Origin of the sequence: Aliiruegeria sabulilitoris (assembly GCF_001558155.1) — a bacterium.
Taxonomy (GTDB): domain Bacteria; phylum Pseudomonadota; class Alphaproteobacteria; order Rhodobacterales; family Rhodobacteraceae; genus Tropicimonas; species Tropicimonas sabulilitoris.
The window spans coordinates 57,142-495,088 of the sequence record NZ_LOAS01000002.1 but is presented as its reverse complement, the minus strand read 5'-3'; the positions used below and the strand labels follow the sequence as shown (position 1 = coordinate 495,088).

General features: G+C 63.0%; 373 protein-coding genes, 2 tRNA genes, 3 pseudogenes and 2 riboswitches (1 of these 380 cut by a window edge). Of the genes and pseudogenes, 206 read left to right on the top strand and 172 right to left on the bottom strand.

Annotated elements, in window-relative coordinates; genetic code table 11:
* The first annotated feature begins 488 nt into the window (after positions 1-488).
* A complete protein-coding gene (locus AX756_RS04435) occupies positions 489-1,535 on the top strand; it encodes a DUF3466 family protein (protein WP_197431054.1) in 1,047 nt (348 codons plus the stop codon).
* A gap of 637 nt (positions 1,536-2,172) precedes the next feature.
* On the opposite strand, the gene AX756_RS04430 is transcribed toward AX756_RS04435, so the two are convergent.
* The 8 genes from AX756_RS04430 to AX756_RS04395 form a co-directional block, all read right to left on the bottom strand.
* A tRNA-Arg gene (locus AX756_RS04430) sits at positions 2,173-2,249 on the bottom strand.
* A 140-nt stretch (positions 2,250-2,389) separates the two neighbouring features.
* The gene (locus AX756_RS04425; RefSeq protein WP_068309021.1) at positions 2,390-3,487 is read right to left on the bottom strand and encodes a class I SAM-dependent methyltransferase; all 1,098 of its coding nucleotides are present in this window, start codon (positions 3,485-3,487) and stop codon (positions 2,390-2,392) included.
* Between the two features lie 78 nt (positions 3,488-3,565).
* Entirely contained in the window at positions 3,566-4,501 is a 936-nt protein-coding gene (locus tag AX756_RS04420) for a 2-hydroxyacid dehydrogenase (protein WP_068309020.1), read from the bottom strand.
* On the bottom strand, positions 4,498-5,646 hold the full coding sequence (gene rodA, locus AX756_RS04415) for a rod shape-determining protein RodA (protein ID WP_068309018.1): 1,149 nt from the start codon (positions 5,644-5,646) through the stop codon (positions 4,498-4,500). The genes AX756_RS04420 and rodA overlap by 4 nt, the downstream gene beginning before the upstream one ends.
* Before the next feature lie 10 nt (positions 5,647-5,656).
* Positions 5,657-7,576, bottom strand: a complete 1,920-nt coding sequence (mrdA, locus tag AX756_RS04410) for a penicillin-binding protein 2 (protein WP_068309017.1) — start codon at positions 7,574-7,576, stop codon at positions 5,657-5,659.
* On the bottom strand, positions 7,573-8,112 hold the full coding sequence (locus tag AX756_RS04405) for a hypothetical protein (RefSeq protein ID WP_068309015.1): 540 nt from the start codon (positions 8,110-8,112) through the stop codon (positions 7,573-7,575). Before AX756_RS04405 ends, mrdA begins: the two co-directional genes overlap by 4 nt.
* Positions 8,105-9,040, bottom strand: coding sequence for a rod shape-determining protein MreC (gene mreC / locus AX756_RS04400; RefSeq protein ID WP_068309012.1), 936 nt, complete (start codon positions 9,038-9,040; stop codon positions 8,105-8,107). The genes AX756_RS04405 and mreC overlap by 8 nt, the downstream gene beginning before the upstream one ends.
* A gap of 51 nt (positions 9,041-9,091) precedes the next feature.
* Positions 9,092-10,129: a rod shape-determining protein gene (locus tag AX756_RS04395; RefSeq protein WP_068309010.1), complete on the bottom strand. Its 1,038-nt coding sequence runs from the start codon at positions 10,127-10,129 to the stop codon at positions 9,092-9,094.
* Positions 10,130-10,429: 300 nt separating this feature from the next.
* Here AX756_RS04395 and AX756_RS04390 point away from each other — a divergent pair, with 300 nt between their 5' ends.
* Positions 10,430-11,224: a YdcF family protein gene (locus tag AX756_RS04390; RefSeq protein ID WP_068309009.1), complete on the top strand. Its 795-nt coding sequence runs from the start codon at positions 10,430-10,432 to the stop codon at positions 11,222-11,224.
* Positions 11,225-11,272: 48 nt separating this feature from the next.
* Here the strand turns inward: AX756_RS04390 and AX756_RS04385 are convergent, their stop codons facing one another.
* Both AX756_RS04385 and AX756_RS04380 read right to left on the bottom strand, forming a co-directional pair.
* Positions 11,273-12,838, bottom strand: a complete 1,566-nt coding sequence (locus tag AX756_RS04385; RefSeq protein ID WP_068309007.1) for a 2-isopropylmalate synthase — start codon at positions 12,836-12,838, stop codon at positions 11,273-11,275.
* Positions 12,839-13,178: 340 nt separating this feature from the next.
* Positions 13,179-14,648, bottom strand: coding sequence for an MORN repeat-containing protein (locus tag AX756_RS04380; RefSeq protein WP_068309005.1), 1,470 nt, complete (start codon positions 14,646-14,648; stop codon positions 13,179-13,181).
* A 184-nt stretch (positions 14,649-14,832) separates the two neighbouring features.
* Here AX756_RS04380 and AX756_RS04375 point away from each other — a divergent pair, with 184 nt between their 5' ends.
* Positions 14,833-16,494, top strand: a complete 1,662-nt coding sequence (locus AX756_RS04375) for an NAD+ synthase (protein ID WP_068309003.1) — start codon at positions 14,833-14,835, stop codon at positions 16,492-16,494.
* A 3-nt stretch (positions 16,495-16,497) separates the two neighbouring features.
* Here AX756_RS04375 and AX756_RS04370 read toward each other — a convergent pair whose 3' ends face one another.
* Positions 16,498-16,827, bottom strand: coding sequence for a hypothetical protein (locus tag AX756_RS04370; RefSeq protein WP_068309001.1), 330 nt, complete (start codon positions 16,825-16,827; stop codon positions 16,498-16,500).
* A 191-nt stretch (positions 16,828-17,018) separates the two neighbouring features.
* Between AX756_RS04370 and mgtE the strand changes: the two genes are divergently transcribed.
* A complete protein-coding gene (gene mgtE / locus AX756_RS04365; RefSeq protein WP_163887289.1) occupies positions 17,019-18,425 on the top strand; it encodes a magnesium transporter in 1,407 nt (468 codons plus the stop codon).
* Between the two features lie 29 nt (positions 18,426-18,454).
* Positions 18,455-19,354: an HD domain-containing protein gene (locus tag AX756_RS24975; protein WP_082738926.1), complete on the top strand. Its 900-nt coding sequence runs from the start codon at positions 18,455-18,457 to the stop codon at positions 19,352-19,354.
* Between the two features lie 18 nt (positions 19,355-19,372).
* On the opposite strand, the gene arsC is transcribed toward AX756_RS24975, so the two are convergent.
* The 4 genes from arsC to AX756_RS04340 all read right to left on the bottom strand — a co-directional run bounded on the left by arsC (position 19,373) and on the right by AX756_RS04340 (position 22,569).
* Entirely contained in the window at positions 19,373-19,804 is a 432-nt protein-coding gene (gene arsC, locus AX756_RS04355; RefSeq protein ID WP_068308997.1) for an arsenate reductase (glutaredoxin), read from the bottom strand.
* Positions 19,805-19,811: 7 nt separating this feature from the next.
* Positions 19,812-20,759, bottom strand: a complete 948-nt coding sequence (locus AX756_RS04350; protein ID WP_197431053.1) for a 1-phosphofructokinase family hexose kinase — start codon at positions 20,757-20,759, stop codon at positions 19,812-19,814.
* 350 nt (positions 20,760-21,109) lie between these two features.
* Entirely contained in the window at positions 21,110-22,030 is a 921-nt protein-coding gene (locus AX756_RS04345) for an MBL fold metallo-hydrolase (protein ID WP_068308993.1), read from the bottom strand.
* A 113-nt stretch (positions 22,031-22,143) separates the two neighbouring features.
* Entirely contained in the window at positions 22,144-22,569 is a 426-nt protein-coding gene (locus AX756_RS04340) for a metallopeptidase family protein (RefSeq protein ID WP_068308991.1), read from the bottom strand.
* A 62-nt stretch (positions 22,570-22,631) separates the two neighbouring features.
* Between AX756_RS04340 and gltX the strand changes: the two genes are divergently transcribed.
* Positions 22,632-23,951 (top strand): glutamate--tRNA ligase, encoded by a 1,320-nt coding sequence (gene gltX, locus AX756_RS04335; RefSeq protein WP_068308989.1) that lies wholly within the window; start codon positions 22,632-22,634, stop codon positions 23,949-23,951.
* A 96-nt stretch (positions 23,952-24,047) separates the two neighbouring features.
* Here the strand turns inward: gltX and AX756_RS04330 are convergent, their stop codons facing one another.
* The 10 genes from AX756_RS04330 to AX756_RS04285 all read right to left on the bottom strand — a co-directional run bounded on the left by AX756_RS04330 (position 24,048) and on the right by AX756_RS04285 (position 35,536).
* Positions 24,048-25,046 (bottom strand): aldose epimerase family protein, encoded by a 999-nt coding sequence (locus AX756_RS04330; protein WP_068308987.1) that lies wholly within the window; start codon positions 25,044-25,046, stop codon positions 24,048-24,050.
* The gene (locus AX756_RS04325; protein WP_068308985.1) at positions 25,043-26,944 is read right to left on the bottom strand and encodes a beta-galactosidase; all 1,902 of its coding nucleotides are present in this window, start codon (positions 26,942-26,944) and stop codon (positions 25,043-25,045) included. The genes AX756_RS04330 and AX756_RS04325 overlap by 4 nt, the downstream gene beginning before the upstream one ends.
* Entirely contained in the window at positions 26,941-27,801 is an 861-nt protein-coding gene (locus tag AX756_RS04320; protein WP_068308983.1) for an SMP-30/gluconolactonase/LRE family protein, read from the bottom strand. The genes AX756_RS04325 and AX756_RS04320 overlap by 4 nt, the downstream gene beginning before the upstream one ends.
* Complete coding sequence (locus tag AX756_RS04315; protein WP_068308981.1) at positions 27,798-28,403, bottom strand: 2-dehydro-3-deoxy-6-phosphogalactonate aldolase; 606 nt, start codon at positions 28,401-28,403, stop codon at positions 27,798-27,800. Before AX756_RS04315 ends, AX756_RS04320 begins: the two co-directional genes overlap by 4 nt.
* Complete coding sequence (locus AX756_RS04310) at positions 28,400-29,308, bottom strand: 2-dehydro-3-deoxygalactonokinase (protein ID WP_068308979.1); 909 nt, start codon at positions 29,306-29,308, stop codon at positions 28,400-28,402. Before AX756_RS04310 ends, AX756_RS04315 begins: the two co-directional genes overlap by 4 nt.
* The gene (locus AX756_RS04305) at positions 29,305-30,075 is read right to left on the bottom strand and encodes an SDR family NAD(P)-dependent oxidoreductase (RefSeq protein WP_068308977.1); all 771 of its coding nucleotides are present in this window, start codon (positions 30,073-30,075) and stop codon (positions 29,305-29,307) included. The genes AX756_RS04310 and AX756_RS04305 overlap by 4 nt, the downstream gene beginning before the upstream one ends.
* 246 nt (positions 30,076-30,321) lie before the next feature.
* Positions 30,322-32,406, bottom strand: a complete 2,085-nt coding sequence (locus tag AX756_RS04300; RefSeq protein WP_068308975.1) for an alpha-galactosidase — start codon at positions 32,404-32,406, stop codon at positions 30,322-30,324.
* A complete protein-coding gene (locus tag AX756_RS04295; RefSeq protein WP_068308973.1) occupies positions 32,403-33,248 on the bottom strand; it encodes a carbohydrate ABC transporter permease in 846 nt (281 codons plus the stop codon). The genes AX756_RS04300 and AX756_RS04295 overlap by 4 nt, the downstream gene beginning before the upstream one ends.
* 3 nt (positions 33,249-33,251) lie before the next feature.
* Positions 33,252-34,169, bottom strand: coding sequence for a carbohydrate ABC transporter permease (locus tag AX756_RS04290; protein ID WP_068308971.1), 918 nt, complete (start codon positions 34,167-34,169; stop codon positions 33,252-33,254).
* Between the two features lie 110 nt (positions 34,170-34,279).
* Entirely contained in the window at positions 34,280-35,536 is a 1,257-nt protein-coding gene (locus AX756_RS04285; protein ID WP_231700977.1) for an ABC transporter substrate-binding protein, read from the bottom strand.
* A 130-nt stretch (positions 35,537-35,666) separates the two neighbouring features.
* Between AX756_RS04285 and AX756_RS04280 the strand changes: the two genes are divergently transcribed.
* Together AX756_RS04280 and AX756_RS04275 are read left to right on the top strand one after the other, a co-directional pair.
* Positions 35,667-36,470, top strand: a complete 804-nt coding sequence (locus tag AX756_RS04280; protein ID WP_068308969.1) for an IclR family transcriptional regulator — start codon at positions 35,667-35,669, stop codon at positions 36,468-36,470.
* The gene (locus AX756_RS04275) at positions 36,467-37,525 is read left to right on the top strand and encodes an ABC transporter ATP-binding protein (RefSeq protein ID WP_068308968.1); all 1,059 of its coding nucleotides are present in this window, start codon (positions 36,467-36,469) and stop codon (positions 37,523-37,525) included. The genes AX756_RS04280 and AX756_RS04275 overlap by 4 nt, the downstream gene beginning before the upstream one ends.
* A 484-nt stretch (positions 37,526-38,009) precedes the next feature.
* Here the strand turns inward: AX756_RS04275 and AX756_RS04265 are convergent, their stop codons facing one another.
* From AX756_RS04265 to AX756_RS04255, 3 genes are read right to left on the bottom strand one after another with little or no spacing between them, the layout of a single operon-like run.
* Complete coding sequence (locus AX756_RS04265; RefSeq protein ID WP_068308964.1) at positions 38,010-39,419, bottom strand: TRAP transporter large permease; 1,410 nt, start codon at positions 39,417-39,419, stop codon at positions 38,010-38,012.
* Positions 39,419-40,060, bottom strand: a complete 642-nt coding sequence (locus AX756_RS04260) for a TRAP transporter small permease subunit (protein WP_068308962.1) — start codon at positions 40,058-40,060, stop codon at positions 39,419-39,421. Before AX756_RS04260 ends, AX756_RS04265 begins: the two co-directional genes overlap by 1 nt.
* A gap of 55 nt (positions 40,061-40,115) precedes the next feature.
* On the bottom strand, positions 40,116-41,120 hold the full coding sequence (locus AX756_RS04255; RefSeq protein ID WP_068308960.1) for a C4-dicarboxylate TRAP transporter substrate-binding protein: 1,005 nt from the start codon (positions 41,118-41,120) through the stop codon (positions 40,116-40,118).
* 384 nt (positions 41,121-41,504) lie between these two features.
* Here AX756_RS04255 and AX756_RS04250 point away from each other — a divergent pair, with 384 nt between their 5' ends.
* Entirely contained in the window at positions 41,505-43,019 is a 1,515-nt protein-coding gene (locus AX756_RS04250; RefSeq protein WP_068308958.1) for a malonate--CoA ligase, read from the top strand.
* Positions 43,020-43,034: 15 nt separating this feature from the next.
* On the opposite strand, the gene AX756_RS04245 is transcribed toward AX756_RS04250, so the two are convergent.
* Positions 43,035-44,147, bottom strand: a complete 1,113-nt coding sequence (locus tag AX756_RS04245; RefSeq protein ID WP_068308956.1) for a CaiB/BaiF CoA transferase family protein — start codon at positions 44,145-44,147, stop codon at positions 43,035-43,037.
* Between the two features lie 132 nt (positions 44,148-44,279).
* Positions 44,280-44,375, top strand: a riboswitch (TPP riboswitch).
* A gap of 43 nt (positions 44,376-44,418) precedes the next feature.
* Between AX756_RS04245 and thiM the strand changes: the two genes are divergently transcribed.
* The 15 genes from thiM to urtE all read left to right on the top strand — a co-directional run bounded on the left by thiM (position 44,419) and on the right by urtE (position 58,013).
* Positions 44,419-45,207, top strand: coding sequence for a hydroxyethylthiazole kinase (gene thiM / locus AX756_RS04240; RefSeq protein WP_068308954.1), 789 nt, complete (start codon positions 44,419-44,421; stop codon positions 45,205-45,207).
* Positions 45,204-45,842: a thiamine phosphate synthase gene (thiE, locus tag AX756_RS04235; RefSeq protein ID WP_068308952.1), complete on the top strand. Its 639-nt coding sequence runs from the start codon at positions 45,204-45,206 to the stop codon at positions 45,840-45,842. The genes thiM and thiE overlap by 4 nt, the downstream gene beginning before the upstream one ends.
* Complete coding sequence (gene thiD / locus AX756_RS04230; protein ID WP_156461386.1) at positions 45,839-46,645, top strand: bifunctional hydroxymethylpyrimidine kinase/phosphomethylpyrimidine kinase; 807 nt, start codon at positions 45,839-45,841, stop codon at positions 46,643-46,645. Before thiE ends, thiD begins: the two co-directional genes overlap by 4 nt.
* A 23-nt stretch (positions 46,646-46,668) precedes the next feature.
* On the top strand, positions 46,669-47,604 hold the full coding sequence (locus AX756_RS04225) for an ABC transporter substrate-binding protein (RefSeq protein ID WP_068308948.1): 936 nt from the start codon (positions 46,669-46,671) through the stop codon (positions 47,602-47,604).
* Positions 47,605-47,630: 26 nt separating this feature from the next.
* On the top strand, positions 47,631-48,356 hold the full coding sequence (locus tag AX756_RS04220; protein ID WP_068308946.1) for an ABC transporter ATP-binding protein: 726 nt from the start codon (positions 47,631-47,633) through the stop codon (positions 48,354-48,356).
* The gene (locus tag AX756_RS04215; protein WP_068308944.1) at positions 48,356-49,093 is read left to right on the top strand and encodes an ABC transporter permease; all 738 of its coding nucleotides are present in this window, start codon (positions 48,356-48,358) and stop codon (positions 49,091-49,093) included. Before AX756_RS04220 ends, AX756_RS04215 begins: the two co-directional genes overlap by 1 nt.
* A 317-nt stretch (positions 49,094-49,410) precedes the next feature.
* Positions 49,411-49,566, top strand: coding sequence for a hypothetical protein (locus tag AX756_RS25515; RefSeq protein WP_156461385.1), 156 nt, complete (start codon positions 49,411-49,413; stop codon positions 49,564-49,566).
* Positions 49,567-49,697: 131 nt separating this feature from the next.
* Complete coding sequence (locus AX756_RS04210) at positions 49,698-50,816, top strand: AI-2E family transporter (protein ID WP_231700976.1); 1,119 nt, start codon at positions 49,698-49,700, stop codon at positions 50,814-50,816.
* A 47-nt stretch (positions 50,817-50,863) separates the two neighbouring features.
* Positions 50,864-51,181: a hypothetical protein gene (locus AX756_RS04205; protein ID WP_068308942.1), complete on the top strand. Its 318-nt coding sequence runs from the start codon at positions 50,864-50,866 to the stop codon at positions 51,179-51,181.
* Positions 51,182-51,192: 11 nt separating this feature from the next.
* Positions 51,193-51,654 carry a phage holin family protein gene (locus AX756_RS04200; RefSeq protein ID WP_068308940.1) on the top strand — a complete coding sequence of 154 codons (462 nt, stop codon included), beginning with the start codon at positions 51,193-51,195 and terminating at the stop codon, positions 51,652-51,654.
* 382 nt (positions 51,655-52,036) lie between these two features.
* Positions 52,037-53,311: an urea ABC transporter substrate-binding protein gene (gene urtA, locus AX756_RS04195; RefSeq protein WP_068308938.1), complete on the top strand. Its 1,275-nt coding sequence runs from the start codon at positions 52,037-52,039 to the stop codon at positions 53,309-53,311.
* Between the two features lie 71 nt (positions 53,312-53,382).
* Positions 53,383-55,341, top strand: a complete 1,959-nt coding sequence (urtB, locus tag AX756_RS04190) for an urea ABC transporter permease subunit UrtB (protein WP_068308936.1) — start codon at positions 53,383-53,385, stop codon at positions 55,339-55,341.
* Positions 55,342-55,344: 3 nt separating this feature from the next.
* Positions 55,345-56,577 carry an urea ABC transporter permease subunit UrtC gene (gene urtC, locus AX756_RS04185; RefSeq protein WP_068308934.1) on the top strand — a complete coding sequence of 411 codons (1,233 nt, stop codon included), beginning with the start codon at positions 55,345-55,347 and terminating at the stop codon, positions 56,575-56,577.
* Positions 56,574-57,314: an urea ABC transporter ATP-binding protein UrtD gene (gene urtD / locus AX756_RS04180; protein ID WP_068308932.1), complete on the top strand. Its 741-nt coding sequence runs from the start codon at positions 56,574-56,576 to the stop codon at positions 57,312-57,314. Before urtC ends, urtD begins: the two co-directional genes overlap by 4 nt.
* Before the next feature lie 3 nt (positions 57,315-57,317).
* Positions 57,318-58,013 (top strand): urea ABC transporter ATP-binding subunit UrtE, encoded by a 696-nt coding sequence (gene urtE / locus AX756_RS04175; protein WP_068308930.1) that lies wholly within the window; start codon positions 57,318-57,320, stop codon positions 58,011-58,013.
* A gap of 53 nt (positions 58,014-58,066) precedes the next feature.
* Here urtE and AX756_RS04170 read toward each other — a convergent pair whose 3' ends face one another.
* Positions 58,067-59,173 carry a hypothetical protein gene (locus AX756_RS04170; RefSeq protein WP_068308927.1) on the bottom strand — a complete coding sequence of 369 codons (1,107 nt, stop codon included), beginning with the start codon at positions 59,171-59,173 and terminating at the stop codon, positions 58,067-58,069.
* A 558-nt stretch (positions 59,174-59,731) separates the two neighbouring features.
* Between AX756_RS04170 and AX756_RS04160 the strand changes: the two genes are divergently transcribed.
* The 3 genes from AX756_RS04160 (at position 59,732) to AX756_RS04150 (ending at position 63,051) form a co-directional block, all read left to right on the top strand.
* A complete protein-coding gene (locus AX756_RS04160; protein ID WP_068308923.1) occupies positions 59,732-60,385 on the top strand; it encodes a protein-L-isoaspartate O-methyltransferase family protein in 654 nt (217 codons plus the stop codon).
* Positions 60,386-60,451: 66 nt separating this feature from the next.
* Positions 60,452-61,864 (top strand): TolC family outer membrane protein, encoded by a 1,413-nt coding sequence (locus tag AX756_RS04155; RefSeq protein WP_231700975.1) that lies wholly within the window; start codon positions 60,452-60,454, stop codon positions 61,862-61,864.
* Positions 61,865-61,983: 119 nt separating this feature from the next.
* Positions 61,984-63,051 (top strand): hypothetical protein, encoded by a 1,068-nt coding sequence (locus AX756_RS04150; protein WP_068308921.1) that lies wholly within the window; start codon positions 61,984-61,986, stop codon positions 63,049-63,051.
* Positions 63,052-63,447: 396 nt separating this feature from the next.
* On the opposite strand, the gene AX756_RS04145 is transcribed toward AX756_RS04150, so the two are convergent.
* Positions 63,448-63,768: a DUF6280 family protein gene (locus tag AX756_RS04145; protein WP_068308919.1), complete on the bottom strand. Its 321-nt coding sequence runs from the start codon at positions 63,766-63,768 to the stop codon at positions 63,448-63,450.
* A 213-nt stretch (positions 63,769-63,981) separates the two neighbouring features.
* Between AX756_RS04145 and efp the strand changes: the two genes are divergently transcribed.
* A complete protein-coding gene (gene efp / locus AX756_RS04140) occupies positions 63,982-64,545 on the top strand; it encodes an elongation factor P (RefSeq protein ID WP_068308917.1) in 564 nt (187 codons plus the stop codon).
* Positions 64,546-64,614: 69 nt separating this feature from the next.
* Here the strand turns inward: efp and AX756_RS04135 are convergent, their stop codons facing one another.
* Together AX756_RS04135 and ygfZ are read right to left on the bottom strand one after the other, a co-directional pair.
* Positions 64,615-65,421, bottom strand: a complete 807-nt coding sequence (locus AX756_RS04135) for a fructosamine kinase family protein (RefSeq protein WP_068308915.1) — start codon at positions 65,419-65,421, stop codon at positions 64,615-64,617.
* Positions 65,414-66,175 (bottom strand): CAF17-like 4Fe-4S cluster assembly/insertion protein YgfZ, encoded by a 762-nt coding sequence (gene ygfZ, locus AX756_RS04130; protein WP_068308912.1) that lies wholly within the window; start codon positions 66,173-66,175, stop codon positions 65,414-65,416. Before ygfZ ends, AX756_RS04135 begins: the two co-directional genes overlap by 8 nt.
* A gap of 69 nt (positions 66,176-66,244) precedes the next feature.
* Here ygfZ and AX756_RS04125 point away from each other — a divergent pair, with 69 nt between their 5' ends.
* Positions 66,245-66,937, top strand: a complete 693-nt coding sequence (locus AX756_RS04125; RefSeq protein WP_068308910.1) for a TIGR04283 family arsenosugar biosynthesis glycosyltransferase — start codon at positions 66,245-66,247, stop codon at positions 66,935-66,937.
* 2 nt (positions 66,938-66,939) lie between these two features.
* Here the strand turns inward: AX756_RS04125 and AX756_RS04120 are convergent, their stop codons facing one another.
* The gene (locus AX756_RS04120; protein WP_068308908.1) at positions 66,940-67,680 is read right to left on the bottom strand and encodes a tyrosine-protein phosphatase; all 741 of its coding nucleotides are present in this window, start codon (positions 67,678-67,680) and stop codon (positions 66,940-66,942) included.
* Between the two features lie 283 nt (positions 67,681-67,963).
* On the opposite strand from AX756_RS04120, the gene AX756_RS04115 reads away from it, so the two are divergent.
* Complete coding sequence (locus tag AX756_RS04115; protein WP_068308907.1) at positions 67,964-69,160, top strand: pyridoxal-phosphate-dependent aminotransferase family protein; 1,197 nt, start codon at positions 67,964-67,966, stop codon at positions 69,158-69,160.
* Here AX756_RS04115 and AX756_RS04110 read toward each other — a convergent pair.
* The gene (locus AX756_RS04110; RefSeq protein WP_231700974.1) at positions 69,157-69,339 is read right to left on the bottom strand and encodes a hypothetical protein; all 183 of its coding nucleotides are present in this window, start codon (positions 69,337-69,339) and stop codon (positions 69,157-69,159) included. The two genes, AX756_RS04115 and AX756_RS04110, sit on opposite strands and share 4 nt — an antisense overlap.
* 88 nt (positions 69,340-69,427) lie before the next feature.
* A complete protein-coding gene (locus tag AX756_RS04105; protein WP_068308904.1) occupies positions 69,428-70,531 on the bottom strand; it encodes a pyridoxal phosphate-dependent aminotransferase in 1,104 nt (367 codons plus the stop codon).
* Between the two features lie 92 nt (positions 70,532-70,623).
* Here AX756_RS04105 and AX756_RS04100 point away from each other — a divergent pair, with 92 nt between their 5' ends.
* The 4 genes from AX756_RS04100 (at position 70,624) to AX756_RS04085 (ending at position 73,608) form a co-directional block, all read left to right on the top strand.
* Positions 70,624-71,379 (top strand): alpha/beta fold hydrolase, encoded by a 756-nt coding sequence (locus AX756_RS04100; RefSeq protein WP_068308903.1) that lies wholly within the window; start codon positions 70,624-70,626, stop codon positions 71,377-71,379.
* Entirely contained in the window at positions 71,376-72,344 is a 969-nt protein-coding gene (locus AX756_RS04095; RefSeq protein WP_068308898.1) for an alpha/beta hydrolase, read from the top strand. The genes AX756_RS04100 and AX756_RS04095 overlap by 4 nt, the downstream gene beginning before the upstream one ends.
* A gap of 22 nt (positions 72,345-72,366) precedes the next feature.
* The gene (locus AX756_RS04090; RefSeq protein WP_068309093.1) at positions 72,367-72,804 is read left to right on the top strand and encodes a VOC family protein; all 438 of its coding nucleotides are present in this window, start codon (positions 72,367-72,369) and stop codon (positions 72,802-72,804) included.
* Between the two features lie 93 nt (positions 72,805-72,897).
* Complete coding sequence (locus AX756_RS04085; RefSeq protein ID WP_068308896.1) at positions 72,898-73,608, top strand: alpha/beta fold hydrolase; 711 nt, start codon at positions 72,898-72,900, stop codon at positions 73,606-73,608.
* Positions 73,609-73,649: 41 nt separating this feature from the next.
* Here AX756_RS04085 and phaZ read toward each other — a convergent pair whose 3' ends face one another.
* Positions 73,650-74,933, bottom strand: coding sequence for a polyhydroxyalkanoate depolymerase (gene phaZ / locus AX756_RS04080; RefSeq protein ID WP_068308894.1), 1,284 nt, complete (start codon positions 74,931-74,933; stop codon positions 73,650-73,652).
* A gap of 116 nt (positions 74,934-75,049) precedes the next feature.
* Here phaZ and phaC point away from each other — a divergent pair, with 116 nt between their 5' ends.
* The 5 genes and pseudogenes from phaC to AX756_RS04060 all read left to right on the top strand — a co-directional run bounded on the left by phaC (position 75,050) and on the right by AX756_RS04060 (position 79,132).
* Positions 75,050-76,846 (top strand): class I poly(R)-hydroxyalkanoic acid synthase, encoded by a 1,797-nt coding sequence (phaC, locus tag AX756_RS04075; RefSeq protein WP_068308892.1) that lies wholly within the window; start codon positions 75,050-75,052, stop codon positions 76,844-76,846.
* A 145-nt stretch (positions 76,847-76,991) separates the two neighbouring features.
* Positions 76,992-77,438, top strand: a complete 447-nt coding sequence (locus AX756_RS04070; protein ID WP_068308890.1) for a phasin, PhaP — start codon at positions 76,992-76,994, stop codon at positions 77,436-77,438.
* Between the two features lie 139 nt (positions 77,439-77,577).
* Positions 77,578-78,129, top strand: a complete 552-nt coding sequence (gene phaR, locus AX756_RS04065) for a polyhydroxyalkanoate synthesis repressor PhaR (RefSeq protein WP_068308888.1) — start codon at positions 77,578-77,580, stop codon at positions 78,127-78,129.
* A gap of 39 nt (positions 78,130-78,168) precedes the next feature.
* Positions 78,169-78,312 (top strand): annotated as a pseudogene (locus AX756_RS26720) (LysR family transcriptional regulator); the annotation flags it as partial.
* A gap of 133 nt (positions 78,313-78,445) precedes the next feature.
* Positions 78,446-79,132 carry a substrate-binding domain-containing protein gene (locus AX756_RS04060; protein WP_331457755.1) on the top strand — a complete coding sequence of 229 codons (687 nt, stop codon included), beginning with the start codon at positions 78,446-78,448 and terminating at the stop codon, positions 79,130-79,132.
* Positions 79,133-79,138: 6 nt separating this feature from the next.
* Here AX756_RS04060 and AX756_RS04055 read toward each other — a convergent pair whose 3' ends face one another.
* From AX756_RS04055 to AX756_RS03985, 15 genes are all read right to left on the bottom strand, one after another.
* Positions 79,139-80,341: a DegT/DnrJ/EryC1/StrS family aminotransferase gene (locus AX756_RS04055; RefSeq protein WP_068308886.1), complete on the bottom strand. Its 1,203-nt coding sequence runs from the start codon at positions 80,339-80,341 to the stop codon at positions 79,139-79,141.
* A gap of 133 nt (positions 80,342-80,474) precedes the next feature.
* Positions 80,475-81,833: a glutamine synthetase family protein gene (locus AX756_RS04050; RefSeq protein WP_068308879.1), complete on the bottom strand. Its 1,359-nt coding sequence runs from the start codon at positions 81,831-81,833 to the stop codon at positions 80,475-80,477.
* A 3-nt stretch (positions 81,834-81,836) separates the two neighbouring features.
* Positions 81,837-82,517: a type 1 glutamine amidotransferase gene (locus AX756_RS04045; RefSeq protein ID WP_068308878.1), complete on the bottom strand. Its 681-nt coding sequence runs from the start codon at positions 82,515-82,517 to the stop codon at positions 81,837-81,839.
* A gap of 43 nt (positions 82,518-82,560) precedes the next feature.
* Complete coding sequence (locus AX756_RS04040; protein WP_068308876.1) at positions 82,561-83,895, bottom strand: glutamine synthetase family protein; 1,335 nt, start codon at positions 83,893-83,895, stop codon at positions 82,561-82,563.
* 51 nt (positions 83,896-83,946) lie between these two features.
* Positions 83,947-84,786: an ABC transporter permease gene (locus AX756_RS04035; protein ID WP_068308874.1), complete on the bottom strand. Its 840-nt coding sequence runs from the start codon at positions 84,784-84,786 to the stop codon at positions 83,947-83,949.
* Positions 84,783-85,661, bottom strand: a complete 879-nt coding sequence (locus tag AX756_RS04030) for an ABC transporter permease (protein WP_082738925.1) — start codon at positions 85,659-85,661, stop codon at positions 84,783-84,785. Before AX756_RS04030 ends, AX756_RS04035 begins: the two co-directional genes overlap by 4 nt.
* A 90-nt stretch (positions 85,662-85,751) precedes the next feature.
* Positions 85,752-86,468 (bottom strand): transporter substrate-binding domain-containing protein, encoded by a 717-nt coding sequence (locus AX756_RS04025; protein ID WP_068308871.1) that lies wholly within the window; start codon positions 86,466-86,468, stop codon positions 85,752-85,754.
* A 37-nt stretch (positions 86,469-86,505) separates the two neighbouring features.
* Complete coding sequence (locus tag AX756_RS04020) at positions 86,506-87,285, bottom strand: ABC transporter ATP-binding protein (protein ID WP_082738934.1); 780 nt, start codon at positions 87,283-87,285, stop codon at positions 86,506-86,508.
* 102 nt (positions 87,286-87,387) lie between these two features.
* A complete protein-coding gene (locus tag AX756_RS04015; protein WP_068308868.1) occupies positions 87,388-88,146 on the bottom strand; it encodes a phosphate/phosphite/phosphonate ABC transporter substrate-binding protein in 759 nt (252 codons plus the stop codon).
* 2 nt (positions 88,147-88,148) lie between these two features.
* On the bottom strand, positions 88,149-88,589 hold the full coding sequence (locus AX756_RS04010; protein WP_068308867.1) for a tellurite resistance TerB family protein: 441 nt from the start codon (positions 88,587-88,589) through the stop codon (positions 88,149-88,151).
* Between the two features lie 38 nt (positions 88,590-88,627).
* Positions 88,628-89,080 carry a tellurite resistance TerB family protein gene (locus tag AX756_RS04005; protein ID WP_068308866.1) on the bottom strand — a complete coding sequence of 151 codons (453 nt, stop codon included), beginning with the start codon at positions 89,078-89,080 and terminating at the stop codon, positions 88,628-88,630.
* Between the two features lie 69 nt (positions 89,081-89,149).
* Positions 89,150-89,443: a DUF1330 domain-containing protein gene (locus AX756_RS04000; protein WP_068308864.1), complete on the bottom strand. Its 294-nt coding sequence runs from the start codon at positions 89,441-89,443 to the stop codon at positions 89,150-89,152.
* A gap of 25 nt (positions 89,444-89,468) precedes the next feature.
* Positions 89,469-90,167 (bottom strand): hypothetical protein, encoded by a 699-nt coding sequence (locus AX756_RS03995; RefSeq protein WP_068308862.1) that lies wholly within the window; start codon positions 90,165-90,167, stop codon positions 89,469-89,471.
* Positions 90,164-91,078, bottom strand: coding sequence for a PhzF family phenazine biosynthesis protein (locus AX756_RS03990; protein WP_068308859.1), 915 nt, complete (start codon positions 91,076-91,078; stop codon positions 90,164-90,166). The genes AX756_RS03995 and AX756_RS03990 overlap by 4 nt, the downstream gene beginning before the upstream one ends.
* A gap of 61 nt (positions 91,079-91,139) precedes the next feature.
* Complete coding sequence (locus AX756_RS03985) at positions 91,140-92,237, bottom strand: LacI family DNA-binding transcriptional regulator (protein WP_231700973.1); 1,098 nt, start codon at positions 92,235-92,237, stop codon at positions 91,140-91,142.
* Between the two features lie 235 nt (positions 92,238-92,472).
* Between AX756_RS03985 and AX756_RS03980 the strand changes: the two genes are divergently transcribed.
* The 4 genes from AX756_RS03980 to AX756_RS03970 all read left to right on the top strand — a co-directional run bounded on the left by AX756_RS03980 (position 92,473) and on the right by AX756_RS03970 (position 96,837).
* Positions 92,473-93,378: a phosphate/phosphite/phosphonate ABC transporter substrate-binding protein gene (locus AX756_RS03980; RefSeq protein ID WP_068308856.1), complete on the top strand. Its 906-nt coding sequence runs from the start codon at positions 92,473-92,475 to the stop codon at positions 93,376-93,378.
* Between the two features lie 2 nt (positions 93,379-93,380).
* The gene (locus tag AX756_RS03975) at positions 93,381-95,513 is read left to right on the top strand and encodes a putative bifunctional diguanylate cyclase/phosphodiesterase (RefSeq protein WP_068308854.1); all 2,133 of its coding nucleotides are present in this window, start codon (positions 93,381-93,383) and stop codon (positions 95,511-95,513) included.
* Positions 95,514-95,619: 106 nt separating this feature from the next.
* Positions 95,620-95,841: a hypothetical protein gene (locus AX756_RS25510; RefSeq protein ID WP_156461384.1), complete on the top strand. Its 222-nt coding sequence runs from the start codon at positions 95,620-95,622 to the stop codon at positions 95,839-95,841.
* A gap of 60 nt (positions 95,842-95,901) precedes the next feature.
* Positions 95,902-96,837: a sugar kinase gene (locus AX756_RS03970; RefSeq protein ID WP_068308853.1), complete on the top strand. Its 936-nt coding sequence runs from the start codon at positions 95,902-95,904 to the stop codon at positions 96,835-96,837.
* 33 nt (positions 96,838-96,870) lie between these two features.
* Here AX756_RS03970 and AX756_RS03965 read toward each other — a convergent pair whose 3' ends face one another.
* On the bottom strand, positions 96,871-97,566 hold the full coding sequence (locus AX756_RS03965; RefSeq protein WP_068308851.1) for a GntR family transcriptional regulator: 696 nt from the start codon (positions 97,564-97,566) through the stop codon (positions 96,871-96,873).
* An 826-nt stretch (positions 97,567-98,392) separates the two neighbouring features.
* Positions 98,393-98,593 (bottom strand): heavy-metal-associated domain-containing protein, encoded by a 201-nt coding sequence (locus AX756_RS03960; RefSeq protein ID WP_170307836.1) that lies wholly within the window; start codon positions 98,591-98,593, stop codon positions 98,393-98,395.
* A 122-nt stretch (positions 98,594-98,715) separates the two neighbouring features.
* On the opposite strand from AX756_RS03960, the gene AX756_RS03955 reads away from it, so the two are divergent.
* From AX756_RS03955 to AX756_RS03935, 5 genes are all read left to right on the top strand, one after another.
* The gene (locus AX756_RS03955; protein ID WP_068309089.1) at positions 98,716-101,172 is read left to right on the top strand and encodes a heavy metal translocating P-type ATPase; all 2,457 of its coding nucleotides are present in this window, start codon (positions 98,716-98,718) and stop codon (positions 101,170-101,172) included.
* A gap of 13 nt (positions 101,173-101,185) precedes the next feature.
* Positions 101,186-101,593, top strand: a complete 408-nt coding sequence (cueR, locus tag AX756_RS03950; RefSeq protein WP_068308850.1) for a Cu(I)-responsive transcriptional regulator — start codon at positions 101,186-101,188, stop codon at positions 101,591-101,593.
* A gap of 245 nt (positions 101,594-101,838) precedes the next feature.
* Complete coding sequence (locus AX756_RS03945) at positions 101,839-102,840, top strand: Bug family tripartite tricarboxylate transporter substrate binding protein (protein ID WP_068308849.1); 1,002 nt, start codon at positions 101,839-101,841, stop codon at positions 102,838-102,840.
* A 60-nt stretch (positions 102,841-102,900) separates the two neighbouring features.
* The gene (locus AX756_RS03940) at positions 102,901-103,650 is read left to right on the top strand and encodes a tripartite tricarboxylate transporter TctB family protein (protein ID WP_068308847.1); all 750 of its coding nucleotides are present in this window, start codon (positions 102,901-102,903) and stop codon (positions 103,648-103,650) included.
* A 9-nt stretch (positions 103,651-103,659) separates the two neighbouring features.
* Positions 103,660-105,168, top strand: coding sequence for a tripartite tricarboxylate transporter permease (locus AX756_RS03935; RefSeq protein WP_068308845.1), 1,509 nt, complete (start codon positions 103,660-103,662; stop codon positions 105,166-105,168).
* Between the two features lie 144 nt (positions 105,169-105,312).
* Here the strand turns inward: AX756_RS03935 and AX756_RS03930 are convergent, their stop codons facing one another.
* The 10 genes from AX756_RS03930 to pdxR form a co-directional block, all read right to left on the bottom strand.
* Positions 105,313-106,629: a malonyl-CoA decarboxylase gene (locus tag AX756_RS03930; RefSeq protein ID WP_068308844.1), complete on the bottom strand. Its 1,317-nt coding sequence runs from the start codon at positions 106,627-106,629 to the stop codon at positions 105,313-105,315.
* Between the two features lie 108 nt (positions 106,630-106,737).
* On the bottom strand, positions 106,738-107,202 hold the full coding sequence (locus AX756_RS03925; RefSeq protein WP_068308841.1) for an Lrp/AsnC family transcriptional regulator: 465 nt from the start codon (positions 107,200-107,202) through the stop codon (positions 106,738-106,740).
* 189 nt (positions 107,203-107,391) lie between these two features.
* A complete protein-coding gene (locus tag AX756_RS03920) occupies positions 107,392-109,833 on the bottom strand; it encodes a GcvT family protein (RefSeq protein ID WP_068308839.1) in 2,442 nt (813 codons plus the stop codon).
* Between the two features lie 135 nt (positions 109,834-109,968).
* Positions 109,969-111,513, bottom strand: a complete 1,545-nt coding sequence (locus AX756_RS03915) for a trimethylamine methyltransferase family protein (RefSeq protein WP_068308838.1) — start codon at positions 111,511-111,513, stop codon at positions 109,969-109,971.
* A gap of 36 nt (positions 111,514-111,549) precedes the next feature.
* Positions 111,550-113,991 (bottom strand): GcvT family protein, encoded by a 2,442-nt coding sequence (locus AX756_RS03910; protein WP_068308836.1) that lies wholly within the window; start codon positions 113,989-113,991, stop codon positions 111,550-111,552.
* A gap of 10 nt (positions 113,992-114,001) precedes the next feature.
* On the bottom strand, positions 114,002-114,559 hold the full coding sequence (locus AX756_RS03905; protein WP_068309087.1) for a helix-turn-helix domain-containing protein: 558 nt from the start codon (positions 114,557-114,559) through the stop codon (positions 114,002-114,004).
* 218 nt (positions 114,560-114,777) lie between these two features.
* Positions 114,778-115,797 carry a YeiH family protein gene (locus AX756_RS03900; protein WP_068308832.1) on the bottom strand — a complete coding sequence of 340 codons (1,020 nt, stop codon included), beginning with the start codon at positions 115,795-115,797 and terminating at the stop codon, positions 114,778-114,780.
* A gap of 243 nt (positions 115,798-116,040) precedes the next feature.
* Complete coding sequence (xsc, locus tag AX756_RS03895) at positions 116,041-117,816, bottom strand: sulfoacetaldehyde acetyltransferase (protein ID WP_068308831.1); 1,776 nt, start codon at positions 117,814-117,816, stop codon at positions 116,041-116,043.
* Positions 117,817-117,952: 136 nt separating this feature from the next.
* Complete coding sequence (locus AX756_RS03890) at positions 117,953-119,458, bottom strand: ArnT family glycosyltransferase (RefSeq protein WP_082738924.1); 1,506 nt, start codon at positions 119,456-119,458, stop codon at positions 117,953-117,955.
* Positions 119,459-119,581: 123 nt separating this feature from the next.
* Positions 119,582-121,054: a MocR-like pyridoxine biosynthesis transcription factor PdxR gene (pdxR, locus tag AX756_RS03885; RefSeq protein ID WP_068308827.1), complete on the bottom strand. Its 1,473-nt coding sequence runs from the start codon at positions 121,052-121,054 to the stop codon at positions 119,582-119,584.
* Positions 121,055-121,553: 499 nt separating this feature from the next.
* On the opposite strand from pdxR, the gene AX756_RS03880 reads away from it, so the two are divergent.
* From AX756_RS03880 to AX756_RS03860, 5 genes are all read left to right on the top strand, one after another.
* On the top strand, positions 121,554-122,471 hold the full coding sequence (locus AX756_RS03880) for a LysR substrate-binding domain-containing protein (RefSeq protein ID WP_068308825.1): 918 nt from the start codon (positions 121,554-121,556) through the stop codon (positions 122,469-122,471).
* Positions 122,472-122,870: 399 nt separating this feature from the next.
* Positions 122,871-123,872, top strand: a complete 1,002-nt coding sequence (locus AX756_RS03875; protein WP_068308823.1) for a taurine ABC transporter substrate-binding protein — start codon at positions 122,871-122,873, stop codon at positions 123,870-123,872.
* 83 nt (positions 123,873-123,955) lie between these two features.
* The gene (locus AX756_RS03870) at positions 123,956-124,762 is read left to right on the top strand and encodes a taurine ABC transporter ATP-binding protein (protein ID WP_068308821.1); all 807 of its coding nucleotides are present in this window, start codon (positions 123,956-123,958) and stop codon (positions 124,760-124,762) included.
* Positions 124,763-124,767: 5 nt separating this feature from the next.
* On the top strand, positions 124,768-126,021 hold the full coding sequence (locus AX756_RS03865; RefSeq protein WP_068309085.1) for an ABC transporter permease subunit: 1,254 nt from the start codon (positions 124,768-124,770) through the stop codon (positions 126,019-126,021).
* A 114-nt stretch (positions 126,022-126,135) separates the two neighbouring features.
* Complete coding sequence (locus AX756_RS03860) at positions 126,136-126,567, top strand: methylglyoxal synthase (protein ID WP_068308819.1); 432 nt, start codon at positions 126,136-126,138, stop codon at positions 126,565-126,567.
* Between the two features lie 14 nt (positions 126,568-126,581).
* Here the strand turns inward: AX756_RS03860 and AX756_RS03855 are convergent, their stop codons facing one another.
* From AX756_RS03855 to AX756_RS03835, 5 genes are all read right to left on the bottom strand, one after another.
* Complete coding sequence (locus tag AX756_RS03855; protein ID WP_068308817.1) at positions 126,582-127,835, bottom strand: DNA polymerase IV; 1,254 nt, start codon at positions 127,833-127,835, stop codon at positions 126,582-126,584.
* 84 nt (positions 127,836-127,919) lie between these two features.
* The gene (locus AX756_RS03850; protein ID WP_068309083.1) at positions 127,920-129,221 is read right to left on the bottom strand and encodes an NAD(P)/FAD-dependent oxidoreductase; all 1,302 of its coding nucleotides are present in this window, start codon (positions 129,219-129,221) and stop codon (positions 127,920-127,922) included.
* 11 nt (positions 129,222-129,232) lie between these two features.
* Positions 129,233-130,624, bottom strand: coding sequence for an aspartate aminotransferase family protein (locus tag AX756_RS03845; protein ID WP_068308815.1), 1,392 nt, complete (start codon positions 130,622-130,624; stop codon positions 129,233-129,235).
* An 18-nt stretch (positions 130,625-130,642) separates the two neighbouring features.
* Positions 130,643-132,013 (bottom strand): glutamine synthetase family protein, encoded by a 1,371-nt coding sequence (locus AX756_RS03840; protein ID WP_068308812.1) that lies wholly within the window; start codon positions 132,011-132,013, stop codon positions 130,643-130,645.
* 134 nt (positions 132,014-132,147) lie between these two features.
* Positions 132,148-132,816, bottom strand: coding sequence for a GntR family transcriptional regulator (locus AX756_RS03835; RefSeq protein WP_321186430.1), 669 nt, complete (start codon positions 132,814-132,816; stop codon positions 132,148-132,150).
* A gap of 158 nt (positions 132,817-132,974) precedes the next feature.
* Here AX756_RS03835 and AX756_RS03830 point away from each other — a divergent pair, with 158 nt between their 5' ends.
* From AX756_RS03830 to AX756_RS03805, 6 genes are all read left to right on the top strand, one after another.
* The gene (locus AX756_RS03830; protein WP_068308808.1) at positions 132,975-134,060 is read left to right on the top strand and encodes a polyamine ABC transporter substrate-binding protein; all 1,086 of its coding nucleotides are present in this window, start codon (positions 132,975-132,977) and stop codon (positions 134,058-134,060) included.
* Between the two features lie 59 nt (positions 134,061-134,119).
* A complete protein-coding gene (locus AX756_RS03825; protein WP_082738923.1) occupies positions 134,120-135,310 on the top strand; it encodes an ABC transporter ATP-binding protein in 1,191 nt (396 codons plus the stop codon).
* A gap of 10 nt (positions 135,311-135,320) precedes the next feature.
* A complete protein-coding gene (locus AX756_RS03820; protein ID WP_068308806.1) occupies positions 135,321-136,217 on the top strand; it encodes an ABC transporter permease subunit in 897 nt (298 codons plus the stop codon).
* The gene (locus tag AX756_RS03815; RefSeq protein ID WP_068308804.1) at positions 136,214-137,029 is read left to right on the top strand and encodes an ABC transporter permease; all 816 of its coding nucleotides are present in this window, start codon (positions 136,214-136,216) and stop codon (positions 137,027-137,029) included. The genes AX756_RS03820 and AX756_RS03815 overlap by 4 nt, the downstream gene beginning before the upstream one ends.
* The gene (locus AX756_RS03810; protein WP_068308802.1) at positions 137,026-138,363 is read left to right on the top strand and encodes an NAD(P)/FAD-dependent oxidoreductase; all 1,338 of its coding nucleotides are present in this window, start codon (positions 137,026-137,028) and stop codon (positions 138,361-138,363) included. Before AX756_RS03815 ends, AX756_RS03810 begins: the two co-directional genes overlap by 4 nt.
* 133 nt (positions 138,364-138,496) lie before the next feature.
* Entirely contained in the window at positions 138,497-139,330 is an 834-nt protein-coding gene (locus AX756_RS03805; RefSeq protein WP_068308799.1) for an inositol monophosphatase family protein, read from the top strand.
* A 153-nt stretch (positions 139,331-139,483) separates the two neighbouring features.
* On the opposite strand, the gene AX756_RS03800 is transcribed toward AX756_RS03805, so the two are convergent.
* From AX756_RS03800 to AX756_RS03790, 3 genes are read right to left on the bottom strand one after another with little or no spacing between them, the layout of a single operon-like run.
* Positions 139,484-142,549 carry an efflux RND transporter permease subunit gene (locus AX756_RS03800; RefSeq protein WP_068308797.1) on the bottom strand — a complete coding sequence of 1,022 codons (3,066 nt, stop codon included), beginning with the start codon at positions 142,547-142,549 and terminating at the stop codon, positions 139,484-139,486.
* 10 nt (positions 142,550-142,559) lie between these two features.
* On the bottom strand, positions 142,560-143,642 hold the full coding sequence (locus AX756_RS03795; protein ID WP_082738922.1) for an efflux RND transporter periplasmic adaptor subunit: 1,083 nt from the start codon (positions 143,640-143,642) through the stop codon (positions 142,560-142,562).
* Positions 143,639-144,124: a MarR family winged helix-turn-helix transcriptional regulator gene (locus tag AX756_RS03790; protein ID WP_068308795.1), complete on the bottom strand. Its 486-nt coding sequence runs from the start codon at positions 144,122-144,124 to the stop codon at positions 143,639-143,641. Before AX756_RS03790 ends, AX756_RS03795 begins: the two co-directional genes overlap by 4 nt.
* Before the next feature lie 179 nt (positions 144,125-144,303).
* Here AX756_RS03790 and AX756_RS03785 point away from each other — a divergent pair, with 179 nt between their 5' ends.
* Positions 144,304-145,833: a UxaA family hydrolase gene (locus AX756_RS03785; protein ID WP_068308793.1), complete on the top strand. Its 1,530-nt coding sequence runs from the start codon at positions 144,304-144,306 to the stop codon at positions 145,831-145,833.
* 66 nt (positions 145,834-145,899) lie between these two features.
* On the opposite strand, the gene AX756_RS03780 is transcribed toward AX756_RS03785, so the two are convergent.
* The 6 genes from AX756_RS03780 to AX756_RS03755 form a co-directional block, all read right to left on the bottom strand.
* Positions 145,900-146,160 carry a metal-sensing transcriptional repressor gene (locus AX756_RS03780; RefSeq protein ID WP_068308791.1) on the bottom strand — a complete coding sequence of 87 codons (261 nt, stop codon included), beginning with the start codon at positions 146,158-146,160 and terminating at the stop codon, positions 145,900-145,902.
* 329 nt (positions 146,161-146,489) lie between these two features.
* On the bottom strand, positions 146,490-147,170 hold the full coding sequence (locus AX756_RS03775) for an energy-coupling factor ABC transporter ATP-binding protein (RefSeq protein WP_068308789.1): 681 nt from the start codon (positions 147,168-147,170) through the stop codon (positions 146,490-146,492).
* Positions 147,157-147,951, bottom strand: a complete 795-nt coding sequence (cbiQ, locus tag AX756_RS03770) for a cobalt ECF transporter T component CbiQ (RefSeq protein WP_082738921.1) — start codon at positions 147,949-147,951, stop codon at positions 147,157-147,159. The genes AX756_RS03775 and cbiQ overlap by 14 nt, the downstream gene beginning before the upstream one ends.
* Entirely contained in the window at positions 147,948-148,601 is a 654-nt protein-coding gene (locus AX756_RS03765) for a NikL family nickel/cobalt ECF transporter subunit (RefSeq protein ID WP_068308787.1), read from the bottom strand. Before AX756_RS03765 ends, cbiQ begins: the two co-directional genes overlap by 4 nt.
* Positions 148,598-149,215 (bottom strand): cobalt transporter CbiM, encoded by a 618-nt coding sequence (cbiM, locus tag AX756_RS03760; protein ID WP_068308786.1) that lies wholly within the window; start codon positions 149,213-149,215, stop codon positions 148,598-148,600. Before cbiM ends, AX756_RS03765 begins: the two co-directional genes overlap by 4 nt.
* A gap of 8 nt (positions 149,216-149,223) precedes the next feature.
* Positions 149,224-150,015, bottom strand: a complete 792-nt coding sequence (locus AX756_RS03755) for a DUF4198 domain-containing protein (protein ID WP_068308782.1) — start codon at positions 150,013-150,015, stop codon at positions 149,224-149,226.
* Positions 150,016-150,158: 143 nt separating this feature from the next.
* A riboswitch (cobalamin riboswitch) is annotated at positions 150,159-150,372 on the bottom strand.
* 277 nt (positions 150,373-150,649) lie between these two features.
* On the opposite strand from AX756_RS03755, the gene AX756_RS03750 reads away from it, so the two are divergent.
* The 24 genes from AX756_RS03750 (at position 150,650) to AX756_RS03635 (ending at position 182,079) form a co-directional block, all read left to right on the top strand.
* Entirely contained in the window at positions 150,650-152,173 is a 1,524-nt protein-coding gene (locus AX756_RS03750; RefSeq protein WP_163887285.1) for a Tad domain-containing protein, read from the top strand.
* A 377-nt stretch (positions 152,174-152,550) separates the two neighbouring features.
* A complete protein-coding gene (locus AX756_RS03745; RefSeq protein WP_068308780.1) occupies positions 152,551-153,672 on the top strand; it encodes a sirohydrochlorin chelatase in 1,122 nt (373 codons plus the stop codon).
* Positions 153,669-154,310, top strand: coding sequence for a precorrin-8X methylmutase (locus AX756_RS03740; protein WP_068308779.1), 642 nt, complete (start codon positions 153,669-153,671; stop codon positions 154,308-154,310). Before AX756_RS03745 ends, AX756_RS03740 begins: the two co-directional genes overlap by 4 nt.
* Positions 154,307-155,503, top strand: coding sequence for a bifunctional cobalt-precorrin-7 (C(5))-methyltransferase/cobalt-precorrin-6B (C(15))-methyltransferase (locus tag AX756_RS03735; RefSeq protein ID WP_068308778.1), 1,197 nt, complete (start codon positions 154,307-154,309; stop codon positions 155,501-155,503). The genes AX756_RS03740 and AX756_RS03735 overlap by 4 nt, the downstream gene beginning before the upstream one ends.
* Complete coding sequence (gene cobI, locus AX756_RS03730; RefSeq protein WP_068308777.1) at positions 155,500-156,198, top strand: precorrin-2 C(20)-methyltransferase; 699 nt, start codon at positions 155,500-155,502, stop codon at positions 156,196-156,198. The genes AX756_RS03735 and cobI overlap by 4 nt, the downstream gene beginning before the upstream one ends.
* Positions 156,191-158,005 (top strand): precorrin-3B C(17)-methyltransferase, encoded by a 1,815-nt coding sequence (cobJ, locus tag AX756_RS03725; protein WP_068308775.1) that lies wholly within the window; start codon positions 156,191-156,193, stop codon positions 158,003-158,005. The genes cobI and cobJ overlap by 8 nt, the downstream gene beginning before the upstream one ends.
* A complete protein-coding gene (gene cobM / locus AX756_RS03720) occupies positions 158,002-158,766 on the top strand; it encodes a precorrin-4 C(11)-methyltransferase (protein WP_068308773.1) in 765 nt (254 codons plus the stop codon). Before cobJ ends, cobM begins: the two co-directional genes overlap by 4 nt.
* 242 nt (positions 158,767-159,008) lie before the next feature.
* Positions 159,009-160,085: a type VI secretion system protein TssA gene (gene tssA, locus AX756_RS03715; RefSeq protein WP_170307834.1), complete on the top strand. Its 1,077-nt coding sequence runs from the start codon at positions 159,009-159,011 to the stop codon at positions 160,083-160,085.
* A 52-nt stretch (positions 160,086-160,137) separates the two neighbouring features.
* Positions 160,138-160,668, top strand: coding sequence for a type VI secretion system contractile sheath small subunit (gene tssB, locus AX756_RS03710; protein WP_156461383.1), 531 nt, complete (start codon positions 160,138-160,140; stop codon positions 160,666-160,668).
* Between the two features lie 3 nt (positions 160,669-160,671).
* Positions 160,672-162,168, top strand: coding sequence for a type VI secretion system contractile sheath large subunit (gene tssC, locus AX756_RS03705; RefSeq protein ID WP_068308769.1), 1,497 nt, complete (start codon positions 160,672-160,674; stop codon positions 162,166-162,168).
* 81 nt (positions 162,169-162,249) lie between these two features.
* Complete coding sequence (locus AX756_RS03700) at positions 162,250-162,735, top strand: Hcp family type VI secretion system effector (RefSeq protein WP_068308768.1); 486 nt, start codon at positions 162,250-162,252, stop codon at positions 162,733-162,735.
* Positions 162,736-162,816: 81 nt separating this feature from the next.
* Positions 162,817-163,644 (top strand): type VI secretion system accessory protein TagJ, encoded by an 828-nt coding sequence (locus AX756_RS03695; RefSeq protein WP_068308766.1) that lies wholly within the window; start codon positions 162,817-162,819, stop codon positions 163,642-163,644.
* 3 nt (positions 163,645-163,647) lie between these two features.
* Positions 163,648-164,145, top strand: a complete 498-nt coding sequence (gene tssE / locus AX756_RS03690) for a type VI secretion system baseplate subunit TssE (RefSeq protein WP_068308764.1) — start codon at positions 163,648-163,650, stop codon at positions 164,143-164,145.
* A 4-nt stretch (positions 164,146-164,149) separates the two neighbouring features.
* On the top strand, positions 164,150-166,024 hold the full coding sequence (gene tssF / locus AX756_RS03685) for a type VI secretion system baseplate subunit TssF (RefSeq protein WP_068308762.1): 1,875 nt from the start codon (positions 164,150-164,152) through the stop codon (positions 166,022-166,024).
* On the top strand, positions 165,988-167,019 hold the full coding sequence (tssG, locus tag AX756_RS03680) for a type VI secretion system baseplate subunit TssG (RefSeq protein ID WP_068308758.1): 1,032 nt from the start codon (positions 165,988-165,990) through the stop codon (positions 167,017-167,019). The genes tssF and tssG overlap by 37 nt, the downstream gene beginning before the upstream one ends.
* A 36-nt stretch (positions 167,020-167,055) precedes the next feature.
* Positions 167,056-169,758, top strand: coding sequence for a type VI secretion system ATPase TssH (tssH, locus tag AX756_RS03675; protein ID WP_068308756.1), 2,703 nt, complete (start codon positions 167,056-167,058; stop codon positions 169,756-169,758).
* Positions 169,759-169,834: 76 nt separating this feature from the next.
* Entirely contained in the window at positions 169,835-171,970 is a 2,136-nt protein-coding gene (locus AX756_RS03670) for a type VI secretion system Vgr family protein (protein WP_197431052.1), read from the top strand.
* Between the two features lie 15 nt (positions 171,971-171,985).
* Entirely contained in the window at positions 171,986-172,594 is a 609-nt protein-coding gene (locus tag AX756_RS03665) for a DUF6931 family protein (RefSeq protein WP_068308752.1), read from the top strand.
* A 73-nt stretch (positions 172,595-172,667) separates the two neighbouring features.
* Positions 172,668-174,350, top strand: coding sequence for a type VI secretion system-associated FHA domain protein TagH (gene tagH / locus AX756_RS03660; protein ID WP_170307833.1), 1,683 nt, complete (start codon positions 172,668-172,670; stop codon positions 174,348-174,350).
* A gap of 19 nt (positions 174,351-174,369) precedes the next feature.
* A complete protein-coding gene (tssK, locus tag AX756_RS03655) occupies positions 174,370-175,707 on the top strand; it encodes a type VI secretion system baseplate subunit TssK (protein WP_068308750.1) in 1,338 nt (445 codons plus the stop codon).
* Positions 175,708-175,728: 21 nt separating this feature from the next.
* The gene (tssL, locus tag AX756_RS03650) at positions 175,729-177,171 is read left to right on the top strand and encodes a type VI secretion system protein TssL, long form (RefSeq protein WP_068308747.1); all 1,443 of its coding nucleotides are present in this window, start codon (positions 175,729-175,731) and stop codon (positions 177,169-177,171) included.
* On the top strand, positions 177,171-180,734 hold the full coding sequence (tssM, locus tag AX756_RS03645) for a type VI secretion system membrane subunit TssM (RefSeq protein WP_068308745.1): 3,564 nt from the start codon (positions 177,171-177,173) through the stop codon (positions 180,732-180,734). The genes tssL and tssM overlap by 1 nt, the downstream gene beginning before the upstream one ends.
* Positions 180,716-181,372, top strand: a complete 657-nt coding sequence (tagF, locus tag AX756_RS03640) for a type VI secretion system-associated protein TagF (protein ID WP_068308743.1) — start codon at positions 180,716-180,718, stop codon at positions 181,370-181,372. The genes tssM and tagF overlap by 19 nt, the downstream gene beginning before the upstream one ends.
* Positions 181,369-182,079, top strand: coding sequence for a PP2C family protein-serine/threonine phosphatase (locus AX756_RS03635; protein WP_068308741.1), 711 nt, complete (start codon positions 181,369-181,371; stop codon positions 182,077-182,079). The genes tagF and AX756_RS03635 overlap by 4 nt, the downstream gene beginning before the upstream one ends.
* Positions 182,080-182,099: 20 nt before the next feature.
* On the opposite strand, the gene AX756_RS03630 is transcribed toward AX756_RS03635, so the two are convergent.
* Positions 182,100-184,289, bottom strand: a complete 2,190-nt coding sequence (locus tag AX756_RS03630) for a serine/threonine protein kinase (RefSeq protein ID WP_068308737.1) — start codon at positions 184,287-184,289, stop codon at positions 182,100-182,102.
* Positions 184,290-184,338: 49 nt separating this feature from the next.
* Complete coding sequence (locus tag AX756_RS03625; protein WP_068308735.1) at positions 184,339-184,908, bottom strand: OmpA family protein; 570 nt, start codon at positions 184,906-184,908, stop codon at positions 184,339-184,341.
* A 164-nt stretch (positions 184,909-185,072) separates the two neighbouring features.
* On the opposite strand from AX756_RS03625, the gene AX756_RS03620 reads away from it, so the two are divergent.
* From AX756_RS03620 to AX756_RS03605, 4 genes are all read left to right on the top strand, one after another.
* A complete protein-coding gene (locus AX756_RS03620) occupies positions 185,073-185,960 on the top strand; it encodes a M15 family metallopeptidase (RefSeq protein ID WP_068308729.1) in 888 nt (295 codons plus the stop codon).
* Positions 185,961-185,993: 33 nt separating this feature from the next.
* The gene (locus AX756_RS03615; RefSeq protein ID WP_068309070.1) at positions 185,994-187,493 is read left to right on the top strand and encodes a caspase family protein; all 1,500 of its coding nucleotides are present in this window, start codon (positions 185,994-185,996) and stop codon (positions 187,491-187,493) included.
* A 119-nt stretch (positions 187,494-187,612) separates the two neighbouring features.
* Positions 187,613-188,410, top strand: a complete 798-nt coding sequence (locus AX756_RS03610) for a hypothetical protein (RefSeq protein WP_068308727.1) — start codon at positions 187,613-187,615, stop codon at positions 188,408-188,410.
* Entirely contained in the window at positions 188,400-189,188 is a 789-nt protein-coding gene (locus AX756_RS03605; protein WP_156461382.1) for a hypothetical protein, read from the top strand. Before AX756_RS03610 ends, AX756_RS03605 begins: the two co-directional genes overlap by 11 nt.
* A 12-nt stretch (positions 189,189-189,200) precedes the next feature.
* Here AX756_RS03605 and AX756_RS03600 read toward each other — a convergent pair whose 3' ends face one another.
* Complete coding sequence (locus AX756_RS03600; protein ID WP_068308723.1) at positions 189,201-189,722, bottom strand: hypothetical protein; 522 nt, start codon at positions 189,720-189,722, stop codon at positions 189,201-189,203.
* Between the two features lie 284 nt (positions 189,723-190,006).
* Between AX756_RS03600 and AX756_RS03595 the strand changes: the two genes are divergently transcribed.
* The 6 genes from AX756_RS03595 to AX756_RS03570 all read left to right on the top strand — a co-directional run bounded on the left by AX756_RS03595 (position 190,007) and on the right by AX756_RS03570 (position 197,071).
* On the top strand, positions 190,007-191,224 hold the full coding sequence (locus AX756_RS03595) for an NAD-dependent epimerase/dehydratase family protein (RefSeq protein WP_068309068.1): 1,218 nt from the start codon (positions 190,007-190,009) through the stop codon (positions 191,222-191,224).
* A gap of 1 nt (position 191,225) precedes the next feature.
* The gene (locus tag AX756_RS03590; RefSeq protein WP_068308721.1) at positions 191,226-192,068 is read left to right on the top strand and encodes a glycosyltransferase; all 843 of its coding nucleotides are present in this window, start codon (positions 191,226-191,228) and stop codon (positions 192,066-192,068) included.
* The gene (locus AX756_RS03585; RefSeq protein WP_068308718.1) at positions 192,065-192,949 is read left to right on the top strand and encodes an NAD-dependent epimerase/dehydratase family protein; all 885 of its coding nucleotides are present in this window, start codon (positions 192,065-192,067) and stop codon (positions 192,947-192,949) included. The genes AX756_RS03590 and AX756_RS03585 overlap by 4 nt, the downstream gene beginning before the upstream one ends.
* Positions 192,950-193,084: 135 nt before the next feature.
* Positions 193,085-194,245: an acyl-CoA dehydrogenase family protein gene (locus tag AX756_RS03580; RefSeq protein ID WP_068308716.1), complete on the top strand. Its 1,161-nt coding sequence runs from the start codon at positions 193,085-193,087 to the stop codon at positions 194,243-194,245.
* Positions 194,246-194,288: 43 nt separating this feature from the next.
* Positions 194,289-196,289 carry an acetate--CoA ligase family protein gene (locus tag AX756_RS03575; RefSeq protein ID WP_231700972.1) on the top strand — a complete coding sequence of 667 codons (2,001 nt, stop codon included), beginning with the start codon at positions 194,289-194,291 and terminating at the stop codon, positions 196,287-196,289.
* Entirely contained in the window at positions 196,286-197,071 is a 786-nt protein-coding gene (locus tag AX756_RS03570; protein ID WP_068308714.1) for a carnitinyl-CoA dehydratase, read from the top strand. The genes AX756_RS03575 and AX756_RS03570 overlap by 4 nt, the downstream gene beginning before the upstream one ends.
* Positions 197,072-197,095: 24 nt before the next feature.
* Here AX756_RS03570 and AX756_RS03565 read toward each other — a convergent pair whose 3' ends face one another.
* Together AX756_RS03565 and AX756_RS03560 are read right to left on the bottom strand one after the other, a co-directional pair.
* Positions 197,096-198,040 carry a glycosyltransferase family 2 protein gene (locus AX756_RS03565; RefSeq protein WP_068308713.1) on the bottom strand — a complete coding sequence of 315 codons (945 nt, stop codon included), beginning with the start codon at positions 198,038-198,040 and terminating at the stop codon, positions 197,096-197,098.
* Positions 198,041-198,276: 236 nt separating this feature from the next.
* Entirely contained in the window at positions 198,277-198,990 is a 714-nt protein-coding gene (locus tag AX756_RS03560) for a sugar transferase (RefSeq protein WP_082738919.1), read from the bottom strand.
* Between the two features lie 239 nt (positions 198,991-199,229).
* Here AX756_RS03560 and AX756_RS03555 point away from each other — a divergent pair, with 239 nt between their 5' ends.
* The 4 genes from AX756_RS03555 (at position 199,230) to AX756_RS03540 (ending at position 214,473) form a co-directional block, all read left to right on the top strand.
* Positions 199,230-200,735, top strand: a complete 1,506-nt coding sequence (locus tag AX756_RS03555) for an oligosaccharide flippase family protein (protein ID WP_156461381.1) — start codon at positions 199,230-199,232, stop codon at positions 200,733-200,735.
* A gap of 5 nt (positions 200,736-200,740) precedes the next feature.
* Positions 200,741-201,544, top strand: coding sequence for a methyltransferase, TIGR04325 family (locus tag AX756_RS25990; protein ID WP_068308709.1), 804 nt, complete (start codon positions 200,741-200,743; stop codon positions 201,542-201,544).
* A gap of 402 nt (positions 201,545-201,946) precedes the next feature.
* On the top strand, positions 201,947-211,690 hold the full coding sequence (locus AX756_RS03545) for a hybrid non-ribosomal peptide synthetase/type I polyketide synthase (protein ID WP_082738918.1): 9,744 nt from the start codon (positions 201,947-201,949) through the stop codon (positions 211,688-211,690).
* A 5-nt stretch (positions 211,691-211,695) separates the two neighbouring features.
* Positions 211,696-214,473 carry a condensation domain-containing protein gene (locus AX756_RS03540; RefSeq protein WP_068308707.1) on the top strand — a complete coding sequence of 926 codons (2,778 nt, stop codon included), beginning with the start codon at positions 211,696-211,698 and terminating at the stop codon, positions 214,471-214,473.
* Positions 214,474-214,496: 23 nt separating this feature from the next.
* Here the strand turns inward: AX756_RS03540 and AX756_RS03535 are convergent, their stop codons facing one another.
* From AX756_RS03535 to AX756_RS03520, 4 genes are all read right to left on the bottom strand, one after another.
* Positions 214,497-215,174 (bottom strand): 4'-phosphopantetheinyl transferase family protein, encoded by a 678-nt coding sequence (locus AX756_RS03535; protein WP_068308705.1) that lies wholly within the window; start codon positions 215,172-215,174, stop codon positions 214,497-214,499.
* 44 nt (positions 215,175-215,218) lie between these two features.
* The gene (locus AX756_RS03530) at positions 215,219-216,400 is read right to left on the bottom strand and encodes a glycosyltransferase (protein WP_231700971.1); all 1,182 of its coding nucleotides are present in this window, start codon (positions 216,398-216,400) and stop codon (positions 215,219-215,221) included.
* Positions 216,393-218,570 (bottom strand): GumC family protein, encoded by a 2,178-nt coding sequence (locus AX756_RS03525; RefSeq protein ID WP_068308703.1) that lies wholly within the window; start codon positions 218,568-218,570, stop codon positions 216,393-216,395. Before AX756_RS03525 ends, AX756_RS03530 begins: the two co-directional genes overlap by 8 nt.
* A gap of 313 nt (positions 218,571-218,883) precedes the next feature.
* Positions 218,884-220,287, bottom strand: a complete 1,404-nt coding sequence (locus tag AX756_RS03520; protein ID WP_068308700.1) for a hypothetical protein — start codon at positions 220,285-220,287, stop codon at positions 218,884-218,886.
* A 205-nt stretch (positions 220,288-220,492) separates the two neighbouring features.
* Between AX756_RS03520 and AX756_RS03515 the strand changes: the two genes are divergently transcribed.
* A complete protein-coding gene (locus tag AX756_RS03515; RefSeq protein WP_156461380.1) occupies positions 220,493-222,112 on the top strand; it encodes a glycoside hydrolase 5 family protein in 1,620 nt (539 codons plus the stop codon).
* A gap of 88 nt (positions 222,113-222,200) precedes the next feature.
* On the top strand, positions 222,201-223,427 hold the full coding sequence (locus AX756_RS03510; RefSeq protein WP_068308696.1) for a glycosyltransferase family 4 protein: 1,227 nt from the start codon (positions 222,201-222,203) through the stop codon (positions 223,425-223,427).
* A 6-nt stretch (positions 223,428-223,433) separates the two neighbouring features.
* Here the strand turns inward: AX756_RS03510 and ychF are convergent, their stop codons facing one another.
* The gene (ychF, locus tag AX756_RS03505; protein ID WP_068308691.1) at positions 223,434-224,531 is read right to left on the bottom strand and encodes a redox-regulated ATPase YchF; all 1,098 of its coding nucleotides are present in this window, start codon (positions 224,529-224,531) and stop codon (positions 223,434-223,436) included.
* Between the two features lie 140 nt (positions 224,532-224,671).
* Between ychF and AX756_RS03500 the strand changes: the two genes are divergently transcribed.
* A complete protein-coding gene (locus AX756_RS03500) occupies positions 224,672-225,085 on the top strand; it encodes a VOC family protein (RefSeq protein ID WP_068308690.1) in 414 nt (137 codons plus the stop codon).
* On the opposite strand, the gene AX756_RS03495 is transcribed toward AX756_RS03500, so the two are convergent.
* Together AX756_RS03495 and AX756_RS03490 are read right to left on the bottom strand one after the other, a co-directional pair.
* Complete coding sequence (locus AX756_RS03495; protein ID WP_068308688.1) at positions 225,061-226,365, bottom strand: 3-deoxy-D-manno-octulosonic acid transferase; 1,305 nt, start codon at positions 226,363-226,365, stop codon at positions 225,061-225,063. The two genes, AX756_RS03500 and AX756_RS03495, sit on opposite strands and share 25 nt — an antisense overlap.
* Before the next feature lie 77 nt (positions 226,366-226,442).
* The gene (locus tag AX756_RS03490; RefSeq protein WP_068308686.1) at positions 226,443-227,420 is read right to left on the bottom strand and encodes a YihY/virulence factor BrkB family protein; all 978 of its coding nucleotides are present in this window, start codon (positions 227,418-227,420) and stop codon (positions 226,443-226,445) included.
* A 199-nt stretch (positions 227,421-227,619) separates the two neighbouring features.
* Between AX756_RS03490 and AX756_RS03485 the strand changes: the two genes are divergently transcribed.
* The 6 genes from AX756_RS03485 to AX756_RS03460 all read left to right on the top strand — a co-directional run bounded on the left by AX756_RS03485 (position 227,620) and on the right by AX756_RS03460 (position 234,269).
* The gene (locus AX756_RS03485; protein ID WP_082738914.1) at positions 227,620-228,732 is read left to right on the top strand and encodes an NAD(P)H-dependent glycerol-3-phosphate dehydrogenase; all 1,113 of its coding nucleotides are present in this window, start codon (positions 227,620-227,622) and stop codon (positions 228,730-228,732) included.
* A gap of 378 nt (positions 228,733-229,110) precedes the next feature.
* Positions 229,111-230,262: an acetate/propionate family kinase gene (locus AX756_RS03480; RefSeq protein ID WP_068309056.1), complete on the top strand. Its 1,152-nt coding sequence runs from the start codon at positions 229,111-229,113 to the stop codon at positions 230,260-230,262.
* A gap of 80 nt (positions 230,263-230,342) precedes the next feature.
* Positions 230,343-231,932 carry a L,D-transpeptidase family protein gene (locus AX756_RS03475; protein ID WP_068308684.1) on the top strand — a complete coding sequence of 530 codons (1,590 nt, stop codon included), beginning with the start codon at positions 230,343-230,345 and terminating at the stop codon, positions 231,930-231,932.
* A gap of 434 nt (positions 231,933-232,366) precedes the next feature.
* Positions 232,367-233,113, top strand: a complete 747-nt coding sequence (locus tag AX756_RS03470; RefSeq protein WP_082738913.1) for an energy-coupling factor ABC transporter ATP-binding protein — start codon at positions 232,367-232,369, stop codon at positions 233,111-233,113.
* Positions 233,088-233,717, top strand: a complete 630-nt coding sequence (locus AX756_RS03465; RefSeq protein WP_068308682.1) for an energy-coupling factor transporter transmembrane component T family protein — start codon at positions 233,088-233,090, stop codon at positions 233,715-233,717. Before AX756_RS03470 ends, AX756_RS03465 begins: the two co-directional genes overlap by 26 nt.
* Entirely contained in the window at positions 233,718-234,269 is a 552-nt protein-coding gene (locus tag AX756_RS03460) for a biotin transporter BioY (protein WP_068308680.1), read from the top strand.
* 257 nt (positions 234,270-234,526) lie between these two features.
* On the opposite strand, the gene AX756_RS03455 is transcribed toward AX756_RS03460, so the two are convergent.
* The gene (locus AX756_RS03455) at positions 234,527-235,789 is read right to left on the bottom strand and encodes an aminotransferase class V-fold PLP-dependent enzyme (protein WP_068309052.1); all 1,263 of its coding nucleotides are present in this window, start codon (positions 235,787-235,789) and stop codon (positions 234,527-234,529) included.
* Between the two features lie 286 nt (positions 235,790-236,075).
* Between AX756_RS03455 and AX756_RS25505 the strand changes: the two genes are divergently transcribed.
* Both AX756_RS25505 and AX756_RS03450 read left to right on the top strand, forming a co-directional pair.
* Complete coding sequence (locus AX756_RS25505) at positions 236,076-236,231, top strand: RSP_7527 family protein (RefSeq protein ID WP_156461378.1); 156 nt, start codon at positions 236,076-236,078, stop codon at positions 236,229-236,231.
* A 1-nt stretch (position 236,232) separates the two neighbouring features.
* Complete coding sequence (locus tag AX756_RS03450; RefSeq protein WP_068308678.1) at positions 236,233-236,430, top strand: hypothetical protein; 198 nt, start codon at positions 236,233-236,235, stop codon at positions 236,428-236,430.
* 195 nt (positions 236,431-236,625) lie between these two features.
* On the opposite strand, the gene AX756_RS03445 is transcribed toward AX756_RS03450, so the two are convergent.
* Complete coding sequence (locus tag AX756_RS03445; RefSeq protein WP_068308675.1) at positions 236,626-237,291, bottom strand: FadR/GntR family transcriptional regulator; 666 nt, start codon at positions 237,289-237,291, stop codon at positions 236,626-236,628.
* A 206-nt stretch (positions 237,292-237,497) separates the two neighbouring features.
* Here AX756_RS03445 and AX756_RS03440 point away from each other — a divergent pair, with 206 nt between their 5' ends.
* The 12 genes and pseudogenes from AX756_RS03440 to AX756_RS03380 all read left to right on the top strand — a co-directional run bounded on the left by AX756_RS03440 (position 237,498) and on the right by AX756_RS03380 (position 249,752).
* A complete protein-coding gene (locus AX756_RS03440) occupies positions 237,498-238,694 on the top strand; it encodes a mandelate racemase/muconate lactonizing enzyme family protein (protein ID WP_068308673.1) in 1,197 nt (398 codons plus the stop codon).
* 10 nt (positions 238,695-238,704) lie between these two features.
* Positions 238,705-239,472: an SDR family oxidoreductase gene (locus AX756_RS03435; protein WP_068308669.1), complete on the top strand. Its 768-nt coding sequence runs from the start codon at positions 238,705-238,707 to the stop codon at positions 239,470-239,472.
* A gap of 1 nt (position 239,473) precedes the next feature.
* Complete coding sequence (locus AX756_RS03430) at positions 239,474-240,508, top strand: L-idonate 5-dehydrogenase (protein ID WP_068308667.1); 1,035 nt, start codon at positions 239,474-239,476, stop codon at positions 240,506-240,508.
* A 51-nt stretch (positions 240,509-240,559) separates the two neighbouring features.
* Positions 240,560-241,573 (top strand): annotated as a pseudogene (locus AX756_RS03425) (TRAP transporter substrate-binding protein).
* 72 nt (positions 241,574-241,645) lie between these two features.
* On the top strand, positions 241,646-242,245 hold the full coding sequence (locus tag AX756_RS03420) for a TRAP transporter small permease subunit (RefSeq protein ID WP_231700970.1): 600 nt from the start codon (positions 241,646-241,648) through the stop codon (positions 242,243-242,245).
* Entirely contained in the window at positions 242,246-243,571 is a 1,326-nt protein-coding gene (locus AX756_RS03415) for a TRAP transporter large permease (protein ID WP_068308666.1), read from the top strand.
* A gap of 558 nt (positions 243,572-244,129) precedes the next feature.
* A complete protein-coding gene (locus AX756_RS03405; RefSeq protein ID WP_068308662.1) occupies positions 244,130-244,978 on the top strand; it encodes a transketolase in 849 nt (282 codons plus the stop codon).
* The gene (locus AX756_RS03400; RefSeq protein ID WP_068308661.1) at positions 244,975-246,003 is read left to right on the top strand and encodes a transketolase family protein; all 1,029 of its coding nucleotides are present in this window, start codon (positions 244,975-244,977) and stop codon (positions 246,001-246,003) included. The genes AX756_RS03405 and AX756_RS03400 overlap by 4 nt, the downstream gene beginning before the upstream one ends.
* Positions 246,004-246,027: 24 nt before the next feature.
* A complete protein-coding gene (locus AX756_RS03395) occupies positions 246,028-246,780 on the top strand; it encodes an SDR family NAD(P)-dependent oxidoreductase (protein WP_068308659.1) in 753 nt (250 codons plus the stop codon).
* A gap of 165 nt (positions 246,781-246,945) precedes the next feature.
* Positions 246,946-247,914: a TRAP transporter substrate-binding protein gene (locus tag AX756_RS03390; RefSeq protein WP_068308657.1), complete on the top strand. Its 969-nt coding sequence runs from the start codon at positions 246,946-246,948 to the stop codon at positions 247,912-247,914.
* Positions 247,911-248,483 carry a TRAP transporter small permease gene (locus AX756_RS03385; RefSeq protein WP_068308655.1) on the top strand — a complete coding sequence of 191 codons (573 nt, stop codon included), beginning with the start codon at positions 247,911-247,913 and terminating at the stop codon, positions 248,481-248,483. The genes AX756_RS03390 and AX756_RS03385 overlap by 4 nt, the downstream gene beginning before the upstream one ends.
* 12 nt (positions 248,484-248,495) lie before the next feature.
* On the top strand, positions 248,496-249,752 hold the full coding sequence (locus AX756_RS03380; protein ID WP_068308654.1) for a TRAP transporter large permease: 1,257 nt from the start codon (positions 248,496-248,498) through the stop codon (positions 249,750-249,752).
* On the opposite strand, the gene AX756_RS03375 is transcribed toward AX756_RS03380, so the two are convergent.
* Both AX756_RS03375 and AX756_RS03370 read right to left on the bottom strand, forming a co-directional pair.
* On the bottom strand, positions 249,746-250,771 hold the full coding sequence (locus AX756_RS03375) for a LysR family transcriptional regulator (RefSeq protein ID WP_082738911.1): 1,026 nt from the start codon (positions 250,769-250,771) through the stop codon (positions 249,746-249,748). The two genes, AX756_RS03380 and AX756_RS03375, sit on opposite strands and share 7 nt — an antisense overlap.
* Before the next feature lie 176 nt (positions 250,772-250,947).
* The gene (locus tag AX756_RS03370; RefSeq protein WP_068308653.1) at positions 250,948-251,400 is read right to left on the bottom strand and encodes a MarR family winged helix-turn-helix transcriptional regulator; all 453 of its coding nucleotides are present in this window, start codon (positions 251,398-251,400) and stop codon (positions 250,948-250,950) included.
* 136 nt (positions 251,401-251,536) lie between these two features.
* On the opposite strand from AX756_RS03370, the gene AX756_RS03365 reads away from it, so the two are divergent.
* Positions 251,537-253,459 (top strand): FAD-binding monooxygenase, encoded by a 1,923-nt coding sequence (locus AX756_RS03365; protein WP_068308651.1) that lies wholly within the window; start codon positions 251,537-251,539, stop codon positions 253,457-253,459.
* 217 nt (positions 253,460-253,676) lie between these two features.
* Here the strand turns inward: AX756_RS03365 and AX756_RS03360 are convergent.
* Positions 253,677-253,752, bottom strand: a tRNA-Ala gene (locus AX756_RS03360).
* A gap of 69 nt (positions 253,753-253,821) precedes the next feature.
* Positions 253,822-254,145, bottom strand: coding sequence for a TIGR02300 family protein (locus AX756_RS03355; RefSeq protein ID WP_068308649.1), 324 nt, complete (start codon positions 254,143-254,145; stop codon positions 253,822-253,824).
* Between the two features lie 100 nt (positions 254,146-254,245).
* Here AX756_RS03355 and AX756_RS03350 point away from each other — a divergent pair, with 100 nt between their 5' ends.
* Positions 254,246-254,947, top strand: coding sequence for a M48 family metallopeptidase (locus tag AX756_RS03350; RefSeq protein WP_068308647.1), 702 nt, complete (start codon positions 254,246-254,248; stop codon positions 254,945-254,947).
* Positions 254,948-254,978: 31 nt separating this feature from the next.
* Positions 254,979-255,647: a GntR family transcriptional regulator gene (locus AX756_RS03345; RefSeq protein WP_068308645.1), complete on the top strand. Its 669-nt coding sequence runs from the start codon at positions 254,979-254,981 to the stop codon at positions 255,645-255,647.
* On the opposite strand, the gene AX756_RS03340 is transcribed toward AX756_RS03345, so the two are convergent.
* The 4 genes from AX756_RS03340 to AX756_RS03325 all read right to left on the bottom strand — a co-directional run bounded on the left by AX756_RS03340 (position 255,616) and on the right by AX756_RS03325 (position 259,498).
* A complete protein-coding gene (locus tag AX756_RS03340) occupies positions 255,616-256,230 on the bottom strand; it encodes a thymidine kinase (RefSeq protein ID WP_068308643.1) in 615 nt (204 codons plus the stop codon). The genes AX756_RS03345 and AX756_RS03340 overlap by 32 nt on opposite strands.
* An 84-nt stretch (positions 256,231-256,314) precedes the next feature.
* Entirely contained in the window at positions 256,315-257,019 is a 705-nt protein-coding gene (deoD, locus tag AX756_RS03335) for a purine-nucleoside phosphorylase (protein ID WP_068308641.1), read from the bottom strand.
* A 73-nt stretch (positions 257,020-257,092) separates the two neighbouring features.
* The gene (locus AX756_RS03330; RefSeq protein ID WP_068308639.1) at positions 257,093-257,413 is read right to left on the bottom strand and encodes an H-NS histone family protein; all 321 of its coding nucleotides are present in this window, start codon (positions 257,411-257,413) and stop codon (positions 257,093-257,095) included.
* 117 nt (positions 257,414-257,530) lie between these two features.
* Positions 257,531-259,498 carry a protein meaA gene (locus AX756_RS03325; RefSeq protein ID WP_068308637.1) on the bottom strand — a complete coding sequence of 656 codons (1,968 nt, stop codon included), beginning with the start codon at positions 259,496-259,498 and terminating at the stop codon, positions 257,531-257,533.
* 295 nt (positions 259,499-259,793) lie between these two features.
* Here AX756_RS03325 and ccrA point away from each other — a divergent pair, with 295 nt between their 5' ends.
* The 4 genes from ccrA to AX756_RS03305 all read left to right on the top strand — a co-directional run bounded on the left by ccrA (position 259,794) and on the right by AX756_RS03305 (position 264,760).
* Positions 259,794-261,080 (top strand): crotonyl-CoA carboxylase/reductase, encoded by a 1,287-nt coding sequence (gene ccrA / locus AX756_RS03320; RefSeq protein ID WP_068308635.1) that lies wholly within the window; start codon positions 259,794-259,796, stop codon positions 261,078-261,080.
* Positions 261,081-261,687: 607 nt separating this feature from the next.
* Positions 261,688-262,401, top strand: coding sequence for a helix-turn-helix transcriptional regulator (locus tag AX756_RS03315; protein WP_068308633.1), 714 nt, complete (start codon positions 261,688-261,690; stop codon positions 262,399-262,401).
* A 116-nt stretch (positions 262,402-262,517) separates the two neighbouring features.
* The gene (locus AX756_RS03310; RefSeq protein ID WP_068308631.1) at positions 262,518-263,156 is read left to right on the top strand and encodes an acyl-homoserine-lactone synthase; all 639 of its coding nucleotides are present in this window, start codon (positions 262,518-262,520) and stop codon (positions 263,154-263,156) included.
* Between the two features lie 80 nt (positions 263,157-263,236).
* Entirely contained in the window at positions 263,237-264,760 is a 1,524-nt protein-coding gene (locus tag AX756_RS03305) for an ATP-dependent DNA helicase (protein WP_068308629.1), read from the top strand.
* Between the two features lie 46 nt (positions 264,761-264,806).
* On the opposite strand, the gene AX756_RS03300 is transcribed toward AX756_RS03305, so the two are convergent.
* From AX756_RS03300 to lgt, 5 genes are all read right to left on the bottom strand, one after another.
* Positions 264,807-265,397: a Hint domain-containing protein gene (locus tag AX756_RS03300; protein ID WP_197431050.1), complete on the bottom strand. Its 591-nt coding sequence runs from the start codon at positions 265,395-265,397 to the stop codon at positions 264,807-264,809.
* 485 nt (positions 265,398-265,882) lie between these two features.
* Complete coding sequence (locus tag AX756_RS25500) at positions 265,883-266,029, bottom strand: hypothetical protein (protein ID WP_156461377.1); 147 nt, start codon at positions 266,027-266,029, stop codon at positions 265,883-265,885.
* 127 nt (positions 266,030-266,156) lie between these two features.
* Entirely contained in the window at positions 266,157-266,912 is a 756-nt protein-coding gene (gene pgeF, locus AX756_RS03295) for a peptidoglycan editing factor PgeF (RefSeq protein WP_068308625.1), read from the bottom strand.
* Positions 266,909-267,982 (bottom strand): class I SAM-dependent methyltransferase, encoded by a 1,074-nt coding sequence (locus AX756_RS03290; protein ID WP_068308623.1) that lies wholly within the window; start codon positions 267,980-267,982, stop codon positions 266,909-266,911. The genes pgeF and AX756_RS03290 overlap by 4 nt, the downstream gene beginning before the upstream one ends.
* Positions 267,979-268,905 carry a prolipoprotein diacylglyceryl transferase gene (gene lgt / locus AX756_RS03285; RefSeq protein WP_068308622.1) on the bottom strand — a complete coding sequence of 309 codons (927 nt, stop codon included), beginning with the start codon at positions 268,903-268,905 and terminating at the stop codon, positions 267,979-267,981. The genes AX756_RS03290 and lgt overlap by 4 nt, the downstream gene beginning before the upstream one ends.
* A gap of 97 nt (positions 268,906-269,002) precedes the next feature.
* Here lgt and AX756_RS03280 point away from each other — a divergent pair, with 97 nt between their 5' ends.
* The 4 genes from AX756_RS03280 (at position 269,003) to AX756_RS03265 (ending at position 271,384) form a co-directional block, all read left to right on the top strand.
* Positions 269,003-269,248 (top strand): accessory factor UbiK family protein, encoded by a 246-nt coding sequence (locus AX756_RS03280; protein WP_068308621.1) that lies wholly within the window; start codon positions 269,003-269,005, stop codon positions 269,246-269,248.
* Positions 269,249-269,598: 350 nt separating this feature from the next.
* Positions 269,599-270,099, top strand: a complete 501-nt coding sequence (locus tag AX756_RS03275) for a type III secretion system chaperone family protein (protein ID WP_068308619.1) — start codon at positions 269,599-269,601, stop codon at positions 270,097-270,099.
* A 137-nt stretch (positions 270,100-270,236) separates the two neighbouring features.
* Positions 270,237-271,049, top strand: coding sequence for a pyrroline-5-carboxylate reductase (gene proC, locus AX756_RS03270; RefSeq protein WP_068308617.1), 813 nt, complete (start codon positions 270,237-270,239; stop codon positions 271,047-271,049).
* The gene (locus AX756_RS03265) at positions 271,046-271,384 is read left to right on the top strand and encodes a tRNA-binding protein (RefSeq protein WP_068308615.1); all 339 of its coding nucleotides are present in this window, start codon (positions 271,046-271,048) and stop codon (positions 271,382-271,384) included. The genes proC and AX756_RS03265 overlap by 4 nt, the downstream gene beginning before the upstream one ends.
* 22 nt (positions 271,385-271,406) lie before the next feature.
* On the opposite strand, the gene AX756_RS03260 is transcribed toward AX756_RS03265, so the two are convergent.
* The 7 genes from AX756_RS03260 to mntR form a co-directional block, all read right to left on the bottom strand.
* On the bottom strand, positions 271,407-272,249 hold the full coding sequence (locus AX756_RS03260; RefSeq protein ID WP_068308613.1) for an urea carboxylase-associated family protein: 843 nt from the start codon (positions 272,247-272,249) through the stop codon (positions 271,407-271,409).
* Positions 272,250-272,488: 239 nt separating this feature from the next.
* On the bottom strand, positions 272,489-273,268 hold the full coding sequence (locus tag AX756_RS03255; protein WP_068308611.1) for a succinate dehydrogenase iron-sulfur subunit: 780 nt from the start codon (positions 273,266-273,268) through the stop codon (positions 272,489-272,491).
* A gap of 87 nt (positions 273,269-273,355) precedes the next feature.
* Complete coding sequence (locus tag AX756_RS03250) at positions 273,356-273,781, bottom strand: hypothetical protein (protein ID WP_068308609.1); 426 nt, start codon at positions 273,779-273,781, stop codon at positions 273,356-273,358.
* Entirely contained in the window at positions 273,781-275,586 is a 1,806-nt protein-coding gene (sdhA, locus tag AX756_RS03245; protein ID WP_068308607.1) for a succinate dehydrogenase flavoprotein subunit, read from the bottom strand. The genes AX756_RS03250 and sdhA overlap by 1 nt, the downstream gene beginning before the upstream one ends.
* Positions 275,587-275,602: 16 nt before the next feature.
* Positions 275,603-276,010, bottom strand: a complete 408-nt coding sequence (locus AX756_RS03240) for a succinate dehydrogenase, hydrophobic membrane anchor protein (RefSeq protein WP_068308605.1) — start codon at positions 276,008-276,010, stop codon at positions 275,603-275,605.
* Positions 276,011-276,024: 14 nt separating this feature from the next.
* Complete coding sequence (sdhC, locus tag AX756_RS03235; protein WP_068308603.1) at positions 276,025-276,423, bottom strand: succinate dehydrogenase, cytochrome b556 subunit; 399 nt, start codon at positions 276,421-276,423, stop codon at positions 276,025-276,027.
* Positions 276,424-276,628: 205 nt separating this feature from the next.
* Positions 276,629-277,105 carry a manganese-binding transcriptional regulator MntR gene (mntR, locus tag AX756_RS03230; RefSeq protein ID WP_068308602.1) on the bottom strand — a complete coding sequence of 159 codons (477 nt, stop codon included), beginning with the start codon at positions 277,103-277,105 and terminating at the stop codon, positions 276,629-276,631.
* A 163-nt stretch (positions 277,106-277,268) separates the two neighbouring features.
* Here mntR and AX756_RS03225 point away from each other — a divergent pair, with 163 nt between their 5' ends.
* Entirely contained in the window at positions 277,269-278,564 is a 1,296-nt protein-coding gene (locus AX756_RS03225) for an Nramp family divalent metal transporter (protein WP_068308600.1), read from the top strand.
* Between the two features lie 4 nt (positions 278,565-278,568).
* On the opposite strand, the gene AX756_RS03220 is transcribed toward AX756_RS03225, so the two are convergent.
* The 4 genes from AX756_RS03220 to AX756_RS03205 are packed head-to-tail and all read right to left on the bottom strand — an operon-like array spanning position 278,569 to position 281,248.
* Positions 278,569-279,600, bottom strand: coding sequence for a MaoC family dehydratase (locus AX756_RS03220; RefSeq protein WP_068308598.1), 1,032 nt, complete (start codon positions 279,598-279,600; stop codon positions 278,569-278,571).
* A gap of 3 nt (positions 279,601-279,603) precedes the next feature.
* Positions 279,604-279,807 carry a DUF1737 domain-containing protein gene (locus AX756_RS03215; protein WP_068308596.1) on the bottom strand — a complete coding sequence of 68 codons (204 nt, stop codon included), beginning with the start codon at positions 279,805-279,807 and terminating at the stop codon, positions 279,604-279,606.
* A gap of 4 nt (positions 279,808-279,811) precedes the next feature.
* The gene (locus AX756_RS03210; protein WP_068308594.1) at positions 279,812-280,369 is read right to left on the bottom strand and encodes an NnrU family protein; all 558 of its coding nucleotides are present in this window, start codon (positions 280,367-280,369) and stop codon (positions 279,812-279,814) included.
* Between the two features lie 9 nt (positions 280,370-280,378).
* The gene (locus tag AX756_RS03205; RefSeq protein WP_068308592.1) at positions 280,379-281,248 is read right to left on the bottom strand and encodes an HpcH/HpaI aldolase/citrate lyase family protein; all 870 of its coding nucleotides are present in this window, start codon (positions 281,246-281,248) and stop codon (positions 280,379-280,381) included.
* A gap of 216 nt (positions 281,249-281,464) precedes the next feature.
* On the opposite strand from AX756_RS03205, the gene AX756_RS03200 reads away from it, so the two are divergent.
* The gene (locus AX756_RS03200; protein ID WP_068308588.1) at positions 281,465-281,815 is read left to right on the top strand and encodes a hypothetical protein; all 351 of its coding nucleotides are present in this window, start codon (positions 281,465-281,467) and stop codon (positions 281,813-281,815) included.
* Between the two features lie 4 nt (positions 281,816-281,819).
* Here AX756_RS03200 and AX756_RS03195 read toward each other — a convergent pair whose 3' ends face one another.
* Positions 281,820-282,572, bottom strand: a complete 753-nt coding sequence (locus AX756_RS03195) for a sulfite exporter TauE/SafE family protein (RefSeq protein WP_068308584.1) — start codon at positions 282,570-282,572, stop codon at positions 281,820-281,822.
* Between the two features lie 140 nt (positions 282,573-282,712).
* Here AX756_RS03195 and mdh point away from each other — a divergent pair, with 140 nt between their 5' ends.
* The 8 genes from mdh to lpdA all read left to right on the top strand — a co-directional run bounded on the left by mdh (position 282,713) and on the right by lpdA (position 294,134).
* Positions 282,713-283,675 (top strand): malate dehydrogenase, encoded by a 963-nt coding sequence (gene mdh / locus AX756_RS03190; protein WP_068308582.1) that lies wholly within the window; start codon positions 282,713-282,715, stop codon positions 283,673-283,675.
* A 73-nt stretch (positions 283,676-283,748) separates the two neighbouring features.
* Complete coding sequence (locus AX756_RS03185) at positions 283,749-285,257, top strand: coiled-coil domain-containing protein (RefSeq protein ID WP_068308580.1); 1,509 nt, start codon at positions 283,749-283,751, stop codon at positions 285,255-285,257.
* 182 nt (positions 285,258-285,439) lie between these two features.
* Positions 285,440-286,633: an ADP-forming succinate--CoA ligase subunit beta gene (sucC, locus tag AX756_RS03180; RefSeq protein ID WP_068308578.1), complete on the top strand. Its 1,194-nt coding sequence runs from the start codon at positions 285,440-285,442 to the stop codon at positions 286,631-286,633.
* 5 nt (positions 286,634-286,638) lie between these two features.
* The gene (sucD, locus tag AX756_RS03175; protein WP_068308577.1) at positions 286,639-287,520 is read left to right on the top strand and encodes a succinate--CoA ligase subunit alpha; all 882 of its coding nucleotides are present in this window, start codon (positions 286,639-286,641) and stop codon (positions 287,518-287,520) included.
* A 25-nt stretch (positions 287,521-287,545) separates the two neighbouring features.
* Positions 287,546-288,109: a DUF805 domain-containing protein gene (locus tag AX756_RS03170; protein WP_068308575.1), complete on the top strand. Its 564-nt coding sequence runs from the start codon at positions 287,546-287,548 to the stop codon at positions 288,107-288,109.
* A 50-nt stretch (positions 288,110-288,159) separates the two neighbouring features.
* Positions 288,160-291,111, top strand: coding sequence for a 2-oxoglutarate dehydrogenase E1 component (locus AX756_RS03165; RefSeq protein ID WP_068308573.1), 2,952 nt, complete (start codon positions 288,160-288,162; stop codon positions 291,109-291,111).
* A gap of 4 nt (positions 291,112-291,115) precedes the next feature.
* Positions 291,116-292,612, top strand: coding sequence for a 2-oxoglutarate dehydrogenase complex dihydrolipoyllysine-residue succinyltransferase (odhB, locus tag AX756_RS03160; protein ID WP_068308571.1), 1,497 nt, complete (start codon positions 291,116-291,118; stop codon positions 292,610-292,612).
* Between the two features lie 127 nt (positions 292,613-292,739).
* Positions 292,740-294,134, top strand: coding sequence for a dihydrolipoyl dehydrogenase (lpdA, locus tag AX756_RS03155; RefSeq protein WP_068308566.1), 1,395 nt, complete (start codon positions 292,740-292,742; stop codon positions 294,132-294,134).
* Positions 294,135-294,299: 165 nt separating this feature from the next.
* Here lpdA and AX756_RS03150 read toward each other — a convergent pair whose 3' ends face one another.
* Both AX756_RS03150 and AX756_RS03145 read right to left on the bottom strand, forming a co-directional pair.
* Entirely contained in the window at positions 294,300-295,427 is a 1,128-nt protein-coding gene (locus AX756_RS03150) for a beta-ketoacyl-ACP synthase III (protein ID WP_068308564.1), read from the bottom strand.
* Between the two features lie 193 nt (positions 295,428-295,620).
* On the bottom strand, positions 295,621-296,286 hold the full coding sequence (locus AX756_RS03145; protein WP_068308562.1) for a sulfotransferase: 666 nt from the start codon (positions 296,284-296,286) through the stop codon (positions 295,621-295,623).
* Between the two features lie 164 nt (positions 296,287-296,450).
* On the opposite strand from AX756_RS03145, the gene AX756_RS03140 reads away from it, so the two are divergent.
* On the top strand, positions 296,451-296,732 hold the full coding sequence (locus AX756_RS03140; RefSeq protein WP_197431049.1) for a GlsB/YeaQ/YmgE family stress response membrane protein: 282 nt from the start codon (positions 296,451-296,453) through the stop codon (positions 296,730-296,732).
* A 12-nt stretch (positions 296,733-296,744) separates the two neighbouring features.
* Here the strand turns inward: AX756_RS03140 and AX756_RS03135 are convergent, their stop codons facing one another.
* Positions 296,745-297,395 (bottom strand): pyrimidine 5'-nucleotidase, encoded by a 651-nt coding sequence (locus AX756_RS03135; RefSeq protein ID WP_068308560.1) that lies wholly within the window; start codon positions 297,393-297,395, stop codon positions 296,745-296,747.
* Between the two features lie 133 nt (positions 297,396-297,528).
* Between AX756_RS03135 and AX756_RS03130 the strand changes: the two genes are divergently transcribed.
* Positions 297,529-298,179, top strand: coding sequence for a GntR family transcriptional regulator (locus tag AX756_RS03130; RefSeq protein ID WP_068308556.1), 651 nt, complete (start codon positions 297,529-297,531; stop codon positions 298,177-298,179).
* A gap of 20 nt (positions 298,180-298,199) precedes the next feature.
* Here AX756_RS03130 and AX756_RS03125 read toward each other — a convergent pair whose 3' ends face one another.
* Together AX756_RS03125 and carA are read right to left on the bottom strand one after the other, a co-directional pair.
* A complete protein-coding gene (locus AX756_RS03125) occupies positions 298,200-300,170 on the bottom strand; it encodes a glycosyltransferase (RefSeq protein ID WP_082738908.1) in 1,971 nt (656 codons plus the stop codon).
* 91 nt (positions 300,171-300,261) lie between these two features.
* A complete protein-coding gene (gene carA / locus AX756_RS03120) occupies positions 300,262-301,419 on the bottom strand; it encodes a glutamine-hydrolyzing carbamoyl-phosphate synthase small subunit (protein ID WP_068308554.1) in 1,158 nt (385 codons plus the stop codon).
* Positions 301,420-301,613: 194 nt separating this feature from the next.
* Between carA and AX756_RS03115 the strand changes: the two genes are divergently transcribed.
* Together AX756_RS03115 and AX756_RS03110 are read left to right on the top strand one after the other, a co-directional pair.
* A complete protein-coding gene (locus tag AX756_RS03115; RefSeq protein WP_068309044.1) occupies positions 301,614-302,072 on the top strand; it encodes a GatB/YqeY domain-containing protein in 459 nt (152 codons plus the stop codon).
* 17 nt (positions 302,073-302,089) lie between these two features.
* Positions 302,090-302,632: a GNAT family N-acetyltransferase gene (locus tag AX756_RS03110; RefSeq protein ID WP_068308552.1), complete on the top strand. Its 543-nt coding sequence runs from the start codon at positions 302,090-302,092 to the stop codon at positions 302,630-302,632.
* Positions 302,633-302,638: 6 nt separating this feature from the next.
* On the opposite strand, the gene AX756_RS03105 is transcribed toward AX756_RS03110, so the two are convergent.
* A complete protein-coding gene (locus tag AX756_RS03105) occupies positions 302,639-302,812 on the bottom strand; it encodes a hypothetical protein (protein WP_156461376.1) in 174 nt (57 codons plus the stop codon).
* Positions 302,813-303,168: 356 nt separating this feature from the next.
* Here AX756_RS03105 and AX756_RS03100 point away from each other — a divergent pair, with 356 nt between their 5' ends.
* A complete protein-coding gene (locus AX756_RS03100; protein WP_068308548.1) occupies positions 303,169-304,002 on the top strand; it encodes a type II toxin-antitoxin system RelE family toxin in 834 nt (277 codons plus the stop codon).
* Positions 304,003-304,069: 67 nt separating this feature from the next.
* Positions 304,070-304,501, top strand: coding sequence for a GNAT family N-acetyltransferase (locus tag AX756_RS03095; RefSeq protein WP_082738907.1), 432 nt, complete (start codon positions 304,070-304,072; stop codon positions 304,499-304,501).
* An 18-nt stretch (positions 304,502-304,519) separates the two neighbouring features.
* Here the strand turns inward: AX756_RS03095 and AX756_RS03090 are convergent, their stop codons facing one another.
* The 3 genes from AX756_RS03090 to ctaD form a co-directional block, all read right to left on the bottom strand.
* Positions 304,520-305,434, bottom strand: coding sequence for a glycosyltransferase family protein (locus AX756_RS03090; protein WP_068308546.1), 915 nt, complete (start codon positions 305,432-305,434; stop codon positions 304,520-304,522).
* Positions 305,435-305,440: 6 nt separating this feature from the next.
* Positions 305,441-305,941 carry a DUF2244 domain-containing protein gene (locus tag AX756_RS03085; RefSeq protein WP_068308544.1) on the bottom strand — a complete coding sequence of 167 codons (501 nt, stop codon included), beginning with the start codon at positions 305,939-305,941 and terminating at the stop codon, positions 305,441-305,443.
* 298 nt (positions 305,942-306,239) lie between these two features.
* Positions 306,240-307,913 (bottom strand): cytochrome c oxidase subunit I, encoded by a 1,674-nt coding sequence (gene ctaD / locus AX756_RS03080; protein ID WP_068308542.1) that lies wholly within the window; start codon positions 307,911-307,913, stop codon positions 306,240-306,242.
* Between the two features lie 250 nt (positions 307,914-308,163).
* Between ctaD and AX756_RS03075 the strand changes: the two genes are divergently transcribed.
* Entirely contained in the window at positions 308,164-308,910 is a 747-nt protein-coding gene (locus tag AX756_RS03075) for an SDR family NAD(P)-dependent oxidoreductase (protein WP_082738906.1), read from the top strand.
* A 288-nt stretch (positions 308,911-309,198) separates the two neighbouring features.
* Positions 309,199-310,578 (top strand): peptidoglycan-binding domain-containing protein, encoded by a 1,380-nt coding sequence (locus AX756_RS03070; RefSeq protein WP_082738905.1) that lies wholly within the window; start codon positions 309,199-309,201, stop codon positions 310,576-310,578.
* A gap of 55 nt (positions 310,579-310,633) precedes the next feature.
* Here the strand turns inward: AX756_RS03070 and lipB are convergent, their stop codons facing one another.
* The 4 genes from lipB to AX756_RS03050 all read right to left on the bottom strand — a co-directional run bounded on the left by lipB (position 310,634) and on the right by AX756_RS03050 (position 315,710).
* Positions 310,634-311,374, bottom strand: a complete 741-nt coding sequence (lipB, locus tag AX756_RS03065) for a lipoyl(octanoyl) transferase LipB (protein WP_082738904.1) — start codon at positions 311,372-311,374, stop codon at positions 310,634-310,636.
* 28 nt (positions 311,375-311,402) lie between these two features.
* Positions 311,403-313,397, bottom strand: a complete 1,995-nt coding sequence (locus AX756_RS03060) for an acyltransferase family protein (RefSeq protein WP_197431048.1) — start codon at positions 313,395-313,397, stop codon at positions 311,403-311,405.
* 173 nt (positions 313,398-313,570) lie between these two features.
* Positions 313,571-314,254 (bottom strand): response regulator, encoded by a 684-nt coding sequence (locus AX756_RS03055; RefSeq protein ID WP_068308532.1) that lies wholly within the window; start codon positions 314,252-314,254, stop codon positions 313,571-313,573.
* 10 nt (positions 314,255-314,264) lie between these two features.
* Positions 314,265-315,710 (bottom strand): ATP-binding protein, encoded by a 1,446-nt coding sequence (locus tag AX756_RS03050; RefSeq protein WP_068308531.1) that lies wholly within the window; start codon positions 315,708-315,710, stop codon positions 314,265-314,267.
* 263 nt (positions 315,711-315,973) lie between these two features.
* On the opposite strand from AX756_RS03050, the gene AX756_RS03045 reads away from it, so the two are divergent.
* The 6 genes from AX756_RS03045 to AX756_RS03020 all read left to right on the top strand — a co-directional run bounded on the left by AX756_RS03045 (position 315,974) and on the right by AX756_RS03020 (position 321,449).
* Positions 315,974-316,273 carry a hypothetical protein gene (locus AX756_RS03045; protein WP_068308530.1) on the top strand — a complete coding sequence of 100 codons (300 nt, stop codon included), beginning with the start codon at positions 315,974-315,976 and terminating at the stop codon, positions 316,271-316,273.
* 222 nt (positions 316,274-316,495) lie between these two features.
* On the top strand, positions 316,496-317,932 hold the full coding sequence (locus AX756_RS03040) for a UbiA family prenyltransferase (RefSeq protein WP_231700969.1): 1,437 nt from the start codon (positions 316,496-316,498) through the stop codon (positions 317,930-317,932).
* Entirely contained in the window at positions 317,929-318,348 is a 420-nt protein-coding gene (locus AX756_RS03035) for a GtrA family protein (RefSeq protein ID WP_068308528.1), read from the top strand. The genes AX756_RS03040 and AX756_RS03035 overlap by 4 nt, the downstream gene beginning before the upstream one ends.
* Before the next feature lie 103 nt (positions 318,349-318,451).
* Positions 318,452-319,762: an arylsulfotransferase family protein gene (locus AX756_RS03030; protein ID WP_068308526.1), complete on the top strand. Its 1,311-nt coding sequence runs from the start codon at positions 318,452-318,454 to the stop codon at positions 319,760-319,762.
* Positions 319,750-319,977, top strand: coding sequence for a hypothetical protein (locus AX756_RS03025; protein ID WP_231700968.1), 228 nt, complete (start codon positions 319,750-319,752; stop codon positions 319,975-319,977). The genes AX756_RS03030 and AX756_RS03025 overlap by 13 nt, the downstream gene beginning before the upstream one ends.
* The gene (locus AX756_RS03020; protein ID WP_068308522.1) at positions 319,974-321,449 is read left to right on the top strand and encodes a sulfotransferase; all 1,476 of its coding nucleotides are present in this window, start codon (positions 319,974-319,976) and stop codon (positions 321,447-321,449) included. Before AX756_RS03025 ends, AX756_RS03020 begins: the two co-directional genes overlap by 4 nt.
* 31 nt (positions 321,450-321,480) lie before the next feature.
* Here AX756_RS03020 and AX756_RS03015 read toward each other — a convergent pair whose 3' ends face one another.
* From AX756_RS03015 to AX756_RS02995, 5 genes and pseudogenes are all read right to left on the bottom strand, one after another.
* Positions 321,481-323,547: a DEAD/DEAH box helicase gene (locus tag AX756_RS03015; protein WP_068308521.1), complete on the bottom strand. Its 2,067-nt coding sequence runs from the start codon at positions 323,545-323,547 to the stop codon at positions 321,481-321,483.
* Between the two features lie 314 nt (positions 323,548-323,861).
* Entirely contained in the window at positions 323,862-325,913 is a 2,052-nt protein-coding gene (locus AX756_RS03010; RefSeq protein ID WP_156461375.1) for a PTS sugar transporter subunit IIBC, read from the bottom strand.
* Positions 325,914-325,928: 15 nt separating this feature from the next.
* Positions 325,929-328,454 (bottom strand): phosphoenolpyruvate--protein phosphotransferase, encoded by a 2,526-nt coding sequence (gene ptsP / locus AX756_RS03005; protein WP_068308517.1) that lies wholly within the window; start codon positions 328,452-328,454, stop codon positions 325,929-325,931.
* A gap of 423 nt (positions 328,455-328,877) precedes the next feature.
* Positions 328,878-329,186 (bottom strand): annotated as a pseudogene (locus AX756_RS03000) (hypothetical protein); the annotation flags it as partial.
* A complete protein-coding gene (locus AX756_RS02995) occupies positions 329,165-329,350 on the bottom strand; it encodes a hypothetical protein (protein WP_156461373.1) in 186 nt (61 codons plus the stop codon). The pseudogene AX756_RS03000 and the gene AX756_RS02995, both read right to left, overlap by 22 nt.
* A 385-nt stretch (positions 329,351-329,735) precedes the next feature.
* On the opposite strand from AX756_RS02995, the gene AX756_RS02990 reads away from it, so the two are divergent.
* The 8 genes from AX756_RS02990 to AX756_RS24965 all read left to right on the top strand — a co-directional run bounded on the left by AX756_RS02990 (position 329,736) and on the right by AX756_RS24965 (position 338,557).
* Positions 329,736-331,217, top strand: coding sequence for a sugar ABC transporter ATP-binding protein (locus AX756_RS02990; protein WP_068308511.1), 1,482 nt, complete (start codon positions 329,736-329,738; stop codon positions 331,215-331,217).
* A 26-nt stretch (positions 331,218-331,243) separates the two neighbouring features.
* Positions 331,244-332,239 carry an ABC transporter permease gene (locus AX756_RS02985; protein WP_068308509.1) on the top strand — a complete coding sequence of 332 codons (996 nt, stop codon included), beginning with the start codon at positions 331,244-331,246 and terminating at the stop codon, positions 332,237-332,239.
* A gap of 76 nt (positions 332,240-332,315) precedes the next feature.
* Positions 332,316-333,299, top strand: a complete 984-nt coding sequence (locus AX756_RS02980; protein WP_068308507.1) for a substrate-binding domain-containing protein — start codon at positions 332,316-332,318, stop codon at positions 333,297-333,299.
* A gap of 79 nt (positions 333,300-333,378) precedes the next feature.
* Positions 333,379-334,146, top strand: a complete 768-nt coding sequence (locus tag AX756_RS02975) for a GolD/DthD family dehydrogenase (RefSeq protein ID WP_068308505.1) — start codon at positions 333,379-333,381, stop codon at positions 334,144-334,146.
* A gap of 10 nt (positions 334,147-334,156) precedes the next feature.
* Positions 334,157-335,149: a dihydroxyacetone kinase subunit DhaK gene (locus AX756_RS02970; protein ID WP_068308503.1), complete on the top strand. Its 993-nt coding sequence runs from the start codon at positions 334,157-334,159 to the stop codon at positions 335,147-335,149.
* 11 nt (positions 335,150-335,160) lie between these two features.
* Positions 335,161-335,799, top strand: a complete 639-nt coding sequence (gene dhaL / locus AX756_RS02965) for a dihydroxyacetone kinase subunit DhaL (RefSeq protein WP_068308501.1) — start codon at positions 335,161-335,163, stop codon at positions 335,797-335,799.
* A gap of 41 nt (positions 335,800-335,840) precedes the next feature.
* Positions 335,841-336,485, top strand: a complete 645-nt coding sequence (dhaL, locus tag AX756_RS02960) for a dihydroxyacetone kinase subunit DhaL (protein ID WP_156461372.1) — start codon at positions 335,841-335,843, stop codon at positions 336,483-336,485.
* The gene (locus AX756_RS24965) at positions 336,485-338,557 is read left to right on the top strand and encodes a bifunctional sugar-binding transcriptional regulator/dihydroxyacetone kinase subunit DhaK (RefSeq protein ID WP_082738902.1); all 2,073 of its coding nucleotides are present in this window, start codon (positions 336,485-336,487) and stop codon (positions 338,555-338,557) included. The genes dhaL (AX756_RS02960) and AX756_RS24965 overlap by 1 nt, the downstream gene beginning before the upstream one ends.
* An 18-nt stretch (positions 338,558-338,575) precedes the next feature.
* On the opposite strand, the gene AX756_RS02950 is transcribed toward AX756_RS24965, so the two are convergent.
* From AX756_RS02950 to AX756_RS02935, 4 genes are all read right to left on the bottom strand, one after another.
* The gene (locus AX756_RS02950; protein ID WP_068308499.1) at positions 338,576-340,927 is read right to left on the bottom strand and encodes a hybrid sensor histidine kinase/response regulator; all 2,352 of its coding nucleotides are present in this window, start codon (positions 340,925-340,927) and stop codon (positions 338,576-338,578) included.
* A gap of 3 nt (positions 340,928-340,930) precedes the next feature.
* The gene (locus AX756_RS02945) at positions 340,931-341,539 is read right to left on the bottom strand and encodes a hypothetical protein (RefSeq protein ID WP_156461371.1); all 609 of its coding nucleotides are present in this window, start codon (positions 341,537-341,539) and stop codon (positions 340,931-340,933) included.
* A 129-nt stretch (positions 341,540-341,668) separates the two neighbouring features.
* The gene (gene torA / locus AX756_RS02940; protein WP_068308495.1) at positions 341,669-344,128 is read right to left on the bottom strand and encodes a trimethylamine-N-oxide reductase TorA; all 2,460 of its coding nucleotides are present in this window, start codon (positions 344,126-344,128) and stop codon (positions 341,669-341,671) included.
* A 226-nt stretch (positions 344,129-344,354) separates the two neighbouring features.
* The gene (locus tag AX756_RS02935) at positions 344,355-345,527 is read right to left on the bottom strand and encodes a NapC/NirT family cytochrome c (protein ID WP_068308493.1); all 1,173 of its coding nucleotides are present in this window, start codon (positions 345,525-345,527) and stop codon (positions 344,355-344,357) included.
* Positions 345,528-345,677: 150 nt separating this feature from the next.
* On the opposite strand from AX756_RS02935, the gene AX756_RS02930 reads away from it, so the two are divergent.
* A complete protein-coding gene (locus AX756_RS02930) occupies positions 345,678-346,403 on the top strand; it encodes a response regulator (RefSeq protein ID WP_068308491.1) in 726 nt (241 codons plus the stop codon).
* A 60-nt stretch (positions 346,404-346,463) separates the two neighbouring features.
* On the opposite strand, the gene AX756_RS02925 is transcribed toward AX756_RS02930, so the two are convergent.
* Together AX756_RS02925 and AX756_RS02920 are read right to left on the bottom strand one after the other, a co-directional pair.
* Positions 346,464-347,957, bottom strand: coding sequence for a caspase family protein (locus AX756_RS02925; RefSeq protein ID WP_068308489.1), 1,494 nt, complete (start codon positions 347,955-347,957; stop codon positions 346,464-346,466).
* A gap of 6 nt (positions 347,958-347,963) precedes the next feature.
* Entirely contained in the window at positions 347,964-349,022 is a 1,059-nt protein-coding gene (locus tag AX756_RS02920) for an OmpA family protein (RefSeq protein WP_068308486.1), read from the bottom strand.
* A 260-nt stretch (positions 349,023-349,282) separates the two neighbouring features.
* Here AX756_RS02920 and AX756_RS02915 point away from each other — a divergent pair, with 260 nt between their 5' ends.
* The 7 genes from AX756_RS02915 to AX756_RS02885 all read left to right on the top strand — a co-directional run bounded on the left by AX756_RS02915 (position 349,283) and on the right by AX756_RS02885 (position 364,844).
* Positions 349,283-358,852: a polymorphic toxin-type HINT domain-containing protein gene (locus AX756_RS02915; RefSeq protein WP_068308485.1), complete on the top strand. Its 9,570-nt coding sequence runs from the start codon at positions 349,283-349,285 to the stop codon at positions 358,850-358,852.
* A gap of 302 nt (positions 358,853-359,154) precedes the next feature.
* Positions 359,155-360,288: an ABC transporter substrate-binding protein gene (locus AX756_RS02910; RefSeq protein ID WP_068308484.1), complete on the top strand. Its 1,134-nt coding sequence runs from the start codon at positions 359,155-359,157 to the stop codon at positions 360,286-360,288.
* 46 nt (positions 360,289-360,334) lie between these two features.
* Entirely contained in the window at positions 360,335-361,255 is a 921-nt protein-coding gene (locus tag AX756_RS02905) for a branched-chain amino acid ABC transporter permease (RefSeq protein ID WP_068308483.1), read from the top strand.
* Positions 361,252-362,235 carry a branched-chain amino acid ABC transporter permease gene (locus AX756_RS02900; protein WP_068308482.1) on the top strand — a complete coding sequence of 328 codons (984 nt, stop codon included), beginning with the start codon at positions 361,252-361,254 and terminating at the stop codon, positions 362,233-362,235. Before AX756_RS02905 ends, AX756_RS02900 begins: the two co-directional genes overlap by 4 nt.
* Positions 362,228-362,977 (top strand): ABC transporter ATP-binding protein, encoded by a 750-nt coding sequence (locus AX756_RS02895; RefSeq protein WP_068308481.1) that lies wholly within the window; start codon positions 362,228-362,230, stop codon positions 362,975-362,977. Before AX756_RS02900 ends, AX756_RS02895 begins: the two co-directional genes overlap by 8 nt.
* Positions 362,974-363,660 carry an ABC transporter ATP-binding protein gene (locus AX756_RS02890; RefSeq protein ID WP_068308478.1) on the top strand — a complete coding sequence of 229 codons (687 nt, stop codon included), beginning with the start codon at positions 362,974-362,976 and terminating at the stop codon, positions 363,658-363,660. The genes AX756_RS02895 and AX756_RS02890 overlap by 4 nt, the downstream gene beginning before the upstream one ends.
* A 287-nt stretch (positions 363,661-363,947) precedes the next feature.
* A complete protein-coding gene (locus tag AX756_RS02885) occupies positions 363,948-364,844 on the top strand; it encodes a LysR family transcriptional regulator (RefSeq protein ID WP_068309034.1) in 897 nt (298 codons plus the stop codon).
* Between the two features lie 46 nt (positions 364,845-364,890).
* Here the strand turns inward: AX756_RS02885 and AX756_RS02880 are convergent, their stop codons facing one another.
* The gene (locus AX756_RS02880) at positions 364,891-366,270 is read right to left on the bottom strand and encodes an aminotransferase family protein (RefSeq protein ID WP_068308476.1); all 1,380 of its coding nucleotides are present in this window, start codon (positions 366,268-366,270) and stop codon (positions 364,891-364,893) included.
* A gap of 122 nt (positions 366,271-366,392) precedes the next feature.
* Between AX756_RS02880 and AX756_RS25495 the strand changes: the two genes are divergently transcribed.
* From AX756_RS25495 to nadC, 6 genes are all read left to right on the top strand, one after another.
* A complete protein-coding gene (locus AX756_RS25495; RefSeq protein ID WP_156461370.1) occupies positions 366,393-366,617 on the top strand; it encodes a hypothetical protein in 225 nt (74 codons plus the stop codon).
* A gap of 189 nt (positions 366,618-366,806) precedes the next feature.
* Positions 366,807-367,085 (top strand): hypothetical protein, encoded by a 279-nt coding sequence (locus tag AX756_RS02875; protein WP_068308475.1) that lies wholly within the window; start codon positions 366,807-366,809, stop codon positions 367,083-367,085.
* A 110-nt stretch (positions 367,086-367,195) separates the two neighbouring features.
* Entirely contained in the window at positions 367,196-368,098 is a 903-nt protein-coding gene (locus tag AX756_RS02870; RefSeq protein ID WP_068308474.1) for an NUDIX hydrolase, read from the top strand.
* A gap of 65 nt (positions 368,099-368,163) precedes the next feature.
* A complete protein-coding gene (nadA, locus tag AX756_RS02865) occupies positions 368,164-369,132 on the top strand; it encodes a quinolinate synthase NadA (RefSeq protein ID WP_068308469.1) in 969 nt (322 codons plus the stop codon).
* Complete coding sequence (locus AX756_RS02860) at positions 369,132-370,673, top strand: L-aspartate oxidase (RefSeq protein ID WP_068308464.1); 1,542 nt, start codon at positions 369,132-369,134, stop codon at positions 370,671-370,673. Before nadA ends, AX756_RS02860 begins: the two co-directional genes overlap by 1 nt.
* Before the next feature lies 1 nt (position 370,674).
* Complete coding sequence (gene nadC, locus AX756_RS02855; protein WP_068308462.1) at positions 370,675-371,532, top strand: carboxylating nicotinate-nucleotide diphosphorylase; 858 nt, start codon at positions 370,675-370,677, stop codon at positions 371,530-371,532.
* Between the two features lie 297 nt (positions 371,533-371,829).
* Here the strand turns inward: nadC and AX756_RS02850 are convergent, their stop codons facing one another.
* The 9 genes from AX756_RS02850 to AX756_RS02815 form a co-directional block, all read right to left on the bottom strand.
* Entirely contained in the window at positions 371,830-372,099 is a 270-nt protein-coding gene (locus AX756_RS02850) for a hypothetical protein (protein WP_068308460.1), read from the bottom strand.
* 65 nt (positions 372,100-372,164) lie between these two features.
* Positions 372,165-372,350, bottom strand: coding sequence for a hypothetical protein (locus AX756_RS02845; protein WP_082738900.1), 186 nt, complete (start codon positions 372,348-372,350; stop codon positions 372,165-372,167).
* Complete coding sequence (locus AX756_RS24960) at positions 372,322-372,888, bottom strand: DUF1214 domain-containing protein (RefSeq protein WP_082738899.1); 567 nt, start codon at positions 372,886-372,888, stop codon at positions 372,322-372,324. The genes AX756_RS02845 and AX756_RS24960 overlap by 29 nt, the downstream gene beginning before the upstream one ends.
* A gap of 296 nt (positions 372,889-373,184) precedes the next feature.
* On the bottom strand, positions 373,185-374,030 hold the full coding sequence (locus AX756_RS02840) for an alpha/beta fold hydrolase (protein WP_068308456.1): 846 nt from the start codon (positions 374,028-374,030) through the stop codon (positions 373,185-373,187).
* Complete coding sequence (locus tag AX756_RS02835) at positions 374,027-375,100, bottom strand: branched-chain amino acid ABC transporter permease (RefSeq protein WP_068308454.1); 1,074 nt, start codon at positions 375,098-375,100, stop codon at positions 374,027-374,029. Before AX756_RS02835 ends, AX756_RS02840 begins: the two co-directional genes overlap by 4 nt.
* Before the next feature lie 7 nt (positions 375,101-375,107).
* On the bottom strand, positions 375,108-376,100 hold the full coding sequence (locus AX756_RS02830) for a branched-chain amino acid ABC transporter permease (protein ID WP_068308452.1): 993 nt from the start codon (positions 376,098-376,100) through the stop codon (positions 375,108-375,110).
* A 7-nt stretch (positions 376,101-376,107) separates the two neighbouring features.
* Positions 376,108-376,812, bottom strand: coding sequence for an ABC transporter ATP-binding protein (locus AX756_RS02825; RefSeq protein ID WP_068308447.1), 705 nt, complete (start codon positions 376,810-376,812; stop codon positions 376,108-376,110).
* On the bottom strand, positions 376,809-377,573 hold the full coding sequence (locus tag AX756_RS02820; protein ID WP_068308445.1) for an ABC transporter ATP-binding protein: 765 nt from the start codon (positions 377,571-377,573) through the stop codon (positions 376,809-376,811). Before AX756_RS02820 ends, AX756_RS02825 begins: the two co-directional genes overlap by 4 nt.
* 61 nt (positions 377,574-377,634) lie before the next feature.
* Positions 377,635-378,831 (bottom strand): substrate-binding domain-containing protein, encoded by a 1,197-nt coding sequence (locus AX756_RS02815; RefSeq protein ID WP_068308443.1) that lies wholly within the window; start codon positions 378,829-378,831, stop codon positions 377,635-377,637.
* 106 nt (positions 378,832-378,937) lie between these two features.
* Between AX756_RS02815 and AX756_RS02810 the strand changes: the two genes are divergently transcribed.
* Positions 378,938-379,540, top strand: coding sequence for a helix-turn-helix transcriptional regulator (locus AX756_RS02810; RefSeq protein WP_068308441.1), 603 nt, complete (start codon positions 378,938-378,940; stop codon positions 379,538-379,540).
* Positions 379,541-379,557: 17 nt separating this feature from the next.
* On the opposite strand, the gene AX756_RS02805 is transcribed toward AX756_RS02810, so the two are convergent.
* Positions 379,558-380,472, bottom strand: coding sequence for an NAD-dependent epimerase/dehydratase family protein (locus tag AX756_RS02805; RefSeq protein WP_068308439.1), 915 nt, complete (start codon positions 380,470-380,472; stop codon positions 379,558-379,560).
* 97 nt (positions 380,473-380,569) lie between these two features.
* Here AX756_RS02805 and AX756_RS02800 point away from each other — a divergent pair, with 97 nt between their 5' ends.
* Entirely contained in the window at positions 380,570-381,478 is a 909-nt protein-coding gene (locus AX756_RS02800; RefSeq protein WP_068308437.1) for a LysR family transcriptional regulator, read from the top strand.
* A gap of 265 nt (positions 381,479-381,743) precedes the next feature.
* On the opposite strand, the gene AX756_RS02795 is transcribed toward AX756_RS02800, so the two are convergent.
* From AX756_RS02795 to AX756_RS02775, 5 genes are all read right to left on the bottom strand, one after another.
* Positions 381,744-382,649, bottom strand: a complete 906-nt coding sequence (locus tag AX756_RS02795; RefSeq protein ID WP_068308435.1) for an SMP-30/gluconolactonase/LRE family protein — start codon at positions 382,647-382,649, stop codon at positions 381,744-381,746.
* A 13-nt stretch (positions 382,650-382,662) separates the two neighbouring features.
* Positions 382,663-383,613, bottom strand: coding sequence for an ABC transporter permease (locus AX756_RS02790; RefSeq protein ID WP_068308433.1), 951 nt, complete (start codon positions 383,611-383,613; stop codon positions 382,663-382,665).
* A gap of 10 nt (positions 383,614-383,623) precedes the next feature.
* Entirely contained in the window at positions 383,624-385,546 is a 1,923-nt protein-coding gene (locus AX756_RS02785) for a sugar ABC transporter ATP-binding protein (RefSeq protein WP_068308431.1), read from the bottom strand.
* Positions 385,547-385,647: 101 nt separating this feature from the next.
* The gene (locus AX756_RS02780) at positions 385,648-386,622 is read right to left on the bottom strand and encodes a substrate-binding domain-containing protein (protein ID WP_068308429.1); all 975 of its coding nucleotides are present in this window, start codon (positions 386,620-386,622) and stop codon (positions 385,648-385,650) included.
* 1,286 nt (positions 386,623-387,908) lie between these two features.
* Positions 387,909-389,003 (bottom strand): extracellular solute-binding protein, encoded by a 1,095-nt coding sequence (locus AX756_RS02775; protein WP_068308427.1) that lies wholly within the window; start codon positions 389,001-389,003, stop codon positions 387,909-387,911.
* A gap of 662 nt (positions 389,004-389,665) precedes the next feature.
* Here AX756_RS02775 and AX756_RS02770 point away from each other — a divergent pair.
* From AX756_RS02770 to AX756_RS02760, 4 genes are all read left to right on the top strand, one after another.
* Positions 389,666-392,119, top strand: coding sequence for a putative bifunctional diguanylate cyclase/phosphodiesterase (locus tag AX756_RS02770; protein WP_163887275.1), 2,454 nt, complete (start codon positions 389,666-389,668; stop codon positions 392,117-392,119).
* Positions 392,120-392,662: 543 nt separating this feature from the next.
* Entirely contained in the window at positions 392,663-392,983 is a 321-nt protein-coding gene (locus AX756_RS25490) for an aldo-keto reductase family protein (protein WP_156461369.1), read from the top strand.
* A 424-nt stretch (positions 392,984-393,407) separates the two neighbouring features.
* Entirely contained in the window at positions 393,408-394,049 is a 642-nt protein-coding gene (locus tag AX756_RS25485; protein ID WP_156461368.1) for a hypothetical protein, read from the top strand.
* A 436-nt stretch (positions 394,050-394,485) separates the two neighbouring features.
* Complete coding sequence (locus AX756_RS02760) at positions 394,486-395,817, top strand: hypothetical protein (RefSeq protein WP_163887273.1); 1,332 nt, start codon at positions 394,486-394,488, stop codon at positions 395,815-395,817.
* Positions 395,818-396,008: 191 nt separating this feature from the next.
* On the opposite strand, the gene AX756_RS02755 is transcribed toward AX756_RS02760, so the two are convergent.
* On the bottom strand, positions 396,009-396,797 hold the full coding sequence (locus tag AX756_RS02755) for an SDR family NAD(P)-dependent oxidoreductase (protein WP_068308419.1): 789 nt from the start codon (positions 396,795-396,797) through the stop codon (positions 396,009-396,011).
* An 84-nt stretch (positions 396,798-396,881) separates the two neighbouring features.
* Positions 396,882-397,589, bottom strand: a complete 708-nt coding sequence (locus AX756_RS02750; protein ID WP_068309032.1) for an NAD(P)H-dependent oxidoreductase — start codon at positions 397,587-397,589, stop codon at positions 396,882-396,884.
* Positions 397,590-397,700: 111 nt separating this feature from the next.
* On the opposite strand from AX756_RS02750, the gene AX756_RS02745 reads away from it, so the two are divergent.
* The gene (locus AX756_RS02745) at positions 397,701-398,600 is read left to right on the top strand and encodes a LysR family transcriptional regulator (protein ID WP_068308417.1); all 900 of its coding nucleotides are present in this window, start codon (positions 397,701-397,703) and stop codon (positions 398,598-398,600) included.
* A gap of 192 nt (positions 398,601-398,792) precedes the next feature.
* Here AX756_RS02745 and AX756_RS02740 read toward each other — a convergent pair whose 3' ends face one another.
* Entirely contained in the window at positions 398,793-399,473 is a 681-nt protein-coding gene (locus AX756_RS02740; protein ID WP_170307832.1) for a TetR/AcrR family transcriptional regulator, read from the bottom strand.
* A 137-nt stretch (positions 399,474-399,610) separates the two neighbouring features.
* Here AX756_RS02740 and AX756_RS02735 point away from each other — a divergent pair, with 137 nt between their 5' ends.
* The 11 genes from AX756_RS02735 to AX756_RS02690 all read left to right on the top strand — a co-directional run bounded on the left by AX756_RS02735 (position 399,611) and on the right by AX756_RS02690 (position 411,194).
* On the top strand, positions 399,611-400,759 hold the full coding sequence (locus tag AX756_RS02735) for an efflux RND transporter periplasmic adaptor subunit (RefSeq protein ID WP_068308413.1): 1,149 nt from the start codon (positions 399,611-399,613) through the stop codon (positions 400,757-400,759).
* 22 nt (positions 400,760-400,781) lie between these two features.
* Positions 400,782-403,916, top strand: coding sequence for an efflux RND transporter permease subunit (locus AX756_RS02730; RefSeq protein ID WP_068308411.1), 3,135 nt, complete (start codon positions 400,782-400,784; stop codon positions 403,914-403,916).
* 167 nt (positions 403,917-404,083) lie between these two features.
* On the top strand, positions 404,084-404,371 hold the full coding sequence (locus tag AX756_RS25475; RefSeq protein ID WP_163887271.1) for a PepSY domain-containing protein: 288 nt from the start codon (positions 404,084-404,086) through the stop codon (positions 404,369-404,371).
* Positions 404,372-404,376: 5 nt separating this feature from the next.
* Positions 404,377-405,048: a response regulator transcription factor gene (locus tag AX756_RS02725; RefSeq protein ID WP_068308409.1), complete on the top strand. Its 672-nt coding sequence runs from the start codon at positions 404,377-404,379 to the stop codon at positions 405,046-405,048.
* A gap of 41 nt (positions 405,049-405,089) precedes the next feature.
* Positions 405,090-406,400 (top strand): sensor histidine kinase, encoded by a 1,311-nt coding sequence (locus AX756_RS02720; protein WP_156461365.1) that lies wholly within the window; start codon positions 405,090-405,092, stop codon positions 406,398-406,400.
* A gap of 90 nt (positions 406,401-406,490) precedes the next feature.
* The gene (locus tag AX756_RS02715) at positions 406,491-407,621 is read left to right on the top strand and encodes a cytochrome b/b6 domain-containing protein (protein WP_068308405.1); all 1,131 of its coding nucleotides are present in this window, start codon (positions 406,491-406,493) and stop codon (positions 407,619-407,621) included.
* The gene (locus tag AX756_RS02710; RefSeq protein WP_231700967.1) at positions 407,618-408,010 is read left to right on the top strand and encodes a DUF1924 domain-containing protein; all 393 of its coding nucleotides are present in this window, start codon (positions 407,618-407,620) and stop codon (positions 408,008-408,010) included. Before AX756_RS02715 ends, AX756_RS02710 begins: the two co-directional genes overlap by 4 nt.
* An 18-nt stretch (positions 408,011-408,028) precedes the next feature.
* Positions 408,029-408,466, top strand: coding sequence for a diheme cytochrome c (locus tag AX756_RS02705; protein ID WP_068308401.1), 438 nt, complete (start codon positions 408,029-408,031; stop codon positions 408,464-408,466).
* 203 nt (positions 408,467-408,669) lie between these two features.
* Positions 408,670-409,575, top strand: coding sequence for an NAD-dependent epimerase/dehydratase family protein (locus AX756_RS02700; RefSeq protein ID WP_068308399.1), 906 nt, complete (start codon positions 408,670-408,672; stop codon positions 409,573-409,575).
* Between the two features lie 310 nt (positions 409,576-409,885).
* A complete protein-coding gene (locus AX756_RS02695; protein ID WP_068308397.1) occupies positions 409,886-410,365 on the top strand; it encodes an Hsp20/alpha crystallin family protein in 480 nt (159 codons plus the stop codon).
* A gap of 109 nt (positions 410,366-410,474) precedes the next feature.
* A complete protein-coding gene (locus AX756_RS02690; protein WP_068308395.1) occupies positions 410,475-411,194 on the top strand; it encodes a DUF5765 domain-containing protein in 720 nt (239 codons plus the stop codon).
* A 17-nt stretch (positions 411,195-411,211) separates the two neighbouring features.
* On the opposite strand, the gene AX756_RS02685 is transcribed toward AX756_RS02690, so the two are convergent.
* The 6 genes from AX756_RS02685 to AX756_RS02660 form a co-directional block, all read right to left on the bottom strand.
* Positions 411,212-412,318 (bottom strand): Glu/Leu/Phe/Val family dehydrogenase, encoded by a 1,107-nt coding sequence (locus tag AX756_RS02685; protein WP_068308393.1) that lies wholly within the window; start codon positions 412,316-412,318, stop codon positions 411,212-411,214.
* Positions 412,315-413,394 carry a dihydrolipoamide acetyltransferase family protein gene (locus AX756_RS02680; protein ID WP_068308391.1) on the bottom strand — a complete coding sequence of 360 codons (1,080 nt, stop codon included), beginning with the start codon at positions 413,392-413,394 and terminating at the stop codon, positions 412,315-412,317. The genes AX756_RS02685 and AX756_RS02680 overlap by 4 nt, the downstream gene beginning before the upstream one ends.
* Positions 413,391-414,371 (bottom strand): alpha-ketoacid dehydrogenase subunit beta, encoded by a 981-nt coding sequence (locus AX756_RS02675; RefSeq protein ID WP_068308389.1) that lies wholly within the window; start codon positions 414,369-414,371, stop codon positions 413,391-413,393. Before AX756_RS02675 ends, AX756_RS02680 begins: the two co-directional genes overlap by 4 nt.
* The gene (gene pdhA / locus AX756_RS02670; protein WP_068308386.1) at positions 414,364-415,416 is read right to left on the bottom strand and encodes a pyruvate dehydrogenase (acetyl-transferring) E1 component subunit alpha; all 1,053 of its coding nucleotides are present in this window, start codon (positions 415,414-415,416) and stop codon (positions 414,364-414,366) included. Before pdhA ends, AX756_RS02675 begins: the two co-directional genes overlap by 8 nt.
* 106 nt (positions 415,417-415,522) lie before the next feature.
* The gene (locus AX756_RS02665; protein ID WP_068308382.1) at positions 415,523-416,305 is read right to left on the bottom strand and encodes a hypothetical protein; all 783 of its coding nucleotides are present in this window, start codon (positions 416,303-416,305) and stop codon (positions 415,523-415,525) included.
* Positions 416,305-418,737, bottom strand: coding sequence for a Lon protease family protein (locus AX756_RS02660; RefSeq protein WP_068308379.1), 2,433 nt, complete (start codon positions 418,735-418,737; stop codon positions 416,305-416,307). Before AX756_RS02660 ends, AX756_RS02665 begins: the two co-directional genes overlap by 1 nt.
* A 214-nt stretch (positions 418,738-418,951) precedes the next feature.
* Here AX756_RS02660 and AX756_RS25470 point away from each other — a divergent pair, with 214 nt between their 5' ends.
* Entirely contained in the window at positions 418,952-419,230 is a 279-nt protein-coding gene (locus AX756_RS25470) for a hypothetical protein (RefSeq protein ID WP_156461364.1), read from the top strand.
* Positions 419,231-419,394: 164 nt separating this feature from the next.
* On the top strand, positions 419,395-422,109 hold the full coding sequence (locus AX756_RS02650) for a cation-transporting P-type ATPase (protein WP_068308373.1): 2,715 nt from the start codon (positions 419,395-419,397) through the stop codon (positions 422,107-422,109).
* Positions 422,110-422,120: 11 nt separating this feature from the next.
* Here the strand turns inward: AX756_RS02650 and AX756_RS02645 are convergent, their stop codons facing one another.
* Positions 422,121-422,342: a hypothetical protein gene (locus AX756_RS02645; RefSeq protein ID WP_068308370.1), complete on the bottom strand. Its 222-nt coding sequence runs from the start codon at positions 422,340-422,342 to the stop codon at positions 422,121-422,123.
* Between AX756_RS02645 and AX756_RS02640 the strand changes: the two genes are divergently transcribed.
* Positions 422,341-422,634 (top strand): dihydroxy-acid dehydratase domain-containing protein, encoded by a 294-nt coding sequence (locus AX756_RS02640; RefSeq protein ID WP_068308368.1) that lies wholly within the window; start codon positions 422,341-422,343, stop codon positions 422,632-422,634. The genes AX756_RS02645 and AX756_RS02640 overlap by 2 nt on opposite strands.
* Before the next feature lie 12 nt (positions 422,635-422,646).
* Positions 422,647-423,300 (top strand): dihydroxy-acid dehydratase domain-containing protein, encoded by a 654-nt coding sequence (locus AX756_RS24950; RefSeq protein WP_156461363.1) that lies wholly within the window; start codon positions 422,647-422,649, stop codon positions 423,298-423,300.
* On the opposite strand, the gene AX756_RS02635 is transcribed toward AX756_RS24950, so the two are convergent.
* Positions 423,198-424,775, bottom strand: coding sequence for an ABC transporter substrate-binding protein (locus tag AX756_RS02635; RefSeq protein ID WP_068308365.1), 1,578 nt, complete (start codon positions 424,773-424,775; stop codon positions 423,198-423,200). The two genes, AX756_RS24950 and AX756_RS02635, sit on opposite strands and share 103 nt — an antisense overlap.
* Before the next feature lie 336 nt (positions 424,776-425,111).
* Here AX756_RS02635 and AX756_RS02630 point away from each other — a divergent pair, with 336 nt between their 5' ends.
* Positions 425,112-427,106 (top strand): CocE/NonD family hydrolase, encoded by a 1,995-nt coding sequence (locus tag AX756_RS02630; RefSeq protein WP_068308362.1) that lies wholly within the window; start codon positions 425,112-425,114, stop codon positions 427,104-427,106.
* Between the two features lie 162 nt (positions 427,107-427,268).
* Here the strand turns inward: AX756_RS02630 and AX756_RS02625 are convergent, their stop codons facing one another.
* Positions 427,269-428,291 (bottom strand): LacI family DNA-binding transcriptional regulator, encoded by a 1,023-nt coding sequence (locus tag AX756_RS02625; RefSeq protein ID WP_068308360.1) that lies wholly within the window; start codon positions 428,289-428,291, stop codon positions 427,269-427,271.
* 151 nt (positions 428,292-428,442) lie between these two features.
* Here AX756_RS02625 and AX756_RS02620 point away from each other — a divergent pair, with 151 nt between their 5' ends.
* From AX756_RS02620 to AX756_RS02605, 4 genes are read left to right on the top strand one after another with little or no spacing between them, the layout of a single operon-like run.
* Complete coding sequence (locus AX756_RS02620) at positions 428,443-429,594, top strand: Gfo/Idh/MocA family protein (protein ID WP_068308357.1); 1,152 nt, start codon at positions 428,443-428,445, stop codon at positions 429,592-429,594.
* Entirely contained in the window at positions 429,594-430,250 is a 657-nt protein-coding gene (locus AX756_RS02615) for a hypothetical protein (protein WP_068308355.1), read from the top strand. Before AX756_RS02620 ends, AX756_RS02615 begins: the two co-directional genes overlap by 1 nt.
* 8 nt (positions 430,251-430,258) lie before the next feature.
* Entirely contained in the window at positions 430,259-431,443 is a 1,185-nt protein-coding gene (locus tag AX756_RS02610; protein WP_068308352.1) for a Gfo/Idh/MocA family protein, read from the top strand.
* Positions 431,444-431,484: 41 nt separating this feature from the next.
* Positions 431,485-432,663 (top strand): Gfo/Idh/MocA family protein, encoded by a 1,179-nt coding sequence (locus tag AX756_RS02605; RefSeq protein ID WP_068308349.1) that lies wholly within the window; start codon positions 431,485-431,487, stop codon positions 432,661-432,663.
* A gap of 304 nt (positions 432,664-432,967) precedes the next feature.
* Here AX756_RS02605 and AX756_RS02595 read toward each other — a convergent pair whose 3' ends face one another.
* From AX756_RS02595 to AX756_RS02585, 3 genes are all read right to left on the bottom strand, one after another.
* Positions 432,968-434,020 carry an ABC transporter ATP-binding protein gene (locus AX756_RS02595; protein ID WP_068308343.1) on the bottom strand — a complete coding sequence of 351 codons (1,053 nt, stop codon included), beginning with the start codon at positions 434,018-434,020 and terminating at the stop codon, positions 432,968-432,970.
* Positions 434,021-434,029: 9 nt separating this feature from the next.
* Positions 434,030-436,174 (bottom strand): ABC transporter permease, encoded by a 2,145-nt coding sequence (locus AX756_RS02590; protein WP_068308340.1) that lies wholly within the window; start codon positions 436,172-436,174, stop codon positions 434,030-434,032.
* Between the two features lie 67 nt (positions 436,175-436,241).
* Positions 436,242-437,273: an ABC transporter substrate-binding protein gene (locus tag AX756_RS02585; RefSeq protein WP_068308337.1), complete on the bottom strand. Its 1,032-nt coding sequence runs from the start codon at positions 437,271-437,273 to the stop codon at positions 436,242-436,244.
* A 222-nt stretch (positions 437,274-437,495) separates the two neighbouring features.
* Between AX756_RS02585 and AX756_RS02580 the strand changes: the two genes are divergently transcribed.
* A protein-coding gene (locus AX756_RS02580; RefSeq protein ID WP_068308335.1) for a response regulator transcription factor crosses the window boundary here: on the top strand, positions 437,496-437,947 show its 5' portion. It continues 280 nt past the right edge of the window; only the first 452 of its 732 coding nucleotides appear in the window; it begins with the start codon at positions 437,496-437,498; its stop codon lies off the right edge, out of view.

Sequence of the window (437,947 nt, the reverse complement as noted above, 5' to 3'; positions counted from 1 at the left end):
GTGATCGGACGCAAGGAGCGCAGATCAAGCGGCGTTGCGGTTGCCGCGAGCGGCGGCAAGGTCGGCATACTAGACCTTGGCCGGTCGGTACGTTGCCGCTGTGACCCATTGGCGATGGAAGGTCCGTTGACTGCGCAATCCTGCCGTTCTCACGGTTCGAGAGCTTCGCACACGCGGCATCACCCGTTGACCCGGATGCCGCCATCCAAACTCAGCGCGGCAAACGACCGTGACGAGCCCAATCGACCCAATTCTGTGTATTGAATCAGCGGCGGCACCTCCGACGTTGGAGAGATCTGACGAAACGTTCCGGATGCTCGGTATGAGCTAGAAGTTTCCTATGCGAGAGGGCACGGAACCGAGAGCTGCAAATACAACAGGCACTCGGCTACGTCGGACTTTGGCTTAACTTCCTATCGTCGCGCTCGTTGTGGTATAATTTCGTTATGCAAAGACTCACTATGGTCGTCGTCGCTGTGGTCGCAATCATGTTCATGATGATCGGCTACGGGCGCTCCATGTCCGTCAGAACGGCTTCAATCAGATACACAATTACGGACTTGGGTGATTTGCCTGGTGGGCTAGATCACAGTCACGCCACAGCAATTAATAATGTCGGAATGGTTGTTGGTTACAGCGGTTCTCATGCAGGTACTCGAGCATTCATCTGGCAAGTCGAGACCGGAATGGTAGACCTTGGCGTTCTGGATGGAATGGAATTTAGCCGCGCGGATGGTATCAACGATCTTGGGCAAGTAGTTGGCGAAAGTTTTGGGCCGTATGTCGGGCACGCATCCCTGTGGCAAAGCAGCAAGCGCATAGTTGATCTTGGTGCCCTACCGCAGTTTAGCGGCAACAGTCATGCTTGGGACATAAACAATGCTGGGCAAGTGGTGGGGCAGAGCAGCACCGAGAGTGGAAAGCGTGCATTTGTTTGGCAAGACGGACAGGGGCTAATTGATCTTGGAACCGCGGAGAACGGTAGCGAAACCACTGTTGCAAAATCGATCAACAACCTTGGGGAGGTGGCGGGCGTCAGCACCCTATCAACACATCACCCGTTTGGCTGGAATCGCGCAATTGTTTGGAATCTAGGGGACAAGTTGGATTCTCGGCAAGCTGTTCTTGATGGAGTAACAGGGGGCGCAGCCAGCGCTATCAACGACTCCGGTCAAGTGGTCGGAACTATGACGAGCCACCGTGGTGAGTCGGTGGCATTTCTTTGGAGCAATGATGCTGGAGTGCAGGAACTTGGGCATCTCAGTAATTTTTTTAGCAACAATTCAAGCGAGGCGCTTGGCATAAACTCCAACGGTCAGATCGTTGGGTGGAGTTCGTTAAAAGGTGGTGTTGGAGCGTTTATATGGGACCGCAAGAATGGTCTTCGAAATTTGAGCGACCTTATTGATCCCGAGCTTGGATGGACACTTCGATCAGCGAACGATATCAATGATGATGGGTATATTATTGGTTACGGGCACAACGGAAACACAAAGCACGGCTTCTTGCTATCACCAATTCGTGTGGCAAATTAATAGATGTCGGCTTCAAAGGTTTCCCGAAAATTCTTTGCCCCACTTACGCCAAAAACTAGCGAACGGCAAAATTTCGCAGGTAGCAGCCTTCTCTTGGTGCAAAAAACGTTCGCTGAGATGCCCTTGTTGAGTGTAGGGGCGAACGTCCGGTCTTCATCTGTGTGGACGATCCAACGGTAAGTTCGGGAGGAAACGCTGCACTGCGGAAAATGACAGATAAGTCGGCAAAGCTGACGCTTCAACTTAGTACGGGTAGAGGGGGGCTCGGATTTGCAGGGCCTTGAACCAGGAAACCGTGCTCCCCGCCCTTCGCACGCATCCGCAATTCAAGAAATTCAGGTCACGTCGGCGCCAGAACGGAGGCGACACCCCCTTTCCCGAGGGCATATTTCATACGCAGGATGGCGCAGGGTTTCCGGTGCAGCGGTTGCGGAGATTGACCGCCCCCCTCTCTCTGTTGGGGGAGTGAATGAGAATCTTTGTGCGACTAGCAAGGTGGGCCATCGCCCGAATCTGTCTGCGACAAATCGGGGCCAGTTTCCGGGGCGTTCCAAGGTCAAGTGGGGGAATTTATGGGGGAACCGTGCGCGTAAAATGAAAAATATCAAATAAAAATCAAATGATTAAGATTTTTCTATGGCGACCCCTACAGGACTCGAACCTGTAACCCCGGACTTAGAAGGACCGTGCTCTATCCAGTTGAGCTAAGGGGCCGCTTGGCGGGCCGGCAACCGGACCGCGAGCCTCTCTTACAGGCAATCCGACGCTGTATCAAAGGGCAATTCTGAAGCGAAAGCGCAACGCTCGGCTCCGGTATTCGCGGACGGCACCTTATGGATCTGCCGTGCCGTCAATCAATAACCACGGCGACGGCTCGCTTGAAGGATCGGTTCCCAGACCGACCGCAGTGGCGCGCTTTCGGGCGTGACATTGGTCCCGATCAGCTCCGCCTTCCGGCGCAGGGAGGCCGCTTTCCTTGGCGTGGTGCCGGTTAGGTAGAGCCGCGTGGCAATACGCGCACAGCCGAGAGCCTCCGCGCGCGGAGCGAAACCACCATGGCCGACGATCAGCAGCGTTTCCGGACGGGCCGATGTGATGACATATTCTTCCAATTCCTTGAGTTCCTGCAATGGCTTCAGCGGCAGGCAGATCTGGATCGCGTCGAACCTGTCATAGGAGGCGAAGTTTCGTGCCTCACCCTCCAGAACACCGGCTTTCGCGGCGCCAGCACCGCCGAACAGGTCGCGGGCGGCCTGTGCATAATCCGGATCACGTTCGAGACCAAAGGCCTCGTCGAAGAACTGCAATGCCGAGAGAACCTGCAGGCCGACACCGCAGCCCACGTCGAGGAAGCGGGTCAGGTCATGCCGGCCTTGCGCCTTGAGAACTCGCCAGCAGGCCAGCGCGAGCGCCATGAATTCGGAATGCGTCAAGCCGGTCTGTGTGCCGTATCCCGTCCTGGCGGTCGCGGCGGATGGCGCGTTCGGGGCGAGCGCGCGAAGCAGTTGCGCCACGGTTCGGTCCGCTGCATCGAGCGCGGCCGCGTGAACGGGGCTTGCCTTCTCCGTCTGGTATTCGAGGCTGCGCCGGCGCGGCGGGCACTGCTCCGAGATCCTCGCCTGCACGGCACTCCACCCATTGGCCCAGTTACGCATGAGGCCGACATGGGCCGAAAAGGCGAGCCAGTCCGGCGGACGGATCTGGCGGGCGCCGCCTGCTATCTCCAACGTCTCGCCGGCGGCGTGATAGGCGGCGTCGAATTGCGGGATCAACTGGCGCAGCAGGTGGATCTGCTGTGTGATCCGGTTTTGCGCGGCAAAGATCGCCTGCCGGTTCATCTGGTCGGCCTTGTCGAGTTCCTGGGCGATGAGTTGGCATTGCGCATGCATCTCTTCGCGCAATGCTTGAAGGCGCTGTGCAATCTGTTCAAGGCTCTGGTTTTCATGCAGCACGGCCGCTCCCCGCTCTCGCCGGCTTCGCTCAGGACAAAAGCGTAGGCGATGGACCTGCCCCGGTAAAGGGCGCAGCGCCTAGTAGCCGCGCTGGCGATCCACGACATGCAGAAAGGGCAAGCCCTGTTCGCCCCGTTCGATGTTGTCCACGATCACCTTCGAGGCGGTCTCTGCCCGGGTCTCAGAGGCGATATGCGGCGTGACCGTCACCCGTGGGTGGGACCAGTAGGGATGCTCCGCGGGCAGCGGCTCGGTGCGGAAGACATCGAGCGTCGCGTGGCCAACATGGCCGCTGTCAAGCGCTTCGAGCAGGGCCGTGTCGTCGATCAGCGGGCCGCGGCCCGGGTTCAGAATGCAGCAGCCCTCCGGCACCTGATCCAGATGCGGGGCGTTCAGCAGGTTCTCGGTGCCAGGTGTCAGTGGCAGCAGCAGCACGAGGATCTGGGCCCGCGCGAGCGCCTGTTCGAGCCCTTCCGGCCCCGACAGGCAGGAGACGCCCGCGACCGACTTGGCGCTGCGGCTCCACCCTGTCACCGGGAAATTGAGCGCCGCGAGCGCCTGCGCGCAGGCAGAGCCGAGCGCGCCGAGGCCGAGCACCGTGACGGGGCGGTTGCGGGCGAGCGGCGGCACCTTGGGCAGCCATTTGCCGGACTGGTTGGCCAGCGCGTGGTCGATATCGAGATGATAGCGCAGCACGTGGCCCACCACCCATTCCACCATGCCTTCGGTCAGCCCGTTATCAACCATGCGCGCGAGCGGCACCTGCAGCGTCGGGTTGCCGACGACATCCTCCACCCCGGCCCAGAGGTTCAGAACCGCCTTCAGCCGCCTGTATGGCCGGAAATCCTGCACATCGGAGCTAGGCGCGTAGACGATGTAGTCGATCTCGGAAGGCGGCCCCAGATCGGGGGCAAGCTGCGCTTCGATCCCGGCCTCTGCCAGCCAATGCCGCAAATGCGGCTCGTATTGCGCCCAGCGGGTTTCGTTGGCGGCGAATAGGATATTGAGCGTCATGCCGGGCCTCGTGGACGGTGAACATGGGCGGATTGGACGAGGCCGAAGGCGGCCAGCAGCACCAGCATGGCCGAGCCGCCATAGCTGACCAGTGGCAGCGGCACGCCGACGACCGGCGCCAGCCCCATCACCATGGACATGTTCACGGCGAAGAACAGGAAGAAGGTCGCCGCGATGCCGATCGTCAGCAGCGAGGCGAAGCGGTCCTTGTTCGTCATCGCCGAGGCGATGCAGAAGATGATGATCAGCCCGTAGAGCGTCAGCAGCGAGGCCGCGCCGACGAAGCCAAATTCCTCGGCCAGCGTCGTGAAGATGAAATCGGTGTGCTTTTCGGGCAGGAAGTTCAGCCGCGATTGCGTGCCCTGCATGAAGCCGCGCCCGGTCCATCCGCCCGAGCCGAGGGCGATCTTCGACTGGGTGATGTGGTAACCGGCGCCGAGCGGGTCGGAATCGGGGTCGAGGAAGGTGTCGATCCGTCGGTACTGGTAGTCCTTCAGCAATTGCCAGGGCGTGCCACGCGATTGCAGAACCGCCGCCACCAGCCCGACGCCGGCGCCGATCACGGTGGCGAAATAGGCCCAATGCACACCGGCGGCGAACATCACGATGCCGCCGCCCGCGACCAGCAGGATCGCTGTGCCGAGGTCCGGCTGGCGCAGCACGAGGAAGGTCGGCAGCAGAATGATGAGGATCGGCAGGATCACCCAGAAGATGCGGCTGACCTTGCGGATGTCGAGCCAGTCGTAATAGGCGGCCAGGAACATCACCAGGGTGATCTTGGTCAGCTCCGAAGGTTGCAGCCGCAGCGGCCCGATATCGATCCAGCGCTGCGCACCCATGCCCGTTGTGCCCACGAATTCCACCGCGATCAGCAGCAGAAGCGAGGCCGTATAGGCCAGCGCCGCCATGTTTCGCCAGATATAGATCGGCACCATCGCAATGACGAACATGGCCACCATCCCGAGGGCGAAGCGCTTCATCTGCGGCTCCGCCCAAGGTGTGAGCGAGCCACCCGCCACCGAGTAGAGCATCAGGAAGCCCATGGACGATACGGCGGTCAGAAGCAGGATCAGGCCCCAGTTCAGGTAGAGAACCTTGGAGAATCCCGTCGGGACGGTCTGTACGCGGTATTCAAGATAGGACATTCCCGGCCCCTTACGCCCGATCGCTGCCGTTTTGTCCGTCTTCCCGGCTGCGCAGGGGCATGGACTCGAAAATCTCGGCAACCTTGGCGCGCTCGCCGGCCGGGTAGACCTCGAGCGGCGGCACGTCGCCATGCAGGGCGCGGGCCACGATGTCGCGTGCCACGGGCGCGGCCGCAGAGGAGCCGCCGCCGCCATGTTCGATGACAACCGACACGGCGATACGCGGTTTGTCATAGGGCGCGAAGCAGACGAAGAGCGCGTGGTCGCGCTGCTCCCAAGGCACCTCGGAGTTTTTCACCACGACCGAACGGACCTGGCTGGTGCCTGTCTTGCCGGCAAATTCCATATCGTCGGGCAGCAGCCGCGAGCGATAGGCCGTGCCGCGCCGCGAGTTGACGACCGAGAACATCGCCTTGCGCACCTGTTGCAGCGTGGTGGGCGAGAGGCCGATCGGGCCGTCGGTCAGGATGGGCTGTTCGACCGAGTCGATCGATTTCACCAGCCGCGGGCTGATCGCTTCGCCGGTGGCGATCCGGGCGGACATCACCGCAAGCTGCAGTGGCGAGGCGAGCACGAAACCCTGACCGATGGACGCGTTGAGGCTATCGCCGACCATCCAACTTTCCTGCCGGCGCGCTTCCTTCCACGCCTTGGTGGGCGCAAGACCCTCGGCGACGGCGGACATGGGCAATTCATGGCGGATACCGATGCCGAGCCGTTTGGCCATTTCCGAGATCTTCTCGACCCCTACGCGCTCGGCCAGCTCGTAGTAATAGACGTCGCAGGAGCGCATCAGGCTGTCATGCAGGTCGACGAACCCATGCCCGCCACGCTTCCAGCAATGGAAGCGGCGGGTGCCGAGTTGCTTGTAGCCGCCGCAATAGATCGTCTCACCGGCTGTCACCACGCCTGCCTCGTGCGCGGCCAGTGCGGTGACCATCTTGAAGGTCGAGCCGGGCGGATAGGTGCCCTGAACGGATTTGTCCGCAAGCGGGCGGTGGTCATTCTCGGTGAGTGCTCGGTAATCCTTAACGGAGATCCCGCGCACGAAAAGGTTGGGGTCAAAGGACGGCGCCGAGGAAATGGCGAGGATGTCGCCGCTATGCACATCCATCACCACGGCGGCGGCGCTTTCGCTGCCAAGCCGGGCATTGACGAAATTCTGCAGATCACGGTCCAGCGTGAGCTGGAGATCCGCACCCTTCTGGCCTTCCTGCCGGGACAGCTCCCGCATCACCCGTCCGCCGGCATTGACCTCGATCCGCTTGGTTCCTGCCGAGCCGCGCAATTGGTCTTCCCGCTTCGCTTCCAGCCCGATCTTGCCGATCTGGAACTTGGGAATCTGCAGCAGCGGGTCGGGGTTTTCCAGCTTGGACAAGTCATAATCCGATACCGGCCCGACATAGCCGACCACGTGGGCGAAATCGGCTTCGAGCGGGTAATGCCGAGTCAGGCCGACCTCCGGAGTCACGCCGGGCAGGGCAGGGGCGTTGACCGCAACTTCGGCGACGTCTTCCCAATTGAGCTGGTCCGCGATCGTGACCGGCACAAAGGGGCTGCGCCGGCGGATTTCCCGCAAGGCGCGCTCGACATCGTCATCCGAGAGCGGCACCAGGCTGCGCAGCTTGGCGAAGGTCTCGTCCAGATCGCCGGCATCCTCGCGCACGATCACGATTCGATAATTCTGGATATTCTCGGCCACCGGTTGGCCGTTGCGGTCAAAGATCAGCCCGCGCGCAGGGGGGATCAGCCGGATGTTGATCCGGTTTTCCTCGGCCAGCAGGCGGAACTCCTCGGCCTGGTCCACCTGCATGTACCGCATCCGGCCCGCAAGCACGCCCATGAAGGCCAGCATGGAGCCACCAAGAACCAGCCCGCGGCGGGTGATCCGGCGGGCGCTCTCTTCTGTATCCTTGGGCGGGCGTCTCACAGGCGTCTCCCCAATGCATCGGCCTCATGCGGTGCGGCGGCGCGCACCTTGAACACATAATGCGACAGGATGACCACCAAAGGATAGGCCGCCGCCGTGAAAAGTGATCGCAAGAGCGCCAGCCCGAGTGGAGCCCGCTGGCTCATCACGAGCGAGAGCGCAATCTGGTTGAGCGCCACCATGGCCAGCATCACCGCCGTGACCATCGCCCATTCCACCGGGAATGGCAGGGCCCGGGACATGTCCCGGCGTGAGCGCAGGACCTCCGTTCCCAGCACGACCAGTGCCGCGCCCAGACCGGGCGGGCGCTGCAACAGCATATCCAGAAACAGGAAAAGCGCGGCCAGCATGAAGACCGGCACGTAGGATGGACGCCGCAGCACCCAGGCAAAGGTGAGCGCAATGGTCAGATCCGCCCCGGGCAGACGCCCGGAGCCGCTTCCCAGTGGCAGCATCTGCAAGAAAGCCAGCAGCAGGATCAGCGCACAGAAAAACAGCCGGTAGCCCCATGTGCGCAGGGTAATCGGGTCAACCATCCTCGCCGGGCTCCTCTTTGGCATCGGCTTCGGCGGTGTCTTCCGGGGAGGGAGCAGGTTGCGGCTGGGGCGGCACTATGAGCCCGCCGGTATCGGTGATCACCTCGCCCTGGTGGCTCCGCAGAACGCGAAGAAATTCAAGCTGCTCGTAATCCGCCGCCAGCCACACCCGGTAACGCCCGTCCGGCCCGAGCGCGAGCTGGCCAACCAGCATGCCCGAGGGGAACACCCCGCCATCGCCGGAGCTGACAACCCTGTCGCCGGGCTTGATTGCGTCGAGATCCTCGACGAATTCCAGCGCCGGCCTGGCAGAGTTGTCGCCGGCCAGAATGGCCTTCTGGCCCGATGGCTGGATGGTGACCGGCAGTCGGCTGGCGGCATCGGTGAGCAGAATCACCCGCGAGGTGTTCTTGCCCACGCCGGAAATGCGCCCGACGATGCCGAGCCCGTCCATCGTGGCCCAGCCATCCTTGATCCCGTCCCGCTCACCCACGTTCAGCAGGACCGACTGCCGGAACGGCGAGCCGGAATCGGCAACGACAACGCCGGAAACCGAGGTGAGCTTGGGGTCCAGCCGCACGCTATTGAGCGCCAGAAGCTTTGCGTTCTGCTGTTCCAGCTGAACCGCGGCTTCCTTCCAGGCCTTCATCTGCTGAAGCTCGCGGCGCAATTCCTGGTTCTGCTGGTAGATGCGCTGATAGGACTGGAAGTCCTCCAGCATGCCGGCGAAATGCGTCAGCGGCACGCTGGCCCATTCGAAGCTGGGCACGACCCGGTCGACGAGGTTGGAGCGGTAGCGTTCTACTCGCGGGCTGTCGATGCGCCAGATGAGAAAGACCGCGAGGCAAAACAGAACCAGCCCGCCGACAAGGATCCGGCGCACGGGGCGGACATAGTCGATATCCGAGTTGTTTCGGTTCTGTGCCAAGCGGGTTTGCTCCTGCCAGCCTGCCGGCCGGTGTCAGGGCCGGACCATAGGTTAGCTTTCGTAATCTATCGCATGCCGCAGTTGCTTTTCATACTCCAGCGCCTTGCCAGTACCGAGGGCAACGCAACTCAGCGCTTCGTCAGCAACCGAAATCGCCAGCCCCGTCTGCTCGCGCAGCGCGAGGTCCAACTCGCCCAGCAGCGCGCCGCCACCGGTGAGCATGACGCCACGGTCGACGATGTCGGCGGCGAGATCCGGTGGCGTGGCTTCAAGCGCCTGCATCACCGCCTCGCAGATCGCCTGAACAGGCTCGGAGAGCGCCTCGGCCACCTGCGCCTGGTTGATCTCGGTTTCCTTGGGTACGCCGTTGAGCAGGTCGCGGCCGCGAATCTGCATGCTCGCGCCACGCCCGTCATCGGGCATCCGTGCCGTGCCGATCGAGGTCTTGATCCGTTCCGCTGTGCTGTCGCCCACGAGGATGTTCTGCTGGCGGCGCAGATAGGAGACGATGGCGTCATCCATCCGGTCGCCACCGATACGCACCGAACGCGCATAGACGATGTCGCCCAGCGAAAGCACGGCTACCTCGGTGGTGCCGCCACCGATATCGACGACCATGGAGCCCGTCGGGTCCGTGATCGGCATGCCGGCACCGATGGCCGCGGCGATGGGCTCGGCGATCAGCCCGGCGCGGCGGGCGCCCGCCGAGAGCACGGACTGGCGAATGGCGCGCTTTTCCACCGGGGTCGCGCCATGGGGCACGCAGACGATGATCTTGGGCTTGGTGAAGGTCGTGCGCTTGTGCACTTTGCGGATGAAATGCTTGATCATCTCCTCCGCGGTGTCGAAATCGGCAATCACGCCTTCGCGCATCGGTCGGATGGCCTGAATGCTGCCGGGGGTGCGCCCCAGCATCATCTTGGCATCCTCGCCCACGGCCAGAACTTCCTTGCGGCCGTTCTTCGTGTGATAGGCAACCACGGAAGGCTCGTTGAGAATAACACCCCTGCCTTTCACGTAGACAAGCGTGTTCGCCGTCCCGAGGTCGATTGCCATGTCTGAGGAAAACAACCCGCCAAACAGCGCCATATTTAGTCCTGCTCTTATCATGCCAATGGATTAGCATCCCGGCGACTCCCCAGCCGCGGGACGTCGGACTTATAGTCGTGCCGGACGACATGTGAAAGCCACAATACAGAGAGCGTCGGCGGTGCATCGCCGGTCCGGCGCCGACTGCCCGAAACCCGTTCGTGCGCGGCCATGGCGCAAGGGCTTGTCCCGCAGGACAATTACCGGTGAATTGACGCAGCTATCGTCTACAAAGAGGCGACAAGAAATTGTGGAATGTGCCGGTCACCCCGAAGCGGCGCAAGAACAAGGCGGCGCGATTTGGATACGATATTCTTCATACTCTCCAAGGTGATCTGGACCTTTCTCAAGCCCGAGACCTGGATCGTGGTCGGGCTGGTCGCGACCTGCCTCCTGTTGTGGCGGCGTCGGGTTGCAGGGGCCATGGTTTCGACCCTCGTGACGCTGATTTTCGTGCTGGTCGTCGGCTATTTTCCCATCGGGGCGTGGCTCTTGCGCCCGATAGAAGCGCAATACCCCCCGAACCCGCCATTGGAGCGGGTTGACGGGATCATCGTTCTGGGCGGCGGGGAATGGGCGCCGATCCACGGCCAGCCACAAGTGAACGAAGGCGCAGAACGGTTTATAGAAGCGATGACGTTGGCGCGGCGTTTCCCGGAGGCCAAGGTCATGTTCACTGGCGGAAGCGGGGCACTGTCCGATCTCGGAACGGTGCCAGGCCTGTCGGCAGGCACGGCGGAGCTTTTCTTTAGCGCGATGGGATTGGAGCAGAAGCGTTTGCTGCTGGAGCCCGCCTCGCGCAACACCGCCGAGAACGCGGAAATGGGACTCGCGCTTGCCCAGCCGGCGCCGGACGAGACCTGGGTGCTGGTCACCTCGGCCTTTCACATGCCGCGGGCGATGCGCTCCTTCGAGGCGGCGGGGTGGACCGGGCTCGTCGCCTGGCCCAGCGATTTCCAGGCGGTGTCGGACGCCGCGCCGAAATGGAGCTTCAAAGAGAATACCGGATGGTGGCTGGCGCTGAACCTCGAAAGCCTGAACGTCGCGGCCAAGGAATATGTTGGCCAGATCGTCTATCGCCTGACCAACCGATAGGCGGGCGGGCCGGCACGCCTCGCGCCCGCCCGCCCGTTATCATCGATCTCAGCTCACCGCATCGCGATAGTCGATTTCCTTCTGATCCGTGCCCGTCTTCTTGCGGCGCACGATCAGACGGTTGAGCGCGGCGACATAGGCCTTGGCCGAGGCCACGACCGTGTCGGTATCGGCAGACTGGCCGGTGACGATGCGGCCATCCTCTTCCAGCCGCACGCTGACGGTCGCCTGCGCGTCCGTGCCACGAGTAACGGCATGGACCTGGTAGAGCTTCAGATGCGCGTTATGCGGGAAGATCTGCTTCACGGCGTTGAAGGTCGCGTCCACCGGGCCGTCGCCGGACGCGGAGACCATGTGGTCCACCCCGTCGACGCTCATCACCAGGTCGGCCGATTGCGGCGCCTGCGTGCCGCAGATCACGCGCAGGAACTTGACCTTCAGCTTGTCGTCGACCTCGCTGCCCGCGTCGCGCATCAGCGCGATCAGGTCGTCGTCATAGACTTCCTTCTTGCGGTCGGCGAGTTCCTTAAAGCGGACGAAAACGTCCTTCAGCTGGTTGTCGCCCAGATCATAGCCCAGGTCATGCAGCTTGGCGCGCAGCGCGGCGCGGCCCGAATGCTTGCCCATGACCAGGTTGGTGGCGCTCAGCCCCACATCCTCGGGACGCATGATCTCGAAATTCTGCGGGTTCTTCAGCATCCCGTCCTGGTGGATGCCGCTTTCATGCGCAAAGGCGTTCTTGCCGACGACGGCCTTGTTGAACTGCACCTGGAAGCCCGAGACATCGGCCACCCGGCGAGAGATGTTCATGATCTTCCGCGTGTCGATGCCGGTGGTATAGGGCATGATGTCATGGCGCACCTTGAGCGCCATCACGACTTCTTCCAGCGCGGTATTGCCCGCACGCTCGCCCAGACCGTTGATCGTGCATTCGATCTGCCGCGCGCCGGCTTCCACCGCGGCCAGCGCGTTGGCGGTCGCCATGCCGAGGTCGTTATGGCAGTGGGTGGCAAAGATGACGTCATCGGCGCCCGGCACCCGCTCCAGCAGCATGCGGATCAGCTCGGCGCTCTCGCGCGGAGCCGTGTAGCCCACGGTGTCGGGGATATTGATCGTGGTCGCACCGGCCTTGATGGCGATCTCTACCACGCGGCACAGGTAGTCATGCTCGGTCCGCGTCGCGTCCATCGGCGACCACTGCACGTTGTCGCACAGGTTGCGGGCATGGGTGACCGTCTCGTGGATCTTGTCGGCCATCTCGTCCATGGTCAGGTTCGGAATGGCGCGGTGCAGCGGTGAAGTGCCGATAAAGGTGTGGATGCGCGGGCGCTCCGAGTGGCGCACGGCCTCCCAGCAGCGGTCGATATCCTTGAAATTGGCACGCGCCAGGCCGCAGATCACCGAATGCTCGGTCACTTCCGCGATGTCTCGCACGGCTTCGAAATCCCCCTCCGACGCGATGGGGAAGCCCGCTTCGATGATATCCACGCCCATATCGTCGAGCATCTGGGCAATTTCCAGCTTCTCGTCATGGGTCATGGTCGCGCCGGGGCTCTGTTCGCCATCGCGCAGGGTCGTGTCGAAAATGACAACGCGGTCTTTGGTATCTGTCATGGGGTCGGTTCCTTGGTGTCCTTCAATCCTGTGGCGCGTGAGCCAGTTCCTCTGAGCGGACGCGCCTAACTGGCACGCTCAGAGGCGGCTAAGGAGAAGGAGGAGGCCGGCAAGCGGACGCGCCTGCGCAAAGGCAGGGGCGGAAATGTTATGCCGGTCGGTCATCATGGGGGCGACTATACGCAGGCAAATCGGAAAGAAAAGGTTGAATTCGCGCCAAAGGCGGACAGAAGGCCGCGTTTGACGGTCCTTCTCTGGCTGCGCCGGGTAGATGGCTCAGACATTTCCGAATGGCAAATCCCGCATTATCCAAGTCACAGCATGGTTGCGGGCAACCGGATCATTCGTTCGCGGGGGTGTCGGTCGTATCAGCGGGCGTTTCCGTTTCAGCAGGCGCTTCGGCGGGGGTGGCTTCCTCGACCAGCTCGCCCTTTTCCCAGATCCCGGCGCGCTCTTCGCCACCGGCGTAGCGCATCGTGCCTTCGCCCTGCGGCACGCCGGCGCTGAAGGCGCCTTCGTAGGTGTCGCCGTTCACATAGGTGGCAACGCCATCGCCGTCGATCTCGCCGCCCTTCCAGCCGCCGGTATAGGAAAAGCCGGAAGGCGTGGTCAGCGTGCCTTGGCCGCTGCGCTGCCCTTCGACGAAACCGCCCTCATAGGTGCTGCCATCGGTATAGGTTGCCTTGCCCTTTCCGTTGCGCATGCCCTCGGCCCATTCGCCCTCGTAGCGGTAGCCGTCGGGATAGGTCATCACGCCGTAGCCGTGATATTTCGCCTCCTTGAAGGCGCCTTCGTAGACACCGCCATCGGCATAGGTCGCGACGCCCTGGCCCTCCATCACGTTCTCGACCCAGTCCCCATCATAGGAATTGCCGCCGGGATAGGTGATCTTGCCCTTGCCATGGGCCATGTTGTTCTCAATCTGGCCGATATAGATCGACCCGTCGGGATAGGTGACCCGGCCCTGTCCCTCCATCTTTCCGTCCACCCACTGGCCGACATAGATGAAGCCGTCCATGCCGGTGAAGGTGCCCTCGCCGGAGCGCTTGTCGTCCTCGAAAGCGCCCTCGTAGGTGTCGCCGCTGGGGTAGGTGGCCTTGCCTGCCCCGTGCCGGCGGCCATTCACGAACAGCCCCTCGTAGACCTCGCCCGAGGGCTGGGTCAGCGTGCCGAGCCCGTTGATCTGGCCGTTTTTCCAGGAGCCGTCATAGGTGAACCCGTCCGGCTTGGTCAGCTTACCCTGACCGGACCGAAGGCCGCGGCTGAGGTTGCCGACATAGACCGAGCCGTCCTCCTCGGTGATCGTGCCCTTGCCTTCCTTGATGCCGGCCACCCATTGGCCTTCGTATTTGTAGCCATCGGGCGAGACGAGCGTGCCCTGACCCTCGTGCAACGCATTCACGAAGCCGCCTTCGTAGCGCATCCCGTTGGCATATTGGGCGATGCCCTGGCCGGTCATCTCGTTCTCGACCCATTCGCCCTCATAGGTGGAGCCATCGGCAAAAGTGATCTTGCCATAGCCATGCGGCTTGCCCTTGGCGAAATGGCCCTCGTAGACGGAGCCATCGGGGAAACGTGCGATGCCCTGGCCGAGAATCTCGCCCTCGACCCATTCGCCGACATACTCGTAGCCGTTGGGAAGGCGATAGGTGCCCTTGCCGTGCTGCAGCCCGTTCTTGAACGTGCCCTCGTAAACCCCGCCATTGTCGTATTGCTTGGTCTGAACGGTAGCGCCCTGCGAAAAGGCCGCGCCGGACGCGAAAAGCGCTATTGCCGAGGCCATCAGGATCGGTTTCGCCTGTCGGATCATGTCTGCTCCCCATGTGCGACCGGGGTTTTCTGCCGGGGTCGTTTGGGTGCCAACCCTACTTGCCGGCCCCTTGGGGAGCAACGGTTTTTGCCCCTGATCGCCCCTCTTCGGCTTCCATGCGCGCGCCTTTCTGCTAAGAGGTCTCCGGCCTCGCCCTCCCGAGGCCATACGAAGGAGCCTGCACATGACCCGCTTCCGCCTGACGCTGGCACAGCTCAACCCCACTGTCGGGGATCTTCGCGGCAATGCCGCCAAGGCGCGTGACGCCTGGTCCGTCGCCAAGGCCGCCGGGGCCGACATGGTGGCGCTGCCCGAGATGTTCCTGTCCGGTTATCAATGTCAGGACCTGGTGATGAAGCCTGCCTTCGTGGCTGATTGCCGGGGCGTTCTGGAAGAACTGGCCGCAGATTGCGCCGATGGCCCCGCGCTCGGGATCGGCTTGCCGTGGTTCGAGGGCGTGGAACTCTTCAACATCTACGCGGTTCTGAAAGGCGGAAAGATCGCCACCCAGGTGGTCAAGCATCACCTGCCGAATTTCAACGTCTTTGACGAGGAACGGTATTTCTCAAGCGGCGACGTGCACGGCCCGACCACAGTCGGCCCGATCCGGCTAGGCATTCCGATCTGCGAGGATGCCTGGCACCCGGATGTCTGCGAGACGCTGGCCGAAACCGGGGCGGAGCTGTTCATGGTCCCCAACGGCTCGCCCTATTTCCGCGGCAAGCGCGAGATGCGACTCACCCACATGGTCTCCCGTGTGATCGAGAACCGGCTGCCGCTCGTCTATCTCAACATGGTCGGCGGGCAGGATGACCAGGTTTTCGACGGTGGCTCTTTCGTGCTGAACCCGCATGGCGATCTGGTCGTGCAGATGCCGCTTTTCGACGAGGGCATCGCGCATGTCGATTTCGTCGAGGGAGCGGATGGCTGGCTCGCCGAGGCTGGCGAAAAGGCGCATCTGCCCTATGAATGGGAGCAGGATTACCGTGTGATGGTCGAATCCTTGAAGGATTACCTCGGCAAGACCGGCTTCAAAAAGGTGCTGCTGGGGCTGTCGGGCGGGATCGACTCGGCGCTGGTGGCCACCATTGCCGCCGATGCGATCGGGCCAGAGAATGTCCGCTGCGTGATGCTGCCCTCCGAATATACCTCGAAGGAATCGCTGGGGGATGCCGCGGGCGTGGCAAATGCGCTGGGCTGCCGGCTCGACGAATTGCCGATTTCCGGCCCCCGCGCGGCGGTTACGGAGGCACTCGGGCCTCTCTTTGCCGGCACCCAGCCGGACCTGACCGAGGAAAACATCCAGTCCCGCCTGCGCGGGCTGCTGCTGATGGCGCTGTCGAACAAGTTCGGCGAGATGCTGCTGACCACGGGCAACAAGTCCGAGGTCGCGGTGGGCTATGCCACGATCTATGGCGACATGGCCGGCGGCTATAACCCGATCAAGGATCTCTACAAGATGCGGGTCTTCGAGACCTGCCGTTGGCGAAATGCCAATCACCGCGACTGGATGCAGGGGCCGGAAGGCGTGGTGATCCCGCCGCGCGTGATCGACAAGCCGCCCTCGGCAGAACTGCGCGAGGACCAGAAAGACGAGGATTCGCTGCCGCCCTATCCAGTGCTGGACCGAATCCTCGAAGCGCTGGTCGACGAGGACAAGAGCATCGGCGAGATCGTCGCCGAGGGCTTCGACATCGCGGATGTGCGCAAGGTCGAGCACCTGCTCTACATCTCCGAATACAAGCGGTTCCAGTCGGCCCCCGGCGCGCGGCTGACCCGGCGCGCCTTCTGGCTCGACCGCCGCTACCCGATCGTAAATCGCTGGCGTGACCGCTACGAGGGGTAACGATCAGAAGCTGACGATCACGACCCCGGTGACGACGAGCGCCCCGCCGAGCATTTCCCGCGGGGTCAAAGCGTCACCGACCAGAAAGGCGAACAGGAGAATCAGCAAGGTCTCGGTCGCGATGATCGCGATGTAGGCCAGACCAAGGCCGACCTGCCGGATCACCACGATCTCGGCAGCCACGGTCGCGGCAAGCACTACCGCGATGGCGATGAGAATTGTCACGGTGACGGTATCGGCAGCCTGTTTCATCAGGAAAGTGGCGAACGCGTAGCCGGTAGCGGCGCCAATGGCCATGAGGGTCTTGTTGGAGGCGATTTCTGTCAAAAGCATGTGGTAAATCCAAATTGTACAATGGTACCGAGAGTATCATGACCCTACGGCAATCCCAAAGCCCTTGCTTGTCCGAAGGGGGCTGATCGGTCATCACATGCTTGGTGATCCCGAGCGCGCGACACGACTCCCTTGGTGTCGGTGGCCCCCCGGAACACATGGTGCGACACGCGTTTTCTGACGAGGTTTTCATGGCTGAAAAGGGTCTTGACCATGCATGGGACACCTCCGGATCCGAACATACCGGCATGCCCGCCAACAAGATCGTCAAGCGGGTCGAGAAGCTCATCCGGTCCGGTGAGCGGCGCAAGGTGCTGGCGATCATAGGCGAATGGGCGCCATCGGACGTGCTCTCGCTCTTTGTCGAACTGCGGACAAACTATGCGCGCAGGTTGCTGGAATGGATGCCCGACGAGGTCGGGATCAGGGTGCTCGCCGAGCTGGATCCGCGGCTGCATGCGGTGCTGGCCGAGGAGAAGACGCGCTCTACCTTTCGCAAGCTGATCGAGAATCTCGACCCGGATGCGGCCTTTCCCCTGCTTGACGAGCTGCCGCATGACTATGCGCTCGATATCATCGCGGGCCATCCCCACGAGGAGGCGCTGCGCAAGGCGCTGGAAGTGGACGAGGACCACGCTGCCGCCCATATGCGGCGCGGGGTGCTGACGGCCCATATCGACAGCACTGTCGGCGAGGTGATCGCCACGATCCGCGCCAATGCCGATGAGATCGAGCGGCTGGAGCGGATCTACGTGATTGACGAGGGGCGTCATGTCCTGGGCGAATTGCGTCGGCGGGACCTGCTGATGAACCCGGACGAGACGCCGGTTACCGAGATCCTGCATCCCCACCCGGTGGTCATCGCCGCCGATGCCGACCAGGAGGACGTGCTGCGGCTGGCTCGGAAACGGCGCATTCACTCCATTGCCGTGGTCGATGCCGAGCGGCGGCTGCTGGGCAGCATTACTCCGCGAGAATTGCGCCAGATCGCCGCCGAGGAGGCCGAGGAAGACATGCTGCTCATGGGCGGCCTGCACCCGGACGCAACCGAGTTCGACGGGCCGTTGAAAATCGTGAGCCGCCGCCTGCCGTGGATTCTCGGCGGGCTGATCGGAGCCTCCGTGGCGGCCTCCGTCATCGGCTCCTATGAAGAAACGCTGGCCGAGGCCGCGATTCTTGCGAGCTTCATCCCCGTGGTCATGGCAACGGCAGGCAATGTCGGCATCCAGGCCTCCACCATGTCGATCCAGGCCCTTGGGCATGGGGAGACGTGGCGGGGCGATTTCCTGCCGCGTGTCGGGCGCGAGTTGCTGGCATCGGTGATGAACGGCGCCATTGTCGGGCTGGTGGTTGCCGTGCTGGTCTTGCTTGTGTCCAGCTTCATCGATTTCGCCAATCCCGCCCAACTCGCGCTGACCTGCCTGATCTCCATGACGCTGGTGACGATTGTCGCCGGCAGCTTTGGCGCCCTGATCCCGTTCGCCCTGCGCGCGGTCAAGCTCGACCCGGCAGTGGCGACCGGCATTTTCATCACGACCACGAATGACGTCTTCGGCGTTCTCATATTCTTTACCATCGCCTCCGTCTTCTATCTATGACCCGCCCTCATGTCTGACCCATGGCCCCCATGTCCCAAGATCTCCTGACCCTCAGCCGCGCCCTCGCCTTCGCCGCGGAAACCCACCGCAACCAACGACGCAAGGGCGCCGCGCAGGAGCCCTATATCAACCACCTGATCGAGGTGATGGAGCTTGTCGCGCGCGCAACGGGTGGCGAGGATACCGAGCTTCTGGTGGCCGCGCTGCTGCATGACGTGATCGAGGACGCAAAGGTCCCGGCGGAAGAGATCGAGGAGAAATTCGGCACGCGCGTGGCGCGCATGGTGGTCGAGAATACAGACGACATGCGCCTTCCCAAACTGAAGCGCCGGGCGGAACGGATCGCGGGGATGCCGCACAAGCCGGCCGATTCCCGGACAATCAAGATGGCCGATGTCATTTCGAACCTGCGATCCGTGGTGATCTCTGCCCCGGCCGGCTGGGATGTCGAGCGCAAGCTCGACTATCTGGAGGCCTGCCGAAGGCTCGTGGATGCCGGCAGTGGGGCCAATGCGGAGCTGGAGTCCTTGTTCGACGAAACCGCCGCCGAGGCGGAGGCCGCGCTGCGCGGCGATGTTCCGATGAACGTGGAGGGGCGGACGCAGGCGTTGCGCCATCTGGAGGTGGAGATCGGCCAGAAGGTTCACCTCGTCTACCTGCCCAACACGCAGATGCGCTGGCTGACCGGTGCCGACATCCAGAAATTCGCGCAGGAGGCGGATATCTTCTTTCCCTCCGCCGCGATCCACGAGGCGCATGCGACGTTTGACGGGAAGCTGCGCAAGATCCTGCTGGCCCGGGTCCGGACCGATGACAGCGACGCGGTCGTTGCCTTCGGCCAGCGTCTGTGCCGGGCCTTCGAACAGGATTTCGTCGGGATCGAAGTGGGCGGGCGCTATATCCGCGTCTACGTGGACGACACGGACTGAGCGCCGGCCCGAAACGCTTCAGACACCCGGAACGGGCAGGCCCTGTGCGTCGATCAGCAAAGTTCCGTTGGAACGCGCGAACGGACCTTCGGGCCAGTTTTCCAGAAGGTCCAGAACCTTGCCAACCGGGCGACAGAGGGCCACGCCCTTGTCGGTCCGCACGATGGGACGTTCCACGAGGACCGGATGTTCGATCATGGCGTCGAGGATCTGCGCGTCCGTCACGCCCTCTTCGAGCAGACCGAGTTCCATGGCCGGGCCGCGTTGGCGCCGAAGGATCTCATGCGGGGTCATGCCCGCATCGGCGAGGAGTTGTTTCAGCTCCTCCCGGTCCCATCCGGCTTTCATGTACGGAACGACTTTCGGCTCATAGCCGGCAGCCTCGATGACCCGCAGCACGTCGCGCGACTTGCTGCAGGCCGGATTGTGGTAGATCGTAACCTCGCCCATGGGGGTATCAGAGTTCGATCAGCTTGGATTGCGGCAACAGGCGTTCCACGTCCTCGCCGCGGCAAAGCTCGGTCGCCGGCGTGGCGACAGCCGCGGCGGCAGCAGACGCGCCCCAGCGAGCCGCTTCCTGGATCGTGTTGCCACGCGCCAGGGCAAGGGTGAACGCACCGACATAGCTGTCGCCGGCGCCGACCTTGGAGATGACCTGTACCTTGGGCGCGGTGGCCAGCCAGGAGCCTTCCTTGGTGGTCAGCACGGAACCTTCGCCGCCGCGGGCAAAGATGATGTTCTCGGCCACGCCCTTTTCGATCAGCTCCCGCGAGAACGCGGCCGTGTCGGCAGGGGTCTCCAGCTTGCGGCCCGCGAGCCCTTCGGCCTCTTCGTCATCCGAGCGCAGCAGGAAGGGCGGCGAGCGGTGATCTTCGACGATCTGACGCAGGGCCGGTCCGGAGGTGTCGACGATGAGTCGTGCACCGGCTTCCATGATCGCGGCCGAAAGATGCTCTTCGAAATCGAGCGGCACGCCCGGCGGCTGGCTGCCCGACAGGATCACGAGCCCGTCCTTGGGCGCGTGTGCCGCCGTGGTCCGGATCGCTTTTTGAACATGGTCCTCTTGCCAGGGCGGTCCAGGCAGCATGAAGCGGTATTGCTGGCCGGTTTCCTTGCAGTTCACCACCACGCTGGCGCGGGTTTCGCCCGGCGAAGGGATCGGCATGGTTGGGATGCCCTGATCCATCAGAAGCTCGAGCAGGCGGTTGCCGTTATGGCCGGCAATCGCCACCACGGCCGTCGCGTGGCCACCCATGTGGCGGATGGCCCGGGCCACGTTGATGCCGCCGCCGCCCGGATCCACCTTGGGTTCGGTACAGCGGAGCTTCACGTCCGGAACAACCTTTTCGGCCTCGGTGTTCATGTCGAGAGCCGGGTTCAGGGTAATGGTGAGAATTTCGTGCACGGGGTGTAACCTCGTTTCCTCGATGTTTGCGCGCACAGTGCTCATTCACAGCGCTTTTGCAACCGAGTATGGCGCGGGATTTCCGCGCAGTCTGCATTGCCGTTATTCCGAATATGCAACAAATGCAGGATGCGGCGCAATTTTGGGCGAGATTTCACTCATAGCAGATGGATTTGGTAAATTTCTGCCAAGGGAACAGGGGAAGGTCCTGCGCGTGACCGCCCGTCGTCTTTCTCGGGCGGAACATCATCAGGTGCTCTGGGCAAGCGAACACGAATCTCTTGCGGATCCATGACGGTCTTTCGAGAGCGCACGGGGGCCGGTTTGCCGGCCCCCGGAGGTATAAGTTATTACAGAAGCTGGTAGCTCACCGGGACGTAACGGAAACCGTCCTCGCGGGTGTCGACAAAACCGGCGGCAGGGAACGGCATGTGGTAGCCGATCATCGGAAGCTTGTCGGCGGCGAGCATGCCGAGAACCTTGCGTCGGCTGGCAGCGGCAGCCGTCTTGTCCATGTCGAACTTCACTTCCCAATCGGGATAAGCCAGCGACCACACGTAGTGGTTGGCGAGGTCAGCCGCGATCAGAAGCTGCTTCCCTTCGCTTTCCAGCATGTAGGTCATGTGCCCGGGCGTGTGCCCGAAGGCGGCCATGGCGGTGATGCCCGGGGCAACGCTGTCGCCGTCGCCGATGAAGCTCATCTTGTCGGCCAGCGGCTTCACATTGGCATCGAAACGTTCGTTGCCGGCAGCGGCCCAGTGGTCGTATTCCGCCTGCCCGGTTACGTAGCTGGCATTGGCGAAAGTCGGCGTGCCCTCGTTCATCAGGCCACCGATATGGTCGCCATGCATGTGGGTGAGGACGACCTTGGTGATGTCGTCGGGGCTCATGCCCGCCTCGGCCAGCGCAGCCGTGATGCCGCCGGCGTTGAGGCCGGTGTCGAAGAGCACCACCTCGTCGCCGCTGCGCAGAACGGTCGGGGTGAAGTAGAATTGGGCACTTTCGGTCGTGATGAAATTCGCTTCACTGGCGGCCGAGAACTCTTCCGCGCTGACATTCAGGCCGAAAATCGACTGCGGGTCGGGCCGAGGGGCCGTTCCGGCCAGCAGGGTGGCACCTTCGAGCGCGCCGACCCGGAAAGCGCGTGCCTTGTCCATTGGCAGCATCGCGGGCTTCTCGTCGGCAGCTTTGGCGGAAAAGGCGGTGGCGGCGGCAACGGGCGCGATGGCCGTGCTCAGCAGCGCCTGGCGGCGGGACATGGAAAGAGACATGGCGTACCTCAAATGTTTCAACTGGCCTAAAGCCTAGTCCGAGAGGTCACTACGGCAAGAAAAAAATTGATAAATAAACTAAACGTGAGAAAAAATCGTTTTTAGATCGTCAATCATTCCCACCATCGGTCGATGCGCGCAATGTCTGCGTCGGACCAGCCAAAATGATGCGCGAATTCATGCGTGACGACATTCGCGATCAGGTCGCCAAGTGCAACATCGCCCCTTGCCACCCATTCATCAAGGATAGCGCGGCGGAAAAGCCAGACAATATCGGGCCTCTGCGGAGGGTCGATGACCGAACGCTCCGTCATCGGGGTTCCGTCATAGAGGCCGGTGAGTTCGAACGGGTCCTGCAGGCCGACATCCGCGAGCATCTCGTCGCTTGCAAGCTCTTCAACGCGCAGCAGCACCTGCCGGGCCGGTTCGGCGAAGGGCGGCGGGAAGGCCGCGCGCACCTGTTCGGCGAGCTGGGCGAGATCGTCCAGATTTGGGGCTGTTGCGCCGTTCCAATTCGATTTGCTGTCCGCTAAATCCATGGCTCCGGTATGGACAAGAACGCCGCCCTGTGGAAGAGGGCGCGGGATAGGAGAGCCGCATCATGACCGTCACCCGTTTCGCCCCGTCGCCCACCGGATACCTGCATGTGGGCAACCTGCGCACTGCGCTGTTCAACTGGCTGATCGCGCGACAGGCCGGCGGTACCTTCATTCTGCGCCTGGACGATACCGACCCGGAGCGCTCCAAGACCGAATATGCCGATGGCATCAAGGAAGACCTCGAATGGCTGGGCCTGACCTGGGACCGGGTGGAAACGCAGTCCTCCCGGCTGGACCGCTACGAGGCCGCCGCTGATGCGCTGCGCGAGAAGGAGCGGTTCTACGAGTGTTTCGAGACGCCGGTGGAACTCGACCTCAAGCGCAAGAAGCAGCTCAACATGGGCAAGCCGCCGGTCTATGACCGGGCCGGGCTGAAGCTCTCCGAGGAGGAAAAGGCAGCCCTGCGCGCGGAACGGACCGGCCATTGGCGTTTCCTGCTCGATCAGGAGCGGATCGAATGGGTAGACGGGATCCTCGGCAATATCTCCATCGACGCGGCGTCCGTCTCGGACCCGGTGCTGATCCGCGGCGACGGGCAGGTGCTCTACACGCTGGCCTCCGTGGTGGACGATACCGAGATGGGCATCACCCATGTCGTGCGCGGCTCCGACCACGTGACCAACACCGCGACCCAGATCCAGATCATCGAGGCCCTCGGCGGCAAGGTGCCGAGCTTCGCCCACCATTCGCTGCTGACCGGCCCGCAGGGCGAGGCGCTTTCCAAGCGGCTCGGCACGCTGGCGCTGCGCGATCTGCGCGAGAAGGGCGTGGAGCCGATGGCGCTGCTGTCGCTGATGGCGCGGCTGGGATCGTCGGATCCGGTGGAAGTGCGCAGCTCGCACCAGGAGCTGATCGACGGGTTTGATCTCAACCGTTTCGGGGCGGCGCCGACCAAGTTCGATTCCGAGGATCTCTATCCGCTGACCGCGCGTTTCCTGCACGGGTTGCCCTTCGATGCGGTCTCCGCGCAGATTGCCGAGCTTGGCGTCCCGGACGCGCTGGCCGAAAGCTTCTGGAATGTCGTGCGCGAGAATATCACCACCCGCGGCGATATGGCTGGCTGGTGGGATGTGCTCAAGAACGGCGCCGAGCCGCTGGTCGATCCGGAAGATGCCGAATTCGTCGCCCAGGCCTTCGGGTTGCTGCCTGAACTGCCCTTTGACGAGACCACATGGTCGAGCTGGACCGCTTCGGTCAAAGAGGCGACCGGGCGCAAGGGCAAGGGGCTGTTCATGCCGCTGCGCAAGGCGTTGACCGGCCGGCAGCGTGGCCCGGAAATGGCCGATTTCCTGCCGCTGATGCAGACGCTTCCACGTCTCTGATTGTAGGACCGTCCGGCACGCTTGCCGCCGAGCAGAGCTCGAGCGGCGGTGGCGCCGCCTTTGGCGGCGCGCAGCTTCGCTGCGATCCTTGCCTGCTCAGCCTTTCGAGAAGGTGAAACGCGTGGTCTGCTCCCACGTCTCGCCCGGTTCCATGCGGATGGAGGGGAAGGCCGGGTGCGTGGGGGCGTCAGGCCAGAACTGGGCCTCGATGGCGACCCCGGCGCGCGGGCGATAGACCTTGCCGCCATGGCCCGGCACGCCTTCGGGAGGCAGATGGCGGGTGTCATAGATTTGCAGACCGGGTTCGGTGGTCTCGATGCCGAGGCGGACGCCATCCGGTCCGGTCAGGCTGCCGACCGGTCGAAGCGGCATACGTTGGTCTGATAGGCAGAAATTGTTATCGATCGAATCGGAAGCGGTGAGTTCGCGCCCGGAGCGGAAATCCAACGCCGTCCCCGCAACCTTGCGGATTTCACCGGTGGCAATGTCTGTTTCGTCGCAAGGCAAGTAGGTGTCGGCATCGATTTGCAGCTTGTGGCCGTGGAAATCGTCGCTGTCTCCGAGGTTCCAGTAGCTGTGATTGGCCAGGTTCATCAGTGTCGGCGCATCGGTCTCGACACGCAATCTGAGCGTCAGGTTGGCGCCGTCGAGCGTGAACTCGGCCTCGAAACGGCGGTTTGCGGGAAAGCCACCTTCGCCGTCCTCGGCGGTTGTGGAGAGCAGCAGGCGCGTCTGCGTCGTCTCCTCCACCTGCCACAGCTTGTGATGCAGCCCCGCCGCGCCGCCATGCAGGACATGGCCGCCAAGCCCGTTGGCGTCGAATTGCAGTTCCCGGCCGTCGAAGACGGTCCGCGCCTTGGAAATCCGGTTCGCCACCGGGCCGACAATGGCGCCAAAGTAGTGCAAGCCGCCGCCATCTTCGTAGTCGGCAACGTTGCTGCTGCCGAGGGTCAGCGGACGGTCGAGCCCGGCCATGCGCAGATCCTGCAGAGTCGCACCAAGGGTGATGATGCTGGCCCGGATCGCGTCGTTCTCAAGCGTGATGCGCTCCACTGTACGGCCGTCTTTCAGGGTGCCAAAATGTTCCCGTGTCATTGCTTTTCCTTCCAGGCGACGCCGGCGGCGGGGATGTCCAGGCCGTCGAAAGCCACGGCTTCGGGGGCGTAGTTGATGTAGAAGCGATAGCCTTCCGTGTCGCGCAGGCGAAGACCCTCGGGCATCTGCCGGGTCTCGATGCCAAGCTCGGCGCAAGCGCGGGAGAGGATGCGGGCGAGCGCCTGCGCGTCCGGCCAACCGGCGAGGTAATGCAGGCCGCCCGAACGCATCATGACGGGTTGCCCGGAGGCCGTTTCCTCGACTACCTCTGCCGTTCCTTCGAGCCTTTCGAGCCAGCGGATGATCGCGCCACCCTGGGCAAGCGGCTCGGGAGCGCTCGGCGGCAGGCTCTCGGTGAGGGCGATTGTGGCATCAACGCTGGGCAGGGCGGGGGGCAGTGGGACGGGAATGTCGAATTCTGCCCCGCGGGTGCCGCTGCGGGGGCCGATCAGCGTGATGCCGTCCCGGGCAGCTAGTTTCGCCTTGATCGTGTCAGGCAGCTCGAATAGGCCCGGCACGAGGAGCAAGGAATAATCGCTCGTATCCGCGTCAACGGGCAGGATGTCGATGCTCAGGCCAAGCTTGCGCAAGCCGCGATACATCTCCAGCATCAGCTCGAAATAGTCGAAATCCGCGCCTTGCGGCTGCGTTTCCCACGCCCAGCCAGAGGGATAATCGAAGAGGATGGCGACCGGCGCCTTGGCCGGGCGGATCTCTGGCAGGGCTTCGATCTCAGCGGCGACCTGCGCGGCCTCGCCAAGCGCAGGGGCGGGGGCGCTGTCGGGGCGAAGCAGGCCGGCATGCATCTGTTCCTGCGCAAACGGCGCCTGCCGCCAGCGGAAATAGCAGACCGCCTCGGCCCCATGCGCGATGGCCTCCCACGCCCAGAGCCGGGCCATGCCGGGCAGCGGCGCGGGGTTGTAGGGCGCCCAGTTCACCGGGCCGGGCTGCTGCTCCATCACCCACCAACGGCCCTTGCCCACGGCGCGGTAGAGGTCGTGGTGGAGCGCCTGCATGTCCGGATCACCCTGCCGGAGGTAGCGGCGCTTGTGTTCGGGGCTGTCGCTCAGCCGGTCCGAGAGGAAGCCGATCGGGTAGCTGTCCCAGCTGGCGATGTCGAGATCGTCGCCGACATCGAAATGGTCGAATTCCAGCACCCGGCCCATGTAGTTGTGGATCAAGGGCGCGTTGGTCAGCGGGCGCAGTGCACCTACCTGCGCGGCGTTATAGGCGACCACCGCGTCCGAGCTGTAGCGACGCCAGGCCATGACATGGGACGGGTTCGGTTCGGTCACCGTCAGGTTCGGCGGGTCGATCTCGGAGAAATCGGCATATTCCATTGACCAGAACACGTTTCCCCAGGCGCGATTCAGCGCTTCGGGCGACTGGTAGCGCTGCGCCAGCCAGTCGCGGAAGCCCTCCACGGCGGCGCGGCTGTAGCTGAGGGTCGTTTCGTGGCAGGCATATTCATTGTCGATCTGCCAGGCTTGGACATGCGGGTTCTTGCCGTAGCGTTCGCCGAGGATGCGCGCGATGCGGGCGCTCTCCTCGCGATAACCCATGTGGGAGAAGCAGTAATGCCGCCGCGAGCCGAACTTGCGCGGGTTGCCCTGCGCGTCGACGGCCAGCATGTCCGGGTGTTTCTCGATCATCCACCGCGGCGGCGTCGCGGTCGGTGTGCCGAGCACCACTTTCAGCCCGGCCGCGCCCAGCGTTTCAATGGCACGGTCCAGCCAGTCGAACGTGAGCTTGCCGGGCTCGGCTTCGATCCGCGACCAGGCGAATTCACCGATGCGGACCCAGGAGAGGCCGGTTTCCCGCATCCGCGCGGCATCCTCGGCCCATTGTGCTTCGGGCCAGTGTTCGGGGTAAAAGCAGACACCCAGTTCCGGCTTCATAGGATTACCTTGTGTTCTTTCTGCCCACGCGCCTGCGTCGGGGCGGTGAAGGTCATGCCGCTTTCGGGCCGGGCTGCGAGCTCTTCAGCTGTCAGGTCCTCGGCGGCGGAGGTGACGAAGAGGTCCGACAGATCCGGGCCACCGAAGGCCGGGCAGGTGGTCTTGCTCGCCTCGAATGTGAATTCCCGCAGGAACTCGCCCTTCGGATTGTAGACGCCCACGCGGCCCGCGTTCCAATGCGCGTTCCAGAGATTGCCGTCGGCATCCAGCACGGCGCCATCCGGGCCCCAGTCATCCTTGCGCATGTCGATGAAGATCTCCGACGGGCCCAAGGGCCAGCCATGTTCCTGCTCCAACGCGACCTTGCGGATCACGTGCTCGCGGGTGTCGCAATAGAGCGCGAACTGCCCGTTCGGATCGAAGCACATCGCGTTAGGGATGGAGATTTCCGGGAAAAGAACGCGCAGCTCGCCACGGTAATAGCGATAGATCGCACCGGCGCCCTGTTCGGCGTTGAAACCCATCGAGCCGATCCAGAAGCCCCCGAACGGGTCCGCGCGCCCGTCATTGGAACGCGTCGCCGGGTTGTCGGCCTCCAGCGGCAGCACGTGGTTGCGTGCACCGGTTTCGACATTGAAGGTGAACAGCTCGCTGGCCGAGGCGATGAGGAACGTATCCTCATCGACCCAGCCGGCGGCAGAGACGCATTGATCGAACTGCCAGAACTGCGTGACGCCGTCCTTTCGCGTCATCAGCCTGTGTTCGAGGATGTCGAACCAGAACAACTGCTGGCGCAGCGGGTGCCAGAGCAGGCCCTCACCGAGCTGGCAGATCGTGGAGTCGAAAACCTGGCTCATTCAAGGGCCTCGTCATAGGCGGCCACGATCATTTTGGCGCGCTCTCGGATCGCGGCGATGTCCATGCCCGGCTTGTAGAGCGCCGAGCCGATGCCGAACCCGTCCGCGCCCGCAACGATCCACTCGCCGAAATTCTCCGGCCCCGCGCCGCCCACGGCAAAGATTTCGCAACTGGCGGGCAACACGGCGCGCATGGCCTTCAGCCCGCCGGGGCCGGCCATGTTGCCGGGAAAGAGCTTCAGCCCATCCGCGCCTGCGTCCAGCGCTGCAAAGGCTTCGGTCGGGGTGAAGATGCCGGGCCAGCTCTGCATGCCGAGCGCCTTGGTGGCGCGGATCACCTCCGGAACGCAGTTGGGCGAGACCACGAGCTTGCCGCCCGCGCCCCACACTTCGGAGACCTGTTTGAGGTTCAGGACGGTTCCGGCGCCCACAAGCGCCCGGTCGCCCACCGCCGCGACCATGGCGCGGATGGAGGTGAAGGGATCGGGGGAGTTGAGCGGCACTTCGATCCGGTCGATGCCGGTCTCGATCAGGGCTTCGGCCGCGGGAACGGCTTCCGAGGGCGTGATGCCGCGCAGGATGGCGATGATGTTTCTGCTCATGACTTGTCTTTCGTATCGAGGGCACGCGCGGCGGCAAGGCCCTTGAGGACCATCGCCTCGCCGGCGGCGAGAGTCGGCGTGGCGCCGAGGCTTTCGAGGGCCGATGCATAAAGGCGGGAGACGCCGCCCGCGCCGACGATGGCGACGGCCTGGCCGAGCCAGTAGGGGCGGGTCGCGGCCAGTTCGGCGCCGATCAGCAGGCCGGAGAGACGTGCCTTGGCCCGGCCTGCGGGCTGTTCGGACAACAGGCCCTCCGCGCGCAGCGAAAAGAGCCGGGCGGCCAGTTTTTCAGGGCGCGAAACCGCGTCGTCCACGGCTTCGGCAAAGGCCGCGTCGTCCCAGTCATCGGTTTGCACGGAATGGCGCAACACGGTGTGGCTCGAGATCGCGGCGAACAGGTCTCCGGTCATGCAGGTCTGGAAGCTGACCACCTCGCCCGCGCTGACATGGACCCATTTGGTATGCGTTCCGGGCAGGCAGATCACGCCGTCGAATTTCGGGTTGAGCGCCTGGAAACCGGCGATCTGGGTTTCCTCGCCGCGGATCACGTCCGCAGGGTTCGCCTGGCTCAAGCCGCCGATGATGCGAAAGCGCAGGCGCGGGTCCGAGACCGGGGCCTCGGTCATCTGCGGGTCCAGTGGCAGGCAGGGCACAGCGCGGTAGCTCGCCTCGACCCAGCCTTGTCGTGCGCCGACCATGCCGCAGGCAATGACCTCGACCAGCTCGGCACCGCCGATATGCGCGCCAACCAGATCGAGAAAATTCGGCTCGAATTCGGACGGTGCCAACCCGCCCATGCCACGGTCGGACTTTTCTTCCCAGAGCACCGTGCCACTCTTGTCGAGCCCCCAGGCCCGCAGGGACGACGTGCCCCAATCCACCGCTATCCAGTCAAGTACACTCATCCGGTCGTCACTACGCCTCCGTCAAGGACCAGCGCCTGCGCGGTCATCGCGGCGGAGGCGTCGGAGGCGAGAAACAGCGCGCCTCCCACCATGTCCGCCGGCTCCAAAGTCCGTTTCAGGCACTGTCGTTCCAGGTGTTCGGCCATGCCCTCGGGCGTCAGCCATTTGTCGAGCTGGCGCGGTGTGACCACCATGCCAGGCATGATTGCGTTGACCCGGATGCCGTCCGGGCCGAATTCGCGTGCCAAGGTCCGGGTCAGCCCGGTGATCGCGGCATTGGCGGTGATGTAGGGCGCGTAGCCCGCGTCTGCCATCATGTAGCTGATCGAGGACATGTTGACGATCGCCCCCTTGCCCTCGGCCTGCATGGCCGGGATCACGTGCTGGGAGGCAAAGAAATAGGGCTTCAGATTGATCGCCATGGAGGCGTCCCAGAACGCCTCGTCGATCTCCAGTGTATCGAAACGCTGGTCATTGGCGGCGTTGTTGAGCAAGACGCCGATCGGGCCGTGCGCGCTGGCCGCCGTGTCGAGCGCCCCGCAGAGCGCATCGAGATCTGTGATGTCGCATTGGATGAAGAGCGGGCGGTTGCCGGTTTTCTCCTCCATTTCGTCACAGAAATCCGTGGCGTCGCTGCGTTGGACAAAGGCAACCTGGCTGCCTTGCTCGAGAAACCCCTCGGTCAGGGCCGCGCCAATGCCTGAACCGCCCCCGGTGATGAAGACGGAGGCGCCGGCAAGGTCGGGAAATACAGGATGGCCGCTCATGGCAGATTCCTTTGCGCTCGAACATGTTCGGAATGTCGGCAGCATGCAGCGCTACCATAAAGGAATTGTCGAGGCGGCGAGTGGAAGCAGGGGGAGGGGGCAGGGCAGAGGCGCAGGAGATCCCGCCCGCGCCCGTGAGGGAGTAGGGGCAGAAAGGGCGGGATCCGCCTGCGGGTCACGCGGCCGTACCGGGAGAGGGCCCGGTATCGGCTCCGGGAGACATGGGAGAACCCGGCCGCGATGGCATCAGAGCTTTTCTCCTTCGACGACCCACATGCGCTCCGGGAAGGACCAGGGCAGCGCCACGCCTTGCGACATCAGGTACTGGCCGGAAGCCTCCAGCGGTCCGTCCTTGAGCGCCACGGTGCCACGCGAGAGTCCGTGCAGATCCTCGCGGTTGAGAATATCCACCCGGTAGCGCGCTCTAGGGGCGAGCCCAGTCAGGCGCAGCGGGCGCGGGGCGATCTGCGCGGATGTGTCGGCCTTGCCGGCAAAGACCACGAAACGCGCGCCATCTTCGGAGAGTTGCTGCTCGGCGATCACCGCCGGGTCGGAACTGTCGAGGCGCAGGATGTCGGCTTGGGTCATCCAGGTCCGGTTGTGCTTCCACCATGCGGTGACCTGTTGCAGCACCGCGACCTCGTCTTCCGACAGCTCGCGGGGGTCCATCTCGAAGCCCATGTGCCGCTGGGCGGCGACCCAGGCGCGGAAGCGGATATCGAGCACGCGGCCCGAGGTGTGGCATTCCCGCGGGCCGACATGTGAGCCTGTGACCGCCATCGGCAGGAACAGCGCGGCATTGTGCTGGATGCGGAGCCGCTCCAGCGCGTCGTTGCTGTCCGACAGCCAGACGCGATGCGTGCGGCTCAGGATGCCGAAATCGATCCGCCCGCCGCCGGAGGCGCAGCTTTCGATCTCCACTTTCGGGAAATCCCGCCGCAAGCGGTCGAGCAGCTCGTAGGTGCCGCGCGGCTGTGCTGCATCGGGCATCGGCAGGACCCGGTTATGGTCCCACTTGATGTAGTCGATCTCGTTCTTTCCGAGCAGGTCCGCGAAGCAGCCATAGAGATAGTCGCGCACCTCCGGGTTCGCCATGTCGAGGCACATCTGCTGGCGGCCGAGGACCTGGTCCTCCGGCCCGAGCGCCCAGTCGGGATGGGCGCGATAGGTTTCCGAATCCGGGTTGATCATGTCCGGCTCCAGCCAGATGCCGAAGGCCATGCCCTCCGAATGGACATGATCGATCAGCGGGCCGAGCCCGTCGGGATATTTGCGCGGGTCGATCTGCCAGTCCCCCAGCGAGCTGGTGTCGTCGTCGCGGGTGCCGAACCAACCATCGTCCAGCACGAAGCGCTCCGCCCCGAGCGTGGCGGCGCGGGTCGCAAGCTCCTTGAGAACCGGCAACTTGTGATCGAAATAGACGGCTTCCCAGCAATTGTAATGCACGGGGCGCGGGCGATCCGGGTTCGGCCACGTGACGATCCGGTCGCGCAGGTGGCGCTGGAAGGCGACAGCACAGCCGTTCAGCCCGGTATCTGAATACGTGGCGTAGAGCGTGGCGGTCTCGAAACGGGTTCCGGGTTCCAACTCGGTGCCGCTTGCATTGCCGAACTGGACCTGCCGCCGCCCGTCCGGCAGCTCCTCGGCCACCATCCGGTGCCCACCGGACCAGCCGTAATGGAGGGCATAGGCCGCGCCCTGGGTATATGTCGCGCCGCGACAGGGCAGGATCAGGCCGGGAAACGCCTCGTGGCCGGTGCGCCCGGTGCGGTTATCGCGAAGCCGTGCCCCGGTCGTCCAGGACGTGCGCGCGATCTGGAACTCGCCGCACCAACGGCCGGTGAAGTCCCACATCTCGTCGCAATGTTGCGGGGCGGGCAGGACCGGCGCCGAGAGCCAGTGCAACCGCACGGGGCGGTTGGCTTCGAGAACGGCGCGGGCCTGCAGGATATGCGTTGCCGGGTCGATAGCAAAATGGACGGTGTAAACCAGACCCAGTTCCGCGTCGGAATAGGTCAGCGAGACGTGGTTCTTGCCCGTCACCTCACTTTCATAGGCGAAACGGGGATGGAGCGATGCGCCATGCCCGTCGGCAAGCACGAGCCCCGGCTGGCCGGGGAAGCTGCGCGCGCTTTCGGGGCAGATCGACAGCTCCGGATTGGCATCGAGCATGCCGCCGGTGACATCGATGGTATGGGCATCGTGGAGCTTGACCAGATCCTCGTCGTCCGGCAGCCCCAGTCCCCAGTAGATCACCTCCGGCAGGCGATCGTTCCGGGAGGCCAGGGCAATCGTCTGGCGGGACGTGTCGAGCCGCCAGACGCGGCTCATTTCACGGCTCCGAGCGTCAGGCCGGCGATGAAGTGCTTCTGCATCAGGAAGAACATGGCAACCGGCGGCAGTGCGGCGATGATGGCGCCGGCCGAGACGAGTTGCCACTGGGCGATCCACTGGCCGTTGAGCGAGTAGAGACCGGCGGTCACGGGCTGGGTTTCCTTGGAGGTCGTCAGCACGGTGGCCCAGAAATAGTCGTTCCAGATGAAGGTGAAAATCAGCACCGCAAGCGCGGCAATGGCGGGCTTCATCAGCGGCAGCACCACGTACCAGAAGATCTGGAATTCGCTGACGCCTTCGACGCGCGCCGCCTCAATCAACTCGCGCGGCAGCGCGCGGATGAAATTGCGCATGAACAGCGTGCAGAAACCCGTCTGAAAGGCGACGTGAAACAGCACGAGGCCGGTCGTGGTGTTGTAGAGCCCGAGATTGACAGTCATGTCGCGGACCGGGACCATCAGGATCTGGAACGGCACGAAATTCCCCGCGACGAACATGAAGAAGACCCAGATATTGCCCCTGAAGCGGTAGATGCCGAGCGCAAAGCCGGTCAGGCAGCTCAGGATCAGCGTGCCGATCACGGTCGGGATCGTCACCTTGAAGGAGTTCCAGATATACTGGCCGATGGGCGAGTTGGTGAACACATCGGCATAGTTCGACAGCGCAAGCTCGCTTGGCAGGCCGAAATAGTTGCCGGCTGCGAGGTCCGAGGCCGGCTTGACCGAGGTGACCGCCACGCCGATCAGCGGCAGCAGCCAAAGGATGAGCGCAAGCGGCAGCATCACCTGGTAGGAGATCTGTACCGCGCGGGATTGATGTTCGATTGGACGGGGGAACATGGATCAGAACCCTTTCCGTTCGTCGCCGACCATCTTCCAGATGAAGCCGGTGATGAAGACCATCATGATGAGGAACAGGATGACCGCAACGGAGGCGCCGTAGCCCATGCGGTAGCCGTATTCGGAGAGTGCCTGCTCGTACATGTAGAAACTGAGCACGCGGGTGGAGCCGTAGGGGCCGCCATCGGTCATGATCGACACCAGGTCGAAGGAGCGAAGCGCGCCGATCACCGTCACGACCATCGCAAGGAAGGTGGCGGGCCTGAGTTGCGGCAGGATGATGTACCAGAGCATCTTGAAGCCCTTGGCAGCGTCGAGCCGGGCGGCTTCGATCTGCTCGGGGTCAACGGCGTTGAGGCCGGTGAGATAGAGGATCATGCAATAGGCGATCTGCGGCCAGAGGCCGGCAAAGATGATGCCATAGGTGGCGAAGCGCTCATCGGCGAGGATGGCGATCTCGGAGCCGGTGATCTTCTCGATGATCATGTAAAAAAGGCCAAAGCCCGGCGCGTAGAACCAGGCGAAGATCAGGCCGACCACGACCTGGCTGATCACGAAAGGGAAGAAGAAGAGCGACTTGTAGGCACGAATGCCCCGGACCTTCTGGTTGAGGAAGATCGCGATGCCGAGACCGGCGGGGATCGCCAGCAGGTAGAGCACCAGCCAGATGACGTTGTTCTTGAGCGAGGTGTAAAAAGCTTCGTCGTCGAAAAGCTCGGCGTAGTTTGCCATTCCGATGAATTCTTTTTCGCCTAGCCCGTCCCAGTCATAGGTCGACAGCCAGAAGCTCTCGAAGATCGGGACGATGACATAGAAGAGAAAGAAGATCACACCCGGGATAAGGAAGATGTAGGGAGTCAGCTTCTGCTGGTTCTCTCGCCACCAGGACCGGGAGTGGGTTTCTGTGCTGGCAGAACTCATGCGCGCAACCCTTCCGCTAAATGTTGGGATTGGGACCCGTCATCAGCCCGCGGGCGTGTCGGATCGGCAAAGGGTGGTGGGGCCGGTCGGTCCGGCCCCACCAGAGGTGGTTACTTGTAGATCCGGCCGCGGGCTTTTTCGAGCCGCTCGAGGATCTGATCCACGCGCTCAGGCTTGACCATGAACTCCTGGAAGCCTTCCATGCCCATCTTGGCCATCTCGGCCGGTGCGTCGCGGTCAAAGAACTGCGCGATGCCGCCCGGGGTGGTCGACAGAAGTTCGAAACCGGCGACGATGAACGGGTCGTCCTCGTTGACGGAAGCGTCCTTGTTGATCGGCAGCTGGCCCATGGCCGCGTTGATCTTGGTCTGGGCGTCAGCGCCCGCCAGGTAGGCCAGGAACTTCTTGGCATCTTCCACGTTCGAGGCGCCCGACGGGATGTGGACCGTATCGGTCGGCGCTTCTTCGGCGCGCGGCACGTCCGGGTTGATCGTCGGGAAGGGCAGGAAGCCGAGCGTCTCGTCGGTCATGCCACCTTCCTTGAAGACGGCGACGGCGAAGTTGCCCATCACGTAGTTTGCGGCCTTGCCCTGAACGAGAAGCGCGGCAGCATCCTGCCAGTCAAGCGCGGCGTGGTTCTGGGTGATGTAGCCCGGCTCCACCAGTTTGGCCCACTCGGCGAAGGTGGCCTTCACCTCGTCGGAGGTCCAGGCGACTTCGCCATTGGCCAGCGCCATGTGGAAGTCGTAGCCGTTCGTGCGCATGTTCAGATAGTCGAAGATGCCGGCTCCCGGCCACAACGCCTTGGTGCCGGTGGTCACGCAGTCGATCCCGGCTTCCTTGAAGGCGGCGCAGTTCTCGATGAACTGATCCCAGGTTTCCGGAACCTCGACGCCGGCGGCGGCGTAGGCCTCTTTGTTATAGTAGATGCCCCACTGGTAGTAGGTATAGGGCACGCCCCACTGCTTGCCGTCGATGGTCATGGAGGGCAGGGCAGAGGCGAGCGCATCCTTCAGACCGTGCTCTTCCCACACGTCGGACACGTCCATGAACTGGCCCGAATTGACGAAGGGCGCCATGCGGTTGCCGGCATACCAGTTGGCCAGGTCGGGGGCGTCTGCGGACAGGAAGTTGCGGATCGAGGTCTTGTAGCCTTCGTGGTCGAAGTTCTGGAACTCGATCTTGATGTCCGGGTTGGCCGCTTCGAAATCGGCGATGACCTCCTGCATGGCGGCGAGCGGCGCCGGATCGAAATCGCCGTAATATTTCACGGTTCCGGCCACGGAAGCAGAAGCGGCGATCACGGCGATTGCCGAGATCGACACGGAGAGCATGGAACGCATGGTTTCCTCCCGTTTGCGTTTCATTCTGATGTTCCAAATAATGAAACATCGTTTTGAATATTGAAACTCTAACTGCGAATCGCCTATGGTTGTCAACAGTCGAACAAGCGAATCCCCTAAAACAGGACGCAGGACCGACTGGGAGGATCGAACCATGTCTGCAGCCGGTGACGGCACTGTAGGAAAGGCTTTGGACGTGCTGGACCTGGTCGCGGCGCAGGAGAAGCCGATACGTTTTGCCGAGCTGCAGCGCATGTCCGTGCTGCCAAAAGCCACACTATACAGATTAGCGCAAACATTAGTAAATCAGGGTATGCTGGTTCATAATCCAGAAAACGGGACCTATTCCCTGGGCGTTCGCCTGGTCCGTCTGGCGCATGCGGCATGGCGGCAGGCCTCGCTTGCGCCCATCGCCCGTCGGCACCTGGATTCGCTGTCGGTGGACACTGGTCTGACGGTGCATCTGGCGCAGATGGACTACGGACACGTCCTCTATGTGGACAAGCGCAACGCGTTGGAGCCGGCGGCGATGTTTACCGATGCCGGCAAGGTCGCGCCGGCCTATTGCACCGGGGTTGGCAAGGCGATGCTGGCCTTCCTCGACGCGGATGAACTCGACCAGATCCTTGGAATGCAGAGTTTCCACCGTTTCACACCGACGACACTGGCCTCCGAAGCCGTGCTGCGACAGTCGCTGGAACGGACGCGGGCGCGTGGCTTTGCTACCGACCGCGAGGAGCATGAGGCCGGTGTGATCTGCGTCGCCATGCCGATCCTGTCCGAGGAGGAGCGGGTTCTGGGTGCGGTGAGCCTGACGGGGTCCACCTTGCGCACCGACCTGAAATCGCTGGAGGCGCATATTCCGTGCCTCAGGCAATGTGTTGAGGCGATTGCCGAGGAGGCATCGCATTGGGCTTTCCCCGTAGAGGGAAACGAAACCGGAGGGAGACTGGGATGACAGGCGTCGTTCTGAATAATGTTGTGAAGCGTTTCGGCGACGTGCAGGTGATCCACGGGGTCGACCTGGAGATCGAGGATGGCGAGTTCTGCGTCTTCGTCGGTCCGTCGGGATGCGGTAAATCTACCCTGCTGCGCATGGTGGCCGGCCTGGAGGAAACCACAGAGGGCAAGGTGCATATCGGAGAGCGGGACGTGACGGATATGGATCCGTCCGAGCGTGGCGTGGCGATGGTGTTCCAGACCTACGCGCTCTATCCGCACATGACCGTGGCGCAGAACATGGGCTTCGGGCTGAAGATGACCGGGCACCCGAAGGAGGTGATCGCGGAGAAGGTCGGAGAGGCCTCGCGTATCCTGAAGCTGGATCCCTATCTCGACCGGACGCCCAAGGCGCTCTCGGGCGGGCAACGTCAGCGGGTCGCCATCGGGCGTGCCATTGTCCGCGGCCCGGACGTGTTCCTGTTCGATGAACCGCTCTCCAACCTTGACGCCGAACTGCGGGTGGAGATGCGGGTGGAGATCGCACGCCTGCACAAGGAAATCGGCGCCACGATGATCTATGTCACCCATGATCAGACCGAGGCCATGACGCTGGCCAAGAAGATCGTGGTGCTGCGCGACGGTCGGATCGAGCAGGTCGGCAAGCCGATGGATCTGTACCGCGACCCGGACAACAAGTTCGTGGGCGGCTTCATCGGCTCGCCCGCCATGAACTTCGTCGATGGCGTGAGTGCCGGTGGCAAGGTGAGTGTTCCGGGCTTGGCGCAAGAGTTGGAACTGCCGGTCAACATGCCCGAAGAGGGGCGCAAGGTGAGTGTCGGCCTGCGCCCGGAGCATCTGGAGATGGATCCGAACGGAGACAGCCACAAGGTCGAGTTGACCGAGGCGTTGGGCGGCGTTTCCTTCGCCTATCTTCTGGCGCCGACCGGCGAACGGATCATCGTCGAGGAACGTGGCGATTTTCGCACCGAAGCCGGCGCGACGGTTGGGCTGACCTTTCCGCTCGACAAGGCCTATCTTTTCGATGCCGAGACGGAGCTTCGTATTCGCTAGAAGCCGCTCGTCCCGGCGGGATCGTCCCCCGTTCCGATCGCGTATCGGAGCGGGGTTTTCGTGTTTCGGGGCTGAAAACGGGAAATGTCGGGCAATGTGCCCCGGTGCGGGGCGGGCACCGGTTTTTGCCGCATCGCGGCGTGAGCGTTCGCATGGCCTGTGATTTCGTTCACAACTTTATCCACAGGCTGGGTGCGGCGATCTGTGCATTGCTCGACTTTCAGCCCCATGGCGGTGTTGCGTTCTGGCCGTTGCGCAGGGGGCGTTTTGTTTACCTTTTGTTAATAAATCAGCGTATTAGGCGCCGATCCACTACCTTGGGTGCCGAGGCCGGGTTGTGGCGCGCGTTACGTGTCTGACGCTAGGTCAATAAGTGCGTAGAGCCGTCGGGAATGGCGCGAAAGTTATCCACAGCGCGATTTTGCGTTCGCGGAATCGCGTGGAATCTCCCGCCCATGCGCAGTTTGCACGGGCGGGAGGCCACCTATAGCCCGAGTAGCAATCCGGGTAGGTAGAGCACAATGCCCGGCCACATCACCAGCCCGGCAATGGTCAGGGCGTCAGCGACGAAGAAGGGGGATGTGCCGCGGAACACGTCCTGCACCGACAGGTCGGGACGCACACCGGCCACGACGAAGCAGTTGAGCCCGATCGGTGGCGTGATCAGGCAGAGTTCGGCCATTTTCACCACGATGATCCCGAACCAGATCGCGCAGCCGGTGGCGGACATACCGAAGGCGCTGTCGGCGGCAGTGACATATTCCCCGCCGTTGAGCGCGATCACCGCCGGGTAGACGATGGGAAGCGTCAGCAGCAGCATGCCGATGGCGTCCATGAACATCCCCAGCACGGCATAGGCCAGCAGAATCAGCAGTAGCGTCATCATCGGCGGCTGGTGCAGCGACGTGATCCACTCGGAGAACGCCCCCGGCAGGTCGGCAAAACCGAGGAAGCGGACATAGATCAGCACCCCCCAGATGATGGTGAAGATCATCACCGAGAGCTTTGCCGTCTCCAGCAGGGCGTCCTTGAGTTGTGCCCATCGCATGCCGCGCCACACCGCGATGCAGAAAACGACGAAAGCGCCGAGCGCGCCCCCTTCGGTCGGCGTGCCCCAGGCGTCGCCGCCGAAAGGGTTGTAGACGAAGAAGAGAATGATGATCACGACGGCGAAAATCGGGGCGGCGGCCGGAAGGGCCGCGAACCGTTCGCGCCAGGTGAAGCCTGTCACCGGCGGGCCGAGATTCTTCCAGACCAACGCCATGCCGATCACCAGCGCACCATAGATCAACGCGGAGAAAGCGCCGGGGATGAAGCCCGCGAGCAGCAGTGCGCCGACATCCTGTTCGACGATGATCGCATAGATCACGAGGATCGCCGAGGGCGGGATCAACGAGGCCAGCGTGCCGGCCGCGGCCACGACCCCTGCGGCAAAACGCTTGTCATAGCCAACGGCCAGCATCTCCGGGATGGCGATGCGGGCAAAAACGGCGGAGGTGGCTACAGACGCGCCCGACACCGCGGCGAAACCGGCGGTGGCAAAGACGGTTGCCACGCCAAGCCCGCCCGGCAACCAGCCGACCCAACGTTTGGCCGCTGTGAAGAGCGCCTTGGTCAGGCCCGCGTAGTAGGCGAGATAGCCAATGAGGATGAAGGTCGGGATCAGGCTGAGCGCCTGGCTTGCCACCTTGGAGTGGGGCACCTGTCCGGCGGTCTTGGCCCCGACCGTCAGGGCCCACATGAACTGCGAAGGGTCGTAGCCCTTCTTGGCCCAGAAGATCCACACGAGCCCCGTCACCCCGGCAATTGCCGCGGCAAAGGCCACGCGGGTGCCGATCAGTACGAGAAACAACAGCAGGCCGGTAACGATCAGGCCGATATCGATGGGTTCCATCAGCTGTTCTCCTCATCGAAACCGGAAACATGTTCGGCTTCATGCGCCGCCTGCGTGGCGGCATCCTCGACCAGCGGCACGGCCACCGGGTGGTCGTCGTTGCGCAGGAAGGCGCGGCAATATCCGAAGAACTGCAACAGCAGCCGAACTGACAACACCGAGAGCGCCAGCGGCACCATTAACTTCGCGGGCCAGATCGGCAGGCCGATATCGATGGAGCTGTCGCGGCTCCACAGCGGGGAGCCGAAATCGAAGCTGCGTTGAAAATGCGCCCAGCTGCCCCAGATCAGCAAGAGCGTCACCGCCAGCATGAAAAGGGTCGCGACGGCCTCGGAGAGCCAGAGCGCCCGGCCGCCAAGCTGTCCGACAAGAATATCCATCCGGATATGTCCACCCAGCCGCATTACATAGGCCACGCCCAGCATGGTGATGACCGGCATGAATTGCTCGATCCAGTCGACATAGCCGGGAAGCGGCGCGTTGAACCCGTTTCGCCCGGCGACATTGATCACTGCGAGGATCATCAGCCCGAAAATCGCCAGCCCGCCAATCAGTGCGAGCAATGTCTCGAGTCGGAAAAGCGCCCGGTCGGCGCGAGAAAGGAAGGAGTCGTCGCTAAGGACGGAGGAGGCCCCGGCCATGTGGTCTCTTTCTGTATGGGGGAAGGGGCGCCCGCTCAGGGGCGCCCCACTAGGGTCACTCGGCCAGCGTCGATTTCACGAGATCGAGCAGTTCCTGCGCCGGAAGACCACGCTTGTTCATGTCCTCCACCCAGGCCGTAGCGGCCGGGCCGGCAACGGCCTCGCGGAAGGCGGCGAGCGTATCCTCGTCGAAGGTCACCTTCTCGATGCCCTTTTCTTCCAGCATCGGGTCCCATTTGGCCATGGTGTTGTTGTTGTAGAAGTCCACGTAATAGGCCAACGCCTCGTCGACAGAGCCCAGCAGAGCTTCGCGTTCGGCGTCGCTGAGCGCGTTCAGGGCGTCCGTGTTCACCACCACCGGGCAGTTCACGGCGCCGGGATTCAGGTTGGTCGTCCACCACGTGGCGTTTTCAACGGTACCGAAGGACATATGCGCATGCGGGGCAAAGGCCGCCGCCTTGATCACGCCCGAATCCATCGCCTGGCGTACTTCGGAGGCCGACATCGAGGTCGGCACCGCGCCCACGGTTTCCAATGCACTGCCGATGCCGCCAGTGGCGCGCACGCTGAGGCCCTTGAAGTCCTCCAGCGAATGGGGCGCGTCGCCCACACCGATCACGTTGTATTGCGGCAGCGGCGAGGGCATCAGCAGCGTCGCGTTCCAGCGGCCGAGATCCTTCACCGTCGCGGGGTGTTGATACACCGCCATCGAGACCGCGATCTCCTTTTCCAGGGAGTCGACTCCGAGGAAGGGCAGTTCCAGAACCGTGATCGAGGGGTTCTTGTCGGGGTGATACCCCGCACAGAATTGCGCCATTTCGAAAGCGCCGATCTCGATTCCGTCGAGATTCTCGCGGTTCTTCGACAGGCCACCATAGGAAATGTTGAGGGTGAACTCCCCGCCGGTCTTCTCCGAAACCAGCTCGGCCAGCTTCTCGACATTTTCGGTAAACGCGCGCCGCTTGCCCCAAAGCGAGACATTCCATTCGGTTGCAAGAGCTTCCCCGGCAAAGGCAATGCCGAGCGCCGCGATAAGACCGACCTTTATGGTCTGCTGCATTATTTTCTCCCTGTGTCGTTTTTTATGCCCACCGCTTCTGTCGGGCGGTCAGGCCGGGCAAACCCTGCGCGTAGGAGGATTCTATTGCAAGCGGCCGGGCGCTCAAATTTTGAGCGCCCGGAAAACTGTCCCCCCGGCGTCATGCGCCTCGCGCATGGGCCGATTCGGAAAAGGGACGCCGTTCAGTAACTGTCATCCTCTTTCTCCAAATATCCTTGGGGGAAGCGCGCCCAAGAGTGCAGGAGGACAACGCGCCCTCCGATCGCTGTAACCAACTCGCACCGTTCTAAAGCCTGCCCAAGTCAAAGCGACGCGTTCCGCTCCCTTGCCCTTGGAGGTGCCCCGGTTGTAGGGGAAGGTCGTAAGAAAGCCGGAGGTCCGTACATGCCCAACCCGCTCTTTGACGCTCTCTTTGCCCCGCATGTCGACAAGGAAACCCCTTTCCTTGTCATGGACACGGCGGATGACCTGACGCATGGGGCGTTCCTGCGGGAGGCGTCGCGTTTTGCGCATGCGCTCGGGGAAATGGGCCTTCGCCCCGGCGACCGTCTCGCAGTGCAGGTGGACAAGTCGCCCGAGGCGCTCGCGGTCTACGCGGCCTGCGTCATGGCTGGCATCGTCTTCTTGCCGCTCAATACCGGCTATACCCATCTCGAGGTCGATTACTTCATCGAGAATTCCGGCGCCCGGGCCGTGCTGGGGCGCGCCGACTCACTGGATGAGCTGCACAGGGATTGCGACCGCATGGGCGTGCGCTTTGAGACGCTCGAAGCCGACGGCTCCGGCAGCTTCCCCGACCTGGCGACTTTCCAGCCGACGCAATTCGACCCGGTGGAGCGTTCCGAAGACGATGTCGCGGCGTTGCTTTACACGTCCGGCACCACGGGCCTGTCGAAGGGCGCGATGCTGACCCATCGCAACCTGCTGTCGAATACGCAGGTGCTCAAGGATACCTGGCAGTTCACCGAAGAGGACGTGCTGATCCACGCGCTGCCGATCTTCCACACCCACGGGCTCTTCGTGGCAACGAATATCAGCCTTCTTGCGGGCGGTTCGATGATCTTCCTGCCGCGTTTCAACATCGAGCAGGTGCTCGAGGTCTTGCCGCAGGCAACGAGCATGATGGGCGTGCCCACATTCTACACCCGTCTCCTGGACCATCCGGACTTCACCCGCGAAACCTGTGCCAACATGCGCCTGTTCATCTCCGGCTCCGCGCCGCTGCTGTTGGAAACCCACCGGGCCTTCGAGACGCGGACCGGCCACCGTATTCTCGAACGCTACGGCATGACCGAGACCAACATGAACACCTCCAACCCGGTCGACGGCGAACGCCGCGCGGGCACTGTTGGTTTGCCGCTTCCCGGGGTGGAACTGAAGGTCACCGACCCCGACAGCGGCAAGGCACTTCCCCGCGGCGAGGTCGGCATGATCGAAGTGCGTGGCGACAACGTCTTCACGGGCTATTGGAACATGCCCGACAAGACGGCCGAGGAACTGCGCCCCGATGGCTTCTTCATCACCGGCGATCTTGGTGTTCAGAGCGAGGATGGCTATGTCACAATCGTCGGGCGCGGCAAGGACCTGATCATCTCGGGCGGCTTCAACATCTATCCCAAGGATGTCGAGCTGGTGCTGGACGAGCAGCCCGGTGTGCTCGAAAGCGCGGTCATCGGCGCGCCCCATCCCGATTTCGGCGAGAGCGTCGTGGCCGTGCTGGTGCCCGAGCCCGGCGCGGTTCTGGACATTGCCGGGATCGAGGCCGGTATCAGCGGGCGGCTCGCGCGGTTCAAGCAGCCGCGCCATTACGTGATCCTGGACGAATTGCCGCGCAACACGATGGGCAAGGTGCAAAAGAAGCTGCTGCGCAAGACCTACAAGGCGGTCTTCCAAGGCTAGGCGCGCCTCAGTTTCTTACGGGTCCTGTTCCCCGAGCTTTGGCGCGCTCTTGTCCAATGCCAATTCGGCATCGGAGAACCGCCACGGCCCGCGGACACCTGGTATGCCCTCGGGCGTGATCCTGAGGCCGCGCGCGATCACTTGCGGATCGGCAAAGACCCCAGCCATGTCGTTGATCGGCCCGGCGGGCACGGTTGCGGCCTCCAGCGCGGCCAGCAGTTCCGCCGAAGGCCAACGCCCGGTCAGCGGTTCGAGGAAATCGGTCAGCGCCACCCGGTTCTCCACCCGCGCGGCATTGGTGGCATAGCTGGGGTGGTCCGCCAGCGAGGGCTGCCCGAGCACCTCGCAAAAACGCCGGAACTGCCCGTCATTGCCAACCGCCACGATGATATGCCCGTCCGCCGTCGGCAGCACCTGGTAGGGGACGATATTGGGATGAGCATTGCCGCGCCGCGTCGGTGGCTCGCCAGTGGCAAGGTAGTTCATCGCCTGGTTGGCCATCATCGCGGTGGCGCAATCGAGCAGCGACATGTCGATATGCTGGCCGCGCCCTGTGCGGTGCCGTTGTTCCACCGCCGCGAGTATCCCCACCGCGCCATAGAGGCCGGTTACGATATCGGTCACGGCAACACCGACCTTCTGTGGCTGCCGGTCGGGCTCGCCCGTCACCGACATCAGGCCGGACATGCCCTGGATCAGGAAGTCATAGCCGGCGCGGCTGGCATATGGGCCGGTTTGCCCGAAACCGGTGATCGAGCAATAGATCAGGCGCGGGTTGAGCGCTTGCAGGCTGTCATAGTCCAGCCCGTATTTTGCCAGCCCCCCAAGCTTGAAATTCTCCACCAGGATATCGGCGTCCGCCACCAGTTCGCGCACACGCGCCTGGCCTTCAGCGGTGCGAAAATCGGCCACGACCGAGTGCTTGCCGCGATTGGCGGCATAGAAATAGGCCGCCGAGACATCGCCATCGCGTTCGATAAAGGGCGGACCCCAGCGGCGCGTGTCGTCGCCCTCGGGCGCCTCGACCTTGATCACCTCTGCGCCCAGGTCGGCCAGCGCCTGGCCGATCCAGGGACCGGCGAGAATGCGGGCAAGCTCAACGACTTTCAACCCGGCCAGCGGTGTCATGCCAGTCCTCCCTCATTGGATCAGTTCCTTGTGACGCAGCCGCTCCCGCAGCGCAACTCATGGCGAGGCTGGCCCTGTTCTGTTGGCGTCGTTTTGGCGCGTGACATTCCCGGCGAGATCTGTTTTGAAACCGCTCATCGACGGGGGCGTCCGCAATAGCGGTCTGAGAAGAACCCTTTGAACCTGAACCAGTATGATGCTGGCGGAGGGAGTCGGGGCAGGCAGGCGATGATCGACTGACAGCCCGGGGTCTCCGCCACAGGAGACCCAGATGTCCAGCCCCTCGCAATCCCTTGCCGCCATGCGTGCCGCCGCGCCGCTGGTGCATTGCATCACCAATTACGTGGCGATGAATTTCCAGGCCAACGTGCTTCTGGCAGCGGGCGCCGCGCCGGCCATGGTGCATGATCCCGAGGAATCGGGGGAGTTCGCGGCGATTGCCCCGGCGGTCTCGGTCAATATCGGCACGCTCAGCCCGCGTTGGGTGGAGGGTATGCTCGAAGCTGCCACCGTAGCGCGCAAGACGAACACCCCTTGGGTGCTGGACCCGGTCGCCTGTTTCGCAACCGAGCTGCGGCGCGAGGCGACGGTGAAGTTGATGAAGCTCGGGCCGAGCATCCTGCGTGGCAATGCCTCCGAAATTCTGGCCATCGCCAGGCAGGACAGCGCTGGCAGCGGCGTGGATGCCGGTGACACGGTCGCCGCCGCCGAACAGGCCGCTCGCAAGGTCGCCCGCGACGCGCACTGCATCGTGGCCGTGACCGGCGAGATCGATTTCGTAACCGATGGCCAGAAGGCCGTGCGAATCTCCGGCGGCTCGCCGCTGATGCCGCAGGTTACCGCGACGGGGTGTTCGCTGAGCGCGCTTTGCGCCGCCTATGCCGCCGCGGTGGAGGACAGGTTCGCCGCGACGGTCGGCGCACTCAGCCATTTCGCGGCCGCTGGCGAGGCCGCCGCTGCCAAGGTCGAAGGTCCGGGCGGCTTTGCCTCCGCTTTCCTCGATGCGCTGGCCGCCGTCACGCCGGAGACCATCGGAGATGACCGGGTCACCCCGGCATGAGGAAACAGTTGGACCTTTCGGCCTATCTCGTGCTCGATCCCTGCCTTTGTGCCGGTTTGGGCATGGTCGAGACGGCGCGGGCCGCTGTCGCGGGGGGCGTGGGCGTCGTGCAACTTCGCCACAAACAGGCCGGAACCGCCGAGATGATCGCGATTGGCAGGGCCTTGCAGGCCGTGCTGGCGGGAACCGGCGCCGCGCTTGTGGTCAATGACGATGTGGCTGCCGCCAAGGCACTCGGTGCCGATGGGCTGCATATCGGACAAGGCGACATGGCGGTGAAGAAGGCACGCTCGGTCATCGGCCCGGAGATGGTGCTGGGCCTGTCGGTGGAGAACGTGGCCCACGCGAGGGCGGTCGATCCGAAAGTGGTCGACTATGTCGGCGTCAGCCCGGTTTTCGGAACGCCCACCAAATCCGACCATGCCCCGCCCGTGGGCATCGACGGACTGCGCCGGATTGTCGAGATCTGCCCGATTCCGGCGGTCGGCATCGGCGGGCTAGGGCCACAGCATGCGGACGATGTGATCGGGGCGGGAGCGGCCGGCTTGGCCGTCGTCTCGGCCATTTGCGGCCAGCCGGACCCGGAAGCGGCCGCGCGGGCGCTTGTGAGCGCGGTCAAGGAGGCACGAGGATGAGTGTTGCAACAGCAATGTCGATTGCCGGGTCGGACCCGTCGGGCGGCGCCGGGATCCAGGCGGATCTGAAATCGTTCTCGGCGCGCGGCGTCTATGGCATGGCGGCGATCACCGCGCTGACGGCGCAGAATACGCAAGGTGTCGCCGGCGTTCACGTCGTTCCGGCCGATTTCGTTTCCCAACAGATCCGGACGGTGTTCGACGATATCGACGTGCATGCGGTCAAGATCGGCATGATCGCCAATGCCGAGATCGCCTTGGCCGTGGCGGAGGCGCTGGCCGGTTTCTCCGGTGCTGTCGTGCTGGATCCGGTGATGGTGGCCAAGGGGGGGAATCCGCTTTTGCCCGAGCAGGCGGTGTCGGCCCTGCGCGCGAAGCTTCTGCCACTGGCAACCGTTCTGACCCCGAACCTGCCCGAAGCCGGCGCGCTTCTGGGCGAGCGCGCCGCAACCAGCCGGGAGACGATGAAAGCGCAAGGGTTGGCACTTCTGGAACACGGGCCGAAAGCGGTTTTCATGAAGGGCGGTCATCTGGAGGCCGCGGACTGCCCCGACCTGCTGGTCACGCGAGAGACCGAAATCTGGCTCGACGGGCCGCGCTTCAAGACGAAGAACACCCACGGCACCGGCTGCTCGATCTCGTCCGCCATCGCGGCGGAGCTGGCCAAGGGGAAGGAACTTGCCGAGGCGGTGACAGCCGCCCGCCGCTGGTTGCAAGGCGCCATCGAGAGCGCCGACAGCCTTGGTATCGGCCATGGTCACGGCCCGACGCACCATTTCTACGCGCTCTGGCCTGTCGCCTGAGCCTGTCTTAACGGAGAAAAACAATGCGCGTTCTCGCATTTGCCGCGGCGCTTCTGGCCGCAACCCCGGCGCTGGCCGCCGACAAGATGACCCTGATCCTCGACTGGTTCGTGAACCCCGATCACGGCCCGATCATCGTGGCCGAGGAACTGGGCTATTTCGAGGAGGCCGGGCTGGAAGTCGAGGTGATCGCGCCTTCGGACCCGTCCGATCCGCCAAAACTGGTGGCTGCGGGCAAGGCGGATCTCGCCATTTCCTACCAGCCGCAGCTGCACCTTCAGGTGTCCGAGGGGCTGCCGTTGATCCGGGTCGGAACGCTGATCGGTACGCCGCTGACCTGCCTTCTGGTGCTGGAGGACGGGCCGGTGAAGGAGATCGCGGATCTGAAGGGGCGCAAGGTCGGCTTCTCGGTCGCCGGTGTCGAGGAGGTGCTTCTGAGCCGTGTGCTCGCCAATAACGGGCTGAGCATGTCGGATGTGGAGTTGATCAACGTCAACTGGTCGCTCTCGCCCTCGCTGATGGCGGGTCAGGTGGATGCTGTCATGGGCGCCTTCCGCAATTTCGAGCTGAACCAGATGGAGATCGCGGGCGTGCCCGGCCGCTGCTTCTATCTGGAGGAGGCGGGGCTGCCGCCCTATGACGAACTGATCTACGTGGCCAACCCGGAGACGATGGACACCGACAAGATCGCCCGTTTCCTCGGCGCAACGGAAAAGGCGACCCATCATATCGTCAACAACCCCGAAGCGTCCTGGGAGGTGTTTTCCGGCACCGCTGCCGAGCTGAAGGACGAGCTGAACGCGAAAGCCTGGGTGGATACGTGGCCGCGTTTCTCGCTGGCCCCGGCAGGGCTCGACGCGGGGCGCTACGCACGCTTCGAGGCGTTCATGCAGGAAGCCGGTCTGCTGGCCGATAGCCGCCCGGTTTCGGCCCTTGCGGTGGATCTCGGTGCGCAATGAGTGGGCCGGAGCAGGGCTGAGGAAAGATGGAACAGGCACCGGCCATTGCGTTCACCGGCACGGCGCGGTTCGACGCGCATCAGCTCTTCCCGCCGGTTTCGCTGGAGATCGACAGTGGCGGCTGGTCCTGCCTGCTGGGTCCGTCGGGTTGCGGCAAGAGCACGATCCTGCGGTTGATCGCGGCGCTGGAAACCGGGGTGACCTTTGAAGGGCATATACGCCCCTCGGACGGCAGGCAGTTGGAGGGGCGCGTGGCGTTTATGGCGCAGACGGATCTGCTGCTGCCTTGGCTCGACGTGATCGGCAACGTGACACTCGGGGCGCGGTTGCGGGGCGAAGCGGTAGACGAGGATGCCGCCCGTGCGCTTGTTGCCCGGTTGGGGCTGGGTGCGCATGCGGAGAAACGCCCCGCCCAGCTCTCCGGCGGGCAGAGGCAGCGCGTTGCCTTGGCGCGCACGCTGATGGAAGACCGGCCCGTCGTACTGTTGGATGAGCCCTTCTCGGCGCTCGATGCGCGGATGCGCGCTGAGATGCAGGAGCTTGCCGCAGAGCACCTTTCGGGGCGCAGCGTGCTGCTCGTCACCCATGATCCGGGCGAGGCGGCCCGGCTGGGGGACCGGGTTTTCCTGCTCGATGAGGGGGGGATGACCGAGGCCGTTCCGCCGGACCTGCCGACCATACGTCCGGTGGACGACCCGGAGACGCTGGCTTTTCAGGCCCGGCTGCTCCGGGCCTTGCGGGAGGGACGCTGATGGCCGGGGTCAAACGCGGTCTCGCGGCGGCTGCTCTGTTTGTCTGTCTTTGGCAGGCGCTTGTCGTGTTCGGAGACCTGCCGGCGTTCATCCTGCCCGGGCCAGTGCGGGTGGCGGAGGCGCTTTGGAAAAACGCCGGGCTGATCGCGTGGCATACCGGAATCACCGCCGTCGAGGTGCTGGCTGGGCTGGCGCTGGGCACGGCTTTCGGGGCTGCCACCGCGCTGTTGCTGGCCGTCTCGCAAATGGCGCGCTACCTTATCAAGCCGGCATTGGTGGCCACCCAGGCTCTGCCCGTCTTCGCGCTGGCGCCGATCCTGACGCTCTGGCTCGGCTATGGCATCTGGTCCAAGGTGCTGATGGCGGTCCTCATCATTTATTTCCCCGTGGCCTCCGCCTTTTTCGACGGACTGATGCGCACCCCGCCGGGATGGCTGGACCTCGGCCGGACCATGGGAGCCTCGCCCGCGCGATTGCTGTGGCGCATCCGCGTGCCGGCGGCGATCCCGTCGCTTGCCTCCGGGCTGCGGTTGGCGGCGGTCTATGCGCCGATTGGCGCGGTGATCGGCGAGTGGGTGGGCGCGGCCGGGGGGCTGGGCTACCTGATGCTGCTGGCAAATGGGCGGGTGAAGATCGACCTGATGTTCGCCGCGCTCTTCGTTCTGGCCGCGCTGACCCTCCTTCTGCACCGCGCGGTTGGGTGGGCCTGCGACCGGTTGGTGGAGCGGATCGATTGAGTTTCGTCCACCAAGTTATCCACAGATATTTCCGCCCGAGGCCGGATCCAGACGCCCAAAGGTAGGCAAAAATCATCGGATCCGGTTTCCGATAAAAACAACATTCCAGAAATTGGATGTTCTGCAACATATTAAAATATAATGTAAAAAGCAAACTCTTGCATAGCATCTAACATTTCTTCTGTGAGTTTTCACAAAATCGGTTCAAAGCCCATGCATCGCCGCCATGTCCATGTGAGCCTCCGGTCACGCGAAGGCGCCATTTGAGGGTGGTCCCGACATGGATGCGGGAAAGTTTTGCACATTGTCCACGGGCAGTGTCGGCGGATGGATATGCTGACCATCACGGACAGATCGGGCAGGGCACGAACCGCTGGCAGGCGATGCTTCGGGCGCTGGACGTACCGGATAGCGGCCCGCGCTTGTTGCTGGAACTGGCCGATATCAACGATCTCCCCGTTTCGATGCGCTAAGATCGGGCGCAGAAGCTTGCGCGGGAGCGACATCGGCGTAAGCCGAAGTTTCCTGTTGCAACCGGGTAGCTTGCGGGCAGAGGATCGGTCGGGACCAGCCGGCCAGACGGTTTTGAAAGAGTCGAGGACGAATGATGGAACCTCACATGGAAGACGCGGGCTTGCGACGACGGCTGATGACGCTGGAATTCTGGCGCGATCTGCTGCTTTTGCTGACGCTGGCCGTGACCGGGCTGGTTTACGGCGCAGGGTTTCTCGTGCCCCTGACCTTCGCCGCCCTTGTCGTGGTGCTGCTGAATGCCGTGGCCGACCGGGTCTCCGCGATCCCGCTGGCCGGCCAGTTCGTGCCGCTCTGGTTGGCCAATGTGATCGGCATCCTGCTGGTATTGTTCGGCTTCGCGGTGATTGCCCTTATCCTGTCCAGCCAGGCCGACGGGGTTGCCGAGACCATTCCGCGATATGCCGAGCGGCTGGAGGCCATCCTGGCCTCGCTGGTGTCGCTGGTGGGCGAAGAGAACGCGCTGGAAGTGCGCCAGGTACTGCAGGAGGTAGACATGTCCGGCTGGGCTCTCGGGGCGCTCGGCTCGGCCGGCGGGTTTCTCAGCGGGTTCCTGCTGGTCATGCTCTACATCCCGTTCATGATGGTCGAAACCGGGCCGATGGGACGCAAGCTCCGGATCGCGGCGCCCAATCGGAGGGCCGCTGCGGAGATTTCCAAGATCACGCGATCGATCTCGCGCGGTCTGCAGCGCTATATCGGCGTCAAGACCTTCGTCTCGTTGCTGACCGGGCTGTTCAGCTATGCGGTGATGAAGCCGATGGGGCTGGATTTTGCCGAGACATGGGCGGTGCTGGCCTTTGCGCTCAATTTCATTCCGTCCATCGGCTCGGTCCTCGGTGTAGTCCTGCCGGCCATCGTGGCGCTGGTTCAGTTCGACACCATCACGCCATTCCTGGTCATCGTGTTGGGCTGCGGCACGGTTCAGTTTTCCATCGGAAATATCCTCGAGCCAGCCATTTTCGGCCGCTCATTGAACCTGTCCCCGTTTCTGGTGATCCTTGCGCTGACTTTCTGGACGGCGGTTTGGGGGGTGGCGGGAGCGCTCCTTTCGGTGCCGATCATGGTGGGGTTCCTGATCGTTTTCGCGCATATTCCCTGCATGCAATGGCTGGCCATTCTGATGTCGGGCGACGGAGACCTGTCAGGGATCATGGAGATCGACGAGGAAGAGAGAGCCGTGCGCGCATGAACGGGACATTCTTCGCAAATGGTCCTGTAGGGTAAAGGGAGATCGAGATGCCACTCAAAGCGGAATTGGAACGCGAGGTCGCCGAGCTGAAGCGCGAACTGGAAGCCGTGCGCAAAGGCGCGACATCATCGGATGACAGTGCCTCCGGGGAAGCCAGCGAACCGACGGCGGAGGAAGACGGGGATCAGGGCGGTGACGGCAAGCAATCCACACTGGACTGGGCACTCGGACAGCTCGACGGCAGCGAACTGGAGCGGCTGTTCCGGGAATTCGTGGCGGAGCTCGAAGATATGCAGGAACACAAGCCCCTGATGACGTTATTCGGTGCCTTCGTGCTGGGTTACGTTCTCGGGCGGGCACGGTAGCGGAGGGCGCCATGAACCGTATTGCGCGGAATTTCCAGATCATTCTTCGTTCGGAGAAGCTCATCGCCAGCCGGCAGGTGGCCGTTGCGACCCGCAAGGGCGGCCTGTTCGGGGCGGCGGCTCTAATGGGGGGGATCGCGGTCGTCTTTTTGAATGTCGCCGCCTATCTCGTCCTGGCGGCACGGCTGGAGCCTGCGATGGCGGCCCTGATCGTCGCCAGCGCCAACCTTGTTCTGGCCGGGATCCTGATCGCGCTGGCGAAAGGCATGAGTGCGGATCGCGACGTGGAGGCGGTCAGCGAGGTGCGCGACATGGCAATGGCCGATCTGGAGGGCGAGTTGCAGGAAGCCACCGACGAGATTCGGGAGCTGGCGCAGAATGTGCGCAAGATGACCCGGGATCCATTCAGCAGCGCCAGTTTAAGTGTGATCGGGCCTCTTCTGTCGCTGTTGCTGAAGAATCTCAAGAAATGACCTGCCCAAAAAGGCAGGCGTTTCGGATGGTGCGATCGGCGTGGATTTTCCGATTGTGACGTTCTTGCTGCATCATAATTGATCAATAAACCGACATTACGTCGGGAAAGGCGATTAATTTTAACTCACATGCTTCGTTTGTAGCCGGAGTCGGGGTTTCGGACCGCCCATGATTTGCGCGGGCCAGTTGCCTGCCCTTTGATGCCTCGCGCAGGGCAACGCGCCCCGGCAATCCAGGACGCGGGTCGCGGAAGTCCTCCTTCCAGCGCCTGCAACACAGAAACAGGTGGTACGGCCCGGCAGGGCGAACGCCATACGCGTGAAGCGTGTGCGCGAACGCCCTTAACGTGCCTTCAGGCCGCCAAGAACAGGGACCTGAGACATGAAACTTCGTATGACCTCCGCGCTGGTTGGCGCCCTTGCTTTCGCGACTTCCGCGATGGCCGCAGATGACACGATCAAGGTAGGCGTTCTTCACTCGCTGTCCGGCACGATGGCCATCTCCGAGACGACCCTCAAGGACACGATGCTGATGCTCATCGAGGAGCAGAACGCCAAGGGCGGCATCCTCGGCAAGCAACTCGAAGCCGTCGTGGTCGACCCCGCCTCCGACTGGCCGCTCTTCGCTGAAAAGGCGCGCGAGCTTCTGACTGTCGAGGAAGTCGATGTCATGTTTGGCTGCTGGACCTCCGTGTCGCGGAAATCCGTGCTGCCCGTCATCGAAGAGCTGAACGGCCTGCTCTTCTACCCGGTTCAGTACGAGGGCGAGGAAAGCTCCAAGAACGTCTTCTACACCGGCGCGGCCCCCAACCAGCAGGCCATCCCGGCGACCGACTATTACCTGGAAGAGCTGGGCGTCGAGAAATTCGCGCTGCTGGGCACCGACTATGTCTACCCGCGCACCACGAACAACATCCTCGAGTCCTATCTGAAGTCGAAGGGCATTGCCGAAGAGGACATCTTCGTTAACTACACCCCGTTCGGCCATTCCGACTGGTCCAAGATCGTGGCCGACGTCGTGGCGCTCGGCGCTGACGGCAAGAAGGTCGGCGTGATCTCGACCATCAATGGCGACGCCAATATCGGCTTCTACAAGGAGCTGGCCGCTGCCGGCATCTCCGCCGACGACATCCCGGTCGTGGCCTTCTCGGTCGGTGAGGAAGAACTCTCCGGTCTCGACACGACCAACCTCGTCGGCCACCTGGCCGCCTGGAACTACTTCCAGTCCGCCGAAGCCGAGTCCAACGACGCGTTTATCGAAGCCTGGAAGGCCAAGATGGGCGAAGATCGCGTGACGAACGACCCGATGGAAGCCACCTATATCGGCTTCAACATGTGGGCGAACGCCGTTGAACAGGCCGGCACCACCGATGTCGATGCCGTGCGCTCTGCCATGTGGGGCCAGGAATACCCGAACCTGACCGGCGGCACCGCCGTGATGGGCGTGAACCACCACCTCTCCAAGCCGGTCCTGATCGGCGAGATCACCGAGGATGGCCAGTTCGACATCATCAGCCAGACTGAAGAAGTTCCGGGCGACGCCTGGACCGACTTCCTGCCGGAGTCGGCAGTCCTGACGTCCGATTGGAAAGATCTCGATTGCGGGATGTACAACACCGAGACCTCCAGCTGCGTGCAGATCAAGTCCAACTACTGATCTGACATACGGACGAACCTAAAGGGGAGGGCGGTCAACGCCCTCCCGATCCCTCAGGGCATATCCAGGCAATGACAAGACTAATAATGGCAGCATTGGCCGCCCTGATGCTTTGCGTCAGCATGGCCGCCGCACAGGACAGCCCGATACAGGCGCTGTTGCAGGAACACAGGGCGCTTATCGAGAAAAGCTCCCGCAAGACCATCCAGCCGGCGATCGACGCGCTGCGCGACAGCGGATTGCCCGAGGCGCAGGCCGTGCTGGAGAAATGGCAAGCCAAGGATCTGTGGCAACGCGATGCAGACAAGCTGTTTTTCTTCGGCGAGAAGGTCGACAGCAAGAATTACCGGCTACTCGACATCGCGACCGGCGAAGTGGCAGGTGAGTTTCCCAAGAAGGAGCTGAATCAGCTCAAGCCGAATTCCGGCGTGCGCTCGCTGATCGGCGCCGCGCTGGTGCAGTTCCAGCTCATGGCCAAGGATCCGGCGAAACGGATCGAGGCGCTGGACGCGATCCAGCGCGATCCGGCCGAGGAGCATCTTGTCGCCCTCGCTGGCGCGATCGAGAAAGAGACCGACCCGGACATTCGCGACCGCAAGGAACGCCTCGTGCGGCTGCTGACCATTTCCTACGGCGAGACGGAAGAGGCGCGGATTGCCGCCATCGAGAGCTTCAAGGGCGATCTGGGCGTGGACGTGCGCGGTGCCCTCAACCCGTTGGTGGCGACATCGCGCGAAGTGGCTGTTGGCGCGCTTCACGATGGCGGAAACATCGCCACGGTTCTGAAACCGGGCAGCCCGGAGTTCAGCGAGGCCGAGGCCTATGACCTGCTCGTTTCGAAAGACTTGGTTCTGCCGCGCATCACCGCCGTGGACAGGCGTGCGGCCCTGCAGGAAAACATTACCGACGCCCGCGTGGGCGGTGTCCCCGTCGCCCAGTTGAACAGCGAAGACGCCCGGGAGCGGGCCTATCAGGCCCTGGCCGAGGCCGGGCTCGTGCGCACGGCAGCGACCCAGGCGCAAATTGCCGAGGCGCTCGCCGCCCATGTTTTCTTCGAGACATACTCCGAACCCTCTGCAGCCATAACCGAGGCCGCCAACGACACGCTCTCCAGCATCAACACCCAGGTGGGTTTCAACCAGTTCCTCGACCTGACGCTCGACGCGATGTCGCTCGCCTCGATCTATTTCCTCGCCGCCATCGGCCTTGCCATCACATTCGGTGTGATGGGGGTCATCAACATGGCGCATGGCGAGTTCATCATGATGGGCGCCTATACAGGCTACGTGGTCCAGCAGGTGATCCCGGATTACACCGTCTCGATCATCGTTGCCCTGCCGCTCGCCTTTGCCGTCACCTTCGCGGCCGGCGTGGCCATGGAGCGGTTGGTAATCCGCTGGCTCTATAACCGTCCGCTGGAGACGCTGCTGGCGACCTTCGGTATCTCCATCGCGCTGCAACAGCTGGCCAAGAACATCTTCGGCACCCAGGCCCGTCCGCTGACGTCGCCCGCCTGGCTCGATGGTGCGCTGGTGCTCAATGACGTTGTCTCGATCAGCTATATCCGCATCGCGATCTTCGTGCTGGCGCTGATCTTTCTCGGGGTTTTCCTCTTCATCATGAAACGCACCCGGCTCGGCCTCGAAGTGCGCGCCGTGACGCAGAACCCGCGGATGGCGGCCTCGATGGGCATCAACCCCGACCGCATCAACATGCTGACCTTCGGCCTCGGCTCCGGCATTGCCGGCATCGCGGGTGTCGCCATCGGGCTTTATGCCAAAGTCACCTCCGAGCTTGGATCCGACTATATCGTACAGAGCTTCATGACCGTCGTTGTCGGCGGGGTCGGCAATATCTGGGGCACGCTGCTCGGTGCCTCGATGATCGGCTTCCTGCAAAAGGGGATCGAGTGGATGAACCCGTCCAACACGTTGGCCGCGCAGACCTACATGATCATCTTCATCATCATCTTCATCCAGTTCCGGCCAAGGGGCATCATCGCCCTCAAGGGCCGCGCGGCGGGGGATTGAACCATGGAAAAGAGCTTTCTCACCCGCAATCCTTCCGTGCTGATCTTCATCGCGTGCCTTGCCCTCTTCACCATCGCTGTCACGGTGATGAGCGAGGCCATGGGTTCGGAAATGATCTCCACCTCCTTCGTGAAAACGCTCGGCAAGACACTCTGTCTTTGCCTCGTCGCCATCGCGATGGACCTGATCTGGGGCTTTGCCGGTATCCTGAGCCTTGGGCACATGGCGTTTTTCGGGCTTGGCGGCTACATGATCGGCATGTGGCTGATGTATGCCCGAACGGAGATGATCGTCGAGGCCTCCATGGCCAATGCCGAGATCCCGCCCACCGCACAGGAAGTTGTCGATGCCATCGGCACACAGATCTTCGGCGTCGTCGGGTCCTCCGATTTCCCGGTGATCTGGACCTTCGCCGACTCGCTCTTCCTGCAATTGCTGCTGGTCGTGGCCGTTCCCGGACTTCTGGCGCTCGTCTTTGGTTGGCTGGCCTTCCGCAGCCGGGTCACCGGGGTTTACCTCTCGATCCTGACACAGGCGATGACGCTCGCGCTCGCCCTCTACCTGTTCCAGAACGATTCCGGCCTGCGCGGCAATAACGGCCTGTCGGGGCTGCAGAACCTGCCCGGCGCCGACGCCATCCCGCAGGCCGATATCTCGCTCTGGTTCTTCTGGGCCTCCGCCCTGGCCCTCGGACTGGGTTACCTGCTCGCGGCCTGGGTGGTTTCCGGAAAGTTCGGCTCCGTCATCCGCGGCATCCGCGACGACGAGGCCCGCGTGCGCTTCCTCGGCTACTCGGTCGAAGGCTACAAGCTCTTCGTCTTCACCTTGACGGCGGTCATCGCCGCAATCGCGGGCGCGCTCTACTACCCGCAGGCCGGCATCATCAACCCGGCAGAGATCGCGCCCATCGCCTCGATCTATCTCGCGGTCTGGGTCGCCATCGGCGGGCGTGGGCGGCTCTATGGCGCTGTCATCGGGGCTGCTTTCGTCTCGCTGCTTTCCACCTGGTTCACCGGCGGACAGGCCCCCTCCATCCCGCTCGGCTTCTACACCATCAACTGGGTCGATTGGTGGCAGGTTCTGCTCGGGATCTCCTTCGTCCTTGTGACGCTCTTCGCGCCCAAGGGGATTGGCGGTCTGGTTGATCACTTCACGGGCCGCGTGTCGCCGGAGCGCTATGGCGCGGATCTCGGCCCCGATTCCGGCAGCCTTCAGGAACAGGAAGCCGAAAAATGAGCCAGCTACTCGAAGTCTCCGGCGTTTCCGTCACCTTTGACGGCTTCAGGGCCATCAACAACCTGAGCTTCTCCATCGGTTCCGCCGAACTGCGCGCCATCATCGGGCCGAACGGCGCGGGCAAGACGACCTTCATGGATATCGTCACCGGCAAGACCCGCCCCGACGAGGGCTCGATCCGCTGGGGCGATATGAGCCAGTCGCTCCTGAAGATGAACGAGAGCCAGATCGCCCGCGCTGGCGTCGGCCGCAAGTTCCAACGTCCGACCGTGTTCGAGGACCAGTCGGTCTATGACAACCTCGCCATGGCGTTGAAAAAGGATCGCGCGCCGTGGTCGGTGCTCTTCTTCCGGCCCAAGCCGGAAGACCGCACCCGCATTGAGGAACTTGCGGCGGAGATCGGCCTCTCGGACCAGCTCCATCGGAAGTCGGGCGAGCTGTCCCACGGCCAGAAGCAATGGCTGGAGATCGGAATGCTGCTGGCGCAGGAGCCGCGCCTGTTGCTGGTGGACGAACCGGCGGCCGGCATGACGCTCGCCGAACGTGAACACACGACCGATCTGCTAAAGGAAGCCGCGAAGACGCGCGCCGTTGTCGTGGTGGAGCATGACATGGAGTTCGTCCGCCGACTGGAATGCAAGGTCACCGTGCTGCACGAGGGGTCGGTCCTCGCCGAGGGCAGCCTCGATCACGTAACGAAAAACCAAGACGTCATCGACGTCTATCTGGGGCGCTGAGACATGCTGAAAACCGAAAGCCTTACCCTGCATTACGGCGGCAGCCAGATCCTCCACGGCATCGACCTGGAGGCCGCCGCCGGCGAGGTGACCTGCGTGATGGGTACCAATGGGGTCGGCAAGACCAGCCTGCTCAAGGCGATTTCCGGAACACATCCCCGCTCCGGCGGCACGATTGAACTGGACGGCGAGAAAATCGGCCGGATGCCGTCCCATCTGCTTGCCCGGAAGGGCGTGGGCTATGTGCCTCAGGGGCGCATGATCTTCCCGTTGCTGACGGTGAAGGAAAATCTCGAAACCGCCTACGCCTGCCTGCCCAAGGCGGAGCACGGTATACCGGACGAGATCTTTGAGCTCTTTCCGATCTTGAAGGATTTCATGTCCCGACGCGGCGGCGACTTGTCCGGCGGCCAGCAACAACAGCTCGCCATCGCCCGCGCCATGCTGACCAAACCCAAATTGCTTCTGCTTGACGAACCCACGGAGGGCATCCAGCCCAATATCATCCAGCAGATCGGCCGGGTGATCGAATACCTGCGCGACCGGGGCGACATGGCGATTGTTCTTGTCGAGCAGTATTTCGAATTTGCCTATGGCGTGGCCGACCGCTTCGTCGTGCTCAAACGCGGTGAGATCTCGATGAAGGGCGCCAAGTCCGAACTGGCCAAGGAAGACCTCAAGGGCGCTGTCTCTGTCTGACGCTTGCGGGACCTGCGCGCAGACCGTTTGGTGACGCGTGGAAGCGATGGCGATCAGGCCAGCATCATCCCCAACACGATACCGACGGACACCACGAGGAACGAGACAAGCCCGGAAGCAAGCGCGAGCTTGGCTGTCGAATAGGGCCGCTCGCCGAAGGTCTGCCCGTTGATGCCCGATACCACGACCTTGTAGGGCCGGCCGGAATGGTCGTAGTGGAAGATCCAGACCGGCAGCAGGATCCTGCGGTATCGTGCAGCAATGTCATCTGTTCGAACGGCCAGGGACACGTTTTCCCCGAAGGCGCGGTCTTCGCCGACCTTGCGCTTCGTCCGAAACTGCTTGTCAGGCGCGTTGAAGGCGAACCCCTCGGCAACGCTCTGGTGGTGGCGCTCCGCAGCGAACCCGGCCAGGTAACGCGCATCGAAGGACCCCAGCGCGCCAGGGTCGAATTCATGCAAGATGCCGTCGCGGATCAGGGGGGTGACATGCGGCGAGGCGGGCACCAGGAGATCGTCGAACGCGACAGCGTGGTGACCGGTCGTGCTTCGGGTCACCATGCGCTTGTGCTCGTACTCCATCCAGGTGGCCATGTAGGTCAGCGCTTCCGATGTGTCGAAGGTCCAGAACGGCGCATAGAGACCGGCGCTCCTCGCGGATTTGGCGACATGCTCCGTGAGCCGGTTGGGCGCGCCCTCGCGCGTAGATATCCAGTTCAGTGCGCGGTTTCGTGCGTCTTCGACGGTGATGCGAAACGGGATGAGTGCCATGGCGTCATAGCCGGAACGGCCCGGAACGAGGACCATCGGACCGTTGCAATACGGGCACCGTTCGGACAGCGCCGTGCCGGAAAAGAGCACCGTGCCGCCGCAGCCGTTGCATTGATGTTCCTGCGCAGGCGGCACCCCGCGCGGTTCTGTCTCGGGCGAGTTGGGATCGAAGGGGTATTCCTGTGCAGCCCGGAACTGGTCGGCCGCCTCGATCGCCTGGGCATTGCCACACCCGTCGCAGATCAAGGCTTCCTGAGCCGGGTCGAACCGGCATTGGTTGCCGCAGGCGCTGCAACTCAGTTCGCGTTGCGGCGGTGTGCTCTGCGCTGTTGGCGAAGGGGAGGGGCTGCGCCTTGGAACACGCGGGATCGCGCTGGAATGGGTAAACATGCAGTCGTCTTCCTACCCGGCAGGTCTTGGGAGGTCTCGTATGTCGAAGTGTTTCAGAGGTCCCTTCGACGGCGTCGGGCTGGCGAGGAAATACCCGACGAACAGCGCCAGCCAAAAGACCGTCAGGATCCACACCGCCGGGGCAAGCCATCGGCTCTGCGCACGAACATGGCTGGAAGACTCGAGTTGGGCCTCCCGGTGTGCCTCTCTCTTCCGGATCAAGGTCTCCAGAACGAAAACACCGAAATAGGTGGATAATCCGAAGAGTACAGCCGCGGCTGCAAGGGAGGACAAATAGGTGGACATAAGCGCAAAGAGCCTGGAAACGCGAACTGACCATGCGACCCTGCACGACCACGATGTTTTCAACAAGCATACGGGGAGCGGCAATTTGGTCTCCGGCATCGCGGTCGTCCTGCCGAACCGTGAGTGCCGACACTGATATTGGCTGTCCGGAATGTACTCTTCGATGCCCGACATGCGGCGCGTCGGCAACTTGCCTCGTAGGAACGATTGTGCCACAGAACGACGACGCTTCCGGACTGACAGGTGGATCAGATGAGCAGCTTTGAAACCCAACGCACGACGATGGTCGATTCCCAGATCCGCCCGTCGGACGTGACCAAGTACCCCATCCTCGACGCCCTGTTGGCCGTTCCGAGAGAGCTTTATGTCCCGGCCGGTCAGCGCGATGCGGCCTATGTCGGCAATAACCTGCCGCTGTCCAAGGGGCGCGTGCTGCTCGAACCGCGGACTTTTGCAAAGACGTTGGAAGCCCTGAACGTTCAACCGAACGAAATGGTGCTCGATATCGCGTCTGGCTACGGGTATTCGACGGCGGTTCTCGCGCATCTGGCCGAGGCGGTGATTGCGCTCGAGGAAGACGAAACCATGGCGCGGGAAGCGGAGGCAACGCTCTCTGCGGAGTCCGTCGACAATGCCGCCGTCGTCACCGGGCTGCTGGCCGAAGGGGCCCCGCAACACAGCCCCTACGACGTGATCATTCTTCAGGGCGGTGTGGTCGAGCTTCCTGCCGCGATCGAGGATCAACTGAAAGAGGGCGGCCGCATCGGCTGTCTTTTCATGCAGGGAGCGCTCGGCACGGTTCGGATCGGCTACAAGATCGACGGACGGATCAACTGGCGTTTCTCATTTAACGCAGCTGCGCCCGTTTTGCCCGGTTTCGAAGGCGCGCGCTCTTTCGTGCTGTAAACGCAAGATCCAAATTGCTATAGTCTCAGCAAATAAAGGCAGGCCCCACGAGAAGGAGCAGTTCGCGTGTGGAAATATAGCAATCGTTTCAAACGAAATCTCGCCGGTATTGCGATAAGTGTTCTCGCGCTCACGTCTCTTCCGGCCACGGCCGAAACGCTGACGGACGCCCTGATCGACGCTTATCGCAACTCGAATCTCCTTGATCAGAACCGAGCGCTGCTACGTGCGGCGGACGAAGATGTGGCATCGGCCCAGTCCGCGCTCAAACCCCAGCTTGATTTTGTGACTAGCTGGGCCGGCGCGCACCCGCATCGGGAAATCTATTCCTCTCTCTACAATGCCGGCTTGTCTCGGGATAACTGGGTTGCAACCTACCAGCTTCAAGCCTCCATTTTGCTGTACGCGGGTGGCTCCAGTCGCCTGTCGGTCGAGAGCAGCAAGGAAACTGTTCTGGCCACCCGTGAAGCGCTGCGTTCTGTGGAGCAGAGCGTTCTGCTCGGTGCTGTGAACGGCTATATGGAAGTGCTGCGAGCCAAGGCCTTTGTCTCCTTGCGGGAAAACAACGTTCGCGTGCTCACGCAAGAGAAGCAGGCGACCGAGGATCGCTTCGAGGTCGGCGAGGTAACCCGTACCGACGTAGCACTCGCCGAGAGTCGCCTGGCAGCCGCTGTCAGCCAACTCGAAGCGGCGCGTGGTGACCTCGCGGTGTCGCGCGAAGTCTTCAAGACGGCTGTCGGCCGTTACCCGGGCAATCTCGAGTTCCCCGGGGCGTTGCCGAAAACCGCCCCGAGTGTCGATGAAGCGATTCGGATCGGCGTTCGGACGCATCCGGACATCCGCCAGGCGCAACGCCTCGTGACCGTCGCAGAGCTCGGCATGCGTCTTGCGAAGGCCAATTACAAACCGTCGATTTCCGCCTCGATCGTCTCGCAAACGGATTCCGAATACCAGGATGACGAACACTACATGAGCTTTTCGTTCACGCAGCCGATCTATCGCGGCGGCAATTTTGCCGCGCTGGAACGCAAGGCGATTGCGCAGCGCGACGCCAACCGTGCGAGCCTGTTGCAAACGACGCTTGGCGTCGAGGAGCAGGTGGCCAGCGCCTGGGCCTATATCGATTCCGCGACGGCACAGATCCGCGCCTCGGACCTGCAGATCCGCGCGGCCGAGATCGCGTTTGATGGGACACGGGAAGAAGCTACGCTTGGTGCGCGGACAACTCTCGATGTTCTGGACGCCGAACAGGAATTGCTGGATGCGCGGGCGGCGCGGATTGATGCGATTGCTACGCAATACGTAGCGGTTTATTCACTTCTTTCTGCGATGGGTCTTATGACGGTAGATCACCTGAACCTTGGAATTCAGACCTATGACCCTGCAGGGTATTACAACAGCGTCAAGTCCGCGCCCGCGCGGCTGTCCCCGCAGGGACAGAAACTTGACCGCGTGCTGCGAAAGCTGGGTAAGCAATAGGCGAAACCGGGGCGTGCTTTGCGCTCGTTCGGGCCTGTGGGTTGTCGCTTGGCCTTTCCAGCCGGCGGAATCCTGTGTGATCCTGCGTCGTTAATGTGAGCTGAAGAACAGGAGCAGGCATGTCCGACCCGGTAAGCAACGCTGATATCGAAGATGTTCTGTCGTCGATTCGACGCCTTGTTGCCGGTGACAAGCCGGAAGACACCGGCGCCAGCGCCGCTAGGCCGGCGGAGTCGTGGGAGGATACGGCGCCCGACTCGTCCCGTCAGGGCGAAGAGGCGTTGGTTCTGACCCCGTCTCTGCGGGTGGAAGAAACCGAGGAGCAAGATACTCGGAGCGTTTCGGAGGATCCGGAAGCCGATCGCTGGGAAGAGGATGGCGAAATGGACCGCGAGCCTTCGGCAATTGGAGAGCCGGATCCGGATACGGCACCGGCACACGATCTTGAAAGCGAACCGGCCGAGGCATTGGCGTTTTCTGCGGTTTCCCCGGAGGAGCAGGAAGATGCCGAAGATGCAGACCCCGAGTTGCCGACCTTCATCCGGCCACTGAAAACGCCCGTCGATTCTGAGATATCACCGGACAAGCAGACCGCCGAACCGTGCCCGATAGAGGAGACGGATGTTGAAGAAGAAACTTCGGATACCGCCCCCCCTCTGACGCGACCTGCCCCGCGGGCCGGTTTCATGTTCAGTCCGCTGGACGAGCAGGAGACAGAGAGCGCAATTGACGATGGCGGGGAGGAGCCAGAGGCGCCATTCCTCGACGCATCGGATGCTTTCGAAACAGGAGCGGACGAGGAAGTGATCGCAGTCGCCGATGCCGATCGGGGTGCAGCTTCGGAACTCGAAGCTGACGCGAACCCGCCAGCGGCGCCACAAGACACCCACCTGCACCTCTCGAGCCCAAGCAGCGACGAAGTCGATCTTCCGGATCCTTGGGCACCGGATCTTCACGAGGCAATCTCCGATCACTCCGAGGCAGACGAGGACGAGCAGGGCGAAGCGCCTGACAATCTATTTGCCTCCGGCGCCGCTGTGCTGGACGAAGACGCATTGCGGGAAATGGTGACCGAGATGCTGCACAAGGAATTGCGGGGCGCGCTCGGTGAGCGGATCACGCGAAATGTGCGAAAGCTGGTTCGGCGCGAAATTCATCGGGCGCTTGCGTCCCGGGATTTCGATTGACCGGCGAGCACGAGTTCAAGGCTCGAAACCTGGGAAGAGTCGGGCGATAGTTGCCACTGTCTCGACATGTCATCCTAGGCTGCCGAAACGCACCTGTCTGCGGACACCGGGACCTGAGCGTTCAGAAGAGAATTGGACACACCGCCTGTCATCCTCGCGGTCGAGGCGAAGCCGAACGGCTGGCAGCGGCAGTTCAACTATGTGCCGAGTTGCTTGAAGCACGCCATCCTTGAATTGATTGCACGAACGCATTCGGCGCCGTTGTGCCAATGGCGCACGGTGTCGTTACAACGGTTCGCGTGGGACGCCATTAGGTGACGCATCCAGCCCGATCCAACAGAAAAAAGCACGCGCCGAAGGCGCGCGCTTTTTTGCGTTGATCGCTTTAACAAAAAATCAGGCGGCTTCAGCCTGCTCGGCGGCTTGGCGACGTTCGCTTTCTTCACGCGACAGCGCAACCGAGGTGCGAACACCGTTCGATACAAACTCCATCAGGCCGGATACGACCCGTTCGTTCGGGTCAATCCCGGCACAACTCAACACTTCGCGGCCATCACGAGACCGCGCCCAGCGGGCAATCTGTTCAGGGCCGTTGCCGTATTTCTTGTCGTCGGCGATGGCATCATCCAGTGCGGCCAACACGACAGCGGCAAAGAGCTTGCGCGCCCGTTGACCCTGTTCGTAGTTGAATGCCGTACCGTCAACGAAATCGGTCATCTCGTCGTCCTTTTTATTCTTGCTCTTGTCTTTTCGGCGTGGGGCCGAATATGACGTTTTTGTAGCGATTCGGTATTTCCGTTTCGGAATGGCTCCTATGCGCTGACGTCATAGCTGTTGTGGCCCTGACGCCATATCTGGTCGGCTTGTCAGGAGGCAGCCACCAAGATATAGAAGCCGGCAAAATTCGTTCAAGCGCCGTAAAGGTCAAATATGCCGAAAATCAATGGAAACGAGATCCGCCCCGGGAACGTTCTGGAGCATAATGGCGGTCTCTGGGTGGCCGTGAAAGCAGACCACGTGAAGCCGGGCAAGGGGGGCGCCTTTGCCCAGGTCGAACTGCGCAACCTGCGCAACGGCTCCAAGCTGAACGAGCGATTCCGCAGCGCGGACAAGGTCGAGCGCGTGCGACTGGAGCAGAAGGACCAGCAGTTTCTCTATGAAAATGATGGCATGCTGGTCTTCATGGACAATGACACGTTCGAGCAGATCGAGCTTCCGGCGGAGATTCTCGGCGATCGTCGCCCCTTCCTTCAGGACGGCATGACGATCCAGATCGAGTATCACGAGAGCGAGGCCCTGAGCGCGACCTTGCCGCAGAAAGTTGTCTGCAAGGTCGTGGAAACCGAGCCTGTCGTGAAGGGTCAGACCGCGGCGAACTCGTTCAAGCCGGCGATTCTCGATAACGGCGTCAAGGTTATGGTGCCGCCCTTCGTCGGGCAGGACGAGGATATCGTGGTCAATACCGAGACCATGGAATACTCCGAGCGCGCCTGAGGCAGACTGCCGATAATTGTGAAGTCAGAAACGGGGCGGCCGAAATCGACGGCCCCGTTTTGCACCGTTCTAAGTGCCGAGAACGGAAAGGCGTTGTTCGACCATCCCCCGATATCCGGAACCGAACAGGCGAAAATGCACGAGTGCGGGCCAAAGCTGATAGGCCGCCAGCCGGATCTCTGCACCCGGTTCGACCGCTCCGTATTCCTGCCAGAATGCCGCCGGGGGCTGTCCGAACAGCGTGAACATCGCCAGGTCCACCTCATTATGGCCGAAATAGCATGCCGGATCGATCAGATGCGCGCTGCCCGTTGGGCCAAACAGCACATTGCCGCTCCAAAGGTCTCCATGCAGGAGCGCGGCATCGGGCTGGGCCGGCAGCAGGTCAGGAAGCCGGGCTGCGGCGGTCTCGATGCGGCACGCAAGCTTTGCGGGCAGGTGGGGGAGAGACGGCAGAAGCCGGTTTTCAATCCAGAAACTCGGCCAGTTCGCACGAGAGCTGTTGTGGATTTCGACCGAGCCGAATGCATAGTCCTCCGGCCAGCCGAACGCTTCGCCAGTATGGCTGTGCAGGTGGTTCAACCCTCGCGCGAGCGCCGTCCAACCGGCGGCGGACGCGGAGGATTCCGGGAGGTATTCGAGGAAAAGATGCCGCCCGGAGACGCCCAAGACAGCGGGGACGGGAGCTTCGGTCCCCGCCATTGTCCGCAGCATGGCCGCTTCTGTTTCGACCAGCGGGCCGGTCTTGGCGACGACTGAGCGGCCATCTTCCAGATCCAGCAGTGTTACCTGTGAAAGGTCGCCACCGTGCAACGGACGGACGGATTTCGGTGGTTGTCCGAACATGGCCCGAACATGTTGGCCGAGATCACGCATTTCGCCAGTTCAAGGTCGCATCGCCGGCCCGCATTTCCCCTGTGGCCCGGTCGAAACGCAAATAGGCGATGGCCTTAGACCCCGATTGGGTGAAGAGCGTCCCGGCGGGTTTGCCAGCCGCAAGAATCTCGGTGCCAACCGGTGCCTGCCCCGCGACCGTGACGGTCACAAAGCCTTTCTTGAGTTCGGTCTTGTGTTTCATCCGGGCGGTCACCTCCTGGCCGACGTAGCAACCCTTGCGGAAATCCACTCCGTGCAGACGTTCGAAGCCCGCTTCGAGGATGTAGGTGTCGTTCGGAATCAGCTCGATACCGGACTCGGGAATACCGTTTTCGACCCGGATTGCGTCCCAATCGATGTTGTCTTCCCGGGGGGCGGCGCTCGTGTAGAGGCGCCAGCCAAGTTCCGGGCTGCGGGGGTCTGCAACCGCGCCTTCCGGTGGCGTGCCGAGACCGCGCCTGACGTTCATCCCGCTTTCTTCAATTGTGACATCGGCCCGCAGCCGGTACATCGCCAGCCGCTTGGCGAGCGCATCGGCCAGCGGTTCGGCCACGTCGAGCAGGATGCGCGCTTCCTCCTGAACGAGGAAGAAATCCGCGAGGTACTTGCCCTGCGGCGAAAGCAGGGCGGCATAGAGGATGCCAGCCTGGGGCAGGCGATCCACGTCATTTGTCACCAACCCTTGCAGGAAAGAGGCCCTGTCGGTGCCGCCAATGGCAAGTACCCTGCGTCCGATGATCGCTTCGCTCGTCATTTCGCGCTCCTATCCATCCGTTTCGTCATATAGGGGAGAGAGCACCGCCCTGACAGTCCGGAGTTTGAAATGCCCGCGCCGCTATCGGTCATTATTCCCACGTTGAACGCCGCACCGAAGGTGGCGGGCCTGCTGTCGGATCTCATGGGAGGCGTTGCCGCAGGCCTTGTGCGCGAGGTCATCGTGAGCGATGGCGGCTCCAGCGACGATATCGAAGATCTGGCCGAAGCGGTCGGTGCGGAGTTCCTGTCCGGCCCTGCGGGGCGCGGTGGGCAGCTCGTCCGGGGCGTTGCGGCTGCGCGCGGCGATTGGGTGCTGGTCCTGCACGCCGACAGCGAACTTCCGGAAGGGTGGAGCAACCTGGTGCAGGCGGCGATGGCCGATCCGGCCCATGCGCATGTGTTCCGTCTGGGTTTCCGGGAACGGGGCATGGCGGCTCGGATCGTGGCGGGCTGGGCGAACCTGCGGACATGGCTGTTCCGGCTACCTTATGGTGACCAGGGGATGCTGATTTCGCGCGCGCTTTACACGGAGATCGGCGGGTACCGAGACATCCCACTCATGGAAGATGTTGCGCTCGCTCGTGCGCTGAAGGGGCGGTTCGATATGCTTCCAGCCGTGTTGACGACCTCTGCGGAGCGGTATTGCGCCGAAGGCTGGCTGCGGCGGGGCGGGCGTAACCTTCTGACATTGATTCGCTATCTGGCCGGGACGGATCCCGAGAAGCTGGAGCGCGGCTATTCCCGGCAACCGGGCCGCTGAACTCAGTCGGAGGGTGTCGGTTCTGCCGGTTTCGGAAGCGCCATTTTGGCCTTCCAGTCCTTGCCGGCCTGCTTGGCCCGGAAGCTTTTGCCCGCAACCCGGTGGTCGTACTCGGTACGGAACCAGGTTTCCATGTCGATCGGGGAGGCTGCGTTGCGCAGCTCGTACATGTCGATGATGTGGTCGACGATGCCGGTATCGGTCCAGTCGAAATGGATATACTTCACGGCAAGATGCTTGCGCGCGTCTTCCAGAGGGACACCTTCGATGATCGCCTTGTAGAGCACGGCGGCAAAACCGGCCCGGTCCGCGCCCGATTTGCAGTGCATTACGAAGGGCTTGGGCATCTCGCGCATGGTGTCGATCAGCCGGACGATCTCGTGCCTTTTCGCGGCCTTGCGGGCATAGATCTTGGCCACGCGCAATTCGAGGCCGAGTTCCTCGCAGGCCTCCTGCTCGAAAAGCCAGGGCGAATAGCCATCGGCGCCGCGCAGGTTCAGGACCGCCCTGATGCCCATCTCCTTGTAGCGCAACAGACGCTTGGGGCCGGGATGGTTGGAGCGGTAAACGTCTTCCGCAACCTTGTCGAAATTGGTCCAGGGAACGCGCAGGAAGGCGTGGTCGAACAGGTTGAAATGCCACATCGCCTGCCGGCGCAGCTCGGGTGTCGAGATGTCGTCGCCGAAGGAACGTCGCAATCGGCGCTCGTTGGTTTCGAACCAATCTGAAAGACGCTTGAACATGAAACCTGCCGGATCGTGGAACCTGCCGCGAACACGGCGCCGGGCGGGTCTACCCCGAACGACGGGATCGGGCAAGTTGCGTGACGCCAGGGTAATTTTCCCGTCCCGCGCGGGCCTGTCAGATCGAGAAATCTCGGATGGCAGAAGTTTTGGGCCGGGATGCCCGGGAAAACGGCAAGATAGCTCTGGGATGAGTCTTTGGACTCCGCCTGATGCCGCGCGATTGACCTGACTTCGGCGCCGTTTTACAGCCAATTATCCGATCCCTTGGGAGTTTTCCGAGATGACCCTGTCCCGTGGCAGCCATTACCTTGCCATTCCCGGCCCCTCCGTCATGCCCGACGAGGTTTTGCGCGAAATGCACCGGCCGGCTCCCAACATCTATACCGGCGAGTTGCACGAGATCGTCGACTCCATCATTCCCGATCTGAAACAGGTGGCACAAACCTCCGGTGAGGTGGCGGTTTACATTTGCAACGGCCATGGTGCCTGGGAGGCGGCCACAACCAATATTTTCTCACGTGGCGACAAGGTCCTGGCGCTCTGCACCGGTCGGTTCACCCATGGCTGGGCCGACATGGTCGCGCCTTTCGGGTTGCAGGTCGAACGGTTGGATTTCGGGCGGCGGGCGGCGATCGATCTGGACGCGGTGGAGGCTGCACTGGCGGCCGATGCCGGCCACGAGATCAAGGCGGTCTGGGCGGTGCATGTCGATACAGCCACATCGGTTCGCAACGACATTCCCGGGCTCAGGAAGCTTCTGGACCGGCTCGGCCATCCGGCGTTGTTTGTCATCGATGCCGTGGCCAGCCTGGGGGTGGACGAGTTCCGCATGGACGAATGGGGTGTCGACGTGACGATCACGGCCAGCCAGAAGGGGCTGATGACGCCGCCAGGGCTTGGCTTCGTCTATTTCAGCGAGAAGGCGGCGGCGGCACGAGAGCAGGCCGATCTGGTCAGCGGCTACTGGGACTGGAAGCCGCGTGTGTCAGCGGAGGCCTTCTACCAGTATTTCTGTGGTACGGCGCCAACCCATCACCTCTACGGCCTGCGCAAGGCGCTGGATCTGATGATGGACGAAGGCATGGAGCGGATCTGGAAGCGGCACGATGCGCTGGCCGGTGCCGTCTGGGCCGCCGTGGATGGATGGGGCGCCGCCGGCCCGCTGGAGCTGAACATTGCCGATCCGGCGATCCGTAGCCGCGGGGTGACATCGATCCGCGCCGGCAAGGAAAACGGCACCCGCCTGCGCGATTGGGTCGGCGCCCATGCTGGCGTGACGCTGGGTATTGGACTGGGCATGGGAACCGAGGAGGACCCGGCCTCGGACGGCTTCTTCCGCATCGGGCATATGGGATATGTTAATGCCCAGATGGTCATGGGGGCGCTCGGAGCGATCGATACCGGGTTGAAGGCAACGGGAATTCCGCACGGCCCCGGTGCGCTGGAGGCCGCCTCGCGGGTTCTGTCGAAGGCCTAGCGGCGGCGTCTTTGCAGGAAGTTGAGGGCGCGGTCCGCGGCAAAGCCGAAGAGCAGGACCGCGGCGAAGCCGAACAACGCCCAGATCGCGCAGAGCAGGCAAAACAGGTTGATGCCCAGTGTGACCAGAGCGGCGGTCGTGTAGTCGGGTGCGCTACCAAGCGAGTGGCGTTTCATCATCATCGGTCTCCACCCACGAAGATAACCCGAAGGCAGCCGCTTTCCGGAATCAAATCTGGAAACCTCCGCGTGATTGGCGGGCAGATGCTCAGGAGATGGACGCCAGCGCCAAGGGAAGTGCTTGTTCGACGACGGCCAACTCCTCCTCCGGGGCGCAGGAAACGCGGATGCAGCGGTCTTGTGGAGCGACGAAGGGCATGCGCACGAAGACATCGCGGGAGATCAACTCCTGCAGAAGCGTGCGTGCGAAATCACCATCACGGCCGCAATCGAGCGTGACGAAATTGGTCGCCGAAGGGATCGGCGTCAGCTCGTTGGCGCGGGCAATTCCAGCAATCCGCTCGCGCGCGGCGCCAACACGGGCGATGGTTTCTTGCAGGTGGGCTTGATCGGCGAGGCTGGCGAGGGCCGCTTGTTGGCTGACGCGGCTCATGCCGAAATGGTTGCGCACCTTGTTGAAGGCCCGGATCAGCTCCGCATGCCCGATGGCGTAGCCGACCCGCATTCCCGCCAGCCCATGCGCCTTGGAGAAGGTTCGCATCCGGATCACGCGCTCATTGGCAACATCGAGCGGCGGCGCGGTGCCGTCCGGGGCCAGTTCGATATAGGCCTCATCCAGCAGCAACACGCAGCCTTCGGGAATGCTCTCGATCGCTTGTGTGATGGCCTCGGCGCTATGCCACGTGCCCATCGGGTTGTCGGGGTTGGAGAAATAGACGAGCTTCGCATCGACTTCGGCGGCGCGGGCGAGCAACGCGGGCAGGTCTTCGTGATCGTCGCGATAGGGCACCTTGTGCAGCGTGCCGTCGAAACCGGCCACGTGGTAGTTGAAGGTCGGGTAGGCGCCGTCCGAGCTGACGACCGCATCGCCCGGGCCAACCAGCAACCGGACGAGATAGCCCAGAAGCCCGTCAATTCCTTCACCGACCATGATATTTTCGGCGGCAACGCCGTGATGGGCAGCGAGCGCCTGCGTCAGGTCGTGATTCTCCGGATCGCCATACATCCAGGCGCCGCTGGCGGCTTCGGCGATGGCTTCGATGACGGAGGGCGCGGGGCCGAAGCCGGATTCGTTTGCGCCGATCCGTGCGGCAAACGGGCGGCCGCGGGCGCGTTCCTGTGCCTCGGGGCCGACAAAGGGCACGGTCGCGGGAAGGCTGGTGGCGAGGGGGGTGTAACGAGGGCCTGTCATGGTCGCGGAGATTGGCGCAACCGCGCGGCAACGGCAAGGCTTGCGGTGCGCTATTGCTGGGATAGGCTGGCGCTGACAAGAAAGAGGAAGCCATGAGCGAGCCGCAATTTCTGACGACGCCGCAGGGGCGCCGCATCGCCTATCATCAAAGCGCCGGAGAGGGCCCGACGGTCATGTTCTGCCACGGGCTGCGCTCCGACATGGAAGGGACGAAGGCGCTGTATCTGGAAGAGTGGGCGCGGGCGCAGTGCCGCGCCTTTATCCGCTTCGATTGCTCGGGGCACGGAAAGAGCAGCGGGGCCTTCGAGGAAGGATGCATCGGCGATTGGGCCGAGGATGCCGCCGCCGTCATGACCGGACTGGTCGATGGTAAGGTTGTGCTCGTCGGCTCCTCCATGGGGGGCTGGCTGTCGTTGTTGATGGCGCGCGATCTGAGTGAACGTCTGGCAGGGCTGGTGACCATCGCCGCCGCGCCCGATTTCACCGAGGACGGGTTCTGGGCGGAATTCTCCGAGGCGCAGCGCGCGGAGGTGATGGAGGCCGGGCAGGTTTCGCTGCCCTCGGATTATGGCGATCCCCTGATCGTGACCCGCCGCATCATCGAGGATGGCCGCGAACGGCTCGTCTTGCGCAGCCCGCTGCCGCTGCCTTTCCCGACCCGGTTCCTGCAAGGGACGGCCGATGCCGATGTCGACCCGTCCGTGGCGCTGCGTCTGTTGGATCACGCAACGGGCGACGACATTCGCCTGACTCTGGTCAAGGGGGCCGACCACCGTTTCTCGGAGCCGGACGAGCTTTCGCTGATCGTGACCGCCGTCGAAGAGGTTCTGGCGGGCGGCGCGGAATGAAACTGGTGCTTACCCTGTTGATCGCCTTCGCGATCCTGTTGACCCTTGTGCTGGTATTCGGGCCGCGTGAGCCGGTGGATCGGGAGGTTGCGTTCAAGGCGGACCTGCTGGGCGAGAATCTCGACCTATGGCTCGCGGAGCAGGAAGCCGGGGTGCCATCGCTACGGCCCGGGGTGGAAAAACGTATTCTCTGGGCCGGGGAGGCGGGGCAGAAGACGCCGCTTTCCATCGTCTATCTGCACGGCTTCTCAGCGACCTCGGAGGAGATCCGCCCGGTGCCGGACAAGGTGGCCGAGGCGCTTGGCGCGAACCTGTATTTCGCTCGCCTGACCGGGCACGGTCAGGATGGTGCCGCGCTTGCGCAGGCTACGGCGGGCGACTGGGTCGAAGACGCTGCCGAAGCGCTCGAAATCGGCCGCAGGCTGGGCGAGCGCGTGTTGGTTATTGGCACTTCGACCGGGGGTACGCTGGCCGCACTCGTGGCAGCCGACCGGGAGCTTTCGCGGGACGTGGCGGGAATGGTCTTGATCTCGCCGAATTTCGGGCTGGTGAACCCGGCCGCGCGCCTGCTCTCGCTGCCCTGGGCGCGTCAGTGGGTGCCACTGATCGCGGGCGCGGAGCGCCGTTTCGAGATCCAGAACGACGATCACGCAGCCTATTGGACATCGAGCTATCCGACGATTGCAACGATCCCGGTGATCGCGCTTGTGCGCCATGTTGCCGGGCTCGACCTTGCCGCTGCCCAGATGCCCGCCCTCTTTATTTACTCCGAGCATGATCAGGTGGTTGCGCCAGACAAGACGCACGAGGCCGCTGCAAGATGGGGGGGGGCGGTCGAGCAGGAATTGCGCGTGATGGGCTCCGAAGATGACCCCGGATCGCATGTGATCGCCGGCGATATCCTCAGCCCCGGCCAGACAGAGGAAACGGCGGAAATCATCGCCAACTGGGCGAAGGAGCTGTGACATGAGCAAGGAAAACGAGGCAATGGAAAGGCGGGTGAGCCTGATCACCCTCGGCGTGGCCGACCTCGAGCGCGCGGCCGCCTTTTACGAGGCGCTCGGCTGGCAGCGCGAGCCTAGCCCGGAGGGTGTGATCGCTTTCAACCTGCTCGGGCAGACGCTCGGACTTTACCCGCTCGACAAGCTGGCCGAGGATATCGGCGTGCCGGTGGATCAATTGAAGCCCGGTGGCTCGACGGTAACGCTTGCCCACAACGTTCGCAGCGTGGAGGCAGTGGCGGAACTGCTGCAGGCAGCCGAGGCCGCCGGCGGCAGGGTGCTCAAACCGGCGCAGGACGTTTTCTGGGGCGGGCATCACGGGTATTTCGCCGATCCGGACGGCCATTTCTGGGAGGTGGCCTTCAACCCGTTCTCGCCGCTTGGGCGGGATGGCGCTTTCCAATGGGGCGGCGGGGCTGCGTGACGCGTTTCGGGCTTTCGGTCGGAGTGGCGGCGCTCTAGCATGGGCGCGAACGCGCGGCAAAGCGCGAGAGGCAGTTTCGACAAGGTCCAAGCAATGAACGAACCGCTGGTTTTCCTGCCGGAGATGATGTGCGATGCGCGGATATTCTGGCCGCAATTGCTCGAATTCGGCCTGACGCGGGCGGTGATGGTGGCGCCTGTCACCGGGGCGTCTTCGGTGGGTGCGATCGCTGCGCAGGTGCTCGATGCCGCGCCATCCCGCTTTGCTCTTGTCGGTGCCTCGATGGGCGGTGTGATTGCCATGGAAGTGCTGCGCCGGGCGCCGGAGCGGGTGACGCGCGTTGCGCTGATGGATACCAGCCCGCTGCCGGAATCGCCGCAGGTCGCGGCGGGGCGCGAGCCGCAGATCGTCGCGGTCAGGGCCGGCCGTTTGAATGGGCTGGTGCGGGACGAGATCGGCCCTGGATCGCTTGCCCTTGGCCCGCATCGCGGCGAGATCCTCAACCTGTTGGTCGAGATGGCCGAGACCCACGGGCCGGACATGTTCGTTGCACAGTCGCGCGCGTTGCAACGCCGCCCCGATCAGCAGAAGGTGCTGCGGACGATGCGTGTTCCCGCGCTGGTGCTATGCGGGGAGCATGACAAGATCTGCCCGGTGAAGCGGCATGAGTTCATGGCCGAACTCATCCCCTATTCCGATTTCCAGGTCATTCCCAATGCCGGCCATTTCCCGACGCTCGAACAGCCGCAGGCCACAAACGCCGCTCTGGCGGCGTGGCTGGACAGCCCGCTGGTTCTGCGCTGAGGGAAGTGATTTGGGGCCGCCGAGGCGACCCCGCATCCTGTCTATCGCGCGTGCAACGACTTGATATTGGCGAATTCGATCCGCCGGCGTTCGTGCGTCATGTTTGCGTCGATGAAATCGAGCACCAGCGGGCGGATGTTGTTCCGCCAGGACTTGCCAGCAAAGATGCCGTAATGGCCCGCGCCGGGTTCGATATAGCTCGCCTTCTTGCTGTCATCGAGACCGGTCAGCAGGTCCAGCGCGGCAACGCACTGGCCAGGGGCGGAGATGTCGTCCTTGCCACCTTCGACCGTCTTGACTGCAACATCCGTGATGGCGCCGATGTGAACGCGCTTGCCGTTCACCTCGAAGATGTCCTGTGCGATTTCACGATTCTTGAAGATCCGCTCGACGGTCGACATGTAGAATTCGGCCGTCATGTCCATCACGGCGAGATACTCGTCGTAAAAGCGGTTGTGGCGGTCATGCTCATGCGCCTCGCCGCGGGCCGTGCGCACGATCTGATCGAAGAAGGCGGAGGCATGGGTTTCCGAATTCATCGCGATGAAGGAGGAGAGCTGTTGCAGGCCGGGATAGACCATGCGTCCCGCGCCGGCATATTTGAAGCCCACGCGTTGCAGGACGTGCTGTTCGAGCTGACCCATGGTCACCGTGCGGCCGAAATCGGTCACCTCGGTGGGGGCGGCGCCGGGATCGATCGGGCCACCGATCAGGGTCAGGGAGTTGGGCTGCGCCTCCGGGTCTTCCTCGGCGAGGTAGGCGGTGGCGGCCAGCGTCAGCGGCGCGGGCTGGCAGACGGCGATCACATGGGTATCCGGGCCAAGGAATTTCATGAATTCAACGAGGTAGAGAACGTAATCCTCGACGTCGAACTTGCCGGCCGAAACGGGAATGTCCCGCGCATTGTGCCAATCTGTCGTGTAGACCTCGCAATCGGGCAGAAGCGACACCACCGTGCTGCGCAGCAGCGTGGCATAGTGACCCGACATCGGCGCGACCAGCAGCACCTTGCGGGGCCTCTCGGAGCGTCCCTGCACTTCGAAATGGATGAGGTCGCCAAAGGGCTTCTCGACCATCTTGATCACGTCGACCAGGTGGTCGCGCCCATCGGTGCCAACGACGGAGTTGATGTTCCAGTCCGGCTTGGACTCCATGCGCTGGAATGTCCGTTCGGTCACCTCGCCCCAGGCCGCGGTCAGCTGCACGAGCGGGTTCATCGACAGACCGAACGCCGGATGGGAGCAGGCGGCCTTGGCCGTCGAACCGAGCCACTCATTGGTAACCCGGATGCTTTCCATCAGGTCATAGGTTGCCATGTATTTCATGCGTCACTAACTCCTTGTGTGGCGCGCCACGCGGCCGACCGTAACAATTGGTCGCTTTGCTGGAACATTCCTGCGAATATATTCATCGCGACGAAACTAATGGAAAAGGGCCTTCGATGACAACCGATCAAAAGACCGGTGCGCCGGATCAGGACACGCTTACAGCGAATCTGGCAAAAATCGAGTCGCTTTCTCAACGGCTTGTGGCAGCCCTGTCGCATCAGCGCCAAATTGACCCCTCCCTTCAGGGTCCCGGGCAGGATCTCTATATGAAAGCGACCTCGGCCTACTTGACCGAAATGATGAAAAATCCGGCCAAGGTGTTCGAACATCAGGTGGATTTCTGGGGCAAGACCCTCAAGCACTACATCGAAGCGCAACAGGTTCTGGCTGCTGGCAAATTGCAGCCGCCAGAAGACCATACACCCAGGGATCGCCGATTCGCGGGTGAACTCTGGCAGAGCCATCCGTATTTCAACTTCCTCAAGCAGCAATACCTGATGACGAGCGACGCTATCAGTTCCGCGGTCGCCGGTCTCGATTACCTCGATCCGAAGGACAAGCAACGGCTAACCTACTTCACTCAGCAGATCGTCGACATGATGAGCCCGGCGAACTACCTGGGCACCAACCCGGAGGCGCTGCAGAAAGCGGTCGATACCGAGGGGCAGTCCCTGGTCGACGGGCTGGAGAACCTCGTTCGGGATCTCGAAAACAATAACGGTGATCTCGTCGTGACGCTGGCCGACAAGGACGCTTTCAACGTCGGTGAGAACATCGGCTCCTCCAAGGGGGAGGTCGTTTTCCGCAACCGGATGTTCGAGCTAATCCAATACGCGCCGACCACCGAAAAAGTGCATCGAACGCCGTTGCTGATCTTCCCGCCCTGGATCAACAAGTTCTACATTCTCGACCTGAAGCCGGCCAATTCGCTGATCAAGTGGATCGTCGATCAGGGCTATACCGTCTTCGTCGTCTCCTGGGTAAACCCGGATGCCTCCTATGCCGATATCGGTTTGGATAACTACATCGAGGAAGGCTACCTGACCGCGATCGATGAGGTGAAGTCGATCTGTGGCGAGGACAAGATCAACGTCATCGGCTATTGCATCGCCGGCACCACCCTGAGCCTGACGCTGTCGCTGATGAAGAAGCGCGGCGACAAGTCCATCCGCTCGGCGACGTTCTTTACCACGCTGACCGATTTCTCCGATCAGGGCGAAGTGGGCGTCTTCCTGCAGGACGATTTCGTCGATGGTATCGAGGCCGAATGCATCAAGTCGGGTGTGCTCGACTCGTTTTACATGTCGCGCACTTTCTCTTTCCTGCGGGCCAATGACCTGATCTATGCCCCGGCGATCCGCAGTTACATGCTGGGCGAAGCGCCGCCCGCTTTCGACCTGCTCTACTGGAATGGCGACGGCACGAACCTGCCGGCCCGCATGGCGGTGGAGTATCTGCGCGGCTTGTGCCAGCGCGACGAGTTCGCCACCGGCGAGGGTTTCAAGGTTTGCGGTGAAACGCTCTCGATCAAGGACGTGGATGTACCGCTCTGCGCGATCGCTTGTGAGACCGATCACATTGCCGCCTGGAAGAGTTCCTTCCGCGGGGTTCAGAAGATGGGCTCGAAGCAGAAGATCTTCATCCTGTCCGAGTCCGGCCATATCGCCGGCATCGTGAATCCGCCCAGCAAGAAGAAATACGGCCATTACACCAACGAGGATCTGAGCCTGTCGCCCGAAAAGTGGCAAGACACGGCGGATTTCAATGAAGGCTCCTGGTGGCCGCGTTGGGAAGCCTGGCTCAAGAAGCGCTCCGGCGCCCAGATCCCGGCCCGCACGCCGGGCGATTCGGAGCATCCGCCGCTCGCCCCGGCGCCGGGCACCTATGTGGTGGCGGAAAAAGCGTCGTGACTCCGATGGGTTGGATGTTCGGAATGTAAAAAATTCTGCACTGCAGCGAAAAATACTTGAAATGCTGCAGTGCAGAAAGTATATCTTGGTCATCGAACAACACAGGCGCCCGGCGGCCCGAGGCGCACCCTGAAGGAGCAAGACCATGACCAAGACCGATGACATGACCAAGATGATGCAAGACATGATGTCCGCGTTCCCGGTGGACGCGACGGCCATGCAGGACGCTTTCAAATCTCAGGCTGCCCTGGGCGAGAAATTCTCCAAGGTTGCCCTGGAAGCCGCCGAGAAGTCGACCGAGATTTCCTCCAAGTGGACCAAGGAAACCATCACCAAGCTGGGTGAAGTCACCAAGCTGAAGGATGAGCCGGCCGATTACTCCAAGGCGATGACCGACTACGCCTCCGCGCAGGCCGAGCTGGTCGCCGAGACCATGGCTGCCTTCGCCGAGGTTGCCAAGAAGGTCCAGATGGAAACCGTCGAGCTGATGCTGGCTGCTGGCAAGGACTTCTCCGAAGACGCCCAGGCCGCTGTCAAGAAGGCCACCGACGAGGTGACCACTGCTGCCAAGAAAGCCACCGCTGCCAAATAAGGCATTAGGTGAGAGGTTCAATGCGGGTGTCCTCCTCCCTGACCCGTGAGAACCTAAAGGGTGGGCGTTTACGCCCACCCTTTTCTTTTGCGCACGCGTGGTTTAGGCTTCGCTGCACCGCAACAGGGGAGGGAAATGCGTGGCCGATGATACACCGCTTCTGATCAAGCGCTACGCCAGCCGGCGGCTCTATAATACCGAGACAAGCGACTATGTGACGCTTGAGGATATTGCCGGTTTCATTCGCGAGGGACGCGAGGTCCAGATCATCGATCTGAAGTCCGGTGACGACCTGACCCGCCAGTATCTGCTTCAGATCATTGCCGAACATGAGAGCAAGGGCGAGAGCGTCCTGCCGATCAATGTTCTCACCGATCTCGTGCGCAGCTACACCTCGTCGGCCAATTCTGTCGTGCCGCAATTTCTGGCCATGTCTTTCGAGATGCTCCGCGACGGGCAGTCGAAGATGATGGAGAACATGGGAAAGATAAATCCCATTGCCTCAATGACCGGTTTCGAGGCGATGCAGGCACAGCAAGCCGCATTCCTCAAGGCAATGACGGGTGGCATGGGACCGTGGCCGTCGCCAAAGGGCGATGACGCGCAAAAAGAACCCACCGGCGAAGATCTGAACGAGATCAAGAGCCAGCTTGCCGATCTTCAGGCCAAACTGGCGCGGATGAACAAGTAATCGCCTCCGGCTGGTCGGGGCTTTGGTTCGAGGACGAAGATGACCGACACCGCCGGTCGTGTGACCCTTTGGGGGATCGAGGTCTTTCTGGCCGTGGCCGAGGAAGGCTCCGTTTCGTCGGCCGCGCGCAGGCTCGGCGCGAGCCCGTCCGGCGTCAGCCAGCAATTGAGCAACCTTGAAACGGCGCTTGGCCGGGTCCTGATCGACCGCAGCCGCCGTCCGGCGCAGCTCACCGCCGCCGGGGGGATCTTTCGCAAAAGGGCACAACGGATCTGGAACGAGGCGCTCCGCGCGCGCGGAATTGGCCACAGGCGATATGCGGGCGTTGACGGACCTGCGGCTTGGCATGATCGAGGATTTCGATGCCGATGTGACGCCGCGCCTGCTTTCGAACATGGCGGAGGAATTGCGCGACTGCCGTTTCCTGCTGGAAACCGGCGCCAGCCACCGGCTGTTCGACCTGTTGGAGGCGCGAGCGCTGGATGTGATCGTGGCCGCGCAGCTTGCCGAGACGGAAGCGGAGTGGACCGAGGTGCACCCGCTGATGGAGGAGCCCTTCGTGGCTGCCGTGCCGCGCGGTTTCGCTGGCGGCGAGGACCTTCTTCAACGGCTCCAGCAGATCCCCTTCATCCACTACACACAACGTCACCTGATGGGGCGGCAGATCTCGGCCCATCTGGAGCTGAACCGGATCGAGCTCGCGCGCCGTTTCGAACTGGACAGCTATCACGCCATCATGGCCATGGTCGCCGCCGAGGCTGGCTGGACCATCCTGACGCCGCTGGGCTACCTGCGGGCGCGCAGGTTCCGCGACGCGGTGGACGTGCTGCCGCTACCGATGAAGCCGCTCTCGCGGCGAATTTCGCTGATCGCACGTTCCGCCGAGATCCAGGACATGCCCGGCCGGCTGGTGGAGCGGCTCAAACCGCTGCTTCAGGAGATGATCGTAACCCCCGCCGTGGAGCGCATGCCCTGGCTCGACGGGGAATTGAAGTTGCTCTAGCGCGCCTCAGGTGCCGTAGGCGCGCTGATCTTCCATTGCCGTTGCGGCAGCCCCCACCAACGCGTCAGCGATGAAATCCAGTTCGGGCTGTTTCAACCGGGCCGGCAGGCGCACATCGCAAGCTCGCATCAGCATCGCGCGGGTCGCCGGCAGCTCCGGCATCTCGCCTTCGATGAATTGCCAGTTCCAGAAGGCACGCGCATTGTCCGTGCTCTTGCCAAAGACCTGAACCTTCACCCCCGCGGCCTCGGCCGCAGTGGTGAAAGCCGTCACCTCGTCATCCGACATTCCGACCAGGTTGAACTGGATCGAATCCGGTGCGCGCAGCTCCTGTGCCAGCGGCGGCGGAACGTCGAGCCAGGGCGATTGGTTCAGCCGATCCGCAACATGGTCATGGTTGGAGCGGCCATCATTCACCCGGCGGGCCAGCTCTTTCAACTGCGGGCGGATCACGGCCGCCGAGAGGTTCTGAAGCCGCAGGTTGTAGAGCGGCAGCTGGTTCTGCCAGTGCTCGAAGGCCTCTTGCAGCCCGTCATGCTTTTTCCAGTTATGCTCGTAGGCGCCGGACATGATCACGGCGCGCGCCACCAGATCCGCGTCATCGGTGATCAGGACGCCACCTTCGCCCGCGTTGAGCAGCTTGTAGGATTGGAAGGAGAAACAGCCGATCTTTCCGATGGTGCCGATCTTGCGGCCGGCCCAGAGTGTGCCGAGCGAATGGGCTGCGTCCTCGATCACCGGCACGCCGCGCGCATCGGCCAGCGCCATGATCGCGTCCATGTCCGAGGTATGGCCGCGCATGTGGCTGATGATGATCGCCTCGATCTCGTCGGTGAACCTGGTTTCGAAATCCGTCAGGTCTATCCGGTAATTCGAGCCGCATTCCACCAGGACGGGCTGGCACTCGGCATGGACGATTGCCGAGGGGACGGCGGCAAAAGTGAAGGCCGGGATCAGCACCTTGGCCCCGCGCGGCAGGCCGAGCGCCTTGAGCGACAGGAACAGAGCCGCCGAACAGGAGGAGACGGCGAGCGCGTATTTGCTGCCCATCGCTTCGGCGAATTCGCGCTCCAACAGCGTGACCGGCGCGTCCGCGGAAGCCGTATAGCGAAACAGATCTCCGGTTCTCAGAAGCCGGTCGATTTCCGCGCGCGCGGCTTCGGGGATCGGTTCGGCATCATAGACATTGGGGGCGTCGATCTGAGACATCTGCAAGGGTTCCGCTGTTGCTTCGGAAAATATGTAAAGCTCATTCGGAAAACTGGAAAGTAAAAATTACGTAGCAGAAAGCGCTCCGGCAGGAAACTTCCGCCGGAAACTCCTTTCCAGAGGTGTGAAACCGTCAGACGTTGAGCAGCAGGTGCTCGCGTTCCCAGGGACTGATCACCTGCAGGAACTCGCTATATTCCGTCTCCTTGACCGCGCTGTAGATGCGGCAGAACTCTTCGCCCAGAACCTCGTGCACGGCACTTGCCTCGGCAAAGAGCGGTAGCGCTTCGCCAAAGGTGCGAGGAATGCCCTCGTTGCTGTTATACGCGTCGCCTTCGAATTCGGGCGCGGGGTCGCGGGCCTCCTGCAAGCCCAGCCAGCCACAGGCCAACGAACCGGCAATGCCGAGATAGGGGTTGCAGTCCATGCCTGCGAGCCGGTTCTCAACCCGGCGCGAGGCGGGGCTGGAGACGGGCACGCGCAGACCGGTTGTCCGGTTGTCGTGGCCCCATTCGAGGTTGATGGGGGCGGCGAAATCCGGAACGTAGCGGCGGTAGGAATTTACGTAAGGCGCGATCAGGGCGATAATCGAGGGCATGTGCCGCTGAAGCCCGCCGATGAAATGCCGGAACGTGTCGGAATCCTGCCCGGCCTCGTCGGTGAAGATGTTGCGGCCCGTGGCGGTCTCCACCACCGAGTGGTGGATATGCATGGCGCTGCCCGGCTCGTCCTGAATCGGCTTGGCCATGAAGGTAGCGTAGCAATTGTGCCGCAGCGCCGCCTCGCGGATCAGCCGCTTGAAGAAGAAGATCTCGTCGGCCAACCGCACCGGGTCGCCGTGGCGCATGTTCAGCTCGACCTGGCCCGCGCCGCCCTCCTGCATGATGCCGTCGATCTCGAACCCCTGCGCCTCGGCGAAATCATAGATATCGTCGATCACGGGTCCGTATTCGTCCACCGCGGAGAGCGAATAGGCCTGCCGCGCCGCCGCGCGCCGCCCGGAACGGCCCATCGGTGGCTCGACCGCCTTGGCCGGATCCGTATTGGGCGCGACGAGGTAGAATTCCATTTCCGGGGCCACGATCGGCGTCAGCCCCCTTTCCTCGAACAAGCTAACCACGCGTTTGAGCACGTTGCGCGGCGCGGTTGGCACCGGGTTGCCCTCCTGGTCACTGACCTCGTGGATGACCTGAAGCGTCCAGTCCGCTGTCCATGGCGCCGCCGTGGCCGTGGAGAGGTCCGGCGTCAGCACCATGTCCGGCTCGGTATAGGCCATACCCGGGATATTGGTCCAATCGCCGGTGATCGTTTGCAGGAAGACCGAGTTCGGCAGGTAGAAATGGGACTGCTTGGCGAATTTGGTTCCGGGCATCGCCTTGCCGCGCGCGACGCCGGCAAGATCCGAGATCACGCATTCCACCTCGTCCAACTTGCCATGCGCCAGATAGGCCTGCGCGGCTTCCGGCAGCTTCTCTATCAGACTGCGAACCATGGTTTATCCCTTTCGTTCGGCAAGGAAAAACGAAGCGATCCTTTGTCCGAAACCGTCATTGTCCGTAGGCGTTTCCAATGTCTCGCGCGCTCTCTCGACGATCGGTGCCGGAAGCAGGTTGCCGCGTATCCGGATCAGTCCGCCGATCACGGTGGCGTTGAACTCGGGATGCGGCTGGATGGTCAGGATCGTGTCGCCATAGAGTAGCGCGGCATTCTCGCAGAAATCGGACGAACCGATCACCGTCGCTCCTTCAGGCAGCTCGACGACCTGATCCTGGTGCCAGGCATTGAGAGCGATCTGTTCGCCATCGAGTTCATAGACCGTCGGTCCGACGGACCATCCAGCGGCGAATTTCTCGACCTTGCCGCCAAGCGCCTGGGCGATGACCTGATGACCGAAGCAAATGCCGACCAACGGACGGCCGCTTGCATGAACGTCCCGAATAAAATCCTCCAGTGGAGGAATCCACGGGTGGTCCTCGTAGGCACCATGCCTCGAGCCAGTGATCAGCCAGCCATCGGCATCCTCGATGCTGTTCGGAAAAACGCCGTCCACGACGGCCCAGCTCTGAAATTCGAAACCATGCCCGTCGAGGAGGCTGCGGAACATCGAAGGGTAATCGCCGATCTCGGAGACCAGTTCTTCCGGCGCGTGGCCGGTCATCAGGATGCCGATACGCATCTATCCATTCCCGTTTTCAGTGTTCGTAACGTGCCGCACAGGCTCAGACAGTGTCGATATAGAGCTCGATCTGTTCCTGCTTGGTGGTCTCGGCCATGTAGCGAAGCTCCTGCCGCTTTGTCATCAGGTAGTTCCGCACGAGTTCGGGCGCAAAGATGCGGGCGACTTCTTCGCTGTTCTCGAACCTGTCGATCGCGCCGGCCCAGTCGGTCGGGATGCTGGGAAGGTCGAGCTTGTAGGCGTTGCCGCGCACCGGTTCGGGCGGCATCTCGCCATCCTCCATGCCGTTCAGCGCCGCCCCCAGCACCGCCGCGATGGTCAGGTAGGGGTTCACGTCGCCGCCCGACAGGCGATGCTCGATGCGTCGCGCCTTGTGACTGCCGCTGGGGATCCGCACGGCCGTGGTGCGGTTCTCGTAGGCCCAGCAGATGCCGGTCGGCGCGTGGGCTCCCGGGACCATCCGGTCGTAGCTGTTGGCATGGGGAGCAAAGATCAGCGTCGAGCCGGGCATTGCGTTCAGGCAGCCATTGACCGCGTGCAGCAGCAGGTTCGAGCCGCGGTCGGTGCCGTCGTCAAAGACATTCGCGCCGTTCTTGTCGAGTACCGAGAAATGCATGTGCAGCCCGGAGCCGGCGTAGTCCTCATACGGTTTCGCCATGAAGCTCGCCGCGAACCCGTGGCGGCGGGCCAACCCCTTGACCAGCATCTTGAAGAGCCAGGCATCGTCGGCGGCGCGCAGCGCGTCTTCCTGGTGCATCAGGTTGATCTCGAACTGACCGGAGCCGGCTTCCGAGATCGCCGTGTCGGCGGGAATGTCCATCGCCTCGCAGGCGTCGTAGAGCTCGGTGAAGAAGCTGTCGAACTGGTCCAGCGCGCGCAACGACAGGATCTCGCCCATCATCCGCCGTTTGCCGGTGTTCGGCGAGGCTGGCACCTGGAATTTCTTGCCGCTGTCGTCGATGAGGAAGAACTCCAGCTCCACCGCGACGACGGGGGTCAGCCCGCGCTCGGCGTAGCGGGACACGACATTGGCCAGCGCATGGCGCGGATCGCCCGCATAGGGACGGCCATCCTCGTGATACATCCAGATCGGCAGCAAGCCGGTATTGGTTTCAAGCCAGGGCATGGGCATGAAGCCCCGCTCGGTGGGCAACAGCACACCGTCGCGATCGCCGGTGGCCAGCACCAGTGGGCTGTTGTCGATATCCTCGCCCCAGATGTCGAGATTGAGCACGGACATCGGAAAGCGCGTGCCGTCTTCGATCACCTTGTCGGCAAATCGCACTGGCACTCGCTTGCCGCGCGGCTGGCCGTTGAGGTCGGCCGCAGCCACCCGGATTGCCTGTACCTGCGGGTTCTTCCGCAGCCAGTTCTTCATTAGCAATTGATCTCGTATCACAGTCGCCTCCGGAATTTGATCAAATTGCTACTACCGGATCAGGTTGAAGCGCAAGGCTATTTTGCGGCGCCTTTCCTGGGGCAGGTGTCGGTTGAGCCGTTTGTTGATCAAACCGAAGACCGCGATGATCAACAGTGTGCCAAAGATAAAATATCCGGCAACAATCGGATAGGGCACGAATGGGTTGAAGGTCTTGTCGGCGAAGTAATTCGCGTAATAGAGCGCATCGCCCATCTGCTTTCGCGCCGGGAAACCCGAGAAATAGACCAGCGTCGTGGCGTGAAACAGAAAGATCGCCTCGTTGGTGTAGGCCGGCCAGGCCAGCCGCAGCATGGTCGGCCAGACAACGCGGCGGAACCGGTGCCAGCCCGTCAGCCCATAGGCGTCCGCCGCCTCCAGGTCCCCTCGGGGGATGGAGCGCAGCGCGCCATAGAAGATCTCGCCCGAATAGGCGGCGGTGTTCATCACCAGAACCAGCGCCGCGCCGAGCCAGGCGCGGGTGAGCCAATGCGTGCCGGCGCCGAACTCGACGCCCATCAGGGTGAATTCCACGCCCACCTTGGGCAGTTGCACGAAGGTGAGATAGGCCAGGAAGAACTGGATGAAGAGCGGCGAGCCGCGGAAGAGGAAGATGAACCATTCCGCCGGCTTGCGCGTCCAGCGGCTCTTGGTCCCCTTGGCGACGGCCAGCGCCGTGGCGAGGATGAAGCCGACCAGCAACGCGATCGCCGCGAAATAGAAGTTCCAGATCAGGCCTGAGCCGATGAGAACGATCTGGTCGCAGAGCGTTATGTCGGACTTGGGCAGCAGGCGTTCGCCGATTCCCAGCGAGCGCAGCGCATAGGCCTGAAATGTTTCACCGCAGGTCATGCTTCGCGCCTCATTGCTTCGCCACCCGCCGTGGCCTGCCCATGCGAGAGTTTCCGGGTCATCCGTTCGATGACGATTTCGGAGACGCGTGTAAAGGCCAGGTAGAAGACTAGCAGGAACAGGAAGTAGTAGATCCGCCAGTCGCCATGCGGGTAAGCGTAGACGTCGGATTTGGTGCCGCCCAGTTCCTTTGCCCAATAGACGATGTCACGCACGCCGAGCAGGAAGAGCAGCGGTGTCGCCTTGATGAGGATCATCCACAGGTTCCCGAGTCCGGGCAGCGCATAGACCCACATTTGCGGAACGAGGATGCGCCAGAAGGTCTGGCGATTGGACATGCCATAGGCATGGGCGGTCTCGAGCTGCGCCTTGGGGACGGCGTTCATGGCACCGTAGAGTACGTTGGCTGCAAAGGCGCCGAAGACGATGGCGAAGGTGAAAACCGCAAGCGAGAAATTATAGACCTCGTGAACCCATTGCGGCGAGGTGGAAAGCGGGGCCTTGGCCTGCGGACAGACAAGGAAGTCGTTGCCCTGCCGGATTGGCTCGGACCAGTCGGGGCAGAGGGCTTGGTGGCGCATCCACTCGATGCCCTGGTCGAGGGCGATGACGAAGAAGAGGAAGAAGACGATATCCGGCACGCCGCGCACGATCGAGGTGTAAAGCTTTCCGAACCAAGCCAAGGGCAGGAAATGCGAGCGCGAGGCGACGGCGCCGCCGAAGCCGAAGGCGAGCGAGACCGGCGCAGTGATGGCCAGCAGCATAAGGACCGTAACGAAGGACTGGTAGAACAGCATGTGCTTGCCACTGGTTAGGTAGCAAGAGAACCAGGCCATGCCTTCGAGGGTCTTGGGGTCCGAGCAAAAGGAAAAGATGGCGATCCGTCCCGCGGGCCTTTTTCTTGCGGCCCATCTGTTCTGGGTGTCGGTGGGCCGGGGCGCGCGAAAGCGCCCCGGCTGGTTGTCTTACCAGAGGCTGGAGACTTCCCATTTCTTGATGAGTTCGTTCAGCGTGCCGTCATCCTTCATGGATTGGATGGCGGTGTTGAACTTCTCTTTCAGCTCGCTGTCGGATTCGCGAAGGCCAAGGGCCACGCCACCGCCGATGGCAACCGGATCGCCGACGACTTTCAGCTCGGGATTGGCTTTCACGGCGTCCTGAAGGAAGGAATCGTCGGCCAGGACCGCATCGGCCTCGCCATTGCGGACGGCGGCGACGGTGTCTTCAGGCACCGGGAACTCGACCAGCTCGGCGCCGCTCTCGGCGACATAGGCGGCCTGGATCGTGCCGGTCTGTGCGGCAATGACACCACCGGTCAGGTCGACATCGTCTTCCAGCGCGACATAGATCGACGGATCGGGCGGCGTGTACGGGTCGGTGAAGTCAATTACTTCTTCACGCTCGTCGGTGACCGACATGCCGGCGATGATGGTGTCGTAGTTGCCGGAAAGCAGGTTCGGGATGATCGAATCCCAGTCATTGGTGACCCACTCGCAGGTCAGCTCGGCACGCTTGCACAGCTCATCGCCCAGCTCGCGCTCGAAACCGCCAACTTCGCCGTTATCGTCGATGAGGTTCCACGGAGGGTAGGCGCCTTCGGTACCCATGCGGACGACATCGGCCGCGGTCGCGGCACCGGCGACCAGCGCCAGTGCAGCAGTGGTGAGGATCAGTTTCTTCATGGACCTTCTCCCATGTTGGTCATTGATTATTGGAATTTTACTTGTCCTGGCTATGCGACAGGAATTGCTGAAGGCGTTCGGTCTGCGGGTTGCCGAACAGGGTCTCGGGCGGCCCCTCTTCCTCGATCTTTCCCTTGTGGAGGAAAACAACGTGATCGGACACGTCGTTGGCCAGCCGCATGTCATGCGTCACCAGCAGCATGGTCCGGCCCTCCTGGGCCAGCGCCTTGATGACCTTGACGACTTCCTGCTCCAGCTCGGGGTCGAGCGCCGAGGTCGGTTCGTCGAAGAGCAGCGCCTTGGGCTCCATCGCCAGCGCGCGAGCAATCGCGGCGCGTTGCTGCTGTCCGCCAGAAAGCTGCGCCGGGTAGGCTTCGCATTTGTCGCCGATGCCGACCTTGGCCAGCAATTCGCGACCGAGCGCTTCCATTTCGTGCCGGTCGCGTTTGAGAACGGTCACGGGCGCTTCGATGACATTTTCGAGGATCGTCATATGGGCCCAGAGATTGAACTGCTGGAAGACCATCGACAGGTTGGTACGAATGCGGATGAGCTGCTTGTGATCGCCCGGGCGGCGTCCGTGGCCGGTGCCGTGCCACGTTACCGGCTCGCCTTCGAAGCGGATCTCGCCCTGTTGACTGTCCTCAAGCAGGTTGGCACAGCGCAGAAGCGTGGATTTGCCCGAACCCGAGGAGCCGATCAGCGATACCACCTCGCCCTTTTCTGCCACCATGTCCACGCCTTTGAGGACTTCAAGCGCTCCATACGCCTTGTGCAAATCGCGGATTTCGATGACGGGTGGTGTGGTTTGTGTCACGGGCACTTCGCTTTTAGTGGCTATTTCAGGGGCAGAGTAGGGCGCAAAAACAGGGCAATTGCAACGCGGAAAGGCAATTTGACCCTGCGGAAGGCGCTCCCATCAGGCCGCCGCGGCTGCATATGCCTCAGGACTAGGCGGATTGGGAACCGCGAGATAGTCCTGCGGGGGCGTTTGCACGACCCCACGAATCCCGAGCGCCGATTTCGTCTGTTCCGGCAATCCGGCGATTCCCGCAACCAACGCAGAGCGCAGCGCGGTTTCGTATTCCGGGTAGGCGGTGATGATCGCCTGTCCGGGGCTGGTGCCACTGCGACCGACGCGCTTCAGGCCGCGTGCGAAGTCGGTGTGTTGTTCGATGAGGCGCAGCGAAATCGCATCGAGCGCGGCGATATCGGCCTCTGCGGAGGTCACGGCGCGGGCGCTGTCGCGGTGGCTGCCCGTTTCGGGGCCGGGCCGGAAACGCACCGGCTCCGCGCAGGCCGTGGCCCAACCGGAGTGAGACCAGCGATCATTGAAGGCCAGCAGGGCGCCATCGAACTCGGAGACGTGGTTTCGCGGGTCGTCCTTTCGGGCCACGAAAATCGAGTGATAATGCCCCGGCGGCGTCTCCGGCAGGTCGTAATCGATCGAGCCCAGAAGCGTGACACGGTGGTGCAGCGCGATCCGGAAGGGAAGCCCGCAGGTCTGCCCAAGCAGCAGCTCGGGGCTCTCCCATTGCGCATGCAGGTCGTCTTCGCGCAGCAGCTCCTGCGGGGCGGCTATCCCGGCATCGCGCAGGCGGTCCCGGATCGCGGCCCAGAGCGCGTCGGTTTCGGCCCGAACGCCGGGATGATCATACATCGGCAGTGCCGCGAACATGTTCAGCTCCGCGCCTCGACCCGCTGCCGCGCAAGCGCGCTGTCGCGGTCATTGATACCAAGCAGGTTCGCCACCAGCCGGATCAACGCATCTTCTTCCTCATCGCGGGTGCCATCGGCCAGCACCACGGCCCAGAGCGCCTCCACCACGGCGGAACGTTCCTCGTAGGGAACGGCATCCTTGATGGCGCGGGTGAAGCGTACGGTATCGGGCGCCTGCTCTTCCAGCACCTCGGCCTGACCGCGCAGATGGGCGGCCTCGAAAGGAGACAATTCATAGCGCTTGACCAGAATCCGGTCGATCCGGTCGATCTCGGCCTCGGCATAATCGTTATCCGAGCGCGCCACGCGCACCAGCAGCGCGGTCAGCGCGAGCCGGGCGTCCGGGTCCGGCAGTTGCGCGGGTTCCGGAGAAACGAGCCGTTTGAGCAGGTCTGCAAACATCACCAATTCCCAATTTATCGATTGCCGGCGCCTGCCGGTCAGCGGTCCAGGGGATCCGCCTGTTCAGCCGCCTTGTGGGCGCGGAGCACGGCGTCGGCGCCGAGCCCCAGCCGTTCACCGGCCCGCGCCAGATACGCCTGTTCGGTGTCCTTTTCCACCCCGTCGGACAGGGCAACACGCCACATCGCGACCAGCACCGCCTCGCGGTGTTCCGCGTCCAGCCTTTCGCGGACCGCGGCGGCGAAGCGTCCATCCTCGGGGGCCTGCGCCTCCAGCTTCTCGGCGCGCGCCCGCAGCTGGGCGGCCTGCACCGGGTTCAGGTCATAGGTCGCGGCAAGTATGCGGTCGATCCGGCGGATCTCCTCCACGGCATAGCTTCTGTCCGTCTTGGCGGTGCGCACGAGCAATCCGGCCAGTGCGTGGCGTCCGTCCAGTTCGGGGAGCGGGGCGGGATCGGGGTGAAACAATCGGTTGAGTAGATCGGTAAACATATTTCACCTATGCCGATCCCCTCTGCGGGCATCAAGCCCGGAAATCGCACGGTTTGCAGGTGCTGTGCGTCAGACGCTGTGGCCCTCGACGATCACCAGGTCGCCATCGGCAATCGGATCGCGGATCGCCTTGGCCTCCTGGTGCTCGGGGTCGTCGTAACAGGCCAGCGCATCGGCAAAGGTCGGGAACTCGATCACCACGGTGCGTGGGTGCAGTTCGCCTTCGCGCACATCATATTGCCCGGCCCGAACGAGAAATCTCGCGCCGTACCGGGCGAAGGGTTTGGCGGCGGCTTGCTTGTATTCCTCGAAGATCCGTTGGTCTTTCACGTCGACATGCGCGACCCAATAGCCTTTTTGCATGGTCTTCTCCTCCGATACTCCCTTGCTAGCCCAGCAATGGCGGCAAGGCAAAGATGATATCGTCAACAGCTATGCCGCCGGGATCGGTATTCAGGATCACGAGGCCGGCGATGCCGGGCGCGCCGGTCGACTGCGTGTAACCAAAGGCGGAAATGCCGGGGCCCGGGCGGTGCTGCAGCCGGTCGAGCAGGCGACCCTCACGGGAGTAGAACAGGACTTCGATGCCGCTGTCGGAGGTCGGACGCGAGCCGAGCGGGTCAGTGTAGTCGGTGTGGACGCGGAAGCCCGTGGCCTTCTGGTCGTGATCGAACAGGATGGCGAGCGATCCTTCACCGCGGGCCGAAATTTCGGGAAACCCGGCCGCTCCGAGCGGGAAGACCGCGTTGGAGCCGAAGCCCCGGTGAAAGGCAACGTTCAGGTTCCGCCGGGGAGCGCCGCCCGCGATACGCAGCCAGCCTGCCACATCATCGGCCGCAATCCGGTCATGGCCCTTGGGGTCTGTTTCGACAGACTGCCCTTCGAACCGCTCGCCCAACCACGCTCCGCTCGCATAGAGCGGCATGTCGAGGTTGAAGCCGGGTTCTTCGCGCCGTGGTAGGCGTTCGAAATCGACCCGTTCCGTCAGTTCCCTGGCCAGTGCATCATAGGGCGCTTCGACAATCCCGCCGGCCAAGGCGGGCAAGGTGGTCAGCCCGACGAAGGCGAGCGCCCCGGCAATCTTCATGGGGCCTCCGAGGGCGGAAGGATCTCTCCGCGCGCCAGCGTGACGGCGGAGCCAGAGATACGCACCTCAGCCAGGTTTCCACCGCTCACGCGAATGTTCAGCCCGATCCGGCTTTCCCGACCCATCTCCACGCCTTGCACGAGCGAGAAATGGCTTTCCCCCTCCGGCAGGACGCCAGATTGCAGAAGCTGGGCGGCGAGGATCGCGGAGGCCGAGCCAGTGGCGGGATCTTCCGGGATACCGGCTGTGGGCGAGAACATCCGGGCGCGGAAACTGCCGGTGCCGGCGGGCGTGTAGAGATAGGCCGAGTCCACCTGTCCGGCTTCCATCAACTCCGACCAATAGGGCTCGATCGGACGAGCGGTGGCCAGCGCATCGAGATCGGCAACGGGGGCATAGAGAAAGGCCGGGCCACCCTGAAATACCGCCGGTTGGTGGCTGGAAAATCCGATCTTCTCCTCGGGCAGCCCGAGGGACCTTGCCAGCAGTCCGAGGGGCGCCGCGCCCGGGTGGGCATGCGGCAGGACCGGTGCGCGGAAGCGGCCGGTGACAAGTCCGTCCTTGCGGACGAGTTCCACCGGCACAAGCCCGGCTTCCTCTTCCAAGGTGATCTTGTCGGTAAAGTCGCCCTCACCGTTGCGAAGCGTGGCCAGCAACGCCGCGCAGCCGAGTGTCGGGTGGCCTGCGAAAGGGATCTCTGCCGTCGGAAAGAAAATGCGGACCCGAGCCGTGTTCGCCGGATCTTTCGGCGCCATGACGAAGATCGTCTCGGAAAGATTGAACTCCCGCGCCATGGCCTGCATCTGCGCGGTGCTCAGCCCGTCGGCCTCCAGAACCACGGCCAGCGGATTGCCGCGATAGGGTGTGTCGGTGAAAACATCGAGCGTGTGAAAGGGCAGGGGACGAAACATGGCAGACCTCCGAAACCGGGCGGCGCCACTCTGGCCAATGGAGCGGCTGCCGTAAACCCGTCTAGCCGGCTTCCGGTGGCGGCGCGATGGAGTCGCGCTCTACCAACTCGCATTCCAGTTTGACGAGCGCGCCGGCATCGTCGGATTCGGTGTCTCCCTGCATGATCCGCTCGACGCTCCAGCGCCCCATCGCACGGCTCGGCAGGATCAGCGAGGTCAGCGGTGGCGAAAGGTGGCGGGCAATCTCCTCGTCGTCGTAGCCGACCACCGAAATGTCCTCCGGGATCCGCTTGCCCATCTCCTTGAGCGCCTCGTAGCAACCAACCGCCATACGGTCATTTTGGCAGAAGATCGCTGTCGGTGGCTGATCAAACGCCATCAACTGCTGCGTGCCGCGATAGCCGGCGCTTGCCGACCAGTCGCCTTCCACGACCAGTTCCGGCGCGAAGGGAATGTCAGCCGTGGCCAGCGCATTGCGATAGCCCTGGAGCCGGTCTCGCGTGGCCTCCATGAAAGCCTCGCCAGTGATCGTGCCAACGCGGCGATGCCCCACCGCCAGCAGGGCGGCGGTCGCGCGATGCCCACCGGCGATTTCGCCGGGAACGACAGCAGGGCGCTGGCCGTCCGGTGTGTAGCAATTGAGCAGGACAACCGGGATCGTCGTCTCCGCCAAGGCGTTGGGCAGGGTCACTTCGCGGGTGAAGATGCAGGCATAGATGATGGCCTGCACGCCCATTTCGATGAACATCTCCAGCGTGCGCGGCTCCAGCATCGGGTCGCCATCGGTCTCGGCCACCAGCACGATGGCCCCCAGATTGCGGGCAATCTGGCGTACGCCGTCCAGCGCCACGATGCCTTCGGGGCTGGTCGAGATCTTGTCGATCACGAAGGCAATCGTGCCTTCGCTGCGACCGCGGTTGCGGTTGAGGCCGGGCAGGCTGGCCGGCCGGTATCCCAACTCCCGCGCCACTTCGAGCACCCGCCGGCGCGTCGGCTCGGAGATCTTTACCGACGTGTTGGCGTTCAGGACGAAGGAGACCGTCGATTGCGAGCAACCGGCAATTCGGGCGATGTCCTGCATCGTAACGCGCTGTTTTCCCGAGACCTTGCCCAGGCCGGACCCCCGCTCGCGTTGTTTCTCATTGCTGTCTTGTGGCATGCTTTCTGTCTAGACCTCTCGACGCGAAGTGCAAGCGTTTTGGCTAATCGGAATTAGCACCGCGCAAATGAAGATTAGCCGGGCGTGCCCGCCTGCTTCTCACGGATCGATATCCCGAACAATTTGAAGCGCTTTGCCTCTGTTTGCGTGGGACCTGTTTCCCCTTTGTTTACCGAGTGCGCGGCAAAATCCGACGTGTGGTGAGGGGTGTCTGGCGAAAACGGGAGGGGGTTCCATGTCCTTGAAATCTGTTTTGGGGGCGTTGGCGCTCGCTCTTGGTGTGCTTGCCTCGCAGGCATCCGCCGAGGTGCTGGTGCTCGGAAGCGTGAACGACAATGTGCGAAAGCACGTGAAGCGGTTCTCGCCGCTGGCGGAGTATCTCCAAGCGGCGTTGGTCGATCAGGGCGTCGACGGGGTCGAGATCTCCGTATACCCCAATTCCGCTGCGATGGCGGACGCGCTGGCCAGTGGCAAGGTCGATTTCTATTTCGACAGCCCGGTCGTGGCGGCGAAGGTCTCCCGGCAAGCTGGCGCGATTCCCGTTTTGCGTCGCTGGAAACGCGGTGTGGCCAGCTATCATTCTGTGATTGTCGTGCCCACGGCTAGCGATGTTCAAGGACTTGGAGACCTTGTGGGGCGCAAGATCGGCTTTCAGGATTCTGACTCGACCTCTGGTTTCCTGCTGCCGCTGGGGATGATCCTGCGGGAGAACCTGCCAATCCTGGAAATTGCGAATCATGAGACAAAGGCCCCGGAGGATGCGATCGGGTATGTGTTTACGCGGGACGACAAGAACACGATCCTCTGGTTGTCGCGCGGTTGGATCGATGCGGCCGCAACAGACCCGAAAAGGTTCCGCAAGCTGGAGGAAGCCTTTCCCGGGCAATACCGGGAACTGGCCCGCAGCATCGATGTGCCTCGTCAAGCCGTGATCCGGAGCCCACGCACGGATCCAGCCCTGGCCGAGACGGTCTGCGATGTTCTCATCGCGATGGACGAAAGCCCGCAGGGGCGGGAAGTGCTGGACAAATTCCACAAGACCTCGCAATTCGACCGCTTTCCAGAGGGAGGCGAGGCAACCTTTTCTCCGATCTACCAACTGCTCGATGATCTCGATCGCTGGGATGCCGCGGGTAGCTGAGCATGAATTTGCGCGTCTACAAGGCATTTTCCGACCGGGCCCGAATGGCGACATCAGGGCTCGGGCGACGTCTGTCCTATGTGTTCGGCGCGCTGATCACGGCCATCGTAGCCGCGGTCATTCTCATTAACGTGCAGACCCAGTTGCAACTGGTTCGGGAACGGCTGGAGCTTCGCCTGCTCCATCTGCTGGAAATCGCGACCGAAGTTTCGCTTCCCTACCTGATCGAAGGGCGGGCGGCCGAGCTTGATATCATTTTCGAGGAATTGAGGAATCAGCCCGATCTCATCGACATTTTTATCATCGATCAGGACGGGATCATGGTGGTGGAGAGCGAGGAGCAGGACGACATCGACTTCCTCAAACCTGCCAACGATCCGCTGGCGGAACGCGCGGCGGAAACGTCGGAAATCCAGCGGCTGGACCTGCCGGAGATCCGCAAGGTCGCAAAGCCACTCATGATCGGTAACGTGAATTACGGCACGCTGCGGCTGGATTTCGATCCACGGGGGGTGCGTTCCGAAATCGCCAAGGTCTGGTCCCGGAATGCACTTGGCGGTGTCTTGTTCGTGCTGGTGGGCCTCTTTACCTCGAATATCGTCGCGATTCGCCTTGTCGGGCCGCTCAACCGGCTGACCCACGCTACGGAACGCGCTGCCAACGGGGATCTCGATCAAAGCATATGCGTGCGGACGAATGACGAGATCGAGCGATTGGCAAGCTCCTTCAACACCATGCTGGTCGCCCTGCGGCGGTCGATCCAGGAAATCCACGAGGTTGCCTACAGAGACAAACTGACCGGCGTTCCCAATCGAGCCTGGCTCGGCCAGCAACTCGAACAGATCGCTATCGAGGCGTCCGCGAAAGAAGAAAGGTTTTCGGTTCTTTTCCTGGATCTCGATGATTTCAAATCGGTGAATGACAATCACGGGCACCATGTCGGCGACCAGCTTCTGGTTCTGTTCGCCCATAGGTTGCGCTGCTGCGTTTCCGAGATCGGGCTGTCCGCTCTCAATGTCGGATCGGATCGAAATGCCGCGAAATACCGTTTTGACGGCGATGCGGTGGTCGCGCGGCTCGGAGGTGACGAGTTCACGATCATAGTGCCCTCCATTCTGTGCCGGGAACTTGTTGAACGCATCATCGAAGCGATGCAGTCGGAATTCGTTCTCGAGGATCTCGGATTGCGGGCAACGACGAGCATTGGTGTCGCCAACTTTCCCGAACATGCACCGAACTCGGAGCTCCTTCTGAAGCATGCCGATGTCGCCATGTACCAGGCCAAGCGCGCTGGGCGGAACACCTTCGCCTTCTATGACGGCGACCAGCACAAACTGACGATCGAGCGGTTGGAGCTTGCCGCCGAGATCCGCGGTGCCGTGGAACAGGACCAGTTCATTATTTTCCTTCAACCGCAATTCCTGGTGGCAACTGGTCAGGTATCGGGGGCGGAGGCGCTCGTGCGGTGGAACCATCCGACGCGCGGCATACTTTGTCCGGACATGTTCCTGCCCGTGGCCGCCGGAGCCGGACTGCTTCCCGAGATCGGACGGCTTGTCGTGAGAAAGACACTGAAGGCCGCATTCGAGATCCTTCCCTGCGTCAGTGTTCCCCTGACCTTCGCGGTGAATCTCTCCGTGGACGAGTTGGCCGACGAAGCTTTTGTCGAGGAGCTTCTATGGCAGATCGATGGGGCGAACCTGCCGCGCGGCACGATCGAGATCGAGATCACGGAAAACACGGCGATGACAGACGGGGCCGCGATCGAGCGGCAGCTTGAACGGCTGCGGCTGGTCGGAACCCGGCTCGCGATTGACGATTTCGGCGTTGGATACTCGAATCTTGGCCGCCTGAAGGGGCTGGCTTTCGATACGCTCAAGCTGGATCGCAGCCTGCTACAGGATGTCGGCGAAGACGAGGAGGCGGAGAACCTGATGGCCACGATCCTCGCCATGGCCCAGGTCATGAAGGCGGACGTGGTTGCCGAAGGGATCGAGACGCGCACGCAATTGTCCGTGTTGGAAAAATACCATTGTCGCCATTATCAGGGCTATCTTGGGGCACGCCCAATGCCTGTCGATCGTTTTGAGAAATGGTTGCGCGCCAATCTGGCGAACCGTGAGTATCAGGCGTGATGTTCAGCGTGAGAGCGTTAGAGTACCCTTGGTCGAAACCGGACAGCTGTAAATCGCACGAATGGAGGCGGATTCGGGTCGCCGAGGGCTACGGCCATGCTCGAAAATGCCAAAAGCGCGGTTTCTGAAACGGCTGTCTGGCGGTCAAGGCGCAGCCTGGACGGCCTTCCTGGCCGGGTTGGGTGCTTTGAAATCTCTGTTTTCTGTTTCAGAAAAGGCCATTCAGGCGCTCAGGCAGGGTTTTCAAGGCCCGGATGTGTTTGGCGCAAACCCGATTTTCACTCGTGAGGCATTTCATCCCGGTACGCAATTTGGTACGACCAACTGACCGGACCCGCGCAGGCGGTGACGGAAGCTTGCCAGGGCCGGAGCACGGGAGAATACGAGAATGCCGGAGACCTTTAAACGGATTGCCTGTGTCGGAGAGGCGATGATCGAATTGTCGCTTGGGGCCTCCGAGGGCGCCGCGCGCGTTGGATATGCCGGCGATACGCTCAATACCGCGATCTACCTGCGCCGGCTTCTGCCGGAGGACTACGACGTCGAATTCGTCTCCGCCGTCGGCGTCGATCCGCTGTCCGACAGAATGCTGTCCTTCATCGAGAGCGAAGGGGTGGGTGTCGCCCACATGCGCCGCCATCCGGACCGCATTCCGGGCCTGTATGCCATCACGACGGATGACGCGGGCGAACGCAGTTTTACTTATTGGCGCAGTGCTTCGGCGGCGCGGACGCTGTTTGCAGATGATGGTGGGGAAACCTTTCAAGCACTGTCCGGTTTTGATCTCGTCTATTTCTCGGCAATCACCCTTGCGATTCTGAGCCCGGCACAGCGGGCGGACCTGTTTGCCTGGATCGACGGTTTCCGTGCCGCCGGTGGCAAGGTCGCCTTTGACTCCAACTTCAGACCGAAGCTTTGGGAAAATCTCGCCACCGCGCAGAAGGATGTCGAGACCGCCTGGCGCAAATGCGATATCGCCTTCCCGTCGGTCGATGACGAGATAGACCTGTTCGGTGATGCCGATGCAGAAACGGTGATGAAACGTTTCGAAGGCTATGGCGTACCCTATGGTGCGCTCAAGCGCGGCGGAGAAGGCCCCCTGCCGATCGGCGCTTCGTTGGAGAAGCCCAATAGCTACCGGATGGTCGACAAGGTGGTCGATACGACGGCTGCGGGGGATAGCTTCGTCGGTGGCTTCCTGTCGCAATATGCCCAGGGGGCCGGGATCGGTGCTGCGCTTCTGGCAGGGCATGAATGTGCCGCGCGCGTCATTACCTGCCCGGGTGCCATCATCCCCAAGGAGATGTGGAACGCCGGGACCTAAGGCCCGGCGTGAGCCGGCATCAGGGTCGGGGTGCTACTCTTCGGCGAAATAGTCGGGGTTCTCTGACCGGATCCGGTTGATCTCGTGGTAGAGCCGCGAGAGGTGGTCGCGCATTCTCTTCTCGGCGCCGTCCGCGTCGCCCTCCAGAAGGGCGGCAACCAGGCCCCTGTGCTCTTCCAGCGTGAATTGCTGGTTGAAGGAGAGCGAGAGCAGCCGAACACGGTCGAGATGCGCCTTGCTTTCCTGAATGATCTGCCAGGCGAAGGCGTGGTCCGACAGAAGGCAGAGCATTTCGTGGAACGCGTCGTCGAGTTGATGAAACCTGTTTCGGTCATCCTTTCGAACCGCGTCTTCCTGCTGTGCGAGATTGTCGTTCAGCCGTTTCTTCCACGTCTCGGAGATGGAGCCGCAGGCTGCACGGACAATCTCGACCTCCAGCGCCGTGCGGACGAAACGCGCCTGCAAGACGGCATCAACGGAGATCAGGCTTACGCGCGTCGCTCGTTGCGGCCGTATTTCGAGAAACCCCAGTTGGGACAACCTGTAGAATGCATCTCGAACCGGCTGACGCGACACACCGAGAACCTTCGAGACTTCCACCTCCGAGAGGCGTGCGCCCGGCGGCAGGGTCAGCCAGACGATCTGCTTGTGAAGTTCCTGAAACACCTGGTCGGCCACGCTCGGGCGAACGATCGGATCGAGAGAACGGAAGGCAGGTTGATCGGACATGGTGTCTCGCTGTCTTGACTTGGCTCTTACGCTAGCATTTCAGTATGCCAGAATCCAGTGTCCGTAGCGGCCGCGCACCTGTGGATAGGAATGGAGTTTGGTTGATCTGAAACCGGCCTCACTTTTCCCCGCAGATACGCAAGCTCGAAGCCTTGTCCGAGAGCTTTAACCTACCGTTCCGGATATGCCAATCGTAAGCCCGCCGGGCGGTAAAGATCCGCGCAGGTATGAGTTTTTACGGATCGGGAGCAACTCTTCGCCTCGTCAGGGCCAGCACGCTAAGCGCTTTCTCCTGAAGTGAGGCTTTCCGCTGGTGAAACTCGGGGGCGGTGGCAGATAGAAATCGGCAGCAAATGATGGGGCGCAAGATCTAGCGCGTGCTTGCCTCCGCTCCGGCGCATCGCAATTGATGCCGAGCTGATTGTACTGGACACGACCAACCCGCTGGATCTCTGCTTGCAGGAGCGAATGTTCGTCCGCTAGGGCTCGGCCTGCAACTCAGCACCGCGTCCCGCCCGTGATCATCGCGGCGAGGTCTATCGCTGTTTCGGTGTCGATGCAGACATGATTGCGATGGCGGAAGAACTGAGCCGATCGGCTCTCTTCCCGCATGGTCATCTTGGCGAACTTGGCTTCATGTAATGGAGCGGGCGATGCGCGTGGGAACGATCCTCTGGGTCGTGCCTCGAGTGGAGATTTTTTCCGTCAGAAAAGGTCTTGAGTGCCAATTTCCGTTCTTCTTACAGCAAATATCCCGGGGGTTTGGTGGCGGCGCCCCCAATGCCCGCTATCGGCACATTGCTTGCCGCCTTGGTTTGAAGACAACTTAGGCGGCTTCGGCCTCATATCCGGCATCCAGAAGCAGTTTCGCAACGGCATCGGCCTGAAGACCGCTCTCGACAGTTACGCTCCGGCTGTCCAGATCACAGGCCACGCTCGCAGATGAATCCGCCTCCATGATCGCTTTTTCGATTGCAGCCGTGCAGTGGCCGCAGCTCATTTCGGGTACGTTGAATTTCACGGTCATCTCTCCTTTTCGGCGGTGATGAACCCTTCCCCTGCTGGAAGGTCAAGAGAATTTCGTTTGATGCTTGACCTTCCAGTAGATGGAAGCATTACCTGCTAATGCAAAGCCACGAGGTGAAGCCCATGAGCGTGCATGAAACGCTGTCTTTCAATATTGACGGAATGTCCTGTGCGGCCTGTTCGGGACGGGTGGAGCGGACATTGAATGCAACGCAGGGCGTCGAGTCGGCCTCGGTCAATCTTGCCGGAGAAAGCGCGCTTGTGCAGTTCGACGGTGCGGCGGACGCGGGCCGGATCGTGGAGGTGCTGGGCAAGGCGGGCTACCCAGCACGGGTGCAGGACGCCGTTCTCTCGGTGGAATCCATGTCCTGCGCGGCATGCGTGGGCCGGGTCGAACGCATTTTGAAAAAACATCCGGCCGTGCTGGTGGCGAGTGTGAACCTTGCCGACGAATCCGCGCGGGTGCGATTCCTGGAGGGGCAGGTCACCGCGCAGGAACTGGCGCAGTTGGTTACCGACGCGGGTTACCCGGCCTCCACAACGGCGCGGGAGGTTTCGGACAAGGGTGCGCGCAAGCAGGCGGAAGCGGATGACCTGCGCCGGCAGATGCTGGTTGCGGCCGCTCTGACGCTGCCTGTGTTTGTCCTCGAAATGGGCGGGCACCTTGTCCCGGCTTTCCACCATTGGGTCATGGCGAATGTCGGTCAGCAGGCGAGTTGGCTATTTCAGATGCTGTTGACCACGCTTGTGCTGGTTGGCCCCGGTCGCCCCTTCTACGTCAAGGGCCTGCCGGCGTTGTTGCGCGGCGCGCCGGACATGAACAGCCTCGTTGCGGTCGGAACTCTCGCGGCCTACGGCTTTTCCGTCGTCGCCACGCTGTTGCCGGCGTTGCTGCCGGCGGAAACGCGGGCGGTCTATTTCGAGGCGGCCGCCGTTATCGTTGTTCTGATCCTGCTGGGGCGGTCGCTCGAAGCGCGGGCCAAGGGGCGCACCGGGGAGGCGATCCGAAACCTCGTCGGCCTGCGGCCCAAGACGGCGATAGTACTACGCGATGGTGTGGAGGCGGAACGCCCGGTCGAGGAGGTCCGCGTGGGCGACTATCTGCGCCTGCGTCCGGGCGAGCGGGTTGCCGTTGACGGCGTTGTCGTGAGCGGCGCGAGCCATGTGGACGAGTCCATGCTGACGGGCGAGCCGCTGCCGGTGTCGAAAAGCGAAGGCGACGATGTCGTGGCCGGGACCGTGAATGGCCAGGGCAGTCTGGAATTTCGCGCCACGCGGGTCGGCAGCGATACGGTGCTCGCCCAGATCGTGCGCATGGTCGAAGAGGCGCAATCGGCGAAACTCCCGATCCAGGGGCTCGTGGACCGGATCACGCTCTGGTTCGTTCCGGCCGTCATGACGGTCGCTGCGGTGACATTCGGCATCTGGCTTGCCTTTGGTCCCGATCCGGTGCTGAGCTACGCGTTGACGGCGGCGGTCTCGGTGCTGATCATCGCCTGCCCCTGTGCGATGGGGCTCGCCACGCCGACCTCGATCATGGTCGGCACGGGGCGTGCGGCGGAACTGGGCGTTCTCTTTCGCAAGGGCGATGCACTGCAGGCGTTGCAGGGCGTGGATGTGGTGGCGTTCGACAAGACCGGCACGCTCACGGAAGGTCGCCCGCGCCTGACCGGTATCGCTGTCGCGCCCGGCTGGACCAAGGAACGCGTGCTGGAACTGGCGGCGTCCGTGGAGCGGCTTTCGGAGCATCCACTGGCGCGGGCCATTGTCGAAGCGGCGCCTCCGGCTTTGTCAGTGGCTGAGGGTTTTACCAACCTGGCTGGTCGTGGGGTCCGGGCGACGGTCGATGGGCAGGTTGTCACTATTGGGGCACCGCGTTTCATGGACGAGGAGGGGCATCGGTCCGGTCCGCTGGCTGCGGATACGGCGATCTTTGCTGCCAAGGGCTGCACGGTCGTGCTCGTTGCGGTCGGTCGGCGCGTTTGCGGCGTGTTGGCGATCTCCGACGAGGTAAAGCGGACGGCAAAAGCGGCGATCTTGGCGCTACATGTGCAAGGGATCTCCGTCGCCATGATCACCGGGGACAGCAAGGCGGCCGCCGAGGCGATTGCCGGTCCGCTGGGGATCGACCAGATCACGGCCGAGGTTCTGCCCGAGGGCAAGGTTGCCGCGATGGAGGCGCTGCGTGCCGGCGGTCGGCGGTTGGCCTTTGTCGGTGACGGGATCAACGATGCGCCTGCACTGGCACGTGCAGATGTCGGCATTGCGCTCGGCACCGGGACGGACGTGGCCATCGAAAGCGCGGATGTCGTGTTGATGACGGGCGATCCGCGCAGCGTGGTCAGCGCGATCGACCTTTCCCGGCGCACCATGCGGAACATTCGCCAGAACCTGTTCTGGGCCTTCGGCTATAATGTCGCCCTGATCCCTGTCGCGGCGGGCCTGCTTTATCCGGCCTTTGGCATCCTGCTCTCGCCGATGCTGGGGGCGGGCGCCATGGCGGCCTCGTCGGTCCTGGTGGTCAGCAACGCGCTCCGTCTTCGCCGTATGAAACCGGCGATAGAGACGGGCGCGGCCTGAAAAGGAGGTCAAGATGAATATCGGTGACGTATCCCGCCTGTCTGGCCTGCCGGCCAAGACGATCCGCTATTACGAGGAAATTGGCCTCGTGGCGCCGCTGCGGGACGATAACGGCTATCGGAGGTTCCGCGAGAGCGATCTGCACCGGCTGGCCTTCCTGAACCGTGCGCGATCGCTTGGCTTTACCATCGAGGACTGCCGTGGATTGTTGGCGCTGTATCAGGACGACCATCGCGCCAGTGCCGATGTGAAGCGAATTGCCTACGAACATCTGGCCCGGATCGACGAAAAACTCGTGGAACTGCAAGCGATGCGCCAGACGCTTGCGCATCTGGTCAATTGCTGTGCCGGCGACAATCGCCCCGATTGCCCGATCCTCGATGATCTGGCCGGCGCGCATCCGGAACAGACCAAGCCGTAAAGCCTCGGAAAATCTGCCGCGTGTTGCGCTCCGTGGGCCGTCGCACGGGCTGCTCTCGGTCGCCGAACGCGACCGAATTGATCCCGTCTGCCTGCCGGGCAGGGACGTCTTTTCACGTGTTTCCCAGCAATTCCAAAGCACAGGTGTGACAAAGCGGCCCTGCCTTCGTATCCGGCAAGATATACGTTGAATGTATACGTAAGCCAATGCATAGTTGTTTTGAATTTTCATACGGGAGGAGAATCATGAAAATCGCACTGACCGGTATTGTGGCCGCTGCCACCCTTGCCATGGCCGGGACCGGCTTCGCGCAGGACTATCCGTTCCGCGACATCACCACCGCGGTCGTCTGGGGCGCCGGTGGCGGCACGGACACGATCAACCGCATGATCATGGCAGAGATGGAGAAGGAACTTCCCGTCTCGATCAACGTGATCAACCAGACCGGCGGCGTCGCGGGCTCCAACGGCATGGTCTATGTCATGAACCAGCCTGACGATGGCTACACGCTTGTCGGACTGTCCGAATCCAACGTCACCGCGGCCGTTCAGGGCGGTTGGGACAAGAAGTTCGACTACTGGTATCCGTTCATCGTAGGCGGTTCGCCGGACCTGATCTCGGTCGGCAAGGACTCACCCTACAACACGCTTCAGGAACTGGTTGACGCCGCCAAGGCCGATCCGGGCTCGATCCCGGCTGCCGCGTCGGGCGCAGGCTCGATCCACCACCTGAACCTGCTCGCCATCGAGAAGGGTGCGGAAGCCAGCTTCAAGTTCGTTCCCTACAAGGGTTCGGCCCCCGGTCAGGAAGCGGCCCTTGCCGGTGAAGTCGCGCTGGTCGTGACCTCGCTTGCCGAGCAGGCCCCGCTGATCCTGGGCGACGAGCTCAAGCCGCTTGCCACCCTGACACCGGAATCCGCCATGATCGGCGATATGGAGATCCCCTCCGCCTTCGACATCTATGACGGGTTGGATGCCTATCTTCCGCTCAAGCAGGCCATCGGCTTTGCGGTGCACAACTCGGCTCCCGACGATGTGAAAGCCGCTCTCGGCGCCGCTTTTGAAAAGGCCATCGCGTCCGAGACCGTCGCCAAATGGGCTGCGGACAACTATTACGACGTGGGCGGCCAGTATGGCGAGGAAGCCCAGAAGCTCTTCAGCGCGCTGGAAAGCAACTTTGCCTACACGTTGCAGGATCTTGGCAATGCCAAGGTCGACCCGGCCTCGCTGGGCATCGAGAAACCGTAACAGTTGCAACCAATCGAACGGGGCCCGCGCGGCCCCGTTCTTCTTTCCCCTGGAGCGAACATGGAAGACAAGACCGCCCTCAGAGCGCGGGATTTCTGGACGTCCCTGGTCCTTATCGCCGCCTCTGTCTTCTTTCTCTGGTGTACCACCGACATCCCGCTATTCGACACCCAGACCGGCGGCGTGACCTCCGGCGACTGGTACAACTCCGCCGCCGTCGTGCCCTACGGCATCTTCGTGCTAATGCTGCTCTGTGCCCTTGGCCTTCTGGCGATCTCGATCAAGGATGGCGGCGCCGAACGCGCCTTGCGCGGCGCCGGTGTCGGCTGGGAACGGGCCGAACTCATCCGCATGGGCTGCATTGCCATCATCCTCTTCTTCTACATCTTCGCGCTGGTGCCGCGGGTCGATTTCGTGATCTGCTCGGCGCTTCTGATCACCTCGATGATCTACGGTTTCCATGACGGCCACCCGGAGCGCATGAAGCGCGCCGCGGCCATCGTCGCCGTCGCTGGCCTCTATGCCTTCATCATGAATTTCCCGCAGTCCCAATGGGCCAAGCCGCATGATGACGACTGGGTCACGCTGGCGCTCTGGCTCGGCCTGACCGTCTACACGCTGATCTATCACCGCGACGAGTATGCCATCCGGATCGCACCGATCATGGCGATCCTGGTGCCGCTGACCCTCGTTCTCGCCATGGCCTTCGGCTTCCGCCAGAACGTGCCGAACCGCTCCGGGCTGCTCTTCAGCCAGATCGAATATCACTACTACGTCACCCTGAAACCGCTCTGGGCCAAGAAGAAGTAAGGGGGCGACATGGAATTCTTCATCCACCAGATCTCGGATTTCGGTACCGCGCTGACCAACCTCGCGCTGGATCCGATCACCTATCCCTACCTGATCTGTTCGGTCTTCCTCGGCATCGTCTTCGGCGCCCTGCCGGGGCTGACCGCGACGCTGGCCGTCACCATTCTCACCGGTTTCTTCGGCAACAAGTTCCCGCTGGAGCAATCGCTCATCGCCCTGATCGGCGCCTATGTCGGCGCGATCTATGGCGGCTCCTACCCCTCGATCCTGCTCAACATCCCCGGCACGGCGGCCTCGGCGGCCACCGCGATGGACGGCCACCCGCTGGCCAAGAAGGGCAGGGGCGGCGAGGCGCTGGGAATGACAACGACCGCGAGCTTCATCGGCACGTTGATCGGCACGCTCTTCCTGCTGGTCTTCGTCTGGCTCCTGCTGATGATCTCCAAGAACATCGCCAGCCCGGAAAAGGCACTGCTCGCCCTGTTCGGTATCCTCCTCTCGGGCACCCTGATGAGCAAGGATCTTGTTCTGAAGGGCTGGATCAGCGGCCTGATCGGGCTGGCGATGGCCATGGTCGGGCTGGACCCGATCCTCAGCGAGACGCGCTATGTGTTCGGCTGGTCCTACCTCATGTCCGGTTTCCAGGTGGTTCCCGTGCTCATGGGCGCCTTTGCCGTGCCGCAGATCATGGACGGGATGCGCGCAGCCGGCTCGATCGGCCAGAAGGTCGATGTGGGCAAGATCGTCCCAAAGGTCGGCACGGTTCTCAAACGCTTCCCGACGATTGCCCGCTCGGGCGTGATCGGTACGGGCGTCGGCGCGCTTCCGGGCGTGGGCGAGGATGTGGCCGGTTGGGTCTCCTACGGTGTCGGCAAGGCCGTCTGCAAGGATGGCAAGGATTTCGGCACCGGGTCGATCAACGGGCTGCTCTCGGCGGAGGCCGCCAACAACGCGGCCATCGGCGGGGCGCTGATCCCGCTCCTCGTGCTCGGCATTCCCGGCTCGCCCCCGGCTGCGGCGCTGCTCGGCGCGCTCAAGATCAATAACGTGATCCCAGGGCCCACCATCGACCCCGCGCTTATCGTGCATGTCGTGGCGATCCTGGTCATGGCGTCCTTTACCATGGCGATCATGGGGCTGCTCACCGCGCGGGTCTTCATCAATGTCCTGCGTATCCCGCAGACCATCTTCCTGCCGGTCGTGATGGTGCTCACAACCATTGGTTCCTTCTCGGTGGGCGGCGGTATCAACGATCTCTACCTGATGCTGGCCGTGGGTTTCGTCGCTTATGCGATGAACAAGATGGACTACCCGATCGCGCCGCTGGTGATCGGCGTCATCCTTGGCCCGCTCTTCGACGAAACCTTTCGGCGCTCGCTGCTGATCTCGGATGGAGAGCTGTCCACCTTCTGGACACGGCCGGGCGCGGCGATCTTGCTGTCGCTCAACATCGCACTGGTCCTGAGCCAGGTACCGATGGTGAAACGGTTGTTCCGAAAGCTGAGTTTCAGCAGCTGAGCCTGTCGAGCGGATCCTTCTGCGTGACCGGGCCGGTGTTGGACCACGCCGAACGGGATCTGAACAACGGCTTTAACCCACGCAAACAAAAAGCGCCTTCCGTGACCGTACACGGAAGGCGCCATGCTTTTTGTCTCGTGTCGATTACTTGGCGTCGGCTTCCGCCGGAGCCGGCAAGGGCGTGGCGGGTGCAGCCGGGGCGGCTTTCTCCGCCCGGCTCTTCGCGCGCACCCCGCGGCTCGACGCGATCTTCTTGTCGGCGGTAAAGGCCTCGTGGTTCTTCTCGGTCTGGCCGAGATCGTAGAGGTAGTTGACCATCACCCCGCTCGACTGCGCCATCCCATTGGCGCTGGTATCGGCACCGGCATGGACATCGTGCACGATGGCGCCGTTGCCAAGATGGAAGCGGGCGACAGGATCGCGCGGGAACCCGTCGGGGCGCCGGGCCTCAAGCAGGTAGCGCGCCGCGAGCGCCATGGCTTCGGTGTCGCTGGCCTTGCCCGCCAGCAGCCGTTCCGCGCGCGGGTCGCCGTCGAGTGTCTCCAGCCAGCGGTTCAGGCCGGGGATGGGGGAGAGCGTCACGAAGGTATTCAGGCCCGGCAGCTCCTGGCTCAACTCGGCCACGACCTGCTTGATCAGGAAGTTGCCGAAGGAGATCCCCTTCAGGCCCTTCTGGCAGTTCGAGATCGAATAGAAAACGGCGGTATTGGCCTCTTCCGCTGCGAGTGCTTCCCGGTCTTCGGCCAGAAGTCCTTGGATCGAGTTCGGAACCCCCTTGGTCAGGGCGACCTCGACAAAGATCAGCGGCTCATCGGGCATTGCCGGGTGGAAGAAGGCGAAGCAGCGCCGGTCCGTCGGATGCAGGCGGCGGCGCAGGTCGTCCCAGTCGTGGATCTCGTGCACGGCCTCGTAGGCGACGACCTTTTCAAGAAGCGTGGCCGAGGTGTGCCAGTCGATTTGCTCGATGCGCAGGAAGCCCCGGTTGAACCAGCTTCGCAGTAGATGCACCAGGTCCATATCCGTGCGTTTCAGCTCCGGGTGTTCCTTGAGCAGCTCCAGCAGGTCCACACGGGCCGACACCAGCTCCGCCGTGGCGGCGGGCATTTCATGAAGCCGTCGGAAAAGCTCCTGCCGGCGCGGTTCTGCGGCCCGGACTAGGGCCGTGAAGTTTTCGGTGCTCGGGTTTTCGGAATAGGCCTGTGCAAGGCCGGCGACCTGGGCCGCGTCCACATCCAGCTCGTCGTTGAGATACTTGAAAAAGGCGAGGCGTCCCTCGGCGTTCATCTGCTTGTAGCGGGCGAGGATCGTCGCGGAAAGGCGTAGGCCGGAGACTTCGCCAGCGGTCGAGAGCAATGCGCGACACATGTCCTCCATCGAACGGCGGTCACCACCACCGCCCAATGGCCACCTGGTCTTGGTGAGCGAAGTGAGCAGGTCTCCCAGAAAGCTTGTACGTGCCATGAATGACTCCTTGCTGCCGAAAGTGGTCGGCTATGCTCAGAACTTAGCGCGGCAGGTGGCGGCATTCATCCCCCAGCCATGTCATGGGACGAATGCACCGTGCGGGTATCACAACGGGAGCGGTCTTTGCTCGGAAATTGCCTCCATTGCAAAATAGGACGTCACCGAGTCGAGCTCGACCCCGGCGATGAGTCGCTGGTAGACGGAATCGTAGCTCTCCATGGATTCGGTCACGACCTTGAGCAGGTAGTCGTAATCGCCGCCGATCCGAAAGAAATCGATGACTTCCGGGATCGTCTGAACATGGCGGCGAAAGGCCTCCAGCCAGTCGACCGAATGGTGCCGCGTGCGCAGCATGACAAAGACGACAAGTCCCAGCCCGAGTGCCTTGCGGTCCACCCGCGCGGTCGAACCTTGCAGGATCCCGCTTTCATTCAGGGCTTTCAGGCGGCGCCAGCAGGCATTCTGAGAAATGCCGACCCTGTCGGCCAGATCCCGTTGCGAAAGTGATGCATCCCGCTGGAGGCTCCGCAGGATGTCGCGGTCTATATGATCGAGGTTCTTCTGTTTCATGGATCGAATGACACATGAATTGTATCATTCTGCAAGAGAACATCTGAAAAATCGTGACAACTGGGTTTAAACCTTCGGAAGGAAGGAACTTGGCAGTCACAACCTTGCTCGTTTGCGCTCACCTTCGGGGATTGCCCCGGCCCCCGGCCCCCGGTCGCCTGCGTCCGCAGGCGAAACGCCTCAAGCCGCTCAGGCTTTGACCCTTTCGGATGCCGGATCATACAAGGGCCTGAGCGAGGCTTCAGCCTGGACACGCCTTCCAGCGACCTCGATCTCGAAACTGGAGGACAGAAGCTCGGCCGGCTTCTCGCCAGGGCAGGGGACATACCCCATTCCAACCGCCCCGCCGAGTGTATGACCGTAATTTCCGCTGCTCAGATAGCCGACCACTTCGCCATCCCTCAGGATCGGCTCGGCATGATACAGCAGCGGTTCGGGATCTTTCAGCAGGAACTGCACCATCCGGCGCTGCAGGCCTTGCTCGCGCCTGCGCTCCACTGCGGCGCGGCCAATGTAGTCGGGCTTGTCCTTGGCCACGGCGAAGCCTAGGCCGGCCTCCAGCACATGGTCCTCGCTGGTGATGTCATGACCGAAATGGCGAAAAGCCTTCTCGATCCGGCAGGAATCCATCATGTGCATGCCGCAGAGCTTCGCGCCCATGCCCTCGCCCGCCTGCATCAGCGTCTCGAAGACATGGCCTGCCATTTCGGTGGTGGTATAGATTTCCCAACCAAGCTCGCCCACATAGGTCACCCGGTGCACCCGCGCGAGCCCCATGCCGATCTCGATCTCCTGCGCGGTGCCAAACGGGTTCACCGCATTGGAGAAGTCGTTGGGCGAGACGGCCTGCAACAGCGCGCGCGACGCAGGCCCCATCACCGCCATGACCGCCTCGCCGGCCGTCACATCGGTGATCACCACCCGGAAATCGCCAACATGCCGGCGCAGCCATGTCTCGTCGGCCAGCCGGGTCGCGGCCGGTGTGACGACGAGATAGGCCGTCTCGCTCAGGCGCGTGACCGTCACATCCGCCTCGATCCCGGCCCGCTCGTTCAGAAGTTGTGTATAGACGATCTTGCCCACCGGCACCGCGTAATTCCCGCCGCCCACGTAGTTCAGAAATGCCTCCGCATCCGGCCCCTCCACCCGCAGCTTGCCGAAGGAGGACATGTCGTAGATGCCGACATTCTCTCGCACCGCCTTGTGCTCGCGCGCCGAATTCTCGAACCAATTCTGCCGCTTCCAGCTATAACGGTATTCCCGCTCCTGCCCCTCGTCGGCAAACCAGTTCGCCCGCTCCCAGCCGGCCAGCTCGCCGAAAACCGCTCCGCGCGCCTTCAGGTGCTCATGCAGCGGCGTGCGCCGAACGCCGCGCGCTGTGGCCTTCTGGCGATAGGGGAAGTGGTCGGCATAAAGCAGGCCAAGCGTCTCCTTGGAGCGCTCGAAGAGGTAATGCTTGTTGCCCTGAAACGGTTGCATGCGGGAGATGTCCACATCGCCCAGATCGAAGGGCTTCTGCCCCGTCTCCATCCATTCGGCCAGCGCCATTCCGGCGCCGCCAGCGGACTGGATGCCCACCGAGTTGAAACCGGCGGCGACCCAGACATTGTCCATCTCCGGGCAGAGGCCGAGGTGATAGGCATCGTCCGGCGTAAAGCTCTCGGGGCCGTTGAAAAAGGTCTGGATGCCGGCCTCGGCCAGCATCGGCATCCGGTTGACGGCCCATTCCAGGATCGGCTCGAAGTGGTCAAAATCATCCGGAAGCTGGTCGAACTGGAAATCCTCGGGGATGCCTTTCATCCCCCAGGGCTTGGCGTTTGGCTCGAAGGCGCCCAGCATGATCGACCCGGCATCCTCCTTGTAATAGGCGCATTCATCCGGCACGCGCAGGACTGGCAACTGCGAAAGGCCCGGGATCTTGTCCGAAACGATATAGAAATGCTCGCATGCATGCAGCGGCACATTGGTGCCCGCCATCCGCCCGACCTCGTGGCCCCACATGCCGCCGCAATTGACCACGTGCTCGCAGTCGATCGCGCCCGATCCTTCCGCGCTTTCCCATGAGACGCTCGTTATCCGGCGGCCGGTCTTCGCCATGCCAGTCACCTTGACATGCTCGCAAACCACCGCGCCGCGCGTCTTGGCGCCGCGCATCATTGCCAACGTGATGTTGGACGGATCGCCCTGGCCATCCTTGGGCAGGTAGACACCGCCCACCACGTCGTCGCAGTTCAGATGCTCATAACGGGCCTTTACCTCGGAGGTGGAGATCGGCTCCACGTCGACCCCGAAAGCGCGGGCCATGGAAGCCTGCCGCAGGATCTCCTCGTGCCGTTCCACGGTCAGCGCCACGGTAATCGAGCCCACGCGGCGGAAGCCCGTCGCCATGCCGGTCTCGGCCTCCAACTCGCCGTAGAGTTCCTGCGAGTATTTCGCCAGCCGCGTCATGTTCTGTGTCGCGCGCAGCTGCGCGATCAGGCCGGCGGCGTGCCATGTCGTGCCGGAGCAGAACTGCTTGCGGTCCAGCAGTACGACGTCTGTCCAGCCGAGCTTGGTCAGGTGATAGGCGACGGACGCGCCTACGATGCCGCCGCCGACAATAACGACGCGGGCTTTGGAGGGGATGTCCATTCGAGTCTCCTTGTGCGGGCCACGGGCCCTCAGACAATCCTGTGGCCGGTCGCGTACAGGCGACGGGCACGTTCGGCGATATGTTCGGGGCAAACCTCGCAGCAGCCGCTGAGCGGAACGATGTCCGCCATGGGGTCACTCCCGTCTCAATGGCCGCAAGGCGAATTTGTCCCGAAGCCGGGCTTCCAGATCGGGGGCGAACATGTGCCCATCCCGGCCAAGGATCTCCTCCTTGCGCCGGCGCGCACGGTCGAGCAGCATCGGCTGGCCTTTCTCGACCCATTCCTTGGGCGAGGAGCGGTCGGCAAGCTCGGGGTAAATGTACTCGGTCTGCATCAAACGCAGCGTCTGTGCATGGCCGAGGTAATGGCCCGGCCCGTCAAGGATCACCGATTTCATGACGTCGATGGAGACGTATTCGTCCCGGACATCGACCCCGCGCACGCAGCGCTGCACCTGCCCGAGCAGGTCATTTCCAAGCACGAGGCTTTCAAGGCAGAAACCCATGAGCGATGCATGCATTCCGGCCGCTTCATAGATCATGTTGAGCCCTGAAAGCCCGGCCATGACATTGGAAATGGCCTGCTCCCAGCCTGCCTGCATGTCTGGCAGCTTGGAATCGGCGATACCTGCGGCGGCGCCGCCGGGCAGGCCGTAGAACTGGTGCATCTGGGCGCAGGCGGCTGTCAGCAGGGCCTGTTCGCCCGACCCGCCCGACATTGCCCCGGTGCGCAGGTCGGAGACGAATGGCCATGTGCCGAAGATGGCCGTGTGCCCGGGTGCTAGCGCGTTGACGTAGACGACACCCGCGAGGCATTCCGCCACCGCCTGTACCACGGCCGTGGCGATGGGCGCGGGGGCCGTCGCCCCGGCCTGTCCGGCCGAGAGCAACAGCACCGGCATGCCCGCACGGATGCAGGTTTCCATCACCTCGCAGCTTTCCTCGGCAAAGGTGAAAGGGGGCACCACGAAGCAGTTGGAATTGGAGACGAAGGGCCGCTCCCGCCATGCGGCCTCTCCGCCCGCGATTTCGTGCAGCATCTCGATGCAAGCCGGCACATTGGCGGCTTCGGTAAAGGAGGTGCCGATATGTTTCGTCGTTCCCGCGCAGGCCGCATAGAGCGTGTGCAGGTCCAGCTCCGCATTATCCGTGAATTCCCGGCAGACAACCGGGCGTTGAAGGAAATGCACATTGTCGAGCGCCTGCACCAGTCGCGCGGCATCATAAAGATCCTGCATTTCCGGATCGCGATAGCTGCCGGTGAAGGGGTCCACCATGTGAACGGCCGCACCTGCTGTGCCGTAATGGGTGTTGGTCCCTTCCAGGTGGAGGTCATAGGCCGGGTCGCGGCCATGCAGGGTGATGCCGCGGCTGGCCTTGACCAGCATGTCCTCGACCAGCGCACGCGGGAAGCGGATGCGGCCATCCGGTCCCATATCGGCCCCCGCGCCGGTCAGGATTCCGACCGCCGAGGGCGGCGCCTTGGCAAAGCCGATCTGTTCAAGCGCACTCAGCGCCGCCTCGTGAATGCGCAAGGCATCTGCGTCCGATAGCGGCCTGTACTGCCCGCCCGGAAGGCCGGGGCGAACGGGCCGGATATCGGCGTGGAGCTTTTGGGCCCGTGCGGCTGTTCTCGCGGCACGGCCCCCGGAACGGCGGCGGGTTGGAGTTTCGGTCATGCTCACCTCTTCGCGCTGGAGGGCATCGGTTGCGGTTCAGGCCCGGAGACGTGTGTTTTCCGGATCCCAAAGAGGTTGATCGGGCTGGACGACGGCCTTGCAACGTTGCCCGAAGATCTCGATCTCAAGCACCGTGCCCGGTTCGGCCAGATCGGACCGCACCGTCCCGAAGGCGATGGAGGCCCCCACCCGGTAGCCCCAGTCGCCCGAAGTCGTCTCGCCCACCACTGTGTCGCCGTGCCAGACGGTCGACATGTAGGGCGCATCATATGCACCGGCCTCGACGATCATCTGGACGAAGCGCTTCTTGACGCCCTGCTGTTTCTCGGCCGTCAGTGCCGCCTTGCCGGGAAAATCCTGCGGCTTGTCGAGCTTGACGAAACGGTCCAGTCCGCCCTCGAAGAGCGTGTAATCGGTCGACAAATCTCCCTTCCAGGTCCGATACCCCTTTTCCAATCGCAGGGAGTTGAGCGCGTACATGCCAAATGGCTTGGCGCCACCGGCCAGAACCGCGTCATAGATTGTCGGCATGTCGTCGAAGCTGGCATGAATCTCCCAGCCAAGCTCGCCGGCAAAGGACACCCGCACCAGCATCGCCGGCTTGCCCGCGACGGTGGCCTGTTGGTGGGTGAGCCAGCCCGATTGCAGGTCCGCCTCGGCGATGGCGGCAAGCAATTCGCGCGATTTCGGCCCGGTCACGATGAGTGTGGAAAGCTCCTTCGTGCGGTCCACGAGCGACAGCCCCTCGGGCAGATCCTTTCGCAGCAATTCGTAATCATGCCACTGTGCTGCCGCGGCGGTGATCAGGGTAAACTCGTCTTCGCCATGCCGAAGCACCGATATCTCGGTCAGGATCCGTCCGCGCGTGTCCGGGAAATAGGCCAGCGTCATCCGGCCAATTTTGCACAGAGATCCCGCAATCTTGCCTCGTAGCCATTCGGCGGTCCCTTCGCCCGATAGGGAAAAGCGGGAGAAGCCCGGCAGATCCAGCACTCCAACGCCGTCGCGGACGGCCTCGCATTCCTCCCTGATCCGGATCTGCCAGGGGCCGGAGCGGTTCCAAGTCTGCGTGGCCTCCTCGGAGGTGTTGTCGCCCGGCTGCGCGAACCAGTTCGCCCGCTCCCAGCCGTTATAGGCGCCCATCTGGCCGCCAAGTTCGACGACCTTGTCGTGGACGGGCGACAGCTTGCGATCCCGCGCCGCCGGCCAGGCGTGATGCGGGAAATGCATCGCGTATTCGTTGCCATAGATCTCCATGGCCTTGTCGATGCAATACTGCGGGTCAGTGTAATCGGTGTAGCGACGCGGATCGCAGGACCACATGTCCCATTCGGTCATGCCATGCATGATCCATTCCGCGGCCACCTTGCCCGCACCGCCGCCCTGCGCGATGCCGAAAGTAAAGCTATGCGCCTCGAACGCGTTCGGCACGCCCGGCATCGGGCCAATCATCGGGTTTCCATCGGGCGCATAGGGGATAGGGCCGTTGATATTGCGCTGCACGCCCTGGCTGCCAAGGATCGGTACGCGCGCCATGGCGTCCTCGATATGCCACTCGATCCGGTCGAAATCGTCGGGGTAAAGCTGGAAGGAGAAATCCTCGGGGAAGGGGTCGTCCGGCGTGTTCCAATGCGATTTGCAGGTCCGTTCATAGGGACCGAGATTGAGGCTGAACGTGTCCTGCCGCAGGTAATAGGAGCTGTCGACGTCGCGCAGGATCGGCAGTTTGTGGCCCTTTTCCTGCGTCCATGCCTTCAGCTCCGGGATCTCCTCGGTCAGGAAGAACTGGTGCGCCATGACCGCAGCAGGGGCCTGCCGTCCGCCAAAGGGCACGAACCATTCGGAGACCTTCTGGGCATAATACCCTGCGGCGTTCACAACATATTCGCAACGCACGTCGCCCTTGTCGGTATGCACGATCCACTCGCCATTCTGGCGGCTGACACCGATGACCGGGCAAAAGCGCTCGACATGGGCGCTGAGCGCGCGCGCGCCCGTGGCCATGGCCTGTGTCAGCTGGGACGGATCGATATCGCCATCGACCGGGTCCCATAGGCCACCGGCGAGATCGTGGGTCTCCATGAAGGGGTGGTATTCCAGAAGCTCCTCGGGGGAGCAGATCCGCATCTCGATCCCCTGGTAACGCCCCATGCCGGCGACTTTCTCGAATTCCAGCATGCGCTGGTCGGAATGGGCGAGCCGGACGGAGCCGGTGACATTGTAGTTGATCGGATAGCCCGTGGCCTCGGCAAGCCCGGTATACAGCTCAAGCCCGTAGCGCTGCATGTTCATCACCGACCACGACGCGGAGAAGCTCGGGCAGTTGCCTGCAGCGTGCCATGTGGAGCCAGCCGTCAACTCGTTCTTTTCCAGCAGGACGCAATCCGTCCAGCCTGCCTTGGCGAGGTGATAGAGCGTGGAGACGCCGACAACGCCGCCGCCTATGATGACGACACGAGCGGTGGAGGGAAGGGACATGCGCGTTTCCTCAGTAGACGGGGGGTGAAATCACCCAGATTGCAATGGCAGGTTCGGAATAGGGGTTGGCCCAGCGGTAGGACTGCTCGCGGATGCGAAATGAATCACCGGATTTGAGTGTGAAGGGGTCTTCATCGAGCCAGATGTCGAGCTTGCCCGAGACGAGGTAGGCGACTTCCTGGGTCGGGCGTGAAATGGGCTTGGCGCGGCGAGAGCCGGGTTGAAAGGTCGAGTGGATCACCTCGAAGCTATCCGTGAGATCGGGCGAGATGAGTGTCTCCACCAGCCCCATATCCGCCTCGCCCATCACCCGACGGGCGGTGGCGCGCACGATGCGGCCCTGTTCCTGCTCCGGCGCGTCGGCATTGCCGAAGAGCAGCGAAAGCGGAACGCCGAACACATCGGCGATCTCGCGAAGGTCCGACATGCGCGGCGTGGAGATGTCGCGCTCGACCTGGCTCAACCAGCCAACAGAGCGATCGAGCCGTGCGGCAAGCTCCTCCAGCGTCATCTTGCGGGAGCTGCGCAGCGCGCGCAGGTCGCGTCCGAGGGTGTTGGCGTCGTCCATGGCGATGAGAGCGTCCGTGAAATTTGTGAAAAAAATTTCATGGGCCTTCGTGAAATTGTCAAAGGAAATTTCACGCAATGCGCGGCGCGTGGCCAAAGCCATGTCACGACGGACGAAAAAACAGGTCAAGCGGCGAGAGAAAGGCTCAAAATCCGTTCAGGATCCGAACGGAGCGGGGTGCGGGCCTGCGAGAAATGATTCGAACATTGCCCGTAGGCTCAGCCGATGAGTTTCACGCCCGCAAGGATGAACACCGCGATGAACAACGTTTCGGCCACGATCTGCGCAATGGCGAGCCGGCCCACGCTGAGCACTTCCTTGAGGTGGGTCTTCATGCCGACTGCGGCGATTGCCGTCAGCAGCAGCCAGCGCGAGGCTTGTGACAGGAACAAGACTGCGGAGGCCGGGATGAGATGGAGGGAATTCAGCGCGGCCAGCACGAGGAAACCGATGACGAAGCCGGGCAGCAGCGGCGGGCGTTTTCCATCGATCGGGGCGTCGGCAAAGCGGCGGATGAGAAGCGAGGCGACAAGCACGACCGGTGCCAACATCGACACGCGGATGAGCTTGACCAACGTGGCCGTATCGCCCGTCGTCTCTGAAATCGAGAACCCGGCACCCACGACCTGCGCCACATCGTGGATCGTGCCGCCGAGGAAGACGCCGCCTTGCCGCTCGTCGAGGCCGAAGGTCTCCACGAGGATCGGGTAGGCGATCATGGCGATGGTCGAGAGCACGGTGACACCGAGAACGGTAAAGATGAGCCGTTCCTCGGAACGTTCATCCTTGGGCAATATGGCGGAGATGGCCATCGCGGCGGAGGCACCACAGATCGCGACCGAACCGGCGGTGAGCAGGGAGAACCGCCATTTGTGGCCAAAGACCTTTCCGATCGCGAGGCCGAAAAGGATGGTGCAGAGAACGCCGGCAATCACGAGCCCGATCAGTTCCGCGCCGAGATCGGCCATGAGGTCCACCGAGATCCGAACCCCCAGAAGGGCCACACCGAGACGCAGCAGGCTTCGGGCCGAGAAGGCGATGCCGGGGGCATTGGCGCCTTCTTCGCCGAGGAAGTTGACCGCGATGCCAAGCAGCAGGGCAAGGAGCATGGCCGGGGTGGCATAATGCTCGGCGAGGAACTGCGCCGTGATGGCGACGAGGACCGATACCGCAATCCCGGGCGCCAGCCGTTGGGCCTGTCCGCGAAGGTTGGCGATAGAGGCGGTGGCTTCGGACATGGAGGCTCCTCGTGGGGCGATTCGGCCGAAAGATCGGTTGGAGGCCGTCGGAGAGACCGGATGGGGGGGCGTTGCCGCCCGCGCTTTTACGAGCGCTTTCCCCAGGAAAATCAGGAGAGATGATGAAAGCCGAGAAACGCTTTCGTCTTTCTAAAAATATCTCCGCCAGAGGCACGATCCGCAGGACCGTTCACTGCCCCGAACAGTGGAAACCCTCCGTCCCGCCGATCTCGGCTGATTTCCTCACGCTTCCTGTTGCTTGACCATGTCAGCGGGATCGATGCCACTCACTTCCACTGGCTTCTTCATGGCATCGCGCCGGAAGGGCTCGCCCAGTTCCTGATTGATCATTGCCTCGATCAGCGTGGTCTTGCCTTCGGCCTGATCCTTGAGCGCTTGCGTCAGAGCGGTCGTCAGTTCTTCCATCGTCCGCGCCTGCACGCCCTGCAAGCCGCAGGCTTGAGCAATGCCGGCATAGGACACGCCGTCATCCAGTTCGGTGCCGACGAAATTGTCGTCATACCACAGCGTGGAATTCCGCTTTTCCGCGCCCCACTGGTAGTTCCGGAACACGATCTGGGTGATGGCGGGCCATTCCGGGCGGCCAATGGCGGTCAGCTCGGTCACGGCGATGCCGAAGGCGCCGTCACCCGAGAAGCCGACAACCGGTGTGTCCGGCTTGGCGATCTTGGCGCCGACGATCGAGGGCAACCCGTAACCGCAGGGGCCGAACAGGCCCGGGGCCAGGTATTTCCGCCCATCCTCGAAAGTCGGGTAGGCGTTGCCGATGGCGCAGTTGTTGCCGATATCGGAAGAGATGATCGCCTCCTTCGGCAGGGCCGCTTGAATGGCGCGCCATGCCATGCGCGGGCTCATCCAGTCCGGCTTGTCCGCACGGGCGCGTTCGTTCCAGGTGGTACCGGGGTCGTCCTCCTCGTGATCCATCGAGGAAAGCTGTTGCGCCCAGGCCGATTTCGTCTTCGCGATCAGGTTCTTGCGCTCTTCGCGACCCTCATCGCCAGCCGTGCCCGAGAGTTTCGCCAGAATCGCGGTGGCGACCTTCTTGCTGTCGCCGACAATCCCCACGGTGACCGGCTTGGTCAGGCCGATCCGGTCGGGATTGATATCGACCTGGATAATCTTGGCCTTGGTCGGCCAGTAGTCGATGCCGTAGCCGGGCAGGGTCGAGAACGGGTTGAGCCGTGTGCCGAGCGCGAGCACGACGTCGGCCTTGGCGATCAGCTCCATCCCGGCCTTGTTGCCGTTATAGCCGAGCGGGCCGGCAAAGAGCGGATGCGAGCCAGGGAAGGCGTCGTTGTGCTGATAACCGCAGCAGACCGGTGCGGTCAGCCGTTCGGCCAGCGCGATGGAGGCGGGAATGGCGCCGCCCAGTACAACACCGGCCCCGTTCAGGATCACCGGAAAGCGGGCGTTCGACAGCAGGTCCGCCGCCTGTGCGATGGCCTCCTCGCCGCCGGAGGGGCGCTCGAACTGGACGATTGCCGGAAGCTCGACATCGATCTGTTGGGTGAAGAAGTCTCGCGGCACGTTGATCTGTGCCGGGCCCGAGGCGCGCTTGGCATTCATGATCACCCGGTTCAGGACCTCGGCCATGCGGGAGGGGTCGCGGACCTCCTCCTGATAGGCAACCATGTCCTTGAACAGCGCCATCTGTTCGACTTCCTGAAACCCGCCCTGGCCCAAAGTCTTGTTCGCCGCCTGCGGCGTGACGAGCAGCAGCGGCGTGTGGTTCCAATAGGCAGTTTTCACGGCGGTGACGAAATTGGTGATGCCGGGGCCGTTCTGGGCGATCATCATCGACATCTTGCCGGAGGCGCGGGTGTAGCCATCGGCCATCATCCCGCCGGACCCCTCATGTGCACAATCCCAGAAGGTGATTCCGGCCTTGGGAAACAGGTCGGAAATCGGCATGAAAGCTGAGCCGATGATGCCGAATGCATGCTCGATGCCGTGCATCTGGAGGGTTTTGACGAAGGCCTCTTCGGTCGTCATCTTCATCGGGAATCTCCTAAAATGCCTGCCCCCGGGATGGAACAGATTCACCAGCTTTGTAACGACCTCTGGCCCGGTGTCGTTAGGTCCAGATATCTATGCGCGTTAGTGCCAGAGTGGCAATGGACACCGATCTCCGATCTTATTGCGCTCGAGAAGCGGTCCAGATGACATAGGGTGGGAGATCCCATACCGTTTCGAGACCCGGGAGGTGGTTCGAATAGGCGTCGAGATCCTCGGGCGCGCAGATGCCGCGCAAAGGGCCGTCGAGCCGTCCGTTTGCGAGTTGCTCTTCGAATTGTTTGCCGGGATCCCGCAGCCCGACGAAAGGGCGTCCATTTGCGGCGTAACGGGACGCAAGCGCTGGTGTGATGCGGGCATGGGAGCCGGGACGGGCGCAGATGACCAGCGTTTCAGAGGGCTGAAGGGACTGGCCGAGCGCCTTGAGCGCGGTGATCTGTATGGCATCACTGGCGCTGGGCGCGATCTCTAGCGCGGTATGGGTTTTGACCGGTCCGCCGACCAGTGTGGAGATACCGGCCGCAAGGGCGAGCCCGGCCCATTCGCGGCGGGGCAGCAGCGAGACAAGTACGCAGGATAACGCCGCGGCCAGCAGCGGAAGGAAGACCAGCGTATAGCGTGGGGTGACATGGCCACTGGCGACCGTCATGGCCAGCGCGAAGAGGCCGAAGAGCATCGGTAGAGGCAGCAACTCCGGCCTTTGCAGTCGCCAGGGCAACCAGACGAGTGCAGCGATACCAAGCCCACGAAGCACGGCTTCGCCACCGATGAGCAGTTCGTTGAGGTCGGCCATGGAACGAACGTGATCGCTTTTGTCGGTTGGCGTGAAACGCTGGAGCATCTGCTTGCCGAAGGACTCCTCGAAGGCGCTGAAGCCATGGGTGAAGCTTTGCAGAAGCGGCCAGGCAAAGGTGCCGGCCATTGCGATCCAGAGCCCAATGCGAAAGGCTCGTTCTGCGCGGATGGAGCGGAAGTCCAGCCCATGCCGGCGCCGGGTGAGCGACAGGAATAGCAGGAAGAAACCAACGAGAACGAGGCCGATGGGGGCCTTCTGCAGAGCGCCAAGCGCGATAGCGATGCCCGCGACATACCACCAGGCAGGGCGTTTCAGCGCGAAGATGGCGGCAGTGAGTGCCAATGCAGCAAAGAAGGCCGCGCCGCTGTCCAGCATGGCAGACAGTGCATGGTCCCAGTACATGTTGGAGCTGGCAAGGAGCAACACCGCTCCGGGTGCTGCCCATAGGCTTTGAGGCATGATGGCCGCGGCCAGCATCGCCGCAGCAAACATGCCGCCCAGAGAGAACAGCAGCGACGGAATCCGCAGGGCCGTAAACTCATCCACGCCCGCTTCCAACAGTCCCGCTCCCATCCAGTATTGCAGGGGCGGTTTTCGGAAACTGGGTTCCTGGTAGGAATACACGGTAAACCAGTCTTCATGCGCAGCGAAGGCCGTCGTGCGGTCGAGCGTGTGGTACTCGTCATAGTAATGGTAGCCGCCGAGCGGAAGGAGCTGGAGCTGTGCGGACCAGATTAGGCCAAGAAGCAACGCCGTAATTGCCCATGGCAGCAATCGCAAAGCAGGGGAGTCCTTCTGTGCGGAGATGTTGTCAGGCAACGTTATGTTCATCGTCGGCCTCTGTCCTGGAGCCTGGCATTTCGGGGCAACTACAAGTGAATCTGATTATCACAGCTTCCAACGGGATCAATCACGCCGAGCTTGGTTGAGCGGGCTTTCGCGGGTTTTTGCGTATCAGGGAGATAGCGCGGCCTGGATCGCCTTGGAAATAAGCCGAATGCCCTCGGGGATGCGTTCGGATGCGATGGAAGAATAGGCGATCCGGTAATAGCGCCGCTTCGTTGTTCCGGGACCGAAAAAGACCTGACCGGGTTCGATCAAAACACCGTCGGCGCGCAGTTGCCGCGAAAGCGCGCCGGTGTCCACCTGTTCAGGCGCCTGCATCCAGTAGGACGAGCCGCCATAGGTTTCGGTCCCGGCCAATGTCAGGCCATGCTCCCGCAGGCTTTGCTCCATCACACCGCGCCGCTCGCGATAGGCTCGGCCCATCCGGCTGATCTGGGCATCGTAATGGCCGAGTGAGAGGAAATAGGCGACAGTGCGCTGGATATGTCCGGGCGGGTGACGCAGCACCAGCGCGCGCAGGGCGCGGGCTTCCTGGATAAAGGGTTCGGGGGCGACGAGATAGCCGAGCCGAAGCCCTGGAAAGAGCGACTTCGAGAAGGACCCGGTATAAATAACCGTTCCGGCCTTATCGAGCGACTTGAGCGCCGGGGACGGGGATTTCACGAAGGACAGCTCGAATTCGTAATCATCCTCGACGATCAGGAACCCTTCCCGCACGGACCGCTCCAGCAACGCCTTGCGCCGCTCCAGCGGCATGGTGGCATTGCTCGGGCAATGGTGGCTGGGGGTGGTGAAAACGACGTCCACCCCTGATGGCAACTTCTCCGGCGGCAAACCCTTGGAATCGACATCCACGGCGACCGTGTTACAGCGGGTCTGGGTCAGGATCTCGCGCAGCCCCGGATAGCAGGGGGTCTCATGCGCTGCCGTGCGCCGTTGCGTGAGTAGGATCTGTGCCGCTGTCCAGAGCGCATTCTGCGCCCCCATCGTGAGCAGGATCTCCTCCGGACGCGCCGCAATACCGCGCCGGGGCAGGATGTGGCGCAGGATGTATTCCACGAGGTGCGGGTCGTCGCGCTCGTAGTAATCCGAGGTGAGCGCTTCGAAATCCTTCTGTCCGAGCGCCTGAAGCGCGCAAAGACGCCAGTTCTGGTGATCGAAAAGCCTCGGGTCGGCCTGTCCATAGATGAAAGGGAAGCGGAAGCTGTTCCAGTCGGGCGGGCGGGTGATCGAGACATAGCCGGAATACCGCCGCCCGAGGGCCCGGCTCCAGTCGACCTGCGACGAGGGTTTGGTTTGGGAAGACGGGAAATCGGGTGGGCGGGGCGCGTTATCGGAGATGAAATAGCCCGATCGACCACGCGAGGTGAGGTAGTCATTCGCCACCAGCTCGGTATAGGCGATGGTGACCGTGATTCGGGCGATCCCCAGATGCTCGGCGAGCTTTCGGGTCGAGGGCATCTTTTCGCCGTGCCGGAAACGTCCGGACAGGATCGCCTCGGCGATGCATTTCTGGATCTGCTGTTGCAGTGTCCGGTCGCTATCCGGATCGAGAAAGAAGGTTTCCGCAGGAATTGCCATATCTGGCCCTATGACGGGAAAAACTGGCCCTATCGTATCGCGCTGCCTGCTCCCACGCCATCACAACTGTTAGGGGCTGTCGGGTGTTAGGGGCCGTCGGGGGGCGGCAGATACCGTGCTTGTCCAGTTGCCGTTTCCAGAGCGATGCGCATCCCGTCGCGCTCCCATATATCACGGGCGGGAGAGCTGGTCTGCGGGTTGCGGCGGAACCCGATATCCTCCAGCAAATGCGGCCCGATCACGGCGAGACGCTTGAACTCGCACAGCAGATCCTGCAGACGCGCTTCCGTGGTATTTGGATGACAATTCCTCGTCGTTTGGTCTTTGGGGCGTCGAGGGAGGGGGCGAGGCGACGACGAGAATAATGGGAAGTATGTAGTATTCGACATCATGATCTCCGCAAATCTATCTTCATTTGCTTTCTTAGCGTGATACGGTGACTTCGCTCAAACCAGTAAAATTGCCAGGGTGGATCAGGAAAACTAATCCAAGGGTCGATATGAAACTTCCCCCTCTCAATGCACTCAAGGCGTTTGAAGCCGCAGCCCGGCACGGCGGTTTCATTGCCGCGGCCGATGAGCTTTGCGTGACGCGCGGTGCCGTGAGCCGGCATGTCAAAACCCTGGAGGCGCATGTAGGTGTGCCGCTTTTCCGGCGTCATGCCCGGGGTGTCGAACTGACCGAAGCGGGCAGGGAGTTGCTGCCCGTACTCACCAATGCCTTTGGTCAGATCGCCGAAGCGGCAGACCGGTTGTCGGAGCGGGCGACGGATCTGCGGATCATATGCCCGCCCGCCACCTCGATCCGCTGGCTGATTCCCCGGCTGGAGGCGTTCCGGGCCGAACATCCCGAGATCCGGCTGCGTCTGACGACGGATTTTCACGGCGGAGACGGCTATGTCCCCGCCGAATACGATGTGGGGTTCTCCTTCGAGTTCTGGCCCGGACGGCACCCGGAGATCGAGAACCGCCCTCTCTTCCCGATCCTGCTCTCTCCCGCCTGCGCACCGGCGATGACTGAGGGTGAAAAGACGTTGTCTCGGCCGCAAGATCTGGCCCGGTTCAAGCTCCTGCACGAAACCGCGGACCGGACGGACTGGCGCACATGGCTGGATGCCTTCCCGGCGGACGGTTTGACAGCCGCGTCCGGCGACGTGTTCCCGAATCTCGACATGGCGACCCGCGCGGCGGTGATCGGGGCGGGGGTCGTCATGGGCGATCTTGTCCTTTGCCGGGAGGAACTCGAACGCGGATTGTTGCGCCTGCCCTTTCCCGACCGTATCTGCCGCTCGCCAAACGGGGATATCAGCCTGATCGCCCACCGGGACAAATGGGACGATCCCAAGGTCCGGGTCTTTTCCGACTGGATCCACGCGGCCGCCGCCGTCGATCGCAAAAGATGTGCGAGCCTTCTGTGATGGACTGGCCACCGGCAGGGACAGCCCTGCGCCCACCGCGCCAAAGGCGCGGCCACCCCCAACCGTTTCCAGAGCTTCCTTGAAGCGAGGGAAACCGGCGGGAGCGCTCCGGTCCAATTGGATCGGGCGCCTGCGCGGCCGAGCGCACCCCGGAGCGGCGGCGACCCGGTTTTCTGAACGCCGAATGCCAAGCTTTCCATTGACCGGCGAAATAGTTGCCAAACTGCACGGAAAAAGGACCCGCTTTAGGTCCAGTTTCCAGATTGCCGTGATGCCAGAAATCCTGTGCTGTTGTCAGGCACCACTTCTCGCGTAGGCTTTCAGACATGCAGAGGGGCCATTTCGGCCAAACAGACGGGAAATCCCGCGAATCTGCGAAGCAACAGGAGAGTGAAACGCATGAAATTCAAGAACAGACTTCTCGGAGCGGTCGCCGGTGCCGCGCTACTGGGTGGCGGCCAGGCGGCGTTGGCGATGGATAACCTGACCGTCGCCTATTTCCTCGAATGGCCGATGCCGTTCCAATATGCCAAGGCCACCGGCATGTATGACGAGGCCTTGGGCGTGGAGGTCAACTGGGTCTCCTTCGATGCCGGTACCGCCATGTCCGCCGCGATGGCTTCGGGCGATGTGCAGATCTCGGTGAGCCAGGGGGTGCCGCCCTTCGTCGTCGCGGCCTCGGCCGGACAGGACCTTCAGATCGTCGACGTAGCCGTCTCCTATTCGGAGAACGACAACTGCGTCGTGGCCGAGGCGCTGGAGATCGACAAGGATTCCGCCAAGGAGCTTGAAGGAAAGAAGGTCGGTGTGCCGATCGGGACGGCGGCGCATTATGGCTTCCTCAAGCAGATGAACCATTTCGGCGTCGATATCACCACGATGGAGATCGTGGATATGGCGCCGGCCGATGGCGCGGCGGCCTTTGCCCAGGGCAACCTGGACATGGTCTGCGGCTGGGGCGGCGCGCTGCGGCGGATGAAGGAGCATGGCAACGTACTTCTGACCGGCGCCGAGAAGGAAGAGCTTGGGATCCTCGTCTTCGACGTGACCTCTGTTCCGGCCGGCTTTGCCGCCGAGAATGGCGAAATGCTGACGAAGTTCCTCGCCGTGACCGCCGAGGCCAATGCCATGTGGAACGCGGGCGAGAATACCGACGAGATGCTCGAAGTGATCGCCAAGGATGCCGGTATGGATCTGGACGCGACGAAGGAAACCATCGAGACCTTCATCTTCCCCTCTGTCGAAGAGCAGCTCACCGGAAAATGGCTCGGTGGCGGCGCGCAGGAATTCATGCTTGGCGTGGCCAAGGTCTTCCAGGATGCGGGCTCCATCCCGGCCTCGCTCGACAGCTACGAGGCGGCTGTCGACAGCAGCTACCTCGCCGAGGCAAGCGACATGTAATCGAACACCACTCGCGAAGGGGCGGCGCCTTCGGGGGCCGCCCATTTTTCAGAACTCATGAAAGATCGGAGGGACCGCCCCCAATGGACGGCCTGCATATCGAGCATATTTCCATGCGGTTTGACCTTCCCAACGGCGAGAGCGTGCTGGCGCTGCGGGATGTTTCGATGGAGATCAAGACCGGCGAGATCGTTTCCGTTCTCGGCCCGTCGGGTTGTGGCAAGACGACCCTTCTGAATATCGTGGCGGGCTTTCTGGCACCGACCGAGGGGCAGGTGCGCATGAATGGGCACAAGGTGTCCGGGCCGGATGCCGAGCGCGGGATGGTGTTTCAGAGAGGCGCGCTTTTCGAATGGATGAGCGTGCGCAAGAACGTGGATTTCGGCCCGCGGATGAAGGGCATGCCCAAGAAGGAGCGTGACGAGATTGTCGATCACCTTCTGGAAACGGTGGGCTTGCAGGATTTCAAGGAAAAGTCGGTCTACGAGCTGTCCGGCGGCATGCAGCAGCGCGTGGCGCTCGCGCGCTGTCTGGCCAATGACCCTGACGTGATCCTGATGGACGAACCGCTGGGCGCGCTGGATGCACTGACGCGGGAGAAGATGCAGGGGCTTGTGCTCAAGCTCTGGAAGGAGACCGGAAAGACGGTGATCCTGATCACGCACTCGGTGGAGGAAGCGCTGCTTCTCGGCGAACGGCTGATCGTCATGGCGCCGCGTCCGGGCCGCATCTATCGCGAATACGATCTTCCCTTTGCCGATCGCGGCGTTGGCGCGGACCTGCGCGAGGTCAAGAAGGATCCCGCTTTCGGCGAGACCCGCGACGAGATCCTGTCGATGATCTGGGAAATGGAAGAAGAGATCATGGGCCGCGCGGAGGATGTCGCATGACCGGAATTCTTCTGCTCGCGATTTATGTGGCGCTGTTTATCGGTGGGTATTTCCTTGTCCGTCTTGTCCATTGGCTGGGAAAGAAAGAACATGATTTCAACAGCCTGAAGACCGTGACCTTCGGCGACGAGAGCGCGATACGTCCCGATCGCTGGGCGTCGGTCATCTCGGTGGTTGTGATCTTCCTGATCTGGGGGTCCTTTACCGGATCGAAATGGGCACCCGTGCATGTGCCGGGGCCGTTCATCGGCGATACCTCTTTTACCTACACCGCGCGGGATGTGAGCGGGGCGGAGGCGGATGCCACGGTCCACGTGATCGTGCACCCTGTCGGCGACAAGGTCGATGACCCTGAACTGGCCCCCACAGACGGTTGGGCGCAGGACGATGCGGCCACCGTCGGCGCCTGGCGCTCGGTGCTGATCCGGGCGGTGAAGAATGACGGTGAGGGGGCGGAGGTTATCGCCGTTGACGGCCAGCCCATCGCACCGGAGCAGAGCGTGAAAGTGTCCGACGGCAAGGTGACGATGACAGCCAAGGGCTCGCTCAATTTCGAGCCCGCCAAGGGGCTGCAGATGGAGCCGATCTGGATGCCGTCGCCGGAGGCCGTGCTGGAACGCTTCTTCGAGATCGCCACCGACGGCTACCAGAACTTCACCCTTTGGGAGCATCTCGGCTGGTCGCTCCTGCGGGTGATCGCGGGCTTCGTGCTGGGCTCGCTCGTCGGGATTCCGCTGGGTTACGCGATGGGCCTTTCGGGCTGGGTGCGCGGTTGGTTCGATCCGATCGTCGAATTCATGCGCCCGGTTCCGCCACTGGCGCTGATCCCGCTGGTGATCATCTGGTTCGGCATCTGGGAGACGGGCAAGATCGTGCTGCTCTTCCTCGCCGCGCTCTGGATCATGACCATCGCCGCACGAGCCGGGGTTTCGGGCGTCAATATCTCCAAGGTACACGCCGCCTATTCCCTTGGCGCTTCGAAACGCCAGGTGCTGAGCCATGTCATCGTTCCCAACTCCCTGCCGGAGATCTTTACCGGCGCACGGGTTGCCATGGGCGTCTGCTGGGGCACGGTGGTTGCCGCCGAACTGGTCGCCGCGCAGAAGGGCGCCGGGATGATGATCATCGCCGCGTCAAAGTTCCAGCTCACCGACATTGTCATCATGGGCATCATCCTGATCGGGATCATTGGGTACGGCATCGACATCCTCATGCGGCAGGCCGAGCGCGTGCTCGTACCATGGAAAGGGCGCTCCTAGGTCGCGGCCCGGCGCTGTTGCAAGCAACGCGGCTCTGGTCGATATGACAAGGCAAGGCCCCGGCTTCTCCGGCCGGGACTTTCCGTTTTTTCCAGGCAGCTTGGGAGCTTTCCGATGACTATCATGCCCGCGCGCAAGCGCATCGCGCTGGTTGCGCATGACGCGATGAAACCGGCGATCGTCGCCTGGGCGAAGCGCAACCGCGAGGTGCTGTCGCGCCACGAGCTTTTCGGTACCGGCACCACGGGCGGCAAGGTCGCGGAAGGCGCAGAGCTTGAGGTGACGCGGCTCAAGAGCGGCCCGCTCGGCGGCGATCAACAGCTCGGCGCCATGATCGCGGAAGGGCGGCTCGACGTGCTGATCTTTTTCACCGACCCGCTGACCTCTATGCCGCATGATGTGGATGTGAAGGCGCTGACCCGCATCGCCACGCTCGAACAGGTGGTCATGGCCTGCAACGCCGCCTCGGCCGATTTCGTGATCGCTTCCGACATGATCGACGCCGAATACGAGCCGCGTGAGGAAGAAGCCGCGCATGCCCGCTGAGCCGCCGGCCGGTCTCAGCGGATCGACCGGCCCTTGAAGATCGCATCTTTGCCGAAACGCTCGCGAATGGCATCGGTCGCACGTTCCGCGGCCGCCCGGGCGCTGGCTTGTGGATCCAGAAGGTCACCCGTCAGATCCGCTTCGGCAGCGGGCACCAACTCCGAAAGGCCGATCCCCAAAAGGCGAAACGGTCCGGCCTCCAGCGCTTGCGCCAGTAGCGGCGTCGCCTCGGCATAGATCCGCTGGGCAAGCTGGGTCGGCTCGTCCAGCGCATGGCGGCGCGTCAGGATCTTGTGGTCGGCGCGCTTGAGTTTGAGCGTGACAACCCGGCCGGCCAAATTCTTGCCCTTGGCGCGGTCCGAGACCTTCTCGGCAAGGCGCCAGGCATGCCCCTCCAGGGCATCCAATGCGCTGATATCGGTCTGGAATGTTGTCTCCTTTGAGATCGATTTCACCGGGGAGCGGCTGGATACCCGGCGGGCATCTTCGCCCCGCGCCAGATGCCAGAGCCTGTCGCCTTGTTTGCCGAACCTGTCGTGCAGCGCTTTGCGATCCCAACGGCGCAGATCGGAGAACGTGCGAATGCCCGCGCGCGACAGGGCTTGTTGCGTCACGGCGCCAACGCCCCAGATCAGCGAGACCGGTTTGTCGGCGAGGAAATCCAGTGTCTCGGCTTCCCCGATCACCGAGAACCCCCGGGGCTTTTCAAGATCGCTCGCCACCTTGGCCAGGAATTTGCAATGGCTGAGGCCGATGGAGCCAGAGATGCCGATCTCTGCTTCCATGCGACGCACAAGGCGCGCCAGCATCACCGCCGGCGGCGCGTGGTGCAGGCGGGCCGTTCCGGTCATGTCCAGAAAGGCCTCGTCCAGCGAAAGGGGCTCGATGGAGGGCGTCATCTCTTCCATGATGTCACGGATCTGCCGCGACACCCGGGTGTAGATGTCATGTCGCGGCTTCACCCAGATCGCCTCCGGGCAAAGCTTGCGCGCCTGAAAAGCCGGCATGGCGGAGCGAACCCCATAGAGGCGTGCAATATAGCAGCAGGTCGAAACGACCCCGCGATCACCGCCGCCGACGATGACCGGCTTGTCGGCAAGTTCCGGATCCATCGCCTTGTGCACGGACGCGAAAAACGCGTCACAATCCATATGGGCGATGGTCAGATCGAACAATTCGGGATGCGAGAGCACGCGCGGGCTGCCGCAAGCCGGACAACGTCGTCCGGTCTCGAAACTCTCAAGGCAATCTCGGCAAAGAGCGGGCATGACCCAAGACTAACGCTTTCCGCTGTCTGCTTCGAGGGGGAACCGCACCGGGGCGGGGGGCCAAACAGCCCCCTTGGCCCAAGCTCAGAGCTTGTCCCGCATCGAATACCAGAGCATGGCCAGAACCAGCAATGGCGAGCGCAACGCCGCGCCGCCCGGGAAGCGGGGCGTCGGCACGGAAGCCATGACATCGAACCGTTCGGCCTTCCCGGCAATGGTTTCCGCCGCGATCTGCCCCGCGAGGGTGCCAAGCGCAAGACCATGGCCAGAATAGCCGGAAAAACTCAGGATATTGCCTGCCAGCCGGGCGAAATGCGGCATGCGGTTCATGGTGATTGCCAGTGTTCCACCCCAGGCATGGGAGAGCTTCGCTCCCTTGAGCTGTGGATAGATCTCCAGCATCGGTTTCATGACCTTTGCCCGTATGTCGGAAGGGAAGCGATAGCCGTAGCTCTCGCCGCCACCGAAAATCAGACGGTGATCATCGGAGAAACGGAAGTAATTGACCACGAACTTGCTGTCCGAGACAGCGTGGTTATCGCGGATCAAGCTTTCCTGCTCCTCAGGACTCATCGGCTCCGTGGTTGCGACGAAATTGTTGATCGGCATGACGCGGGCGGCGACATGCGCGTTCAGCCCGCCCAAGTACCCGTTACAGGCCAGGATCACGTGATCGGCGGTCACCTCGGCACTTTCTGTCCGAACCCGGGCCGGTGCGCCTTCCTCGATGTGCTTCACCTTGGATGCTTCGAAGATCCGTGCGCCCGCAGAGACCGCCATCCGCGCCAGGCCGAGCGCGAATTGCAGCGGGTCGATATGGCCCGAGCCCATGTCCAGCGTGCCGCCGTGATATGCCGGGCTGCCGACCATGTGGCGCATTTCGTCCCGGTCCAATGGGCGGATCAGGTCATAGCCATATTCTTCCTGCAGCTTGCGGGCATAGGCGTGGTCATGGGCGACGTGGCGGGCGCGGTGGTCGGCATGGATGATACCGTCATGGAAATCGGTCTCTACCGCCGGGTCGCGCGACAGCGTGCGGACCAGATCCACGGCCTGATTGCCGATATCCCAAAGCTTGTGGGCCGTTTCCTTGCCCATCATCGCTTCGAGGTCGTCCTGTTCGATGCGCTGGCCAGCCGTGACATGCCCACCATTGCGCCCGGACGCCCCAAAGCCAACGCGCTGCGCCTCCAGCACCACCACGTCATAACCGCGCTGGCGCAGGTGCAGCGCGGCCGAGAGCCCGGTATAGCCCGCGCCGATAATGCAGACATCCGCCCGCAACGCGCCTTCGGCTTTGGGGAAGGGGGGCAATTGCCGGGCAATCGATGCGTGGTACGACCCGGGATACTCCCCGGGCCGGTCATTTGCCGTCAGCAGGTCCATGGCGGACACCTTTACTTGTAGAGACCCTTGTTCTTGATCTCGGCCAGCGTGAGATCCAGCGCCTTGACCGCACGTTCGATCAGCACGTCCACGTCGGAACGGCTCAGAATGAGCGGCGGGGCGATAATCATCCGGTCGCCGACATGGCGCATGATCAGGTTGCCCCCGAAACTATGGCCACGTGCGATCAGGCCAACGGTTCCCTTCGGTGCCTCGAAGGGCGCACGGGCGGCCTTGTCCGGGGTCATCGCAAGCGATGCCATGAAACCCTTGATCTTCGCTTCGCCCACAAGCGGGTGGTCGGCGAGTTGCTCCCATCTCTCCTTGAGATAGGGGCCGGTGACGGAGGCCACGTTCTCCACCATCTTCTCCTCTTCGAGGATGCGCAGGTTCTCCAGCGCGACAGCACAGGAGACCGGGTGGCCGGAATAGGTGTAGCCGTGGTTGAAATCGCCCGCCTCGCCGACCGTGTTCGCCACCTCGTCGCAGACGATGGAGGCGCCGATGGGCGCGTAACCGGAGGAAAGCCCCTTGGCCACCGTCATGATATGCGGGCGAATGTCATAGCTCAGGGAGCCAAACATCTTGCCGGTGCGGCCGAAGCCACAGATCACCTCGTCGGCGATCAGCAGGATCTCGTGGGCGTCGCAGATCTTCTGGATCTCCGGCCAGTAGCTATCGGGCGGGATGATAACGCCGCCGGCGCCCTGGATCGGCTCGGCGATGAAGGCGGCGACATTGTCCTCGCCCAGCTCGGCGATCTTCGCTTCCAGCTCGCGGGCGCGCATCAGGCCGAATTCCTCCGGGCTCATCTCGCCACCCTCGGAATACCAGTCGGGCTGGCCGATATGGGTGATATCGGGGATCGGCAACCCGCCCTGCGCGTGCATCCCCGTCATGCCACCCAGCGAGGCGCCGGCCATGGTCGAGCCGTGATAGGCGTTCATGCGGCTGATGATCGTCTTTTTCGTGGGCTTGCCCTTGGCCGCCCAGTAGTGGCGCACGAGGCGGACATTGGTGTCATTCGCATCCGAGCCGCCGGAGGCATAGAAGACATGGTTCAGATCCCCCGGCGCCAGTTCGGCGAGCTTCTGGCTCAGCGCGATAACGGGCACGTGGGAGGTCTGGAAGAAGGTGTTGTAATAGGGCAGTTCGCGCATCTGGCGGGCGGCGACCTCGGCGATGCTGTCCCAGCCATAGCCGATATTGACGCACCACAGGCCCGCCATCGCGTCGAGAATCTGGTTGCCGTTGCTGTCGGTCAGCGTCACGCCCTTGGCGCGGGTGATGATCCGCGCGCCTTTCGCAGCCAGCTCCGCGCCGGCGGTGAAGGGATGCATGTGGTGGGCTGCGTCCAGTGCCTGAAGCTCGGCGGTGGGCGGGTGGTTGGTTATCATGTTCATGTCTGTATCCTCTCCGTCTCAGGCGTTCAGCAGCAGGTGCTGACGCTCCCATGGCGAAATTTCGCGTTTGTATTCATCATGTTCTGCGTGCTTGATGTCTGAGTAAAGCTGGCAGAATTCTCGTCCCAACACCTCGCGCACCTCGTGATCCTCGTCGAAGAGATCCAGCGCGGGGGCCAGCCCCTCGGGGAGTTGGTGCTCGCATTCGAACACCTCGTGCACGGCGGCCGGGCGCGGGGCGGTCTTATTCACCAGGCCGAGATAGCCGCAAGCGAGGCTCGCGGCGATGGCGAGGTAGGGGTTGGAGTCGATTCCGATCACCCGGTTCTCGACCCGCCGCGCGACTGGCTTGGAAATTGGGATACGCAGGCCGGTCGTCCGGTTGTCGCTGCCCCATTCGAGGTTCGTCGGCGCGCTCATACCCTCGGCATTGAACCGGCGGAAGGAGTTCACATAAGGTGCCAGAAGCGGGACGACCGACATCAGGTATTTCTGGCTACCGCCGATGAAATGGTGGAAGGCCGCCGAGGGGCTGCCGTCGGCATCCGAGAAGATGTTCTTTCCCTTCGCGTCGACGATCGACTGGTGGATGTGCATCGCCGAGCCCGGCTCGTCGCGCATGGGTTTTGCCATGAACGTGGCGAAGACGCCGTTTTTCAGCGCCGCTTCGCGGATCGTCCGCTTGAAATAGAACACATGGTCGGCCTGCTTCAGCGGGTCGCCATGCAGCAGGTTGATCTCGATCTGCCCCGCGCCGCCTTCCTGGATGACGGTGTCGATTTCCAGCCCTTGCGCTTCGGCATAGTCATAGATCGTGTCGATCACCTCGCCGTACTCGTCGACCGCGACCATCGAATAGGCCTGACGGCTCGCGCCCTTGCGACCGGTCCGGCCGAGCGGCGGCTCGATCGGTTCGTTGGGGTCAGTGTTGGGCTTGGTCAGGTAAAACTCGAGCTCCGGTGCCACCACCGGTTTCCAGCCTCGCTTCGAATAGAGGTCGAGCACGCGCTTCAGCACGTTTCGCGGCGCGATGGGCAGCGGCGCGCCTTCGCGGGTTTCCAGATCGCAGACCACCTGCAGCGTCGCATCTTCGGCCCATGGCGCGGCGACCGCGGTGTTCATGTCTGGGCGCAGGACGATGTCGCGCTCAAGCCACTGGTCCTCGATCTCCATGTCGACATATTCGCCCGAGATCGTCTGATAGAAGAGAGAGATCGGCAGGAAGAACGTCTCGTCCGGGCGGAACTTGTGGCTGGGCATCGCCTTGCCGCGGGACATGCCGACGATGTCGGGGATGATCGCCTCGACCTCTTCCAGCCGGCGGTCGCCGAGATACTCCTGAAAGGCCTCGGGCAGTTTTTCGATCCAGCTGTTGCGATGACGAGACATCGGTTGTCCTTTTGCGGCACTCAATCGGGGGGTGCGGCTCTTGTGTTATGAGGTGGAAGGGCGCAGCAACGCGGTCGCGCCGATCTTGCCTCAAAGTTATGATCAAATTTTTTTGGCTGTCAATCGGTGCCCTTTTAACCGTCGAACGCGTTTGATTCGATCATCGATTGGCGAATCTGATCGAGGCCCTGGGCGATATCCCGTTCGATGGCTGCCCGAACTTTGTGCGGATCGCCTGCAACGAGTGCATCCAGTGTCGCACCATGCTGATCGGGGAGATTCGAGGTTCCGTAACGTCCACATACGATTCGCAGCGACGGACCCACGCGCATCCACAACCCCTTGGCGAGGGTCTCAAGAACGTCTGCTTCGGCGCGTTCGTAGAGGTGAAAATGGAAGCGGTAATTCTGCTCGAGATAGCCGCGGATGTGGCCTTTCTCGATCGCTGAGTCGAGCCTGGAATCAATGGCCCGAAGCTCCGAAATCATCTGTGAATCGGTGTTTTCTGCCGCGCGGAACGCCAATTCCGGTTCGACCGAAAGGCGCGCATAGGCGATCTGTTCCAGATGGTTTTCCGTCAGGACGGGCACGCAGATTCGCCGATTCCCCTGCGTGGTCAGCGCCCCTTCGGTCGTCAGGCGGCGGATGGCCTCCCGGATCGGGGTCATGCCCGCGCCGATCCTTTCGGCCAGCCCCATGATCGTAACCGGCTGCCCCGGTTCAACTTCTCCGAACAGGATAAGGTCGCGCAGGCGCTGATAAATTGCCTGATGCTCCGGTGTTTTCGCCTCTTGCGTGGTCACGAGTGTTGCCTTCTTCTTGGTCACGGGTGTCCGGAGCGCACTGGCGCCATGACGATGGGGTTGCTTTCCAGCCTATTCTCGGAAAGCTTGCAGTGAAACGCAACATTTGATCAAATAAAAACCGGGCAACGACCCACAGTCTAACAGGGGAACCACGAATGAAACTGAAAATCGCGACGCTGCTTCTGTCTGCTTCGGCCATCGCAACGGTGGCACAGGCCGACGAAGTGCGTGTCTACAACTGGTCGGATTATATCGATGAGGAACTGCTGGAGAAATTCGAGCAGGAGACCGGCCTTGACCTGATCTATGACGTTTTCGACAGCAACGAGGTGCTGGAAACCAAGATGCTGGCCGGCGGTTCCGGCTATGACGTCGTGGTCCCCTCGGGCACCTTCCTGCAGCGCCAGATCACGGCCGGCGCCTTCCAGAAACTGGACCTGTCCAAGCTGCCGAACCACGCCAACATGTGGGATGTGGTCGCTTCCCGTACTGAACAATACGACCCCGAAAATGCCTATTCCATTAACTACATGTGGGGCACGACGGGCATCGGTGTGAACGTCGGCAAGGTGACAGAGATCCTCGGCGAAGATGCCCCGATCGACAGCCTCGCGCTTGTCTTCGATCCGGCCAACATGGAAAAACTGGCCGATTGCGGCGTCTATTTCCTCGACGCTCCGGCCGAGATGATCCCGGCGGCGCTGAAATATATCGGTGAGGACCCCGACAGCCACGATCCCGACGTGATCGCCAAGGCCGAAGCGGTGTTCATGGGCGTGCGGCCCTATATCTCCAAGTTCCACAGCTCGGAATACATCAATGCGCTGGCCAATGGCGACATCTGCGTGGCCGTCGGCTGGTCTGGTGACATTCTTCAAGCCCGCGACCGCGCGGCAGAGGCCGATAACGGGGTCGAGGTCGCCTATCACGCCGCCAAGGAAGGCGCGCAGATGTGGTTCGACCAGATGGCCATTCCGGTCGATGCGCCGAACCCGGAGGGGGCGCATGTATTCCTGAACTTCATCATGGACGCCCAGAACATGGCCGCGGCCTCCAACTATGTCTACTACGCCAACGGCAACAAGGCGTCGCAGGAGTTCCTCGTAGAGGACGTGATCGGCGACCCGGCGATCTATCCGGATGCGGCGACGCTTGAGAACCTGTTCACCACGACGCCCTATGACGCCAAGGTGCAGCGCGTCGTCACGCGCCTGTGGACCAAGATCAAGTCCGGCGCCTGATACGATACCCGGCCTCGCGCATCTTGCGCGGGGCCACTTTCTTTCCGGGAAGGAAATAGATGTCCGAATTCGAAGCTCACGCCCCGGTCGAAGCCCCTCCGTCGGAGGATACTGCGCCAATCGGGCCGCCCGCTTTCGCTCCATGGAACGATCCGGACGAGAAACCGCTGATCCAGTTCCGCAACGTGACCAAGCGTTTCGGGGATTTCACGGCAATCGACGATCTGACGATCGACATCTACGCGAAGGAGTTCTTCGCGCTGCTGGGCCCGTCCGGCTGTGGCAAGACCACGCTGATGCGGATGCTTGCCGGATTCGAGACGCCAACCGAGGGGGATATCCTGCTCGATGGCAAGAATATCGTGCCGGTGCCGCCAAACAAGCGCCCGGTCAACATGATGTTCCAGTCCTACGCGCTGTTTCCGCATCTGACGGTGGCGCAGAACATCGCCTTCGGATTGGAGCGTTCGAAAGCACCGAAAGAGCAGGTTGCCGCGCGGGTGGACGAGATGCTCAAGCTCGTCCAGCTGCAGAAATTCGGCGGACGAAAGCCGCACCAGATCTCGGGCGGCCAGCGGCAGCGGGTGGCGCTTGCGCGCAGCCTGGCCAAGGCGCCCAAGCTGTTGCTGCTCGACGAGCCGCTGGGCGCGCTGGACAAGAAGCTGCGTGGCGAGACCCAGTTCGAGCTGATGGAGATCCAGGAAAAGACCGGCACCACCTTCGTGATCGTGACCCACGATCAGGAAGAGGCGATGACCGTTGCCAGCCGCATCGCGGTGATGGATCACGGCCGCATGGTGCAGGTGGACACGCCGGACCGGATCTACGAATTGCCGAATTCGGTCTACGTGGCCGATTTCATCGGCGATGTGAACCTGATCAAAGGCAAGGCCGCCAGCCATCACAAGGATGGCAAGGTCGAGATCCACTGGGCCGAGGGCGCCCCGCCCATCGTCGGCACTCCGATGGCGCCCGTGGCCGACGGCACGCAGTGTTCCTTCGGGATCCGGCCGGAAAAGGTGCATATCACCAAGAAACTCCCCGAGGGGAAGGCCAATATCGTGCGTGGCAAGATCGTTGATATTGCCTATCTCGGGAACATCTCGACCTATCACGTCAAGCTGCCCACCGGCGAAATCATCAAGGCCCAAACCTCCAACAACCGCCGTATCGAGCGGCGCCGATTTACCTGGGATGACGAGGTATGGCTCTGGTGGTCGGAGACCGCCGGCGTTGTGTTGACCGGATGAGGATGCAAGCATGAGAGCGGGTAAATCCTTCCTGATCCTGGTGCCGTATCTGTGGCTGCTGGCGCTGTTCCTCGTTCCCTTCGGGATCGTCTTCAAGATCTCGCTCAGCGACACGGCGCTCGCCATTCCGCCCTATATGCCCACGCTGGACTTCTCGGCCGGCTGGGCCGGGCTGCGGGACTTCCTGAGCGAACTGGATTTCGAGAATTACGTCTTCCTGACCCAGGATGACCTCTATTTCAAAGCCTACATGTCGTCCTTGGGCATCGCGATCGTGTCGACCCTGCTGACGCTGCTGGTGGGCTATCCGATCGCCTATGGCATGGCCAATGCGTCCGAGCGGTACCGGCCGATGCTGATGATGCTGGTGATCCTGCCCTTCTGGACCTCCTTCCTGATCCGCGTCTACGCGTGGATGGGGATCCTGTCGAACGAGGGCTTCCTCAACCAGTTCCTGCTCTGGACCGGCATCATCTCGGACCCGCTGGTGATCATGAACACCAACAAGGCAGTCTATATCGGCATCGTCTATACCTACCTGCCCTTCATGGTGCTGCCGATCTACGCGACCCTGGAAAAGCTCGACGGATCGCTGCTGGAGGCGGCGGAGGATCTCGGCTGTGGCCGGATCGAGGCCTTCTGGCGTGTCACGGTGCCGCTGTCGCGGCCGGGCGCGCTGGCGGGTTCTTTCCTCGTCTTCATTCCGGCGCTTGGCGAATTTGTCATCCCCTCGCTGCTCGGTGGCTCCAGCACGCTGATGATCGGCAAGGTGCTCTGGGAAGAATTCTTCTCCAACCGCGACTGGCCGGTGGCTTCCGCCGTGGCCGTTGTCCTGCTCTTGATCCTGATCATTCCGATCATCCTGTTCCAGCGCAACCAGCAGGCAGCGCAGGAGGCGGATAAATGAAGCGTTTCACCTGGTTCAACGCGGTTTCGCTGACGCTTGGCTTCGCCTTTCTCTACATCCCGATGCTGATCCTCATCATCTTCTCCTTCAACGAGAGCAAGCTGGTGACGGTCTGGGCCGGGTTCTCGACCAAGTGGTATGCCGAGTTGCTTCAGAACGAGGCTTTTCTTGACGCAGCCTGGGTGACGATCAAGGTGGCGGTGCTGTCCTCCACCGCGGCGACCGTGCTGGGCACGATGGCGGCCTATGTCATCGTGCGCGGCGGACGTTTCTATGGCCGGACGCTGTTTTCCGGCATGATTTATGCCCCGCTCGTCATGCCGGAGGTCATCACCGGCCTGAGCCTGCTGCTGCTCTTCATCGCCATCGGGCTTGACCGAGGTGTCTTTACCATCGTTCTGGCCCATACCACCTTCTCCATGTGCTACGTGTCGGTGGTCGTGTCCTCCCGGCTGGTCTCCTTCGATAGGTCCGTCGAGGAAGCCGCGCTCGATCTCGGCTGTACGCCGTTCGAGGCGTTCCGCCTCGTAACGCTCCCGATTATCTTTCCCGCGGTCCTTTCAGGCTGGCTGTTGGCCTTCACCTTGTCGCTGGACGATCTGGTGATCGCCTCCTTCACGGCGGGACCCTCATCGACGACCTTGCCGATCAAGATTTTCTCGTCTGTCCGCCTCGGCGTGTCGCCCGAAATCAATGCGCTCTCAACGATCATGATTGCCATCGTGGCCGTGGGCGTGATCTCGGCGTCGCTGGTGTCCAAGCGAACAATTGCCCGGCAAGCCAGGGAGAAGCGCGAAGCTGTTCGGGCATGAAGCGGATCTATGAGCCCTACGGCTACGAAGACGGGCCGGCGGCGGACAGTTTCTGGCCAAGGACCGTGCGGCGGCAGAACAACTGGGATCAACTCGACGACGAGGTCCGGTGCGACGTCGCCGTCGTGGGCGGCGGCTATACCGGGCTTTCGGCCGCACTCCACCTTGCCGAGACGGGCGTCGATGTTGCCTTGCTGGAAGCGCATACGCCCGGCTGGGGTGCCTCCGGGCGCAACGGCGGTTTCTGTTGTCTCGGCGGTTCGGCCCTGGATTCCGATACGATGGTCCGCAAGCATGGCGAGGCGGAGGCGCGGAGCTATTACAATGCCGAACGCGGCGCGGTGGAGCTGGTCGCGGAGTTGTTGGAACGGCTCGGCATCGAGGCCGATCTGCATTCGCGTGGCGAGACCATGCTCGCCCACCGCCCGGAGGCCATTCCGGAGTTGAAGGCGTTCGCCCGCAAGATGCGTGCCTTTCACGGCGTCACTTGCAAGATCCTGCCGCGCGAGGCGCTTGCCGAGCATGGCCTCAACTCCCCGGAGTTTCACGGTGCGATCACCACTCCGATCGGTTTCGCGCTCAATCCTTTGAAATACGCGACCGGTCTTGCGCGGGCTGCGCGCCATGCCGGCGTCCGGATCTTCGCCCATACCCCTGCCGAGGAGATGCGTCGCGTCGGCGGTTCCTGGGAAATCTCGACCCCATCCGGGCGGCTGCGCGCGCGCAAGGTGATCTTCGCCACCAACGGATACAGCTCCGACGATCTGCCCCGCTGGTTCGCCGGTCGCTACATGCCGCTGCAATCCAACATCATTGTCACCCGCCCCATGAGCGCGGCCGAGCGCGCCGAGCAGGGCTGGACCAGCAACCAGATGTGCTACGACAGCCGCAACCTGTTGCATTATTTCCGCCTGATGCCCGACGGCCGGATGCTGTTTGGCATGCGTGGCGCGATGCGTGCCACGCCGGAAGCGCTTGACGAAGTCCTTCGCCAGACCCGGATCGATTTCGACCGTTTCTTTCCCGCCTGGCGCGAGGTGGAGACCGAGCATTCCTGGTCCGGTTTTGTCGCTCTTTCGCGTAGCCAAACCCCTTTCGTGGGGGCGATTCCGGGCATGGAAAATGTCTTCGCCGGGATGTGTTACCACGGCAACGGGGTGGCGATGGGCAGCTATGCCGGTCGGCTACTGGCCGAGATCGTGCGCTCCGGCCGGCCAACACAGCCCTGGCCCGATCTGATGGCACGACCGCCTGCGCGCTTTCCTTTGGGGCGTTTCCGGCGGATTCTCCTGCGCCCGGTTCTCTACGCTCTCGCGCGTCAGGACGGTAACTGAACCGCCCGTTGCGGTGCGCTGGATCAACACGCTGACAGCAGCGGCCGGCCAGGCCTATACCGGCGGCGCGGCGCTTGGTCGCCGGCAGCGATTCCCGTTGGCATTGCTGTGCAGAATTGAATGAGGAAGATGCATGATCCCGACCGTTGAACAGGAAATCGCCCTGATCGAAGCTGTGCGCGCCGCTGCCAAGGCCGAAATCCTGCCGCGTTTCCGAAATCTGGATGCGGAGGCCATCGGCTCCAAGGCGAATGCCGATGACCTCGTAACGGTCGCAGATCGCGGCTCTGAGGCGATGATCGGCGCCGCAGTGAAGGAGATCCTGCCCGAAGCGGAGGTGATCGGCGAGGAAGCCGTTTCCGAGAACCCGGCGCTTCTGGATCGGATTGCCGAGGCCGAGACCTGCGTGATCATTGACCCGATTGACGGGACGTGGAATTTCGCTCGCGGTCTGGCGATCTTCGGCGTGTTGCTGGCCGTAGTCGAAAAGGGCGAGACGGTCTTGGGCTTGCTCTACGATCCCTTGGCCGATGACTGGATACTGGCGCGAAAAGGCGGTGGTGCCTTTTTCTGTACGCCCGAAGGCAAATGCGAAAGGCTCGACATCACCGGCCCGCAACCGCAGACCGAGTTTGCCGGTTTCGCCGCACCATGGCTCTTGCCGGAACATATGCGCGTGCGCATGGCCAGCGAGTTGGTGGGGTGTGGTCGGGTGATGGATATCCGCTGTGCCTGCCACGTCTACCGAATGATGTGCTTCGGCAATGGCCGTTTCTCCATCGACCTCAAGCTCATGCCATGGGACCATGCCGCGGGCGCGCTGGCGTTGACCGAGGCAGGCGGAACGGTCGGACTGATGGATGGCCGTGACTATTCGCCGACGATCACGGATGGGTACATGCTGGGCGCCCGCGATGCCAAAACCCATGCGGAAATGCGGGCAAAATTCGGCTGGATCGTCGAATAGCACCGCCGGAGGCACGATCCGCAGGATCGTTCTCGCGCGCGAAGCGCGCGCCACCAAATGGCGGAAAGGTCCGGAAGGCGGAAGGGGCGGATCGGCGGCACGGATGGGCCGCCGGTTCTTGTTCTGTCAATGAAAGCACCGCTTCGCCGAGGCTCAGGCAGTGCCAACCTGCGCTTCTCGTGCAAGCCGCGCCCGCTTCTCCCGGATCTCACTGCGCCGGAAGAAGATGTAGTAGAGCACCGGTGCCGCCAGCAGGGTGAGAACCGACGCAAAGGCCAGCCCGCCCATGATGGTCACCGCCATGGAGACGAAGAACGCATCCGTCAGCAGCGGGATCATGCCGAGGATCGTTGTCGCCGCCGCCAGCATCACTGGCCGCAGGCGCGAGGTCGAGGCGCGGATGATTGCGGGTTTCAGTTCCTGGCCCTCCGAGCGCAGAAGGTCGATCTCCTCTACCAGAACGATCCCGTTCTTGATCAGCATCCCCGAAAGCGACAACAACCCGAGCAGCGCGGTGAAGCTGAAGGGCAGGCCGGTCATGCCGAGCCCGATCACCACGCCGTTGACCGACATCGGCACCAGCAGCCAGATCACCAGGGGCTGGCGCAAGGCGTTGAAGAGCAGGATCGAGATCAGCACCATGATCAGGAAGGAAATGGGAAGCTGGGTTCCGAGGGCTGCCTGCGCGTCCGAAGAGCTTTCGAACTCGCCGCCCCATTCCATCTTGTAGCCGATGGGCAATTCCATCGCCTCGATCGCGGCCCGCACCTCGGCATGCACGGTAGCCGGTGTCACGTCGTCGGCGGTATCGGCGCCGACGGTGATGGTCAACTGCCTGTCACGCCGATGTACCAACGTGTTCTCGGAGATGTATTCGAACCCGTCGATCACCTGTTCCAGCGGCAGGAACGACTGCGCCGAGGAGGAGTAGACGACCTGGTCCATCAGCGTGAGGTCGGAATCGCGCGCCTCGCGGAGGATGATCGGGATAAGGCGATCATTTTCGCGATAGGTGCCGCCACGGGTTCCGTCGGTCGCATATTGCAGCGTGTCGGAGACATCGTCGCGCGTGATGCCGGCGGATTGGGCGCGGTCGGTCGAATAGATCGGGCGGAGGACCAGTTCCTGTTCGCGCCAGTCGGTACGGGTTCGGGTGATGTTGTCGCTCGTGGCTTCGAGGATCTTCTGCGCCTGGTCGGCGAGATCGCGCAGCACTTCGGGATCGTTACCCGACAGACGCACCTCGATGTCGGCGCCGCCCCCCGGACCGAAGACCAGCCGTACCGTTCGAAACTCGCCCTCCGGAAGGGCCTCGGCGCCGAAACGGTCGAGATCGGCCTTGAGCTGCGGGATTTCTTCGAGGTCATGCGTGCGAACGATCAGGTGCCCATAGGTCGGGTTCTGGTTCTCGGCCGAATAGGTCAGCATGAAACGCGACGCGCCCTGGCCGACGAAAGTGGTAACCGCGACGACCTCTTCGCGTTCTTCCAACCAGTTCTCGAGGATCTTCATCTGCTGCGATGTCGCCTCGATGGAGTGGCCCTGCGGCAGCTTGTAATGAACGAAGAAGATCGGCGTGTTGCTGTCGGGGAAGAACTGTTGCGGCAGTTTGGCAAAGGCGTTGAAGCAGACCGCCGTCAGCGCGATCAGTCCGATCACGACCAGCCAGCGCAGCCGCAGGGCGATGTCGAGCGTCCGCCCGAAAAGGCGGAAGAGCGGCCCACCATAGGCGTCATGTCCACCTTCGTCGATTTCGCGGAAGAGCTTGTTGCCCAGATATGGGGTGACCGTGATTGCCAGGATCCAGGACAGCATCAGCGAAATGCCGATGACGGCAAAGAGCGAGAACAGGAATTCACCGGTCGCGTCAGGGCTGGTGCCGATGCCGGCGAAGGCCATGATGCCGATGACCGTTGCGCCGAGCAGCGGGATCTGCGTCTTGCGCGTTGCCTCGTCGGCGGCCACCGGCCCCTTGCGCCCGTGCAGCATGGCAACCTGCATCCCCTCGGCCACGACGATGGCATTATCCACCAACATGCCCATGGCGATGATCAGCGCCCCGAGCGAAATGCGTTCGAGCTCGATGGAGAACATGTTCATGAAGAACACCGTTCCGACAACGGTCAGAAGCAGAGTTACGCCAACCACGACCGCCGCCCGCCAGCCCATGGCGACCGCGAGCACGAGCACGACGATCCCGACCGAGAGGGCGAGGCTATTGAGGAAATTGTTGACCGATTGCTCGACCACGACATGCTGCTGATAGATTGGGTGGATCTGCACGCCGAAGGGGATTTCGTTGTCCAGCTCCGCAAGCCGTGCGTCGACACGGTGCCCGACGGAAACGATGTTCTCGGTTGAGAGGCCGGCAACACCCAGGGTGAAGGCGTCCTGACCGTCGTGACGGATGATCAGCGAGGGGTTGTCCTGCCGGGCCCGGTAGACATTTGCCAGGTCGAACAGGTTGATCACCTCGCCGCTGACACCGACCGTCAGCCCTGCGATGGCCGAAACCGTGTCGTCGCCTTGCGGGCGTTGGATGATGGTTCGGTTGGCGCCATGGTCCACGGCGCCCGGGTCCGAGACGGAATCGGCCGTTGCGATGGCCGCAGCGAGAGCGGCGGGCGAAATGTTCTGGTTGACCGCGAGCGCCATGTTCGGCTCGACGAAGATGGCTTCGTCGGGCAGCCCGGACAGTTCCACATCCGCAACCCCTTCCACCGCCAGTAATTCCCGCCGCAGAAAGGTCGACAATTCATGCTTTTCAGCGTCCGAGAAGCCCGGCGCGGTGATGGCGTAGAACAGGCCGAACACATCGCCGAAGCTGTCGTTCACAAACGGCGTGCTGACCCCGTCGGGCAAGGACGCATCGGCCACGCGGTTGCGCAGGTCGGTCCAGATCCGGGGCAGTTCATCGCCGTCATAGGTGGATTTCATCTCCACCTCGATCAGCGAATAGCCGGGGCGGTTCATGGAGGTGATCGTGTCCACCTCGCCCATCTTCTGGATCTCGGACTCGATGGGTTCGGAGACCTCGGTGGCGACCTGTTCGGCGGTGGCGCCGGGATAGGTGGTCACGATCACGGCGTTCTTGATAGTGAAGGCCGGATCTTCGAGCCGGCCGATGGATTGGAAGCCCCAGAAGCCGCCAAGCAGGCAGCCGAGGATCACGAGCCATGTATAAATTGGCTTCTCGATGGAAGCGCGTGCAATCGTCATGTGAGTGCCCCTACTTGCCGAAGCCGCTGAAGCGGCGCGCCTTCTGGCCGTGCTCTAGCTCGTTCACGCCGGCGAGCACGATCTCGTCGCCGATTCGGATCCCGGCAACGATCTCGACCCGGCCGCCCTCGGTCGGCGCGACGGTGACGGGAATGCGGGTTACGGTGCCCTGCTCGGCGCCCTTGGGATCGTAGCGAAAGACATGGGTCGAGCCGTCATTGTCAATCATGACCGCCGAGGCGGGTACGATGATCTGTTGTCCGTCGCGGTTCATTGAGACCGAAACTGTGACCGAGGAACCGGGCAGCAGGTCGAGCCCTTCCGGTGGTGGCATACCGAACGTGGCCCGATAGGTCTGGCCGATGGCGGCGGTTTCCGCGGTCAGCTCGCGCACCGTCATTGCATAGGAGGTGTTCGAGGCCGGGAACTTGGCCAGAACCGTCAGGTTGTCGGCGATCTGGGCCTTTTGCACCAACACTTCGGGCACATCGATCTCGACCCGGATCTCCGACATGTCATGCAGCCGCACAACCGGCGTGCCGGCGCTGATCGTGGTGAAATTCTCAACGCTGCGAGAGGCTACAAGCGCGTCGAACGGGGCGAGCAGGCTCGCATCCTCCAGGGCGATCTCGGCGTTCTCGACGGCGATTTCGGCCAGTTCGGCCGAGGTGATTGCATCGTCGATGGCAACCTGTCCAACGGTGTTGCCCTTGAGCTTTTCAAGCCGGTCGACGGTGCGGTCCGCCTGTTCCTTTGAAAGGATCGCCTGTTGCAGGGCAAGCTCGAAGGGGCGCAGGTCAAGCTCGGCGATCATGGCGCCTTTCCCGATCCGGCTGCCTTCGGTCACCGGCAGTTTCTGAATCTGGCCGCTGACCTGAAAGGCAAGGTCCACCGTGCGGCGCGCGACGACCTTGCCGAAGAACTGGCGCTTGAGCACCCGGTCCTCGCCTTCGACGACCATCAGTTTTACCGGTTTGAGCGCTTGCTCGACAACCGCCGCCTCCGTCTCGGGGCTCATGGTCGTCTGTGCGAAGGCCGCGAGCGCGACAATACCGGCGCCCAGTGCCAACGCGATAGCGTTTCTCGTCTTCATAGTGTCATACCCTTGGGGAAGCCGGTCTCGAGAACATGTGCGGTCACACGATCCATGAGAGCCGAAAGGTGTTCAATTTCAGTGTCTGAAAGGCCGGCAACGTCGCGGAATATCTTGACCGTCAATGCGATAAGCTCCGTGCGCGCCTGCTGGCCGCGTTCGGTAAGCCGCAATTGCCAGGCGCGACGATCGTCGGGGTCACGTTCGCGCAGGACCAGTTCTTTCATCTCCAGCAGATCGGCAATGGCCGTCACCTTGGAGGGGAGGGTGTTGAGGTCCTCGGCCATTTGTCCCATGCGGCGCGGGATCCCGAGATTGATCAGCATGTGCCGTTCGGACTTGCTCAGTTGCTCGCGGTCCTGAACGTCGCAGATCCGCTCTTCGAGCGCATGTGTCAGGACGAAATTTCCGAGAATGATCCGCAATTCCTGCGGAACCCGCTGGATCTCGTCTCCGAACAAGAAGTTCTTGGGGTCGTTCACGGTCGCCTCCCACGTTTCCGGGTTCTGAAGTACTTCAAAATTTGAAACATTCAACTCTCAAATCATTTGATATGCAGGTCTTCGAACCCCGCCATGCCGCCAGCGTGGAAATGTTTTTTACCGATTGAAAGCGAAACGGGACGCGCTATGGTGCGCCGAACGAATCCCGCAGGTGAGCCATGACCAGCCAGACCCCTTCCACCCTCCGCCTTCACGACAGTGACAACGTGCTTGTGTCGCTCCGCGCGATCGAAGCGGGCGAGACACTTGACGGAGGACTCGTTGCCGCGGCCGCAATGCCGCGCGGGCACAAGATCGCCTCGGAGGAAATCGCCGATGGGGAGGCGATCCGAAAATACGGTCAGGTCATTGCGTTTGCCGGGCAGAAGATTGCGCGGGGCGATCACGTACACACGCAGAACTGCGTCTATCGCGGCGATTTCGAACGCAATTTCGAGCCTTGCGCCGGCGCCACACCGACCGCTTTCGTTCCACAAGAGCAGCGCGCGACCTTCCGTGGCTACCGTCGGCCCGGCGGTGGCGTCGGTACCCGAAATTACATCGCGGTCATCAGCACGGTGAACTGCTCGGCCACTGTCGCCCGCATGATCGCGGGACATTTCACCCCGGAGAAACTCGCCGACTACCCCAATGTCAATGGTGTAACCGCCTATGTCCACTCGACCGGTTGCGGGCAGGTCATGGGCGGCGAGGGCTACCGAATGTTCATGCGCACGCTCGCGGGTTACGCGACCCACCCCAATTTCGCCGGTGTGCTGATGGTCGGGCTTGGTTGCGAGATGGCGCAGGTCTCGCTGCTGATGGAAACCTATGGCCTTTCCGAAAGCGCCGGCTTCCACCGCATGGTGATCCAGGAATCCGGCGGCACGCTCAAGACCGTCGAGGAGGGCATTGCCCGTGTCGAGGCGATGCTGCCCGCCGCCAATGCCGCAGAACGCGAAGAAGTCGGTGCCGAGCATCTCTGCGTAGCGCTGCAGTGTGGTGGTTCCGACGGATATTCCGGTATTACCGCAAACCCCGCCCTCGGCTGTGCTGCGGATCTCGTCGTGCGCCATGGCGGCACCGCGATCCTCGCCGAAACGCCGGAGATCTTCGGTGCGGAACACCTGCTCACCCGCCGCGCCGAACGGCCCGAAGTGGCCGAGAAACTGCTCGAACGCATCGAGTGGTGGAAGGCCTACATGGAGCGCAACGGCGGCTCGATGGATAACAACCCGAGCCCCGGCAACAAGGCCGGCGGGCTGACCACGATCCTGGAGAAGTCGCTCGGCTCATCGGCCAAGGGCGGCTCGACCAATCTCGTGGGCGTTTACGAGTATGCCGAGAAGGTCACGACGCCGGGATTCGTCTTCATGGACAGCCCCGGCTACGACCCCGCCTCGGTCACCGGGCAGGTCGCCTCGGGGGCCAATATCGTCTGCTTCACCACTGGACGCGGTTCGGTCTTTGGCTACAAACCGGCCCCGTCGTTGAAACTCGCAACCAATTCGGCGCTCTACGCCCGCATGCCCGACGATATGGATATCGATTGCGGGGCGGTGATCTCCGAGGGTGTCAGTACGGAAGAAATGGGTCAGCAGATTTTCGAACGCTTCCTCGCGATGGCCTCCGGTGAGAAGAGCAAGAGCGAGGCGCTCGGTTTCGGCGACAACGAATTCCTGCCCTGGCTGGTCGGTGCGGTGACCTAGGAAAGAGGCGCTAAAGGCAAGCCGATTGGAGGGCGGGTCCTTGTGTGGACGCCGACCGTCTGGTGCTCACAGATATTTGGAGATCTCGCGAAACTCGGCGACCAGCGCTTGCGGGTTGTCATGTTCGGCCGGGTTGCTCAGGCAATGGTCGATATGGTCGTGGATCAGCGTCTTCTTGGCCTGCTGCACCGCCTTTTCCACCGCGTAAAGCTGCTGCGCGATTTCGGCACAGGGGCGGCCTTCCTCGATCATCTCGATGATCTTGCGCAGATGTCCATGCGAGCGCTTCAACCGCTTTGAAATGGCCGGGTGGGATGCGTGTGTCATGCCGTCTTATCGCCCGGAGCGCTCGGTATTACAATCTGAACGCAGCTCATCCGCCGCTCGCCGCGAAGCGGCGCCACCGCCGCTTGATCTCTGATCGGCGGCTAGCCCCCCGGGACAGAAATCAGTCAGACGGCTCGACAAGTGTTACCTGCCTGTCTGAGCGGTGCCTCCTTGCCATCAGGCTATCTCTTCGTCCATCGCCCTTCGAGGAAAGCAGGGAGGCTCCCGCCCGTTTGCGCCGCATCGAAGATGCGTCCCCTTCGGGCGGGTGTGGCCGCGCTTTGCGCGCGGCGGAAATCGGCGAGGGATGGTGGCAGGGCCGCAGAGGGTTACGTGTCGAGAGCGTGCCGGCAATTCGGGTTTGGCGCGGCCAGCAAACCGTCCTGCAGGCGCAGGGTGCGGGTGCCGAGCCGGTTGCGGAAATGGGGGTTATGGCTGACGATGATCATGGCCTGCGGCAGGCTCAGCAGGATTTCCACCAGCCGTGCTTCGTTCGCTTCGTCCAGGGCATTGGTCGGTTCGTCCAGCAGCAAAACCTCCGGGTCCATCGCGAGGACCGTGGCCAATGTGACCAGCCGTTTCTCGCCGCCCGAGAGCTTGTGTGTGATCCGGTCGCGCAGATGCATCAGGTCCAGCCGTTCGAGCGTCCGGTCGACGATCTCCATGGCCTCGCCGCGACTGGCACCGAGATTGAGCGGGCCGAAGGCAACATCTTCGGCGACGGTGGGGCAGAAAAGCTGGTCGTCGGGATCCTGGAAGACGAAGCCTGCGCGGCGGCGCACGTCATGGAAATCGGAATCCTCCCGCCGCTCCTCTCCGAAACAGGTGACGCGACCGGCCGACGGGCTCAGCAGGCCGACGACAATGCGCAGCAGGGTCGACTTTCCGGCACCGTTATGCCCGGTGATGCAGAGCCGTTCGCCAGCTTCCAGCGCCATGTCGGCGCCATGCAGGACCGGGGCGTGGTGCGGGTAGGCGAAGTGAATCCCTGACAGCTCAATAAGCGCCATAAGACAACTCCATCGCGCCTATTCCGAACAGGACGAGGACGAAGCCGGTGACGAAAACCACGTCCACCGGACCGAAGGCCATCCTGTCCAGAAGCGGGATGCGGCCGGTGAAACCGCGGCATTTCATGGCGCCCAGGATACGTTCGGAGCGTTCCAGCGAGCGCACGAGCATCATGCCGACCAGATAGCCATACGTCCGGTAGCTGTGCAGATTGGTGCCGGGGCGGAAGCCGCGCGCCTTCATCGCCTGTTTCAGGCGCAGGTACTCCTCCCGCAAAACGTCGATATAACGCACGGTGAACATCAGCAGATGCACCAGTCCCTCGGGCACCTTGAGCGCGTGCAAGGCGTGACCCAGCGTGACCGGCTCCATCGTGCTGACCAATGCCATGAGCGTCAGCACAATGGCATTGGCCTTGAGCGCGATCTCGATGGCCTGCCAAAGCCCTTCCCAGGAGGCCGGGAAGCCCCAGAGCGTGAAGATCGGCTCGCCGGGTACGGTGAAGGGCAGCAGCAGCAGGATGAACAGGATGAAGGAATCCATTGTCGCCACCCGCATCATCGTGCGGCGGGCGGGCAGGCGGGAAGCGGACAGCAGGAAGAGCGCAATGGCGACTGCCAGCCCGAGCGCCGCGAAATTCTCGCAGGCCACGACGACCACCGCGAAGGCTGCGGCACAGAGGATGCGCATGCGCGGATCGATACGGCCGAGCCAGCTCAGCTGCCGGTTGGCGCCCGTTGCCGTCAGCGGCTTGTCGAGCGTGGAGATGACGGGCGTCATGCGGCGTCCTTCAGCTTGCGGCGGGCGGCGATGTAGAAACCGAGCCCGAACAGCCCGAGAATATAGCCGATCCCACCGAGGATCGTCTGCAGGTCGTTTTTTTCCTTGTAGGCGGCGATTTCCTGCCGCAGCGGGCGGGTCTCGTCGCGTACGACCTTGGCGATGGCCTCCAACTCGGCCTGGTTCAGCGCGGCAACGATGACCTGTGGCGCGACCTGCGGCGGCACCGCGGTTCCGGCCGGATCGGGTGCCGACGTTTCAGGCTGCCCCGCCGCGTCCGGCTTGTCTGCCCAGGCGATTGTTGCCGCCGTGCTCCCCTTCGACCTGGCCACGATCTGCGCGACCTCTTCGGCGGGCATGACTGTCTCGGCAACATGGCCCGCGCCCATATCGGCGTTGAAACGGTGCGCGACGGGTTCAGTCGGTGTGAACAGGAAGAAGCCATCGGCGTCGGTGACGGTCTCGCCGAGCTTGTTGCCGGCCTCGTCGAAAACCTCGATCAGCTGGCCCTCGGGGGCATCGCCGCCGGAGAAGCCGAGTTCCCCCTCGATCTGGCTGCCGGACGGAAAGACCCCCATGATGACCTTATGTGCCAGCGCTGGAAGGGCAGCGAGGGCGATAGCGAGGGCGAGGAGGGCAGGGCGGATCACTGAAAAGCTCCCTGAAGGTCGTCGAAAAGCTCGGGTTTGACCTGCTTGGCGAGGTAGACGGCCGCGCCGGTCAGCATCGCCTCTACGAACATGACCGGGACATGGGCGAAGAAGACCAGCTTGGCCGCGGGCAGGAATTCATCGCCAGTGATCGCGAGGGCGAGGGCCACGAAAACCGTCGTCAGCGCGATGGCGAGCCCGCCGGCGACGGCGGCCCAGATGGCGGCGGAGCGCGGCGCGGCGTCCTGAACGCGCGGTCGGATCAGCAGCCCGGCCAGAACGGCCGGTCCGGCGATGAGGAGCGTATTGACCCCCAGAACGGTCAGCCCGCCGAAGCCGAAGAACACCGCCTGCAGCAGCAGGCCCACGAAAAGCGCGGGGAAGGCGGCCCAGCCGAGCACGAGCCCAGCAAGACCGTTCATGATCAGGTGCACCGATGACGGTCCGACCGGAACGTGGATCAGCGAGGCCACGAAGAAGGTGGCCGACAGCACGCCCGCAACCGGGATCTTTTCCATCGGAAGCTTGCGCAAACCCTGCGCCAGCCCGCCGATTGTCAGCGCGGCACCGGCAATGACCACCGGGTTGGAAAGGGCTCCGTCAACGATATGCATGGCGGCTCCTACTCGATGTCCCAGGCCCGGATCCAGATCACGGCATCCTGGCTGAGCTCCTTGCCCTCGTATTCCGTCTCCGGCCCGGTTCCGAGCGCAGCGAAGCCCCAGAAGCCGGACTTGGGAATTCCGAAGGTGAAATAGCCGTTCTCGTCGGACATCACGACGAGCGTTCCGGCCGGGGGCGGCGTGGCGGTCGCGCTGCTGGCCGTATTCGTCGCCATGTCCGGCTCGGCCGCCATGTACTCGACCTCGATCTCCGCGCCAGCCACCGGTTCGCCCTCCGACAAAACGCGTCCGGTAAAGGTCGATCCGGCCAGCACATTCGTCGGCTTGTTTAGCGGCAGGATCTCGGTCGGCAGGCCCAGTGGCGCCTCCCAGTCCGTCGGGATCGTGTTGCGGTTGAGGTAGGATTTGGTGATCTGCTGGATGTAAAGATCTTCGCTGGCTTCAAAATAGGGCGCCGGCACCACCACCAGCACGTAGTCGCCGGAACGCTTTACCGGAACCGATGCATCGAAAGCAGCACCCGCATTGCTCGCGCCCTCAAAGGTGATCTGACTGAGCCGGTCCATCAGGTCGATCTTCTCGCCACGATGCACGGCATAGAATTCCAGCGGCTGCGCCATATCCATGACATGACCGTTTTCGAACGGATGCCAGAATATGAGCTTCACCGGTACGTCGCCGGGCCGCGCGATCATGGTTTCCGGTGTATAGGCCAGCTGGAAATGCGCCGAAGCGGCTCCTGCCACGCACAGGCAAGCGATACTTGCCAGCAAGGGTCTCACAACGTTCATTACGTCGCCTCTCAAATATCGCCGCAGCTGCGGCCGATCTGAAAAGACGGACGGGGTTTTGGCTCGAAGAGGACGGACTGCGCCAGACCGCTTCGCGCCAGACGCTCACCCCGGCGCCCGGTGGAACAGAACGCACGGCGCAAACCATGCATCCCTCCTCGGCAGGTCTCCTGGCTCGCGGGTCTCTGCTTGGCCGGCCTTCCCGGGGTTGCCCCAGTGGCATGATCGACCGCGCTCGCCGCTCACAGTTGCGGGGGCAGCCACGGATTTGGTCCCTGATGGGTACGCCGCACCGTGTTCCCTCTTTCATCCCCTGGCGCTTGATCCGTCCGGGGAACCGAAGATTCAAAACTTTTGGTCATGTCGGGTAACGAAAGTCAATCGGGGACCGACGCGACACAGTGCTCGGACAAGAATGTCGGCGGGCAGGCAGTCGTCAGACACCAAACGGTCAAGGTTTTGTTATTCATGTCGCCTTGCTTCCACGCATTTGCCGCAAAAGGCCCACATTGGGCACGTAAACCGTTGCCACGGTCTTTCGTGACGGGCGACCGCGTGCACCTCTTTCGGGGGAGAGGGGGGGCTTGCCAACGGCCTTGTCGGGGGAAGCGCTGGCGCAGTAATGGAGTGCTGGATGTTAAAGGGTATTGTGTCAGGCGGGCGACACCTGGCGGTTGAAGAATACGGCGGAGCCGGCGCCTGGAGCCTGTTCATTTTCCTTATCTGCGCGGTTGTGGCCGGTTTGGCGATCGACGGCACGAACGGTCTGCGCGCGCGCGAGCAATTGCAGACAACCGCCGATATCGCCGCGCATGCCGGCGTGGTCGAGCTGTATAACGGTGGTTCGGACCAGCAGGTCCGGGAGCGCGTGGCGGAGATTGTCGAGGCGAACATGCCCGTGGACCTGTTCGGCAATTCCCTCGGCACCTCGTCGGAAACTGTCACTATCGGCACCTACGAAGACGGCGTCGTCTCCGAGGGGCTGACCTCGATGAACGATGCCGTTTACGTGTCGCTCGGGCGTACATCGCGGCTCGGTAATGCCGTTCCGACCTTCCTGCTGGACTTCGTCGGGCTGGATTCGTGGAACATCATCGCGAACAGCGCGGCGCATTTCGGCGAAATCGACAGCTGTGCCGGCAATGACGGCATCTATGTGCAAGGCGAGATCAAGATCACCTCGCATCTCGAAGTCGGCAGCGGTTTCTGCATCTACTCCAAGGATTCGGTCGAGCTTTCCAATCATAACGAGTTCATAACCGGCTCCAGCATCGGCATGCCGGACACGGATGATTGCTCGAAATGCACCGACGACCACAATCCCGGGGTCGAGGATGCCCTGTTCGAGGGCAACCTGCTGCTCACGGATGTCTCCACGCATATCAATACCGTCATGAATTCCCTGCTCGGGCTGAGTGACGACTACGAGCCCGCGGATGATTTCGTCGATTCCGTGGTGCTCGACACGGATATGAGCCCGCTGACGGATCTGGGCTATCAGGCCAACAAGATTGGCAAGGGTTCGATCATCTCCATCGCCGCCGGCGATTTCGAGAGCCTCGACCGCGTTCCCTCCGGGTTGGTCTACGCGGTGTATTGCGACTCCGAACTGGATGCCGATGGTGCATTGAGCCCGACGGGGGCGAGTTCCGACTGCAATGGCAACAGCAAGAAGAAGGACTGTTCCACCAGCACCGGAAACGTCAAGACGCTGTCCATGGAGACCGGCTCGGGCACTGCCATGTCCGATATAGCCGTGGTCACCGATTGCCAGATCAAGTTCGGCAAGGAAGCCTATATCACCAACTCCGTCGTGATCACGACCTCGACATCCAACCAGTCGATCAGCGCCTTTGCCAAGGCCAGGATCGGGTCGAACCTGTTGACCTGCCCGTCGACCGAAAAGGTCGTCGTCATGACACAGGGCGATTTCAGCGTGCCCGCCGGCGTGGAAACCAACAACGTGGATTTCTACATTGCGGGCGATGCGCATCTTGCCTCGGGCACGTCGAGCCAGGCGAGCAAGCTGGGGACCAGCTTCCATGTCGGTGGCGAGATGCATATCTCCGCGCAGGGAACCTGGGAGGCTTGCGGCGACGAGCCCGACTCGCTGAATTCCGGCATCGAAGCGATCCGCTACGTGATCGCATCCGAATAAGCAGGCGCCCGCGGAGATCTTCAGGCATCGCGTGACGCGCTTTGCCTTCGCGCGCCGCTACGAAAGGCGATCCCGCTTTCTCCGAAACGCTCCGGGGCGCCAACCCCCTCAATCCGGTCCGGTGCTCGAACATGTCGCGCCGCGCTTGCGGGCGAGGTGCCTTGCCGTGCTTCCGGCGCGCTGCTACGCACTGCGCGACGATGCCGAAAGGCTGAACGGGAGAAAGGAAGCTCCGACCCACACCGGGGGAGCGACCGATCGTCGTCCGGGCGAGCGCTTGCAGCGCTTGCGATGGCCCCGTATTGCCCAAGGCCAGGCAAGCGAAGGAGCCAGACCATGCAAGCTGTCCAGACGACCCTTCGTGGGGAGACCCGCGCATGAGCAAGATCGGTGTAATGCTTTGCGGGCACGGCTCGCGGTCTCAGGCGGCGGTGGATGAATTCGCCGTTCTGGCGCAGAAGCTGCCGGCGCTGCTGCCCGAGGACTGGATGGTCGATTATGGCTACCTGGAATTTGCCAACCCGGTGATCCGGGTCGGGCTGGATAACCTGCGCGAAGCGGGCTGCGAGCGCATCCTTGCCGTGCCCGGGATGCTCTTTGCCGCGATGCATGCCAAGAACGACATTCCCTCGGTGCTGAACGCTTATGGTGCGGAACACGGGATCAAGGTCGATTACGGCCGCGATCTGGGCGTCGATGCCAAGATGATCGCCGCCGCCGCCGAGCGGGTAAAGGCCGCCGTTGCCAAGGCCGATGCCGAGCAGGGCGAGGTGCCGCTGCACGAAACCTGTCTTGTCGTGATCGGCCGGGGTGCGTCGGATCCGGACGCCAATGCCAACGTGTCCAAAATCGCGCGGATGCTGTGGGAAGGCATGGGCTTCGGCTGGTGCGAGGTCGGCTATTCCGGCGTCACCTTCCCGCTGGTTGAACCGGCGCTGGAACAGGCCGCAAAGCTCGGTTTCAAACGCTATGTCGTGTTCCCGTATTTCCTGTTCACCGGGGTGCTGATCGACCGCATCTATGGCTTCACCGATATGGTGGCAGCGGCCAATCCACAAGCACAGTGGGTCAAGGCCGATTACCTGAACGACCACCCGCTGGTGCTGGCAACCTTTGCCGAACGGATCACCGAGATCCTCGAAGGCAAGAACGACATGAATTGCGGGCTGTGCAAATACCGCACGCAGGTGCTCGGCTTCGAGGCAGAGGTCGGTGCCCCGCAGGAGAGCCACCACCACCACGTCGAAGGGCAGGGGGCAAGCGCGCCAGGCTCCAATGTCGAGGATTGCGCGCTGTGCGACACGTTCTGCACCGGCGCCTGCCGCCTCGATGCCGGGCATGATCACCACCATCATCACGATCATGATCACGGCCACGACCATGATCACGGGCACCACCATGATCATGGCCATTCGCACGATCACCACCACCCGCCCTATCCCCACGCCGACCACCCGATGGGCCCGGAAAGCGTGCGCAAGCATCTGAAGAGCGAATGACGCTGGACTACGAGCGCGATCCCAAGGCGATCTACGCCCAGAGCTTCGCGACCATCGAGAAAGAGGCGGACCTGGCGGCGTTGCCCGAACAGATCCGTCCGCTGGCCGTCCGTGTGATCCATTCCTGCGGGATGGTGGATGCGCTGGACGATCTGCGCTTTGCGCCGCAGGCCGTTGAGGTCGGGCGCGCGGCACTGCAGGCCGGTGCCCCGATCTTCTGCGATGCCGAGATGGTCGGGCGTGGCATCATCGCCCGCGCGCTTCCTGACGGCGTCCAAACTGTCGTCACGCTGAATGCCCCCTCCGTGCCGGACCTCGCCCGGGAACTCGGCACCACCCGGTCCGCTGCCGCCGTCGAGCTGTGGAAGGATCGGCTGGAGGGCAGTATCGTCGCCATCGGCAATGCTCCCACCGCGTTGTTCCACCTGCTGGAACGGTTGGAAGACGGATGGCCGAAACCGGCATTGATCCTTGGCTTCCCCGTCGGCTTCGTCGGTGCCGCCGAAAGCAAGCAGGCGCTCCATGAGCTTCCCCATGGCGTCCCCTTCGTCACCCTGCTCGGTCGCCGCGGCGGCTCGGCCATGGCGGCGGCGGCGGTGAATGCTCTGACGCTGGGCCTGAAGGGAGACGGAACATGAACCAACCCTGGCTGGACGTGATCGGCATCGGCGAGGACGGCTGGGACGGCCTTGCTCCTTCGGCCCGTGCCCGGCTCGAAGCGGCAGAGATCATTGTCGGCGGTGCGCGCCATCACCAACTCGTGGCACATTTGCCGGCACAGCGCGTGGAGTGGCCGTCGCCCTTCCGCGAACTGGCCGATGAGTTGGAGGGGTGGCGCGGGCGTAAGGTGGCCGTGCTGGTGACGGGCGATCCGCTCTGGTATTCCGCCGGCGCGCTCTTCCTGCGCCGCTTCGGCCCGGAGGCGGTACTCTTTCACCCGCAGCTATCCGCCTTCCAACTCGCCGCCGTACGGATGAAATGGTCGCTGGCCGACGTGGAAACACTCACCGTCCACGGCCGCCCCGCCGAACAGGCGATCCCGTTTTTCGGGCATGGGCAGCGGCTGCTGCTGCTGACGCAGGATGCTGGTACGCCAGCCAAGATCTCCAGCCTGCTTGTCGAATGCGGGCTGGGCGCCAGCCGCCTGACGGTTCTGGGTGCTATGGGCGGCCCCGACGAATGCCGGATCGAGGGGACAGCGGCGGACTGGTCCGCGCAAGCGCCGGATTTTCATCTTCTCGCCGTCGAATGCATCGGGGAAGACGGCACGAGCATCCCGCCGCGCACCGGCTTGGCCGACGATCTCTTCATCCATGATGGCAAGATGACCAAGCGCGAGATCCGCGCGCTGACCCTTTCGGCGCTCGCACCGCGGCGGGGGCAGATGCTGTGGGATATCGGCGTCGGGTGTGGATCGGTGGCGATCGAATGGATGCGTTCCGCGCGCGACATGCGGGCCGTCGGCATCGACACATCGCGCGACCGGCTCGCCATGGCCGCGGCCAATTCCGTCCGACTCGGCGCACCCCGGCTGGACTTCAAGGTGGGGCGTGTGCCCGAAGCCCTGGCCGACCTGCCCAAACCCGACGCCATCTTCATCGGCGGCGGCCTCTCCCAGGAGGTGGCCCGCGCCGCCCTCGATGCCCTGCCAGCGCATGGCCGGCTCGTGGCCAACGCCGTCACGCTTGAATCCGAAGCCATCCTCGCCGCGCTGCATGCGCGCCACGGCGGCTCCCTCATCCGCATCGCGGTCTCCCGTGCCACGCCCGTCGGCAAGATGCACGGTTGGAAGCCGGCGATGCCCGTAACCCAATGGAGTCTCACCAAATGAGCGGAACCCTCTATGGCCTAGGCGTTGGCCCCGGCGACCCGGAATTGCTGACGCTGAAGGCGCATCGCCTGCTGAGCGCGGCGGGCGTGGTGGCCTATCCGGCCCCAGATAGCGGCGATAGCTTTGCCCGCGCCATCGTGGCCGACTACATCCCCGAAGGCGCCCGCGAGATCCCGATCGTCATCCCGATGCGGGTCGAGCGTTTTCCTGCGCAGGATGTCTATGACGCCGCAGCCGAGACCATCGCCGCGGCGCTGGAGGCCGGCGAGGACGTGGTCGTGCTCTGCGAAGGCGACCCGTTCTTCTACGGCTCCTTCATGTATCTCTTTTCGCGTCTCGCCGAGCGCTTTCCGACCGAAATAGTGCCCGGCGTCTCCTCGCTCGGTGCGGTGACGGCCGTTGCCCGCCAGCCACTGATTGCCCGAGACGAGGTTTTGACCGTTGTCCCGGCGACGTTGGAGGAAGCCGAACTGGAGAAGCATCTGCGCGAGGCCAATGCCGCCGCGATCATGAAAATCGGCCGCCATTTCGCGCGCACCCGCGCCGTTCTGGAACGTCTCGGCATGGCCGAACGCGCTGTCTTCGTCTCCCATGCCTCGCTGCCGCAACAGGTCGTCTGCCCGCTGGCCGAGGCCCCGGAGAAGGCGCCCTATTTCTCGATGATCCTCGTGCCGGGAAGGGACGCGCATGTCTGAGCTTTCCCCGGTTGTTCTCTGCCTGTTGCCGACGGCCGAGCCGCTCGGGCGCAACATCGCCGAGGCGCTTGGTGCCCGTCTGGACATTCGTGGGACCGATTTCGACGCGGCCGCGCCGCATCTGAGCGCGCTGTTTCAGGCCGGGCACCCAGTGATCGGCATCGCCTCCGCCGGGATCCTGATCCGCATCCTTGCCCCGCTCTTGGGCGACAAGCGCAAGGAGCCGCCGGTCCTGGCCGTGGCCGAGGATGGTTCCGCCGTGGTGCCGCTCCTCGGAGGGCACCGTGGGGCGAACGCGCTGGCACGCCGGATCGCCGAGGTGATCGGCGGCGAGGCGGCTGTTACAACGGCGGGCGATGTCACGCTCGGCGTGGCGCTGGACGAGCCGCCCGAAGGCTGGAAGCTGGAGAACCCTGAAGACGCCAAATCCGTGATGTCCGCGTTGCTGTCGGGCAAGAAGGGGCGCCTGTCGGGGCCTGAGGCCGCCTGGCTCGCGCCGCTGGAAGACAGCGGTGCGGTGGAACGGCTGCCGGCCGACCCGGAAGCACCGCTCGTTCTGAGCGTGCCCGGCGCTGCGCCGCTGATCTACCGCCAGCGTTCGGTCGTGCTGGGCGTTGGCTGCGCGCGCGGCTGTGACCCGGATCAACTGATCGGATTGGTCGGCCAGACACTTGCCCAGGCGGGGGTGGCTGCGGGCGAAATTGCGGCCATTCATTCTATCGATCTCAAGTCGGACGAGGCCGCCATCCACGCGCTCGCCGCGCATCTGGATGTACCGGCGCGGTTTCATCCCGCCGAACGGCTGGAAGCGGAGGCGCCGCGGCTGGCAAATCCCTCCGAGGTGGTTTTTGCCGAAGTCGGCTGCCACGGCGTCGCCGAGGGGGCAGCGCTTGCCGCCGCCGGGCCGGATGGCTTTCTGATCGTGGACAAGGTGAAGTCGGCAGATGCGACCTGTGCCATCAGCCGGCTTGGGGCAGGCGGCGAGGCGGGGACGCCGCGGGGCCAACTCTCCGTCATCGGCATCGGGCCGGGGCAGCAGGAATGGCGCACGCCCGAGGCGACGCGCCTGATTGCCGAGGCCGACGAGCTTGTGGGGTACGGCTTCTATATCGACCTTCTGGGGCGTGAGGCGCGCGGCCGGATGCGCCGCGATTTCGCTCTGGGCGAAGAGGAAGCACGCTGCCGCTACGCGCTGGAAGCCGCGGGCGAGGGGCGCAAGGTGGCGCTGATCTGCTCCGGCGATGGCGGTATCTTTGCCATGGGTGCGCTCGTCATGGAGCTTCTGGACCGTGACGAAAGCGCGGGCGGTGTGTCCGCCGCAGCGCGGCGCGTGGCGCTGACCCATGTGCCCGGAATCTCGGCGCTTCAGGCGGCGTCGGCACGGGCGGGCGCGCTGCTCGGGCATGATTTCTGCGCGATCTCGCTCTCGGACCTGCTGACCCCGCGAGAGACCATCGTGAAACGGCTACACGCCGCGGCCGAGGGCGATTTCGTCATCGCTTTTTACAACCCGGTCTCGCGCCGTCGCCGGACGCTTCTGGCCGAAGCGCGCGAGATCCTGCTCAAGCACCGCCCGGCCGATACGCCGGTCCTGCTGGCGACCTCGCTCGGGCGACCGGAGGAGCGGCTAACCTTGCGGCGGCTTGATCAACTGGAGGTGGACGAGGTCGACATGATGACCATCGTCCTTATCGGCTCTTCCGCCTCGCGGCGCATCACCAGCGGCGATATTTCCGCCGGCGCGAATGGCGCATGGATCTACACCCCGCGCGGCTATGCCAAGCGGATCGACGGAGAAACGGCATGACGGTTCACTTTATCGGCGCAGGCCCGGGCGACCCGGAATTGCTCACGCTCAAGGCGCAGCGGCTGATCGGCTCCTGCCCGGTCTGTCTCTATGCCGGCTCGCTGGTGCCGGCAGAGGTCGTGGCCGGCGCTCCGGAGGGTGCGCGGGTGATCGACACCGCGCCGCTGGCGCTCGATGAGATCATCGACGAGATCGCCGCCGCCCATGAGCGCGGCGAAGACGTCGCCCGCGTCCATTCCGGCGACCCCTCGCTCTATGGCGCCATCGCCGAGCAGGTCCGCCGCCTGCGCGCGCTCGGCATCCCCTATGACATCACCCCCGGCGTGCCCGCCTATTGCGCCGCCGCCGCTGGCATGGGGCAGGAACTGACCGTGCCGGAAGTCGCGCAGAGCGTGGTACTGACCCGGACCTCGATGAAATCCACCGGCATGCCCGAGGGCGAGGACCTGGCTACGCTGGGCGCCTCGCGCGCGACGCTGGCCATCCACCTCTCCGTGCGCAACCTGCTGGAAATCGAGCGCCAATTGTCGCCGATCTACGGGCCGGATTGCCCGGTGATCGTCGCCTATCGCGTCGGCTGGCCGGACGAGATGTACATTCGTGGCACGCTGTCGGATATCCGCGACAAGGTGCGCGCCGAAAAGCTCACCCGCACCGCGCTTGTCTTCGTGGGGCGCGTGTTCGAGGACCATGATTTTCCGGATTCGGCGCTCTACGACCCGGAAATTCCGCACGTCTTGCGCCCGAAGCCGAAGAGCTGACATCGATCGGCCGGGTGGTCTCGCGCCCGGCCGGATCCGGGCGACGCGCGACACCTCCCGAGGACTGGGCGCCAGTCACGTCAATGACGTAATTTTCTTTCTGTGCGAGCCCGTGCAACGACCGGCCCCTTTGGTTCCGGCCCTTTCCAGATATGGAAAATGTCGCGCGGGAGAAATGAATCGTAGATTTGTACGAAGGTTCTGTTACCGTAACGTTAGGCGCAGCGGCATTATTTCGTCGATTGTGCCCTAGGGAGATTGAAAACTTGGCTTTGGAACTGGTCAGTTTGGGAGAAGAGTCCCCAAGCGGTGAAAACCTCGAATATGAGTCGGTTTTTACTGAATTGGAGATTGCGGCGCAGCCCGGACAGGAGCGCCAGATGGGCTCGGAAATCGTCGCTGCGGAAGAACCCGACTACGCCGATGTGATCCAGAAAGCGCGGGCGGTTCTGGAGCGCAGTCACGATGTGCGGGCCGCGATCCATCTGGCGCATGCGCAATTGCGTCGAAACGGCTTCGTGGGCTTTGCAGAGGCGACCAGCTACATCCGCGGATGCGTGACCGAGTTCTGGGACACGTTCCACCCGCAGCTGGACGAAGATGACGGCGACCCGACCATGCGCGTGAACGCGGTGCGTGGGCTGGCAGCGCCGGAAACAGTGATCCATGCGCTCCGCCTCGCCAACATGACCGATAGCAACAATTTCGGTCGGATGTGCCTGCGCCACAAGATGATCCTCGACGGCGAGATCGACCCGCATGACGACGAGCACCTTCCCGATTCTGCCGGGTTCTCGGCGGCGTTCAGGGATACCGACGAAGCGGTGATGCAAGGGATTATCGACGCTGTCCGCCAGGCGTCGGAGGATATTGCCGCGATCGAGGCGAAGTTTGATGAGAAAATCGGAAGCCTGGGGCCGGATCTGGGCGAAGCGGGCAAGACCCTTGCGCGTATCCTGTCGATCCTCTCGGCAGAAACCGGAATGGATGTCGAGGCCGCGCCCGAAGCAGAGGAGCAGCCCGAAGTGGCCGCGCTCGCCGGACGCCCCAGCGGCTCCGGTGGCCCGCCCGGAGCGATCATGAACGACCGCGACGTGCTCGCGGCCATAGACAGAATTATCGAGTATTACGCCCGTTATGAACCTTCCAACCCGGTGCCAATCCTGTTGAAGCGCGCGCGCCGTTTGGTGGGCGCCGATTTTATTACCATCGTCAACGACCTCGCGCCACTCGGGCTGGACCATGTCCGGCTGGTTGGTGGCCTGGAGACGGACGAGAAGGCCGATCCAAAAGCCGAAAAAGGCGGAAAGAAAGGCTAAAAAAACAACAAGGTCGGCCATTGCCGGAGGCTGACCGAAATGAAGGGAGAATCTGATGTCCAGCTCACAGAAGTTTCTTGGTCGAAACCGCGCGCCAAGGGTCCAGATCGAATATGACGTGGAACTCTATGGCGCACAGAAAAAGGTCCAATTGCCATTCGTCATGGGCGTGATGGCCGACCTCGCCGGCAAGTCCGAGGTTGAACAGCCCGGCGTTGCCGACCGCAAGTTCCTCGAGATCGACGTGGACAATTTCGACAGCCGCATGAAGGCGATGAAGCCGCGCGCGGCGTTCTCCGTTCCGAACACGCTGACCGGAGAGGGCAACCTGTCGGTCGATCTGACCTTCGAGAGCATGGAAGATTTCTCGCCAGCCGCCGTCGCCGAGAAGGTTGCACCGCTCCGGCAGCTGCTCGAAGCTCGCAAGGAGCTGTCCAATCTGATGACCTACATGGATGGCAAACCTGGCGCAGAGAATCTGATGGCCAAGGTCATGGCCGATCCGGCGCTGATGAAGTCGCTCGCGGCACAGGCTGCTCCGAGCGAAGAAGGCGATAGTGGCGACAGTGAGGGGAAGGAATAAGCCATGGCAGAAGAAGCCCTCGAATCCGCGGCCGGTGCACAGGCCACACAAACCACGGAATCCGATTTCGCCGCGCTCCTGCAGCAGGAATTCCGCCCCCGTACGGATACGGCCAAGGCGGCCGTGGAAAGCGCGGTAAAGACGCTTGCCCAGCAGGCGCTCGAAAGCACCGCGACGATTTCGGACGACGTTCTGGAATCGCTGGAGTCGATCATCGCCGAGATCGATCAGAAACTGACCCAGCAGATCAACAAGATCATCCACCACGAGGAATACCAGAAGCTCGAAAGTGCCTGGCGCGGTCTGCATCACCTGGTGAACAACACCGAATCCGACGAGATGTTGAAAATCCGGGTGATGAACATCTCCAAGAAGGATCTGCACAGGACCCTGCGGCGCTACAAGGGCACCGCCTGGGACCAGTCGCCGATCTTCAAGAAGCTCTACGAGGAAGAATACGGCGTCTTCGGTGGCGAGCCCTATGGCTGTCTCGTTGGCGACTACCACTTCAACCACAGCCCGCCCGATGTCGAGCTGCTGGGCGAGATGGCCAAGATTTCGGCGGCGATCCATGCGCCCTTCATCACCGGGGCCGATCCCTCGCTGATGCAGTTCGAAAGCTGGCAGGAACTCAGCAATCCGCGCGATCTGACCAAGATCTTCCAGACGCCGGAATATGCCGCCTGGCGCAGCCTGCGCGACAGCGAGGATTCCAAGTATCTTGGCCTCACCATGCCGCGTTTTCTTGCTCGCCAGCCCTATGGCGCCAAGGGTGACCCGGTGGATGAGTTCTCCTTCGAGGAAGAAACCGGCAACGCTGAATCCGAGTATTTCAGCTGGGCCAACTCGGCCTATGCGATGGCGGCCAACATCACCCGGTCCTTCAAGCTCTATGGCTGGTGCTCGCGCATCCGTGGCGTGGAATCGGGCGGGGTCGTGGAAGGCTTGCCGACCCATACCTTCCCGACGGCGGACGGTGGCGTCGACCTGAAATGCCCGACCGAAATCTCGATCCCGGAGCGCCGGGAAGCCGAGCTTTCCAAGAACGGCATGCTGGCCCTTATCCACCGCAAGAATTCGGATCTCGCCGCATTCATCGGCGCGCAGTCTCTGCACAAGCCGGCTGAATACGACGATCCGGATGCGACGGCGAATGCCAATCTCGCCGCGCGCCTGCCCTACCTCTTCGCGACCTGCCGCTTCGCGCACTACCTGAAGAAAATGGTCCACGACAAGATCGGCTCCTTTAAGAGCCGGGACGACATGGAGAAGTGGCTGAAGAAGTGGATCAACGAGTACGTGGACTATAACGCGGCGCACTCCACCGAAGAGACCAAGGCGAGAAAGCCACTCACGGCGGCCGAGGTGAGAGTGGAAGAGGTTGAGGGAAATCCGGGATATTACACCTCGCAGTTTTTCCTTCGACCGCACTACCAGCTTGAGGGACTTACCGTGTCGCTCCGGTTGGTAGCCAAACTGCCGTCTGAAAAGGGACTGTGATCGCGGACCGGGCGCCTTCGGCCGGCGCCCGATCATTCTCAAAGGCGGAAAGACCGCCGGATTATTTAAGGAGAAAGCACTATGGCTGTTGACATGTTCCTCGACATCGAGGGTGAGATTGAAGGTGAATCTCAAGACCACGTACACGCGGATGAAATCGACGTTCTGGCCTGGTCCTGGGGTATGTCCCAGTCCGGTACCTTCCACGTTGGCGGCGGCGGCGGGGCCGGCAAGGCGAACTTCCAGGACCTTTCCGTGACCAAATGGGTCGACAGGTCGTCTCCTGTCCTGATGCTGTACTGCTCCAACGGCGATCACTTCAGCAAAGCCGTCCTGACGGTCCGCAAGGCCGGTAAGGATCCGGTGGAATATATCGTCATCACCATGACCGATGTTCTGATCACGTCCGTTTCGACCGGTGGTTCCGGGGGCGAAGATCGTCTGACCGAGAACGTGACGCTGAACTTCCGCCAGGTTGAAGTGAACTACAAGCAGCAGGGTCCGCAAGGCGACGTTGTCGACGAGAAGGACTACGGCTGGAACATTGCCGAGAACGTGCAAGTCTAAGACTTCATGCAAGAATTGCACCACCGGAGCTTTCTCCGGTGGTGCATCTCGACCTGAACGACCTGAAGATTGGAGACCCCCGTGCAAAGCCGTGCCCATGAGCTTCTGCTTGCCAATGACCTGAACGGGGCTCTTGAAGAGTTGCAGGATGCCGTGCGTGCCAATCCTGCCGACCCGAAGCTGAGGATCTTCCTGTTCCAGCTGCTCTGTGTGTTGGGCGACTGGAAACGGGCGATCAATCAGCTGAAGCTCTCCGCCACCATGGACGAAGACGCGCTGGAAATGGCGCAGGCCTATCGCGAGGTGATCCGCTGCGAGGTCTTCCGCGAGAAGGTTTTTGTCGGAGAGCGCGAGCCGCTCGTCTTCGGAGAGCCCAATAGCTGGATTGCGCTGTTGATGGAGGCGCTCAAGCTGCTTGCCGCCGGCAAGGCGGAGCAGGCAGCCGAGCTGCGTTCGCAGGCCTTCGAAACGGCGCCGGCCATCGCCGGCGAGGTAAATGGCAAGGCCTTCGAATGGATCGCCGACGCAGATATGCGCCTTGGTCCGGTTCTGGAAGCCGTGGTGAATGGCCGGTATTTCTGGATGCCGTTTGCCGCGATACAGGAAATGCACATCGATGAGCCGACCGACCTGCGCGACGCGGTCTGGACGGGCGCGCGGATCACGTTGCGCAACGGTGGCACTGTCACGGCGTTCATTCCCACCCGCTATCCCGGAACGACCGAAGCGGGGCAAGGGGCCGAAATGCTGGCCCGGATGACGACATGGACGGATGCGGGCGCGGAGACCTTTATCGGCCGCGGCCAACGTCTGCTGGCGACCGATGGCGAAGATGTAGCCCTTATGGATCTGCGAAACCTGCGGTTTGAAGGCTCTGAGGAGGCTTCCGAGCCCCAATCCGGGGGCTGATCCATGGCCGACAAGACCATTGATGACCGGCTTCAGCCGTCCCTGCTCGACCGGCTGACGGATAATGCCCCCGACGACCGGTCGGAATCGCGGGACACGCGGGTGATCGATGTGCGCAAACTGCGCGAGATCCTGAAGCGCGACCTGGCCTGGCTGCTGAACACGACCAACAACGAGAGTTTCATTGACCGCAAGAAGTATCCCCATGCGTCCAGATCGGTGCTGAATTACGGTGTCAAACCCGTTGCGGGGGGAAGCACCACACAGCGGCGGGTCGAGAACATCCGGCAAGCCATCGTGCAGGCCGTGCGGGAGTTCGAGCCGCGGCTACGGCCGGAATCGCTCGAAGTGCTGCTGCGGGACGAGGAAAGCGCCACGAACATGTCCGTCTTCTTCGATATCCACGGGGATATGTGGGCACAGCCTCTGCCGATGGAGCTTTATCTGCGCTCCGAGATCGATCTGATGACCGGCCATCTGACCCTGGAACAGGAAGGCTGAGCGGATGGATACAAGGCTGCTGCGCCATTACGAAGCCGAGTTGGCCTATTTGCGGGAGATGGGCGCGGATTTCGCTGAAACCTACCCCAAGATCGCCGCGCGGCTGGGCATGGACGGGCTCGACGTTCAGGACCCTTACGTCGAGCGCATCCTGGAGGGCTCCGCCTTCCTCTCGGCGCGCGTCCAGCTCGAACTGGAACTGCAATATCCGCAATTCACCAGCCACCTTCTGGAGCTGGTCTATCCGCATTACCTCGCGCCCACGCCTTCGATGATGGTCGCGCAGCTTCATCCGGATCTCGATAACACCGTGCTGACCGATGGCTATGTCGTGGAGCGTGGAACGGCCCTGCGCTCCAGCTCGCCCGATGGCTCCACGGTGCCTTGCGTCTATCGCACCGGGATGGACCTGCAACTCTGGCCGGTGGAGATTTCCGAGGCTGAATATATCGAGAGCCGGGCCGATGTTCTGGCCGCGCAGGTCGACTGCAACACCGAAGCGCGCGCCGCGATCCGGCTGCGGATACGTCGGCCCGATGGCAGCCCGCTCAACGAATTGTCGCTCGATGCGCTGACCTTTTTTGTCGGCGGGCAGGGGGCGCCGGGCTGGAAGCTTCTGGAATTGCTGTGCACCGAAACGCTGGGCCTGGCGGCGCGCTCGACCGACCGGCGCGCCGATTGGGTGGAACCGCTGCCGGGCGAGTTGCGCCACCGTGGGTTTTCGCGCGGCGAGGCGTTGTTGCCGACCCCGCGGCGCAGCTTCGACGGCTACCGGCTGCTGCAGGAATATTTCGCCATGCCGGAGCGATTCTTCTTCGTCGAGGCGACGGGGCTGTCGCGAGCCATCCTGCAGACCGCCGATGCGCAGGTGGATCTCTACATCCTGCTGCGCGACGGGATGCCGGAGATTGCGCCCACGGTGCGGCCCGAAGCCTTCAAGCTCAACTGCGTGCCGGCGGTGAACCTGTTTCACAAGCGCTGCGACCGGGTGCATGTCGTCAACCAGGATTTCGAGCAGCATATCGTGGTCGACCGGACCGCGCCGCTCGACTACGAGGTCTATTCGCTGGAAAGCGTCACCGCGATCGGCACCGAGGGGGAGTTGGATGTTCCGTTCCAACCCTTCTACTCGGTCGACGACCTGACGCCGCTGGGCGAGGGCGGGCGTTGTTTCTATACGATCCGGCGCAAGATGCGTCAGCGCACGGAGCGCGAGCGGCTGCGCGGCGGCCGGACGAATTACCTCGGCTCGGAAACCTTCGTCTCGCTCGTGGATGGCGACAACGCGCCGTATAAATCCGAAGTGAGCCAGCTTGCAGTCAAGGCGATGGTGACCAACCGCGACTTGCCCATGCTGCTGACGACGGGGGCGCCGGATATCTTCCACCTTCCCGAAGGGGGGCCGGTGGGCATGATAACCACCCCGGTCTCTCCCACGCGCCCGCGCCCGTCATTCGCCCATGGCGACGCGGCCTGGCGGCTGATCTCGCATCTGGGGCTCAATTACCTGTCGATTGCCGATAGCGAGGGCGGCACAGCAGCGGCCGCGATCCGGGAGTTGGTCGGGCTCTACGTGCCCGAGGGCGACCGGGGTATGCGCCGGCAGCTCGAAGGGCTGACCCGCGTCTCCTCCTCGCCCAAGGTGCGGCGGATGACGGACGAGGTCCTCTCCACCGCCGTGCGCGGGCTCGAAGTGAAGCTGGAATTCGACGAGAGCTTCTTCGAGGGTGTCTCTGTGTATCTTCTGGGCGCGGTGCTGGAGAATTTCTTCCGCGGTCACGCAACGATCAATTCCTTTACCGAAACAGCTTTGTACAGCCAGCAGCGAGGAGAGCTGAAGCGATGGCGTCCTCAGACGGGCCACGGCCGGATCATCTGAACTGGTTCGCCGGGCTGCAGGAGCGCCCCGGCGACTACCACATCTACCTGGCGATGCGGCTGCTCGACGCCGCTCGGGGGGGCAAGCGCGGGCTGGGTGCAACCCACCGGCCGGTGGAAGACAAGATGCGTTTCGGCCAGGAGCCATCGCTGTCTTTCCCGCCGACGACCCTGACGAAGTTCCGTCCAGGCGAGGGCGAAGACCCGTCTGTCCTGATCAATCGCTTCTTCGGCTTTTTCGGTCCGAGCGGACCGTTGCCGCTGCACCTGACCGAATTTGCCCGTGACCGGCTGGTCAACGAGCGCGACCCGACATTTGTCGCCTTCGCCGACATGCTCACCCATCGGCCGGCGACACTGCTGTTCCGGGCCTGGAAGACGGGGCAGCCGGCGGCCGATTTCGACCGTGGTCCGGGCGGGCCTGTGGAGGTCGCGGTGGCGGCGCTGTCGCGGTTGCATGGCAGTGCGCTCCGGGACCGGGACGCCATGCCGGACCTGGCGAAACGCCATTTCGCGGGCCACCTGGCACCGGGGCCGCGCACGCCCGAGGCGCTGGTGTCCATGCTGTCGCTGTTCTTCGGAACGAATGCGCATATCGAGGAATTCATCGGCTCCTGGCTGGAGCTGGAGCCGGAGGATACCTGGCAGTTGGGCGCGCCTGCGGGCCTGGGGCAGGCGACGGCCATCGGCAGCAGGGTCTGGACGCGCTCGGCCAAGTTCCGTCTCACCCTCGGCCCGCTCTCACGGGAGGCCTATGAGCGGCTTCTGCCGGGGAGCGAGTCGCTCAGGCGGCTTGCGGCCATCGTGCGGAACCATGTTGGCGACACGCTCGATTGGGACGTGAACCTGGTGCTGCGGGCCGAGGATGTACCGCCGGCCAAACTCGGCGCGGATACGCAGCTCGGATTGACAAGTTGGATCGGGGACCGGGCAGAAATGGGAGATGCGGACGACCTGTTCGTGTCACCCGAGAGGGACATTCGACCGGCGGCTTGAACAGGGCCGCGGTTCTTGGAGGGAAGGGGATATTTCATGTCGGAAATCAGCAGGGTTGCACTTTTCGGGAAGCTCAACGAGCTGGGCTACAAGGCGGTCGAGGGGGCCACGGTTTTCTGCAAGATGCGCGGCAACCCTTATGTCGAGGTCGTGCATTGGCTGACCCAGATCGTGCAGCTGCCCGATAGCGATATTCACCGGATCATGAACCATTACGATCTGGAGCCGTCGCGGCTGGCCGCGGACATGCAGCGTGCGCTGGATGCGCTGCCGCGTGGCGCCTCCTCGATCACCGACCTGTCGGCGCATCTGGAAAACGCGATGGAGCGGGCGTGGGTCTATGGCTCGCTGATGTTCAACTCCAACCAGGTGCGCACCGGCCACCTGATCCTGGGCATGGTCAAGACCTCCGAACTGCGCCACGTGCTGCATGGCATTTCGGGCGAGTTCAAGAAGGTCGGCGCGGATGATCTCTCGGACAATTTCCCGACCGTCGTGGACGGCTCGCCCGAGGATATGCTGTACCCGCAGGACGGCTCCGTCACGGGCGGTGGCGCGGTGCCGGGCGAGGCATCGGGAGCGATGGCGCCCGCGCAGATGGGCAAGGAGGAAGCGCTCAAGCAATTCTGCACCGACATGACGGCGCAGGCGCGCGAGGGCAAGATGGACCCGATTGTCGGGCGCGATGACGAGATCCGCCAGATCGTCGATATCCTCATGCGGCGGCGGCAGAACAACCCGATCCTCACCGGCGAGGCGGGCGTGGGCAAGACGGCGGTCGTGGAAGGCTTCGCCCAGCGGATCGCGCGGGGCGACGTGCCGCCCTCGCTCAAGGATGCCCGCCTGCTCTCGCTCGATGTGGGCCTGCTGCAGGCCGGCGCCTCGATGAAGGGCGAGTTCGAGAACCGGCTGCGCTCGGTGATTGACGAAGTTCAGGCCGCGACCGTGCCGATCATCCTCTTTGTCGACGAGGCGCATACGCTGATCGGCGCCGGTGGCGCGGCGGGCACCGGCGACGCGGCAAACCTGCTGAAACCGGCGCTGGCGCGCGGCACGCTCCGGACCGTCGCCGCGACCACCTGGGCCGAATACAAGAAGCATATCGAGAAGGATCCGGCCCTGACGCGGCGTTTCCAGGTGATCCAGGTGGACGAGCCGGACGTCAAAAAGGGCATCCTGATGATGCGGGGCATCGCCTCCATGCTGGAGAAACACCACAAGGTGCAGGTGCTCGACGAGGGGATCGAGGCGGCGGTGAAGCTGTCGGCGCGCTACATCCCGGCGCGGCAACTGCCGGACAAGTCGGTCTCGGTGCTCGATACGGCCTGCGCCCGCGTGGCGGTGAGCCAGCACGCGGTGCCGGCCGAAGTGGATGATTGCCGCAAGCGGATCGATGCGCTGACAACTGAGCTGGAGATCATCGACCGCGATGAAACCGCCGGTTACGACGTGGACGACCGCCGCGCCGCGATCACCGAGCTGAAGGCCGCCGAGGAGGAACGGCTCAAGGGGCTGGACGAACGCTGGGAGCGGGAGCGCGGCGTGGTCGAAGCCATTCTGGCGCTGCGGGCCAAGCTGCGCGAGGGCGGCGCGCCGGTCGAGGCGACCGAGGAGCACGAGACCGAGGAAAGCCCGCTGAGCGCCGATGAGCGCAAGGCCATGGTCGAGGAGCTGCGCGCCAAGAACAAGGAGTTGGAGGAGATCCAGGGCGAGCACCCGCTGATCCTGCCGATTGTCGACGCGCAGGCGGTGGCAAGCGTGATCGGCGACTGGACGGGTATTCCCGTGGGCCGGATGGTGCGCAACGAGATCGACACCGTCCTGCATCTCGAGGATCACCTCGCCAAGCGGGTGATCGGGCAGGATCACGCGATGAAGATGATCTCCAAGCGGATCCAGACCAGCCGCGCCGGGCTCGACAACCCGTCCAAGCCCATTGGCGTTTTCATGCTCGCCGGCACCTCCGGCGTCGGCAAGACGGAGACGGCGTTGGCGCTGGCCGAGGTTCTTTATGGCGGTGAGCAGAATGTCATCACCATCAACATGTCCGAATACCAGGAGGCCCATACGGTCAGCTCGCTCAAGGGCGCCCCTCCGGGCTATGTCGGCTATGGTGAGGGTGGCGTTCTGACCGAGGCCGTGCGGCGCAAACCCTATTCGGTGGTGCTGCTCGACGAGGTCGAGAAGGCGCACCCGGATGTGCACGAGCTGTTCTTCCAGGTCTTCGACAAGGGCCAGATGGAAGACGGCGAGGGCCGCGTGATCGATTTCAAGAACACGCTGATCCTGCTGACTTCGAATGCGGGCTCCGAGCTGATCATGGACATGTGTTCCGATCCCGACCTGCTGCCGGAGCCGGAGGGGATCGGGCAGGCGCTGCGCGACCCGCTGCTCAAGATCTTCCCAGCGGCGCTGCTGGGCCGGCTCGTGACCATCCCCTATTACCCTTTGACGCCGGAGGTGATCGGCAAGATCGCCGTTCTCCAGCTCAACCGCATCAAGAAGCGGGTGGAGGAAAGCCATGGCGTGCCCTTCACCTATACCGACGCGGTGATCGATACGATCGTGGGGCGTTGCCAGGAGCTGGAATCGGGTGGTCGGATGATCGACGCCATCGTTACCAACACCATGCTGCCCGAGGTCTCGGCCGAGTTCCTGCGGCGGATGATGATGGAACAGGAGATCAAAGGCGTGACCGTGGACGCGGCCGACGGCGATTTCACCTATGATTTCGTCTGAGAGCTCAAGCGTCTGAACATTTGGAGCATTGCCTGCCCGGGTGTAGACTCGGGCAGGTTGAATGATTGGATTGGCCATGCGTATTGACAAAAGCAAGATTCAGGACTTCCCGATCCGGATGGAGTGCAGCGCGTGTTCCGACCCGCTGGTGCTTGTGGCGGCGCGTATCGACGAAGGTTTCAACGAGCCCTCCAAGGCCCGGATCGAATTCATCTCCGACAATCCCAATATCGATCTGGACGACCTCATGGGCCGCAATATCGAGCTGACGGCCAAGGTTCCGGACGGTGCCGACAGGCTCGAATCCGGCACCCGAGAGCGCAAGCATATCGGTATTTGCATCAATGCGCGTTTCGTAGGCACCTATGACGGGGCCTGCCATTACTGGGCCGAAATCCGGCCCAAGATGTGGTTCCTTTCGCTCAACAAGGATTGCCGGATCTTCCAGGAAATGACCGCGCCGGACATCATCAAGGAGGTGCTGCAGGACTACGGCGTGAATTTTGACGAGCAGCTGAGTGAGAGCTACCGAACCCGCGTCATCTGCGTTCAGTACCGGGAGACCGATCTCGATTTCATCCATCGCCTGATGGAGGAAGAGGGGATCCACTATTTCTTCGAGTATGAGGGCGACGAAAAGATGGTGCTGCACGACGATTCTGCGGCCCATAGCCCGGTTCCGGCAGAGGATACGATCCGTTTCCTGGAATTGAGCGATCCCAGCCGGCGTGACCTCGAACATTTCTTCGAGTGGTATATCGACCATGCCGCCACCACCGGCAAATACACCCAGACCGACTACAATTTCGAGAAACCCAAGGCCGATCTGGAAACCTTCCGCGCCCTGCCCAAGGGCAAGCACGACCTCAAGGACCGCGAGATCTATGACTATCCCGGCCATTACCGGGAAAGCGCGGATGGCGAGTTCTATTCCAAGGTCCGCATGGAAGAGCGCGCGATCCATTACCGGACATGGCGCGGCACGGGGCTAGTGTCGAATATCGAGGTCGGCAAGGTGTTCAAGGTCTCCAAGCACGAGGTGACCGGAGAGGGCGAGGAATTCGTCGTGCGCTCGGCGACGCATCTGTTCCAGCTCAACGAGCGCGAGCTGAACACGCTGGAAATCAGCAACTTTCCGTCCGGTTCCGTGCGCGCAGAGATTGACGCCAAAGATCCCTACCAGGTGCGGGTGCTGGCGATCCCCAAGCAGGAGAAATTCCGCCCCGCACCGGTCACACCCTGGCCCGAGATTGCCGGCTGTCACACCGCCGTGGTCACCGGACCGAACGGCGAGGAGATCTATACCGACAAATACGGCCGCATCCGGATCCAGTTCCACTGGGACCGGTTGGGCAAGATGGACGAGAAATCCACATGCTGGGTGCGCTGCATGATGCCCTGGACGGGCAAGAACTGGGGCATGATCGGCATTCCGCGAATGGGTCAGGAAGTGGTCGTGCAGTTCGAGGAGGGCGATCCGGACCGGCCGCTCGTCATCGGCATGCTCTACAATGCCGACACGATGCCGCCCTATGAACTGCCCGCCAACATGACCCAGACCGGGATCAAGTCGCGCTCCACGAAAAAGGGCAGCAGCAGCAACTTCAACGAGCTGCGTTTCGAGGACAAGAAGGGCGAGGAGGAGGTCTATTTCCACGCCGAGAAGAATTACAATCAGGTCGTCGAGAATGACGCGACGATCAAGATCGGCTTCGACGACAAGGACAAGGGCGATCTCACGCAGGAGATCTATCACGACAAGACCGAGGAGGTCGGCAACGACCTGAAGGTCAAGGTCGGCTATGGCGATGGCGGCAAGAGCCCCGGCGACATGACGCACGAGGTTTATAACGACCGCACCGAGACCATCGGCAACAATTTCAAGACAACGGTCCAGAAGGGCGACCACGAGAACACCGTCAAGAAGGGTGACATGAAGAACAACGTCTCGATGGGCAATTTCGAAGAGACGATCTCGATGGGCAACCACACGACGAAAGTGTCGCTGGGCAAGACCGAGCATGAAGCGATGCAGTCGATCGAACTCAAGGTCGGATCGTCTTCGGTAAAGATCGACCAGACGGGGGTGACCATCAAGGGGATGATGATCAAGATCGAGGGCACCGTGATGGCGGAAACCAAGGCGCCGATGGTCAAGGTCAATGGCAGCGCCATGGTCATGATCCAGGGCGGCCTGGTGAAGATCAACTAGGGCTGGGAGCACGAAATGGGCGGACGGTTCGAAGACCTCAACAAGATTCCACAGGTGCCGGCGGCACGGCTGATGGCCCAGACCAACCTGTCGCTGGAAACGGAGCTGGAGGGCCCGGCAGCAGCCGGCGTGCAGGATGTGCTGACAGAGCTGGCAGCGCGGGAAGCCGCGACCGCGCAGGTCGATATGCTCAAGGTAATGGCCGCAAGCCTGCCACCACGGGAACTGACGTGGTGGGCCTGCCTGGCCGGGCGCGACGTGATCGGGCCGGAGGCCACGCCGCCGGCGACACTGGCGGCTGCCGAAGCGTGGGTTTTCCGCCCGTCCGAAGAGGCCCGCGAAGCGGCCTTTCGCGCCAGCGAGGCCGCCGGGCCGAGCGACGATACTTCGCTCTGCGCCTTGCTCGCCGTCTATGCGGACGGAACACTGGGCCCCGGCGACCTCAAGGAATTCCCGGCCCCCGAGGGCGGGGCCGCCGCGATCGCCTTCGGGATGAACGTTATGGCGATAGACGCACGCGGTGGCGATTTCACCGAGGCGGCAGACCTGATGCTGGATCGGGCGCTGGATATCGCCCGGGGCGGCAACGGCCATGTGAAGCAGAAGAACGGGGAGGACGAATGACGTCTCGACCGTTGCTTTCGTTGCGTAAGTGCCTGAAAGTTACGGGGTACAGAAAGACACACGGGTACCCTCAATGACTGTCGTGTTGCATTTCCAGTCTTCGGGCTCGATCCCGGGCGATGGCCGTCCCGTGGCCATGGTCGGCAACTCGCTGACAATTGGACGGGGAAAGAACAATGACCTCGTGCTGCCCGATCCGGACCGGCTGATTTCGTCGAACCACTGCGCTATCGAGGACCAGAACGGCAATGTCGTGGTCGTCGACCTGTCGACCAACGGCACATTCCTGAATTACGGCAAGATCCCCCTGGGCAAGGTGCCGACCCCGCTCAATGACGGCGATATTCTCACCATCGGGAATTACGAACTGGCCGTGGCCATCTCGACGGGCAAGGAGACCGGCCAGCCCGCGTTGCTGGACCCGGTCCAGGGCAGGTCCGTATCGCCACGGGGCGCGCGTCCCGACCAGGATCTGGAAGGGCTGCTGGATGCGCCCTCGATGAGCCAGCAGAAGGACGTGATCAACGAATTACTCGACTCCCCCGGAGGGCCGGTCGGGCCCAAGGGGATCAAGCGGCCCGAGTTGGGCGAGGACGGGCTGCTTCCGCCGCTGGGCGAGGGGGAGGAAGATGACATCCTCGGCAAGGGCCCCGATCCGGACTCGCTGTTGGGCGCCAGTCAGGGCTTGGACAGCTCCTCGTTGAATGACCACATGAACCTGCCGAAAACTGCGAGCTCCACCATACCTGACGATTGGGATCTGGATCTGCCCGTCAGTCCGATCGGCCGGGATGTGCCTGCCGAGAACAACAACCCCTTTGCCGAAGACCCCTTTGCCGAATCCTCCATACCGGGAAGCGCGCCGTCCGGGGTCGGGTCCGGCGCGGCCTTCATTCCGGAGGATCTCGATCTTGATATCGGGGTCGGCGGAGATGGAACGCCCGCAGAAACCACGCCCACGCCCGATTCCGCAGCAGATAAGCCCGCACCTATGGCGTCCGACCCCCTGTCTGGTCCGCGCGTCGCGCCCCCGGTGGCTGCTTCGGTTGCCGCTCCGACCGACCCTGCCAGCGCGGCTGCGCCCGGGCCAGCGACACCCTCCGCACCCACAGAGACACCCGCACCCACATCCGCCGTCCAGGCGTCGCAGCCGGGCCCGCAGGATGCGGAATTGCTGAAAATCCTTCTCAATGCGGCAGGTGTCGGCGATATTGACCTGTCTGACGAGGAGGCGCCGGCCGCGACCGCCGAGCGCCTCGGCAACGTATTGCGGATCGTCATTCACGGGCTGCGCGAGATCCTGATGACGCGCAGCTCCATCAAGTCCGAATTCCGCATAGATCAGACGCGGATTTCGACCAGTGGCAACAATGCGCTGAAATTCTCGGTGACGCCGGAAGAGGCCGTTGAAGCGCTCGTCGGACCGCCGCGCCGCGGCTACCTCGCGGCCGAACTGGCCGCGGACCAGGCGCTGCAGGATATCAAGGCGCACGAGGTCGCGACGATGACCGGCATGGAAGCGGCCCTGAAAGGTGTGCTCAAGCGGCTCTCGCCCGAGGCGCTCGAGTCCGAGATCACCAGCGCCGGCGGCATCGGCAGCCTGCTGAAGGGGCGCAAGGCGCGCTACTGGGAAACCTATGAACGCATCTATGCCGATGTGGCGGATGCGGCCGAAAATGATTTTCACGAGCTGTTCAGCCGGGAATTCGCCCGTGCCTACCAGGAACAGCTCAACAAGTTGAAGGACGGATCATGAACAAGGGCGGGAAACGCTGATGTCCTGGGAGAGCAAGGTTCTTTGGAGCGAAGGTCTGTTCCTTCAGCCGCAACATTTCCAGCAGGCCGACCGATACATGGAAAGCCAGCTTGGCGGGTTGGCCGGGCGGATCCGGCCTTATGGCTGGGGCGTGAGCGAGCTGAAAATCAACGAGGAGATGCTGAAGACCGGGCAGTTCGCGATATCCTCCTGTTCCGGGGTGACCCATGATGGTGCGGTGTTCCGCGTGCCCGAGATCGAGGACCAGCCGCCCTCGCTCGAAGTGCCCTCCACGATCAAGGATTGCATCGTCCATCTCACCATTCCGATCCGCCGGCAGGGGGCGCTCGAGGTCGACATGACCGGGGCGGAGCTTTCGGCGGCGCGCCTGCGGCCCGCCGAGCTGGAAGTGACCGACACGATCGGCACCGGCCGCAAGCCGGCGACGATGGCGGTGGGCAAGCTGCGGCTGCAATTCGCGCTGGATGTCGACGACTTGTCCGACCGCCTGACGATTCCGATTGCCCGGATCATCGAGGTGAAATCCGACAACGAGATCGTGCTGGATACCGGCTTCGTTCCCAGTTGCATGGATGTGCGCGCGGCCCGCCCGCTGCACAGTTTCCTCAACGAGCTGGAAGGGCTTCTCAACCATCGCGCGACGGCCCTTGCCGGGCGTCTGACGCAGGGTGGCACCAAGGGGGCTGCCGAGATCCAGGATTTCCTGCTGCTGCTCACGCTCAATCGGGTGTTGCCGCAGGTCAAGCATATGCTGGCGATCGAGAACCTGCATCCGGAGAGCTTCTATCGCTTCTGCGTGGGCGTTACGGGCGAGCTGGCGACCTTTATCGACCCGAAGATGCGCCCGCCCGATTTCCCGCCCTATCAGCATCACGACCTGACGAAGAGCTTCTCGCCGGTTATTCGGCAATTGCGCCAGTACCTCTCGGCGGTGCTGGAGCAGAACGCGATCTCGATCCCGCTGGAGCCGCGCAAATACGGCATTTCCGTCGGCCTCATCGCCGACCGCAAGCTCATCACCACGGCCGGCTTCGTGCTCGCCGTCTCCTCCGACGCGCCGGCCGAGAATGTCCGCCGCCATTTCGCCGGTCAGTCCAAGATCGGCCCGGTGGAGGAGATCCGGCAATTGGTCAACTCGGCCCTGCCGGGGATCACGTTGCGACCGCTGCCGGTTGCGCCGCGCCAGATACCGTACACGTCCGGCTCGGTCTATTTCGAGCTCGATCCCAAGAGCCAGTACTGGGGCAAGATGACGACATCGGGCGGCATCGCCGTGCATGTGTCGGGAACCTATCCGGGGCTCAAGATGGAACTCTGGGCGATCCGGCAAAACTGATAGGAGCAAGGCGAGCAGACCATGGCAAGCGACGATCCTTTCTCCGAGATGGAAGACAACGAACGCACGGTCATCCGGCCCAATCCCGGTGGACGGCGTCCGCCGCCTGCCCAGCCTTCAGCGGCACCGCAAGCGGCGCCCGGCGGTGCGCCGCCGCAGCAGTCCGCGCCACAGCCCGCCCAATCGGCGCCCGCCAGCAGTTTCGGCGTGCCGAGTTCGTCCGCGCCATCGGGTGGGGGGAACGCCGCCGAGGAGGCAGCGCTGCTGCCCCAGTCCTTCACTGGAATGAACCGGCTGATCGCCTGTGCCGCGCCGCTCTTTGCGCTGGTCAGCCGTATTTCGAACCGGGCCCAGCATGCCGATCCGGACCGGCTACGGCAAAATGTCGTGGGCGAAGTGCGCGAGTTCGAGAGCCGCGCCCACCAGGCGGGCTGTTTGGATCAGGATGTGAAGGTGGCCCGCTACGCGATTTGCGCCACGCTGGATGACGTGGTGCTGAACACGCCCTGGGGCGAGAACTCCTCCTGGTCGCTGCAGAGCATGGTGGCGACCTTCCATCGCGAGGTGGTCGGCGGCGACCGGTTCTATGACGTGCTGGCCCACATGGAGAAGGACCCGCCCAACAATATCGAGCTGCTCGAGTTCCTCTACATGTGCATGACGCTCGGCTTCGAAGGCCGCCTGCGCGCCGATGTGGACCCCAACGGGCCCGCGCGGCATCTGGAGGTCCGGGGCGGGCTTGCCCGGCTGATCCGCAACCAGCGCGGCCCGGTCGAACGCGAGATATCGCCGCATTGGAAGGGGCTTGAGGTTCCCAACAATCCGCGCTCGATCTGGCGGCCGGTCTGGATCGCCATGAGCATCGCCGCGGTGCTGTTGATGCTGGCCTTCCTTGCCTTCACCTGGGCGCTTGGCGGCTCGACGGAGAGCGTGACCGGACAAATCTCGCGTCTGGAATCTAACGTCCCCCCGACGATCGACATCAAGGCGCCGCCGCCACCGCCGCCGCCCGCACCGGTTGTCGCCGTACCGGAGAAATTCAAGGAATTCCTGGCCGAGGAGATCAAGGAAGGGCTTGTCGAAGTGCTTGGCAATGCCTCCACGGTGACGATCCGCATCAAGGGGGCGGGCATGTTTGCATCTGGCTCCAACGTGTTGCTGGAGAAATTCCACAAGCCGGTGAACCGTCTGGCCGAGGCGCTCAACGAAGAGCCGGGGCCGATCATCGTGGTTGGCCATTCGGATTCTGTGCCGATCCGCTCGTCGCGCTATGCCTCCAACATGGAGCTGTCGCTCGACCGGGCCAAGTCGGTCGAGAAGATGATTGCCGCGATGCTGGACAATCCCCGACGGCTCTCGGCCGAGGGTCGCGCCGACAAGGAGCCGATCGCGTCGAATGAAACGAAGGAAGGCCGCGCCGCCAACCGGCGGATCGAGGTCGTGCTGATGAGGAACGAACCCTGATGTCTGCCGTTCTGCGTTTCTTTACCTCCGCCTATTTCGTCATCTTCATCGTGACGCTCATCCTGTCGCTCTGCTTCTGGTTCTTCAGCCCATGGATCGGCGGCGAAACCTGGCAGCCCTTTGCCGGGTATCTCTGGCGGGGCGTCGTCGTCGGCGTGATGTGGTTCATCGCGCTGCTCTGGATCCTGATCATCGCCATTCGCCGCGCGCGTCGCGACAAGAAGATGGCCGAGGAGATCGTCGAGAGCGTGGCCGTGGATGTGGACCCGAACGATGAAATCGTTCAGGCCGAGCTGGACGAGATGAAGTCCAAGCTGCGCGGGGCGATGACGCAGCTGCGCCGCTCGAAAACCGGCCGCCGGCATCTCTACGAGCTGCCCTGGTATGTGATCATCGGGCCGCCGGGGGCAGGCAAGACCACTGCCATCGTCAATTCCGGCCTGCGCCTTCCCTTCGCGGGGGAGGATGGCGAGAGCTCGATTGCCGGCGTTGGCGGCACGCGCAACTGCGACTGGTGGTTCACCGAGGATGCGGTGCTTCTGGACACGGCGGGGCGCTACACAACGCAGGAAGGCAATGCGGATGCCGAGAACGCGGCCTGGCTCGGTTTCCTGAAGCTTCTGCGCAAATACCGCACGCGCCAGCCGATCAACGGTGCCATCGTCGCGATCTCGCTCTCTGACCTGTCCTTGCAGGACGAGATGACCCGGCAGGGGCACGCCGCCGCGATCCGTCGTCGCCTGACAGAGCTGCGCGATGAGTTGGGCGTGCGCTTCCCGGTCTATGTGCTCTTTACCAAGTCCGACCTGATCGCGGGTTTCACCGAGACCTTCGAGCCGATGGCCAAGGAGGACCGCGAACAGGTCTGGGGCTTCACGCTGGAGCTGGACAAGAGCAAGGGCCAGCGCTCGCCGATGGAGAATTTCGACGCGGAATTCGGCGCCCTTCTGGAGCGTTTGAACGCGCAGTCCCTGGAACGGCTTCAGCACGAGACCGATCCGGCCCGCCGCAGCCTGATTGCCGGTTTCGCCGGGCAGGTCGCCTCCATCCGGCAGGTTGCACATGATTTCCTGTCCGAGGTCTTCGTGGACAGCCGTTACGAGCAGCGCCACATCCTGCGCGGTGTCTATTTCACCTCCGGCACACAGGAAGGGAACCCGCTCGACCGGCTGATGCTGGCCATGGCGCAGACATTCGGCATTGGCCGGCAGGCCATTGGTTCCGGACGGGGGCGCGGGCGCTCCTATTTCCTGACCCGGCTCTTCGAGGGCGTGATGTTCCCGGAGGCGGGGCTCGTCTCCATCGACGACAAGGTGGCGCGCCGCTATCGCTGGTCGCGCCGCATCGCCATCGCTACCGCCGTGCTGGTCGTGCTTGGCGTGGGCGCGCTCTGGACACGCTCGTACCTGGGCAACCGGGACCTGCTGGCCGAGGCGTCAACACGGGTCGATAACTATCAGACCGCGGCGGCGCAGATTCCCGGCAGCCCGATCGGCGATACGGATTTCCCGGCAATCGTTCCGGCGCTGAACATCCTGCGCGACATGCCGACCAACCCGCGCACGCAGGATGTCGAGCCGGAAACACGGCTTGGGTTCGGCCTCTACCAGGGCGAGTTGGTGGGTAACTCGGTGGCGCAGACCTACCGCTCCGCGCTCAACCAGCACCTGTTGCCGCGGGTGCTTTTGCGGCTCGACGAGCAGATGCAATCATCGATGAGCGATCCGGACCGGCTCTACGAAGCCCTCAAGGTCTACCTGATGGTCGGCCAGCAGGGACCGATGAACAAGGAGCTGGTGCTGGACTGGATGCGGCAGGACTGGGAGCAGTTTTACTCGGGCGCCGTAAACGAGGAGTTGCGGGCGGATCTGGAGGGGCATCTCGCAGCCCTGCTCGATCAGCCGATGCTGGAGGTGAACCTGAACGGTCACGTGATCGAACAGGCGCGGGCGGAGATCTCCGCAATGCCGCAATCGGACCGGATCTATACCGGCATTCTCAACAATGCCGAGGTGCGCGCGCTGCCGCAATGGCGCCCGACCGATGGCAATTCGCAGATCGGGCGCGCCATGCGGCGATCCTCCGGGGCGTCGCTGGGCGACGGGATCGAGGGTATCTTTACCCGCTGCGCCTTCCACGATGTTTTCGTGCCGCAGGCCCTGCGGGTCAATGAACAGCTGGCCAACGAGGCCTGGGTTCTGGGCGAGGTCACCGAGGACAGGACGGAGGACTTCAAGACGGCAACCACGGTTGGAGTGTTCCAGCTCTATTTCACCGATATGGTCGGTCGCTACGACGCGATGCTTGCCGATCTCAATATCGTTCCCTTCGACTCCCCTGAACGGGCGGCGGAAGTAACGAACGTGCTGTCGACACCGGCGTCGCCTATCCTCAACGTGCTGGAGGCCGTGGCCAACCAGACAAGGTTGACGGAACCTTGCGATGCAGTGGATGAGGCCACCGAGGCGGCGGGCGGCGTTGTGGGCAAGGGCGTGGAGCGGGTCTTGCGGGCTCGGCTGAGCTTCCCGCAACGTGTCCTGAAAGATGCGGTGCAGGCGAGCCTTGCCGCGAGTTCGGGCGGTGAGGAACTGCCGCTGGGCTCCGAGGTCGAACGCCGCTTCACCTGGCTGCACAACATGACCGCCCGGCCCGATGGGCAGCCGAGCGAGTTGGACGCGTATATTTCCCAGCTCAAGGAAGTCTACCTGGAATTCAACAAGCTGACCTTCAGCGGCGGCACGGGGGACCTGCTCGCCAACCCCATCATCACCGGTTTCCAGCAGATGGCGAACCTCAAGCCCGACCCGCTCAAGCGCTGGTCGACACAGATCACTTCCGGCACGACGGGGCTGGGCCGGCAGGGGCTGCGCGCGAAGCTGAATTCCCAATGGCAGGCCGAGGTTCTGCCGCTCTGCGAGAAGGCGTTGAGCAATCGCTACCCGTTCGATCGGCGCGCGCAGGCCGATGTCGCCTTGCAGGATTTCACCCGGCTCTTCTCGCCCGGGGGGCTGATCGACGCGTTCTTCTCGGAGAACCTTGCCGAGTTCGTGGATATGCATGCGAACCCGTGGGCCTTCCGGGGCGGTACGGGCGAGGAGCTGGGGATTACACCGGCGGTGTTGGTGCAGTTCCAGCGCGCGGCACAGATCCGGGAGACCTTCTTTGCCACCGGCCAGCTCGGCTTCACCACCCAGCTTACGCCGCAGGCACTCGACGCGAAGGCCACGCAGATGCTGCTGGAATTGCACGGGGTAAAGGTGCGCCAGCAACGCGGCAGCCGGGCCACGCCCGCGAATGTCGAGTGGCCGGGATCGGTCGGGCTTGCGCGGCTGACCGTGGCGCCGCAATTGCCAAATGGCGAAAGCACGATATCCCGTGACGGCCCCTGGGCGATGTTCCGGCTGATCGATACCGGACAGGTCCGCAGCACAACCGAGGATCGCCGACGGCTGTACTTCAGCGTTGGTGGCCGCCGCGTGGTGCTGCTGATGCAGCTTGGCTCGGTCAACAACCCGTTCAGCATGGCGGCGCTGAGCGAATTCAAATGCCCGACGAATTTCTGATGTCAGGGATCGATCTCCTCGGCCCGGTCGGAGCCTTTGGCAAGATGCCGTCACAGGGCGATTTCTTCTGGATCGACCTGCCTGCGGGCTTTGCCGTGGTTTGGGACAAATGGTTGAGCAACAGCCTGAAACGGGCGCGCGGATATCTCGGGGAGCGCTGGCAGGAGTGCTATTACACCGCGCCGATCTGGCGTTTTACGCTGGCCCCGGGCGTGGTTGCGAACCAGGCCTTGCTGGGGGTGCTGATGCCCTCGGTGGACCGCGTGGGCCGTGCCTTCCCGTTGACCTTGACGATGCCGGTCGGGGCTTCGGCGGCAAGCCCGTTGGGGCATATGTCCTGTGGCGGCATCTTCGATGCGCTTGAGACGCTGGCGCTCGACGCGCTGGATTTCTCGATGACCCAGGACGCTTTGCGCCGCCGGCTTGGCGCGCTGAAGGGCAGCTTCATGCTGATGCCGGAAAGCGACGCCCCGTCCATTCCCGAAGCATTCACGCGGGAGCAGGTCCGCGGTTATTGGAGTGCGCTCGTTGGCGAACGAACCGAGTTCCTCGGAACCTCCATGCTGCCGGCAGGGCGGCAACTGGCTGCCATGTTCGACCCGAGTGATGAGTGCTGGTCATCGGAGGCCGTGTTATGAGACAGGTTCGTCACAGTGCAATTTCGCATGTGGGCCGGGTCCGGCAGGTAAACGAGGACAGCCTGCTCTCTCTGCCCGAACGGCAAGTCTGGGCGGTGTCCGACGGCATGGGAGGCCATGCCGCGGGCGATTTTGCCAGCCAGACCGTGGTCGAAACCATCGTGACGGCGCCCGAAACGGGCGATCCGGGCGAACGAATGCGGGCGATCCGGTCCGCGCTCCACGATGCCCATGCCCGGATCAAGGATTACGCGATTTCGAGCGGGCTCGGAACGGTTGGCGCAACGGTTGTGGTGCTGTTGCTGTCGGAGGCGCATTTCATGGCCTTCTGGGTGGGCGACAGTCGCCTGTACCGGGTGCGCAATGCCCAGATCGAGCTGCTGACCCATGACCATTCTATTGTTGGCGCGCTTGTCGAGGCGGGAGAGTTGACCTGGGACGAGGCCGATCACCACCCGCAATCGAATGCCATCACGCGGGCCGTCGGGGTAGGCGATGCGCTCGAAATCGATAAACGCCGCGGCGAGTTGCAGCCGGGCGACCGGTTCCTGCTCTGCACCGACGGGTTGAACAAGTATATCGGTTTCGAGGAGTTGCAGGCCGAACTGACCGCGTTGCCGATCGAGACGGTGAGCCAGCGTCTGGTGCAGATCGCGCTGGATCGTGGCGGTGCGGACAATGTGTCGGTGATCGTCGTCGATGTGTGAGCCCGTCAGCCGGGACCCAATCAGCCGGGCACCGACAAGGTCAGCAACCGGCTGTCGAGTGCATCAATCGTAACGCCGCCGCCGGAATTCACCTGTTTCAAGGCTTCCGCATACCCTTCTGCGCTTTCGGATATCGGGCGGAAAGTGTCGAATATCGGCGTGGCGGAATGGAGAACGAGCACCTTGCTCTTGCCCAGCAGGCTGTCATCCACAAGAAAGGCGATCTTGTCCGACGCGGCTTCCGAGCGCGGATAGGCAACACGGATCGGAACCGCTCCGCTTTGCCCGTTCCGCAAGTTGGCAACGCTGTTATCGGGGCGGGCCACGTTGGGCAGCAGGTGAAAGACGCTCCCCGTCACGTCGATGATGGAGACATAGAGGTACCCGTCCTGCAGGCTTGCGGGCAGGACGACGTCGATCACCGGGTTCTCTCCGACAAAGAATTCGCCGGAGGGGTTGGGGTTCCCGGTCGCGCCGAATTCCAGCGCAACCTCGATCCCCTGGGAGGGCAGGTTGGGGAGCTGTCCCTCGATCACGCAGAGCGCGGGGTTGAGCAATTCGGTCGTGATGGAGATGTCGCGCCCTTCGGCAACCGAACTGAGCAGATCGAACAGATCCTGTCGGGCCTCCGGGCCGGACAGCGTTCCGGCGATCTCGATCGTGTCGTCAATCCCGTAGCCGCCGCCCGGGGGAGAGATCAGCTGGAGCGCGCCGCAATCGGAAGCAGTCTCGACGATCGCCTGCACCTCGGCGACCGGGAGAATGGGCGGGATGAAGTCGATCTGGCCGGATAACTGCATCCCGTCCGGCAAGGAGGCCGTGCGGAGGAACTGTTGCAGACTTTCATTCACCCCGGCATCCGTCGTGTGTCCGGAAATGGTGATGCTGTTGCCATCGACCCGAAGGTTGTAGCTGTTCAGCGCATCCACCGCGTTGAGCACCGAGGCGACCGCCGTTGGCCATCCCTCGGAAATATCTCCGCGCGCAAGGCTCAGGTTCTGCGAGCCATTCTGCCGGGTCGCGCGCTGCACCAGGCTGTCGAGCATCTCCTGTGTGGGCACTGTCCCGTTCAGCACCGGCCCGCCGATCTCGCCGCGTTCGGCGGTCAGAACGAAAGGATCTGCGAGCGGCAGGCGCGAGGCGATCTGGGTCGAGTAAAAGAACCACCCCCCGGCGCCAAGCGCGACCAGCAGCAGAACCGCTAGCAGGCCGGGCAGAAGAGAACGCTTCCCTTTCGGTTCCGGCTTTGCCTTCGCCGGTTTGTTCTTCTTTGGCGGTTCGGGTTTCTCGTTCGAGCGCGGGGCTGGCTCGGAACTGGGCAAGCCCAGCAATCCCGGCGGCAGGGAACCGGCGCCGGATTTGCTGCCCTTGGCCGGGGCGACGCCGGTGATGCGGTCGATCTCGTCGAGGATCTCCTGGCAGGACTGGAAGCGCGCCGCCGGGCTGGGGTCCAGCATCCGGGCCAGCAGGCCGGCGAAGGGCTGCGGCACGTCTGTCAGGTCGACTGCCTGCTTCTTGACTTCCAGCATCTCGATCAGGCTGCCGCCGAGACGCGGGGACTTCCCGCGAAAGGTCGCCAGCAGGGTCATTCCGAGCGCATAGATATCCGTGCGAGCATCGGCCATGCCTCCGAACTGCTCGGGGGCGGCGTAGCTGAACTTGCCGGCAAACTCGGTGCCGACGATCGTCTTTGCCCCCGGGTTCGCATCCTTGGCGATGCCGAAATCGATGATCACCGCCGCCGCTGGGTCGCCATTCTTGAGGATGATATTGTCGGGCGACAGGTCACGGTGGACGATCCGGCGCTCATGGGCCGCTTGCAGACCCTCGGCAACGCGTCGACCGACGATCAGCAACTCTTCGGGCGGCATGCCGCCGGCCTTCATCTTGTCTTCGAGCGAGGGGCCATCGACATAGTCCATCACAAGATAGACATGCCCGTCTGCCGTCCGGTGGTTTTCGGAATAGCCGACAACCGCGTGATGGCGGATGTCCCGCATCTCCTCCTCGCGCTTCATCAGCACGAGGAAGTCTTCCTTGTCCGCGAATTCCGCCTTCAGGACCTTGAGCGCCACAAGCCGGCCAGAGATCTCGTTCCGGGCCCGGAATACTTCCGAGGTGCCGCCACTGCCAAGAATGGCTTCGATACGGAACGTGTTATTCAGCAGATCGCCGATGCGAAACTCGGTATCACCCGTCCGGCTGTTCATTGTCGTGTCGCTGCCATGCGCTTATTCCTTCCGGACGGCGCTCTCGGGATCAACTGATAAGCTGGAATTCAACCCGGCGATTCTCGTCGGCGGTCGTGTCACCGTCGTTGACGGGGTGGGTTTCGCCGGCGCCGATGGCCAGAAGGCGCTCTTCCTCGATGCCGCAGGTATTGACCATGTAGCGTTTCACCTCGGAGGCCCGCAGAAGGGACAGGTTCTGGTTATAGACTTCGCTGCCCTTGGAGTCGGTGTGACCGACGATCCGGAACACCTGTCCGGACATGTTGGTCATCGCCTCGCACAGGGTGGCGAGCTTGGGCATCTGGTCCTCGCGCAGCAGCGCGGAGTCGAAATCAAAGGAGATACGCACGTTGATCTCTGTGCCCGCGTCCACCGGCGTATAAACGGATGCCTTGGCAACCTGCGCCTGAGACGTGGCGGGGGCGGTATCGGTGCCCGGTGCGGGGGCAATCACCAGCCCGCGTGTTTTTTGCTGCTCGAAAATTTCCTGAAGCTCCTCCGCGGTCTGCTCCGACGCGTCGGTACTTTGAGCAATCGCCGGAACTGCCAGGCTGGAAATTGCGAGGCACAGGGCAGCCAGTACGGTCTTGTGGGTCATGGGACTCTCCCAATGCATGCTTAAAACTGAAATCAGGTTATACCACTGCCCTATTTGCGGCAACGTCATTGAGCGCCTTGTGAAAACTCTCTGTGCTTGCATGCTATGGGCGCGGCGCGTTTAGTATGTGAAGAACAGATTTGATGAAGTGACAGGATGAAGAAATGCGTTTGCTTCCGGCAATCATCATCGCGGTAGCGCTCCTGATTGCGCCTGTCCTGTGGATCGTGTTGCCCAAGGCGTTCAGCGGCCGTCCCCAGATGCTGGGGCCTGATGCGGACATGCGGAGCATCGTCATCGCGATCGAGGATATCATCCTGGAGAACATGGACCGGGAGAGCACGGTGTTCGAGCTGCAGGACAGTATCGAGGCGCTGAACGAGACGATCCAGAAACTCAACACGCGGGTGCAGAAGCTCGAGGCCGAGGTCGCCCAGGCGATCATGTTCGGCGGCCGCACCAGCGTGCCGCAGGGCGGCAGCCGGGCGCCCATCGGGGAAATGTCGGCCAGCGATTACACGCAGGTGGTCGAATGGATCGACCGGACCGCGTTCAACAAGCCGCTGACCGTCGCCTCGCCTCGATTCCTGACCGAGCTTCTGGGGCCGCCGCGGCAGGTTCTGACCGACGATTGCCAGCCGATGCAGAACCCGGACCTGAAATCGAAACTACGTGTGGAACAGGTAGGGCCGATCCGGGTGCAGATGCTGGAGCCGGCAATCGAGTCGCTTCGCCGGGTCTTTGGCGAGGTCGAGAAGGTCGACCCCAAGCTGCATGACATGATCCAGACCGCCGGCTCGCTCTGCGTGCGCCGGATCCGTGGATCGACCAGCGTCTCGACCCATTCCTTCGGCTTGTCGGTCGATCTCAAGATCGGCGACAGGCTGGACGCGTTTACCGATGGCACGACCCAGCTGGGCCTGACCATCATGGCAGATTTCTTCCACGAGGAAGGCTGGATCTGGGGCGCGGGCTTCCGGCGCGAGGATTCCATGCATTTCGAAGTGAGCAAGGAAAAAGTCCTCGAATGGCGCGCAGCCGGGTTATTATAGGGGCGGAAAGTCCCGCTTGAAATGGAGTCGCTCATGTCCATTCTGACACGAATCCTGTTCGCGATCGCCATCATCGCGCCGCTGCCCGCTCTTGGCGCGGCAGAGCGTGTCGCTTTGGTGATCGGCATGGGGAATTACGAGCATGTCGAAGCGCTCGACAACCCGGTGCGCGATGCCACCGCCGTGGCCGAAACGCTGGAAGGCATCGGCTTCAAGGTGACGGAAGTCGTCGATGCGCCCTTGCAGTCGCTGCTGAAGACGCTGGAGGATTTTGCCTTTCGCTCCGAGACCGCCGAGCTTGCCCTGATCTATTTCGCTGGTCATGGCGTGCAGGTGCAGGGCGAAAATTTCCTGTTGCCGGTCGATGTGCAGCCGCGCTCCAATGACGATCTGAGACGGCAGGCCATTTCGCTCGACAGCCTGCTTGCCGTGGTTGACCGGGCCCGCAAGATGCGAATCGTCATTCTAGATGCCTGCCGGAACAATCCCTTCGGCGGCGGGATTTCCCTTGCGAGTTCCGCCGAACAGGTGGATGCGGCCGGCGGGCGCGGTCTCGTCATGGCAGGCGGCGGGCTGGCTGCCTCCGCGCCGGACCGGGGAACGCTGGTCTCCTACGCGGCCAAGGATGGGTCGGTTGCGCTGGACGGTGCTGGCACCAACAGCCCCTTCGCGCGCGCGCTGATCGAAACGCTGCCACAGCCGGGGTTGGAAATCAGCCTGATGTTCCGTCAGGTGCGCGACAAGGTCCTGGAGCAGACCGGGAACCGGCAGGAGCCCTATTCCTATGGCTCGCTCTCGGGCGTCCCCTTCTACCTCGCCGGGCCCGACGAAGGCCAGCAGGCTCTGCCGGTCGATGACCTGGTTGCCGCGTGGTCTTCGCTGCCGAAAGAGCGCGAGCCGGAACTGGTCGCGCTTGCCGAAACGGGCGACACCCGCTCAATGGTCGCGCTCGCTGCGCGCCGGCTGGATCGGGGAGGCGATTTCCGTCCCGCAGATGCCGTATCGTGGTATTCGAGAGCCGCGGAGGCGGGCGATCCGCAGGCGCAGTTCGAGCTTGCCCGCATCTACGAGGAGGGAGTCCTCGTGCTGCCCGATCCCGCGCGGGCAAAGGCGCTCTACATGGCCTCGGCGGATCAGGAATATGCCGATGCACTCAACGATGTCGGCTTCTTCTATTTCCACGGCATGCTCGGGTTCGATCCCGATGTGTCGAAGGCGCTGGAATATTTCGAGCGGGCAGCCAACCAGCGCCACCCGAAAGCGCAGCATAATTTTGCCGTGTTGATCGACCGCGGACAGGTGCCGGGCAAGGGGCCGGAAGATGCTGCGAACTACCTCTATGCGGCGCTTCGAGCTGGGGTGACGGAAGTACTGGTGACGCTTCAGCAGAAGCCGGAACTGTTCCAGAGGGAAACTCGCGCAGCTCTGCAGCGTCGGCTTCAGGAACGGGAATTCTATTCCGGCGCAATAGACGGATCCTTCGGTCCGGGAACAAACCGTGGTCTGCGGCGGGCCTATGGTCTGGAGGAGTGATACCTTTTTGCCAAACTGCCGGGATTTAAGGGTTTCGCAGCGTCAATTTCGTTTGTGCGCAAGCAGAATCCGGGCAGTCTCGTTGCGGACCCATATGGACGCAAGCTCCGGAGACTTACATGACCCGCTCGTCTGGCCGTAACCGGCTGTTCCAATTCCGCCCGGCGCGCCTTGTTTTGGCGCTGTTGCTGTCTGCCCTGCCCGCCATGGCCATCGGGCAGGAGGCGTTCAGCTACGAAGAGAAGGTGAAAGCCTACAAGAAGAACATGACCTTGCTGGGTATTCCTGCCGCGACCGTGGCGCCTGACGGGTTGGTTTTTGCCTCGGTCGCCTTCACCGACAAGCGCAACGGCGTTCGCGACGATCCCGACGGCTCCGCCGCCTTCGGTTTCGGTATCGGCGTGGGCGACGACCTGTTCGACCTGCAATTCGCTGCGCATATAACCTCGCTGCAGGATGATTTCGGCGATTCCGGCTTTCTGAGCGTACGCGCCTCCAAGCGGCTCGATCAGGGCGGTATCCCGACCTATCTCGGCCTTGGGGTCAGCCGTATCGGGCCCTGGGGCGACGCCGACTCCGAAGACGATGAGCTTTCTCTCTCGGGTACCCTGACGACCTTCCCGCTGGTGCGTATCGCAGGCGATGTCTACCCGCTCATGCTCACCCTTGGTGCGGGCAACCGGGTGCGGGAGTTCGGCACGGAATCGGGCGTGTTTGCCGGTGCCGGGATCGGTCTTACCGAGCATTTCGGAACGTCCGTCGCCTATAACGGCGACAACGTGGATCTTGGCGCCTCGTTCCGTCTGCCGGGGCTCGAAAGTGTCGGCCTCAATCTCATCCTGAGTGACGCGTTCGATCAGGACGATCGGCAACGTGTCATCTTCTCGGTCAACTGGATCGCTCGCAATGTTTTCTGAACCCGTTTCTGCCGCTCTCCGCCTGCTGTCGCGCGCCGCCGCCGGGGCGCTTTTTGTTCTTTGCGCATTCGCCGCAACGGCCCAGCAAGTTCCGGATGATTTTCCGGATGTAACGCCGACGCCCCCTCCGGTGACAACACCGGATGTGCCTACCACACCAACGACCCCTCCGGTGACGACGCCCGATCCAACCCCCACACCGACGCCCCCTCCGGTGTCATCGCCAGACAATTCCCTTTCTCGGAGCAGCTTCTCCAATATCCATGAGTCCCTGCCTGGCGTCATCCCGGTCTTCGGGGTGGATCAGTCGAACCAGGTTCTGCCGCTCGACGCCACGCTGGCCGCGAATATCGCGACGTCGATCAGCGCAGCAGTCTCGTTCTGCGAGGCCCTGCCCAAGGCGTATCTCGTCGATTGCATGGGCGAGCGGCTGGACTGGATTGCGACGACGCTGCCGGCGGGCACGGCGAATGACGAGATCCGCAAGGTGCTCGACGATGCATCGCGCAAGATCGAAAAGGTCGCCCGGGAGAACCGGGACCGCTCCCAGCCGCGTATTCGCGTCAAGACGCCGGGCCCCAACCCCGTTTCCACCAGCCGCCCGCTGATCGCGGTGAAACCCGAGGCCCAGGCGGCGGCGGTTGCCGAAACGGCGGCAATCCTGGAGGAAGCCAGCGCGCTGTTGCTGCGCTCCTCGTCCCGCTCGCAAGAACATGCGGAGCATTACCGGACGATTGCTGCGGCGCTGGACAGTTCCGCCCTTCTGCTGCGTTCCTGACGAAGGTGGGCGTCAGTTGGCGCCCGAAGAAACGCCGGATGCCGGCACGAGCGGCTTCAACGCCGCTGCTGCCGGCATCTCGCAGCCCGCAAGCTGTCCCGCCGAGATCACGAACTGGTTGGCCGCGGTTTCCACCGCACGTGCCGCCAGAACCTCCGGGTCCAGTTCGATGGACTGAACACGCTCCCGGAATGCCGTCATCCTGTCATCGACCGTCTCTATCCGCGCCTCGACGCTTTCCAGACGGGTCGCAACAGCTTGTGCGGCCTCCGACGTTGCTTGGCCCGAATTCTCTCGTATCGCGGCGAGGTCCGAGCGGAGCGCGGCGATTTCCGTTGTCATGGACTGAACATCGCCCCGAAGTGGCTCCACGCTGACAATGTTGCGGGCGAAATTCGCCGCGACGTTGTCCACCCGGTCGAGCAGCTTCCAGCCAAGGATCAGGCAGAGCAGAACGAGGATCAGCGTCGCATTGATCAGGGCGATGGCGAGGTCGCGCAGGGCGCGGAGCAGGCGGGAAGATGTATCCGACATGAAAAGGGCTCTCAAAGGGAATGACCCCGGCAAGCTAACCGTTGAAGCGCCGGATCGGGAGCCGAAAAATGTTGCCCCTTGTCGTTTCGCGAAAACGCACAGGCTTTCGAAACCTCCGAAACAATGTGCGCCAGGGTGAGGGATTGGGCGTAAATTGCGCTCTATGTGCGAAAGGGCGCTAGAGATTGTCGCATTTCTTTCATTCGACAAGACTTGCGCGCCACTTTATGCGATCTGGTCATCTAGGAAATTTGATCGTCGGCGATGCCGCGAAGGAGGATGTGATGCGTATTGCGGTTCTTGGGGGAGATGGTTTTTGTGGCTGGCCAACGTCGCTGCACCTGTCCAATCTCGGTCACGAGGTGCATATCATCGACAACCTGTCGCGCCGCTGGATCGACACCGAGCTTGGCGTGCAGTCCCTGACCCCGATGGATTCCATCCAGGAGCGCTGCCGGATCTGGCGCGAGGTCTCGGGCAACGAGATCGCGTTCCACCTGCTGGACCTGGCCAAGGAATACCAACGCCTGAAGCAGTGGCTGGCCGAGATGAAGCCGGACGCGATCATACATTTCGCCGAGCAGCGCGCCGCGCCCTATTCGATGAAGTCGGATCGCCACAAGGTCTACACCGTCGACAACAATGTCAGCGCCACGCATAACCTGCTGACCGCGATGGTGGAAACCGAGATCGACGCGCATCTGGTGCATCTGGGAACGATGGGCGTTTACGGCTACTCGACCATCGGCGCACCGATCCCGGAGGGGTATCTGGATGTGTCGGTTGAAACGGATAGCGGCGCCAAGGGAATGGAGATCCTTTATCCGACGAAACCCGGCTCGGTCTATCACATGACCAAGTCGCTCGATCAGATCCTGTTCCAGTTCTATGCCCAGAATGACGGGCTGCGCGTCACGGACCTGCATCAGGGCATCGTCTGGGGCACCAATACCGATCAGACCGCGCGCCATGAGCAGCTCATCAACCGATTCGACTATGACGGCGACTACGGAACCGTGCTCAACCGCTTCCTGATCCAGGCCGCGATCAAGTACCCGCTGACGGTGCATGGAACGGGAGGGCAGACACGCGCCTTCATTCACATTCAGGACACGGTGCGCTGCATCGAGCTTGCGCTGTCCGATGCGCCCGAGCGCGGCGACCGGGTGAAGATCTTCAACCAGATGACCGAAACCCACCGGGTGCGCGACCTCGCCGAGATGGTCGCGAAGATGACCGGGGCCGAGATCGCCTTCCTCCCCAACCCGCGCAAGGAAGCCGCCGAGAACGAACTGATCGTGAAGAACGACAGTTTCCTCGCCCTCGGCCTGAACCCAATCAAGCTGGAAACCGGCCTGCTCGACGAAGTTGTGCATATCGCCGAGAAATACGCCCACCGCGTGGTCCGCAAGCACGTTCCCTGTGTGTCGGCCTGGACAAAGGACATCGCCAAGCGCGTCGTCCACGACCCCGAGGCGGTGCACCTGAAATCGGTCGGTTGAGATGGTCGAAGGGCTTCATGCCAATGTGGCGGCGCGCAGTCGGCACGCCTATGTCACGCTTGTCACCAATGCCGATTACGCGCTTGGCGCGAAGGCATTGGTGCGCTCGATCCGGCTGAGCGGAACAGATGCGGATATCGTCGTTCTGCACACGGCAGCGGCGGACCCGGAAGAGCTGGCACCCCTGCTGGCTCTCGGTGCGCGGCTGGTTCAGGTCGACCTGCTGCCCACCTCGGATGCGTTCAACGAGGCCCACGGGCGGGACCGGCTGCATGGCAAAGCGCCGTTCACCAAGGGCGAGAAGCCGCCTTTCCACACGCCGCTCGACAATTTCGCCAAGCTGCGGCTGTGGCAGATGGTGGAATATGAAAGCGTCGTCTTCATCGATGCCGATGCGCTGATGCTGAAGAACTGCGACCGGCTGTTCCGCTACCCGGAGTTTTCGGCCGCGCCGAATGTCTATGAGAGCCTCGCCGATTTCCACCGGATGAATTCCGGCGTCTTCACCGCCCGGCCGAGCATGGAGACCTTCGAGCACATGCTTGGAGAACTCGACCAGCCGGGCGCCTTCTGGCCCCGCACTGATCAGACTTTCCTGCAGCACTTTTTTCCCGACTGGCATGGGCTGACGGTCTTTGACAACATGCTGCAATATGTGTGGTTCAACATGCCGGCGCTGTGGGATTGGCCATCGATCCACATCCTGCATTTCCAATACGAGAAACCCTGGCAACACCCCCATCCCAAGGCCGACCGGCTCGCGCCGCTGATCGCGCTTTGGAAATCCTATGCCGGGGACGGGCCAGTACCGCTTATCGCCTCCTTGCCCGGGCCGCAGGCATGAAGCTGGCGATAACCGGCGCAACCGGGCTTGTCGGTCGTTTCGTGGCCGAGGAGGCACTGACGGCAGGGGACACGGTCTTGTCGCTGGGTCGAACCCCGCCAAGGCCGGGCTTCTTCTCCGAACCTGTCTCGCATATGCCGTTCGAGCTTGGCGCTTCGCCCCCAAGTCTCGAGGGGGTCGATGCCTTGATCCATCTCGCTTTCCAACACCTGCCCGGGCGCTATCGTGGTGGCGAGGGAACGGATCCGGAAGGGTTCCAACGGGCCAATCTGGCCGGCACATTTCGCCTTTTCGACGCTGCCCGGAGGGATGGCGTGAAGCGCATCCTGTTTCTCTCCTCCCGTGCCGTCTATGGCGACTGGCCCGCCGGAACACGCCTCCAGGAGACCCTAGCGCCGCGCCCCGATACGCTCTATGGGCAGGTGAAGTGGAAGGCGGAACAGGCGCTTGCCGGGCTGCATGGGGCGGAGATTGCAACGGCCAGCCTTCGGGCAACGGGCGTCTATGGACCCGCTGGGCCGGGCCAAGCGCACAAGTGGGAAGAGCTGTTTCGCGATTTCCTCGCTGGTGCCGAGATCACGCCGCGGGTCGCCACCGAGGTGCACGGTGTCGATGTCGCTTCCGCCCTCCGCCTGCTTCTGAACGCGGCACCCGACAAGCTCGCCGGACAGGTCTTCAACCTCTCGGACCTAGTGCTCGACCGACGTGACCTGCTTCGGGAGGTGGCGCGGATTACCGGCGCTTCGAAGCCTTTGCCGCCATCGGCTGACGTGACACAAGTCTCCGAGATGGATTGTGCCAGGTTGCGTGGGCTGGGCTGGAAACCGGGTGGTTGGCCGCTGCTGCGCAGAACACTGCCGGAGATGATTGCCGGGCTTTGAAGCTCGTGCCCGGTCTTGGCCAACGCTTGCTGCATGTTTTCAGCGAATTCGGCACAAAGGCGCATTCCGTCACCGTTAGCCTTATCCGTACAGCCGCAAATTCCGTGGTTGCATCGTGGACAGGGAGCCGGGCGGATGCATTTCGGACTGACCGAAGAACAGGAGATGATCGTCTCCACGGTTCGCAGTTTCGTGGAAAACGAAATCTATCCCCACGAAGCCGAGGTCGACCGAAGCGGGCAGGTTCCGTTGGAACTTGGCGAGGAGATCAAGCGCAAGACGCTCGAGCTTGGCTTCTATGCCTGCAATTTCCCCGAAGAGGTGGGAGGCGCCGGCCTGTCGCATATGGATTTCACCCTGGTCGAACGGGAACTGGGCCGAGGCTCCATGGCGCTCACGCATTATTTCGGCCGGCCGCAGAATATCCTGCTGGCCTGCGAAGGCGCGCAGCGCGAACGTTACCTGCTGCCGGCGGTGCGTGGCGAAAAGATGGATGCGCTGGCGATGACCGAACCGGACGCGGGTTCCGACGTGCGCGGCATGAAATGCGCGGCCCGAAGAGACGGCGGTGACTGGGTCGTCAACGGCACGAAGCACTTCATCTCCGGTGCGGAACATGCCGACTTCTTCATTGTTTTCATCGCAACAGGCGTCGACGACACACCCAAGGGGCCAAAGAAACGGATCACCTGCTTTCTTGTCGATCGCGGCACGCCCGGTTTCGAGGTTCGGGACGGCTACAATTCCGTCAGCCATCGCGGATACAAGAATTCCATACTCTATTTCGATAACTGCCGGCTGCCCGATGCACAGGTTCTGGGCGAGGTTGATGGTGGTTTTGCGGTCATGAACGAATGGCTCTATGCAACCCGCCTGACCGTTGCGGCGATGTCCGTGGGACGGGCCCGCAGGTGTTTTGACCATGCCCTGGCCTATTCGGCCGAACGCAAACAGTTCGGGCAACCGATCGGAAAGTTCCAGGGCATCGGTTTCCAGATTGCCGACATGATCACCGAGATCGACGCCGCCGACTGGCTGACACTGGCGGGCGCCTGGCGCCTGGATCAGGGACTGCCCGCCAATCGCGAGATCGCTTCGGCCAAGCTCTATGCAACGGAGATGCTCGCGCGGGTCACGGACAAAACCTTGCAGATCCACGGCGGCATGGGGCTGATGGACGATCTTCCCGTCGAAAGGTTCTGGCGCGATGCTCGCGTCGAGAGGATCTGGGACGGAACGTCCGAAATCCAGCGCCACATCATCAGCCGCGATCTGCTTCGTCCGTTGGGAGCATGAGTTCTCGTTCCTCCACATTCTTAAATTGCGCAGGGGGCAGAACATGAGGGGTGATCTGGCCAGAATGCTCCGTCCGCGCTCGATTGCCGTGCTCGGTTCCGTTTGGGCGGAGAATGTCGTTTCGCAATGCGAGCGCATGGGATTCCACGGTGATATATGGCCTGTTCATCCGAAGCATTCCTTGATCGCCGGACGCCGGGTGTTTCGGGATCTGTCAGACCTGCCCTCGGCACCGGATGCGAGCTTCCTGGGTATCAACCGCGAAGCGACGATCGACGTGACGCGACAACTGGCGGCGATGGGGGCGGGCGGTGCGGTGTGTTTTGCCTCCGGTTGGCGCGAGGCCGGAGCCGGTGCTCTGCAGGAGGAGCTGGTAGCGGCGGCTGGGAGGATGCCGGTGCTGGGGCCGAATTGCTACGGGATGATCAATTATCTCGACGGTGCGATCATCTGGCCGGACCAGCATGGTGGTCGGCGGGTTGAACGGGGGGTGGCGGTCATCTCGCAAAGCTCGAACATCGCGATCAACATCTCGATGCAGGCGCGGGGTCTGCCGATTGCCTATATCGCCTGTCTCGGCAATGCCGCCCAGATTGGCCTCGCGGACCTGGCCGAGGCGCTGGTTGCAGATGACAGGGTTACGGCGCTCGGAATCTATGCCGAAGGGATCGACGATCCTTCTGCGCTCGCGACGGTCACCCAGGCGATGCGGGCGGCGGGCAGGGGCGTCGTGATGGTCAAGGCGGGCAAGACCGCTGCCGGCGCGTCAGCAGCGGCTAGCCACACCGCTGCGCTCGCGGGCACGGCGGCCGCTTCCTCGGCCTTTCTGCGGCAAAGCGGCATTGCCGAAGTGGCGACGCTGGCCGAGATGATCGAAACGTTGAATGTCTTTCACGCGCATGGGCCGCTTGCCGGAACGCGCTTTTGTTCGCTCTCCTGTTCGGGCGGCGAGGCGACGATGGTTGCCGACCTCACGGAACGCTCCGTTCTGGATTTTCCGCAACCCGAGCCGGCGCAGGCCGAAGGTTTGTCCAGATTGTTGGGGCCACGGGTCAGGATCTCCAACCCATTGGATTATAATACCTATATATGGGGTGACGCGGCGACGACCGAAGCCGTGTTCGCAACAATGCTGCAAGGTTACGATGCCGGGATATTCCTGATCGATCCGCCCCGGCCGGATAGGTGCGACCCGTCTTCCTTCATGCATTCGCTGGAAGCCGCCGAGGCTGCCGGGCGGAGGACGGGCAAGCCGGCTTTTCCGATTGCGACCTTGCCGGAAAATTTCGACGAGGCCCTCGCGATCACGCTTGTCGAGCGTGGAATTGCGCCGCTCAGCGGCCTGGAGACGGCGCTGACGGCCCTGGCGGCGGCGACATCGTCTGCCGGTCGGGACGGGTGGCAGCCCTGGGCAGTGCGGACAGTCCGGCCAACACGTTTGCTGAACGAGGTCGAAGCCAAGAAGATTCTCGCGTCCGCCGGGATAAAAGTGCCACGCGGTGTGAGCGCCGGGTCGCTCCGGGAATTGGGTGCGCTGGCGTCGGAATTGAGGCCGCCATTCGCGCTTAAGGCGCTCGGGCTGGCACATAAGACGGAAGTGGGTGGCGTGCGGCTTGGCCTCGATCATTTGGATGGCGAGGCGCCGATGGAGGGCGCGCGCGGCTATCTTCTCGAGGAGATGGTTTCGGATGGCGTCGCCGAAATGCTGATCGGCCTGCAACGCGATCCGGTCTATGGGGCGACGCTGACGCTTGGCATGGGCGGGGTCACGGCGGAACTGCTTGCGGATAGCGTGACGCTGGTTTTGCCCGTGGAGCGCGAGGAGGTCCAGCAGGCGCTCTCGCGGTTGCGCCTCGCGCCGCTTCTGTTCGGATACCGCGGTCGCCCGGTGGCCGATACCGGCGCGATGGTGGAGGCCGTCATGAAATTGCAAGCGCTGATGCAGTCCGCGCCCGCCTATACCGAGATCGAAATCAACCCTCTCATCCTGCGTGAGACCGGCGCTGTTGCCGTCGACGCCCTGATCCGGAAGGAACTGAAATGACCGAGACTCCCATTCGCACCCGCCGTGAAGGCGGCATTCTCGAAGTGACGCTGGACCGGCCCAAGGCCAATGCGATCGACCTCGCTACAAGCCGGATCATGGGCGAGATTTTTCGCGCTTTTCGCGATGACGAGAGCCTTCGCGTGGCCATTCTGCGCGCCGAGGGCGAGAAGTTCTTCTGTCCCGGCTGGGATTTGAAGGCCGCGGCGGAAGGCGATGCTGTCGACGGGGATTACGGCGTTGGCGGTTTCGGCGGGTTGCAGGAACTGCCGGGGCTCAACAAGCCGGTGATCTGTGCGGTGAACGGGATCTGCTGTGGGGGAGGGCTCGAGCTGGCGTTGTCCTGCGACCTGATCCTTGCCTCGCAGAACGCCACTTTTGCCCTGCCCGAAATCCGATCCGGAACGGTGGCCGACGCGGCGTCCGTCAAGCTTCCCAAGCGGATCCCCTATCACGTGGCGATGGATCTGTTGCTGACGGGCCGGTGGTTCGACGCGGCCGAGGCGAAGCAATGGGGCCTGCTACGGGACGTGACTACGCCGGAGGACCTTCTGCCCAAGGCGTGGGAGCTCGCGCGGCTGCTGGAGAGCGGGCCGCCGCTCGTCTATGCCGCGATCAAGGAGATCGTGCGCGAGGCCGAGGATATGAAGTTCCAGGACGCGTTGAACCGCATCACCCGGAGCCAGTTTGCAACGGTCGAGAGGCTCTATTCATCCGAGGATCAACGCGAAGGTGCCCTCGCTTTTGCCGAAAAGCGCGATCCGGTCTGGAAGGGGCGCTGAACCGGTCGTGTTTCGCTGTGCGGATCAGAATTTCCGGGCGCGTTGCGGGTCGATCCTGCCGCGCAGGATGTCGAGGAAGGCGAGGAAATTGCCCTTCAGCCGGCCGCGGCTGTCTGTCCATTCCCGCGGACGGATCGAATAGACGAGGTTGGAGGCGAAGACGCGCCCGGTGAGCAGGAACATCCTGCCGGCCGAGACCGTCCCCTTTCGAAGCATGTAGACCGGGTTGACGATCTGCGAGTAGCCAAGACGAATCCCCGGTGTGCGCCCAGTCTTGGTGCCGAGATGCACGCCGAACAGGCGATTCGATCTCACCAGACGGCCGTATTCCGCCAACTGACGGGAGAAGTCGACATCCTCCAGCCAGGAATACAGCGGCAGTTTCTCGTCAAAGACGATGCCATTCTGCAACACCGGTCCGGCGCGGATCGCCATGTTGCAGCCATAGCCATTATAGACATCTCGCAGCGTCTCGGCTTCGTCCGGGCGAACGTATTCCTTGAGCAATTCGAGCCCGGCCTCGTGCCAATATCCCCGCCCAACCACGCCATCGGCGATCACGGTGCCCGTCGCAAGGGCGACATCGGGGTTCTGAGTGAACAGCCTGTCGACTTGGTCGAGATAGTCGGGCTCCATCAGGAAGTCATCGTCCAGAAACAACAGGATATCTGACGGTTCGAGCAGTTCGAGAATATGGTTGCGCTGCACCGAGAGGCCGCGCGGCCCGACGACGATTTGAAGCGGAAAGGTCAGATCGCGCAGGGCGTCGCTGTCGATATCGTCTTCCTCCGAGACCGAGAGGACCACCAGATCGGGCAGTCTGTCCTGTGTCTGGATATGGCGAACGGTATCGCTCAGAATCTCGCGGCGTCCGGTGGTTGGAATGCCGATGACTATGCGGCGCTCTGCCGGAGGAGCAGGGGGCGGCTGCGAGAGTCTGCCACTGGCAGGTTTGCTCGTTGCGTCCATCAGACTGATCCTTTGACAGCGTCGCGTGGGGATGGCATGAAAAAGATACGCTGGGGGGCGGAATGATTAAAGGCGGATGCGAATGGCACCGGTTCCAAGACGCCCCGAGGGGAATGATTGCCCACAATTTCTTCAGGTGGACAGGCATTTGGTCTGGCGGTTTGCCGTGTTGTTCTGCCTGTCTTTCTGGACCGGACTGGTCGTGCTTGTTGTGATCTGAGCGTGCTGTTCGGGCGTCAGCTTGCGCCGCGCCCGGTCAGAACCACCTCGACCGTCTGGAAGACGATCCGGAGATCACCGATGAAGCTCCGGTTGCGGGCATATTCCGTATCCATCGCAACGCGTTCTTCATAGGTAGTGTCATTGCGCCCGTTTACTTGCCAGAGGCCGGTGATGCCGGGACGAACGGACTTGTACTCGAAGATGTTCTCCCGGTAGCGCGCGACTTCGGCCAGGACGATGGGACGCGGACCGACCACCGACATGTCCCCTTTCAGCACGTTGAAGAATTGCGGCAGCTCGTCGAGGCTGGTCTTGCGCAGGAAATGCCCCAGGCAGGAGATGCGCGGGTCGTTGGTCAGCTTCTGGTTCACCTCCCATTCGGCCCGGGCCACCGGGTCTCTGGCGAGCAGCTCTTCCAGGCGCTTGTCCGCATCCAAGACCATCGTACGAAATTTCAGACAGGAGAACTGCTTGCCCGCATAGCCGACGCGCTTGTGCCGGAAGAAGACCGGACCGCCCTCGCGCAGAAGCAGGACCGCGGCGATCATCACCATGATCGGCAGGAAGAAAATCAGAGCCATCGTTGAAAACACGATGTCGAAGAACCGTTTCGCTGGCGCAACAGACGGAAAGACCGTGGTGGTCAGATCCGATTCGGCCGAAAATGTTCGTCCATACACAACATCTGCACCTTCAAAACGCGAAGCTGTTTCGCTTTGCTTTGTCATTAAATCAAAGATCGCTTGCGCGACCGTCCCCCCACCGAGTCAATGAGGACCACACCCGCCACCAATTTGACACATTTATGCCCAGTTTCCACCAGCGACTGTATTAACAGTTTGTTTACGAATTTGATACTGTACCCGAACGTCATTTTTCTTGCACATGCTCGGATCAGGGTTCTCAGGCGGATTCCCGGCTGCGTATTGTTGCGTTGGCGTGCAAGTTCAGGCCAAAGGGGGCCGTGGTGAGCGATCAGAACATGCCGGACGAAAAGCGCAGGAAGGGGCCTGCGGCCCACGCCATTGGCGGTGGGCTCTGGGTGATGGTCGAGCGGATAGTTTCTCAAGCATGTCAGGTGGTTGTCTTCATTGTTGCCGCGCGACTGCTTGGGCCTGCCGAATTCGGAGCCTTCGCGCTGGTCGCGGCCTGCTCGATCCTGCTCATGCGCGTGGCCGAGGGCGGCTGGGCGCCCTACATCCTTGCCTGGCCCGGTGATTCGACGGTTCCGCAGCAAGTCCTGCTTGTCGCGATTCTCTCGGGCGTTCTGGCCAGTGTGCTCGGGGCCGTCGCCGGAAGCGGCCTTCCGCTCTTCGGTGTTTCCACGCAGACGACAATCCTTGTCGTGCTCTTTGCCGGCTGGGTGTCGCTCGCCGTCACATCTTCGACACAAAAGGCGATCCTGATCTGGATGGGGCGCCTTCGGGCGGCCTCGCTGGCCGAGATCTGCGGAGACCTGGCGGGGTTGGTTGTGTCGCTTGTGGCGCTGTATTCCGGTCAGGGCGTGTTTTCGCTCGTTTACGGGCGACTGGCTTTCCAGGTGGTGCAATTGCTGGTGAGTTTTTCGGTAACCCGCCTGCCACCCTTGCCGGGATTGCGGGGCGACGACTTCCGAAGGATGCTTCACATGTCGGGCCAGTTCTTTGCCGCCCGGATGATCTTCAACCTGCGCATCTATGCCGCCACCTTCATGATTGGTGCGTTTCTGGGGCCGGCGGCTGTGGGTTTCTATCGCGCGGCCGAACGGCTGACCGGTGCGGTGGCCGAGGTCGTGGGCGTGCCGACCACGACGCTGGGATGGAACCTATTCCGCGAGGCCCGTGCCGCCGATGAGGGCGGAACAGGCGGCTTCCAGAAGGTCGCCAATGTCTTCTTCCCCGTGCTTGTGGCGGTGGCGGTGCCGCTCTTTGCCTGGCTGGCGATCATGGGCGACGACATCGTTCATAGCTTGCTCGGGCCGGAATGGTTGCCGATGCTGCAGGTCTTGCAGATCCTGGCCCTGGCCCGGCTGCTCACGCTTGTCTCCTATGCCAGCGAGCCGATCATGTCGCTGGCCGGCCGCGTCGATCTGTTGCCACGCATTGCGCTGATGTTTCTCGGGATCACGGTGGTCTGCGTGCTGGCCACGGCGCCGATAGGGCTGGTGCCGCTGGCATGGGCCGAGGTCTTTGTCGCCTTTGCGGCTGCCATCAACACGATCTATTGCGCGCATCGTTTCGCGGATATCGAGTGGGGCGGCATTTTCCGCCACTGGCTGCGGTTATCGCTTTCCATCACGGTTGGTGTTTTGAGCCTCTACCTTCTGAAGCAAAGCCCGTTGCTCGATGGGATCAACCCCTTTGCGCGCGCCGTGGCGCTGAGCCTGCCGGCCGTTCTGGCCTATGCAGCGGCGCTTGCCGTCTTCGAGTCCGAGTTGCGCCAGGCCGTTTCCGCGCGCCTCGCTCACAGGTTGCATTTCAAACGAGAAAGCTGATTGCCATGGGACTGGTTTCTTCCACGAAACGTGCACTGCGCCTGGCGACGACGCCGATCAAGCTTGGCGAGACATATCTGCGACGCCTCGCCGGGCGACCGCCGCGCTTCTCCGGCGCATGGCCGACCCGCGATGCGGCCCTGGCCAGCCTGCCGCCGCAAGCCGTCAAAGGTTACGACAATGACGGCGTGGCCGAGATCTCTTTCGAATACATGACCCAGGTCTTCGCCTGGGATTATCCCGTGCTTTTCTGGCTCAAGGAACTGCTTCCCGAAGGCGGATGCGTGCTGGATGCGGGCGGCCATATGGGCACGAAATACATCGCCTTCAGCACCCTCCTGCCGCTCGACCGCTACGAGTGGAACATCGTGGATCTGCCCGCAATCATTCGAGCCGCGCGGGCCGAGCAGGCGACAGGGCGTATTCCCGAAGCGATCCGTTTCGTGGAGGACGCGGTAGAGGCGCCGGTGGCGGATCTGCTGATTGCTTCGGGGTTGCTGCAATATCTGGATGTGACTTTCGCGGATTTTCTGGATCGCCTGCAGGAGCCGCCACGCTATATCGTGCTCAACAAGGTAGCCATGCGGAACGGTCCGCAGGTGGTCACGCTTGAGCGGATTGGCGCTGCCTCGGTTCCTTACTGCATTCGTTGCGAACGCGAGTTCCTGGCCGAGATTGCCGCCTGCGGGTATGAGGTCCGAGACCGCTGGGAAATAGCGGAACTGAGCAACGCGATTTCGACCCATCCATGGCTTGAGTCCAGCGCCAGCCACGGCTTTCTCCTTACGAAAAAGGCAGAATCGGTCTGACCTATCCTTTTGGGCAGGTTTGGGAAGGCCGTGCCATCATTCTCCCGTAATCCCGTCCTAATCAAACCTAGATCGCCACGTATTCAACTCTATGGAAACAAAGGGGTTTGATTGTTTCGCCGTGATAGATGTCTTTGGTTATCAGCGCGTTAACACTTCCACGGCATCCACAGGAGCCGTCAACCAACCGCGTGACTGGCCTGTATCGTTGACATGTATTTCGACTCGTTAACACTTTCCCCAAGGGAATGACGAAATTTTGCAGAATATCCATCGTAATCGCCTTGGGGAGTACGGACCAGATTGAACGTCCGTGACGAAGGGGTGAATAGTGGCCGCTATTTTTCGACTGGCTTCGGGCATAAGAACGCTCGTCCAGTGCGGCATTGAAAAGGTTGGAACATGTCAGAAAAGACGAAGACAGCTTTGATGGAAACGTCCGGTGCCGGAGAGCGGGCGACGGGTGTTTATGCCATGTTCCTGCACCATTGCCGGCGTCATCCCGAGGCCAGCGCGCTTTTGGCGGGTGACAGGCACCTTTCCTATGCCGAACTCGCGGCGGCAGCGGACCGCGTCGCGGCCCGGCTGCAACAGGCCGGGATCGGGCACGGCGATGCCGTCGGCCTGCTGGCCTCGCGCTCCGTCGATGCGATCATTGCCTGTCTCGGGATCGTGCGGGCCGGCGCGGCCTATGTTCCGCTGGACCCGACCCATGCCGCCGAACGGATCCATTTCATCGCCGAGGATCTGAAACTTCCGGCCGTGATTGTTGCCGAGCGCTGGCTGGAGCTGGCCGAAGAGGTCCTGCCGGAGAGTGCCGGGCGCGTTCCGCTGACCGAGGCGCTGGCGCAGGATGCCACGGGCCATGTCTTTCCGGAGGCGGGCGGCACGGACCTTGCCAATATCATGTATACCTCTGGCACGACCGGCAAACCCAAGGGCGTGCTGCTGCCGCACAAGGGCATTCTGGCTTTCGTGGACGATCCGCTTTTCGACCAGCTCGGTCCGGGCGACCGTTTCCTGCATGCCTGCACCTTCGCGGGCGATCTGTCTTCGGGCTGCATCTGGATACCGCTCATGCACGGCGCGGCCATCGCCGTGGTGGAGGCCGAACAGCCCTCGCTCGACGATATCGCCGATGCCATGACAACGCATGAGGTTGCCGGCGCGCTGATTTATACCGGTCTCTTTCACATGCTGATCGAGCACCGGATCGAGGCGTTCCGCACTGTGCGGGTAAATATCGGCGCGGGCGACGTGATGTCGTCCACCCATGTGGCGCGGCTGCTGGAGACCTGGCCGGAGAACCAGCTCATCAATCTCTACGGGCCGACCGAGGCGACCATCGGCTCGCATTATTGTCATGTCACCCCCGATCTGCTGGACGGCCGCCCGGTGCCCATCGGCAACCCGTTCCGCAATCACGAAAGCTTCGTCGTCGATGACGCGCTCAACCCGCTGCAAGCGGGCGAGATGGGCCAGCTTGTTATTGGCGGTGCCCCGGTGGCGCTCGGCTATTACAAGCGCCCCGACAAAACGGCGGAGGTGTTCATTCCCGATCCGCGCCCGGGACGGGAAGGGATTGTCTACCTGACTGGCGACCTCGCCCGGCAGCGCGAGGACGGGCAATATGATTTCCTTGGCCGCGTGGACCGGCAGATCAAGATCAACGGCCACCGGGTGGAACTGGACGGGATCGAGCACGTTTTGCGCAGCCAGGACGGTGTAAAGGATGCCGCCGTCGTGGTGATTGAACCCGATCACGGCAGCCGTCGTATCGCCGCTGTCATGGTCCCGGAGCAGCCGGTGGACGCGGCTTCGGAAAAGGCGTTTGTCGCCGCCGTTCTGGAGCAGGCAGAGGAGATGGCGAACCCGGCAACCCTTCCGAAGCAGGTTCTACTGCGTAGGGAGCTGCCGCTGACCAAGGCCGGCAAGATCGACCGTCGCGAGGCGGCGGCGCTGCTGCTGGAACGCCCCGACGCATCGCCTGCCAAACCTGCAGGGCGCGATGCCTCCGCCCTGCGCGACCAGATCGCCGGGATCTGGGACGATATCCTTGGATGCGGCCCGCTGGAGCCCAGCGTGACCTTCTTCGAGGCCGGCGGCACGTCCATGCAGCTGATCGAGGCCCATGCCCGCATCGAGGACGCCCTGGGGCGAAAATTCCCGATCACGCTGATCTTCGAGAAACCGCGTCTCGGCGATCTCTCGGCAGCACTTGCCGAGCTTCAGCCGGAGGCGGTCGAGGCGCAGCCGCGCAAACAGGCGGAGTCCACCGAAGGCGCCATCGCGATCACCGGTATGGCCGCGCGCCTGCCCGGGTGCAATTCGCTGGAGGATTTCTGGTCTCATGTCCGCAATGGCGACAACCTGATCCGCCGCTACAGTCCTGAAGAGCTGGAAGCGGGCGCCGAGGCTGCCAGTGATCCCTCTTTCGTGCCTGTGCGCCCGGCGCTGGAGGATGTCGACCTGTTCGACGCGAAATTCTTCGGCATCCTGCCGCGCGAGGCCGAGCGGATGGACCCGCAGGCGCGCATCTTCCTCGAGATTTGCCAGCAGGCGCTGGAACATGCCGGGATCGATCCGACACGTTCGGGCGGCGCGATCGGCGTCTATGCCGGCGCGACCCAGAGCACCTACCTGCTCGCCAATGTGCTCGGCTCGGGCGAGGCGTTGCGCGACTACACCGGAAGCTTTCAACTCGGCGAATATATCCGCTTTACCGGCAGCTCTACCGACAGCGTCGCGACCCGCGTCGCGCACAAGCTGGACCTGCGCGGGCCTGCCATGTCCATCGGCACGGCCTGCTCCACCTCGCTCACCGCGATTGCGGAGGCCGTTCAGGCGCTACGCTCGGGCATGGCCGATACGGTTCTGGCGGGCGGTGTGTCGATCACCTTCCCGCAGAAGCGCGGCTACCACGGGCAGGAGGGCGGCATGGCCTCGCTTGACGGCGTGGTGCGCCCCTTCGATGCGCAGGCCTGCGGCACCGTCTTCGGCCACGGGGCCGGGGTCGTCGTGCTGCGCCGGCTGGAGGATGCGCTGGCCGATGGTGACACGATCCACGCCGTAATCCGCGGCGTCGGCCTCAACAATGACGGCGCCGACAAGATCTCCTATACCGCGCCCTCGGTGGCCGGTCAGGCGGGCGCGATCCGCATGGCGCAGAACGATGCCGGTGTGGATGCGGCCAGCATTTCCTACGTCGAGTGCCACGGCACGGCTACGCCGCTGGGCGACCCGGTCGAGATCGACGGGCTGCGCCGTGTGTTCGGGGCCTCGAAAGGCAAGACCGCGCTTGGGTCCGTCAAGGGCAATATCGGCCATCTGGACGCGGCGGCGGGGGTGATCTCCGTCATCAAGACCGCGCTGGCGCTGCGCAAGGCGGAGATCCCGCCGGTTGCGAATTTCACCACGCTCAACCCACGCATCGATCTGTCGGGCACGCCGTTCCATGTACCTGCCCGTGCCGGTGCCTGGGAGAGCGACGGCCCGCGCCGCGCAGGGGTCAGCTCCTTCGGGGTCGGCGGCACCAATGGCCATTTGGTGATGGAAGAAGCGCCGGAGCTTTGGCGCGAGGCGCTTCATGGCGCGCAGGCGCTGCCGCTTTCCGCGAAATCGCCCGAGGCGCTGGTGGAAATGGCCACAGCCCTTGCCGAGGCGCTCGACGCGCCGGACGCCCCGAGTCTCGCCGAAGCCGCCCGCACCCTGCAGGACGGGCGCGGTGTCTTCCCGTGGCGCGCGGCGGTTGCCGCCGAGAGCCCTGCGGAGGCTACGGAAAAACTGCGCAAGCTGCGCGCACCCGCGCGCAAGGCACCCACATCCGTGCCGGAGATGGTGTTCATGTTCCCCGGCCAGGGCGCGCAATATCCCGGCATGGGGCGCGGGCTTTATGCCGCCGAGCCGGAATATGCCCGCTGGATCGACCGTGGCGCAGAGATCCTGAAGCCGATCCTCGGCGAGGACATCGCGCCGCTGCTCACGCAGGAAGCGCTCTCGGACGGGGACGCGGCGCGCACATTGCGCGACACGCGCATCACCCAGCCAGCGCTGTTTCTGACCGAATATGCCTGCGCGCGCTTGTGGATGTCGCGCGGCATACAGCCGGCGGCGATGATCGGCCATTCGGTTGGCGAGTTTGCGGCGGCAACGCTGGCCGGCGTGATGGATTTTGAAACCGCGCTGCGGATCATCGCAACGCGCGGACAACTGATGCAGGACCAGCCCCCCGGCGCGATGCTTTCGGTGCGCGCCCCGCTGGAGGCGCTGGAGGCGCATCTGGACGACAGTGTCGATCTCGCGGCGATGAATGGGCCGCAGGCGCAGGTCGTCTCCGGGCCGTTCGATGCCATCGAGGCGCTGGAGGCGCGGCTGGAGACGGCCGGGCTGGCGGCGAAACGGCTACATACATCCCACGCTTTCCATTCCTCGATGATGGATGCGGTGGTGGAGACGCTCGAAAAAGAGCTTTCCGGCGTAGCGCTTGCCGCGCCGAAAATCCCGCTGGTGTCGGCTGTCACCGGCGCGTGGATGACAGAGAATGAAGCCCGCAGCCCCGCCTTCTGGGCGCGGCAGGCGCGGGCTTGTGTGAACTTCCAGGCAGCCGTTCAGGTAGCCTGCGAGGAAACGTCTCGCGTGTTGGTCGAGGTGGGGCCGGGTCGGACCCTCTCTGCCTTCGCATCGCAGACGCTTGGCCGCGGAGGCCATGGTGGAATTGTAACGTCACTGACGGACCACACCCAAACCGATAGTGATATGTGCTCCATGGTCTCCGCGTTTGCCAATCTCTGGACGGCAGGCGTGCCGGTGGACTGGGCCCTGCTTGGCCCGCGCGCCGCACGCCGCGTGCCCTTGCCCGGCACCGCGTTCCAGCGTCAACGTTATTGGATGGACCCGCCCGTTGAAACACCGGCCGCGCCGGCAATCATGCCCGCCGCCGCCGTACCCGTGCCCGAGGTTTTCATGGAAGAACAGATTGAAGATATTGCGCGCCCGCAAAGGTTGGCCGCCGAATTGCTGGTTCTTTTCTCGGATCTGTCCGGCGAGGCGTTGGACGAGGCGGATCTGGACGTTCCCTTCCTGGAGCTGGGTTTCGACTCGCTCTTCATGGGGCAGGTGAGCCAGGCGCTCGACAAGAGCTTTGGCGTGAAGCTGACCTTCCGCAGCCTGCTGGCAGACACGCCATCCATCGCCCTGCTGGCCGAGCACCTGGACACGGTCTTGCCGGCGGAGGCCGCGCCCGCGCCCAAGCCCGTGCCGGCCCCGGCCGCGCAACCCGTTGCCGTGACGCCTGCTCCGGTATCTCTTCCGGGCCACCCGCCCGCGGCGACCCCCACCGGGGATGTCGCCGCCGTCATGACGGCGCAGCTCGATGCCATGCAACGCCTGATCGCGGAACAGCTCAGGGTTCTGGGGCAGGGCGCGCCGAGTGCGCCTGTTGCTGCCGCCGCTGCACAGGAAAGCGCCTCTGTTCCATCGCCGCGCAAGGTGGCTCCCGAGCCGCCGGAAACGTCCAGCGCCACGCGACCGGCAGCGTTCAAGACGGGGCGCGGTCCGGATGTCTCGGGCGGCGAGATCGATGCGACGCAGCAGGCGTTCATCGACGATCTGGCCCGCCGTTACTCGGACCGTTTTGCCGCCTCCAAGGCCTATACCGCCGCGCATCGCGACGTGCTGGCTGACCCGCGCACCTGTGCCGGTTTCCGCCCGGAATGGAAGGAGTTGACCTTCCCGCTTCTGGTTGAGAAGGCCCATGGCGCCTGGATGGAGGATGCCGACGGCAACCAGCTTCTCGATCTGGTCAATGGCTTCGGCCAGACGGCCTTTGGACATTCGCCCGATTTCGTCGCGCGCGCAGTCGCCGCGCAGATGGAGCGTGGATTCCCCATCGGTCCGCAATCCGACCTTGCCGGCCCGATCGCCGAACGGCTGGCCAAGCTGCTCGGCCATGAGCGCGTGACTTTCTGCAACACCGGATCTGAAGCGGTCATGGCCGCGATGCGCCTTGCCCGCGCCGTGACCGGTCGCGAGAAGATCGTGGTTTTCGGCAACGATTATCACGGCCAGTTCGACGAGGTGCTGATCAAGGGCCGCAGCCGAGGGGGCGAGCCTACCGCGCTGCCGATCGCGCCGGGCATCCCGCGCTCGGGGCTCGGCAACATGGTCGTGCTGCCCTATGGCGAGGCCGAAACCCTCGACTGGATCCGCCAGAAAAGCGCTGATATCGCCGCCGTGCTGGTCGAACCGGTGCAGAGCCGCCATCCGGAACTGCGCCCGGTGGAGTTTGTCCGCAGCCTGCGCGAAATTACGCAAGCGGATGGCTCGGCACTGATCATGGACGAGGTCGTGACCGGCTTCCGCACCCATCTGCGCGGGATGCAGGGTGTCTGGGACATCAAGCCCGACCTTGCGACCTATGGAAAGGTGCTGGGCGGCGGTATGCCGATCGGCCTTCTGGCCGGTGCGCCCCGCTTCATGGACGCGCTCGATGGCGGTCGCTGGCAATATGGCGATGACAGCAAGCCCGAGGTCGCACCGACCTTCTTTGCCGGAACCTTCGTGCGCCATCCGCTGGTGCTGGCCGCCGTGGAAGCGGTTCTGGATCACCTCGAAGGCGCGGGTGCTGCGCTCTACGAACAGGTGCCTGCGCGGATGGACCGGCTCGTGTCCGATATGCGCGCGGCCTTCCGCCGTCGTGGCCTGCCCGAGCTGATCGAGAGCTATTCGAGCTGGTACGTGCTCAACGTCTCCCGCCACGATCCGCGGGCGACGCTGCTCTTTACTCTCATGCGGCTTGAGGGCGTGCATGTGCTCGACGGCTTCCCCGCCTTCCTGACCACGGCCCATACCGATGCCGATTGCGCCCACGTGCTGAAGGCGTTCGAGACGGCGCTCGATGCACTGCAATCTGTCGGCATCCTGGCGCCGGAGGGCAACATTGCCGAACCGCGCCAACCGGCTGTGGTCGCTTCCAAACCCGCCGGGCCCATTCCGCTGACCGAAGGCCAGCGCGAGATCTGGATGTCCCACCAGATGGGCGAGTTGCCAGCGGCGAGCTTCAACGAGGGCATGACCTGTCGCCTTACGGGCAAGCTGAACGAGACGGCGCTGCAAGAAGCGCTCGATGCGCTGGAGGCGCGCCATGACGCGCTGCGCATGGTCTTCGACCGCGCGGGGGCGCATTTCGAGATCCATCCGCCCGCCGGCCTTCCCATGGAGCGGGCCGATCTGCGAGAGGAGGCGGATCCCGAGGCAGCGCTTGCGGCAGCGCTCGACACGGACGCAGCCCGGCCGATCGACCTGGTGAGCAATCCCCCCATCCGGATGACGCTCTACCGTTTGGCAGAGGACAGCCATGTGCTTGCTTTCATGGCCCATCACATCGCCTGCGATGGCTGGTCCTATGGCGTGCTGACCGAGGAACTGGCCGCGCTCTATGCTGCAGCCTGCGAAGGCCGCCCCGCCGATCTGCCCGAGGCGCCCTCCTTTGCGGCCCATGCGGCCAAACAGGCACAACGTGGTATGCCCCCGGAGCTGCGCGCTTTCTGGAAGGACGCTCTGGCGGAGGCGCCCGCGCTGCCGGAACTGCCGCTGGACCGCCCGCGCCCCGCGCGCAAGACCCATGCCGGGGCGAGCACGGTCGCGCTGCTCGACAAGGATCTGGTGAAAGCGGTGCGCAAGGCCGGGGCGAAACAGGGCGGCACGCTCTTCGCCACGCTGTTTGCCGCGCTTCAGATCACGCTCGGGCGGCTGTCCGGGGCCAATGACGTCATCCTCGCCGTTCCTGCCGGCGGGCAGGTCCTGCTGGACGACACCGCGCTCGTCGGCCATTGCGTGAACCTTCTGCCGATCCGCGCACCAATAGCGCCGGGCGCCACGGCGGCGGAGCACCTGCAGCGGGCGAGCGATGCCATCCTCGCGGCCGTCGATCACCAGGACACGACCTTTGGCGCATTGCTGGAGGCCCTGGAGATCCCGCGCACGCTGAGCCGGATGCCGTTGACCGAGGTCCAGTTCAACTACGAGAAAAGGCAGGACCGGTTCGAAATGGGTGGGCTGTCCACGCAAATTGCCGTGACCGGCAAAAAGGCGGTGAATTTCGACCTGTTCTTCAACATGGCCGAGGTTTCGGACGGGCTGAGCGTTGAGGTCGACTACAATACCGACCTGCTGAATGAGGCGACCGTTCAGCGCTGGATCGGCCACTTCCGCGCCGTGCTGGAAGGGATGGTTCAGGACATGTCTCGTCCGGCGTCGCAAACTCCGCTGGTCTCGGCAGAAGATGAACGCGCCCTGGCCGAACTTGGCAATGACAGCGAGATCGATTTCGACCGGCAAGCGTTGCTGAGCGACCTGATCGCCCGCTCCGTCGCCGCGCATCCCGAGCGGATCGCGCTGGAGCATGCCGGTGTTCTCATGAGCTATGGCGCGCTCGAAAAGCGCAGCGACGCGCTGGCCGCGCAGGTTCAGGCCCTGCTGCCGGAGCCCGGCGCACGTGTCGCCGTCGCCCTGCCGCGCGGCACCGACATGATGGCGGCGCTGATCGGGGTGATGAAGGCGGGCCATGCCTATGTTCCGCTTGACCCGGACCAACCGCCCGCGCGCCTGCGCCAGATCGTCGAGACGGCAGAGGTTTCGGCGGTGCTCGTTACCGGCGAGGAGCCGAGATGGCTCGGGGAGAGCGGCATTGCTCCGCTGCTCGTGGAGGATGCCGTTGCAGGTGCCCAGCCGCGCCCGGTTCGCGTCGATCCCGAGGCGGCGGCCTACGTGATCTTTACGTCCGGGTCCACCGGGACGCCCAAAGGGGTCGAGATCCCGCATCGCGCGGTGGTCAATTTCCTGACCTCCATGCAGGCGGAACCGGGTATGGGGGCGGCCGACAGCGTGCTTGCCGTCACGACGGTGATGTTCGATATCGCGGTGCTGGAACTGTTCGGCCCGCTTGCCTGCGGAGGCCGGGTTGTCATCGCGGATCGCAGCGAGGTGCTGGACGGCTTCAAGCTCGCGGAACGGGCCTCGCAGGAGGACATCACCATCGTGCAGGCCACGCCAACGCTCTGGACCATGCTGCTGGAGGCTGGTTTCACCCCGCGTGCCGGGCTGAAGATGCTGGCCGGGGGCGAACCCATCGCGTCGGACCTTGCCGAGCGGTTGCTGGCCGGGGGCGGTGAGCTTTGGAACATGTATGGCCCGACCGAGACCACGATCTGGTCTGCAATCCGGCGCCTGCGGCCCGGCGAGCCGATCACCATCGGTGGTCCCATCGGCAATACCGAGCTGCATATCCTGGATGCCGAGGACCAGCTGGCGCCGATCGGAGTGATCGGGGAGCTGAACATCGGTGGCGACGGGCTGGCGCTGGGCTATTTCGGTCGGCCGGACCTGACGCAGGCGGCGTTCCGAGAGGTGCGGATCGCAGGCAAGGCGCGGCGTCTGTATCGCACCGGCGACCTCGCCGTGCAGCAGGCCGACGGCCAGATCCGCGTGCTTGGCCGGATCGACGGGCAGGTGAAACTGCGCGGCTACCGGATCGAGCTGGGCGAGATCGAGACCGCACTGCGCGCCGAGCCGGGTATTGCCGCCGCCGCGGTGGCGCTGCGCGAGGGGCCGGGCGGGGATAAGCGCCTCGTGGCCTATCTCGTTGCCGATCCGGGCAAGCCGGCGCCCGATCACGCTGGGCTTCGCACGACACTGGCGACGAGACTGCCCGATTACATGGTGCCGCAGGGCTGGGTGGATCTGACTGCCCTGCCGCAGACGGCGAATGGCAAGCTCGACCGCAAGGCGCTTCCCGACCCGGACTTGCGGGCCGAGGTGCACCCGATCCGGGCTGCCGTCGTGGCCGAGACCGACAGCGAACGGCGGATCGCCGAGATCTGGGCGCAGGTGCTGGGCCAGCAGGAAATCAGCGTGACCGATGACCTTTACATGCTCGGCGCGGACAGCCTTACGGTCTTTCGCATCGCGGCGCGGCTCATCGATGCGGGGCTTGGGCTGGAAGCGCGGGATGTGCTCGCCAATCCGACGATCCGGGCCTTGGCCGCAATCGCCGACGAGCGCACCGCCAGTGGAGTGACTGCGCCGCCACGGCCTTCGCTGCGCGATTTCCGGCACGGCGCCCGTCGCAGCCAATCGAAAGGGAACTAATTCGGATGAGCAAACATCTTCCCGATTTCCCGCCCGAATCCATCGTGGATGAGTTCCCGGTCACCACAACGCAGCAACGTTGCTGGTTTCTCGACCAGATCGAGCCGGGGAACCCCGCTCTGAACATTGCTGTTCGCTGGGAACTGCGTGGACGGGTCTCCAATGACAGCGTGCAGCGTGCGTTTCAGCTTGTGACCGACCGGCACGAGATCTTGCGCACGCGCTTTCTCGACCGGGATGGCGAACCGGTGCAGCAAGTGCTGCGTCATGTCGAGTTCAACCTCGGCGTGCTGGACCTGCGGACCACGCCGGAAGCCGACCGAATGGCGCGGATCGACGCCATCGCGCGGGAGGAAGGGGCGCGCCCCTTCGATCTCGGCAAGCCCGGCCTCTTGCGGGCGACGCTTGTGCGCTGGGAGGCCGAAAGGGCGATGGTTCTGCTCACCGCTCATCAGAGCGTCTTCGACGGTCATTCCATCGGTGTGCTCGGGCGCGAGGTTGGTGAGGCTGCGTCCGCCTTCGAGGTTGGCAGGGAGCCGGTCTTACCGGAGCTTCCCTTGCAATTTGGCGATTACGCGCTATGGCAACGTGACTATCTTGAAAGTGGCGTGCTTGAGGAAGAGGGCGCCTGGTGGCAGGAACAGCTGGCCGGTGCACCCTATTTCGAGCTGCCAACCGACAAGCCCCGCCCACCGCAGCAGAAGCCGGCGGTACGCGAGTTGCATCTCGACTTGCCGGTCGAGTTCAGCGAGGCGCTGCAGGTGCGCGCGCGTGCGGAGGGCGTGACGCCGTTCACCTTCTGCTACGCGGTCGTGGTGGCCTGCATGAACCGGCTGACCGGTGCCTCCGACATCCTCATGGGAACCCAGACGGCAGGCCGGATCGATGTCGATCTCGACCCATTGATCGGCGTCTTCATCAACAATCTGGTGTTGCGCCTTTCGGCCAGCCCCGAGAGCCCCTTGCACGACCATCTCGCCCGAGCGCGTGAGGTGGTCGAGGGGGCTTTGGCACATCAGTCCGTCCCCTTCAACCGGCTCGTGGAGCGCCTCAACCCGCGGCGCGATGCGGCCCGAAACCCGATCATCTCGATGAATTTCAACCTCGCGGATGCCTTCATGCGGGGGTACCAGTTCGAGGGGTTCAAGATGATCTCCGTGCCCTCGCACCATCCTGGTTCGGTCTATGACCTTCAGATGATCATGGTCGGTCGCGCCTCTGGCTATCGGTTGTCGCTTGGCTACCAATCCGCCCTGTTCGAAGCCGAGACGATGGAGAGGTTGCTGCACCAGATCGAAGCCTGCCTGAAGGCAGCTCTGGAACGGCCCGAGATTGTTCTGTCCGAATTGCCGCTGGACGCGGCGCTCGCCGGGCGCCTCTCGGCAGATACGGATGACAGCAAGGCGGTGATGGCCGCGCTCGAAAATCATCCGATGGTGGACGAGGTTGCGCTCGTTGGCGAAGCAGGGCGCCTTTGGGCCTTCGTGACGCCGCAGGAAACCGGTACGTTGCCGCTGGAGAGCCTGCCCGGACGCCTCCTGCGGTATCTCGACGATCTTGAATTGCCGAGCGCGAAACCGGAGGGGATTTCGGTCCTTGCGGATTTCCCCCGGACGTCTCGCGGTGATATCAACCGCAGCCTCCTGCGGATGCCGAAGGCCGGCGCGCGGCGGCCGGAGCGAGGCCCGGAAGACAGCCCGCCCGTGAAGATTGATCCGACGGTCAGGGAACGGCTGCGGGCGCATATGCGTGAGGTCCTGTCGGTTTCGGATGTTCCGCCGGATGCGACCTTTTTCGATCTTGGGGGGCATTCGCTGCTGGCGGTCCGCCTGCTGACCCGCATACGCCAGGAATGGGGGCTCGAACTCGGCATCGCCACGATCTACGAGCATGCGACCCTGCCTGCACTGGCGGAAGTTGTTTCCGAAGCGCTCGGGGCCAGCCCGTCGCAGACCGAGGAGGATTGGCAGATCCTGCGTTTGACCGATGCTGGCGAGAAAGCCCCTCTTGTCTCGATCAACAGCGCCGGTCTGATCCTGTCGACTGTGCGGGCGTTGAAACAGCCCCGGCCGGCGACATGCGTCCGTCTGTTTGGCGAAGAAGGCGTCGCCGATGCCGACAGCCGGAGTTTCGAGGAATATGCCGCCGACTATGCCAAGCTGCTGCGGCGCGCCCATCCCGAGGGACCGTATCTGGTCTATGGCAATTGTGTGCATGGAAACCTCGCGCTTGAGGCCGCTCGGATTCTCAAGTCCGAAGGGGCCGAGATTCAAGCTGTTATCATGAAGGATGTCTGGGAGCCGGAATTCACCGACTGGGTTCGCAGCAATCGCGGCCCTCGCCGGCAGGATCGGCGCCAGGCGCTTCGCAACCGGATTCGCGCAGTGCGCAACGGGACGCTTTCGCTCTCGGCTGCCCTGGGGGGGATCGGAGCCGTACGCTCAACCGGCATCCTGCAACTGGCCGCTTGGCTGGGAGTGATCGAGCGGGTCCGCGTGTCCGATCTTGAAGCCTTTCAGGAACACGTCATCACACGTATTTCTGCTGCCCGCGATGCCTATCGCCCCGCGCCGGTGGACCTTCCGGTGCTGCATGTGGTGACGAACATCACACCGCAGGGGGGGCATTTCCTGCCCTCCATCGGCTGGGAAAAGGTAGTCACGGGGCCGCTGCGCACGGTTTATATCGACGAGGTGAGCGATCACCCCAATCGTCGGGTTGGAATCGAGGCTTTTGCCCACGAAATCGAAGATTTCCTGACGGAGATCGACAGCAAGGCGTGACGGACTCTCGCTGCCCGGGACGGTCAGGAAAGTGGCAGCCGCGTTTCGCGCAAGCGTAGCCGCCGCGCCCCCAGTGTCGCGATGGCGCCGGGGAAATCCGTTGCCAGTTCAAAGGGAGTTATCATCCAATTCTGTGCCGCCATCTCGGGCAGTCGGATCGTGACCCGTGTCGGGAACGGTTCTGGCGAGAGCGAGACGTCGAAGCTTTCCAGCGGGATGGTCAGCCCCGTGCCGATGGCCTTAACGAAGGCTTCCTTGCGGGTCCAGCAGCGGAAGAAACCACCCTCGCGCTCTTCTAGTGGCAAGGCGTCAAGCGCCGCCACTTCCGCAGGCGAAAAGAACCGCTCGGCTATGCCCGGCTCCACCGTCCGAAAGCGCTCGATATCCACGCCCACTGGCTCGTCGTCTATCACAAGCGCGGCCCAACCGGCCGCATGGCTGAGGTTGAATTCCGGCCCGCCGGGCAGGAAGGGTTTGCGGTTCTCGCAGGTCTCGAAATGCAGGGCGTCGGGCGGGCGGTCGCAATAAAGCGACAGGATTTCCCGCAGGCGCCCATGGGCAGCCTCGAAATGAACGCGGTCCGAGGCCCGACGGAACCGTGCGGCGCGGGCTTGTTCGTCGTCTGAAAGAAGGGAGCGCAGCGCGGCCAGCCGGTCCTCGCCGGGGGTCAGCGACCAGATCCAGAGATCCGTCTTGTTCATCATGCTCTCCGTTGGCGTGCCGCGGGGGTGTTCGGTTCCGATCCTCAGCCGTGAGCGGTGGCTACGTCAACGCCGAGCGCGCGCAGTTCCCGCACCATGCCGGATCTGAAAGCCGCCTCGTTGAAGCCGCGGGCATGCTCCACCAGCCCGGCTGGGTCTAACCGGTCGAGCCCGGCCGCCTCGAACCGCTCCACGGCATCGAGCAGACCCTCGACGCTTTGATCTTTGAAAAGCAGCCCGGTCTGGCCATCCACCACAGTGTCGAGCGCGCCCCCGCGCCCGTAGGCGATAACCGGGCGGCCGGAGGCCATGGCCTCGACGGGGATGATGCCGAAATCCTCCTCGCCGGGAAAGATCAGCGCCTTGCAGCGGGCCATATGCGCCTTCAGATCGGCAAAGGGCACGTGACCGAGGAAGGTGATATTGTCCTTTGCCTGCGCTTCCAGCGCCTTGCGCGTGGCGTCGGGGCCGCCGATCACCACTAACTTGCGGCCCAGCCGGTTGAACGCATCGACCACGAGATCGGGCCGCTTGTAGGGCGCAAGTTCGCCCGCCCAGAGGTAGAAATCGCCCAGCTCATACGGCGCGACCGGGGCGAAATCCTCGACGAAAACCGGCGGGTGGACGATGCTGGAGGGGCGACGCCAATATTTGTTGATCCTCGCCGCGACATGGCTGGAATTGGCCACGAAACGATCCACCCGTGCGGCGCTGGTCACATCCCATTGGCGCAGGTTGTGTGCAATATGCGGCATCAGGAGTTTCGTCAGGCGTCCCGCGCCGTCTCGATAGGTGTGGTACTGGTCCCAGAGATAGCGCATGGGCGAGTGGCAATAGCACAGATGCGGCGCCTCGGGCGGTGCGATTACCCCCTTGGCCGGCCCGCTCTCCGACGAGATCACGAGGTCGTAGCCGGTCAGGTCCAGCTGCTCCAGTGCGCGCGGCATGAAGGGCAGGTATTTCTGGTAGTGCTTCGCCGCCATCGGCAGCCGCGAGACGAATGTCGTTTCGATCCGGTGCTGTCGAAGCGTTTCGCTGAGCTTTTCCGGCACGACGACATGGGTGTAAATATCGGCCTGCGGGAACATCCGGCAGAGCGCTTCCAGCACCTTTTCGCCGCCGCGCATGCCCACGAGCCAGTAATGGATCAGGGCCACGCGCATCTCCGACGAGTTGCGCATGCCGCCGGCCTGGCTGCTTTCCGGCAGCTCCAGCATGTCATGCATCGTAGGAATACCCTTCGATATTCGGCTCGGAACTGCGGGAGGGGTCGACCTTGGAGAGCGCGACGCCGGCGATGTCGAGCCGCATTTCGGCCAGCCCGGCCAGCCCCGAGGCCACCGCGCGGCGCGGGGTGCTGTCCCAGCCGACCAGCAGCAGCCGGGTATCGACCACTTGCGCCAGCACCAGCGCATCGGAAACGGCCAGCAGCGCCGGGGCGTCCACGATCACCACGTCGTAGAAGAGTTTCAGCTCGTCGATGATCGGGGCAAGCTTGCGCGCCGACAACCTGTCTGCCACGTCCGGGTGCGTGCCCTTGGCGACAAGGAAATCAAACCCGAAATCCGGGTCGGTATAGACGGCTTCATAAAGCTGGCAGTCGCCGCGCAGCACGTCGGCGAAATCTTTCTCGATATCCCAGTTGAAGCTCTTCTGCATGGTCGCGCGGCGCAGGTCGCCATCGACAACGATCACCGATTTCCCGGCCATCACGGACATCTGCGCAAGCGCAAGCGCGGTCGTGGTCTTGCCCTCGCCCGGCGCGTTGGAGAGCATCACGATCGCGCGCGAGGTCTCCTCTCCGTCGCGCATCAGCAGGGATGTGCGCAGATGCCGGATCCGCTCGGCATAAAGCGTGTAGGGGGCATCGCGGAGCGCGCGCGTTGCCGCCATCAGGCCAGACTTGGCATGCTCGTGCAGCGGCAGGTTGGCTAGCACCGGCAGTCCGGTTTCCGATTCGATGTCGCGCCCGGTGCGATAGGTCTGGGTCGTCATTTCCAACACGAAGATCACCCCCAGCCCAGCCGCGCCGCCCAGAATGCCAGCCATCACAGCCAGCAGTTTCGGCCTCGGCTTGGAGGGCGAGGCAGGTACCACGGCGCGTTCGATCAGCTTGGCATCGGGTTCCTGAAGCTGTTCCTGGGTCCGGGTCTCGGTCAGGCGGCTCAGAAGCATCTCGTAATTCGAGCGCGCAGCCTGCGCCTCGCGTTCCAGCTGCCGCAGGCCCAGCGAGTTCTGGGTGATCGACTGGATCCGCTCCTCCAACTCGGAGATCCCCGATTGCAGCGTGTTTTCGCGGATCTGGGCAATCTCGAACTCGTTGGCGCTGATTTCCATGATCTTCTGGACCTCAGCCTCGATATCGGCCTCGATACGCGCCAGCTTGGCCCGAAGCCGCACCCGCTCCACGTGGTTCGCATCATAGCGTTCGGCCCAGTTGTCGTCCTGCCGAACCAGATCGATCCGCTCGGCATTGAGCTGTTCGATCAGGGGCGAGGTAACGATGCGGGCAACTGCCGCGAAACCGCCTTCCGAGGCGACGCTTACCAGCCGTTCATGGCTCGCTTCGGCCGTTGCCAGATCGGCGCGGGCCGCGACCAGTTGGCCGGCAAGCTGGCCAATCTGATCGGTGACGGTTTCCAGCGTCGATCCATCGGCCAGCAGGCTCCTGGCGCGGTACTCTGCCACGGCGATCTCGGCCGCCTCGACTTCCTTGCGCAGCTCGTCGACCCGCGCTTCCAGCCAGCTCGTTGCCCGGCGGGCCTTGTCCACCCGGCCGGAAATCTGGCCGCCGATATAGGTGTCGGCGATGGTATTGGCGATCTCCGCACCGAGGAACCGGTCCGGGTTCTCGGTATTAATGCCGATCACGTAGCTTTCGCCCTCGCGATAGATCGAAAGGTTCTTGCGAACCGCGTAGATCACCGCCTGCATCTGCTGCTGAAGGGCATAGGCCAGCGCGTCCGGGTCGCCCTCGGCGGCGACATCGGCCACCCATTCATACGTCTTGGGCGTCATCGACTCGAAGCGCTCGATACCGATGGTTTCGATCACTTCCTGAATCAGAACGTTGGAGCGCAGCACCGCGGCTTCGCCATTGACCACCTCCTCCGAGAGGTCGAGGTCGCGCACGACTTCCTCGTTGGTGATGATCTGCGCCTTGCGCGGGTCCAGCATGACCTTGGCGAGGGCAGTATATTTCGGTGTCACCAGGAAACTGACGGCAAAATAGGTCAGGATCGCGAAACCCATGCCGAAGCCGATCACAAGCCAGCGGCGGCGCCAGATTGTCCGCCACAACCCGCGCAGATCCACCGCATCCGTATCTTGCGGTTGGGGCGTGCGTCGCGCACGGGCAAAGGAGCTTAGATCCGATGGCATGATCCTGCTGTTCATCCCTGCACGCCTTGCAACCTGTCGTGGCACGCGCACGTGCCGTTGGAAACCCTGACAGGTTTGGGGCGATGCCTCCTGAGAATACCGGTGGTGGGCTGTTTCACCAGCCGGGACACGAAATAAACCATTCTACAACCGTTCAACTCGAATAGCGCCGCGCAGCGTTATTGCTGCGGACGCACCCCACCCGAAGACAGAGTGCCACGAGGGGGCGTAAAGTCAAATCACGTCGGAATTTTGTCGAATTATCCGGATCTCCGCTGAACAATACCGGGTCGGGTGTGGCGATTGTGGAAATCCGGATGGCAATTCTTCAGGCGCTCCGGTTGCCGGAGGGGGGCGATTCGAGAAGGGCGCCGCGTGACAGGCCGGCTGCCAGCCCGGAGAGCGCGAAGAAGATCACGCCCAGGTCCGGCGTGGCATGGGTCAGCATTGCCGAGAGCAGAAGCGCCAGGCAGCCGGACTTCAGTCCGGCCAGCGTTGCCGTGCGCAAGGCGGGTTCGGGCGGGGCGGAAAGGCGCAGGAATGACAGCAGGAAGGCGATGTAGAGCCCGGTGCCGATCAGCCCGATGGAGCCGAGGCAGGCCATGAACCACGAGGAGGCGCGGACGCTGCCGAGGCCTGCGCCGAAGGTCAGCGTATTGGTGAAATTGATCCAGGCCTGGCTGTTCCAGCTCATCCGCTCCACACCGGAGGATGTGCCCATCTTGTTGAAGAGTGCATTGTCGAGAAACTCGGTGACCGGGGAGACGAGCTGGTAGGCACCGAATATGACCAGCACGCCGACCCAGAACAGCATTCCGGTTGTGGCCGCGATGGCCACCGAGCGGCGGCGGGCGGTACGGCGCAGGCGGGTCAGCAGGGTCCAGATGGCGAAGGTCGCCAGGAAGACGGCAGCGGCGACATAGGCGGCCGAGGAGGTGGAACGCACGAGCAGGATCGTGCTGGCCGCGAACATCCACGGCGCCGCGCGCGAGGCCGGCGAGGCGATCCAGACCTGAAGCCAGAAGCCGAACAGACCCAGCGTGAGAAAGCCGAAGGAGGAGGCCTCGGGGAAACCGCCGACCATGCGCTTCATGCCGCCCATGCGGGCCTCGGTCAGCAGTGAGTAATTGGCGGTGCGGATCGGGTCCAGGATCTGCGGCAGCCCGACCGCATGGGCGGTCACGTCGATCCAACCAAGCACGAACTGGACCAAGGTGCAGGTTATCATGGCGCGCAGCACAAGGCCCTCGTCGGGCTTGCGGCGCAGGATCGTGGCCAGCGCAAAGAAGGTCAGGAAACCCAGAACCATACGGAAAAGCTGGGTGATATTGCCGGTGCCGGGCGTGAGCGGCAGGCGGACGATACCGATCTGGCCCTCGCTGCGCGAGATGCCGAACACCTCGGTCTGGCCGGCAAAGATGCGCGGCAGGAAGAGCGCGGCGATCACGCAGACCAGCGCCAGCAGCAACAGGAAGAAACCGGGCTGCCAGGGGCGCATGGTGCCGGCGATCCGTTCCAGCGAGTTGGGCAGCAGGCAGACAAGCCCGAAGATCGCCACCGCGCCGAGATCGGCCACGCCGATGGAGGCTCCCCCGAGCGCGGGCAGGTTGAAGGCCGCCGCAGCCCCGAAGGGCATCAGCGCCATGAAGATCGACACCGCGCCATAGGGGCCGCGCAGCAGCATCGCCAGAACGGCGGCGAGGGCGAGAAATGTGCTTGGAACGATTTCCATGTCTGGGCGCGATCCTGCGGTTGGTGTTCCTGCTATACCAGCCCATCGCCCGCTGCGAAGGCATCCGGCTTGTCACAAGCCCCGCGCTGCGGCAGGTTTGCCGCACCACTTTGTGTTTTCCCAATTCGGACGGCTCATGTTTCGCGCTTTGCTTTCTGTTCTAGCCTTCGCGGCCGGCACCGCGTCGCTCGCGGAGGTCACTCTCGTGGGACCGAATCTGGCGGCGGCGTCGCGTTTTGGTCAGACAGATCGCCCGGACCTGATCGCGGCGGCGGCGGCGAACGGGATCACGTCCCTGCGCGACGAGATATACTGGGAGCGGGTCGAGCAGGGGCCGGGGCAGTATTCCTTTGACCAGCCGATGACGCTTTGGCCCGAGGCGCTGGCCGCGCATGGCGGGCAGGCGAGCCTGATCGTCAATCACCGTCATTCTGCACATGATGACGGCCAAACCCCCTTCACCTCTCAAGCCATGCAGGCGCAGGCGGATTTCGTGGCCGCCGCGCTGGCGCGTTTCCCGGCTATCCGGGCGGTCGAGGTTGGCAACGAGATCAACAGCCCGAATTTCATCACCGGCCCGGTGCAGGCGGAGGACCTTGAGGCGCGCGCGGCTTTCCATGTCGCGCAACTGGCCGATGTGAAGGCGGCCGCGCGGGCACAAGACCCGGAGGTGCGCGTGTTGGGGGGCGGGGTGCATTCCATTCCGCTCGGCTACCTGGCGCATGTGGCGGCGTTGGGGGACGCGGAACAGATGGATGCGCTGGCCATCCATCCCTATGACACGCCGCCCGAGAGCTTCCTGGCCCAGTTGGCGGAGCTGCGCCGCATGCCCGCCTTTGCCGAAATGCCGGTGGAGGTGACCGAGTTCGGCCTGACCGATGCGGCAGCCGCGCCGGGCTACCTGATGCGCTACTATTGCACGATGGCGCTGTCCGGCGTGACCCATGCCGTGTGGTATCCGCTGGCGGACCGGGGCGACGGGCTGGCGCCGTTGCTGACCTCCGGGGGCGAGATCACGCCGGTCGGTCGGACCTTCAAGCTCATCGCGCGCGAATTGCAGGGTAGACCGGTGCGCGATGTCTCACCGGACCCGTTCACGCGGGCCTGCCTGTTCGGCGAGGACCGCCTTGTGATCTGGGGCGCGGAACGCGGGGTGGCGCCGGCGGAGGGGCTGGTGGCGTTCGGCCCGGATGGCGTTCCGGTGCTCTCCGGTGCCTTGCGCCTTTCGGAGAGCGAACCGCTGCTTTTCCAGGCGACGGGTGGGCCGGTGGCCGTGGAACAGCTCAACCTCGCCCCGCAGGAGGTTCTGGCCGATAGTTTCCTGCAATATGGCTATCCGGCGGGCGATGCGTTGCGCAGCGCTGGCGACGGGTTCGAGCGCTTCGGACGCTTGCAGGGCAGGGAGCACCCGCTGCGCACGCGGCCCGGACAGGAGCGCGGCGGCGTGCCCTGGGTGCCCTATCGCGCGCCCGATGCCGATGGCGGGCTTCGGCTCCTGCCGGATATCCTTCTGCCAGCGGGCAGCGGTGCGCGCCCCTTCGAGATCGTCCACCGATACGTGGCCACGCAAGGCGGCCCGGTTCGGGTGCAGATCGCCCTCGCACCGTTGTCGCAAAGCGCGGACGGGCTCCGGCTTGGACTTCTGAAGAACGGATCGCCCGTTCTGGAACAGGTCGTCACCGCGCAACGTGAATTAGATCACGGCCCGCTGGAGCTTCGGGACGGCGACGAATTGGAAATCACCGTCGGTCCCAATGGCACGACAGAGGGTGATGACAGCCGGTACCGGTTCCGCATCCTGCGGGTGTCGGAGGAGGCACGTTGAATTTCTCATTTTCTTCCCGCGGTTTCCGGCCTTTGGCGCGTCGTCGCTTTCCGGTAAGGCTTGCCCTAGCAAGGCGGAGACGTGGCCTATGACGCCCGAACGCGTGGTGGTGATCAACGATACGAGTTTCGTTCAGGGGGGCACGGCGGTGCTCGCGCTGGAATCCGTTCGCCAGATCGCCAGTCAGGGCATCCCGGTTTGCTTCGTCTGTGGTGACGAGGGCGAGCTTGTGGAGGGCGCGGAGACGATCGTCTCGCTTGGCCAGCGACCTTTGCTTGAACGCTCACGTTCCGAGGCCATGCGCCTTGGGTTCTACAACACCGCCGCGCGGGACATGCTGGCCGGCTGGATTGCCGAGAACGACACGGACGGAACAATTTACCACCTGCATGCCTGGTCGCAGATCCTGTCGCCTGCAGTCTTCTCGGCCCTGCGGCCGGTCGCGCAGCGGGTTGTCGTGCATTGCCACGACTTCTTTATCGTCTGCCCGAACGGCGTTTTCATGGATTTCGGAAAGGACGAGCTGTGCAACCGCGTGCCCATGACGGCGGGCTGTATCCTGTCGGGATGCGACAAGCGTTCCCGGTTGCAGAAGGCCTGGCGCGTGGCCCGACAATACCGGTTGCGCGCCGCCTTCGATCAGCGTCTACCCTGGGGCGCGGTGACGATGGCCCATCCCGGGATGGCGCCATTCCTGACCTCCGGCGGAATCCCGCAGGAGCGGCTTGCCGTGCTGCGCAACCCGGCGTTGCCCTATACCACGGACCGGATCCGGGCCGAGGAGAACAGGAAACTGCTCTTTGTTGGGCGCGTGGAGGTCGAGAAAGGCATTCGGCGGCTTGCACGCGCTGCAACCGCTGCCGGTGTGGAGCTTGCTGTCGTGGGCGATGGCTCGGTCATGGGCGAGCTGTCGCGGGATTTCCCGCAGGTCGAGTTCCTCGGCTGGCGCAAAGCTTCGGAGATTGGCGAGATTGCCCGTTCTTGCCGCGCACTCGCCATGCCGTCGCGGATGCGGGAAACCTTCGGGTTGGTTGCCGCGGAGGCATCGGGCAGTGGCCTTCCGGTGATCGCCTCGGACATGGCGCTCGTCGCGGAGGAGATCGCCGAACGAGGGTTGGGCTGGAGCTACCGCGCCAATGACGAGGCAGACCTGATGCGGGTTCTGATCGAGATGCGCGACATGCCGGCCGAAGAGATGCGGCGCATGAGCGAACGCGCCTTTGCCGGCGAGAGCGCTCTGGCACTGTCTCCGCCGCAATGGGGAGAGGAAATGCGCGCGCTTTACGGCCGCCTGCTGGCGGCCGCGCGAGCCTAGTCAGGATCAGGTGTTGAACAGGAAGTGCATGACATCGCCGTCCTTGACGACATAGGTTTTGCCCTCGATCCGCATCTTGCCGGCTTCCTTTGCACCGGTCTCCCCGCCGCAGGCGACGAAATCATCATAGGCAATGGTCTCGGCGCGGATGAAGCCGCGTTCGAAATCGCCATGGATGACCCCGGCGGCCTTGGGCGCGGTATCGCCCTTGTGGATGGTCCAGGCGCGGGCCTCCTTGGGGCCGACGGTGAAATAGGTCTGCAGGTCGAGCAGGTCGTGGCCGACACGGATCAGTCGGTCGAGGCCCGCTTCCTCCAGCCCAAGCTCGGAGAGGAACATCTCGGCCTCTTCCGGGTCGAGCTGAGAGATTTCCTCCTCGATCTTGGCCGAGATGACGACGCTCGCCGCACCCTGTTCGGCGGCCATCGCTTCGACGGCCTTCGAATGCGCGTTGCCCTCCGCGGCCTCGTCCTCGGCCACGTTGCAGACATAGAGGATCTTCTTGGTGGTCAGAAGCTGGAGCATATCCCAGGCCTTCCGGTCTTCCTCGGCCACCTCGACGGTGCGGGCCGGTTGGCCATTCTCCAGCGCCGCGAGCGCCGCGCGGAGCAGACGATCCTGCTGCATCGCGTCCTTGTCATTGCCCTTGAGTTTGCGCACGAGCCCCTGAAGGCGCTTCTCGATGCTCTCCATGTCGGCCAGCATCAGCTCGGTCTCGATGGTTTCGGCATCCTCCACAGGGTTCACGCGGCCATCGACATGGGTCACGTCCCCATCTTCGAAGCAGCGCAGCACATGGGCGATGGCGTCGCATTCGCGGATATTGGCGAGGAACTGGTTGCCGAGGCCTTCGCCCTTGGACGCGCCCTTCACCAGTCCCGCGATGTCGACGAAGGTCATCCGGGTGGGAATGATCTGCTTGGAATTCGCGATCTTGGCGAGCTTGTCCAGCCGTGCATCGGGCACGGCAACCTCGCCGACATTCGGCTCGATGGTGCAGAAGGGGAAATTCGCGGCCTGCGCGGCAGCGGTCCGGGTCAGTGCGTTGAAGAGCGTGGATTTGCCGACATTCGGCAGGCCCACGATGCCGGTCTTGAAACCCATCTCGATCTCCTTGGGATTGGTTGGGGCGCCAAGTACCCCGAGCAACGTTCCTGCGCAAGGCAGCGCGAGTTGTCAGAACCATGTTACAATCGGCGCGCAAGCTATGGCGTGGGGTGGGTCCCCGAACAAGGAGATGCGCGATGAACCCGACCGTATACGTGACGTTCAAGGACGGCGAATGCCGTGAGGCGATGGCCTTTTATGCCGAACTGTTCGGTGGTGAGGTGGTCGCGATGATGACCTTTGCCGACGGGCCGATGGAGATGCCGCCGGAGAAGGCGGATTGGGTCATGCATTCCACGGTCGCGATTCCCGGCGGCGCGGTGATGGGTTGCGACGACATGGGGCAATACGAGCCCATGGCAGGCTGTTCGATCTCGCTCGATGCGCCCGATCTCGCAAAGGGCCGGGCGATCTTTGCCGCGCTGGCCGCGGGCGGCAAGGTGACGATGCCCTTCGAGGAGACCTTCTTCAGTCCGGGCTTCGGCACTGTGCGCGACCGGTTCGGCATCAACTGGATGGTGGGCGTCTACGAGGAGATGCCGGCGGGTTGAGGCCCCGGGAGCGCGGCGGTTTCTCGGTGAAGGACGCGTTCCACCGAGGCAAGCAGCGCCTCGATGTTGTCTTCTCCGGCCGTCAGGGCGCGGCATGCGTAAGCGGCCAGTTGGTCTATCCGCGCAGCGCCGAGCCCGGCAATGGCATCGCCGAGCGCCTCGGCATCTGGCACGGCGATGGCACCGCCTGCTTGCGCAAGCGCGGCATAGGGTTCGGCGAAATTGGACAGGAACGGGCCGTGCAGGATGGCGCAACCGAATTGCATCGGCTCGAAAGGGGTGTGCCCGCCCTTGTCGACGAGCGAGCCGCCCACGAAGCACTGTCCGGCGAGGCTGTACCAGAGCGCCATTTCGCCCAAGGTATCGGCAAGGAAGATCTCCGTTTCCGGCGCGGGCATCTCTCCGAGGGAACGGGTGCGGAAACGGTAGCCGGAGGCGTCGAGAAGCTGGCGGACGGCCGCGCTGCGGGCGGTGTGGCGCGGGGCGAGGATCATCTTCAGGCCAGGGCGCGTTGCCCGTGCCCCTGTGAAGGCTGCGAGCACCTGCTCTTCCTCGCCTTCATGCGTGGAGGCGGCCAGGAACGTGTCGGGGCGGTGGAAGACCTCGCGGAACGGTGCGAGCACATCGGGGCTTGGCGCGGCGAGCGAGACGGAGGATTTCAGCGTGACCTGCCCTGCCAAGGCCGTCTTCGGCAGGCCCAGATCCACGAAACGGCGCTCGGAGGCAGCATCCTGCGCGGACAGGAGGGTCACGCTCCCCATCATGCACCGCGACAGGGCGGGAAGGCGGCGCCAAGTGCGGAAACTGCCTTCGGAGATCCGGGCGGAGATCATCAGGACGGACAGGCCGCGCCTCTTGCAGATTTCGAAGCGGTTCGGCCAGAGGTCCCCCTCCAGCAGCAGCAAGGCAGAGGGCGCGTGACTTTTCAGGAAGCGATTCAGGCAGAAACGGTAATCCAGTGGTGCGAGGCGGGCGTGGAGGCGTGGCAATCCCCAGCCGCGTGCCATGTTGCGCCCTGTCAGGCTGTTGGCGGTGAGCACGATGCGAAGTTCTGGATTGCGCGCCAGAAGTGCCTCGATCAGGGGGCGTGCCGATGTCAGCTCGCCATTCGAGGCACCGTGCAGCCACAGGATCCGCCCGAGTGGCGGAACCAGCGGGCCGCCCAGCCCGAGCCGTTCGCGCAGATCGGCGCGCGTGCCTTGCTTGCGCAGGATCCTGAGCGCGAGCTTCAGCGCGATGACCGGCGCGGCGATGGTCAGCAAGATGCGGTAAAGGAGCACGAGGGCGTTCCCGAGTGAGGCAGTCCCGCGCGGGATAGGCGGAGCGGGCGCTTCTCGCAAGTCCCGTCGAGGTTCCGTCAGCTTGGCCGGGTGTCGGTCTGTTCGTCTTCCGGCGCACTGTCCTGGGAAACTGGCTGCGCGTTCTCCGCCATCGCCTCTGGTTCATTCGGCAATGGTTCTTGCTCCGGTTCCTGCTCTGTTTCCTGCTCCGGGGCGGCGGCGCCCTGCGGGGCGAGGCACTCCCATTCCGCATTCACCAGCCCGCCAAGCAGAACGACGAAGGCGCTGAGATAGAACCACATCAGCATGGCGATCACCGCGCCGAGCGAGCCGTAGACCTCGTTGTAATTGGCGAAATTCTCCAGGTAGCGGGAGAAGCCGACCGAGACCAGCGCCCAGAGCAGGACCGCCAGGATCGAGCCCGGCGACAGCAGGCGGCTGCGCGTGCCGTTCCGGTTCGGCCCGAGCCGATAGAGTAGCCCGATCCCGAGCAAGACGACGCCAATACCTATCAGCCATCGCAGCGCGCCGACAGCCAGCCCCGCGAAGGGGCCGAGCGGCAGGAAGGAGAGCACGACCGGCATGATCACCACGGCTGCCATCGCAACGAGGGCGACGCCGACAAGGATGAGCGTCAGCAAGAGCGCCACGGCCACGTGCCGCAACCCGCTCCGGGGCGGCATCTGGTAGGCGGCGTTCAGCCCGCCGATTAGCGCGGCAGTGCCCGCGCGGCTGGCCCAGAGTGCCGCGCCAATGGAGATCGCAGTTGCCCAGCCCAGCACTTCCTTGGGGCCGCTGGCGATCGAGTTTACCTGGCTGGACAGGATCCGGTATGCCTCCTCTGGCATCACCTGTTGGTAGCTGGCCAACTGTTGTTCCACGATTTCGGGATCCGCGAAGAAGCCCCACAGCGTCACGATCGAGGTGATCGCCGGAAAGATTGCAAGCAGGCCGTAAAAGGCGACGCCGGCCGCGATCAATCCGATTTGCCGGTTCCCCATGCCCGCGCCGATGGCCGACAGGAAGGTCCACGCTGTGCGAAGGCGGGAAAGCATGTGGCGGGTTCTCCTGTGGTTTCCGCGCCAGATTACCATTTGCAGAGGGATGCAAAAGGGAGCATGCGCGGCAGGCGGTTGCAGTTGGCGCGGCAGTCGGTACAGTCTTCCCCCTATCCGGCGAGGAACAACGCCCGGGCCCGTGCCCGCAGCGCCGTTTTGGGAGGCCGCGCCGCGAGATTATACGAGGAACCCATCGATGCCCGAGCAGGTTGCGACCAATCGTCCTGTCAATGCCCCGATTGCCAAGCCCTACGCGTCGGTTGCCGTTATCGGTGCCGGTGCCTGGGGAACCGCCCTCGCCGCCGTTGCGCGCAAGGCAGGGCGGGAAGTGCGCCTTTGGGGGCGCAATTCCGAAGATATCGCGACGATCTCCAAGACAGGTCGCAACCTGCGCTACCTTCCGGGGATCGACCTGCCGCCGGGCATCGCGGCGACGTCGGATATGGGCAAAGCGCTCGACGGGGCCGAGGCCGTACTCGTGGTGACGCCGTCTGTCACCTTGCGGGAGATCTGCCAGCAAATGGCGCCCTATACTGCGCCGGATGCGCCGCTGGTGCTGTGCGCGAAGGGGATCGAGACCGGGTCGGGCAAGCTCTTGAGCGAAGTCGTCGGCGAGGAGCTTCCGGGGCACCAGATCGGCGCTCTGTCGGGGCCGACCTTTGCCCGCGAGACGGCCCTGAACTATCCCACGGCCGTCACCCTTGCCTTTCCCTTTGCCCAGGCGCACCGGCGCGAGCCGCATGCCGCCCCGGCCTCGCGCATGGCGCTCTCGCTTGGCTCGGCCAATTTCCGGCCCTATATCAGCGACGACCTCGTGGGCGTCGAGGTGGCCGGCGCGGTCAAGAACGTCGTCGCTATTGCCTGCGGGATGATGACCGGCGCGGGCTATGCCGAGAATACGCGCGCGGCGCTGATCACATGGGGCATCGACGAGATGAAGGCCCTGGCAGAGGTGCTGGGCGGTCGGCGGGAGACGATTGCGGGCCTGTCGGGCATTGGCGATCTGACGCTGACCTGCTCCTCCACCACCTCGCGGAACATGAGCTTCGGTGTTCAGCTTGGCCGCGGTGTCGAACGGCAGAACCTGTTCAACGGCAATTCGGTCGTGGTCGAGGGCGAGATCAACGCGATCTCGGTGATCGACCTGGCCGACAGGATCGGCCTTGAGATGCCGGTTTGCCGCGCGGTCTACCGGATCCTGCACGAGGGCGCGGGCCTGCGCGAGACCTTTGCCGCGCTCTGGTCGCGCCCGCTGACCGGTGAGAGCAAGGTGCTCAACCTTGCGTTGGAACACCCGGCGTCCAGCTGAGTCGGCAAGGGGGGACCTTTGCCGTTGCGCACCTGTGGACATGGGATCGGCTCGCAAAACCGGCCCGTCTGCATGCCTGTCTCGGCATGTCCGCTATGCGCCTCGGTCCTGAGAGCAACCCGGACCTAGGCGGCGGATGCCGCGTCGGAAAGATTTGTATTTATTTGAAAGCGGCGTTGAAAGTTACGGGTAGACCGCCGCAATCGTGCGCAATCAACGAATAATGGGGCCAAATCTGCGATGATGCAGCGCAGCATCCCGTCGACCATGCAACTTGCCGCCATTGCTGCGCCGCAGTATTGCAAATTCGAAATCGGCGCTGCGCCTTATTTCGTGCGGCGTTCTCCCCAGGATGAGACGAACGAGAGGATTTGGCTGATGTCCGCTATTCTGACCCTCAATGCAGGTTCCAGTTCCATCAAGTATTCCGTGTATCTCACGGATGCGGATGAACCGCAGGAGATTGCGGTCGGACAGATCGACGGGATTGGCCCGAATGCCGTGCTGCTGCTGAAGCATGACGGCAAGAAGACAGAGACCGAGCTTGGCGAGGCCGATCACACAACAGGCCTCAAGGCCGTGCTCGCGGCGCTCAAGCCCATCCTTGGCGATCACGAAGTGACCGGCGTTGGCCACCGCATCGTGCACGGCGGCCCCGATTACGCGGACCCCACCATTCTGAACGAACAGGTGCTGAGCGATCTCGAAGGGTTCAACAAGCTCGCCCCGCTGCACCAGCCGCATAATATCGCGGCCATCCGCGCCGCCATGGTCGCCTTCCCCGACGCGGTACAGGTCGGTTGCTTCGATACCGGCTTCCATCGGGGGCATGATTTCGTCAATGATGTCTACGCGCTGCCGCTCAAGATGTACGAGGAAGGCATCCGCCGCTACGGCTTCCACGGGCTGAGCTATGACTACATCACCGGCTATCTCGAAAAGACCTGTCCCGAGCTGAAGGACGCCAAGGTCGTGATCGCGCATCTGGGCAACGGTGCCTCGATGACGGCGGTGCAGGGGCGCCGCGCGGTGGCCTCCACGCTCGGTTTCTCGGCCGTGGACGGCCTTCCGATGGGAACGCGCTGCGGGCAACTGGACCCGGGCATCATGCTCTACCTGATGGACAAGGGGATGAGCGCCAAGGAGCTGACCAACCTGCTCTACAAGGAATCCGGCATGAAGGGGCTGTCCGAGATTTCGCATGACATGCGCACCATCGCGGAATCGGACGACCCGCGCGCCAAGCAGGCGCTCGATTACTACATCGAGCGGGTTGCCCGCGAATTCGGGTCGCTGGCGGCGGCAAACCGGGGGATCGACGCGGTGGTCTTTACCGGCGGCGTCGGCGAGCATTCCCCGGTCGTGCGACGGGGCGTGGCCGAACGGCTGGGCTTCCTCGGCTTCTCGCTAGATGACGAGGCCAACGAGCACAACGCGGAGACGATCAGCAACGGCGCCGTCAAGATCATGGTTATCCCGACCGACGAGGAAGGCGTTATCGCCCGCGCGGTCATGTCGAAGCTGTCCTGAACCGTTCCATGCCCGTTCCATGATTGACATGTGCTCGGGCCGAGGCTCAACTCTTGGGAAAGTCACAGCGGGAGTGGGCAATGATCAGGGCACTTGCAGGCGCCGCGCTTGTCGCGGCGCTTTGCGTATCCGGGCCGGCCAAGGCCGGGCCAACCGAAGATGCGATCGCCGCCGCGATCCAGACTCTGCCCACCAGCAGGGAGAGCGCGGACGACGGACTGATCGCGCGGGATTTCCTGCAAAACTTCTATTCGGGACGTGATATGCGGCCGGCCTGGTTCGGCAAGCCGGTTGTCGGGGAGCTGAACCGGGCGCTGAACAAAGCGCTGACACAAGGTTTCCGCCCGGCCGATTTCGACATGGGGCGGCTCTATGAGCTGCATGATGCGGCGCTTTCTGGCGGACCGGCGGAGCTCGCGGCCTTCGACCTACTCGCGACCGATGCTGCGATCCGCCTCGTGGAGTACATGGTTCATGGCAAGGTCGATCCGGAGAAGGTCAGCCCCTCGTGGAACTTCAACCGCCCCGTGATCGAACGCGATCCGGTCGAGGTCTTTGACGAATACCTGGACGGGCCGGGATTTGCGGCCCTGATGGAGCTCCTGTGGCTCGACGACTTCCAATATCTCCAACTGATCGACGCGCTGGCCCGTTACCGACAGATCGAAGCGCGCGGCGGCTGGCCGGAGATCGCGGACGGCGCACCGCTCAAGCCTGACATGGAGGACGAACGCCTGCCCGCGCTACGCCAACGACTGATGGCGGAGGGAGACCTGCCGGTGGATACCGGGGCGGGTCTTGTCTATGACGCCCAGACCGTCGTTGCCGTTCAGAGCTTCCAGTTGCGGCACGGCTTGACGGCGGATGGCGTGGTCGGGCCGAAAACGCTCGCCTCGCTGAACGCGCCGGTATCGGACCGGATCGACAAGCTGCGGCTGAGCCTTGAGCGTTTTCGCTGGTATGTGCGCGGGTTGGGGCCGGATTTCGTGCTGGTGAACATCGCCGGTGCCCGGACTTTCGTGGTGTTGGATGGCCGTCCGGCCTGGGCAACGCGCTCGATTACCGGGTCGGAATATCGCCAGACCCCGGTTTTCAGCGACGAGATCGAATACATGGTCGTCAACCCGACCTGGTCCGTGCCGGCATCGATCTTTCGCAAGGACAAGCTGCCAAGGATCCGGAAGGATGTGGGGTATCTGGAGCGCAACGGCTATCTCGTGCGCAATGCCAGGGGAGAGGTTGTCTCGCCGGGGGCGGTGAACTGGTCGGCCGCCAATCCGGGTGTGTCCATCATGCAAAAGCCGAGCGAAAACAACGCTCTCGGCCGGATCAAGTTTATGTTCCCGAACGCGCATTCGGTCTACCTGCATGACACGAATGACAGGGAGCTGTTCGACCGGGACAACCGTAATCTCAGTTCGGGCTGCGTGCGGGTCGAGGATCCTTTCGTGTTTGCCGGCCTGCTCATGCGCAAGGACAGCTCCTGGACCCAGGACCGGATGCAGGCAATTCTCGAAAGCGGCAAGACAACCCGCATCGACCTGCCAGAACCAATGCCGGTTCTGTTGACTTATTGGACCGCCTGGGTTGAGGATGGGGTGGTTCAGTTCCGCGAAGATCCCTACGAGCGCGACGCGGCGGTCCTGAAGGCGTTGAACGCCGATTCCTGACCTTGGACCCATACGCTTGGGGGCTGCGTGAGGAAATTGGGCGCCCAACCCGGTAGAGTTGGACGCCCGCTTCAAACCCTTACCACTCACGAAGCGTTCGAAGTTTAATGGAGCGACACCAATACCCCGTGTCATTATCTCAAACGCATATACCCGTCGGCCCCGCCGAGTCCACAGGTTGAATCCTGTTGAGATGCATTTTTTTAAATGTTGTTTTCATTAGCAATTTTGCGAATTTGTGAATACTGTATACCGTTTTTGTTGCGGGCGATGTGGGTCGTTTTTTATCCGCTGTCAGAGCCAAGATGCAGCACGGCAAGCGGCCTGCGCCATGCGAACGGGTCTTGGCGGCATGCGGTTGGAAGTTGCTGTGGCTTCGTGTAAATGGCGGCCAACGCCGCGATGTGGCGAGGTCGAACAAGGCAAAGAAACGAATGAGCGGAGCATCGCAGACCAGACCGTCGGCTGTGGTGCGGCTTTCGAATGTCGAATTGGCATTGGCCGGCACACGGATTCTGTCGGGGCTGGATCTGACGCTTTCGGAACGGCGCGTCGGCATTGTCGGGCGGAACGGATCCGGCAAGAGCACATTGGCGCGGGTCATGACCGGCCTGATCGCGGCCGATTCCGGGGAAGTGGAAGTCATGGGCGTGGATGTCGCGCGGGACCGTAAGCAGGCCATCCGGACGATCGGGATCCTGTTCCAGAATCCCGACCACCAGATCATCTTTCCGACCGTGGGCGAGGAGCTGGCCTTCGGCCTGCGCCAACAGGGGCGCAGCAAGAAAGAGGCCCGCGAACTTGCCAGGACCGCCCTGGAGCGGTTCGGGCGTTCGGAATGGGAAGAGCGCAGCATCGAGACGCTGTCGCAGGGGCAAAAGCACCTTGTCTGCCTGATGGCGGTGCTGGCGCTGGAGCCTGCGGTGATCGTTCTGGACGAGCCCTTTACCGGCCTCGACATCCCGACGACGCGGAGCCTGCAACGCTATCTCGACCGGCTGGCGCCGACCCTTGTGCATATCACGCATGATGTATCATCGCTGAACGGCTATGAGCGTGTGATCTGGATCGAGGCGGGCAGGGTGCACCGCGATGGCCCGGCGGGCGAGGTGCTGGACGAATACCTGGCAGCGATGACGCGGGAGGATGCGGCCGATGCTGGCTTTGGTCTCCCCGATTGACACGCCCTATCACCGCTTGCCGGCAGGGGCCAAATTCGGTGCGCTGTCGCTGGTAACGCTGAGCCTGTTCCTGTCGAACGCGGTATCGGTGCAATTGGCGGCAGTGATCGGCGTTGCCGCGCTTTACCTTGTCGTCGGCATGGATTTCCTGCGGCAGGGGCTGCAATCGCTGCGCCCGCTCTGGCCGTTCCTCGTGATCGTGGGGATCTGGCATTTCCTGCTGGGCGACCCGTCCGAAGGGGCGGTTGTCTGCCTGCGGCTGCTGGCAGCGGTGGCGCTGGCAAACCTCGTGACGATGACGACGCGGCTCGACGACGCGATCGAGCTGGTCATGAAGCTTTTGCGCCCGTTGCGCCGGCTCGGTGTCCAGACCGGCCAGATCGCCTTTGCCATCGCCCTCGTGATCCGTTTCGTGCCGGTCATGCTCGACAATGCGCGGCGCTTGCTGGAATCCTGGCGCGCCCGATCCGCCCGTCGTCCCGGCTGGCAGGTGATCGCGCCGATCTTCCTCGTGGCGCTGGACGATGCAACCCGCGTCGCCGAGTCGATCCGAGCGCGGGCCGATCTTTCAACCTATAATGACGATGATGGACAGGAGACCTGAATGGAACGCAACATCACGCTCATCGCCCTTTTCGCCGCGCTCATCGCGGTGCTGGGGCTCATCCCCAAACTCACGCTGATATCGGGGATTCCGATCACGGCACAGAGCCTTGGCATCATGCTCTGTGGCACAGTGCTTGGAGCGCGGCGCGGGGCGCTGGCCGTTCTGCTGTTCCTTCTGCTTGTCGCGCTTGGTCTGCCGCTTCTGGCCGGTGGTCGGGGCGGGCTTGGCGTCTTTGCGGGTCCGACCGTGGGCTTCCTCGTCGGCTGGGTCGTCGGGGCCTATGTCATTGGCCTTCTGACCAGCGGGCTGACCTCGCTGCCGGTCGGCGTCGCTGCGGGCGTGGCCTCGGTGATCGGTGGTATCGTGGTGCTCTACATCCCCGGCGTCATCGGCATGATGGTCATGCTCGACATGTCCGTGCAGAAAGCCTTCCTGTCGATCCTGCCCTTTATCCCCGGCGATCTGCTCAAGGCGGTCCTGGCTGGCGCGATCACCGCGACGCTTGCGCGCGCACGTCCGGGCGTTGTCGCTTCACGCCCTGCCGGCTAATCGGCTCAGGCGAAATCTGGAAGCCGCGGCACCGGACCCCCGATGCCGCGGCTTTTGATATTGAAATGCCGCCTTCAGTCGTTGCTTGGGGGGGGGCTTTGCCCCCTCGTGCTGTTTCGAGCGCTACCCCCGAGATATCTTTGGTCAGAAGATGAACTGCGTGTTCTCTTTGCTCAATTATCCCCGCCGGAGGCACGATCCGAAGGATTGTCCCCGTGCGGTTGCCCGAAAAGGGCCAGGCCCGCAATTTCAGGGCTCTACCCTTTAACGTCTGCCATTTCCTTCAGGGCGGCGAGAAGCTGGGCGATTTCGGCTTCCGTGTTGTAGTGACATAGCGAAATGCGGATGCAATCCGGCAGGCCGAGCGGGTCCAGAACGTTACTGCTGTAATGGTCCGCTTTGCGCGTATGTGTGCGAATACCCTGTTCGTTGAGACGGGTCACCACGTCGGGCGACGGCATACCTTGGACAACGATCGACACCAGCCCTTCGCGCGCCGGGTTCGCCGCGCCGCCGAGAATGCGGATATGCTCCATGTCCCGAAGACCGGGCAGGTTGCCGGTACCATTGATCATCGCATCGGTCAGGCTGGTCTCGTAGGCGTGAATTGCACGACCGGCTGCTTCAATCCGTGCACGCCGCTCGGTCTCGTCGGAGACTTCGCCGCCAAGCCACTCGAAATAGGCAACCACATCCGAGATCGTGGCATAGGCGCCGGTGTCGCGCGTGCCGAATTCCCAGCCCGTTGCCGGGGCGCCGATCAACTTGTCATGCGGCATCGCCCCGAAACGGTCCGAGACCCATGCGATGCCGTATCCATGCCGGGAGAACACCTTGTAGGGGGAAATCGCGTAGCCATCGATGCCGTAGGAAACGATGTCCAACTGCCCGTGCGCGGCGTGTTGGATGCCGTCGACGATGATCAGGCAGTCCGGGGAAACCGCGCGGATGGCTTTCGAAATGGCGGCCACATCCATGCCCATGCCGGTCACCGGCGAGGCGTGCAGGATCGTGGCAACAGAGACATCGGGGGTCATCAGCGCCGCATAATCTTCGGGCCGGACTGTTCCGGTGTCGTCGTCATGCTGGACATTGACATAATCGAGCCCGGATATTTCGGCCCAACGCCGCGCCGCGCTGCGGCTGGCCGGGTGCTCGATGGAGGAGCCGATGACCTTTGAGCCCTTCGGTGCGTTGACACAGGCGGTGCGGATCATCCGGAACAGCAGTTCCGTTCCGCTCTCGCCGGCAAAGAACTGCCCCGAGGAGGCGTTCATGAACAGGGCCAGATCGGCCTTGGCCTTTTCGATCGTGGCGACGAGCGCATGGGCGGCGGGGTTGTCGCGGCCTTGGTTGTCGGGGATGGCGGCGTATTTCGCCGAAGTCTCGACGACCGATTTCAGTGTGAGGGCGCCGCCGGCATTCTCGAAAAATATCCGCGGTCCCTGGAAAGGGCAGCTATCCACATGGGCAAATCGGTCGCGAATGGTCGCGATCAGCGACGGGGTATCCTGGATCATCGTCATGTCCTGTCTGAATCCGGAACAATCGGCTCTCAATGCGCGGGCGCCATCGAGGGCGGGCGCGGCGACAGTGTCACCAACCTCGGAAACTGTCGAGTTGATAGGCCGCGCCGCGTTGCCGCGCCGATCTGAACAGTGGCGCGACTTGGCGCATCAACTTTGCCGGGGCGCGCATCATCAGAGCTGCGGCATTGCATTTCTGCATTGCAGCGTTAACGCTATCACTCCCGCAGGATTTCACCCATCCTGTCGATAACGGTTGTGATTATAGGAGTGCATAAAGATGGAAAGACCTTTCGTCGAGATCGAGCGGGAAGCCAACCAGATCCGCGCCGAGTTCATCCGCGAACTCGCCGGGCAGTTCGGTCAGTTCGTGAAGCGGGTATTTGATCGCTTCGCGTCCGTTCAGGGCCAAGCTTCGCGAATGGGGGCGAAGTGACATGGCATCCGATCTGATCAAGGAGCTCGAAGAGCGTGAAGTCTACATTTCGCCGGCCATGAAGGCGGATATCCTTCAGGCCGAACGTCTCTCCAACGGTGTCATCGCTTTGCTGGACGGGTGCGGCCGCGTCATGACCGTGCTGTCCTCGATGTTGAAGACGATGGTGCCGGGCAATGCCGAGGCCGGCAAGGGCTGATCTCCAGCACAAGATTTGCACCGATCTCGAGCCCGTTGGGGAAGGGGCCTCGTGATCGGGTTTCGGGCCCGTCATGTCGGGGCGACCCACAATTTCCGTCCCCTTTTGCCATTGCTCCGCGCCGACCAATGGCAAGCGAACAGCCAGGAGCTGGCATTTTCTGACGCCCTCGTTGAAGGGCGGGATGTCCGCCAGTCAGTTTACGCCTGCCTTGAGCAGAACCATGAAGGAGCTGTCGAAATGCTCCGACATTGCCGCCTCCGCGCGCACCGGGTCCCGCGCGGTGATCGCACGGGCGATACGCTCGTGGCACTTGATATTCTCCAGCCGGGCCTCGGGCGTCCCGCGGGCGTGCCAGCCGATATCCCAGGTTTTCCGGGTGATGATGCGGAACGAGTTGATGAGCACCGAGTAGATCGGGTTGCCCGAGGCTTGTGCGATGAGCTCGTGGAAGCGGATATCGAGGTCGCGTATCCTGTGGGAATCCCGCTCGATCGCGTCCTCCATGCCAGCAACCAATTCGAGCATTTCCAGCGCCTGCCTGTCGTTGCGATGAAGTGCTGCGAGGCTGACCGTGCGCATTTCCAGCGTCCGGCGCACATCCTGCACCTGCGCCACTGACAATTGCCGCGTATAGACGGTGTGTTCGACGATGGCCGCGAGCGCCTCGGCGGTCGGGCCTGCGACTCGGGCTCGCCTGCCGTTCCCGACTTCCAGGATCCGGAGTGCGGCGAGTCCGCGCAGCGCTTCCCGGATGACGGTGCGCGAGATGCCCAGCTGCGTAGCGAAGCGAGACTCGGACGGCAGAACGTCCCCGACCTTCAACTCATTGTCATGAATAAATTTTCTGATCTCTGCCATCGTTCTCTCGACGAGGCCTGATGGTTTTTCATCATCTTCTGTGCTTTTTTGTATGATAGGTTTATCCATTCTATCGTATTAAACCTCCTATTAGATCTTTCATCTGCTATCATGCTGTCGTATCAGGCGGCAAGAAATGATGGACTCGTCCAAGGGAAAATCGACCCTTCCCAAGGCGTGGTCCAAGACGAAAAAGGGGGATTCTCATGAAGATTACAGCCATTCGGACATTCCGGATCGAGGCGCGCCAGAATATCCTTTGGGTGCATGTCGAGACCGATGAGGGGCTTGCCGGCCTGGGAGAGACCTTCTATGGCGCGGCCGCAGTCGAGGCGCATATCCACGACACGCTTGCCAGCCGTCTGCTTGGACAAAACCCGCTCCATATCGAAGCGCTCCACAAGGAGATGCTGAACCTGCCGAACGCGCAGAGCTCCACCGGCGTCGAATATCGCGCTTGCTCGGCTGTCGATATTGCCCTGTGGGATCTGTTCGGGAAGGTCTGCGGCCAGCCGGTACACCAGATGCTGGGCGGGCTCTGCTTCGACAAGATGCGCGTCTACAATACCTGCGCCGGTAAGAGATACGTCGCCACGAACAATATCAAACCGGTCGATACCTGGAATTTCGGCAAGGACGGGCAATACGAGGACCTGCAGGCCTTCATGACCGATGCCGGTGCGCTGGCCGAAGACCTGCTGGACAATGGCATCACGGCGATGAAGATCTGGCCCTTCGACCCGGCGGCGATGGAGAACAAGGGTCTGTGGATCTCGGTCGAGCAGATGAAGGCCGCCATCAAGCCCTTCGAGCAGATCCGCAACGCGGTTGGCGACAAGATGGAGATCATGGTCGAGTTCCACTCGCTGTGGAACCTGCCGACCGCCAAGAAGATCGCCAGGGCGCTCGAGCCCTTCGCGCCGACCTGGTACGAAGACTCGATCCGGATGAACTCGCCTCAGGCGCTCGCCGAGTACGCCCGTTCGACCGACGTGTGGACCTGTGCCTCCGAGACGCTCGGCTCGCGCTATGCCTTCAAGGAATTTCTCGACCGCGACGCCTGTCATGTCGTGATGGCCGATCTCTGCTGGACCGGCGGGCTCACCGAAGGCCGCAAGATCGCCGCCATGGCCGAAACCTATCACCGTCCCTTCGCCCCGCATGACTGCATCGGTCCGGTCGGTTTCGCGGCGGCGATTCACATGAGCTTCAGCCAACCCAACACCCTGATCCAGGAATCCGTGCGCGCTGCCTACAAGGGCTGGTATCGGGACCTGGTGACCGAGGTGCCGAAAATCGAAGGTGGATACGTCTACCCGATGGAAGGCCCCGGCCTTGGAACCGAGCTTCAGCCCGGCTTCTTCGCACGCTCCGACCTGAGCACGCGCGCTTCCGAACTTTGAGGAAAAGATAATGAGCACGAAACTCTTCGATCTCAGCGGCAAGACCGCGATGATTACCGGGTCTTCCCGCGGCCTCGGCCGCGCAATGGCCGAGGGCATGGCTGCCGCCGGCGCCCGTATCGTTCTGAATGGTGTCAACGAGGCACGGCTCGAGGAAGCGGTGAAGGAGATGAAGGCCGAAGGCTACGATGTCATCGGCGCCCCCTTCGACGTGGCCGACGAGGCCGCCATTGTCGCCGCCTTCGAGAAGCTCGACGCCGATGGTGTCGCGGTCGACATCCTGGTCAACAATGCCGGCATCCAGTTCCGCAAGCCCATCATCGAGCTGGAGACGAAGGACTGGCAGAAGGTCATCGACGTCAACCTGACGGCGGTTTTCATTTGCGGCCGCGAAGCTGCCAAGCGGATGATCCCGCGCGGCCACGGCAAGATCATCAATATCGGCTCGCTGCTCTCCGACGCGGCGCGGGCAACGGTCAGCCCCTATGGCGCGGCCAAGGGTGGCGTGCGGATGCTGACCAAGATCATGACCGCCGAATGGGCCTCCAAGGGGATCCAGGTCAACGCCATCGGCCCGGGCTACATGGCGACCGAAATGAACACGGCCCTGATCGAGAACGAGGAGTTCAACGAATGGGTCTGCAAGCGGACCCCGTCCGGTCGCTGGGGCCAGCCGGAAGAGATGGCCGGCACGGCGATCTACCTCGCCTCCAACGCCTCCAATTACATCAACGGCCAGCTCATCTATGTCGATGGCGGCATGATCTCGGTGCTCTGACATGAAAGCTGTTGTCATCCACGCCCCGCATGACCTTCGTGTCGAGGAAATCGACGCCGCTCAGCCGGCAGGCGAAGGAGAGGTCAAGGTCGCGATCGCTCGCGGCGGTATCTGCGGATCGGACCTTCATTATTACCATGACGGCGGTTTCGGCACCGTCCGCATCAAGCAGCCGATGGCGCTTGGCCACGAGGTCTCGGGCGTCGTGATCGAGCTGGGCGCGGGCGTTACCGGGCTCGCCGTGGGCGACAAGGTCGCGGTGAACCCCTCGCGCCCTTGCGGGACCTGCGAGTTCTGCAAGAAGGACATGCGCCACGAATGCCTCGACATGCGCTTCAACGGCTCGGCCATGCGGATGCCGCATGAGCAGGGCTTGTTCCGCGCCGAGGTCAACGTGCCGGCCGAGCTGGCCGTGCGGGTGTCGCCGGAAACCGATCTCGGTCTCGCGGCGCTCTGCGAGCCGTTTTCTGTTTGCCTGCACGCCGTCAATCAGGCCGGCGCGCTTCTGGGCAAGCGGGTGTTGATCTCGGGCTCGGGCCCCATCGGTTGCCTATGTGTCGCCGCCGCGAAACTCGCGGGTGCGGCCGAGATCATCGTCACGGACATCACGCCCGCGCCGCTGAAGATCGCCGCTGAGATGGGCGCCGGTCGCTGCATCGACCTCTCGGCCGAGCCCGAGGCGCTTGATGCCCTACGGGAGAACAAGGGTCGGATCGACTGCGTTTTCGAATGCTCCGGCGCCGCCCCCGCGCTCAAGACCGCCTGCGAGGTCGTCACCCCCGGCGGGCAGATCGTCACCGTCGGTCTGGGCAGCGAACCGGTGCTGCCGCTGAGCCTCGTCGTGACCAAGGAAATCAAGATTTCCGGCTCCTTCCGCTTCGACCACGAATTTGCGGTTGCAGCGGATCTGATCGACCGCGGACGCGTGAATCTCGCACCGGTCCTCACCGGCGACTTCCCGGTGGAAGACGCCGTCGCCGCCTTCGACTTCGCCTCCAACAAGGCGAAGGCCATGAAGGTGCAAATCCGCTTCTAGCAGGGGTAGGCGGCCCCTGTTTCAATGTCCATCCTGCAAGGGCCGCTCTCCATGAACCGCACACGCGCATTCACCACTGCCATCGCGTTCTCCGTCACGGCGTCTAGCGCCTCGGCCCTGGAATAAAGCTTCCGCTTCCAGTCGTCGGATCCGGCGGGCAACCCGAACTTCGAGTATCAGGTTGCCTGGACCGAGGCGCTCAAGGAAATGACCGACGGCAAGGTCTCGGTCGAGATGCTGCCCGTGGGCACGATCGTCGACTACAAGGAGACGCTCGAAGCCGTCGGCGCCGGCCTGCTCGATGGCCATATTTGCGACAGCTCCTACTGGGCAAGCAAGGATCCGGCATTTGGCCTGATCGCCAACCCGGTCGGCGCATGGTCTGACCCGGCCCAGATGATCGACTTCGTCGAGAATGGCGGCGGCAAGGAACTGATGCGCGAACTGGAAGCCCCCTATGGCGTCCACTTCATCGGCGTGTCGACCCCGGGTCTGGAAGCTTTCGTCTCCAAGGTGCCGCTTGACGGCGTCGACGATCTGAAGGGCCTCAAGATGCGCTCCCCGGAAGGCCCGATCGCCAACGTCTTCCGCGCCGCCGGTGCGGCTCCGGTGAACCTGCCGGCCTCCGAGGTTTACACCGCGCTGGACAAGGGCGTGATCGACGCCGCCGACTATTCCGTGTTCTCCGTGAACCAGGAAGTCGGCATGAACGAGGTCGCCCAGTACCCGGTCTACCCGGGCTTCCACTCGCTGCCGCTCGTCGAGATCTCGATGAACCAGGCGAAGTGGGATGCGCTGCCGGAAGACATCCAGCAAGCTTTCTACGACTCCGTGAAGGTGTTCCAGGACGATCAGGTCGGTGGCCTGAAGGCGCGCGACCTCGCCGCCATCGAGACCGCCAAGGCTGAAGGCATCACCGTGCATGACTGGCCGGCCGACGAGCGCGCCAAGTTCCGCGCCATCGCCAAGGAAGAGTGGAAGTCGCTCGCCGAGGGCTCGCCGATGGCTCAGAAAGTCTATGACACGTTGACCGCCTATCTCACCGAGAACGGTCTGCTGAACTAAGAAACGCCCTGTTTCCGGGCGGGCCAGCCCTGGCCCGCCCATTTCTTTTCCCTTTTACGGGCAAATCCCCAAATGACCGAAAACACAGAAATGGATCCAGAGTTGGATCCTTCGGCCGTGGCCGAAACCCCCACCCGCAAGGTCGACCGTGGCGCCGTCCGAGAGGCCGGCCTGTTCGGCAAGTTCATCAACGCGGGTGGCTTTGTCTTCGCAGTTGCGATCTGTGCCTCTGCTTGCATCCTGCTGATCGAGGTCTTCCTGCGCTACGTGCTCAACAGCCCGACCGTGTGGGCACATGAGACGACGACCTTTCTCTGCGGTATCTCCTTCCTCTATGGCGGGCTCTACTGCGCCTCGCGCAACAGCCATATCCGCGTGGTTCTGATCTACGACATCCTGCCCTCTCGCGTGCGCCGGGTCTTCGATATCGTGATCGCCATCGCGTCCTTCATCGCGGCAGGCTTCTTCACCTATGCCGCCTGGATCATGTCCCAAAAGGCGCTGTTCTCGCCCGTGGGTGACTTTCGGATGGAGCGTTCCGGTTCTGCCTGGAACCCGCCGACCCCGGCGCTGGTGAAGACCTTCCTGCTGATCGTGATGATCCTCATGACGATCCAGTTCCTGATCCTTTCGTGGAACTACATCCGGCGCGTCACCGAGGAGACGAAATAAATGAACGCTATCATCGACTTCGCCGCGATCGGCATCGGTAACTCGACGCTGATGATGTTCGGCCTGATGGTGGTGCTGCTGCTCACCGGCATGCCGCTGGCATTCGTAACGCTGCTCGTCTCGCTGACATTCGCGCTTCTGGGCTTCGGCCCGATTGCCGTGCAGGTCATTTCCTCGCGGATCTACACTTTCGTCGAGAACTTCGTCTTTGTCTCAGTGCCAATGTTCGTCCTCATGGCGGCCATTCTCGACCGATCAGGTATCGCGCGAGACCTCTTCGACGCGATGAAGCTCATCGGTGGGCGGATCAGGGGCGGCGTGGCGGTGCAAACCATCTTCGTCTCGATCATCCTGGCGGCGATGTCGGGGATCATCGGCGGCGAGGTCGTTCTGCTCGGCCTGCTGGCGCTGCCGCAGATGCTGCGCCAGGGCTATGACCGCAACCTCTCCATCGGTGTGGTCTGTGCAGGTGGTTCGCTCGGGACAATGGTGCCTCCGTCGATCGTGCTTATCATCTATGGCCTGACCGCCTCGGTCTCGATCGGCGACCTCTTCACCGCGGCCTTCATTCCCGGCTTCATGCTGGCCTCCTTCTACGTGCTCTACGTGCTGTTCCGGGCCTATTTTACCCCGGGCGCGGTGCCTCCGCCGGAAGTCGAGCATATTCCCGGCGCCGAGAAGATCCGCCTTGCCAAGGGGCTCTTTCTGCCGATCCTCGTCGTGATCGCCGTGCTCGGATCGATCTATGGCGGCATTGCCTCGGTGACGGAAGCCTCCGCGGTCGGGGTGGGCGGCGTACTGCTCTCGACTGTCATCCGCGGCGAGTTCACCTGGGGCCTGCTCAGGGGGGCGGCCATGCAGACGCTGGCCACTGTCGGTATGATCGTCTGGATCGGCATCGGGGCCACCGCGCTTGTGGGGGTCTACAACCTCATGGGCGGCATCAAGTTCATCTCGGACCTGATGTACGGCATCTCCGACAACCCCACCGTGATCGTGCTGTTCATGATGGCGATCCTGTTCGTGCTCGGCGCCTTCCTCGACTGGGTTGGCGTGGCGCTGCTGACAATGCCGATCTTCGTGCCGATCATCCGCAATCTCGGGCTCGACCCGATCTGGTTCGGCGTGGTGTTCTGCATGAACATGCAGGTGAGCTTCCTGTCGCCGCCCTTCGGCCCGGCTGCTTTCTACCTCAAGTCCGTGGTTCCGGACGACATCACGCTCGGAATCATCTTCCGCTCGCTGCTGCCGTTCATTGCCATGCAGATCCTGGCAGTGGGTCTTCTGGTTGCCTTCCCGCAGATCGCGCTGTTCTGGTTCGACTGACCGGGAAAGGCCACGCCGCGCGCCGTACCTCCCACGGCGCGCGGCACGCTTCTCTAGTACCTCGCCGATGAATTCCGCTCGCAGCAATGGCCGGCAGTGTCGTCCATTTCTGCGAGCGTAAATTCGTGAGACCCCTTTACCGAGCGACAAGACGACGTTGGTCTGCCCTGTCGCCGCAGACGGGAAAACTCGGTGATCCCCGCGCCCTCCTGCCTCATTTCCAGCCACCGGCAGCCTTGGTTTGGGGGCCAGAGCACCCCACCGTCGGTTTTGGTTTCAAGCGCAAGGTAGGTAGGGAGCGTTTCCCCCTCTGCACTCTGGCGAGTGATCCCCGAGGATATTCGGAGAAAGAGGAATTGGAGCCTCGCTTGGGCTTTCATCTTTCCGGAGAATGCCTCCGCCGGAGCCCAAATCCGAAGGATCGGACGCTGTCGGGCGCCATGTTAACTCCATCTACGCAAAGTGGTAATTCTTGTTTGTTTCGTTTCCCGATGGTTTGTCGCAAGATGCCCTCCACGGGGACGCAATTCGAAGCGTCTCATAGGAGGATCAAGAAAAATGGAAGCTTCGATCGAGAGACGATCGAATGTCTCGCTTGCACGGCGAGCATGGAATATCCGTCGAAAAGCCATCCAGATGGGCGAGGTTCAGGGGCAGGGTTATGTCGGACAGGCGCTCGGTGTCGCCGACGTTCTTGCGGTGTCGTTCTTTCACGCGGTGGAGTACCGCGCCGAGGATCCCGAATGGGAAGGGCGCGACCGCTACCAACTCTCCATCGGCCACTACGCCATCGCCTTCTACGCGGCGTTGATGGAGGCGGGTATCCTGCCCGAGGACGAGCTTGCCACCTACGGGATGGACGACAGCCGCATGCCGATGTCCGGCATGGCCAGCTACACCCCCGGCATGGAGATGAGCGGCGGCTCGCTCGGTCTCGGTCTCTCCGTGGCCGTGGGGCGCGCGCTCGGGCTCAAGCGCAAGGATAGCCCGGCTTTCGTGTTCAACCTGATGTCCGATGGCGAACTTGGCGAAGGCTCGACCTGGGAGGCGGCGATGGCCGCGGCCCATCACAAGCTCGGCAACCTGATCTGCATCGTCGATTTCAACAATCAACAGGCTGACGGCGCGTCGACCGGCATGTGCTCGGCCGAGCCGATCGATGCCAAGTTCGAGGCTTTTGGCTGGTTCACCCAGCGGGTTGACGGCAACGACCTAGACGCGCTGGTCGCCGCTTTCGACGCCGCGCGCAATCACGAGGCCGCTGCGCCTCGGGTTATCATCTGCGACACCAAGATGTGCAAGGGCGTGCCCTTCCTGGAGGAACGCGAGATCACCCATTTCGTGCGGGTCGAGCCCGACGAATGGCAAAAGGCCCTGGCCGTTCTTGACGAGGAGACCCCGGAATGACCGCCGCGACACGCGCCCGCAAATATGAGCCTCGCAAGGTTCCCGAGGGCAAACAGGCCACCTCCGCGATGATCGCCTCGCTTGAGGCGGAAGGGTATGACACCGTCGCCGCCCCTTTCGGCCACGCGCTGAACGCCATGGCGGAAAAGGACGAGCGTATTGTCGGCCTCTCGGCGGACCTTTCGAAATACACTGACCTGCATGTCTTTGCGAATGCCTATCCCGACCGGTTCTACCAGATGGGCATGGCCGAGCAGTCGCTGATGGGCACCGCCGCCGGCCTCGCCCATGAAGGGTTCATCCCCTTCGCCACGACTTATGCCGTGTTTGCATCGCGCCGGGCCTATGATTTCGTCTCCCAGACCATCGCCGAAGAAGGCCTGCAGGTGAAGATCTGTTGCGCCCTGCCGGGCCTCACCTCCGGTTACGGACCGAGCCACCAGGCGACCGAAGACATCGCCATCTTCCGCGGGCTGCCGGATATCGCCATCGTCGATCCCTGCGACGCAACGGACGTGGCGCAGATGGTGCCCGAACTCGTGGCCTATAATGGCCCGGTCTATGCGCGGCTGCTGCGCGGCCAGGTCGCCAATGTGCTGCAGAAGCACAAGCCGGACTACCAGTTCAAGCTGGGCAAGGCGCAGATGATCCGCGAGGGCAAGGACGTCCTCGTGATCTCGACCGGCATCATGACGATGCGGGCGCTCGACGCGGCCGAAGATCTGGCGAAGGACGGCATCGATGTCGCCGTGCTGCACTGCCCGACGATCAAGCCGCTCGATACCGAGACCATCCTCGCCGAGGCCGGCAAGGGCCGGCTCTGCGTGGTGGCCGAGAACCACACCAAGCTTGGCGGGCTGGGTGAAGCCGTGGCCACGACCCTGCTGACGGCGGGTGTCGTGCCGGTCTTCCGCCAGATCGGCCTGCCGGATCAATTCCTCGAAGCCGGCGCCCTGCCGACGCTGCACGACATGTACGGGATCTCTCGCCGTGCCGTAGGCGAGCAAATCAAAAGCTGGCTCTGACAGCCCTCACGAATGGAGAATAAAATGGGACTACTTGAAGGCAAATTCGCCGTCATCACCGGCGCAGCCTCCCCGCGCGGTCTGGGCAAGGCCACCGCGAAACTCTTTGCCGAGCATGGCGCGACGGTGGCGATCCTCGATCTCGACCAGGCGCAGGCGGAAGCCGCCGCGGCCGATCTCGGCCCGCAGCATGTCGGCATGGCCTGCAACGTGATCGACAAGGCGCAGGCCCAGCAGGTCATGGACGCGCTTATCGCCAAATGGGGCCAGATCGACATCCTCGTGAACAATGCCGGCATCACCCAGCCGCTGAAATTCATGGAGATCGAACCCGAGAATTATGACGCGGTGACAGATGTCAGCCTGCGCGGCACGCTCTACTGCACCCAGGCCGTTGTTCCGCACATGCGCGGACGCAAGTCGGGCTCCATCGTCAATATGTCGTCGGTCTCCGCACAGCGCGGCGGCGGCATCTTCGGCGGTCCGCATTACTCCGCTGCCAAGGCCGGTGTGCTCGGCCTGACCAAGGCCTCCGCCCGCGAACTGGCCCCCGACAATGTCCGCGTCAACGCGATCTGCCCGGGCTTCATCGCCACCGACATCACGCAGGGCAAGCTGACGCCGGAGATGAAGGAGATGGTTCTGGCCGATATCCCGATGGGCCGCGCCGGTGAGGCCAGCGATGTCGCGGGTTGCGCTCTGTTCCTTGCCTCGGACCTGTCGGCCTATTGCACCGGCACCGAGGTCGATGTGAACGGCGGTTCGCTCATTCACTGAGCCGCCGGCCATTGAACGGCTTGGCGGCTGAGGGCGCCGAGCCGTAAACCGGCTGATCCAGAAAACGAAATCACGAACCGCAGCCCCTTCGACCGAAGGGGCCGCGCGGGACGCCCGCGACTTCTCGCGCGGCGACGGAAGTTGCTTTTCTTGAGGAGGAAAACCATGAAGACAACGTTGATCACGGCCCTGATGGGCGCGACGATGCTGGCCGGGGCCGCGCAGGCCGATGAGGTCATCTTCGCGCATGGTGCCAACCCGGGCAATCCGCGTTACGAGGCGGCCGAGAAATGGGGCGAGCTCTTTGCCGAGTGCACCGGTGGTGCACACAGCGTCAACGTCGCGCCTTCGGCAACGCTCGGTGACGACGCCGAAATGCTGACCTCGGCTTCGGCGGGCATCATCCAGGTGACGGCGAACAGCCAGGGCGCCATGTCCCAGATCGTGCCGGAAATCGGCCTGCTGGGCCTGCCTTTCCTGTTCAGCGACCTGCCTACGGCCTGGGCGGTTCTTGACGGTGAAGTCGGCGAAATGCTCGACGCACGCGCCAACAATGCCGGCCTGAAGATCGTTGGTTTCTGGGATAACGGCATCCGGAACATCACGCACCTGACCAAGAACGTCCCGAACCCGGGCGATCTCAAGGGCATGAAGATCCGCACCCCCCCGGATCAGATGACCGTGGACATCTTCGAAGCGCTCGGCGCCGCACCGGCACCGCTCGCATGGTCCGAACTGCCGACCGCGCTGGAATCGGGCGTGTTCGACGGGCAGGAAAACCCGCTGGTGAACATCTATTCCGCCAAGCTGCACGAGATCACGCCCTTCGTCACCATGACCGGCCATAAGTACGAGACCACCCCGGTGGTTGTTGGCCTTGCATGGTGGTCGGGTCTCGATGAAGCCACCCAGGCCTGCGTGGTGAGCGCCACGGCGGAATCCGGCAAGATGCAGCGCGAGATGGTTGCGGCCTCCGATGCCGCTCTGCAGCCGAAGATGGAAGAAGAAGGCGCAACCTTCGCCGAGGCCGACAAGGCGGCCTATCAGGCGGCGACCCAGTCGGTTTACGACAAGTATGCCGAGACCTATCCCGAACTGGTCGCCGCGCTTCGCAAGGCAGCGGGCCTCGAATGACCAACGGGGATGCACATACCCCGGCCCAAGACGAGAAGGGGCGGCAACGCCCCTTCCTCCCTTTGGTAACCGGGATCTCGACGCTTCTGGACTGGAGCGGTCGGATTATCGCCGCCGTGTGCCTCGGAGTCACCTTCGCGACGCTGCTGGTCAATGTGATCTTGCGGTATGCCTTCGGCTCCGGCATCGCCTGGGCTTATGAAATCCATGCCATCCTGCTTCCCTGGATGGTCGGTGGCGGCATCGTCATCGCAGCCGCGCGCGGGCGCAACATCGCCATCACCCTGATGCCCGACATGCTGCCACAGGGGCCGCGGCGCATCCTGTCGCTGGCAATCAACATCACCATCCTCGTGATCTCGGTGAGCGTGCTCGACGCCAGCGGGCCGATCCTGAAGGCGGCAAAATTCCAGACACTATCGACGCTCGGCATCAAGCAATACTGGGGCTATCTCAGCCTGTTCTACGCCTTTGCCGGGATGTCGGTGATCGCTGTCGTGGACATCATCCGCACGCTTGCGGGCGAGGACCTGCATGCCAGCGACTATGAAACCTCCAGCCTGAGCTAACGGAGACAAAGCATGACCGCTCCCCTGATCTGGGTCTTCTTCGGGCTACTGGCCTTCTCGGTGCCCGTGGCCCACGCAATGCTTGGCGGCGTCGCCGCGGCGCTGATTGCCGATGGTAAGCCGCTCGCGGTCATCGTCCAGCGCCTCTACACGCCCACGCAGAGCTTCCCGATGCTCGCCATCCCGTTCTTCATCATGGCCGGTTCGCTGATGATGTCGGGCAAGTTCGGCGTCTATCTCGTCAATATCGCCCGCCTGCTCGTCGGCCATTTCCGTGGCGGACTGGGGCAGGTGACCATCATCGGTTCGGTGATGTTCGGCGGCGTCTCCGGCTCGGCCGTGGCCGACGCTTCCGCGCTCGGCAATGCGCTGATCCCGGTGCAGAAGAAGGAAGGCTATCCCGGCGGCTTCTCGGCGGCGGTCAATTCCTGCGCCTCCACCGTCTCGGTCCTGATCCCGCCCTCGATCCCGCTGATCCTGTTCGGGCTGGTCTCCAACGTCTCCATCGTCGATCTCTTTGTCGCCGGCATCCTGCCCGGCCTGATGCTCGGCGTCGGCATGTTCGCCATGGTAGCTATTGTTGCCCGGGCGATGAAGTTGCCGCGCTCGCCGTTGCCGGGAGGCTTCGCCGCCTTCAAGAGTCAGGTATTCATTGCCATCCCGGCTCTGTTGATGCCCGTCTTCGTCATCGGCACGCTGCGCTTCGGCATCGCCACGCCGACCGAGGTTTCGGTCATGGCCGTGGCTTATGCGCTGATCGTGTCCGGCCTGCTTTACCGCGACCTGACCTGGAAAGGCATCTGGGACGCCTCTGTCGAAACCGCGATGATGACCGGTGCGGTGATGATCATCATCATGGCCTCCTCCACGATCCAGTGGGTGCTGACCGCCGAGCGCGTGCCGCAGATGCTGGCCGAGTGGGTAGGCGTGACCTTCTCCGAGCCCTGGATGGTGATTATCGCCCTCAACTGCGTGATGCTGGTCGTGGGCGCCTTCCTCGACTTGCCGGCCGCCGTGCTCCTGCTCGGACCGCTCTTCGTCACAATCGCCAACTCGATCGGTCTGGACCTGGTGCAACTGGGCCTGATCATGGTCGTCAACCTCGCCATCGGCCTCTACACGCCGCCGGTGGGCACGACGCTCTTCATCTCCACCGCCATTGCGAGATGCAGCATCGGCGAAACAGTCCGCGCGCTCCTGCCTTTCTACGGCGTCGCGATCATCGTGCTGCTGCTGATCTCCTACGTTCCGGCGCTGACCATCTACTGAGGGTCCTGCGCTTCCGGACGGGCCGGCTTCTCCCCGTCACTCCCTCCCTCAGACGCCGGCCCGTCCTCATGAACCACATGACACCCGTTCGCCTTCAGGAAGGCCCGGATCTCGGTCATGTGCTCCAGGCCTTGCTCTACGACCCATTCGGTGAAGAGCCGTACGATCCGGCGGTTGGTATGCCGGGGCGGGCAGACCACGCGGTAGGCGGGATAGGCGATCACGTCGATCTGAGAAGAAAGCGGTACCAGCCGTCCCTCAGAAAGCTCTCGCCAGGCCAGCACCACGCTCTCCAGCGCCACGCCGGCGCCGTCCGCGGCCAGTTGTATCGCCATCGACGAACGGTCGAAGCGCAATTGGTACAGCGGGGGGATCGACAGAGACTGCCCGCTAAACCGGTTCAGCCATAGGTCCCAGCGAAACACACTCTTTGCGGAATCGATCAGCTGGGCATTGCGAATTTGCTCCATCGGATCGTCACTGATTTCCCGGAGCTTCCCCAGCAGGGAGGGCGAACACATCGGCATCACGAAATCCTGCATCACCAGGACCTCATGAAAACCGGAGGCCGTCTCCTGGCCATAACGCAGATCGAGATCCACGATCTCGGTTTCGAAATCGGAGAAATCCGGTGTCGCATCCACCCGGACGGCCCAGTTCGGGTTCTGGTCGAGGAAGGATTTGATCCGCGGCCCCAACCAGCGCACGCCGAAAGACGGGCTGACGCGCATGATGAACTGCCGGCCCTGTGGTTGGCGGACGATGGCCGATTGAACATCTGTCATCAGCCGGAAGGCCTTTGAGGTGGCGTTGTAGAGCCGCTCTCCTTCCTCGGTCGGGATCAGCCGGCGATTGCGGCGGCGGAACAACAGGACGCCGAATTGCTGTTCGAGCAGGCGTATCTGCTGGCTGACGGCCGAGGTGGTCACCTGAAGCTCGTCGGCGGCCTGAGACACTTTCCCGAGCCGGACGACAGCTTCGAAATACCGCAAGCCATTGAAGTTGATATCTTTCAGCATGAACCCTCTTGGGTATGTCGCCCATTGGCGGCGGCACGGCCTGTCCTGGATCGGCGCCGGTCAATCCGGAACCATGAAGTCGCATTCTAGCAGACCGCAATCCCCGCGGCACGCCCCCGAGTGTCACCATTCAGGAATTGGAGGCCGGAGGGTTCGTCCCTTGCGCAACCGGAACTTCATTCGGTGCGCGAGGGGGGCTCCACGTCGACTTCGTTGCCGACTGCTTTCCGGGCGAGCCTCAGAAAGGTTTCCCTTTCCGTCTCGTCGAGCCCGTTCAGAACCTCATCCTGAAGCGCCCTGACGATCGGCAGGATCTGCTCGAAGGCTTCCGCGCCTTGCTCGGTTACCCTTACCTCCCGGGCCCGCCGGTCGCGTTTGCTGACTTCCCGGAGCACGAATCCTTTATGCTCCAGCCGGTCGATCACGCCCCCGATGGTCGCGCGATCATAGGCGATCAGGGCGGCGACGCCGGCCTGGTCGATGCCGGGATGCGTAATGATCGCGTCCATGGCGGCAAACTGGACTGGGGTGAGGTCGATCCCGGCATTCTGCATGTGTTGCGAAAACACCTGCGTCGACATCTGATTCAACCGGCGAATCAAGTGCCCGGCCATACCGTGCGCTTTCATGGCCCTGTCTCCTGCCCTGTAAGTAGCTGCAATCATGTTAATTTGTTGAATTTAGTTTGTATACATATTTTTCTTGTTCGATAATGGTAAGTATAGATACTATATCTGGAACGTGGGACGTGAGGAGGAAGCGGCAATGCAATTTTACGTGGACGGTTTTCGCGGTGGCGATCCCGATATCAGGGACGCGGCGCCCTGCCGGCGTGATCGTGGGCAACATGCGCTGTTGCCCGAAAAGGTGGATGTGCTGATCGCCGGTTGCGGCCCGGCCGGGCTGTGCCTTGCGGCGCAGCTCTCGCAATTCCCCGAGATTGAAACCATGATCGTGGAGCCCAAGCCGGGCCCGATCGAAAAGGGGCAGGCCGATGGCATCAACACCCGGACGATGGAAATGTTCCAGGCCTTCGGTTTCGCCGAAACGGTGAAGCGCGAGGGGTACTGGGTGAACCAGACCGCGTTCTGGTCGCCCGATCCGAACAACCCGGAACGGATCCGGCGGATCGGCCGGGTGCAGGATGTGCCCGAGGATTCCTCCGAGATGCCCCATACCCTCATCAACCAGGCGCGTGTGCATGAGCTGTTCCTCGACGTGATGCGGAATTCACCCTCGCGGCTCGAGCCGGATTACTCCTGGTCGGTGCGTGACGTGGACATCGACGGTTCGGCCGAGGACTATCCGGTGACGGTGACGCTGGAGAATACCGGCATCAACGCGGGGGAGACGAAAGAGGTGCGGGCGAATTACGTCGTCGGTTGCGACGGCGCGCGCTCCAACGTCCGCAAGGCCATTGGCGGGCAGTTGCACGGCGACGCGGCGCATCAGGCCTGGGGCGTGATGGACATCCTCGCCAATACCGACTTCCCGGATGTGCGCCAGAAATGCCTGATCACCTCGTCCAACGAGGGCAACATCCTGATCCTGCCGCGCGAGGGTGGCTACCTGTTCCGGATGTATGTGGAGCTCGACAAGCTCAACCCGGACGAGCGCGCCTCAAGCCGGAACTTCACCGAAGCCGAAATGATTTCCGCCGCCAACCGGATCATGAACCCCTACAGGATCGATGTGAAACAGGTCGTCTGGTGGTCGATCTACGAGATCGGGCATCGGCTGACCGACCGTTTCGACGATGTTCCGGCGGGCGAGGATCGCAACCCGCGCGTCTTCACCGCAGGCGACGCCTGCCACACCCACAGCCCGAAAGCGGGGCAGGGGATGAATGTATCGATGCAGGACACGTTCAACCTGGGTTGGAAGCTGGTGCATGTGCTGCAAGGGCGGGCGGATGCCAGCCTGCTGCGCAGCTATTCGGCGGAACGCTGGACCGAAGCCAAGCGGCTGATCGACACGGACCACCAATGGTCGCGCATCATGTCGGCGCCTCCCGGAAAATCCGAACTCGATGGCGGGGACATGCCGCGGTTCCAGAAGCAATTCATCGAGAACCTTGAATTCACCGGCGGGCTCGCCGTGAAATACGACCCCTCCGCGCTCACCGCCGCGTCAACGCACCAGGCGCTGGCCACGGGCGAGGAAATCGGGCGGCGGTTCCACTCGGCTCCGGTGGTGCGGGTGGCGGACGCGATGCAGATGCAGCTCGGCCATATTGCCGAGGCAGATGGCCGCTGGCGGATCTACGCATTTGCCGAGGCAAAGGACGGGTCTGCTCCGGGAGCGGCGATTCACCGGCTGGCCAACTGGTTGGAGACCGATCCCGCCTCGCCGGTCGTGAAATATACGCGTGAGGACGAGGATATTGACGCGGTGATCGACCTGCGGGCCGTGTTCCAGCAGCACTTCGACGAACTGGACCATGCGGATATGCCGTCGCTCCTGAGGCCCACCAAGGGCCGCATGGGCTTGCAGGATCACGAGAAGGTTTTCTGCGTCGATCACAAGGGGCTTGGCGACATCTACGACATGCGCGGCATCGACCGCGAGCATGGCTGCATGATCGTGGTGCGCCCGGACCAGTATATCGCAAACGTCCTGCCCCTGGACGCCTACTCGGATCTGTCAGAGTTCTTCGCCGGCTTTCTTGTGCCGGCAGGGCACAGCTAGTCGAGGATGCCACTTGACGGCCAGCTTTCGGGCCGGCCGACCACCGGATCGGTGCGTGGCAGTGGCCGCCGCCTTGCACGTTCAGAGATGGCTTGGGCGCGATCTCAGACGGCCGTCTGCGAGCGATTTCGGTGCTGTTCGACAGGCGTCATTCGCGCACCGAAAACGGCCGTGCAACACAGCCGCAAAAGCTGCATCATGCGTTTTATTTGAGGAATGGTGGAGCCAAGGGGAGTCGAACCCCTGACCTCTTGCATGCCATGCAAGCGCTCTCCCAACTGAGCTATGGCCCCGGTAGCGCGGTGTCTATTCACCGGCTGTGGGGAGTTCAAGCAGAAAATGAACTCCCGGGAAAAAGAAATTTACGAGTCGTCTTCGTCCGAGCCGACATCGGCAATTTCGTCGAGCGAGACGTTGTCATCGTCCGCATCGTCGTCGAGGACGTCGTCACCGAGATCGACATCGGCATCTGTTTCCAGATCGTCATCATCATCGATCAGAGCTTCTTCTTCGGGTGCGGATTGCTTGTCCTTCTCGTCCTTGATCAGGACGCGGGACTTGTTACCGGTTTCGAGCTGCACGATCTCGCCGGTATACGGGCTCACGATCGGATCCCGACCGAGATCGTAGAACCGTTTTCCGGTGGTCGGGCAGACTCGCTTGACTCCCCATTCTTCCTTGGGCATCGGATGGTCCTTCAACTGAGGGCGGATTATGAACGCTGCCCGATGCCACAGGAATGCGAGCCTGTCAAACCTAAAGCGACTCGGCCGGGAAAGGGACGCGATGAGTGAACATGTGCTGGAGGGCGACCCGCCTGTCCGACTTGTCCTGCGACGCTCCACACGGGCGCGGCGCTACTCGCTGCGGGTGTCGCGGCTCGACGGGCGGGTGACCCTCACGATGCCGAAAAACGCCTCCCAGGCCCGGGCGCTGGAATTCGCGCAGGAAAAGGCCGCATGGATCCAGACACGGTTGGCGGATCGACCTTCCGAGGTTCTGGCGGATGTCGGCGCGTCTCTTCCCGTCGATGGCCGGCAGATGCGGATCGAGGCCGGGCTTCGAAACCATCTCGACATGGAGGGCGCGCGAATCGTGGTCTCGCAGCGGAGTAAGTTCGCACCCGCGGCCGTGTCGGGCCTGCTGCGAGCGCTTGCACGGGAGCGGTTGGCCGCGGCCTCTGATCACTTTGCCGAAGGGGTGGGGCGCGACTACAGCCGGATTACCCTGCGGGACACGCGTTCGCGTTGGGGGTCGTGCTCGTCGGCTGGCGCGCTGATGTATTCCTGGCGTCTGATCCTGGCGCCGCCCGAGGTGCTGCGCTATGTGGCCGCGCATGAGGTCGCGCACCTGGTCGAGATGAACCACGGACCGCGCTTCTGGGCGAAGGTTGGGCGGCTCTATCCGGGTTATGAGGCGCAACGCCAATGGCTGCGCAGGCATGGCGAGACGTTGCATCGCTATCGTTTCACCGAGCAGGCGGATTGACCCGGCCCGGGATGCGTGGGCAGTATCCGGTATGTTTCTCAATTCGCGCCCATCCGAGAGTTCAGCGCATGGCGGACCGACAGCGGCCGCGCATGACCGGATCTATCGCACGATGCGGACACGGATCATGCATGGCGATCTGCTGCCCGGGCAGGCGCTGACGCTACGCGGTATCGCCAAGGAATTCGGCGTTTCGATGACCCCGGTGCGTGAAGCACTGCGGCGGCTGGTGGCGGAGGGGGCGTTGATGCTCTCTGCGTCCGGGCGTGTCTCGACGCCGGAGCTGACCGGTGAGCGCATCGAGGAGTTGGCGGCATTGCGGGCGTTGCTGGAGCCCGAGTTGGCCTCACGCGCGCTCCCAAGGGCGCACATGGCGCTGATCGAACGACTGCAAAGCATCAACGCCAATATCGCTACGGTAAACGCCCGGCCCGACGCATCGGTCTATATCAAGACAAACCTGGAGTTTCATCGCACCCTCTACCTGCGCGCGCAGGCTCCGGCGATGCTGGCCATGGCCGAGACGGTCTGGTTGCAGCTCGGGCCGACAATGGGGTTGCTCTATGACCGGTTACAGCGGCAGGACGCGCCTTATCACCACAAGCTGATCATCGCCGCGCTAAAGGCCGGGGATGAACCATCGCTGCGGCTCGCCGTGCGCAGCGATGTCACGCAGGGGCTTCGGCTTCTGGCGCAATAGGCCCCACGTCTCCCACCGCTTCGCGCCAATGCCTGCGGCATAGGGAGACATAAGTCTCGTTGCCGCCAATTTGCACCTGTTCACCTTCGACCAGCGCACGCCCGTCCGGCCCCATGCGCGCGACCATCGTCGCTTTGCGTCCGCAATGGCAGATCGTTCGGATTTCGCGCATCTCGTCGGCGAGGGCGAGCAAGGTAGCCGATCCGGGGAACAGTTGGCCCATGAAATCCACCCGCAGGCCGTAGCACATGACCGGTATCTTGATGTCGTCCACGGCGCGCGCCAATTGCCAGACCTGCGCCTCGCTCAGGAACTGTGCCTCGTCGACAAAGACACAGGCACAGGGGCCTGCCTGTCGGCGCTGGCGGATTTTCTCATAGAGGTCGTCCTGTTCGGAAAACACGTCCGCTTCCGCGGAAATGCCGATTCGGGACCCGATCTTGCCGATGCCTGCGCGGGTATCGACGCCGGCCGTCAGCAGATAGGTCTGCATGCCGCGTTCACGGTAGTTATGCGACGCCTGCAGCAGGATCGTCGACTTGCCGGCATTCATGGTGGAGTAGTGGAAATAGAGCTTGGCCATGTCCCCGCGATTAGCGTGAGCGGGCAGGGCAGGGCAAGTGGAGAGGCGGGCGGGGCGGCGATCCGCCCCTGCCCGGGGTTGCACTCAGGCGAAGGCGGCTTCGAGAGCGATCTCGACCATGTCGCCGAAGCTCTTTTCGCGCTGGTCGCTCGGCAGCGCCTCGCCGGTTTTCAGGTGATCCGAAATGGTCAGGATCGCCAGCGCCCGGCGGCCGTAGCGGGCGGCGACCGTGTAAAGCTCGGCGGCTTCCATTTCGACGGCCAGCGTGCCGTGGCGGGTCAATTGTTCCACCAGGTCTGGCCGTTCATCGTAAAAGACATCAGACGAATAGATGCCGCCGACATGGGTATCGACATCCCGCGTTGCGGCCGCTTTCGCCGCCGCCGAAAGCAGTTCGTAATTCGCGCAGGGCGCATAGTTCATTTCACGAAAAATGCCGCGAGAGGGCGTCGAAACGGTCGAGGCGGTCATGGCGAGGACCACATCGCGCACCTTCACGTTGTCCTGCATTCCGCCGGCAGAGCCGATGCGAATAAGCGTTTGTGCACCGTAATCGCGAATGAGTTCGTTGGCATAAATCGAAAGCGACGGCATTCCCATTCCGGAGCCATGGATGGTAACGCGGTTACCCTTCCAGGTGCCGGTAAAGCCAAGCATGCCCCGAACTTCGTTAACGCAGACCGCCTTTTCCAGGAATGTATCCGCAGCCCATTTCGCCCGATACGGGTCTCCGGGCATCAGGACGGTTTCGGCGATATCGCCGGGTTCGGCACCGATATGAACTGTCATGTGTTCCTCCAATGAAAACGGACCGCACTCGCGGTCCGTCCACAATAGCCCGAGATCTGCGCGTCCGCGCCCCTCAGATTTTGAATTCCGCTATGTCGGTGCCGGCTGCCTCAGCATCCTTGATCCATTGCGGCTTGCGGCCACGGCCACTCCATGTTGCCGAGGGATCTTCGGGATTGCGGTATTTCGGGGGGATCTTGCCACGTGACTTTGCCTTTGTCGGCGCAAGACCGGTCAATTCCTTGAGGCTGAAGCCGTGCTCCCGCGCGGCCTGTTCCACCGCGTCCAACGCTGCCTGCCTTTCGCGTTCGGCCAAGGTGGAAAGTGCCTTTTGGGCGCCCGTGATCAACGTTTCCAATTCGGAACGGGACAGGGCGTTGAGATCGATTTCCATTCTTTTCTCCCGATGGTTGGACTCGTTTCTTGAGCACAGCCATCGGGAAAATCAAATGGAATCGTGCAATATGCACGAATTGTTTTTGAATTGGTCGCGACGACCTGTCTAAAAGTACTACTCGGCCGCCATTTCCGTTGGATCCGCCAAGGTCACGATATCCATCATGATCCGATTGAGTTCGAAATCCTTGGGCGTGTAGACCTTGCGCACGCCCATTGCGAGCAGTCTTTCTGAATCGTCATCGGGGATAATTCCGCCCACCACGACAGGGATATTTCCCAAGCCGGCCGCCCGCATTTTCTCCATCAGGTCGGACACCAAGGGAATATGGCTGCCCGAGAGAATGGAAAGACCGACCACATGCGGCGCCCCTTTGAGCGAGGCTTCGACAATTTCATCCGGCGTAAGGCGAATGCCTTCGTAGTCGATATCCATTCCGCAATCGCGGGCACGGAAGGCAATTTGCTCGGCACCATTGGAATGGCCGTCCAGCCCCGGTTTACCCATCAGGAATTTCAGCCGCCGGCCGAGACGGTCGGACACGGCGTCCACGGCGGAGCGAATCTCGTCCAGCCCTTCGGTCTTGTTGGAAACGGCGCGTGAGACGCCGGTCGGGCCGCGGAACTGGCCGAAGACTTCGCGCATCACGCCGGCCCATTCGCCCGTCGTCGCGCCAGCCTTGGCGGCGGCAACGGAGGGCGGCATGATATTGTCGCCATTGCGGGCAGCATCGCGCAGCGCGTCGAGCGCGGATGAGACTGCCGCCGAGTCGCGCTCGGAACGCCAGGCGTTCAGCCGGTCGATCTGATCCTGCTCCATGGCGGGATCGACCACCATGATGCCGCCTTCCTCATCCATCAGTGGTGAGGGCTCGCCCTCGGTCCAGCGATTGACGCCGACAACGGTCGTCTGGCCGGCCTCGATATCGTTGAGCCGGTCGGCATTGGAGTTCACCAGCTGCGATTTCATATACTCGATGGCTTCGATGGCACCGCCCATGGATTCCAGGTTGGCCAATTCGTGGCGGGCGCCAGACTTGAGCGCCTCTACCTTGGCATCGACCGCCGGGTTATTGTCGAAGAGATCCTCATATTCCAGAAGGTCGGTCTCATAGGCCATGATCTGCTGCATCCGCAGCGACCATTGCTGATCCCAAGGGCGCGGCAGGCCGAGCGCCTCGTTCCAGGCGGGAAGCTGCACGGCGCGGGCACGGGCCTTTTTCGACAGCGTGACCGCGAGCATTTCGATCAGGATACGGTAGACGTTGTTTTCCGGCTGCTGCTCGGTCAGGCCGAGCGAATTGACCTGCACGCCGTAACGGAAGCGGCGATATTTCGGATCCTCGACGCCGTAACGCTCGCGGCAGATCTCGTCCCACAGGTCCACGAAGGCGCGCATCTTGCACATCTCGGTGACAAACCGGATGCCGGCGTTCACGAAAAACGAGATGCGCCCGACCAGCTTGGGGAAATCCTCCGCCGGCACCTTGTCTTTCAGCCCGTCCAGCACCGCCTGCGCGGTGGCCAGCGCAAAGGCAAGCTCCTGCTCGGGCGTCGCGCCCGCCTCCTGCAGGTGGTAGGAGCAGACATTCATCGGGTTCCACTTCGGAACCGCCGAATAGCAATACTCGGCCACGTCGGTGATGAGTTTCAACGACGGCTTCGGCGGGCAGATATAAGTGCCACGCGACAGGTATTCCTTGATGATGTCGTTCTGTACCGTGCCTTGAAGCCGGGAAATATCGGCGCCCTGCTCCTCGGCCACCGCTATATAGAGCGACAGCAACCACGGCGCCGTGGCGTTGATCGTCATCGAGGTATTCATCTGTTCCAGCGGGATCTGGTCGAAGAGCGCGCGCATGTCGCCCAGATGCGCCACCGGCACACCCACCTTGCCAACCTCGCCGCGCGCCAGTTGATGGTCGCTGTCATAGCCGGTTTGGGTTGGCAGATCGAAAGCGACCGAGAGGCCGGTCTGTCCCTTGGCGAGGTTGTTCCGGTAGAGCTCGTTCGACTTTTTCGCGGTCGAGTGGCCGGCATAGGTGCGGAACAGCCAGGGGCGGTCTTTCTTCGCGTCGCTCATCGGAGTCCTCCCGAGTCAGGATGGGCAATATGATTTCGTTCTGGGTGAGTTATGCGAAATATTATGCCTCTGTCAATTCGCTGCGTTGCGGCGGGATACCGATCAGGTGTTTTGCGGATGCAGCGTGCAAGGAAACTGCGGGTTTTCGCAGGTTTCAGTGGAACGCTACGTTTCAGAGAGACATAAAGTTTCAAAAATACGCAAAGCATCATTGCAATGTTGCGTAGCCCACCGTATCACATCTCGAAATCCGCGTTGATTCTGCAATGCGGCAAGTGATGACAGGGAGGCTTACATGGCTCTGGATGACATGAACCACGCAAGTTACGAGGCTCCGGAAAAGGACCTCTACGAGATCGGCGAAATCCCCCCGATGGGCTTTGTACCGCCCAAGATGTACGCTTGGGCGATCCGCCGCGAGCGCCACGGCGAGCCGGACAAGTCGTTCCAGGTGGAAGTGGTCGACACGCCGAAGCTCGACAGCCACGAAGTGCTGGTTCTCGTTATGGCCGCGGGCGTCAACTATAACGGCGTCTGGGCTGGCCTCGGTGTTCCGATTTCTCCCTTCGATGGGCATGGAGCCGACTATCACATCGCAGGCTCCGATGCCTCGGGCATCATCTGGGCTGTTGGCGACAAGGTGCGCAACTGGAAGGTCGGCGACGAGGTCGTGATCCACTGTAACCAGGATGATGGCGACGACGAAGAGTGCAACGGCGGCGACCCGATGTATTCGCCCAGCCAGCGGATCTGGGGCTACGAGACGCCGGATGGTTCCTTTGCACAGTTTACCAATGTGCAGGCGCAGCAGCTTCTGCCGCGCCCGCAGCATCTGACCTGGGAAGAGAGCGCCTGCTATACGCTGACGCTGGCCACGGCCTACCGGATGCTTTTTGGTCACCATCCGCATGAGTTGAAGCCCGGCCAGAACGTGCTGGTTTGGGGCGCTTCGGGCGGGCTCGGTTCCTATGCGATCCAGCTGATCAATGCGGCCGGCGGCAACGCGATCGGCGTCATCTCCGACGAAGACAAGCGCGACTTCGTGATGAACCTTGGCGCAAAGGGCGTGCTGAACCGCAAGGATTTCAATTGCTGGGGCCAGTTGCCGACGGTCAACACGCCGGAATACGCGACCTGGTTCAAGGAAGCCCGCAAGTTCGGCAAGGCGATCTGGGACATTACCGGCAAGGGCAACAACGTGGACATGGTGTTCGAACACCCCGGCGAATCGACCTTCCCGGTCTCCTCCTTCGTCTGCAAGAAGGGCGGCATGGTCGTGATCTGCGCCGGCACCACCGGTTTCAACTGCACCTTCGACGTGCGTTACATCTGGATGCACCAGAAACGTCTGCAGGGTTCCCACTTCGCCCACCTGAAACAGGCAGCCGCGGCGAACCGTCTGATGGTGGAGCGGCGCCTCGACCCCTGCATGTCCGAGGTCTTCTCCTGGGACGAGATTCCGGCCGCGCACATGAAGATGCTGCGCAATGAGCATAAGCCGGGCAACATGTCAGTGCTGGTTCAGGCTCCGACGACCGGCCTGAGAACGCTCGAAGATGCTCTGGAGGCGCGCGGCGCCTGATCGCGGCCAGGGGCTTGAACTGCAAACAGATCGCCGCCTGGCTTCAGGCGGCGATTTTCGTTTTGGTTCGCTTTTCTGCGGCTCCCTGCCAGTCCGTATTGTCCTCGCGTGACAATAATTCCCGCTCCAGGCAACAAGCTGCTGCAGGGAAAGAATTATCCTCAAATGTTATTAGATTCAAATTTCCACTCGACCGGTTAACGTGAATAGCCCGGATGTGGTGGCAGCTTTCCATCCTGGGCATTAGCCTTGAGAATCGGTGGGATCTCCCCCGGACTGGGAGGGCGAATCCAAAATAAACATAAGTTTATTTTTTGCACTCTCGCTATTTTTGGGGAGGACAAAGGCGCGAATTCTGTCTGATGGGCTCTCGTGTTAAGGTTGTGACAAGGTTTTACTCCTGCGGTTGAAAGAGACTCTGACATGAATCACGAGTGGATACTGGACGTTCTGACCGATCTGGGTGCATATGCACGTGAACATGACCTGCACGCCCTCTCGGAGCAGCTGGATGATGCCAGGCATGTTGCTAGTGCTGAGATCGCCACTCGGGCCGTTGCTTCGGTTCCGAACGGAACCGAAAGGAGACAGCCGAAGCCGGCAAGTCATGAAGGAGAAGCTCGAAGCGCTCTGTGAGTTCGTCCAGAAGGCCGACGATGTTGGGGATCTGCAAACCGCGACCGAACAGTTGCGGGACATTCTCGGGATCGCGCATATCGTCTACCACTGGGTGAATTCCGTCGGTGAACGTTTCGGAGCGGGGACCTACAACCAGGATTGGGTCGATCGCTATGTCGAAAAAGACTATCTTCGCATGGACCCGGTCATTCTCGGTTGCTTGCAAAGGTTCAATCCGGTCGATTGGAAGGAGTTGGATTGGTCCAGTCGCGCGGCACGCGCCTTCTTCCGCGAGGCTGTCGAATATGGCGTCGGCAACCAGGGGCTCTCGATACCGATTCGTGGTCCGGCCGGCCAGTTTGCACTCTTCACCGCATCGCATAATTGCGACGACTATAGCTGGGCTACCTTCGTGGACGGGAACATGCGGGATCTCATGATTATCGCGCATGAGTTCAACAAGCGGGCGCTGGAATTCGAACAGGAAGGCGACTCGGCGCCGACTCCCACGCTTTCGCCCCGCGAGCTTGCTGCCATGACCTACCTTGCCAAAGGGATGAGCCGCGCCCAGGCGGCAAAGGAGATGGAGATATCGGAGCACACCTTGCGAGTCTACATCGAAGCAGCGCGGCACAAACTCGGCGCTTTGAATACAACCCACGCGGTCGCGCGTGCATTGAGTCGCGGATTGATCGTCGTCTAGGGCTTTTTTTAGGTTTTTTTCGCCGATTTCGGCACGTCAATTACAATCAAAAGTAGGCTTCTGTTAACTAAGATTGGACAATCCTTTTCTCACCTGACGGAAAGGAGCCTCTCGTCATGCTGCGTTATGTGTATGGAACTGACCTCGATCGCTTTGCCAAACTCCGGGACACAATGTTCCAGGATAGGGCCGAGCAATTCTCCCACCGCCTCGGCTGGGAAGTCTCCGTGAATTCACGGGGTGAAGAGCGCGATCAATATGATGTATTGAACCCGCTCTACGTAATCTGGGAACTGGAAGACGGGAGCCATGGCGGCTCGATGCGCTTCCTGCCGACATCCGGACGGACGATGATCAACGAGCATTTTTCGCATCTTCTTGACGGTGTGAAAATCGAATCCCCCTTCATCTGGGAGTGCACGCGATTCTGCATCTCCCCGCAGGCAGACCGCCGCGCCGCGGCTGCCCTGGTTCTGGGGGGCGGAGAGCTGATGGACAATTTCATGCTCTCGCATTTCTGTGGTGTCTTCGATCCGCGGATGGAACGGATCTATCGTCTGTATCATGTGGACCCCGATATCATCGGCATGACCGGTGAAGGAAAGGACCGCATCGGTGCTGGTCTTTGGGAAATGAAGCCGGAGGCCTGGGCGCCCACGCTCAAGCGCCTCGGGATAGATCGCGAAACCTCCCGTTCCTGGTTCGACCTGTCGTTCAACCGGGCGCCGCGGCATCCCATCGCTGCGACGGCCTGATTGCAGGAAAACACCGTAGACCGCGGCGAAAGCGGCGCGGGTATCTGGCGCCCGGATTCTGCAGGCAGTAGGGTCCGGGAATGCCAACAACGGACCTGACATTCTCCGAAGACCAGGCGGAAGCCTGGGATCGCGCGGCCGAGGTTCTCGCCTCCGCTGGCGTCGACCTCGTTAGTGAGGCGTTGCTGCCCCGGTCCGACACGGTCACAGGGACGCTTGCTGTTATCGGCAAGGCGGGCTCGGGCAAGACATTGCTTTTGGCGCGTCTTGCAAAGGAACTCGAGGAAATCGGAGTCGATATCGTCTCCGGCGATTGGGAGGGGCGTCGGCGTCGCGACCGGCGGACGTTGGCCATTCTTGCCCCCACCAACAAGGCTGCAAGCGTTCTTCGCAACCGCGGCGTGCCGGCGACGACAATCCACCGGATCCTCTACACGCCGGTTTATGATCCCGAATATGAACGAGTCGCCGAATGGTTGGCCGGGCAGGGCGAGCGGCCCGAAATCGAAGGGCTGACAGATGTCGCGCTCGATCGCGCTTTCGCGTTTTACCAAAGCCACAAATCCATTCCCGGCGCGCTTGCCTCCGCCGGGCTGCGCGGATCGGATTTCATCACCGGCTGGAAACGCCGCGAAGATCCGCTCGATATCGGCTTCGTTGACGAGAGCTCGATGCTGGACAGCCGTCAGTTCGATGATCTGCGGGAGATCTTCCCCACGCTGATCCTGTTCGGAGACCCGGCCCAGCTCGCCCCGGTCAATAATTCCGGGGAGATGGTCTTTGAAACCCTGCCGGAAAAGCACAAGGCGATCCTGCATCGTGTCCACCGGCAGTCCGGCGATAACCCGATTCTCGACCTTGCACATGCGCTTGCCGACCCGGAACTGAGCTTCGAAACCTTCGAAGCCATGGTGGAGGACGCCGCGCGTCAGGATGAGCGGGTCAAGATCGGCCAGCGCGTCGAGTCCGAGCTTATGGCGCGCTCCCCGGTGTTGGTTTGGCGCAACGCCACGCGGATTCGCCTGATCCAGGCCTTCCGGAGCGCCTATGGCGCGCCCGAGGACAGCCTGCTTCCCGGCGAGCCGCTCGTGTGTGACGGTATCGAATTGCCGGTCAAGCACCGCAAGAAGCGGCTCGACCTCGAGGCGCGCGGCCTCATCAGGGGGGCGCAGGTCGTCTATCTGGGGCCGGGGCGAAAGCCTGGATTCTCTCAGCTTCACGTGATTGGGGCGGAAGATCCGCGCCTTTCCGCGGCCTCGATCGTGAAGATAGAGAAGCCGGACGAGGAAGAACCCTTCATCCCCTTTGCCGCCCGGATGGGGGCGACGTTCCTGCACGGTGCCGCGGTCACGATCCACAAGGCACAAGGCTCGCAATGGCCCGTGGTGCAGGTTTTCGCGCCCGATCTTTATGGCGCGGCTCGGGCCGGGAGGGTGGAGGCCGGCCAGCCGCTCTGGAAGCGCCTCGCCTATGTGGCGATCACACGCGCCGAAGAGGAGCTTATCTGGGTGACACGCTACCGCCTCGGAAAACCGAAATCGCCGCTCGATACCAGCGACCTTCTGGTGCCCGCGCCGGTGTTGAAACTGGGGGAAGAGGAGTGAGCGCAACGCTCCTCGCGGGCGTAGCGTCGCGCTGTATCGGCGTCAGCTAGCCGTTTCGTAGCGACTCGAACTCGAAAGCCGTCAGACGTGGGATGCGCATCGGACCGAAGCGGTCGAATCGCGTGATCCACGGAAACAGGCCGAGAAATTCCTCGCCGTCCTCCGGATCCATCATGGATTCGATATGCTGGCCGGGATGGTAGCTTTCGACCTCGATTCCATTGGCCCGGATCACCTGCTGGCCGTGCAGAAAGAGGTGATAAAGCTGGATCGGCGCCAAGGGATTCAGGCCGATGACGTTGATGCCGTCCATGAGCGCATGGGCAGGGGCAAAGGCCTTGTCGGCGCCCAGCATCTCGCGGCACCGGGTGCTGCGATAGAGCGCGCGCGCGCGCGGGCCGAGCACGAGGTCCGGGGCGGGCCTGTCCAGCCCGAACGTGTCGCTGGCGATCCGAGTCAGACGGGGTGACTCGCCCGGCTTCTCGCTGAATGCGGAGGGAATGAGCGTGGTTGAGCCAATCCACAGAAGCGGACGCAATTGCTCGGAGTCCGTACGAACCAGCATTCCGGGTTCGAGATCCTCGACGGCGGTTTGCCCGTTCTCTGTTGCGATCAGTGTGCCACGGGCGAAAGCCATGAAGGCATCTTCGAACACCGGGGTTGCCGGCGCGCGCGTGGTGAATTGCTCGATCTCGCCGCGAAGGGTTAGGTAGGCAACCTCGTAATGGCGCGAGAGAGGCGATGCGCACCGAGGTTGCCTATCCGAACGAACGGTCCTTTCGGACATACTGGCTTTGAGGCCAGATCTCTCCGTCGCGAGCGCGCCGACGGTTGCGCGTGGGGTCACCATGCAATCGATCCTTCCGGTCGGTCGCATCTGCCGTGGCCCCCACCAGGTCGCAGAAGGACGTGTCTACGTCCCTTTGATGACGGATTTGACGAGGAAATGTCAAAATTTCTGGGCGATTGCCGGGTGTTTGCGATCCAATGCCGGATGGCTGGCAAGGGTTGTTTCCGCGCATAGGATAGATACGGCACAAAAAAGTGGCAGGGCCCGAATCAAAACGCCCACCGTCGCGTGCGACCGGTGGGCGTGGGAGTGAATTCGGGTGCAGGCGTCGTTCAGGCGCTCAGGACGTCGGGCTCTTCCAACTCGATCCGGCGGGCGATCATTTCCTTGCGGCGAGCGCCGCGCGCCCAGGGCATGACAACGGTGGTGTCCTCGACGGCCTTAAGAACCGATTCCAGCCAGCGTCTCTCAGTGTTCATGCTCTCGTTCCTTCTTCGATGGCCATGCGCGGCGCCTTCGTTTCCTGCATGTTGCTAAACTGCAGGTCCAATTGGGCGCCACTGAGGCAGAACGGGGACAATCTGGAAGCCTTACGGGGGACTGCTCCTAGAGACGAATGACCGAGATCAGTCGGCCATAATCGGCTTCCTTCTTGTGGACGGTCCGACGGTAGGAAAAGAAACGGTGCGGATCGCTATAGGTGCAGTGCCGGGTCCAGAGAGCCTGGCCGATTCCGGCACGCCGCATCCGATGAAGGCCAAAGGCGGGCAGGTCGAACTGGGCCTTTTCCCCACCATTCCCGGAAAAGAAGCGTTGGTTTTCAGGGTCGTCCGCCACGAACGCGTCATAGAAATCCCAGTCTACCTCGTAGGCGGACTGGCTGATGGTGGGGCCGATCACGGCAACCGTGTTTTCGCGATGCGCGCCAAGCCTTTCCATGTGCTCCAACGTGGCTTCCAGAACGCCGGACAGTGCCCCACGCCAACCGGCATGGGCAGCGCCGATGACGCCAGCGTCGTGGTCGGCAAACAGCACGGGCTGACAGTCGGCCGTCAGGACCGACAGCGCGAGGCCCGGGCGGTTGGTTACCAGCGCATCCACTTGTGGCGCCTTGTCGAACGGGCCTTCCACGACTTCCACATCGGGTGAATGGACCTGGTTCATGGAAATCAAGTCCGTTGTCTTGACACCCATGGAGGCGGCGACCCGCTCCCGGTTGATCGACACGATTTCCGATTGGTCGGAAGAGCCCTGTCCGCAATTCAACCCTTCGAACACGCCGGAAGAAGCCCCGCCGCGTCGCGTGAAAAAACCGTGCCGCAAGGGCGAGAGAATGTCCGAAGTCAGAATTTCCAGCGTCATGTCTCGAATCCGGCGGGCGTGGGTGCCCCTGTCGGGTGAATGGCAATTGCCTTGAAGAGCGAACCCATTTCCTGCGGGTGGGTCAAGCGCCTATGCGCGGCGATATGCTCTTCCATGGCCTTCGGATTGGGCATTGCCCTCGCAAGTGATTGTGCGCGTTGTGTTATTCCAAGGTGCTCAAGAAACAGACCTTGCGAAACCATTGGTGTGGTGCGGGTGCCCTCTGCACAAGCAACCCGCGCAATCGCCTCGAAATCGACATGCGCGGTCAGATCGGCCGTACCCGGCGCTGCGAAGGGGTCCACGGGTTGGTGATCCCGGACAGCCTGAAAAGTGTCGCCGCGCGATCTCCAGTCGCCATAATCGACGAGGAGCGCCAAGCCGCCATTGCGGGCTATCCGGCCCGCGATTTCGCTGACCACGAAAGGCAGGCTGGGGCAATACTCGACGATGTCGCCGTCGCGCGTGTCCGCAAGGCGGTGGTCGAGTTCTGCGAACGGTGCCGGTTCCGTCAGGGCCACGGCGAACCTGTCGCCGTCCTCCCGGACGAGCCGTTCGCTCCAAGCCTGCCCTCGCCGGACGAATTGCCGAATGGGAAGGGCGTCCAGGAACTCGTTGGCGACGAAGAAAAGCGGCGCCTCGGGCAGGTCTCGCACCGTCTCCAACCAGCTTACATGGTGGTTGGAAAGCGTATCTTTCTGTTTTGCCCTGAGCTTTGGACTGGCTTCCACCAGCCGGATGTCGAGTGCGTCCAGCAGGCCCGGAACCGGCCGCATCGCGCGCAGCATGTCCGACATGAGCGTTCCGCGCCCCGGGCCGGCCTCGGCCAGAACCGCCGGCGCGGGCGCGCCCTGGTCCATCCATGCCTGCGCAAGCGCAAGGCCGAGCAGTTCGCCGAACATCTGGCTGATCTCGGGGGCCGTCACGAAATCCCCCTCTGCGCCAAAAACGGTTTCATTCGTGTAATAGCCATGCTCGGGGTGCAGCAGGCATTCCGCCATGTACTCGGCCAGTGTCATGGGGCCCGTATGCGCGATCCGGCGGCGCAGAATGTCGGCGAGCGTATTCATGCCGGCGTCGGGGGGCGCCGCCGCGCATGGGCGATGAGCGCCAGCCCGAGCAGGATCATGGGAAGCGACAGCAACTGCCCCATCGTCACGCCGATGGCGCCCTGCCCGATCACGAAGCCGATCGGGTTCTCCGGGGTGATGAATTGCGCATCCGCCTGCCGGAAATACTCGACGATGAAACGCGCTATTCCGTAGCCGGCAAAGAAACAGCCCGCGACGATACCGGGCCGCTTGAGCGCGCCGCGGCGCAGGGCCAACCAGAGCAACACGGCCCCGAGCACGAGCCCCTCCAATGCGGCCTCGTAGAGCTGGCTTGGATGGCGGGCGATCTCGTTGCCGTAATAGAACCATTCGCCGGGCACAGGGCAGCCCTGCCAGCCGGGATCGACGCACATGGTCGGGAACTTCATCGCCCAGGCGACGTCGCTTGGCCGGCCCCAAAGCTCGCCATTGATGAAATTGGCCAGTCTGCCAAAGAACAGCCCCAGCGGCGCGGCCATGGCCAGCGCGTCGGCGGCGCTCATACGGGCAATGGCGTGCTTGCCGGTCCAGAGCCAGGTGGCGATCACTACCCCGATCAGCCCACCATGAAAGGACATGCCGCCCTGCCAGACGGCGAGGATCTCGCCCGGGTTGGAGAGGTAGTGGCCCGGTTTGTAGAACAGTACGAAACCGAGCCGGCCACCGATGACAACGCCGAGAATCACCCAGGTCAGCAAGTCTTCTACCTGCCGCGGTTGCATTGGCGCACGGTTCTGCGGCCAGAGAGCAGGGCGCTTCATCAACGCCACCACCAGCCGCCAACCGAGCAGAAGCCCGGCGATATAGGCCAGCGCATACCAACGCAGCGCGAATTCCATTCCGAACAGGGAGATGGAAAAGATCTCGGGGCTCAACTCGGGAAACGGGATGACTGCCTGCATGGTTTACGCTGTTGATCTCCTCACTGTGGCAAAGTCAACCTTGAGGCCGACCGCCTTGAACGCCATATAGGACCCAGATGTAACGAACGGGTGCCCCATGCAAAGCCGCAACAGGTTTTTCGATGACATGTCCCAGCTGATGACCAACGCGATGGGTGTGGCCCAGGGCGCGAAGGACGAGGCCGAGACCGCTTTCAAATCCATGATCGACCGCTGGATGGCGGATCGCGATTTCGTCACCCGCGAGGAGTTCGACGCCGCGCGTGCGATGGCCCAGAAGGCTCGCGAGGAAAACGAAGCCCTCAAGGCGCGAATCGAGGCGCTTGAAGCCAAGATTAACTAATATTAACAACGCGTTAATGTTCGATGCGGACCCGGGTGTTGGCCTGAGTCATAATATCGCGGACCGCACCGGACGCATCGAAAGCCGCGCCACGCAAATTGGCGCGGCTTTGTGCTTCGCGGCCTTGAAATGAAGGCCGTTTGGGCTGCCACTTTTCCACTACAGCTCTGCATGCGCGCAACATCTTGCGGATCGGTTGGTGCCCGTCACAAAAAATATCCTTTACAGCCTGCTGCTTTGCAGCGCACCATATGTAGTAAGGACGGCGGCATGTATCGCCGGACCTAGAGCAGGCACCAAACCCTAGTTGTCACCAAAAAGACTGGGGCGAATAACGTATGAGGCCCGGCATGTCACTCTCAGAAGAGTTCCTGACAGAAGACCTACATCCGATCGACATCGTTGAGACCCTGGCGGAAAACAACTGTTGGGACTTCGACCGGATTGCCGAGGACCAGATCGCCATGGCGGTCGAGGGACAATGGCGGACCTATTCGATCACCCTTGCCTGGTCGGCCTATGACGAGACGTTGCGGCTCATCTGCACCTTCGAGATGGAGCCCCCCGAGGAACGTCTTCCCAAGCTTTACGAGGCGCTGAACAAGATCAACGATGCCTGCTGGGCGGGCGCGTTCACCTATTGGCGCGAGCAACAACTGATGACCTATCGCTATGGGCTCGTGCTCGGCGGCGGGCAGACGCCCCACCCTGAGCAGATCGACCGTCTGATCGGTACCGCCGTCATGGCGGCAGAGCGCTACTACCCGGCCTTCCAACTGGTCGTCTGGGGCGATCAGGAGCCGGAAGAGGCCATGCAGGTCGCAATTGCCGAGGCTTTCGGCAGGGCTTGATTCTGAAAGGGCGCGGGCCTTTACGCCGCGCGTCCGGCCCCATTTTCCAGAGAAATCTGCCGTGGTTGGCGGCGCGGACCGTTGCAGGCCAGTGTCCTGCAACGTAGCTTCCTGCCGAAACGGATCTGGAGATTTTCATGGATATGGCACAGGTGCATGCGCGGGGGCTGGTGCTCCTGGGCTGTGGCAAGATGGGCTCGGCAATGCTTCAGGGCTGGCTGGCGGACGGCTTCCCTCCCGATGCGGTGACGGTTCTCGACCCATTCCCGTCCGATTGGCTGAAGGCGCAGGGCGTTCGGTTGAACGCGCCGCTGCCCGCGGCGCCGGCGATCGTGCTCGTTGCGGTCAAGCCGCAAATGATGGCCGATGCGCTTCCGGTGTTGAAACCGCTTGGCGGTGGACAGACCCTGTTCCTCTCGGTTGCGGCGGGAACGCCGATTTCCTTCTATGAAGACGTGCTGGGCGCCGAGACACCGATCATCCGGGCCATGCCCAACACACCGGCAGCGGTCGGGCGCGGAATCACGGCGATCATCGGGAATACCTATGCCACGGCAAATCAGCTCGATCTGGCCGATCACTTCCTATCCGCTGTTGGCGAGGTGGTGCGTCTTGGCGACGAGAGCGAGATGGATGCCGTTACCGGGCTCTCCGGCTCCGGACCGGCTTATGTGTTCCACATGGTCGAAGCGATGGCGCGGGCGGGCATGGCCGAGGGCTTGCCCGAGGCATTGGCGATGCGCCTGGCCCGCGCAACCGTGACCGGGGCAGGGGAATTGCTCTTCCAGTCCGACGAAAGCGCCGCGCAATTGCGGATCAACGTGACCTCGCCCAACGGAACGACAGCGGCAGCTCTGGACGTCTTGATGGCCGAAACGGATGGATTGCCGGACCTGATGGTAAGGGCGGTCAAGGCGGCGGCGGACCGAAGCAGGGAGTTGGCGAAATGAGCGAGATCACTTTCGACGATTTCCTGAAAGTGGATATCCGAGTCGGGCGTGTGCTGCGGGCCGAACCTTACCCGGAAGCCCGTAAGCCGGCGATCAAGCTCTGGATCGATTTCGGCCCCGAGATCGGCGAAAAGCGGAGCTCGGCCCAGATCACGCGGCACTACGATGTCGAGACCTTGCCCGGAAAGCAGGTGATGGCGGTGGTCAACTTCCCGCCGCGCCAGATCGGGAAGTTCATGTCCGAGGTGCTCGTCCTGGGGCTTCCAGACGAAGAGGGCGAGGTCGTGTTGCTCAGCCCGGACAGCGACGTTCCGGTCGGTGGACGTATGCACTGATCGGATGATGCGTGGCGGCTCGTCAGCCCGCCGCGCCATGGCTGCGATCATAACCATTCATCGGCGGGCAGGCCCAATCGGTTCCAACGGGCGGCGCGAACACCTCGACCACAAGCGGGTAGCACGCCGCCTCATCCGAGGAATGCGCAGCTGAGCAGTCGCCACCCGGGCAGGCTGACAGGGCGCCCAGCAGGTCGATCTCGGCGATGAACTCGATGTAGTCCCCGGGCCGCACCGGGCTGGCCTTCATGAAATACTGACCGGTGTCGCGGGTGAAGCCGGTACACATGAACACGTTTAGCACGTCGTGGACATGCGTCTCGGCTTCGGCGAGCGTCATCCCGGTCTCTCTCGCCAGTGCTCGGGTGAGGTTCGAGTGACAGCAGGCATGATATTGGCCGCCCGAAAGCAGGGTGTTGGTATACGGATCGCAACGCGTGCCAATCACGTCATGCACGGAGCCGCCGAAGGAATCGATCCCGTACCAGTCCAGCGTGTCGGCGATGATCGTTGCCATCGGGCGCAGCGCGGGAAAGGACGACCACATCCGTTCGCCCGTGCTCAAATGCGTGCCGTGCAAGGCGCGCGTCTTGCCGGAATAGAAGCGTTCGGACAGATCGTTCGCGTTCCAGATATTCAGATCTCCGACCTGCGGTCCTTCCACGGACGTAATCCGAAAGGCGCCCCCCGCCGGAACGCGGAAACAGGAGGCCTCGCGCGGCGGGACAAGGGTCTCGCTGGCTTTCACAAGCGACGTCCGATGGTTGGCGAGGGCCGGCATGTCCGGTTTCGGCAAGGTCGTCACTGGGTAACAGATGACCGGGGCGATAGCGCGTCTGGCGTCGGCGTCTTTGGGAGCTGGCATAGGATTCCGTGCTTCTTGGGTTCCCCGCGAAACTGGCGCGGAACCGGTCCCGGGACAAGAGCCGGCAGTCTGTGCGGGCGTATGCACCCTGTTGGTCATCCTCTTTCCGAAAATATCCCGGGGGGAGCGCTCGAAACGAGCGCGAGGGGCGGCGCCCCCGGTACCCGGAGAAGGGCTCGTCAAAAGCAAAAGGCCCGGCAAACCGCCGGGCCTCTGCAATTTCGCAAACTGTGTCGCCGTCAGTGCAGGCGAGCCTGTGCCATCAGCCGGATCTCTGCAATCGCCTTGCCGGGGTTCAGGCCCTTCGGGCAAGTCTGGGTGCAGTTCATGATGACGTGGCAACGGTACAGCTTGTACGGGTCTTCCACGTCGTCCAGGCGCTCGCCGGTGGCCTCGTCGCGGCTGTCGATCATCCAGCGATAGGCGTGCAGCAGCGCGGCCGGGCCGAGATACCGATCGCCGTTCCACCAATAGGCAGGGCAGGAGGTCGAGCAGGAGGCACAGAGCACGCATTCGTAGAGGCCGTCGAGCAGGGCGCGGTCCTCAGGTGTCTGCAGCCATTCCTTTTCCGGGGCCGGCGTCTTGGTTTCCAGCCACGGCATGACGGAAGCGTGCTGGGCATAGAAATGCGTCAGGTCGGGAACGAGGTCCTTGACCACCGGCATATGCGGCAGCGGGTAGATCTTGATATCGCCCTTCTGCTCGTCGATGCCCCAGATGCAGGCCAGCTTGTTGATGCCGTTGATGTTCATCGCGCAGGACCCGCAGATGCCTTCGCGGCAGGAGCGGCGGAACGTGAGCGTCGGGTCGATCTCGTCCTTGATCTTGATCAGCGCGTCCAGGATCATCGGGCCGCAGCTATCCATATCGATGAAATATGTGTCGAGCTGCGGGTTTTTCCCGTCATCCGGGTTCCAACGATAGATCACGAACTTCCGGACATTCTTCGCCCCGGCCGGCTTCGGCCAGGTCTTGCCCGTCTTGATCGTGGAGTTCTTGGGTAGAGTGAATTGAACCATGTGGTCACCTCAGCTATCTCGCGCGCGGCGCAAGAGCCGCCGCGTGGCTTGGGTTCAAGTGATATGTGGTTAACAGATGCATCCGGGTCAGCGCTTTGCCCATTGGCAATAGAGATCTCCCCGATAGAGCACGGAGGCGTTGCGACCGCAGCCCTTCCGATCTCCGTAGGGGTGGCGGATCGACCGAACGACCGTCCGCTTGCGGGAGTTGAAGGAGGCGATTTCCGCCTCGCTCAGCCCCAGCCGGCTCGCGGCGCAGGCGTTGATCCTATCAGCGTCAAGGACGGTCACTTGATCGTAGGGAACGATCATCACATCCATCTGCCCCGCCGCGCGTGCGGCAGAGGAACGCTGCTCGATATAGGCTGCGCCGGAGATCCCGTTCTGGCTTTTGCACGTCAGAATAGCCGACCGCTGGTCTTCCACCGCGATATTGGCGGAAGCCATCCCGGGAAGGGAAGCGGCAATCGAAATCGCCGTTGCGGTAAGCAGCAGTCTGACCCGGTCTGTCATCAGTAAACCCTCGCTTTCGGTGCAATCTTGGCCACGTCAATGCCACCTTCATCCGTGGTGGTGAGCGGGTCAAGATGGACGGGCCGATAGGACAGGGTCACTTCCGCGCCATCAACGACAGCCAGCGTGTGCTTGCGCCAATTGACGTCGTCGCGATCCGGGTAATCCTCGTGGGCATGCGCCCCACGGCTCTCCTTGCGGGCCTCGGCACCGACGATGGTGGCCATCGCGTTCGGCATGAGGTTGGTCAGCTCGAGGCTCTCCATCAGGTCGGAGTTCCAGACCAACGAGCGGTCGGTGAGCTTCAGGTCGTCGAGCTTGCCGGCAACCACCTTCATCTTCTCGCAACCCTCGGCGAGGACCTTGTCGGTACGGAAGACGGCAGCATTGTCCTGCATGGTCTTCTGCATCTCGAGGCGCAGCTCGGCCGTCGGCGTGCCGCCGTCGGCGTAGCGGACCTTGTCGAAGCGCGCCAGGGCCGCGTCGAGCGAAGCCTTGTTGAACTCCGGGTTCGGCGTTTCCGGGTCGACCACCTGGCCTGCCTTGATGGCAGCGGCGCGGCCAAAGACCACGAGGTCGATCAGCGAGTTGGAGCCAAGACGGTTGGCGCCGTGCACCGAGGCACAACCGGCTTCGCCCACCGCCATCAGGCCCGGTGCGATCGCGTCCGGATTGTCGGCGGTCGGGTTGAGAACCTCACCCCAATAGTTGGTCGGGATGCCGCCCATGTTGTAGTGGACCGTCGGAAGAACCGGGATCGGCTCCCGGGTCAGGTCGACACCGGCGAAGATCTCGGCACTCTCAGTGATGCCCGGCAGGCGCTCGGCGAGCGTCTCTTTCGGGATGTGGTTGAGGTGCAGGTAGATGTGGTCCTTGTTCGGGCCCACGCCGCGACCGTCGCGGATTTCCATCGTCATGCAACGCGAAACGACGTCGCGCGAGGCCAGGTCCTTGTAGGTCGGGGCATAGCGCTCCATGAAGCGCTCGCCTTCGGAGTTGGTCAGGTAGCCGCCTTCGCCGCGGGCACCCTCGGTGATCAGGCAGCCCGAACCGTAGATGCCGGTCGGGTGGAACTGAACGAACTCCATGTCCTGCAGGGGCAGGCCCTGACGGGCGATCATGGCGTTGCCGTCGCCGGTGCAAGTGTGCGCCGAGGTGGCAGAGAAGTAGGCACGGCCATAGCCGCCGGTGGCCAGAACGACCATCTTGGCATTGAAGGCGTGCAGGGTGCCGTCGTCGAGTTTCCATGCCAGAACGCCCTGGCACACGCCGTCTTCGGACATGATCAGGTCGGTGGCGAAATACTCGATGAAGAACTGCGCGTCGTTCTTGATCGACTGACCATAGAGCGTGTGCAGGATGGCGTGGCCGGTCCGGTCGGCGGCGGCACAGGTCCGTTGGACCGAGGGGCCCTCGCCGAATTCGGTGGTGTGGCCACCGAAGGGACGTTGGTAGATCTTGCCTTCTTCGGTGCGCGAGAAGGGCACACCGTAATGTTCAAGCTCGTAGACGGCCTTGGGCGCCTCGCGGACCATGTATTCCATCGCGTCAGTGTCGCCGAGCCAGTCGGAACCCTTCACGGTGTCGTACATGTGCCACTGCCAGTTGTCGGGGCCCATGTTTGCAAGCGAGGCGGCGATGCCGCCCTGGGCGGCGACGGTGTGCGAGCGGGTCGGGAATACCTTGGTGACGCAGGCGGTCTTGAGGCCCTGCTCGGCCATACCGAGCGTGGCCCGGAGGCCCGCGCCGCCGGCACCCACAACGACGACGTCGTAGTTATGGTGTGTGATATCGTAAGCGGTCATTTGTTTCTCCGAAGTCTCAACCGGCGATCATGGAGGCGATCAGGATCTTGACGAGGGCAAACAGGCCCAGGCCACAGAAGAACCAGCCAAGTAGGTAGGTGATGATCATTCCGGCGAAGTCGAAGCCGTGCGGGACGTAGTCTTCGAACACCTTCCTGATATTGGAGCGCCAGTGATAGGTCGTGGAAACCACGAACAGGCCCATGATGACGAAGTTGAACGGCCGGGTCAGGCCTTCGACGACGGTTTCGTAGGGCGCGCCAACCAACGGGGCAACGCAGAAGAGGAACAGGACGACCACGGTGGCCATCGCGTAAGAGCTGTAGGTGACTTCCAGCTGGTGCTCGGCGCCTTTGGCCAGCGAGCCTTTACCGATGGCACGCTTGCGTTCGGTCTGGAAGGAGGGGCGGTCGGATGTAGACATTTGCAGCCTCCGGATTAGACGATGAGCAGGATGACGGACGTCACGACGGTGCCGAGCACGGAGCCGATGACGATGAGCCAGCCAAGTTTTTCAGCGGTTTCCAGTTCGAGACCGATAGCCTCGTCCCAGATGAGATGCCGGATACCACCGAGCATGTGATACCATAGCGCCCAGATCACGCCGAACCAGACGATATAGGCGAGCCACCAGCCAAACAGCCATTTGCTGTGGGCGGCGTATACTTCGGGACCACCAGCGGCGGCGAGCAACCACCAAAGAACGAGAAGCATACCGACGGTCGAGCCGTTGCCAGTGATCCGGATAAGGATCGAGCTGATCATCAGGATATGCGGACGATAAATCTGGAGGTGGGGCGACCGAGGCCGATTTCCCCGGTTCACATCTGCTGTCATCTACCTAGCTCCTTTGCTTGGCGCGGGGAGGGGCCCGCATTTGCCCCTTTCCTAATACATCTTGTCGGGGTGTCACGCGAATGCGCTGTTCCGGCGGCGCGGTTAATTGGCGCAACGAGGGCCGAATTCCGGCATTTTTAGATACATATTCGAATGTTTCACAGTGTTAACGGCCGGACGGCGCGAGTCGGGAAACGGCTCCAGATCAGCCCTTGCGGGGGGCCTCCTCAATGGTGTCGGAGACCGACGTGGCCCGTTCCAGGAAGGCCTCGAAGGCCTTCAGGGTAACGTCCGAGACGTGGTGCTCCATGCCCTCGGCATCGAGTTCCGCCGTCTCCGCCGGAACGCCGATCGCAACAAGAAGATCGACCACGGTGCGGTGCCGGGCGCGCACCAGTTCGGCCATGGCCGCGCCCTCGTCGGTCAGGAAGACACCGCGATAGGGCCGGGAAATCGCCAGCCCTTCACGTTTGAGCCGACTCACTGCTTTGGTGGCGGTCGGGTGGGTGACGCCCATGCGTTGGGCGATGTCGGTGATCCGCGCTTCCCCGAATTCGCCGATGAGATCCCCGATCATCTCGACGTAATCTTCCAGAATCGCCATGGATTGCGCCGCGCGCGCCTGGTTGAAGCGCTCTGGCTCTACAATAGCCTCGCTTTCCTCCGGACGGTCCTGTTGCATGCATCTTCTCCCCGGCGTTCTGCCCGACCCTAGCGTATCCGGCCCGGCGAGCAAAACCCGCGCGGCGATTCGGCAGAGCAGTCATGCATTTAAAGCCTGTTGACAGAAGTGTTGCCAAGGCTTCACTTGCGGTGAACGCGTACGAGTGCGAGGCAGTTGCAAGATGACCGGGCGGGTTACCGTACGAACGCAGGCCGCGATGGCGCAGGTTCTGGCTGGAAAACGGCGTGGACCACGGGCGACGCTTCTGTTCTTCGGCCCGGCGGTGATCGCCTCGGTCGCCTATATGGACCCGGGCAATTACGCGACGAATATCCAGGCCGGCGCCGGCTATGGCTACACGCTGCTCTGGGTCGTGCTCTGCGCCAACCTGATCGCGATGCTGTTCCAGGCGCTCTCGGCGCGGCTTGGCATCGTCACCGGAAAGAATCTCGCCGAGCTTTGCCGCGACCATTTTCCCCGCCGAACGGTCTGGGTCATGTGGGCGGTGAGCGAAGTCGCCGCCATGGCGACAGATCTTGCCGAATTTCTCGGCGGTGCGATCGGGCTGGCGCTGCTCTTTCAGATGCCGCTGATGGCGGGGATGACGGTGACGGCGATCGTCACCTACGGCATCCTGCTCTTCGAGGGGCGCGGTTTCCGGCCGATGGAGCTGATCATCGGGGCCTTCGTTGCCGTCATCGGCCTTTGTTACCTGATCGAGCTGGTTATCGCACCGATTGCCTGGGGCGATGCCGCCACCGGGCTCGTGACGCCGCAGATGCCCGATTCGACCGCTTTGCTCATCTCTGTCGGCATCATCGGCGCCACGGTCATGCCGCATGCGATTTACCTCCACTCCGGGCTGACGCAGGGGCGCACGCCGATTCGCAGCGACGCGGATCGCCGCACGATCCTGCGTTTCTCCAACCGGGAGGTGATCATCGCGCTGGCGCTGGCGGGGATGATCAACATGGCGATGGTGATGATGGCCTCGAGCGCCTTTCACCTTGGCCATAGCGAGGTGGCCGAGATCGAGACCGCCTATCACATGCTGACGCCGCTCCTCGGCGGTGCCGCCTCGGCGGTGTTCCTCGTCTCGCTGATCGCCTCGGGCATTTCGAGCTCGGTCGTTGGAACGATGGCGGGGCAGATGATCATGCAGGGCTTCCTGCACATTCGAATCCCGATCTGGCTCCGCCGGCTCGTCACCATGGCTCCGGCCTTCGCCGTGGTCGCGCTCGGCGTCAACGCCACCGAGGCGCTGGTCATGAGCCAGGTGATCCTGAGCATTGCGCTGCCGGTGCCGATGGTGGCGCTCATCATCTTTGTCGGTCGCAAAGACATCATGGGCGATTTTCGCATCGGCCCGTTGACCCGCGTGGGCGGCATCATCGGCGCCGCAGTGGTTCTGACACTGAATTTCGTTCTGCTGGCGCAGGTCTTCGGCGTGCCGATCCCCGGCCTTGCGGCCGGGTGAGGTCTCAGAGCGGCATCAGCGCCCAGTAATCCAGATCGAGCAGAACCTCGGGGAGGTATTTCCCGTCCTCACCTTTCAGGCGGAACGGATCGCCACCCTTGGTCGCCACCAGGCGGAGGCGCACCGCGCCGACGCCGGGCGCCGAGGTTTCGGCCTTGTCGAGCACTTCCGACCAGGCCTTGACCGTGTCGCCGGAGAAGCAGGGGTTGGCATGCGCCCCGCCATTCAGGCCGACGATCATCTGCGCATTGGCCAGCCCGTTGAAGCTCAGCGCGCGCGCCATGGAGATGACGTGGCCGCCATAGATCAGCCGCTGCCCGTCCGGGCGGAAGGTGGCGTCGAAATGGACCTTGGCCGTGTTCTGCCAGAGCCGCGTCGCCATCATGTGCTCGGCTTCCTCGATGGTCACGCCGTCCACATGGTCGATCTGCTCGCCGATCTCGTAATCGCCCCAGCGATGCGGCTCGCCGGCGAGCGTGAAATCGTAATTCGAGAAATCCAGCCCCGCGGGAATGATCAGGTCGGCCGGGTCCACCACCTTGGCCAGATCGGGCAGGACGGTTTCCGGCGCGGGCGCGTCGAGATTGCCTTTCCGGACCATCACCCAGCGGACGTAATCCATCACGACTTCATCACGCTGGTTGCGCCCGGTGGTGCGCACATAGACCACGCCGGACTTGCCGTTGGAATTCTGCTTGAGGCCAATCACCTCGCTCTCCGAACGCAGCGTGTCGCCCGGATAGACCGGCTTGCGGAAATACCCCTCGGCATAGCCGAGATTGGCCACCGCATTGAGCGAGATATCCGGGACCGTCTTGCCGAACACCGTGTGGAAGGTGATCATGTCGTCCATTGGCGCGGCGGGCAGACCGCTTGAGCGCGCGAATTCATCCGAGGAGGCCAGCGCGAAACGCGACGGGTAGAGCGCGTGATAGAGCGCCCGCTCGCCACCCGAAACGGTGCGCGGCACGGCGTGGGCGATCACCTCGCCCAGCCTGTAATCCTCAAAGAAACGGCCCGGATTGGTCTTGGCCATGCGTCAGTGCTCCCCCAGTTTGATCTCCGGGCTGTAGGTCCCTGTCACCTCTTTCACCACCGCCTGGCCGCAGCGCATCACGCCGCGGCTCGCGTCGAAGGCATAGGTGGGGTCCCCGTGCAGATGCCAGCCCTTGTTGAGCGCCTCCGTCACCTTGTGACAGAAGGCCGATGTGTCGTCTTCGGACAAGAAACGATAGAGTTTCATTGGTTTACCCTCCAAAGACCGGGTAGCCGAGCCACCCGTGAATGAAGCCGATCACCAGCAGCAGAACGACCGAAGCAGCCAGGAACATGCCGTCCTTGGCGATGCTGCCCGGCTCCGGTGCGGTCCACTCAGGCTCGGCGCGGTTGATGATGCCCGGCGTGACGAGCGACCACGCGAGCAGCCCACCAAACAGGATGATCGCGGCAAGGTCGCCATTGACCAGCAGATGCGCGATGGCCCAGAGGCTGAAACCCATCAGCATCGGGTGGCGCATGCCGCTGAGCAATTTGCCCTTCTTGGGCGCGGGCGACATCATGTAGATCGCGACCAGCACGATCAGGTTGTTGAGATGGCGCAGGAAGCTCGGCGGGGACCAGATCTCGACAAAAGGCGCGGCGCGGTAGCCGACGACCATCAGCACGATCGCGGCGACAAGCCCGGCCGTGACCATGCCCTTGGCCTTGCTGTCTTCCATCATGGCGCGCTTCTCCGGCGCGACACGTTTGAACAGATGGGCGCCCCACCAAAGTGCAACGCCGAGGATGAGAATGATCCAGCTCATGAAATACTCCTAGCCGAGGGCTTCAATGGCCTCCGCCTTTGCCAGCGTGGCCTTCGCTGTGACTATATGGAGATTCTCGACGATCTTTCCATCAACAACGGCCACGCCCTGACCTTCGGCCTCGGCGGCCTCGAAGGCGGCGATCTGGCGGCGGGCCAGTTCGATCTCGGCTTCCGACGGCGCGAAGGCGGCGTTGGTGACAGCAACCTGCGCGGGATGGATCAGCGTTTTGCCGTCCATGCCGAGGTCCCGACCCTGCTCGCATTCGGCCTTGAGGCCCTCTTCGTCCTTGAAAGCATTATAGACACCGTCCACGCAGATGATGCCTTCCGCACGGGCGGCCATCAGGCAGGTCTGCAACGCGCTCTGCATCGGCAGGCGGTCGGCGCGGAAGCGACAGTTCAGCTCCTTGGCAAGGTCATTGGTGCCCATCACGAAGCCCGCCATCCGCGGCGCGCCGGCAATGGCCAGCGCATTCAGAATGCCGCGGGACGTTTCCATCATCGCCCAGATTTGCGTGTCGGCACAGGCCGGGTGCGCGTCGAGCTTCGCGGCCACGGCCGCGACCTGTTCCGCGCTTTCAACCTTGGGCAGCAGCACGGCCTGCGGACCGATCTCCATGATCGTGGCGAGATCCTCGGCGCCCCATTCGGTGTCCATTCCGTTCAGGCGGACGATCTGGGCGCGCTGGCCATAGCCGCCGGCGGCGAGTGTATCGGCCAGAAGCTTGCGCGCATTGACTTTCTCGTCCACGGCCACGGCGTCCTCGAGGTCGAAGATGATAGCATCCACGGGCAGGCCCTTGGCCTTGTCCAGCGCACGTTCCTTCGAACCGGGAATATAGAGAACAGAACGATAGGGGCGGGCGGCGGTGTCCATGACTCTCTCCTGCTGTTTTGCTGCAGAGCAGAAAACATACCTGAACCGGCTGCGCAAGATATGAAATGCCGCAATGCCGAATTGCGCAAGAAATTTGCGTCACGGCTGGAGGTGACGGCCGGCCCGCGGGCGTAAAGACATTCTTAACCACTCTATTAATAGAGAGTTACCGGAATGCGAGGCGGGCCGCGGTGGGGCGCAGGTCTGGAGAATGCCATGTTGAAATCGAGACGCGAACGGCCGCAGTTGCGCTGGTTTGTCCTCTCAGCCGCGTGCTTCCTGTTTTCGGCCGGAGCCGCCTATCGCTATATACCTTCGCTCGGTGAAACTGTCTGCTCGCCTCGTGACCGGGTCGTCTCGGGGCTCGATCGGCTCTTTGGCGAGATCCCGCGCGCGCGCGCCGTTTCCGGCGATGACAGCGTGGTGGAATTCTTCAGCTCGCGCGAGAATGGCACCTGGACGTTGCTGCGGAGCCTGCCGGACGGGCGGGCCTGCGTCGTTGCGACCGGAAACGGGGATTGGGACTCCAAAGGGGCGGAGCTGCGCGAAACGTCCTACGAAATCTGATCGCTCAGGTGAGCGCGTCCCAGATCAGCTTGCAGCCTGCAAAGACCAGCAGAACATAGGTTATGGCAAAGAAGCCGCGTTCCGGAACGACGTGATGCGCTTTCACCCCGAGCAGCGCCCCGATCACGGCAAAGGGCGCGAGCCACAGATCCAGCACGAGCGTTTCCGTGCTGAACAGACCGATCATGGCATAGGGGATCGCCTTGGCGATGTTCACGAACCAGAAAACGACGACCGAGGTCGCCTGATAGGCGCCCTTGCTCAACCCCTGGGCGAGCAAGAAGATGGCGGCAGGCGGGCCGCCGGCATGACTGACAAAGCTGGTGAAGCCCACGACCGCACCGGTTCCCAGGCCCGTGGACCAGCGGAAAGCCAGATGCGGTATCTTCAGCCAGTTGAGGCTTCGGGCCAGTTGATAGGCGACGAAGAGGAGCGCAATCACCCCAATCAGTATGCGCAGCATATCGGCATCGGCTTGTTGAAAGAACCACACGCCAAGCGCCACGCCGGGCAGCGCGCCCAGCATGAGCGCCAGCACCGAGGGCCTGTGCCAGCCGCCCCAGAAGAAGCGCAGGCTGACGAAATCCATTAGCATCAGCAGAGGCAGTAGCAGGCCGATCGCCATGGCCGGATCGATCACGAGCGCCAGAAGCGGGGCGGCCGCAAAGGCCGCGCCCGAGCCGAATCCCCCCTTGGAAATCCCGGCGAACAGGACGGCGGGAATGGCAAAAACCATGATCGCGAGATCCGGGAACATGCGCGTCGCTCCGTTTTGTCCTTTGCTTCGGGCCGTTTCGCCACGTGCAGCCTTGTGCCGCGCTGCCTCTAGCTTGCATGGGCGCGGGCAAATGGCTAGGCACGGCGCCGAAGTCAACCAAATTCAGGGAAACCCACACCATGGCCAGACCCAAGATTGCCCTCATCGGCGCAGGTCAGATCGGCGGCACGCTCGCCCACCTCGCTGCGATGAAGGAACTCGGCGACGTCGTGCTCTTCGACATCGCCGAAGGGACTCCGGAAGGCAAGGCGCTCGACATCGCCGAGTCCGGCCCCTCCGAAGGCTTCGATGCCGCGCTCAAGGGCACCCAGGACTACGCCGATATCGCCGGTGCCGATGTCTGCATCGTCACTGCCGGCGTGCCGCGCAAGCCGGGCATGTCCCGCGATGACCTGCTGGGCATCAACCTCAAGGTTATGAAGTCCGTCGGCGAAGGCATCCGCGACAACTGCCCCGACGCGTTCGTCATCTGCATCACCAACCCGCTCGACGCGATGGTCTGGGCGCTGCAGCAATTCTCGGGCCTGCCGACCAACAAGGTCTGCGGCATGGCCGGTGTGCTCGATAGCGCCCGTTTCCGTCACTTCCTGTCGGTCGAGTTCAACGTCTCGATGAAGGACGTCACCGCCTTCGTTCTGGGCGGCCACGGCGACACGATGGTTCCGTCGGTGCGTTACTCCACCGTTGGCGGCATCCCGCTGCCGGATCTGGTCGAAATGGGCTGGACCACGCAGGAGAAGCTGGACGCCATCGTGCAGCGCACCCGTGACGGTGGCGCCGAAATCGTTGGCCTGCTGAAGACCGGCTCCGCCTACTACGCGCCGGCGACCTCCGCCATCGAGATGGCCGAAGCCTATCTCAAGGACCAGAAGCGCCTGCTGCCCTGCGCCGCCTATTGCGATGGCGAGCTGGGCCTGAAGGACACCTATGTCGGCGTGCCGACCATCATCGGCGCCGGTGGCGTGGAGAAGGTCGTGGACATCAAGCTCTCCAAGGAAGAGCAGGCGATGTTCGACAGCTCCGTTGCCGCGGTGAAGGGCCTTGTCGAGGCTTGCAAGGGCATCGAGCCGTCGCTGGCTTGACGACCACTTTCCACCTCGTGATGATCTTTGGCGCAGTCCCCCTCGGGGCTGCGCCTTTTTCGTGGGGGATACGATGACACGCCTTGTCTCATGTGCCGCCATTGCGGCCGCTTTTGTTCTTTCCGACGTCTCTTCGGTATTTGCTCAGGATCCTGCCTCGCTCAGCGATCGGATCGACGCATTGCGGGCCGCGCCTGCGCCCAATTATTTCGAACTGGGAATGATGCTTGGGCTGCGCTCGGTGGAAAAACTCGGGCAAGCGCAGCAGGCCTATGGCTGGAACCCCGTGGCGCCCTTTTCGGGCGCATTCGCAGCGGCCCAACGTGAAACGCCCTTGCCGACGAAGCCTGAAACAGTCCGCGAGTTGAGTGCTGCCTTGCTGGCGGATCTGGAGGAGGTCCGTGCGACACTGGAGCAGGTCGATGGCGAGCCCGACCCCTTCGTGGTCGATCTGCGGGAACTCTGGTTCGATCTCAATGGCAATGGTACGCGCGACGGGCGCGAAGAGGCCGAGATGGTTTTGGGGCAGATCGTGCAGGGATGGCGTTTCCAACCGCCTGATGTGCCGTCACAAGAGCCACTTGAGGTTCGATTTGACGCGGCGGACCTATATTGGCTCACGGCTTACACGCATGCGCTCTCGGGTATGGCGAACATAGTTCTGGCTTTCGATCCCGAACCGGTCCTGTCGCGGCTGGAAGCGGGCGAGGCGCTGGTAGCGGAGGCTCCGACGAAAGCCTATGACTTCGATTTCGATGCGTTGGAAAAGGAACTTTCGGTGCTCGTTTCCCAAGCGAAGGCCTCCAAGGAACGACTGGTTTCCCTGGACAGGGAATGGAGAGGCGTGCGCGTGCAGTTGAATGGGGTCGACAAGCAGATCGCTGCGGCGTCCGATGTTGAACGACCGGTGCTAGAGGCTGAGCAAGCGCAACTACGAAAGAGACTCCAAGAGGCCCAAGCCTTGGTCAACGAGGCTCGACAAGAGGAACTCGCGCTGAGGGACGAGATCGACGCTATCGAGGCGAAGTTTCCTCCAACAGCGGGCAGCAAACCCTCGGCGAACGCCATGTTGGCCGCTCGAACGCGCGAAACCTACAAGCCGATTGTTACAGCGCTGTATCTCCTGCTCGAAACCCTCGACCAGAAGCCGGATGCCGAGCGTCTTCAGGCCGCGCGCGAACATCTTCTGGAAGTTATTGCGTTCAACCGGCTCTACTGGCCAGCCATCGCCGCCGAGACGGATAATGACCGGGAGTGGATTCCGAATGCGAACCAGACGGGACCGCTCGGGATCGTACTCGAGCCGCGTGCCGGTGAAAGCTGGCTCAAGGTGCTCGACGATGCGGAAGCGGTTCTTCAGGGTCGTTTGCTGATCCCGCACCCGTTGCTGCCGGATGGCATGGGGATCGATCTCGACGCGTACCTCGCCGATCCAGTGCCGCTAGACCTCACTGGCTGGATCCAAGGGATTTCGGCCTATCCATATGCCGCTCGGGGACCTTGGGTAACCGACAGCTATTGGAGAGCGTTCGGGAATATGGTTCAGGGCCGGGCCGGCCTCCATGCGGTATATTTCAACTAGCTCCCGTCGAGTTTCGCGTAGCAGCGAATCGCTTTGATCCATGTTTGTGATCACACTTTTTGCAGGTGTGATCACAAAAGTAAGATTTTGCGCTAACAGACCCGCGATTTGGCAAAAAACGTTTTGACGGCACACCGCAGTATGCCAATCAGGCAAAAATCGCAGCTAGACGGGACATTTTCATGAACATCCATGAATACCAAGCGAAGGCTCTGCTTCGCGACTTCGGCGCCCCGGTCAGTGATGGCCGTATCGTTTACAAGGCAGAGGAGGCCAAGACGGCCGCCGGCGAAATGGACGGGCCGCTCTGGGTCGTCAAGGCCCAGATCCACGCGGGTGGCCGCGGCAAGGGCCATTTCAAGGAGCCGGAAGCTGGCGAGAAGGGCGGCGTACGGATTGCAAAGTCGGTCGAAGAGGCTGCCGAGGAAGCCAGGAAGATGCTTGGCCGTACGCTCGTGACCGAACAGACCGGCCCGGCGGGCAAGGAGGTCCACCGCGTCTACATCGAGGATGGCTCCAACATTCAGCGTGAGCTTTACCTCGCGCTGCTGATCGACCGCCAGACCTCGCGCATCTCCTTCGTCTGCTCGACCGAGGGCGGGATGAATATCGAAGAGGTGGCTGCCGAGACCCCGGAAAAGATCCTGTCCTTCTCCGTCGATCCGGCCACCGGTTATCACGGCTACCATGGCCGCCGCATCGCCTTCATGCTCGGCCTCAAGGGGCCGCAGGTCAAGCAATGCGTTGCCCTGATGAAGACGCTCTACCGGATGTTCGTCCAGAAGGACATGGACATGCTGGAGATCAACCCGCTGATCATTTCCGACACGGGCGACCTCAAGTGCCTCGATGCCAAGATGGGCTTCGACGGCAACGCGCTCTACCGCCACCCGGATGTTGCCGCTCTGCGCGACGAGACCGAAGAGGACCCGAAGGAGCTGGAAGCCAGCAAGTTCGACCTCAACTACATCGCGCTCGACGGTGACATCGGCTGCATGGTGAACGGCGCGGGCCTGGCCATGGCGACGATGGACATCATCAAGCTCTACGGTGCGGAGCCTGCGAATTTCCTCGACGTGGGCGGCGGCGCGACCAAGGAAAAGGTCACCGAAGCCTTCAAGATCATCACCTCGGACCCGAACGTGAAGGGGATCCTAGTGAACATCTTTGGCGGCATCATGCGTTGCGACGTGATCGCCGAGGGCGTGATCGCCGCGGTGAAGGAAGTGGGCCTGCAGGTTCCGCTGGTCGTGCGCCTCGAAGGTACGAATGTTGAAAAGGGCAAGGAAATCATTGCCACCAGCGGTCTGAACGTGATCGCGGCGGACGATCTCGCCGATGGCGCCCAGAAAATCGTCGCAGCGGTGAAAGGATAAGAAGAATGGCTGTTCTCGTTGATGAAAACACCAAGGTGATCTGCCAGGGCTTCACCGGCTCGCAGGGCACCTTCCACTCCGAACAGGCGATTGCGTATGGCACCAAGATGGTCGGCGGCGTTACGCCGGGCAAGGGTGGCCTGGAGCATCTTGGCCTGCCGGTCTTCGATTCCGTGCACGAAGCCAAGGCCATGACCGAGGCCAATGCGACCGTGATCTACGTGCCGCCCCCCTTCGCGGCGGACTCGATCCTCGAGGCCATCGACGCCGAGATGGAGCTGATCGTCTGCATCACCGAAGGCATCCCGGTCATGGACATGATGACGGTCAAGCGCGCGCTGCAGGGCAGTCAGTCTCGCCTGATCGGCCCGAACTGCCCCGGTGTCATCACGCCGGACGCCTGCAAGATCGGCATCATGCCCGGTCACATTCACAAGCGCGGCTCGGTGGGCGTCGTCTCCCGCTCCGGCACGCTGACCTACGAGGCCGTGAAGCAGACCTCCGATAGCGGCCTTGGCCAGTCCACCGCGGTGGGCATCGGCGGCGACCCGATCAAGGGCACCGAGCATATCGACGTGCTGGAGATGTTCCTGGCCGATGACGAGACCACGTCGATCATCATGATCGGCGAGATCGGTGGCTCTGCCGAAGAGGAAGCCGCGCAGTTCCTGGCCGACGAGAAGAAGCGCGGCCGCTGGAAGCCTACCGCCGGTTTCATCGCCGGGCGTACGGCGCCTCCGGGCCGCCGCATGGGCCATGCCGGTGCGATCGTCGCCGGTGGCAAGGGTGGAGCCGAGGACAAGATCGAAGCCATGCTCTCCGCGGGCATCACCGTCGCCGAAAGCCCCGCTCACCTGGGCGAGGCGGTTCTGAAGGCCATCGGGTAACCGATGCTCCAGGGAGGAGCTGACTATGGGTATCATTGAAGCAACCAGAAGCTGCTTCTCCCGGTATGCAACATTCTCGGGCCGTTCCTCGCGGCCCGAGTTCTGGTGGTTCATGCTCTTTTACGGGATTTGCATGGTGATCGCCTCGGTGATCGACATCTCTGCCTTCGGCGAGACGGTCACGACCGTCGATGCCAGCGGCGAGAATGGCACCGCCGCGGGCGTGGCGGTGACCCGCCGACACCATCCGGTACAGAGCCTCGTCTGGCTGGTCTTCTTCCTGCCGGTGCTGGCCGCCAGCTGGCGCCGGATGCAGGATACTGGACGACCCGGCGCCACGATCCTGATTCCGCTCATCATTTCGCTAGCTGCTGGCGTCTTCCTGTTTCTGGGAGTACTTGGCTTCAGCCTTCTTGAAATGGTTGGAATCGATGGACAATTCCTCAGAACACTCGCCGCTTCCCTTGGGATCGCCGGGCTTGCCGTTTCGGTCGCGCTCTACGTGACGATGCGCCTGCTGATCCTGTGGTGGCTGACCCGCCCGAGCCAGAAAGGCCCGAACCAATACGGCCGGCAACCGGCCCATTGAGCAACCGGCCGCCGAGACGCGGCAAGAAAAAGAAACCCAAAGGTGCGACGATGACCGAACACAGCCCGAACGACATTTTCCACGCTTCGAGCTTCCTTCAGGGCCATAACGCGGAATACGTGGAGCAGCTTTACGCGCGCTACTCCAGCGACCCAGCTTCCGTCGACGAAGCCTGGGGCGAGTTCTTCCGCCAGCTTGGCGATGAGGAACAGGACGTGCGGGCCGAGGCGACAGGACCGTCCTGGGCGCGACCGTCCTCTTTCATGGCCGACGAGCTGACCGCGGCGCTGACAGGTGAATGGGCCGAGCCCGAAGTTCGCGACGCTGGCAAGAAGATCAAGACCAAGGCCGCCGAAAAGGGCGTCGCGGTTTCCGATGACCAGATCAAGCGCGCCGTTCTGGATTCCATCCGTGCCCTGATGATCATCCGCGCCTACCGGATCCGGGGCCATCTGGTTGCGGATCTGGACCCGCTGGGCATGCGCGATGCGACACCGCACCCGGAACTGGACCCGGCCTCCTACGGCTTCAAGGACGCCGACATGGACCGGCCGATCTTCATCGACAACGTGCTTGGCCTGCAAGTGGCGACGATGCGCCAGATCCTCGACATCGTGAAGCGCACCTATTGCGGCACCTTCGCGCTGCAATACATGCACATCTCGAACCCGGAGGAAGCTGCCTGGCTCAAGGAGCGGATCGAGGGCTTCGGCAAGGAGATCCAGTTCACCCGCGAGGGCCGCCGCGCGATCCTGAACAAGCTGGTCGAGGCCGAGGGCTTCGAGAAGTTCCTGCATGTCAAATACATGGGCACCAAGCGTTTCGGCCTCGATGGCGGTGAATCGCTGATCCCGGCCATGGAGCAGATCATCAAGCGCGGCGGTGCGCTCGGCGTCACCGACGTTGTGATCGGCATGCCGCACCGCGGCCGCCTTAGCGTGCTGGCCAACGTGATGAGCAAGCCCTATCGCGCCATCTTCAACGAGTTCCAGGGCGGCAGTTTCAAGCCCGAGGACGTGGACGGCTCCGGAGACGTGAAGTACCATCTCGGCGCTTCTTCCGACCGCGAGTTCGACGGTAACTCGGTGCACCTGTCGCTGACCGCGAACCCCTCTCACCTTGAAGCCGTGAACCCGGTTGTGCTGGGCAAGTCGCGCGCCAAGCAGGACCAGAACAACGACCCGCATCGCACCTCGGTGATCCCGATCCTGCTGCATGGCGATGCCGCCTTTGCCGGTCAGGGTGTCGTTGCGGAATGCTTCGCGCTGTCCGGCCTCAAGGGTCATCGCACCGGCGGAACGATCCATATCGTCGTGAACAACCAGATCGGCTTCACCACGGCGCCGCATTTCTCGCGCTCCTCGCCCTATCCGACGGATAACGCGCTGGTGGTGGAAGCCCCGATCTTCCACGTCAACGGCGACGATCCGGAGGCCGTCGTGCACGCCGCCAAGGTCGCGACCGAGTTCCGCCAGAAGTTCCACAAGGATGTCGTGATCGACATCTTCTGCTACCGCCGGTTCGGTCACAACGAGGGCGACGAGCCCATGTTCACCAACCCGGTGATGTACAACAACATCAAGAAGCACAAGACGACGCTGGCCCTCTATACCGAGCGGCTGGTCAAGGACGGTCTGATCCCCGAGGGCGAGATCGAGGACATGAAGGCGTCCTTCCAGGCCAAGCTGAACGACGAGTTCGAGGCTGGCAAGGAATTCAAGCCGAACAAGGCGGACTGGCTGGACGGCCGCTGGTCGCATCTCGACCGCGAGGGCGACAGCTACCAACGCGGCGAAACGGCGATCCCGAACGAGACATTCGACGAGGTCGGCCGTTCGCTCGTGACCGCTCCCGAAGGCTACCCGCTGCACAAGACGATCGGCCGGCTTCTCGAGGCCAAGTCGCAAATGTTCGAAACCGGCAAGGGTTTCGATTGGGCCACCGGCGAGGCGCTGGCCTTCGGATCGCTCCTGACCGAAGGGTATCCGGTACGCCTTGCAGGCCAGGACTCGACGCGCGGCACCTTTTCGCAACGCCATTCCGGCTTTGTGAACCAGCAGACTGAAGAGCGCTACTATCCGCTCAACCATATCCGCGAAGGTCAGGCGCATTACGATGTCATCGACTCGGCGCTGTCGGAATACGCGGTGCTCGGGTTCGAGTACGGCTACTCGCTCGCCGAACCGAACGCGCTCACGCTCTGGGAAGCCCAGTTCGGCGATTTTGCCAACGGCGCGCAGATCATGTTCGATCAGTTCATTTCCTCGGGTGAAAGCAAGTGGCTGCGCATGTCGGGCCTCGTCATGCTGATGCCGCACGGCTTCGAAGGGCAGGGACCGGAGCACTCCTCCGCGCGTCTGGAACGCTGGCTGCAACTGTGCGGTCAGGACAACTGGATCGTGGCAAACTGCTCGACGCCCGCGAACTATTTCCACATCCTGCGCCGCCAGCTGCACCGCTCCTTCCGCAAGCCGCTGGTGCTGATGACGCCGAAATCGCTGCTGCGCCACAAGTTCTGCATCTCCAATCGCGAGGATTTCACCACCGGATCCTCCTTCCACCGGGTCCTCTGGGACGATGCGGAAAAGGGCAATTCCGATACCCAGCTCAAGGCGGACAGCGACATCAAGCGCGTCGTCATGTGCTCGGGCAAGGTCTACTACGACCTGCTGGAGGAGCGCGACGCGCGCGGCATCGACGATATCTACTTGCTGCGCATCGAGCAGTTCTACCCGTTCCCGGCGATCTCGCTGGTCAAGGAACTGGAGCGTTTCAAGGGGGCCGAGATGGTCTGGTGCCAGGAAGAACCCAAGAACCAGGGTGCCTGGACCTTCATCGAGCCGAATATCGAATGGGTCCTGACCCGTATCGGCGCAAGCCACAAGCGCCCGGCCTATGCCGGCCGCGCAGCCTCCGCCTCGCCGGCCACCGGCCTGGCCTCCATGCACAAAGCACAGCAAGCCGCGCTCATCGACGAAGCGCTGACCATCGAAGGGAAGTGAAAAAATGACCATTGAAGTCCGCGTGCCCACCCTGGGCGAAAGCGTCACCGAAGCCACCGTCGCAACCTGGTTCAAGAAACCCGGCGATGCTGTCGCCATCGATGAGATGCTGTGCGAGCTGGAAACAGACAAGGTAACGGTCGAGGTTCCCGCGCCGTCCGCCGGTGTTCTGGGCGAGATCGTCGCTGGCGAAGGCGAAACCGTCGGTGTCGACGCCCTGCTGGCCACGTTGCAGGCCGGCGAAGGTGCCGCCCCCGCGCCCGCCGCAAAAGCTGCCCCCGCCGAGGCCGCTCCGGCCCCGGCTGCTGGCGGCGCCTCGGTCGATGTGATGGTCCCGACCCTTGGCGAGAGCGTCACGGAAGCCACCGTGTCCACCTGGTTCAAGGCCGTGGGCGATACGGTCGCGCAGGACGAGATGCTCTGCGAGCTGGAAACCGACAAGGTCTCCGTCGAGGTTCCGGCCCCGGTCGCAGGTGTTCTGACCGAGATCGCCGCGCCTGAAGGCTCCACTGTCGATGCCACTGCCAAGCTGGCCGTGATCGCCGCCGGTGAAGGCGCCGCCGCAGTCCCTGCGCCCGCCGCCGCGCCCGCTGCAGCCGCCCCGGCGTCTGCCAAGGACGTCGCGGACGCGCCTTCCGCCCGCAAGTTGATGGCCGAAAAGGGCATGGACCCGGCTGCCGTCCAGGGCTCCGGCCGTGATGGTCGCGTGATGAAGGAAGACGTCATCGCCGCGCTCAACAAGCCGGCCGCCAAGCCCGCCGCCCCGGCCGCCCCGCGCGCCCCGGTCCCGGCCGAGGATGCTGCCCGCGAAGAGCGCATCAAGATGACCCGCCTGCGCGCCACCATCGCCCGCCGCCTCAAGGACGCACAGAACAACGCCGCGATCCTGACCACCTATAACGAGGTGGACATGACGGAGACGATGGCCCTGCGCTCGCAATACAAGGACGAGTTCGAGAAGCGCCACGGCGTCCGCCTCGGCTTCATGTCCTTCTTCACCAAGGCCTGCTGCGCCGCGCTGAAGGAAGTGCCCGAGGTCAATGCCGAGATCGACGGCGACGAGATCGTCTACAAGAACTTCGTCCATATGGGCATCGCCGCCGGCACGCCGCAGGGCCTCGTCGTCCCCGTCATCCGCGACGCCGACCAGATGGGCTTTGCCGAGATCGAGGCGGCGATTGCCGAGAAAGGCCGCCGCGCCCGCGACGGTAAGCTCTCCATGGCCGAAATGCAGGGCGGCACCTTCACCATCTCCAACGGTGGCGTCTACGGCTCGCTGATGTCCTCGCCGATCCTCAACCCGCCGCAATCGGGCATCCTCGGCATGCACAAGATCCAGCAGCGCCCGATGGTCATCAACGGAGAAATCGTCGCCCGCCCGATGATGTATCTCGCGCTCAGCTACGATCACCGCATCGTCGACGGCAAGGGTGCCGTGACATTCTTGGTAAAAGTCAAGGAAGCGCTCGAAGACCCGCGCCGCCTGTTGATGGATCTCTGATCGCATCGCGATCGCCCTATCATCTGTTCGAAAACATCCTCGGGGGGGGGGCCGCATGGCACCGGGGGGCAGACAGCCCCCCTCCCACGCCGCCACCGGGCGCGCGACAACCGCAAAGGAACACATCATGGCATCCTATGACGTCATCGTAATCGGCGCCGGCCCTGGCGGCTATGTCTGCGCCATCCGCTGCGCCCAACTGGGCCTCAAAACCGCATGTGTCGAAGGGCGCGAGACGCTGGGGGGCACCTGCCTCAACGTCGGCTGTATCCCGTCCAAGGCGCTGCTACACGCCTCGCATCTCGTCCACGAGGCCGAGCACAATTTCGAGGAAATGGGCATCAAGGCCGGCAAGCCGAAGGTCGAGTTCGACAAGATGCTCGACTACAAGCAGGGCGTGATCGACACGAATACGAAGGGCATCGAGTTCCTGTTCAAGAAGAACAAGATCGATTGGCTCAAGGGCTGGGGCTCGATCCCCGAGGCCGGCAAGGTCAAGGTCGGTGACGAGATCCACGAGGCCAAGCATATCATCATCGCGTCGGGCTCCTCTGCGGCTTCCATTCCCGGCGCCGAGGTCGAGATCGACGAGAAGATCGTCGTCACCTCCACCGGTGCGCTGGAACTGCCGAAGGTCCCGAAGAAGATGGTCGTGGTCGGTGCTGGCGTGATCGGGCTGGAACTTGGCTCCGTCTATAGCCGCCTCGGCTCCGAGGTCACCGTGATCGAGTTCCTCGACGCGATCACCCCGGGCGCCGATGCTGAGGTTGCCCGCGCTTTCCAGAAGATCCTCAAGAAGCAGGGGCTGGACATCATCACCGGCGCCGCCGTTTCCAAGGTCGAGACACTCAAGACCAAGGCCAAGGTTACGTATGCGATGCGCAAGGATGGTGCAGAGCACACGGTCGATGCCGATGTGGTCCTCGTCGCCACGGGCCGTCTGCCCTTCACCGAAGGGCTGGGGCTCGACACGTTGGGCGTCAAGATGTCCAAGCGCGGCCAGATCGAGGTCGATGCGCATTACCAGACCAATATTCCGGGCGTCTACGCCATCGGCGACGTGATCGACGGCCCGATGCTGGCGCACAAGGCCGAGGACGAGGGCGGTGCCGTGGCCGAGATGATCGCCGGGCAGAAGCCGCATATCGACTACAACCTCATTCCCGGCGTGATCTATACCACGCCCGAGGTAGCCTCGGTCGGTGCGACGGAGGAGCAGTTGAAGGAAGCCGGACGGGCCTACAAGGCGGGCAAGTTCAACTTCATGGGCAATGGCCGCGCCAAGGCGATGATGCAGTCCGACGGCTTCGTGAAGATCCTGGCCGACAAGGAAACCGACCGTATCCTCGGCGCCCATATCATCGGCCCGGTCGCTGGCGAGATGATCCACGAGATCTGTGTTGCGATGGAGTTCGGCGCCTCGGCCGAGGATCTCGCCCGTACCTGCCACGCCCACCCGACCACTTCGGAAGCGGTGCGGGAGGCGGCGATGGCGTGCGGCGATGGCCCGATCCACGCGTGATTGGTCTCAGGAGCTAGTGGGCTGTCTGCCTCCCGGCCCCCCCCCTAAAAAGACTCGGAAAGATGACAGGGGCCCCAAGGGGCCCCTTTCAGATGATGGGGACGAGGGGGACGCCGCCGCAACTTGCCAGAAGGACAAGCAGGGCGGTCAGCATGGCGATGCGGATCATACGAATTTCCTTTCCACGATGACGGAGCCCACGGAATAGCCGGCGCCGAAGGAGCAGATCAGGCCGATATCGCCCGTCTCCATGTCCTCGGAGAACTTGGAAAAGGCGATGATGGAACCGGCTGAGGACGTGTTGGCATAGTCCTGCAGGATATTGGGCTGTTCCTCGGGCGTAGGTACGCGTCCCATGACCTTCTTGCCGATGAAATCGTTCATCGTCTTGTTGGCCTGGTGCAGCCAGATCCGCTTCAGGTCTTCCTTGGCGATCCCCTCGTCGGCCATGTGCGCGGCGATATGGGCGCTGACCATCGGTAGCACCTGTTTGAAAACCTTGCGGCCCTCCTGCATGAAGAGCATGTCGCGGCGGTCTTGCATGTGGCCATTGCGGGTACGGCGCAGGAAGCCGTTATTGTTGCGGATATTGTTGGAAAACTCGGTGGCCAGCCGCGTCGAGCGGATGGTGAAATGCGGCCCCTTGGCGTCTTCCTCGCGCTCCAGCAGCACGGCGGTGCAGACGTCACCGAAGATGAAATGGCAGTCCCGGTCGCGCCATTCGAGATGGGCCGAGCAGATTTCGGGGTTGACCACCAGCGCCTTGCGGATGGAGCCGGCGCGGATCATGTCGGCCGCGGCCTGTATTCCGAAAGTGGCGGAGGAACAGGCGACATTCATGTCGAAGCCGAAACCGCCGCAGCCGAGCAGTTTCTGGATCTCGACCGCGATGGCCGGGTAGGCGCGCTCGTGGTTGGAGGCCGCGCAGAGCACGGCATCGACCTCGGCGGCGTCAACGCCCGCCTGTTCGAGCGCCTTGGTGCAGGCATCCACGGCCATTTCGGCCATGACGCCCGGCTCCTCGTCCGAGCGCTCCCGAAGGATCGGCGCCATGACCTCAGGGTCGAGCACGCCGGATTTGTTCAGCACGTAACGGTTTTCGATACCGGAGGCGGCGATGATGAACTCGGTGGAGGAATGCTGTATCGCCTCCATCTCGCCCGCGGCGATGGCGTCGGCATTTTCCGCGTTCATGCGGTCGGCATAGGCGTTGAAGGCCGCGACCAACTCATCATTGGTGATGATCTCAGAGGGCGTGAAGACCCCCGTTCCGGTGATCGCTGGCTGATACATCGCGGGACTCCTTGTCGATCCCCGTCAAAGAGCCTTTGTTTACGGGAAGGTCAAGAGGGGCTGGCATCAGCGGAAGCGGGACCGGGGCCTTCGCGGCAAGAAAATGCCGGGCGGTTCCCTGAGACGCGACCGCAATGAGAGGCCAGGCCGTGACACAGCAGAGCGGGAGAGCCAATGGGCGACGGTCGGCCCCTCAGTTCAGGTGTAAAAGCCGCTCCTCGAGACTGTTGGCCAACAGGTCCATGGGCAGCGTTTCGCCGAGCCAGTCCAGAAGGGGGAGCAGGCCGGCAGGGTTTCGGTCGAAATCGGCGTGGTCGATGAGAAAGCTGCGTTCCGGATTGGCTGCATGCGCCTTGTGGAAACGCTCGATCGTCATTTCCAGAACATCTGTCACCACGTCCTGGTCCCGGTCCTGCCACCAACCGGATTGAGAGGCCTCCACCGGGTCGCGCGTGAGAAAGATGATATGCGGATCTTCGAAATAGCGGAGCATGAAGCCCAGAACAGCGTCGAAATTCCGGTCCGTCAGCGTCTCGTCGGTATAGTTGATTTCCTTGAACCCGGTGATCCGGGTCCCTTCGGGCGGGTTTAGCACGTTGCGCGCAAAACTTTGGGCGAGCGAGCGGGCAAAATCGTCCGGGTTGGCCTCATCGATGCCGTACCACGGGTTTCCTGTCAGCCGCGCGCGGTTTCCCGAGCGTTCCCGGTGCCGGTCCGCGAGGGTCTCGGCCGCCTCAGCGAGGCTGCAAAGAAGCGCGCCGTTCTGCCCCCGGATACAGGCACCCTCGATGGCGTTGAGCGTCTTGAGCAAGGCGGTGGAGCCGGTACGGCCGAAAGTGACGATGAAAATATGCTTCATGAAACCGGATCCTGGAAACTTCGGCCGTGGCGTAGCATGCGTGGGCGTGGGCCGATAGGGAGGGCGCAACCGAAATATGCTTGTGTGAGCGGGCTTTGGGCTTGGTGCGCGAAGCGGCAGTGCCTAGGTTTCTTGCATCAAGGTTTTTTGGGAGCATGAACGGCATGGATGGAGTTTCGCAGGCGGAAACGATGGTTTTCTCGGGCTGGCTGATCGCGATCGTGATCGGGGCCATCGCGGGGTGGCTGGCTGGCAAACTGGTGGCGGGGGGTGGTTTCGGCTTCCTTGCCAATACCGTTCTGGGGATCGGAGGCGCGATCCTTGCCAATTGGGCGCTGCCGATGATCGGTCTGAGCTTCGGGAGCGGCTTTTTCGGCTCTGTCGTTGCAGCCTCTCTAGGAGCGGCCGCTGTGTTGCTGTTGATCCGGATCATCAAGCGGGTTTGAGGCTGAAGCCGTTCAGGCGCGGGAAAACTGTCCGAGGAAATCCGCGAGATTGTCCGTGTGGTGATCGATATGGGGCGCGGGCGCCGGGTCCGGCGCAACATGGATCGTCCGCATTCCCATCTCGAACGGCGCGGCGAGGTTGCGCGGGTCGTCCTCGAACATGGCGGCAAAAGCCGGGTTCAGCCCGTCGGTGGCAAAGACCGCCTCGAATGCAACGCGCTCCGGTTTCGGATGAAATCCGGCATGTTCCACGCCATAAATCGCGTCGAACAGCCCCTCCAGGCCGCGCGCGGCGACAACCCGTTCGGCATAGGGGCGCGAGCCGTTGGTATAGACGATGCGCCGGCCGGGCAGGGCGCGGATGCCGCTGGCAAGGGCCGGGTCCTGTACCAGGTGGCTCAGGTCGATCTCGTGGACTTCGTGCAGGTAGGGCCCCGGGTCGACCCCATGTTCGCGCATGAGCCCGGCCAGCGTGGTGCCGTATTGGGCCCAATAATACTTGCGCAGCCGGTCGGCCTCGTTCCGGTCAACCGAAAGCGTGCGCATCACCCAGTCGGTCATGCGAACCTCGATCTGATCGAACAGCCGCGCCTGCGGCGGATAGAGCGTGTTGTCCAGGTCGAAGACCCAAGTCGTCACGTGAGAGAAGCGATCGGTCACCATGGAGCGAAACCTATGTACGAGCGAAGGCAGGCGCAAGCGAAGCTGTTGCCACAGTATCGCGGCGCATGGCTTCGACTTCTTGAATAAACATGCGATTGCTGTAGCTTATGCGCCTCGAAGCAGAGGAAACGGGATGTCGAACGAAAAACCGGCTCAGAAGGATGCCTATGACCTGATTCTGGAGGCGATTGACGTCGGTATCTACAAGCCCGGCGACCGGCTGGTCGAATCCGAGTTGGCCGAGCGGTTCGGCGTCTCCCGCACGCCGATCCGGGAGGCGTTGCAGCGGCTGGAGACGCAATCACTCTTGGCACGCGATGGGCGCAGCCTGATCGTTGCCTCGCTCGATCACAACCAGCTGGCCGAGCTTTACGTCGTGCGGTCCGAGCTGGAGGGGCTCGCCGCCCGTCTGGCCGCCCGTCACGCAGCGGTCGAGGAGGTGCGCGTGATGGAGCAGATGATCGTGGCGGACCGCAAGCTGATCAACGACCCGTCCGCACTGGCCCGCGCCAATCGCCGTTTCCACCGACAGATCCACCTGGCCTCTCATAACCGCTACCTCGTCCAGCAGCTCGACCTCGTCTACCGTTCGATGGCGCTGATGGCGACAACCTCGCTGGCCGCCGAGGGGCGGGGCGAGACGGCGATGGCGGAGCACGAAGCGATCGTTTCCGCGATCAAGGCGCGGGAAGAACAGGCCGCCTATGACGCGCTGAAGGCCCATATCTCCAACGCTTTCATCGAACGGCTGACGCAGGACAGCGAGGCGTCCAAGGCGCTTTGACGGCTGGAGGGCGAGCGCGATCAGATCATCGGATCGGGCGTGACCGGATCGGGCTCGGTGGCCTCGTCATGCAGGCCGTGCCGGGTCTTGTCCCAGTAGAACGGATTGGTCAGGATCTCGAAAAACGCCTTGTAGGAGGCGATGGCTGCGAGCGGGAAATAGGCATGCAGGGTTGGCACCCAAACCATGAGAAACCGCCGCCCGCGTTGGTTCACAGCAAAAAGCCCGAGAGTGATGGTGATCGCTTCGGAAAACACGAACAGCGCGATCATCGACAGGTACAGGCCGGGAGGGATGAGGCCCTGCAGCGGGTGGGGCAGATCGAAAGCCAGTAGCCAGAAGGACCACAGAACCGGCGCCAGCAGGAACTGCGACAGCGTTCCGAGAAACAGCACCTGGAACCCGGCGAATTGCCAGGCGCCCAGTTCGCGCCAAAGCTGCACGGGGTTGCGCATATGCACGGCCCAGGTCATGGCATAGCCCTTGAGCCAGCGCGAGCGTTGCTTGATCCACGGCAGGACCCGGCAATTCGCTTCCTCACGGGTGGTGGTGTCCACCATTTCCGTCCGGTAGCCCATTCGGACCAGCCGCATGCCGAGATCGGCATCTTCGGTCACGTTATGCGCGTCCCATCCGCCCAGATTTTCGAGCGCGGCACGACGGAAATATAGCGTGGTGCCACCGAGCGGCAGGGCCAGTTTCATCTTTTGCAGGCCCGGAAGAACGACGCCGAACCAACTCGCATATTCGATGGTGAAGCAACGGCTGAGCCAGTTGGTGCGGGCGTTGTAGTAATCCAGTCGCCCTTGCAGGCAAGCCACCTCCGGTCCGCGATCGTGGAAGTGCCGCACGACCTTGTGCAACTGGTCGGCATCGGGGGCATCCTCGGCATCCCAGACGCCGATGATCTGGCCCTTGCAGAAATCCAGCGCGTAGTTCAGCGCGCGCGGCTTGGTCTGCACGCCGCCGGCCGGGACAACGACCACCCGCATCCAGTGCGGCAGTTCCGTGCATTCGAGAACCGCCTGTGTTTGCGTATCCGTCTGTTCCACGACCAGCAGGATATCCATCAGCTCCTTTGGATAGGCCAGCCGTTCCAGCCGTTTCACCAGCTTTTCCGCGATATTCTCCTCCATGAAGAGTGGCACCATGACCGAAACGGTCGGCAGCCGGGCGATGGTCGGCCCCTTGCGGCGGATCGTATGAAAGATGTCCGGGCGATTGCCGGCGCGCTGCCGAACGGCGAAAAAGAGCGCCGCCGTCTTGAGCGCGAGCGTGACAGCCAGGGTGCCGATCGCCCATGCGGCGAGCAGGGAAAAGGTGACAACGGGCCGGAACGCCCCGGCAACCGCCATCAGCACCAGCAGCAGCGTGACGATCCGGGCCGTCCTGCGCCCGTTCCACGCGCGACAGGACAGGTTCAGATCCACGCGTTGCTCGGCACGTTCGGCCAACAGCGGGTTGCGAACAAGCGTAATGGCGCGGTGCAGCTCCGGATCCGTTGTCAGCGCCATCCGGACCTTTCCAAAAAGCGCCTCGAGTTCGTCCCGGAAGATGGCAAAGCGCTCCGGCCGCGTGGTGGCGACGATGACGCTCTGCCCGTCGCGGCGCCATGGCACCAGACCGTTGCTCAGGCAGCGCGTTGCCCCGTAGGCGTCGATCAGGTCGGTTTCGGGGGGCAAGGTATCCAGGTCGGCCACATCCGCCTGCCATTGCTCGGACAGGACCGCCAAGAGCGCCGATTGCGTGACCATGCCGTTGGACAGCAGAATGTCGCCCAGGCGCGCATCCTGCCGGGCCTGCATCGCCAGCGCCTTGACCAGGTCGCCCGGCTTGACCGCGCCACGATGGATCAGACGCTGACCCACTAGGTCCTTGGCTGGCGCACCGCCCTCGATGACGCGCGGTTCGCTGCGAATGGTGCGAAAGCGCGGCGGGTCCGACGGCTTGACCAGGTTGGTCAGTTGCGAAAGGCGTGTGGGCGCTGTCATCTGCGAGTCGGAATCCCTGCGGTTGGGACGACTCTGTGAACAGCGTGGTTAAGGAGCGGTTAACCTATATGCGCAGATTGCGCGCAGAGGGTCAGGCTGTGACCTTCCGCGCGTCCATTGCAGCGGCGAAACGTTCGAACAGGTAGAAGCTGTCCTGCGGGCCGGGGCTGGCCTCGGGGTGGTACTGCACCGAGAAGACCGGGCGCTCGGCCATGCGGATGCCGCAGTTCGAGCCGTCGAACAGCGAGACATGCGTCTCGACCACGCCTTGCGGCAGGGTTTGGCTATCCACGGTGAAGCCATGGTTCATCGAGGTGATCTCGACCTTGCCGGTCTCCAGGTCCTTGACCGGGTGGTTCGCGCCGTGATGGCCGTGGTTCATCTTGATCGTCCGCGCACCAAGGGCGAGGGCGAGCATCTGGTGGCCGAGGCAGATGCCGAAGACCGGAAGGTCCGTTTTCTCCAGCACGTCCTTGATCATCGGAACGGCATATTTCCCCGTTGCTGCCGGATCGCCCGGACCGTTGGACAGGAAGACGCCGTCGGGGTCATGGGCGAGAACCTCTTCGGAGGTGGCGGTGGCCGGCAGCACGGTCACATCGCAGCCCACCGATGCCAGGCAGCGCAGGATGTTGCGCTTGGCGCCGAAATCGAGCGCGACGACCTTGAATTTCGGTTCGGTCTGCGGCGTGTAGCCTTCCGGCCAGGCCCACCGCATCTCGTCCCAGCGATAGCTCTGCGCGCAGGTCACGTCCTTGGCGAGGTCGAGCCCGACAAGTCCGGGGAAGCCACGGGCCGCCTTGACCAGCGCGGCAATGTCGAAATTGCCCTCCGGGTCGTGCGCCAGTGCCACATGGGGCGAACCTTGCTGCCGGATGGCGCGGGTCAGCCGCCGAGTGTCCACGCCGCCGATTCCAATCCGGCCGCGCCGTTCGAGCCAGGGCTTGAGGTTCTCGGCTGAGCGCCAGTTGGAGGGTTCGGTCGGATCCCACTTCACGACCATGCCGGCGGCGACCGGGTCGCCCGTCTCGTCATCGTCCGGGTTCACGCCGACATTGCCCACATGCGGGAAGGTGAAGGTGACGATCTGGCCGGCATAGGAGGGGTCGGTCATGATCTCCTGGTAGCCGGTCATCGCCGTGTTGAAGCACAGCTCGGCCACCGTCTGACCGGTTGCTCCGAAGCCCTGTCCGTAAAACAGCGTTCCATCGGCGAGGGCAAGGCAAGCGGTGGGCTTGGACTGGGGCATCTGGCAACTCCTGCGGGCAAATCGGCGGCAAACTATGTGGCGGGCGGCGGGGCGTCAAGGCAGAGCGAACGGGCGTTTCGAGAGCGGGCATCGGTGGGGCCGCGTTTGGGCGATTCCGCTCGCGGCTTGCCAGATGCCGCCGAAACCACTATCACCCCCGCCCGTGGTTGGGGAACCCAAGGATATCCGAAATGATGCAGCTCAGAGACCGTGTAAGTGCAGGCCTGAAGGACGCGATGCGCAACAAGCAGGCCGACAGGCTTTCGACTCTGCGCCTGATTACGGCCGCGATCAAGGACCGCGACATTGCCACCCGCGCCGAAGGCGCCACGGAAGGCGCTACGGATGCCGATGTGCTCCAGATCCTCGGCAAGATGGTCAAGCAGCGGCAGGAAAGCGCGCGGGCCTATGAAGAGGGCGGACGGCTGGAACTGGCCGAGAAGGAACGCAATGAAATCCTCGTTCTGGAGGAATTCCTGCCGCGCCAACTCGACGAGGAAGAGGTCGAGAAGGCCATTGCCGAGGCCATTGCCGCCACCGGCGCGGAGAGCATCCGCGACATGGGCAAGGTCATGGGCGCACTCAAGGCAAAATATACAGGCCAGATGGATTTCGGTTCCGTCGGACCGCGGGTGAAATCTCAGCTCGGCTGAACGCGAAAGGGTTCCGCATGGCGGATCTGCTTGTTCGAGACAGCGCGCCGGGGGACTTGCCGGCAATCCAGAAGATCTATGCCTACGAGGTTCTGCATGGGCTGGCCACCTTCGAGGAGGTTCCGCCCTCGGCCGAGGAACTGGGCACCCGCCGGCTGGCCGTGATCGAGATGGGGCTGCCCCATCTGGTGGCCGAACGCGAAGGCGAGGTTCTCGGCTATGCCTATGCCGGGCTCTATCGTCCGCGCCCGGCCTATCGAAACACCGTGGAGGATTCGGTCTATGTCTCGGAGACCGCGCGCGGGCAGGGTGTCGGTCGGGCGCTGCTGGCGGAACTGGTCGCGCGCTGCGAGGCCGGATGGCGACGCCAGATGATCGCGGTGATCGGCAACAGCGCCAATCGCGGCTCCATCGAGCTGCATCGGGCGCTGGGCTTCGAGGAGATCGGCACGCTCAAGGCCGTAGGCTTCAAGCACGGCCAATGGGTGGACACCGTCTACATGCAGCGCGCGTTGGGGGAAGGCAGCCAGACGCTGCAATCGCCGCCCGCGGAAGGCTAAGCGCCACTAATAGCGCGTGGCGACCGGTGACAGGACCTTGAGATAGGCGGTAATCGCCACGAGGTCGCTCTGCGGCAGATGGGTCAGGTCGATGGGCGGAGTGTGGTAGGAGGCGCATCCGCCCGCCCAGAAGACCAGCTCACCGTTGGCCCGGGAAACTGCCGCAGCAGGCTCCGACACCTCGCAGGCGGCGGGCAATAGAAGGGCTGTAGCGCTGAGGATTCGGGCCGCCTTGCGCATCGGCCGCCCCTACCAGCGGCTTAGGGTGTAATTGACGCTGAAAGCGATCTGGTTGCTGGGAATGTCGGTTTCCAGCCAGCCACCATATTGCAGGTCCACATCAATCCAGAACATGGCGGTCTTCAATTCGCCGTACACGCTCCAGCGATCGTTGATGCGAGCCTCCAGCCCGACCAGCGCCAGCGCCGAGAAGCCGCCGAACTGCTACCAGATCTGCGGCGTGCCCGGGCTTGCCGAAAACAGGCCGCAGGCTATGGTCGACTAAATCTTCAACCGAACCGCGGGCGAGCCGAAACGTGCCACTGATCATCGCCGACACCTTTGCCGACAGCCTCGAGAAGCTGACCAAGCAGGAACAATCCGCCGTCAAGCAGACGGCCTTCGATTTGCAAGTGAATCCAGACAATCCGGGGCTGTCCTTCCACCGGATCGACAAGTCGAAGGACAAGTATTTCTGGTCTGTTCGCGTCAACCGCGAGTTGCGGGTGATTATCCACAAGCGCGGAGGTTCCGTCCTGTTGGCCTATGTCGATCATCACGACGACGCCTACAAATGGGCCGAGAAACGGAAGCTCGAGGTTCATCCGCGCACCGGGGCCGCCCAGATCTTGGTGCTGCGCGAGCGGGTGGAGGAGGTCGTGATCCGGCGCGTCGTGGAGCAGACGGTCGCGAAACCGCCGCTCTTCGCCTCCGAGAACGACGATACATTGCTCGATTGCGGCGTGCCCGAGGACTGGTTCGACGAGGTTCGCAAGGCGACGGAGGACACGCTGCTCGACATTTGCCGATTCCTGCCGGAGGAGGCCTCGGAAGCGCTGCTGAACCTAGCCACCGGGCATCGGCCGGAGAAACGGGCGCGTCCTGTTGATGCGGACCCGTTCCAGCACCCGGATGCCAAGCGGCGTTTCTGGGCGCTGAACGAAGGGCAGGACTTGCGCGAGGCGATCAAGGCGAGTTGGGAGAAGATGAACCTGAAGGTGGACCGGAGCCAACGCGATCTGGTGTCAGGCTATTTCGCGCGCGGCCGCACGAACGAGGAGCGGGAGGCCGACAGGGCGGACAGGGATTTCTCCGATCCCGACGCGCTCGTCTTCCGCCGCAAGAAACGCGGGCCTATGGGGTCTCTGTGACCCGTATCAAGCCTTGTAAACGCAGTGACATGATACAGGCGTGGAAAGTTGTAAGGGGCGGCGATTCATGCCGGTAGAAATAGAGGTTACATTTTGTCCCGTCGGCTCCGATCTCGACCGGTTGAAGGCAGGTTTCCGAGAATATGAACTATCGGTCATGCCGGGGCTGCCGCCCGAATCCGAAGACAGGCGGTGCGCTGCCTTTGCCCGTTCCGAAACAGGAGAGATCAAAGGCGGGATTGAGGCCAATATCTACTGGGATGGTCTCGAAATCGAATTGTTGTGGGTTGCGCCCGAGCATCGGGGAGAGGGCTTGGGGCGGCAATTGCTGTCACAGGTCGAGCAGGCCGCGATTGCACGGGGCGCGGGCATCGCTTTTCTCAAGACAGTTGGGGCGTGTGGCTTCTACGAGGCCATGGGTTACGAGGTCTATGGCGTGCTCGAAGACCGCCCGAAAGGGACGCTGCTCTATCACATGAAGAAGCGTCTGCACCCGTGAGGCGTTGTCCGTTCGGGTTCACGCCATCGGGAATTCCGCCTCGATCCGCGCGAGCGTGCCGGGATCGGTGACCGGGAAGCGCTTCACGTAGCGGGTCTTGAAGCCCACCCGCCCGCGACGCTTGCCGAAATTCTCCCCATGATTGACCACGTAGAGCACCGCTTCCTGTTGCAGTGGGCTCAGCCGACGACCGGCCAGCGAGGCCAGATAGGGGAACATGCGGTGTTCATGGCTCGTGACGGCGGCGAGGTATTCGGCGTCGCGCTGGTCCCGGCTGAAGTCGAAGCGGAAGGCGGCGCACGAGCCGCACATCTTCCAGAACGCCTTGCGGCCCGGGTGCAGCAGCGTCTGCGGTGCGCAGAGGCCGATTTCGCGGCTTTGCGCATCCAATACCCAGCCGCGGGTAACGAGATAGCCGCCGCGCTGCTTGCGCTCAATCATCTCGGCAACGGCACCGGGGGCCAGCATGTCATCGGCATCGAAGGGCATGGCATAGCCGGAGGCGACACCCAAATCGGGCAGGGCGCGGAACAGCGCTTCCAGCTTGGCCCATTTGTCGTTGCCTTCGAAAGGTTTGGTAAAGGGCAGGAAACGAACCTGCTCGTCGAAACAGATTCCCTCCGGGCGATCCTGACCGCAGATGACGGCCTGCCAGCGATTGCTGCTCTGGCGGCGGAAGCTTTCGACGGTGTCGGCCAGCCGCTCCTCGATCTTGCACCAGTCATCGACATGATGGCGACCGACGAGCGGGGTCAGGAACACGACGGCCGGGTTCTGTACAGGGCCGGGGCGGGAATGGGCGCGCCGCTCCAGCGCCTCCTGCTCGGACCATTGCGTCGCCAGCTTTTCATAGGTCCAGCGCGGACCGAGTGTTGCCGCCGCGGCCTGGATCAGCACCCGGCGCGGTTTCGGAGTGGCGGGAACCTGTGACATTGCGATCTACCCCCTGCTCGGCAGGTATCGCGCCAGTTCGTTGTAGAGGTCAACGCGCTCATCGTCGCTGAGGAAGGATCCGATCTCGACCTCGCGGTTTGCCCCGCGCAAGGTTACGTAATTGGTCACCGGTCCACCCTTCTCGTGCAACTTGACCTCGACCCAATGCGGGTTGGCCTCCCAGTCCTGCGTGGCCCCGTGGCGGGAATGCCGCTCAAGCCGTACCTTGTCCTCCCAGATCCGCAACTCCTCCAGCACCTCGCCGTCGCGATAGCTCCTCTGGATCGCCCAGTAGAGCAGCCCAAGCGTCCCCATCAAGAAGGGCAGAAGCCCCCAGAGCACCGGCGAGCCGATGGCAGGGTAGAGGGGCAGGAGCAGCAGCAGGAAGGTGCCGCCGATGAAGGCTGCGAAGCCACGTTTGGGCAGGGAGCGGTGCGGCCACAGGTGCAGCTCGCGCAGGGGGGGCTGCTGGTCGGCGGGGTCAGGGGATATCCATTCGTAGGGCATGGCGGGGCCTGATTGGTCTACTTGAAGCGAAGGTCCAGAGGGGGCTTCGCCCCTGCCGCGGCAAGGCGCGCCTCTCCCCCAGGATATTTCCAGAAAGAGGATCTCTTGTGCGAGCTATCATCCTGTTTCCGGAAACATCCGCGCCGAAGGCAAGATTCGAAGGATCGTCTCGCGCACCCGAATTGCTGCAAACTCCGCAACGCGGAACTACGGGTGCATCTGCTCGCCAATTGAAAAGGGCCCCGGCGTTTCCACCGGGGCCCTCCGATCTCATCCGAGCGGGATCAGTGGGCCAGCCTCAGTGAGCGGCGCCCTTGTCCCATTCCTCCTGCTTCGGGAGCGTCTCGAAAGTGTGCTCCGGCGGCGGGCAGGGCAGGGTCCACTCCAGCGTGTCCGCGTGCTCGTTCCAGTAGTTTGCCTCGGTGATCTTCTCGCCTTTCCGCAAGGTGACATAGACGATGTAGAAGAACAGCAGGAAGGAGGCGAAGCTGAGCATTGCGCCCATTGACGACACGTAGTTCCAGGTGGCGAAGGCCTCCGGATAGTCGATATAGCGGCGCGGCATGCCCTGGCGGCCAAGGAAGTGCTGCGGGAAGAAGGTCAGGTTCACCCCGATGAAGAACAGCCAGAAATGCACCTTGCCCAGGAACTCGGGGTACTGACGGCCCGACATCTTGCCGATGTAGAAATAGACCCCGGCAAAGATGGTGAAGGCCGCTCCCATGGACATCGTGTAGTGGAAGTGGGCGACCACGTAATAGGTGTCGTGATAGGCCCGGTCGACGCCCGCCTGGGACAGGACAACGCCGGTCACACCACCAATAGTGAAGAGCAGCAGGAAGCCGATGGCAAAGAGCATGGGCGTCTTGAATTCCAGCGAACCGCCCCACATCGTGGCGATCCAACTGAAGATCTTGATGCCGGTTGGCACCGCGATCACCATCGTTGCGAGCATGAAGTAGCTCTGCTGGCTGAGCGACAGGCCCACCGTGTACATGTGGTGTGCCCAGACGACAAAGCCCAGAACGCCGATCGCGACCATCGCATAGACCATCGGCAGATAGCCGAAGATCGGCTTGCGCGAGAAAGTCGCGATGACGTGGGAGGCGATGCCGAAGCCCGGCACGATCACGATGTAGACCTCGGGGTGACCGAAGAACCACAGGATGTGCTGGTACAGGATCGGGTCGCCGCCACCGGCGGGATCGAAGAAGGTAGTGCCGAAATTGCGGTCCGTCAGCAGCATGGTGATCGCGCCGGCCAGAACGGGCAAGCTCAGGAGAATCAGCCAGGCGGTGACGAAGATCGACCAGGCAAAGAGCGGCACCTTGTGCAGCGTCATGCCCGGTGCGCGCATGTTGAGGAAGGTGGTGATCATGTTGATCGCGCCGAGAATCGAGCTGGCGCCCGAAACGTGCACGGCGAAGATCGCGAGATCCATCGACAAGCCACCTTCGCGCACGGAAAGTGGCGGATAGAGCACCCAGCCCACGCCGGAGCCGAGCTGGCCGTTGCCGCCGGGCGAGAGCACCGAACAGACCGCCAGCGTACAACCGGCAGCGTAGAGCCAGAAGCTCAGGTTATTGAGCCGCGGGAACGCCATGTCCGGCGCGCCGATCTGCAACGGCATGAAATAGTTGCCAAAACCGCCGAAAAGCGCCGGGATGACGACGAAGAACATCATCAGGATTCCGTGGGCGGTGATCAGCACGTTCCAGATATGTCCGTTCGGCGTACAGCCTTCAGTCGAACTGGCGAAGAGCCGGAAGCCTTCCATGCACATGTGCTGGACGCCCGGCGTCATCAGCTCGATGCGCATCAGCACGGTGAAGAAGACGGCAATGAAGCCGACGGCGGCCGAGACGATCAGGTAGAGAATCCCGATGTCCTTGTGGTTGGTGGACATGAACCAGCGGGTGAAAAATCCCCGCTCGTCTTCATGGTCATGCCCATGAATGGCAGCATCGGCCATGCATTTCCTCCGGTAATTTGTCCTGTTTATCTGGGCATACCTTTCCCGAGGTGTGCCCGCGCGTCCGACGGCTACCCTAGGGCGATAGGGCAGAGGCGGCAACATTCAATATGCGCGATACGAAACATTATTGCGGATGCGGGATTTCGCCCTGGCGGGCGTTGCGCCGGGATCATGGCGGGAAATCGTTCCACCCCGCGCCGCTCGCAGCTAAGACAGGGCTATCCATTCCCTTTGCCGGAACTCTGCGATGTCTGCTTGCCTCCGTACCGTTGTCACAGGATGTTCCGGCGCCCTCGGCGACGCCGTCTGCCAGGCGCTTCTCCGACGCGGCGACCGGGTGGTCGGGCTCGATCGCACACCGAGCGGTCGAGAGGGGATGAGCTTTCTGCCCTTCGATCTCGGCGATGCCGATTCCGTCACCGGTGCGGTCCGGCAAGCGAACGAACAGCTCGGCGGTATCGATGCGCTGGTCCATGCCGCCGGTGTCATGTGGACATCGAACTTCCTCGACACCACGGAGGCGGATCTACGCGGGCATCTCGATGTCAACCTGATCGGCGCTTTCCGGGTGGTTCGGGACGTCGCGCGCTGCATGGTCGATGCTGAAGCCAGTGGGCATGGGCGGGGCGGGCGCATCGTGCTCGTGACCTCGCTGCATGGCCGGATCGGTGTGCCGCAGCGCTCGGCCTATGCGGCCTCGAAAGGCGCGCTGGAAGCGCTTGGCCGCGTGGCCGCCGCGGAACTCGCGCAGCACCGGATCCGGGTCAACATGCTGGCGCCGGGTGCCGTTGACGGCGGTATGCAGCCCAATCCGGGCAGCCGCGCCCATTGGATCGATGCGACGCCCATCCATCGTGTCGCGACCACGCAGGAGGTCGGGCGCGCCGCTGCTCTGCTCACCTCGGACGATGCAAGTTTCATCACCGGCCAGACCATTGCGATTGACGGCGGGGTCACCAACCTGCGCCCATTTGGCCTTCCATCGGGCGTGTGATGAGGAGCGCCGTCTTCATGGGCGGCGGCAATGGATGCGGATTTATCGAAAGTACCTGTTCACCAGCTGATTCGAGGGAGATCCGGAGCGGGTGAGGGATACGTTCTCGCGTCCGTTGCTTTGGGTTTCAAAGCATAGGTAGCGCTTCCGGCGGAAGCGGAACTATCTGAAAATTAGTCGATTTTTCGGAAAATCAAGCGGCTTGATCATTATTTGGACTCTGAGAATACGCATAGATGACGTAAACTAAGCGTGATTTCCGCAGTTGTGTCATCCGGGGGTAGTTCGATGCGTATTTCCATTCTCACTTCAGCCATTGTCATGTGCGCGGTCGCGCTTTGTCCCGCGCCCCAAGCCAATGCCGGTTCAGGTGATGCCGTCGCCGGAGCCATTATCGGCGGCATTATCGGCAGCGCCATTGCCAGCCAGCCGCGCCAGAAGACCTATACCAAGAGAACTTATACGAAGAAGTCGAGCGTCTCTTCGGCGCAGCGGGCTGAGAACCGCTCGGTCCAGCACGCCTTGAACTATTTCGGCTTCAATGCTGGTTCGGCTGATGGTGTGATGGGGCGCAATTCCCGTTCCGCCGTCTCGGGCTACCAGGCGATTCTGGGCTATCCGGCCACTGGGCAGCTGACCACATATGAGAAGGATTTTCTTCTTACCTCGCATAACCGCGCGCTGGCCGGCGGGCCGGCGACCAGTCAGTTGATCGCGGCGAACCCGATGGGAACGCGCGGACTGCTGCTCACCTATCGCGATCAGGCTGCCGGCATTGTGACCGCGCAGCCGGGAACCGTTATCGCGGCACCGCCCGTGGCGACTGTGGTCGCGGCGCCCCCGGCGGCACCGCAGGCCACCGGCCCGGCAGCCGTAACTGCAGGGGTCGCGGGGGCCGTGGCCGGGGCGGCCAATACCCAGCTCGCCGCCGCTGCCTCCAAGGCGCCGCAGATGCCGTCCTTCTTCGGAAATGTCGGCCAGCGGTCGCTCGCCTCGCATTGCAACGCCGTGAACCTGATGACCAATGCCAAGGGCGGTTTCACCGACGTGTCGCAGATGTCCGATCCGACGATCGTGCTCAACGAGCAGTTTTGTCTCGCGCGGACCTATGCGATCGCCCAGAGCGAGAAGCTCTTGAGCCAGGTGCAGGGCGTCAGTGCCGCGGATGTTACGGCGCAATGCAAGCAACTCGCACCGCTGCTCAAGGAACAGGTCGCTTCCGTTTCCGTCAATAACCGCCCGGCCGTGATCGACAAGGTCTCCTCTTTCGTGCTTTCCACCGGCATGGCGCCGAACCAGATGGCGCAGACGGCGCGGATCTGCCTCGGCGACGGTTACCGGGTGGATGACATGGATGTGGCCTTGGCCTCGGCCCTGATCCTCGTCGTTCTGGGCGAGCCGGTCTACGGCGAGCTTCTCGGGCATCACCTGACCGCCGGTTTCGGGACATCCTCGCGGGTCGATCTCGCTTATGAATGGTATCAGGCCAGTTCGGATGCCGTCGCGCGCGGCGCGACGCAGGTCTTTGCGCCGGGACAAAGCGGGCGCACCGAGCTTATCCTGACCGCGGCGACGGAGATGCGGGGCGGCGGTTCTGGTGCGGCGGTGGGGACCGCGCCGCAGCCGGCAGCCGCAAATTCGTTGCCGAGCTTCAACATCGCGCAATAGCGCGGACAGGCTTTTCCGAAAAGGAACCGAGGGGCGCGCCGGCTTGGCGCGCCTTTCATTTGGGCGGGTTCGTCCGGCCTTCGTCGGGAATGGGCAGAGCGTGATCGAAGGTGGCTCGGAGCGCGACGTCGAGATCGTTCATCGTGACTGGCAGGCCAAGATCGACGAGGCTGGTGACGCCATGCCCGGTGATCCCGCAAGGGACGATCCCGTCAAAATGGCTCAGGTCGGGTTCGACATTTATGGAGATGCCGTGAAAGCTCACCCATTTCCGCAACCGGATGCCAATCGCGGCAATCTTGTCCTCGCGCGGGGAGCCATCCGGCAGCGGTGCCTTTTCCGGCCGCGTGACCCAGACGCCGACCCGCCCGGGGCGTATCTCGCCCTTGATGTTGAAGGTATCGAGCGTCGAGATGACCCAGTTTTCGAGCGCTTCGACAAAGGCGCGCACATCGCGCCCGCGCCGGTTCAGGTCCAGCATCACATAGACAACGCGCTGGCCCGGTCCGTGATAGGTGTATTGCCCGCCACGCTTGGAGTCGAAAACCGGAAAACGCTCTGGCTCCCGCAGGTCCTCGATCCGAGCCGATGTGCCCGACGTATAGAGTGGCGGATGTTCGAGCAGCCAGATCGCCTCGTCTTCGGTGCCGGCGTGAATGGCCGCGGCACGCCGTTCCATTTCGGCAACGGCCTCCGGATAGGGGACAAGGCCCGGACTCGTGATCCATTCCACCATCGGGTGTGCTCCGTTTGCTTTTGCGGTCACAGCTGCTCGCGTCTTCAGCCTTTGACTCATCGCGCGGTTGGGAGCAAGTCCGTGCGGGTTACTGACGGGCCGCGATCAGCACCGGCAGAAGCGGTTCTTCGAGCAACGCTTCGGCCGCCCGACGGGTCAGGTGATCGTCGTCGGAATAGAGCGGAATACCGTTGGCGTCGGTCGTTCGACAGAATTCGCCGCAAAAGACGCCGCTGAGCGAGATGTATCTCGTGCCGTGATCTCTGCCTGCAACCCGCGCCAGCAAGGACTCGGTGCGCCCCGATCTTGCCACGTGCGCCGCGCGGCTCAGAGGTTCGGGTGTCGGGCGCCCGAAGGTGAGCGCGCTCCTGGCCATTCGCACGGGCACGTCCCAGCCGGGTTCTGGAACGGGCCCCAGGATCACGACCTGGCGGCGGTGCGCCCGAACTGCGGCGACAGTCTCGCCGAGCGTGTGTTCCACGACTTCCGCGTTTCGCGCCGTTGGAGCGCTTGGAAGGCCGTTGCGAAGGATCTTTTGAAGGTGAATATCGTGGCCCGCCTCTTCTCCGAAACGTGTCCCTTCCACGGAGAGGGTCCAGCGGCCGGAGAGAATGACAAGTGGGACATCCTTTCGTGTTTCGAGAAAGGCCAGGACGGATTGGTTCAGTTCCGTGCAGGCATGGTCCTCGGGGATCCGGCGCAGACCGGGAACGGGAAGACAGGCGCTCCTGCCGGCGAACAGCCCGCTCAGCCCCGCGCGCCGGGCGGCCTTGTCGAGACCGGGCAGAATGGCCAGCGCGTGGCTATCGCCCCAAAGCAGAAAATCGGCTTTGCCGTTGGCCGGGGCAGCGCCTATGCGACAAAGACCGTCGGCTGGAAGCGTTCCGAAACAGGCATCCCGGCGCGGCGCGGTATCCTTTGCGGCGGCGGCAACCGCCTGAACATGGCCGGGCAGCCTCCAGGGCGCGCCATCACTGAGCAAGAGCACGCCACCCAGTCCGGCGACGAGGCTGAGAGTTGCTGCGGATAGGGCTAGGGTACTCTTGCGCGCATGTCCCGCAGGTGGAATGCGGCGGAAGGGGCGTTCTACGAAGCGATAGGACAGCGCGGCCAACAAAACCGAGAAAACTGCGGCAGACAGTCCGACGTGGAAGGGCAACTCCACGGCGCCCCGAATGCTGCGCAACAATGCCATCACGGGCCAGTGCCAGAGGTAGAGAGAGTAGGAGATCAGTCCGATCCAGACCATGGGGTGGCGGGCCAGCAATTTGCGCACATGCGTTTCGTGATGCCTGCCGGACAGAATGATGGCCGCGGCTCCCAAGACCGGTGGCAGGGCGGTCAGGCCCGGAAACGCCGTTTCAGGACCGTAGAAGGCCACAGGCAGAAGGATGCCGCCAAGCCCGACCGCCCCGAGGACATCCGCCTGCCAGCGCGTCATGATTTCGCGGGCCGGCAGCAAGGCCAGGACTGCGCCGATCGCGAACTCCCAAGCGCGGAACGGCAAAAGGTAAAAGGCCCAGTCAGGGCGGGTTGGCAGGGCAAGCGTGACCAGCAGAAGCGAGGCCACGGCCAGCAAGCCCAGGTTTGCTTTCAGGACGGATCGTCCGAACCGCAAAAGCGCGAGCATCAGGAGAGGGAACAGCAGGTAGAATTGCTCCTCGATGGCGAGGGACCAGCTATGCAGCAGTGGTGAAAGCTCGGCAGCCGGGGCGAAATAGTCCTGGCTCGCCGCGAAATGAAAATTCGAGGCGAACAGGACCGTGGCCACGGCCGACTTGCCGAGCGCGGCCATTTCGGCGGGAAGCAGAACGAGGCTTCCCACGATAAATGTGGCCAATATCATCACCGTGAGTGCCGGAAGGATGCGCCGGGCGCGGCGCTCGTAGAAATCCAACAACGAGAATCGGCCGTTTTCGAGCTGACGGAAGATGATCGTCGTGATCAGGAAGCTCGAGATCACGAAGAAGACGTCGACCCCGACAAATCCGCCGTCAAATCCGGGGATTCCGGCATGAAACAGGACCACCGGGAGGATCGCGAGGGCGCGGAGCCCGTCTATGTCGGTGCGGTAACGGATCACCGATCCACATGCCTTGGATGCGGCCGGCACGGGCCGGCGATTCTAGCCTGCGCCCTTTCGGGCAACTCATCGCCGTTTTGCGCCGATAGTAGTTACCACCGGGTTAAGCTTGATGGAGATCGCCCCGGCGGTAGCTGGCGTAGCTCGCCAGCGCCGGAGCCGCCAGCCTAGGCCTATTCCTCGTAGGAATAGCCCACGCCATAGACGGATCGGATCGGGTCCCAATCACCGCTGACCGCCTTGATCTTGTGGCGGATATTCTTGATGTGGCTGTCGATCGTGCGGTCGATGATGGCGGCATTCTCGGGGAAAGCGAAATCGAGCAGTTGCGAGCGCGAATAGACCCGACCGGGGCGCCGGTGCAGCACTTGCAACAGTTGGAATTCTCGGCGCGTCAGGTCGAGCGGTTCGCCCCCAACGCTCGCCCGCCAGGAGTTCTCGTCCAGTTCGATCGCATGAGGATTGGCCGGTTCGCGGGCATCGCGCGGTACCGAGCGGCGCAGGATCGCCCGCACACGAGCGACCAGTTCACGCGGCGAGAAGGGCTTGCACATGTAATCGTCTGCCCCCAGCTCCAAGCCCAGGAGCCGGTCGATCTCCTCGACCTTGGCCGTTTCCATGATGATCGGAACATCGCTTTTCGCCCGCACTTCGCGGCAGATCGTCAGCCCGTCCTTGCCGGGCAGCATCAGGTCCAGGATGACGAGATCGGGAGCGGTCTCCAATATCGTCTCGGTCGCGCGGGTGCCCGCGTTCAGGATCGTGGCGCGATAGCCGGCCTGTTCCAGGTACTGGCGCAGGATATCGGAAAGGGCAGGTTCGTCTTCGACAACGAGAATGTGGCTGGGTGTGGTCATCTGCGGGTCCTTATTTGGGGAGCGCCAATCTTACGCGCAGCCCGCCGAGCGGCGAGCGGTCTGCCTCGATGGTGCCGTCATGCGCGGCGACGATGGCCGAGCAGATGGACAGGCCAAGCCCCGAGCCGCCAAGGGACCGGGTGCGGGAGGCTTCCGCGCGATAGAAGCGATTGAAGAGGAGACCCATCGCCTCATCGGGAGGCGCGGGCGGGGTGTCTTCGACTATGGCGATCACCTCGTTCCCTTCCTGATAGGCGGTGAGCCGTATCGTTCCGGGTACAGCGGTGTATCGCATCGTGTTTTCGATCAGGTTGTCCATGACCTGCGCCATGCGGTCAGGATCGCAGTGGAGTTCGAGTCCCTCTCCGATCTCGCGTTCCACGGTCAGTCCGGTCTCGTTCAGGCGCATCTCGGCATGATCGAGCCGCAGGTTGAGCAAATCGCTGAAGTCGGTGAGGCGGGCGGCAACGGCGGTGCGGCCTTCACGCGAGAAGGAGAGTGTTTTCAGATCGGCCACCAGCCGGGACAGGCGCATGACCGCATCGTGCATTTCGTTCAGGGTGCGTGTGTCGGCCTTGCGGATTCCATCCTGCATCGCCTCGATCTCGGCCCGGAGCACCGCGAGCGGTGTCTGCAACTCGTGGGATGTGTCGGAGATCCACCGCTGCTCGGCATCGCGGGCGTCTTGCAGGCTCTGTGCGAGGGTGTTCGTATGCTCGATCAATTGGCCCAGCTCGTCCTCGCGGTCATTGGGAATGCGGTGGTCGAAATCGCCCTGGGTCAGGGTTCGAGCTCCCCGTTCCAGTGCCTTTATCGGCCGTAGCAGGTGGCGCGCGAGCAGACTTGCCGCCAATGCCGAGACGCCTATCGCAAAGAGCGAGGCGAGCAGGAGGTTCTGGGTCTGCCCTCTCAGGAAGAAGAGATCGGTTTTGCTGCGCCCGCTGCGCGGGGCGGTCAGGCCAATATATCCGAGCAATTCGGTGCCCTCTGCAGCCGGGATCTCCCGGCGTTCCGAAAGGCTGCCGGGAACCAGCGGCGGAACGAGGAGCGTGCCATCCGGGGACATCAGGAATATGCGGGCGTTGAGCCGAAGCGGGCCTGCATCGGGCGGCGGCGGGAATGGCTTCCTGCCGGGGCCCGGCTGCCCCATATCGGGCCGGATTTCGGGCCTGTTCGGGGGGCGATCTTCGGGCGTGGCATTGGATGCGAGAAAACGGTTCCAGGTTTCGGGATCGTCCGTCAGATCCGGCCATCCTGGGTCGGCGGGATCATGCTGCTCGGACAGTTCCACGACCAGCCTGTCCAGCCGCAACAATTCACCTTGCAACAGGTAGCGCGAGAATCCGTCCCGCATGGAAAAAGAGACCAGCCCGGCCAGCGTCGCCACGACCAGAGCGGCCGTCAGGGCGAAGGCTGCGAAAAACTGTAATGCCAGGGAGCGGCGAAATCGGTTCATGCTGCGCAATCTATCGAGCAATTTGCAGGGAAAATGAAGATCCCGGAGTTTCGGGCTACGAAATGGTGCGCAGGTGGGGCGTTCGGACAATGATCCGCGAGGCCCAGGTGAGGGCCGTCCACCGCCCGGATTGTTTCACCGGCGCGTAGTGTTCGTCAGATAGTCAAAAAAAATGTGTCTTCATTTTCCCTCCATTCTACCTGCACGGAGCGCGTTCAGAAAGCTGTGGACATCGAGGTTCAAACAAACAGGAAGCCCACATCATGCACCGTCTGCCCCGAGCCGCCCGCCAGCTTATCCTTTCGCGCCTCATTGCTATTGGCGTTGTCGTGGCGATGGCCAGCCTCTTCATCGGCATCGCACAGGCCCAGCAATCCGGGCAGGGGCGTCCTGCCGGGGCGCCGCCTGAAGCGCTCGAAGCCTGCAGCGGAAAGGTGGTGGGCGATGCCTGCCAGATGACCATTCGCGGCAAGGAGGACACCGTTTCTGGCCAATGCATCGAAACGCCGGACAAGAAAGTCGCCTGCCTGCCGGAAGGCGCCCCGCGGCCCCCCAAATCCTGACTCGTCCCGTTGTGAGCAGGTCTGCCGGAAACGGCAGCACTGCCGGCCTGTCGTCTTCCCCGGCAGGCCGGCTTTTTATGCCTTCGGCCAAGGGTATCCTGCCTCCGGATCACGGCAGCGGGGCTTCGGCGCAACAGGTGAAAAGCTTGGAATTTGAGGGGATACACGGCGACTGCCTCTTTGCTACACTTCGTCGCAAAAAAGAGCAGTGTGAGAAAAATTTTGACAGATCAAGAGATTGGCTCAGGGGTTCTGGCTGTCGACCTCGATGGCACCTTGCTGCGCTCGGATATGCTGTTCGAATGCTTCTGGTCCGGGCTCGGGCAGGATGTGCGCGGAACGCTGAAAGCGGTCCACCGGCTTGGCCATGGAAAGGCACAGCTGAAGCAGGCGCTTTTCGAGGTGGCCTCGGTCGATGTCTCAACCCTGCCCTTTGACGAGAACGTCATCGAGTACGTCAAGGCATGGCGCGCGGAAGGCGGGCGGACCGCCCTTGTGACGGCCTCGACCCAGCCCATTGCCGAGAAGATCGCCGAGCATCTGGGCATCTTCGACGAGGTGCACGGTTCGGACGGAACAACCAACCTCAAAGGCGCGGAAAAAGCCCGTTTCCTTGTCGAACGCTTCGGCGAGGGCGGCTTTGCCTATATGGGCGACGCGGAAGCGGACCTGCCTGTCTGGGAAAAGGCAGGCAAGGCGATCACCGTGAACGCCCCGCGGAAACTCCGGGAGGCGGCGGCGTCACTGGGCGTAGAAGCCGAACATATCGGCGCCGAGAGCGTGCCCGCGCGGACCTATCTCAAGGCGCTTCGCCCGCATCAGTGGATGAAGAACCTGCTGATCTTCCTGCCGATGCTGGCCGCGCATCACTTCACCGCCCTGAGCGTTCTGCAAAGCGTGCTGGCCTTCGTGGCCTTCTCGGCTGTGGCCTCCTCGGTCTATGTGCTCAACGACCTGCTGGACCTGTCGGCGGACCGCGCGCATCCGCGCAAGAAGTCCCGTCCCTTCGCCGCCGGGGCGATTCCGATTCACCATGGAACCTGGCTGGCAGCGGGATTGCTCGGCCTGGGCGTCGTGGTTTCCCTTCTACTCGGGCGCTCTTTCCTGTTCTTCATGCTGGTCTATTTCGCAACCACCACGGCCTATTCGATGACGCTTAAGCGCCGGGTCGTGATCGACATCTGCACGCTCGCGATCCTCTACACGCTGCGCATCGTGGCGGGCGGGGCGGCCACGGCGATCCCGCTATCGGTCTGGCTGCTGGCCTTCTCGATCTTCTTCTTCCTGTCGCTCGCGGCGGTGAAACGGCAGGCAGAGCTGGTGGATAACGAAAAGCGCGGCAAGCTCGACGTCTCCGGGCGCGGATACCAGACCGAGGACCTGCCGGTCATTTCGATGATGGCGATCAGTTCCGGCTACGTGGCGGTGCTCGTGCTCGCGCTCTACGTCAACTCCGCTTCGGTGGCCCAGCTCTATTCCCTGCCCGGGACGCTCTGGGGCGTCTGCCTTGTGCTGCTCTACTGGATCAGTCGCATCGTGATGCTGACCCATCGCGGCCATATGCATGACGACCCGGTCGTCTTTGCGGTGCGGGACAAGAACAGCCGCATCGCCTTCCTCGTCATCCTGGGCTTCGCGGTTGGGGGGGCAGTATTGTGACGACAGCGCGGCTCGTGATTCTCTATGCCTTCTTTGTCGTGATCGCGACGCTGGCGAACCTTTTGGCACAGCGCCTTGTGCTGCTCAGGGGCGACGGAGGCCTGTGGTTGATGGCGGCCATTGCGACCGGAACGCTGGTCGGGCTGGTGATCAAGTACATCCTCGACAAGCGCTGGATCTTTCACGACCAAAGCACCGGTGTCGCCGTACACGGACGCAAATTCAGTCTTTACACCGCGATGGGCCTGGTCACGACTGCCATCTTTTGGGGCGCAGAGGCCACGGCATGGGCGATCTGGCAGACGGATCTGGCGCGCGAGGTCGGCGCGGTGCTGGGCCTGGGCGTCGGATATGTCGTGAAGTTCAATCTCGACCGGAAATTCGTCTTTCCGGACGCTCGGATGAAGCCAGCTTGAGGAGCGCAAGAGACGTGAAAACAAGCCTGAACGACAGTCTGTCCCGCCGCTGCATGCGTTTGGGGGCGGCAAGCCGAAAGGGGCGCGACGCCATGGTGATGTCTTGACGGACTGGTCGCGCACGATCTTTTTCACATCGGTTTCCGTCACGGTGATCGCGGGGTCTTTCCTCTATGGCGTCTATGGCTACCGCAATGCCTGGCCGCCCGTTCCGGCGGTCATCAAGCTGCACAACACGGTCCGGGAGGTGATTTCCCCGAGCGACAGCATCCTGGAGACCACGACCGCGCCTCTGCCGGAGCCGGTTGCGACCCTGCTGCCCGACGCGCTGGAGCCCGGGCTTGTCGCCATGGCCGCGGGCCTGGACGAGCGCATCGCCGAAGTGCGGGTGATCGATCGCGCGGGCAATCTGATCCACACATACGCGACCAACTGGACCGAGATCTGGCCCGACGGGGAGGGCGATTTCCCGCGCAGGCCGGTGCAGAACATGTACCTGCATGGCGTCGGTTTCCTGCCGGACGGATCGCTGGTGGCGAATTTCGACCACCAGAGCACCTTTCGTATGGATGTCTGCGGCGAGATCCTGTGGAAACTGGAAAATCTCGGCCACCATTCCGTCCATATCGACGAGAACAGCGCGATCTGGGTTCCCGCCGAAATCCGCCCCTCGGACGCGCCGATGCCCTATCCGCTCCATCAGCCGCAGGTGCTCAACTGGACTCTTCAGAAGATCAGCCCGGACGGGGAGATCCTGAAGACTGTTCAGATCCTGGAGATGTTGACGAAGGCCGGATACGAGGGCCTGCTCTTCATGTCGGACCTCAACAACCTTGCCTTGCCCGTGACGGGCGACACCCTGCATCTGAACGATGTCGAGGTCTTCCCGGAAGGCATGGACTCCACCCTGTTCGCGCCCGGCGACGTGATGCTCTCGCTGAGAAACATCCATACGATCATCGTGTTCGATGCCGACCTGGAACGCGTCAAGTTCGTCAGCTCAGGGCGTGTCATGCGGCACCATGATCCGGATTTCGCCGGCGGAGACCGGATCTCGATCTTCGACAACAGGAGTTTCACCAAGTCGGACGGGCTGCAGACGGCCGCCAGCCGGATCGTCGAGATCGACGCTGCAACCGGGGAGCTCTCCGTCCTGATTGACGGTGCCGATCCGGAGGTGGGCTTCTATACCGAGATCATGGGGATGCATCAGCGCTTGTCGGACGGAAATATCCTCGTCACATCGGCTGGTGAAGGGCGGGTTCTGGAATATACCGCTGACGGAGAACTGGCGTGGCGGTTCCAGAACCAGACCGAAGGCGGTGAGGTCTGGCGGGTTTTCTGGGCCGAGGTGCTGCCGCCGCAACTGGACAAGACATTCTTTGAAGAGGCGAAATCGAAATGCGGAAACTAAGCAAGTTGGCCGCCATGCTCTGTGCGGCTCTGTTGATCTCGGCCAATCCGGCGCTGGCCTATATCGGCCCGGGGGCCGGGCTTGGCGCCATCGTCATCACCGGGGCGCTGATCGTGGGGGTCGTGCTGCTGGTTGTCGGCTTTCTCTGGTATCCGCTCAAGCGCATGCTGAAGGGCAAAAAGCAGGCTGACCAAGGGGCTGGCGCCGAGAAATGAGCGTCCTCGCGCCGCTTGCCGTTTGCCTTGTCGTGGTTCTGTGTTTCGGCATCGGCCTTTGGAAAACCGCCATTGCGTCTTCGGCCAAGAGCGTCCTGTCGTCTGTTCAGGCCGGCGTTTCGGCCATGTCGGACCCGGATATGGACGACGCGGCCAAGGAACGCGCGGTGCAGAAGGCCGGGCTCTCCCTGATCGGCAAGACCTTCGGGCTGACGACCCGTCTGCTGGCAACTTTCGCGCTGGCCGCCCTGCCGATCTTCGCGGCGGATCTGGCCGGTCTTGTTCCTTATGCGGCCAGCATGGACATGATGCTGCGGTGGGAATTCATCATCGGCGTGTCGATTGTCGCCATTCTTGTTGGCGGCTGGATCTCGCGCAGCTTCGGCACCACACAGACAGAGGCAAGTGACGAGCCCTATAACGCGGGCGACCAACTGGTGCACACGCTGGCATTCGCCTCGCCGGCGGTCATGCGGGGGCTGGGGCGCCTGGACGACCGGCTGTTCGCCAAGACGATCTCCGAGGTCAAGCTCTCCCATCCCGTCTTCATCACCTCGCTGGCGCGCGGTGGCACGACAGCGGTTCTGAACGCGCTGCACGGGCTGCCCTCGGTTGCCACCCATCGCTACCGCGACATGCCCTTCCTGACCGCGCCGCTCTCCTGGGCGCGCGCCTATGGCAGCCGTGCCCGCGCGGTCGCGCGCCGGGAACGTGCACATGGCGACGGCATGGAAATCGACCTCGACAGCCCGGAGGCCTTCGACGAGATCCTGTGGGGTCTCTACTGGCCGGAGAAATATGGCGCGCGGCGCATTTCGCTCTGGCAGGAGAGCGATCAGCAGCCGCGGGCAGAAGATGCCTTCGACCGCCATTTTGCCAAGATCGGACATCTGCGGCGGCCTGAGACCGCGTCGAGCGGCAAGGTGCATTACCTGTCCAAGAACAACGCCAATATCGCTCGGCTGTCTCTCTTGCCCGCGATGTTCCCCGGTTGCCGGATCGTCGTGCCGCTGCGCAGCCCCGGCGCACATGCGGCCTCTCTCCTGCGGCAGCACCGCAATTTCCTCGAACGGCACGCGACCGATGCCTTCACCCGCCGCTACATGCGCGATATCGGCCACCTGGAATTCGGCGCGCTTCTGAAACCGATCGCCTTTGATGGCTTCGACCCGACCGCACGGGATGCAACTGAGCCGGATTTCTGGCTGTCCTACTGGATCGCGGCTTTCAACGAGATCGCTCGCAAACGCGATGCCTGCCTTTGCGTCACGCAAGACGACCTGCGTACGCAACCGCAAGCCACGATGCAGGCACTGTGCGAAGCGAGCGGAATTCCGGATAACGGTGCCGATTTCACCGGCCATTTCCGGGCCGGGGCGGACAGTTTCAATGCCAGCGCCTTTTCTCCCGGCCTGCTGAAAGAGGCCGAGGAGATCTACGCAGAGTTGTCAAAAGGCGCCGTGCGCGGCTGATCGCACAAGGCGTGCCGCGCGGCCGGACGGATTACTTCTTGCGTCGCGGCAGCGCATCGCCGCCACGGGCGCTCTTTGGCGCGACCGGCTTGGCTCTTGCCTTGTTCTTCTTGCTCGATGGCTTGCCCGCCGGGGGCGGCGCGCCTTTTTTCACGTACGGCTTGCGAGGCTTATCCGTGCCTTCGGAAGTGCTGGCTTCGCTCCTGTCCCACGTCTTTGCGGGCTTGCTCGCCTTGTGGCGGGGCTTGCGCGGGGCGGCGGCCTCGTCGCTATCGGGGCTGGCGGCGCGGGCGGGCTTGTCCTTCCAGTCGGGCTTCGGCTTGTCCTTCCAATCCGCCTTCGGTTTGTCTTTCCAGTCGGGCTTCGGCTTGTTTTTCCAATCCGCTTTCGGCTTGTCCTTCCAGTCCGCCTTCGGCTTGCCTTTCCACTCGGGCTTGGGGCTGCCAGCCTCGGCAGGACGCGGCTTGCCCGGCCCACTCTTCGCGTCGAAGCGTTTGTTGGAGGGCGCGTTTCGGGGTCCGGCGGGCAGGGACGGCGGCGAGTCCAACCGGGTCGCCACGACGCCGTCTTCCACGATCATGCCGGGGCCGAGCGCTTCGCAGAATGCATCCGCGCTGGCTTCGGCGATCTCGACATAGCTTTCTTCCTGCTTGAGCCTGATCGCGCCGATATCGATCTTGGTAATCCCGCCGGCCTTGCAGACCATTGGCAGGATACGACGCGGATCGGCGCCGGAATCGCGGCCAATGGAGAGCGAGAACCAGACGCTGGGCCCGAATTCGCGGCGCGGTTTCGGTGCCGCGTCCATTTCCGTCAACTCCTCGGGAGAGGAATGCTGGGCGCGGTAGAGGCTCAGGAAGGCGTTTGCGATCTTTTCGGCCGGGAAGCTCTGGACGAGCCTTGCGATCACCTCGGGTTCGGACTCATTGGAGCTTTCCTGCCAGATCGGATCGGCAAAAAGCCGCTCCTCGTCGCGTGTCAGAACCGCCTCTGCCGTCGGCGCGCCGCCCCATTCGGCCTTGATCTTGGCCGCAGCCAGAAGACGCTCGGCCTTCTTGCGGAACTTGGGCTGAACGACCAGCGCGCTGACGCCCTTGCGCCCGGCACGACCCGTGCGTCCCGAACGGTGCAAAAGGGTTTCGTGGTTGGAGGGCAACTGCGCGTGAATCACGAGGTCGAGGTTCGGCAAGTCGAGCCCGCGCGCGGCGACATCGGTCGCCACGCAGACGCGAGCACGCCCGTCCCGCATCGACTGCAACGCGTGAGAACGTTCGGTCTGCGAGAGCTCGCCCGACAGCGCCACCACCTGGAAGCCGCGATTGGACAGGCGTGTGGTCAGCCGGTTGACCATCTCGCGCGTGTTGCCAAAGACAATGGCATTGGGCGCTTCGTGGTAACGCAACGTGTTGATGACCGCGCTCTCGGCGTCACGATCGGCAACCAGCATGGCGCGATACTCGATATCGGCATGCTGGCTGGCCTCGGAACGCGTGACGATACGTACGGCTTCTTTCTGATAGCTGCGGGCCAGTTGCTCGATCGGCTTTGGGACCGTCGCGGAAAACAGCAGCGTCTGTCGAGTGTCGGGGGCCTCGTCGAGGATGAATTCCAGATCCTCGCGGAAACCGAGATCCAGCATTTCGTCGGCCTCGTCGAGAACCACGGAGCGGATCGCGCTCAGGTCGATCGAGCCGCGCATGATATGGTCCCGCAGTCGCCCCGGCGTGGCAACGACCACGTGGGCGCCGCGTGCCAGCGCGCGCCGCTCGTCGCGCATGTCCATGCCGCCGACACAGGATGCAACCATCGCGCCGGCCTTTGCGTAGAGCCAGGCAAGCTCGCGTTTGACCTGAAGTGCCAGCTCCCGCGTCGGCGCGATGACCAGCGCGAGAGGTGCGCCGGCGGAGCCGAAAGCCTCGTCGCTGCGCAGGAGCGTGGGAGCGATGGCAAGACCGAAGCCAAGAGTCTTTCCGGACCCCGTCTGTGCCGAGACCAACAGGTCAGCTCCCTCCAGTTCAGGCTGCGTCACCGCCTCCTGAACAGGCGTGAGATTGGTATATCCGCGCTCTTGGAGCGCATCGGCAAGGGCTTTTTTCACGGGAGGACTTTCGGCTGAAACGTGCGGCCCGTCTTTTCGAAGCCGCTGGAAAGGCGATGGCGCAATCTACAGAAACGCGCGGGACATTCAATGAAAAAAGACCGGGAGAGGGAAAAGGATGTCGGAATCGCCAATCTTGTAGCCGTTGGGGGGCCTCCCAAACCCCCGGGATATTTGACGTCAGAAGAAGACTGGAGTGTCCGGCACGTCTTCTGACCGGAAATATCCCGGGGGAGCGCCGGAAAGCGCGGGGGGCAAGGCCCCCAGCACGCTTCGCCAGGGCGCCAATCCAAACCTTGGGAACAGAGCAGTTCCTAGGACGCCATCGCCCCGCGCAGCTCACCGGCATATTGATCCGCGTTCAGACCGACCAGAAGATGCATGACGCCGTCCTCGAAGCGCTGAATGCCACGAACGCCCGCGTCGGCGAGCGCCGCCGTGTCGAGTTTCGCTTCATCCGCCAGCGTCACCCGCAAGCGCGTCTCGGCGCAGCTTTCCGCCACCTGGACATTGCCGGCACCGCCGAGGGCCGCGAGAATGGCCCGCGCCTTCTCGGCTGCGTGCGGATCGGCCACGCGTGGCTTCGCCGCGTCGGGTTTGTAGACCACTTTTGGTGCCGCCGAGCCTGCGGGCAGTTCTGCCTCGTCGCCCGCCGTCCGCAGGTAGTCTTTCATGTCGGTCATCAAGCCCTCCGATTGCGGCCCGAAGATCGCCTGCAGGTTGTTGCCGACCTGAACCACACCGGCCGCGCCGAGCGCCTTCAGCTTGTCCTGGTTGGCCTTTGTCACATCATTCACTTCGATCCGAAGGCGCGTAATGCAGGCATCTAGTCCCGCGATGTTGGAGCGCCCGCCAAAGGCCAGCACAAGCTCCTTGGACATCTGATCGGCAGAGGCGACGCCAGCCATGGCTGGACCCGCGTCCTCGGTCTCGCGGCCCGGCGTCTTGAGATCGAATTTCACGATCAGGGTCCGGAAAGTCACGTAGTAGACCGCCGCGAAGATCGGGCCGAGGATCAGGATCACCCAGGGCTTGATGTTCGTAACCCAGAACAGGGCGAAATCGATGAAGCCGTGGCTGAAGGAGAAGCCGAGCCGGGCCCCGAGCAGGAAGGTGATGAGCTGCGCAAGGCCGGCCAGGACCGCGTGCACCGCGTAAAGCAGCGGGGCGACGAAGAGGAAGGCGAATTCCAGCGGTTCGGTGATGCCGGTCAGGAACGAGGTCAGCGCCGCCGAGATCATGATGCCCGACACCCGCGCCCGGTTCTCGGGGCGCGCGGTGTGGATGATCGCGAAGGCCGCGGCCGGCAGGCCGAACATCTTGAAGATGAAGGCGCCGCCGAGGATGCCGGCCTCGTAGTCGCCGGCGAAATAGCGGTTGATGACTCCGTGGACGACGTCACCGGAGTCCGTGGTGTAAGAGCCGACCTCGAAGAAGAATGGCACGTTCCAGATATGGTGCAGGCCGAAGGGGATCAGCGCCCGTTCCACCACACCATAGGTCGTCACCGCCATGGCCGGGTTGCCATAGGCCGCCCAGTCGCCGAAATCGCGGATCATCGCACCGATCGGCGGCCAGATGACGGCCAGCACGGCGGCCAGCGCGATGGCGGCGAAGGAGGTGGCGATGGGCACGAAGCGCTTGCCGGCGAAGAAGCCGAGATAGGGCGGCAGCTTCATCCGGAAGAACCGGTTGAACATCGAGGCTGCGACGAGGCCGATCAGAATGCCGCCGAAAACGCCGGTATCAATGCTCTCGAAACCGAAGATCTGCTTGATCTCGGCCCGGCTCTGCGCGGCCGGGAAGGGCTGCATCGCGCCCTCGCCGGTGGACAGATGCGCCACGCCGTCCTGCAAGGTAAAGGGGATGGAGATGTCGCCACAGGTGACGATTTCCTCCTCCAGATCCGCAATGCGGATCTTTTCCAATGTGCGGCCGTCTGGGTCCAGGCAGACGAAGCGTTCTCGCCCGACATCATATTCGACATAGGCCGACTGGTTCTGGAAACTTATCGGCTCGACCGGCGCAAAGAGCTGGATGGAGAGCAACCCCATCACCCCGAGCGCGGCGGTCAGCACGAAATAGCCCACCGTGGCGGACATCGCGGCCACGCCGTCATTGTCGGTGAAGCCCACCACGACGCCGATGGCGAAGATCAGCGGCAGGATGCCGAAGACCGCGCCACCGGAGGCCTCCATGATCTCGCCAACGGTTATGAGCCATGGCGCGAGGCTGTCGGAGCCAGCGATGGAGGCGCCGACGCCGAGCAGGATGCCGGCGACGGGGAGCACCGAAACCGGTAGCATGAGCGCCTTGCCGACCTTCTGGAGGGTCCCGAAACTCTTGTCGATAAATGCATTTGCCATAGTCAGTCTCCGGGATCAGTAATCGAGCGGAACAAGTGCGCGCACTTCGGCGGCACTGTCGGCCCTGAGGGCCTTCTCGGCGAATTCGCGGCATTGGCTCATCGAATATTGCCGAACGGCGGCCTTGATCGAGGGCAGCGCGGGCACGCTGACCGACAATTCATCGACCCCCAGCCCGACGAGAATGGGCACAGCCTGCTCGTCGCTGGCGATGCCGCCACAGACGCCGACCCATTTGCCATGGGCATGGGCGCCTTCGACGGTCTGGCCGATCAGCTTGAGAACGGCGGGGTTCATCGCGTCCGCCAGGGGGGCGAGCTTGGGGTGCCCGCGATCCATTGCCAGCGTGTATTGCGTCAGGTCGTTGGTGCCTATGGAAAAGAAATCGGCCTCGCGCGCGAATTGCTCGGCCATGACCGCGGCAGAGGGAACCTCGACCATGATGCCGACCTGTACCGGCTCGCGGCGGCCGGTCGTCCCGATTTCTTCCTCGACCACCGCCTTGAGCGAGCGGAACTCCTCCAGCGAGGAGATCATGGGGAACATCATACCGAGCCGCGAACAGCCCCGCACCTGCAGGATCGCGCGGATTTGCGTGCGCAGGATCTCGGGCCGGTCGATGGCGAGGCGGACGCCGCGCACGCCCAGGAACGGGTTCTCCTCGCGCGGCAGTGGCAGGTAGGGCAGGGGCTTGTCGCCGCCCACATCCAGCGTGCGGATGATCAGGGGCCTTTGCTCGAGCGCATCCGAGACGTTCTGGTAAATCGTCCGCTGCTCTTGCTCGGTGGGGGCGGTGGCGCGCTCAAGGAACAGGAATTCCGAGCGCAGAAGGCCGACCCCTTCGCCGCCAAGCCGCACCGCTTCCTCGGCCTCGGCGACGCCGCCGACATTGGCGACGACCTCGATGCGATGGCCATCCGTGGTGGTGGCATCCTCGTGCGCAGCGGCGATATCGGCGCGGCGCTTGGCCTCTGCGCGTTCGGTCGCCTGACGGATCCGTTCGACCTCGTCAGTGTCCGGGTTGAGGCGCAGCGTGCCGCGTGCGCCGTCGATCACGACCATCGTGCCCGGCGCCACGTCCAAGGCATGTGGTTCGATGCCGGCAACGGCAGGCAGGTCCAGCGCGCGGGCCAGGATCGCCACGTGGGAGGTCGCCCCTCCGCCGACTGTGCAGAACCCCACCACCCGGTTTCGGTCGAGGCTTGCCGTGTCCGAGGGCGTGAGGTCTTCGGCGATCAGGATCGTGCCTTCGGGCATATCCGGCTGTTCCAGCGGCTGGCCCGTCAGCGTCGACAATACCCGCCGGCCGACATCGCGCAGGTCGCTTGCGCGCGCGGCCAGCAATTCGTTGGGCAAGGCTTCCAGTTGCAGTGCCTGCGAGGAATAGGCCTGTTGCCAGGCGTATTCGGCGCTCTTGCCCTTGGCGATGGCGCTTTCGGCGACGTCGATCAGGTCCGGATCTTCGAGCAACTCCATATGCGCCGCGAAAATCGCCGCCTTGGACGGGTCCGCCTGCGCGTGCAGCTCTGCCTGAAGCGCTTCCAGTTGAACCTTGGCCACGTCGATCGCGTCATCCAGCCGGCGCCGCTCCGTGTGCGGGTCCGCGCCGGTCTCGGGGACCTCGATCTCGGTTCGCTTGAGCTGGAAGACGCTTCCAACCGCGAGGCCCGGAGAGGCGGAGACGCCGAGGATCAGATTCGGATCATTGGAGCGCGGCTTGGGGACCGGCGCGGCGACCGGCTTGATGACAGTGGTCGCGGGCGCCGGGGCAGGGGGCGTGCCTTCGTCACCGAGCCCCGCGGCAAGCTCCGGGGCCAGCGTGTTGATCGCCTCCGCCGCGTCGGGCCCTTCGGCGACGATCTGCACCTTGGCCCCCTGTTCGAGGTTCAGCCGCATGATCGAGACAACGCTCTTGGCGTTTGCCTGATCCTCGCCACGCTGCAACAGCACGCGCGAGGCGAATTTCTTGGCCATGTTCGAGAGTACCGCGGCGGGCCGCGCATGCAGCCCGGTCGGGTTCGGGATCACGATGGCCTCGGAGACGATCATCTCGCCACCCTGAACGGCCTGCTCGGAGGCGGCGGCCATTTCGACGGTCATGATAATGTCCCGCCCGGCGGAGACCGTGCCGGTGGCAGGCGTCAGCGAGGCGACCGTGTCGCTATTGGTGACTATCACCTGCGTCAGCAGGCTCTTGGCCCTGAGTGCCAGCATCTGGGCATCGAAGGCAATCAGCGGATCGCCCACGGCGACACTCTGCCCCTCTTTCACCTTGGGCTCGAACCCTTCGCCCTTCAGCATCACCGTGTCGAGCCCGACATGCAGCATCACCTCGAGCCCTTCGGGCGATGTGACGGTCACCGCATGGCCGGCGCGGTGGAGCTGGCTGATCGTTCCCGCACAAGGCGCTGTCAGGAGCTGGTTGAGCGGGTCGATCGAAACGCCGTCGCCAACCATCTTGCCCGCGAAAACCGGATCGGGCACCTGTTCCAGAGGCAACATCACGCCATCAAGTGGCGCCACGAGTTCAATTCTGGGCATGTTGTCCTCCTGTTGCCGACCGGTCCTCCGCCGACATGTTTCCCGTCTTTCCCAAACGGGAGATGAAATGATCACAGCTATGCGTCTTGCGGGGTGTGGGGGGGCGAGGCTGCAGGGTTCCAAGGGCGGGCCGCGCGCAGCCGCGGTCGGCCCGCCGTCGCCGGCCTGAGCGATTGCTGTCGGGAAAGGCCCGTTCGGCCCCCGAGATATCCGGCCTGAATTCCCTGCGGGATCCGATGATCAGCCTCCCCACGATTCGTGCCCGCGCCCCACCAATCCTAGGCCGAGTTCCCGCGTTCAATCCAGTATTCGTTGGAGCTTCACACCTTTGCAGCGGAGCAAGAACGAATGGTGTGACGCCGAACGCGCCCGACGCAGCGAAAACGGGCGTCTCGGCAGGGCGCGGTCTTGCGGCAGCCTGTCTCAGCCATTGGCCTCGCCGCAGATCTCGTCCAGGATCTCACCGATCATGTCGTTCTCGGTGGTGAAATCGGCGCCAAGCCCGACCGACAGCAACCGTACACCGGCTTCGTGCAGCAGGAGCGGCATGTTCCGGCGACGCCGCAGTTCGCGGAGAGGGACAATGCCATAGTGCAGGTCTTCGGCGATATTGCGCGTATCCGTTGAGACCGGACCCTTCGGGCCACGGCCACGTTTGGCGATCCTCTGCATCGTCTCTTGAACATTGCCGATGGGGATGTCGGGAAAGGTCAAATGGAAATGCTGCAATCCGTTGCGGACCTCGAGCCCAAAACCGTCGGCCCGTTCGCGCCGTTCCGCGTCATGTTGCCGAGCACATTGGCCAGGTGGATCGCCGGGTTGAGATTGCTCAACCCGGTGGCAAGATCGCGCGCGCCCAGAGCTTCGAGCCCGTGCTCCAGGTCAGTCAGGTCCACCCCACCATGCGCGCCCGCCACCCGGCAATATTCTTGGCAGCCCGCTGGCCGACCGGATGAGCGCCGGTACGGCCCATGTCGCTGTACCGCTCCGGCGCCCTTTCCGGGCCGCCGGCCAATCCTGTGCTGCTGTACCGGAGGGATTGCTCCTTCGAGGTTTCAGGGCGCGGCCGACCGAGTCGGTCTAATTCTCCAATGATCCGAGTTGGCATTTCGCGGAAACATACGACTTTCCATAATACCAGGCCGGTTCAAGATATTGATAAAAATAGTAAAAAGTGGAGCATTAACATTTGATATGTTGGTATTGACAAAAGTAAGGTTTTTTGATGCTACTGCGCTTGGGAAAAGCGGATGCAGATCCCGAAAACCATGGGAGGAGCCAGTGCCAGAGGCGCTTTTGGAGGTGCGCGACCTTACGAAAAAGTTCGGGGGTGTCGCTGCGCTGAGTAATGGCCAATTCACACTGCGTGCTGGAACGGTCCATGCCCTGTGCGGCGGAAACGGCGCGGGAAAATCCACGTTGCTTACGATCGTCATGGGGATTCAGGATCGCGATGGCGGTGTCATCCGGCTCAACGGACGGGAGGTCGATTTCGACAAGCCCTCCGATGCCCGCGCCGCCGGGATCACCATTATCGAGCAGGAGTTGAGCCCCGTTCCCGCGATGTCGGTTGCCGAGAACATCTTTCTTGGCCGGGAGCCTGTGGGCCTGTTCGGCCGGGTCGATTTCGGCACCATGAACCATAATGCGCAGGAGCTGCTCGACAGCCTCAATTTCGACATCTCACCCAAGACCCTGATGATGGATCTGACGGTGGCCGAGGTGCAGCTGGTGGAGATCGCGAAGGCGCTGTCTTTCGACGCCGAAGTCATCATCATGGACGAACCCACCTCGGCGCTCGGCGAAGCGGAAGTCGATCAGCTCTTCGAGACGATGGAGCGGCTCAAGGCGGCGGGAAAAGGGATCGTCTATGTCAGCCACCGTCTCTCCGAGATCATGGATGTGGCAGATGAATACACCGTATTCCGGGATGGTCGCTTCGTTGCCGATGGCAGGATCGCCGATGTCACCCGCGAAGAACTGATCCATATGATCGTCGGCCGGCCTCTCACGGAGGAATTCGTGAAGGAGAACCAGGCCACGAGCGAGGTCGCTCTCTCCGTATCTGGCCTCAATGCCGCGGGCTGGGTGAAGGATGTGTCCTTCGAGGTCTGCAAGGGCGAGATCCTTGCGCTCTACGGGCTCATGGGGTCAGGGCGCAGCGAGATTTTCGAGCGGATCTTCGGGCTTAGTGAGGACGAGGGCGGCGAGATCCAGCTCTTCGGTGACAAGGTCCGCATGGCCACCCCATCCGAAGCGATCAAACGGGGGGTCGCGCTCGTGACCGAGGATCGCAAGGGCAGCGGGTTGGTGCTCGACGCGGATGTGCGATCCAACATCTGCATGGCCCGGCTGGAGGAACTCTCGGTAGGGCCGATCATGCAGAGCGGGCGTGAAAGCGCCGCCGCAAGTCGCATGATCGAGATGTTCGACATCAAGACCCCCAATGACCGCCTCCCCGTTTCTGGCCTGTCGGGCGGGAACCAGCAGAAGGTCGTCCTTGGCAAGTGGTTCCTGACCGAACCCAAGGTGCTGCTGCTCGACGAACCTACTCGTGGCGTCGATGTCGGCGCAAAGCGGGAAATCTACCGGGTGATCTCGGATTTCGCCCGCGCCGGAGGGGCTGTCGTGATGGTCAGTTCGGAAAACGACGAAGTGCTCGGCATGGCGGATCGCGTGCTCATCATGCGCGACGGAAGGGTCAGCGGAATGCTCGCGCGTGACGAATTGTCGGCTGAAAAACTCGTGCACCTGGCCGCGTGACAATGACTATTCAAGGAGAAACCACGATGGCAGAAGCGGCAAGCCAGAACCGTGACTTCAAGGCGCTGGCGGCAGAATACGGCCAGAAATACGGGATCTTGATGGCGCTCATCCTGGTCTGCGTCTTGCTGACCTTCGCCAACGAGTATTTCCTGACAACGCGCAACATTCTCAACGTGCTGCGCCAGACATCCATCAACGGCATCCTCGCGATCGGCATGACCTTTGTCATCCTGACCCGCGGAATCGACCTCTCGGTGGGTTCGGTCGTCGCACTCGCCGGGGTCGTTTCGGCCTCGTTGGCCACCACTTCGACGACGGCCGCGGTCCTGGGTGCGCCCTATTTTGCCGCGATCCCGCTTGCCGCGGGCGTGCTGGTGGGGCTTGCATGCGGTTGGGTTAACGGTGTGATCGTCGCGCGTTTCAACGTACCGGCCTTTGTCGCCACGCTCGGCATGCTTTCGGCCGCGCGCGGCATGACGCTGCTCTATACCGGCGGCAAGCCGGTCCCGGCGCTGACAGACGGTTTCCGTTACATCGGTACCGGTTCGATCCTCGGGATTCCGATGCCGATCATCCTTTTCGCAGTAATCTTTCTGGCGGCGCTCTTCGTTCTCAGCGCGACGCGTTTCGGGCGGACGGTCTATGCCGTTGGCGGCAACCCGCATGCCGCGCGGGTTTCGGGTATCAACATCCGGCGCGTCCGCCTGATGGTCTATGTGATCTCTGGAGCACTTGCCGGCATCGCAGGGATGATCCTGGCGGCGCGGACCGGTTCGGCGCTGACACAGGCGGGCATCGCCTATGAACTCGACGCTATCGCGGCTGTGGTCATCGGCGGCACATCGCTCTCGGGCGGCGTCGGCAAGGTGACCGGGACGTTGATCGGTGCCCTTCTGATCGCCGTGGTCAATAACGGCCTCGATCTGATGGGCGTGGAATCCTACTACCAGCAAGTCATCAAGGGCGCGCTGATCGTGGCCGCGGTGATGCTGGATCAGGCTCGGCATAAAGCGGAGTAAGTGAATTAATTCAGTGTTTTGGCGTCCGTGTTCTGCGGGCGGCAGGGTGAAGTGTGCAACACTTAGGAGGAGCACCATGACGAAACTGATGAAAACCATGACTCTGGCAGCGGCGCTGCTGAGCGGAACAGCGGCTCTGGCTGACACGCCGAAGATCGGCGCAGCGGTCTATGGCCTGAACGCTGAATTCATGCAGCTCTGGGCGGCGGCGCTCGAGCAGCACCCGGCGGTAACCGAGGGCAAGGTCGACGTGACCATCTTCGATGGCCGCTATGACGCGCTCGTACAGCAAGAGCAGTTCGAGACCATGATCACCCAGGGCTTCGACGCGATCATCTTCGTGCCGATCGACATCGAAGCCGGTGCCGAAGCCGTTCGTTTGGCCGATGAGGCCGGCATCCCCGTCTTCGGTTCCAACACGCGCGTCAACAGCGACAAGCTGAAGGCCTATGTCGGTTCCGACGACGTTCAGTCGGGCTACATGGAAGCGAAATACGTTCTCGACGCGATCGGATGCACGGGCAACGTCGTGGTCATCGAAGGCCCGATCGGCCAGTCGGCGCAGATCCAGCGCCTCGAAGGCAACCAGAAGGCTCTGGCCGAATGCCCCGATGTGAAGGTCGTCGAGCAGCAGACCGCGAACTGGTCGCGTGCCGAAGCCCAGACGCTGATGGAAAACTGGCTGACCGCCCATCCCGGCGACATCGCCGGTGTGATCGGCCAGAATGACGAAATGGCGCTGGGCGCGATCGAGGCGATCAAGGCCGCCGGCCTGAACGTCAACGATTTCGCCATTGCCGGTATTGACGGCGTCACGGACGCACTCAACGCGGTCAAGGCCGACGAAATGGCTTCGATCCTTCAGGACGGCTTCGCTCAGGCACAGGGCGCGCTCGACCTCGCCATCAAGGCGGTCGATCCTTCCTATGAGCCGATGTCGGCGATCTGGGAACAGTATCCGGACATGCCGTGGAATGATGGCGCCGATGCCGAGTACAACGTGCCCTGGACTCCGGTAACCCTGGAGAACGTGGACGCGCTGCTCGAGATGCGCCAGTAAGCTCCCTCCACCCCGGCCCGGACGCCCGTTCGCGGGGTTCGGACCGGGGCCCTTCAACTCCTGACAGAGGACCTTCGCAATGCCTTCGGGACCCGACACACTGAACTTCAATTTTCCGCTCGAGGGGAAGACGGCTTTCGTGACCGGAGGCGCTTCCGGGATCGGTGCCGCCATCGCGGAGGCCTTTACCCAGAAAGGCGTCCGCGTCGCTGTCGTCGATGTTGACGAAGCGGCTGCCAAGACCCGGGCCGACAGCCTCGAAGGCGCAATCGCCATCGCCTGCAACGTTGCCGACCCCGCCTCCGTTCAAAAAGCCGCCGATCGCGCAAAGGCCGAGCTTGGCCGCATCGACATCCTGGTCAACAGCGCCGGCATCGCGGCCCTCGCTCCGGCTGAAGACATCTCGTTCGATTTCTGGAAGCGGACGATCGATGTCAACCTGACCGGCAGCTTCCTCGTCGCCCAGGCCATCGGCCGTATCATGATCGAGCAGGGCGGCGGGCGCATCATCAACCTTGCCTCGCAGGCCGGTTCCGTCGCCATCGACGAACACGTCGCCTATTGCTCCTCGAAATTCGGCGTTCTCGGCCTGACCAAATGCCTCGCCATCGAATGGGGCGAATTCGGGATCAACGTGAACTCGATCTCGCCCACGGTCGTTCTGACCGAGCTCGGCAAGAACGCCTGGGCCGGAGAGAAAGGCGAGAAGGCCATCGCGCAGATTCCCGTCGGACGCTTCGCCGAACCCTGCGAGATTGCTGCGGCAGCGGTGTTCCTTGCCTCCGAAGGCGCAGCGATGTTCAATGGCGCCGACCTGATCATCGACGGCGGGTACACGATCAAGTAAGGAACTGAAAATGCAACGTTTTATTAATAATCCCGACGACATCGTCGACGAAACGGTCGCGGGCTTCGTCCGCGCCCATTCCGACATGGTGAAGCTAGACTCCGCGAACAACCGGGTCGTGCTCTCGCAATGGGCGGGCGAAAAGGACCGTGTCGGCATCGTGACCGGTGGCGGCTCGGGCCACGAGCCGGCCTTCATCGGCTATACCGGCAAGAACATGGTCGATGCCACCGCGGTGGGCGAACTGTTCTCCTCGCCGACTGCCAAGAGCTTCCATGACTGCATCAAGGCCGCCAATGGCGGAGCGGGCGTGGCGGTTCTTTACGGCAACTATGCCGGCGACAACATGAACGTGAAGATGGCCGCCAAGATGGCCAAGAAGGACGGCATCGAGGTCAAGACCGTCGTTGCCAATGACGATGTCTGCTCCGCGCCTGCCACCGAGCGCGAAAAGCGCCGCGGCGTGGCCGGCGAGATCATGATGTGGAAGATCGGCGGCGCCAAGGCCGCGACCGGCGCATCGCTCGACGAAGTCATTGCCACCGCCCAGAAGGCCATCGACAATTGCCGCTCCGTCGGCGTTGGCCTCGGCCCCTGCACGCTGCCGGCCGTCGGTCATCCGAACTTCGAGATCGAACCGGGCAAGATGGAAGTCGGCATCGGGCACCACGGCGAGCCGGGCACTCGGGTCGAGGAACTGAAGACGGCCAATGAAGTGGCCGACGACATGACCAAGATCGTGCTCGACGACCACAACCTGCCCGCGGGCACGGAAGTGGCGGTGCTGGTCTCCGGTCTCGGCGCGACTCCGGTCGACGAGCTCTATGTCCTCTTCGACCGCATGGCGAGCCAGATCGAGGCGGCGGGCCTCAAGGTCTACAAGGCCTATGTCGGCAACTATTTCACTTCGTTGGAAATGGTTGGCGCGACGCTTACGGTCCTGGCGCTGGACGACGAGCTCAAGCCGCTTCTGGACATGGAAACGGCCTGCCCGGGCTTCTGAAGGAGAAATCGATGCAGGAAATCAATAACAAGGGCGCTGGCGGCATCATCAAGGGTGTCGCCGCCGTGATCGTCGACAACAAGGCCTATCTCTCCGAGATTGACGGAAAGATCGGCGATGGCGACCATGGCGTGAACATGGCCAAGGGGTTCGGGCGGGCCGCTGATCGGCTCGATCCCGAGGGCACGTTGAGCGCAGCGATGGAAGTGCTTTCGGATGTGCTGATGTCCGAGATCGGCGGTTCCATGGGTCCGCTCTACGGCATGATGTTCTCGGACATGGCCGACTCGCTTGGCGAGGCGGAGACGATCGACGCGGCGAAGTTCGCGGCAATGATCCGTGCCGGGCTCGAAGGCGTGCAGGATATCGGCTCGGCCCAGGTCGGGGACAAGACGCTGCTGGATGCCTTCACTCCCGCCGTTGACGCCTTTGACGCCGCCATTGAAGCAGGCAAGAGCTTCACCGAAGCTCTGGCTGCAATGAAGGCGGCGGCCGAGGTCGGGCGCGACAGCACGATCGACATGGTTGCCAAGGTGGGACGGTCGTCGCGCCTGGGGGAACGGTCGCGTGGGGTCCTCGACGCGGGTGCGACATCCTGCGCGATGATTCTCGGCGCTTTCGCCGAGGATATCACGGCAAGACTATCGTAGAAGGCTTGCCCCCAGGCGGGGAATCCGCGCATCAAGGGGCCATGTCCGAGATCGATAGCACCTTCCTGATGGCCTTCTTCCGTCTCGCCGGCGAGCGGCTGGAAGAACAACGACAAACGCTCTGTTCGCTCGATGGCGAGATAGGCGATGGCGATCATGGAACTTCGATGGCAAACGGCTTCGCGGCCATAAACGCGCGCCTTCGCGACATTTCCGCGGAGCCGGCAGCGCCGTCGCGGCTTCTGCGAGAAGCCGCCTCGGCCTTTATCGGCGAGGTCGGCGCTACCGTCGGGCCGCTTTACGCGACTGGTCTTCTGCAGGGCGCAACCATGCTTGAAGAGGGGCCGCTGGATGCCGGTCAGTTGGGCGATCTGCTCGCCGCTTTCGCAAGGGGAATTGCGATGCGTGGAAAGGCGGAGATCGGGGACAAGACCATGCTTGATGCATGGGTGCCGGCCAGCCATGCCGCGCAGCGGGTCGCGGCCGAGGGTGGTAACGCGGCCGAGGTCGCCCAGGCGGCGGTCGCGGCGGCCGAGGCGGGCGCAACTTCCACAACCAGCATGATCGCGTCACGCGGGCGCGCCGCGCGCCTGAAGGAACGCAGCATCGGGCATCTGGACCCCGGGGCCGTTTCCGCTTCCCTCATTATTGGAGCCTTCGCGGAGATCCGCGAAGATCGGGACTGATGGGCCAGCCGCGCAAGCGGGTGTCGAAGGAATCTCGAAGCGGGCGGGCGCCGCTGCGTTTCGGAGACGACCCGCTGCTTTGGGCGAGCTGGCTTTACTACCAGGAAGGCCTGACCCAGGGCGAGATTGCCGATGAACTCGGCATTTCCCGGCCGACCGTCAATTCCTATCTCGCGGATGCGCGCGCCAAGGGGATCGTCAACATCTCGATCTCGGAGGCCCGGCTGCGCGCGGTGACGATCGCGCAGGCCCTTGAAACCGAGTTCGGGCTCGAAAACTGCCTGGTCGTGCCGGGCGAGGGTGGCCCTCGGCCGCTGATAGACCGGCTCGGGGCTGCCGCCGCGCAGGCGCTCGAGTCCCATCTTCATTCCGGCGACACGGTGGCGATCACCTGGGGCCGGACGATGCTTGCGCTGGCCGAAGCGGTGCGTGGCACCGAGGCGCGCGATCTGGTGGTCGTGCAGGCCACCGGCGGCACGACCGCCACAATCCCCTACACACCCGAAGCCTGCGCCACGCGCCTCGCGGAGAACACCGGAGCGCGCTACGTGCCGATTTCCGCACCGGCGATCGTTTCGTCGTCGCAGGCGCGGGAAATCCTCCTGAGGGAGCCGGTCATCGCCGAGCAGCTCGCGCAGTTCGACCGGGTGACCTGTATTCTGTTCGGCATCTCGTCCATGCGCCCGGAAGCGACGATCCACACCAGCGGCTTTTTCGACAATGATGCGAAGAGTCAGGGCTATTTCGACAACGCCGTTGGCGCCATGGTGGGCCGTTTTATCGACGCGCAGGGTGCGGCGATCCGCAGCCCGCTCGACGATCGCACGGTGGGGATGGAGCTCGACCGGCTGCGCCAGGTGCCGCGACGGGTTCTGGTTGCTGGTGGCCTGGACAAGGTTCCCCCGATCCTTGCCGCGCTTAGGGGCGGGTTCGTTTCAACCCTGATCACCGATGCGACGACGGGAGAAGGCATCCTGCGGGCAGAGGGGTTCGAGCCCGAAAAGATCGCGCCGAAACGGCGCGCACCGACGCCGGCCGAACCGGCGCTCACCCGCAGTGACTATGTGAAGAAATTCATCAACCGGCCGAAAGACGCCGTGGACGAGGCACTCTCCGGCGCGCTGGCGGCCTTTCCCGAGCATATCGAGCCGATTGGCGGCAGCCTGCGGGCCATTCGCGCCCGGGCCGAGAAGCGCGACGGCAAGGTGGGCGTGGTAATCGGCGGTGGTGCCGGCCATGAACCCGGCTTCATCGGCTTCGTCGGGCGCGGGCTGGCAGATGCGGTCGTGGTGGGCAATGTCTTCGCCTCGCCGCCGCCCGACCGCATCCTGAGCTGCACACGCGACGCGGATCAGGGGGCAGGGGTTCTCTATATCTACGGCAACTACACCGGCGATGTGATGAACTTCGACATGGCCGCCGACATGGCCGCCGCCGAGGGGATCGAGGCAAGAACCATCCTGACCACCGACGACATCGCTTCTGCCGGGGCCGATGAACGTGCGGCGCGGCGCGGGACTGCGGGAAACGTCTTCGTGTTCAAGGTGGCGGGCGCGGCCGCGGAGCGGATGCTGCCGCTGGATGAATGCGAGCGCCTTGCCCGCAAGGCGAATGCCGCCTGCTACACGATTGGCGCGGCGCTGGAGCCCACCTCGATGCCCGACACCGGGCGCAGGAGCTTCAGCATCGGGCCCGATGACATGGAATTCGGTGTCGGCGTTCACGGCGAACCGGGCGTCAGCCGTATTCCGCTTCAAACCGCTGACAGGATTGTCGACCGTATCTGCGACCGGATCTTCGACGAGATGCAACTGGAGAAGGGCGGCAAGATCGCCGTGCTGGTCAATTCGCTTGGGGGTACGCCCATGATGGAGCTTCTCATCCTCAACCGGCGGTTGATGCAGCGGCTCTCCGCACGCTCGATCGATGTCCACACGACCTTGCTGGGGCACTATTTCACGTCTCTCGACATGGTCGGCGCCTCGATCACGCTGATGGCTTTGGACGAGGAACTCGCGAGCTTGCTGGATGATCCCTGCAACGGCTTCGCGTGGATGAAGCAGGTCCGGTAGGGGCCGTTTTCGCTCGTTTTACGCGGATAGCTCAAGCAGCCTGGCGCGGAGATCGAGGAGTTGCAGCTCCAGCCGGGAAAGTTCTTCCACGGACAGGAGGCCATCCCCGGTCTCGGCTCGTGACTCGATGTCGCGCGCCCATTTCGAGATATCGCTCAAGCCAAGCATGCCCGTGGCCCCGGCAAGGGCGTGGGCCGCCGCCGAGACCTCCTGCCGGTCGTCCTTGGAGACACCGTTGCGCAATGCCTCAAGGCGGGCCGGGGTGGAACTGGCAAAGGCCTGGATGATCCGCTGGCTCCGATCCGGTCCAAGATAGGACATGTGCTGACGGAGCTGGGAAAGATCCGCGTCGGCCACGTCTGTCGTTGCTTGGGGCGCGCCATTGTCACGCCTCTCGGCAACAAAATGCTCGGGCAGGAGATGATGGATCGCCAGTGACAGGTCTTCCGTATCATAGGGCTTTCCAAGCACCCCGTCCGGCTTCGTCCCACCCGATGTTCCCGCTGTCACATCGCCAACCGACGCCGTGACGATGACGACCGGTATTCCGGTGTTGAGTCCGGAGTCCAGGGCCCGGATCTGCGCCATCAGCTCCAGCCCCGAAACGCCCGGCATGCGGTTGTCGCTCAGCACGAGATCAAAGCTTTCGGCGTGCAGCCGTTCGATTGCATCCGTCGCCGATGCAACAGAGGTCGCGATATGACCGAGTTTTTCGAGGAACCCCGTTGCAACGGCCCGGTTGACCTCGTCATCATCGACAACGAGCACCCGCGCTCCGACAGGCTGGGACCGGCGCGCGACGGGCTCGGCCTCCGAAGCGGCTGGCTCCAGGGGAAGGTCCACCTGGAAGACGCTGCCGCCGGCGGGGTTGGCATGGCAACGGATCTCTCCGCCCAGCGACGAGACGATCTTGCGGCAGATCGCAAGCCCGAGACCGACGCCGCCCTTGAGCGTATTTCCGTGCCCGTCATGCTGGGTAAAGGCATCGAAGAGCCAGTCGCTAGGCCCGTCCGGCAGGCCCACACCGGTGTCAATCACCTCGAAGCGCACCCAGCCGTCCGGGCGGGTTTCGGTTGCCAGTGGCGCCACGCGGACGGTGATCTCGCCCGCATCTGTGAACTTGACAGCGTTGTGGGAGAGATTGAGCAGCACCTGACGGATCATCGAGGTGTCGCCGCGCAGCTTCGCGGGCAGGGCAGGGGCAATTTGCGTCACCAGTTGCAGGCCCTTCTCGGCCGCCGGACGATCCACCACCATCAGGACCTGGCGTATCAGCGCTGCGAGGTCGAAACCCTCCGGCACGGGAATGCGGCCGCCGACCTCGGCTTGCGAGAAGTCGAGAATATCGCCAACCACGCCCGCAAGCAGCTCTCCCGACGAGATGATGCCATCAACATATCGGGACTGATCGGCGGAAAGCGGGGTATCGCGCAGCAGGCGCGCAAGACCCAGCACGCCGGCAATCGGGGTCCGGATTTCGTGGCTCATCGCGGCGAGGAAAGTCGATTTGGCGTGGTCGGCGGCCTCGGCCCGGCGCAAAGCGCGCTTATACTCGGAGACGTCGTTCAGGATGATGACGGTTCCGTCGAACTTGTGGCTGATATCCAGCATCTTCTGGATATTGACGTTGAACTCGCGTGGCCCCGAAAGGGTTTCGACCACCGTGTCATAGCTGCCTTCGGAGGCGCCTTCGAGCAGGGCCGCGATCTGGGCGTTCAGAAGTGGGCTCGTCAGGGCGCCGTAATAGGACGCGCCGGGGGCCACATCGCCACAGAACAGCCGATGGGCCGCGTGGTTGAGATGCGTGGGGCGACGCTCGGCATCGAGCAGGACCACCGGCTCCCGGATGCTTTCGAAAATCGTCAGGTACTTGTTCTTCTCGTTGGTCAGGGTCCTGGTGCGAGTTTGCAGGTCGCGCATGCGATCGGCGTTGGAGGCCGAATTCCATTCGCCGCACAGGCCGATCTCCACATGGTCAAAAAAATCCAGAAGATAATCCCGGTAGCGCCGGGCGTCCGCCTCCGGCATCTGGTTTTCGTAGATGAGGTCGAGATAGGCGCGCCGGTAGTATTTTAGCAGCCCCAGGAAATCCGTGAGCTGTATGCCGCGGGCGCGGTGGCGAAGCGCCTGTTCGACGCCGAATTCGACGATGCTGTCTCGCGCCCTGCCGAAGCCGGCTTCGCGGGGCGATGCCGTGTCGGCCGCCGCAATCGCTTCGAGGATCGGTCCGGACAGGCCGCAAATGGAGGCCCGCCAGGCCTCGCGGAGGGTGGAGGTATATTCCGAGTAGCCTCGTTCGACCGCATACTGGACCACCCGGTCCACCAGCCAGTCCTCGTTCTCAACGATCAGCGTTTCGAGCGTCTTCATGCGTCACCTCCGGGCGTCCGTGTTGGCGGGGTCGCCTCCTTTTGGCTGTTGGTCGATGGTATCGCTGGCATGGTTCTGGAGGAAGGCCAGAATGAGCATCTGCTCCGCCTTGGGCAGGCCGGTGCGCGGACCCATGACCTTGATCAGGCTTCGCCACTGATTTGCGGTGTAATGTTCGGGAACGCGGCGCTGGTGGCAGGCGGTGCAGCGTTCGGCGAAAAGCTCCCAGGCGGCGGCCCAGATCGAGTCCAGCTGCGGCTCCGCGGCCGATTGCGGAATCCAGCCCTCGATGGACACCCTGTTCCAGGTAATGCCCGTCTCGGGATCGCGGAGGCTGTCCAGGGGCTCGGCCAGGCCGATGTTCTGCTTCGGGATCTGGCCTGCCAGGATCCGCTTGCCCGGTAGGCTGAAAAGCACTTGTTCGGCGCCCTCGCGCGCCCAGGCCTTGAGCGCCACGCGGTGAAACCCGTCGCGGGTCTCGATCCGGTCCAACTCGGCGGCCACGGCGACCTGTGCAAGCCGGGTCGCTTTGGCGTCGGGTGCGTCTGTCAGCGGGACGTTGGCAGAGGCATAAAGCGGCTCCGCATTCGCTGTTCCGGCAACGAGTGACATAGCCAACATCAAAGGAACAAGGCCACGCCGAAGCGCGGCCAAGTCCGGGAAGAAAACGGTTTGCGGGCGCTTATCCATCGCAGCATACCGCGGCATCGGGGGCCGTGTCCGGCCCCCGACTGGCGTTGCCTATCCCGCAGGAGCCGTGAAGACGGTCGGCTCTGGGGCTTCGCCTTCGTACTTCTCGATATCGGCGATCGCGGTGTGGCCGCAATTGCCCTGTGCCAGGCTTGAGGTTCCGATGCCGACCGTCAGCGTGTTGACGCCACCATAGACGCACAGCGCGCCAACCTCGCCGCCGGGTACCGGATCGTACCAGCCACCCTCGTTGACAACGATCACGTTCGGGCGGATGTCGTCGGTGACCTTCGCGCCCGCGAGCATCTGCCCACGGTCGTTGAAGATGCGGACGATATCGCCATCCGAGATCCCCTTGGCCGCCGCGTCCTGGCTGTTGATCAGGCAAGGCTCGCGCCCGGCGATCGCGTAGGTCTCGCGCAGCGAGGTGCCGCAAAGCTGCGAGTGCAGCCGCGAGTTCGAGTGGGCTGTGTCGACATGGAAGGGATATTTCGCCCCTTCACCGCCCAGCCGCTCGATCGGCTCCATCCACATCGGATGCGGGCCGCAATCGTCATAGCCCATCTTCTCGATGTTGCGCGAGAAGATCTCGATCAGGCCGGACGGTGTGCCGAGCGGCTCAAGCAGCGGATCTTCGCGGAAGTCGGCGTAGCGCACGAACTGCTTGCTGGACTCGGGGATCTCGAACTCGATGATACCCTTCGCCCAGAAATCGTCGAAGGAGGGCACCTCGATGCCACGCGTCGGGGCTTGCTCGGCCGCAGATTCGTAGAAGCTGCGGATCCAACCCATCTCGTCCTTGCCTTCGGTGAACTTGTCTCCAGCACCGAGTTTCTCGGAGATATCGGCAAAGATGTCGAAATCGTTGCGGGACTCGTACATCGGCTCGATCACCTGCTTCATCGCCACGATGGCGCGGGCCGAGTAATCGCCGACATTCTCGATGTCGTTGCGCTCGTAGGACGAGGTGGCCGGCAGCACGATATCGGCAAAGCGCGCCGTCGGCGTCCACTGGAAGTCCTGCACGACGACAGTTTCCAGCTTCTGCCATGCCTCAACCATGCCGGGAGTGCCGGGGTGGTGAACAAAGGGGTTGCCGCCCACCCAATAGACCATCTTCACTTCCGGGAAGGTCTGGGTCTTGCCGTTGAAGTTGAACTCCTTGCCCGGGTTCATGATCATCTCGACCACGCGGGAAACCGGGATGGAGGCAGCGCCTGCATCTGTCATCCAGGCCGCGCCTTCCACTGCGCCACCGCCGTCGCTGATGCCCGGAAGCACGATCGAATTGGCCGAGGGCGCGCCGCCATTGGCGTAGTGATAGGACAGGCCGAAACCGCCGCCGGGCAGGCCGATCTGGCCAAGCATCGAGGCGAGCGTTACCAGCATCCAGTGCGTCTGTTCGCCATGGTGCTGACGCTGGACCGACCAGCCGCTCGACAGCATCGTGCGGTTGGACTGGAAGAGATTGGCCAGCTCCACTATCTTCTCGGCGGGCACTTCGCAGATTTCGGCGGCCCATTCCGGCGTCTTCGGCACACCGTCGCTTTCGCCTGTCAGGTAGGGCAGGAACTTGTCGAAGCCGGTGGTGTACTCGTCGAGGAAGTCCTGGTCATGCAGTTCCGCGGAATAGAGAGCATGCGCGATACCCAGCATCATCGCGACGTCGGTATGCGGCCGGATCGGGATCCATTCGGCATCGAAGAACTGCGCGGTGTGAGACTTCCACGGGTCGATGCAGATGACCTTCTTGCCGGTCTTCTTGAACTCTTCCATGTAGGGGTAGTTGTCGTGATCGGCGACGGTCCAGCCAATCTGGTTGGTGCGCACCGGATCGGCGCCCCAGAAGACCAGAACATCGGTTGTTTCCACGACCACCGGCCAGACGGTCTGTTGTTCGTAGACCTCCAGCGTGCCCATCACATGCGGCATGATGATCTGGCTGGCGCCGGTCGAGTAGTCGCCCGACGCGTTCACGAAGGAACCGTTCAGGCCTACGTTCAGCATGCGCCGCATCAGGCTCTGGCAGTTATGCAGCTTGCCCGAGCTCTTCCAGCCATAGGAACCGCCGAAAATGCCGGTCGGGCCGTAGGCGTCCGAGACGCGCTTGAGTTCATTGGTGACAAGTTCCAGCGCCTCGTCCCAGCTGACTCGCACGAAATCGCCGGTGCCGCGGGTTTCGGGGCTGGCCCCGGCACCGCCTTCGAGGAAGGCGCGGCGCACCATCGGGTACTGGATGCGCGACGGCGACATCACGGAGTCCATGATGCCCGGAAGCTGGTGGGAGGGGTGTGGGTCGCCTTCCCAAGGCCGTACGTCGACCCATTTGCCGCCCTCGACCTTGGCGTAGAAAACGCCCCAGTGCGATCCGGTCAGCACTTCGCCATCGGCAACCGCCGCCCGCGCCGGGTTTACCCAGGCCGCCGGCGCAAGCGCTCCGAGCGCGCCGATCGCAGTCGCGCCCTGAAGCAGGGTGCGCCGTGTCATTCCGTGAGTTTTCGTGCCGGACATGTATTTTCCTCCGTCCATCGGATGCATTCCTCCCGCGGCGCAACAAGACCGGGCCGGGGCCGGGACTCAGGCGTTGCGCGCATGCCGTAAGGTTAGAGATGTGGTGTAAACAGGGTTCCGGAAGGAGGTGAACCGGCTGTAAATTTCTGTAAACGGGATGTAAACGGACGGGGACGATACCTTTCCCGATGGCCGCGGCGCGGTCGCGAAACCGCGCCGGGACCTGTCAGTGAGACGCCCCGGCACCGCCCGTGTCGCTGGCATGCATCTGCAGGTATTTCTGCAGGAAGCGGTACTGTTCCTTGTCGAGCGCGATGAAGCGTTCCATCGCCTTCAGCGTGCCGATCCACTGGTTGGCCAGCAGGTGTTCGGGCGGCACGGCGGAGTGGCAGACCCCACAGCTGGCGTTGTTCATCTCGGAACCATAGGCCCAGAGGTCTTCGAGACTGTCGAGCAGGCTCGATTTGTCTACCCACACATCCAGGCTCACCTGATGCCAGACGAGATCCGTATCGGGATCTGTCTCGGTGGCGTGGCGGGTGATATTCTCGGCGGCGTCTGTCTTGGCCGTTGCGGTAAAGATGCGCTGGCCGCGCAACTCGTAGATGACCTTGTCCACGCCGTCCTGTTGCCAGCCGTCGATACGTACCTTCAGCATGTCGTCCTTGCGCTCCAGCACCTTCAGATGCGACGCGGCAAGGATCTGGCCGGTGCTGTTTTCGTCTGCCTTCGCATCCTCGACGGTCAGGTAATGCGGTTTGGTCTCCAGCACGTAAAGCTCGTCTGCCTTTGCGTCCTGCTCGGCGGCCCGCGCCGTCAGGTCCTCGAAGGTCTTCTTGTAGCCTTGCGACATGTCCGGAAGCTTGTGTGCGATGCCCTTGTGACAGTCGATGCAGGTCTCGCCGTTCGCGAATCCGACCTGCATTAGCTTGGCGGCCTCGGGGGCCTGTTTTTCGAAATCCATCGCGTGCTCGACATGGCAGCTCCGGCACTCGCGCGAGTCGCTCGCCTTCATCTCGTCCCAGACGCGTTCCGCCATCTCCAGCCGGTGTTCCTCGAATTTCTCCGGCGTGTCGATCTTGCCGGTAAAGGAGCTGTAGGCCTCGCCGAGCGCGCGGTAATGATCGATGACGTAGGGCACGAAGGGTTCGGGCACGTGGCAATCGGCACAGCCGGCCTGTACGCCCGACGCGTTGGAGTAATGCGCCGAAAGCTTGTATTCCTCGTAGACGGGCGTCAGCTCGTGACAGGAGACGCAGAACTCGGTGGTCTCCGTCGCCTTGAGCGCACTATGTGCCCCGACGAGCCCGATGGCCCCGATCAGGACGCCGATCGCCAGCAGGAAGCCAGTGGACAGCACGCCCGACGGGGTCCAAAGCCAGGTCCAGAATCGTTTCATGCAGCACACCTCCGGAAATGGGCGCAGAGGACATTCCGTCTGCGCCTGATATGGAGTGTGTTAGCCGATCGCTGTAAATCTGCTGTTTTCCGGATTTGAATGGCCTGTAGAAAATTGTAAACGTGATGTGAACAGGGAGGAGCTGCACGGATGGACGCCCCAAAGCGTGTGTTGATCGTCGAGGACGATCCGACCAGCCTCGAACTCATGGCAGGCTATTTCGAGGTCGAGGGGTTTCGCGTGCTACGGGCCAGCAATGGCGACGAGATGGAGGTCGCCCTGCGCAAGGCCAATGTCGACCTGCTGTGCCTCGACATCCGCTTGCCGGGCCGCGACGGGCTCAGCCTTTTGCGAGATCTCCGGCGGTCCTCCGACCTGCCGGTCATTGTCATCAGCGCGAAAACCGAGGACGTCGACCGCATCGTTGCGCTGGAAGTCGGCGCCGACGATTACCTCCACAAGCCCTACCACCCCCGCGAATTGCTGGCCCGTGCGAACAACATCCTGAGGCGCGTCGGGCGGTCCGCCCAGGCGGCCCCTGAAAGCGAGGATCAGAACTACAGTTTCAATGGCTGGGTGCTCACGCCCGCCGCCCGTAGGCTCACCGCGCCCGATGGCAGCGATGTCCACCTGACTCGTGGCGAATACGAACTCCTGCTCGCACTTTTGCAGCACCGGGGCAGGGTCATGCAGCGCGATGCACTGCTCGATGCGTTGAGTGGTCGTGAGAGGGATCCGTTTGATCGGACCATCGACGTTCTGGTCGGGCGTCTGCGCAAGAAGATCGAGCGCGACCCTAAGACCCCCGAACTTATCATCACCGTGCATGGCATCGGCTACGTTTTCCTGGAACGAGCGGCCGAAAAGGCGATCTGACCTTAGCAAGCTTCAGGCGAATTGGGCAGGCTGTTCGATTGTCTGTCCGAGTGCCGAAACCTAGCGGCATCCTCCGCCGGCCCAGTTTCGCAATACGTCCTTGAAACCGCCGCCGTAGGGGTGCTGCTTGCTGAGCGCACGGGTTCCGGCGTCGGCAAGATATGTTTTTGCCTGATCGCAAAGCGCCTCGGCTGTCCATTCGTGACAGGTCGCGCAGGGACGGTTCTTCCAGACCGCGTCGGGCAATCCCGGAATGGGCGGAAAGAGCGGCGAGCTGTCCACGAGCATGGCGATGGAGTTGCCATCGAGCACCGGGTCGCCATGCGCCAGCAGCGCCTCCAGGGTCACATCTTGGGGCATAGCCGGCAGCGTGTCTGCCGGTGCAGGTGCCTGTGCAGCGGTTTGGGCGTCGGCGGGCGTCTCGGGCGCCTTGGCGGCCAATGCGGCCATTTCCATCGTGGCCAGCTCGGCAAAGACCCCTGTCGGGAATGCGTCGAGATAGGCGCGGTAATCTTCGACCCGGCCGGAACTCTGGGCCGCTTCGATCATCTCCCGCTCGCGGGCTTCGGAGTCCGAAGGCGGGGTGTATTCCGGGGCGACGGCGGCCGTGTTTTCCGCTTCGGGTTCCTGCTCGCCATCCAGCGCCTTCGTCAGAAGCTCGCGCGCGGCGTCGAAATGCTCGCTCTCGGGATAGGTCCGCAGGAAAAGCACGATCTGCACCGGGTCGCCGGACGCCTTGATCGATTCAAAGAACTCGTCGGCGGCAAGCTGCTCCGGTTGCTGTTGCTCGGCAGGGGTAAATTGGAAATCGATGGTCAGCGACGAGGTATCCCACGGCGTCTGCCGGTTGTCGGTTGCTTCGATCACCTTGCTGCGGACCCGTTTGAACGCCTGTTCCACGGGCAGGCCGGGGGTGTCCATCTCGTTCACGAGTGCCGAGGTAAAGGGCGAATTGGACCCGACCCCATCCATTGCGACGCTGCCCGGCGCGGTCGAATAGGCCATGAAAGTGCCGGTTGGCGCCTTCATCTCCGCGAGACCGTTATCGTTCATGTCCGGCACGTCGACGAAGGGGTTGTTGCGACAGGCATCAAGGATCACGAGGTTAGCCCGGTTTCGTGCCGATGCCATCTGGCGCAGGATCGCGTCGGCCCGCACCGCCACGAGGCCGAGGTCCGCCGCGTCGGTGAGCAGGACATCGACCGGCAGCAGGTAGTTGGCGCCGAAACTCTGCACCGCGTGCCCGGCATAGTAGAAAAGCCCCGTGGCCTCGTCGCCATGCGCCCGCAGATCGCGTCCGAACTGGGCAATGGCGCGGTTGAGCGTCACCTGGTCGGCATCGGTCAGCAGGGTGACCTCGAACCCTTTCGAGGTGAGCGCGGCCGCCATGAGGCGCGCATCGGACACCGGGTTGTCGAGCGGCGAGACGGAGATATAGCGCTCGTTGCCCACGACCAGAGCAAGCCGGGGTTCGGCAACGGCCGCGGCAACCAGTGCCTGAAGTGCCATCACAGCGAGAAACAGCCGCAGTATCGGAGCAAGGAGAGGGATCATTCAGAGTTATTCCACGATCGAGAATTCGATACGGCGGTTCCGCCAGCGGCCGCGTTCGGTGTCATTGTCGGCAACCGGACGGGTTTTGCCATAGCCGGCGATCTGCATCCGCGCGCGCGCGACACCCTGGCCCTCCAGATAGGCGGCAACCGACTTTGCACGCCTCTCGGAGAGGCGTAGATTGGCGCGTTCGGGGCCGACGCTGTCGGTATGGCCGCCGACTTCAATCGACAGGTCCGGGCAACGCCCGACGATTTCGGCCAGCGAGTCGAGCATGGGCGCGCTTTTCGCTTCGAGCCGGGCCGAGCCGGAGGAGAAGGAAATCTCGTTGGCCTCGGAAACGGTCAGGAACCGGTTCTGGCATTCCTCCAGCGCCAGCTCTCCGCTGCTCTCCAGCGCGCGCGATTCCGTTGTAGCGGTGGCCCCGGCCATCTGTACGGGGGTCTCGGCAGCACCATTGCGCAGGAAACGGAAATCGAAACTGACCGTGGCTGAGGGAATGATCGGCAGGCCGGCGGCTTCCTCCAGCTTCTTCCAGCCGTTTTCAAGGCCGAAATCGGCGACCGAGACCGAGACCGGTTCGGCGGCGGAAATATAGACCTCGTTCTCGTTGAGTAGCGTCACGATGACATCGGACTCGAACGCCTTCTGTACCCCGTGCAGGTCCAGAACATATTCCATCGACATCCGCTTGCGCCCCACCTGCGGCAGATCGACGAAATCGGCGGCAGCGAGCTCGGCCAGGATGGTCGCGCGGGGATGCAGGAATGTCTCGAAGAACAGGAAGCGCATGCGGACATTGCGCAGGTCGATCTTGGTGTCGATGGATTCGAGGTGAACGGTGATCTCGACCTCGCCCGTCTCCTCGATGCGCCCTTCGAGGGCGGCGAAACTGCTGGTTTCGACCTTCGTCGCGTCCTTGATGGACAGGAAAGACAGGGCCGATTGCTCCGCGTCGAGGGTCCAGCCTCCGTCAAAAGGGTCGGGCGCGGCCGAAACCCCGGCTGCCGAAACCGACAGGCCGAACACAAAAGACAGCGCAGAAACATACGCAGCATAACTCATCAAGTTTCCTCCGCGCCTCGCGGCGCTTCCGTTCGCGTTATTGGCAACTTAGCCGAAACTTTCGCAAAGCCCCAATAGAAAGCACGCGGGCAGAGGCACCGGAGCGCGCTCCCTGTTGCCAGGCTCATTACCTGCGCAAGATGCCGAACCGGTCGGAGCCAAGCGGGGAAGCGCTGTCTGCCCGGAGCCTCTGTAGACAGCGAAAGCGCCTGCTGGCTACACTATCCGCAGTTTGGTTTATTGCCGACGAGGTATTTTTTATGAAGTTTCTTTGGCTGGCGGGCCTTCTGGCCGCTGCGAGCGCCGTACCGTCATGGGCGACAGATCCGGTAGTGGCGACGACCGGAACCGATGCATCCGTAACCTACGCCGCGACCGAGGGCGGTGCCCCGATCGTGGAGGAACTTCCGTCCGTGCAACAGCGCGGATCGTGGCAATACCAGGTGCCGATCGAGATCCCGCCAACGGAAACCGGCTTCGCGCCCAGCCTTTCGGTGCTGTCTTCCCATGCCGCCAAGGGCGGAGTGCTTGGCAATGGCTGGGAGCTGTCCGTGGGCTCGCGGATCGAGCGGCGCGGGCCGACGGGCGGTCCGCCGATGATGGATGGCACGGACACCTACTGGCTCGGCGATCAGCAGATGTATCCGTTCCAGTTCCAGACCACGCTGCCCAATTCGATCCTTGGCGCGCTGGAATATTACCGGCTGGAGCAGGATGACAGCCGGATCTTCATCTATTCCTCCACCTCCGACACGTGGCAAGCGAGCCGGCAGGGCCAGTCCTGGAGCTATGGTGGGGCAAGCGAGGCAACCGGGGCGGCGAACGAATACCTGTCGACCACGCTCGGGGATCAATGCCGGGACGAGCCGTGGACGGGCCAGTCCGACACCGTGAGCTGGAGCCTCTCCATGGAGACCGACAAGTTCGGCAACAGCATCGATTATCGCTACGATATGCTCTGCGATTGTGCCGCCGACAGCGGCGAGGCCGAGCTATTCGGCGGGCAGGCGGCCTGTAGCCCGGTTCTGGGCGAGATCAGCTTTGGAACGGCGCGGGTGCAGTTCGATTATGTCAACCGGCCCGACCCGGTCATCGCCGCGCGACTGGGGCGGTTGCGGGTGCTCGACAAGCGCCTGTCCATGATCACGACGCTGGTGGAAAGCGGCCATGTCGAGCTGGAGCATTCCCGCTACCGGTTCCTTTACAATGCCAGCGACCGCCTGACGGTGCGTAGCACCGATCCGCTTGATGGCATCGGCCACGCCGGCGAGCCGGCCCTCGACCCGCTTGTCGGGTCACTCGGAGCAAACCTGCTCGGCCTCGGGCCCAACGAGGAAGGCGATCTGGGCACGTTGCGCGGCATTTCCAAGCTGGGGCGCGACGACACCGAGATCCCGATGATGACGGCAGATATCAACCGTGACCGGACCGGTTTCGCCGATGCGCAGGTGTTGAACGATTTCGGCGCGGTTCCGGATTATTTCACCACCACGCCCTTCCCGGTCAATTTCGATGGCGACGCCTATACGGATCTCGCCCTGGTTTCGATGAAATGCGACAGCCCGATGGGAATGGATGGCTGCGAGGTCGATGTGCGGGGCTATCACAATGTCGATGACGGCAGCTTCGGCTTTGTCCCCGACCCGGTGATGACGGACCTGCTTCAGGATGCGCTGCCGCAGTTCAGCGTGATCTGGGGCGTCTATCGTTTCGCCGATGTGGATGCGGACGGGCGGACGGAACTGCATGTCGCGGTCAACACCAACGATCCGGTATTGCACGACACGGCCTCCTATGTGCTCACGGCCGACAATGACGATTACGAGATCCTCGTCGACATGATCGACATGGAGGAAGACGATTTCAACGGCGCCCAGTTCGCCGATGTCGATGGCGACGGGTTCCCGGACATCATCTACCCCGTCGGCCCCTCCAACCCCGAGATGATCGCCTGGGAACGCAATACCGGCGAGGCGCCCTATTTCGACGGCTTCGGGCGGGAATACCTGCCCAACCCGATCGATGAGAACCCGGCGCTGACCGACAGCCTGACGGGCGAATTGCGCCTGCTTTGGGACCAGTGCATTGCCGAGAATGGCGACTCGGCGAGCGGCCTCGACCTCGACCCGTGGACGAGCCAGGGCGTACATTGGCAGAGCGCTGATCTCGCCAGCTTCCAGAGCGACGAGCACTACTGGCTGAGCCAGTCGCGCGCGACAGATATCAACGGCGACGGCGCAATAGACCTCGCCTTCTCCTTCCCGATCTGCTGGAAAATGGGCGATGAACTGACCGATATGGAGCCCGCGGGCATCCATTTCTCGCGCATCTATTTCGGCGATGGGCGCGGTGGGTTTCTCGATTCCGAACTGACGTTGCCCACGGCCTTCATGCAGCCCAACAGTCCGATCAACGTCGCGCGGCCGGACACGGTCTATGACGCCGATCTGTTCGATAACTGGAACAGCTTCTCGATTGTCGATCTCAATGCCGATGGCAATACGGAGTTGGTCTACCGCAACGACGATTCCCGCCGGCTGCGCTATGCCCATTGGCAAAACATCCGCGAGGGCTTCGGTTTCGACGCGGATACGCAGGAAACGCGCGCGCTGCCTGCGACGGTGCGGGCGTTGTCGAGCACGCCCAGTGGCGAGGAAGCGATCTTTTCCCAGTCCACACTCATCCAGGATTTCAACGCCGACGGCTTCCCCGATCTGCTGATCTTCGAGCGCAACCGGAGCAGCGATACCGCCACGCAACTCACCGTCAGCGTGCATGAAAACACCCGCAGCCACCCCAACGTGATCCTTGAAGAGATCACCAACCAGTTCGACGGCACGATCAAGCTTTCCTATCTGAACGCGGCCCGCAATGGCGACAACCCTGAGCTGTCGCGCACGGTATGGACGGTCGACGAGGTGAGCGATCACCGCGGCACGAGCCGCTTCAGCTATAGCGGGGGGCGATACGAGGACCGGCGCTTCCTTGGCTTTGCCGAGGTCGAGGGCGAATACGAGAGCGGGTTGCTCTACGAGGCGAAATTCTCGCTGCGTCCGGAGTTTCGCGGCAAGCTCGTCTCGCGGGCCGAAAGGCGGTCCAGCGGCAGTCTCGCGCGGTTCACCTATAACAGCTATATCGAGATGCTGCCGACCATGTGGCGCTACGATATGGACGCGCCCTTCTTCAACCCGCTGCGGCGGCGCTGCACGTTCGAGGTCGATCCCGCGCTGGTCCTGATCGTGAATGGCTCCATCAACCAGGCAGGGCTCGAGGATGACCTGATCCGGGAATGCCTGGATTTTCAGGACAGGGAGATCACCTTCGAGGGGCTGTTGATCGACCCCGACGATCTCATCGTGCTGCATGGCTGGATCGCCGACCGGCTGGCGGAGGAGAACCAGTTCTTCCAAAAGTCGGATTTCTTCCGCCCTCTTTTCGGCGAGGGGGGCAGGGCGCTGGTGCGGGGGCGCAACGTGGCAACCCAGCGGCTCAAACCCGAGACCAAGGCGGAGGAAACGCGGCTCAACGCGCTTGTCCGGCGTCTCGTGAAGCAAGGGGTGGTGACGCGAGAGGATCTGGTCGCGTGGCGCAAGGCGGCGCTTGAGGAAAAGGCGCTGAAGCCGCGCAAGCCGATGATCCGGATGCGAAAGTCGGCCCCCGCGACACGAACGGTCGCGCCCGCGACGGCCTCGGAACTGCGTCCGGCATGGATGAAGTCGCGCTTCGCGGCGAAACGCCCGCAGGGTATTTCGGCGGTCACCATGCATGCGGCCGTGCCGCAAAACCTGCTCGACGCCGGGCGTCCCAATTTCGTGCAGCCGGGCGCGACGCTTCTGCCGATGACGCCGGAATACCGGATGTTCGTGAAGGATTACGAGTATTTCCTGCAACGGCTGTCCGCCGAGATCGATTACCGGATGGCAGGGAAATTCAACGATGACCACCGGATCGACTACCAGTTCGCGCCCACGTTCTTGTTGCCCGGGCAGCCACAGGTCACGGGTTACACGGTGACCGACGATGACGGCGACGTGGTGCGCAGCTTCGCCTTTTCGGAGTTCGCGGGTTTCGACACGCCGGAGGTGATCGAGGAAACCGGGCAATATGGCGTGACGCGCGGCTCCCGGCGAAGCTTTGACGATATGGGGCGGCTGGTCGAGAAGTCGGTGGACCGGGGCGTGTTGCGCCGGCAAGCGGTGACGGAGATCGGCTATGCCACTTGCGGGGTGGAAAAGACAATCGACGCAGTCGGGCGCCTGCGCGCAACGGAATACGACCGGTTGTGCCGTATTTCGGAGACCTCTTTCGAGGGCGGTGTGCAGCGTTATGTCCGCGACGACCTGGGCCGGATCACGCAGGAGACGCGGGATAACGGGGTCGCCTCGATCGAGACGATCCATCGGTACTACTCGGAGGGAGCAAAGGATCTGTCCTTGCCGTGGTCTGCCGAGATCCGCGGGGAGCGGCTCACACTTCGCTTCGTCGACAAGTGGGGGCGCGTGGTGACCGAGCGGATCTGCCGTTGGGACGAGGAGATCCCGGAGGCCGGCACGCAGGCGCGCGATATCCGCTGCCTCGGTCAGCGGACCCGGCACGAGCATTGGGGTTATGCTGACGATGGCGCGCTACGCTTCCACACGCGCCCCTATTTCGATGGCGAGACGGCGAAAACCGAGTGGTACTACCGCGACGCCTTCTGGCGCATCACCGAGAAACTTCTGCCGAGCCACGACTATACCGGGCCGGCGGTGGACATGTTCGACCTGGTGGAAACACCCCGCCATGTCAGCTTCCGCACGGTCTATCGCGTGGGCGAGACGCGGACGGTCGGCCCGGACGGGCGCGTCTGCAAGGTGATCTACGACACGCTCAGCCGAAGCCATGAATGCGACGGCGTCAGCCGAGGCTCGGAGCAGTTCAACGAGTTTGGCCACACGACCCGCACCACGCAGCCTTCAGGCGTGGTGACGAGCTATGGCTACGACAATTTCTTCCGCATCAACGCGGTCACGGCCCTGACGACGCTGGAGACCTGTAACGGCGACGCGGTCAACCCGACGCAGAGATATCTTTATGACTTCCTGGGCAATCGCACGCGCCTGATCGCGGAAGACGGCGTGCGGAGTTTCTGGACCTATGACGCCATCGGGCGTCCGCTCACCTACAAGATCCGGCGCGGCGCGGCGGGCCGCTTCCAGCTCAACGCCTGGAACTATGTCGACGGCGCCCCGGATGGCGCGAGCAATCCCGGCGATGGCCGTCGCGTTCTGGAGACGGATATCAACGGCAATGTCACGACCTCCTGGCTGGACGGTTTCGGCACCGCGTTCAAGGCGGAACTGCCCGACGGGAGCTACACGCTCGACACGCTGGACGATCTCAGCCGCGTCAGCGCGCAGCGCGACATCGACGGGCTGGTGACGCATTACGGGTATAACGTTCTCGACCGAAAGACCCGGGAGTACCACGAGCTTCCGCTCTCCAGCCCCTATTGCACGGCGGATATGCCGGTCGACGGCAGCAATTGCCAGGTCGGGACGAGCTTTTCCTATGACGGCGAGGGGCGGCTGGCTGAACTGACCGATGCCGACGGGGTTACCCGCAGCTTCGGTTATACCGATGCCGGCGACGCGGCCTATTACATGCTGGGCGACTGGCTGTTGGAGGCACAGAAGCTCGACGATTACGGCAATGTCAGCTGGGCGTTCCAGGGCGGTGCCGAGATCGAAGTGGACTATGACGACCTCTGGCGCCCGAACCGGATTTGTCGTGGTGCCGATGGCGGCGCTTGCGGGGTTGTCGAGGAGCTGACCTATACCCCCGACAACTTCGTCGCCACACAGTCGATCGGCGGCCATACCCAGAGCTACGAGACCGATTACCTCGGGCGCGTGACATCGGTGACAGATGCTGCGGGCGAGACCGAGAAGCAGACATGGTCGCTCAATGCCGGGATCTGCAAGCATGTGGACAAGTCCGGGCATGAGAGCACGTATGAATTCGACGCGCTCGGCCTTGTCTCGCTCTACCAGCCGCAAGGGACCACCGAGCCCAGGAAATATGGTTATGAATACGGGGTGGACCTGTCGGATCATGACCTGCCGGGTGCGAACGCGCTGAACGAGATCATCGACGCGGATGGTGGCAGCTGGAAACACTATTTCGATTTCGCCAACCGGCCCGTGCTGCTCGAACGGCCCGATGGCAGCAAGATCGTGACCCGGTATGACGGCTCGATGGCCGTGAAAACGGAGCTTCGGGACAAGGACGACCTGTTGCTGGAGATCGTGGCGCATGGCTATGACGCGCTGAACCGGACCAGCTATGAATGGGGCCCGGTCAGCCCGTGGCGGTTCGAGACACAGTTGGAGCAGCCAGCCCCGGAGGATTCCGTGGTCTGGCGGAGCTACACGCCCGGCGGGCGGCTTGCGAAAGTGGAAACGGCGCGGAACGTGGCCAATGGTGCCTCTCTCGGCATCACTGAGTTCGACTATAACGCCGCCGGGCTGCTGAAACGCGAGCGCATTCTCGGCGTCACCGAGATCGAGACCAATTACGACAGCGATTTCGGCTTTCCCCGGATCGCGTCCGTCGAGATGGGGGCCCAATCCGACGCCCCGCGGGTGACGGAGTTCAGCTATTCGGATGATGGTCTCTACGTGACCGAGCGCCGGACGAGCGGCCAGATCGAACAGGACGGCAGGCTGGTCGAGGAGGTGATCGCGGTCAGCACCGACGATTTCGATGTTTTCGGAACCCCGCGCATCGTCGCGACCGAGCGGGGCGTGGACGGGGCGTTCGACATGATCTCGAAATACGCCCGCCGCACCGATGCGCTTGGCCGGATCGAGTCCACCGAATTTCAGGTGATGAACAAGAGCATAGGCACGGCGACATATCAGTATTTTGTCGATAACGATCTCAAGAGCATTGAAACCGATTGGGCGGGCAGTCTGGAGTTCGGCCGGGATGCCTTGGGCCAGATCGAGAGTATCACCGGTGAGGATGCCGTTGGCGGCAATGCGCACACCCTGCTGAAGGTGGTCGCCCGGGACCCGTTGGGCCGAATGACGGAAGGGGTTTTGAAGGACGATGCGCAATTCATCCGCGCCTATGACCAGCTTGGACGGATGAGCTACCAGCGGGTCGACACAAAAGGCGGGGCCTTCGACCAGCGGACCCACGGCTATGACATTCGCGGGCGCCTGATCTCCACCGAGTTCGCGACCTCTGGCGGCACGTTCCTGAACCGGTTCGGCTACACGACCGAGGGCTGGCTGGAAGAGGAAGTGCGCCGGGCGGGTTCGCCGGAGGAATCGGTGACCACTTACAGCTATGATGGCGCAGGCAACCGGCGAACGCGCGACATTGACGGTGCCGTGACCGCCTATTCCTACGGCAGCCCGGATGGCTCGGATATCGAGGCCGCCTTGATGGCAGTCAACGAAAACGGGATCGAGACGAAGATCGGCTGGGACGCCTATGGCGGGATGATCGAGGATCACCGCGGCTACCAGATCGTCCGCTCGGTCACCGGCCACGCTCGGGAAATCTGGGACAAGGACGGCTATTTCCGCATCGGTTTGAGCCGCGATCACTCGGGGCGGACGGTACATTCCGTGTCGGCACAGGGAGAGAGGGTGCATTTCTGGGACAACCCGGTCTCCACGGTCTACCCGCTCTCGACCATTGATGAAGAGGGCGTGCCTTCGATGAATGCCGCGCTGGGCGACACCATCGTGGGGCGCCTATTCGGCGAAAGCGCCGAGAACGCCTTTTCCGAGCGCGGCGGCGATCTGGTGCTGAGCAATGACCAGATCATCTCGTTGATCGAGGCCTTCGGCACGGATGTGGCAATCCCCACCAGCGGGTTTTCCTTCATCTATGGCGGTCAGGAATACCTCGCCGACGTGCCCTATCTCTCTGCGCAACAGCGGCTGTTCGACCCCGAGACCGGCCGCTTCGCCTCGGTCGATCCGATGGGGTTGTCGGCCGGCGCCAATCGGTTCCAGTTCGTCTCCAACGATCCGTTGCGCCGCTACGATCCGTGGGGAATGGAGGACGCCGCAAACGAGGAGATGCCGGAAACCGAGTTGCAAAAGGCCTGGGACGATCCGGAGAATTTCGGCCGGCGGGGACGGTATATCGAAGATCAGGACATGGTTATCTGCAACGGGATCTGTCCCGAGGATGGCAAGCACAGTTTCCCACCGCTGGTGATCGTGGCCAACCCGCTCCCCGGCGAGGTGGTCGAGACCAAAGGCCCCGATACCGCCGAGGCCGGTGCGCGCGGTGAGGAAGCAACGGTTACCGACGATCCGGCCAAGGGGCAGGAACAGCCGGAGACCGAGGTCCAGCCTGTCGAGACCACGGCGCAGAACGATCGTCAGACCGATGAACAGGATGACTGCCAGTCGAATTGCGATGCCGAAACGGCGGGCGATGGCGGGGCGGGCAAGAATGGCGAGATCGAGATGCCGGAGAACTTCAATGGCGATTACTCGGATCTCAAAGGACGTCTTGCCGATGGCTATTCCATCGATGCCGACGGGCTCTTGCGCACGCCAAGCGGCAATATCGTGATCCCCGGCATCAACGACGCGCAGAATCCGTTGCCGCACAAAGTGCTGATCAACATGGCCGGGAAGGCCGTCGACGATGCCGCGAATTTCGGCATCGCGGGGTCGGTGGCGAAGATGGCCGGGCTCTGGGAGGGCAACGGCACGCCCGGAAGCGACGCGGCCGCGGCGGCGGGTTTTGGCTACACCGCTTCGGAGAAACCACGCGAAATGCTGGCGGAAACGTCGATGGGCATCGCGATGATGGCCGCTGGATCAGGTCCGGGGCGGGCCGCTGCCAATTCTGGCCGCTCGCTTCTGGCACGAGGCTGCTCCGGACCGCTGGGGCAGTTGCCCGGTGTCATCAAGCGGATGAGTGGCATTACCTGCTTTGCGGCCGGCACGATGGTGGCGACCGAATCCGGGCCGGTGCCGATCGAGGAGATCAAGGAGGGCGATCTGGTCGAATGCCGGAGCGACCAGACGATGGCACAGAAATTCTGCCCGGTCGAAAAGCTCTACGAGACGGAGAACCGCGCATTGATGAGCTTGTCCGTCGCCGGAGAGAGCGGACCGGAGGAAATCAGGACAACGCCCAACCACCGGTTCTACGTGAAGGATCTCGGTTGGCGGGAGGCGCGCGACCTTTCCCCCGGTCAGGTTCTGTCGACCGCGAATGGCGCCACCGCGACCGTAACCGACGCCCAGCCGCTCGATGGAAGCGCGCTGGTCTACAATTTCGAGGTGGCCGAGTACCAAACCTATTTCGTCGGGGAAAACCGGAGTTGGGTTCATAATGGCGGCACCTCCTGTACCGCGGCGGGGCACAGGGCCATCGGCTGGCTCTACCGGGTGGGCGAAGATGGTGTCAGCGAACTGGTCCTGCGACGGGATTTGGTGAGCGGGGGCGTGACCCGTGCGCTTCTGGAGAACTCGGCCAACGCCGCGGGCAGGCTCTTCCCGCGAAACGCCCAGCACATGACGCATACCGAGACGCGTTTTCTCAACGATGTTTTCGGACGATTGCAGACAGGAATATTGCCGCCCGGCAATTACCGTGTCGTGTTCCTGGGTGAGTTGCCGCCCTGCAGCCGGTGCAAGGGAGCGATGAATTCGCTGGAGTTCGACGGTGTCCAGACGACCTATATCTATTTCGGCGATGCCGCATCAGGCATTTGGCAGAGCGCACCACCGGTATCGACCTTGCGTTCCTACGCATCGTCCTGGGCGCGTCTGTTCCACAATCCGGGCGCAACCACGCTGCCGAAATAGGAGCGGATCGCAAACCGTTCCGGGCTTCGTTCGCACAGGTGCCGAAAGCCTCCGCGTTAGTCCCCGGGGGAGGCGGAATATGTCCATCTTGTGCGGCCGGAGCCGTCGAATGCCAAAAGTTGCTCGACAAGCCCTGTCAGGGATTCTCTAATTGCAGGCGAACTTCCTGAAGGCGAGGACCGAGCCAAGCCCGATATTACATGACGACCGGAGAGATTCTGTTCGCTCCGCAAAACGTCCCGAGACAACGTTCGCGGGGCAAAAACAATGAAAAAAAAGACGTAAATTCAATGGGGAACGCTATGAAAATTGGGAAACTTGCGCTTGCGGCCGGACTGGCCCTGATTGCAGGCACGGCTGCGGCCGAGGTCAAGGTCGGGATGATCACGACGCTGTCGGGCGGTGGAGCCGGGCTTGGAATAGATGTGCGCGATGGCTTCATGCTCGCGATCAAGCAATCCGGGCGGGATGATATCGAGGTCGTCATCGAGGACGACCAGCGCAAGCCGGACATCGCCGTGCAACTCGCCGACAAGATGATCCAGTCGGAGAAAGTGGACGTGCTGACTGGCATCATCTGGTCCAACCTCGCCATGGCTGTCGTTCCGGCGGCAACGGCGCAGGGCAAATTCTACCTCTCGCCCAATGCCGGGCCGTCGGCGCTCGCCGGAAAGGGATGCCACGAGAACTATTTCAACGTTGCCTGGCAGAACGACAACCTGCACGAGGCCGCAGGGGCCTATGCGAATTCCGCGGGCTACAAGAAGAGCTTCCTGCTGGCGCCCAACTACCCGGCCGGCAAGGACGCGCTCACCGGCTACAAGCGTTTCTTCGAAGGGGAGCTGTCAAGCGAGGTTTATACCGAGCTCGGACAGACGGACTATGCCTCCGAGATCGCCCAGATCAGGGCCTCCGACGCCGACAGCGTGTTCTTCTTCCTGCCCGGCGGCATGGGGATTTCCTTCCTCAAGCAATATGCCGATAGCGGTGTCGAACTGCCGGTGGTCGGTCCCGCCTTCTCCTTCGACCAGGGGATCCTGCAGGCCGTCGGCGCGGCGGCCCTCGGCGTGGTCAACACCAGCCAGTGGAACAAGGATATCGATAACCCCGCCAACGCGGCCTTCGTCGAGAGTTTCCAGGCCGAATATGGCCGCCTGCCCTCGCTCTATGCCAGCCAGGGGTTCGATACCGCCAACCTGCTGATCTCGGCAGTCGAGGCCGCCGATGTCTCCGACGCGGATGCCTTCCGGGCAGCGCTTGAGGCCGCCGATTTCGACAGCGTGCGCGGCGATTTCGCGTTCGGGCCGAACCACCACCCGGTGCAGACGATCTATGCCCGCGAGGTGGTCGAGGAGAACGGTGTGTTCACCAACAAGATCATCGGCGTGGCGCTCGAAAACCACTCCGACGCCTATGCGGGCGAGTGCAAGATGTAACGATAGATGCCGGGCCGTTCGCGCGGTCCGGCGCTGACAATCCCAGATGACAACTCTCCTCCTCGTGGAGCAGATCCTGAACGGCCTGCAGTTCGGGATCATGCTGTTTCTCATGGCCGCCGGGCTCACGCTGGTCTTCGGCGTGATGGGCCTGATCAACCTTGCGCATGGCTCGCTTTACATGATCGGCGCCTTTGCTGCGGCGGCGGTTGCTGCTGCTACCGGAAGCTTCGTGCTCGCATTGGCGGGCGCCATGGCGGCGGCGGCCATGGTCGGTGCGCTGGTGGAATATACCGTGGTTCGGCGCCTCTACGCGCGCGACCACCTGGATCAGGTCCTTGCGACCTTCGCCCTGATCCTGATCTTCTCGGAAGGGACACGCTGGATCTTTGGATCTTTCCCGCTGTTTCTCGACATTCCGCCCGCCCTGTCGGGGCCGATCACGCTTCCGGGCGGCATCGAATACCCTCGCTACAGGCTTGTGCTTATCGTCACAGGCCTCGCTATCGCTGCGGGGCTGGCGCTTTTCATCTCCCGGACCCGCGTTGGCATCCAGATCCGGGCGGGTGAGAACGACCGGGAGATGATTGCAGCCCTCGGGGTCAATATCTCCCGCCTTTATACGCTGGTCTTCGCGCTTGGCGCGGCGTTGGCGGGGTTGGCCGGCGCGCTTGTGGGCGCCATCCAGTCGGTGCAGATCGGGATGGGGGAACCGATCCTTATCCTCGCCTTTGTCGTCATCGTCATCGGCGGGATCGGCTCGATCCGCGGCGCGCTTGTCGGAAGCCTGCTGGTGGGGCTGACCGATACGCTCGGCGGCATCTTCCTGCCCGAAGCCTTCAAGCTCTTCATGGAGCCCGCCGCCGCGACCGCTGTCGGCTCCTCGCTGGCGTCGATGGCGATTTATGTTCTCATGGCGGGCGTGCTCGTCTGGCGGCCTACCGGCCTGTTCGGAGCGCGCGCATGAGCCGGGAAACCATCGTGAACGCGGTCCTCTTCGCCCTACTGATCGCGGTCCCGCTCGGAGCGCTGGTGGCGGATGAGCCCTTCCTCATCACGCTCGCAACCCGTGCGGTCATCCTGGCCCTCGCGGCGGTGGGCCTGAATATCGCCCTTGGCATCGGCGGATTGGTGAGCCTCGGCCACGCTGCCTTTTTCGGCATTGGTGGTTACGCGATGGGCATTCTTGCCTTCCATGCCCAGAGTTACACGCCGCTTTTCGAGTGGCCTTTCGTGATCGAGGGCACCAAGCTGATGCCGATCATCTGGCTCGTCGCCATCTGTGGTGGCGCGCTGGCCGCCTTCGTGATCGGGTTGCTCTCACTGCGCACGACGGGCGTCTATTTCATCATGATCACACTGGCCTTCGGGCAGATGTTCTATTTCTTCGCCATCAGCTGGCCGGCCTATGGCGGCGAGGATGGGCTGTCCATCTATGTCCGCAATTCCTTTCCGGGGCTGAACACGCTGGTGCCGATCCAGTTCTACGCGATCTGCTTCGCGATCCTGTGCGCGGTGCTCTGGTTCAATGCCCGGCTCGCCCGCGCGCCTTTCGGGCTTGCCCTCAACGCGGCACGGCAGGTCCCGCACCGCGTTGAGGCCATCGGGCTGGACCCGGTGCGGCTCAAGCTGGTTGCCCTGGTGATATCCGGCGCGGTGACTGGGCTCGCGGGCGCGCTTTTTGCCGACCTCAACCGTTTTGTCTCGCCGACCATGTTCAGTTGGCAAATGTCCGGCGAACTGATGGTGTTCATCATCCTCGGTGGGACGGGGCGTCTGTTCGGCCCGGTGGCCGGCGCAATGCTCTTCGTACTGCTCGAATACCTGCTTGGCGGCATCAGCGACTACTGGCTGGCTTTCCTCGGCGCGCTGCTCCTGCTGGTGGTTCTGTTCGGCCGTGGCGGGTTGGTGGGGATCGTCGCGGGGGAGGCCCGCAACCATGACTGAGCCCATCCTGTCCACCCATGAGCTGACCCGGCGCTTTGGCGCGCTTGTGGCGAATGAAACCGTCTCTATCGACCTCCGCCCCGGCGAAGTCCACGCGCTGATCGGGCCCAACGGCGCGGGCAAGTCGACGCTTGTGGGGCAGATCTGCGGGGCGATCACGCCAGACGCGGGGCGCGTGCGTTTCCTGGGCCGTGACGTGACCGAGCAGAGCACCCGGACGCGGGCACGCGCGGGGCTTGCACGCACCTTCCAGATTTCCGCGTTGGCGATGGAGGACAGCGTTTTCCAAAACGCCGTGCTCGGCGCCATGGGCGCGGCAGGCAACGTCTGGCGTTTCCTGCGTCCCGCAATGAAAGACATGACAGCTCGGGAAAAGGCGGAACAGGCGCTCGAAAGGGTCGGCCTGTCCGATCTCGCGGCGCTGCGAACGGGGGAGATCAGCCACGGCCAGCGCCGGCGGCTGGAGGTGGCGGTGGCCCTGACCCTCGCGCCGAAAGCCTTCGTCATGGACGAACCGATGGCAGGGCTGGGGGCAGAGGGGACGCGAGAGCTGACCGGGTTGCTCGATGAGCTGCGGCAGGAAGCGCCGATCCTGCTGGTGGAACATGACATGGATGTTGTCTTTGCGCTGGCCGACCGGATCACGGTGCTGAATTACGGCCGCGTCATCGCCACTGGCAGCACCGCCGAGATCCGCAGAGATCCGGAAGTTCGCCGGGCCTATCTGGGAGAAGAATCATGAGCCTGCTCTCCCTGTCAAACGTTGCGGCGAGCTATGGTGCCAGCCAGGCATTGTTCTCCATCGATCTCGAAATTGGCGAGGGCGAGTGCGTTGCCCTGATGGGGCGCAACGGCATGGGCAAGACAACGACGGTGAAGGCGATCTGTCGCATGATCCCGGCCAGCGGTACGTTGCGCTTTGCCGGCCAGGATCTGACCCGCCTGACCAGCGATCAGGCCGCCCGGCTTGGTATCGGGCTGGTGCCCGAGGGCAGGCGCTGTTTTGCGGATCTGACCGTTTTGGAAAACCTGATTGTGTCGGCGCGCAAGGGGCCGTGGGATATCGACCGGGTAACCGGGCTGTTCCCACGCCTGAAGGAGCGGCAGGGCCAGCGTGCCTCCTCGCTCTCGGGCGGCGAGCAACAGATGCTGGCCATCGGCCGGGCGCTGATGACCAATCCGCGCCTGCTGGTGCTCGATGAGGCGACCGAAGGTCTTGCGCCCGTGGTGCGACAGGAGATCTGGGCAGCCATCGACGAGCTGAAATCCGGCGCTGGCCTGTCGATCCTCGTGATCGACAAATCGCTGCAGGAACTGCGGAAGGTCTGCGATCGGGCGACGATCATCGAGCGTGGCCGAACCGTCTGGACCGGAACCATGCCGGAGCTGTCGCTCGCGCATTCGGAACGGCATCTGAGCGTCTAGCGCCCGACCTCGGCCTTGAAGCCGCAGTCGACGTTCGGGCTGGCGCTGTCATCTGGCGTGATTCATTTGCGAGACCGCGAGACCGCGAGATCTGGCGGACGCAGCTTCCTTGCCCCTCGGCCTTTTGCACCAACGGCAAGTTCTCCATCGATTTCCCGGCAATACGCCTCTCAATTTCTCCTCAGGCGGGCTCGATCGTCGGGACGCGAAAACAGGGCTTGAGAGTGTTCTCCAAAATCGGGAATGTAATCGGTGAATATCTTCAATGCGTTCCCAATAGGTTTGCCATGGATATCGTCGATGAACTCAAGGCCTTCGTCGCAACCGCGCAGAGCGGGTCGTTCACGGCCGCGGCGGACCAGCTTGGCGTATCCAACCGGCTGACATCGAAATACGTCGCCGAGCTGGAGTCGCGGCTGGGCGTGCGGCTATTGCAGCGCACGACCCGCCGGGTCGGCCTGACGCCGGCGGGCGAGGACCTTCTGGCGCGCGCGCCCGCTTTGCTCGACGACCTCGACGACCTTCTGGCCGAGGTTTCCGAAGGCTCGCAGGGGTTTTCCGGCACTATCCGGATCTCCGCCCCGGTCACCTTTGGCGAATACTATGTGGGCGCCATGCTGGGCCGTTTTGGGCGGCTCAATCCGGACCTGACGCTCGATCTTCGGTTGAGCGATCGCTATGTCGATCTGGCAACCGACGGCATCGACCTGGCGTTCCGCATGGGCAGCACCGACATGCTCTCGCTGAAGACCCGCAAGCTCGGCACTTTCCAGAGCGCGGTCGTGGCGAGCCCCGACTATGTTGCGCGTCACGGTGCACCGCTTTCGCCCGAGGAGCTGCCCCGGCACGGCTGTATCGTGGACACGAACCGACGGTCCCCGCGACGATGGGTATTCCGGCGCGACGGGGACGAGGTTGCGGTGAACGTGCAGGGAAAGTTCCACGTCAACTCGGCCCGCGCCGCCGCCGGGCTGGCCATCGACGGCTTGGGGATCGCCAATGCCCCGCGCTTCGCCGTTTGCGATGCCCTCGCGTCGGGCGCCCTCGTCGAACTGTTGGAGAGCTTCAAAGGCGAAGGCGGAACGATCAGCGCGGTCTATCTCGAAGGCCGCACCCTTCCTCGCAAGGTGCGCGCGCTGATTGACTTCGCCTTGGAAGACATCCGATCCGCAGGCATATTCTAGGGCGTGCCGGATGGTGGACCCTGCCGGAGGGCAGGGCCCGCCCCGTTCAGCCGAAGACCCGTCCGAGCGCGACATCGATCGAGTCGGTGATCCGGTCGATATCGTCGGGCGTGGCGATCAGGGCCGGCGACAGGCACAGCGTGTTGTTGAGGCCCGGAATGGAGCGGTTCGTCGCCCCGATGATCACGCCCTGGGCCGCACATTCAGCGACGACGGCCTGAACGCGCTTTTCGGCCACTGGCTCCTTGGTCGCGCGGTCGGCCACCAGTTCGGCGCCGCAGAACAGCCCCTTACCGCGCACATCCCCGATCACTGCGTGCCGCTCCATCAGCGCGAGCAGGTTGCCCATGAGCCGCTCGCCCATCGCCGTTGTGTTTTCCAGCAGGCCCTCATCCTCGATGATGCGCATGTTCTCCAGCGCCGCCGCCGGCCCGGCGGTGCAGCCTCCAAAGGTCGAGATGTCACGGAAATAGTTCATCGGGTCCTCGACGTCGTCCTTGAACATCTCGAAGACCTTTTCATTCGTCACCATGCAGGCGATGGCCGCATAGCCAGAGGCCACGCCCTTGGCCATGGTCACGAAATCGGGCTCGATCCCGTAGTGCTGGTAGCCGAACCAGGTGCCTGTCCGGCCGACGCCGCAGACGACCTCGTCGATATGCAGCAGGATGTCGTATTTGCGGCAAATCTCCTGAACTCGTTGCCAGTAACCCTCGGGCGGGGTGATAACCCCGCCGCCCGCGGTCACCGGCTCAAGGCAGAGCGCGCCCACGGTGTCAGGGCCTTCACGCAGGATCACCTCCTCGATGGCGTCGGCCGCGCGCTCGCCGTAGTTTTCCACGTCCCACTGGGCGCGGTACTCGCAGCAATGGGGCACCTCGACGAAGCCGGGGGTGAAGGGGCCGTACTGAGCGTTGCGCTCCGGCTGCCCACCGGCCGAGACGGCGGTGATCGAGGAGCCGTGATAGTCGCGTTCGCGGAACAGGATCTTGTGCTTCTTGCCACCATAGCGCTTGTGGGCGATCTGGCGGACCATCTTGAAGGCCTTCTCGTTGGCCTCGGTGCCGGAGTTGACGTAATAGACCCGGCTCAGCCCCGGCATCTTCGAGATCAGCCTTTCGGAGAACATCGCGCCCGGGATCGAGCCTGCCGCCTGCGAGAAATAGTTCATCTTTACCAGCTGGTCGCGCACCGCGTCGGCGATGCTCTCGCGGCCATAGCCGACATTGACGGTCCAGACCCCGCCCGACACCGCGTCGAGAAACTCGCGCCCGGCCGCATCCCAGATCCGCATGCCCTTGCCTTCGACGATGATCTTGGGATCGTTCGTTTCCAGGGACTTGTGCTGGGTCAGATGGTGCCAGACATGCGCGCGGTCGGCCTCGATGGCAACGGACAGGTCGTTGGCGGGGATCGAAAGATTCATTGAGGGATCCTCGGAAGTGGAGAGTGCGGGACAGGGGGGGCGCACGGCGTTTGCGCGCCGCGACATTGACGAAAAGACTGCACGGATTACCGCCGGCGCATAGGGCCAGGCTTGGATACTCAATGGTGCCAGATGTGGGGGCGACAGCGAGACGCGCTGCCCGCGCAGGGGCGCTCTATTTCGTTTCCGCGAGCGCACCACGATTGCCGAATTCCGAGCTTCCGGTGCAGGACAGCGCGGAGGGTCCGGACTGGTCCCAGGCGATCGCCAACAACTCCAGTGCCCCGCTGGCGGTCTACCGGCCGCCCGATTGGCGCTCCTATCGCTTTCCTTTCATCTACTGGTAATGCGATCCGAAACTGTTCGACCACGGCAACTGGCGCCAATGTGCGCTGCAGGCGCTTGGGCGGACCGATATCGAGTCGCTCACGACCGATTGCTACGAACGCGACGATCCCGTTCTGGTCGAGTTCATCCTGCGCAAGATCCTGCCGCGACGAGGTATCGTCGCCCGACCCGAGCAGGTCCTGCTGACGATGGGGGCGCAAAATGCGCTCTGGACGGCGGCCCAGATCCTGCTGTCTCCCGACCGCAAGGCGGCGATGGAAAACCCGTGTTACCCGGGGCTGCGCGATATTGTTCTGAAGACGCGCTGCGATCTTGTCCCGGTCGATGTGGATGGCCAGGGCCTGCCGCCGGAGGCGCTGCCTCCGGGTGTCGATGTTGTCTTCACCACCGCCAGCGATCAGTGGCCGAGCAATGTCACCATGCCGCTCGCTCGTGCGCTCCATGCAGCGGAGGCCACGCGTTCCTGAGCGCATTGGTACGCGCGCAGGTTCCGCATCCCCTTGCGGCAGGCGCGCTGACACCTTGTCTCGCGTGGCATTCGTGTTATCCGAAGGCGACGTTCAAAACAGGAGCCCCCTTGCCCTCCGGATTCGCACATGCCGAACTGATCGCCGTGCTGGTCGCCGTAACGGCGAACGAACCCCGCGTGATGACCCTGCGCGGCGGCGAAGCGCTGCCTTACGGGCCCTTCGAATCGAAGCATCGCAGCCTTCAAAGCGGGCTGCGCGCCTGGATCGAGAGCCAGACCGGCCACCCGGTGGGCTATCTCGAACAGCTCTATACCTTCGCCGACCGCGACCGGGATCCGCAAAACCCGGAGGAGATGAACGGCGCGCGGCACATCTCGATCGGCTATCTGGGGTTGGTGCGGGAACAGGACGCGGCCGGGGATGGCCGGCCGGCCTGGCACGACTGGTACCGGTATTTTCCGTGGGAGGATCACCGCGACCGCCACCCCGAAATGCTCGATGCCATCGCCGCACGCCTGCAGCAATGGGCCAAGGACGATCCGCTCCGCCAGCAGCGCGCCGAGTATCTCTTTGGTCTGAACGGTAAGGCCTGGAACGAGGATCTCGTGCTGCAACGCTATGAAATGATGTACGAAGCCGGTCTTGCCGATGGTGCCGGCCAGGAAAGCCGTGCCGTGTTCGGCCAACCGATGGTGGGCGATCACCGGCGCATTCTGGCCACCGGCATCACGCGGCTGCGGGCCAAGATCAAGTATCACCCGGTGGTGTTCGAACTGATGCCCGAGAGCTTCACCTTGCTGGAGCTACAACGCACCGTCGAGGCCCTGTCCGGGCTGCGCCTGCACAAGCCGAATTTCCGCCGACAGGTCGATCAGCAGGACCTGATCGAGGAAACCGGCGAGATGTCGAGCGGCACCGGCGGTCGCCCGGCCAAGCTGTTCCGATACAGGCCGGCGATCCTGGAAGCACAATCCTTGTCGGGCGCGCGTCTTCCGGTGTCCCGCGGTTGACATAAACTCGTTTAGAGAATATGTCGGCGTGGATATATACTCAAACCGAGTACAAGAAGGACGCCATGAAGGACTTTCGCCTGCCGGATCTTTATGACCGGGTACGCCAGATCATCCCCGCGCCGGACTGGATGCTGTTCGAGGATGACATCGAGGCAATTCTCGCGTTGAAACGCGAGAAGAACGCCGTGATTCTCGCGCATAACTACCAGACGCCGGAAATTTTCCATGGCGTTGCCGATATCGTGGGCGACAGCCTCGCGCTTGCCCGTGAAGCGGCCAAGGTCGATGCCGATGTGATCGTGCTGGCCGGTGTGCATTTCATGGCCGAGACGGCCAAGCTGCTCAATCCGGAAAAAACCGTGCTGATCCCGGATACGAAGGCCGGCTGCTCGCTGGCTGAATCGATCACGCCCGAAGATATCGAGCTGCTGCGCGAGGCCCATCCGGGCGTGCCCGTCATCACCTATGTGAACACCTCCGCAGCCGTGAAAGCGGCGTCTGACATCTGCTGCACCTCCGGAAATGCCGTGAAGGTGGTGGAATCGCTCGGCGTGCCGAAGGTGCTGATGATCCCCGACGAGTACCTCGCCCTGAACGTGGCGCGCGAGACCGACGTGGAGATCATCGCCTGGCGCGGGCGCTGCGAAGTGCACGAACTGTTCACCCGCGAAGACGTGCGCTCGATGCGCGAGGCCTGGCCCGGGGTCACGATCCTGGCCCATCCCGAATGCCCGCCCGAAGTGGTGGCCGAGGCCGATTTCTCCGGCTCCACGGCGGTGATGTCCGATTTCGTGGGCGAACGGAAGCCGGCGCGCGTGTGCCTGCTGACCGAATGCTCGATGAGCGACAATGTCGCCGTCAACCACCCGGAGGTGGAATTCGTGCGCCCCTGCAACCTCTGCCCGCATATGAAGCGGATCGATTTGCGCAATATCCGCGAGGCTCTGGAAAACGGTCTGCACGAGGTCACGGTGGACCCGGCGATTGCCGAAGACGCACGCCGCTCGGTCGAGCGGATGCTCGCGATCTGATGTCGACTCCGCACGGGCTGGAGGGGCGCGTCGCCATTATAGGTGGTGGCATTGCCGGGCTCATGGCCGCACTGACCCTTGCGCCGCAACCGGTGGTGCTGATCTCCCGGGCCGACTTGGGAGAGGAAAGCTCCAGCAACTGGGCGCAGGGCGGCATTGCCGCGAGCCTCGGTCCGGACGACAGTGCCGATCTGCATCTTGCCGACACGTTGGAAGCGGGCGCGGGGCTGTGCGACGCGGCCATCGCGGCCGGTATTCTGAAGGAAGCCGGGGAGGCGATTGCGGAACTCGAAGGGCATGGTGTCCGTTTCGACCGTCAGGCGGATGGAAGTTATGCCTTTGGCCGCGAGGCGGCGCATTCTCGGTGGCGGGTGCTGCATGCGGGGGGCGATGTTTCCGGGGCCGCGATCACGCAGGCGCTGGTCGCCGCCGTGCGCCATTGTCCCTCCATCGAACGACTGACGGGTGTCGAGGCGCGACGACTTCTCGTTCGGGACGGTGCTGTGGCCGGTGTGCTCCTGCAACGGTCAGATCGCGTGGAAGTTCTGCCCACGAGCCGGGTGATCATGGCGACCGGTGGCCTTGGCGGGCTTTTTAACACCACGACCAACCCTTCGGGAAATTTCGGGCAGGGGGTGATGATGGCCGCCCGCGCTGGGGCCGCGCTTGCCGACATGGAATTCGTGCAGTTCCACCCGACCGCGCTCGACGTGCCGCGCACCCCGCTGGCGCTGGTCAGCGAAGCCGTTCGCGGCGAGGGGGCTATTCTGGTGGACGCGCAGGGGCGGCGCTTCATGGCCGACATACCCGGCGCCGAGCTTGCCCCGCGCGACGTGGTGGCCCGTGCCATCCACGCCGAAATCGCCCGCAATGGGCGGGTGTTCCTCGATGCGCGTCAGGCGCTTGGCGACGGGTTCGCGAAACGATTCCCGGGGATCGACGAACTCTGCCGCGAGGCCGGGATCGACCCCGCGTGCGTGCCGATCCCGGTCCGGCCGGCGGCGCATTATCATATGGGCGGGATCGCCACGGACGCGCGTGGGCGCAGCAGCCTCGGCGGTCTCTGGGCAGTTGGCGAATGCGCGGCCACCGGCCTGCATGGCGCCAATCGTCTGGCCAGCAACTCGCTGCTAGAGGCCGTGGTGATGGCCCGCCGCGCGGCGCAGGATCTGGCCGGGCAGACCGCTGCGCGCGTCTGGCCGGTTTCCCATGTGCCCTACCTGTTGCCGCAGGCCGATCCGGCCCCGCTCCGTCCGGTGGTCTCCAGAACGCTCGGCGTGATACGCGAGGAAAACGGGCTGCGCGAAGCCATTCGCACGCTGCTGCCCATTGCCGAGGGCAACGGCCCCGGCTCTGATCCGGCAATCGTGGCGCTCAGCGTCGCGGTTTTCGCGGAATTGCGCCGGGAATCCCGTGGCGCCCATTTCCGAACCGACTTTCCCGAACCCATGCCCGGGCAAACCTGCCGCAGGATGCGCCTTGACGATGTCAGGGCCGCCGCGCAGGCGCTCGGTGCCCACCCCCTATTGCGAAGTGCATGACATGACGATCGCTCCCTTGCCCCGTACCATCATCGAACCCGCACTGCGCCGCGCCCTGGAAGAGGATCTCGGCCTTGCCGGGGATATCACCTCGGACGCGGTGATCCCCGCCGGGCATCGCTCGGTCGTCACGGCCGTCGCACGCAAACCCGGCGTGATCGCGGGGCTCGATTGCGCCGAAATGGCCTGCGCGCTCGTCGATCCCTCCATCGCGGTGACCCGCCACGTGGCGGATGGCGACCCGGTGACACCCGGCACCCGCATCGCCAGTTTCGAAGGCCTGTCACGGAGCCTGCTGACGGCCGAACGCACCGCGCTCAATTTTCTGGGTCATCTTTCGGGTGTCGCCACCGTCACCGCCGAACTGGTGCGGGCGGTCGCAGGCACCCAGGCGTCCATCGTCTGCACCCGCAAGACCACGCCGGGCCTGCGGGCGTTGGAGAAATACGCGGTGCGCGCGGGCGGCGGCATGAACCACCGCTACTCGCTGGCCGATGCCATGCTCATCAAGGACAATCACATCGCCATTGCCGGCGGCATCGCCCCGGCCCTGACCAGCGCCCGCGCCGCCGTGGGCCACATGGTCAAGGTCGAGATCGAGGTCGATACGCTGGAGCAACTCGCCGAGGTTCTGGAGATTGGCGCCGACGCCGTGCTGCTCGACAACATGGATCCGGCAACGCTGCGTCGGGCGGTGGACATGGTGGGTGGCCGCGCGATCACCGAGGCCTCGGGGGGCATCACGCCCAAGACCGCCGCGGCTGTCGCGGCCTCCGGAGTTCAGCTGATTTCGCTTGGCTGGATTACCCATAGCGCGGCGACGCTCGATATCGGGCTGGACTTCGTTTCCGCGCAATAGGCTCGTCGGTAGAAAATTGCTCTGTGGGTGAACTCCCAAATGAGTTCCGCCCCCGCTGGCTGTCAAACGGCCCGTGACCCGGGTCGGCCCAAACACAGTCCTCCCGGCGTCTATCTCCATGTTGCTGGATGATTTTCCGGCGCAAGTCATTCTGTCCGAAGGGAACGGCGGGCCTGCGTAAATGCCCCGGCCACCTGCGGCCACCGCCGCGGCGGACCGCCTGGCACGGCGGCGAGACTGGCTTTGTTTCTCGTTCAAACCCGCAGCCGCAGTGGCTCAGGCAACCTTCCCTTCAGGTCACTCCGTCGGGTCCATCGCTGGAAAACTCCAGCGTCCGTCGAGGATCTCCGCGCGCGGCATGGCCGCCAGGTCGTTCAGCGCCTTGCGGGTAACGGCCAGGCTGTCGAGGTTCCAGTCCAGTGCTTCGAACAGACCGTCTCCGCCGCCACTTACCTTGATTGCATCCTGCGCTGCGTGGATGGCCGCAAAGTTCTCGGGATTGCTGGCATCGACGAAGGTGCGGAACAGAGCCATGGCGAAACGCGTGCCGACGCTCTGTTCGGTCAACGGGTAGGTTCCGGGCGTTCCGCCGATTGCATGTAGTGATCCTGGCTGATCACCAGCATCGACTGCTAGCGGCCCCCGATCTGGGGATTCGTGATCTCCACCGGTTCGGAAAGATCAAGAACGGCAGCGCCGTAGAGCGTGTTCTGATTGGCGCGGATGACCGGCGGGATGTCAGTTGCCGCAATCGGTTCGCGGCAGTCAACGAACTCGCCCACATCAATGTCATTGGCGGCAACGTACACACCGAACATGTTGTCGTTCTCCGCCCGAACCAGCGTGTCGAGCGTGATTTCCTCGGCAAAAGCGCGGCTTGGAACGAAAAGCGCGAGTATCAGAAGGGCTCTCATCCACGTGTCCTTTCCTGTCAACTGGCCGGCTGCGCAGCGGGGAAGGTCCTGGACCGTCAAGGACCTCCGGCATCGGTCGGTACAGCCGCACGGTGTAGTTCCAGCGGTCCATGCTCGGCAGGCAATTCACGCGGCCGTCGTCGCAGCCGCCCAGATGCACCGTCATGCTGCCGTCGTTGTTGCGTTTGCCGGTGATTGAATTGATGTTGTAGGACCAGATCGCGTTCGGCTCGAATACACCATCGGCATTGTGGAGGCTCACCGACCAGAAGGCCTCGACCGGCACCTTGGCGGGAACGTCGATCTTGTATTCCCCAACCCGAAGCTGCGGCTCGATGCCGATATAGAAGGCCTCCTTCTCCGGCAGGCTGCCGCAGCCGTGCGTCCAGATGCCTGTCTCCAATCGACATTGCAACGGCGCTCGATCGCGGGCGCCGAGCATTGTCGCTTATCCATCCCGGATCCGAAATCGTGGTCCGGGAAACGGACAATCATCTCGTCATCGGACACCAACATCTCGACGAAGGCGCGCTGTTGGTGATCGGCCACGTGGCTCGCCACTTCCTCTGGGCGGTTTGGCGGCCCGATTGGGCGGAGATCCCCAATGCAAACCCGGGCGAGGTGTCGGAACTCAGCGCGGGCGAAAGGTCAGGGTGCGCCAAGGGAGCAGGGCCGCCTGGCCTCCGGCAGGCGAAGCGCCGAGCGGCCGGTGCGCGGAGATCTCCTTCGACGAGACGGTCAGACCATGCTTCCGATCATCTCCCGGACCATGCGTGTGTCTTCCGCTCGCGAAAGCGACGGCGCGTGCCCGCAGAAAGGGATAACGGTAATTTCCGGGCGCGGTCCTTCGGTTTTCATGCGTTCCGCCATTGAAGCGGGCAGCAGGTCGGATGTCTCGCCGCGAATGACGTGAACCGGGAGCGTGATGCGCTGAAACCTGTCCCACGTGGTCAGTTCGTCGGGCGAAGCCCGGAACTGGACGGTAATGCGGGGGTCGTAGTGGGTCGTAAATACGCCATCGCCGCGCCGGCGTAGCGAGGTGCGCGCCATGCGGGTCCAGAACCTGTCGCTGGCTGGGCCGAAGGGCTGGTAGACCCCGCGGAACCACGTTTCTGCTTCGCGCAGCGTGGCGAATTCCGGTTGTTTGTCGGCATAGGCGAGGATCCGGTCGATTGCCGCCTGCGGAACCTCCGGGCCGATATCGTTGACGATCAGGAAGGAAAGCCGTTCGGCAAGCGGGCCGGAGGCCATCCGCATCCCGATCAGCCCGCCTAGGGAGGTACCTATCCATCCTGCCTTCTCGATCTCGAAGTGATCGAGGAGATCGGCGGCGATGCCGGAGTAATACTCGACCGAGTATTCCGCCTCCGGGTTCTCGGACCAGCTCGATAGCCCGCGCCCGATCGTGTCGGGACAGATCACGAAGAACGCGTCCGAAAGGGCAGCGGCCAGCTCGTCGAAATCCCGCCCTGTGCGCGCGAGGCCGTGCCACATGACAAGCGGCGGATCGGACGGATCGCCCCAGAGGGTGACGTGGATCTCGTGATCGAGGATCGGCACAAAGGAAAACCGGGGGGATGTCATGCCTCGGTCTCCTTTCGAGCAAGGCTACCTGCGATCCCCTTCGGGAAGAAATAGACCAGCAGGATGAAGATTACGCCGAGCCAGAAGAGCCACATGTCGGGGTTCAGGATGAAGGGCAGGAGCGGCACATTCGCGAGCGCCTCGGCGGCGGTTCCCATCAGGTCGCGCAGGTAATACTGCGCCAGAACCATCAGCACGGCGCCGATCACCGCGCCATACATCGTGCCCATGCCGCCGATCACGACCATCAGCAGGATGTCGATCATGATGGAGAAACTCAGCGCGGTGTCGGGGCCGGTATATTTCAGCCAGATCGCATAGACGGATCCTGCCAATGACGCGATCACCGCCGAGACGCAGAACACGAAGGTCCGGTAGGCCACCACACGGTATCCAATCGCCTCGGCGCGGGCCTCGTTTTCGCGGATGGCCTTCAGGATGGTGCCGATGGGCGAGCCGACGAGCCGGATCATGAAGACGAACAGGACGAGGCTGGAGGCGAAGACGAAGTAATAGGCCGCAAGCTTGCCGTTGAGCTTGACCCCGAAGAGCCGCGCGACCTTGCCATCCTCGGTCACCACGAGCTTCGTAGCCGTCTTGAACAGGTCCGGCGTCTTGTAGGTGATGCCGTCCTCGCCGCCGGTGAATTGCGACAGCTGGCTGGCCAGCACCATCGCGACGCTTGCCGCTGCCAACGTGATCATGGCGAAAAAGATCGCCTTCACCCGGAGCGAGAGCAGGCCGATGGCGATGGCCATGACCAGCGAGACGAGCGCTCCGGCCAGCGTGCCCAGCAGCACCGCGTCCCATCCTGGCCCCATCTGCCGGAGCGCGATTGCCGCGCCATAGGCGCCGAAGCCGAAGAACATGGTGTGGGCGAAGCTGACGATGCCGGTATAGCCGATCAGCAGGTCATAGCTTGCCACCAGAACGATGAAGACACAGATCCTCGCCGCGACTTCGAGCGAGCGGATGTCCTGGAACAGGAAGGGGGCAAAGAGCAGGAGCGCCGCGATCAGCAGGACCACGAGTTTCACGAAATCTGCGCCCCGGTCGGTTTCTTGGGTCATCTGAGCCTCACTTCACCGCCGGCCGCAGCCCGTTGGGCCGCCAAAGCAGGATCGCCATCATCAGGATCATGTTCGACGCGAGCGCCAGTTTCGGTGCCAGAAAGCCCACGTAATTCGCCACCAGCCCAACCATGATCGCGCCCAGAAGCGTGCCCTCGATGGAGCCGAGTCCGCCGATGATGACCACGATGAAGACCACGATCATCATCTCTGCCCCGAGCGCGGGCGTGATCAGCGTCTCGTAGCCAGCCCACATCGCGCCGCCGAGTGCTGCGAGCGCCGAGCCCAGCATGAAGACGGCGACGAAGAGCCGGTCGATCCGGAAACCGAGCGCCTCGACCATCTCGCGGTTCTCCACGCCGGCGCGGATCAGCAACCCGATCCGGGTGCGGCTCAAGGTGAATTTCAGCGCCAGATAGACGACAAGGCCGAGCAGGAAGGCGAAGACACGGTATTTCTCTATCGCCACATCCCCGAGCAGGACTGCGCCTGTGAGGAAATTGGGGCGCGGCACGTTGATCGGCGTGCCGCCCCACACGGCGAGGATCATCTGCTCCGCCACGATCAGCGCTCCCACGGTGATCAGGATCTGGCGCAGGTGGTCGTGATAGACCGGCTTGATGATGACGGCCTCGAAGAACCATCCCGCAGCGAGGCCGAAGACGATGGCGGCCAGGAAGGCCAGGAAGATCGCGGCGATGTTGAGCACGACACTCTCCGCACCGAGCCAGCCCGCGAGCCAGCCCAGAACCGAGGCCGCGACGAAGGCGCCGAAGCTGACAAAGGCGGAATGGCCGAAATTCAGCACATCCATCAGGCCGAAGACGAGCGAGAGCCCGGAGGCCATCAGGAAGATCATCATCCCCATGGCAAGTCCCGCAACCGTCAGCGTGACCCAGGAGGAGGGAACGCCGATCAGGAAGAAGGCCACGAGAGCCACCGCCAACGGCAGCAGGTTCACCCCGCCGATACGATCGATTGTCGTCAGAAATCTGTCCATATTCCCCTCACGCAGACAGGCTCAGCAAGCTTGCCTGCAGGTCCTTGTTGGCAGCGAAATCGGCCATGGAGCCGGTATGCGCGATCCGCCCATCCTCAATCACCGCCATCTGGTGCCCGAGCGCGCGCGCGAATTCGAAATTCTGTTCCACCAGCAGGAGCGTCGTATGGACCGAGATCTCGCGGAACGCCTCTGCCATGGCGTCGATGATCGAGGGCGCCAGCCCCTTGGTAGGCTCATCGATCAGGATCAACTCGCGCGGCTCGATGATCGCGCGGGCGACCGACAGCATCTGTTTCTGCCCGCCCGACAGCGACCAGGCCGCCTTGGTCCAGAATTGCTCCAGCGCCGGGAAGAGCCGCCAAATGCGGGCCAGAGAGTCCGTGTCGAAGCTGCCGTTCGCGGTGGCGAGCACGAGGTTCTCCTCGACCGTAAGACCGCCGAAAATTCCCATGTCTTCCGGCACAAAGGCGATGCCGAGCCTGGCGATATCGGCGGTGTGCATCCCCGTCAGGTCCGTTCCGCGAAAGGAAACCGATCCGGGAGAGGGCTTCCAAAGCCCCATGACCGAGCGCAGGGTGGTGGTCTTCCCGGCGCCATTGCGCCCCAGCAGGACAAAGACACCGCCCTCCGGCACTTCCAGTGTGACATCGTGGAGCACGGCATATTGGCCGATCCGCGTCTGCATGGCGTTGAGCGTAAGCAGGCTCATGCGGCCTCCGTCGACTTGCCGAGATAGACATCGCGCACGATCCGGCTCGACATCACCTCCTCGGGCGGCCCGTCGGCCAGCAACTCGCCATTGTGGAGCACGATGATCCGGTCGGCGAGCGCGCGCACCACGTCCATCTTGTGCTCCACCAGCAGGATCGTCTTGGTGTGGTCGTGCTTCAGTTCGGCGATGAGTTCCAGCACGTCGGGCGCGTGGTCCAGCGACATGCCCGCCGTCGGCTCGTCGAACATGTAGATATCGGGCTCCATCGCCATCAGCAGCGCCACTTCCAGCTTGCGCTGATCGCCATGGGAGAGCGCGGCGGCGTGCAGATGGGCGACATCCTCCAGCCGGGTCGCCTCCAGGTAGCGTTCGGCCCGCGCCGTCAGTTCAGTCAGCTTCGCTACGGGTTGGAACATGTTCCATGCCTTGCCAGAACGCGCCTGAACGGCCAGCCGGATATTCTCCAGAACCGGGAGCTGCGGAAACAGGTTGGTCAGTTGAAAGGCACGGCCGATCCCGTGATGCGCCCGGGCCGAGGGCGGCATCCGCGTGATGTCGATCCCGTCCTTGAGGACGCGTCCCGCGCTTGGGCCGAGCTGCCCGGAGATCAGGTTGAAATAGGTCGTCTTGCCGGCCCCGTTCGGCCCGACAATCACCGTCAGTTCGCCGGGGCGGAATTCGCAGGACACCGCGTTCACGGCGACATGGCCGCCGAAACGGATCGTGAGATCCTGGGTCACGAGGGATGGATGAGACATTGGGTGTACCTGTTGCATCTCGCCCGGCCCTCGATCGGGCCGGGCAGTCAAGCGATCGAGATCACTCGGTCCGGCCGAGCGGGATATTCATTTCCTCGGGCTTGATCTCGCGCACCAGCTCCGGGATCGCCCAGTCCACGCCGTCATCCACGCGGATCTTGAAGTGGTACATGGATTGCAGCGCCTGGTGATCCTCCGGACGGAAGGTCATGGTGCCCTTGGGCGTCTCCCAGCTCATCCCTTCCATCGCTTCGATCAGCGCCTCGGTCTCCCATTCCTCGGCCGTTTCCAGCGCCTTGACCACCGCGAGTGCTGCGGCCATGCCGCCGGCGGTGAAGAAATCCGGCGGGCTGTCGAAACGCTCCTGATGGGTGGAGACCAGCCAGTCATTCACCTCGTTCTGCGGGCTCTCGTAATAGTAGTAGATCGCCCCTTCCATGCCCGGCACCTGCTTGTAGGTGGGCAGAACGGGAAGGATGTGACCGCCGGTCGAGATCTCGATATCGAAGCGCTCGGGCTGCATCGCCTTGATCTTGCCCATCGGATCGCCGCCGCCAGCGATATAGATCAGGATCACCTTGCGGCCTTCCTTGTCCTTCAGCGCGTTGAACATCCGCTCGGCGGGCGCGGTGAAATCGGACGTGCCCTGCGGGATGTATTCCTCGGTCACCAAATTGGCGCCCGTCCCGTCCAGCGCGGCCTTGAAGGCGGTGATGCCGTCACGGCCGAAGGCGTAATCCTCGGCCAGTGTCGCCACGTAGAGATTCTCGTCGGGCTTCAGCGCGATGGCCTGCGCCTGCATGTCCATCGATGAATTGCGAGAGGTCTTGAAGATATAGCGGTTGCCGTCCGGCCCGGTCAGGCTGTCGGCCACCGCGGGTTCCACGATCAGGATCTTCTCGTATTCCTCGGCGATGGGCAGCAGCCCCTTGGTCACGCCGGAGGAGGTCGCACCCACGGCCAGCAACACGTCGTCATCGCCATAGGCCTCGGCCAGCACCGCGCGCGCCACGTCTGGCTTGAACTGGGTGTCCTTGTGGATGATCTCGATCGGGTGGCCCTTGACCATGCCCGTCCCGTCGGTAGCGTACTCGATGCCCAGCTCGAAACCCGTCTGCGCCTGCTTCGAGAACACCTCGAAACTGTGGCCGGAAATGCCGTGGACCAGCGCGATCTTGACCGGCTCTTCGGCAAATGCCGCGCCAGCCATTGACATGCCAAGCGCCGCGGCGCCGGCCAGAATTGCTCGTAACGTCATCTGTATCTCCCTGTTGCCAATGACGCCCCGCGCATTGCGCCGGGCCCTCCCCTTGGATTAGCGTTCCACCTTAAGGGTCTCAGACGGGTTTGGAGCGCGCAATATCGTGGAAACACGTATCGACGAGTGCTATCGAGATGGCTGCTTCGAGGAACTGGCCTTCGCCTATGCGCCGGTCGGTCTGGTCGTGACCGAGAACCGGGTGATCCGCGACTGCAACCACGCCTTTGCCAGGATGTTCGGCTATGACCGTGACGAACTGAAGGATCGTGTCTTTTCAATTCTTTACCCGACAGACGAGGAATTCGCCAATGTCCGGGACAGGGGCGTAAAGCAACTGCGCGAGACCAATACCTACTGGGACGAACGGATCATGGCCCGCAAGGATGGTGACCTGTTCTGGTGCCGGGTTCGAGGGCATTCCTTCACGCCCGAGCGTCCCTTGCAACGCGCGGTCTGGAGCTTTGCCGACCTGTCGGAAATCCGGCCCTATCGCGACCTGACTCGACGGGAGCGGGAGATCGTCTCCTTTTTGGCCGACGGGCTCACAAGCAAGGAAATCGCGCTCAAGCTCGACATTTCCTACCGGACAGTGGAGGTCTACCGGGCGAAACTCCTCAAGAAATTCGGCGTGGCGAATTCCAGCGCATTGTTCCAGGCGCTGGGGGGCATGGACGCAGAGCACGTCGTTCGCAAGGGGCCGGGATAAGCGGCCCCCGCAAGCAATCACCGCGCCAGTGGCGCCAGTTGCTGGCGATGATCCAAAGGTGGCGCCGGGAGTCGGCTGTCTCCAAGCGCCTGGACAACCGCACTCTGTGCCGGAGTCATCCGAAAGCCCGGCAGGAGCCTGTCGAAACGGCTGCCATCCAGAAAATGCGGCTTCGACCAGAGATATCGCATTTCGACCAGATGCCGCCCCATCTTCCAGAAGGGTGCCAGAAGGCGACGCGGCAGCCAATTCAGGCCCTTCACCGCCACGGGCTCCCCGCGCGCCAGTGTAACCATACCGGCGAGTTCGCGCCCGGTCAGCGTATAGCCCGGAAACGGAACATCCTCGAAGGGCCCCAATGCGTCCCGCATTTCGGCCAGCATCACCGTTGCCCTTGTGGCGTCCGGCAGGAACGCCCATGCGTGAGGCCTGTCGGGATCACCGGGATAGACAAATCTGTTCCGGTCCAGTTTGGCGATCATCACCCGGTCAAACCAGTTGCCGCTGGCTGTCGTGTCGAGAAAATCCCCGCAACGCAGGATGATCGTCTGAACGCCGGAAGCCCGGTAGGCCGCTTCCATCTCCACCCGGATGCGCCCAAGCGGATTGGTCGCCGCATGCGGGGTTGTTTCGTCGAAACACTCGGGGGCATCGTCTCCAAAGACATAGACATTTCCCGGGATGATGACCGTGGCATCGTTGATCCGTGCGGCCTCTATGACCGACCGGGTCAGCGCGGGGACTGTCCGGGCCCATTGGTCATAGGGCGGGTTCCAGGAATTGACGATCACGTCAACATCTGCGGCTTCAGCCTTCAGGTCCTGGGTTCTCCGGTCGAACTTGCGCACGGTCCAGCCCGCGCCAACAAAAGCATCCACCGCGTTGCGGCCAAACCGGCCGGTTGCTCCGAGAATGAGTACGGTCTTGGGCATCCTTGTTCTCCTTGCCACTATTCGGGATGAGATTTAGACATTCAAAAAATTTTCAACATTGCGAATTTTTGGGGATTGGGTATGCATAAATTTATGGATGGCGGTTTTGTCCAGGCTTGAATGGTCTCATATTGAAGTGTTGCTGGCAGTTGCCGAACTGGGGTCGTTGTCTGCAGCCGCCCGGCGCCTGGGCGTGACCCAACCGACCGTTGGACGGCAAATCGGCGCTATCGAGGAATGCTTTGGCGTCGAGTTGTTCACACGGCTTGCCTCAGGCATGGAGCCAACGGAGGCGGCCATGGCCCTGCTTGAGCCGGCGCGTGCGATGCGAGAGGCCGCCAACAAGCTTGAACTCACAGCGGCCGGGCGATCGGAGACAGCGGGCGGAACGGTGCGGGTCACGACCTCGGTCTTCATCGCCCACCATGTCATGCCGCCGGTCTTCGCCCGTCTGCGCAGGCTGGCCCCCGAAATATCGCTCGAACTGGTTGCATCTGACACCACAGAAAACCTCCTGTTTCGGGAGGCCGATATCGCGGTCCGTATGTTCCGCCCCAGGCAATTGGATGTGGTTACCCGGTTTATCGGCGAAGTAGAGCTCGGTCTGTTCGGTGCGAAGGACTATCTTGACCGGGCCGGCCGCCCCGAGAGGGGGGACGATCTGCTTCGATACGATTTCGTCGGCTATGATCGCGAGGAACAGCTCGTTCAGGGTTTTCGCCAAGCCGGGTTCAATGTCGATCGGGAGTTTTTCACGACCCGTTGCGACAACCAGGCGACCTATTGGGAGCTTGTCCGAGCCGGTTGCGGCCTTGGCTTCGGTCAAGCCAGTATCGCGCGCGCCGATCCGGACCTGGAAGAGGTGCCGCTCGGGTTCGAGTTGCCGCGTTTGCCCATCTGGTTGACGGTGCCCGACGTGATCCGCCACCGGCCGGCAATCCGCCGGGTCTGGGCGGTGCTCGAAGCGGACCTGTTGGCAATTGCAGACGGTAGCGAGCAAAGGTGACCCGGTACCTGACGCAGCAATTTCGCTCCCGTCGTACCCAATAAAGGCGGCCGAACAGGGAAGATCGCGAATATATTGGCTTTGTGCAGCTCACTCCGCTCCGTCACGAAAATCACTGTGCAAGAAACATATTTAAATCAATTTATTGCATGCCATAATTCATACTTTCGGCTGCGCTGCGAGTCTCCCGCTATGTTGAAATTATGCTGCCCCTTGAGCCATGCCGGGAGCATGTACGCCACGCACCCGGCACATATCGCTGAATCTACACCGCGCCTGAGACGTTGAGGAAGGTTGCGTAGAGGCTCGTCGTCGCGCAGATGAACAGCCGGTTCCGCTTTGGCCCGCCGAAGCAGACATTGGATACGACCGCCGGAAGCTTGATCTTGCCAATCAATTCGCCCTCCGCGGTCAGGCAATGGACGCCTTCGCCTGTGCTGGTCCAGATATTGCCATGAGTGTCGATCCGGAACCCGTCATAGAGCCCCACGGGGCATTCGGACAATACTTCGCCCCCCTTCAGCGACGCACCGTCGACCCTGAAGCGGCGGATGTGTTTCGGGCCATCCTCGACATGGGTCGCGCCGGTATCGGCGACATAGAGGATCGTTTCGTCGGGCGAGAAGGCCAGCCCGTTGGGTTGGACGAAATCGGTGGCGATTGCCTGCAGGACACCGTCGGCCGGGTCCAGCCGGTAGAGGTTGTTGGAGCCTACCTCGTGCTCGCAGACATGGCCCTCGTATTCCCAGTCGATGCCGTAGGAGGGATCGGTGAACCAGATCACGCCCCTTGAATCCACGATCACGTCATTGGGAGAGTTCAGCCGCTTGCCTTGGTAGTTATCGGCCAGCACCGTGAGGCTGCCATCATGCTCGGTGCGCACCACCCGGCGGCCCAGGTGCTCGCAGGTAATGAGCCGTCCCTCGCGGTCCATCGTGTTGCCGTTGGAATTGTTGGAGGGCTTGCGGAATTCCGAAACCGACCCGTCGGTATCGTCGTAGCGCATCATCCGGCAGTTCGGGATGTCGGAGAAGACGAGATACCGCCCGCCGCCGAACCAGGCCGGGCCTTCCAGCCAGCGGCCTCCCTCCCAGAGCTTCTCCAGGTGTGTGTTCATAAGGAGTAGCTGTTTGAAGGCGGGGTCGATGATTTCCAGGTGTTGCAGGAACATGGGGCTTCCTCCCTTACTTGCGCCGGGACCGGCCGGAGAGCAGGCTCTCGACCAGCACGGCGGCGATGATGATGGTGCCGATGGCGGTGCCCTGCCAGAACGGGGAGACACCGAGCAGGTTCATCCCGTTGCGGACCATCACCATGATCAGAACGCCGAACAGCGTGCCGATGATGGATCCGCGCCCGCCGAAGAGGCTCGCGCCGCCGATAACGACCGCGGCAATCGCATCAAGCTCCATTCCGTTGCCCGCCAGAGGGTCGATGGAGCCGATCTGGGCCGCGATCAGCGTGACGGCCACGGCACAGAGCGCGCCGGAGACGATATAGGGCAGGATCGTGTAGAACTTCACGTTCAGCCCGGAGATGCGGGCGGCTTCCTTGTTGGAGCCGACGGCATAGATGGTCCGTCCCCCTTTCACCCGCGACAGGTAGAACCAGGCCAGTACATAGAGCACGATCAGGATGATCACGTTCATCTGCAGCCCAAGGAAGCTGTCATAGACCAGCCGCGAGAGAGGCTCGGGCACGTCCGAGATCGTGCGCTGGCCGGAGACGACATAAGCAAGGCTTCGGCAGATGGCCATCGCGCCGAGCGTGACGACAAAGGGGGCCAGCCCGAAGATCGAAACCAGCGTACCGGAGATGGAGCCGATGAAGGCGCCGGAGGCGATGGCCAGTACGATGGCAACGGGAATTGGAAATTCGCGCAGCGCCAGGCCGAGCAGGATGCCCGTCAGCCCCATGACCGAGCCGACCGAAAGATCGATACCGCCGGTCAGGATGACGAAAGTCATGCCGATGGCGACGATGCCGACAACGACGGACTGGTCCATCAGGTTGTAGAGGTTGCTCGGGGTCAGGAAATACGGCGAGGCGATGGAGAGCGCGACCGCGATGAGCAGCGCGAGCCCGGCCATTCGGACTTCGAGGTTGTTGGTAAGGCGGGTGAGCGTATGTTTCATGTCTTTGTTCTCACTGCTCGCAGGCTGTTTCGGGTCCGACGGCACGCAGCCGCAACTGGCCTTCCTCGAAGACCGACAGCGAATGTGCGGTGGCCTCCCGAATGGCGTGCTGGTCGAGCGGGCGGTTCTTGCCGGACAGGACAGCGATGGATCCCATGCCGATGCCACGCTGGTTTTCGATCACCATCAGGAGCGATTGATGGCCATCTATCTCGTCACAGACATGGCCGCTGTCCTGATCCAGGGAATTGGCGATGGCGGTGTCCTTTGTCGGAGCGACGATGCCCGGGTCCGGCAGTGACAGGCCTTCTGTCGAGCCTTGCCGGGTGAGGCAGAGAACCTGGCTGCCGGCCACCATCACCCAGCCTGCCTGCAGGCCGAACTGTTGGGCGAGGCTGGAGAGCAGGGTGTTCTGGTGCTCGAGCGAGCTGCGCGGGGCACAGATCAGCGTCAATTGCTCCTCGTTGATTTCGCCGGCCGACACGGTGCCAATGGAGCGCCCATCGCTGATCGGTACGATCCGGTGTGAGAGCGCGAGCAGTTCCTCGAAATCCGACGAGATCAGCAGGATCGCGATCCCCTCGGATGCCAGATGCCGCAGGAAGGCATAGATCGTCGCCCGCGCGCCGATATCGACCCCCTTGGTCGGTTCGTCGAGTACCAACACCCGTGGCTCCAGAAGAAGCACCCGCATGACCAGCGCCTTCTGCTGCATGCCGCCGGAAAAATTCAGCAGCGAGCTGTCATCGAGCCGCGCGCGGTCGAGCCCGATCATGTCGGCCAACTCGTTGATGCGGGCATTGCGCGTACCATAGCGCAGCCGGTGGCCGGAGAGCTGGCTCAGATGGCTGAGCAGGATGTTCTCGCGCACGGAGAAATCCGGCACGACGCTCTGACGGCGCCGGTCCTCGGGCAGAAAGCCCAGCCCAGCGATCAGTGCATTGCGCGGGTTGCTCGGCCGGTACGGGTTGCCCAGCAGTTCGATCGAACCCGATTGCAGCGGTCGGAGCCCCAGAAGCGCCTCGGCCAGCTCCGAACGTCCCGAACCGACAAGCCCGCCCAACCCGACGATCTCGCCGGCATGAACATCGAGGCTCACCGAGCGGACTTCGGGGGCGGAGCGCATCTCCTTCAGGCTCAGCAGGATCGGCGCGTTAGACGTGTCGGGGACCTTCTCGGCGGTCAGGGTTTCGACGGCGCGCCCGACCATCAGGTGGATGAGTTCAGGTTGGGTGAGATCGGCGGTGGTCAGGTTGCTCTTCACCGAGGCGCCATCGCGCAGGATGGTGATCCGGTCGGTCATAGCAAAGATCTCTTCGAGACGGTGCGAGACGAAGATCAACCCCCGTCCTTCCTTGCGCAGCGCGTCCATCACCTTGAAAAGGCGCGCGCTTTCTCCGGGGCTGAGCGCGGCGGTGGGCTCGTCGAGAATGATGATACGGCTGCCGAGCGCCACGATGCGCGCAATCTCGACCAGTTGCCGGTGGGCTGCCGAAAGTTCCTCGCAGCTCTTCTCGATGTCGATCTCGCCCGCGAAGCCGAGCCGTTCGATTGCCTCCGCCGCAGTCTTGCGGAGCTGCGAACGTGACGGTTTGGAGCGGCTTCCATAGACCGGAAGCACGATATTCTCCCAGACCGACAAGTCGCCCGCGAGGCTGGTCTCCTGGGTGACGATCCCGATCCCGGCATCCATCGCATCGCGCGGGCGGTGAAAGCTGACGGGTTTGCCGAAGGCCTGAAGCGTGCCTGCGGTTGGCGCGTGATGCCCGCAGATGACCTTGGCGAGGGTCGATTTTCCGGCCCCGTTCGCGCCGAACAGCGCGTGAATCTCGCCCGCGACCAGCTCGAAATCGACACCTTTCAGGGCGTAGAAGCTGCCGAATGCCTTGCTGACGCCGGTGGCGGCGAGCAGAATTTCCTGTGCGGCTGACACCTTGTTTCCTTGATTGCCGGCCTCGGGCGCATCGCGGCGCCGGCCGGAGACGATTGGGACGACCGGCGCAAACGGGCGCCGGCCGGTTGTCTTTGGGAGGGTCAGTCCAGCTCGCCCGCGAAGACGTTGAGATTGATCTCGTCGAGCATCCCTTCGATATTCGCGCTGGTGCCGATCAGGATCGGAAGTGCGATTTCCTTCTCGACCTCTTCGCCGGCGATATGCTTGGCGAGCGTTTCGGTGGCGGTGAAGCCCATCAGGTAGGGCTGCTGCATGCCTGCGCCGATGATGTCGCCCTTCTTGATCAGATCGACCAGTTCCGGCGTACCGTCAAAGGCGGCGACGACCATGTCGCCGGTCTTGCGCGCGGCCTTGACGGCCTTTTGCGCACCGACGGCCTGGGCGTCGGACTGCACGAAGATCGCTCGCAGGTCGCGGTTTGCGGTGATCATGTCCTGCGCGAAGCGGAAGGATTCATCCGGGGTGAAAGTCTGCATCTGCTGCATCGGCACTTCTTTTTCCATGCCGATGGACTTCATCGCGTCACGGAAACCGTTGGTGCGCAGCTGGCCGTTGATACGAGCCTGCGGGATGCCGATGATGCCGTAGGAACCGTCGGTCCAGCCCTTTTCTTTCAGGACTTCGGCCGTGGCCATGCCGATCCCGTTGGCACCGCCGTAATTGTCCGAGCCGACAAATGCGACATACTCCCCGCCCGTGGTGCCGATATCGGCGATAACGACCGGGATACCAGCTTCCGCCGCCAGTTTCAGAACGCTCGGCGCGGTCGAACTGTCGGTTGGGGAAATGACGATCCCAACGGCGCCCTGCGTGATGGCGTCCTGGGCGTTCTGGAGCTGGGTCTTGGCATCGTTGTTCGAGTCAAGCGTCTCCAGCGTGTAGCCTGCGTCCTTCGCGGCGGCTTCCGCGCCCGAGGCGACATAGCGCCAGAAGGACACGTTCAGCGACGGCGTGATATAGACGAATTTCTGCTCCGCTGCGGACGCAAAAGATACGCCAAACAGCATCGACCCTGCGAGCGCCACGGACGCCGCAAGAAAACCACGTTTGTTCATGTGGTTACCTCCCAAGTACAAGGACGAACGATTCGTCCTTTCCAAAGCTTGCCTCTCGGACTCTTCGCGCGCGCAGTACGTGCCGGCTTCAGACAGAATTCGGCTGAGCGCCGGTTCGCGCCATTCAAGGATGGAGAGGTGTGGACCCATGCCGGGAGAGTCACAGCCCAGCCGGGCAAGGTCGCATCGCAGGAAACTGGAGCGGCAAGACAGCCTGCGTTCCGCCTGGATTCAGCGGCAGCGGGCGCCGCCTTGAGCGTGATGGCCATCGTCTCCTCCCAGGTTGCGCCGGCCGGCCCTGCGTGCACCTGCAAGACTGCACGAGGACGGGGAAAAGCGAAACACCACCAGCCGCACATCGTTTGCGGGGGCCCGCAAATTTGGTGCGGGGTTCGTGCTTTACAGCATTGCAGAGCTGTCCAGAGCCTTCGAAACCCTTAGGCACACTGCGAATACACGTTGAGCGTCGTTCATCGGACTGGCGATGTCCCGGTCAGTCAACCTAAAGGCTTAGTGATCCCGGCCCCTTTGATCTCGGACAGGGTTGAAAGGGCTGTGGAAGTTCACACGGACGCTTCGGTGGGGGCAGTCCATGGCAGCTGAACCTGTTCCGCGACACAACGCCGATCTATCCGTTCAACGGCAACCAGCATTGGAACCTCGCCACCGGGTTGGCAGAGGACGCCATCGACCGGAGCATGCGGATGCATCAATCCGAGCCGTCAAAGCCTATCGACGGGAAATATGCGTCGTGCCTATCCCGACTAGCAGAATCCGACGAAGAAATGGTTTGAGAAGCTCGAGGCGATGAACGTTTTTGAACTTGTCTGCGGGGCGTTGCACAGACGATCTTCGAGAACCGGAAGACATTGGGCCTCTCGTCCGAGGCGGCACCAGAAACCTGCGGGTCGATGGCAAGGGTGTACAGACGCGGAAGCTGGACAAGACATCCGGTATGATCCCGCATTGGGATGGAGGCCTCTATATCGGCTCCGACTGATCGCGCAGAGTCAGTGAAGCTGACCGCAATCGGCCCTTTTCTCTGACAGACAGGCTGAAAAAGGCGGGCCATCACACTCGACCGGCCGCAACTTTCGGCCGCGGAAAAGGCACAGCTCGCGGACGCCGTGCAGAAGCCCAGCGGCTGACACCCGAGGGCATGCCGATCGCGGCGCGCGCGCTTCCCGCCTATGGACCTTGTCGCTTACGGCTCGTGACTTGTGTTGTCACTGCTCTGAACTGACGAACCCACAGTGGATTCAGACACAGGCGGAGACCTGTGTCGCTTAGATTCCGAGGAAAATGCGCCACCATCTGCGGTTGAGTGTAACCTTCTCGTCCAAGGCGAGGGCTCGGGGAACGAACCAACTTTCGGTCTCTTCGTCAGACAACAGGATCATGGGATTTCGTTCTGCAGAGTCATCCATAAATGCCCTTGCGGCAGGCACGGCACTGGGTGTGGAGTTCCAGTCTTCCAGCATCGCCGCTGTCTTCGGACTCAGGATATAGTTGACGAATTCATGGGCAAGCTGCGGATCGGGGGCGTCCGAGGGAATGATCAGGGAATCTAGCCATATGTTGGTCCCTTCCTTAGGGGCAAGAAAGGCAAGATCCGTGCTTTCAGTCTCCATGATAATACCGAGTGCCTCGGTGTTCCAGGTCAGGGCAAGGCAAGCTTCACCCGCCAGAAAAACGTCGTAATGCTCTGATTCTATGTCTTGAACATAGGGCGCGATGGCCGAAATCGCCTCGAGCGCGTCGTCCATATCCCGGGGGTCAGCGGACTTTGGATCCCGCCCAAGATAGGTCAGCGCTATTGCGATGACCTCTTCGGGCGAGTTGATGATATAGACCCCGCAATCGGCTAGGCGTGCAGCGTTCTCGGGATCGAAGAGCAGCGCCCAACTGTCCAACGGCGCGTCAGGAATTCGGGCGGTGATCTTTGAGCGATCAAAGGCGAGGCCGGTATATCCCCAGAGAAAAGGCTGGATGAAACCACGCGTTGAAGGATATTGCTGGTAGAAGCGCTCCATGAGCGTGACGTCGACCCCGGTTGCGTTCGGCAAGAGGCTGCCGTCGAACGCTGCAAGGAGGTCTCTGGCCCTGAGGCGCTCCACGACTTCCATGGATACGACGGCCACACCATAACCCGTGTTTCCCGCTTGAAGCAGGGCCTCGGCATCGTCCAATTCACTGTAAGTATACTGTACAACGCTGACGCCCTGCTCGCTTTCGAATTCGGAAACCGTATCCTCCGGCATGTAGTCCGTCCAATTGAGAAACCCGAGTTCGTCGGTGTGTCCCGGAGCGGAAAGGGTCAGGGCAAGGGCTGCCCCGACGAAGAGTGTCAGGCCGGATTTCTTGAAGTCGCGAAGTTCCATATGAATAACCCGATATTGTGCCGGTGCCGTCCGATGAACGGCCGTGTTCAGTCGATCCTGTGTTCCGATACACGGTTGCCACCGGTTCAAAGAAACCGGGCAGTGCCACCAGGACCCGATCCATTTTCATCTATCGGTCGTTAAACTCGCGTGAACATTCGCGTCTCGTTTTGGTGTTCTGATTGATCAATCCATCATTAACCACTTTGGGCAAACGGTTGCGGAATTTAACCGATCGACAATTTGCGGCCGGGTAGTCTTGAAAGACCGAGGGTCCGAACCGAGGCCGAAGCATGGAATTTTACCGCGTTACCAGAGGATACCTGCGAACTCGCGGAGTGTTGGTGCTCGCTCTCTTCTTTGCGGCCGCCTGTGTGTCCCTGGTGTCGTTCCAGATCGGAAACAATTACGTCGTTCGTAAGGCTGTTACTTCTCAAGTTCTTGATTCCGCTATGATTGCGCTTTCCGAGGCGTCTCGGACGTTTCAGGCATTGCGAGATGAAGACGGTCCGCAAAGGCGTGGCACATTGCTCAGTGAGGCGAGGCGCCAGGCACGCGCGCTGGATGAAGCCCATGAAGGATTAAAGCGAATTGGGCAGGCGCAGGGGTTTTCGCCTGGCGCGGTCGAGCTCTTCGCCAACCCGTCGCTGGACCTTGTTGGCATGCTCGAAGACCTTCTGACCGTTTCGAAGAAGCTCTTGGAGACCGACACGCCCCGGCGGCAGACAAACCGACTGACAACTGCGGGTGCCCAGCTATCCAACCGCCTTCTGATTGTTCTGTTGCGGGTCAAGGAGCTTGAAAGGGAAGATCGGATCCTGGCGGAACACCGATTGAGAACCATGAATGTCGCCGCCCTGATGATTTCGCTTGTCGCGGTAATCGTCTCAATTCGTTTTGTGCTCCGGCCGATGGAGAGCTCTGTTCTGGAGGCGCAGGATCGGCTCGAGGCGGCGCGGCACGATGCGGAACACGCCCGTCTGCGCTTCGATACCATGGCCGACAACATGCCCGGGGCGTTGTTCGAACGGCGAGAGCGGCCCGACGGAAGCTTCACCTTCGACTACTTCAGTGCAAAACTTCCCGGTCTGTTCGGCACGACACCCGAGGAGGTCAGCGCGGACGGCAAAGCGCTTTGCGCCAATTTACTGCCCGAGGATCAGAACGCATTCTTGGCGCGGCTTGCCGAATGCTCGGCCAACTTGACGTCTTTCGAAGAAAAGGTTCGCGTTTTGCATCCCGACAAGGGCTTGCGATGGGTAATGGTGTCCTCGTTGCCGTTCCTTCAGCCTGATGGATCACGCATCTGGTACGGCAGTGTGATGGACATAACCGATTGGGTGGAGAGCGAGGTCCGTGCGGCCGAGGCCGCCGAGGACCTGAAGCGTTCGCATGAGCGGCTGACACTCGTAACCGAGATCGCCCCTGTCGGTCTCTATGAACTCCGAAAAACAGACGATGGTTTGTTTGAATTTCCTTATGTCAGCGGCCGCTTCGCCGAATTCGCCGGTATCGACATGGCCGAAATCCTGGAGAATCCTTCGAACCTTCTTCCCGTGGTTGCTTCCGAGGACCGGCCGGAACTCGTCAAGAGTATCGGCAGGAGTGCGGACGACTTGAAGCACTGGCGCATGCGTTTTCGGGTCATTCGTCCCAAGAGCGGGCTTCTTTGGTTGAGCGGGGCGGCTATTCCGCGCCAGGAGGCGAACGGGAGTATCGTCTGGACGGGCGCTGTTCTTGATGTGACACCCGATGCCATCCGGGAAGAAGCGCTCAGGAACGCGCACCGTCTTGCAGAACAGATGCGGGCGGACAACGAGAAGCAGGCCTTGCATGACGGGCTGACCGGCCTGCCGAACCGAAGATACTATGATCGTGTCGTCGCGGAGCGTTTGGAAAAGGCCCGGAACGACGTCCGCCAGGACTGTACCCTGATCCGGCTGGACCTCGACCATTTCAAACAGGTCAATGACACCCTGGGCCACGAGGCCGGGGACAAGGTGCTGGTCCGCGTTGCCGAGGTGTTGCGGGACAGTATCCGGGCCAGCGATTTCGCGGCGCGCATCGGTGGAGACGAGTACTCGATCCTTTTGGCGCAGGGCCAGACCGAAGACGACGCAAGCGCGCTCGTCGCGCGGATTCAGGAAAAACTGGCGGAACCGTTGATCTATGACGGGCGCCAGTGTCGTATCGGCGCGAGCTTCGGAATTGCCCATGTCGAGGATCTGGCCGAGACCGGAACCGACATCCAGATGTTCGCGGATGCCGCCCTCTACCGTGCGAAAGAGGGAGGGCGAAATTGCCTGAAATCCTTTACACCGGCGTTGCATCAATCCTTGATCGAGGACCGGCGCCTTGCGATCGAAATTCACGAAGCGATCGAAGCCGACCAGTTCGTTCCCTTTTTCCAGCCACAGGTGTCCGCTGCAGATGGCCGTCTCGTTGGCGCCGAAGTGTTGCTGCGCTGGCTCCACCCTGCTCGCGGCCTTTTGCTTCCGGGAGATTTCCTGCAAATGGCGGAACAACTGCGCCTGGTGTCGGATATCGATCGAATCATGATGGAGAAGAGCCACGATGCCCTTGCGCGCTGGCGGGCTCAGGGTCTGACCATCCCGAAGATCAGCTTCAACGTTTCTTCAGGGCGTATGCATGATCCCGGAATCGTCGCGTTGGCCCGGAAGATGCGGTCAACCGACACGCAAGTGACGTTCGAACTCCTGGAATCGATCCTGGTCGAGGAAGAGAGCGATCAGTTCCGCATGCATCTGGATATGGTTCGTGAAGCGGGCATCGAGATCGAGATCGATGACTTCGGCTCCGGCCATGCCTCCATCATCGGCCTGACGGAAATTGACCCCTCCGCGTTGAAGATCGACAAGCGCCTTGTCGATCCGGTTGCACCTGGCTCTCAGGCCCTCAGCCTGGTCGGTGCAATTGTGGAGATCGCCGAAACGCTGGGCATTGAAACAATCGCCGAAGGCGTTGAAAACGCCGAGCAAGCCATATTGCTGCGCGACATAGGCTGTTCGTTCCTGCAGGGATACCACTTTGCCCGCCCCCTGAGCGAAAAACAGTTCTTTGAGTATGCCTATCTTCCGGATCGCAAATCCGCCTGAGATGTCGCTTGTTCCGATTGGGTGAGTATAGCGCGGAACAGGGGACAAGCGCGGAATGCAAGGGGCTCGAACAGCCCAAAAAACACTTCAATCCATCGGGAAAACCGGGGCAGGAGGCTTTGCCTCATGCCGAGAACCAGGCGACGCGGGCGATCTCCTGCCGTACGGATTTCCTCGGTCATGCCTTTCCGATGCAACAGCAGCCTCTCCTCCAAAGAACAGGCAAATTCGAATGAGAATCCGCGAACCATGCCCGCTCAACGTAACCGAAATCGGCTATGCAGGATGAACTTCGCGCCGATGCAAGAAGCGACTCCCAACAAGGCCGCACCGGTCCGTGGGCTCCGGGGCACCCATGAGTTCGGAGTGATCCATGTCGATACCGTCGAAGCTTCTGACCCTGGACCAGCGAGACCTTGTAAGCGAGGCCCTCGGTCCGGTGCGTGACTAGGTCACCATCGCCGCAAGGTTCGGCTGGAGCATAGGCCAGACAACCGGCGTCCGCGGTCCCGATCTGAACAACCGCCCGAGCAGAGCCGCGCGTTGACCGAGGCCAGCCTGATACGGTTCGACATAGAGGTAATTGACCCGTGCCATCGACACCGGGTCAACCCGCACATGGCGATCTGGGGCGTTGACGCAACGGTTCGATACCTGATCGCTAAGGGCAAGGGCCGGCATTCCGGCCCGTCAAACCCCGCCGCTGAAACGAACTGTCGCCCACATGGCGTCCGTTCGGTCGCCGCGTACCGGAGTGCGTGCTCGCTGTGGGCCTGCGAACCGGAACTCGCCGTCGACATGGGCCTGAAGCGGCCCAAGATCGCCCGGCGCGCGCAAGATGCACCAGAACGAATGCCGTTTTGATGATGTGGATCGACCCTTTGTGGTGGGCAAAATCAGGCGTCGAGGGGCATCGCTTTGTAAGCGATTCTGTCGGAATTTTATGGCAGGCGGCGTCGGGAACAGAAGGGTGATTTCTGAATTGTTAAAAGAATTAATAAAATATGAAATTTCAAACAGATACAACTGCGATAAATGGTCACATAATGAAATCTGTATAAATATGATATGTTAAATATGTCTTTTAAGGATGTGCTTTTTTCTGTGCTAGCTTGTGTTTGGCGGCGTTTTTGTTTTCAGGGTTCCTATTAGATGCCGCTTAAAGGGCTTCTCACAGCACAAGGCTGATACCTCACAAAAGGCGTTTGCAGGATGCGCATATAGGCGCTCCTGCGTGTTCTCTCGCTTGCCAGGGACGCGGAGAGAACAGAAAACGAAGGGGGCTAACATGACCATTTCAAGTCATTCTTGCTGCACGTCAGTTGCACTTCTCTTGGCTGCATTGGTGATTCCTGTTGGAGGCGCTTCTCAGGCGGCACCTGAGATCTGCTCGCAGGCCTATGCCAAGGCAGCAATCGATCAAGGGATGGCCGAGGATCTGTGCGGCTGCACTTCGCTCACGCGTGGATTCGTGAGCTACGTCCAAAGGCGTTCGGATTTCGCCGGGCTGCACGAGCAATTCCAATCGGCCTGCTCGGGTCTTGCCAATGTCCTTGGGCCTCCGCCTGCGGCCATCTTGGCCCAAACCGGTTGGGCCCGAATGGAACTCGACCAGCGCCGGGAGGCGGCGCGCGAAGATGACGGTCGGGTTGCCGGCTACGAAGCGCCTGACGATACGCCGGAAGCAGCCACCGAGGGGTCTGACAATCACGGTGACGATCACGGTGATGATCACGGTAGCGATCATGGCGATGGCCACGAAAAGGGACAAGGCAAGGGCAACGGCCAAGGAAAAGGTAACGGTAGCGGCAACGGCAACGGTAACGGCAATTGCAACCAGTATGGAAAGGAGAAAGGTAAGGGACATTCTGACGATGGAAGCGGCCACGGGAGCGATGATGGCCATTCTGACGGGAGCGATTCCCACTAATTCTAGGCCCCCGGGAATGACTCCTGAGAAGGTTCACCATTCCCAGGGCCACGTATAAAGGGCGCGACTCTCGGGTCGTGCCGGGATGGGCTGCGTCTGGTTGCAGACGAACTGGAAGCCCATTCCTGCAAGACGTGGGCGCCCGGCGCGCGTCGGGCGTCCTTCAACAGCACACGGCCGATGGTCTCGGATGACGGAACACACCTGCTCCAGACTTTCCACACGACCTCATCGGACCGTTACATCGATCACACGTGTAAAAAGCCGGCCTTGCCTGCGATCACGTCTGACCGGTCCGGCCCGAGCGAGCATTCCGTGCGGAGGAGAAATCGGATCGACGGATTTCGAGACCTTTCCTGCCGTGAGCCATTTTGGGGGCGCGTTTTCTGGATTCCTTAGCGGTTCGATGGAAACGCAATAGAAGATGGAGGATGTCATGAAGTTCACAGCTTTGAGACGCAGGACTATTAAGACGTTGCTGCTCAGCAGCACAGCTACCCTTATCCTCGCAATTGCTCCGGTCGACTTCGTTGAACTTGACTATTCCTTCGCTGTGGCGGCCGGCGGACAAGGCGGTGGTGGCGGCGGCGGCGGCGGTGGGTCGTCTGGCGGCGGCGGCGGCGGTGGCGGTGGCGGCGGATCGTCCGATCGGGGCCACGGCTCTGATGGTGGCGGGACCGAAAGCTCGGTTTCCAAATCCTACGACAGCCCGCCGGGGGCATCCTCGAATAGCGGCGCCCGCAAGGGCAAGGCGAACTCGAACGTCGTGGCTGTGCCTTCCAAGGGCGCGAAATCCAGCGCTCCGAAGGGCTCGTCCGTTACGACGGCCGACGATGACACCGATTCCGATCGTCCGGAATGGGCTGGCGTGCCGGGTGGTAAAGACGGAGCCGGCGGCGGCAAACCCGCAACTTCAGGGTCCACCAAGGGAGATCTCTTTGGCGACCTGTTCGTTATCCTGCGCGACGACAATGGTGTTCCGATCCTGACAGACGAGGGTTGGGTTCAACCGCTGGATGCTGACGGGAACCTGATTGCGCTTGATGATGAAGGCCATCCTCTCGACGAGAGCCTGACGGTCGAGGTCGAACTCGGTCGGCTGAATGTCGGTCGGGCCCCGACCCACGTGCTGACGCGCCGCGCCGACGAGGTGATCACGCTGCTCAACGTGGCGACCGACATCCGGACGGACCCCGCGGGGCGGCTGGAGTTGGAAGTTGACGGAGTGTGGAAGACCATCGACTCTCCGCTGGAGAACCTTGCAATCTACGTGGCTCTGACGAGCACGGGTACGATCCCGGATGTTGGTGACCTGCCCGGGGATGCTTTCGACTTCATGGTCGACGGCGTCTGGAGCATCGAAGATATGCAGGCATCGGCTTCCTTCCTTGCTGCGGCGACCGACAAGTCGGGTGAATTCACGACCGATGAAATCGCCTATATCAACGCCTTCCTCGGAATCGAGACCGAGAAAATCGGAAACGTGACCTATTCTGATCTGGACTACTCCACGTTCTCCTATGACCGGGAGAGTCTGTTCGGGGATGTCACTACCGAGGTTCTGGTTCAGAGCGGCGGCGACTGGGTCGTCGAGACCGTCAACATCTACGAGGCCGTGTTCAACAGCGTGCCAATGACAGTAGGTGATGACGAAACCACTCTCGAAGATTTCGAGGGTACGCTGGAAGCCTACATGACCGCAGCCGAAGATGCTCGGCTTGTGATCAATTTCATCCACGAGTACGCGGTCCCGGAAGACCCGGCGTAAGATCTCTCGCCGATTTCCTACCAGGATAGCGTGCACGGCTTCCATCACGACGCGGAGTCGTAACACCTAGCTTCGGCGCCGGCCAATTCCGATTGGCCGGCGCCTTTTCTTGGCCGTCTCGACACCGGACCCTCTGGTGGGGTTTGCGCTTTGGACTTCTTAAATTTAGCAGTCATCTGGACGGACCGTCGTCAGGCGGTCCTTTGTGCGAGTTCTCCAATCGCAGCCATCACGTCGGCAATATGGCGCGCGTTTTTCGCTGCGGGATCGGGCTGGCCGAAGCCTCCGGCGTCGTTGTCATAGTACCGGCCGGTTGCGCCAGCGAACTCTTCAGCCAATGCGGCGCGGCGCAGGATATCCGCCCCGATCCGCAGGTCATTGCCCGCGATGCCGAAGCCTTCCTTGACCATCTTCGACGCCAGCAGGGAGCCCGGATTGACGGCGATGAAGGCGGGGCCATCGGGGTAATCCTTCGCCAGTGCCTGCGTCCAGATCGTGATCGCCAGCTTGCTTTGGGCATAGGCGCCCATATGGTCCAGCTCGCTTTCTCCACGCAGGGCGCGGATTTCGACCGGCGCCTGTGCCGCCGAAGAGAGGTTCACCACGCGACCGTCGGCCGGGATGATCGGCAGCAGACGGCGGGTCAGCACAAACGGCGCGATCGTGTTCACCACGAAACGGACGTCGAGCCCTTCGGAGGTGCGCGTCTGCGGGGTCTTGTAGACGCCAGCGTTGTTGATCAGCACGTCAAGCCGTTCATGCCGGGCCAGGATCGCATCGGCCAGCGCGTCGACCTCGTCCAGCCGTGACAGGTCGGCGCGGAAGGTTTCGGTCGCAACGCCTGCCGCCTGTGCGGCGGCTTCCAGTTTTTCCGCGTTGCGACCATGGAGCAGAAGGGTATGGCCCTCGGCGCCGAGTATCTTCGCGGTCAGCAGGCCGATGCCGTCGGTCGCGCCGGTGATGAGAATGGTCTTTGCCATGGGCAACTCCTTCAATTTGCAAATTCGGGCAGGCCCTTGCCACGCGCCGTCTATTTCGACTGGAAATCACCCACGCAATTGACCTCAGAACCAGCTGACGGTGTCCGACATGGACCGGCGTGTCTTCGGAAACTCGGGATCCTTTGCGCGATAGCCGAAGGCGAACATAACGGCGGGTTTCCAACTCGCGGTGTCGATGCCGAAATGCTGATCGAGGGTCGCGGTCGTCTGCGCCATGTCGAAGCCTTCGATCGGGCAGGAATCGATCCCCATCAATGCGCCCGCCGTCATCATGTTGGCCAGCACGATATAGGCCTGCTTGCCTGCCCAGTCGGTTATCTCGCGGTCCGTGGTGATCTTGTGATCCGTGGTCTGGAATTTGCCATAGGCACCATTGAACAGGCCGATGACCTCCTCGGGGAGCTGTTTCACGTCGCGGTAATGGGACTGCAGGTAAGCGGACCCGGCGGTCATGGTCTCGGCGGTGCTGGCAAGGATGATGCCGAAATGGCTGGCGGTGCCAAGCTGGCCGGTGGTGCCACTCATCATGCCGTTGGCGCCCCAGGAGAAGTCCCGGAACAGTTCCCGCTTGTCCTGCGCCTGAATCATCAGGATCCTGAAGGGTTCATGCCCGAAGGACGTGGGCGACAGGCGCGCGGCCTCAAGGATCGTCTCGAATTCGGTGTCACTGATCTTCTGCTCGGGATCGAAGACCTTGGTGGCGTGGCGGAAGTTGAAGGCGTCGATGATCTGCGCCTGGATTTCCGTGGTGATTTTCGTGATCGCGTTCATGTGCCGCTCCATCGGGCGTGTTTCTATCTCCCGGCAAAAATACTACTTGCAAAAAAATATAAAATGGACCGAAATAGGAGTTCTGTATTCGGATTTTCAGGATAATGCCGCGTGGACACAGACAACCTTCGCCTTTTCGTCAGGGCGGCCGAGAGATTGAATATCAGCGCCGCCGGTCGTGAGTTGGGTCTCGCGCCGGCCGTGGCCAGCGCGCGCCTCGCCAAGCTGGAGCAAGAACTCGGCGTCGAGCTCCTGCGACGCACGACCCGCAAGGTTTCCCTGTCGCTGGAGGGATCGGATTTCCTGCCCTATGCCCGCGAAATCCTTGCGCAGGCAGATGCGGCGCGCGCGGCGCTGGGTGGGGCAGGGGCGGGCCCGAAGGGACGGCTGCGTTTCGCCGCGCCGAGCAGTTTCGCGCAACTGCACATCATGTCTATCCTGCCGGATTTCCATGCGCTCTACCCCGACCTTACGTTGGATCTCCGCCTCTCGGATACGCGTTTTGACGCGATCGAAGGCAGCTTCGACCTAGCACTCAGGAGCGCACCGCTCGCGGACAGCAGTCTCAAGGGCCGGAAGCTCTCGGATGACACGCGCATCCTCTGCGCGTCGCCCGGCTATCTCGCGGCCCATGGCACTCCGGATGCGGCCTCGGGCCTGAAAGGCCATCGGTTGATTTCCTGGAGCAACCTTGAGCCGCGCGAGCTGATCAGTTCGGTGGGAGAAACGGCCATACTGGATCCGAAGGACATGATCTGCCGGACGATCGTGGACGATGGCGATGCCCAACGCGAGGCGACTGTTGCGGGCTCCGGCCTGTCGATAAACTCGCTGTGGAGCGTTGCGCATGACATCGAAGCGGGCCGGCTTGTTCATGTCCTCCCCGAGTGGCGTCTGAACGACCGTTCGGTCCTGTGGCTCGTCTATCCGCGCTCGAACGTCCTGACCCCGAAGACCCGGATATTCATGGATTTCCTGATCGAGCGCTTGGGAAACCGGTCGGATTGGTAAGAGCGCGATCCGCAGAAACAGGCGCGGCGATGCCTTTGGGGACGCCACCGCGATACCCGTGTGCAGCCCCGCTTCTCCGGTCCATTCCCGCGTAGCGTTTCGCGGGGTTGAGCGCGCATGTCGAGTGCCAGCAATCGAGACCCCGCCAGACGAAAACACCGATACCGATTGGATGGAATGCTGCCGGGCAAGTCACCTGCTGCGCGGGCGTACACCGTTGAGAAATATGTCGATTGCCCTGTCGCGTCGGGCGGCCCTTTCTTCGGGACGGCGAAGGATGCGGTCGGGGTCGAGCAGGCAGGGAATGGCGTTGCCCAGGACCATGTCGACCAGCAGCTCGGCGGCGGGCGGGATCTCGTCGGGCGCAAGCTCGATCTCCCCCGCATCTGCCGCGCGCACCAGTTCCTCGCAGAGCAGGCTGGCCACCTGGCCCGGACCTTTCCGGCTCAGACTGCGGCCCATTTCGGGGTAACTGCGGGCCTCGGCAATCACGGTGCGCAACATCTCGATGACGACCTCAGGCGGCTCCGGCCCCGGGTTCAGCGTCAGGAGAATGCGCAAGCGTTCCTCAAGCGACGCGTCGCGCTCATCGGGGTGGAGCGGGCGGAACAGGGCAGCGCTCATTCTGGCGAGCCCGGCACCGAGAAGCTCTTCGCGGCTATGGTAAAGCGCATAGAGCGTTCGTTTGGACATGCCGGCCCGCTGGGCGATATCGGCCATGGTCACGTCTTCTGGCCCTTTTTCGGACAACAGCGCGATGGCGCAATCGAGCACGAGCGCCTCCCGTTCTGCTTGGCACATCTGCACCGGACGACCGCGCTTTCGTACGCTCTCCTCCTCCTCCCGTGCAGGGTCTACCGATCTGTCGGACATCCTGTCTCCTCCCATCATGGCACCTGCAAAGGGCTGGCACCGGCACCATGATCCACCTTTACAAAACTCTATAGTTTCCTTAATTGCCGCAATCAAGAGATCCGCCGCGCCGGCGGGTGATTCATCCGGAGCCCGTTATGCTGCTCAATCGATTTACCTTTTCGATCCTGATCGTGGCGCTTGGCCTTGGCTTGGCCGTGCCATCTGCACATGCGCAGCAGGGCGGCGAACGCCCGCCGATGCCGGTCACGGTTGTGACCCTTGAGGCAAGCGACGTTACGTTGACATCGACGCTTCCCGGCCGTGTCACGGCCTCGGGCGTTGCGGAAGTGCGTCCGCAGGTGAGCGGGATCGTGACCGAGCGGCTCTTCGAAGAAGGCAAACCCGTCGAGCGTGGCGCCGCGCTCTACCGCATTGATCCGGCCAGCTATGAGGCCGCGATGGCGGCGGCCGAGGCGAGCCTGGCGCAGGCCGAGGCGCAGTTTCGGGCCGCCGACCGCGAGAAGACACGGCAGGAAGAGCTGCGCCAGCGGAACGTGACCAGTCAACAAGTGCTCGATGACGCGATTGCGGCGCTGGATGTGGCCGCGGCGGCGGTGAAGGTCGCCGAGGCACAGGTTCTGGCCGCGACGATTGACCTCGACCGGACGACGATCTCCGCGCCGATCTCCGGCACGGTGGGCCTGAGCCAGACCACCCAAGGCGCACTGGTGACCGCCGGGCAGGCGAGCGCGCTGACGGTGATCCGCAAGCTCGATCCGCTCTATGTGGACGTGACGCAATCGGCCGCGGAGATCCTGCACTGGCGGCGCGCGGGCCAGCGCCTGGCGGAGGATGCGAGCGTGCGCGTCTCGCTGCGCCTGGCCGATGGTGGCCTCTACGAGCATCAGGGAATCCTCGCAGCCGCGGAGCCGCATGTGAACGAGCAGACCGGCGTGATCGTGCTGCGGCTGGAGTTCCCCAACCCCGAATTGTTCCTGCTCCCCGGGATGTATGTGCAGGTCGAACTGCCGCAGGCCGTGATCGAGAATGTCATTCTAGCGCCACAAGAGGGCGTGAGCCGTGACCGGCGCGGTCGACCGGTGGCCATGGTCGTCAACGCCGACAACCAGGTCGAGTCCCGCCAACTGACGGTTCAGCGTGACCTCGGTAACCAATGGGTCGTGACGGAGGGGCTCGCGCCAGGCGACCGCATCATCGTGGCCGGCCTTCAGAAGGTTTCCCCCGGCATGACGGTCTTGCCGGAAGAGCGCGATGCCTCAAGCACCGCTGCGTCTGGCAACTGACCCCCTTAAATCGGAGATCGTCATGGCTCGCTTTTTCATTGATCGGCCCGTCTTCGCCTGGGTGATCTCGATCCTCATCATGGGTGTCGGACTGCTTTCGGTCTTTACGCTCCCGATCGCCCAATATCCGCAAATCGCGCCGCCATCCGTGCGGATCAGCGCGCAATACCCCGGTGCCTCGGCCGAAACAGTGGCCAACACGGTGACACAGATCATCGAGCAGCAGATGACCGGGCTCGATGGCATGAGCTACATGTCGTCCTCCTCGACTTCTGCCGGAACGGCCACCATCACGCTGACCTTCGAGACGGGCACGGACCCGGACGTGGCCCAGGTGCAGGTGCAGAACAAGCTCGCGCAGGCTACGACGCAACTCCCGGAGACGGTTCAACGGCTCGGGGTGCGGGTCCAGAAGGCGTCCTCCTCCTTCCTGATGGTCATCGCGCTGATCTCGGAAGACGGACGGCTCGATCAGGCTGACCTCTCAGACTACCTGAACACCAACATGGTCGACGAATTCTCTCGTATCGAAGGCGTGGGCGGTGCGCAGGTCTTTGGCGCGCAATACGCCATGCGGATCTGGCTCGATCCGTCCAAGCTCGCCGCCTTCGAGATGACGCCTTCGGACGTGGTAAGCGCGGTCTCGGCCCAGAACGCGCAAATCTCGGCGGGCTCCTTCGGCTCGCTTCCCGCACCTGCCGGCCAACAGCTAAATGCCACGATCACCGCGCAATCCTTGCTGGCGACGCCGGAGGATTTCCGCAACATCGTTCTGCGTTCGGAGACGGATGGCGGCCTCGTCCTGTTGCACGATGTGGCGCGGGTGGAAATCGGGGCAGAGAACTACTCCACCATCGCCCGGTTCAACGGCCAGCCGGCTTCGGGCATGGCGCTCAACCTCGCTTCCGGGGCCAATGCGCTCGATACGGCCGACCGGGTGAAGGAACGGCTCGAGGAGTTCTCGCAGTATTTCCCCGAAGGCGTGAGCTACGTCATCCCCTATGACACAACGCCCTTCATCGAGATTTCGATCAACGAGGTGCAAAAGACGCTCTTCGAGGCGATCGGGCTCGTCTTCGTGGTGATGCTGCTCTTCCTGCAGAACTTCCGCGCAACCCTGATCCCGACGCTCGCGGTGCCCGTCGTCATCCTCGGCACCTTCGCGATCCTGTCGGTGGCCGGTTTCACGATCAACACCCTGACCATGCTCGCGATGGTGCTTGCCATTGGCCTGCTGGTGGATGACGCCATTGTCGTGGTCGAGAATGTCGAGCGGATCATGGAGGAGGAGGGGCTCTCCCCGCGCGAGGCGACGCGGAAATCCATGGGGCAGATCACCGGCGCGCTGATCGGCATCGCGCTGGTTTTGTCGGCGGTTTTCGTGCCGATGGCCTTCTTCGGCGGCTCCACCGGGGTGATCTATCGACAATTCTCGATCACCATCGTCTCGGCCATGGGGCTGTCGGTGCTGGTGGCGCTGACGCTGACGCCGGCGCTCTGCGCGACGTTGCTCAGGGCAAAGGACGCGCATCACGCAAGCCGCGGCCCGCTGGGCTGGTTCAACAAGGGGTTCGACAAGGTGACCGGCGGTTATGCTGGCACGGTGGGCTACCTGATCCGGCGGCCGTTCCGGGTGCTGATCCTCTATGCGGCGCTCGGCTACGGCATGGTGTTTCTGTTCCAGAACACCCCGACAGGCTTTTTGCCCGACGAGGACCAGGGCATCCTGTTGACGCTCATACAGGGGCCAACCGGGGCCACGGCCGAACGCACGCAAGAGGTGGTCAAACAGGTCGAGACCCACTTCAGAACCGCCGAAGCCGACAATGTCGAGTCCAGCTTCGGTGTTGTAGGGTTCAGCTTCGCAGGGCAGGGGCAGAACATGGGGCTCGCCTTCATCCGGATGAAGGATTGGGAGGAGCGCCCATCGCCCGCGCAATCCGTTCAGGCGGTGGCTGGGCGGGCCTTCCCGGCCTTCATGGGGATCCGCGATGCGATGGTCTTTCCTATCGTGCCGCCGTCCGTGCCCGAATTGGGCAACGTCTCGGGCTTCGATTTCTTCCTGCAAGCACAAAGCGGCCAGACACATGAGCAGATCCTGACGGCGCGTAACCAGCTGCTCGGCATGGCGGGTCAAAGCCCGCTCATCGGTTCCATCCGGCCATCGGGCATGGAGGACGCGGCGCAGTTCAAGCTGGATATCGACTGGCGCGCCGCCGGCGCCGTGGGAGTCACACCCGCCAATGTCGGGACCACGCTCAACATCGCCTGGGCCGGAAGCTACGTGAACGATTTCAACGATAACGGTCGGATCAAGCGGGTCTATGTTCAAGGTGAACCGGAAAGCCGCGCGACGCCGTCCGACCTGCAGAAATGGCGGGTCCGTAACGCCAATGGCGATCTGGTCCCCTTTGCCAACTTCACCAGCGAGAGTTGGGAATACGGACCGCAAGGTCTCAACCGCTATAACGGCATTCCCGCGATGCAGATTCAGGGCTCACCCGCGCCGGGCGTAACCACTGGCGAGGCGATTGCCGAGATCGAGCGCCTCGTGGCCGAACTTCCCCCCGGCTACAGCGCCGCCTGGACGGGGCTGTCGCTGGAAGAGCTGAAATCCGGCGGGTCGGCACCGATGCTCTACGCGCTCTCGCTGGCGGCGATCTTCTTGTGCCTCGCGGCACTCTATGAAAGCTGGGCGATCCCGTTCTCGGTCATGCTGGCGATGCCCATCGGGGTGCTCGGCACGATGGGCGCGGCCTATTGGTTCGGCTTCGAGAACGGCGTCTTCTTTCAGGTGGGCCTGCTGACGGTGATCGGACTGACCGGCAAGAACGCGATCCTGATCGTGGAATTCGCGCGCGAACGTTTCGAGGCAGGCGAGGATCTCTATTCCGCCGTGAAGGAGGCCGCGCGCCAGCGTTTCCGCCCGATCATCATGACCTCGCTGGCCTTCACACTTGGCGTGGTTCCACTGGTGCTGTCCACCGGGGCCGGTGCCGGGGGCCGCACGGCAGTTGGCTCCGCCGTGCTCGGCGGAACGATCACGGGTACGGTTCTGGGCGTGGTCTTCGTGCCGCTCTTCTTCGTGGTGGTGGCACGGATCTTCAACCGGACACGGGTGAAGGAACAGGCGGGGGCCTCGGCACCGGCATCATGACCCTCCCCGCCGTCGGGGCGGATTTTGGTTCACCCGGGAAATCACTCTCCGAGTGAAGCCCGCAGGATCAAACCGTTCTGGACCGCGGGCGGCTGAAGTGATGCTATGCGAAATGTCGGCGGCGGCTGTCAGGCCGCTGTCAGGTCGAATTCGCAATACTGGCGCCCGTGAAACACCTCTGCGTTCTCCTGATCCTGTTCTTTGCCGGGCCGGCCATAGCCGAGTCCGACCATGACCTCGCGCGCGAGGCTGCATCCCGCCATGAAATCCTGCCTCTTGCGACGGTGATGCAGGATGTTTCGGAGCGCTATTCCGCCACGCCACTCGAGGTCGAACTGGAACGCGAAAACGGGCAGTATGTGTACGAGTTTGAGATGATTACGCCGGAAGGGCGAATCTTCGAGATCCTGGTGGATGCTGCAACCGGCGATATCCTTGAGGAAGAGGGGGACTGAAGCCTATGCGCGTGCTGGTCGTCGAGGACGACGCAAGGATCGCTTCCGATCTGAAAGCCGCGCTGGAGAGCGCCGGGTTTCGCGTGGAATCCTGCGGCGACGGCGAAAACGCGTGGTTTCTGGGGGATACCGAGGAGTATGACCTTGTGGTGCTCGATCTCGGCTTGCCGCGGCTCGACGGGCTGACGGTTCTGAAGCGCTGGCGCGGAAACGGCCGGGAGATGCCCGTGCTTGTGCTGACGGCGCGCGGAGCATGGGCGGAACGCGTGGAAGGGATCGACGCGGGCGCCGACGACTACCTGCCCAAGCCGTTCCGCATGGAAGAGCTGGTTGCCCGCGCCCGGGCGCTTGTGCGGCGCTCCGCCGGACGCGGCTCGGCGCTGCAGGAGGCGGGTGAGCTTGCCATCGACACCAACCGGATGTTCGTGTCGCTGCGCGGCGTTCCGCTATCGGTCACCGCGCTTGAATACCGGCTGCTGTCCTACCTGATGTTGCACAAGGACAGGATCATCCCGCCCGTCGAGTTGCTTGAGCATCTTTATGGGGATGAGGATGCGCGGGAGGCCAATGCGCTTGAAGCCGTCGTAGCCCGCCTGCGCCGGAAGCTCGGGCCGAATGTGCTCGGAACCCGTCGGGGTTTCGGCTATTTCCTTGAGCCGCTGGGGCCGGGCAGGTGAGATCCTATTCGCTCCGCCTCCGGCTCCTCGTTGCGGGAGCGGTGTCGGTTCTGTTCGCACTGGCTATAGCCGCCGCGGGCATTTCCTGGCTGTTTGCCGCGCATGTGGAACGGCGCGCCCTTGCGGAGCTTTCGGTCCAGTTGGATCAGGTGCTCTCGGGCGTCGAAAGAGACGCAGAGGGGGAGATCTTCCTCTCCAACAGGCCCGCCGATCCGCGCTTCCACCGACCGCTCGGCGGGCTTTACTGGCAGATAGCGGTCGAAGGACGCCTGCTCAGATCGCGCTCGCTTTGGGACCATGAGATCCCCTTGCCGGTCGATGATCTGCCCGATGGGGGAGAGCATGTTCACACGCTCGAAGGACCGGCCGGGCAATCGCTCTTGACGGTCGAGCGCAGCGTGATCCTCCCGCCACGGCTGCGCGAGACGCCGATGCGGGCCGCCGTCGCCGTGGATCGTGCCGATCTGAAGGCGGCGAACAGAGATTTTGCCTCGGATCTGTTGCCCTTCCTGCTGATCCTCGCCGCAGTGCTGATCCTTGCCATGGCCGCGCAGGTCACCATCGGGCTCAGGCCGCTGGGGCGGGTCGAGGCCCGGATCGGGGCAATCCGGTCCGGGCAGTCGCGCCGGCTTGGCGAAGACTTTCCGACCGAGGTGATCCCTCTGGCAAGCGAGGTAGACGCCTTGTTGTCCGAACGCGAGGAAGAGATTTCCCGTGCCGGAATGCGTGCCGCCGATCTGGCGCACGGGCTCAAGACGCCGTTGCAGGCGCTTCTTGGCGAGGCGAGGCGGTTGCGGGCGAGCGGGCAGGAGAGCCATGCGGACGCGATCGAGGAAACCGTCGAGACGATGCGAGGGCATGTCGACCGGGAATTGATGCGTGCCCGGGCCTCGCTCCATCGCGAAACCGCCTGCTGCGACATTGCACAGGTTATGGAGGACGTCCTGCGCGTGCTGCGTCGCAGTGCGCCCGGTGACGAGAAAGAGTGGTCAGTCCATGTCGAGCCGATGCTGTCCGCGCGGGCGGATGCCGGGGATCTGACCGAGATCCTTGGCGCGGTGACCGAGAACGCTGCGCGCCACGCGACCTCCCGTATACGTATCGATGCAAGCCGGGTTGGGCAAAACGTCGAGATAAGTGTTGAAGATGATGGCCCCGGCATCCCGCCCGACAGGCTGGCCGAGATGACCCATCGCGGGGTGCGTGCCGACGAGAGCTCCCCGGGGAGCGGGTTCGGGCTGGCGATTGCGTCGGAGCTTGCCGAGGCGCTTGGCGGCGGGCTGAAACTTCACCCCGGAACTCCCGGCTTGTCGGTCCGAGTGACGCTGCCGGCAGCGCCATCCCGAAGCTGACAAACCGCTGACACCAACGGTCAGGCCGTCGTCAGCACCTCCATGTCATCCTGTCTTCAGCCGCTCGAAACCGGGCCCCGGAGACATGGAATGACCGACGCAACGACCACCGAGATATGTGACCGCCCGGAGCGGGTTCGTGTCTGGGATATCTGGGTTCGCCTGTTTCACTGGTTGCTCGTGACCTGCATTGCCATCGCCGCCGTGACCGGGTTTGTGCTCGACGCCTCCTGGATCGCACTTCACATCGTCGCCGGTCTTTCGGTTGTCGCGCTGGTGGTTGCACGGGTTATCTGGGGCTTCCTCGGGCCGACCCATGCGCGGTTCACCGACTTCCTGCGCCGGCCTGCCGTGGTTTTTTTTCACCTGACGGGCAAGGAGTCTGGCCGGTATCTTGGGCACAACCCGGCTGGCGGGGTGATGATGCTGGGCCTGATTGGCATCGTCCTGACGCTCGGAGTCACCGGGCTTGCCGGGCTGGGCGGTGCCTTGAGAACTGGTCCGTTGCTCTCATTGCCATATCCGGTTGGCGCGGCGGGGCTCGAAATCCATGAAGCGCTCGCCGTTTTTCTTCTGGCGATGATCTTCGCCCATATCGCCGCCGCGATCCTTGAGAGCCGCTACAGCCGAGAAAATCTGGTCCTCTCCATGCTTACAGGCACCAAGGAGAGCCGCCCCGGAGACCACACCGGCCACCCGGAGCGTGCGCGTCCGCTCCTCGCGCTGATGCTGATCCTTGGGCTTGCCGCAACCGCTATTCTGCTCCTGCCGAATGGTCGCCAGACACCCATTGGCGTGCCAGTGGCCGAGCTGGATGCAAGTTTTGTCGATGAGTGTTCCGCCTGTCACCTTGCCTATCACCCCAGCCTGCTGACGGGGGCGGAGTGGCGCGCGCTCATGGCTGGGCTCGAAGACCATTATGGCGAGGATGCCAGCCTGGATGCCGAGACGACGGCTCGTATCACCGACTGGCTCGTGGCCCATGATGCCGCCACCGCTCAAACCCGCCCGGCGCGGATGTTTGCAGGCACCCTCGGGACCTCGGCCGTATCCATGACCGAGAGCCGCGCCTGGAACCATCTGCACCAAGACGTTCGAGAAGAGATCTTCCTGCGCGCCCCTGTCTACTCGAAATCGAATTGTTCGGCCTGCCACAGCGATGCCGAGACCGGATGGTTCAGCCCCTTCCACATTCAAATTCCCAAGGAGCCATCAAAGTGAAATACCTGTTGATCCTGCCGCTCTGCCTGTTGGCCCCTCCACTGGCGGCGCAGTCCACGACACCTGCCGATTTGATTGCGAACTACGCGGCAGAAGCTGGCGTCGCGGCGTCCGCTGAGCGGGGGCAGGCGCTTTTTACGGCCAGCCATACCGGCGGCAAGCCCGACACGCCCTCCTGCACGACCTGCCACGGCGCCGACCCGAGAGCGGGGGGACTGGCACGGACCGGAAAGCCGATCGAGCCACTCGCACCGTCGGCAAATCCGGAACGGCTTACCGACTTGAAATTCGTCGAGAAATGGTTCGGTCGGAACTGCAACTCCGTGCTCGGCCGGGACTGCACCTCCGCCGAAAAGGCCGATGTCATCGCCTGGCTCGCCAGCCTCTGAAACATAGGAAACCCGATCATGATCAAGACCCCGATCCTCGCCGCCGCAGCCATGGCGTTTGCCGGCGCCGCGTTTGCGGACGAGATGGAATACATGCCCCCCGTCACCCACGCAGCCACGCTGGAGGAATGCAGCGCGTGCCACATGGCCTACCCGGCCGGCTTTCTGCCGCCGCAATCCTGGAAGGTGATGATGGCCACGCTGGATAACCACTTCGGCGAAAACGCCGGTCTGGACGAGGAGATGCGGGTCGAAATTGAGAAATACCTGGTGGCCAATGCCGGGCGGGACCGTTCCGGAGATGGAGCCGCGCCGCAGCGGATCTCGGACTTGCCATGGTTCCGGCATGAGCATGAGGAAGAGGTTTCGAAGCGACAGTTCGAAAAGGCGAAATCCTGGGCCAATTGCACTGCCTGCCACAAGAAGGCCGAGAAGGGGGTCTTCGAAGATGACTGAAACCGTGCGGGACGGGAGCTGGCGGCGGCGGCCGTCAGCTTGCTGTCAGGAGCGGCAGGCTATCATGAAGTGCCAGCAGGATTGACCGAGGTGCAGGTGCAATCGTTGGGGGGCCACCGGGTTTGACAAATCCGGGCTGGCGCGTGTTTCTGTTGCCCTTGAACGGGGCAGGGAGCCGTCGTTTGAATCAGACCGGGGGAAATATGCGTATTCTGTTTACAGGCGGCTCCGGCAAGGCCGGACGCCACGTGTGCCGCTACCTTCTTGGAAAGGGCCACCGGGTCGTCAATGTCGATCTGAAACCGCTGGACGTGCCGGGCGTCGACAACCTGATTGCCGACATCACCGACAGTGGCGCGATGTTCAACGTCATGACGAGCTATGCCGGTTTCGACGAGTTGGAGCCGGGCACCGGCGTGCCGGAATTCGATGCGGTGGTGCATTTCGCGGCCGTCCCGCGCATCCTGATCAACCCCGATCACGAGACGTTCCGGGTCAACACGATCGGCACTTATAACGTGATCGAGGCAGCGGTGAAGCTTGGCATCCGCAAGATCGTCTTCGCTTCCTCCGAGACGACCTATGGCGTCTGCTTCGCCGATGGCGAGGTTCTGCCGGAGTACCTTCCGGTCGACGAAAGACACGACACCAACCCGATGGACTGCTACGGGCTGTCCAAGGTGGTCAACGAGAAGACCGCCCGCGCGTTCCAGCGCCGTTCCGGAGTCGACATATACGGCCTGCGCATCGGCAACGTGATCGAGCCGCATGAATACGAGCGTTTCCCCGAATTCTTTGCCGATCCAGCCGTCCGGCGACGCAACATCTTCTGCTATATCGACGCGCGTGACCTGGGCCAGATCGTCGATCTCTGCCTCAGGACGGATGGGCTTGGCTTCCAGATCTTCAATGCCGGGAACGACAACAACTCGGTGAACATGCCAAACAGCGAAATCATCGCGCGCTTTTACCCGGAGGTGCCGATAAAGCGGGACCTGCATGAGGACGAAGCGCTCTTTTCCAATCTGAAGATCCGGACGGTTCTCGGTTTCGAGGAAAAGCACAACTGGCGCGACTATGTTGCCGAGGGTGAACTGGAACTATCCTGATCAAGGTGCGGCCACCGCCGTGATGATGACCGGGGAGCGCTGTTGCGCCGGTCGGCCCGATAGCTGCGCGCGCCGAAAGACCGTGCCGGAATGCTTGTTCCGATCCCTCCGCTGCCTGAGATTCAAGGAGTCGCGGGGGAAAGCTGAGCAAGCAGGCGCTACGCCAAGGCACTCTGGAGAAACGAAAAAAAACGGCCAGACAGACGTAAAAATAATGCGGAAAGCGGCGCGTCTCAATGATCAGGATCATGGCGCAAGAGGCGGCTTTGCATGATAATCCCGCAGTCAGAAAGCAAGAAGGGAGGCTGTTATGACAAAGCGTAGTTGGCTTCCATCCTCTTGGATTGGCGCGAAGGGAGAAGATGACCCGTTCGGGATGCTTCGCAAGCAAATCGATACGCTCTTCGATGATTTCGACGTGGGAGGCGACCTCATGAAGAGCGGTTTCGCCGTACGCACGAATCTCAGCGAGACCGACGACTCGGTCTGTGTCACAGCCGAATTGCCAGGGATAGGATTGGATGAGGTAGACCTGTCCGTTGCAGGCAACCGACTCACGGTGAAGGGCGAGAAGAAGTCCGAGAAGGACGAAAGGGGAGAAGAGGACGGGCGGGAGTTCCATCGCGTGGAACGCCGCTCCGGCGCATTCATGCGCACCATTACCCTGCCGTTCGATATCGACTCGGACACGGTCGCAGCGACGGCGAAGGACGGTGTTCTGACGATCACGGTCCCGAAGCCGGCCGATGCCGTCAGCGAGACCCGCAAGATCGAGATCAACCGGGCCTGACGGGATGGTTCCGCGCGGGCGCCTTTCTGGCGCCCGCGTTTGGGCAAACCGCCCTCGGCTGACAGCCTTGCTTCGGGCGGCCTGAAACGAATTCGCTGGAGGGCCTCGGATGTGCTGGAGCATGACGGCGTCGGTGGCGATGGCGGTCAGCGGAGCGGCGGCTGCCAGGTATACCCGCAACAAGGGCGAACCGCTGGCGATATGGGGGACTCTCGCCTATTTCTCGTTCATCGAGGTGCTTCAGGCCGTCGGCTATCTCGTCGTGGACCAGTGCGGCGACCCGACGAACCAGACGATCACGCTGCTTTCCTATCTTCATATCGCGCTGCAACCGGTGGTGGTGAACGCTTTCGTGATGGAAATCGCGCCGCGGCCGGTGGAACCTGTGCAACGCCGACTGGTTTTCGTGGTGGCCGCCGCGTGTTCGGCGCTGCTTGTCCTGCGGCTGGTGCCGTTGGAAACGCTTGGCTCTTGCCGGCTTGGTGAAATCATGTGCGGTACCGGTCTGTGCCTGGCGTCGGGGAGTTGGCATATCGCATGGGAGGTGCCGCTCAACGGGCTGTGGAACCCGATCAGCGACCTGATTGGACACCAGTTGCAATTCCCGGCCTATGTCACCGCAGTCCTGCTGTTGCCGCTGTCCTATGGGGCGTGGAAATTTGTGCTGTTCCACTTCCTCGCCGGGCCGGTTCTGGCCTGGCAACTTACCTCGGACCCCAACGAGATGCCTGCCGTCTGGTGCCTGCTCTCGATCGGGATCATCGCAATCGGGATCAGCCCATGGATGCGCTACCGGGTCATGGGGGCGCACCATCCGGAGACCGGGTAATCTCATGGCCCCGCTGTTCAGAACGACCGTCTGAGATCCATGGCCCCGCGGACACGGGCCTCCGCGAGTTTCGTTGCCACTTCCCGGGGCAGGGCGGTCGCCTGTCCGACCCGTTGAAGCACCTCGGTCGTGTTGCGCCGGATCAGTTCGGAGATCACGCCGCGCACCTGTCCCTCGGTCCCTCCGCGCGCCTCGATGGAAGCGCTGATCACCCCGCCCGCATTGGCCACGAAATCCGGGATGACGAGGATACCGCGATGGTGAAGTTCGCGCTCCGCCGCGATCGTTGCCGGGATGTTGGCGCCCTCAACGATGATCCGGGCCCGAACCGCGCCCACGTTATCCGCAGTGATCACATCCGGACGGGCGGCGGGGACGAGGACGTCGCAATCGGTGCCGATCACCTCATCGCGGGTAGCGGTGGCCACGTCTTCGAGATCGGTCACGCTACCACCAGTCGCCTTTATTTCCAGAAGCTTGTCGAGCGATAGACCGTCGGGGTCTGAAACGCAGCCACCGGAATCGGACACGGCGACGATCCGCGCGCCCCTCTGGACGAGAATGAGCGCTGCATGGCGGCCAACGGCGCCGAAGCCCTGAATGGCTACACGTGCGCCATCGCAGACGATGCCACTGAACGGCGCCGCGGCGTCCAGGGCTTCGGCCACGCCGAAGCCGGTCGCGCCAATTTCGTCGAGGGGAATCCCGCCCAGCAAGCGTGGCAGCCCGACCGCACGCCCGTTTTCGTCCTTGATCCATGCCATGCATGTCTCGTCGGTTCCCATGTCGGGGCCGGGGACGTAGTCGTCGAGATCCGAGATGGCGCGGGCAAAGGCGCGGATCAGCCGCTCCTTTTCGGTCCGGGGCATCGACGGATCGGCGCAGATGACGGATTTCGCTCCGCCGTGGGGAAGTCCCGCCAGCGCGTTTTTCAGGGTCATCGCCCGCGCGAGCCGGGCGCATTCCTCCAGGGTCACGTCCGGTGCCATGCGGGTGCCGCCAATACCGGCGCCGAGGGCCGTGTTGTCGATCACGACGATGGCCTTCAACCTTGCGGCGGGATTGCTCAGATGCACGATCTTTTCGGGGCCGAAGCTGTCTGTCAACGCAAAGGGGCTTGTCATGGCAGTTCCTCCTCAAGCGATGGTTGTTCCAGCGAGGCACGGACCGCGCCAAGGAAACGCGCGGCCTCGGCGCCGGTGACGACGCGGTGATCGAAGGTCAGTGACAGGGGCAGGACAGGCCGGACGACGGCTTGGCCATTCTCTGCCACGCATTCCTCCGAAATCCGCCCGGCTCCCAGGATCGCCACCTGCGGCGGCGATACCACCAGCACGGCAAACCGCCCGCCAAGGGTGCCGAAATTGGAAAGCGTGATCGTGCCGCCGCGCAATTCGTCGGGCGTGAGAGCGCGGGTCATTGCCCGCTGGCGCAAGGCGGCCAGGGGCGCTTTCACGTCCGTGCAGCGGCCAACATCCCGCAGGACCGGAGAGAACAGCCCGTCGGGCGTGTCGACGGCAATGGCGAGATCGATGGCCGCATGCCGGGTCAGTCGGTCATCCTCGAACCAGGCGTTCAGCGCCGGTTCGGCCCGGCAGCCTGCGACGAGGGCCCGAACGAGGCGTGGTGTCGGCTCCTCGGTCTCGGTCCAGGCGGAAATTACGGCCTGGTCGGTCACCGTGGCCGGAACGATAGCGTCGCGTGATCGTGCCATTGCCCCGGCCATTGCGCGGCGGACACCGCGAATTGGTGTGCTCCGGGCCGCAGCAGCCTCGACATCGCGCGACAGGATCGCGCCGCCGGGGCCGCTTCCCGTGAGGTTGGACAAATCGACCCCGCTCTCCCGCGCAAGGCGGCGTACGGCGGGCGTTGCCCTCGGACGATCTTGCAACGCGTCTTCCGTTGGCCGCTCGCTCGACGCTCCAATCGGCAGATCACCAACGATGGCACCCGCGTCCGTTGCGCCTTCCGTGTCGATTTCAGCCAGGGCCGCGCCCACCGCGACCATGTCTCCTTCCTCTCCGAATTGCCGAAGAAGAAGGCCTCTAACCGGGGCGGGGATCTCCAGAACGGCCTTGTCGGTCTCAACAGAAACCAAAGGCTGGTCGGCCACGATATTGTCGCCCGGCGTCACGTGCCAGGTCACTATTTCTGCTTCTTTCAGGCCTTCGCCGAGGTCGGGCAGCGTGAAGATTGTCATGAGAATTCCATCACCTCCCTGATCGCACCGACGACCTGCCCGGCCGTTGGCATGTACTGGTCCTCCAGCCGTGGGTACGGAATGACGACATCCGGCGGTGCAACCCGCCGGATTGGCGCCAGCAGGTCGGTCAGGCAGTGCTCGGCAAGATCGGCGGCGATCTCGGCCCCCAGCCCGGCGGTGAGCGGCGCCTCGTGCAACACGACACAGCGCCCGGTCTTCGCGACGGACCGGCGGATCGTTGCCCGATCGATGGGCTTCAACGAGCAGAGGTCGATCAAATCGACCAAGACCCCCTCGGTGGCCATCCTCTCCACCGCCTCCCGCGCTTCCTGCACCATCGCCCCCCAGGTGACCAGCGTCACGTCATCGCCGGCGCTCAGGATGAGCGCCCGGTCGAGCGGCAGGGCCGCACCGTCATCGGCGACCTCTTCACGGACGGATCGATAGAGGCGTTTCGGCTCCAGGAATACGACCGGATCCGGGTCCCGTATCGCCGCCAGAAGCAGCCCGTATGCCCGCGCCGGGGAACTGGGCACAACGACCCGCAGCCCAGGCACATGAGCCAGCATTGCCTCGAAGCTCTCCGAATGATGCTCGGGTGCATGGATGCCACCGCCGAAAGGCGCACGCAGCACCATTGGGCAGCTCAATCGGCCGCGCGTGCGGTTACGCAGGCGCGCGGCGTGGTTGGCCAACTGGTCCAGCGCGGGGTACAGGAACCCCATGAACTGGATCTCGGCCACGGGCCGCAGCCCATGTGCCGCAGCTCCCACCGCGATCCCGGCAATGGCGGTCTCGGCAAGTGGCGTGTCGCGCACCCGATCCGCGCCGAAACGCGCGGCCAGCCCGTCGGTTGCGCGAAAGACGCCACCGTTCACGCCGATATCCTCTCCGAGCAGGATCACGCGCGGGTCGTCCTCAAGGGCGCGCGCGAGGGCCAGACGAACAGCCTCTACCAGTGTCAGTTCATTCATATCCCGCCTCCCCGAAACGCTGCGCGAGATCCTCCGGAACAGACTCGAAAAGATGGTCGATTATCGCGCGCGGCGGCTGCAGACCGGTCGCCAGATACGCCTCTGCCGCCGTCTCCACATCCTCCCGGCAGCTTCTCTGGAGAGTTTCCTCCTCCTCCTTCGTCCAGCCATGTTCCTGCACGAGGTGAGCGCGCAGCCGAACCAGCGGCTCGGCCTTCCAATGCGCGCTGACCTCCGCTTCGTTGCGGTATCGCTTGGAGTCATCGGCGGTGGTGTGATCCCCGAGCCGGTAGGTCACCGCCTCGATCAGCGTGGCGCCCCCACCGGAACGCGCGCGTTCCAGCGCCCGTTCCATCATCGCCCGGACCGCGATCACGTCGTTCCCATCGACCCGTCCGCCCGGTATCCCGGCCGCCATGGCCTTGTCGGAGATCGCGACCGCACGTGTCTGCGCGGCGAGGGGTACGGAAATCGCCCACTGGTTGTTGCTGATCACGAAGACGACCGGTAGCGCCCAGGCGCCAGCGATGTTCATGGCCTCATAGAAATCACCCTTGGAGGTGGCGCCGTCGCCCCCTACCGGCACGGCAACACCGCCGGTGCCTTGCGCTTGCATTGCCAGCGCGACCCCGGCGGCCTGTGGGAACTGCGTCGCCACGGGAATGCAGGCCGGAAAATCCATGCGGTGCCCGGAAAAATCGTTCCCCCGCTCATCGCCGCCCCAGAACAGAAACAGCTCCTTGAGGGTAACACCGCGCCAGAGTTGTCCGCCATGTTCGCGAAAGGATGGCAGGAACACGTCCTGGTCGCGCATGGCGCTCGCCACGCCGACGCTCACCGCTTCCTGTCCCAGGCTGGAGGCAAAGGTCCCGAGCCGCCCCGTGCGTTGCAGGGCAACGGCCTTCGTGTCGAACTGGCGGGTCAGAACCATTGCGCGGTAGTGCCTCGCAAGGGCCTCGCGGTCCCGCGCAAATCCGGGCAGCGTGGTCTCGACATTCCCGGCTTGGTCGAGCACACGCACGGGGCCGAAATCGAAGCGTGCCATGGCTGCGTCACTCCTTTCCTTCGCTGTGTCCCGTCGTTCTTCTCTCCTTTGCCTGTCCCTTTCGTTCCGGTCTTCGAATTATACCCCGATACCGTTCAACCGCCGTTCACATGTCCGTCTCCGGCGCTTTCGGTGGTTCGGGGATCAGTGTCGAATAGGCAATGGCCGGTTCCGCCCGGGAGGCGTTGAGTACCAGAACCGGGCATCTCGACGCCTCGATCAGGTGTCGCAACTGCTCGCGCCCCCGAAGCGGGCCTTCGGCCAGGTCGACAATCACCAGTGCCGCGTTGATGCGGTTGAGCCGGGCAAGAAGCGCCCGTTCGGACCCGACAATTTCCGGTCCGGTCGCCGCTTCATCCGTTGCTGCCGTCGGGCCGTTCACAGCGATCATGGCGACATCGGTCCCGAGCCGTTCCGCAATGCCACGGGCCAGATCAGTTGCTTCCGAAGAGGGCGATGACGCGTTATCGACGAGCACGACCCGGCCGGCACGGCGGCGCCCTGTCCTGTGCCCGACCAGGAGCAGGTCCCAACCGCGGGCGGCCTCGCAGATACCGGAAATTAACTCGCCGCGACGGTGCTCGAACACCCATTCGACGGTGCAGGCGCTCGCTACGCCGGACAGCCCGGAGCGAAATGCCCTTGCATCGCTCTGCATCAGGCCCGCCAAACGGGTGCGGGACGGCACCTGCACCAGCATTCCGCCGGACGTCACGATCCGCTGGACGGGCAGGCCGGTCGTCTCGGCGATGGCCTCGTCATCGACAAGCACCCCGCCCAATTCGGCGATCAGCCCGGAGGCGATCCGCTCTGCAAGCCGGATTGCCGCGGCGGCGTCGACATAGCTGCCGGCGGCGATCAGCACCCGTTTCTTGCTGCCAGAGGACATCACCGCGTGCTCTCCTCCTCATTGCTGGCCTGCTTGTCGCGCCCGAATTTCCGCCGCTGCTCGGCAAAGCCCCGAAGGCGTTGGTCCACCCGCGCATAGACGCTGCCTTGCTCAAAGGCGCCGTCCGGCCCGCGTTTGCCGGCGGGCACACCGGTCAGCGCCTCGATGCCTTCCTCGATCGTCTCCACCGCGAGAACACGGAATTTCCCGGCTTCCACAGCCTCGAGGACCCTCGGGCGCAGCATCAGGTGATCGATATTGGTCTTGGGGATGATCACGCCCTGTTGCCCGCTCAACCCCCTGGCTGCACAGATATCGAAAAATCCTTCGATCTTCTGGTTCACGCCGCCAATCGCCTGGACCTCGCCGGCCTGGTTAACGGACCCGGTCACGGCAAGCCCCTGATCGATTGGCAAGCCCGAGAGCGCCGAGAGCAATGCATAGAGCTCTGTTGAGGAGGCGCTGTCGCCATCCACCCCACCATAGCTCTGCTCGAACACGAGGCTCGCATGAAGCGAGAACGGCACGTCCAGCGCAAAGGTCGAGGCAAGGTAGCCCGACAGAATCATCACGCCCTTGGAGTGCAGCGGGCCGCCCAATTCAACCTCGCGTTCGATGTCGATCAGCTTGCCGGCGCCCATGCGAACCCGCGCGGTGATCCGCGACGGACGACCGAAGACATAATCACCGAACCCGATGATCGACAGACCATTGACCTGACCGATTTTCCTGCCGGAGGTATCGATCAGGATCGTGCCCCGCGTGATCGCCTCGTGCATGCGTTCCCTGATCCGCGACGCGCGCCGATCCTGCGCTTCGACCGCCGCGGCGATGTCGGCGGCATCGATTGCGTCGGCGCTGCGCAGGCTGGCGTAATGATCGGCCTCGCACATCAGGTCGGTCAACGCGCCCACCTTCAGGGAATACTTGCGGCTGTCCTCGGCGGTCCGCACGGCTTCGTCAAGCAGGCGCGCCATACCGGCGGCGTTGAGCTGCCGCAGGTTTTCCCGCGCGGCCTGACCGGCCAGCAGATCGGACATTCCAGCGATCGTTACCGCGTTCCGATCAACGCTTTCCTCAAAATCGGCCTGGATCTTGAAGAGTTCCGCGAAATCCGGATCGAACATGACAAGCAGGGCGTGCAACATCCTGTCACCGACGAGCACGACCCGCACCGAGAGCGGAATCGGGTCGGGCTCGAGCGTGATCGTCGATGCGAGGCTGATCCGTTCCGCCAGCGAGGTGATCGTGATCCTGCGATTCTTCAGACACCGTTTCAACGCGTCCCACGCGTAGGGTTCGGCCAACACACGCCGCGCATCGAGGATCAGGTATCCACCATTGGCCCGGTGAAGCGCGCCGGGCTTGATCATGGTGAAGTTCGTCATCAGCGACCCCATGTGCGAAACATGCTCGATCCGACCCGTCAGCCGATCCAGTGTCGGAAGGTCCTCCATTTCGACCGGCGCTCCGAGATCCGCCTTGTCGGTGTGCGAGACCATGACGTTTACCGCGTAGCGGCCGAACTCCGGATCCTTGTGATATTTGCGGATTTCTTCCGGGAACGGGCCGTCGTTTCTGCCGTTCTCGGACTTCAGGAAGAGCTCGGCATTGGCAATGATATCGGCCTGCACGTCCGTCAGATAGGATGCGACCGTCTCGATCCCCCGAAGCTCTGTCGCCACCTCGTCGATGCGGGCGCTCACGGCACGTTCCGCCATGTCCGCATTCAATTGTTCGATCCGATTGCGCCCCTGCCGTTCCAGCTTCGGGGCCTCCCGCATGACTTCGGCAAGCTGTTCCTGGAAACGCGCGATCTTTTCATCGACCTCCGCCTGCTCCTGTTCGGGAAGCTTGCCGTAATCTTCTGTCTTGAGTGGCTTTCCATCCCGGATCGGGGTCAGCATGAACCCCATTGGCGTCCGCAGAAGCGCGATGTTTTCGGCGTGTGTCCTGTCGGAGAACTCGGCCATCGCGGTTTCTTGCGACTGTTCGATCTCCTCCTCGATCAGTCTGCGTTGGGACTGGTATTCGTCCGACTCGAAAAGCGCGGGAATGTCGTTCGCCAGATCGTCCACGAGCTTTTGCATACAGTCCCTGAGCATGCTGGCCTTGCCGGCCGGCAATTCGAGTGCGCGCGGCTTCTGCGGATCGTCGAAATTGTTGACATAGACCCAGTCGACCGGCAGGGGCCGGGCCGCGGCGTGCGCCCGCAGGATCCCGAGAACCTCGGCATGGCGACCGCTTCCTGCGGGGCCGGTGACGAACAGGTTGAACAGATCATGTCTTATGCTTGCGGATAACTCGATCGCCGCGCGGGAGCGATCTTGTCCGACCAGGCTCGCAGTCTCGGAAACCTGTTCTGACGTTGGAGCGGTAATCGCCTTCGGGTTGTGCTGGTTGCACAACATCGACGTGGAGACCTCGATCATTGGCAATCTCCTGGTTGGGCCACGATGCTGCCTGCTCGGTGCATGCGAGAATGCACCAAATCTCCGGTCGGGACGTTGATTTCCGTCAAGATGCCGACAAATCTCCTGCCATCTTCGCCAGCAGGTCCCCTTTGTGCGGGGTGAGGCTTACGGAAAGATCGTTTGAAGCAAAAGCAGGGGAGCGAATGCTCCAAAAAGAACGCCGCAAGTCAGGATGGCCACAACGATCGAGACGTTGTTCGTGGTCGCCGGCACAGGAGGCGCGAGCTTCGGAAAACGCTTTTCGGTCTGCAGGTCCCGCAATTGGCGGATGAAGTCTTCTGTGTTCTGTGCAGCGGGCTGGGACATTGTAAGCTTTCTCTCTCTGGCAATTCGCTTCATGGCCGGCGGCGTCGCGTTGACGGCCGGGGCATCGGGGAATGGGAGTGGTGGTCGGTTGACAGGTTTGGTGGAGCTGCTCGTCTCGACTCGCAATCTGGCGGATTCTGGTTAACCGAGGCTGAAGATCGCTGTTCCAGATCTCGTTGAACTGCGCCGCATCAAAGCGGAATTCCGGCAACTGCTCTAGAATGGCCTTCGGGAGACGTCAGCGCGTTCCCGCAGGCGGGTGAGTCTTCGGGAACGTCAATTGGATCTGCGCCAGCTAGGTGAAGAACGATGTCGGAACGTACGAAGCCGCTCTACCACAGCAATACCACAGACGACGTGCTTGCCGTTTTCCGTACAACGGCCAGCGGCCTCGAAGTCGCCGAGGCGGCCCTCCGTCTGGAGAAACATGGCCCGAACCGGTTGCCGGAGCCACCCCGACGGCCCGCCATCCTGCGCTTTGTCGCGCAGTTTCACAGTGTCCTGATCTATGTCCTGATCGGCGCGGCCGGCGTTACCGCGGCCCTGCAGCACTGGGTGGATACCGGCGTCATCCTGGCTGTCGTGCTGGTCAACGCTGTCATCGGTTTCGTGCAGGAAGGCCGCGCCGAGAACGCGATGGACGCCATCCGCGGGATGCTTGCGCTGCGCTCGGCGGTGCTGCGCGATGGGCGGCGTGTGACGGTGGACGCGGGGGAGTTGGTGCCAGGCGACATCGTGCTGATCAAGGCTGGCGACCGTGTACCCGCCGACCTGCGGCTGATCGAGGCGCGCAGTCTGCGGGTGGAGGAGGCGATCCTGACCGGAGAATCCGTCCCCGTGGACAAGGGCACCGCTCCCGTCGAGGCCGAGGCGGCCCTGGGAGACCGGAATTCGATGATGTTTTCCGGCACGCTGGTCGCGGCGGGCTCGGGGCGGGGCATTGTCGTCGCGACCGGGATCGACACCGAGATCGGACAGATCAGCGGAATGCTGTCGGAAGTGGAGACCCTGACCACGCCGCTGGTCCACCAGATGGACACATTCGCCAGATGGCTGACGGTGTTCATCCTGCTCGTTGCGGCGAGCTTGCTGCTGTACGGCCATTTCGTCGGCAATCTCGCATTCGCGGATCTGTTCATGGCGGTGGTCGGCCTGTCCGTCGCCGCGATCCCCGAAGGCTTGCCGGCGGTTCTGAGCATCACCCTTGCGGTTGGTGTCCAGGCGATGGCGCGGCGCAACACCATCGTGCGGCGGTTGCCCGCAATCGAGACACTGGGGGCGGTCTCGGTCATCTGCTCGGACAAGACCGGCACGCTTACCCGCAACGAGATGATGGCGACCACTCTGGCTGCTGCCGAACACGTCTATTCCGTCGACGGCCGGGGCTATGCCCCGGAGGGCGCCGTGAAGTGGCGCGAGGCGGATGCCCATCCCGACGAGCACGTGGTGCTGATGGAATTCGCCCGCGCGGCCGGGCTGTGCAACGACGCAATGCTGAACGGCTCACCCGATGGCTGGCGCGTCGAGGGCGACCCGATGGAGGGTGCGCTGATGGCGCTGGCCGGGAAAATCACGAAGGAGGGTGCTGAACCCTTCCGCCTCTGGAGCCGAACGGACGCCATCGCCTTCGACGCGGCGCATCGCTACATGGCGACCCTGCACCACGATCACGAGGGCCATGCCCGGATCCACGTCAAGGGCGCCCCCGAGGAAGTGCTGGCGATGTGCGCCGACCAGCGCGCGCCCGAAGGCGGCAACGAGCAGCTGGACCCGGTGCATTGGCATGGGATGGTCGAGGAACTGGCCGCTGACGGGCAACGGGTGATCGCGGTGGCGACCCGCGCCGTACCGCAGGAGCAGGTCGTGCTCAACACCGCCGATCTGGATGGAAAGCTGACCCTGATCGGGTTGATCGGCCTGATCGACCCGCCGCGCGCCGAGGCCATTGACGCGGCGGCGGAGTGTCAAGCGGCGGGCATCCGGGTGAAGATGATCACCGGCGACCACGCCGCCACCGCCCGGGCCGTCGCCGAACGGATCGGGCTGATGAATCCCCGGCAGGTGCTGAACGGCACCGACATCGAAGCGATGGACGATGCCGCGCTCACCGAGGCGGCCATCGAGATCGACATTTTCGCGCGCACCTCGCCCGCGCACAAATTGCGCCTCGTGAAAGCCCTGCAGTCGCAAGGCTTGATCGTTGCGATGACGGGCGACGGTGTGAACGATGCCCCGGCGCTGAAACGTGCCGATGCCGGGATCGCCATGGGGCAGAAGGGGAGCGAAGCGGCCAAGGACGCGGCGGAATTCGTGTTGGCCGACGATAATTTCGCCTCGATCGTTGCGGCCGTGCGCGAGGGCCGCACTGTCTACGACAACATTACCAAGGTCATCAGCTGGACGCTGCCAACCAATGCCGGCGAGGGTCTGACGATCATGGTCGCGCTCTTCGCGGGTCTCTCGCTGCCGATCACGGCGGTGCAGATCCTCTGGGTGAACCTGATCACGGCGGTGACGCTCGGGTTGTCGCTCGCTTTCGAGCCTACCGAGGCGGGCACCATGCGTCGTCCGCCCCGCAAGCGCGATCAACCGATCCTGACGGGCACACTGGCCTGGCAGATCGTGTTTGCCTCCACATTGTTCCTCTGTGCGGTCTTCGGGATCTTCTTCTACGCCACCCAAGCCGGCCATTCGCTTGAACTGGCGCAGACAATGGCGATGAACATGCTGGTGGTGCTGGAGATTTTCTACCTGTTCTTCATCCGCAATATCCATGGAGCCTCGCTGACCTGGTCGGCGGCGCGGGGGACACCCGTGGTATGGGTTTGCCTCCTGACGGTAATCGCTGCGCAATTCGCCATCACCTACCTGCCGGCCCTGCAATCCGTCTTCGGGACCGACCCGGTGCCGTTGACCGACGGCATGTTGATCGTATCCGTCGGTGCGCTGGTATTCGCCCTGCTGGAAACCGAAAAGCAGATGCGGCTGGTGTTCGCCCGCAAGGGGCAGCCTGACATCACCTGAAGCTGACAGGGCTAAAAACGGGGGAACGGCTCCGTGGTCGACGCCGAGGGCTGCAGTTCGAAGATTTCCTCCGCCACCTCGCGCACATGCCGCAACAACAGCACTGCGCCGGGGGACAGGATCGCGTCGCAGCGGGTGATGATCCCGTAGTTCTCCACCGCGCAGGGAATTTCGATCGGCACGCATTTCATCCTGCCCTCGCGCGACCTGATCGCCAACGATATCGAGGTCATGGTCGAAGCACTCCGGCTCGACGGTATCGTTCTGCTCGGATCGAGCGACAAGATCGTTCCGGCCATGCTCATGGCGGCCGCGCGCCTGCGCATCCCGGCCATCGTCTTGCCCGGAAGGCCGATGCTGGGAGGGGGCGAGTTCGACGGGCGCAAGTCCGACCTGACGACGATGTCCGAAAGGCTCGGAATACTGAAAAGCGGCCGGATCGACGAAGCCACCGGGCACCCGATTGTCGATCTGGTGAGGCAGAACATCACCGCCGACCACGTCATCACCTTCCAGTATTTTTAGAATGCGATCCGTGTGCTGATGGCGACAGGTGGATCGACCAACGCCGCGCTGCACCTGACCGCCGTCGCCGCCGAGCTCGGGATCGGCGCCGCGCAGATGATGGACGCCTATGACCGCCTTAGCGCATCCACGCCACAGGTGGCACGGGTCAACCCGTCTTCGAAATACGACATGGAAGATCTCCACAAGGCCGGGAGGATCCCGCGCGTCATGCAGGCCATCGAAGCCCTGTTGCACCGCGACTGCCCGACAGTGAGCGCTCGGACGGTCGTCGAAAACCTCGACGGTTATCGCTACAAATTTCCGCCGAACCCGGAGGTGATTGGTGGCATTGATCGGCCGTTCGGGGAGCAGAAGGGGCGGCTTTGCGCGTACTGGAGGCGTTCGAATGACAGTCATGCTGCCTGCCACATTCGAACGGGAACTCTCGGCTTAACGCATCTGGCCACAGATCGCTTCACAGCCGCACCATCGCGGGCCAATCCTGCGTCAGCAGCTTTGCCGAACGATGCTGGACAGGGTTCCGGGGCGCCGACCGCGTGGGCCGGCGCTCCGGTTTGTCATTACGCGAAGGCCCAGCGCTCCATCCAGCGCTCGCCATCGACGTCCCAATGTGACGACAGGTTGTCACCGGTGACGATGCCCGGTCCGGTTGCGAAGACGTAGTTGGCGAACATCGGGATAACGGTGCCGCCGTCCTGATTGAGGATCGCCTGCATCTCGTAATACATCTGCCGCCGCTTGGCGTCGTCGAGTTCAGCGCGGGCGGTCACGAGAAGCTCGTTGAACCGCGCATCGGCGAAACGGCTGTCATTCCAGGCCGCGCCGGCTGCATAGGCCGTCGTGAACATCCCGTCTTCGGTGGGACGCCCGCCCCAATAGCACGCGCAGAACGGATGTTTGAGCCAGACATCGGACCAGTAGCCGTCGTTCGGCACCCGCTTGACGTTAAGGGTGATCCCGGCAGCGGCAACCGAGTTCTGATACAGAATGGCGGCATCGACAGCTCCGGCGAAGGCGGCATCGGCGGCGGAGAGATCGATGTTCAGGCTGTCGAGGCCGGCCTCCTTCAGATAGAATTTCGCCTTGTCCGGATCATAGGTCGTCTGTTCGAGTTCGTCGTTGAAATAGCGCTGGCCGCGGCCAATCGGATGGTCATTGCCGACCGATCCGTAGCCGAAGAGGATCTTGTCGACCATCTCCTGCCGGTTGATCCCGTATTTGAGCGCACGGCGAACATTCACGTTGTCGAAGGGCGCAACGTCGCAGTGCATCGGGAAGGTGTAGTGCTGGTTGCCGGCAATGGAATGGATCTTGATGTCCTTTTGGCGCCCGAGCAGGCCGGCTGTCTTGAGGTCGAGCTTGTCGATCAAGTGTACATCGCCCGAAACCAGCGCCGTTGTTCTCGCGTTCAGGTCGATGATCGACAGCATCTCGATCGTGTCGAAGAAACCGCGCTCCTGATTCCAGTCATCGGTAAAGCGCTCGAAACGGGCGACCACGCCGGGATCGAACTCCACCAGTTTGTAGGGGCCGCAGCCGACACCCGAACGCCAGTCTATCCCGCGTTGCTCGCCCACAGGGCAGATCGCCATGTGGTAATCGGTGAAGGTCGTGGGGAAGTCGGCATTGCCGCCTTTCAGCGAGAAGACGACAGTGTCGCCGTCGATGGAGATTTCGGTCACCGCCTCCAGCAGTGGCTTGGCGGCGGACGTAGTATCCTCTCCCCGGTGATAATTGATCGAGGCAACAACGTCCTCGGGGGTAACGCTCTTTCCGTTGTGGAACGTCATGCCGCTGCGGATCTTGAACCTCCAGACAGCGGCATCGGGCGATGCTTCCCAGCTTTCGGCAACCAGCGGTTCCAGGGTTCCGTCGCGCCGGAAGCCCGTCAGGAAGCCGTGCACCCCATAGGTAAGCGCGAGCATGAAGCCGTTTTCATATGTGCCCGGATCCAAGGTGTCGCTGGTGCTGCCGTGGCCCTTCGCGACTCGGATGGCGCCACCACGCGACTGTGCCCGGAGCGGCTGGACGCCGAGGAGGGTGCCGGCCCCTGCCAGGCCTGCCGCAGCGGCGGTCGTTCCGAGGAAGGCACGGCGCGTCGGGCGCACCAGGGACGAAGATGTCTTGGAATGTGTCATGTCGACTTTCAGCGTTGTTTCGTCAGCGATCGGTTTTCGTAGGGAAGGGAGTGTCTTCTTTTCGACATCCGATGTCGCATTCAGACTATAGGGCGAGCGCACCGACAAAGGAAAGCGTTTGGAAAGAAACGGATAGAAAGATACGACTACCTACAGCTCGCGCGGCAAGGCCGGATCGATCCGCTGAGTATTCGGGCGGGAGTTGAGCCCTGTCGGAGGGAGGCCGCTTGGAGCCGGACGCGGACAATCATGGCGTCGCACGGCGCGCGAGCTCGGGGCGCCCAGTGCGGAGTTTCGTTCTCGGAGCGTCAATCACGAACAGGAAAGCACATCGCGATGACACTCGAAATTCTGGAACATGTCTGGATCCCCATGTCCGACGGCATCCGCCTCAGCTCGAGAGTCTTTCTGCCCGAAGACGCGCGCAATGCTGCTGTGCCGGCGGTGCTGGAATACATCCCCTACAGAAAGCGCGACGGAACGCGCGGGCGCGATGCTCCGATGCATGGCTATTTCGCGGAGCAGGGATATGCCGCCGTGCGGGTCGACATTCGCGGCTCCGGGGAATCCGAGGGGCATCTCGCGGACGAGTATCTACCGCTGGAGCAGGACGATGCCTGCGAGGTCATCGCCTGGATTGCCGAGCAGGAATGGTGCGACGGTAACGTGGGAATGATGGGCAAGAGCTGGTCGGGCTTCAACAGCCTGCAGGTCGCCGCCCGCCGCCCGCCGGCCCTGAAGGCGATCATTACCTGCTATTCGACAGACGACCGGTTTCGCGATGACATTCACTTCATGGGCGGCTGTCTCTTGAACGACAATCTCTGGTGGGGGGTGATCATGATGGCCTACCAGGCCCGCCCTGCGGACCCGGCAGTCATTGGCGCGGGCTGGCGCGAGGATTGGACGCGGCGACTGGGATCGCTCCCCTTCTTCCCCGCCCTTTGGGCGCGGCACCAGCGTTATGACGACTACTGGAAGCATGGATCGATTCAGGAGGGCTACTCGGATATCCGCTGCCCGGTTCTGGTGGTTGGCGCCTGGGCCGACAGCTACACCAATTCTGTCCCGCGTCTGCTGGAGAGCCTGGACGTGCCAACGCGGGGGATCATAGGCCCATGGGGCCATGTCTATCCGCATGACGGGGTGCCAGGTCCGGCGATCGGCTTTCTTCAGGAAGCGACGCGTTGGTGGGATCAATGGCTTAAAGGGCGCGATTCCGGCGTCATGGAAGAGCCGAAACTGCGCGCCTATATCAACGATGCTGTCGAACCGGACCCGTCTCGCCCATACCAACCCGGTAGGTGGGTGGGGTCGGACTGGCCTGTGGCAACGGCAATGACCGAGATGTACCTGACCGGCCACGGTCGTCTGACCGATTGTCCCGATGCGCCCGCGCGCTTGCAGATCCGCTCGCCGCAGGACAGCAGCACAGCGGCCGGCGAGTGGATGGCGGTGGGCTGTCCCGGCGAGATGCCTGCGGACCAACGACGCGACGATGCCGGCGCGCTGACCTTTGAAACGGAGCTTTTGCAGGAAGATCTGGAAATTCTCGGTATTCCCGAGATCGTGCTGAAATTCGCCTCGGACAAGCCAGTGGCTCAACTCGTCGTCCGGATCGGTGACGTGGCTCCGGACGGCAAGGTGACGCGTGTCAGCTACCAAGTGCTGAACCTGACCCACCGCAATGGCCACGAATGGCCGGAACCTCTGGAGGTCGGCACATACGAGACTGTGACCGTGAAGCTCTCGGCATGTGGGCATCGCTTCCGCCCTGGCCACCGGTTGCGGGTATCTATCGGGACTGCCTATTGGCCGATCATCTGGCCCGCTCCCGAAGCCGCCACGCTCACAATCGACACCGCTGCCAGCCTGCTGCGCCTGCCTGTGCGCGATGGGGGCGACAGCTATCCCGGTTTCGAACCGGCCGTTCAGGGGCCATCCTGTCCGGTCACCATGCTGCGCCCTGCGGAAACGGAGCGCCGTGTGAGTACCGATTTTCTCACCGGCGAGGTGACCTATGTCACCGAGGGCAGGGGAGGTATTTTCGGAGAGGGCGTGCTGCAATTCGACGAGATCGGCACAAGTCTCTCCCACAACCTGCGGCGCGAACTCCGAATCCACCCGGACGACCCTCTTTCGGCATGTTTCAAGCTGCACCAGGAATATGAGATGGGGCGCGAGGGCTGGTTCAGTGCGTCGGTTCTCGATGCGGAAATGACATGCGATGCGGAGACGTTCTTTCTCGAGGCGCGGATGCGTGTCACGTTGAATGGAGAGGATGTGATGGAGCGCGAGTGGGACGAAGAACTTGCGCGAAATCTGATCTGATCAGGTGAGCTCGGCACGGCGCTCAAGGGTCGAAAATGCGGAAGCCGCGATGGGACCCTTCCATTTCAGCAGTGATTGACGCCAACTGTCGAGAAGGACAAGACCGGAAGCCTCGCTGCCGCCTTCCTGACCGGCGCCACCAAGCTCGCAGACGGCCCCTGCTCAGGAATACGCGAGACCGGCGGTGTTCTCCCGTGTCACGATGCCGATGGGAAGGACGCCAGGATCTCGTTGCCGCTGTTCCAAATGCGCGACCATCGCCTCGACGGCATGTTCGGCCACATTGTGCATGTCGAGATGCAAGACGATATCCATGCTTCCATCCAGCAGGTAGGAGCGGGTTTCCTGAGAAAAGTTGTGGCCAATATGGATCAGTTCACCGACCACGCCGGCTTCCTTCAGGGCGCGCACAACACCCTCATGCCCGCCGCCGACATTGTAGATCCCGACAAGATCGGGATATCTGGACAGCGCTTCGCTGACGACGGTGAAATTGCGGGTTCCGTCATCTTCTCCGTTCAGAACGATGGACTCGCCGATATGGGGAAAACCCGCGCGCAACGCCGCCCGAAAGCCCATCTCCCGGTCTTCGTGAAGCCGGTACAGGCTGCCGGCGGTGACAATTGCAACCCGACCGGCCTGACGTGTGAGCCGTCCCATGAGAAAGCCCGCCGTCCGCCCGGCGGCGCGATTGTCGATGCCCACAGTGGCGATGATGTTCCGGTTGGAAAGCCCCGACAGGAGCGCAAGCGCGGGGATCCTGGCGCCGTGCAGGAAATCGACGGCATCGTGAACGCGCGGGTCTTCGAGTGCCTGGAAGGCGACGGCGTCGATCCCCTGTCCGGCGCAGGCCCTGAGCTTCCGAGCGAGCGCCGCGGGTTCCATCTTGCGGGCAAAGACGCATTCGACGGTCGCATTGCCGCGTTCGCCGCAAGCTTGCAGGCACCGGCCGAGATGTTCCGTTGATGCACCGGCGAGTTCGGGCAGCAACACTTTGAGCCGCCACGGCCGGGCGCGGGGCGACATTGGCGCGCCGCGTTCGATCGCCGCCCGTGCCTGCTCCACTCTCTGCCGCGTGGTTTCCCGGACCGTCCCGCGATTGTGCAGCACGCGGTCGACCGTCGCCGTGCCTACCCCGGCAAGCCTTGCGATCTCGGCAATGGTGGCGTGGCGTTTTCGGTTCATCGCGGGAGTTTCCAGATCAGAATCCATCATTCCCTTCACATCGCATCAATCTTGATGTGAATGGTGCATCAGTTTTCTCCGATGATCGAAAAATGATTGCAACTCACCTGTCGGTTTCGTCTTTCTGCAAGAGACCCTTGGGGAGGAACACATGGACAAACTGCGTGTGGGTCTGATCGGCTGCGGGCGGATCAGCGATATCTATCTGAAGAACTGCAAGAGCTTTGACGGCCTGGAGATCGTCGCCTGCGCAAGCCTCGACATTGCCGAGAGCCGGGCAAAAGCAGAGCAATACGGCATCCCGCGCGCGACGGTGCCGGAAGAGGTCATCGTCGCCCCCGACATCGATGCGATCCTGAACCTGACAATTCCGGCGGCGCATTCCGAGATCAGCCGCGCGGCACTGGATGCCGGCAAGCATGTCTATTCCGAAAAGCCCTTCGCGACGGATCTGGACGAAGGCCGGGCCATCCTGGAGCTTGGCCGGGAAAAGGGCCTGCTCGTGGGCAATGCGCCCGACACGTTCCTCGGTGGGCGCTGGCAGACCGTACGCAAGCTGCTCGATAGCGGCGTGATCGGCGCGCCAACGGGTGTGGCCGCCTTCGTGCCGACCCACGGTGTCGAACGGCACCATCCCAACCCCGATTTCTACTATGCCAAGGGCGGGGGGCCGCTTCTGGATCTTGGACCCTATTACCTGACGGCCCTGGTCTTCTGCCTTGGCCCCATTCGGCGCGTCGCGGGCATGGCGCGCAAGACCTTCCCGGAACGAATGATCGAAAACGGCCCACGCCATGGCGAGATGATGCCCGTCGAGGTCGACACCCATTGCCTCAGCCTGATGGAATTCGAGTCCGGCGTCATCGGACAGATGATGGTCAGCTTCGATGTCTGGGAGAGCGAAACGCCCCGGCTGGAAATCTACGGCGAGGAGGGCACGATCTGCATCCCCGATCCCGATCCCGGCGATGGCGCGAATATCTTTAAAGGGCCGGTCTGGTACCGGACCCGCGCAACGTCGCGCTGGACCATGCGCCCCCGGCCCAAGGCGCCGGCGGAATGGTCGGTTGCCGAAAATACACATGGGTATAACTTCGACGCCCGCGGGATCGGCCTGCTCGACATGGCGCAGGCGGTCACGGAAGGCCGCCAGCCGCGCGCCAGTGGCGAGATGGCGTTCCACGTCTACGAGGCGATGGAAGGGATGCTCGCGTCCGCCGAAACCGGGCGCTTCGTCGATATGACCAGCCGGTGCGACCGGCCCGAACCTTTACCTGAAACCTTCCCGGAAGGCAGAATCTGATGCCGATAGAAACCCTCTCCATCTCCGAGCCGTTCTTCACGACCCGGATTGTCTCCGAAGAGTCCAGCCTAGAGGTTCACGGCAAGGTGATAGTGCTGAATCTGAGCGAAACGCCGATTGGCATCCGCGATCAGAAACTGGCCTATCTGCAGTCGACCGTTGTCCGGGATGTCGAGCTGCGCACTCTCGTTCATGCCGTGATTGTCGAGCGGTTCGCCGACTATCCCGACGAAGCGGCGCTCTTCGACGAGGTCAAGAAAGCCTGGCCGTCGGCGTTCGAGGTCCGTCAGGAGGAACGTCTGCGGGGTGTCAGCCACTACATGTCGCCCAAGGTGTGGATTGGCCAGTTCGGATTCACCTTCTATCATTCCGGTTCGGTGCCGCTGAAGGTCGGGCTGCACCGCGATCACGACTTCTGTCCGGTGCCGGGCTTCCGTGAAGTGCACACGCAAATCGTGGGTTTCGGAAAGATGCAGCAATGTCGCGAAAAGGACATCGACACGCTCTATCTCGAAGAGCCCATGGCGCCCGGCAGCACGCATCGGCCAATGTTCGACGCCGACGGCAATTATCCCTGGCACCAGTTCGAAACGATCACGCCCTCTATCTTCATGACGGTTGAAATGCTGCCTGAGGGCGCCACACCGCCGCAATGAGGTCTCCGATGGCACTCTTTCCCGACAATTTGAACTTCGATGGCCCCTTTCCCCGGCTGTCCCGCAGATTGCGCCTGGGCATCGTCGGTGGCGGACGGATCGCAGCGACCCAGGCGATGGCCGCCCGCATGAGCGATCACTGGGAGGTGGTCGCCGGCGCGCTTTCCTCCAACCAGGACAGCGCCAGGAGCCGGGCGGCCGAGTTCCGGATCGCACCGGACCGCGCCTACGTCTCGTTCGAAGAAATGGCTGCCGCCGAGACGCGTCCTTCCGAAGGGGTGGACGCGGTGATGATCACGACGCCCAACCACCTGCATCACGCCGCCGCGCGGGCCTTTCTGAATGCAGGCATCGACGTGCTGTGCGACAAACCGCTGACCAACGAGGTTTCCGAGGCCGAGGATCTGGTGGGGTTGACTAGCGCGTCGGGCTGCGTCTTTGGCGTGTCCTATGTGATGTCCTGCTTTCCGATGATCCGGCAGGCGCGCCAGATCGTGTCCGAGGGCGGGCTGGGCCGGATCAACCAGATCCATGTCGAATTCCTGCAAGACTGGATGACACCCGAAGAGGTTGCCGATGCGCCCCACGTCAAATGGCGCCTCGACCCGTCCAAGACCGGGAAAACCAGCTGCGTCGGCGATATCGGCACCCATGCCGCGCATCTGGCGCAATTTGTCAGCGGGCTTCCCCTGACTGATCTGCGGGCCGAATTCCATGTCTGCGGCGCCCCTAAGCCGGTGGAGGATACGTTCTTTGCCTGGACCCGCCATGCTGGCGAGGTGCCTGGAACGTTGATGGCGACCCGGCTCGCGCCGGGCAATCGCGGCGGCCTGCGGCTGCGTATCTTCGGCTCCGAAGGGGGTATTGAGTGGGACCTAGAAAAGGCCGAGCAGCTCCGGTTCAACCGTTTTGGCGAAGCAGACCGGATCATCAGTCGCGGCCATGGCCATGGGGTCAGCCCGACGACCGAACGCCTTGTGCGAACGGGGCGGGGCTTTCCAGAGGGCATCATCGAGGCGTGGGGCAATCTCTACACCGAGTTTGCAATGGCCGTCGCGGCACGCAAGGATGGGCTGCGTATCCCGGAAGGGTGGCTGGGCATGCCAACCGTTGCCGACGGCGCCAACGGTGTGCGGTTCATCGAAGCCACCGTTCGTTCTAATCAGGCAGGTGGAGAATGGGTGGAGCTGTGAGCGCCCACGCACCGGGCGCAAGCTGAGATCGGAGAGACGTCATGTATGACAAGCTATCGTCCCGTTATCCCGCCGCGGGCCGCAGATTGCGGTTGGGTTTTGTCGGCGGCGGGCGCGGCTCCCTGGTTGCGCAATGGCACGCGAATGGCGCGCGGCTTTCGGGACGCTGGAATATCGTCGCCGGGGCGTTGTCGTCCGACCCGGAAACGGCGCGCCAGTCCGGGAAGGACTGGCTGCTCGCCGAAGAGCGCAGCTATTCCGACTTTGCCGTGATGGCCCGCGAAGAGGCCGCGCGGCCCGATGGCATCGACGCGGTCGCGATCTGCACGCCCAACTTCCTGCACAGGCCGGTGGCCGAGGCATTCATGGCCGCCGGAATAGATATCATCTGTGACAAGCCAGTCGCCATGACGCGGGAAGACTGCGCCGCGATGGCCGCGATGGCGGAAGAAACAGGCGTCGTTTTCGCCGTCACCTATCCCTACGCCTATCACCCCATGGTTGTGCAGGCCGCCTGCATGATTGCGGATGGTGCAATCGGCCCGGTGCGTCAGGTCATGGTCGAATATGCCCAGGACGGACGCGCCGGCGCATTCGACCCAAGCATCAAGCAACTGGCCTGGCGGTTGGACCCCGCGAAGGGCGGCAGAACGGCCACGACGGGCGATATCGGCACCCATGCCGTGCACCTGATGGAGTTCGTCACCGGCCAACGGATCGCGAAGCTCCGCGCGGATTTCCACGTCTGCGGCGGCGAGAAGCCGATGGAAGACACCTCCTTCATCAATTTCCGGCTGGAAAACGGTGCGCCGGGGGTGATGTGGCTGTCGCAAGCCGCAATCGGTAATACGACGGGGCTGCGGTTGCGGGTCTATGGCGAAAAGGGCGGGATCGAATGGGATCACGAGATGCCCGAACATCTGCACGTGAACATGCGCAACGCGCCACGCCAGACAATTACCCGTGGCGCCGGCGCGGGCATGCATCCTCGCGCGGAGCGCATGATCCGCCTGCCGCGCGGCCATGGGGAGGCGTTGTCCGATGCTTGGGCCAACCTCTATACAGAAGCGGCGATTGCAATCGAGGCGCGGCGGGACGGGATTGCGCTGGAGGACGGCCTGCTCGACCTTCCATTGCTTGCCGAGGGCGCACGCGGTGTCGACTTCTTTCACGCTGCGGCAGACAGCAACGATGCCGGCGGGGCCTGGACGGGTTTGTGAACATCAAGCGTTTCAAGCGGCGAACCGCTCGATGTCAGGCTTCAGGCGTGAAACAGGCTCGAGATCACGCTCGGACGCATGAAGGACCGCCGCCGAAATCCACATCCGTATTGTGCCCATGAACCGCTTCTCAGCCCTCGGCGCGGCAGAGGTCGCGTGCGAGGGATGAACCCGTCGGGAAAAGGGGAAGCCTGCCTTCAAGGCGAGATACGTAACAACGCCGTGCATATCCGGCAAGCCGAGCCTGCAACTTGCGGCCCGGATCACGTGGTCGCGCCGCCGGGCCTTTCGCCGCCCCACCCAATCACATCGAGACGAGGCGGGCCGCTGTCGGGTCGAATCCTACATGGACCGTCTCGCCTTTGCGGAATGGGTTGGCGTCGGGCACGGTGACTGCAAAGATTTCCCCCAGTGCGGTGTTGAGCGTGTATTGCACCTGGTTGCCAAGATAGGCCGCGTAGCTCACCTCTGCGGGCAGCGAATCCGCCGTTGCTTCTTGGCTCAAGCGCAACTGGTGGGGGCGTAGAACGAGATTGGCCTGGCCGGTGGTCGAAAAAGCGGTGGGCAGCGTCAGGCGGCGGCCGTCGAACACGATATCGACCGTCTCGCCGGAACGGGCCACCTCGACCGGCAGAAGGTTCGCGTCTCCGATGAAGTCGGCGATGAAGGCCGAGTTCGGTCGCTCGTAGAGGTCGGCCGGAGCGCCTTCCTGGGCAATCTCGGCGTTCTTCATCACGATGATCCGGTCGGAAACGGCCATGGCCTCTTCCTGATCGTGGGTGACGTAGATCGCGGTGAGGTTCAGCCGTTGCTGGATCTCGCGGATCTCCTCGCGCACGTGCCGGCGCAGCTTGGCATCCAGGTTGGAAAGCGGCTCGTCGAGCAGCAGCACCTCCGGTTCCAGAACGATCGCGCGCGCCACGGCCACCCGCTGTTGTTGCCCGCCCGACAGCTCGGACGGCAAACGGTCGCCAAATCCTTCGAGCCCGACCATCGCCAGCCCTTCCTCGACCCGCGGGCGCGCCTCACTCTTGGGCACGCGCTTGACCGTCAGGCCGTAGCCGACATTTTCCGCCACCGTCATATGCGGAAACAGCGCGTAGGATTGGAACACCATCGACACCTTGCGATAGGTCGCCGACAGATGGGTGACATCTTCATCGCCGATGAAGATGCGTCCCGAGGTGGGCGACTCCAGCCCGGCGACGAGCCTCAGCGTGGTCGTCTTGCCGCAACCCGAGGGGCCGAGGAGCGTGACCAGCGTACCGGGAGCGATATCGAGGTCGAGCGGCTTCAGGGCGACGACGTCGTCGAAATGCTTCGTGACGCCTTCAAAACGGACGGATCCCTTGGTCATGGGGCTCTCCTAATGGGCTTCGACGCGGTCGGCGCGACGCAGGGTGCGCCGTCCGATCACGAGTTGCATGGCAAGGATGACGACGAGCATCGTGACGATCAGCACCGAGGCATAGGCGATGGCGATGCCGTATTCGCCGTTCTCTACCCGGCCGACGATGAAGCTGGTGGCCATGTTGTGACGGGCGGAGACGAGGAAGATCACGGCCGAGACAGATGTGATCGCACGCACGAAACTGTAGGTCAGCGCGGCGAGGATGGCAGGGCCCATCAGCGGCAGGATCACCCGGCGCAGCGTCGTCGCGGAGTTCGCGCCGAGCATGATCGAGGCCTCGTCCAGCGACTTGTCGAGTTGGCTCATCGCGGCGATGCCGCCGCGCACGCCAACCGGCATGTTGCGGAAGATGAACACGATGATGAGGATCAGTCCCGTGCCGGTAAGCTCGATCGGCGGGAAGTTGAACGCCATGATATAGGCCACGCCGATCACGGTGCCGGGGATGGCGAAGGAGAGCATGGTCGAGAACTCGAAGGCGTTCTTGCCGGTGAATTTCTGACGCACCAGCAGATAGGCCGTGGCCAGCCCCACCGCCGCCGTGAGCGGCGCCGCGATTGCCGAGATCGTCAGTGTCGTGAAATAGCTGTCCCAGGCCGCGCCGGTGAAATGGACCCCGTTGCGCACCACGATCTTGAAACCGCGCAGGTAGTGCTCGAACGTGAAGGTGTGATCATAGCCCCAGAGCTTCACGAAGGAGCCGAAAATGATCAGCGCGTAGAGCACCATGGTGAAGAACGCCCAAGGCAGCGCCACGAGATAGGCGGTCCATCTCAGCGCCGGGTTCAATGCGGCATGCCGACCGGAATCGGCCTTGCCGGTGACGGTGGCGTAGTTCTTCTTGCCTACCCAGAACCGCTGGGCGAGGAAGGCCGAGAGGGTGAAGGTCAGTAGCGTGATGGACAGGATCGCGGCCTGCGCGGGGTCGGCGATCGTGCCGACAATGGCGAAATAGATCTCGGTCGAGAGCACGTTGAAATTGCCCCCCAGCACCAGCGGGTTGCCGAAATCGGCGATCGATTCGATGAAACCGAGCAGGAACGCATTGGCAAGGCCGGGGCGCATCAGCGGAAAGGAGACGAAGCGGAAGGTCTGCCAACGGTTGGCGTCAAGCGTCTGGCTCGCTTCTTCCATCGAGGGGCTGACTCCCTCCACCACGCCGATCAGCACGAGGAAGGCGATGGGCGTGAACGAGAGCATCTGGGCCAGCCAGACACCGTGAAATCCGTAGAGCCAGCGGGTCTTTTCCCAGCCGAAGGCCCAGGAGAAGAACTCGGTGATGGTGCCGGCGCGGCCGAACAGAAGGATCAGCGCGAGGCCGATGACAAAGGGCGGGGTGATGATCGGCAACACCGTCAGGACGCGCAGGAGCTTCTTTGCCCTGAAGTCGGTCCGGGTGAAGATCAGTGCGAACATCAGGCCCATGAAAGTGGTGCCCGCGGCGGTCGAAAGACCGAGCAGGAACGAGTTGACGGCCGGTCCGCAACTGCCGCCGCCGGTGATGCAGCCGATGCCCCAGATGGTCGAAGAGAAGAACCGCGGCAGGAATTCGCTGAACCCGAGGCCCGCGCCGCCCTTCAGCTCGAAGGCCCGCACGAGGATGAAGGTGAGCGGGAAGAACACGAAGATCGCCACGAGCCCGATGATCGCGCCGACAAGGCCGGTGACGAACGCGTCACCCCGCCCCTTGCCGAGCCCGGATATTCCGGTGGTGGCGATGAAAAGAAGGGCCGCAGCCGTCACGAAGGCACCAGCTCCGATGCCCGGGTTTTCCGCTTCCCATAGCCCGAAGCGGGTGCCGATCAGAAGCGCCTGTCCCATCAGGAGCGCAAGCCCGGCAGTGCCGGAGGCGAAGAGCCCGCGCGCCGTGGCAAGCTGGGTGCGCCCGAGTCCCAGCGAGATAGCCGCTCCGACGAAGCCGAGAAGGGGCAGCCAGAGCCACAGCTTGCCGGTCAGGGCCCCGCCGAGCGCCGATGCGTTCGTGCCCGACATATCGACGAGCCAGCCAAACCGCCAGAACCCGCCCTCTGTCAGGTACCAAGGCAGCAGGGCCCAGCCAATCACGCCCACCACGAGCCAGAACACCGCAACGCGTTTCATGCCACCTCTCCCCAATGGATCCAGCCCCGCGCTTGGCGGGGCCGGTCATTTTATGCTTTTTGGAAGATCACTCTTCGACGACGCCGCCGGCGCCTTTCACTTCGGCTTCCCAACGCTCAAGCAGGCGAGCGCGGGTGTCGGACGCACCGTAGGTGGCGAAGTCGTAGTCGATGAGTTTCACCGCTGCCATGTCGGGGGCATCAGGATCGGTGGACGCATCGGGATTGGACGGGATGTTGAACACACCCACCTCGAGTCCGGCCGATTGCGCTGGCGCCGAAATCACGTACTCGACCCATTTCTTGGCGCTATCCATGTTGGGCGTGCCATTGATGATCGACACGGCACCGACCTCGTACCCGGTGCCTTCGCAGGGCGCGACGATCTCGACGGGGAAGCCCTGTTTCTTGAGGTTCACCATGTCATGCATGAAGCCGATGCCGATGGTGTTTTCACCGCGCGCGGTGGCCTTGCCCGGCGCCGAGCCCGACTTGGTATACTGGTTCACGTTCTTGCCGATCTCGGCGAGAAGCTTGAAGCCCTCGTCTTCGCCAAACAGCTGAACGAGCGTGGCAAGCTCGGTATAGGCGGTGCCCGACGATTTCGGGTTCGCCACCTGGATCTCACCTTCGTATTCGGGCTTGGCAAGGTCGCGCCAGCAGGCGGGCGGCGCGAGGCCCTTCTCGGCCAGGATCTCGGTGTTGTAGATGATGCCGAGCAGGCCGACATGAACGCCGACGGCCTTGCCGCCCGACATCTCGGTCATGCTCTGCGACCAGCCGAGTTGGCCCGACACATCGACGCCCGAGGGCACCGTCAGGTCTTCGGCCGCGGCAATCAGGTGCGGATCGCCCGTGCCGCCCCACCAAACGTCGACCTTGGGGTTGCCGGCTTCGGCACGGATCTGCGCCAGCGTTTCGCCGGTCGACTTGCGCACGATGGCAACGTCGATACCGGTTTCGATCTCGAAGTTCTGGGCCATCAGATCGCACCAGGACTGTTCGTTCGAGCAGACCACGTTGAGCGATTGGGCCATGGCTGCTGACGCACCGAGGCCGGCGGTCAGCACCACAGCGCCGAGTGTGAGTGTCTTTTTCATGGAATCCTCCCAGAATTGCCGCGCAGTCCTCCACCGCGCGATCAGGGACAAGTCTGGCATCAAGCCGAACATCAAGCGAGCGATGTGAGCGCAATCACTGCACATCCCGGCACCTTTTTGATGAACAATGTTACAAACCGGGACCAAGGGGATGACGATACCCCCAAGCTCGGCGCATGTTGGCGACAGTATCGTCGAGCGCATGGGAGGCGCGTGACAACGATGGAGGACCCCCAGGGCAAACGACCCGTGGTCGCGGTGATAGATGATGACGCCAACCTGCGGCGCACCGTCGCCGCGCTGCTGTCCGAAAGTGGTTTCGAGGCGGTTCCACTGGCCGACGGTGCCGCATTCCACGCGCGCGGGCCGGAACCCGGGGTGGACCTTGCGCTGATCGACCTGAGACTGGCCAATGAAAACGGGCTCGAACTTGCGCTCGCCCTGCGTCGGCGTCACGGGCTTCCGATCGTGATGCTCACCGGCCGTGGGGACGATACCGACCGGATCGAAGGGCTCGAAACCGGGGCCGACGACTACATGATGAAGCCGTTCAATCCGCGCGAACTGGTTGCCCGTATCCGGGCGGTCCTGAGGCGCGCGGGTCATCCCGGCATGGCCACCCCCGACCGCGACGCCGCACGTCTGATTGCCTTTGGCGGGCTCCGGCTGGATCT

Excerpts from the sequence above, each read along its gene's own strand:
- AX756_RS02705 (WP_068308401.1), top strand. The coding sequence starts at position 408,029 with ATGATCAAGACCCCGATCCTCGCCGCCGCAGCCATGGCGTTTGCCGGC.
- AX756_RS04280 (WP_068308969.1), top strand. The coding sequence starts at position 35,667 with ATGTCTGCAGCCGGTGACGGCACTGTAGGAAAGGCTTTGGACGTGCTG.
- AX756_RS03860 (WP_068308819.1), top strand. The coding sequence starts at position 126,136 with ATGACTATCATGCCCGCGCGCAAGCGCATCGCGCTGGTTGCGCATGAC.
- AX756_RS02945 (WP_156461371.1), bottom strand. The coding sequence starts at position 341,539 with ATGTCACTCGTTGCCGGAACAGCGAATGCGGAGCCGCTTTATGCCTCT.
- AX756_RS04120 (WP_068308908.1), bottom strand. The coding sequence starts at position 67,680 with ATGTTCAAGCGTCTTTCAGATTGGTTCGAAACCAACGAGCGCCGATTG.
- AX756_RS03375 (WP_082738911.1), bottom strand. The coding sequence starts at position 250,771 with ATGCTGAAAGATATCAACTTCAATGGCTTGCGGTATTTCGAAGCTGTC.
- AX756_RS04035 (WP_068308874.1), bottom strand. The coding sequence starts at position 84,786 with ATGACCTGCGGTGAAACATTTCAGGCCTATGCGCTGCGCTCGCTGGGA.
- AX756_RS04220 (WP_068308946.1), top strand. The coding sequence starts at position 47,631 with ATGGAACAGGCACCGGCCATTGCGTTCACCGGCACGGCGCGGTTCGAC.
- AX756_RS24960 (WP_082738899.1), bottom strand. The coding sequence starts at position 372,888 with ATGCTCGGCGCCCGCGATCGAGCGCCGTTGCAATGTCGATTGGAGACA.
- AX756_RS02610 (WP_068308352.1), top strand. The coding sequence starts at position 430,259 with ATGGCACTCTTTCCCGACAATTTGAACTTCGATGGCCCCTTTCCCCGG.
- AX756_RS02675 (WP_068308389.1), bottom strand. The coding sequence starts at position 414,371 with ATGAATGAACTGACACTGGTAGAGGCTGTTCGTCTGGCCCTCGCGCGC.
- tssG (WP_068308758.1), top strand. The coding sequence starts at position 165,988 with ATGGCGTCCTCAGACGGGCCACGGCCGGATCATCTGAACTGGTTCGCC.
- AX756_RS02590 (WP_068308340.1), bottom strand. The coding sequence starts at position 436,174 with ATGAAACGCGTTGCGGTGTTCTGGCTCGTGGTGGGCGTGATTGGCTGG.
- AX756_RS03545 (WP_082738918.1), top strand. The coding sequence starts at position 201,947 with ATGTCAGAAAAGACGAAGACAGCTTTGATGGAAACGTCCGGTGCCGGA.
- AX756_RS03460 (WP_068308680.1), top strand. The coding sequence starts at position 233,718 with ATGGAACGCAACATCACGCTCATCGCCCTTTTCGCCGCGCTCATCGCG.
- ptsP (WP_068308517.1), bottom strand. The coding sequence starts at position 328,454 with ATGCCCAGAATTGAACTCGTGGCGCCACTTGATGGCGTGATGTTGCCT.
- mgtE (WP_163887289.1), top strand. The coding sequence starts at position 17,019 with ATGGCTGAAAAGGGTCTTGACCATGCATGGGACACCTCCGGATCCGAA.
- AX756_RS02815 (WP_068308443.1), bottom strand. The coding sequence starts at position 378,831 with ATGACGTTACGAGCAATTCTGGCCGGCGCCGCGGCGCTTGGCATGTCA.
- AX756_RS04090 (WP_068309093.1), top strand. The coding sequence starts at position 72,367 with ATGGAAAGGCGGGTGAGCCTGATCACCCTCGGCGTGGCCGACCTCGAG.
- AX756_RS03970 (WP_068308853.1), top strand. The coding sequence starts at position 95,902 with ATGCCGGAGACCTTTAAACGGATTGCCTGTGTCGGAGAGGCGATGATC.
- AX756_RS02915 (WP_068308485.1), top strand. The coding sequence starts at position 349,283 with ATGAAGTTTCTTTGGCTGGCGGGCCTTCTGGCCGCTGCGAGCGCCGTA.
- AX756_RS03125 (WP_082738908.1), bottom strand. The coding sequence starts at position 300,170 with ATGACAGCGCCCACACGCCTTTCGCAACTGACCAACCTGGTCAAGCCG.
- efp (WP_068308917.1), top strand. The coding sequence starts at position 63,982 with ATGCCGAAAATCAATGGAAACGAGATCCGCCCCGGGAACGTTCTGGAG.
- AX756_RS04250 (WP_068308958.1), top strand. The coding sequence starts at position 41,505 with ATGCCCAACCCGCTCTTTGACGCTCTCTTTGCCCCGCATGTCGACAAG.
- AX756_RS03565 (WP_068308713.1), bottom strand. The coding sequence starts at position 198,040 with ATGGACGCAACGAGCAAACCTGCCAGTGGCAGACTCTCGCAGCCGCCC.
- lgt (WP_068308622.1), bottom strand. The coding sequence starts at position 268,905 with ATGCAGGCAGTCATCCCGTTTCCCGAGTTGAGCCCCGAGATCTTTTCC.
- AX756_RS03525 (WP_068308703.1), bottom strand. The coding sequence starts at position 218,570 with ATGAACAGCAGGATCATGCCATCGGATCTAAGCTCCTTTGCCCGTGCG.
- AX756_RS02890 (WP_068308478.1), top strand. The coding sequence starts at position 362,974 with ATGAGCCTGCTCTCCCTGTCAAACGTTGCGGCGAGCTATGGTGCCAGC.
- sucC (WP_068308578.1), top strand. The coding sequence starts at position 285,440 with ATGAACATCCATGAATACCAAGCGAAGGCTCTGCTTCGCGACTTCGGC.
- AX756_RS03875 (WP_068308823.1), top strand. The coding sequence starts at position 122,871 with ATGAAATTCAAGAACAGACTTCTCGGAGCGGTCGCCGGTGCCGCGCTA.
- AX756_RS04045 (WP_068308878.1), bottom strand. The coding sequence starts at position 82,517 with ATGCGTATCGGCATCCTGATGACCGGCCACGCGCCGGAAGAACTGGTC.
- AX756_RS03920 (WP_068308839.1), bottom strand. The coding sequence starts at position 109,833 with ATGGACATCCCCTCCAAAGCCCGCGTCGTTATTGTCGGCGGCGGCATC.
- AX756_RS03085 (WP_068308544.1), bottom strand. The coding sequence starts at position 305,941 with ATGCCCTACGAATGGATATCCCCTGACCCCGCCGACCAGCAGCCCCCC.
- urtC (WP_068308934.1), top strand. The coding sequence starts at position 55,345 with ATGGAAAAGAGCTTTCTCACCCGCAATCCTTCCGTGCTGATCTTCATC.
- AX756_RS02625 (WP_068308360.1), bottom strand. The coding sequence starts at position 428,291 with ATGAACCGAAAACGCCACGCCACCATTGCCGAGATCGCAAGGCTTGCC.
- xsc (WP_068308831.1), bottom strand. The coding sequence starts at position 117,816 with ATGAAGATGACGACCGAAGAGGCCTTCGTCAAAACCCTCCAGATGCAC.
- thiD (WP_156461386.1), top strand. The coding sequence starts at position 45,839 with ATGAGTGTTGCAACAGCAATGTCGATTGCCGGGTCGGACCCGTCGGGC.
- AX756_RS03290 (WP_068308623.1), bottom strand. The coding sequence starts at position 267,982 with ATGAATACGCTCGCCGACATTCTGCGCCGCCGGATCGCGCATACGGGC.
- AX756_RS03990 (WP_068308859.1), bottom strand. The coding sequence starts at position 91,078 with ATGTTTCGTCCCCTGCCCTTTCACACGCTCGATGTTTTCACCGACACA.
- lipB (WP_082738904.1), bottom strand. The coding sequence starts at position 311,374 with ATGAGTCAAAGGCTGAAGACGCGAGCAGCTGTGACCGCAAAAGCAAAC.
- AX756_RS02645 (WP_068308370.1), bottom strand. The coding sequence starts at position 422,342 with ATGACCTCGATATCGTTGGCGATCAGGTCGCGCGAGGGCAGGATGAAA.
- AX756_RS03785 (WP_068308793.1), top strand. The coding sequence starts at position 144,304 with ATGACCAGCCAGACCCCTTCCACCCTCCGCCTTCACGACAGTGACAAC.
- AX756_RS02630 (WP_068308362.1), top strand. The coding sequence starts at position 425,112 with ATGACACTCGAAATTCTGGAACATGTCTGGATCCCCATGTCCGACGGC.
- ygfZ (WP_068308912.1), bottom strand. The coding sequence starts at position 66,175 with ATGACGAGCGAAGCGATCATCGGACGCAGGGTACTTGCCATTGGCGGC.
- AX756_RS03055 (WP_068308532.1), bottom strand. The coding sequence starts at position 314,254 with ATGACCACACCCAGCCACATTCTCGTTGTCGAAGACGAACCTGCCCTT.
- phaC (WP_068308892.1), top strand. The coding sequence starts at position 75,050 with ATGACAACCGATCAAAAGACCGGTGCGCCGGATCAGGACACGCTTACA.
- AX756_RS25990 (WP_068308709.1), top strand. The coding sequence starts at position 200,741 with ATGGGACTGGTTTCTTCCACGAAACGTGCACTGCGCCTGGCGACGACG.
- AX756_RS02905 (WP_068308483.1), top strand. The coding sequence starts at position 360,335 with ATGACAACTCTCCTCCTCGTGGAGCAGATCCTGAACGGCCTGCAGTTC.
- AX756_RS03250 (WP_068308609.1), bottom strand. The coding sequence starts at position 273,781 with ATGACAGACCGGGTCAGACTGCTGCTTACCGCAACGGCGATTTCGATT.
- AX756_RS03980 (WP_068308856.1), top strand. The coding sequence starts at position 92,473 with ATGTCCTTGAAATCTGTTTTGGGGGCGTTGGCGCTCGCTCTTGGTGTG.
- AX756_RS03350 (WP_068308647.1), top strand. The coding sequence starts at position 254,246 with ATGAGTGAACATGTGCTGGAGGGCGACCCGCCTGTCCGACTTGTCCTG.
- AX756_RS04205 (WP_068308942.1), top strand. The coding sequence starts at position 50,864 with ATGCCACTCAAAGCGGAATTGGAACGCGAGGTCGCCGAGCTGAAGCGC.
- AX756_RS03010 (WP_156461375.1), bottom strand. The coding sequence starts at position 325,913 with ATGGCAAATGCATTTATCGACAAGAGTTTCGGGACCCTCCAGAAGGTC.
- AX756_RS04115 (WP_068308907.1), top strand. The coding sequence starts at position 67,964 with ATGACCCTGTCCCGTGGCAGCCATTACCTTGCCATTCCCGGCCCCTCC.
- AX756_RS03260 (WP_068308613.1), bottom strand. The coding sequence starts at position 272,249 with ATGCCAGCTCCCAAAGACGCCGACGCCAGACGCGCTATCGCCCCGGTC.
- AX756_RS02740 (WP_170307832.1), bottom strand. The coding sequence starts at position 399,473 with ATGTCCGACAGATCGGTAGACCCTGCACGGGAGGAGGAGGAGAGCGTA.
- AX756_RS02640 (WP_068308368.1), top strand. The coding sequence starts at position 422,341 with ATGGTCGAAGCACTCCGGCTCGACGGTATCGTTCTGCTCGGATCGAGC.
- AX756_RS02800 (WP_068308437.1), top strand. The coding sequence starts at position 380,570 with ATGGCGGTTTTGTCCAGGCTTGAATGGTCTCATATTGAAGTGTTGCTG.
- AX756_RS03415 (WP_068308666.1), top strand. The coding sequence starts at position 242,246 with ATGAACGCTATCATCGACTTCGCCGCGATCGGCATCGGTAACTCGACG.
- AX756_RS03945 (WP_068308849.1), top strand. The coding sequence starts at position 101,839 with ATGAAAATCGCACTGACCGGTATTGTGGCCGCTGCCACCCTTGCCATG.
- ccrA (WP_068308635.1), top strand. The coding sequence starts at position 259,794 with ATGGCTCTGGATGACATGAACCACGCAAGTTACGAGGCTCCGGAAAAG.
- AX756_RS03985 (WP_231700973.1), bottom strand. The coding sequence starts at position 92,237 with ATGCCACAAGACAGCAATGAGAAACAACGCGAGCGGGGGTCCGGCCTG.
- AX756_RS03225 (WP_068308600.1), top strand. The coding sequence starts at position 277,269 with ATGACCGGGCGGGTTACCGTACGAACGCAGGCCGCGATGGCGCAGGTT.
- AX756_RS02605 (WP_068308349.1), top strand. The coding sequence starts at position 431,485 with ATGTATGACAAGCTATCGTCCCGTTATCCCGCCGCGGGCCGCAGATTG.
- AX756_RS04215 (WP_068308944.1), top strand. The coding sequence starts at position 48,356 with ATGGCCGGGGTCAAACGCGGTCTCGCGGCGGCTGCTCTGTTTGTCTGT.
- AX756_RS02700 (WP_068308399.1), top strand. The coding sequence starts at position 408,670 with ATGCGTATTCTGTTTACAGGCGGCTCCGGCAAGGCCGGACGCCACGTG.
- AX756_RS03580 (WP_068308716.1), top strand. The coding sequence starts at position 193,085 with ATGCATTTCGGACTGACCGAAGAACAGGAGATGATCGTCTCCACGGTT.
- sdhC (WP_068308603.1), bottom strand. The coding sequence starts at position 276,423 with ATGACAGCAGATGTGAACCGGGGAAATCGGCCTCGGTCGCCCCACCTC.
- AX756_RS02690 (WP_068308395.1), top strand. The coding sequence starts at position 410,475 with ATGTGCTGGAGCATGACGGCGTCGGTGGCGATGGCGGTCAGCGGAGCG.
- AX756_RS02950 (WP_068308499.1), bottom strand. The coding sequence starts at position 340,927 with ATGAAGACGCTCGAAACGCTGATCGTTGAGAACGAGGACTGGCTGGTG.
- AX756_RS03910 (WP_068308836.1), bottom strand. The coding sequence starts at position 113,991 with ATGTCCCTTCCCTCCACCGCTCGTGTCGTCATCATAGGCGGCGGCGTT.
- AX756_RS03635 (WP_068308741.1), top strand. The coding sequence starts at position 181,369 with ATGAGACAGGTTCGTCACAGTGCAATTTCGCATGTGGGCCGGGTCCGG.
- AX756_RS03050 (WP_068308531.1), bottom strand. The coding sequence starts at position 315,710 with ATGAACCGATTTCGCCGCTCCCTGGCATTACAGTTTTTCGCAGCCTTC.
- AX756_RS03305 (WP_068308629.1), top strand. The coding sequence starts at position 263,237 with ATGCCAACAACGGACCTGACATTCTCCGAAGACCAGGCGGAAGCCTGG.
- AX756_RS03840 (WP_068308812.1), bottom strand. The coding sequence starts at position 132,013 with ATGTCTCGTCATCGCAACAGCTGGATCGAAAAACTGCCCGAGGCCTTT.
- deoD (WP_068308641.1), bottom strand. The coding sequence starts at position 257,019 with ATGACAGTTCATATCGGTGCCGAACCCGGCGATATCGCCGAAACCGTC.
- AX756_RS25505 (WP_156461378.1), top strand. The coding sequence starts at position 236,076 with ATGGAAAGACCTTTCGTCGAGATCGAGCGGGAAGCCAACCAGATCCGC.
- AX756_RS03940 (WP_068308847.1), top strand. The coding sequence starts at position 102,901 with ATGGAAGACAAGACCGCCCTCAGAGCGCGGGATTTCTGGACGTCCCTG.
- AX756_RS03255 (WP_068308611.1), bottom strand. The coding sequence starts at position 273,268 with ATGGTTCAATTCACTCTACCCAAGAACTCCACGATCAAGACGGGCAAG.
- AX756_RS03275 (WP_068308619.1), top strand. The coding sequence starts at position 269,599 with ATGTCACTCTCAGAAGAGTTCCTGACAGAAGACCTACATCCGATCGAC.
- AX756_RS03310 (WP_068308631.1), top strand. The coding sequence starts at position 262,518 with ATGCTGCGTTATGTGTATGGAACTGACCTCGATCGCTTTGCCAAACTC.
- AX756_RS04105 (WP_068308904.1), bottom strand. The coding sequence starts at position 70,531 with ATGACAGGCCCTCGTTACACCCCCCTCGCCACCAGCCTTCCCGCGACC.
- AX756_RS04110 (WP_231700974.1), bottom strand. The coding sequence starts at position 69,339 with ATGATGAAACGCCACTCGCTTGGTAGCGCACCCGACTACACGACCGCC.
- proC (WP_068308617.1), top strand. The coding sequence starts at position 270,237 with ATGGATATGGCACAGGTGCATGCGCGGGGGCTGGTGCTCCTGGGCTGT.
- AX756_RS02930 (WP_068308491.1), top strand. The coding sequence starts at position 345,678 with ATGGACGCCCCAAAGCGTGTGTTGATCGTCGAGGACGATCCGACCAGC.
- AX756_RS03955 (WP_068309089.1), top strand. The coding sequence starts at position 98,716 with ATGAGCGTGCATGAAACGCTGTCTTTCAATATTGACGGAATGTCCTGT.
- AX756_RS03420 (WP_231700970.1), top strand. The coding sequence starts at position 241,646 with ATGACCGAAAACACAGAAATGGATCCAGAGTTGGATCCTTCGGCCGTG.
- AX756_RS03210 (WP_068308594.1), bottom strand. The coding sequence starts at position 280,369 with ATGAGCTGGATCATTCTCATCCTCGGCGTTGCACTTTGGTGGGGCGCC.
- AX756_RS04345 (WP_068308993.1), bottom strand. The coding sequence starts at position 22,030 with ATGTCTCTTTCCATGTCCCGCCGCCAGGCGCTGCTGAGCACGGCCATC.
- AX756_RS03400 (WP_068308661.1), top strand. The coding sequence starts at position 244,975 with ATGACCGCCGCGACACGCGCCCGCAAATATGAGCCTCGCAAGGTTCCC.
- AX756_RS02875 (WP_068308475.1), top strand. The coding sequence starts at position 366,807 with ATGGGGGCGCAAAATGCGCTCTGGACGGCGGCCCAGATCCTGCTGTCT.
- AX756_RS02830 (WP_068308452.1), bottom strand. The coding sequence starts at position 376,100 with ATGGACAGATTTCTGACGACAATCGATCGTATCGGCGGGGTGAACCTG.
- urtA (WP_068308938.1), top strand. The coding sequence starts at position 52,037 with ATGAAACTTCGTATGACCTCCGCGCTGGTTGGCGCCCTTGCTTTCGCG.
- AX756_RS03560 (WP_082738919.1), bottom strand. The coding sequence starts at position 198,990 with ATGACAAAGCAAAGCGAAACAGCTTCGCGTTTTGAAGGTGCAGATGTT.
- thiE (WP_068308952.1), top strand. The coding sequence starts at position 45,204 with ATGAGGAAACAGTTGGACCTTTCGGCCTATCTCGTGCTCGATCCCTGC.
- ctaD (WP_068308542.1), bottom strand. The coding sequence starts at position 307,913 with ATGGCCGATGCTGCCATTCATGGGCATGACCATGAAGACGAGCGGGGA.
- AX756_RS03795 (WP_082738922.1), bottom strand. The coding sequence starts at position 143,642 with ATGAAGACGAGAAACGCTATCGCGTTGGCACTGGGCGCCGGTATTGTC.
- AX756_RS25500 (WP_156461377.1), bottom strand. The coding sequence starts at position 266,029 with ATGAACACTGAGAGACGCTGGCTGGAATCGGTTCTTAAGGCCGTCGAG.
- AX756_RS03630 (WP_068308737.1), bottom strand. The coding sequence starts at position 184,289 with ATGAACAGCCGGACGGGTGATACCGAGTTTCGCATCGGCGATCTGCTG.
- AX756_RS04135 (WP_068308915.1), bottom strand. The coding sequence starts at position 65,421 with ATGCGTGATCTCGGCCAACATGTTCGGGCCATGTTCGGACAACCACCG.
- urtE (WP_068308930.1), top strand. The coding sequence starts at position 57,318 with ATGCTGAAAACCGAAAGCCTTACCCTGCATTACGGCGGCAGCCAGATC.
- AX756_RS04275 (WP_068308968.1), top strand. The coding sequence starts at position 36,467 with ATGACAGGCGTCGTTCTGAATAATGTTGTGAAGCGTTTCGGCGACGTG.
- AX756_RS25495 (WP_156461370.1), top strand. The coding sequence starts at position 366,393 with ATGGTGCCAGATGTGGGGGCGACAGCGAGACGCGCTGCCCGCGCAGGG.
- AX756_RS02755 (WP_068308419.1), bottom strand. The coding sequence starts at position 396,797 with ATGGCAAAGACCATTCTCATCACCGGCGCGACCGACGGCATCGGCCTG.
- AX756_RS04380 (WP_068309005.1), bottom strand. The coding sequence starts at position 14,648 with ATGATCCGACAGGCGAAACCGATCCTGATGGCCTCGGCAATAGCGCTT.
- AX756_RS02735 (WP_068308413.1), top strand. The coding sequence starts at position 399,611 with ATGCTGCTCAATCGATTTACCTTTTCGATCCTGATCGTGGCGCTTGGC.
- AX756_RS04160 (WP_068308923.1), top strand. The coding sequence starts at position 59,732 with ATGAGCAGCTTTGAAACCCAACGCACGACGATGGTCGATTCCCAGATC.
- AX756_RS03355 (WP_068308649.1), bottom strand. The coding sequence starts at position 254,145 with ATGCCCAAGGAAGAATGGGGAGTCAAGCGAGTCTGCCCGACCACCGGA.
- AX756_RS03265 (WP_068308615.1), top strand. The coding sequence starts at position 271,046 with ATGAGCGAGATCACTTTCGACGATTTCCTGAAAGTGGATATCCGAGTC.
- AX756_RS04150 (WP_068308921.1), top strand. The coding sequence starts at position 61,984 with ATGTCCGACCCGGTAAGCAACGCTGATATCGAAGATGTTCTGTCGTCG.
- AX756_RS03240 (WP_068308605.1), bottom strand. The coding sequence starts at position 276,010 with ATGTCTACATCCGACCGCCCCTCCTTCCAGACCGAACGCAAGCGTGCC.
- AX756_RS03430 (WP_068308667.1), top strand. The coding sequence starts at position 239,474 with ATGAAAGCTGTTGTCATCCACGCCCCGCATGACCTTCGTGTCGAGGAA.
- AX756_RS04015 (WP_068308868.1), bottom strand. The coding sequence starts at position 88,146 with ATGTTCGCGGCACTGCCGATGTATGATCATCCCGGCGTTCGGGCCGAA.
- AX756_RS03020 (WP_068308522.1), top strand. The coding sequence starts at position 319,974 with ATGAGCGTCCTCGCGCCGCTTGCCGTTTGCCTTGTCGTGGTTCTGTGT.
- AX756_RS02775 (WP_068308427.1), bottom strand. The coding sequence starts at position 389,003 with ATGGAACTTCGCGACTTCAAGAAATCCGGCCTGACACTCTTCGTCGGG.
- AX756_RS02985 (WP_068308509.1), top strand. The coding sequence starts at position 331,244 with ATGGCAGAAGCGGCAAGCCAGAACCGTGACTTCAAGGCGCTGGCGGCA.
- AX756_RS04255 (WP_068308960.1), bottom strand. The coding sequence starts at position 41,120 with ATGCAGCAGACCATAAAGGTCGGTCTTATCGCGGCGCTCGGCATTGCC.
- AX756_RS03165 (WP_068308573.1), top strand. The coding sequence starts at position 288,160 with ATGACCGAACACAGCCCGAACGACATTTTCCACGCTTCGAGCTTCCTT.
- AX756_RS03670 (WP_197431052.1), top strand. The coding sequence starts at position 169,835 with ATGCGTATTGACAAAAGCAAGATTCAGGACTTCCCGATCCGGATGGAG.
- odhB (WP_068308571.1), top strand. The coding sequence starts at position 291,116 with ATGACCATTGAAGTCCGCGTGCCCACCCTGGGCGAAAGCGTCACCGAA.
- AX756_RS03995 (WP_068308862.1), bottom strand. The coding sequence starts at position 90,167 with ATGAAGATTGCCGGGGCGCTCGCCTTCGTCGGGCTGACCACCTTGCCC.
- cobM (WP_068308773.1), top strand. The coding sequence starts at position 158,002 with ATGACGGTTCACTTTATCGGCGCAGGCCCGGGCGACCCGGAATTGCTC.
- AX756_RS04200 (WP_068308940.1), top strand. The coding sequence starts at position 51,193 with ATGAACCGTATTGCGCGGAATTTCCAGATCATTCTTCGTTCGGAGAAG.
- phaZ (WP_068308894.1), bottom strand. The coding sequence starts at position 74,933 with ATGAAATACATGGCAACCTATGACCTGATGGAAAGCATCCGGGTTACC.
- AX756_RS03345 (WP_068308645.1), top strand. The coding sequence starts at position 254,979 with ATGTTTCTCAATTCGCGCCCATCCGAGAGTTCAGCGCATGGCGGACCG.
- AX756_RS02885 (WP_068309034.1), top strand. The coding sequence starts at position 363,948 with ATGGATATCGTCGATGAACTCAAGGCCTTCGTCGCAACCGCGCAGAGC.
- AX756_RS03610 (WP_068308727.1), top strand. The coding sequence starts at position 187,613 with ATGACCCGCTCGTCTGGCCGTAACCGGCTGTTCCAATTCCGCCCGGCG.
- AX756_RS03815 (WP_068308804.1), top strand. The coding sequence starts at position 136,214 with ATGAAGCGTTTCACCTGGTTCAACGCGGTTTCGCTGACGCTTGGCTTC.
- AX756_RS03575 (WP_231700972.1), top strand. The coding sequence starts at position 194,289 with ATGAGGGGTGATCTGGCCAGAATGCTCCGTCCGCGCTCGATTGCCGTG.
- AX756_RS03145 (WP_068308562.1), bottom strand. The coding sequence starts at position 296,286 with ATGAAGCATATTTTCATCGTCACTTTCGGCCGTACCGGCTCCACCGCC.
- AX756_RS03025 (WP_231700968.1), top strand. The coding sequence starts at position 319,750 with ATGCGGAAACTAAGCAAGTTGGCCGCCATGCTCTGTGCGGCTCTGTTG.
- AX756_RS03500 (WP_068308690.1), top strand. The coding sequence starts at position 224,672 with ATGAACCCGACCGTATACGTGACGTTCAAGGACGGCGAATGCCGTGAG.
- AX756_RS03975 (WP_068308854.1), top strand. The coding sequence starts at position 93,381 with ATGAATTTGCGCGTCTACAAGGCATTTTCCGACCGGGCCCGAATGGCG.
- AX756_RS03570 (WP_068308714.1), top strand. The coding sequence starts at position 196,286 with ATGACCGAGACTCCCATTCGCACCCGCCGTGAAGGCGGCATTCTCGAA.
- AX756_RS04260 (WP_068308962.1), bottom strand. The coding sequence starts at position 40,060 with ATGGCCGGGGCCTCCTCCGTCCTTAGCGACGACTCCTTCCTTTCTCGC.
- AX756_RS02665 (WP_068308382.1), bottom strand. The coding sequence starts at position 416,305 with ATGTCCTCTGGCAGCAAGAAACGGGTGCTGATCGCCGCCGGCAGCTAT.
- AX756_RS02760 (WP_163887273.1), top strand. The coding sequence starts at position 394,486 with ATGAAGTTCACAGCTTTGAGACGCAGGACTATTAAGACGTTGCTGCTC.
- AX756_RS04210 (WP_231700976.1), top strand. The coding sequence starts at position 49,698 with ATGATGGAACCTCACATGGAAGACGCGGGCTTGCGACGACGGCTGATG.
- AX756_RS02685 (WP_068308393.1), bottom strand. The coding sequence starts at position 412,318 with ATGACAAGCCCCTTTGCGTTGACAGACAGCTTCGGCCCCGAAAAGATC.
- AX756_RS03445 (WP_068308675.1), bottom strand. The coding sequence starts at position 237,291 with ATGGCAGAGATCAGAAAATTTATTCATGACAATGAGTTGAAGGTCGGG.
- AX756_RS04325 (WP_068308985.1), bottom strand. The coding sequence starts at position 26,944 with ATGAAGCCGGAACTGGGTGTCTGCTTTTACCCCGAACACTGGCCCGAA.
- AX756_RS03850 (WP_068309083.1), bottom strand. The coding sequence starts at position 129,221 with ATGGACCTGCTGACGGCAAATGACCGGCCCGGGGAGTATCCCGGGTCG.
- AX756_RS02880 (WP_068308476.1), bottom strand. The coding sequence starts at position 366,270 with ATGAATCTTTCGATCCCCGCCAACGACCTGTCCGTTGCCATCGAGGCC.
- AX756_RS02620 (WP_068308357.1), top strand. The coding sequence starts at position 428,443 with ATGGACAAACTGCGTGTGGGTCTGATCGGCTGCGGGCGGATCAGCGAT.
- AX756_RS03615 (WP_068309070.1), top strand. The coding sequence starts at position 185,994 with ATGTCCATTCTGACACGAATCCTGTTCGCGATCGCCATCATCGCGCCG.
- AX756_RS02780 (WP_068308429.1), bottom strand. The coding sequence starts at position 386,622 with ATGAACAAACGTGGTTTTCTTGCGGCGTCCGTGGCGCTCGCAGGGTCG.
- AX756_RS03150 (WP_068308564.1), bottom strand. The coding sequence starts at position 295,427 with ATGTATCAGCCAGCGATCACCGGAACGGGGGTCTTCACGCCCTCTGAG.
- AX756_RS04000 (WP_068308864.1), bottom strand. The coding sequence starts at position 89,443 with ATGCAAAAAGGCTATTGGGTCGCGCATGTCGACGTGAAAGACCAACGG.
- AX756_RS04005 (WP_068308866.1), bottom strand. The coding sequence starts at position 89,080 with ATGTTTACCGATCTACTCAACCGATTGTTTCACCCCGATCCCGCCCCG.
- AX756_RS03605 (WP_156461382.1), top strand. The coding sequence starts at position 188,400 with ATGTTTTCTGAACCCGTTTCTGCCGCTCTCCGCCTGCTGTCGCGCGCC.
- AX756_RS03595 (WP_068309068.1), top strand. The coding sequence starts at position 190,007 with ATGCGTATTGCGGTTCTTGGGGGAGATGGTTTTTGTGGCTGGCCAACG.
- AX756_RS03735 (WP_068308778.1), top strand. The coding sequence starts at position 154,307 with ATGAACCAACCCTGGCTGGACGTGATCGGCATCGGCGAGGACGGCTGG.
- tagH (WP_170307833.1), top strand. The coding sequence starts at position 172,668 with ATGACTGTCGTGTTGCATTTCCAGTCTTCGGGCTCGATCCCGGGCGAT.
- AX756_RS03475 (WP_068308684.1), top strand. The coding sequence starts at position 230,343 with ATGATCAGGGCACTTGCAGGCGCCGCGCTTGTCGCGGCGCTTTGCGTA.
- rodA (WP_068309018.1), bottom strand. The coding sequence starts at position 5,646 with ATGTCCTATCTTGAATACCGCGTACAGACCGTCCCGACGGGATTCTCC.
- AX756_RS03590 (WP_068308721.1), top strand. The coding sequence starts at position 191,226 with ATGGTCGAAGGGCTTCATGCCAATGTGGCGGCGCGCAGTCGGCACGCC.
- AX756_RS04265 (WP_068308964.1), bottom strand. The coding sequence starts at position 39,419 with ATGGAACCCATCGATATCGGCCTGATCGTTACCGGCCTGCTGTTGTTT.
- AX756_RS03745 (WP_068308780.1), top strand. The coding sequence starts at position 152,551 with ATGAGCAAGATCGGTGTAATGCTTTGCGGGCACGGCTCGCGGTCTCAG.
- pdxR (WP_068308827.1), bottom strand. The coding sequence starts at position 121,054 with ATGGCAATTCCTGCGGAAACCTTCTTTCTCGATCCGGATAGCGACCGG.
- AX756_RS03070 (WP_082738905.1), top strand. The coding sequence starts at position 309,199 with ATGCGTATTTCCATTCTCACTTCAGCCATTGTCATGTGCGCGGTCGCG.
- AX756_RS25510 (WP_156461384.1), top strand. The coding sequence starts at position 95,620 with ATGCCAAAAGCGCGGTTTCTGAAACGGCTGTCTGGCGGTCAAGGCGCA.
- AX756_RS02585 (WP_068308337.1), bottom strand. The coding sequence starts at position 437,273 with ATGAAAAAGACACTCACACTCGGCGCTGTGGTGCTGACCGCCGGCCTC.
- tssK (WP_068308750.1), top strand. The coding sequence starts at position 174,370 with ATGTCCTGGGAGAGCAAGGTTCTTTGGAGCGAAGGTCTGTTCCTTCAG.
- AX756_RS03775 (WP_068308789.1), bottom strand. The coding sequence starts at position 147,170 with ATGGCGCTTATTGAGCTGTCAGGGATTCACTTCGCCTACCCGCACCAC.
- AX756_RS04040 (WP_068308876.1), bottom strand. The coding sequence starts at position 83,895 with ATGAAGAACTGGCTGCGGAAGAACCCGCAGGTACAGGCAATCCGGGTG.
- urtB (WP_068308936.1), top strand. The coding sequence starts at position 53,383 with ATGACAAGACTAATAATGGCAGCATTGGCCGCCCTGATGCTTTGCGTC.
- AX756_RS03405 (WP_068308662.1), top strand. The coding sequence starts at position 244,130 with ATGGAAGCTTCGATCGAGAGACGATCGAATGTCTCGCTTGCACGGCGA.
- mdh (WP_068308582.1), top strand. The coding sequence starts at position 282,713 with ATGGCCAGACCCAAGATTGCCCTCATCGGCGCAGGTCAGATCGGCGGC.
- AX756_RS03130 (WP_068308556.1), top strand. The coding sequence starts at position 297,529 with ATGTCGAACGAAAAACCGGCTCAGAAGGATGCCTATGACCTGATTCTG.
- AX756_RS03455 (WP_068309052.1), bottom strand. The coding sequence starts at position 235,789 with ATGATCCAGGATACCCCGTCGCTGATCGCGACCATTCGCGACCGATTT.
- AX756_RS03845 (WP_068308815.1), bottom strand. The coding sequence starts at position 130,624 with ATGAACATGATAACCAACCACCCGCCCACCGCCGAGCTTCAGGCACTG.
- torA (WP_068308495.1), bottom strand. The coding sequence starts at position 344,128 with ATGTCCGGCACGAAAACTCACGGAATGACACGGCGCACCCTGCTTCAG.
- AX756_RS03880 (WP_068308825.1), top strand. The coding sequence starts at position 121,554 with ATGAAACTTCCCCCTCTCAATGCACTCAAGGCGTTTGAAGCCGCAGCC.
- AX756_RS02595 (WP_068308343.1), bottom strand. The coding sequence starts at position 434,020 with ATGACCAAGGGATCCGTCCGTTTTGAAGGCGTCACGAAGCATTTCGAC.
- AX756_RS04320 (WP_068308983.1), bottom strand. The coding sequence starts at position 27,801 with ATGAGCCAGGTTTTCGACTCCACGATCTGCCAGCTCGGTGAGGGCCTG.
- AX756_RS04245 (WP_068308956.1), bottom strand. The coding sequence starts at position 44,147 with ATGACACCGCTGGCCGGGTTGAAAGTCGTTGAGCTTGCCCGCATTCTC.
- AX756_RS24965 (WP_082738902.1), top strand. The coding sequence starts at position 336,485 with ATGGGCCAGCCGCGCAAGCGGGTGTCGAAGGAATCTCGAAGCGGGCGG.
- AX756_RS03600 (WP_068308723.1), bottom strand. The coding sequence starts at position 189,722 with ATGTCGGATACATCTTCCCGCCTGCTCCGCGCCCTGCGCGACCTCGCC.
- AX756_RS03755 (WP_068308782.1), bottom strand. The coding sequence starts at position 150,015 with ATGAACGTTGTGAGACCCTTGCTGGCAAGTATCGCTTGCCTGTGCGTG.
- AX756_RS02650 (WP_068308373.1), top strand. The coding sequence starts at position 419,395 with ATGTCGGAACGTACGAAGCCGCTCTACCACAGCAATACCACAGACGAC.
- AX756_RS02660 (WP_068308379.1), bottom strand. The coding sequence starts at position 418,737 with ATGATCGAGGTCTCCACGTCGATGTTGTGCAACCAGCACAACCCGAAG.
- AX756_RS04305 (WP_068308977.1), bottom strand. The coding sequence starts at position 30,075 with ATGAGCGGCCATCCTGTATTTCCCGACCTTGCCGGCGCCTCCGTCTTC.
- AX756_RS03340 (WP_068308643.1), bottom strand. The coding sequence starts at position 256,230 with ATGGCCAAGCTCTATTTCCACTACTCCACCATGAATGCCGGCAAGTCG.
- AX756_RS02980 (WP_068308507.1), top strand. The coding sequence starts at position 332,316 with ATGACGAAACTGATGAAAACCATGACTCTGGCAGCGGCGCTGCTGAGC.
- urtD (WP_068308932.1), top strand. The coding sequence starts at position 56,574 with ATGAGCCAGCTACTCGAAGTCTCCGGCGTTTCCGTCACCTTTGACGGC.
- gltX (WP_068308989.1), top strand. The coding sequence starts at position 22,632 with ATGACCGTCACCCGTTTCGCCCCGTCGCCCACCGGATACCTGCATGTG.
- AX756_RS03805 (WP_068308799.1), top strand. The coding sequence starts at position 138,497 with ATGATCCCGACCGTTGAACAGGAAATCGCCCTGATCGAAGCTGTGCGC.
- AX756_RS03965 (WP_068308851.1), bottom strand. The coding sequence starts at position 97,566 with ATGTCCGATCAACCTGCCTTCCGTTCTCTCGATCCGATCGTTCGCCCG.
- cobI (WP_068308777.1), top strand. The coding sequence starts at position 155,500 with ATGAGCGGAACCCTCTATGGCCTAGGCGTTGGCCCCGGCGACCCGGAA.
- AX756_RS04055 (WP_068308886.1), bottom strand. The coding sequence starts at position 80,341 with ATGTCTCAGATCGACGCCCCCAATGTCTATGATGCCGAACCGATCCCC.
- AX756_RS03315 (WP_068308633.1), top strand. The coding sequence starts at position 261,688 with ATGAAGGAGAAGCTCGAAGCGCTCTGTGAGTTCGTCCAGAAGGCCGAC.
- AX756_RS03390 (WP_068308657.1), top strand. The coding sequence starts at position 246,946 with ATGAAGACAACGTTGATCACGGCCCTGATGGGCGCGACGATGCTGGCC.
- lpdA (WP_068308566.1), top strand. The coding sequence starts at position 292,740 with ATGGCATCCTATGACGTCATCGTAATCGGCGCCGGCCCTGGCGGCTAT.
- AX756_RS25470 (WP_156461364.1), top strand. The coding sequence starts at position 418,952 with ATGGCCACAACGATCGAGACGTTGTTCGTGGTCGCCGGCACAGGAGGC.
- AX756_RS04145 (WP_068308919.1), bottom strand. The coding sequence starts at position 63,768 with ATGACCGATTTCGTTGACGGTACGGCATTCAACTACGAACAGGGTCAA.
- AX756_RS03095 (WP_082738907.1), top strand. The coding sequence starts at position 304,070 with ATGCCGGTAGAAATAGAGGTTACATTTTGTCCCGTCGGCTCCGATCTC.
- AX756_RS03665 (WP_068308752.1), top strand. The coding sequence starts at position 171,986 with ATGGGCGGACGGTTCGAAGACCTCAACAAGATTCCACAGGTGCCGGCG.
- AX756_RS04085 (WP_068308896.1), top strand. The coding sequence starts at position 72,898 with ATGAACGAACCGCTGGTTTTCCTGCCGGAGATGATGTGCGATGCGCGG.
- carA (WP_068308554.1), bottom strand. The coding sequence starts at position 301,419 with ATGCCCCAGTCCAAGCCCACCGCTTGCCTTGCCCTCGCCGATGGAACG.
- AX756_RS03110 (WP_068308552.1), top strand. The coding sequence starts at position 302,090 with ATGGCGGATCTGCTTGTTCGAGACAGCGCGCCGGGGGACTTGCCGGCA.
- AX756_RS03470 (WP_082738913.1), top strand. The coding sequence starts at position 232,367 with ATGAGCGGAGCATCGCAGACCAGACCGTCGGCTGTGGTGCGGCTTTCG.
- AX756_RS02680 (WP_068308391.1), bottom strand. The coding sequence starts at position 413,394 with ATGACAATCTTCACGCTGCCCGACCTCGGCGAAGGCCTGAAAGAAGCA.
- AX756_RS02695 (WP_068308397.1), top strand. The coding sequence starts at position 409,886 with ATGACAAAGCGTAGTTGGCTTCCATCCTCTTGGATTGGCGCGAAGGGA.
- AX756_RS03480 (WP_068309056.1), top strand. The coding sequence starts at position 229,111 with ATGTCCGCTATTCTGACCCTCAATGCAGGTTCCAGTTCCATCAAGTAT.
- AX756_RS03905 (WP_068309087.1), bottom strand. The coding sequence starts at position 114,559 with ATGGACGACGCCAACACCCTCGGACGCGACCTGCGCGCGCTGCGCAGC.
- AX756_RS02730 (WP_068308411.1), top strand. The coding sequence starts at position 400,782 with ATGGCTCGCTTTTTCATTGATCGGCCCGTCTTCGCCTGGGTGATCTCG.
- AX756_RS03435 (WP_068308669.1), top strand. The coding sequence starts at position 238,705 with ATGAGCACGAAACTCTTCGATCTCAGCGGCAAGACCGCGATGATTACC.
- AX756_RS03925 (WP_068308841.1), bottom strand. The coding sequence starts at position 107,202 with ATGAAACAGAAGAACCTCGATCATATAGACCGCGACATCCTGCGGAGC.
- AX756_RS02635 (WP_068308365.1), bottom strand. The coding sequence starts at position 424,775 with ATGACACATTCCAAGACATCTTCGTCCCTGGTGCGCCCGACGCGCCGT.
- AX756_RS03465 (WP_068308682.1), top strand. The coding sequence starts at position 233,088 with ATGCTGGCTTTGGTCTCCCCGATTGACACGCCCTATCACCGCTTGCCG.
- cobJ (WP_068308775.1), top strand. The coding sequence starts at position 156,191 with ATGTCTGAGCTTTCCCCGGTTGTTCTCTGCCTGTTGCCGACGGCCGAG.
- AX756_RS04435 (WP_197431054.1), top strand. The coding sequence starts at position 489 with ATGTTCATGATGATCGGCTACGGGCGCTCCATGTCCGTCAGAACGGCT.
- AX756_RS02835 (WP_068308454.1), bottom strand. The coding sequence starts at position 375,100 with ATGACCCAAGAAACCGACCGGGGCGCAGATTTCGTGAAACTCGTGGTC.
- AX756_RS25485 (WP_156461368.1), top strand. The coding sequence starts at position 393,408 with ATGACCATTTCAAGTCATTCTTGCTGCACGTCAGTTGCACTTCTCTTG.
- AX756_RS04050 (WP_068308879.1), bottom strand. The coding sequence starts at position 81,833 with ATGGTTCGCAGTCTGATAGAGAAGCTGCCGGAAGCCGCGCAGGCCTAT.
- AX756_RS03075 (WP_082738906.1), top strand. The coding sequence starts at position 308,164 with ATGTCTGCTTGCCTCCGTACCGTTGTCACAGGATGTTCCGGCGCCCTC.
- pgeF (WP_068308625.1), bottom strand. The coding sequence starts at position 266,912 with ATGACGCTGGAAATTCTGACTTCGGACATTCTCTCGCCCTTGCGGCAC.
- tssE (WP_068308764.1), top strand. The coding sequence starts at position 163,648 with ATGGCCGACAAGACCATTGATGACCGGCTTCAGCCGTCCCTGCTCGAC.
- tssF (WP_068308762.1), top strand. The coding sequence starts at position 164,150 with ATGGATACAAGGCTGCTGCGCCATTACGAAGCCGAGTTGGCCTATTTG.
- AX756_RS04420 (WP_068309020.1), bottom strand. The coding sequence starts at position 4,501 with ATGACGCTCAATATCCTATTCGCCGCCAACGAAACCCGCTGGGCGCAA.
- AX756_RS03890 (WP_082738924.1), bottom strand. The coding sequence starts at position 119,458 with ATGAACATAACGTTGCCTGACAACATCTCCGCACAGAAGGACTCCCCT.
- AX756_RS03215 (WP_068308596.1), bottom strand. The coding sequence starts at position 279,807 with ATGAAACTCTATCGTTTCTTGTCCGAAGACGACACATCGGCCTTCTGT.
- AX756_RS02725 (WP_068308409.1), top strand. The coding sequence starts at position 404,377 with ATGCGCGTGCTGGTCGTCGAGGACGACGCAAGGATCGCTTCCGATCTG.
- AX756_RS03220 (WP_068308598.1), bottom strand. The coding sequence starts at position 279,600 with ATGGCCAAGACCAATCCGGGCCGTTTCTTTGAGGATTACAGGCTGGGC.
- ychF (WP_068308691.1), bottom strand. The coding sequence starts at position 224,531 with ATGGGTTTCAAGACCGGCATCGTGGGCCTGCCGAATGTCGGCAAATCC.
- mntR (WP_068308602.1), bottom strand. The coding sequence starts at position 277,105 with ATGCAACAGGACCGTCCGGAGGAAAGCGAGGCTATTGTAGAGCCAGAG.
- AX756_RS04385 (WP_068309007.1), bottom strand. The coding sequence starts at position 12,838 with ATGACAGATACCAAAGACCGCGTTGTCATTTTCGACACGACCCTGCGC.
- AX756_RS03090 (WP_068308546.1), bottom strand. The coding sequence starts at position 305,434 with ATGTCACAGGTTCCCGCCACTCCGAAACCGCGCCGGGTGCTGATCCAG.
- sdhA (WP_068308607.1), bottom strand. The coding sequence starts at position 275,586 with ATGACCGCTTACGATATCACACACCATAACTACGACGTCGTCGTTGTG.
- dhaL (WP_156461372.1), top strand. The coding sequence starts at position 335,841 with ATGTCCGAGATCGATAGCACCTTCCTGATGGCCTTCTTCCGTCTCGCC.
- AX756_RS03385 (WP_068308655.1), top strand. The coding sequence starts at position 247,911 with ATGACCAACGGGGATGCACATACCCCGGCCCAAGACGAGAAGGGGCGG.
- tssM (WP_068308745.1), top strand. The coding sequence starts at position 177,171 with ATGTCTGCCGTTCTGCGTTTCTTTACCTCCGCCTATTTCGTCATCTTC.
- AX756_RS02715 (WP_068308405.1), top strand. The coding sequence starts at position 406,491 with ATGACCGACGCAACGACCACCGAGATATGTGACCGCCCGGAGCGGGTT.
- AX756_RS03135 (WP_068308560.1), bottom strand. The coding sequence starts at position 297,395 with ATGGTGACCGATCGCTTCTCTCACGTGACGACTTGGGTCTTCGACCTG.
- AX756_RS02790 (WP_068308433.1), bottom strand. The coding sequence starts at position 383,613 with ATGAAACATACGCTCACCCGCCTTACCAACAACCTCGAAGTCCGAATG.
- AX756_RS03540 (WP_068308707.1), top strand. The coding sequence starts at position 211,696 with ATGAGCAAACATCTTCCCGATTTCCCGCCCGAATCCATCGTGGATGAG.
- AX756_RS04070 (WP_068308890.1), top strand. The coding sequence starts at position 76,992 with ATGACCAAGACCGATGACATGACCAAGATGATGCAAGACATGATGTCC.
- AX756_RS03825 (WP_082738923.1), top strand. The coding sequence starts at position 134,120 with ATGTCCGAATTCGAAGCTCACGCCCCGGTCGAAGCCCCTCCGTCGGAG.
- AX756_RS03045 (WP_068308530.1), top strand. The coding sequence starts at position 315,974 with ATGCACCGTCTGCCCCGAGCCGCCCGCCAGCTTATCCTTTCGCGCCTC.
- AX756_RS03170 (WP_068308575.1), top strand. The coding sequence starts at position 287,546 with ATGGGTATCATTGAAGCAACCAGAAGCTGCTTCTCCCGGTATGCAACA.
- AX756_RS03780 (WP_068308791.1), bottom strand. The coding sequence starts at position 146,160 with ATGACACACGCATCCCACCCGGCCATTTCAAAGCGGTTGAAGCGCTCG.
- AX756_RS03325 (WP_068308637.1), bottom strand. The coding sequence starts at position 259,498 with ATGAGCGACGCGAAGAAAGACCGCCCCTGGCTGTTCCGCACCTATGCC.
- AX756_RS02840 (WP_068308456.1), bottom strand. The coding sequence starts at position 374,030 with ATGACATCCCCCCGGTTTTCCTTTGTGCCGATCCTCGATCACGAGATC.
- AX756_RS02975 (WP_068308505.1), top strand. The coding sequence starts at position 333,379 with ATGCCTTCGGGACCCGACACACTGAACTTCAATTTTCCGCTCGAGGGG.
- AX756_RS02750 (WP_068309032.1), bottom strand. The coding sequence starts at position 397,589 with ATGAACGCGATCACGAAAATCACCACGGAAATCCAGGCGCAGATCATC.
- AX756_RS03280 (WP_068308621.1), top strand. The coding sequence starts at position 269,003 with ATGCAAAGCCGCAACAGGTTTTTCGATGACATGTCCCAGCTGATGACC.
- AX756_RS03115 (WP_068309044.1), top strand. The coding sequence starts at position 301,614 with ATGCAGCTCAGAGACCGTGTAAGTGCAGGCCTGAAGGACGCGATGCGC.
- AX756_RS03330 (WP_068308639.1), bottom strand. The coding sequence starts at position 257,413 with ATGGAAATCGATCTCAACGCCCTGTCCCGTTCCGAATTGGAAACGTTG.
- AX756_RS03380 (WP_068308654.1), top strand. The coding sequence starts at position 248,496 with ATGACCGCTCCCCTGATCTGGGTCTTCTTCGGGCTACTGGCCTTCTCG.
- AX756_RS03620 (WP_068308729.1), top strand. The coding sequence starts at position 185,073 with ATGCGTTTGCTTCCGGCAATCATCATCGCGGTAGCGCTCCTGATTGCG.
- AX756_RS04395 (WP_068309010.1), bottom strand. The coding sequence starts at position 10,129 with ATGGCGCTGTTTGGCGGGTTGTTTTCCTCAGACATGGCAATCGACCTC.
- AX756_RS03900 (WP_068308832.1), bottom strand. The coding sequence starts at position 115,797 with ATGTCCGAAGCCACCGCCTCTATCGCCAACCTTCGCGGACAGGCCCAA.
- AX756_RS02920 (WP_068308486.1), bottom strand. The coding sequence starts at position 349,022 with ATGAGTTATGCTGCGTATGTTTCTGCGCTGTCTTTTGTGTTCGGCCTG.
- AX756_RS02770 (WP_163887275.1), top strand. The coding sequence starts at position 389,666 with ATGCTCGAAGACCTTCTGACCGTTTCGAAGAAGCTCTTGGAGACCGAC.
- AX756_RS03530 (WP_231700971.1), bottom strand. The coding sequence starts at position 216,400 with ATGCATGACATGCTGGAGCTGCCGGAAAGCAGCCAGGCCGGCGGCATG.
- AX756_RS03185 (WP_068308580.1), top strand. The coding sequence starts at position 283,749 with ATGACACGCCTTGTCTCATGTGCCGCCATTGCGGCCGCTTTTGTTCTT.
- tssH (WP_068308756.1), top strand. The coding sequence starts at position 167,056 with ATGTCGGAAATCAGCAGGGTTGCACTTTTCGGGAAGCTCAACGAGCTG.
- AX756_RS04170 (WP_068308927.1), bottom strand. The coding sequence starts at position 59,173 with ATGTTTACCCATTCCAGCGCGATCCCGCGTGTTCCAAGGCGCAGCCCC.
- AX756_RS04290 (WP_068308971.1), bottom strand. The coding sequence starts at position 34,169 with ATGAGTTCTGCCAGCACAGAAACCCACTCCCGGTCCTGGTGGCGAGAG.
- AX756_RS04295 (WP_068308973.1), bottom strand. The coding sequence starts at position 33,248 with ATGTTCCCCCGTCCAATCGAACATCAATCCCGCGCGGTACAGATCTCC.
- AX756_RS03585 (WP_068308718.1), top strand. The coding sequence starts at position 192,065 with ATGAAGCTGGCGATAACCGGCGCAACCGGGCTTGTCGGTCGTTTCGTG.
- pdhA (WP_068308386.1), bottom strand. The coding sequence starts at position 415,416 with ATGGCACGCTTCGATTTCGGCCCCGTGCGTGTGCTCGACCAAGCCGGG.
- AX756_RS04125 (WP_068308910.1), top strand. The coding sequence starts at position 66,245 with ATGCCCGCGCCGCTATCGGTCATTATTCCCACGTTGAACGCCGCACCG.
- AX756_RS03490 (WP_068308686.1), bottom strand. The coding sequence starts at position 227,420 with ATGCTTTCCCGCCTTCGCACAGCGTGGACCTTCCTGTCGGCCATCGGC.
- AX756_RS03740 (WP_068308779.1), top strand. The coding sequence starts at position 153,669 with ATGACGCTGGACTACGAGCGCGATCCCAAGGCGATCTACGCCCAGAGC.
- AX756_RS03930 (WP_068308844.1), bottom strand. The coding sequence starts at position 106,629 with ATGGCACGTACAAGCTTTCTGGGAGACCTGCTCACTTCGCTCACCAAG.
- AX756_RS04370 (WP_068309001.1), bottom strand. The coding sequence starts at position 16,827 with ATGCTTTTGACAGAAATCGCCTCCAACAAGACCCTCATGGCCATTGGC.
- AX756_RS04340 (WP_068308991.1), bottom strand. The coding sequence starts at position 22,569 with ATGGATTTAGCGGACAGCAAATCGAATTGGAACGGCGCAACAGCCCCA.
- AX756_RS04100 (WP_068308903.1), top strand. The coding sequence starts at position 70,624 with ATGAGCGAGCCGCAATTTCTGACGACGCCGCAGGGGCGCCGCATCGCC.
- AX756_RS03370 (WP_068308653.1), bottom strand. The coding sequence starts at position 251,400 with ATGAAAGCGCACGGTATGGCCGGGCACTTGATTCGCCGGTTGAATCAG.
- AX756_RS03915 (WP_068308838.1), bottom strand. The coding sequence starts at position 111,513 with ATGACCGAAACTCCAACCCGCCGCCGTTCCGGGGGCCGTGCCGCGAGA.
- AX756_RS03855 (WP_068308817.1), bottom strand. The coding sequence starts at position 127,835 with ATGCCCGCTCTTTGCCGAGATTGCCTTGAGAGTTTCGAGACCGGACGA.
- AX756_RS04025 (WP_068308871.1), bottom strand. The coding sequence starts at position 86,468 with ATGAAGAAACTGATCCTCACCACTGCTGCACTGGCGCTGGTCGCCGGT.
- tagF (WP_068308743.1), top strand. The coding sequence starts at position 180,716 with ATGCCCGACGAATTTCTGATGTCAGGGATCGATCTCCTCGGCCCGGTC.
- AX756_RS02795 (WP_068308435.1), bottom strand. The coding sequence starts at position 382,649 with ATGTTCCTGCAACACCTGGAAATCATCGACCCCGCCTTCAAACAGCTA.
- AX756_RS03140 (WP_197431049.1), top strand. The coding sequence starts at position 296,451 with ATGGATGGAGTTTCGCAGGCGGAAACGATGGTTTTCTCGGGCTGGCTG.
- arsC (WP_068308997.1), bottom strand. The coding sequence starts at position 19,804 with ATGGGCGAGGTTACGATCTACCACAATCCGGCCTGCAGCAAGTCGCGC.
- cbiM (WP_068308786.1), bottom strand. The coding sequence starts at position 149,215 with ATGCATATCGTTGACGGAGCCCTTTCCAACCCGGTGGTCATTGCCGGT.
- AX756_RS02925 (WP_068308489.1), bottom strand. The coding sequence starts at position 347,957 with ATGATCCCTCTCCTTGCTCCGATACTGCGGCTGTTTCTCGCTGTGATG.
- AX756_RS03365 (WP_068308651.1), top strand. The coding sequence starts at position 251,537 with ATGCAATTTTACGTGGACGGTTTTCGCGGTGGCGATCCCGATATCAGG.
- AX756_RS03800 (WP_068308797.1), bottom strand. The coding sequence starts at position 142,549 with ATGACGATTGCACGCGCTTCCATCGAGAAGCCAATTTATACATGGCTC.
- cueR (WP_068308850.1), top strand. The coding sequence starts at position 101,186 with ATGAATATCGGTGACGTATCCCGCCTGTCTGGCCTGCCGGCCAAGACG.
- AX756_RS04225 (WP_068308948.1), top strand. The coding sequence starts at position 46,669 with ATGCGCGTTCTCGCATTTGCCGCGGCGCTTCTGGCCGCAACCCCGGCG.
- cbiQ (WP_082738921.1), bottom strand. The coding sequence starts at position 147,951 with ATGACGCCCGTCATCTCCACGCTCGACAAGCCGCTGACGGCAACGGGC.
- AX756_RS03520 (WP_068308700.1), bottom strand. The coding sequence starts at position 220,287 with ATGGAAATCGTTCCAAGCACATTTCTCGCCCTCGCCGCCGTTCTGGCG.
- AX756_RS03200 (WP_068308588.1), top strand. The coding sequence starts at position 281,465 with ATGTTGAAATCGAGACGCGAACGGCCGCAGTTGCGCTGGTTTGTCCTC.
- AX756_RS02935 (WP_068308493.1), bottom strand. The coding sequence starts at position 345,527 with ATGAAACGATTCTGGACCTGGCTTTGGACCCCGTCGGGCGTGCTGTCC.
- AX756_RS03205 (WP_068308592.1), bottom strand. The coding sequence starts at position 281,248 with ATGGACACCGCCGCCCGCCCCTATCGTTCTGTTCTCTATATTCCCGGT.
- AX756_RS03300 (WP_197431050.1), bottom strand. The coding sequence starts at position 265,397 with ATGGCTTTCGCCCGTGGCACACTGATCGCAACAGAGAACGGGCAAACC.
- AX756_RS04285 (WP_231700977.1), bottom strand. The coding sequence starts at position 35,536 with ATGAAACGCAAACGGGAGGAAACCATGCGTTCCATGCTCTCCGTGTCG.
- AX756_RS04315 (WP_068308981.1), bottom strand. The coding sequence starts at position 28,403 with ATGAGCAGAAACATCATCGCCATCCTGCGCGGCATCACGCCCTCGGAA.
- AX756_RS03395 (WP_068308659.1), top strand. The coding sequence starts at position 246,028 with ATGGGACTACTTGAAGGCAAATTCGCCGTCATCACCGGCGCAGCCTCC.
- tssC (WP_068308769.1), top strand. The coding sequence starts at position 160,672 with ATGGCAGAAGAAGCCCTCGAATCCGCGGCCGGTGCACAGGCCACACAA.
- AX756_RS02970 (WP_068308503.1), top strand. The coding sequence starts at position 334,157 with ATGCAACGTTTTATTAATAATCCCGACGACATCGTCGACGAAACGGTC.
- AX756_RS03810 (WP_068308802.1), top strand. The coding sequence starts at position 137,026 with ATGAAGCGGATCTATGAGCCCTACGGCTACGAAGACGGGCCGGCGGCG.
- sucD (WP_068308577.1), top strand. The coding sequence starts at position 286,639 with ATGGCTGTTCTCGTTGATGAAAACACCAAGGTGATCTGCCAGGGCTTC.
- AX756_RS03450 (WP_068308678.1), top strand. The coding sequence starts at position 236,233 with ATGGCATCCGATCTGATCAAGGAGCTCGAAGAGCGTGAAGTCTACATT.
- AX756_RS02805 (WP_068308439.1), bottom strand. The coding sequence starts at position 380,472 with ATGCCCAAGACCGTACTCATTCTCGGAGCAACCGGCCGGTTTGGCCGC.
- AX756_RS04310 (WP_068308979.1), bottom strand. The coding sequence starts at position 29,308 with ATGAGTGTACTTGACTGGATAGCGGTGGATTGGGGCACGTCGTCCCTG.
- AX756_RS04405 (WP_068309015.1), bottom strand. The coding sequence starts at position 8,112 with ATGGTTGACCCGATTACCCTGCGCACATGGGGCTACCGGCTGTTTTTC.
- AX756_RS03935 (WP_068308845.1), top strand. The coding sequence starts at position 103,660 with ATGGAATTCTTCATCCACCAGATCTCGGATTTCGGTACCGCGCTGACC.
- AX756_RS03960 (WP_170307836.1), bottom strand. The coding sequence starts at position 98,593 with ATGACCGTGAAATTCAACGTACCCGAAATGAGCTGCGGCCACTGCACG.
- AX756_RS03485 (WP_082738914.1), top strand. The coding sequence starts at position 227,620 with ATGCCCGAGCAGGTTGCGACCAATCGTCCTGTCAATGCCCCGATTGCC.
- AX756_RS03700 (WP_068308768.1), top strand. The coding sequence starts at position 162,250 with ATGGCTGTTGACATGTTCCTCGACATCGAGGGTGAGATTGAAGGTGAA.
- AX756_RS02900 (WP_068308482.1), top strand. The coding sequence starts at position 361,252 with ATGAGCCGGGAAACCATCGTGAACGCGGTCCTCTTCGCCCTACTGATC.
- AX756_RS04010 (WP_068308867.1), bottom strand. The coding sequence starts at position 88,589 with ATGTTTGCAGACCTGCTCAAACGGCTCGTTTCTCCGGAACCCGCGCAA.
- AX756_RS03510 (WP_068308696.1), top strand. The coding sequence starts at position 222,201 with ATGACGCCCGAACGCGTGGTGGTGATCAACGATACGAGTTTCGTTCAG.
- thiM (WP_068308954.1), top strand. The coding sequence starts at position 44,419 with ATGTCCAGCCCCTCGCAATCCCTTGCCGCCATGCGTGCCGCCGCGCCG.
- AX756_RS02895 (WP_068308481.1), top strand. The coding sequence starts at position 362,228 with ATGACTGAGCCCATCCTGTCCACCCATGAGCTGACCCGGCGCTTTGGC.
- AX756_RS02860 (WP_068308464.1), top strand. The coding sequence starts at position 369,132 with ATGTCGACTCCGCACGGGCTGGAGGGGCGCGTCGCCATTATAGGTGGT.
- AX756_RS04060 (WP_331457755.1), top strand. The coding sequence starts at position 78,446 with ATGCGGGCGTTGACGGACCTGCGGCTTGGCATGATCGAGGATTTCGAT.
- AX756_RS03870 (WP_068308821.1), top strand. The coding sequence starts at position 123,956 with ATGGACGGCCTGCATATCGAGCATATTTCCATGCGGTTTGACCTTCCC.
- AX756_RS03625 (WP_068308735.1), bottom strand. The coding sequence starts at position 184,908 with ATGACCCACAAGACCGTACTGGCTGCCCTGTGCCTCGCAATTTCCAGC.
- AX756_RS24975 (WP_082738926.1), top strand. The coding sequence starts at position 18,455 with ATGTCCCAAGATCTCCTGACCCTCAGCCGCGCCCTCGCCTTCGCCGCG.
- AX756_RS03750 (WP_163887285.1), top strand. The coding sequence starts at position 150,650 with ATGTTAAAGGGTATTGTGTCAGGCGGGCGACACCTGGCGGTTGAAGAA.
- AX756_RS03820 (WP_068308806.1), top strand. The coding sequence starts at position 135,321 with ATGAGAGCGGGTAAATCCTTCCTGATCCTGGTGCCGTATCTGTGGCTG.
- AX756_RS04300 (WP_068308975.1), bottom strand. The coding sequence starts at position 32,406 with ATGAGCCGCGTCTGGCGGCTCGACACGTCCCGCCAGACGATTGCCCTG.
- AX756_RS04330 (WP_068308987.1), bottom strand. The coding sequence starts at position 25,046 with ATGACACGGGAACATTTTGGCACCCTGAAAGACGGCCGTACAGTGGAG.
- nadC (WP_068308462.1), top strand. The coding sequence starts at position 370,675 with ATGACGATCGCTCCCTTGCCCCGTACCATCATCGAACCCGCACTGCGC.
- AX756_RS02910 (WP_068308484.1), top strand. The coding sequence starts at position 359,155 with ATGAAAATTGGGAAACTTGCGCTTGCGGCCGGACTGGCCCTGATTGCA.
- nadA (WP_068308469.1), top strand. The coding sequence starts at position 368,164 with ATGAAGGACTTTCGCCTGCCGGATCTTTATGACCGGGTACGCCAGATC.
- AX756_RS03535 (WP_068308705.1), bottom strand. The coding sequence starts at position 215,174 with ATGAACAAGACGGATCTCTGGATCTGGTCGCTGACCCCCGGCGAGGAC.
- AX756_RS04375 (WP_068309003.1), top strand. The coding sequence starts at position 14,833 with ATGACCCGCTTCCGCCTGACGCTGGCACAGCTCAACCCCACTGTCGGG.
- AX756_RS04095 (WP_068308898.1), top strand. The coding sequence starts at position 71,376 with ATGAAACTGGTGCTTACCCTGTTGATCGCCTTCGCGATCCTGTTGACC.
- tssL (WP_068308747.1), top strand. The coding sequence starts at position 175,729 with ATGGCAAGCGACGATCCTTTCTCCGAGATGGAAGACAACGAACGCACG.
- dhaL (WP_068308501.1), top strand. The coding sequence starts at position 335,161 with ATGCAGGAAATCAATAACAAGGGCGCTGGCGGCATCATCAAGGGTGTC.
- AX756_RS02820 (WP_068308445.1), bottom strand. The coding sequence starts at position 377,573 with ATGTCTCATCCATCCCTCGTGACCCAGGATCTCACGATCCGTTTCGGC.
- AX756_RS03440 (WP_068308673.1), top strand. The coding sequence starts at position 237,498 with ATGAAGATTACAGCCATTCGGACATTCCGGATCGAGGCGCGCCAGAAT.
- AX756_RS03195 (WP_068308584.1), bottom strand. The coding sequence starts at position 282,572 with ATGTTCCCGGATCTCGCGATCATGGTTTTTGCCATTCCCGCCGTCCTG.
- AX756_RS02825 (WP_068308447.1), bottom strand. The coding sequence starts at position 376,812 with ATGAGCCTGCTTACGCTCAACGCCATGCAGACGCGGATCGGCCAATAT.
- AX756_RS03830 (WP_068308808.1), top strand. The coding sequence starts at position 132,975 with ATGAAACTGAAAATCGCGACGCTGCTTCTGTCTGCTTCGGCCATCGCA.
- AX756_RS02845 (WP_082738900.1), bottom strand. The coding sequence starts at position 372,350 with ATGTTCGGTGTGTACGTTGCCGCCAATGACATTGATGTGGGCGAGTTC.
- AX756_RS02615 (WP_068308355.1), top strand. The coding sequence starts at position 429,594 with ATGCCGATAGAAACCCTCTCCATCTCCGAGCCGTTCTTCACGACCCGG.